At 62.3% G+C, this 461,373-nt stretch carries 425 protein-coding genes, 6 tRNA genes, 1 other RNA gene, 4 pseudogenes and 1 riboswitch (2 of these 437 cut by a window edge); of the genes and pseudogenes, 180 read left to right on the top strand and 256 right to left on the bottom strand.

Features of this window, described 5'->3' with window-relative positions:
* The 5 genes from pheS to infC form a co-directional block, all read right to left on the bottom strand.
* Positions 1 to 828, bottom strand: partial view of a phenylalanine--tRNA ligase subunit alpha gene (gene pheS, locus E5720_RS20405; RefSeq protein WP_136172138.1) — the 5' portion only. The gene continues 243 nt to the left of window position 1, outside the view; 828 of the gene's 1,071 nt are visible here — the first part of the coding sequence; the start codon lies at positions 826 to 828; its stop codon lies beyond the left edge, outside the window.
* 72 nt (positions 829 to 900) lie between these two features.
* Positions 901 to 1,707, bottom strand: coding sequence for an RNA methyltransferase (locus tag E5720_RS20400; RefSeq protein ID WP_136172137.1), 807 nt, complete (start codon positions 1,705 to 1,707; stop codon positions 901 to 903).
* Positions 1,708 to 1,745: 38 nt separating this feature from the next.
* Positions 1,746 to 2,135, bottom strand: a complete 390-nt coding sequence (rplT, locus tag E5720_RS20395; protein WP_084346513.1) for a 50S ribosomal protein L20 — start codon at positions 2,133 to 2,135, stop codon at positions 1,746 to 1,748.
* Positions 2,136 to 2,223: 88 nt separating this feature from the next.
* The gene (gene rpmI / locus E5720_RS20390; RefSeq protein WP_084346736.1) at positions 2,224 to 2,418 is read right to left on the bottom strand and encodes a 50S ribosomal protein L35; all 195 of its coding nucleotides are present in this window, start codon (positions 2,416 to 2,418) and stop codon (positions 2,224 to 2,226) included.
* Between the two features lie 105 nt (positions 2,419 to 2,523).
* A complete protein-coding gene (infC, locus tag E5720_RS20385; protein WP_084346514.1) occupies positions 2,524 to 3,243 on the bottom strand; it encodes a translation initiation factor IF-3 in 720 nt (239 codons plus the stop codon).
* Between the two features lie 477 nt (positions 3,244 to 3,720).
* Between infC and E5720_RS20380 the strand changes: the two genes are divergently transcribed.
* Positions 3,721 to 4,083 carry a DUF1844 domain-containing protein gene (locus E5720_RS20380; RefSeq protein ID WP_136172136.1) on the top strand — a complete coding sequence of 121 codons (363 nt, stop codon included), beginning with the start codon at positions 3,721 to 3,723 and terminating at the stop codon, positions 4,081 to 4,083.
* A 70-nt stretch (positions 4,084 to 4,153) separates the two neighbouring features.
* Here the strand turns inward: E5720_RS20380 and uvrA are convergent, their stop codons facing one another.
* A complete protein-coding gene (gene uvrA, locus E5720_RS20375; RefSeq protein WP_136172135.1) occupies positions 4,154 to 7,078 on the bottom strand; it encodes an excinuclease ABC subunit UvrA in 2,925 nt (974 codons plus the stop codon).
* A gap of 197 nt (positions 7,079 to 7,275) precedes the next feature.
* On the opposite strand from uvrA, the gene E5720_RS20370 reads away from it, so the two are divergent.
* The 3 genes from E5720_RS20370 to E5720_RS20360 all read left to right on the top strand — a co-directional run bounded on the left by E5720_RS20370 (position 7,276) and on the right by E5720_RS20360 (position 11,755).
* Positions 7,276 to 7,965 carry an MBL fold metallo-hydrolase gene (locus E5720_RS20370; protein WP_136172134.1) on the top strand — a complete coding sequence of 230 codons (690 nt, stop codon included), beginning with the start codon at positions 7,276 to 7,278 and terminating at the stop codon, positions 7,963 to 7,965.
* Between the two features lie 135 nt (positions 7,966 to 8,100).
* Complete coding sequence (locus tag E5720_RS20365) at positions 8,101 to 9,306, top strand: DoxX family protein (protein ID WP_136172133.1); 1,206 nt, start codon at positions 8,101 to 8,103, stop codon at positions 9,304 to 9,306.
* A gap of 214 nt (positions 9,307 to 9,520) precedes the next feature.
* The gene (locus tag E5720_RS20360) at positions 9,521 to 11,755 is read left to right on the top strand and encodes an ATP-binding domain-containing protein (RefSeq protein WP_210730089.1); all 2,235 of its coding nucleotides are present in this window, start codon (positions 9,521 to 9,523) and stop codon (positions 11,753 to 11,755) included.
* 105 nt (positions 11,756 to 11,860) lie between these two features.
* Here the strand turns inward: E5720_RS20360 and E5720_RS20355 are convergent, their stop codons facing one another.
* Complete coding sequence (locus E5720_RS20355; protein ID WP_136172131.1) at positions 11,861 to 12,313, bottom strand: universal stress protein; 453 nt, start codon at positions 12,311 to 12,313, stop codon at positions 11,861 to 11,863.
* A 186-nt stretch (positions 12,314 to 12,499) separates the two neighbouring features.
* On the opposite strand from E5720_RS20355, the gene E5720_RS20350 reads away from it, so the two are divergent.
* Positions 12,500 to 15,418: an alpha/beta fold hydrolase gene (locus tag E5720_RS20350; RefSeq protein WP_136172130.1), complete on the top strand. Its 2,919-nt coding sequence runs from the start codon at positions 12,500 to 12,502 to the stop codon at positions 15,416 to 15,418.
* Positions 15,415 to 16,272, top strand: a complete 858-nt coding sequence (locus tag E5720_RS20345) for an ABC transporter permease subunit (protein WP_136172129.1) — start codon at positions 15,415 to 15,417, stop codon at positions 16,270 to 16,272. The genes E5720_RS20350 and E5720_RS20345 overlap by 4 nt, the downstream gene beginning before the upstream one ends.
* 13 nt (positions 16,273 to 16,285) lie before the next feature.
* Here E5720_RS20345 and E5720_RS20340 read toward each other — a convergent pair whose 3' ends face one another.
* On the bottom strand, positions 16,286 to 17,149 hold the full coding sequence (locus E5720_RS20340; protein ID WP_136172128.1) for a hypothetical protein: 864 nt from the start codon (positions 17,147 to 17,149) through the stop codon (positions 16,286 to 16,288).
* A gap of 141 nt (positions 17,150 to 17,290) precedes the next feature.
* Positions 17,291 to 19,453 (bottom strand): excinuclease ABC subunit UvrB, encoded by a 2,163-nt coding sequence (gene uvrB / locus E5720_RS20335; RefSeq protein ID WP_136172127.1) that lies wholly within the window; start codon positions 19,451 to 19,453, stop codon positions 17,291 to 17,293.
* Between the two features lie 127 nt (positions 19,454 to 19,580).
* On the opposite strand from uvrB, the gene E5720_RS20330 reads away from it, so the two are divergent.
* Positions 19,581 to 20,093: a DUF402 domain-containing protein gene (locus tag E5720_RS20330; protein WP_210730088.1), complete on the top strand. Its 513-nt coding sequence runs from the start codon at positions 19,581 to 19,583 to the stop codon at positions 20,091 to 20,093.
* Here the strand turns inward: E5720_RS20330 and coaE are convergent.
* Positions 20,090 to 21,307, bottom strand: coding sequence for a dephospho-CoA kinase (coaE, locus tag E5720_RS20325; RefSeq protein ID WP_136172852.1), 1,218 nt, complete (start codon positions 21,305 to 21,307; stop codon positions 20,090 to 20,092). The two genes, E5720_RS20330 and coaE, sit on opposite strands and share 4 nt — an antisense overlap.
* Positions 21,308 to 21,438: 131 nt before the next feature.
* On the opposite strand from coaE, the gene E5720_RS20320 reads away from it, so the two are divergent.
* Positions 21,439 to 21,648 carry a hypothetical protein gene (locus E5720_RS20320; RefSeq protein ID WP_084346523.1) on the top strand — a complete coding sequence of 70 codons (210 nt, stop codon included), beginning with the start codon at positions 21,439 to 21,441 and terminating at the stop codon, positions 21,646 to 21,648.
* 176 nt (positions 21,649 to 21,824) lie between these two features.
* On the opposite strand, the gene rpsA is transcribed toward E5720_RS20320, so the two are convergent.
* Positions 21,825 to 23,303 carry a 30S ribosomal protein S1 gene (gene rpsA / locus E5720_RS20315; RefSeq protein WP_084346524.1) on the bottom strand — a complete coding sequence of 493 codons (1,479 nt, stop codon included), beginning with the start codon at positions 23,301 to 23,303 and terminating at the stop codon, positions 21,825 to 21,827.
* 281 nt (positions 23,304 to 23,584) lie between these two features.
* On the opposite strand from rpsA, the gene E5720_RS20310 reads away from it, so the two are divergent.
* A complete protein-coding gene (locus E5720_RS20310; RefSeq protein ID WP_136172125.1) occupies positions 23,585 to 24,442 on the top strand; it encodes a class I SAM-dependent methyltransferase in 858 nt (285 codons plus the stop codon).
* On the opposite strand, the gene E5720_RS20305 is transcribed toward E5720_RS20310, so the two are convergent.
* The 4 genes from E5720_RS20305 to E5720_RS20290 all read right to left on the bottom strand — a co-directional run bounded on the left by E5720_RS20305 (position 24,439) and on the right by E5720_RS20290 (position 28,374).
* The gene (locus E5720_RS20305; RefSeq protein ID WP_084346526.1) at positions 24,439 to 25,191 is read right to left on the bottom strand and encodes an amino acid ABC transporter ATP-binding protein; all 753 of its coding nucleotides are present in this window, start codon (positions 25,189 to 25,191) and stop codon (positions 24,439 to 24,441) included. The two genes, E5720_RS20310 and E5720_RS20305, sit on opposite strands and share 4 nt — an antisense overlap.
* Positions 25,192 to 25,196: 5 nt before the next feature.
* Positions 25,197 to 26,165, bottom strand: a complete 969-nt coding sequence (locus E5720_RS20300; RefSeq protein ID WP_136172124.1) for an amino acid ABC transporter permease — start codon at positions 26,163 to 26,165, stop codon at positions 25,197 to 25,199.
* A 40-nt stretch (positions 26,166 to 26,205) separates the two neighbouring features.
* Complete coding sequence (locus tag E5720_RS20295) at positions 26,206 to 27,120, bottom strand: ABC transporter substrate-binding protein (protein WP_136172123.1); 915 nt, start codon at positions 27,118 to 27,120, stop codon at positions 26,206 to 26,208.
* Positions 27,121 to 27,285: 165 nt separating this feature from the next.
* On the bottom strand, positions 27,286 to 28,374 hold the full coding sequence (locus tag E5720_RS20290) for an isocitrate/isopropylmalate dehydrogenase family protein (RefSeq protein ID WP_136172122.1): 1,089 nt from the start codon (positions 28,372 to 28,374) through the stop codon (positions 27,286 to 27,288).
* Between the two features lie 20 nt (positions 28,375 to 28,394).
* Here E5720_RS20290 and E5720_RS20285 point away from each other — a divergent pair, with 20 nt between their 5' ends.
* Both E5720_RS20285 and trxA read left to right on the top strand, forming a co-directional pair.
* A complete protein-coding gene (locus tag E5720_RS20285; RefSeq protein WP_136172121.1) occupies positions 28,395 to 28,922 on the top strand; it encodes a 2'-5' RNA ligase family protein in 528 nt (175 codons plus the stop codon).
* A gap of 174 nt (positions 28,923 to 29,096) precedes the next feature.
* Positions 29,097 to 29,474, top strand: coding sequence for a thioredoxin (gene trxA / locus E5720_RS20275; RefSeq protein WP_136172120.1), 378 nt, complete (start codon positions 29,097 to 29,099; stop codon positions 29,472 to 29,474).
* A gap of 74 nt (positions 29,475 to 29,548) precedes the next feature.
* Here the strand turns inward: trxA and polA are convergent, their stop codons facing one another.
* Positions 29,549 to 32,290: a DNA polymerase I gene (polA, locus tag E5720_RS20270; protein ID WP_136172119.1), complete on the bottom strand. Its 2,742-nt coding sequence runs from the start codon at positions 32,288 to 32,290 to the stop codon at positions 29,549 to 29,551.
* Between the two features lie 320 nt (positions 32,291 to 32,610).
* On the opposite strand from polA, the gene E5720_RS20265 reads away from it, so the two are divergent.
* From E5720_RS20265 to E5720_RS20250, 4 genes are read left to right on the top strand one after another with little or no spacing between them, the layout of a single operon-like run.
* The gene (locus E5720_RS20265; RefSeq protein WP_136172851.1) at positions 32,611 to 33,870 is read left to right on the top strand and encodes a branched-chain amino acid ABC transporter permease; all 1,260 of its coding nucleotides are present in this window, start codon (positions 32,611 to 32,613) and stop codon (positions 33,868 to 33,870) included.
* 4 nt (positions 33,871 to 33,874) lie between these two features.
* Positions 33,875 to 34,864, top strand: coding sequence for a branched-chain amino acid ABC transporter permease (locus E5720_RS20260; RefSeq protein WP_084346533.1), 990 nt, complete (start codon positions 33,875 to 33,877; stop codon positions 34,862 to 34,864).
* The gene (locus tag E5720_RS20255) at positions 34,857 to 35,918 is read left to right on the top strand and encodes an ABC transporter ATP-binding protein (protein WP_136172118.1); all 1,062 of its coding nucleotides are present in this window, start codon (positions 34,857 to 34,859) and stop codon (positions 35,916 to 35,918) included. Before E5720_RS20260 ends, E5720_RS20255 begins: the two co-directional genes overlap by 8 nt.
* Positions 35,915 to 36,721 (top strand): ABC transporter ATP-binding protein, encoded by an 807-nt coding sequence (locus tag E5720_RS20250; RefSeq protein ID WP_136172117.1) that lies wholly within the window; start codon positions 35,915 to 35,917, stop codon positions 36,719 to 36,721. Before E5720_RS20255 ends, E5720_RS20250 begins: the two co-directional genes overlap by 4 nt.
* Positions 36,722 to 36,880: 159 nt before the next feature.
* Here E5720_RS20250 and E5720_RS20245 read toward each other — a convergent pair whose 3' ends face one another.
* Together E5720_RS20245 and E5720_RS20240 are read right to left on the bottom strand one after the other, a co-directional pair.
* On the bottom strand, positions 36,881 to 38,218 hold the full coding sequence (locus tag E5720_RS20245) for an ABC transporter substrate-binding protein (RefSeq protein WP_136172116.1): 1,338 nt from the start codon (positions 38,216 to 38,218) through the stop codon (positions 36,881 to 36,883).
* A gap of 194 nt (positions 38,219 to 38,412) precedes the next feature.
* A complete protein-coding gene (locus E5720_RS20240; RefSeq protein WP_136172115.1) occupies positions 38,413 to 39,024 on the bottom strand; it encodes a response regulator in 612 nt (203 codons plus the stop codon).
* Between the two features lie 117 nt (positions 39,025 to 39,141).
* Between E5720_RS20240 and E5720_RS20235 the strand changes: the two genes are divergently transcribed.
* Positions 39,142 to 39,218, top strand: a tRNA-Leu gene (locus E5720_RS20235).
* Between the two features lie 92 nt (positions 39,219 to 39,310).
* On the opposite strand, the gene E5720_RS20230 is transcribed toward E5720_RS20235, so the two are convergent.
* Together E5720_RS20230 and E5720_RS20225 are read right to left on the bottom strand one after the other, a co-directional pair.
* Entirely contained in the window at positions 39,311 to 39,802 is a 492-nt protein-coding gene (locus E5720_RS20230; RefSeq protein ID WP_136172114.1) for a hypothetical protein, read from the bottom strand.
* Positions 39,799 to 40,965 (bottom strand): DUF2249 domain-containing protein, encoded by a 1,167-nt coding sequence (locus E5720_RS20225; protein ID WP_136172113.1) that lies wholly within the window; start codon positions 40,963 to 40,965, stop codon positions 39,799 to 39,801. The genes E5720_RS20230 and E5720_RS20225 overlap by 4 nt, the downstream gene beginning before the upstream one ends.
* Positions 40,966 to 41,011: 46 nt before the next feature.
* On the opposite strand from E5720_RS20225, the gene E5720_RS20220 reads away from it, so the two are divergent.
* Entirely contained in the window at positions 41,012 to 41,437 is a 426-nt protein-coding gene (locus E5720_RS20220; RefSeq protein ID WP_210729914.1) for a group III truncated hemoglobin, read from the top strand.
* Positions 41,438 to 41,472: 35 nt separating this feature from the next.
* Positions 41,473 to 42,129: a helix-turn-helix domain-containing protein gene (locus E5720_RS20215; RefSeq protein WP_136172112.1), complete on the top strand. Its 657-nt coding sequence runs from the start codon at positions 41,473 to 41,475 to the stop codon at positions 42,127 to 42,129.
* 161 nt (positions 42,130 to 42,290) lie between these two features.
* On the opposite strand, the gene E5720_RS22315 is transcribed toward E5720_RS20215, so the two are convergent.
* Together E5720_RS22315 and E5720_RS20205 are read right to left on the bottom strand one after the other, a co-directional pair.
* Entirely contained in the window at positions 42,291 to 42,413 is a 123-nt protein-coding gene (locus E5720_RS22315; protein ID WP_269303864.1) for a hypothetical protein, read from the bottom strand.
* 26 nt (positions 42,414 to 42,439) lie between these two features.
* Positions 42,440 to 43,411 (bottom strand): AraC family transcriptional regulator, encoded by a 972-nt coding sequence (locus E5720_RS20205; RefSeq protein ID WP_136172110.1) that lies wholly within the window; start codon positions 43,409 to 43,411, stop codon positions 42,440 to 42,442.
* Between the two features lie 118 nt (positions 43,412 to 43,529).
* On the opposite strand from E5720_RS20205, the gene E5720_RS20200 reads away from it, so the two are divergent.
* Positions 43,530 to 44,417 carry an NAD(P)H-binding protein gene (locus E5720_RS20200; RefSeq protein ID WP_136172109.1) on the top strand — a complete coding sequence of 296 codons (888 nt, stop codon included), beginning with the start codon at positions 43,530 to 43,532 and terminating at the stop codon, positions 44,415 to 44,417.
* A complete protein-coding gene (locus tag E5720_RS20195; RefSeq protein ID WP_136172108.1) occupies positions 44,414 to 44,902 on the top strand; it encodes an anthrone oxygenase family protein in 489 nt (162 codons plus the stop codon). Before E5720_RS20200 ends, E5720_RS20195 begins: the two co-directional genes overlap by 4 nt.
* On the opposite strand, the gene E5720_RS20190 is transcribed toward E5720_RS20195, so the two are convergent.
* A complete protein-coding gene (locus tag E5720_RS20190) occupies positions 44,899 to 45,084 on the bottom strand; it encodes a hypothetical protein (protein ID WP_136172107.1) in 186 nt (61 codons plus the stop codon). The two genes, E5720_RS20195 and E5720_RS20190, sit on opposite strands and share 4 nt — an antisense overlap.
* 66 nt (positions 45,085 to 45,150) lie before the next feature.
* On the opposite strand from E5720_RS20190, the gene E5720_RS20185 reads away from it, so the two are divergent.
* Positions 45,151 to 45,648 carry a DNA-deoxyinosine glycosylase gene (locus E5720_RS20185; RefSeq protein ID WP_136172106.1) on the top strand — a complete coding sequence of 166 codons (498 nt, stop codon included), beginning with the start codon at positions 45,151 to 45,153 and terminating at the stop codon, positions 45,646 to 45,648.
* Between the two features lie 95 nt (positions 45,649 to 45,743).
* Positions 45,744 to 46,160 (top strand): nuclear transport factor 2 family protein, encoded by a 417-nt coding sequence (locus E5720_RS20180; protein ID WP_136172105.1) that lies wholly within the window; start codon positions 45,744 to 45,746, stop codon positions 46,158 to 46,160.
* A 51-nt stretch (positions 46,161 to 46,211) separates the two neighbouring features.
* On the opposite strand, the gene E5720_RS20175 is transcribed toward E5720_RS20180, so the two are convergent.
* The 10 genes from E5720_RS20175 to E5720_RS20130 form a co-directional block, all read right to left on the bottom strand.
* The gene (locus tag E5720_RS20175; protein WP_136172104.1) at positions 46,212 to 47,138 is read right to left on the bottom strand and encodes an acyl-CoA thioesterase II; all 927 of its coding nucleotides are present in this window, start codon (positions 47,136 to 47,138) and stop codon (positions 46,212 to 46,214) included.
* Entirely contained in the window at positions 47,139 to 48,557 is a 1,419-nt protein-coding gene (gene pyk / locus E5720_RS20170; RefSeq protein WP_136172103.1) for a pyruvate kinase, read from the bottom strand. It abuts the gene before it with no gap.
* A gap of 109 nt (positions 48,558 to 48,666) precedes the next feature.
* On the bottom strand, positions 48,667 to 49,407 hold the full coding sequence (locus E5720_RS20165) for a sensor domain-containing protein (RefSeq protein WP_136172102.1): 741 nt from the start codon (positions 49,405 to 49,407) through the stop codon (positions 48,667 to 48,669).
* Positions 49,408 to 49,418: 11 nt separating this feature from the next.
* A complete protein-coding gene (locus E5720_RS20160) occupies positions 49,419 to 50,303 on the bottom strand; it encodes a TM2 domain-containing protein (RefSeq protein ID WP_136172849.1) in 885 nt (294 codons plus the stop codon).
* Positions 50,304 to 50,476: 173 nt separating this feature from the next.
* Positions 50,477 to 51,505: a prolipoprotein diacylglyceryl transferase gene (gene lgt, locus E5720_RS20155; protein ID WP_136172101.1), complete on the bottom strand. Its 1,029-nt coding sequence runs from the start codon at positions 51,503 to 51,505 to the stop codon at positions 50,477 to 50,479.
* Positions 51,502 to 52,305, bottom strand: coding sequence for a tryptophan synthase subunit alpha (trpA, locus tag E5720_RS20150; protein ID WP_136172100.1), 804 nt, complete (start codon positions 52,303 to 52,305; stop codon positions 51,502 to 51,504). Before trpA ends, lgt begins: the two co-directional genes overlap by 4 nt.
* The gene (gene trpB / locus E5720_RS20145) at positions 52,302 to 53,615 is read right to left on the bottom strand and encodes a tryptophan synthase subunit beta (protein WP_136172099.1); all 1,314 of its coding nucleotides are present in this window, start codon (positions 53,613 to 53,615) and stop codon (positions 52,302 to 52,304) included. The genes trpA and trpB overlap by 4 nt, the downstream gene beginning before the upstream one ends.
* A gap of 101 nt (positions 53,616 to 53,716) precedes the next feature.
* Positions 53,717 to 54,526: an indole-3-glycerol phosphate synthase TrpC gene (trpC, locus tag E5720_RS20140; RefSeq protein ID WP_084346744.1), complete on the bottom strand. Its 810-nt coding sequence runs from the start codon at positions 54,524 to 54,526 to the stop codon at positions 53,717 to 53,719.
* 82 nt (positions 54,527 to 54,608) lie between these two features.
* A complete protein-coding gene (locus E5720_RS20135) occupies positions 54,609 to 55,232 on the bottom strand; it encodes a TIGR02234 family membrane protein (protein WP_247596365.1) in 624 nt (207 codons plus the stop codon).
* Between the two features lie 74 nt (positions 55,233 to 55,306).
* Entirely contained in the window at positions 55,307 to 56,878 is a 1,572-nt protein-coding gene (locus E5720_RS20130; RefSeq protein WP_136172098.1) for an anthranilate synthase component I, read from the bottom strand.
* Between the two features lie 55 nt (positions 56,879 to 56,933).
* Between E5720_RS20130 and E5720_RS20125 the strand changes: the two genes are divergently transcribed.
* Together E5720_RS20125 and E5720_RS20120 are read left to right on the top strand one after the other, a co-directional pair.
* On the top strand, positions 56,934 to 57,398 hold the full coding sequence (locus E5720_RS20125; RefSeq protein WP_136172097.1) for a peroxiredoxin: 465 nt from the start codon (positions 56,934 to 56,936) through the stop codon (positions 57,396 to 57,398).
* A gap of 113 nt (positions 57,399 to 57,511) precedes the next feature.
* Entirely contained in the window at positions 57,512 to 58,009 is a 498-nt protein-coding gene (locus E5720_RS20120) for a MarR family transcriptional regulator (protein WP_136172096.1), read from the top strand.
* Between the two features lie 35 nt (positions 58,010 to 58,044).
* Here E5720_RS20120 and hisI read toward each other — a convergent pair whose 3' ends face one another.
* From hisI to E5720_RS20060, 12 genes are all read right to left on the bottom strand, one after another.
* The gene (gene hisI, locus E5720_RS20115; RefSeq protein ID WP_084346556.1) at positions 58,045 to 58,383 is read right to left on the bottom strand and encodes a phosphoribosyl-AMP cyclohydrolase; all 339 of its coding nucleotides are present in this window, start codon (positions 58,381 to 58,383) and stop codon (positions 58,045 to 58,047) included.
* 17 nt (positions 58,384 to 58,400) lie between these two features.
* Positions 58,401 to 59,174, bottom strand: a complete 774-nt coding sequence (gene hisF / locus E5720_RS20110; protein ID WP_136172095.1) for an imidazole glycerol phosphate synthase subunit HisF — start codon at positions 59,172 to 59,174, stop codon at positions 58,401 to 58,403.
* On the bottom strand, positions 59,171 to 60,001 hold the full coding sequence (locus E5720_RS20105) for an inositol monophosphatase family protein (protein WP_136172094.1): 831 nt from the start codon (positions 59,999 to 60,001) through the stop codon (positions 59,171 to 59,173). The genes hisF and E5720_RS20105 overlap by 4 nt, the downstream gene beginning before the upstream one ends.
* Before the next feature lie 4 nt (positions 60,002 to 60,005).
* A complete protein-coding gene (gene priA, locus E5720_RS20100) occupies positions 60,006 to 60,740 on the bottom strand; it encodes a bifunctional 1-(5-phosphoribosyl)-5-((5-phosphoribosylamino)methylideneamino)imidazole-4-carboxamide isomerase/phosphoribosylanthranilate isomerase PriA (RefSeq protein WP_136172093.1) in 735 nt (244 codons plus the stop codon).
* Between the two features lie 74 nt (positions 60,741 to 60,814).
* Positions 60,815 to 61,036, bottom strand: coding sequence for a hypothetical protein (locus E5720_RS20095; RefSeq protein ID WP_136172092.1), 222 nt, complete (start codon positions 61,034 to 61,036; stop codon positions 60,815 to 60,817).
* Positions 61,033 to 61,662, bottom strand: coding sequence for an imidazole glycerol phosphate synthase subunit HisH (gene hisH / locus E5720_RS20090; RefSeq protein WP_136172091.1), 630 nt, complete (start codon positions 61,660 to 61,662; stop codon positions 61,033 to 61,035). Before hisH ends, E5720_RS20095 begins: the two co-directional genes overlap by 4 nt.
* A complete protein-coding gene (locus tag E5720_RS20085) occupies positions 61,659 to 62,783 on the bottom strand; it encodes an MFS transporter (RefSeq protein ID WP_136172847.1) in 1,125 nt (374 codons plus the stop codon). The genes hisH and E5720_RS20085 overlap by 4 nt, the downstream gene beginning before the upstream one ends.
* Before the next feature lie 46 nt (positions 62,784 to 62,829).
* A complete protein-coding gene (hisB, locus tag E5720_RS20080) occupies positions 62,830 to 63,450 on the bottom strand; it encodes an imidazoleglycerol-phosphate dehydratase HisB (protein ID WP_136172090.1) in 621 nt (206 codons plus the stop codon).
* Entirely contained in the window at positions 63,447 to 64,592 is a 1,146-nt protein-coding gene (locus E5720_RS20075; protein WP_136172089.1) for a histidinol-phosphate transaminase, read from the bottom strand. Before E5720_RS20075 ends, hisB begins: the two co-directional genes overlap by 4 nt.
* On the bottom strand, positions 64,589 to 65,929 hold the full coding sequence (hisD, locus tag E5720_RS20070) for a histidinol dehydrogenase (RefSeq protein ID WP_136172088.1): 1,341 nt from the start codon (positions 65,927 to 65,929) through the stop codon (positions 64,589 to 64,591). The genes E5720_RS20075 and hisD overlap by 4 nt, the downstream gene beginning before the upstream one ends.
* A 234-nt stretch (positions 65,930 to 66,163) precedes the next feature.
* Positions 66,164 to 67,162 carry an alpha/beta hydrolase family protein gene (locus E5720_RS20065; protein ID WP_136172846.1) on the bottom strand — a complete coding sequence of 333 codons (999 nt, stop codon included), beginning with the start codon at positions 67,160 to 67,162 and terminating at the stop codon, positions 66,164 to 66,166.
* A 180-nt stretch (positions 67,163 to 67,342) separates the two neighbouring features.
* Positions 67,343 to 67,810, bottom strand: coding sequence for an SRPBCC family protein (locus E5720_RS20060; RefSeq protein ID WP_136172087.1), 468 nt, complete (start codon positions 67,808 to 67,810; stop codon positions 67,343 to 67,345).
* Positions 67,811 to 67,949: 139 nt separating this feature from the next.
* On the opposite strand from E5720_RS20060, the gene E5720_RS20055 reads away from it, so the two are divergent.
* Positions 67,950 to 68,333 carry a YchJ family metal-binding protein gene (locus E5720_RS20055; protein WP_136172086.1) on the top strand — a complete coding sequence of 128 codons (384 nt, stop codon included), beginning with the start codon at positions 67,950 to 67,952 and terminating at the stop codon, positions 68,331 to 68,333.
* 9 nt (positions 68,334 to 68,342) lie between these two features.
* Here the strand turns inward: E5720_RS20055 and E5720_RS20050 are convergent, their stop codons facing one another.
* Entirely contained in the window at positions 68,343 to 68,753 is a 411-nt protein-coding gene (locus tag E5720_RS20050; protein WP_136172085.1) for a DUF5997 family protein, read from the bottom strand.
* 77 nt (positions 68,754 to 68,830) lie between these two features.
* On the opposite strand from E5720_RS20050, the gene E5720_RS20045 reads away from it, so the two are divergent.
* Positions 68,831 to 69,853 (top strand): LysR family transcriptional regulator, encoded by a 1,023-nt coding sequence (locus E5720_RS20045; RefSeq protein ID WP_136172084.1) that lies wholly within the window; start codon positions 68,831 to 68,833, stop codon positions 69,851 to 69,853.
* 58 nt (positions 69,854 to 69,911) lie between these two features.
* Here E5720_RS20045 and E5720_RS20040 read toward each other — a convergent pair whose 3' ends face one another.
* From E5720_RS20040 to E5720_RS20025, 4 genes are all read right to left on the bottom strand, one after another.
* Complete coding sequence (locus E5720_RS20040; RefSeq protein ID WP_136172083.1) at positions 69,912 to 71,510, bottom strand: ABC transporter substrate-binding protein; 1,599 nt, start codon at positions 71,508 to 71,510, stop codon at positions 69,912 to 69,914.
* A gap of 527 nt (positions 71,511 to 72,037) precedes the next feature.
* Positions 72,038 to 72,868: an SDR family oxidoreductase gene (locus tag E5720_RS20035; protein WP_136172082.1), complete on the bottom strand. Its 831-nt coding sequence runs from the start codon at positions 72,866 to 72,868 to the stop codon at positions 72,038 to 72,040.
* The gene (locus tag E5720_RS20030) at positions 72,865 to 74,007 is read right to left on the bottom strand and encodes a steroid 3-ketoacyl-CoA thiolase (protein WP_136172081.1); all 1,143 of its coding nucleotides are present in this window, start codon (positions 74,005 to 74,007) and stop codon (positions 72,865 to 72,867) included. Before E5720_RS20030 ends, E5720_RS20035 begins: the two co-directional genes overlap by 4 nt.
* 135 nt (positions 74,008 to 74,142) lie before the next feature.
* Positions 74,143 to 74,736: a TetR/AcrR family transcriptional regulator gene (locus E5720_RS20025; RefSeq protein WP_247596067.1), complete on the bottom strand. Its 594-nt coding sequence runs from the start codon at positions 74,734 to 74,736 to the stop codon at positions 74,143 to 74,145.
* Between the two features lie 312 nt (positions 74,737 to 75,048).
* Here E5720_RS20025 and E5720_RS20020 point away from each other — a divergent pair, with 312 nt between their 5' ends.
* The 15 genes from E5720_RS20020 (at position 75,049) to E5720_RS19950 (ending at position 91,246) form a co-directional block, all read left to right on the top strand.
* Complete coding sequence (locus E5720_RS20020; RefSeq protein WP_136172079.1) at positions 75,049 to 75,603, top strand: MaoC family dehydratase N-terminal domain-containing protein; 555 nt, start codon at positions 75,049 to 75,051, stop codon at positions 75,601 to 75,603.
* Positions 75,600 to 76,055, top strand: coding sequence for a Zn-ribbon domain-containing OB-fold protein (locus tag E5720_RS20015; protein WP_136172078.1), 456 nt, complete (start codon positions 75,600 to 75,602; stop codon positions 76,053 to 76,055). The genes E5720_RS20020 and E5720_RS20015 overlap by 4 nt, the downstream gene beginning before the upstream one ends.
* Complete coding sequence (locus tag E5720_RS20010; RefSeq protein WP_136172077.1) at positions 76,052 to 76,468, top strand: MaoC/PaaZ C-terminal domain-containing protein; 417 nt, start codon at positions 76,052 to 76,054, stop codon at positions 76,466 to 76,468. The genes E5720_RS20015 and E5720_RS20010 overlap by 4 nt, the downstream gene beginning before the upstream one ends.
* Complete coding sequence (locus tag E5720_RS20005) at positions 76,465 to 77,646, top strand: lipid-transfer protein (RefSeq protein WP_136172076.1); 1,182 nt, start codon at positions 76,465 to 76,467, stop codon at positions 77,644 to 77,646. Before E5720_RS20010 ends, E5720_RS20005 begins: the two co-directional genes overlap by 4 nt.
* A gap of 46 nt (positions 77,647 to 77,692) precedes the next feature.
* A complete protein-coding gene (locus tag E5720_RS20000) occupies positions 77,693 to 78,907 on the top strand; it encodes an aminotransferase class I/II-fold pyridoxal phosphate-dependent enzyme (RefSeq protein WP_136172075.1) in 1,215 nt (404 codons plus the stop codon).
* A 3-nt stretch (positions 78,908 to 78,910) separates the two neighbouring features.
* Positions 78,911 to 79,774, top strand: coding sequence for an SDR family NAD(P)-dependent oxidoreductase (locus tag E5720_RS19995; RefSeq protein WP_210730081.1), 864 nt, complete (start codon positions 78,911 to 78,913; stop codon positions 79,772 to 79,774).
* Positions 79,771 to 80,916 carry a steroid 3-ketoacyl-CoA thiolase gene (locus E5720_RS19990; RefSeq protein WP_136172073.1) on the top strand — a complete coding sequence of 382 codons (1,146 nt, stop codon included), beginning with the start codon at positions 79,771 to 79,773 and terminating at the stop codon, positions 80,914 to 80,916. Before E5720_RS19995 ends, E5720_RS19990 begins: the two co-directional genes overlap by 4 nt.
* Before the next feature lie 10 nt (positions 80,917 to 80,926).
* Positions 80,927 to 83,152, top strand: a complete 2,226-nt coding sequence (locus tag E5720_RS19985; protein ID WP_136172072.1) for an acyl-CoA dehydrogenase — start codon at positions 80,927 to 80,929, stop codon at positions 83,150 to 83,152.
* A 62-nt stretch (positions 83,153 to 83,214) separates the two neighbouring features.
* Positions 83,215 to 84,444, top strand: a complete 1,230-nt coding sequence (locus tag E5720_RS19980; RefSeq protein WP_136172071.1) for an acyl-CoA dehydrogenase family protein — start codon at positions 83,215 to 83,217, stop codon at positions 84,442 to 84,444.
* Position 84,445: 1 nt separating this feature from the next.
* The gene (locus E5720_RS19975) at positions 84,446 to 85,573 is read left to right on the top strand and encodes an acyl-CoA dehydrogenase family protein (RefSeq protein WP_136172070.1); all 1,128 of its coding nucleotides are present in this window, start codon (positions 84,446 to 84,448) and stop codon (positions 85,571 to 85,573) included.
* The gene (locus E5720_RS19970) at positions 85,570 to 86,643 is read left to right on the top strand and encodes an NADP-dependent oxidoreductase (RefSeq protein ID WP_136172069.1); all 1,074 of its coding nucleotides are present in this window, start codon (positions 85,570 to 85,572) and stop codon (positions 86,641 to 86,643) included. The genes E5720_RS19975 and E5720_RS19970 overlap by 4 nt, the downstream gene beginning before the upstream one ends.
* A 53-nt stretch (positions 86,644 to 86,696) precedes the next feature.
* Positions 86,697 to 87,626: an SDR family NAD(P)-dependent oxidoreductase gene (locus tag E5720_RS19965; protein WP_136172068.1), complete on the top strand. Its 930-nt coding sequence runs from the start codon at positions 86,697 to 86,699 to the stop codon at positions 87,624 to 87,626.
* Between the two features lie 93 nt (positions 87,627 to 87,719).
* The gene (locus E5720_RS19960) at positions 87,720 to 89,411 is read left to right on the top strand and encodes an AMP-binding protein (RefSeq protein ID WP_136172067.1); all 1,692 of its coding nucleotides are present in this window, start codon (positions 87,720 to 87,722) and stop codon (positions 89,409 to 89,411) included.
* Between the two features lie 114 nt (positions 89,412 to 89,525).
* Positions 89,526 to 90,440 (top strand): NAD(P)-dependent oxidoreductase, encoded by a 915-nt coding sequence (locus E5720_RS19955; protein ID WP_136172066.1) that lies wholly within the window; start codon positions 89,526 to 89,528, stop codon positions 90,438 to 90,440.
* Positions 90,437 to 91,246, top strand: coding sequence for an SDR family NAD(P)-dependent oxidoreductase (locus tag E5720_RS19950; RefSeq protein ID WP_136172065.1), 810 nt, complete (start codon positions 90,437 to 90,439; stop codon positions 91,244 to 91,246). The genes E5720_RS19955 and E5720_RS19950 overlap by 4 nt, the downstream gene beginning before the upstream one ends.
* Positions 91,247 to 91,450: 204 nt before the next feature.
* Here E5720_RS19950 and E5720_RS19945 read toward each other — a convergent pair whose 3' ends face one another.
* Positions 91,451 to 92,374, bottom strand: a complete 924-nt coding sequence (locus E5720_RS19945; RefSeq protein WP_136172064.1) for a 3-oxoacyl-ACP reductase — start codon at positions 92,372 to 92,374, stop codon at positions 91,451 to 91,453.
* 427 nt (positions 92,375 to 92,801) lie between these two features.
* Between E5720_RS19945 and E5720_RS19940 the strand changes: the two genes are divergently transcribed.
* Positions 92,802 to 94,370 carry an ABC transporter substrate-binding protein gene (locus E5720_RS19940; protein ID WP_247596066.1) on the top strand — a complete coding sequence of 523 codons (1,569 nt, stop codon included), beginning with the start codon at positions 92,802 to 92,804 and terminating at the stop codon, positions 94,368 to 94,370.
* A gap of 129 nt (positions 94,371 to 94,499) precedes the next feature.
* Here the strand turns inward: E5720_RS19940 and E5720_RS19935 are convergent, their stop codons facing one another.
* Genes E5720_RS19935 through nadA form a run of 4 tightly spaced genes read right to left on the bottom strand, consistent with a single transcriptional unit; the run spans position 94,500 to position 98,430 of the window.
* Positions 94,500 to 94,871, bottom strand: a complete 372-nt coding sequence (locus E5720_RS19935; protein WP_136172062.1) for a S4 domain-containing protein — start codon at positions 94,869 to 94,871, stop codon at positions 94,500 to 94,502.
* A 12-nt stretch (positions 94,872 to 94,883) separates the two neighbouring features.
* Positions 94,884 to 95,750 (bottom strand): carboxylating nicotinate-nucleotide diphosphorylase, encoded by an 867-nt coding sequence (nadC, locus tag E5720_RS19930; protein WP_136172061.1) that lies wholly within the window; start codon positions 95,748 to 95,750, stop codon positions 94,884 to 94,886.
* 2 nt (positions 95,751 to 95,752) lie between these two features.
* Entirely contained in the window at positions 95,753 to 97,387 is a 1,635-nt protein-coding gene (locus E5720_RS19925; protein WP_247596065.1) for an L-aspartate oxidase, read from the bottom strand.
* Positions 97,384 to 98,430 carry a quinolinate synthase NadA gene (gene nadA / locus E5720_RS19920; protein WP_136172844.1) on the bottom strand — a complete coding sequence of 349 codons (1,047 nt, stop codon included), beginning with the start codon at positions 98,428 to 98,430 and terminating at the stop codon, positions 97,384 to 97,386. The genes E5720_RS19925 and nadA overlap by 4 nt, the downstream gene beginning before the upstream one ends.
* 151 nt (positions 98,431 to 98,581) lie before the next feature.
* Here nadA and E5720_RS19915 point away from each other — a divergent pair, with 151 nt between their 5' ends.
* Entirely contained in the window at positions 98,582 to 99,277 is a 696-nt protein-coding gene (locus E5720_RS19915; protein ID WP_136172060.1) for an NUDIX domain-containing protein, read from the top strand.
* Here the strand turns inward: E5720_RS19915 and E5720_RS19910 are convergent.
* The 3 genes from E5720_RS19910 to bioB are packed head-to-tail and all read right to left on the bottom strand — an operon-like array spanning position 99,260 to position 101,154.
* A complete protein-coding gene (locus E5720_RS19910) occupies positions 99,260 to 99,898 on the bottom strand; it encodes a DUF2567 domain-containing protein (protein ID WP_136172059.1) in 639 nt (212 codons plus the stop codon). The two genes, E5720_RS19915 and E5720_RS19910, sit on opposite strands and share 18 nt — an antisense overlap.
* A 17-nt stretch (positions 99,899 to 99,915) precedes the next feature.
* Positions 99,916 to 100,131, bottom strand: a complete 216-nt coding sequence (locus E5720_RS19905) for a hypothetical protein (protein ID WP_136172058.1) — start codon at positions 100,129 to 100,131, stop codon at positions 99,916 to 99,918.
* 9 nt (positions 100,132 to 100,140) lie between these two features.
* Positions 100,141 to 101,154 (bottom strand): biotin synthase BioB, encoded by a 1,014-nt coding sequence (bioB, locus tag E5720_RS19900; protein WP_136172057.1) that lies wholly within the window; start codon positions 101,152 to 101,154, stop codon positions 100,141 to 100,143.
* Between the two features lie 114 nt (positions 101,155 to 101,268).
* On the opposite strand from bioB, the gene E5720_RS19895 reads away from it, so the two are divergent.
* On the top strand, positions 101,269 to 101,856 hold the full coding sequence (locus E5720_RS19895) for a TetR/AcrR family transcriptional regulator C-terminal domain-containing protein (protein ID WP_136172056.1): 588 nt from the start codon (positions 101,269 to 101,271) through the stop codon (positions 101,854 to 101,856).
* Here the strand turns inward: E5720_RS19895 and secA2 are convergent.
* Entirely contained in the window at positions 101,853 to 104,162 is a 2,310-nt protein-coding gene (gene secA2 / locus E5720_RS19890) for an accessory Sec system translocase SecA2 (RefSeq protein WP_136172055.1), read from the bottom strand. The genes E5720_RS19895 and secA2 overlap by 4 nt on opposite strands.
* Before the next feature lie 176 nt (positions 104,163 to 104,338).
* On the opposite strand from secA2, the gene msrB reads away from it, so the two are divergent.
* From msrB to treZ, 6 genes are all read left to right on the top strand, one after another.
* Entirely contained in the window at positions 104,339 to 104,818 is a 480-nt protein-coding gene (msrB, locus tag E5720_RS19885; RefSeq protein WP_136172054.1) for a peptide-methionine (R)-S-oxide reductase MsrB, read from the top strand.
* Positions 104,815 to 105,333 (top strand): peptide-methionine (S)-S-oxide reductase MsrA, encoded by a 519-nt coding sequence (msrA, locus tag E5720_RS19880; RefSeq protein WP_136172053.1) that lies wholly within the window; start codon positions 104,815 to 104,817, stop codon positions 105,331 to 105,333. The genes msrB and msrA overlap by 4 nt, the downstream gene beginning before the upstream one ends.
* Before the next feature lie 193 nt (positions 105,334 to 105,526).
* Positions 105,527 to 107,653 (top strand): acyltransferase family protein, encoded by a 2,127-nt coding sequence (locus E5720_RS19875; RefSeq protein WP_136172052.1) that lies wholly within the window; start codon positions 105,527 to 105,529, stop codon positions 107,651 to 107,653.
* Positions 107,654 to 107,686: 33 nt separating this feature from the next.
* Positions 107,687 to 109,963, top strand: coding sequence for a glycogen debranching protein GlgX (gene glgX / locus E5720_RS19870; RefSeq protein ID WP_136172051.1), 2,277 nt, complete (start codon positions 107,687 to 107,689; stop codon positions 109,961 to 109,963).
* Between the two features lie 3 nt (positions 109,964 to 109,966).
* Positions 109,967 to 112,321, top strand: coding sequence for a malto-oligosyltrehalose synthase (treY, locus tag E5720_RS19865; protein ID WP_136172050.1), 2,355 nt, complete (start codon positions 109,967 to 109,969; stop codon positions 112,319 to 112,321).
* 15 nt (positions 112,322 to 112,336) lie between these two features.
* Entirely contained in the window at positions 112,337 to 114,085 is a 1,749-nt protein-coding gene (gene treZ / locus E5720_RS19860) for a malto-oligosyltrehalose trehalohydrolase (RefSeq protein WP_136172843.1), read from the top strand.
* 23 nt (positions 114,086 to 114,108) lie between these two features.
* On the opposite strand, the gene E5720_RS19855 is transcribed toward treZ, so the two are convergent.
* The gene (locus E5720_RS19855; protein WP_136172842.1) at positions 114,109 to 115,629 is read right to left on the bottom strand and encodes an MFS transporter; all 1,521 of its coding nucleotides are present in this window, start codon (positions 115,627 to 115,629) and stop codon (positions 114,109 to 114,111) included.
* A gap of 111 nt (positions 115,630 to 115,740) precedes the next feature.
* Here E5720_RS19855 and E5720_RS19850 point away from each other — a divergent pair, with 111 nt between their 5' ends.
* Positions 115,741 to 116,277: a TetR/AcrR family transcriptional regulator gene (locus E5720_RS19850; protein ID WP_136172049.1), complete on the top strand. Its 537-nt coding sequence runs from the start codon at positions 115,741 to 115,743 to the stop codon at positions 116,275 to 116,277.
* Here the strand turns inward: E5720_RS19850 and ilvA are convergent.
* The 3 genes from ilvA to E5720_RS19835 form a co-directional block, all read right to left on the bottom strand.
* Positions 116,265 to 117,626, bottom strand: a complete 1,362-nt coding sequence (gene ilvA / locus E5720_RS19845) for a threonine ammonia-lyase IlvA (protein ID WP_136172048.1) — start codon at positions 117,624 to 117,626, stop codon at positions 116,265 to 116,267. The genes E5720_RS19850 and ilvA overlap by 13 nt on opposite strands.
* 123 nt (positions 117,627 to 117,749) lie before the next feature.
* Positions 117,750 to 119,810 (bottom strand): FAD-dependent oxidoreductase, encoded by a 2,061-nt coding sequence (locus E5720_RS19840; RefSeq protein WP_136172047.1) that lies wholly within the window; start codon positions 119,808 to 119,810, stop codon positions 117,750 to 117,752.
* A 176-nt stretch (positions 119,811 to 119,986) separates the two neighbouring features.
* The gene (locus E5720_RS19835; RefSeq protein ID WP_136172046.1) at positions 119,987 to 120,421 is read right to left on the bottom strand and encodes a nitroreductase family deazaflavin-dependent oxidoreductase; all 435 of its coding nucleotides are present in this window, start codon (positions 120,419 to 120,421) and stop codon (positions 119,987 to 119,989) included.
* Between the two features lie 161 nt (positions 120,422 to 120,582).
* On the opposite strand from E5720_RS19835, the gene E5720_RS22215 reads away from it, so the two are divergent.
* Entirely contained in the window at positions 120,583 to 120,867 is a 285-nt protein-coding gene (locus tag E5720_RS22215) for a hypothetical protein (RefSeq protein ID WP_136172045.1), read from the top strand.
* Here the strand turns inward: E5720_RS22215 and dnaE are convergent.
* The 4 genes from dnaE to lspA form a co-directional block, all read right to left on the bottom strand.
* Positions 120,800 to 124,336: a DNA polymerase III subunit alpha gene (gene dnaE / locus E5720_RS19825; protein ID WP_136172044.1), complete on the bottom strand. Its 3,537-nt coding sequence runs from the start codon at positions 124,334 to 124,336 to the stop codon at positions 120,800 to 120,802. The genes E5720_RS22215 and dnaE overlap by 68 nt on opposite strands.
* A 216-nt stretch (positions 124,337 to 124,552) precedes the next feature.
* A complete protein-coding gene (locus E5720_RS19820; protein WP_136172043.1) occupies positions 124,553 to 125,215 on the bottom strand; it encodes a hypothetical protein in 663 nt (220 codons plus the stop codon).
* Positions 125,212 to 126,138 (bottom strand): RluA family pseudouridine synthase, encoded by a 927-nt coding sequence (locus tag E5720_RS19815; RefSeq protein ID WP_136172042.1) that lies wholly within the window; start codon positions 126,136 to 126,138, stop codon positions 125,212 to 125,214. Before E5720_RS19815 ends, E5720_RS19820 begins: the two co-directional genes overlap by 4 nt.
* Positions 126,135 to 126,638, bottom strand: a complete 504-nt coding sequence (lspA, locus tag E5720_RS19810; RefSeq protein ID WP_247596364.1) for a signal peptidase II — start codon at positions 126,636 to 126,638, stop codon at positions 126,135 to 126,137. The genes E5720_RS19815 and lspA overlap by 4 nt, the downstream gene beginning before the upstream one ends.
* Positions 126,639 to 126,866: 228 nt before the next feature.
* Here lspA and E5720_RS19805 point away from each other — a divergent pair, with 228 nt between their 5' ends.
* Together E5720_RS19805 and E5720_RS19800 are read left to right on the top strand one after the other, a co-directional pair.
* The gene (locus tag E5720_RS19805; protein WP_247596064.1) at positions 126,867 to 127,796 is read left to right on the top strand and encodes a hypothetical protein; all 930 of its coding nucleotides are present in this window, start codon (positions 126,867 to 126,869) and stop codon (positions 127,794 to 127,796) included.
* The gene (locus E5720_RS19800; RefSeq protein WP_247596063.1) at positions 127,793 to 128,542 is read left to right on the top strand and encodes a hypothetical protein; all 750 of its coding nucleotides are present in this window, start codon (positions 127,793 to 127,795) and stop codon (positions 128,540 to 128,542) included. Before E5720_RS19805 ends, E5720_RS19800 begins: the two co-directional genes overlap by 4 nt.
* Before the next feature lie 108 nt (positions 128,543 to 128,650).
* On the opposite strand, the gene E5720_RS19795 is transcribed toward E5720_RS19800, so the two are convergent.
* The 25 genes from E5720_RS19795 to E5720_RS19675 form a co-directional block, all read right to left on the bottom strand.
* Positions 128,651 to 129,160 (bottom strand): hypothetical protein, encoded by a 510-nt coding sequence (locus E5720_RS19795; RefSeq protein WP_136172039.1) that lies wholly within the window; start codon positions 129,158 to 129,160, stop codon positions 128,651 to 128,653.
* A 144-nt stretch (positions 129,161 to 129,304) separates the two neighbouring features.
* Positions 129,305 to 130,642 carry a DNA polymerase IV gene (locus E5720_RS19790; protein ID WP_136172038.1) on the bottom strand — a complete coding sequence of 446 codons (1,338 nt, stop codon included), beginning with the start codon at positions 130,640 to 130,642 and terminating at the stop codon, positions 129,305 to 129,307.
* 58 nt (positions 130,643 to 130,700) lie between these two features.
* Positions 130,701 to 131,348: a peptide deformylase gene (locus E5720_RS19785; protein ID WP_136172037.1), complete on the bottom strand. Its 648-nt coding sequence runs from the start codon at positions 131,346 to 131,348 to the stop codon at positions 130,701 to 130,703.
* A complete protein-coding gene (gene ileS, locus E5720_RS19780; RefSeq protein ID WP_136172036.1) occupies positions 131,345 to 134,479 on the bottom strand; it encodes an isoleucine--tRNA ligase in 3,135 nt (1,044 codons plus the stop codon). Before ileS ends, E5720_RS19785 begins: the two co-directional genes overlap by 4 nt.
* Before the next feature lie 321 nt (positions 134,480 to 134,800).
* Positions 134,801 to 134,989 (bottom strand): hypothetical protein, encoded by a 189-nt coding sequence (locus E5720_RS22210; RefSeq protein WP_136172035.1) that lies wholly within the window; start codon positions 134,987 to 134,989, stop codon positions 134,801 to 134,803.
* An 84-nt stretch (positions 134,990 to 135,073) separates the two neighbouring features.
* Complete coding sequence (locus E5720_RS19770; protein WP_136172034.1) at positions 135,074 to 135,955, bottom strand: DivIVA domain-containing protein; 882 nt, start codon at positions 135,953 to 135,955, stop codon at positions 135,074 to 135,076.
* Positions 135,956 to 136,115: 160 nt separating this feature from the next.
* Positions 136,116 to 136,403, bottom strand: coding sequence for a YggT family protein (locus E5720_RS19765; RefSeq protein ID WP_084346610.1), 288 nt, complete (start codon positions 136,401 to 136,403; stop codon positions 136,116 to 136,118).
* 101 nt (positions 136,404 to 136,504) lie between these two features.
* Positions 136,505 to 137,176: a cell division protein SepF gene (locus E5720_RS19760; RefSeq protein ID WP_136172033.1), complete on the bottom strand. Its 672-nt coding sequence runs from the start codon at positions 137,174 to 137,176 to the stop codon at positions 136,505 to 136,507.
* A gap of 85 nt (positions 137,177 to 137,261) precedes the next feature.
* Entirely contained in the window at positions 137,262 to 138,029 is a 768-nt protein-coding gene (locus E5720_RS19755; RefSeq protein ID WP_136172032.1) for a YggS family pyridoxal phosphate-dependent enzyme, read from the bottom strand.
* Positions 138,030 to 138,037: 8 nt separating this feature from the next.
* Positions 138,038 to 138,784: a peptidoglycan editing factor PgeF gene (pgeF, locus tag E5720_RS19750; protein WP_136172840.1), complete on the bottom strand. Its 747-nt coding sequence runs from the start codon at positions 138,782 to 138,784 to the stop codon at positions 138,038 to 138,040.
* A gap of 19 nt (positions 138,785 to 138,803) precedes the next feature.
* Positions 138,804 to 140,036, bottom strand: a complete 1,233-nt coding sequence (gene ftsZ, locus E5720_RS19745) for a cell division protein FtsZ (RefSeq protein ID WP_136172031.1) — start codon at positions 140,034 to 140,036, stop codon at positions 138,804 to 138,806.
* A 194-nt stretch (positions 140,037 to 140,230) separates the two neighbouring features.
* On the bottom strand, positions 140,231 to 140,977 hold the full coding sequence (locus E5720_RS19740; RefSeq protein ID WP_247596062.1) for an FtsQ-type POTRA domain-containing protein: 747 nt from the start codon (positions 140,975 to 140,977) through the stop codon (positions 140,231 to 140,233).
* 122 nt (positions 140,978 to 141,099) lie between these two features.
* The gene (murC, locus tag E5720_RS19735; RefSeq protein ID WP_136172030.1) at positions 141,100 to 142,584 is read right to left on the bottom strand and encodes a UDP-N-acetylmuramate--L-alanine ligase; all 1,485 of its coding nucleotides are present in this window, start codon (positions 142,582 to 142,584) and stop codon (positions 141,100 to 141,102) included.
* A 17-nt stretch (positions 142,585 to 142,601) separates the two neighbouring features.
* Positions 142,602 to 143,771 carry an undecaprenyldiphospho-muramoylpentapeptide beta-N-acetylglucosaminyltransferase gene (murG, locus tag E5720_RS19730; RefSeq protein WP_247596061.1) on the bottom strand — a complete coding sequence of 390 codons (1,170 nt, stop codon included), beginning with the start codon at positions 143,769 to 143,771 and terminating at the stop codon, positions 142,602 to 142,604.
* A complete protein-coding gene (gene ftsW, locus E5720_RS19725; protein ID WP_136172029.1) occupies positions 143,768 to 145,189 on the bottom strand; it encodes a putative lipid II flippase FtsW in 1,422 nt (473 codons plus the stop codon). The genes murG and ftsW overlap by 4 nt, the downstream gene beginning before the upstream one ends.
* A 74-nt stretch (positions 145,190 to 145,263) precedes the next feature.
* Positions 145,264 to 146,751 carry a UDP-N-acetylmuramoyl-L-alanine--D-glutamate ligase gene (murD, locus tag E5720_RS19720; RefSeq protein ID WP_136172028.1) on the bottom strand — a complete coding sequence of 496 codons (1,488 nt, stop codon included), beginning with the start codon at positions 146,749 to 146,751 and terminating at the stop codon, positions 145,264 to 145,266.
* 6 nt (positions 146,752 to 146,757) lie between these two features.
* Entirely contained in the window at positions 146,758 to 147,837 is a 1,080-nt protein-coding gene (gene mraY / locus E5720_RS19715; protein WP_088945618.1) for a phospho-N-acetylmuramoyl-pentapeptide-transferase, read from the bottom strand.
* Positions 147,834 to 149,363 carry a UDP-N-acetylmuramoyl-tripeptide--D-alanyl-D-alanine ligase gene (gene murF / locus E5720_RS19710; protein WP_136172027.1) on the bottom strand — a complete coding sequence of 510 codons (1,530 nt, stop codon included), beginning with the start codon at positions 149,361 to 149,363 and terminating at the stop codon, positions 147,834 to 147,836. The genes mraY and murF overlap by 4 nt, the downstream gene beginning before the upstream one ends.
* Positions 149,360 to 150,961, bottom strand: coding sequence for a UDP-N-acetylmuramoyl-L-alanyl-D-glutamate--2,6-diaminopimelate ligase (locus E5720_RS19705; protein ID WP_136172026.1), 1,602 nt, complete (start codon positions 150,959 to 150,961; stop codon positions 149,360 to 149,362). The genes murF and E5720_RS19705 overlap by 4 nt, the downstream gene beginning before the upstream one ends.
* Positions 150,962 to 151,150: 189 nt before the next feature.
* Positions 151,151 to 152,986 (bottom strand): penicillin-binding protein 2, encoded by a 1,836-nt coding sequence (locus tag E5720_RS19700; protein ID WP_136172837.1) that lies wholly within the window; start codon positions 152,984 to 152,986, stop codon positions 151,151 to 151,153.
* A gap of 110 nt (positions 152,987 to 153,096) precedes the next feature.
* Positions 153,097 to 153,825 carry a hypothetical protein gene (locus E5720_RS19695; protein WP_247596060.1) on the bottom strand — a complete coding sequence of 243 codons (729 nt, stop codon included), beginning with the start codon at positions 153,823 to 153,825 and terminating at the stop codon, positions 153,097 to 153,099.
* On the bottom strand, positions 153,822 to 154,802 hold the full coding sequence (rsmH, locus tag E5720_RS19690) for a 16S rRNA (cytosine(1402)-N(4))-methyltransferase RsmH (RefSeq protein WP_136172836.1): 981 nt from the start codon (positions 154,800 to 154,802) through the stop codon (positions 153,822 to 153,824). The genes E5720_RS19695 and rsmH overlap by 4 nt, the downstream gene beginning before the upstream one ends.
* A gap of 308 nt (positions 154,803 to 155,110) precedes the next feature.
* Positions 155,111 to 155,542, bottom strand: coding sequence for a division/cell wall cluster transcriptional repressor MraZ (mraZ, locus tag E5720_RS19685; RefSeq protein ID WP_136172025.1), 432 nt, complete (start codon positions 155,540 to 155,542; stop codon positions 155,111 to 155,113).
* Between the two features lie 454 nt (positions 155,543 to 155,996).
* Positions 155,997 to 156,437: a DUF3040 domain-containing protein gene (locus tag E5720_RS19680; protein WP_136172024.1), complete on the bottom strand. Its 441-nt coding sequence runs from the start codon at positions 156,435 to 156,437 to the stop codon at positions 155,997 to 155,999.
* A 241-nt stretch (positions 156,438 to 156,678) separates the two neighbouring features.
* Positions 156,679 to 157,128 carry an SAV_6107 family HEPN domain-containing protein gene (locus tag E5720_RS19675; RefSeq protein ID WP_136172023.1) on the bottom strand — a complete coding sequence of 150 codons (450 nt, stop codon included), beginning with the start codon at positions 157,126 to 157,128 and terminating at the stop codon, positions 156,679 to 156,681.
* A gap of 227 nt (positions 157,129 to 157,355) precedes the next feature.
* On the opposite strand from E5720_RS19675, the gene E5720_RS19670 reads away from it, so the two are divergent.
* From E5720_RS19670 to E5720_RS19650, 5 genes are read left to right on the top strand one after another with little or no spacing between them, the layout of a single operon-like run.
* Positions 157,356 to 157,949 carry a GNAT family N-acetyltransferase gene (locus E5720_RS19670; protein ID WP_136172022.1) on the top strand — a complete coding sequence of 198 codons (594 nt, stop codon included), beginning with the start codon at positions 157,356 to 157,358 and terminating at the stop codon, positions 157,947 to 157,949.
* Positions 157,950 to 157,972: 23 nt separating this feature from the next.
* Entirely contained in the window at positions 157,973 to 159,583 is a 1,611-nt protein-coding gene (locus E5720_RS19665) for an NAD(P)/FAD-dependent oxidoreductase (RefSeq protein ID WP_136172021.1), read from the top strand.
* Positions 159,580 to 160,431, top strand: coding sequence for a carotenoid biosynthesis protein (locus tag E5720_RS19660; protein ID WP_136172020.1), 852 nt, complete (start codon positions 159,580 to 159,582; stop codon positions 160,429 to 160,431). The genes E5720_RS19665 and E5720_RS19660 overlap by 4 nt, the downstream gene beginning before the upstream one ends.
* A 46-nt stretch (positions 160,432 to 160,477) precedes the next feature.
* The gene (locus tag E5720_RS19655; protein ID WP_210729912.1) at positions 160,478 to 161,179 is read left to right on the top strand and encodes a DUF3153 domain-containing protein; all 702 of its coding nucleotides are present in this window, start codon (positions 160,478 to 160,480) and stop codon (positions 161,177 to 161,179) included.
* A gap of 40 nt (positions 161,180 to 161,219) precedes the next feature.
* Positions 161,220 to 162,407 carry a glycosyltransferase gene (locus E5720_RS19650; RefSeq protein ID WP_136172835.1) on the top strand — a complete coding sequence of 396 codons (1,188 nt, stop codon included), beginning with the start codon at positions 161,220 to 161,222 and terminating at the stop codon, positions 162,405 to 162,407.
* Positions 162,408 to 162,431: 24 nt separating this feature from the next.
* On the opposite strand, the gene metF is transcribed toward E5720_RS19650, so the two are convergent.
* The gene (gene metF, locus E5720_RS19645) at positions 162,432 to 163,400 is read right to left on the bottom strand and encodes a methylenetetrahydrofolate reductase [NAD(P)H] (RefSeq protein ID WP_136172018.1); all 969 of its coding nucleotides are present in this window, start codon (positions 163,398 to 163,400) and stop codon (positions 162,432 to 162,434) included.
* 190 nt (positions 163,401 to 163,590) lie between these two features.
* On the opposite strand from metF, the gene E5720_RS19640 reads away from it, so the two are divergent.
* From E5720_RS19640 to E5720_RS19625, 4 genes are all read left to right on the top strand, one after another.
* Positions 163,591 to 164,661 carry a polyprenyl synthetase family protein gene (locus tag E5720_RS19640; RefSeq protein WP_247596363.1) on the top strand — a complete coding sequence of 357 codons (1,071 nt, stop codon included), beginning with the start codon at positions 163,591 to 163,593 and terminating at the stop codon, positions 164,659 to 164,661.
* 80 nt (positions 164,662 to 164,741) lie between these two features.
* A complete protein-coding gene (gene crtI, locus E5720_RS19635; RefSeq protein ID WP_136172834.1) occupies positions 164,742 to 166,331 on the top strand; it encodes a phytoene desaturase family protein in 1,590 nt (529 codons plus the stop codon).
* A 206-nt stretch (positions 166,332 to 166,537) separates the two neighbouring features.
* Positions 166,538 to 168,079: an alpha-(1->6)-mannopyranosyltransferase A gene (locus tag E5720_RS19630; protein WP_247596362.1), complete on the top strand. Its 1,542-nt coding sequence runs from the start codon at positions 166,538 to 166,540 to the stop codon at positions 168,077 to 168,079.
* Positions 168,072 to 169,106, top strand: a complete 1,035-nt coding sequence (locus tag E5720_RS19625) for a phytoene/squalene synthase family protein (RefSeq protein WP_136172015.1) — start codon at positions 168,072 to 168,074, stop codon at positions 169,104 to 169,106. Before E5720_RS19630 ends, E5720_RS19625 begins: the two co-directional genes overlap by 8 nt.
* Here E5720_RS19625 and E5720_RS19620 read toward each other — a convergent pair.
* Positions 169,078 to 169,449 carry an Rv2175c family DNA-binding protein gene (locus E5720_RS19620; RefSeq protein ID WP_136172014.1) on the bottom strand — a complete coding sequence of 124 codons (372 nt, stop codon included), beginning with the start codon at positions 169,447 to 169,449 and terminating at the stop codon, positions 169,078 to 169,080. The two genes, E5720_RS19625 and E5720_RS19620, sit on opposite strands and share 29 nt — an antisense overlap.
* Before the next feature lie 170 nt (positions 169,450 to 169,619).
* Between E5720_RS19620 and pknB the strand changes: the two genes are divergently transcribed.
* Positions 169,620 to 171,611: a Stk1 family PASTA domain-containing Ser/Thr kinase gene (pknB, locus tag E5720_RS19615; protein WP_136172013.1), complete on the top strand. Its 1,992-nt coding sequence runs from the start codon at positions 169,620 to 169,622 to the stop codon at positions 171,609 to 171,611.
* Positions 171,612 to 171,646: 35 nt separating this feature from the next.
* Here pknB and E5720_RS19610 read toward each other — a convergent pair whose 3' ends face one another.
* Both E5720_RS19610 and E5720_RS19605 read right to left on the bottom strand, forming a co-directional pair.
* Positions 171,647 to 173,032, bottom strand: a complete 1,386-nt coding sequence (locus E5720_RS19610) for a 3-deoxy-7-phosphoheptulonate synthase class II (RefSeq protein ID WP_136172012.1) — start codon at positions 173,030 to 173,032, stop codon at positions 171,647 to 171,649.
* Between the two features lie 82 nt (positions 173,033 to 173,114).
* Complete coding sequence (locus E5720_RS19605; protein ID WP_136172011.1) at positions 173,115 to 173,600, bottom strand: polyadenylate-specific 3'-exoribonuclease AS; 486 nt, start codon at positions 173,598 to 173,600, stop codon at positions 173,115 to 173,117.
* A 169-nt stretch (positions 173,601 to 173,769) separates the two neighbouring features.
* On the opposite strand from E5720_RS19605, the gene E5720_RS19600 reads away from it, so the two are divergent.
* Positions 173,770 to 174,972 carry a glycosyltransferase 87 family protein gene (locus E5720_RS19600; RefSeq protein WP_247596361.1) on the top strand — a complete coding sequence of 401 codons (1,203 nt, stop codon included), beginning with the start codon at positions 173,770 to 173,772 and terminating at the stop codon, positions 174,970 to 174,972.
* A 50-nt stretch (positions 174,973 to 175,022) separates the two neighbouring features.
* Here the strand turns inward: E5720_RS19600 and E5720_RS19595 are convergent, their stop codons facing one another.
* The 6 genes from E5720_RS19595 to E5720_RS19570 form a co-directional block, all read right to left on the bottom strand.
* Positions 175,023 to 175,751, bottom strand: coding sequence for a lysophospholipid acyltransferase family protein (locus E5720_RS19595; protein WP_136172010.1), 729 nt, complete (start codon positions 175,749 to 175,751; stop codon positions 175,023 to 175,025).
* A gap of 108 nt (positions 175,752 to 175,859) precedes the next feature.
* A complete protein-coding gene (locus E5720_RS19590) occupies positions 175,860 to 176,834 on the bottom strand; it encodes an ROK family protein (protein WP_136172832.1) in 975 nt (324 codons plus the stop codon).
* A 107-nt stretch (positions 176,835 to 176,941) separates the two neighbouring features.
* Positions 176,942 to 177,382 carry a hypothetical protein gene (locus E5720_RS19585; RefSeq protein WP_136172009.1) on the bottom strand — a complete coding sequence of 147 codons (441 nt, stop codon included), beginning with the start codon at positions 177,380 to 177,382 and terminating at the stop codon, positions 176,942 to 176,944.
* 15 nt (positions 177,383 to 177,397) lie between these two features.
* Positions 177,398 to 178,606: an ArsA family ATPase gene (locus E5720_RS19580; RefSeq protein WP_348769859.1), complete on the bottom strand. Its 1,209-nt coding sequence runs from the start codon at positions 178,604 to 178,606 to the stop codon at positions 177,398 to 177,400.
* A gap of 89 nt (positions 178,607 to 178,695) precedes the next feature.
* Positions 178,696 to 179,133 (bottom strand): SRPBCC family protein, encoded by a 438-nt coding sequence (locus E5720_RS19575; protein WP_136172007.1) that lies wholly within the window; start codon positions 179,131 to 179,133, stop codon positions 178,696 to 178,698.
* A gap of 140 nt (positions 179,134 to 179,273) precedes the next feature.
* On the bottom strand, positions 179,274 to 179,666 hold the full coding sequence (locus tag E5720_RS19570) for a polyketide cyclase / dehydrase and lipid transport (protein WP_136172006.1): 393 nt from the start codon (positions 179,664 to 179,666) through the stop codon (positions 179,274 to 179,276).
* Positions 179,667 to 179,801: 135 nt separating this feature from the next.
* On the opposite strand from E5720_RS19570, the gene E5720_RS19565 reads away from it, so the two are divergent.
* Positions 179,802 to 181,610 (top strand): long-chain fatty acid--CoA ligase, encoded by a 1,809-nt coding sequence (locus tag E5720_RS19565; RefSeq protein ID WP_136172005.1) that lies wholly within the window; start codon positions 179,802 to 179,804, stop codon positions 181,608 to 181,610.
* Between the two features lie 53 nt (positions 181,611 to 181,663).
* Here the strand turns inward: E5720_RS19565 and E5720_RS19560 are convergent, their stop codons facing one another.
* From E5720_RS19560 to E5720_RS19545, 4 genes are all read right to left on the bottom strand, one after another.
* Positions 181,664 to 182,788: a glycosyltransferase family 4 protein gene (locus E5720_RS19560; RefSeq protein ID WP_136172004.1), complete on the bottom strand. Its 1,125-nt coding sequence runs from the start codon at positions 182,786 to 182,788 to the stop codon at positions 181,664 to 181,666.
* Positions 182,789 to 182,802: 14 nt separating this feature from the next.
* Positions 182,803 to 184,110: a hypothetical protein gene (locus tag E5720_RS19555; RefSeq protein ID WP_136172003.1), complete on the bottom strand. Its 1,308-nt coding sequence runs from the start codon at positions 184,108 to 184,110 to the stop codon at positions 182,803 to 182,805.
* Positions 184,111 to 184,132: 22 nt separating this feature from the next.
* Positions 184,133 to 185,194 (bottom strand): C40 family peptidase, encoded by a 1,062-nt coding sequence (locus tag E5720_RS19550; protein WP_136172002.1) that lies wholly within the window; start codon positions 185,192 to 185,194, stop codon positions 184,133 to 184,135.
* A 363-nt stretch (positions 185,195 to 185,557) separates the two neighbouring features.
* Entirely contained in the window at positions 185,558 to 186,145 is a 588-nt protein-coding gene (locus E5720_RS19545; protein ID WP_186628336.1) for a C40 family peptidase, read from the bottom strand.
* A riboswitch (cyclic di-AMP (ydaO/yuaA leader) is annotated at positions 186,134 to 186,294 on the bottom strand. Its footprint overlaps the gene before it by 12 nt.
* Before the next feature lie 533 nt (positions 186,295 to 186,827).
* Here E5720_RS19545 and E5720_RS19535 point away from each other — a divergent pair.
* Together E5720_RS19535 and E5720_RS19530 are read left to right on the top strand one after the other, a co-directional pair.
* Entirely contained in the window at positions 186,828 to 188,558 is a 1,731-nt protein-coding gene (locus E5720_RS19535; RefSeq protein ID WP_136172000.1) for a DEDD exonuclease domain-containing protein, read from the top strand.
* A 52-nt stretch (positions 188,559 to 188,610) separates the two neighbouring features.
* Positions 188,611 to 188,886, top strand: a complete 276-nt coding sequence (locus tag E5720_RS19530; protein ID WP_084346641.1) for an Lrp/AsnC ligand binding domain-containing protein — start codon at positions 188,611 to 188,613, stop codon at positions 188,884 to 188,886.
* Between the two features lie 27 nt (positions 188,887 to 188,913).
* On the opposite strand, the gene trpD is transcribed toward E5720_RS19530, so the two are convergent.
* A complete protein-coding gene (gene trpD / locus E5720_RS19525; RefSeq protein ID WP_136172830.1) occupies positions 188,914 to 189,987 on the bottom strand; it encodes an anthranilate phosphoribosyltransferase in 1,074 nt (357 codons plus the stop codon).
* A 108-nt stretch (positions 189,988 to 190,095) separates the two neighbouring features.
* On the bottom strand, positions 190,096 to 190,581 hold the full coding sequence (locus tag E5720_RS19520; RefSeq protein WP_136171999.1) for a hypothetical protein: 486 nt from the start codon (positions 190,579 to 190,581) through the stop codon (positions 190,096 to 190,098).
* Between the two features lie 151 nt (positions 190,582 to 190,732).
* Between E5720_RS19520 and E5720_RS19515 the strand changes: the two genes are divergently transcribed.
* From E5720_RS19515 to E5720_RS19500, 4 genes are all read left to right on the top strand, one after another.
* Positions 190,733 to 191,344 (top strand): heme-copper oxidase subunit III, encoded by a 612-nt coding sequence (locus E5720_RS19515; RefSeq protein WP_136171998.1) that lies wholly within the window; start codon positions 190,733 to 190,735, stop codon positions 191,342 to 191,344.
* A 143-nt stretch (positions 191,345 to 191,487) separates the two neighbouring features.
* The gene (locus E5720_RS19510) at positions 191,488 to 192,321 is read left to right on the top strand and encodes a cytochrome c (RefSeq protein WP_247596360.1); all 834 of its coding nucleotides are present in this window, start codon (positions 191,488 to 191,490) and stop codon (positions 192,319 to 192,321) included.
* Positions 192,318 to 193,502, top strand: a complete 1,185-nt coding sequence (locus E5720_RS19505) for a ubiquinol-cytochrome c reductase iron-sulfur subunit (protein WP_136171996.1) — start codon at positions 192,318 to 192,320, stop codon at positions 193,500 to 193,502. Before E5720_RS19510 ends, E5720_RS19505 begins: the two co-directional genes overlap by 4 nt.
* Positions 193,499 to 195,253, top strand: a complete 1,755-nt coding sequence (locus E5720_RS19500) for a cytochrome bc complex cytochrome b subunit (protein ID WP_136171995.1) — start codon at positions 193,499 to 193,501, stop codon at positions 195,251 to 195,253. Before E5720_RS19505 ends, E5720_RS19500 begins: the two co-directional genes overlap by 4 nt.
* Positions 195,254 to 195,793: 540 nt before the next feature.
* Here the strand turns inward: E5720_RS19500 and E5720_RS22365 are convergent.
* The 3 genes from E5720_RS22365 to E5720_RS19485 form a co-directional block, all read right to left on the bottom strand.
* The gene (locus E5720_RS22365; protein WP_348769838.1) at positions 195,794 to 196,120 is read right to left on the bottom strand and encodes a hypothetical protein; all 327 of its coding nucleotides are present in this window, start codon (positions 196,118 to 196,120) and stop codon (positions 195,794 to 195,796) included.
* 385 nt (positions 196,121 to 196,505) lie between these two features.
* The gene (locus E5720_RS19490; RefSeq protein WP_084346647.1) at positions 196,506 to 196,922 is read right to left on the bottom strand and encodes a cytochrome c oxidase subunit 4; all 417 of its coding nucleotides are present in this window, start codon (positions 196,920 to 196,922) and stop codon (positions 196,506 to 196,508) included.
* Positions 196,923 to 196,940: 18 nt separating this feature from the next.
* The gene (locus E5720_RS19485; protein WP_136172829.1) at positions 196,941 to 198,020 is read right to left on the bottom strand and encodes a cytochrome c oxidase subunit II; all 1,080 of its coding nucleotides are present in this window, start codon (positions 198,018 to 198,020) and stop codon (positions 196,941 to 196,943) included.
* A gap of 226 nt (positions 198,021 to 198,246) precedes the next feature.
* On the opposite strand from E5720_RS19485, the gene asnB reads away from it, so the two are divergent.
* Positions 198,247 to 200,172, top strand: coding sequence for an asparagine synthase (glutamine-hydrolyzing) (asnB, locus tag E5720_RS19480; RefSeq protein WP_136172828.1), 1,926 nt, complete (start codon positions 198,247 to 198,249; stop codon positions 200,170 to 200,172).
* A 94-nt stretch (positions 200,173 to 200,266) separates the two neighbouring features.
* Here asnB and E5720_RS19475 read toward each other — a convergent pair whose 3' ends face one another.
* From E5720_RS19475 to E5720_RS19465, 3 genes are all read right to left on the bottom strand, one after another.
* Positions 200,267 to 201,241, bottom strand: coding sequence for a carbohydrate kinase family protein (locus E5720_RS19475; protein WP_136172827.1), 975 nt, complete (start codon positions 201,239 to 201,241; stop codon positions 200,267 to 200,269).
* 127 nt (positions 201,242 to 201,368) lie between these two features.
* The gene (locus E5720_RS19470) at positions 201,369 to 201,719 is read right to left on the bottom strand and encodes an iron-sulfur cluster assembly accessory protein (RefSeq protein ID WP_084346648.1); all 351 of its coding nucleotides are present in this window, start codon (positions 201,717 to 201,719) and stop codon (positions 201,369 to 201,371) included.
* Positions 201,720 to 201,785: 66 nt separating this feature from the next.
* On the bottom strand, positions 201,786 to 202,865 hold the full coding sequence (locus tag E5720_RS19465; protein WP_136171994.1) for a glycerate kinase: 1,080 nt from the start codon (positions 202,863 to 202,865) through the stop codon (positions 201,786 to 201,788).
* Between the two features lie 126 nt (positions 202,866 to 202,991).
* Here E5720_RS19465 and E5720_RS19460 point away from each other — a divergent pair, with 126 nt between their 5' ends.
* The 4 genes from E5720_RS19460 to E5720_RS19445 are packed head-to-tail and all read left to right on the top strand — an operon-like array spanning position 202,992 to position 206,081.
* Positions 202,992 to 203,648: a DUF3043 domain-containing protein gene (locus E5720_RS19460; protein ID WP_136171993.1), complete on the top strand. Its 657-nt coding sequence runs from the start codon at positions 202,992 to 202,994 to the stop codon at positions 203,646 to 203,648.
* Between the two features lie 4 nt (positions 203,649 to 203,652).
* Positions 203,653 to 204,228: a bifunctional adenosylcobinamide kinase/adenosylcobinamide-phosphate guanylyltransferase gene (gene cobU / locus E5720_RS19455; protein ID WP_136171992.1), complete on the top strand. Its 576-nt coding sequence runs from the start codon at positions 203,653 to 203,655 to the stop codon at positions 204,226 to 204,228.
* Positions 204,229 to 204,257: 29 nt separating this feature from the next.
* Positions 204,258 to 205,319, top strand: coding sequence for a nicotinate-nucleotide--dimethylbenzimidazole phosphoribosyltransferase (cobT, locus tag E5720_RS19450; RefSeq protein ID WP_247596359.1), 1,062 nt, complete (start codon positions 204,258 to 204,260; stop codon positions 205,317 to 205,319).
* Between the two features lie 57 nt (positions 205,320 to 205,376).
* Positions 205,377 to 206,081, top strand: coding sequence for an adenosylcobinamide-GDP ribazoletransferase (locus E5720_RS19445; protein WP_247596059.1), 705 nt, complete (start codon positions 205,377 to 205,379; stop codon positions 206,079 to 206,081).
* A gap of 2 nt (positions 206,082 to 206,083) precedes the next feature.
* Here E5720_RS19445 and E5720_RS19440 read toward each other — a convergent pair whose 3' ends face one another.
* Entirely contained in the window at positions 206,084 to 207,187 is a 1,104-nt protein-coding gene (locus tag E5720_RS19440; protein WP_136171990.1) for a branched-chain amino acid aminotransferase, read from the bottom strand.
* Between the two features lie 32 nt (positions 207,188 to 207,219).
* Positions 207,220 to 208,335 (bottom strand): glycine cleavage system aminomethyltransferase GcvT, encoded by a 1,116-nt coding sequence (gene gcvT, locus E5720_RS19435; protein WP_136171989.1) that lies wholly within the window; start codon positions 208,333 to 208,335, stop codon positions 207,220 to 207,222.
* A 91-nt stretch (positions 208,336 to 208,426) separates the two neighbouring features.
* Between gcvT and E5720_RS19430 the strand changes: the two genes are divergently transcribed.
* The gene (locus tag E5720_RS19430) at positions 208,427 to 209,944 is read left to right on the top strand and encodes a leucyl aminopeptidase (protein ID WP_136171988.1); all 1,518 of its coding nucleotides are present in this window, start codon (positions 208,427 to 208,429) and stop codon (positions 209,942 to 209,944) included.
* Positions 209,945 to 210,003: 59 nt separating this feature from the next.
* On the opposite strand, the gene E5720_RS19425 is transcribed toward E5720_RS19430, so the two are convergent.
* Positions 210,004 to 210,333, bottom strand: a complete 330-nt coding sequence (locus tag E5720_RS19425; protein WP_136171987.1) for an oxidoreductase — start codon at positions 210,331 to 210,333, stop codon at positions 210,004 to 210,006.
* 380 nt (positions 210,334 to 210,713) lie between these two features.
* On the opposite strand from E5720_RS19425, the gene sucB reads away from it, so the two are divergent.
* The 5 genes from sucB to E5720_RS19400 all read left to right on the top strand — a co-directional run bounded on the left by sucB (position 210,714) and on the right by E5720_RS19400 (position 216,257).
* Positions 210,714 to 212,489, top strand: coding sequence for a 2-oxoglutarate dehydrogenase, E2 component, dihydrolipoamide succinyltransferase (gene sucB, locus E5720_RS19420; RefSeq protein ID WP_136171986.1), 1,776 nt, complete (start codon positions 210,714 to 210,716; stop codon positions 212,487 to 212,489).
* Between the two features lie 159 nt (positions 212,490 to 212,648).
* The gene (locus E5720_RS19415; protein ID WP_136171985.1) at positions 212,649 to 213,539 is read left to right on the top strand and encodes a TIGR01777 family oxidoreductase; all 891 of its coding nucleotides are present in this window, start codon (positions 212,649 to 212,651) and stop codon (positions 213,537 to 213,539) included.
* 20 nt (positions 213,540 to 213,559) lie between these two features.
* Complete coding sequence (lipB, locus tag E5720_RS19410; RefSeq protein ID WP_136171984.1) at positions 213,560 to 214,342, top strand: lipoyl(octanoyl) transferase LipB; 783 nt, start codon at positions 213,560 to 213,562, stop codon at positions 214,340 to 214,342.
* Positions 214,343 to 214,457: 115 nt separating this feature from the next.
* Positions 214,458 to 215,444, top strand: coding sequence for a lipoyl synthase (lipA, locus tag E5720_RS19405; RefSeq protein WP_136172825.1), 987 nt, complete (start codon positions 214,458 to 214,460; stop codon positions 215,442 to 215,444).
* 57 nt (positions 215,445 to 215,501) lie between these two features.
* Positions 215,502 to 216,257: a DUF4191 domain-containing protein gene (locus E5720_RS19400; protein ID WP_136171983.1), complete on the top strand. Its 756-nt coding sequence runs from the start codon at positions 215,502 to 215,504 to the stop codon at positions 216,255 to 216,257.
* A 3-nt stretch (positions 216,258 to 216,260) separates the two neighbouring features.
* Here E5720_RS19400 and E5720_RS19395 read toward each other — a convergent pair whose 3' ends face one another.
* Entirely contained in the window at positions 216,261 to 216,731 is a 471-nt protein-coding gene (locus tag E5720_RS19395; RefSeq protein WP_136171982.1) for an RDD family protein, read from the bottom strand.
* 224 nt (positions 216,732 to 216,955) lie between these two features.
* Between E5720_RS19395 and glnA (E5720_RS19390) the strand changes: the two genes are divergently transcribed.
* From glnA (E5720_RS19390) to E5720_RS19370, 5 genes are all read left to right on the top strand, one after another.
* On the top strand, positions 216,956 to 218,392 hold the full coding sequence (gene glnA / locus E5720_RS19390; RefSeq protein WP_136171981.1) for a type I glutamate--ammonia ligase: 1,437 nt from the start codon (positions 216,956 to 216,958) through the stop codon (positions 218,390 to 218,392).
* A gap of 236 nt (positions 218,393 to 218,628) precedes the next feature.
* Entirely contained in the window at positions 218,629 to 219,276 is a 648-nt protein-coding gene (locus E5720_RS19385; protein ID WP_084346664.1) for an ABC transporter permease, read from the top strand.
* A complete protein-coding gene (locus tag E5720_RS19380) occupies positions 219,273 to 220,490 on the top strand; it encodes an ATP-binding cassette domain-containing protein (protein WP_136171980.1) in 1,218 nt (405 codons plus the stop codon). The genes E5720_RS19385 and E5720_RS19380 overlap by 4 nt, the downstream gene beginning before the upstream one ends.
* Positions 220,491 to 220,522: 32 nt before the next feature.
* Positions 220,523 to 221,299, top strand: a complete 777-nt coding sequence (locus tag E5720_RS19375) for an ABC transporter permease (RefSeq protein WP_247596358.1) — start codon at positions 220,523 to 220,525, stop codon at positions 221,297 to 221,299.
* Positions 221,296 to 222,270: a glycine betaine ABC transporter substrate-binding protein gene (locus E5720_RS19370; protein ID WP_136171978.1), complete on the top strand. Its 975-nt coding sequence runs from the start codon at positions 221,296 to 221,298 to the stop codon at positions 222,268 to 222,270. Before E5720_RS19375 ends, E5720_RS19370 begins: the two co-directional genes overlap by 4 nt.
* A gap of 15 nt (positions 222,271 to 222,285) precedes the next feature.
* Here the strand turns inward: E5720_RS19370 and E5720_RS19365 are convergent, their stop codons facing one another.
* From E5720_RS19365 to E5720_RS19355, 3 genes are all read right to left on the bottom strand, one after another.
* Positions 222,286 to 225,330 carry a bifunctional [glutamine synthetase] adenylyltransferase/[glutamine synthetase]-adenylyl-L-tyrosine phosphorylase gene (locus E5720_RS19365; protein ID WP_136171977.1) on the bottom strand — a complete coding sequence of 1,015 codons (3,045 nt, stop codon included), beginning with the start codon at positions 225,328 to 225,330 and terminating at the stop codon, positions 222,286 to 222,288.
* 119 nt (positions 225,331 to 225,449) lie between these two features.
* Positions 225,450 to 226,790 (bottom strand): type I glutamate--ammonia ligase, encoded by a 1,341-nt coding sequence (gene glnA, locus E5720_RS19360; RefSeq protein ID WP_084346669.1) that lies wholly within the window; start codon positions 226,788 to 226,790, stop codon positions 225,450 to 225,452.
* Between the two features lie 102 nt (positions 226,791 to 226,892).
* Positions 226,893 to 228,476 (bottom strand): alpha/beta hydrolase, encoded by a 1,584-nt coding sequence (locus E5720_RS19355; protein WP_247596058.1) that lies wholly within the window; start codon positions 228,474 to 228,476, stop codon positions 226,893 to 226,895.
* Positions 228,477 to 228,695: 219 nt separating this feature from the next.
* Between E5720_RS19355 and panB the strand changes: the two genes are divergently transcribed.
* From panB to pip, 3 genes are read left to right on the top strand one after another with little or no spacing between them, the layout of a single operon-like run.
* The gene (gene panB, locus E5720_RS19350; RefSeq protein ID WP_136171976.1) at positions 228,696 to 229,541 is read left to right on the top strand and encodes a 3-methyl-2-oxobutanoate hydroxymethyltransferase; all 846 of its coding nucleotides are present in this window, start codon (positions 228,696 to 228,698) and stop codon (positions 229,539 to 229,541) included.
* 59 nt (positions 229,542 to 229,600) lie between these two features.
* Positions 229,601 to 230,059: a hypothetical protein gene (locus E5720_RS19345; protein WP_136171975.1), complete on the top strand. Its 459-nt coding sequence runs from the start codon at positions 229,601 to 229,603 to the stop codon at positions 230,057 to 230,059.
* A gap of 3 nt (positions 230,060 to 230,062) precedes the next feature.
* Positions 230,063 to 231,046, top strand: coding sequence for a prolyl aminopeptidase (gene pip, locus E5720_RS19340; protein ID WP_136171974.1), 984 nt, complete (start codon positions 230,063 to 230,065; stop codon positions 231,044 to 231,046).
* Here the strand turns inward: pip and E5720_RS19335 are convergent.
* From E5720_RS19335 to rnpB, 3 genes are all read right to left on the bottom strand, one after another.
* A complete protein-coding gene (locus tag E5720_RS19335) occupies positions 231,019 to 232,440 on the bottom strand; it encodes an RNB domain-containing ribonuclease (RefSeq protein WP_136171973.1) in 1,422 nt (473 codons plus the stop codon). The two genes, pip and E5720_RS19335, sit on opposite strands and share 28 nt — an antisense overlap.
* A gap of 3 nt (positions 232,441 to 232,443) precedes the next feature.
* Complete coding sequence (locus E5720_RS19330; RefSeq protein ID WP_136171972.1) at positions 232,444 to 232,629, bottom strand: hypothetical protein; 186 nt, start codon at positions 232,627 to 232,629, stop codon at positions 232,444 to 232,446.
* 89 nt (positions 232,630 to 232,718) lie between these two features.
* Positions 232,719 to 233,165, bottom strand: an RNA gene (gene rnpB / locus E5720_RS19325) — RNase P RNA component class A.
* 50 nt (positions 233,166 to 233,215) lie between these two features.
* Here rnpB and E5720_RS19320 point away from each other — a divergent pair.
* Positions 233,216 to 233,737, top strand: a complete 522-nt coding sequence (locus tag E5720_RS19320; RefSeq protein WP_136171971.1) for a DUF1697 domain-containing protein — start codon at positions 233,216 to 233,218, stop codon at positions 233,735 to 233,737.
* Positions 233,734 to 234,984 carry an ArsB/NhaD family transporter gene (locus E5720_RS19315; protein ID WP_136171970.1) on the top strand — a complete coding sequence of 417 codons (1,251 nt, stop codon included), beginning with the start codon at positions 233,734 to 233,736 and terminating at the stop codon, positions 234,982 to 234,984. Before E5720_RS19320 ends, E5720_RS19315 begins: the two co-directional genes overlap by 4 nt.
* Here E5720_RS19315 and E5720_RS19310 read toward each other — a convergent pair.
* The 4 genes from E5720_RS19310 to cobC form a co-directional block, all read right to left on the bottom strand.
* Positions 234,973 to 236,127 (bottom strand): bifunctional RNase H/acid phosphatase, encoded by a 1,155-nt coding sequence (locus E5720_RS19310; protein ID WP_247596057.1) that lies wholly within the window; start codon positions 236,125 to 236,127, stop codon positions 234,973 to 234,975. The two genes, E5720_RS19315 and E5720_RS19310, sit on opposite strands and share 12 nt — an antisense overlap.
* Positions 236,124 to 236,861 (bottom strand): C4-type zinc ribbon domain-containing protein, encoded by a 738-nt coding sequence (locus tag E5720_RS19305; RefSeq protein WP_168708388.1) that lies wholly within the window; start codon positions 236,859 to 236,861, stop codon positions 236,124 to 236,126. Before E5720_RS19305 ends, E5720_RS19310 begins: the two co-directional genes overlap by 4 nt.
* An 87-nt stretch (positions 236,862 to 236,948) precedes the next feature.
* On the bottom strand, positions 236,949 to 238,103 hold the full coding sequence (locus E5720_RS19300; protein WP_136171968.1) for a Nif3-like dinuclear metal center hexameric protein: 1,155 nt from the start codon (positions 238,101 to 238,103) through the stop codon (positions 236,949 to 236,951).
* A complete protein-coding gene (gene cobC, locus E5720_RS19295) occupies positions 238,100 to 239,158 on the bottom strand; it encodes an Rv2231c family pyridoxal phosphate-dependent protein CobC (protein ID WP_210729911.1) in 1,059 nt (352 codons plus the stop codon). The genes E5720_RS19300 and cobC overlap by 4 nt, the downstream gene beginning before the upstream one ends.
* Positions 239,159 to 239,202: 44 nt before the next feature.
* Here cobC and E5720_RS19290 point away from each other — a divergent pair, with 44 nt between their 5' ends.
* The gene (locus E5720_RS19290; RefSeq protein ID WP_136171967.1) at positions 239,203 to 239,898 is read left to right on the top strand and encodes an HAD-IA family hydrolase; all 696 of its coding nucleotides are present in this window, start codon (positions 239,203 to 239,205) and stop codon (positions 239,896 to 239,898) included.
* Between the two features lie 101 nt (positions 239,899 to 239,999).
* Positions 240,000 to 240,941 (top strand): SURF1 family protein, encoded by a 942-nt coding sequence (locus E5720_RS19285; RefSeq protein WP_136171966.1) that lies wholly within the window; start codon positions 240,000 to 240,002, stop codon positions 240,939 to 240,941.
* Here E5720_RS19285 and E5720_RS19280 read toward each other — a convergent pair.
* Positions 240,882 to 241,880 carry a cobalamin biosynthesis protein gene (locus E5720_RS19280; protein ID WP_136172821.1) on the bottom strand — a complete coding sequence of 333 codons (999 nt, stop codon included), beginning with the start codon at positions 241,878 to 241,880 and terminating at the stop codon, positions 240,882 to 240,884. The two genes, E5720_RS19285 and E5720_RS19280, sit on opposite strands and share 60 nt — an antisense overlap.
* 264 nt (positions 241,881 to 242,144) lie before the next feature.
* Here E5720_RS19280 and E5720_RS19275 point away from each other — a divergent pair, with 264 nt between their 5' ends.
* Positions 242,145 to 243,542: an IS1380 family transposase gene (locus E5720_RS19275; protein ID WP_136169214.1), complete on the top strand. Its 1,398-nt coding sequence runs from the start codon at positions 242,145 to 242,147 to the stop codon at positions 243,540 to 243,542.
* Positions 243,543 to 243,700: 158 nt separating this feature from the next.
* Positions 243,701 to 244,291: a permease gene (locus tag E5720_RS19270; protein WP_136171965.1), complete on the top strand. Its 591-nt coding sequence runs from the start codon at positions 243,701 to 243,703 to the stop codon at positions 244,289 to 244,291.
* Here E5720_RS19270 and E5720_RS19265 read toward each other — a convergent pair.
* Together E5720_RS19265 and E5720_RS19260 are read right to left on the bottom strand one after the other, a co-directional pair.
* Positions 244,258 to 244,506, bottom strand: coding sequence for a hypothetical protein (locus tag E5720_RS19265; protein ID WP_136171964.1), 249 nt, complete (start codon positions 244,504 to 244,506; stop codon positions 244,258 to 244,260). The genes E5720_RS19270 and E5720_RS19265 overlap by 34 nt on opposite strands.
* A 31-nt stretch (positions 244,507 to 244,537) precedes the next feature.
* Positions 244,538 to 244,960: a hypothetical protein gene (locus tag E5720_RS19260; RefSeq protein WP_247596056.1), complete on the bottom strand. Its 423-nt coding sequence runs from the start codon at positions 244,958 to 244,960 to the stop codon at positions 244,538 to 244,540.
* Between the two features lie 150 nt (positions 244,961 to 245,110).
* Between E5720_RS19260 and E5720_RS19255 the strand changes: the two genes are divergently transcribed.
* The 4 genes from E5720_RS19255 to E5720_RS19240 all read left to right on the top strand — a co-directional run bounded on the left by E5720_RS19255 (position 245,111) and on the right by E5720_RS19240 (position 248,218).
* Entirely contained in the window at positions 245,111 to 246,268 is a 1,158-nt protein-coding gene (locus E5720_RS19255) for an iron-containing alcohol dehydrogenase (RefSeq protein WP_136171962.1), read from the top strand.
* 98 nt (positions 246,269 to 246,366) lie between these two features.
* Positions 246,367 to 247,287, top strand: coding sequence for an NAD(P)-binding protein (locus E5720_RS19250; protein ID WP_247596055.1), 921 nt, complete (start codon positions 246,367 to 246,369; stop codon positions 247,285 to 247,287).
* Positions 247,288 to 247,346: 59 nt separating this feature from the next.
* Entirely contained in the window at positions 247,347 to 247,802 is a 456-nt protein-coding gene (locus E5720_RS19245; protein ID WP_136171960.1) for a MarR family transcriptional regulator, read from the top strand.
* Positions 247,799 to 248,218 carry a DUF5313 family protein gene (locus E5720_RS19240; protein ID WP_136171959.1) on the top strand — a complete coding sequence of 140 codons (420 nt, stop codon included), beginning with the start codon at positions 247,799 to 247,801 and terminating at the stop codon, positions 248,216 to 248,218. The genes E5720_RS19245 and E5720_RS19240 overlap by 4 nt, the downstream gene beginning before the upstream one ends.
* Before the next feature lie 18 nt (positions 248,219 to 248,236).
* Here the strand turns inward: E5720_RS19240 and E5720_RS19235 are convergent, their stop codons facing one another.
* Positions 248,237 to 248,866: a TetR/AcrR family transcriptional regulator gene (locus E5720_RS19235; protein WP_247596054.1), complete on the bottom strand. Its 630-nt coding sequence runs from the start codon at positions 248,864 to 248,866 to the stop codon at positions 248,237 to 248,239.
* Between the two features lie 78 nt (positions 248,867 to 248,944).
* On the opposite strand from E5720_RS19235, the gene E5720_RS19230 reads away from it, so the two are divergent.
* The gene (locus E5720_RS19230; protein ID WP_136171957.1) at positions 248,945 to 249,556 is read left to right on the top strand and encodes a TetR/AcrR family transcriptional regulator; all 612 of its coding nucleotides are present in this window, start codon (positions 248,945 to 248,947) and stop codon (positions 249,554 to 249,556) included.
* Between the two features lie 73 nt (positions 249,557 to 249,629).
* Here E5720_RS19230 and E5720_RS19225 read toward each other — a convergent pair.
* The 3 genes from E5720_RS19225 to E5720_RS19215 all read right to left on the bottom strand — a co-directional run bounded on the left by E5720_RS19225 (position 249,630) and on the right by E5720_RS19215 (position 250,762).
* Positions 249,630 to 249,701, bottom strand: a tRNA-Val gene (locus E5720_RS19225).
* 148 nt (positions 249,702 to 249,849) lie between these two features.
* On the bottom strand, positions 249,850 to 250,314 hold the full coding sequence (locus tag E5720_RS19220) for a peroxiredoxin (RefSeq protein WP_136171956.1): 465 nt from the start codon (positions 250,312 to 250,314) through the stop codon (positions 249,850 to 249,852).
* A 25-nt stretch (positions 250,315 to 250,339) separates the two neighbouring features.
* The gene (locus E5720_RS19215) at positions 250,340 to 250,762 is read right to left on the bottom strand and encodes a DUF3052 domain-containing protein (RefSeq protein ID WP_084346699.1); all 423 of its coding nucleotides are present in this window, start codon (positions 250,760 to 250,762) and stop codon (positions 250,340 to 250,342) included.
* A gap of 347 nt (positions 250,763 to 251,109) precedes the next feature.
* On the opposite strand from E5720_RS19215, the gene aceE reads away from it, so the two are divergent.
* The 6 genes from aceE (at position 251,110) to E5720_RS19185 (ending at position 259,679) form a co-directional block, all read left to right on the top strand.
* Positions 251,110 to 253,851 carry a pyruvate dehydrogenase (acetyl-transferring), homodimeric type gene (gene aceE, locus E5720_RS19210; protein WP_247596357.1) on the top strand — a complete coding sequence of 914 codons (2,742 nt, stop codon included), beginning with the start codon at positions 251,110 to 251,112 and terminating at the stop codon, positions 253,849 to 253,851.
* Positions 253,852 to 253,926: 75 nt separating this feature from the next.
* Entirely contained in the window at positions 253,927 to 255,375 is a 1,449-nt protein-coding gene (locus E5720_RS19205) for a helix-turn-helix domain-containing protein (RefSeq protein WP_247596053.1), read from the top strand.
* Positions 255,376 to 255,502: 127 nt separating this feature from the next.
* On the top strand, positions 255,503 to 256,402 hold the full coding sequence (locus E5720_RS19200) for an ACP S-malonyltransferase (RefSeq protein WP_136171954.1): 900 nt from the start codon (positions 255,503 to 255,505) through the stop codon (positions 256,400 to 256,402).
* 168 nt (positions 256,403 to 256,570) lie between these two features.
* Positions 256,571 to 256,873, top strand: a complete 303-nt coding sequence (acpM, locus tag E5720_RS19195) for a meromycolate extension acyl carrier protein AcpM (protein ID WP_084346702.1) — start codon at positions 256,571 to 256,573, stop codon at positions 256,871 to 256,873.
* Between the two features lie 8 nt (positions 256,874 to 256,881).
* Positions 256,882 to 258,132: a KasA/KasB family beta-ketoacyl-ACP synthase gene (locus tag E5720_RS19190; RefSeq protein WP_136171953.1), complete on the top strand. Its 1,251-nt coding sequence runs from the start codon at positions 256,882 to 256,884 to the stop codon at positions 258,130 to 258,132.
* A gap of 113 nt (positions 258,133 to 258,245) precedes the next feature.
* A complete protein-coding gene (locus E5720_RS19185) occupies positions 258,246 to 259,679 on the top strand; it encodes a carboxyl transferase domain-containing protein (RefSeq protein WP_136171952.1) in 1,434 nt (477 codons plus the stop codon).
* A gap of 70 nt (positions 259,680 to 259,749) precedes the next feature.
* Here the strand turns inward: E5720_RS19185 and E5720_RS19180 are convergent, their stop codons facing one another.
* The 5 genes from E5720_RS19180 to E5720_RS19160 all read right to left on the bottom strand — a co-directional run bounded on the left by E5720_RS19180 (position 259,750) and on the right by E5720_RS19160 (position 263,483).
* Positions 259,750 to 260,187, bottom strand: coding sequence for a cold shock domain-containing protein (locus E5720_RS19180; protein ID WP_088945693.1), 438 nt, complete (start codon positions 260,185 to 260,187; stop codon positions 259,750 to 259,752).
* Positions 260,188 to 260,277: 90 nt separating this feature from the next.
* The gene (locus E5720_RS19175) at positions 260,278 to 260,790 is read right to left on the bottom strand and encodes a DUF3145 domain-containing protein (protein ID WP_136171951.1); all 513 of its coding nucleotides are present in this window, start codon (positions 260,788 to 260,790) and stop codon (positions 260,278 to 260,280) included.
* Positions 260,791 to 260,957: 167 nt separating this feature from the next.
* Positions 260,958 to 261,770 (bottom strand): serine hydrolase domain-containing protein, encoded by an 813-nt coding sequence (locus E5720_RS19170; protein WP_136171950.1) that lies wholly within the window; start codon positions 261,768 to 261,770, stop codon positions 260,958 to 260,960.
* A 136-nt stretch (positions 261,771 to 261,906) separates the two neighbouring features.
* Positions 261,907 to 263,034 carry an NDMA-dependent alcohol dehydrogenase gene (locus E5720_RS19165; RefSeq protein ID WP_136171949.1) on the bottom strand — a complete coding sequence of 376 codons (1,128 nt, stop codon included), beginning with the start codon at positions 263,032 to 263,034 and terminating at the stop codon, positions 261,907 to 261,909.
* Positions 263,035 to 263,141: 107 nt separating this feature from the next.
* Positions 263,142 to 263,483 carry a hemophore-related protein gene (locus tag E5720_RS19160; RefSeq protein ID WP_247596052.1) on the bottom strand — a complete coding sequence of 114 codons (342 nt, stop codon included), beginning with the start codon at positions 263,481 to 263,483 and terminating at the stop codon, positions 263,142 to 263,144.
* Between the two features lie 218 nt (positions 263,484 to 263,701).
* Between E5720_RS19160 and E5720_RS19155 the strand changes: the two genes are divergently transcribed.
* The gene (locus tag E5720_RS19155) at positions 263,702 to 265,840 is read left to right on the top strand and encodes a molybdopterin-dependent oxidoreductase (RefSeq protein WP_136171947.1); all 2,139 of its coding nucleotides are present in this window, start codon (positions 263,702 to 263,704) and stop codon (positions 265,838 to 265,840) included.
* A gap of 68 nt (positions 265,841 to 265,908) precedes the next feature.
* Positions 265,909 to 265,985 (top strand) — tRNA-Ile (locus E5720_RS19150).
* Positions 265,986 to 266,015: 30 nt separating this feature from the next.
* Here E5720_RS19150 and E5720_RS19145 read toward each other — a convergent pair.
* The gene (locus tag E5720_RS19145) at positions 266,016 to 266,489 is read right to left on the bottom strand and encodes a universal stress protein (RefSeq protein WP_136171946.1); all 474 of its coding nucleotides are present in this window, start codon (positions 266,487 to 266,489) and stop codon (positions 266,016 to 266,018) included.
* Positions 266,490 to 266,602: 113 nt separating this feature from the next.
* Between E5720_RS19145 and E5720_RS19140 the strand changes: the two genes are divergently transcribed.
* The gene (locus tag E5720_RS19140) at positions 266,603 to 267,055 is read left to right on the top strand and encodes a cupin domain-containing protein (RefSeq protein ID WP_136171945.1); all 453 of its coding nucleotides are present in this window, start codon (positions 266,603 to 266,605) and stop codon (positions 267,053 to 267,055) included.
* A gap of 121 nt (positions 267,056 to 267,176) precedes the next feature.
* On the top strand, positions 267,177 to 267,917 hold the full coding sequence (locus E5720_RS19135; protein WP_136171944.1) for a GAF and ANTAR domain-containing protein: 741 nt from the start codon (positions 267,177 to 267,179) through the stop codon (positions 267,915 to 267,917).
* A gap of 59 nt (positions 267,918 to 267,976) precedes the next feature.
* On the opposite strand, the gene E5720_RS19130 is transcribed toward E5720_RS19135, so the two are convergent.
* On the bottom strand, positions 267,977 to 269,464 hold the full coding sequence (locus E5720_RS19130) for an MFS transporter (protein ID WP_136171943.1): 1,488 nt from the start codon (positions 269,462 to 269,464) through the stop codon (positions 267,977 to 267,979).
* A gap of 20 nt (positions 269,465 to 269,484) precedes the next feature.
* Positions 269,485 to 270,060 (bottom strand): PadR family transcriptional regulator, encoded by a 576-nt coding sequence (locus tag E5720_RS19125; RefSeq protein WP_247596051.1) that lies wholly within the window; start codon positions 270,058 to 270,060, stop codon positions 269,485 to 269,487.
* 240 nt (positions 270,061 to 270,300) lie between these two features.
* On the opposite strand from E5720_RS19125, the gene E5720_RS19120 reads away from it, so the two are divergent.
* Positions 270,301 to 274,362, top strand: a complete 4,062-nt coding sequence (locus E5720_RS19120) for a bifunctional nitrate reductase/sulfite reductase flavoprotein subunit alpha (RefSeq protein WP_247596356.1) — start codon at positions 270,301 to 270,303, stop codon at positions 274,360 to 274,362.
* 58 nt (positions 274,363 to 274,420) lie between these two features.
* Here the strand turns inward: E5720_RS19120 and E5720_RS19115 are convergent, their stop codons facing one another.
* Together E5720_RS19115 and dapA are read right to left on the bottom strand one after the other, a co-directional pair.
* The gene (locus E5720_RS19115; protein ID WP_136171940.1) at positions 274,421 to 275,014 is read right to left on the bottom strand and encodes a cysteine hydrolase family protein; all 594 of its coding nucleotides are present in this window, start codon (positions 275,012 to 275,014) and stop codon (positions 274,421 to 274,423) included.
* Positions 275,015 to 275,103: 89 nt separating this feature from the next.
* Complete coding sequence (gene dapA, locus E5720_RS19110; RefSeq protein WP_136171939.1) at positions 275,104 to 275,982, bottom strand: 4-hydroxy-tetrahydrodipicolinate synthase; 879 nt, start codon at positions 275,980 to 275,982, stop codon at positions 275,104 to 275,106.
* A gap of 274 nt (positions 275,983 to 276,256) precedes the next feature.
* Here dapA and E5720_RS19105 point away from each other — a divergent pair, with 274 nt between their 5' ends.
* Positions 276,257 to 277,366, top strand: a complete 1,110-nt coding sequence (locus E5720_RS19105) for a class I SAM-dependent methyltransferase (RefSeq protein ID WP_136172819.1) — start codon at positions 276,257 to 276,259, stop codon at positions 277,364 to 277,366.
* A gap of 18 nt (positions 277,367 to 277,384) precedes the next feature.
* On the opposite strand, the gene E5720_RS19100 is transcribed toward E5720_RS19105, so the two are convergent.
* The 4 genes from E5720_RS19100 to E5720_RS19085 all read right to left on the bottom strand — a co-directional run bounded on the left by E5720_RS19100 (position 277,385) and on the right by E5720_RS19085 (position 281,883).
* Positions 277,385 to 278,326, bottom strand: a complete 942-nt coding sequence (locus E5720_RS19100) for a TAXI family TRAP transporter solute-binding subunit (protein WP_136171938.1) — start codon at positions 278,324 to 278,326, stop codon at positions 277,385 to 277,387.
* Positions 278,327 to 278,351: 25 nt separating this feature from the next.
* Positions 278,352 to 279,716, bottom strand: coding sequence for an MFS transporter (locus E5720_RS19095; RefSeq protein ID WP_136171937.1), 1,365 nt, complete (start codon positions 279,714 to 279,716; stop codon positions 278,352 to 278,354).
* A 114-nt stretch (positions 279,717 to 279,830) separates the two neighbouring features.
* A complete protein-coding gene (locus E5720_RS19090; RefSeq protein WP_136171936.1) occupies positions 279,831 to 281,222 on the bottom strand; it encodes a HAMP domain-containing sensor histidine kinase in 1,392 nt (463 codons plus the stop codon).
* 1 nt (position 281,223) lies between these two features.
* Positions 281,224 to 281,883: a response regulator transcription factor gene (locus E5720_RS19085; protein ID WP_136172818.1), complete on the bottom strand. Its 660-nt coding sequence runs from the start codon at positions 281,881 to 281,883 to the stop codon at positions 281,224 to 281,226.
* A 135-nt stretch (positions 281,884 to 282,018) separates the two neighbouring features.
* Here E5720_RS19085 and E5720_RS19080 point away from each other — a divergent pair, with 135 nt between their 5' ends.
* The 5 genes from E5720_RS19080 to E5720_RS19060 all read left to right on the top strand — a co-directional run bounded on the left by E5720_RS19080 (position 282,019) and on the right by E5720_RS19060 (position 285,742).
* Positions 282,019 to 282,699 (top strand): SDR family NAD(P)-dependent oxidoreductase, encoded by a 681-nt coding sequence (locus tag E5720_RS19080; protein ID WP_136171935.1) that lies wholly within the window; start codon positions 282,019 to 282,021, stop codon positions 282,697 to 282,699.
* Positions 282,700 to 282,989: 290 nt separating this feature from the next.
* The gene (locus tag E5720_RS19075) at positions 282,990 to 283,241 is read left to right on the top strand and encodes a hypothetical protein (protein WP_136171934.1); all 252 of its coding nucleotides are present in this window, start codon (positions 282,990 to 282,992) and stop codon (positions 283,239 to 283,241) included.
* Between the two features lie 139 nt (positions 283,242 to 283,380).
* Positions 283,381 to 283,716, top strand: a complete 336-nt coding sequence (locus tag E5720_RS19070) for a heavy-metal-associated domain-containing protein (RefSeq protein ID WP_210729909.1) — start codon at positions 283,381 to 283,383, stop codon at positions 283,714 to 283,716.
* A gap of 299 nt (positions 283,717 to 284,015) precedes the next feature.
* Complete coding sequence (locus E5720_RS19065) at positions 284,016 to 284,594, top strand: Chromate resistance protein ChrB (RefSeq protein WP_136171933.1); 579 nt, start codon at positions 284,016 to 284,018, stop codon at positions 284,592 to 284,594.
* Positions 284,591 to 285,742: an MFS transporter gene (locus E5720_RS19060; RefSeq protein ID WP_247596050.1), complete on the top strand. Its 1,152-nt coding sequence runs from the start codon at positions 284,591 to 284,593 to the stop codon at positions 285,740 to 285,742. Before E5720_RS19065 ends, E5720_RS19060 begins: the two co-directional genes overlap by 4 nt.
* Positions 285,743 to 285,928: 186 nt before the next feature.
* Here E5720_RS19060 and E5720_RS19055 read toward each other — a convergent pair whose 3' ends face one another.
* Together E5720_RS19055 and E5720_RS19050 are read right to left on the bottom strand one after the other, a co-directional pair.
* Positions 285,929 to 286,966, bottom strand: coding sequence for a cation diffusion facilitator family transporter (locus E5720_RS19055; protein ID WP_084346799.1), 1,038 nt, complete (start codon positions 286,964 to 286,966; stop codon positions 285,929 to 285,931).
* 29 nt (positions 286,967 to 286,995) lie between these two features.
* Positions 286,996 to 287,454: a metalloregulator ArsR/SmtB family transcription factor gene (locus tag E5720_RS19050; RefSeq protein WP_136171932.1), complete on the bottom strand. Its 459-nt coding sequence runs from the start codon at positions 287,452 to 287,454 to the stop codon at positions 286,996 to 286,998.
* A gap of 129 nt (positions 287,455 to 287,583) precedes the next feature.
* Between E5720_RS19050 and E5720_RS19045 the strand changes: the two genes are divergently transcribed.
* The 5 genes from E5720_RS19045 to E5720_RS19025 all read left to right on the top strand — a co-directional run bounded on the left by E5720_RS19045 (position 287,584) and on the right by E5720_RS19025 (position 292,324).
* Complete coding sequence (locus E5720_RS19045) at positions 287,584 to 287,979, top strand: GntR family transcriptional regulator (protein ID WP_084346724.1); 396 nt, start codon at positions 287,584 to 287,586, stop codon at positions 287,977 to 287,979.
* Entirely contained in the window at positions 287,979 to 288,836 is an 858-nt protein-coding gene (locus tag E5720_RS19040; RefSeq protein ID WP_136171931.1) for an ABC transporter ATP-binding protein, read from the top strand. Before E5720_RS19045 ends, E5720_RS19040 begins: the two co-directional genes overlap by 1 nt.
* Positions 288,833 to 289,885 carry an ABC transporter permease gene (locus E5720_RS19035; protein ID WP_136171930.1) on the top strand — a complete coding sequence of 351 codons (1,053 nt, stop codon included), beginning with the start codon at positions 288,833 to 288,835 and terminating at the stop codon, positions 289,883 to 289,885. Before E5720_RS19040 ends, E5720_RS19035 begins: the two co-directional genes overlap by 4 nt.
* Complete coding sequence (locus tag E5720_RS19030) at positions 289,882 to 290,943, top strand: hypothetical protein (RefSeq protein WP_136171929.1); 1,062 nt, start codon at positions 289,882 to 289,884, stop codon at positions 290,941 to 290,943. Before E5720_RS19035 ends, E5720_RS19030 begins: the two co-directional genes overlap by 4 nt.
* A 94-nt stretch (positions 290,944 to 291,037) precedes the next feature.
* Positions 291,038 to 292,324 carry a competence/damage-inducible protein A gene (locus E5720_RS19025; RefSeq protein WP_136171928.1) on the top strand — a complete coding sequence of 429 codons (1,287 nt, stop codon included), beginning with the start codon at positions 291,038 to 291,040 and terminating at the stop codon, positions 292,322 to 292,324.
* Between the two features lie 51 nt (positions 292,325 to 292,375).
* Here E5720_RS19025 and E5720_RS19020 read toward each other — a convergent pair whose 3' ends face one another.
* Positions 292,376 to 292,870, bottom strand: a complete 495-nt coding sequence (locus tag E5720_RS19020; protein ID WP_136171927.1) for a hypothetical protein — start codon at positions 292,868 to 292,870, stop codon at positions 292,376 to 292,378.
* 508 nt (positions 292,871 to 293,378) lie between these two features.
* On the opposite strand from E5720_RS19020, the gene E5720_RS19015 reads away from it, so the two are divergent.
* From E5720_RS19015 to E5720_RS22200, 5 genes and pseudogenes are all read left to right on the top strand, one after another.
* The gene (locus E5720_RS19015) at positions 293,379 to 293,639 is read left to right on the top strand and encodes a ribbon-helix-helix domain-containing protein (protein ID WP_136171926.1); all 261 of its coding nucleotides are present in this window, start codon (positions 293,379 to 293,381) and stop codon (positions 293,637 to 293,639) included.
* Positions 293,636 to 293,875: a toxin gene (locus E5720_RS19010; RefSeq protein ID WP_136171925.1), complete on the top strand. Its 240-nt coding sequence runs from the start codon at positions 293,636 to 293,638 to the stop codon at positions 293,873 to 293,875. The genes E5720_RS19015 and E5720_RS19010 overlap by 4 nt, the downstream gene beginning before the upstream one ends.
* A 524-nt stretch (positions 293,876 to 294,399) precedes the next feature.
* A pseudogene (locus E5720_RS19005) lies at positions 294,400 to 295,649 on the top strand (IS3 family transposase).
* 126 nt (positions 295,650 to 295,775) lie between these two features.
* A complete protein-coding gene (locus E5720_RS19000; protein WP_136176624.1) occupies positions 295,776 to 296,000 on the top strand; it encodes a hypothetical protein in 225 nt (74 codons plus the stop codon).
* Between the two features lie 226 nt (positions 296,001 to 296,226).
* A pseudogene (locus tag E5720_RS22200) lies at positions 296,227 to 296,544 on the top strand (IS3 family transposase); the annotation flags it as partial.
* Here E5720_RS22200 and E5720_RS18995 read toward each other — a convergent pair.
* The 4 genes and pseudogenes from E5720_RS18995 to E5720_RS21775 form a co-directional block, all read right to left on the bottom strand.
* Positions 296,539 to 297,308, bottom strand: a pseudogene (locus tag E5720_RS18995) (IS256 family transposase); the annotation flags it as partial. The pseudogenes E5720_RS22200 and E5720_RS18995 sit on opposite strands and share 6 nt — an antisense overlap.
* 263 nt (positions 297,309 to 297,571) lie before the next feature.
* Positions 297,572 to 298,267, bottom strand: coding sequence for a transposase family protein (locus E5720_RS18990; protein ID WP_136171923.1), 696 nt, complete (start codon positions 298,265 to 298,267; stop codon positions 297,572 to 297,574).
* Positions 298,212 to 298,724, bottom strand: a complete 513-nt coding sequence (locus tag E5720_RS18985) for a hypothetical protein (protein ID WP_136171922.1) — start codon at positions 298,722 to 298,724, stop codon at positions 298,212 to 298,214. The genes E5720_RS18990 and E5720_RS18985 overlap by 56 nt, the downstream gene beginning before the upstream one ends.
* A gap of 108 nt (positions 298,725 to 298,832) precedes the next feature.
* On the bottom strand, positions 298,833 to 298,997 hold the full coding sequence (locus E5720_RS21775) for a hypothetical protein (protein WP_168708387.1): 165 nt from the start codon (positions 298,995 to 298,997) through the stop codon (positions 298,833 to 298,835).
* Between the two features lie 195 nt (positions 298,998 to 299,192).
* On the opposite strand from E5720_RS21775, the gene E5720_RS18980 reads away from it, so the two are divergent.
* A complete protein-coding gene (locus E5720_RS18980) occupies positions 299,193 to 300,458 on the top strand; it encodes a cytochrome P450 (RefSeq protein WP_136171921.1) in 1,266 nt (421 codons plus the stop codon).
* Positions 300,459 to 300,489: 31 nt separating this feature from the next.
* A complete protein-coding gene (locus E5720_RS18975) occupies positions 300,490 to 301,080 on the top strand; it encodes a MarR family winged helix-turn-helix transcriptional regulator (protein ID WP_168708386.1) in 591 nt (196 codons plus the stop codon).
* On the opposite strand, the gene E5720_RS18970 is transcribed toward E5720_RS18975, so the two are convergent.
* The 4 genes from E5720_RS18970 to E5720_RS18955 form a co-directional block, all read right to left on the bottom strand.
* Positions 301,077 to 301,811 (bottom strand): FadR/GntR family transcriptional regulator, encoded by a 735-nt coding sequence (locus tag E5720_RS18970; protein ID WP_136171919.1) that lies wholly within the window; start codon positions 301,809 to 301,811, stop codon positions 301,077 to 301,079. The genes E5720_RS18975 and E5720_RS18970 overlap by 4 nt on opposite strands.
* Before the next feature lie 240 nt (positions 301,812 to 302,051).
* The gene (locus tag E5720_RS18965; RefSeq protein WP_136171918.1) at positions 302,052 to 303,044 is read right to left on the bottom strand and encodes an ABC transporter substrate-binding protein; all 993 of its coding nucleotides are present in this window, start codon (positions 303,042 to 303,044) and stop codon (positions 302,052 to 302,054) included.
* Between the two features lie 52 nt (positions 303,045 to 303,096).
* Positions 303,097 to 303,876, bottom strand: a complete 780-nt coding sequence (locus E5720_RS18960; protein WP_136171917.1) for an ABC transporter ATP-binding protein — start codon at positions 303,874 to 303,876, stop codon at positions 303,097 to 303,099.
* A complete protein-coding gene (locus tag E5720_RS18955) occupies positions 303,873 to 304,733 on the bottom strand; it encodes an ABC transporter permease subunit (RefSeq protein ID WP_136171916.1) in 861 nt (286 codons plus the stop codon). Before E5720_RS18955 ends, E5720_RS18960 begins: the two co-directional genes overlap by 4 nt.
* A gap of 570 nt (positions 304,734 to 305,303) precedes the next feature.
* Between E5720_RS18955 and E5720_RS18950 the strand changes: the two genes are divergently transcribed.
* From E5720_RS18950 to E5720_RS18910, 9 genes are all read left to right on the top strand, one after another.
* Positions 305,304 to 305,957, top strand: coding sequence for a flavin reductase family protein (locus tag E5720_RS18950; protein ID WP_136171915.1), 654 nt, complete (start codon positions 305,304 to 305,306; stop codon positions 305,955 to 305,957).
* 163 nt (positions 305,958 to 306,120) lie between these two features.
* Positions 306,121 to 307,683, top strand: coding sequence for a carotenoid oxygenase family protein (locus tag E5720_RS18945; RefSeq protein WP_136171914.1), 1,563 nt, complete (start codon positions 306,121 to 306,123; stop codon positions 307,681 to 307,683).
* Complete coding sequence (locus E5720_RS18940) at positions 307,680 to 308,426, top strand: alpha/beta hydrolase (protein WP_136171913.1); 747 nt, start codon at positions 307,680 to 307,682, stop codon at positions 308,424 to 308,426. The genes E5720_RS18945 and E5720_RS18940 overlap by 4 nt, the downstream gene beginning before the upstream one ends.
* A complete protein-coding gene (locus E5720_RS18935) occupies positions 308,423 to 309,229 on the top strand; it encodes an alpha/beta hydrolase (RefSeq protein WP_136171912.1) in 807 nt (268 codons plus the stop codon). The genes E5720_RS18940 and E5720_RS18935 overlap by 4 nt, the downstream gene beginning before the upstream one ends.
* A gap of 17 nt (positions 309,230 to 309,246) precedes the next feature.
* Complete coding sequence (locus tag E5720_RS18930) at positions 309,247 to 310,734, top strand: aldehyde dehydrogenase family protein (protein ID WP_136171911.1); 1,488 nt, start codon at positions 309,247 to 309,249, stop codon at positions 310,732 to 310,734.
* Positions 310,731 to 311,822 carry an alcohol dehydrogenase catalytic domain-containing protein gene (locus E5720_RS18925; RefSeq protein ID WP_136171910.1) on the top strand — a complete coding sequence of 364 codons (1,092 nt, stop codon included), beginning with the start codon at positions 310,731 to 310,733 and terminating at the stop codon, positions 311,820 to 311,822. Before E5720_RS18930 ends, E5720_RS18925 begins: the two co-directional genes overlap by 4 nt.
* Before the next feature lie 45 nt (positions 311,823 to 311,867).
* Positions 311,868 to 312,824, top strand: a complete 957-nt coding sequence (locus E5720_RS18920) for an LLM class F420-dependent oxidoreductase (RefSeq protein WP_136171909.1) — start codon at positions 311,868 to 311,870, stop codon at positions 312,822 to 312,824.
* Positions 312,817 to 314,037 (top strand): CoA transferase, encoded by a 1,221-nt coding sequence (locus tag E5720_RS18915; RefSeq protein WP_136171908.1) that lies wholly within the window; start codon positions 312,817 to 312,819, stop codon positions 314,035 to 314,037. Before E5720_RS18920 ends, E5720_RS18915 begins: the two co-directional genes overlap by 8 nt.
* A 52-nt stretch (positions 314,038 to 314,089) precedes the next feature.
* Complete coding sequence (locus E5720_RS18910) at positions 314,090 to 315,586, top strand: CoA-acylating methylmalonate-semialdehyde dehydrogenase (protein ID WP_136171907.1); 1,497 nt, start codon at positions 314,090 to 314,092, stop codon at positions 315,584 to 315,586.
* A gap of 273 nt (positions 315,587 to 315,859) precedes the next feature.
* Here E5720_RS18910 and E5720_RS18905 read toward each other — a convergent pair whose 3' ends face one another.
* A complete protein-coding gene (locus tag E5720_RS18905; protein WP_136171906.1) occupies positions 315,860 to 316,741 on the bottom strand; it encodes a hypothetical protein in 882 nt (293 codons plus the stop codon).
* A gap of 151 nt (positions 316,742 to 316,892) precedes the next feature.
* On the opposite strand from E5720_RS18905, the gene E5720_RS18900 reads away from it, so the two are divergent.
* Both E5720_RS18900 and E5720_RS18895 read left to right on the top strand, forming a co-directional pair.
* The gene (locus E5720_RS18900; protein ID WP_136171905.1) at positions 316,893 to 317,456 is read left to right on the top strand and encodes a hypothetical protein; all 564 of its coding nucleotides are present in this window, start codon (positions 316,893 to 316,895) and stop codon (positions 317,454 to 317,456) included.
* 331 nt (positions 317,457 to 317,787) lie between these two features.
* A complete protein-coding gene (locus E5720_RS18895) occupies positions 317,788 to 317,967 on the top strand; it encodes a WhiB family transcriptional regulator (protein WP_136171904.1) in 180 nt (59 codons plus the stop codon).
* 909 nt (positions 317,968 to 318,876) lie between these two features.
* On the opposite strand, the gene E5720_RS18890 is transcribed toward E5720_RS18895, so the two are convergent.
* Positions 318,877 to 319,650, bottom strand: a complete 774-nt coding sequence (locus E5720_RS18890) for an IclR family transcriptional regulator (RefSeq protein WP_136171903.1) — start codon at positions 319,648 to 319,650, stop codon at positions 318,877 to 318,879.
* Positions 319,651 to 319,815: 165 nt separating this feature from the next.
* On the opposite strand from E5720_RS18890, the gene E5720_RS18885 reads away from it, so the two are divergent.
* Both E5720_RS18885 and E5720_RS18880 read left to right on the top strand, forming a co-directional pair.
* The gene (locus E5720_RS18885; RefSeq protein WP_136171902.1) at positions 319,816 to 320,595 is read left to right on the top strand and encodes a CoA transferase subunit A; all 780 of its coding nucleotides are present in this window, start codon (positions 319,816 to 319,818) and stop codon (positions 320,593 to 320,595) included.
* A complete protein-coding gene (locus tag E5720_RS18880; protein ID WP_136171901.1) occupies positions 320,592 to 321,239 on the top strand; it encodes a 3-oxoacid CoA-transferase subunit B in 648 nt (215 codons plus the stop codon). The genes E5720_RS18885 and E5720_RS18880 overlap by 4 nt, the downstream gene beginning before the upstream one ends.
* Before the next feature lie 250 nt (positions 321,240 to 321,489).
* On the opposite strand, the gene E5720_RS18875 is transcribed toward E5720_RS18880, so the two are convergent.
* The 6 genes from E5720_RS18875 to E5720_RS22310 all read right to left on the bottom strand — a co-directional run bounded on the left by E5720_RS18875 (position 321,490) and on the right by E5720_RS22310 (position 327,197).
* A complete protein-coding gene (locus E5720_RS18875) occupies positions 321,490 to 321,756 on the bottom strand; it encodes a hypothetical protein (protein WP_136171900.1) in 267 nt (88 codons plus the stop codon).
* A 288-nt stretch (positions 321,757 to 322,044) separates the two neighbouring features.
* Positions 322,045 to 322,278 (bottom strand): fumarylacetoacetate hydrolase family protein, encoded by a 234-nt coding sequence (locus E5720_RS22195; protein WP_247596355.1) that lies wholly within the window; start codon positions 322,276 to 322,278, stop codon positions 322,045 to 322,047.
* A 462-nt stretch (positions 322,279 to 322,740) separates the two neighbouring features.
* Positions 322,741 to 322,887, bottom strand: coding sequence for a helix-turn-helix transcriptional regulator (locus E5720_RS18865; protein ID WP_136171892.1), 147 nt, complete (start codon positions 322,885 to 322,887; stop codon positions 322,741 to 322,743).
* Between the two features lie 570 nt (positions 322,888 to 323,457).
* Positions 323,458 to 325,947 carry a S8 family peptidase gene (locus E5720_RS18860; protein ID WP_247596049.1) on the bottom strand — a complete coding sequence of 830 codons (2,490 nt, stop codon included), beginning with the start codon at positions 325,945 to 325,947 and terminating at the stop codon, positions 323,458 to 323,460.
* A gap of 93 nt (positions 325,948 to 326,040) precedes the next feature.
* Positions 326,041 to 327,018 carry an ATP-binding protein gene (locus tag E5720_RS18855; RefSeq protein ID WP_136171898.1) on the bottom strand — a complete coding sequence of 326 codons (978 nt, stop codon included), beginning with the start codon at positions 327,016 to 327,018 and terminating at the stop codon, positions 326,041 to 326,043.
* A 47-nt stretch (positions 327,019 to 327,065) separates the two neighbouring features.
* Positions 327,066 to 327,197, bottom strand: coding sequence for a hypothetical protein (locus E5720_RS22310; protein ID WP_281727907.1), 132 nt, complete (start codon positions 327,195 to 327,197; stop codon positions 327,066 to 327,068).
* A gap of 86 nt (positions 327,198 to 327,283) precedes the next feature.
* On the opposite strand from E5720_RS22310, the gene E5720_RS18850 reads away from it, so the two are divergent.
* Positions 327,284 to 328,470, top strand: a protein-coding gene (locus E5720_RS18850; RefSeq protein ID WP_136172499.1) for an IS3 family transposase whose coding sequence is annotated in 2 segments (ribosomal slippage) — positions 327,284 to 327,551 and positions 327,551 to 328,470 — 1,188 coding nt in all. Because the reading frame shifts where the segments join, the coding sequence is not laid out codon by codon here.
* 1,814 nt (positions 328,471 to 330,284) lie between these two features.
* Here the strand turns inward: E5720_RS18850 and E5720_RS18840 are convergent.
* The 3 genes from E5720_RS18840 to E5720_RS21770 all read right to left on the bottom strand — a co-directional run bounded on the left by E5720_RS18840 (position 330,285) and on the right by E5720_RS21770 (position 332,071).
* Entirely contained in the window at positions 330,285 to 330,593 is a 309-nt protein-coding gene (locus E5720_RS18840) for a hypothetical protein (RefSeq protein ID WP_136171897.1), read from the bottom strand.
* Between the two features lie 59 nt (positions 330,594 to 330,652).
* Positions 330,653 to 331,839, bottom strand: a protein-coding gene (locus E5720_RS18835; protein WP_136172499.1) for an IS3 family transposase whose coding sequence is annotated in 2 segments (ribosomal slippage) — positions 330,653 to 331,572 and positions 331,572 to 331,839 — 1,188 coding nt in all. Because the reading frame shifts where the segments join, the coding sequence is not laid out codon by codon here.
* Between the two features lie 67 nt (positions 331,840 to 331,906).
* Complete coding sequence (locus E5720_RS21770) at positions 331,907 to 332,071, bottom strand: hypothetical protein (protein WP_168708385.1); 165 nt, start codon at positions 332,069 to 332,071, stop codon at positions 331,907 to 331,909.
* 311 nt (positions 332,072 to 332,382) lie between these two features.
* On the opposite strand from E5720_RS21770, the gene E5720_RS18830 reads away from it, so the two are divergent.
* The 3 genes from E5720_RS18830 (at position 332,383) to E5720_RS21765 (ending at position 334,785) form a co-directional block, all read left to right on the top strand.
* On the top strand, positions 332,383 to 333,492 hold the full coding sequence (locus tag E5720_RS18830) for a hypothetical protein (RefSeq protein ID WP_136171896.1): 1,110 nt from the start codon (positions 332,383 to 332,385) through the stop codon (positions 333,490 to 333,492).
* The gene (locus E5720_RS18825) at positions 333,489 to 334,505 is read left to right on the top strand and encodes a hypothetical protein (protein WP_136171895.1); all 1,017 of its coding nucleotides are present in this window, start codon (positions 333,489 to 333,491) and stop codon (positions 334,503 to 334,505) included. The genes E5720_RS18830 and E5720_RS18825 overlap by 4 nt, the downstream gene beginning before the upstream one ends.
* Before the next feature lie 64 nt (positions 334,506 to 334,569).
* Complete coding sequence (locus E5720_RS21765) at positions 334,570 to 334,785, top strand: hypothetical protein (RefSeq protein ID WP_168708384.1); 216 nt, start codon at positions 334,570 to 334,572, stop codon at positions 334,783 to 334,785.
* Positions 334,786 to 335,845: 1,060 nt separating this feature from the next.
* Here E5720_RS21765 and E5720_RS18820 read toward each other — a convergent pair.
* From E5720_RS18820 to E5720_RS18805, 4 genes are all read right to left on the bottom strand, one after another.
* Positions 335,846 to 336,586, bottom strand: coding sequence for an SMI1/KNR4 family protein (locus E5720_RS18820; RefSeq protein WP_136171894.1), 741 nt, complete (start codon positions 336,584 to 336,586; stop codon positions 335,846 to 335,848).
* A 298-nt stretch (positions 336,587 to 336,884) separates the two neighbouring features.
* Positions 336,885 to 337,193, bottom strand: a complete 309-nt coding sequence (locus tag E5720_RS18815; protein WP_136171893.1) for a hypothetical protein — start codon at positions 337,191 to 337,193, stop codon at positions 336,885 to 336,887.
* Positions 337,194 to 337,340: a helix-turn-helix transcriptional regulator gene (locus tag E5720_RS21865; protein WP_136171892.1), complete on the bottom strand. Its 147-nt coding sequence runs from the start codon at positions 337,338 to 337,340 to the stop codon at positions 337,194 to 337,196.
* A 199-nt stretch (positions 337,341 to 337,539) separates the two neighbouring features.
* Positions 337,540 to 337,612: transfer RNA gene (locus tag E5720_RS18805), tRNA-Asn, on the bottom strand.
* Positions 337,613 to 337,801: 189 nt separating this feature from the next.
* Between E5720_RS18805 and E5720_RS18800 the strand changes: the two genes are divergently transcribed.
* Positions 337,802 to 338,050: a hypothetical protein gene (locus E5720_RS18800; RefSeq protein ID WP_136171891.1), complete on the top strand. Its 249-nt coding sequence runs from the start codon at positions 337,802 to 337,804 to the stop codon at positions 338,048 to 338,050.
* On the opposite strand, the gene dnaG is transcribed toward E5720_RS18800, so the two are convergent.
* The 7 genes from dnaG to E5720_RS18765 form a co-directional block, all read right to left on the bottom strand.
* Complete coding sequence (gene dnaG, locus E5720_RS18795; RefSeq protein WP_136171890.1) at positions 338,051 to 339,982, bottom strand: DNA primase; 1,932 nt, start codon at positions 339,980 to 339,982, stop codon at positions 338,051 to 338,053.
* Between the two features lie 42 nt (positions 339,983 to 340,024).
* Positions 340,025 to 341,302, bottom strand: coding sequence for a deoxyguanosinetriphosphate triphosphohydrolase (locus E5720_RS18790; protein WP_136172815.1), 1,278 nt, complete (start codon positions 341,300 to 341,302; stop codon positions 340,025 to 340,027).
* Entirely contained in the window at positions 341,299 to 342,030 is a 732-nt protein-coding gene (locus tag E5720_RS18785) for a YdcF family protein (RefSeq protein ID WP_136172814.1), read from the bottom strand. The genes E5720_RS18790 and E5720_RS18785 overlap by 4 nt, the downstream gene beginning before the upstream one ends.
* A gap of 65 nt (positions 342,031 to 342,095) precedes the next feature.
* Positions 342,096 to 342,704: a response regulator transcription factor gene (locus E5720_RS18780; RefSeq protein ID WP_136171889.1), complete on the bottom strand. Its 609-nt coding sequence runs from the start codon at positions 342,702 to 342,704 to the stop codon at positions 342,096 to 342,098.
* Positions 342,701 to 343,819 carry a histidine kinase gene (locus E5720_RS18775; RefSeq protein WP_136171888.1) on the bottom strand — a complete coding sequence of 373 codons (1,119 nt, stop codon included), beginning with the start codon at positions 343,817 to 343,819 and terminating at the stop codon, positions 342,701 to 342,703. Before E5720_RS18775 ends, E5720_RS18780 begins: the two co-directional genes overlap by 4 nt.
* A gap of 43 nt (positions 343,820 to 343,862) precedes the next feature.
* The gene (locus tag E5720_RS18770) at positions 343,863 to 344,651 is read right to left on the bottom strand and encodes an ABC transporter permease (protein ID WP_136171887.1); all 789 of its coding nucleotides are present in this window, start codon (positions 344,649 to 344,651) and stop codon (positions 343,863 to 343,865) included.
* Entirely contained in the window at positions 344,648 to 345,559 is a 912-nt protein-coding gene (locus E5720_RS18765; protein WP_136171886.1) for an ABC transporter ATP-binding protein, read from the bottom strand. Before E5720_RS18765 ends, E5720_RS18770 begins: the two co-directional genes overlap by 4 nt.
* Before the next feature lie 102 nt (positions 345,560 to 345,661).
* Here E5720_RS18765 and E5720_RS22305 point away from each other — a divergent pair, with 102 nt between their 5' ends.
* Complete coding sequence (locus E5720_RS22305) at positions 345,662 to 347,692, top strand: TPM domain-containing protein (protein WP_136171885.1); 2,031 nt, start codon at positions 345,662 to 345,664, stop codon at positions 347,690 to 347,692.
* Between the two features lie 85 nt (positions 347,693 to 347,777).
* Here the strand turns inward: E5720_RS22305 and E5720_RS18755 are convergent, their stop codons facing one another.
* Positions 347,778 to 349,163 (bottom strand): glycine--tRNA ligase, encoded by a 1,386-nt coding sequence (locus E5720_RS18755; RefSeq protein WP_136171884.1) that lies wholly within the window; start codon positions 349,161 to 349,163, stop codon positions 347,778 to 347,780.
* 218 nt (positions 349,164 to 349,381) lie between these two features.
* On the opposite strand from E5720_RS18755, the gene E5720_RS18750 reads away from it, so the two are divergent.
* The gene (locus E5720_RS18750) at positions 349,382 to 349,777 is read left to right on the top strand and encodes a metalloregulator ArsR/SmtB family transcription factor (RefSeq protein ID WP_168708383.1); all 396 of its coding nucleotides are present in this window, start codon (positions 349,382 to 349,384) and stop codon (positions 349,775 to 349,777) included.
* 8 nt (positions 349,778 to 349,785) lie between these two features.
* A complete protein-coding gene (locus E5720_RS18745) occupies positions 349,786 to 350,226 on the top strand; it encodes a Fur family transcriptional regulator (RefSeq protein WP_136171883.1) in 441 nt (146 codons plus the stop codon).
* Between the two features lie 22 nt (positions 350,227 to 350,248).
* Here the strand turns inward: E5720_RS18745 and E5720_RS18740 are convergent, their stop codons facing one another.
* From E5720_RS18740 to recO, 3 genes are read right to left on the bottom strand one after another with little or no spacing between them, the layout of a single operon-like run.
* Positions 350,249 to 350,644 carry a hypothetical protein gene (locus E5720_RS18740; RefSeq protein WP_136171882.1) on the bottom strand — a complete coding sequence of 132 codons (396 nt, stop codon included), beginning with the start codon at positions 350,642 to 350,644 and terminating at the stop codon, positions 350,249 to 350,251.
* Positions 350,637 to 351,446, bottom strand: coding sequence for an isoprenyl transferase (locus E5720_RS18735; RefSeq protein ID WP_210730071.1), 810 nt, complete (start codon positions 351,444 to 351,446; stop codon positions 350,637 to 350,639). The genes E5720_RS18740 and E5720_RS18735 overlap by 8 nt, the downstream gene beginning before the upstream one ends.
* Positions 351,412 to 352,236 carry a DNA repair protein RecO gene (gene recO, locus E5720_RS18730; protein WP_136171880.1) on the bottom strand — a complete coding sequence of 275 codons (825 nt, stop codon included), beginning with the start codon at positions 352,234 to 352,236 and terminating at the stop codon, positions 351,412 to 351,414. Before recO ends, E5720_RS18735 begins: the two co-directional genes overlap by 35 nt.
* Before the next feature lie 47 nt (positions 352,237 to 352,283).
* Here recO and E5720_RS18725 point away from each other — a divergent pair, with 47 nt between their 5' ends.
* Together E5720_RS18725 and E5720_RS18720 are read left to right on the top strand one after the other, a co-directional pair.
* A complete protein-coding gene (locus E5720_RS18725) occupies positions 352,284 to 353,687 on the top strand; it encodes an amidase (RefSeq protein ID WP_136171879.1) in 1,404 nt (467 codons plus the stop codon).
* A gap of 98 nt (positions 353,688 to 353,785) precedes the next feature.
* Positions 353,786 to 354,676, top strand: a complete 891-nt coding sequence (locus E5720_RS18720) for a hypothetical protein (protein ID WP_247596354.1) — start codon at positions 353,786 to 353,788, stop codon at positions 354,674 to 354,676.
* A 21-nt stretch (positions 354,677 to 354,697) separates the two neighbouring features.
* Here the strand turns inward: E5720_RS18720 and E5720_RS18715 are convergent, their stop codons facing one another.
* From E5720_RS18715 to E5720_RS18705, 3 genes are all read right to left on the bottom strand, one after another.
* Positions 354,698 to 355,021, bottom strand: a complete 324-nt coding sequence (locus E5720_RS18715; RefSeq protein ID WP_136171877.1) for a hypothetical protein — start codon at positions 355,019 to 355,021, stop codon at positions 354,698 to 354,700.
* Positions 355,018 to 356,229: a cation:proton antiporter gene (locus E5720_RS18710; protein ID WP_136171876.1), complete on the bottom strand. Its 1,212-nt coding sequence runs from the start codon at positions 356,227 to 356,229 to the stop codon at positions 355,018 to 355,020. Before E5720_RS18710 ends, E5720_RS18715 begins: the two co-directional genes overlap by 4 nt.
* Positions 356,230 to 356,314: 85 nt before the next feature.
* Positions 356,315 to 357,667, bottom strand: coding sequence for a hypothetical protein (locus E5720_RS18705; protein ID WP_136171875.1), 1,353 nt, complete (start codon positions 357,665 to 357,667; stop codon positions 356,315 to 356,317).
* A 267-nt stretch (positions 357,668 to 357,934) separates the two neighbouring features.
* Between E5720_RS18705 and E5720_RS18700 the strand changes: the two genes are divergently transcribed.
* Positions 357,935 to 358,243, top strand: coding sequence for an amphi-Trp domain-containing protein (locus tag E5720_RS18700; protein WP_136171874.1), 309 nt, complete (start codon positions 357,935 to 357,937; stop codon positions 358,241 to 358,243).
* A gap of 166 nt (positions 358,244 to 358,409) precedes the next feature.
* Entirely contained in the window at positions 358,410 to 358,790 is a 381-nt protein-coding gene (locus E5720_RS18695; RefSeq protein WP_136171873.1) for an SHOCT domain-containing protein, read from the top strand.
* Between the two features lie 201 nt (positions 358,791 to 358,991).
* On the opposite strand, the gene era is transcribed toward E5720_RS18695, so the two are convergent.
* The 8 genes from era to hrcA form a co-directional block, all read right to left on the bottom strand.
* Positions 358,992 to 359,906: a GTPase Era gene (gene era / locus E5720_RS18690; RefSeq protein WP_136171872.1), complete on the bottom strand. Its 915-nt coding sequence runs from the start codon at positions 359,904 to 359,906 to the stop codon at positions 358,992 to 358,994.
* 68 nt (positions 359,907 to 359,974) lie between these two features.
* Complete coding sequence (locus E5720_RS18685; protein WP_136171871.1) at positions 359,975 to 361,285, bottom strand: hemolysin family protein; 1,311 nt, start codon at positions 361,283 to 361,285, stop codon at positions 359,975 to 359,977.
* On the bottom strand, positions 361,282 to 361,824 hold the full coding sequence (ybeY, locus tag E5720_RS18680) for an rRNA maturation RNase YbeY (RefSeq protein WP_084344756.1): 543 nt from the start codon (positions 361,822 to 361,824) through the stop codon (positions 361,282 to 361,284). Before ybeY ends, E5720_RS18685 begins: the two co-directional genes overlap by 4 nt.
* 39 nt (positions 361,825 to 361,863) lie before the next feature.
* Positions 361,864 to 362,880: a PhoH family protein gene (locus tag E5720_RS18675; RefSeq protein WP_210730070.1), complete on the bottom strand. Its 1,017-nt coding sequence runs from the start codon at positions 362,878 to 362,880 to the stop codon at positions 361,864 to 361,866.
* 128 nt (positions 362,881 to 363,008) lie between these two features.
* Positions 363,009 to 363,776, bottom strand: coding sequence for an alpha/beta hydrolase (locus tag E5720_RS18670; RefSeq protein WP_136171869.1), 768 nt, complete (start codon positions 363,774 to 363,776; stop codon positions 363,009 to 363,011).
* Entirely contained in the window at positions 363,776 to 364,549 is a 774-nt protein-coding gene (locus tag E5720_RS18665) for a 16S rRNA (uracil(1498)-N(3))-methyltransferase (protein WP_136171868.1), read from the bottom strand. Before E5720_RS18665 ends, E5720_RS18670 begins: the two co-directional genes overlap by 1 nt.
* A 2-nt stretch (positions 364,550 to 364,551) precedes the next feature.
* The gene (dnaJ, locus tag E5720_RS18660; protein WP_136171867.1) at positions 364,552 to 365,706 is read right to left on the bottom strand and encodes a molecular chaperone DnaJ; all 1,155 of its coding nucleotides are present in this window, start codon (positions 365,704 to 365,706) and stop codon (positions 364,552 to 364,554) included.
* Positions 365,707 to 365,788: 82 nt separating this feature from the next.
* A complete protein-coding gene (gene hrcA, locus E5720_RS18655) occupies positions 365,789 to 366,832 on the bottom strand; it encodes a heat-inducible transcriptional repressor HrcA (RefSeq protein WP_136171866.1) in 1,044 nt (347 codons plus the stop codon).
* A gap of 212 nt (positions 366,833 to 367,044) precedes the next feature.
* Between hrcA and E5720_RS18650 the strand changes: the two genes are divergently transcribed.
* Entirely contained in the window at positions 367,045 to 367,350 is a 306-nt protein-coding gene (locus E5720_RS18650) for a type II toxin-antitoxin system VapB family antitoxin (RefSeq protein ID WP_136171865.1), read from the top strand.
* Between the two features lie 38 nt (positions 367,351 to 367,388).
* Here the strand turns inward: E5720_RS18650 and hemW are convergent, their stop codons facing one another.
* Positions 367,389 to 368,597 carry a radical SAM family heme chaperone HemW gene (hemW, locus tag E5720_RS18645; RefSeq protein WP_136171864.1) on the bottom strand — a complete coding sequence of 403 codons (1,209 nt, stop codon included), beginning with the start codon at positions 368,595 to 368,597 and terminating at the stop codon, positions 367,389 to 367,391.
* A gap of 406 nt (positions 368,598 to 369,003) precedes the next feature.
* Here hemW and E5720_RS18640 point away from each other — a divergent pair, with 406 nt between their 5' ends.
* The 5 genes from E5720_RS18640 to E5720_RS18620 are packed head-to-tail and all read left to right on the top strand — an operon-like array spanning position 369,004 to position 374,453.
* Positions 369,004 to 370,737 (top strand): nitrite/sulfite reductase, encoded by a 1,734-nt coding sequence (locus tag E5720_RS18640; protein ID WP_136171863.1) that lies wholly within the window; start codon positions 369,004 to 369,006, stop codon positions 370,735 to 370,737.
* An 8-nt stretch (positions 370,738 to 370,745) separates the two neighbouring features.
* Positions 370,746 to 371,444, top strand: coding sequence for a phosphoadenylyl-sulfate reductase (locus E5720_RS18635; protein ID WP_210729908.1), 699 nt, complete (start codon positions 370,746 to 370,748; stop codon positions 371,442 to 371,444).
* Positions 371,441 to 372,385, top strand: a complete 945-nt coding sequence (gene cysD / locus E5720_RS18630; protein ID WP_136171861.1) for a sulfate adenylyltransferase subunit CysD — start codon at positions 371,441 to 371,443, stop codon at positions 372,383 to 372,385. Before E5720_RS18635 ends, cysD begins: the two co-directional genes overlap by 4 nt.
* Positions 372,385 to 373,695 carry a GTP-binding protein gene (locus E5720_RS18625; protein WP_136171860.1) on the top strand — a complete coding sequence of 437 codons (1,311 nt, stop codon included), beginning with the start codon at positions 372,385 to 372,387 and terminating at the stop codon, positions 373,693 to 373,695. Before cysD ends, E5720_RS18625 begins: the two co-directional genes overlap by 1 nt.
* Positions 373,692 to 374,453 (top strand): sirohydrochlorin chelatase, encoded by a 762-nt coding sequence (locus E5720_RS18620; protein WP_136171859.1) that lies wholly within the window; start codon positions 373,692 to 373,694, stop codon positions 374,451 to 374,453. The genes E5720_RS18625 and E5720_RS18620 overlap by 4 nt, the downstream gene beginning before the upstream one ends.
* Here E5720_RS18620 and E5720_RS18615 read toward each other — a convergent pair.
* From E5720_RS18615 to E5720_RS18595, 5 genes are all read right to left on the bottom strand, one after another.
* Positions 374,443 to 375,501 (bottom strand): sulfate ABC transporter ATP-binding protein, encoded by a 1,059-nt coding sequence (locus E5720_RS18615; protein WP_136171858.1) that lies wholly within the window; start codon positions 375,499 to 375,501, stop codon positions 374,443 to 374,445. The genes E5720_RS18620 and E5720_RS18615 overlap by 11 nt on opposite strands.
* Complete coding sequence (gene cysW, locus E5720_RS18610) at positions 375,501 to 376,301, bottom strand: sulfate ABC transporter permease subunit CysW (protein WP_136171857.1); 801 nt, start codon at positions 376,299 to 376,301, stop codon at positions 375,501 to 375,503. Before cysW ends, E5720_RS18615 begins: the two co-directional genes overlap by 1 nt.
* Complete coding sequence (gene cysT / locus E5720_RS18605; protein WP_136171856.1) at positions 376,298 to 377,161, bottom strand: sulfate ABC transporter permease subunit CysT; 864 nt, start codon at positions 377,159 to 377,161, stop codon at positions 376,298 to 376,300. Before cysT ends, cysW begins: the two co-directional genes overlap by 4 nt.
* A 5-nt stretch (positions 377,162 to 377,166) precedes the next feature.
* Entirely contained in the window at positions 377,167 to 378,189 is a 1,023-nt protein-coding gene (locus E5720_RS18600) for a sulfate ABC transporter substrate-binding protein (RefSeq protein ID WP_136171855.1), read from the bottom strand.
* A gap of 478 nt (positions 378,190 to 378,667) precedes the next feature.
* Complete coding sequence (locus tag E5720_RS18595; RefSeq protein WP_136171854.1) at positions 378,668 to 378,898, bottom strand: hypothetical protein; 231 nt, start codon at positions 378,896 to 378,898, stop codon at positions 378,668 to 378,670.
* A 79-nt stretch (positions 378,899 to 378,977) separates the two neighbouring features.
* Between E5720_RS18595 and E5720_RS18590 the strand changes: the two genes are divergently transcribed.
* Positions 378,978 to 381,020: a glycoside hydrolase family 15 protein gene (locus tag E5720_RS18590; RefSeq protein ID WP_136171853.1), complete on the top strand. Its 2,043-nt coding sequence runs from the start codon at positions 378,978 to 378,980 to the stop codon at positions 381,018 to 381,020.
* 33 nt (positions 381,021 to 381,053) lie between these two features.
* Here the strand turns inward: E5720_RS18590 and E5720_RS18585 are convergent, their stop codons facing one another.
* Together E5720_RS18585 and lepA are read right to left on the bottom strand one after the other, a co-directional pair.
* On the bottom strand, positions 381,054 to 382,067 hold the full coding sequence (locus E5720_RS18585) for a nitronate monooxygenase (protein ID WP_247596048.1): 1,014 nt from the start codon (positions 382,065 to 382,067) through the stop codon (positions 381,054 to 381,056).
* On the bottom strand, positions 382,064 to 383,905 hold the full coding sequence (gene lepA / locus E5720_RS18580) for a translation elongation factor 4 (protein WP_136171852.1): 1,842 nt from the start codon (positions 383,903 to 383,905) through the stop codon (positions 382,064 to 382,066). Before lepA ends, E5720_RS18585 begins: the two co-directional genes overlap by 4 nt.
* 114 nt (positions 383,906 to 384,019) lie before the next feature.
* Between lepA and E5720_RS18575 the strand changes: the two genes are divergently transcribed.
* Complete coding sequence (locus E5720_RS18575) at positions 384,020 to 384,583, top strand: type II toxin-antitoxin system PemK/MazF family toxin (protein ID WP_136171851.1); 564 nt, start codon at positions 384,020 to 384,022, stop codon at positions 384,581 to 384,583.
* 1 nt (position 384,584) lies between these two features.
* On the opposite strand, the gene E5720_RS18570 is transcribed toward E5720_RS18575, so the two are convergent.
* The gene (locus E5720_RS18570; RefSeq protein ID WP_136171850.1) at positions 384,585 to 385,355 is read right to left on the bottom strand and encodes an aquaporin; all 771 of its coding nucleotides are present in this window, start codon (positions 385,353 to 385,355) and stop codon (positions 384,585 to 384,587) included.
* A gap of 315 nt (positions 385,356 to 385,670) precedes the next feature.
* Here E5720_RS18570 and rpsT point away from each other — a divergent pair, with 315 nt between their 5' ends.
* Positions 385,671 to 385,931 (top strand): 30S ribosomal protein S20, encoded by a 261-nt coding sequence (gene rpsT, locus E5720_RS18565; protein ID WP_136171849.1) that lies wholly within the window; start codon positions 385,671 to 385,673, stop codon positions 385,929 to 385,931.
* A gap of 80 nt (positions 385,932 to 386,011) precedes the next feature.
* Here the strand turns inward: rpsT and holA are convergent, their stop codons facing one another.
* The 20 genes from holA to E5720_RS18465 all read right to left on the bottom strand — a co-directional run bounded on the left by holA (position 386,012) and on the right by E5720_RS18465 (position 409,634).
* Positions 386,012 to 386,986: a DNA polymerase III subunit delta gene (holA, locus tag E5720_RS18560; RefSeq protein ID WP_136171848.1), complete on the bottom strand. Its 975-nt coding sequence runs from the start codon at positions 386,984 to 386,986 to the stop codon at positions 386,012 to 386,014.
* Positions 386,987 to 387,037: 51 nt separating this feature from the next.
* Positions 387,038 to 388,603 (bottom strand): ComEC/Rec2 family competence protein, encoded by a 1,566-nt coding sequence (locus E5720_RS18555; RefSeq protein WP_247596047.1) that lies wholly within the window; start codon positions 388,601 to 388,603, stop codon positions 387,038 to 387,040.
* Positions 388,600 to 389,475 (bottom strand): ComEA family DNA-binding protein, encoded by an 876-nt coding sequence (locus E5720_RS18550; RefSeq protein WP_136171847.1) that lies wholly within the window; start codon positions 389,473 to 389,475, stop codon positions 388,600 to 388,602. Before E5720_RS18550 ends, E5720_RS18555 begins: the two co-directional genes overlap by 4 nt.
* Before the next feature lie 132 nt (positions 389,476 to 389,607).
* Positions 389,608 to 390,441: a DegV family protein gene (locus E5720_RS18545; RefSeq protein ID WP_136171846.1), complete on the bottom strand. Its 834-nt coding sequence runs from the start codon at positions 390,439 to 390,441 to the stop codon at positions 389,608 to 389,610.
* Positions 390,438 to 391,199: a diglucosylglycerate octanoyltransferase gene (gene octT, locus E5720_RS18540; protein ID WP_247596046.1), complete on the bottom strand. Its 762-nt coding sequence runs from the start codon at positions 391,197 to 391,199 to the stop codon at positions 390,438 to 390,440. The genes E5720_RS18545 and octT overlap by 4 nt, the downstream gene beginning before the upstream one ends.
* Positions 391,186 to 391,851: a histidine phosphatase family protein gene (locus E5720_RS18535; protein WP_136171844.1), complete on the bottom strand. Its 666-nt coding sequence runs from the start codon at positions 391,849 to 391,851 to the stop codon at positions 391,186 to 391,188. Before E5720_RS18535 ends, octT begins: the two co-directional genes overlap by 14 nt.
* Positions 391,848 to 392,237: a ribosome silencing factor gene (rsfS, locus tag E5720_RS18530; RefSeq protein ID WP_084344710.1), complete on the bottom strand. Its 390-nt coding sequence runs from the start codon at positions 392,235 to 392,237 to the stop codon at positions 391,848 to 391,850. Before rsfS ends, E5720_RS18535 begins: the two co-directional genes overlap by 4 nt.
* Positions 392,234 to 392,947, bottom strand: a complete 714-nt coding sequence (nadD, locus tag E5720_RS18525) for a nicotinate-nucleotide adenylyltransferase (RefSeq protein WP_247596353.1) — start codon at positions 392,945 to 392,947, stop codon at positions 392,234 to 392,236. Before nadD ends, rsfS begins: the two co-directional genes overlap by 4 nt.
* A gap of 135 nt (positions 392,948 to 393,082) precedes the next feature.
* Positions 393,083 to 394,501 (bottom strand): VWA domain-containing protein, encoded by a 1,419-nt coding sequence (locus E5720_RS18520; protein WP_136171843.1) that lies wholly within the window; start codon positions 394,499 to 394,501, stop codon positions 393,083 to 393,085.
* A 1-nt stretch (position 394,502) separates the two neighbouring features.
* A complete protein-coding gene (locus E5720_RS18515) occupies positions 394,503 to 395,390 on the bottom strand; it encodes a MoxR family ATPase (protein WP_088944760.1) in 888 nt (295 codons plus the stop codon).
* 21 nt (positions 395,391 to 395,411) lie between these two features.
* A complete protein-coding gene (locus tag E5720_RS18510; protein WP_136171842.1) occupies positions 395,412 to 396,695 on the bottom strand; it encodes a glutamate-5-semialdehyde dehydrogenase in 1,284 nt (427 codons plus the stop codon).
* A gap of 95 nt (positions 396,696 to 396,790) precedes the next feature.
* Complete coding sequence (locus E5720_RS18505; RefSeq protein ID WP_136171841.1) at positions 396,791 to 397,753, bottom strand: D-2-hydroxyacid dehydrogenase; 963 nt, start codon at positions 397,751 to 397,753, stop codon at positions 396,791 to 396,793.
* On the bottom strand, positions 397,750 to 399,201 hold the full coding sequence (locus tag E5720_RS18500; protein WP_348769837.1) for an MFS transporter: 1,452 nt from the start codon (positions 399,199 to 399,201) through the stop codon (positions 397,750 to 397,752). Before E5720_RS18500 ends, E5720_RS18505 begins: the two co-directional genes overlap by 4 nt.
* Before the next feature lie 98 nt (positions 399,202 to 399,299).
* Positions 399,300 to 400,523, bottom strand: coding sequence for a M20 family metallopeptidase (locus E5720_RS18495; RefSeq protein ID WP_136171840.1), 1,224 nt, complete (start codon positions 400,521 to 400,523; stop codon positions 399,300 to 399,302).
* Positions 400,520 to 401,791, bottom strand: coding sequence for a PLP-dependent aminotransferase family protein (locus E5720_RS18490; RefSeq protein WP_136171839.1), 1,272 nt, complete (start codon positions 401,789 to 401,791; stop codon positions 400,520 to 400,522). Before E5720_RS18490 ends, E5720_RS18495 begins: the two co-directional genes overlap by 4 nt.
* Before the next feature lie 3 nt (positions 401,792 to 401,794).
* Positions 401,795 to 402,919, bottom strand: coding sequence for a Xaa-Pro peptidase family protein (locus E5720_RS18485; protein WP_247596352.1), 1,125 nt, complete (start codon positions 402,917 to 402,919; stop codon positions 401,795 to 401,797).
* Between the two features lie 340 nt (positions 402,920 to 403,259).
* Positions 403,260 to 403,985 carry a GntR family transcriptional regulator gene (locus E5720_RS18480; protein WP_247596045.1) on the bottom strand — a complete coding sequence of 242 codons (726 nt, stop codon included), beginning with the start codon at positions 403,983 to 403,985 and terminating at the stop codon, positions 403,260 to 403,262.
* Between the two features lie 14 nt (positions 403,986 to 403,999).
* Positions 404,000 to 405,460 (bottom strand): NAD-dependent succinate-semialdehyde dehydrogenase, encoded by a 1,461-nt coding sequence (locus E5720_RS18475; RefSeq protein ID WP_136171837.1) that lies wholly within the window; start codon positions 405,458 to 405,460, stop codon positions 404,000 to 404,002.
* Positions 405,457 to 408,372 carry an FAD-binding and (Fe-S)-binding domain-containing protein gene (locus E5720_RS18470; protein ID WP_210729907.1) on the bottom strand — a complete coding sequence of 972 codons (2,916 nt, stop codon included), beginning with the start codon at positions 408,370 to 408,372 and terminating at the stop codon, positions 405,457 to 405,459. The genes E5720_RS18475 and E5720_RS18470 overlap by 4 nt, the downstream gene beginning before the upstream one ends.
* The gene (locus E5720_RS18465; protein WP_136171836.1) at positions 408,369 to 409,634 is read right to left on the bottom strand and encodes an aminotransferase class III-fold pyridoxal phosphate-dependent enzyme; all 1,266 of its coding nucleotides are present in this window, start codon (positions 409,632 to 409,634) and stop codon (positions 408,369 to 408,371) included. The genes E5720_RS18470 and E5720_RS18465 overlap by 4 nt, the downstream gene beginning before the upstream one ends.
* Before the next feature lie 101 nt (positions 409,635 to 409,735).
* Here E5720_RS18465 and E5720_RS18460 point away from each other — a divergent pair, with 101 nt between their 5' ends.
* From E5720_RS18460 to E5720_RS18435, 7 genes and pseudogenes are all read left to right on the top strand, one after another.
* Positions 409,736 to 410,611, top strand: a complete 876-nt coding sequence (locus E5720_RS18460; protein WP_136171835.1) for a ribokinase — start codon at positions 409,736 to 409,738, stop codon at positions 410,609 to 410,611.
* Complete coding sequence (locus E5720_RS18455) at positions 410,608 to 411,504, top strand: LysR family transcriptional regulator (RefSeq protein ID WP_136171834.1); 897 nt, start codon at positions 410,608 to 410,610, stop codon at positions 411,502 to 411,504. The genes E5720_RS18460 and E5720_RS18455 overlap by 4 nt, the downstream gene beginning before the upstream one ends.
* A gap of 214 nt (positions 411,505 to 411,718) precedes the next feature.
* Positions 411,719 to 413,824: a RecQ family ATP-dependent DNA helicase gene (locus E5720_RS18450; protein WP_168708382.1), complete on the top strand. Its 2,106-nt coding sequence runs from the start codon at positions 411,719 to 411,721 to the stop codon at positions 413,822 to 413,824.
* A gap of 207 nt (positions 413,825 to 414,031) precedes the next feature.
* Positions 414,032 to 414,484, top strand: a pseudogene (ectA, locus tag E5720_RS22185) (diaminobutyrate acetyltransferase); the annotation flags it as partial.
* A 96-nt stretch (positions 414,485 to 414,580) separates the two neighbouring features.
* A complete protein-coding gene (gene ectB / locus E5720_RS18445) occupies positions 414,581 to 415,855 on the top strand; it encodes a diaminobutyrate--2-oxoglutarate transaminase (protein WP_247596351.1) in 1,275 nt (424 codons plus the stop codon).
* A 45-nt stretch (positions 415,856 to 415,900) separates the two neighbouring features.
* The gene (locus E5720_RS18440) at positions 415,901 to 416,299 is read left to right on the top strand and encodes an ectoine synthase (RefSeq protein ID WP_136171832.1); all 399 of its coding nucleotides are present in this window, start codon (positions 415,901 to 415,903) and stop codon (positions 416,297 to 416,299) included.
* A 258-nt stretch (positions 416,300 to 416,557) separates the two neighbouring features.
* Positions 416,558 to 417,370 carry a Sir2 family NAD-dependent protein deacetylase gene (locus E5720_RS18435; RefSeq protein ID WP_136172806.1) on the top strand — a complete coding sequence of 271 codons (813 nt, stop codon included), beginning with the start codon at positions 416,558 to 416,560 and terminating at the stop codon, positions 417,368 to 417,370.
* Here E5720_RS18435 and proB read toward each other — a convergent pair whose 3' ends face one another.
* From proB to E5720_RS18375, 12 genes are all read right to left on the bottom strand, one after another.
* Positions 417,371 to 418,477 (bottom strand): glutamate 5-kinase, encoded by a 1,107-nt coding sequence (proB, locus tag E5720_RS18430; RefSeq protein WP_136172805.1) that lies wholly within the window; start codon positions 418,475 to 418,477, stop codon positions 417,371 to 417,373.
* Between the two features lie 40 nt (positions 418,478 to 418,517).
* Entirely contained in the window at positions 418,518 to 419,966 is a 1,449-nt protein-coding gene (gene obgE / locus E5720_RS18425; protein ID WP_136171831.1) for a GTPase ObgE, read from the bottom strand.
* 181 nt (positions 419,967 to 420,147) lie between these two features.
* Positions 420,148 to 420,411: a 50S ribosomal protein L27 gene (gene rpmA, locus E5720_RS18420; protein WP_072802495.1), complete on the bottom strand. Its 264-nt coding sequence runs from the start codon at positions 420,409 to 420,411 to the stop codon at positions 420,148 to 420,150.
* Between the two features lie 60 nt (positions 420,412 to 420,471).
* Positions 420,472 to 420,783, bottom strand: a complete 312-nt coding sequence (rplU, locus tag E5720_RS18415; protein WP_084344673.1) for a 50S ribosomal protein L21 — start codon at positions 420,781 to 420,783, stop codon at positions 420,472 to 420,474.
* A 234-nt stretch (positions 420,784 to 421,017) separates the two neighbouring features.
* Positions 421,018 to 424,410 (bottom strand): translation initiation factor IF-2 N-terminal domain-containing protein, encoded by a 3,393-nt coding sequence (locus tag E5720_RS18410; RefSeq protein ID WP_136171830.1) that lies wholly within the window; start codon positions 424,408 to 424,410, stop codon positions 421,018 to 421,020.
* A gap of 509 nt (positions 424,411 to 424,919) precedes the next feature.
* Positions 424,920 to 425,333 (bottom strand): nucleoside-diphosphate kinase, encoded by a 414-nt coding sequence (gene ndk / locus E5720_RS18405; protein WP_084344669.1) that lies wholly within the window; start codon positions 425,331 to 425,333, stop codon positions 424,920 to 424,922.
* Between the two features lie 82 nt (positions 425,334 to 425,415).
* Positions 425,416 to 425,820 carry a DUF4233 domain-containing protein gene (locus tag E5720_RS18400; RefSeq protein WP_136171829.1) on the bottom strand — a complete coding sequence of 135 codons (405 nt, stop codon included), beginning with the start codon at positions 425,818 to 425,820 and terminating at the stop codon, positions 425,416 to 425,418.
* Entirely contained in the window at positions 425,817 to 427,196 is a 1,380-nt protein-coding gene (locus E5720_RS18395; RefSeq protein WP_136172804.1) for a folylpolyglutamate synthase/dihydrofolate synthase family protein, read from the bottom strand. The genes E5720_RS18400 and E5720_RS18395 overlap by 4 nt, the downstream gene beginning before the upstream one ends.
* Positions 427,197 to 427,240: 44 nt before the next feature.
* Positions 427,241 to 429,943, bottom strand: a complete 2,703-nt coding sequence (locus E5720_RS18390) for a valine--tRNA ligase (protein ID WP_136171828.1) — start codon at positions 429,941 to 429,943, stop codon at positions 427,241 to 427,243.
* Positions 429,944 to 430,012: 69 nt separating this feature from the next.
* Positions 430,013 to 432,034: an alpha/beta fold hydrolase gene (locus E5720_RS18385; RefSeq protein ID WP_136171827.1), complete on the bottom strand. Its 2,022-nt coding sequence runs from the start codon at positions 432,032 to 432,034 to the stop codon at positions 430,013 to 430,015.
* 36 nt (positions 432,035 to 432,070) lie between these two features.
* Complete coding sequence (locus tag E5720_RS18380) at positions 432,071 to 432,856, bottom strand: SigB/SigF/SigG family RNA polymerase sigma factor (protein WP_084344662.1); 786 nt, start codon at positions 432,854 to 432,856, stop codon at positions 432,071 to 432,073.
* Positions 432,856 to 433,278 (bottom strand): ATP-binding protein, encoded by a 423-nt coding sequence (locus E5720_RS18375; protein WP_136171826.1) that lies wholly within the window; start codon positions 433,276 to 433,278, stop codon positions 432,856 to 432,858. The genes E5720_RS18380 and E5720_RS18375 overlap by 1 nt, the downstream gene beginning before the upstream one ends.
* A 294-nt stretch (positions 433,279 to 433,572) precedes the next feature.
* Here E5720_RS18375 and malQ point away from each other — a divergent pair, with 294 nt between their 5' ends.
* Positions 433,573 to 435,705 carry a 4-alpha-glucanotransferase gene (malQ, locus tag E5720_RS18370; RefSeq protein WP_136171825.1) on the top strand — a complete coding sequence of 711 codons (2,133 nt, stop codon included), beginning with the start codon at positions 433,573 to 433,575 and terminating at the stop codon, positions 435,703 to 435,705.
* Positions 435,706 to 435,770: 65 nt separating this feature from the next.
* The gene (gene fdhD / locus E5720_RS18365; protein ID WP_136171824.1) at positions 435,771 to 436,595 is read left to right on the top strand and encodes a formate dehydrogenase accessory sulfurtransferase FdhD; all 825 of its coding nucleotides are present in this window, start codon (positions 435,771 to 435,773) and stop codon (positions 436,593 to 436,595) included.
* A 74-nt stretch (positions 436,596 to 436,669) separates the two neighbouring features.
* Here fdhD and clpX read toward each other — a convergent pair whose 3' ends face one another.
* From clpX to E5720_RS18340, 5 genes are all read right to left on the bottom strand, one after another.
* Positions 436,670 to 437,950, bottom strand: coding sequence for an ATP-dependent Clp protease ATP-binding subunit ClpX (clpX, locus tag E5720_RS18360; RefSeq protein ID WP_084344834.1), 1,281 nt, complete (start codon positions 437,948 to 437,950; stop codon positions 436,670 to 436,672).
* Between the two features lie 302 nt (positions 437,951 to 438,252).
* A complete protein-coding gene (locus E5720_RS18355; protein WP_084344656.1) occupies positions 438,253 to 438,894 on the bottom strand; it encodes an ATP-dependent Clp protease proteolytic subunit in 642 nt (213 codons plus the stop codon).
* A 48-nt stretch (positions 438,895 to 438,942) separates the two neighbouring features.
* A complete protein-coding gene (locus tag E5720_RS18350; protein ID WP_136172803.1) occupies positions 438,943 to 439,530 on the bottom strand; it encodes an ATP-dependent Clp protease proteolytic subunit in 588 nt (195 codons plus the stop codon).
* Between the two features lie 144 nt (positions 439,531 to 439,674).
* Positions 439,675 to 441,051: a trigger factor gene (tig, locus tag E5720_RS18345; protein ID WP_168708380.1), complete on the bottom strand. Its 1,377-nt coding sequence runs from the start codon at positions 441,049 to 441,051 to the stop codon at positions 439,675 to 439,677.
* 145 nt (positions 441,052 to 441,196) lie between these two features.
* Positions 441,197 to 441,270 (bottom strand) — tRNA-Pro (locus tag E5720_RS18340).
* 224 nt (positions 441,271 to 441,494) lie between these two features.
* On the opposite strand from E5720_RS18340, the gene E5720_RS18335 reads away from it, so the two are divergent.
* A tRNA-Gly gene (locus E5720_RS18335) sits at positions 441,495 to 441,568 on the top strand.
* A 66-nt stretch (positions 441,569 to 441,634) separates the two neighbouring features.
* Here the strand turns inward: E5720_RS18335 and E5720_RS18330 are convergent.
* The 3 genes from E5720_RS18330 to E5720_RS18320 form a co-directional block, all read right to left on the bottom strand.
* Positions 441,635 to 442,387 carry a maleylpyruvate isomerase N-terminal domain-containing protein gene (locus E5720_RS18330; protein ID WP_136171823.1) on the bottom strand — a complete coding sequence of 251 codons (753 nt, stop codon included), beginning with the start codon at positions 442,385 to 442,387 and terminating at the stop codon, positions 441,635 to 441,637.
* Between the two features lie 106 nt (positions 442,388 to 442,493).
* The gene (locus E5720_RS18325) at positions 442,494 to 443,291 is read right to left on the bottom strand and encodes a DNA-formamidopyrimidine glycosylase family protein (RefSeq protein WP_136171822.1); all 798 of its coding nucleotides are present in this window, start codon (positions 443,289 to 443,291) and stop codon (positions 442,494 to 442,496) included.
* A gap of 2 nt (positions 443,292 to 443,293) precedes the next feature.
* Complete coding sequence (locus E5720_RS18320) at positions 443,294 to 443,797, bottom strand: ribose-5-phosphate isomerase (protein ID WP_136171821.1); 504 nt, start codon at positions 443,795 to 443,797, stop codon at positions 443,294 to 443,296.
* Between the two features lie 16 nt (positions 443,798 to 443,813).
* Here E5720_RS18320 and E5720_RS18315 point away from each other — a divergent pair, with 16 nt between their 5' ends.
* Positions 443,814 to 444,491: a DUF429 domain-containing protein gene (locus E5720_RS18315; RefSeq protein ID WP_247596044.1), complete on the top strand. Its 678-nt coding sequence runs from the start codon at positions 443,814 to 443,816 to the stop codon at positions 444,489 to 444,491.
* Positions 444,492 to 444,544: 53 nt separating this feature from the next.
* Here the strand turns inward: E5720_RS18315 and E5720_RS18310 are convergent, their stop codons facing one another.
* On the bottom strand, positions 444,545 to 445,162 hold the full coding sequence (locus tag E5720_RS18310) for a DsbA family protein (protein WP_247596043.1): 618 nt from the start codon (positions 445,160 to 445,162) through the stop codon (positions 444,545 to 444,547).
* A gap of 154 nt (positions 445,163 to 445,316) precedes the next feature.
* Here E5720_RS18310 and pepN point away from each other — a divergent pair, with 154 nt between their 5' ends.
* Positions 445,317 to 447,890: an aminopeptidase N gene (gene pepN, locus E5720_RS18305; protein ID WP_136171820.1), complete on the top strand. Its 2,574-nt coding sequence runs from the start codon at positions 445,317 to 445,319 to the stop codon at positions 447,888 to 447,890.
* A 98-nt stretch (positions 447,891 to 447,988) separates the two neighbouring features.
* On the opposite strand, the gene E5720_RS18300 is transcribed toward pepN, so the two are convergent.
* The 3 genes from E5720_RS18300 to E5720_RS18290 form a co-directional block, all read right to left on the bottom strand.
* On the bottom strand, positions 447,989 to 448,480 hold the full coding sequence (locus E5720_RS18300; RefSeq protein WP_136171819.1) for a DUF5130 family protein: 492 nt from the start codon (positions 448,478 to 448,480) through the stop codon (positions 447,989 to 447,991).
* Complete coding sequence (locus E5720_RS18295; protein WP_136171818.1) at positions 448,467 to 448,718, bottom strand: hypothetical protein; 252 nt, start codon at positions 448,716 to 448,718, stop codon at positions 448,467 to 448,469. Before E5720_RS18295 ends, E5720_RS18300 begins: the two co-directional genes overlap by 14 nt.
* Before the next feature lie 62 nt (positions 448,719 to 448,780).
* Positions 448,781 to 449,443 carry an HNH endonuclease gene (locus tag E5720_RS18290; protein ID WP_210729905.1) on the bottom strand — a complete coding sequence of 221 codons (663 nt, stop codon included), beginning with the start codon at positions 449,441 to 449,443 and terminating at the stop codon, positions 448,781 to 448,783.
* A gap of 190 nt (positions 449,444 to 449,633) precedes the next feature.
* Here E5720_RS18290 and E5720_RS18285 point away from each other — a divergent pair, with 190 nt between their 5' ends.
* Both E5720_RS18285 and E5720_RS18280 read left to right on the top strand, forming a co-directional pair.
* Positions 449,634 to 450,608 carry a mechanosensitive ion channel family protein gene (locus E5720_RS18285; RefSeq protein WP_136171817.1) on the top strand — a complete coding sequence of 325 codons (975 nt, stop codon included), beginning with the start codon at positions 449,634 to 449,636 and terminating at the stop codon, positions 450,606 to 450,608.
* Positions 450,609 to 450,659: 51 nt separating this feature from the next.
* Positions 450,660 to 451,055 carry a globin gene (locus tag E5720_RS18280; RefSeq protein WP_136171816.1) on the top strand — a complete coding sequence of 132 codons (396 nt, stop codon included), beginning with the start codon at positions 450,660 to 450,662 and terminating at the stop codon, positions 451,053 to 451,055.
* Positions 451,056 to 451,060: 5 nt separating this feature from the next.
* On the opposite strand, the gene E5720_RS18275 is transcribed toward E5720_RS18280, so the two are convergent.
* On the bottom strand, positions 451,061 to 451,528 hold the full coding sequence (locus tag E5720_RS18275; RefSeq protein ID WP_136171815.1) for a cupin domain-containing protein: 468 nt from the start codon (positions 451,526 to 451,528) through the stop codon (positions 451,061 to 451,063).
* A 161-nt stretch (positions 451,529 to 451,689) separates the two neighbouring features.
* Here E5720_RS18275 and E5720_RS18270 point away from each other — a divergent pair, with 161 nt between their 5' ends.
* Positions 451,690 to 453,273: an alpha-amylase family glycosyl hydrolase gene (locus E5720_RS18270; RefSeq protein WP_136171814.1), complete on the top strand. Its 1,584-nt coding sequence runs from the start codon at positions 451,690 to 451,692 to the stop codon at positions 453,271 to 453,273.
* Positions 453,274 to 453,304: 31 nt separating this feature from the next.
* On the opposite strand, the gene E5720_RS18265 is transcribed toward E5720_RS18270, so the two are convergent.
* From E5720_RS18265 to ettA, 5 genes are all read right to left on the bottom strand, one after another.
* Entirely contained in the window at positions 453,305 to 453,991 is a 687-nt protein-coding gene (locus E5720_RS18265) for a hypothetical protein (RefSeq protein WP_136171813.1), read from the bottom strand.
* Positions 453,984 to 454,358 carry a thioesterase family protein gene (locus E5720_RS18260; protein ID WP_179142128.1) on the bottom strand — a complete coding sequence of 125 codons (375 nt, stop codon included), beginning with the start codon at positions 454,356 to 454,358 and terminating at the stop codon, positions 453,984 to 453,986. The genes E5720_RS18265 and E5720_RS18260 overlap by 8 nt, the downstream gene beginning before the upstream one ends.
* Before the next feature lie 145 nt (positions 454,359 to 454,503).
* Positions 454,504 to 459,366 (bottom strand): NAD-glutamate dehydrogenase, encoded by a 4,863-nt coding sequence (locus E5720_RS18255; protein WP_136171812.1) that lies wholly within the window; start codon positions 459,364 to 459,366, stop codon positions 454,504 to 454,506.
* Positions 459,367 to 459,484: 118 nt separating this feature from the next.
* A complete protein-coding gene (locus E5720_RS18250) occupies positions 459,485 to 459,919 on the bottom strand; it encodes a thioesterase family protein (RefSeq protein ID WP_136171811.1) in 435 nt (144 codons plus the stop codon).
* A gap of 3 nt (positions 459,920 to 459,922) precedes the next feature.
* Positions 459,923 to 461,373 carry the 3' portion of an energy-dependent translational throttle protein EttA gene (gene ettA / locus E5720_RS18245; protein ID WP_084344622.1) on the bottom strand. The gene runs 229 nt beyond the window's last position, so only the last 1,451 of its 1,680 coding nucleotides appear in the window; its start codon lies off the right edge, out of view — the gene reads right to left on this strand; it ends in the stop codon at positions 459,923 to 459,925.

The following is a 461,373-nucleotide window of genomic DNA, read 5'->3' as shown; positions in this document are numbered from 1 at the left end:
CGAAGGCTCGGTGAACGGGAAGTAATTGGGACGCATACGCGTGCGCGTCTCGTCACCGAACAGTGCCCGCGCGAACGCGTCGAGAGTTCCACGCAGATGAGCCATCGTCAGCCCCTTGTCGATCGCAAGACCCTCCACCTGGTGGAACACCGGGGTGTGCGTCGAGTCGAGCTCGTCGGTGCGAAAGGTCCGACCAGGGCAGACAATGTAGATCGGCAACTCGCGCGCCAGCATCGAGCGCACCTGGACAGGCGAGGTATGAGTCCGGAGCACCTGACGTGAACCTTCGGGTGCGATATGGAACGTGTCCTGCATGGTGCGCGCAGGATGATCAGGGAGGAAGTTGAGAGCGTCGAAGTTGAAATGCTCGGTCTCGACTTCCGGACCCTCCTCGACTTCCCATCCCATCGCAACGAAAACGTCCGCTACCTGGTCGGAAATGATCGTGATGGGGTGGCGAGCGCCCACTGGGCGAACATTCGACGGCAACGTCACATCGATCGTCTCGGCGACGAGAATCGCCGCATCGCGCTCGGCGAGAAGAACCTCGCGGCGCGCGTCGAACGCCTTCTGCACACGATCGCGCGCGACCTTGACGCGTTTGCCGGCGTCAGCCTTCTGATCCCCCGGAATCGAGCCGAGAGCACGCTGAGCAAGGGCAAGCGTCGCGCGGTTGCCGATGTGCTCGATCTTCACCTTCGACAACTCGTCCAGATCAGGTACGTCGGCGAATGCCTTCTCCGCACCAGCGACTGCAGCAGCGAGTGCGGACTCCTCGAGCACGCTCGGATCGACAGGCTGGGCGTTGTCGCCATCTTTCTTCGCCACGAGAGGTGCAACTCCTTGATGGTGGTTGATGTCGTTCGAACGACTCTGCCGATCCTAAGCGAGAAGGTCGAGTCAATTATTGCGGGACCTGCGCTGAGCGCGGGCACTCGAGTACAAGCAGATAGCTGCCGCTGTTGCGAGGTTCAAGCTCTCGGCACGACCATGAATGGGAATCCTGACGCGATGATCGGCCGAAGCCGCCACAGCCGCGTCCAATCCGTGTGCTTCGTTGCCGAACAACCACGCCGTCGGACCACTCAGCAGCTCGTCGGCATCATCTAGATCGATCTCACCATCGGCAGCGGTGGCAAGAATTTTCACTCCGCTCGCCCGCAGCGCATCGAGCGCCTGTTCGACCGAACGTTCGCGAGCGATCGGCAAGTGAAAAAGACTCCCCGCCGACGCTCGTACACACTTGCCGTTGTGCGGATCCACCGAATCCCCCAGCAGCACGACCGCATCGGCACCGACAGCGTCGGCGACCCGGATGACCGTGCCCGCGTTACCCGGCTCAGATACCTCCACCGGAACAGCGATCAACGCCGGATCGACTCCGAGGGCATCCCCGAGCGCCACATCCACGAGTCGACAGACCGCGACGATCCCAGGCGGTGTCACCGTGTCGGAAAGACCCTTTGCCGCTCGCGCGCTGATGGCATGTGTTCGAATTCCCGCGCTGCGGGCCGCATCGAGAACGCTGCCGTTGCGATCGGCGGAATCCTCCGCATAGAACAACTCTCGGACGACACCCGCACCGAGTGCCTCGGTCACCGAGTTGGTTCCTTCGGCCAGAAACAGCCCCGACTTGCGACGCTCCGACGCACGCAACAGCTTCACAGCCGAAACGACCCGTGGAGTCCGCTCGGTGAGCATGTCCACGGGCCGTTCAGGATCTAGATCGTCGTGCGTCAGCTTGCTCAGGCTGCTTCTCCAGCAGGAGCGTTGACGTCGGCAGGCAATGCAGCCTTGGCGATGGCCACCAGGCCGGCGAAAGCCGGTGCATCCGACACAGCGAGCTCGGCGAGGATCTTGCGGTCGACCTCGACGCCCCCGAGCCTCAGGCCCTGGATCAAGCGGTTGTACGTGATGTCGTTGGCGCGAGCTGCTGCGTTGATACGCGTGATCCACAGCCGACGGAAGTCACCCTTGCGTGCCTTGCGGTCACGGTATGCATAGGTGAGCGAGTGGAGCTGCTGCTCCTTGGCCTTGGTGTACAGACGTGAGCGCTGTCCGCGGTATCCCTTGGATGCCTCGAGAATCGAACGGCGCTTCTTCTGGGCGTTGACCGCCCGTTTTACGCGTGCCACTGGTAAATCCTGTCGATCTGGGGGCTTCTAGAAACCCCGAATGGTAATGGGATGGCGCCGACCACGACGGTCGACTATGAAGTCCAGATCAGATGCCGAGCAGGCGCTTCATCCGCGGCACGTCGGCCTTGGTCACAACTGCGACGCCGTCGAGACGACGGGTTCTCCTGCTGGACTTGTGCTCCAGCAAGTGGCGACGACCAGCCTTCTGGCGCATGATCTTGCCGCTGCCGGACACCTTGAATCGCTTCTTGGCGCCACTGTGAGTCTTCTGCTTGGGCATGGAGTCCTCAGTTCTGTGTTGCTCTTCGGTCTTGCTCGGCACGTCCATGCCGATAGCGTCGGCATGGACGTCTTACGGGTCGTACTCGGTTCGGTAGCGCAGTCTCTAGTTGCTCGGCGGCGTTGCTGCTGCCGGAGCATCTGTCGGAGCCGGCTCTGCAGCGGCGGGTGCCGGAGCAGCCGAAGCCGAGGTAGTCGGTTCCGGAGCAGGAGCACGCTGAGCGGGCGGAGCCGCCGCACTTTCCTGTGCCTTGACGCGAGTCTTGGCACCCTTGTGTGGGGCCAATACCATCGTCATGTTGCGACCGTCCTGCTTGGCAGAGGTCTCGACGAAGCCAAGATCTGCAACGTCTGCACCCAGCCGCTGCAGCAGACGGAATCCGAGCTCCGGACGAGACTGCTCACGTCCGCGGAACATGATGGTGACCTTGACCTTCGACCCGGCTTCGAGGAAGCGAACAACGTTGCGCTTCTTGGTCTCGTAGTCGTGGGCGTCGATCTTCGGGCGAAGCTTCTGCTCCTTGATCACGGTGAGGGTCTGGTTCTTGCGCGATTCGCGCGCCTTCTGCGCTGCCTCGTACTTGAACTTCCCGTAGTCCATGATCTTGCAGACCGGCGGACGAGCGTCGGGAGCCACTTCTACGAGATCGAGATCGGCTTCGAGAGCCAAGCGGAGTGCATCTTCAACACGCACGATGCCAACCTGTTCACCGCCAGGTCCGACTAAACGAACCTCGGGAACACGAATGCGATCGTTGATGCGAGTCTCAGTGCTGATGGGGCCTCCTAGGTAGTGCGGTGAGGGGTCTAGCCGACCGCCCGCCATTGGCACAGCCCGCCTGCCCGGGTCCTTCGACACTCATTGCCGGAGAACTCTGTCTCCTACAACGAAAAAACCCTGCTCCAGCAATACGCTGGTGCAGGGCCCGATGTCGACCGATCGACAAATACCGCATACATCGCAATATCGTCTCCTCCGAAGAGGAAGCCCGAGTGGCATCTCTGCTACTGCGGGCGACCGGACCGGAACCAGCTTGAAACACTGGGTACCGGTGGGAGTCGGGCTCCACTTGCTGCCTCCGTACAGTGCGCTTTCGCAAGAAAGGACACGCCGAAGACGGTCGATGAGGAACAGTACCAGCCGGACAGGGTTTCGAGAAATCGACGCCAGTGGGAACAAGCCGACAGCATCAATGGCGCGCTCGAGCGATCTGATCGTATGACTGGACATTCAAGCGGTGTGGGCATTGCCGCGGGTACACCTGATGTCAGTGGCTCGTGCCGCCGTGCCATCCTCGTGAACATGACGAGCATTCCCGAACCTGCCAATGAAAGCCGCGAACCCGAAGTCCGCGAACTCGCAGACGTTCCCGCTGTCGAAGTAATCAGCCGCGCCGCCGTGATGCTCATGAGCTCCGCAGCCGAGAAGCTCGGCCTGTCCGAGCCGGACCCGTCGGAAAGCCCCTATCTCGATCTCGACGAGGCGCGACGAGTCATCACCGCGCTCGCTGGGCTCGTCACGGCGTCGGTCGAGTACCTCGGGCCACATGCCGGACCGATCCGCGAAGGGCTTCAGGCGCTGCAGAAAGCATTCCGCGAAGCGTCCGCGCATCCCGACGAGCCAGGCAAAGGCCCCGGAGAGAAGTACACCGGCCCGGTGTACTGATCCGCTTCCTGCGCCTTTTTCACTCGCCGGCCACCTTCGGCTCGCTTCGGCTGGACATCCATGAGGATGGTCAGACCGAAGCGGCCTTTCGTGGTCGGCGCTTTTTGACCGGCGCCTTCTTCGGCTCCGGCGCGGGTTCACGGGACAACGCCTCCTGCAGGAATTTTCCGGTATAGCTCTCTGGAACTGCAGCTACTTCCTCTGGATTTCCTTCTGCCACAACCATTCCACCGCCATTCCCGCCTTCTGGTCCCATATCGATCACCCAGTCGGACACCTTGATGACGTCGAGATTGTGCTCGATGACGATGACGGTGTTGCCCTTGTCGACGAGACCGTTGACCACACCGAGCAGCTTCCGAATATCCTCGAAATGCAGGCCGGTGGTCGGTTCGTCGAGAATGTAGACGGTCCGTCCGGTCGACCGCTTCTGAAGTTCGGCAGCGAGCTTCACGCGCTGCGCCTCGCCGCCGGACAGCGTCGTGGCGGGCTGGCCGAGTCGGACGTATCCGAGGCCGACCTCGACGAGCGTCTTGAGATACCGGTGGATGGAAGTGATGGCCTCGAAGAAGTCCGCTGCCTCCTCGATGGGCATATCGAGGACCTGCGCGATCGTCTTCCCCTTGTAGTGGACCTCGAGCGTCTCACGGTTGTAGCGAGCGCCTTCGCACACTTCACAAGGTACGTACACATCGGGAAGAAAGTTCATCTCGATCTTCAAGGTTCCATCGCCGGAGCACGCCTCGCACCGACCGCCCTTCACGTTGAACGAGAACCTACCGGGCTGATAGCCGCGAACCTTCGCCTCGGTGGTGGACGCAAACAGAGTGCGAACCTTGTCGAACACGCCGGTGTACGTGGCTGCGTTCGACCTCGGCGTACGCCCGATCGGTGACTGATCGACGCGAACCAGCTTGTCGAGTTGGTCCAAGCCGTTGATGCGGGTGTGACGGCCGGGCACCTGCCGCGCCCCGTTGAGCTTGTTGGCCATGACGGTCGCCAAAATGTCATTGACCAGCGTCGACTTACCCGAACCTGACACTCCGGTCACCGCAGTCAGCACTCCGAGGGGGAAGCTGACGTCGATGCCGCGCAGATTGTGCTCCCGAGCACCCACGACGGTTACCTGACGCTTCTTGTCGACAACCCGTCGCGCATCCGGCAGTGGAATCTGTAAACGCCCCGACAGATATGCGCCTGTCAGCGACTCTTCCGAGGTAAGTAGATCCTCGTAGGAACCGCTGTGTACGACGCGGCCGCCGTGTTCACCGGCGAGCGGTCCGATGTCGACCACCCAGTCTGCGGTTCGAATTGTGTCCTCGTCGTGTTCGACGACGATCAGAGTGTTGCCCAGATCGCGGAGTCTGGTCAGCGTGTCGATGAGCCGACGGTTGTCGCGCTGGTGCAACCCGATCGACGGCTCGTCGAGCACGTACAGCACTCCGACGAGTCCGGATCCTATTTGTGTGGCGAGCCTGATGCGCTGAGCTTCCCCGCCGGAAAGCGAGCCAGCAGGGCGCGAAAGTGACAAATATTCGAGGCCGACGTCGAGAAGGAAGCCTAGTCGCGCTTGAACCTCTCGAAGCACCTGACCGGCGATGGCTTCCTCTTTGGAACCCAGCGTGAGGCTGTTCAAGAAGTCTGCGGTTTCGGAGATGGATAGTTTGCAGACATCAGCGATCGACTTCGCACCGAAATCGCCCGCTTCGATCGTGACCGACAGAATCTCCGGACGCAGCCGGTCTCCTCCGCAGGCAGGGCAGGGAACGTCGCGCATGTAGCCGTCGTAGCGTTCCTTCATCTGTTCGGACTCAGTTTGCTCGAGCCTGCGATGCAAGAAAGGCATGACGCCTTCGAACTCCGCATAGTACGAGCGGGTGCGACCGTAGCGGTTCTTGTACTTGACGTGAACCTGATGCTCGCTGCCCTCGAGAACTGCACGCTTGACCTTGGCGGGCAGTTTGCTCCACGGCGCGTCGAGGTCAAATTCCATGGCGTCGGCCAGCCCGGACAGCAGACGGCCGAAGTACTCCGATGTCTGGCCCATCGACCACGGGGCGATCGCACCGCCTGCAAGCGAGAGATCAGGATCAGGAACGACCAACTCGGGGTCTACTTCCTTGCGCACGCCGAGACCGAGACACTCGGAACACGCGCCGTACGGGGAGTTGAACGAGAAGGACCGTGGCTCCAGATCGTCGATCGAGAGTGGGTGCGCGTTGGGACATGCGAGCTTTTCGGAGAATCGACGTTCGCGGTCAGGGGCATCCTCTTCACGGTCGACGAAGTCGAGGACCACGATGCCGTCGGCGAGACGTAGTGCGGTCTCGACGGAGTCCGTCAGACGCTGTTTGGAGCCGGCCTTGACAGTGAGGCGGTCGACCACGACCTCGATGTCGTGCTTCTCCTGCTTTTTCAGCTTCGGAGGATCATTGAGTTGGTGGACCACCCCGTCGACACGAATACGCGAATAACCCTGGGTATTGAGGGAATCGAACAAATCTACGAACTCACCCTTACGGGTACGAACGACCGGTGCAAGGACTTGGAACTTGATCCCCTCTTCCATCGCCAACACCTGATCGACGATCTGCTGAGGGGTCTGCCGGGCGATCCTCTCGCCACAGACCGGGCAGTGGGCCGTTCCAGCACGAGCGAAGAGCAGACGGAGATAGTCGTATACCTCGGTGATGGTGCCCACAGTCGACCGCGGATTCCGGTTGGTCGACTTCTGATCGATGGAGACAGCGGGCGACAATCCCTCGATGAAGTCGACGTCCGGCTTGTCCATCTGTCCCAGAAACTGGCGCGCATACGCGGACAGCGACTCGACATAACGGCGCTGACCTTCGGCGAAGATCGTGTCGAAGGCGAGCGAGGATTTGCCTGAACCCGAGAGCCCTGTGAAGACGATGAGGCTGTCCCGAGGCAGATCGATGTCGACCCCTCGCAGGTTGTGTTCACGCGCACCCCGCACTATCAGGCGATCCGCCACTGTCTTCCCTTCTTGTCGAACGACCAGGCTGTCAGGCTCGTGTACCACCGGCCTGAACAGTCGAACCGTCGCTCCATGGATGCATGCGTCAGGGCGAACCTCACGCAGTAGCAATGCTAGGCCGACCCTCTGACACGTTCTTCCGACTCGGAGGGCCGAACAGGGTTTGCAGTCGCGCCGACGGTAGCGTCCACCAGATGGACGAGCACCTTATGGCCATCGACGACGACTACACCGGCGCAGTCTCCCCAGGATCAGCGCCTGCGCGACGCACGATCTCGAACGGGACGATCACCAAGATGTCCGTCGGCCCCATGGACAACAACGCATATCTCATCGTTTGTTCCACCACCGGGGAATCGATGCTGATCGATGCAGCGAACGAAGCACCACGCCTGGCGCAGTTGATCGACGAGAACGCGCCAAGACTTTCACTCATCGTCACTACGCACCAACACGGTGATCACTGGCAGGCATTGGAAGACATCGCAGCAGGCACCGCCTCGCCGACTGCTGCACACAGTTTGGACGCCGAACCACTACCGGTGACACCGGACCGCCTGTTGAAAGACGGAGACAGCATCGACGTGGGTGAACTCACGTTCGATGTCATCCATCTGCGTGGGCATACGCCTGGGTCGATCGCATTGGCTCACACCGACGCCAAGGACGGCGTCGTTCACCTCTTCACCGGTGACTCGCTCTTTCCAGGCGGTGTCGGAAAGACGTCGGGGCCCGAGAACTTCGTCCAACTTCTAGACGACGTGAGCACGAAGCTGTTCGACCGGTTCGGTGACGATGCCATCGTCTACCCGGGCCACGGCAAGGACACGACGCTCGGTGCCGAACGCCCTCACCTCGGCGAATGGCGAGAACGCGGATGGTGAAACACCGTCACGCTTGAAACCTACGAAGCCTGGGTATGACTACGCTGGAACAACGTGGTCGGTATGGGGGCATACTCCTGTGCTGCGCCGCGTAGAAAATCTTCGTTCATGCACGAACTACGCAGGAGGCTGTCAATGCTTGTCCGCCGTATCGCCCGACCGCTGATGTCGACCATCTTCATCGCGGGGGGCATCGACGCGCTCCGGAACCCAACAGGCAGGGCGCAAGCCGCCACACCGCTGATCGAACAGGGCCAGGACGCGTTGCCGGACAGCGTCACTTCGAACCTCCCCAGCGATCCCGAGACCCTGGTCCGGATCAACGGAGCGATTCAGGTCGGCGGCGGTCTGTTGCTTGCCACCGGTAAGGCACCGCGGATCGCCTCACTCGCACTGGCGGGCACATTGATTCCGACGACATACGTCGGCCACGCCTTCTGGAACGAGACCGATCCCGCTGCCAAAGCTGCGCAGCGCACTCAGTTCTTCAAGAACGTCAGCCTGCTGGGCGGCCTGCTCATCGCTGCGGTCGACACAGAGGGCAAGCCATCCTTGGCGTGGCGGGGTCGCCGTGCCGCACGTAAGGCGTCCGAATCCGTTCAGTCCGCGCTGCCCGGCTCCCATGACACCGCAGACCGACTCGGTAGCGCTTCCGACCGAGTGAAAGAGTTGGCTTCGGTCGCTGCGACGCGTGGCTCGCACTTCGCCGACGCCGCACAGCCCGTCGTATCCAAGTGGGCCGACGTCGCTACGGAAAAGGGCTCGGAACTCGCCGACGCCGCACAGCCCGTCGTATCCAAGTGGGCCGACGTCGCAGCGGAAAAGGGCTCGGAACTCGCCGACGCCGCACAGCCGGTTCTCGCACGCTGGGCGCACAAGGCTGAAGACCGTGGCTCCGAGCTCGCAAAGGTAGCGCAGAAGCGCGGCTCCAAGCTCGCCGACAAGACAGCGGACCGTAGCGCCGAGCTCGCAAAGGTCGCACAGAAGCGCGGCTCCAAGCTCGCCGACAAGACAGCCGACCGGGGATCAAAGCTCGCCGATACGGCAGCCGAGCGCGGTGCCGTTTTGGCCGAGCTTGCCCAGGATCGTGGCACCAAGTGGGCCAATCTTGCCACTGAGCGGGCATCGGAGTTTGCCGAAATAGCGCAGGACCGCGGCAGCAAGTGGGCTGAAGTCGCCGCCGATCGGACCGAAACACTCAGCAAGCGCGCCCGCAAGCGCGCAGCACAGCAGAGCCGGGAGCTCGACAAGGCGACCGAGAAGGCTCAGGCCAAACTCGAGAAGAAGGTCGAGCAGGCTAGAAAAGAGCTGGACAAGCGCGTTCAGAAGTACTCCAAGTAGCCAATTCGACAGGCTGATCGAAAAGGGCCCCGTCCTGAACTGCGGTTCTGCGGCGGGGTTCTTTTTTGTCGTAGACTGCTTGGGCGAATTTCGATTCACCGAAATTTCGCCGCCGAACTCCCGAGGAGACCCTTTGCCGGACGACGGCCCCACAATCGCCGACGAGTCAGAAGACACCCTGTCCGACCAGGATCGTGAGCAGTCGTACGTCACGATGCTCTACAACCAGTTGGATGCGCTCCGTCGTTACGCAAGCACGCGGCTCAGTGCAGTACTCCTCGCAACCGGCGGCACTCCGCAGGCTCGCAGCGAGCGCGAATCGTTCAGTCAGATGTACAACGACGACATTGCAAAGTACGACGCCGCCGAAAACGGACTGTGCTTCGGCCGCATCGACCTCGCGCCACAATCGGAGGAGGACGGTGTCCGCTACATCGGTCGGGTGGGCATCCTGGACGAGGCGAACGACTACGAATCACTTCTGCTCGACTGGCGCGCACCGATGGCCCGTCCGTTCTATCTTGCGACGCCCGCTGCGCCCGAGAACGTAGTTCGCCGCAGACACATCCGCACCCGCAGCCGCCGCGTCACCTCGATCGCCGACGAGTACCTCGATCTGGAGGCGGCCCAGCACGCGCGACGTGATGCAACGGCGACCGGAGTTGCGGGTGAGAGTGCACTGTTGGCTGCACTCGAAGCGGCACGAACCGGGCACATGAACGACATCGTCGAGACCATCCAGAGCGAACAGGACGCGATCATTCGGTCGGAGCACCGCAGTGTGCTCGTCGTCCAGGGCGGCCCAGGAACCGGCAAGACAGCCGTAGCCCTCCACCGTGCCGCCTATCTGCTCTACACCTATCGACAGCAGTTGGCGAAGAGTGGCGTTCTCATCATCGGTCCGAATGCCACCTTCCTCGACTACATCGGCCAGGTTTTGCCCTCACTCGGCGAAACCGGTGTGTTGTTGTCGACGATCGGGAATCTGTATCCGGGCGCCCGGGCGACGGTAGAGGATTCGATCACCGCGGCCGAGGTCAAGGGCTCGACATCGATGGTCGCTGTTCTGACCAAGGCAGTGCGCGATCGCCAAGAGATTCCAGCGCAGCCGACGCGCTTGCGCTTCGACACCTATGACATCGTCCTCGACAAGAAAATCGTCTCGCGGGCACGCGGACGCGCACGGTCCTCGCGACGACCACACAACTTGGCGCGTCCACTGTTCGTCTCCTCGGTGATCGATGGACTTGCACAGCAGCTCGCAGCAACTCTCGGTGAGAACCTCGTCGACGGTGGAAGTCTGCTCAGCCGCGATGACATTGCCGATATGCGAGACGAAATGCGCGAAGACGCCGACGTGATGGCAGCAATCGATGCACTGTGGCCGGACCTGTCGCCGCAGCAAGTTCTGCTGGAGCTGTTCGCATCCCCGGAGAGAATCGAGTCCGCTACCCCGAACCTGTCGCCGGCCGAACGGAACTCCCTGCTTCGCGTGGGACGCGGTTTCAGTGCAGGAGATGCACCTCTGCTCGACGAGTTGGCCGAGTTGCTGGGGATCGACGATGCAGCCGAACGCGAACGGGCAAATCGGCAGTGGCGCAGTCAGATTGCCGATGCTCAAGGTGCGTTGGATATTCTGACAGGGTCGGCGCCTCAGGATCTGGAAGACGAACTGGACCCTGAGATCCTGATGGCTTACGACTTGATCGACGCCAGCCAACTGGCCGCCAGACAGGACTCCGGTGCGCGACTGACCACAGCTGAGCGAGCTGCGGGCGATCGCACCTGGACCTACGGCCATATCATCGTCGACGAAGCTCAGGAACTATCCGACATGGCGTGGCGGATGGTGATGCGTCGCATCCCCAATCGCTGGATGACGTTGGTGGGCGACGTCGCCCAAACCGGAGATCCAGCAGGCACCACATCGTGGGGCGAGGTGTTGGAACCGTATGTCGCGAAGCGGTGGAAGCGCACGGAGTTGACTGTGAACTACCGGACGCCGTCGGAGATCATGGTCGTTGCGCGGGATGTGTTGACTGCCATCGACCCAATTCAGTCGGTTCCCAGGTCGATCCGCGAATCGGGCAATCTGCCGTGGGCACAGCAGGTCACGAGCGCCGATCTCGTAGAGGTTGTCGCCGAGCGTGTTTCCGAGCACCCGCGACCCGGTCTCACCGCCGTATTGGCGCCGCACGGGCTTCTCGCAGACTTGTCACATCTGACATCGGAGTTCGTGACCGTCTCGACAGTAAGAGATGCCAAGGGACTCGAATTCGATTCGGTGCTCATCGTCGAACCTGCAGACATCCTCGCGGAGTCTCCACGAGGCATGGGCGACCTGTACGTTGCGCTGACTCGCGCGACGCAACGCCTGGGCGTCGTTCATGCCCAGACGTTGCCGAGCGAACTGTCGGGATTGGCCTCGTTCGCCGTATCGTCCCACTGAAACGATCGCGAGACAGCCGGAAACGACCGATGACGGCCGACCCATTCTGGGTCGACCGCCATCGAGGTAGTCGAAAAGCGAGGTAGTAGAACAGCGAGAAACTGCTCAGCGAACCGTGTGAACGATAAGCACGTCGCACGTGGACTTGCGTGCAGCGTCGGACGGAACAGATCCGAGTAGACGGCCCGTCAAAGAGTTGAGCCCGCGATTACCGACGACCAGAAGGTCTGCTTCGACATCACCTACCAATTCCAGTAGCGATTCGACGGGGGCCCCGACGATCGCTCGCTCGTCGATCTTCTTGGCGCCGAATTTGATCGCGTGCTCGCGAGCGGTCCGAAGAATGTCATGGGTGGGTGCAGAGCCGGTGATCTGGTAGGCATCTTCGCGAAGGGCATCGGCTGCCTTGGCGTTGTCCTTCGGATCCGACGGGTAGTAGGCGCACGCGATCACGAGTGTCGCGTCGGCGTCACCCGCCAGCGCGGCGGCTTTCTCCACAGCCCGCAAAGACGATTCGGAGCCATCGGTTCCGACGACGACGGTGCGGTAGGCACTCATTCATTCCTCCAGTTGTAGGTTGTGTCACACAAATTCGTGACGCTTTCGTCCGCTGTTTCATGAATCCCTACAAGGCTCGACATGCCGGGCCTCGAAGATCGTTGCGATGACACTATCGGTAACCGTCAGTCGTCACGCGTAGATCGCCGACAACACGATCTCGCGGTCTCACCTACATTGGCTTGTATGCGCATCCCCCGGCCGAGACGGTCTGCGAAGACCTCCACCATTGCGATCCTTTTGGTGATAGCGGTTGCAGGTGTCTCGGTCTATTTCGTCACCCGCCCCCTCAGCGCAGAAAATGAACCGACCACCCTCGACACCACGGTGACGCTACCGGAGAGTCCGGGCAGTGCCGAGACCGTGGCACTCGACACGCGCCTCTATGTACCTCGGACCACGCCGGCGCCTGCAGTCCTTCTCGCCCATGGATTCGGCGGCGACAAGTTCTCGGTGGACGCACAAGCACGAGCCCTCGCCGACGACGGGTTCACGGTGTTGACCTACAGCGCCCGGGGTTTCGGACTGAGCACCGGCTCGATATCGATCAATGACCCAGATCGGGAGGTCGCGGACGGCCGCGGCCTGGTGGACTGGCTCGCGAGTCGACCCGAAGTGCAACTCGACGGTCCCGGCGATCCCCGCGTCGGTGTGGCCGGCGGCTCCTACGGCGGCGCACTGGCGTTGAGCCTTGCCGGAACCGACAAGCGGATCGACGCAGTCGCGTCGGCCATCACCTGGAACGATTTGGGGCAAGCACTGTTCCCCAATTACAGCGTCACGAACGAGGCCGACCGCGCTCGACTGGATGCATTGAAAACTCCTGCGGCTACGGTCTACGGCGGACAGGGAGTACTCAAACGCGGATGGGCAGGAGTCTTCTTCGGAGCTGGAGCAGCCTCGCGTCCTGGAGGCAATGAGCCCGGCGCAGCAGCCGGATGCGGACGGTTCGCATCCGAGTTCTGTTCGGCCTACGCGCAATCGGCGGTGACCGGTGAGCCCTCCCCGGAATTGTCGGCGCTACTGACGGCGCACTCCCCCGCGGCCGTCGCGTCGAACATCAAGGCACCGACGCTCCTGGTGCAGGGTATGCAGGACACCCTGTTCGGGCTGGATCAGTCCGACACCACGGCGAGGCAGATCTCCGACGCCGGTGGTGATGTCCAGGTTCGCTGGTTCAACGGCGGTCACGACGACGGTGGAACAAGCGGCGACGCCGAGAACACGATGAAGGATTTCCTTCGTAAACAACTGATGTCGGATACAACCGTCGATGTTGCAGCTCAGCCGCGTCCGTTCGTCTACTCACTGCAGACCCCTGCCATCGAACAGAATCGAACTCGCGGGCGCAGAATGACCGCGCCGGAATACCCCGGGCTCTCCGGTTCCGACGCCGCTGGCGCACCGAGCGCAACCACAGAAGTACCCGTCGAGCTGCGCCCCTCGGGTCCCACCTCGTCCATGTCGGAGCAATCGGGAGCCCCGAACGAGCAAACCATCATCAGACCGCCGGGGGCATCCCCATCGGCGATCTCTTCCGTTCCGGGCCTCGGCTCGGTATTGGCCACGTTGAGCGCCACATCAGCTGGTTCGCAGTTGTCCGCGGATCTCCCCGGCCAAGCTGCCACCTTTGCAGGCGATCCCCTGACCGCACCGCTGACCATCACGGGCGCATCCCGCATCGACCTACGTATCGGAGCATTCGCGCAACCACAGCAGGCCGTCCTGTTCGTCAAGCTGTACGACGTCGGCCCCGACGGCAAGCGCACCCTTCCCGGCGGTGCGGTCGCCCCGGTGCGCCTACCGGACACCGTCGATTCGGGTCCCGTTCCGGTGTCGGTCGTTCTGCCCGGCATCAGTTATGTAGTCCCCGAGGGACATCACGTCGAAGTGTCGGTATCCACTACCGATCAGGCATACGCAGTTCCGCTCGAGCCCGCGCAGTTCGTAGTTGCACTGGATGATTCGGCGCTGAGAGTGCCGACAGTTGCGGGGGTAGCGAGCAGCACGAGTACCGTTCCACTCGGCCCGATCGTCGGCATCGGCGTCATCGTCGCCGCACTGGGTGCATTGATCGCAGTCAACGTCATCCGATCACGCAGACGCTTGATCGCCGAGGTGGACGAGGATCTCATCGATACCCCACTGGTGATCACCGATTTGGCCAAGACGTACTCGAATGGATTCAAGGCCGTCGACAACGTCAGTTTCGAAGTCCGCCAGGGGCAGGTGCTCGGCCTACTCGGCCCGAACGGCGCAGGCAAGACAACCACACTGCGGATGCTCATGGGTCTGATCACCCCGACGAGCGGTGACATCCGGGTCTTCGGGCACAAGGTCTCGCCCGGAGCCCCCGTCTTGTCGAGGCTGGGGTCGTTCGTCGAGGGTTCGGGATTTCTTCCCCACCTCAGTGGCACCGAGAACCTGCGCCTCTATTGGCAGGCCACCGGCCGTCCCCTCGAAGACGCACACCTCGAAGAAGCGTTGGAGATCGCCGATCTCGGCACTGCGGTCGAGCGGAAGGTCAAGTCGTACAGCCAAGGGATGCGCCAACGCTTGGCGATTGCCCAGGCAATGCTGGGGCTACCGGATCTGATGGTCCTCGACGAACCCACCAACGGTCTCGATCCACCACAGATCCGCACCATGCGCGAGGTGCTGATCAACTACGCCAAGACCGGACGAACCGTTTTGGTCTCGAGTCACCTGCTGGCCGAGGTGGAGCAGACCTGTACGCACGTCGTAGTGATGAACCGTGGGTCGGTCATCAGCTCGGGCACTGTCCGGGAGCTGACTGCAGCGGGCGGAATGACCGAAGTACGAGTCGACGACGCGGAGAAGGCATCGGCAGTGCTGAGCGGTCTCGGGTGTTCGCCGACCGTCGTCGACGAGTCGGTCGTTCGTGTGGACATCGGAAGCGTCGATCCGGCGATCGTGATCAGGGCACTCTTCGACGCCGGCCTCGAAGTGCGTGGGCTCTCCCAGTCCACGAGGCTCGAAGATGTCTTCCTCGATCTGGTGCATCGCGACACCGAGCACCTCACACAGCTAGCCGAAATCGACGCTGAAGCCAGTGGCACCGTATCGACGAAAGAACACGAATGAGTACGACGCATACAGACGGGCGGGCATCCGGCTACCACGCGGGCCAGACCCTTCCGTTCCGCACCGAGCTGCGTCGACAGTTCGGTCGGCGCCGCACACAGTTGGCTATCGGATTCCTTGCACTGTTGCCGGTGATCCTGGCGATCGCCTTCGCCGTCGGAAGTTCCTCGGACGATTCCGACACCGGTGGCCTGATAGAGCTCGGGACCCGCGGCGGTGTCAACTTCACCGTGTTCGCACTGTTCATGTCGGTCGGGTTTCTGCTCATCGTCGTCGTCTCGTTGTTCTTCGGCGACTCCGTGGCGAGCGAAGCGTCCTGGTCATCGCTGCGATATCTGCTCGCCATTCCGGTGCCGCGCACCAGGCTTCTCGTGCAGAAAGCTCTGGTGTCGGCGACGTTGTCCATCGCCGCCGTAGTCGTTCTGGTTCTCGTATCGCTGATTCTGGGCACCGCGCTCTACGGCGCAGAACCACTCGTCACCCCATTCGGTGACGGACTGCGCTACGCCGACGCACTCGGTCGACTTGCCATCGCAGTGGCGTATATCGGAGTCAACCTGTTGTGGGTGGCAGGCCTGGCGATGCTTCTTTCGGTTCTGACCGATGCGCCACTAGGCGCGGTCGGCGGAGCAGTGATGACGTCGATCTTGCTGCAGATACTGGACCAGATCACCGCGCTCGGTTCGCTTCGCAACTACCTGCCCGGGCACTACGCAAATTCGTGGACCGACGCGCTGCAACCGACGATCAGCTGGAACGACATGTTCGTCGGATCGTTCTCCGCGCTTGCCTACGCGGCCGTCTTCGGCGTGATCGCCTGGCGGGTGTTCGCCACCAAGGACATCACCAGCTGACCTGAACGACGCGCTATTTTTTGACGGCAGGCCCGAAGATGCCGTCCGGGAACACCTTCTGAGCGAGAAGTGCGTCGCGCCATGGCGACGCGAGCTCGACCAGACGCGCGGCGCCGTCTTCACCCAACGAAGCCCACGGAGCGAGCGCCAGATCGTCCGTGATGTCCTCGACAAGGGTGCGAATGTCCTGCCCGTGCTCGGTCAACGCACCGTCCGCGTCGAGGATTTCACGATCGGCAAGTGCCCCCACGGCCTCGTCCCACTGCTCGACCGACCAGCCACGACGCTTACGCGCGAACTCCTTTTCGAAGCCGTACCCGGTTGCGGTGTGGGTGATCAAGGCTTCGATACCGTTCAATTCGGCGGTCTGCAGGGCGGCGATATGTCCATCCCCGCGGTGCTCGCGAAGAAGCGTCAGAGCATGCCACAGAACGAGGTGCGGTGACGTCGGCCATTCGAGTTCGGCGTACGCGGAATACAGCGGTCGTCCATCGTCACCGGGAATTCCGCGAGCAGCTATCGAAGCAAGTTCGGCAACTTCGCTCATCTCGTGCGAAGAAATAACGTCAGCACCCAGAAGCCTCGTGAAGGCGGCGTCCAACGCGCGGTAGCGGATCTCCATGATCTTTTCCGGGGCACATATCGACCACGCAGCAGGAATCAACGGTGCAATCAGCTCACGGTTGAAATTGTAGAAAGTAGCTGTCACAACTCCAGCCCCCACCGCGCCCAATGGCGCAGCACGCCCAGCGAAATAGCAGGCACGCCCGGCTAGGCCCGCTTCCACCAGCCCGTTCTGAGTCTCTGGGACGAAGTACGCCACCGAATGAAGAAGTTCGAGTGCGCGGGCACTCCGGCCGGCAGTGGATGCGTCCATGTCGTAAACCGTAGCGAACGTCCGGACACCGCGTTGCGGCGCGTAACTACGGCGTGGTCGCGGCGCGTAACTACGGCGTGGCCGCGGCGCGTTACTACGGCGTGGTCGCGGCGCGTTGGCTACTGTATGACCGCATCCGCGTTACTTCAGACCCGCCGCGTCCATCCCGCGGAGTTCCTTCTTCAGGTCCTGGATTTCATCCCGTAGCCTGCCTGCAAGCTCGAACTGCAACTCGCGAGCTGCATTCATCATCTGGTCGGTGAGGTTCTTCACCAGGGCTGCCAGCTCGGCCCGCGGCATCGACTTGACGTCCTGCCCCTCGTATACGCCTGAACTGACGGCTCGCCCCTTCTCGCCTTGTGCACGACGACCCCGACTCGAATTACGCCCGGAACCACCGACTTCCACCGATTCGTCGGTGTCGTCGGCCTCCTCGTACACCTGATCGAGGATGTCCGCGATCTTCTTTCGAAGTGGTTGCGGATCGACGCCCTTTTCCTTGTTGTATGCCACCTGCTTCTCGCGCCGACGATCGGTTTCCTCGATGGCGTACTTCATCGAATCCGTCATCTTGTCCGCGTACATGTGAACCTCGCCGGACACATTACGAGCTGCGCGGCCAATTGTCTGGATCAAGCTGGTGCCGCTACGGAGGAAGCCTTCCTTGTCCGCGTCGAGAATCGAAACGAGTGACACCTCCGGCAGATCGAGCCCCTCACGTAGGAGGTTGATACCGACCAGAACGTCGTACTCCCCGAGCCGCAGTTGGCGTAGCAACTCCACTCTTCGCAGAGTGTCGATGTCGGAGTGAAGGTATCGGACTCTGATGCCGAGCTCGAGCAAATAGTCGGTGAGGTCCTCGGACATCTTCTTCGTCAGTGTGGTGACCAAGATGCGCTCGTTCTTCTCTGCACGGATACGAATCTCGTGAACGAGATCGTCGATCTGCCCCTTGGTCGGCTTGACGACCACCGCTGGATCGATGAGTCCGGTGGGACGAATGACCTGTTCGACGAATTCTCCACCGGTCTGCCCCAGTTCGTACTTGCCCGGCGTCGCCGACAGGTACACGGTTTGCCCGATTCGCTGGGTGAATTCTTCCCATGTCAATGGCCGGTTGTCCGTCGCCGACGGTAACCGGAAACCGAATTCGACCAGGTTGCGTTTGCGGGACATATCGCCCTCGTACATCGCGCCGATCTGAGGGACGGTCACATGGGACTCGTCGATTACCATGAGGAAATCCTCGGGAAAGTAGTCGATCAGCGTCGCGGGCGCTGTGCCTGGGCCTCTTCCGTCGATGTGCCGCGAATAGTTCTCGATACCGGAGCAGAAACCAACCTGTTTGATCATCTCCAGGTCGTACTGAGTGCGCATGCGCAGTCGCTGAGCTTCGAGCAGCTTGCCCTTGCCCTCCAGCTCGGCGAGCCGATCCTCGAGTTCCGCCTCGATGTTCTTGACTGCCTTCTCCATACGCTCCGGGCCTGCAACGTAGTGCGTGGCAGGGAAGATCCGGACGGAGTCCACCTGACGGACGACGTCACCGGTCAGAGGGTGCAGGTAATACAGCGCCTCGATCTCGTCTCCGAAGAACTCGATCCGAATCGCCAGCTCTTCGTACGAGGGAATGATCTCGACGGTGTCGCCTCGAACCCGGAACGAACCACGAGTGAAGGCCATGTCGTTGCGGGTGTACTGCACATCCACCAGAAGCCTCAACAGGGCATCGCGGGGAACCTCGACACCTACCTGCAGCTCGATGGACCGATCTACGTAGGACTGCGGTGTGCCCAAACCGTAGATACAGGAAACCGACGCGACAACCACTACGTCGCGCCGTGAGAGCAAGCTGGCCGTGGCAGAGTGCCGTAACCGCTCGACGTCGTCGTTCACCGAGGAATCCTTCTCGATGTAGGTGTCTGTCTGAGCGATGTACGCCTCGGGTTGGTAGTAGTCGTAGTACGACACGAAATACTCGACCGAGTTGTTGGGAAGCATGTCTCGTAGCTCGTTGGCGAGCTGTGCGGCCAAGGTCTTGTTCGGGGCCATCACCAACGTGGGGCGTTGCAGCTTCTCGATGAGCCAAGCCGTCGTTGCGGACTTACCGGTACCGGTGGCACCGAGCAACACGATGTCCTTCTCGTCGGCCCTGATCCGGCGCTCGAGCTCGGCAATGGCGGCCGGCTGATCTCCGGCCGGCTCGTACTCACTGACGACCTCGAATGCGGGCCCCGTGCGTTCGATGTCTCCGACGGGGCGGAAGTCCGAGTGAGCCACCACGGGATGTTCGGATGCAAAGGCCATGCTTTACAGGTTAGACGCGACTACTGACACGTTCGAGGCGATGCGGCGTTCGACCGCGCAGATTGAAACCGAACAGGTAACTTGGTCAGTCATGGACGGACACGCCGCAGAGGCTACTCGAGTGCACGTGCACGCCCCCAAAGTCGAATACTTCGACCTCGACGCGTCGACGAACACCGACCCCAAGGGCGTCGTTCGCCCCGTTGACGAGTACCGGGCCGAGCCCTGGGGTCTGTACATGGCCAGGCCGTCCGACCATCCCCAGTTCGACTATCTACAGTCCTGGCTGCTCCCGAGCCTCGGAATACGTGCGTCGATATTCCACTACCTACCGGGACACCGACGTGATCAAAATTACTATGTCGACATCGGTGAATTCGTAGCTGCGCCGCACGTCTGGACGTCGACCGACCATTACCTCGACATCACGGTGAGAACCGGGCGCGGATTCGACCTCCTCGATGCGGACGAACTCTTGCAGGCACGCGTGGAGCATCACCTCGACGCGGAGACGGCCGAGCTTGCGATGCACCGTGCCGTGACGGCAATCGATGGACTTGCTCGGTTCGACTACGACCTGGACGCGTGGTTGGCATCGATCGGGATGCCGACCACGTGGCGCCCGCAAGCTGCCCGTTAGGCCTGCCAACCGGTCTTTTCGGCCCATTCCCACGCACGAGCGTAGGCTCGATCGAACCATGGCGCCTTCGCATCCGTGTACGCGGTGACAGCTTCCTGATCGTCGGCAATCCCCTCGGCGACCGCGGCTGCTCTTGCCTTGATATCGAGGTATTCGGCAGCGGCAGCAGGATCAGCGCGGAGCCAATCACGAAATACGAGCGAGAACTGCTGAGCCGGCCAGCCGTCGACCCTGACGTAGATGTTGGCCGTTCGGCCCGGATCGGCAGCTCCATGAAATCGCATGCCCCACACCGCAGGATCTGCTTCTCCCCCGATGCCGTACGCGGGCTTGGGATCGTCCGATTCGATGTGCTGGATGCGAGGAAAGCCGATTCTGCCCAACGGTTCTGTCAGCGAGTCGGCGACGCCCAGCCCGGTAACCGTGATCTGGATGTCGATGGTGTCGACCGCTTCCATATCGGCAACAGCACTCGATCCGATGTGATCGATTCGAACGGCTGCACTTCCGCAGGCGACCGCAATACGGGCCACCAACCTACCTGCCTGGTCCGCCCATGTTGGATCCGACTCCACAAGGGTGGGGCGGGCAGTGACAACGGTGCCCTCACGGATGTTGCGTTCGAACGGTACGAGCCGGTCGAACCACAGGCTGCGCGCCACATCTTCGGTATCACCGGGCGCACCACTGTTGTCTATCCAGACGTCGGCCGCGGCACGTCGCGCGTCATCGGTCGCCTGGGCTGCGATCCGTGCACGGACGTCCTGCTCGATCATCTTCCGCTGCCCGACCAAACGTTTCACGCGCTCTTCCGAGTCCACGTAGACCACGGCTACGAGATGGAACAGTGCACCCATCTTGCCCTCGACCAACAGCGGAATGTCCTGAACTATCACTGCGTCCTCGGGTGCGCCCTCGACGAGTTCCGAGGTTCGCTGCCCCACCAGAGGGTGGACGATCGCATTCAGTTTCCCTCGCGATTCGTCGTCGCGAAATGCCTTGGCCGCGAGTGCAGCACGGTCGAGTGCTCCGTCCGGCCCGAGAATGTCCTCGCCGAATGTGTCGACGAGTTGCGCCAAGCCATCAGTCCCTGGCTCGACTACTTCTCTCGCGATCACGTCGGCGTCCACCAAAACACCACCGAGCCCCGCGAGAATCTTCGACACTGTGGACTTCCCTGCTCCGATGCCTCCGGTGAGGCCGAGTCTCAACATGGTGTCCAGTCTGTCATCGAACACGCCGAAGCACACCAGCCCCAAATGCACCAGCTTTACCGTCATGTCCGTTATCTTCGACGTGCGAGATAAATATCTGCCGACCCACTGCTAGCGAAAAGGACCCTTCGATGCGAAGCAATCAGATCCACCAGGGTCGGCACCGTCTCGGCATGGACTTGGGTGTTCACTGCGTGCTTATCCCCGAGATTGCCCTGGCGTTGGCCGACCATCGGCGAAACTGGTTCACCACGTTGCTGAGCCCGGCTCGACACAGCTTCGCCACCATGCGCAAGCGGACATCCACCGTCGGTCAGTGGAGTCCCGCCGTCGCAGGCTGAGCCAGACCCCATCGAATTTGAAAATGGGCCCGAATCCACATTGGATCGGGTCTATTTTTGCGTTCGCATAACGGGTCCTGATGTAACTCGACCCGCGCTATCAACGAAGAAATGCCCCGGCTCTGAAGTACAGAACCGGGGCATACTCTCACACCCTTACAGGTGGACTACTTCTATCAGGCGTTGCCCGACAGCTTCTCGCGCAGCGCAGCAAGCTGTGCGTCGCTGGCAAGCGATCCACCGGTCGAAGCCGGAGCCGATGCTGCGGGAGCATCGCCTTCTGCTTCGGCAGGGGCCTGGCCCGACTCCGAGGAGTAGTTGGTGTTGGCAGCCTCGGCAGCTTCGTCCTTGGCTGTCTTCTCCATCTGAGCGGTGTGCATCTTGTGACGACGCTCAGCCTCGGCGTAGCGGCCTTCCCACTCTTCACGCTGCTTCTCGTAACCTTCGAGCCATTCGTTGGTCTCGGAGTCGAAGCCTTCGGGGAAGATGTAGTTGCCACCCTCGTCGTACGAGTCGGCCATGCCGTACTTGGACGGATCGAACTCTTCTGCGTAGTCCTCGTTGGCCTGCTTGAGGCTCAACGAGATACGACGACGCTCGAGATCGATGTCGATGACCTTGACGAGTGCGTCGTCGCCGACACCCACGACCTGGTCCGGAACCTCCACGTGGCGCTCGGCCAACTCGGAGATGTGCACGAGGCCCTCGATGCCCTCTTCGACGCGAACGAACGCACCGAACGGAACGAGCTTGGTGACCTTACCGGGAACGATCTGACCGATCGCATGTGTGCGAGCGAACTGGCGCCACGGATCTTCCTGAGTCGCCTTGAGCGAGAGAGAAACGCGCTCGCGGTCCAGGTCGACGTCGAGAACCTCGACGGTGACCTCGGTGCCGACCTCGACAACCTCGGACGGGTGATCGATGTGCTTCCAGGAAAGCTCGGACACATGCACGAGTCCGTCGACGCCGCCCAGGTCCACGAATGCACCGAAGTTGACGATCGAGGAGACGACGCCCTTGCGGACCTGCCCCTTCTGGAGCTGGTGCAGGAACTCGCTGCGAACCTCGGACTGAGTCTGCTCGAGCCATGCGCGGCGCGACAGGACCACGTTGTTGCGGTTCTTGTCGAGCTCGATGATCTTGGCCTCGATCTCCTTGCCGACGTACGGCTGGAGGTCGCGGACACGACGCATCTCGACGAGCGAGGCGGGAAGGAAGCCACGGAGACCGATGTCGAGGATGAGTCCACCCTTGACGACCTCGATGACGGTGCCCTTGACGGCCTCGTCCTTCTCCTTGAGCTCTTCGATCGTGCCCCAAGCGCGCTCGTACTGAGCTCGCTTCTTGGACAGGATCAAACGGCCTTCCTTGTCCTCCTTGGTGAGAACGAGTGCTTCGATCGCATCTCCCACGGAGACGACCTCGTTGGGGTCGACGTCGTGCTTGATGGAGAGCTCGCGGGAAGGAATGACACCTTCGGTTTTGTAACCGATGTCGAGCAGGACCTCGTCACGATCGACCTTGACGATGGTGCCTTCGACAATGTCACCATCGTTGAAGTATTTGATCGTGGCGTCGATCGCCGCGAGAAAATCCTCTGCGGAGCCGATATCGTTTACGGCCACCTGCGGTGAGGTAGTGGTTGAGGGCATGTGTTGAGTTGCTCCGGACGGGTTGGGTATCGGTTGATGGATGTTCGGTCGGACTGTGAAACGAGTGTTGGAACAAGTGCTGAACTGTAGATCCAGTCAGTGGAACAAACGGCGGACAAGAATGTTCCCGAAAAGGTTCTGCAGAACCGCTGCACCCGGCATTGTTCTCGAGTCCGAGAATCGGACACTCGATCAGCGCTGGCCCGCAGCATGTACACACTCGCGTCCAACAGGGTACGCGAGATGATCACACTGCGGCAAACCCGACTAACGTGTCGTCGATGACCGATAGTTCGCTCCCTCCAAACACCCCACCGGCCGAACCACAGTTACCGATTCACCCTGGTCGCAGGAGGCTCAGCTCGCAGGCCAGTGATCGAGCAAGCCGCTCGTGGTGGGATTCGGATGCGGACGAGTATCACCGCACTCACGGCGAGTTCCTCGGTGTCGGATCCGAGCAGGGCGAATTCGTCTGGTGCCCGGAAGGACTACACGAGGGTGACGCCCACCTCCTCGGTGAGATATCCGGCAAGCGCATCCTCGAGGTGGGCTGCGGATCAGCGCCGTGCGCCCGCTGGCTGGCTGCTCACGGCGCACATGCCGTCGGTCTGGACATCTCCGCGGGCATGCTTGCTCGGGGACTCGACGCGATGGCCGCCGGGGGCTCAACTGTGCCGTTGATTCAGGCGAGCGCAGAGTCTTTACCCTTCGCGGACGAAAGTTTCGACATCGCCTGCTCTGCGTTCGGGGCGGTACCCTTCGTCGCCGATTCGGCGAACGTGATGGCCGAGGTCGCGCGAATCCTCGCACCGGGTGGAATCTGGGTATTCGCCGTCAACCACCCGATGCGATGGATCTTTCCGGATGACCCGGGGGAAGCCGGGTTGACCGCGTCCATTCCATACTTCGACCGAACGCCGTATGTCGAGTTCGACAGCGAGGGCACACCTACGTACGTCGAGCACCACCGCACGATCGGCGATCGGGTCCGCGAAATCGTTGCAGCAGGCCTCGAGGTGCGCGACATCATCGAACCCGACTGGCCCGAATGGCTCGATCAGGAGTGGGGACAGTGGAGTCCGCTCCGTGGGCAACTTTTTCCGGGCACCGCTATCTTCAGCTGCAGGAAGCCCGACTAGAGCAGCTTGGACAGAAACAGCTTGGTGCGATCGTGTTGCGGGTTCGCGAGCAGCGACCGCGGTTCCCCGGTTTCCACGACCACTCCGGCGTCCATGAAGACGAGCTGGTCTGCGACTTCCCGTGCGAAACCCATCTCGTGGGTGACGACGATCATCGTCATACCGTCCTTGGCGAGTTGCTTCATCACACCGAGGACCTCGCCGACCAGTTCGGGATCGAGGGCTGAGGTCGGCTCGTCGAACAGCATCAGCTTTGGATCCATGGCGAGCGCCCGCGCAATGGCAACGCGCTGCTGTTGGCCACCGGAGAGCTGAGCCGGATACGCGCCCGACTTCTCACTGAGCCCGACCCGGTCCAAGAGCTCCATAGCTCGTGCGGTCGCGTCCTTCTTCTTGATCTTTTTGACCTGAGTCGGAGCTTCGATGATGTTTTCGAGCGCCGTTCGGTGCGGAAACAAATTGAAATGCTGGAAGACCATACCGATGTCGCTGCGCTGTTTGGCAGCCTTCTTCGGATGGAGTTCGTAGAGCTTGCCGTTCTTCTCCTCGTACCCGACCAGTTCGTCGTCCACGTAGAGACGGCCTGCATTGACCTGCTCGAGGTGATTGATGCACCGCAGAAATGTCGACTTTCCTGAACCCGAAGGCCCCACCATGCACAGGACCTGGCCCTTGTCGATTTCGAGCGAGATCCCGTTGAGAACCCGTAGCGCACCGAAGCTCTTGCACACCTGGTCGGCCTTGACCATGGGACTCACATCGCACCACCCTCGGAGGAACGCGGCGCCATCAGTGGCTTGCCGCCCTGGGCATCAGCGAGAGCCTGCAGTTGACGATTCGTCAAGGTTCGCGACACGCCCTTCGAATAGTGACGCTCGAGATAATACTGACCGACCATCATCACGCTCGTGATGACGAGATACCAGGTCGATGCCACCAGCAGCAACGGTATCGGCTCGAAGTTCGCGCCAGAGATATCCCGTGCGCGGCCGTAGAGATCACCGGTGAACGGGACTGCTACAACGAGCGAGGTGGTCTTGAGCAGACTGATCAACTCGTTGCCGGTCGGCGGAATGATCACACGCATCGCCTGCGGCAGCACAGTTCGGCGCATCGTCTGCGACCAGGACATCCCGAGCGCCGTCGATGCCTCAACCTGTCCTTCACCAACGGAGTTGACACCCGCTCGGACGATCTCGGCCATATAGGCGGCCTCGTTCAAGGCCAAGCCGATGACTGCGAACCAAAAGGCGTTGTAGAGCGCCTGAAGATCGAACGTGGCGAACTGCACGCTGAACGGTATTCCGAGCGCCACCTCCTTGTAGATCGACGGAAGGAGGCCCCAGAACACGAGCTGGACGTAGATCGGAGTTCCACGAAAGACCCACAGATAGACCCATGCGGCGCTTCGAAGAACCGGGTTCGGCGACAACCGCATCACGGCCACCACGACGCCCAGCACGACAGCGATGATCATCGAGTACACGGTGAGTTGCACCGTCAAACCGACACCTGTGCCGATCCTCGAGTCGAACAGGTACCGACCGTACGTGTCCCAAGCGAAGGCTGGATTTGTCGCTGCTCCGTAAGCGAACAGTGCAAACAAGACAATCACGACCAGTGCCGCTACCCACCTACCCGGATGCCGCAACGGAATAGCCTTGATGGGTACCTGATCGGCTCCCTCGCTGTGTTCGGAGGGATTCACCGCAGAGGTGGACACTCGACGCCCCCTCCCCCACGAATCTGGATCGATATCGACATCAGCTGACTGCGCCGTTGATCTTTGCTTCCTTGATCACGCCGGCTTCGACGCCCCAGTTCTCGGCAATGGTCTGGTACTGACCGTTGTCGATCAGGTATTGCACAGCCTGCTGCAACGACGCGGCCAGCGGCGATCCCTTGGCAACCGGGTAGCCGTACGGAGCGGAGTCGAAGACCTCACCCGCAGCTTCGAGCTTGTCACCGGTCTGCTTGATTGCGTAGGCAGTCACCGGTGAGTCCGCCGACATGGCGTCGACCCGTCCGAGAACGAGAGCATTGGCCGCGTCGTCCTGGCTGTCGAACTTCAGAATGTCGATGGCGGGCTTCCCCGCTGCCACGCACGCTGCGCTCTTGGCCGGAACTTCCTCTTGGTCTTGGATCGTCGTCGTCTGGACTGCGACCTTGAGTCCGCACGCGTCGGTGGGGTCTACCTTGCCGCCCGCTTGCTGCGCCCACTGAGTGCCGGCGTTGAAGTACGTCGTGAAGTCGACCGAGTTTTCACGTTCCTTGGTGTCGGTGAACGACGACATACCCAGGTCGTAGGTTCCGGCCTGCACCGACGGAATGATCCGGTCGAAGTCTGCCTCCTCGTACTGGGCGGTGACTCCCAGCACACCTGCGACTGCATCCATCAGGTCGACATCGAAGCCGATGATCTTGCCGGAGGCGTCCTTGAACTCGTTGGGCGAGTAAGGAACGTTGACACCGACGACCAACATGCCGGAGTCCTGGTTCTTCTGCGGGAGCGTCGCGGCGACTTCGGCCACCTCGGTGATCTCCACCGCTGCCTTCTCATCGGCGGCCGGAGCGCCTCCGTCCTCGGTGTTCTGAGCGCATGCCGTCAGCAGAAGAGCCCCGGCGCCACTGAGCGCCAGAATGATTCGCGCGGGCCTCGAATACGAGCGTGCAAACAAGAGAATGCCTCCAGAAATCGAAACAGCACATCGCGGCGTGCGATGTTGCCAGAGATACGAACTTAGACGACAGCTGTCACCTATGTAGTGCAGGTAATCGAACAGTAACGCGGGGGTCGAGCGTACGGCGTCGTTTCCGTTCGGCCATATTCTCTTGTGCGTCGCTCAGACCCGCAAGGTTCTGGCGACGACGGTCTCGGTGAACTCGCTCGTCGATGCCCTACCGCCGAGATCTGCCGTAGCTACGCCGGAGCCGAGGGTGCCCTCTACCGCGTGACGGATGCGCTTGGCGGCATGACGAAGCCGATCGTCGCCGCTGTGATCGCCGAGCCAATCGAGCAGCATCGCGGACGAGAGAAACAATGCGGTCGGATTCGCAACGTTTTTGCCTGCGATGTCCGGAGCCGAGCCGTGGGCGGCTTGGGCCATTGCTTTGGACTCCGAGGAATTGAGTGACGGCGCCATTCCCAGGGACCCGGACAGCTCTCCGGCAAGATCGGAAAGGATGTCACCGAACATGTTCTCGGCGACGATCACGTCGAAATCACCACCCCTCCTGACGAGATGAGCGGCCAGGGCGTCGATGTGTTCCTCGTCTACGGTGACATCCGGAAAGTCCTCGGCGACGGTTCGGCAGGCATCGCGAAACAGACCCGTCGTCATCGACAGAACATTCGTCTTGTGCACGATGGTGACGTGCTTGCGGCGCGTGCGCGCCAACGTGAAAGCTTCGCGCGCAATCCGTTCGCAGGCGGTACGGGTGAAGACTCCGACGGCGAGTGCTACGTCGGGTGTCGGCATGAACTCCCCGCTACCGAGGAACATGTTTCGGTCGGCGTAGAAGCCTTCGGTGTTTTCGCGGACAACGACGAGGTCCATCTCCGGTGACAATGCTCGAACGTCCGGGTACGCACGCGCGGGACGGATATTGGCGAACAGGTCGAACTTTTTGCGCACCACACCACCCGGCGTGAGCTGCGAACGAAAGGGCTCCGGGTAGGACGCACTGTCGTGCGGCCCGAGAATCCACGAGTCCAGTGTCGCCAACTCTTCCAGCGTCGAGTCCGGGATCGGTGTTCCGTGCGAGTCGATCGCCTCCCGTCCGAGCGGCAGTTCGACCCACTCGATCCGCAGCGAAGTCTCCGCGCCCACTGCCGCGTCGACGACGCGCATCGCGGCAGGCACGATCTCGTGGCCGATCCCGTCGCCGAGCATCGACCCGATTCTCAGTGTCCGAGCGTCTTCGTGCGCCATGTGAGACATCATGACTCACTATGGTCCAGTCATTGGAATTGCTCCTCGACGACACGCTCGACGCTGCCGTCAGACGGGAATGGCAACTACTACTCGAAGCAGACCTACCCAGCCAAGGTAGGCACATGGGCATCTCGAATCGTCCACACATCACGTTGTCGGTTGCCGACGAGATGAACGAGTTCGACACCCGGGTGCACGACGAATACCTTCTGGTCGACATGCCCGTCAGACTTGGTGCATTCGTGGTCTTCCGTGGCAGACACGCGACGTTGGCTCGACTGGTCGTGCCGTCGAGGAGACTCATCGATATTCACGCGCGGGTATCCGAGGTGATAGGCGATGCGGACGGTTCTCGTTCGCATACCGCACCCGGAAAATGGACTCCGCACGTCACACTCGCACGACGCATGACCCGAGTCGAACTGGCCGAGGCTCTGCTCCGCCTCGATTCTGCGCAGCCCGATCTCGTCGGCACCACCTCCGCGTTGAGACGATGGGACGGCGAAGAGAAGCGCGAATGGATCGTTCGGCGAACGCAGCGGTGACGCGTCAGCATTTCGTGCGTGTGCGGTGCACGACACCCAATTCTTATCGGCGAACATTCCGCGCGTCACCGCAACCGGCTTGACTGCGGGGCCAGCCTGCAGGTTCGGGAAGCTTTCGGCACAGTGGTGCGTTGAGGGACTCTAGAGAACGAAAACACCGATGAAAGGGTAGTCGTGGCTACACAGACACTGACTCAGCAGAACTTCGACGACATCGTCGGAGGCAACGACGTGGTACTCGTCGACTTCTGGGCGTCCTGGTGCGGCCCGTGTCGCCAGTTCGCACCGACATTCGAGAAGTCCTCCGAGGAGCATCCAGACGTGGTGCATGCCAAGGTGGATACGGAAGCAGAGCAGGGACTCGCCGCCGCCGCCAACATCAAGTCGATTCCCACGATCATGGCGTTCCGCGAGGGAATTCTCGTGTTCGCGCAGCCGGGTGCACTGCCTGCGGCAGCACTGGAAGATCTGGTAGTACAGATCAAGGCGCTCGACATGGACGTGGTGAAGGCACAGATCGAAGAGCAGACAGCCGACGCTCCAGCCGAATGATTCAGGCCTGAACGAACAAGAAAGCCGGTCGCATTTGCGACCGGCTTTCTTGTTCCCTGCATGCAGGCGACTGTCTAGTGTGCAGCCTGGTCCCAGCTCGTTCCGGTGCCGACGGACACCTCGAGCGGAACGGAAAGCTCGATGGCCGAGGACATTTTGTCTCGAACCAAGTGCTCGATCTGCTCGCGCTCGGATTCGACGACCTCGAGGACCAGTTCGTCGTGCACCTGCAACAACATTCGTGATCGGAGCCCCGATTCCGCCAAGGAGTTGTGAACGTCGATCATCGCCACCTTGATGATGTCCGCTGCCGTCCCCTGAATCGGCGCGTTCAGCGCAGCGCGCTCGGCAACCTCACGACGTTGACGGTTGTCACTGTTGAGGTCGGGTAGGTAGCGCCTGCGGCCGTAGAGAGTCGAGGTGTATCCGACCTTTCGCGCCTCTTCGACGGCGTTTCGCAGGTAGTCCCGAACCCCACCGAATCTCGAGAAGTAGGCCTCCATCTGCGCTTTGGCCTCTTCTGTCGAAATCTTCAACTGCGCGGCCAAGCCGAAAGCACTGAGTCCGTAGGCAAGTCCGTAGGACATGGCCTTCACACGTCGGCGTAGTTCGGGGGTGACGTCCTCGATGGGCACGCCGAACGCGCGCGAGCCTACGAAACTGTGCAGGTCTTCACCGGTGTTGAAGGCCTCGATGAGGCCGGCATCGCCGGACACGTGGGCCATGATTCGCATCTCGATCTGACTGTAGTCAGCGGTCAGGAGCGTGCTGTACCCCTCGCCCACGACGAAGCCGTCTCTGATGTGGCGTCCGGCCTCGTTTCGAACCGGAATGTTCTGCAGGTTCGGGTCGGTGGAGGACAACCTGCCGGTGGCTGCCACGGTCTGATTGAACGTGGTGTGAATTCGTCCGTCGTCGGCGATCGACTTGAGCAACCCGTCCACGGTGACCTTCATGCGTGTCGCATCACGGTGATCGAGCAGGAACTTCAAGAACGGATGCTGGGTTTTCTCGAACAACCCTTGCAGCGCATCGGCATCGGTGGTGTAGCCGGTCTTCGTCTTTTTCGTCTTCGGCATTTCGAGTTCGTCGAACAGCACCACTTGCAGCTGTTTCGGGGAACCGAGATTGATCTGCTTGCCGATGACTTCGTAGGCAGCATTGGCGGCTTCGCTCACCTTGTCGGCGAACTGGCTCTGCAGCTCACCAAGATGCGTTTCGTCGACAGCGATGCCGGTCGCCTCGAGGTCCGCGAGCAACGACAGCAGCGGTAGTTCCATCTCCGAGAGCAGTGAACTCGATTCGATCGCCGCCAACTCGTCGTCCAGTGCGGCAGCAAGATCCAGAATTGCTTGGGCGCGCAGTATCTCGCCCTCCGCCACGGCCGCTTCCGCGACGTCCTCGGTGTCGAGCAGTGAAAGCTGGCCTTCGACGGAATCCTCGACGCGCAGTTCGCGCTTGAGATACCGCAGCGACAGGTCGTCGAGGTTGAACGTCCGTTGACCCGGTCGGACAAGGTACGCGGCAAGTGCAGTGTCGCTTGTCAAGCCGCCCAAGGTCCAACCGCGACCACGCAACGCGTGGATTGCCCATTTTGCCTCGTGGAGCGCTTTCGGTTGACCGGCATCGGCCAACCATGCCGCCAGTGCCTGCTCGTCCGATGGATCCAAAGAGCTGGTATCGACGAAGCCACCTTCGCCGTCGGATGCGGCAATCGCGATCGACAGCGCGTCGCTGTCGAACGGTCGTCTCGGGCCGACGACCGAGAGGCCGTGACGCTCCCCTGTGGAGGCGTGAGTCGCGAGCCACTGTGCGAGCTCACCCACCGGGACGACGCCACCACGCACGTCGAAGCCTTCCTCTGCTTCGGGTTCCGTGGAGGACAGGGTGTCGAACAACCGATCGCGCAACACTCGAAACTCGAGATCGTCGAACAGCGCATGGATCTTCTCGCGATCCCACGGCGCCAGCTCCAACTGATCCGGCGTGTACGGAAGTGGAACGTCACGCACCATCTCGGTGAGTTCGCGGTTGAGCACCACGCCGGACAGGTTTGCCCGCAGCGAGTCACCCACCTTGCCCTTGACCTTGTCGACGTTGTTGACGAGCTCTTCCAGGGAGCCGTACTCCACGATCCACTTGGTGGCCGTCTTCTCGCCGACACCGGGGATACCGGGCAGGTTGTCGCTCGGGTCTCCGCGCAGCGCAGCGAAATCCGGGTACTGCGCCGGTGTGAGGCCGTACTTGATGGTGACCTCTTCCGGGGTGAACCGAGTGAGCTCGGAGACACCCTTCTTCGGATACAGCACAGTGACGTTGTCGGTGACGAGCTGCAGCGCGTCTCGGTCACCCGTCACCACGAGGATCCGATAGCCGAGCGCTTCCGCTTGAGTCACCAATGTCGCGATGATGTCGTCTGCTTCGAACCCGGCTTCGGCCATCACCGGGATACCCATGGCACCGAGGACGTCCTTGGTGATGTCCACCTGACCGGCGAACTCGTCGGGCGTCTTACTTCGGTTCGCCTTGTAGGCCGGGAACCGCTCAGCCCGGAACGTTTGCCGAGACACATCGAACGCCGCCGCGATATGCGTCGGCTTCTCGTCTCGAAGGAGGTTGATCAGCATGGAGGTGAACCCGTACACCGCGTTGGTGGTCTGGCCGCTGGTGGTCTTGAAGTTGTCCACAGGCAGCGCGAAGAACGCGCGAAAGGCGATGGAGTGACCGTCGATCAGCAACAGCGTCGGCTGCTCACCGTCGGCGGAACTGCCGGTCGAGGGTTTCGATGCTGCGCTGTGCTCGGTTATGGGGCTCACGGTTGACCAGTCTAAGTAGACGCTCCGACACCGCGTCAGTGGATGCGACTCCCAGCCCGAACCACCGACCGGGTAGTTCGAAACACAAACGATACTTTCCGGAAATTCAAGACTCCGATTTCGTGCGCTTTCGACGGTTACAGTCCCACAATTGCAGCAGCCGAGGTCTCGAGGCTCAACCGACAACCGTCCGGAGGACGTGCGTGGCCCCAATTGTTCGATGGACCCGTAGGAAGATTCGACTTCGGCATCGCAGCCGAACCCCGCTTCACTTCATCAAACAAACCCTCCTTCTGGCGATCCTCGGCTCCATAGCCGCCATGACGTTCGGCGGTACCGCACTGGCCCAGGAACCGACGCCGACTCCCCCACCGTCGTCGATATCTCAACCACCTGCCGCCGACGCCGTCCCCGTCAGTGGCAGCCTCAACAACGGTGGCGAACGCCTGACCGACGTCGACGTACTGGCGCGCGATTCGACCGGCGCCGAGGTCGCTCGAACGACATCCGAGAAGGGTGGACGCTGGACCCTCGAATTATCCCCAGGGTCATACACTTTCGAGGTCGACTCCAACACGCTTCCCGACGGGGTCAGCGTTCAGGGCGAAGTGCAGCGCGAGATTGCCGCCGGACGCACGAACACCGTGATCTTTTCGTTCGGTGAAGCCCGCACCTCCAACGAGGTTCCCTTCTACGAGAAATTCATCAGGACCACGGTCGACGGCTTCCGTTTCGGTCTCGTGATCGCCCTCGCCGCAGTCGGTCTCAGCCTCATCTTCGGCACCACCGGCCTGACCAACTTCGCGCACGGTGAACTGGTCACTCTCGGCGCCGTAGCTGCCTGGGTGTTCAACGTCAGCATGGGTATTCAACTGATCTATGCCACGATCCTGGCCGTCATCGTCGGCGTCGCCATCGGATGGCTCAACAACGCGGCCCTCTGGAGACCACTGCGAAAACGCAAGACCGGTCTGATCGCACAACTGGTGGTGTCCATCGGCCTTGCGATCGCGCTGCGGTACCTGATCCTCATCTTCTTCTCCGACCGCGCCGAGCCCTTCGACGACTACCAGGCGCAGACCCAGAACGAATGGGGTCCGTTCGCCATCACCAACGTCAATCTGGCGTGCATCATCATCAGCATCGTCGTGCTCGTCGGCGTCGCGCTCATGTTGCAACGCACTCGGATCGGCAAAGCGATGCGCGCTGTCGCGGACAACCGCGACCTCGCGGCGTCGTCGGGCATCAATGTCGAACGCGTCGTGACATTCGTCTGGTGCATGGGCGGCGGGCTCGCTGCTCTCGGTGGCGTCCTGTTCGGACTGTCCGAACTCGGCGGTCGCGTGCAATGGGAGATGGGCTTCAAGCTGCTCCTCCTCATGTTCGCCGGGATCACCCTCGGCGGGCTCGGAACCGCATACGGGGCGCTCCTCGGCTGCGTGATCGTGGGGCTGCTCGTGCAGTGGTCGACGATGTTCATCAATCCCGATCTCAAATACATCGGAGGCCTGCTCGTCTTGATTCTCATCCTCGTCGTCAGACCTCAGGGCATACTCGGCTCGCGGCAAAGGATCGGGTGAACTGATGGATATTCTTGCGGCTCTTCAAGTTTCACTCGCGCAGCTGATCGGTCCGTCGGCAATCTTCTACGCATTACTCGCCATCGGCTTGAACCTGCACTTCGGTTATGCGGGTCTGCTCAACTTCGGCCAGATCGGGTTCGCCCTGCTCGGCGGATACGGCGTCGGCATCATGACGGTCACCTATCAGCAGCCGTTGTGGGTCGGTATCCTCGTCGGTCTCGGTGCCGCCGGACTACTCGCGCTCGTCCTCGGCATCCCGACGCTCCGGCTGAGGGCGGACTATCTGGCTATCGTCACGATCGCGGCCTCGGAGATACTCAGACTCGTCTTCCGCTCGACCGCTACGGATTCGGTGACTGCATCTACCAACGGACTGTTCGGTTTCGCTGATCCGTTCACGTCGCTGAGCCCCTTCGACTCGGGGAAGCAGTACTCGTTCCTGGGCGTCAAATTCTATGGCGACGACCTGTGGTCGATGGTGGTGGGTTGGACGCTCGTACTCGTTCTGTGTGGCTTCGTATACCTGCTCACACACAGCCCTTGGGGCCGCGTCCTCAAGGCCGTGCGCGAGGACGAGGACGCTGCGCGTTCGCTGGGTAAGAACGTGTTCGTCTACAAGATGCAGGCCCTCGTCATGGGCGGTGTCATCGGCGGCATGGGTGGTGTGTTCAACGCACTGCAGACCAAATCCATCAACCCTGACTTCTACTCCACCGCGCAGACCTTCTTCGCATTCGGAGCTCTGATTCTCGGCGGTGCCGCGACGGTGTTCGGACCGGTGCTCGGTGCCATGTTGTTCTGGTTCCTACTGTCGATCCCCGACGCCATCCTTCGCCAGGCGATCACCGGCCCCGATCCTCTGCTCGACCTCAGCGAGCAGCAGGTCGGTGCGACTAGATTCGTGCTGTTGGGGATCCTGATCGCCGTACTGATGGTCTTCAGACCCCAGGGTATTCTCGGGAACAAGCGAGAGGTCCAACTCAATGCCTGACACCTCATCGACTTTGGCCGCACGCGCTGCCAAAGCTCTCAGTTCCGAAGAACGAACGGCACTGTTCGCAGGCGTACCGAGCACTCCCGGCGCACCGAAGCCCGACCCGACCCTGGTCGTCGACGGCGTCTCACGGACGTTCGGCGGGCTCAAGGCGGTCGATGTTGCCCACCTCGAGATTCAGCGCGGCTGCATCACCGGACTCATCGGTCCGAACGGCGCAGGCAAAACCACCCTGTTCAATCTGCTGACCGGTTTCGATCGACCCGACACCGGCACCTGGTCGATGGATGGACAGTCGCTCGGGAAGATGCATCCGCATCAGGTTGCCCGCAAAGGCGTCGTGCGCACATTTCAGCTGACGAAAGCACTCTCGAAGCTCACTGTCCTGGACAATGTCCGCCTCGGCGCTACCGGTCAGAAGGGCGAACGCATTCTCAACACGTTGATGCCATGGACGTGGAAAGCCCAGGAGCGGGAGATCACCGAACGCGCCCAGGAACTCTTGGCTCGATTCAAGCTCGACGCCAAGGCGGACGATCTCGCCGGCTCGTTGTCTGGCGGGCAGCGCAAACTGCTCGAGATGGCCCGTGCGCTCATGACCGACCCAGCTGTGGTGATGCTCGACGAGCCGATGGCAGGGGTCAATCCTGCTCTCACGCAAAGCCTGTTGGGGCATATCAAATCATTGCGCGACGATGGAATGACCGTGGTGTTCGTCGAACACGATATGGACGTCATCCGAGATATCAGCGACTGGGTCGTCGTCATGGCCCAGGGCAGTGTCATCGCCGAATCGACGCCCGAGGAACTGTCGAACAACGGCGCTGTCGTCGACGCGTATCTGGGAAGTCACCACGACCAGGCTCTGGAGTTCGACGAGAATGGCAACCCCGTCGGTGCGACCGCCGAACTGGCCGAAGCGCTCGCGCAGGCAGAGGCCGAAGAACTCGAGGCCGGTGGTGACCTGTCGGAACCCGAATTTTTCGCTCCGGACGTCGTTCCGGGCTCTGCTGCCGCTGGCAAGAATGCCAAGGAAGAAGACGACAAATGAGCGAACCCGATACACAAAAGTTGACCGCCGCAGAATTTGCCGCAACCCCGGCAGAGCATGCTCGGCTGGCCGAAGGCGCGCTTCTGCGAGCCGACAACTTGGTTGCGGGATACATTCCCGGCGTCAACATCCTCAGTGACTGCAACTTCTTCCTTCGGGACGGCGAGATCGTCGGCATCATCGGGCCCAACGGGGCAGGTAAGTCGACACTGTTGAAGACTCTGTTCGGGCTGATTCCCGTCCGCGAAGGTTCGGTAAAGCTACGCGGTGACAACATCACATCGGCCGAGGCGCACGTACTGGTGACGAAAGGCGTCGGATACGTCCCGCAGACGCAGAACGTCTTCCCGTCGCTGACCATCGAAGAGAATCTCGAAATGGGAATCTATCTGCGTCCCAAGAAGTTCGCGGAGCGCTTCGAGTTCGTCAGCGAACTCTTCCCACTCCTGGGTGAGCGCAAAAGGGTCAAGGCAGGCGCACTGTCCGGCGGTGAACGCCAGATGGTCGCGATGGGTCGCGCGCTCATGATGGAACCGTCGGTACTGCTGCTCGACGAGCCGTCGGCGGGCCTGTCGCCGATGTTCCAGGACGAAGTGTTCATCCGCTGCAAGAAGATCAATGCGGCAGGCGTCTCGATCATCATGGTCGAGCAGAACGCGCGACGGTGTCTTCAGATCTGCGACCGCGGCTATGTCCTCGATCAGGGCCGAAATGCCTACACCGACACCGGGACCAATCTGATGAACGACCCGAAGGTGATCGAGCTGTACCTCGGAACGTTGGCAGGAAGCAAGGAGAAGTAACCCCCCTCCACACACACGCACACCCGCGTTCGACTGCACCCCCGTACTCGAATTTCGGGTACGGGGGTGCAGGGTTCGTCGTACCGACGTCGAGCAAAAAGCGACCAGGCGCCGAGTTGAAACTCGTTGCCTGGCCGCTCTTTTCGAAAGTACTACCGATCATTCACCAACGACGATGAATCCATCTGTGGTCAGTGTGTTGTCCGGCCCGAAGACCAGGTTGCCGTAGGAACCGGTGGCGGGTTCGCCGCCGTCGGTGAAGTTCAGCGCACCGGTGATGCCGTCGTAGTCGATATCGGTTCCAGCCTTGACGAGGGGCAGGCACTGCGCATAGCTGGTGCACTTGGTGCCGTCTTTGGTGACGCTGTTGATGTTTGCAGCGATATCCGTGCCGGCCGTGGACTTGGCCTGCTCGGCGGCGAGCGCTGAGATCACCACCGCGTCGTAGGACTCCCCCGCATAGTTGAAGTCCACCAGGGCCGGGTTGATGGCCTTGAGTCGGTCCTGGAATGCCGGGCCGACGTCGGTAAGCGGCGTCGTGCCTCTCATCGTGTCCAGCAACGGCTTTGCCACGGATTCTCCGAGTGCGTTACCCATGTTGCCGTCGACGCCGAAGACTGCCATTCCGTCGGACGGTCCGATGCCGACCTCATGCATACGGGTGATGATCTTCGCCGATTCCTCGAAGCCGATAATCGCGACGGCATCGGGTGCGAACGTCTTCACGTCGTCGACCTCGGCATTGAAGGACTGCGCGTTGGGATCGTAGATGATCTTCTGAATCTGATCCGACGGAATGCCTGCAGCCTCGAGATTATCGACGGTGTTGCTGGCGAGGCCCGTTCCGTAGGGGTCGTTCAGCGCGAGAATGGACACGCGCTGTGCGCCGTCTTCGGCGATGAGCTTCGAGAGCGCCTGTGCCTGCAGCACGTCGGTCGGCGCGGTACGGAAGTACTGCCCCTTGTCGGGGTAGCAGACGAACTGATCGGAGGTGTTGGCCGGTGAGAACTGGACGACGCCTGCACTGGCGATCTTGTCGATTACCTTGAGGGACACCGAGGACGACGCTGCACCGATGATGACGTCGGAACCACCGGCGAGCAGACGGTCGACGGTCGTCGTTGCAGTATCGGTGGTCGTGTCACCCGAGTCGCCGGGGATGAGCTGGACGGGCTGGGCGAGTACGCCACCGGCCTCGTTCACGTCGTTGACAGCGAGTTGCACACCTGCAACCTCAGGCGGCCCGAGGAACGCGAGAGTTCCGGTCTCGGGGAGCAGAGTTCCCACGACAAGCGGGGTTGTGACCGGCGTTGCGCCCGCAGTGGCCATTTCAGGCGTGCAGTCGGTCGAGACTGTCTCTTCTGCTGCCGAGCTTCCGCCGCCAGCGGCGCTGGTGCTGTCACTCGAATTCGAATCGTCGTTCGAGGAACATCCGAACAGTGCCAATGATGCAGCACCCAACACCGCAGCCGTGCGGACGTAGGTCCGTTTTGCCATCTAGGGTCTCCTTGGTTTGCTCATCGCTATGAAGCACACCTGAGTCGTATGAGGCTCTTGTGTGGATCAGACGGTAGCTGTCCGAGGCGATTTGCGATCAGCGAGAACGAGGCTCGTGACCTTACTGTGACCTGACGGGTACAAGTTTTACGTGGCCGTAGCCTGTGCACTCCGCCGAAGCCGAAAACCCTCGCTTACGCAGTGTTGTCCAGAGTCTCGATGATGATGAGTGCCACGGCTTTCATCGTCGTCCGACGGTCCATCGCTGCGTGTTGAATCCACTTGAACGCCGCTGGCTCGGTCAGCGACTGAGACTCCATCAACTTGCCTTTCGCGCGCTCGATCAGCTTCCTCGTTTCGAGTCGCTCCTGCAGATCGACGATCTCGCTCTCCAGCGAAGAGATCTCCGTGTATCGACTGGCCGCAAGTTCGACGGCCGGTATCAGATCGGCCTTCGAGAACGGCTTGACCAGATACGCCATGGCACCCGCATCCCGCGCCTTCTCGACGAGTTCTCGCTGACTGAATGCGGTCAGGATCACCACAGGTGCGATGCGCTTCTCGGCAATTTCCGATGCGGCGTCGATGCCGTCGCGACGAGGCATCTTCACATCCATGATCACCAGATCGGGTCGAAGTTCGATGGCCAGATCCACCGCTTCTTGCCCGTCGGCCGCCTCACCCACCACCTCGTACCCTTCCTCGCGAAGCATTTCCACGAGGTCGAGGCGAATCAGGGATTCGTCCTCGGCAACTACGACACGAAGTGCGGGCTTGCCACTACCTTGCGCAACAGGAGCATTCATACGTACCAGTCTCCTTCGACAGTCATCGCCCATCAGTGCTCGAGCCTTTGAAGGGTACCGGTGCAACACCCCCGTGGCGCATCTTCTAGACTCGTCAATCGTTGCTTGAAGATGCCAGCCCTCGTATCCCAATTGGCAGAGGAAACGGATTCAAAACCCGTCCAGTGTGAGTTCGAGTCTCACCGAGGGCACCACGTAGTACAGGTCGAAGATCGATTGTGAACCGACACCCGCCAGGGTGTCGTGTTTCGCCCAGTGCCTTTCCCCGCATCGGGTGCCATACCGATTACCAGGATTCGATCGTGGCATGAGCGGGTTCGGCAGACGCCGTTGCGGCCCGAGCGTGACTCAGAGTCACTCCGATCGGGATGCTCACGATCAGTACGAGTAGCACCAAGCGATAGCCGACCGCAGGTATCCGCCGGCGAGCGTGCCGGGTCGACCGAAGAGTGAGTACCAACGCGATCACCAACGGGACCGCCCCGATGTCGACGAGGATCGGAACCCGCAGTAGCGCACCGATAATCACCAGCAGATTGCCCAGATTCCAGCCGGCCAGCCGAATCCATGACAGCTGCGATGTCGGAGCGGGGGCGCCGGTTACCGTGTGGCCGACCGCTAGTGCGCATTGTGCGACACCACACACCAATACCGAGTAAGCCGCGAGCCAACTTCCGCGCTCGAGGCCCAGTGGGCCAGTCACCGCAGCGACGAGCCCACCGGCGATGACGAAGCACACGCCCAGAACGTACGAGACACGTAGGGCGTCTACCTTCATCCGTCGTGCGGGGCGGTGTTGGACAGCTGCAGTCGCCACGCTTGCGGTCCGCGCTCGAGGTAGCTGACCTCGAACCGCCCGGGCGTCCGTTGCTCGATCTGAGCCAGCAAGGGCAGCGGATCATGTGGCGCGATCAGAATCATCCCCGCCCCGGCATGCACGGCATCGAGGGCACCGAAAACGGTAGCGTGACGGATGGCATGCGGAACGGTGCGCACATCGAGTTCGGGCAACTCCGGCTCGTCCACGACACCGCATTCGCAGACATGATCGGTCGGCGGATGAGCCTCTCCCGCAGCGACAGTCGACGTCTTGGCCTCTACATTCGCCCACAGCGTAGCCAAGGATGTCGCCTTCGACTGGGCGAGAGCAGGCAGCACGCGGCTTTCATAGGTACGCAGGTACTGCCCGACGTGCACCCGCAGGCCCGCGACCTCGGCAGCGCCCTCCGCAGCGGACTGCACGTCCGCTACCCGGAGGCTCGACGCAACGACCGCGTCGCGCTCGTGGACGACTCGATCTGCCAATGCCTCGTCGATCTCGCGCAAAGCCCGACCGAAATGTACTGCCTCGGCGTCGAGGAGATCGGCCAACGGACCGCTGCACCACGCGAGTAGTTCGATACGCGTCCCAACGGCCAAGCCCTGATCCCCCGCGCTCGCGGCGTCGATCACACGCGTCGCGTAGCCGGACAGCGCGCCGGATACTTCAGCGTGCCGATTCAGGACTGCCTCGATAGCGGCGGCATCGGCGCCGGTGCTGGCGAGGACCACATCGGATCGCGCCGGCTCCTGGATGGCTTCTGGTGTCTTCGCCTTCTCGGACGGAGCCCGTTCGAGCAAGAGGAGCAGTAGGTGAGCTGGGGTGATCGCTTCGACAGAGTGCGGTACGTGTGCATCGACATGAACTATCGCCCCGGCCGACATGTCGATCCGTTCGCCGCCGACCTCGATCACCGCATTTCCTGAAATAGACTGCAACACAATGGGTACCGCCGCAGTGTGCTCGGTCATCACGGCACCGGAATCGATGGTCAAACGAATCATCGTCACTCCCGGCCCCTTGAAGACACGGCGAGTCTTGACCTTGCCCTTCTCGACCGGACGCACTTGCTGCGCGTCATCGGTATTTTTGGTTACCAACGTGTGAGTTGCCGCTTCCATGAATAAAAAGTATCACAATGCTTTTTAATCACCTAGGATCGACACCATGATGCGAGACTTGAGAGACCGGCACGACGTCGAGACCATGGTCGGCGAGTTCTACGAACGAGCATTCGCCGATCCGTTGATCGGTCCGATATTCACCGAGATCGCGGTCATGGATCTAAGCCATCACCTGCCGATCATGTGCGACTTCTGGGAAACGGTGCTGTTTCGCGCAGGCAAGTACAAGCGCAACGCGTTCCAACTCCACGTCGCACTGAACGACAAGTTCCCACTGGAGCAGGAACACTTCGACCGGTGGCTCGAAATCTGGGTCGCCAACGTCGACGAGAGCTTCGCCGGACAGAAGGCCGAGGCAGCCAAGACCCAGGCGCGCCGGATCGCCTGCTCGATTCATCGACGGCTTCACGCGAGTTCACGTCGCGAGAACGAATGCGTGAGTACGCGCAGCGTCCAAGCGGGTCTGTGATGTCTGAATTTAGCGGATAGTGATACTTTCAAACAATGGCTGATCGGAGCGACAACGCCCATCACGCCGCGCTCGCATCCGAAACGCGGCGGCAGATACTCGACATGCTCGTCGAGTCTCGCGATCCACTCGACGCGCTGAGCATAGCCACCAGAATCGACCTACATCTCACCACTGTTCGGTTTCATCTCGACCATCTCGAAGGCTCTGGAATGGTTCGGCGCCAGCCGGTCTCGGAGAAGCGTCGCGGACGGCCCCGAACTTTCTACACTGCCACGCCAGTGGTGCGGAGCGAGACTTCTCGAGTACAACTGATCGACGTACTGGCCGGGGCTTTGACGACCCACGACGACGGTGGCCGCGCGAGTGCGGAAGACGCAGGAAGGCAGTGGGCGGACGATATCGTGGCCCAGAACACGATGCCCGGAACGAACAGCGTCGAGCTGCTGTCGGTCCTCGACCAACTCGGCTTCGACCCACACACCGATGGCCAGGGAACGATCGAATTGCGAGCCTGTCCGTTTCGTGATTCGGCGGCGGCGCATCCGCAAGTGGTGTGTTCGGTGCACCGCGGCCTGATCGAACGAATCCTCGAGATCGAAGAAGACAGCTGCCCAAACGTAGCGCTGCTCCCCTTCGTGCAACCCGACTTATGCGTGATCACAGGGACGAGACGAATAAGCCATACCTAAAAACGCCTGGTAAACGGGCTTGCGGATAGGGCCTATGGTGGGGCCATGTACATACCTAGCAATCTTCGTTGCCATGACAGAGGCGCAGGCACATTATGTGCGGAGCGTGTCACTCACCGGTTCGATGATCCCGCCGGTACCTCGGACGGCAAGTGGGTCTACTACCAGTGCAGTGCGGACACACAACACACCACCGGATATGTCGACCGCCCGGTGACCGACTGACCGAGCTCAGGTTCGTCGAGCGCGCCTGCGTTCGCCGGGATCAGACTCAGGACAGGCATTTCGTGACTTTGATCCGTCGAATCGGTCACGGCACCAGCGAGACGTCGACACGGCGTCGAACGCTTCCCGGCGAGACGCCGAGCATTCGTTTGAATGCTCTCGAAAATGCTGCTTCGGATTGGTAGCCGCTACGTTTGGCCAGTTCCGCCACGGAGACATCATCGGACCGAAGAGCATCATGAGCGCTCCGCATTCGCCACTCCGCAAGATAATGCATAGGCGATTCGCCGACCATCGACGTAAATCTCGCTGAGAATGCCGACCTCGACATCGACACCCTTGTAGCCAAAGACGCGACCGTCCATCGATGGTCGGGTTCTCGATGAATCAAAGCCAATGCGGGCCCGATGCTTACATCCTGCAGTGCACCGAGCCAACCGACCTTCGCCGCTGAATCATGTTCGATCCATGACCGAAGTGCCTGTATGACAAGGATGTCCGACAACCGAGTAATGACTGCCTCTCCCCCGGGCCGACATTGCCGCGCCTCATCAGCGACCAAACCGAGCGTGCTATACATCCACGACAGGTGTGGCGACGGCGCGGATTCGACGACGACCAGAGGTGGAAGCGATCGGATCAATCGAGCCGCCGACGGGTGGTCGAGACGTACTGCACCACAGACCAATGTTGTTGCCGCGCCCCCACTCCCGTGTTGAATGACCGCGTACCGATCGCTGACGTAGTCGTGCGGTAGGTCATGGACCATGGGCGCATCCTTCACTGCATCGACATCGCTGGACAGCATGTGCCCGAGACCGTGTGGTATCAGAGCGAACTCACCGGGAACCAAATAACGTGGTTGAGTACCTTCGACGCTGAGCAGGCATCTTCCACTGGTGACGACATGGAACCACAGGCAGTCCTCCATCAACGGCATCTCCAGGCCCCAAGGCTCGGACAGCTCGGATCGGCAGTAGAACGTGCCCGTCATCCGGAGAAAATGCAGCGCCTCACCCAACGGGTCCGACGATCTCCACGGATCTTCTCCTCGCATACACCGACCGTAACCCAACTTGGACGATCAAGCATGAATCAGCGATTCCGAGTCATAGAAAGTCCTGGACCGGCAGATCAAACTGGATTCCTCAACCAATAGCAACGGAGGAAACCTCATGATCACGGTGATGGGTGCACGCGGACACGTCGGCAACAAGATCGCACACTTCCTACTCGATGACGGCCTACCTGTTCGAGTCCTGGGAAGAAGCGCGAGGACGCTGGATGATCTCGCGGAGCGCGGAGCGGAAGTGCAGGAATGCGATCTCTTGGACACCACTCGGCTCGCTGAGCTGCTACACGAGGGCTCCGCGCTGTTCGCGATGGTCCCGAGCAATCCGTTCACCGAGAACTATTCGGCCGAACAGGACCGATTCGGGGCGTCGATTGCATCGGCCATATCCGTGAGCAAAGTACCCACAGTCGTCACGTTGAGCAGCCTGGGCGCCGACCGACTAGACGCACCGGGAGTGATCGGCGCGCTGCATCGCCAGGAGGCTCGACTTCGGGCCCTCACCGGCGTTCGCGTGACGGCCCTGCGTCCGGTGTCCTTCTTCGAGAATCTGCTGGCAGCCGTCGACCAGCTTGTCCAGCAAGGCAGCCACGTCGATTCGATCGTGTCGGATCTACCTATCCCGATGATCTCGACCAGTGATATCGCGGCCGCCGCAGCACATGCGCTCGTCGACCCCGATTGGGACGGTTATGTCGTCCGAGAACTCCTGGGTGAACGTGACGTGAGCTACATCGAAGCCACCACCATTCTGGGTAGGCACCTCGGCATCACCGATCCGCGGTATGTCCAACTGCCGTACGCCGACATGGCATCGGTTCTGACAACCATCGGATTTTCGCTCGAGTACTCCCACCACTACGTAGACATGACCCGGGCGTTCAACAGCGGTGAACTAACCGAGCCGGTACCTCGCACATCCGCGAACACCACGGCCACGAGCATCGAAGCGTTCGCTGCGTCGTTGTCCGTAGCGGGGAGCCCTTCGTGATCGAACGAACGACCGCCGTGGCAACCATGGTTGCTGCTATCGGCTGCGGCCTCATTGCTGGAGTCATGCTCGCATTCTCGATCTGCGTCATGCCTGCACTGAAGAATCAACCACCGTCGGCGGCAATCGCGACGATGCAGCAGATCAACGTCTCGATCGTGTCACCGAGCTTCCTGACCTTGTTTATCGGCAGTGCCGTTGCCGCGATCGTCGCGGCCGCCGGATCCATCTGGATCGGCACCGGATCGCAGAGCCTCGTAGTGGTCGGCGCAATTCTGTATGTTCTCTGCGTCGTGGTCACGATGGTCGTCAACGTCCCGCTCAATGACACGTTGGCGGCAGCAAGTGCAGACTCCCCGGCCGGCGCTCAGGTCTGGTCGGACTACCTGGACAGCTGGACCGCGTGGAACCACGCACGCACAGGCGCAGCCGGAGCAGCCTGCGTCGCATTGACGATCGCCGTCAGATGTCAGCCCTCCATCTAGTCCTGCAGGCTGGAATCCTGGTGTCGTGCCTTTATCTCCGCTTCGAACCTCTCGATCAGCCGATCCGCCTCGGCCAACGTGTCGTCTCCTGCTCCTTCGTCCATCGAGGCGTCACGCCCACGCCGGAGTGCAGCCAATTCTGCGTCGAGCTCATGGTTGTCGAGTACTCGTGGGTCCAACATGATGACCATTGTCCGTCATTCACTGCTACCCATGCAGCGCTTTCGGAACGTGAGATTGTTTCGATCATGACCACCATCCACAGCTTTGCGCCGATAGTTTCGGACAATGCGCACACGCTGATACTCGGATCGATGCCTGGAGTCGCGTCACTGACCGCCCAGGCCTACTACGCACATCCACGAAATACGTTCTGGCAGATCATGGGCGAACTGTTCGAGGCCGGACCGAACCTGGACTACGAAGATCGAGTTGCCGCGCTACGACGCCACGGCATCGCCGTCTGGGATGTTATGAAGCTGTGCACGCGAACAGGAAGCCTCGACTCCGCGATCGTCGAATCCTCCATCGAGATAAACGACATCGCCGCACTCCTCGAAACTCACCCGTCGATCAACCGCATCTTCTTCAACGGCGCCAAGGCCGAAGCCAGCTATCGCCGGTACGCGCCGACGACGGCCCGCACCACCGAAGTTACGACGGCCCTGCTCCCGTCGACGAGTCCGGCGCACGCGTCCATGGGTTTCGACGCCAAGCGCGCTGCTTGGGCGGTCGTCGACCGCTGAACTCGGTTGCGCTGGGCCGTCGTTGGTATTACAGGTCGTCTCTGCGGTTATATCTTCGGTGAGAGAACAATGATCCCAGCCACAAGGAGCATGCAATGAATGAAAACCGCCAGGAGATCGTCGAGCAGCTCACCGAAATCGCCTGGATCCTCGACCACAAGGACTGGCGCCGCCTCGGCGAGATCTTCACCGAGGACGCCGAGGGCTACGGCCAGCAGGGACTGCCTGCGATCACCGCCAACACCATCCGCTACCTCGGCCGCTGCGGGCCCACCCAGCACCTGACCGGCAACTACCGCGTCCGGGTCGATGGAGACCGGGCCACCTCGACGAGCTACATCCGGGCCATGCACTTTTCCGCGCCGGGGCGCCCGGTGCAGCACTGGGACTTCGTAGGGATATACGAAGACAGGTGGTTGCGCACCGATGCGGGTTGGCGGATCACCCACCGTTCGTGTCAGCCCCTGGGCACCCTCGGCGACCTTGTCCTCCCTGTGGAGGACGGCGCCTGACGCGCTCCATCGTCGGCGACGGTCGGTCGTCTCGAGGCACTGCCTGACAACTTACGTAGCCAGTCGTTCTTTCTTGGGAAAGTGTCGAATAAGACCCTCCTGGACGACGGTGGCCAACAACAGCCCGTCCATCGAGAAGAACCGACCGGTGGCCAAGCCCCGCGAACCAGCGGCTACCGGTGATTCGGTGGCGTAGAGCGCCCATTCGTCGAATCGGAACGGCCGGTGGAACCAGATCGAGTGATTGACGGTCGCCGCAACGATCCGATCGAACCCCCATGAAAGCCCGTGAGTGGTGATGATGGAGTCGAGCACTGTCGTGTCCGACGCATACGCCATCGTGGCCGCATGGTAGATCGACGCATCGGGAAGTTCGCCGTCAGCTTTCATCCACACACGATTGTGCGTGAGCCTCTCACCGGTTCCCTGCATGATCCAGGTCGGGTCGTTGGCGTAACGCATGTCGATCGGCTTGAGTGCGTTGACGAACATCTGCAGGCGATCTTCGTATCCGATGAAGTGATCGCCGAGCGGAGGCAACGTATCCGGGTACGGCACGTCGGGTAGTTCGACGCTGTGCTCGAGCCCTTTACCGAAGTCCTGGAACGCGGCCAACATCACGAACAACTCGTTGCCGTCCTGAATCGCGGTGACCTGCCGGTTGGCGAATGCGCGTCCGTCGCGCTGGATGGACACGTGATAGTCGATGGGCTTCTTTACGTCTCCGCCACGGATGAAGTGTGCGTTGACAGCGTGCACATCGCGGGTGGTGCCCTCGACCGTCCTACCGGCCGCGATCAGAGCTTGCGCGAGAAGTTGGCCGCCGAAAGTACGGCTGCCCACCTGGCGCGGATGCACCCCCCGGTACACACCGTCACCGATCTTCTCGAGGTCGAGCAACCCGAGAAGCGTCTGCAGATCCGTCTTCACCTCGGTCCCGGGTAACGCTGCGGCACCGGATCCCCCCACATCTGCCACTTAGCGGTCCTCTTCCCCAATTCGGTGCACATGGATCAAGTTGGTCGAGCCTACTGTGCCGGGCGGCGCACCGGCGACGATAACGACCTGATCGCCCTTGTTGTAGCGGCCGAGTTCGAGCAAGGCCTTGTCGACTTCGAGCACCATCGCATCGGTTGTTTCGACCTCTGGAACCAGGAACGTCTCGGTCCCCCAGCTCAAGGAAAGCTGACTACGGACCTCCGGAATCGAGGTGAACGCGAGCAGCGGGAGCGAGGTATGCAGACGGGCCAGGCGTCGCACGGTGTCGCCCGACTGAGTGAATGCCACAAGCGCCTTGGCATCGAGGCGCTCACCGATGTCTCGGGCGGCATAGGAGATGACGCCACGCTTGGTACGCGGCGTGTGGGTCAAGGGCGGAACACCCTCACCCTCGGTCTCGACTGTTTCGACGATCCGAGCCATCGTGCGCACGGTCTCCATGACGTATTTGCCGACGGAGGTCTCACCGGAGAGCATGACTGCATCGGTTCCATCGAGGACCGCGTTCGCCACGTCGGACGCTTCGGCTCTCGTAGGCCGCGAATTCTCGATCATCGACTCGAGCATCTGAGTCGCGACGATGACGGGCTTGGCGTTGGCGCGAGCAATTTGAATGGCACGCTTCTGCACCAGCGGTACCTGTTCGAGCGGCAACTCGACGCCGAGGTCGCCGCGGGCGACCATCACAGCGTCGAATGCAAGAACGATGGCTTCGAGATTGTCGACTGCTTCGGGCTTTTCGATCTTGGCGATGACCGGCACTCGGCGGCCGACTCGGTCCATGATGGAGTGGACGAGTTCGACATCGGCAGGCGACCGGACGAAGGACAGTGCGATGAAGTCGACACCGAGGTCCAGGGCGAATTCGAGGTCCGCGATGTCCTTTTCCGACAGCGCCGGAACCGATACGTCCATACCCGGCAGGGATACGCCCTTGTTGTTGCTGACCGGTCCTCCCTCGGTGACCCGACAGAGAACGTCGTTGCCTTCGACACCGGTGACGACCAGTCCGACCTTGCCGTCGTCGACCAGCAGCCGGTCACCTTCCTTGGCGTCCTGGGCCAATTCCTTGTAGGTCGTCGACACCCGATCATGGGTGCCTTCTACCTCGTCGACGGTGATGCGCACCAATTCACCGGCGGCCCAGGTGGTTTTACCCTCGGCGAATCGACCGAGGCGAATTTTCGGGCCCTGGAGGTCGGCAAGAATTCCCACGGCCTTGCCGGTGAGATTCGATGCCTCTCGAACCCTCTCGTAGTTCGCCTGATGATCGGGGTGATCACCGTGGCTGAAATTCAGTCTGGCGACATCCATTCCACTCTCTACGAGTTCACGGATTCGCTCACTGGTAGCGGTCGCAGGTCCAAGGGTGCAAACGATCTTCGTACGTCGGCTCACGAAGACGAGCCTAGTCGGTGTGTCGCTTCTACTTGTCAGCAGAGGCGACCAACGAAAATCTACCGGTGAGTAATAAGACTCGGGCAGTGCTCAGAGCACCTGTATCGGTTCAGATACCGGTGCTGCTTGCCCCAATTGCACTTCTCAGTTTCCTGCCGACCGAGGCCGGATGCCCGGTATCCCATTCGACACCAGCGGCGAGCAGACACAGTCGGGTCAGCCGCCGCAACAACCACGGCCCGACGACCAACAGAACCACACCCGGGACGCAATGCACAGCCATCGCTCCAGCGAGTGTTGGCCCACCCCATGCCAATTCGTAAAACGACGGGTTCCCCATGGCGTACGCCGGCCACACCACGGCACGCACGATCAGAGCGATAGTCCCTATCACCACCCCGATCGACAAAACGGCCGCGAGCAGCGAGGTCGGATGTGAACCCAAGTCCCGCCACATCCGACCGGAGCGAAGCTTGGCAACAGCCAGGACGTACGGGTTTCGCCGCGACGACGCCGCGGGGCGGTTCGGCGGGGCAACGGGTACCCCCACTACAGCGGCAAGGACAGTACGCCGCGCGGTCGCACTCGCCCGCACGATGCTCGCGAACACCAATACAAGTGGCGCCGACAAAAGAGTCGCAACCGCAACAGCGCCAAGCGCGAAACAAACCGTCGCCAGCACGAGACCGACGAGAGTGAGCGGCAGGGCAACAACCAACACGGCGAGCTCACGGAGGATCTCGAGCGAGCGGTGGGACCCCGCCCCGCCGGTTGTTGCCGTACTTTGGTCCGCATACGAATACCGAAATCGTCGACTGCCCGTTCCCGGCCGTAGCGATATGCGGTTCATCGTGCGAAGTGTCAGTCCCGCAGTGGCCGACCGTGCTGATCTCGCACGCTGCCGGTCAGCATCATGATCCCGTCGATCAGCGGCCAGATCCCGCCGATTCCGCAGGTCAACCACGTGACTGCGATCTGAGCGACCGCCATGCCCGGCTGATTGAGGTAGAAGCGTCCGGCGCCGAAAGCGCCCAGAAGGATTCCGAGCAAACCCGCTGTCAGTTTGGACCTGTCCGAGAACGGCTCACCGGTGACGGGATGCCTCCCGTACGGCGCCATGGGATCGACTCCATACGGTGCTCCTGGATAACCCCCGTATGCAGGTTGCGGCTGGTATCCGGGCAATGGATATCCCTGCTGCTGATACCCGGGCGGTGGCGGAAATCCTCCCGGTGGCGGTCCCGAAGGCGGTGGACCGTAACCGCCGCCCTGGTACTGGTCGTAGGACTGATCGTTGGGGTTCGGCTGCGGGTAGCCAGGATCCGGCGCCCCGTACACCGGGCCCGGCTGACCGTAGGGAGACGCGCCGAAGTTCTGTTCGGGCGAAGTGTCGCCGTGCGACAGTGCCGCATCTGGCTTGTCGAAGCTGACGCCGGAACCTGGCCCCTTGTCGGAGGTGGGGTCGGAGGTGGGGTCGGAGGCGGGGTCGGGGGCGGTGGGAGGTGGGTAGCTCGGCGACTCGCCCCACCCCGGACCATTGCCGATTCCAGAATGCACGGCCCATCCAGGGCCCGATCCCGAGCCCGATCCGATTGCACCGGTCATCGGTCCGGTCTCCGAGGTTGCAGGCTGCTCGGACAACGACGCCTCTGCAGTCGCGTCGTAGTCGAACGGGGTGCCGAAATCGGGGGGCGTCTCGATTCGTTCCGTCTCGATTCGTTCCGTCTCGATTCGTTCTGTCTCGATTCGTTCTGTCTCATTGTTGGATCCCCCATCGGAGGACCCACTCTCGGGCTTCTTGTCGGGCTCGCTCACCGGCTACTCCTTGCTCGAAATCGATGGCAGCCAGCACAGCTGGCACATCCATACCGTAAAGTCCTTCAGCTTCGGCGCCCGCCGAAAGCTGCGGGTCGCCGGCGTCACTTCCCGGGGGAATCCTTCTCCTGCCCCGGCGTCGGGGCAGAGTCCTTCTCGGGTTCGACCGCCGAATCCGTCTTCTGGTCCGATGCCAGCTCTGACTCTTCCGTCTCGGTCTCGGTCTCTTCAGTATCTGCGGAGGCGCTCGTGTGGTCCTTGGACGCGAGGCTTGCCGGATCTTCGCGGCCTTTCTTAGCCAGTACGAAGTAGAGGACCGCCAGTACGAACACGATGGCCGAGGTGAAGGTATTGACCCGAATTCCCGCGATATGCGTGGCGTAGTCGTCGCGTAGCAGTTCGACCCAGAACCTTCCGGCGCAGTATCCGGCGACGTACAGAGCGAACAAGCGCCCGTGTCCGATGGCGTATCTACGGTCGACCACCACCAACAGCACAACGATGGCGAGGCTCCACAGAAGCTCGTACAAGAACGTCGGGTGAACGACTTTTTCGATCACACCGTTCGATACCCCTGTCAGAGGATCGAGGCGGCCGGCGGAGTTGACGCGTTCGAAGATCTCGAGACCCCATGCTCGCGTGGTCTCTCGCCCGTACAGTTCCTGGTTGAAGTAGTTACCGATACGACCGATCGCCTGGGCGAGCAGGATCGGCGGTCCGACTGCATCGCCGAACGCGGGCAACGGGATTCCGCGACGACGACAGGCGATCCAGGCGCCGACCCCTCCGAGAAGAACCGCACCCCAGATTCCCAGCCCGCCTTCCCACACCTTGAGCGCGCGAACCGGATCACCACCCGGCCCGAAGTAGGTGCTCCAATCCGTGATGACGTGATAGATGCGGCCACCGAGCAGGCCGAACGGGACTGCCCATACTGCGACGTCGAGCACGGTGCCCTTGGTTCCACCTCTGGCCACCCACCGGCGATCACCCCAGACGACGGCGACGACGATCCCGACGATGATGAAGAGAGCGTATGCACGCAGCGCTATCGGCCCGATGTACCAAACACCTTGCGGCGGACTGGGAATATACGCAAGAACGGCAGTCGAGGATCCTACGACGGAAGTCACAGGGCTACGTTAGCCGAACGGACACCCTCGGCGAGTTCGCTGGTCAGAGCCGCGACGGCATCAAGACCCTTGTCCACTGCGGACACCAGAGCCGAACCGACGATGACTGCATCGGCGTAACGTGCGATCTCGGCGGCCTGCGCACCCGAGCGCACACCGAGACCGACACCCACCGGAATGTCGGAATGCTTGCGGATCCGGGCAGTAAGTTCAGGTGCGGACGAGCTCACAACATCACGAGCACCGGTGACACCCATGGTCGACGCCGCGTAGACGAACCCGCGGCTGGCCTTCAGCGTGCTGGCCAGTCGCTCTTCGGTCGAAGACGGTGCAACGAGAAAGATGCGATCGAGATCGTGTGCATCCGAGGCAGCGATCCACTGGTCGGCTTCGTCAGGGATCAAATCGGGAGTGATGATGCCGAGTCCGCCTGCACTCGCGAGATCCCGGGCGAAAGCGTCGATGCCGTAGCGCATCACGAGATTCCAATAGGTCATCACGATGGCCTTACCGCCGCTCGCGGAGACTCTCTCGACGACCGTGAACACGTCACGTACCCGGGCACCAGCACGAAGTGCGGTATCTGCCGCTGCTTGGATAGTGGGCCCGTCCATGACGGGGTCGGAGTACGGAATACCGACCTCGACGATGTCACAGCCTGAGGACACCATGGTCTCGAAGACCTCGATCGACTTCTCGACCGTCGGGAATCCCGCCGGGAGGTAGCCGATCAGTGCGGCCCGATTCTCGTCTTTGCACGCTCTGAACGTGGCGCCGAGCCTGGAAGGTCGTTCGGTCATGCGGGATCACCCTTTTCGCCGTCTACGTGCGCTTCACCGTCTGCATCCACGAGACCGAACCATTCGGCCGCGGTATCGACGTCCTTGTCGCCGCGCCCGGAGAGATTGACCAGCACGATCTTGTCCTTGCCGAGTTCTCGTCCCAGCTTCAGCGCGCCGGCGATCGCATGCGCAGATTCGATCGCCGGAATGATGCCCTCGGTCCTGCACAGCAGCCGAAAAGCATCCATGGCCTCGGTATCGGTGATACCCCGATACTCCGCACGCCCGATGTCGTGCAGGTAGGAATGCTCCGGGCCGACGCCCGGGTAGTCCAATCCCGCTGAAATCGAGTGCGATTCGGTGGTCTGGCCGTCTTCGTCCTGCAAAAGGTATGAGTACGTCCCGTGCAAAGTGCCCGGGGAGCCGCCGCTGATGGTGGCAGCGTGCCTGCCGGTGTCGACGCCATCCCCTGCAGCTTCGAATCCGACGAGACGAACAGACGCGTCGTCGAGGAACGCGTGAAAAATGCCGATAGCGTTCGAACCGCCGCCGACGCAGGCAGCAATGGCGTCGGGAAGGCGTCCGGTCGACGCTTGAACCTGCTGGCGCGCTTCGAGTCCGATGATCCGCTGAAAGTCGCGGACCATGGATGGAAACGGGTGCGGGCCAGCCACTGTTCCGAAGCAGTAATACGTATCGTCCGCATGCGCGACCCAGTCGCGCAAGGCCTCGTTGATCGCATCCTTCAGCGTCCGCGACCCCGAGGTGACAGCCACGACGGAAGATCCGAGCAACCGCATTCGTGCAACGTTGAGAGCCTGACGTTCGGTGTCGACCTCACCCATGTATACGACGCATTCCAGGCCCAGCAGTGCACACGCCGTGGCCGTCGCGACACCGTGTTGCCCGGCCCCGGTCTCCGCGATGACCCGCGTCTTGCCCATTCGCTTGGCAAGTAGCACCTGTCCGAGGACATTGTTGATCTTGTGAGAACCAGTGTGGTTCAGGTCTTCTCGCTTGAGCAGAATTCTTGCGCCGCCAGCATGCTCGGACAACCGAGTGGCCTCGAACACCGGGGAAGGTCGCCCGGTGTAATCGCGCTGGAGTCGATCCAGCTCTGCCAAGAATTTCTCGTCACTGCGCACCTTGTCGTATTCGACAGTGACTTCTTCGATGACGCCCATGAGCGCCTCCGGAACGTACCGCCCGCCGTATACACCGAAGTGCCCGCCGATATCGGGATCGTGTTTGCTGCGGTCGGTCAACCCGAGGCTGCTCTCGGGTAGATCTCCGCCCTTGAAACGGGGGCTCTGAAGGTGGCTGGTCACCCGTCCAGTCTGCCCCAGCGACCGCTACGACCGAAATTCGGGGTTTTACTTACCCGCCTTACACGACGAACCGGCGCAAACAAGCGCCGGTCGGTCGTGATTCAGCGTGCAGGCTTAGGGCAGGACGGATGAGTTCCTGCGGTCACCAGATCGGATACGGCAGTACGCGGATCACCGCTGGTGACGAGTCCCTCACCCACTAGCACAGCGTCGGCACCTGCGCCTGCGTAGGCGAGAAGATCTGCCGTCCCGCGGACGCCGGACTCGGCGACTCGAATGATTTCGCTGGGCAGTCCGGGAGCGATTCGGCCGAAACTGTCTCGGTCGATCTCGAGGGTCTTGAGGTTGCGGGCGTTGATCCCGATGATGGTGGCGCCCGCCTCGAGAGCACGATCGGCTTCAGCTTCGGTGTGTACCTCGACGAGAGCCGTCATACCGAGCGACTCGGTCCGATCGAGCAGAGACGCGAGCGCCTGCTGTTCCAACGCTGCGACGATCAGCAGAATGACATCGGCTCCGTGGGCACGCGCCTCGTGAATTTGATAGGGCCCCACGATGAAGTCCTTGCGCAGCACCGGAATGCTCACTGCTTTGCGCACGGCGTCGAGGTCGGCCAGCGAACCGTTGAATCTGCGTTCCTCGGTGAGAACGCTGATGATTCTTGCCCCACCCAGCTCATATGCCTGAGCCAGCACTGCCGGGTCCCCTATGTCGGCCAATGCGCCCTTCGACGGGCTTGCGCGCTTGACCTCGGCGATAACGCCGATTCCGTCCTCGTGCAGTGCCGCGGTCGCATCGAGCGGTGCAGGCGCTTTCAGAGCCGCAGCCTTCACAGCAGCGAAATCGACAACCGATTCACGTGCCGCGACATCGGCGCGAACACCGTCCAGAATCGAATCGAGAACAGTCATGGTGACCCGAGTCCTTTCCATCCGTGACCTGATGTGAGGAAACTCATCGAGGTCTTCACTAGCCTAGAGGGCCGTTTCTATGTCACGAATTCCGGGTGCCGGACTCGTCGGTGGGGTCCTCGCCCGCGTCGAGGGCATCCCACAGCATTCGTTCGGTCAAGTCTTCTCCCTCCCCGTTCGCCCCGGTGCCGTCTGCCGCGGACTTGGCTCGACGTGCAACTTCCTCGCGGCGACTGGCTGGAGCGTCGTACTTCGAGGACAATACCTTCCGCGTGGTCGGTTTCCGAAACAGCGCGACGGCCGCAAACAGGGCACTCACTGCGCCGATCAAAGCAAGGACAGCGGGCAAGGCGAACGCAACCGTCGAAGTCACCTCCGCACGCGCCGGGAGTTCGGCAATACTGGCTGCCTTGGAATCGGAGACTTCGCCGAGCAGAGATTCCAGTGCAGGCAGGCCCGCGCCGACGGCAACGAGCAGAACGAGAATTGCGAGAACTCTCGACGCAATCCCCTTGACCGCGAAGGACGCTGCGACGGCCGCCAGAAGCGCTAGTGCAAGAGGTGTGGATGCCGCAGCCCACGCACTACCGAGCAGATCCGTCGATCGTTCCTCCCCCAGCCCATCGAACGAAGTTACGTGCACCCACGTCATCCTCGAACTTCCCCACAGGCAGGCTGCACCGATGAGTAGGAGAACGACGGCCACTGCTCCAGAGCGGGACCGGCCGTCCTTCGGCGATGTCACGCTCGACGAATCCGAGCTCGCCTTCGCGTCCTCACTCACCGGTCTGTCCCTCCCACCGGGCGGAGCGACTGCGCGGCCGCCACAGCACCGAGTACCGCCATCGCCTTGTTCTTGGCCTCGGTGTCCTCGTACTCGGCGACCGAATCTGCCACGACACCAGCACCCGCTTGCACGTACGCCGTCCCATCCTTGATGAGCGCGGTACGAATGGCGATGGCAGTGTCGGCGTCACCGGAGAAATCGAGATACCCCACTATTCCCCCATAGACGCCGCGTCTGGTCGGCTCCAATTCGTCGATCAATTCCATGGCCCGAACTTTGGGAGCACCCGACAGCGTGCCCGCCGGGAAGCATGCCTTGACCGCGTCCAGTGCCTGCTTGCCCTCCGCGAGTCGACCGGCAACTGTCGACACGAGGTGCATGACGTGGCTGTACCGCTCGATATGCCGATACTCGCTGACCCGAACGGTGCCCGGCGTGCAGACTCGGCCGAGGTCGTTGCGTCCCAGATCGACGAGCATCAGGTGCTCGGCGTTCTCCTTCTCGTCCGCCAGCAGGTCCTTCTCGAGAAGAACGTCCTCCTCCTCGGAGTCGCCGCGCCACCTGGTCCCCGCGATCGGATGCGTCGTCGCCAGACCGTCGACGACGGTCACGAGCGCCTCAGGGCTCGAACCCACGATCGAGAACGCCGTCTCACCGTCGGCACCGGGTACATGCATCAAGTACATGTAAGGACTCGGGTTCGAGGCACGCAACATCCGATAGACATCGATGGGAGCTGCGTCGGTATCCATTTCGAAGCGCTGTGACAACACCACCTGAAAAGCTTCACCGGCCTCGATCTCCTCGACGAGCCGATGCACATCTTTGCCGAAGCCCTCGGAGGTACGCTGCCGCCGATACTCGGGTTTCGGACGTGCCATGGTCGACACCGTCGACGAGGCTGGCGCTGCCAGATCCGCACACATCCGATCGAGCCGGGCGATCGCGTCGTCGTAAGCCTCGTCCACGCGGTCGACGGTGCCATCCCAGTTGACCGCGTTGGCGATGAGCGTGATCGCACCCTCGTGATGATCGACCGCGGCGATATCGGTCGCCAGCAGCATGACCATCTCGGGTACGTGCAGATCGTCCTGGGCATGTTCGGGGAGTCGTTCGATCCGGCGGACCGCGTCGTACCCGAGGTACCCGACCATTCCGCCGGTAAGCGGCGGCAGATCCGGCAGCCGTTCGGAACGGAGCAGCTCGAGCGTCCTACCGAGGACCTCAAGAGGGTCACCGCCCGACGGGACGCCGGCGGGGACGTTGCCCCGCCACACTGCTTCCCCGTCTTCGACGGTCAAAGCTGCGGGCGTGCCAGCCCCGATGAACGACCAACGCGACCACGAACGACCGTTCTCCGCCGACTCCAACAGGAAGGTGCCCGGACGATCTCCGCCTAGCTTGCGGTAGGCGGACAGCGGAGTTTCGGAATCGGCGAGAACCTTCCGAACCACCGGAACGACGCGATGTTCGGCGGCAAGTTCTCGGAATTCTGCTCGACTGGTCGTCGCCCCCCTGTCGACGCCGTCGTCAGCACCGGGCAGTGTCGTGGTCTCGCCATGCATACCCCCATCTTCTCAGGTGCTGCACTCGACTCTCGCCGCACGGTAGCCTCCGTGCATGAAACCAGGTGACAAAGTCCTCGACTTCACACTTCCCGACCAGAGCGGCACGCCCCGTTCGCTCGATGCCCTGTTGCAGGACGGTCCGCTGGTGCTGTTCTTCTACCCGGGCGCACTGACTCCCGGATGCACAGCGGAGGCTTGCCATTTCCGTGATCTCGCAACCGAATTTGCCGAAGTCGGTGCGTCACGAGCCGGAATCAGCAACGACACCGTCGCCAAACAGGCCGAATTCGCTGATGTGAAATCCTTCGACTACCCACTTCTGTCCGACGAGGACGGTTCCATCGCAACGCAATTCGGCGTCAAGCGCGGACTTCTCGGCAAGCTGTCTCCAGTGAAGCGGTCCACTTTCGTCATCGACACCGACCGCACCCTCCTCGAGTCCTTCTCGAGCGAATTTCGGTTCGAAGCGCACGCCGACCATGCCCTCGAATTTCTACGAGCCCGAGCGAAGAAGTAGACCGCCGATACCGAAGAGCCGTGGCGGACACGTTCTATTCTCACGAAGAGTGACAGACTTACCTCGACGAGTGATCGTGTTCGAAGGAAGGGCTCACCGCGATGGACAGGTCGATGAACGTGACGGCAGAAAGCGCCGAACCTCGTTGGCTCACCGACGATCAGCAAACTGCGTGGCGATCGCTGGTAGCGCTCCTGACACGACTCCCTGCCGCCCTCGATACTCAGCTGCAACGAGATTCGGGGCTCACCCACTTCGACTACTTCGTACTGTCCGTTCTCTCCGAAAATCCGGATCGGCGTATCCAACTACGCGATTTGGCCAAGTTCGCCAACGCTTCCCTCTCCCGCCTCTCGCACGTGGTCACCAAACTCGAGAAGGTGGGCTGGGTGCGCCGCGAGAGCATCCCCGGCAGCAGAGGTTCGTACGCAGTGCTCACCGACGGCGGGATGGACAAGGTCGTCGAATCCGCACCCGCTCACGTCGCCACAGTTCAAGCATTGCTGTTCGAAGGACTCGGCGACTCCGAAGTCGCTCGACTAGCCGCACTCAGCGACATCATGCTCCGCCAACTCGACAAAGGCATTGCCGAAGGAACAGGCAAAGCCTGAGTCGCCCGCCCGGCACGACGTCGGTCCAGCAGCAGTCAGCTGAGCAACACGTCCGAGTCGAAGCACGTGTGGTCTCCGGTATGGCAGGCGGCGCCTTCCTGATCGACCACCAGCAGGACGGTATCGCCGTCGCAATCGAGGCGCACCTCGTGCACGTACTGCGTATGTCCCGACGTCTCCCCCTTGACCCAGTACTGCTCACGTGAGCGGGAGTAGTACGTGCCCTTACGAGTCTCGAGGGTGCGTGCGAGAGCCTCGTCGTCCATCCATGCCACCATGAGCACACTGCCCGTACTGCGTTCCTGCGCGACCGCGCTGAACAGGCCCGCCTCGTTTCGCTTGAGACGGGCTGCGATTGCCGGGTCGAGAGTCATCTTCTCCGTTATACCTTTCAGCGAACAACGATGCCGTCGCCGCGCATTGCGGCTTTGACCTGACCGATCGTCAGATCACCGAAGTGAAATACGCTGGCCGCGAGTACTGCGTCTGCACCTGCAGTGACCGCCGGTGAAAAATGCTCCACCGCGCCTGCTCCCCCGCTCGCGATGACCGGGACGTGCACAGCTGCGCGAACAGCCGCGATCATCGGCAGGTCGAAGCCCGCCTTCGTGCCGTCGGCATCCATCGAATTGAGCAGAATCTCACCGACTCCGAGTTCCGCACCGCGCGTAGCCCATTCGACCGCATCGATCCCGGTCCCACGCTTTCCGCCATGTGTGGTCACCTCCCAGCCCGAAGGAGTATCCGGTTGCCCGTCGGGAACGGTTCGTGCGTCCACAGAGAGCACGATGCACTGCGAACCGAATCGCTCGCTCAACTCACGTAGCAATTCGGGACGAGCAATAGCTGCGGTGTTGACACTTACCTTGTCCGCCCCTGCACGCAGCAAACGATCCACATCGTCCACGGTCCGCACACCGCCACCGACGGTGAGCGGGATGAACACCTGCTCGGCCGTCCGACTGACGACATCGAGCATCGTGCCTCGATCCGACGTGGATGCCGTCACATCCAGGAACGTGAGTTCGTCGGCGCCCTGGGCGTCGTATGCGGCGGCGAGCGCCACCGGATCACCGGCATCGCGCAGATTCTCGAAGTTCACACCTTTGACGACGCGTCCGGCGTCGACGTCCAGACACGGAATCACACGCACGGCTACGGTCATCGAACACGCCCTTCGAGAAAGTCAGCTGGATCTCCCAATGCACTGATCACGTTCAACAGTTCTTCGTGCGCACCCGGCGACGCCGCTACGACCGACTTCGACTCGATGGTCCACGGTTCGCCGGCCAGGTCGGTGACCACGCCCCCGGCCGCCTTGACGAGAAGCGCGCCTGCAGCGTTGTCCCATGCTTGATGTCCGAATACGACGCATCCGCCGAGAACCCCGCTGGCGGTGTACGCCAAGTCGATTCCGGTGGATCCGTGCATTCGGATGCGAGAGGACACCCGGGAGAGCTCTTCGAGAATCCGGACCCGGTACAGCCCGGGCGTCCGTCCCCGGCTCGCGATGTTGAACGCGCCGAAGCCGATCATCGAGTCCCTGAGCGAGCGCTCCTCGAGACGCGGTACAGCAACGCCGTTGAGATGGATCGGCCCACCTACGGTAGCGGTGAAACGCTGCTGAATCAGCGGCAACCACGTCAGGCCGAGCACCGGCACACCGTCGTCGAGAAGTGCCAACAATGTTCCGGCAGAGGGCAATCCGGCCGAGTAGTTGAAAGTGCCGTCGATCGGATCGAGGACCCAGACCGGGCCTTCGTTCAGGTCTGGACCACCGAACTCTTCACCGTGCACCGGAATCCCGGTCTGCTCGAACAGCTCTGCGCTCAGCCGTCGTTCCAACTCGAGATCGACGGCCGTGGCAAAATCATCGGGCCCCTTCTGGATGGCGCTGGGGGCACCGACACCGGCGACGAACCGATCCTGTGTGCCGTCGAGCAATCCGCTTGCGATGCTCAGCAGTCGCTGCGGGTCCAGAGGGAGGCTCATCCTGCTATCCGGATACTGCCGCGAGGGCGTCCGGCAATGTGAAACGTCCTGCGTACAAAGCTTTTCCGACGATCGAGCCCTCGACACCGACATCCACCAAGTCCGCGATCGCGCGAAGATCATCGATGGTCGACACGCCACCGGAGGCAATTACGGGTGCGTCGGTCTTCGCGCACACCTGGCTCAACAGTTCGAGGTTCGGTCCGGTGAGCGTTCCGTCTTTGGTCACGTCGGTAACGACGTACCGCGAACATCCGTCGCGCTCGAGACGCTCGAGAACCTCCCACAGGTCACCGCCGTCGCTGACCCAACCGCGGCCGCGCAACCGGTTCGCACCGTCGACGATGAGCACATCGAGTCCGACCGCAACACGATCACCGAACTCGCCGATGGCACGCGAACACCACTCGGGATCCTCGAGCGCCGCAGTGCCGAGGTTCACCCGTGCACAGCCAGTGGCGAGCGCAGCTCTCAGTGACTCGTCGTCGCGGATGCCTCCGGACAATTCCACCTTGACGTCCAGCTCACCGACGACGTCCGCGAGCAACTCGCGGTTGGAACCACGACCGAAGGCCGCATCGAGATCGACGAGATGCACCCACTCGGCACCGTCCCTCTGCCACGCAAGTGCGGCATCCCGCGGGGATCCGTACTTGGTTTCGCTCCCCGCCTCTCCCTGAACGAGACGGACAGCTTCGCCGCCTGCGACATCTACAGCAGGCAATAGGACCAGGCTCACGTGCGGTTATACTACCGGTCCGTCTGCCTCACCCGAACGTCGGGGCGGACCAGCCCCGGTAGTGCCGGGGAACCTCATTCGTCGGGGCCGAGCCCGCGCCGCGTCATCCGTGTCGAGACGACGCCCATAGCCGTGATGGCTGCCGTGATACCGATCGCCACGATGAGCAGACCCCACCCCGGGCCCGGGCGAATCAGCGCAACGACCACCGTAGTGATCATCAACATGAATGCTGCGCTGCCGAGAGACGCGATCGCGAGACGTCCGAACGAGAACTCGCGATCGCGCTTTTTCATAGCGAGTCGACCCAGTTCTTCAACAGTGCGGCCCCTGCGTCCCCGGACTTCTCCGGATGGAACTGGGTGGCCGACAATGGACCGTTCTCGACCGCGGCGAGGAAATCACCACCATGGTCGGCCCAAGTCAGCATCGGGTCCGCCAAGACCTCCGACGGCTCGAGTTCCCAACGCTGCGCCGCGTACGAGTGAACGAAGTAGAAGCGAGTCTCGGCATCGATACCATCGAATAGGACGCTCTTCTCGGGAGCGCGGACGGTATTCCATCCCATGTGAGGTAAAACCGGTGCCGCAAGCCGGTCGACGGTGCCAGGCCACTCACCGCAGCCTGCCGCCTCGATCCCGAATTCGACACCCCGTTCGAACATGATCTGCATCCCGACGCAGATGCCGAGTACCGGGCGCCCACCGGCCAACCGTTGACCGATGATCCGATCACCCTTGACCGACAGCAGACCTTCCATGCACGCCGCAAACGCGCCGACCCCAGGAACCACGAGACCATCGCAAGCAAGCGCAGCCTTCGGGTCGGCAGTGACGGTGACGTCGGCACCGACTCGATCCAGTGCCCGCTTCGCGGAGTGCAGATTGCCCGAGCCGTAGTCGAGCAACACCACAGATTTCATGCCGCGAGTCTATCGGTCGCTCGTCGAGCCGATATCGCCACCGCTACCGCCATGATCGCCGCCACGGTTGCGGCCATCCCGAACCCGGCGGTGTATCCGGCCGTTCCGACGATGAGCCCCAGAGCCATTGCACCGGCGCCGGTGCCGGCGTCGAAACCGATGTTCCAGGCGGCGCTGGCTTGGCTGTATCGCTCCGGTCCTGCGGCGTTGAACACCATCACCAAGCTGTCGTTCTGGGTGGCTCCGTATCCGACACCGAAGATGACGGCAGCGATGAGAAACACCGCACCAGGAGTACTGCCCGACACCGCGAAGGCGAAGACCGCCACGCCCACCGCAACTCCCACCAATGCGGGTGCAAGCGACCGACCGATTCCGATCCGATCGGCGATCCAGCCCGCCCCGTAACGGCCGACGAGCATCGCCCCGCTGACAACCGAGAGCGCGATGCCGATCAACGAAGCGCGCTCGGATTCTGCGATCGGCAACAAAGTCGTCAGTCCCCCGAACGACGCCGACGCCGCTGCGATGGCGAGGCACGGGATGACGAACTGCACTGAGCCGGTTCGAACCTCGGCATGGGACCCTCTCGACCGAGGCACCGGACGAATTCGAGGCAGAAATGCAATCCCGATCAGCCCCAGCATCGGTACCAGTGCCCCGAGGACGTACACGAGGGTCGGGGCGACGGAGAAGACAGCAAGACCCACGGGGAGAGTGATCATCTGCGAGAACGCGATAGCGATTCCCTGGGCTCCCGTTGCTCGACCCAACTGCGCCGCTGGTGCCAGCTCGGCGACCAAGGCCGCACCCGCAACCGTGAGCATTCCGAAGCCGACACCGCGCACGGCAGAAATAGCCAACGCGGGTCCCGCGGCGACCGACACGACGAACACGATCGCAGGCAAACCCAACAGTGCGCAGCCGGCAGCGAGGACGAGTCGGTGGCCGAACCGTCGCAGAAGGCGAGGAACCAGCAGTTGCGTAGTGACGGTGGTGGCCATGAAGATTGCAGTGCTTGCGCCTGCCAACGCGTCCGAACCGCCGTTTTCCGAAATCGCCAGTGGAACCACGGGCAGAAGAAGACCGAATCCGCCGAACGCGGCTGCGCCCATGACCATTGCTGCGGGAAGCCCGCGGATTGCGAACAAAGAACTCAAACCGAAATCACAAAGTGCCCTTGGTGGATGGAATTCCGGTCATCCTCGGGTCGTACTCGACTGCTTCACGCAACGCTCGAGCCACGGCCTTGAACTCGGCCTCGGTGATGTGATGCTGATCGCGTCCGTACAACACACGCACGTGCAGCGCGATGCGCGCGTTCATCGCCAGCGACTCGAAGACGTGACGATTGATCACCGTCGCGTAGGGAACTCCGGGATAGCCGCCGATGATCGAATGGACCATGTAGTCGGGCTCACCGGTGTGCACGCAATACGGCCGGCCGGAAACATCCACGGACGCATGTGCGAGGGTCTCATCCATCGGAATGAACGCATCACCGAATCTGGTGATCCCCGCTTTGTCACCCAACGCCCGACCGAGTGCCTGGCCGAGCACGATCGCGGTGTCCTCGACGGTGTGATGGGCTTCGATCTCGATGTCACCTTTGGCGTGCACCGTGAGGTCGAACCGGGCGTGTGTGCCGAGGGCAGTGAGCATGTGGTCGAAGAACGGCACCCCAGTGGAGATGTCGACGACACCGGTGCCGTCGAGGTTCAACTCGACCGAAATATCGGACTCTTTCGTCGCGCGTTCGATACGCGCGATCCTGGGCTCCGTGGTCATCTTGTGGACTCCACTTCTTGTTCGGTCTGCAGTTCGGTGCGTGCAAGTCTCGCACTCACCTCGAGGAATCGATCGTTTTCGGCGTCGAGGCCGATCGTGGTGCGCAGATAACCGGCGATGCCGACGTCCCTGATCAGCACCCCGTCGTCGAGATAGCGCTGCCACGTCGCCGCTGAGTCGGCAAACCGGCCGAACAGAACGAAATTGGCGTCACTGGGAATGACGTCGTATCCCATATCGGTGAGCGCAGCCATGACCCGATCGCGTTCGGCCGACAGACGGGCAACACTTCCGAGAGTTTCCTTCGCATGCCGAAGAGCAGCCAACGCCGCGGCCTGGGTGATGACAGAAAGGTGATAAGGCAAGCGCACCAACAACATTGCCTCCACCACGGCCGGCGCTGCAGCGAGATAGCCGAGTCTGCCACCGGCGAAAGCGAAGGCCTTGCTCATCGTCCGACTCACCACGAGCTTGCTCGGGTAGTCCCCGATCAGACCCAGTGCGCTCGGCAAGGCCGAGAACTCCGCATACGCCTCGTCGACGATGACGATGCCGTTCGCAGCATCGAGTATCCGTCGTAGATCCGCTTCACCGATGCTGTGCCCGGTCGGATTGTTGGGGCTCGTCACGAAGACGACGTCGGGGTTGCGATCGCCGATCACACTGACGGCGTAGTCGATATCGAGCGAGAAGTCGTCTCGCCGATTCGCCTCGACCCACTCGGTCTGAGTTCCGGACGCGAGGATCGGGTGCATCGAATACGACGGCACGAAGCCGAGCGATGTTCGCCCCGGCCCGCCGAATGCCTGCAGAAGCTGTTGAAGGATCTCGTTGGACCCGTTCGCAGCCCAGACATTGGCCGTGTCCACCGCAATTCCGGTTTGCGAGCTCAGGTACTCGGCCAGTGCCGTACGAAGGGCGACGGCGTCGCGATCCGGGTACCGGTGCAGCTGAGCAGCTGCAACACGGACCGACTCGGCTACATCGTCCACCAGGGCCTGGGTGGGCGGATACGGATTCTCGTTGGTATTGAGCTGCACCGGTACCTTCAGCTGCGGTGCGCCGTACGCCGACTGCCCGCGCAAACTTTCCCGTAGCGGCAGATCGTCGACGGTGATCGACCGTCCGGCGACAGCGCTCACGAGGACAACCCTTCGAAACGAAGCCGGACTGCCTCGCCGTGCGCTGGAAGATCCTCGGCATTGGCAAGCGCGATCACGTGACCCGCGACATCCTTCAACGCCGCTTCCGAGTAGTCGACGACGTGGACTCCACGCAGGAACGTCTGAACACTCAGTCCGGACGAGTGACGGGCACAACCCGCCGTCGGAAGAACGTGATTCGAGCCCGCGCAGTAGTCACCGAGACTGACCGGAGACCAGGCACCGACGAATACTGCGCCCGCACTGCGTACCTTCGCAGCGACAGCAGCTGCATCGTTCGTTTGAATCTCCAGGTGCTCGGCCGCATACGCATTCACGACGGCAAGGCCCTGGTCGATGTCGTCGACGAGGATCGTTCCGGACTGCTGGCCGGATAGTGCTGTCGCGACACGCTCGGCGTGCTTGGTGAACGCGAGCTGTGCCTCCAGAGCCGCGTCGACCGCGTCGGCGAGCTCCGGACTCGTGGTGACGAGAACACTCGCCGCCATGACGTCGTGCTCGGCTTGACTGATCATGTCGGCGGCGACATGTTTCGGGTCAGCAGAATCGTCGGCCAGAATTGCGATTTCGGTAGGGCCGGCCTCGGCATCGATTCCGACGATCCCACGACACAGCCGCTTGGCTGCAGTGACGTAGATATTGCCGGGCCCGGTGATCAAGTCCACCGGTGCAAGTTCCGTTCCGTCGGTGTCCGTGCCGCCATAGGTGAGCAACGCAATACCTTGCCCGCCGCCGACAGCCCATACTTCCTCGACCCCGAGCAGTTGCGCGGCGGCCAGAATGGTCGGGTGTGGCAATCCACCGAACGCAGCCTGCGGTGGGGATGCCACGACCAAGGAACCGACGCCCGCGGTCTGAGCGGGAACGACGTTCATGACGACCGAGGAGGGGTAGACGGCGTTGCCGCCGGGAACATAGAGTCCGACGCGGTCGACCGGGATCCATCGCTCGGTGACCGTTCCACCGGGGACCACAGTGGTGGTGGTGTCGGTGCGCCGTTGTTCGGCATGCACCAATCGTGTCCGTGCGATGGCGACTTCGAGTGCCTCGCGCACTGCGGGGTCCAACTCGGCAAGAGCGTCGACGAGCGCCTGAGCAGGGACGCGGACCCGGTCCGGGCGGACGCCGTCGAACTGCTCGGAGTAGTCGAGTGCGGCGTCGGCACCGCGATCGCGAACTGCTTCGACGACTGGGCGCACCTGATGGAGAACAGCATCGACATCCACTCCACCTCGTGGGAGTGCGCCGCGTAGTTCGGCAGTGGATGGAGTTCGACCGCGTAGATCCACGCGAGCGAGCTCGATGCGGGCAGACATAGTGTTTCCCTTCGAGGGTCGAGAGATTTCGGTTGCGAACCTCCAGGATAGTTCCCCAGGATTCGGCTCCTGCTTCACGTCCTGCGCTCGACTACCGCTTCGTGCCCGGGAACGCTCACCAAGGTCTGACCCTAGAGCGCGGAGAAGCTGCACCGCGAATAGATTTCCGTCGGCCGGCTCGATGGCGGAGGGCAGCACCGAGCGACAGAAGTGACGCCTTTTCGGATGCCGAGCTCAGATACCGAGCGAATGCGCCAGCATCGGCCACGACGCGTGGAGATCGTCCTGCCAGTAACCCCACGAGTGAGTTCCGACGGGACGGAAATTCACCTCGGCAGGGATTCCGAGTCGATACAGCTCTTTGGCCATGTTCGAGGTGCAGAAATTCACGACGGCCTCGATACCGCCGCCGACCAGTAGCTGGTCCGGGAACAGTGTGGCCTTGCCTTCCGCGAATCGAGGATTCAGCGGTGTGTCGTTGGGAATGCCGGGTAGCCCGGTGCCGGTGCTCATGTAGATCTCGGTGCCACGCAGCTTTTCAGCGTTGAGGAGTGGGTCGTTTTCACGCCACACCGGTCCGTCGAGCGGTCCCCACATGTTCTCGACGTTTCCGCCGCCGTACAACTCGACAACCAACTTCACGAACTGCTGCCCGAGCGGATCCGAGGTCTGCGCGCATCCACTGTAGGCGGCCACGCCCTTGTAGAGACCTGGATAGGCGATGGCCAAATTCAGAACCGAGGTGCCGGACATGGAGAGGGCCGCTATCGACTGAATTCCGTTGGTATCGAACTGTGCATCGATCAACGGTGGGAGTTCCTCGCCGATGAAGGTCTGCCATTTGTTTCGACCGAGGACTGGATCATCGCTAATCCAGTCGGTGTAGTAGGACCATTTTCCGGACTGCGGCGTAACCACGAAAGCGTTCTTGTCGGCAAAGAATTCGGTCGAATCCGTCTGGGACTGCCACGTTGCGGAGTCCTCGCCGCCTCCCGCGCCGTTCAACAGGTAGAGAACCGGCCGTGGAACAGAGCCGTCGGCGGGGGTCATCACCTGGACTGGAATGTTCTTGTCCATGGCCGCCGAGTAGACCTCCAGCGTCGACCGGCGATCATCGATGCGGGTGGACGACACGATGCGCGAACCATCGCCGGATGTCGCCGACGTCACGGGTAGGTCCTCGGCGGACACGACGCTCACACCTACCGCGGACGGCGTCAGCACACACAACATCACCGCTGTGCATGTCACGATTGCGTTCTTGATCTTCACGCGTCCGCCCTCCGGCGATGCTTTGACGTTAGTTCGGCGAACAGTATCACTGCCACCTACGAACGGGGCCGACAATCCCGACCTGTAACCGAACCTGCTGAGGGGTCGAGCCCTCTCGCAGATACATCCCCGACGAGCAGGTCAAGAATACCGACGTGCCAGATTGTCCAGAGTCGCGCTGATGCCATCCGCGTTCTTCTGCGGCATCCCGAATATCTCCAGCATTTTCGGCGCCTTGGCGGCTGCGTAGCGGAACGATTCAGTGACCGTGGTCGTACCAGGTGTCTTCTCCTCGAACTCCCACCGCCACGTATGCCCCAGGGGATGCCGCCATTCGATTGCCTTGCTGGCGCCGGCGTCGATGAAGTCGGTCACCGTGCTGGTGATGCGGTACGGAACGCCGTACTGCTTCATTCCAACCGAGAACTTGGCGCCCTGCGTCAATCGGTCCGGTCCCTTGACCGTGTCCTTCACCGTGCCCGAGCCGTCGAGTTCACCGTGCCGACGTGGGTCCGCCACGATAGCGAAGAGATCGGCGGCGGGCGCTCGTACCTCGATCCGACGAGCAACGATGCGATGTCCTTGGTCGACGATCTGTGCAGAAACCATGACGTGCTCATACCCGTATTCGGTCCATCCATGCGAACCGCGACGGATCGAGAAGGTTCAATGGACCGATGACCGCAGCGATTACCATCGATCACAACGAAAATTGCGAAATGACGACCCACATCGAGGCTTCCGGAATATGAGTCGCAGTTGCCCATGTCTGCGCGGTGAGCCCTTCGACCGCTGCTGCGAACCGTTCCTGATCGGAACGGCGACCGCACCGACGGCCGAGCACTTGATGCGATCGCGTTACAGCGCCTTCAGCGTCGGCGACGCCGAATACCTGCTGAACACCTGGCACAGTTCGAGCGCCCCGGCCGAGTTGACGCTCGACCCGCAGCAACGCTGGTACCGATTGGACATCCACCGAACCTCCGAAGGAGGGCTGTTGGACCAGACAGGCGAGGTCGAGTTCAGTGCGTTCTATCGCCATCCCGAGGGCAACGGGGTGCTCAGAGAATTTTCTCGATTTGTTCGGGAGAACGACCGATGGGTCTACCTCGGCGGCGTCCTGGCGCAGTGAGCGCCTGTACTACCGCTGCTTCTGTGGCCGGTTGGTAGCGGCTCGTCGAGCCTCGTCCTTCGCCTTGACCCGCACTGCCTCCGCGCGGACCTCGTCCTGCGTACGACGCTCTCGAACCAGCCACTGGGGCTGCTCTTGAAGAAGCTTGTCGATCTCGGCTTCGGTCAGGGCGTCGGTGATCTCGGCTCGTGCAAGACCTGCGATGGACACTCCGAGCTTGCGCGCAATGACGTCCTTCGGGAAGGGGCCGTTCTCTTGGAGGTCGACAAGCCACTGCGGCGGTTCTTTACGCAATACGTCCAGTTCGGCGCGGGAAATGGACGCGGCCTGAAACTCCTCCGGCGCTGCGGGAAGATAGATGCCGAGCTTGTTTGCCGCGGTAAGGGGCTTCATCTGCTGTGGTTTATTCTCCGGGCTCACCCCGACAGCCTATCTGCCCACAGCTGGACCGGACGCCACTGTCCAGGACAACGGTCCGAGTCGCCTACTGTTGAGATGTGAATTTCGACGTGCAGTCCCTCCGCTGGTACATCGCCGTCGCGGAAGAATTGCATTTCGCTCGCGCTGCCAAAACCTTGAACATTGCCCGGACACGGTTGAGTGCCGCGGTCATCGAACTCGAGACCGAACTCGGCTACTCGTTGTTCGTCCCCGGCGCGTCGCCGACAGAGCTCACCGATCGCGGTACCGACTTCCTCCAGACCGCCCGCGTGATGGTCGCCGAGGAAGATGAATTGCTGCGTGCCGATGCGTCGAACGAGCAGTCTGCCACGCTCACTGTCGGTTTCACCGAAGGCGTGACGCCTGCAAAGTGGACCCGAATCTGGTCCGAGCGATTCCCCGACATCGGGTTGGAGCTGGTCCCCACCACAGCCGACACTCAGGAGTCCTCGCTTCGATCGGGCGTGGTCGATGTCGGTTTCGTTCGACTCCCGGTCGACCGGAACGATCTCAGCGTCATCGGCCTCTATGAGGAAGTTGCTGTGGTGGTCGTTCCCAAGGATCACCCAGTCGCCGCCTTCGATCGCATCGCCGTGACAGACCTCGCCGACGAGCACCTGCTGCAGGAACCGTCCGAGGTTCCCGAGTGGGCGTCGATCGCCACCGAAATCGCCGACGGCACGCGCCTGGCACCGCCGCAGGTGAATTCACACGCCGAACTGGTCGAGTACGTTGCCGCTGGGCTGGGTATCGCCGTTCTCCCGCAGTCGATCGCCCGATTGCACAGCCGCAAAGACCTCGTATATCGCCCGATCGACGGCGTAGCGGGCTCCCCCATCGCCATTGCATGGCTCATCGACAAGACGACCGAAGAGGTCGAGGACTTCGTCGGAATCGTCCGCGGACGCTCGGTCCGAAGCTCCCGGGGAACTCCTACACCACCCACCAGTGCAGCGAACCGCAACAACAGCGCGGCGAAGAAGAAGCAGCAACTGGCAGCGAAGGCGAGCCAGCCGGCCAAGGGCGCACGAGGAAGCAGGAAGAATTCTTCTTCTGGCAAGCGCCCGCGGCGGCCCTAGTCATCGGGCTATTTGCATAACCCGATGACCAGGGCCGACCACCATCTCCGCGGGGCTACTACGACTTCCAGGCCGTCCCGAAGAGCGCCATTGAATTGGAGGAGCCCACTACGCCATGCACGGTGGGGTTCCACACGACGAACTCAGCGAAGGAACTGTAGACCAAGAAGGGCACGTCCTTGTTGACCTGCTGCTGGATCTTGTCGACCAGACCGACCTTCTCGTCCTTGTCGGAGGCCAACTGCAGATTGTCGATCAGCGAGTCCATTTCTGGGCTGGTGTACATCCCATAGGTTTGCTTGCCTTCGCTGTGCATCGTTGCCTGCATCTTTGGAAATGGGTCGGATTCGCGGTACGACAGACCCCACGCCGCGAGATCGTAGTTCCGTTCCTTGGCGATGGTGCGGACCTGGTCACCGATTGTCGGCATCAAGTTGACCTGGACATCGAAGCCAACCGCTTCCAGTTGCGCTTCGACGGCGAGCGCAGTCTGCTGCGAGGCCGGGTCTGATGCGTCGATCACTTCGAGTTTGCCGTTGTAGCCGTCCGACATCGCCTCCGCAAGCAATTGCTTGGCTTTTTCAGGGGCGACGGGTGTGGCCTGGGTCTGCGTGTGCCAGCGCGAATACTCCGGGAAAATCGTGCCGTTTCCCAGGTCGGGATCGTCGAATGCGCGCTGGGTGATGATCTGCGGATCAACGGCAAGCTGCATCGCCTGACGCACGCGTGGGTCGGCGCCGGGACGGCCCTCCGAGGCATTGATGAGCGCGGCGTTGCCCGCGGCGGTCATGTTCACATAGCCGCTCATCCCGCGCTCCACGACCTCGTTGACCTCGTCGGGTTCGCGGACAAACGTCGAGTCGATGCCGCCGTTGTACATGGTTTCCAGTCCGACCTGCGTCCCGGGGAGATACACGATGCGTAGCGCATCCAGATTCGGCTCCCCTGCCCAGTAGTCGTCTCGTGCCGACAACGTCATGCTGTCGGCCTGAGCCCAAGCAGCAAGGGTGAAGGGTCCTGCCCCGATCGGCGTGAACTTTCCGTCCGGACCGTCCGACTCGGTGGAGACGATCATGCCCGGTCCGGTTGTGAGCAACCCGGGAAAGTCGGACCAGGACTTATTGAGTGTGTAGGTGACGGTCCGATCGCCCGATGTTTCGATGCTCTCCACGCTGTCGTTCCATAGCGCCGCCTCCGGAGCAGGCTTTGCCGCATAGCGTTCCTGGCTCGCTTTCACCGCCGCCGCATCCACTGGCATGTTGTTGGAGAACTTCACGCCGTCCCGCAACGTCAGGGTCCAGGTTCGAAAGTCGTCGTCGTGGTCGAGGCTCTGCGCCATCTGCGGAACGAATTCGTTGGACTCGGTGTCGAATCGCAGCAGTGAATCGTAGATGTTCAGCATCTCTACGCCACCGGTGGTGACCGCCGCGATTGCCACCGCTGGGTCCAGCGCCGCCGGCTCGGAATACGCCCCGAAAGAAAGGGTGCCGCCGGAGACGGGATCACCGCTGTCAGTGGCCCCTCTCATGCCCTCACTCAATCCTTCGGTGGCAGCCCCGCTACCGGTGTCGGCCCCGCTGGCGCAGCCGACAAGCAACAGCGTGGCCGCGAAGGGCACCGCGATCGACTTCCACAGCAATTCCTTGTTGCGATACATAGAAGGCTTCCTTACTTTCTCGATGGTAATTTCCTATCTGTGGGACCGCTCTGCGGCGATGCAAAACCCGGGAACGATGAACCGGAAAGCTCCGGGATGTGCTGTGCGCGGAGGTGAGCACCCGCAGCGTGGCCTAGGTGATAGCTACTCCACCGACACCGAAAGCCGAGTCCGACGAACCAGTACTACTCGGAACCGAGCGCGTGTTGAGCAAGCGCTTGATTCAACCTAACAGCAGTCGGACGAAAAAAACACGCACAAAGTGAAACCAGTCACAAAAGGCATTTTCGCGTCGATGAACGCCACAGGGATTCGGCAACGACGTCGCCTGCGGTCACTGGACCGCAAGGAAATCAACACTCCAGGCCACCAGTCGTCAGACCTGCCGGACGAGACCAAGAGTGATCAGTCGAGACCGGGCCGTCACGGCCTTCGAGAAGCCAGACCTGCCGGGGTCCGCAGCTCATCACCAGTGGTCAGCCGTTTTGCACGCATATGAGCGCAGCGCTGCTATCCACGCGGCACGGTCAGCGAATAGTCATCTGGCCGCCGTCGATGTTCCACGACTGCCCGGTAATCCACCGTCCTTTGTCGCTGGCCAGGAATGCCACAGCAAACGCAATTTCCTGCGGGGTGCCGGCTCGGCCCAGCGGCACTCGCTCCGCGATCAACACGTCCCACTGGTGGGCCGTCAGATCGTCCAGCCGTGAAGTAGACACGATCCCCGGGCACAGCGCGTTGACCCGAATCTGGTCACCTCCCAATTCCTTGGCCATCGACGAGGTCAGTGACTGCACCGCAGCCTTCGAGGCCGAGTACGCCGCCGCGTTGGCACCGCTGATCTTCCCTGCAATGGAGGAGATGTTGACGATCGTGCCGCCACGCCCCTGCGCAACGAATTGGCGAGCGAATGCCCTGCTCATCAGGAAGGTCCCGCGCACGTTCACCCGCATCACGAAATCCCAGACGTCAGCCGCCAGGTCCGTGACAGGGACGCGGTCCCCAGCGCGAGCAGCCGCGGCGTTGTTCACGAGGACGTCGGCTCCGCCGAACTCCGCGACGACCTTGTTCACCAACCCGTCGACTGCGGCCTCGTCGGAGACGTCCAGTATCGCGGTGAGGGCGCGGACCCCGAGGCCCCGCGCCTCCTCCGCCACCGACTCGATGTCCCGCCATCCGCTGGCACGTTCCTCTTCCGTGTACCGGTCGGGAGTGCGCCCCGTGCCCGTGAGCACCAGATCGCAACCCTCGCGCGCGAGCTCCATCGCGATGGAGCGGCCGATGGATCTACTGCGGCCTGCACCCGAAATCACCGCCACCTTGCCCGCGAGCCCGCTCGCCTGCGCGCCGCCCGTCATAGCCGCTCGATAATCGCGGCGCTGGCCATGGCTCCACCCGCACAGACTGCGATCAACCCGAATTGCTGGTCGCGAAGCTCGAGTTCGTCGATGATCGCCGCGATCAACCTGATGCCAGTCGAGCCCACCGGATGGCCCAGCGCGATTGCGCCGCCGTTGACATTGAGCTTGTCCGGGTCCACCGCGTGCATCTGCGCCATCGACATGGGAACCGAGGCGAAGGCTTCGTTGACCTCGACCAGATCCATGTCGGACATGCTCATCCGGGCCCGATCGAGCACCCGCTGGGCAGCTTGCACAGGCCCGTCGAGTAGGAACTCGGGCTCGGCACCGATCAGGCATTGGCTCACCATGCGGGCGCGCGGACGCAGTCCGAGGTGCCGGGCGCGGGACTCGTCCATCAGGATCGCTGCGGTTGCACCATCCGAGATCTGCGAGGCGGTGCCTGCGGTGTGCAACCCACCGTCGATCACTGGACGCAACGTGGACAGTGCGTCCATGGAGGTTTCTCGCAAACCCTGGTCGCGATCGATGACAGCGGAGCCGTCGGGCCCGGGCACGGTAATCGGAATGATCTGACGATGAAAGCGGTTCTCGCTCCACGCCGCAGCCGCGCGCTGCTGCGAACGCAGCCCGAACAAGTCCAGATCCTCACGGGTGAAAGAGCGCCGGCGCGCGATCCTGTCGGCACCGACGAACTGATTCGGAAGGTCCAGCGTCCAGTCGGCTGGCTTCGGCCCGCCGAGACCCTCGGGGATGTTCGACAGCAGCGGCACCCGCGACATCATCTCGACCCCGCACGCCATACCCACGTCTATCGCGCCCAGCGCGATTTGACCGGCGATCAGGTGCGCGGCCTGTTGGCCCGAGCCGCATTGGGAATCAATGGTGGTTGCGCCGGTCTGCTCGGAAAGCCCGGCATTGAGCCAGGCCGTGCGGGTCACATTGGAGGCCTGCTCACCAGCTTGGGTGACGCAGCCACCGATAGCCTGCTCCACCAGTTCGGATTCGACACCGACGCGTTCCAGCGCCGCACGTTGAACCTGACCGAGCAGTTGTGCCGCGTGCAAGCTGGACAGCCAACCGCCGCGTTTTCCACTGGGCGATCGGGCAGCATCGACAATTACGGGGGTGCCCATCAGGCCTCCTATCAATGATGAAAGCAGGGGCGCTTGCATCAACGGCGACTGTAACCACGGCGAAGCGCGCGCCATCGTGCCGATCTCGCTGGACGAGACACGGAGCCTCCCGCCGCGCTCGGCGTCTCGTCCGAGCTACTCGTCTAGTACGAGGCAGAAGCCGCTGAAAAATAGCGTCGTCATCAGCTCGGAGAACTCTGCCAGCGTGTATTGCTTTCGGTCCGGCCAATGCGTGGTCGACCAGAGAGTGTCTCGCACGGTCCGGTAGAAGATTTCCGGCGCGATATCGACCCGGAACGCACCCTCTTCCGCGCCCCGCCTGATCGCCTCGAGCCAGTGCTCGCGGATCCCGCGTGACGCACGGTCGACCGGTTCCAGTAGTTCGTGTGCACGAAGGTAGTTGCGATCGTTCTGGTAAATCGCGGTCGCGTACGGATGCAGCTCGATCACCGTGAGCGTCTCACGGATCAGCCCGCGAATGATCTCGACGGGACTCGATGCCGTCGCCTCGATCAGCTCGAACCTTGCCGCAATATCGCCCATCAAATCAGCGAGTAATTCGGCCACGATCGCGTTCTTCGACTTGAAGTAGTGGTACAGGCTTCCGGAGAAGACTCCAGCCGCCTCACCGATGTCGCGCACGGTGGTCCCCGCGACGCCCTTCCTGGCAAACAACTCCGCCGAGCTATCAAGGATCTGCGCCCTGCGGTCCGGGGTCGTTGTTGTCAAGTCATCACTTCTTGTCTGTTGTCGGACACAATCACGCCGATACCCCGGCGTCATGAATTCTTGGTGGTTAGTGCCAGCGAGATGCGCCCTGGCACGAAGGGGTGCCGCAGCATCATCACGACGACGGCCGCAAGAACTCGATGGCTAGGTAATTCACCCCTCGCTAGCCTGCGACGTGGCCTCAGCGTAACCGACTGGACGGACTGATCTGCCCCGTGGGCCCCTCTCTCGGACCATGGTTTTCATTTCTGCGAGGCGCTGATACTCTATAAATCAAGCGCTTGCTCAAGTATGAAATTGCGGAGGGCATCAGTGGAACACTTGGAAAAACAATTCGCCGACTTCATCGGGGTGGAAGCCGAGCCGCCCCGCGTGGCTCGCTATGACGTCAATGCCGCCATGATCCGCAACTGGGCCGAGGCCCACGACGACTTCAACCCGATCTACGTCGACCCTGAGGCTGCGCGCGCAACCGGCCGTAGGGATGTCATCTGTCCACCCGCGATGATCTCTACCTGGGTTATGGCCGGATACCGCCGATACCGCGAGGTGCAGCGTCTCCGCGCGGAAGGCGCGATCGAGGATTTCGCCTACTCGCGGCTGCTCGCGATGCTCGACGAGGCGGGCTTCACCTCGGTGGTGGCCACCGACGTCGAGCAGGAGTACCGCGCGGAGCTGCACCCCGGCGACCACGTCACGGCGCTCTTCACCATCGAGTCCATCTCGCCGTTCAAGCAGACCGGCCTCGGCCAAGGCTGCTTCATCACGCTGCACAAGAACTACGTCAACCAGTCGGGCGACACCCTGGTCGAGGAGCGCTTCCGCATCCTCCGGTTCAACCCCACCAGTCAGGAGACCAACGCATGAGCGAGACAACCGAACCGGTCCGGCACACCTCGGTCCCCCGCCTGACGGTGACCCAGGACAACGACTTCTTCTTCAACGCCGCGAAGGAGGGCCGGCTCGAGATCCAGCGCTGCGCCGCCTGCCAGACGCTGCGCCACCCGCCGACCCCGGCCTGCCCGTCCTGCCGCTCCTTCGAGTGGGACACCGTCGAGTCCACCCGCAAGTGCACGCTGCACAGCTTCACCGTGCTGCACCACCCGAAGGACCCGGCGTTCGAGTACCCACTGGCCGTCGGGTTGGTGGATCTCGAAGAGGGCACACGGCTGGTTGCCGATATCGCCGGCATCGACCACGACGAACTCGAGTTCGGCATGGAACTCGAGGTCGCATTCTCCGAGCACGCGCACGGAGAGATCCTGCCGCAGCTGCGCCGCCGCAGCACAACTGGTCTCGACGGGGAGGCCCAATCATGAGCATGCCAAAGTGCCAGATCGGCTACCAGCTGCCCAAGCTCGATCTTCCCCTGGACCGGACGCTGATCGTCGCGGCCGCGATGGCCTCGCAGGACTACGAGGATGTCCACCACGACCCGGGCGCGGCGCAGGGTCGCGGCACACCCGACATCTTCATGAGCATCAACTCCACGAACGGGTTCATCGACCGGTACATCACCGACTGGTCCGGGCCCGCCTCCCGCATCAAGAAGACTTCCCTGCGCCTCGGCGTGCCGAATTTCCCCGGCGACACCATGACGTTCACCGGCGAGGTCACCACGGTCGACGGCGACGCAGTGACCGTCAAGGTGATCGGTAGCAACGCGCGGGGTCCCCATGTGACCGCCACGGTGACCGTGGAGCCGACCCCACAACAAGGAGAGAGCACATGACCCGCGGATTCTCAGGCGCCACCGCCATCGCCGGTATCGGCGCGACAGAGTTCTCCAAGAACTCCGGACGCAGTGAGTGGCAGCTGGCCTGCGAGTCGGTAGTCGCCGCACTTGCGGACGCACAGATCGGAATCGAGGAGGTCGACGGATTCTCCCTCTTCACCATGGAGAACAACCCCGAGATCGCCGTCGCCCGCGCGCTCGGCATTCCTCAACTCAAGTTCTTCAGCCGCATCCCGCACGGCGGCGGCGGCGCGTGTGCGCCCGTGCAGCAGGCCGCGCTCGCGGTAGCGACCGGGGTGGCCGACGTTGTCGTCGTTTACCGCGCGATGAACGAACGGTCGGGACACCGATTCGGCCAAGGCCCGCCCGCCTTCGCGTACAACCAGAACACGGACCAGGAGTACCGCAACTGGATCAACCCCTACGGATTGCTCACCCCCGCCCAGCAGGAGGCGTTCCTGGCCAAGCTGTACATGCACAAGTACGGTGCCACCAGCGCGGACTTCGGGGCGATATCGGTGCTCTCGCGCAAGCACGCGGCCAACAATCCGAAGGCCTGGTTCCACGAGCGGCCCATCACCATCGAGGACCATCAGAACTCGCGTCTGATCGCTGATCCGATCCGGCTGCTCGACTGCTGCCAGGAGTCCGACGGTGGCGTCGCGCTGGTCATCGTCAGCGCAGAGCGTGCGCGCGACCTGCCGCACAAGCCCGCCATCATCACCGGCGCAGCGCAGGGCGTAGGCCCGCAGCAGATCTCGATGAGCAGCTACTACCGCGACGACATCGACTCCATGCCGGAAGTCGACCTCGTCGCCCAGCAGCTCTGGAGCCAGTCCGGCCTCAGCCCCGCCGAGATCGACGCCGCGATCCTCTACGACGCCTTCACTCCGATGGTGCTGCTCCAGCTCGAAGAGTATGGCTTCTGTGGCAAGGGCGAGGCGAAGGACTTCATCGCCGACGGCAACCTCGAACTTGGTGGCCGCCTACCGATCAACACCAACGGCGGCCAGCTCGGCGAGGGCTATATACACGGCGTCAACGGCATCGCGGAGGGCGTGCGTCTGATCCGCGGCACCTCTGTGAACCAGCCCACCAAGACTTTGGACAACGTCCTGGTCACCGGCGGCTCCCCCGTACCCCACAGCGCTCTCGTGCTCTCAGCCGACCGCTAGCACTCAACACCTTCTTGTTTCACGATCAGCCATTTAGGAGTTTTCCATGACCGACCGCATCACCTACGCCCGCGCGACCCACGGCGAGGAAGAGATTCAGGCAGTCGTCGACGTGCTGCGCAGTGGCCACCAGGGCCTGCGTATCGGCAAGAACGTCGCCGAGATGGAGCGCCGCATCGCGGAGCTCAGCGGCAAGAAGTTCGGCGTGATGGTGAACTCGGGCTCTTCGGGCCTGTATGTCGCCGTCGAACTGCTGGACCTGCCCAAGGGCAGCGAGATCATCACCTCTCCCCTCACGTTCTCCACTGATATCGCGCCCATCGTTCGCGCCGGTATGGTCCCGGTGTTCGTGGACGTGGAGCCCAACACGGTCAACATCGACGTCAGCAAGATCGAGGCGATGATCACCGAGAAGACCGGTGCCATCCTGTTGCCGAACCTCGCCGGCAACTGCCCCGACTGGGACGCGATCCGCGAGATCGCCGATCGCCACGGCCTCAAAATCATCGAAGATTGCTGCGATGCCATCGGCCCGACGCTCCGCGGCACCCCCACCGGTGCCCGCGCCGACATCAGCGTCACCAGCTTCTCGATGGCGCACATCATCACGTGCGCAGGCACCGGCGGCATGGTTCTGGTCGACGACGAGGCAAGCCGCGACAAGGCGCTGCTTCTGCGTCGTTGGGGCCGGCGCAGCGAGCCGAACCTGTTCGGCAGCAGCAAGGATGTCGGCCGAGTCTTCCGTGAGCAGCTCGACGGTGTCGACTACGACAACGACTTCATTTTCGACGCCGTCATGCCTTGGAACTTCGAGCCCTCCGAGCTGGGGGCCGCGTACGGTGTCGTGCAGCTGGACAAGCTTGCCGACAACTACAAGACCCGCAAGGCAACCTGGGCCGCCTACACCGAGGCCTACAGCGCGTTCCCGAAGTTCTTCACCACGCCCGTCGAGCTCGAAGGCCTGGACACCGCGTGGCTCTGCTATCCGGTGATGATCAACGCCGACGCACCCTTCACCCGCAGCCAGATGCAGGAGGCCATCGAGGCCGACGGCATCGACACCCGCACCGTCTGGAGCGGCAACATCACTCGACACCCGATGATGAACAACGTCGAGTTCCGTCAGCCCCCCGAGGGGTTGCCGGTGGCCGACGAGGTCTTCGCCCGCGGCATGACCTTGGGCATGAGCCACGGTCTCACCGATGAAGAAGTAGTCCGCATCGGTCAGAGCATTCACCGTTTCGCCTCGAAGTTCGAGTAAATGGTGGGCATGCGATTCGAGGGACGACGCGCGGTCGTCACCGGTGCCAGCCGAGGCATCGGCGCGGGCGTTGCGGAGCGGCTTGCTGCCGAGGGTGCCGACGTGGTTCTCGTCGCGCGCACTCTCTCGCCCGGCGGTCAGCTTCCTGGCAGCCTGGAGGAGACCACCGAACGGCTGCGCCGATACGGCGGCAGAGTCGAGATGGTCGTCGCCGACCTGACCGACCCCGAGGACCGCTCGCAGGTGATCACCAAGGCGGCCGAGTTGCTCGGCGGCCCGATCGACATTCTGATCAACAATGCGGCAGCTGCGATTTACCAGCCGCTCGCGGACTACCCGCTGCGGCGCCGCCAACTCACGTTCGAAGCGAACGTGCACGCTCCGCTCGACCTGATGCAAGCTGCGATCCCGTCGATGGTCGAGGCCGGCGCGGGCTGGATCGTCAACGTCTCGAGCGCAACGGCCCGCCACCACGAGGGGCCGCCATTCGACCTGGTGCCCCCTGGCACTTCGATGGCGGTCTACGGCGCATCCAAAGCCGCTCTGAACCGGATCACGCACGGCATGGGCGCGGAGCTCTACGGCACGGGGGTACGGGTCAATACCGTCCAGCCGCGTGCCGCCGTTCTCAGCGAGGGCGCCACCGCATTGGTCGGTGCCACTGTCCGTCCGGACCAGATCGAGTCCCTCGAGGAGATGGTCGAGGGCGTTCTCGCGCTCTGCGACTGCGCCGCCGACGTGACGGGGCAAGTGTGCGTGAGCCTCGACCTGATCGACCAGTGGAACCTGACCACCCGCGGCCTGGACGGTAAGTCCTGGAGCAACCCCGGACGGAACGTCTTGGACAAAATTGAGGAGCTGTCATGACACCGGTGATCGTCGACCTTGCCAGGACCCCGTTCGGCAAGCGCAACGGTTGGATGTCCACGATCCACTCTGCCGAGCTACTCGGCTTGGCTCAGCGCGGGGTGCTCGAGCGCACCGGGATCGATCCGGAGATCGTCGAGGAGGTCATCGGCGGCTGCGTTACACCCCTGGGTGAGCAGTACGGCAACATCGCCCGCACCTCATGGCTGCACGCCGGACTACCCCCGCACACCGGCGCGACCACGATCGACGCCCAGTGCAGCACCGCGCAGCGCGCCGTGCAGCTACTGGCTGGTCAAATCGCTGCCGGGGCAACGGATGTGGGCGTCGCCTGCGGCGTAGAGCTGATGACCCGTGCACCGCTGACCGCCAAGGTCGGCACGGGCCTGGGCACGCCGCGGCCCGAATCCTGGTCGGTCGAGTATCCCGACCAGTACACGGGCGCGGACCGCATAGCCCGCAACCGCGGATTCACACGCGAGGATCTCGACGCGTTCGGTCTGCGCTCGCAGCAGCTCGCGAAGGCGGCATGGGACGCGGGCCGATTCGATGCGCAGATCATCCCCGTCACGGTCCCGAGTCTCGAGCCGGGTCAGAAGCCGGTCCGCGTCACCCGCGATCAAGGTCTGCGCGACTCCACCATGGAGGGGCTGGCGCGGCTGCAACCCGTCCTCGATGGTGGCTTGCATACGGCGGGCAGTTCCTCGCAGATCTCCGACGGCGCCAGCGCTGCCCTGCTGATGTCCGCCGAGCGAGCTCGCGACCTCGGTGTCAAACCCAGGGCACGGATCGTCGCCCAGTGCATTATCGGCGGTGATCTGGAGTACTTACTGGACGGCCCGATCGACGCAGGCCGCAAAGTGCTCGAGCGCAGTGGCATGACCATCGCAGATATCGACCTGTTCGAGATCAACGAGGCCTTCGCCTCGGTCCCGATGTCCTTCGCCCAGGTGCACGGCGTGAGCGAGGACCTGCTGAACGTCAACGGGGGCGCAATCGCGTTAGGTCACCCGGCCGGTGCGACCGGCATCCGGCTGCTCGCGACGGCACTCGACGAGCTCGAGCGCCGCGACGCATCAACGGCGATGGTGGCCATCTGCGCCTCCGCGTCGACCACCGCGCTCATTCTCGAGCGGATCTGAGGGGCATATCGTGGCACTAGCACTCGAAGAGGAACATCGGCACCTCGCAGACTCGGTCGCGGCCTTCGGCGCGCGCGCCGATGCCATCGCGCACGGCCGAGCGAACACCACCGGTCTTGCGGCTGGAGACCGGCCGCACACGTGGGATCAGCTGGTACAGCAGCGCCTGCATGCCATCCACTTACCCGAGGAGAGCGGCGGGGACGGGGCCGGTATCACCGAGTTGGCCGTCGTCGTCGAGCAACTGGGCAAAGCCCTGTATCCGGGGCCGTTCCTACCGACCGTGATCACGAGCGCTGTTCTCACGCGGGCCCTCGGTCTCGCGGGGGATTCGGGAGCTGCAGTCGGGTTGCTCGAAGTGTTCGCGGGCGGCGCGACGGGCGCGACCGCCTTCGGCTCTGGATTGACCGCTGAGCGCACCGCTACCGGCTGGCTCGTACACGGTGTGTCCGAGCCCACTCTGGGTCTGCCCGGCGCGGAGATCGTGCTGGTCCGCGCACTCGACTCCGACGGTTCGTCGGTATGGTTCCGGCTGGTGTCGGGCGAGACCGCTGCTGTCACCGCCGAGGCCGGAGTCGACCTGACCCGCGCCATCGGGATACTCACGCTCGACGGACACGCAGTCGGTGACGCGGACGTGCTGGGCGGCATCACTGATGCGGATGCAGAATGGCTGCGCAACACCCTGTTCGCTGCCGAGGCCAGTGGTATCGCGGCCTGGACGCTATCGACAGCCGTCGACTACGTGAAAACCCGTGAGCAGTTCGGCCAGGCCATCGGCACCTTCCAGGCCGTCCAGCACAAGTCCGCGATGATGCTGGTGCGGGCTGAGGTGGCGTGTGCAGCGGCTTGGGATGCCGCCCGCGCACAGGAGCATGATGCCGACCAGCGTGCCCTCGTATCCGCGCAGGCGGTGGTCGCCGCGCTGGCGGCAGGCATCGACAACTCCCTCGAATGTGTGACGCTTCTGGGTGGGGTCGGCTTCACCTGGGAGCACGATGTGCACCTGTATTGGCGACGCGCGATCAGTCTTGCCACCCTCGCCGGTTCCGATCAGATGTGGGCCGAGCGACTCGGCGAACTCGCGATCACCACGACCCGGGACTTCTCCTTCATCGGAGCGGACACCTTGCCTGCGCTCCGGGCAGAGGTAGCCGCCGTGCTCGACCAACTCGACGCGCTGCCCGACGACGCTGTGCGCAGCGAGGGCTGGGCGCCGGAGCGTGGTGGCAGTCGGCGCGCTCTACTCGCCGACGCGGGCCTGGTGGCGCCTCACTACCCGAAGCCGTTCGGTCTCGGCGCAGGCCCGGAACAGCAGGCCGTCATCGCGCAGGAATTCGCAGTGCGCGGGCTGAAGCAGCCGACAACCGTGATCGGTGAGTGGGTCTTGCCCACGATCCTCGAGTACGGCAGCGCTGAGCAGCAGCAGAGGTTCGTTCACTCGACGCTGCGTGGCGAGATCGTCTGGTGTCAGTTGTTTTCCGAACCCGGCGCGGGTTCGGACCTTGCAGGGCTGTCCACCGCGGCCCGCAAGGTCGACGGTGGCTGGATTCTCTCGGGCCAGAAGGTATGGAATTCGATGGCTCACGAGGCCGACTGGGGCGTGTGCCTGGCGCGGACGGATCCGGATGCGCCCAAGCACAAGGGTATTTCGTACTTCCTGGTCGACATGCGCAGCACCGGTGTCGATGTGCGTCCGCTTCGACAGGCCACCGGGTTCTCCGAGTTCAACGAAGTCTTCCTCGACGAAGTCTTCGTGCCCGACGAGTGCCTGGTCTCCGAACCGGGCAAAGGGTGGCGCCTCGCGGTGACAACGCTCTCGAACGAGCGACTGAGCATGGGCGGAGCCTTGGACCATGGCTCGAGCAACCGCTTCCGCGATGTCTTGGCGAAGGGCGCGCACAGTTGCTCCCGTGAGGACGCCGTACGTGCCCTGGGTTACAGCACGAGCCGCGAGCTCGCGCTGTCTGCGCTCAATCTGCGCGGTGTGTTGGCCCGGCTTTCCGGGCAGAGTCCCGGGGCGGAGATCAGCGTCGCCAAGGTCTACAACGCACTCGCTCAGCGCGAGGGCTCGCGGGAGCTGCTGCGGCTGCTGGGCCCACAGGCTGCGGTCCTGGATCCGAACGCCGACCACGTGATCGACCACATCGGTCTGCCCGCCGTCCTCTTCGGCGGCGGCACCGTGGAGATCCAGCTCAATGTGATCTCACAACGAGTGCTGGGTTTGCCACGCTGACGACCCACCCTTCACAAACCCCATGAAAACTCCGTAGAAATTCCTGAACAGGAGACACCTACATGTACTTGGATTTGTCCGACAATTCGAAGGCCCTCCGCGCGGAGCTTCGCGCGTACTTCGCCGCAAACATCAACGAACAGGACCGCCGCGACCTGGTCACACAGACCGAGGGCGGACCGACCTTCGATCGCATTCTGCGCAAGATGGGTGCCGACGGCTGGCTCGGCCTCGGCTGGCCCGAGGAGTTCGGCGGCCGGGGCGAGGACCCCGAGGCGCTCTACGTCTTCTACGACGAGGTCGTGCGCGCGAACGCCCCACTGTCGCTGGTCACGCTGAACACGGTCGGCCCCGCGCTGATCAAGAACGGCACCCAGCAGCAGAAGGACTTCTTCCTGCCGCCGATCCTGGCGGGCGAGCTCATCTTCGCGATCGGCTACACCGAGCCCAACGCGGGCACCGACCTCGCGGCTCTGGAGACCCGGGCACGCGTCGAGGGCGACGAGCTGGTCATCAACGGCAACAAGATCTACACCAGTGCCGGAGTGTTCGCCGACTGGGTGTGGCTGGCCGTGCGAACCGACCCCGACGCGCCCCGACACAAGGGCATCTCCGTGGTGCTTGTCCCCACCAGCGCACCCGGATTCTCGGTCACCGAGATCCACACCGTCGGCGGCATCAGCACCTCCGCCACTTACTACGAGGACGTGCGAGTGCCGCTGTCCAACGTGGTGGGCGAGCTGAACCAGGGTTGGGGCCTGATCACCAACCAGCTCAACCACGAGCGGGTGGCACTGGCCGCGCGCGGCGGCATCGCCAACGAGATGTTCGCCGAGGTCCTCGAGTGGGCTAAGGCCGAGCCCGCCGGCGAAGGCGTCGTCTTCGATATCTCCTGGGTGCGCGACAAGATGGCCGAGGTGTACGCGCTGCTCAGCGCCGCGGACCTGATGAACCTGCGCCTCGTCGCGGACGTAGCTTCGAACACCTTGGGCGGCGGCGACTCCGCAGCCGCCAAGGTCTTCGGTACCGAGGGCGTCGTCAGCGCCTACGGCATGCTGCAGGAGGTCCTTGGTGCCAAGGGTCTGCTGCGTCCCGGCACCCCGGGCGCGGCCCTCGAGGGCCGCGTCGAGCAGCTCGGCCGGCGTGCGCAGAACAACACCTTCGGCGGCGGCACCAACGAGGTCATGCGGGAGATCGTCGCGGGCAAGACCCTCGGCATGACGATGGGCGCGCGTCGCCGCCCCGACGCCGCCAAGACCGACGCCACCAAGACGACAACGGGAGCGAAGTAACATGGAATTCGAATTCAACGAGGAATTGTCCGACGTCCGCGGCCTGGCAGACCAGATCTTCTCCGCCCAGTCCGATGTGACGCACTTGCGGATGGTGGAGCAGAGCGGCGGCCACGACGCCAAGTTGTGGAAGAGCCTTGCGGACTCCGACCTACTGGGCATCGCGTTGCCCGAAGAAGCTGGCGGCGCCGGCATGGGCATGCTCGGGCTGATGGCCGTGCTGGAGCAGCAGGGTCGCCGCGTGGCGTCCGTGCCCCTCTGGTCTTCGATCGCCGGTGCGGCGCTGCCCATCGCCGAGTTCGGCAGCCCCGAGCAGATCTCGGCCTGGCTGCCGGGTCTGATCGACGGCTCACACATCGTGACGGGCGCGCTCGAGACGGGTTTTGGATCCGACGTCCCTGTGCGCGCCGAGGCCGATGGTGACGGCTGGCGCCTGCACGGTGAGATCGCGTCAGTGCCTGCCGCCGACGTGGCCGCCGCGCTGCTGGTGCCGGTCCGGCTGCCCGACGGCGGCGTCGCCGTCGTGCTGGTGCGCACCGACGCCGACGGCCTGGCCCGCACCCCGCTCAGCGTCACCAGCTACGAGAGCAGCGCAGCGGTGAGCTTCGACGGCGTCTCCGTGGCTGCCGGCGACGTTCTTCCCGGCGACGGCGCGCAAATCCTGGCGTGGACGGTCCGCCGTGCACGGGTCGCACTCGCCTCGATCGCCATTGGTGTGTGCTCGGAGGCGCTCGCGCAGACCGCGGCCTACACCTCGCAGCGTGTCCAGTTCGGTCGTCCACTCTCGACGAACCAGGCCGTCGCCGTGCGCGCCGCTGATGCTTATCTCGACACCGAGAGCATCCGGCTCACGACCCAGCGCGCCGCCTGGCTGATGGACCTCGGCAAGGAGGACGAGGCGGAGGCCGCGGCCCTCGTCGCGAAGTACTGGGCCTCGAAGGGCGGCCTGCGTGCCGTACACGCCACCCAGCACCTGCATGGCGGCATGGGCGCGGACGTCAGCTACCCGATCCACCGCTACTTCCTGTGGGGCCGGCAGATCGCGTTCAGCCTCGGCAGCGCGGGCGCCATCGGCACCGAGCTGGGCGACGCGTTGGAGAAGGGCGCGTCGATCGGCTCGCCTGAGTGACCAGGCCCGAGAACCTCGCGGTGCGCGTGCTGCGCGCACCGCGGGGCCTCCCCCAGCCGGGGGATTTTCTGGTCGAGCCAGTGGAGATAAGCACACCCCGGGACGGCGAAGTCGTCTTCCGCGCGTGCTATCTCTCCATTGACCCCAGCGCGCGCCGACGGATGCCCGCCGCAGACTCCGGGCCTGGCCCCCTCGGCCAGATGGCTCGGGTCGGCGATGTAGTGCTCGCCGGCGTAGTGCCTCCGCGCAATGGCCTCGACGGCGCCCTGGTAGGAGAGGTCGTAGAGTCACGCGACCCTCGATTCCGGCCTGGCGACCTGGTGCGCGGCGGCAACTCTTGGCAGACCTACCACACCGTGGCCGGCGACCTGCTGGACAAGCTGACTCCCGTCCCCGGCTTCCGGCTGGCTGCCGAGCTCGGCGTGTTGGGGCGGCCGGGATTCGTGGCCTACTGCGGACTGAAGTTCGCCGCCACCGTCCGGCCCGGCTCCACGGTGCTCGTCTCCGCGGCCGGCGGCGCCGTCGGCATGGTGGCCGGCCAGCTCGCCGCGCTGGCTGGCGCCCGTGTCGTCGGCATCGCCAGCGGGGACAAGCCCGGCTATGTGGTGCGCGAGCTCGGCTTCGCGGACTGCGTCGACCGGTCCGTCGAGACCATCCCAGAAGGCCTCGACCGGGCGTGCCCCGACGGCGTCGACCTGTACTTCGACAATGTCGGCGGTCCCGCCTTCGACCCCGTCTTCGAGCGCCTCAACGACTTCGGCCAGGTCGTGATCTGCGGCATGGCCAGCGAGTACAACACTACCGAGGCAGAGCACGGTCCCGCGCTGCGGCCGGTGCTGCGCAAGCGGCTGCGAATCCAAGGATTCGTGGTGCACGACCACTACGACGAATACCCGGTCTACCGCGAGCTGGCCCTCGGCCACATCGCAGCGGGCCGGCTGCGGTATCGCGAGGACGTGATCGCCGGCATCGAGAACGCCCCACATGCCCTCGCGGACGTCCTGACGGGCCGCAACCAGGGTAAGCAGCTGATTCGGATCGGCGAGCTCCCCGACGCGCTGCGGCAGTGAGACTTTCTGGAAACATCGTTCCGCCAACCACATAACCGAGAGGTGTGCATCTCGTGAGCTCAACACAGGAAAACAAGCCCGGACTCGCGCTGGTCAGCGGAGCCAGCCGCGGCATCGGCAGGGCCATCGCCCGGCGCTTCGCCGCCGAGGGGATCGCCGTGGCCGCTGTCTCCCGCACCCTGCGGGCGGGCGACGGCGCGCTGCAGGGCTCACTCGAGGAGACAGTGGAGTTGATCACCGCCAGCGGCGGCAATGCCGCGGCTTTCGCCGTCGACCTCGGCAACCCTGACCTCGACCGCACCGCCCTGATCGCACAGATCGAGGACAAGTTCGGCCGTCGGGTGGACGCCCTGGTCAACAACGTGGCCGCGGCCCGTCGCTACGACACACTGTTCGCCGACATGTCGCGCGAGTGGTTCCAGGACTCGGTCGAGACCAACCTGTGGAACACCTGGGACCTGATGAAGGCCGTCATCCCCGGCATGCGCGAGAGCGGCGCCGGCTGGGTCGTCAACATCTCCTCGCGCCAGGCCGGCCCCCGCGTCGGGCCACCCTTCGCCTTCCACCCGCTGGCCGGCTCCGTACTCTACGGCGGCACCAAGGCCATGCTCGACCGCATCAGCACCGGTTCCGCGATGGAGCTCTACGAGGACAACATCGCGGTGAGCTCGCTCGCGCCCAACCGCGGCGTCGCCACCGAGCACGCCGCCGGCGCGGTGCCGGGCTGGCCCTCCGAGCCCGAGGACACCATGGCCGAGGCCGCGCTGCTGCTCGCCAGCGAGAACCTGGACAAGGTCACCGGCCGCGTCGCCTACAGCCTCCCGCTGATCAAGGAGTTCGGCCGCCCGGTCCAGGCCGTCGATGGCTCGGGCCTGCTCGAGGGCTGGCAGCCCGCGGACCTCGACGAGGAGGGATTCCTGCTGCCCTACCTGAACTTCAACCCCCCAGGTTCCGTCCCCGAGGGCCTGCGCAAAAAGGAGTAGCAGGGAGCTGACCCTAGCCCCAGAAAATTTGTTCAACCCTGGTGCCGCCACATCTCTGGCGGCGAGCGCCACAATCATCTTGGAGAGTGCACGTTGGAAACATTCACTGAAATCGTCCGGCTTCGCGCCGAGGACGACAAGGTCGGGCTCCGGTTCGAGGACCAGTCGTGGACATGGCGCGAGGTCGTCCAGGAAGGCGCCGACCGCGCAGCAGCCCTCGTGGGTCTCGTCTCGCCCGCGCCGGCTGACCGCCAAATCCACATCGGCGTGCTCCTGGAGAACGTGCCGGACTTCGTCTTCTGGCTCGCCGCGGGGCCGCTCGCCGGCGCGGCCGTCGTCGGCATCAACGCCAGCCGCAGCGGGCCCGAGTTGGCGCACGACATCCAGCACGCCGACGTCGACATCATCATCACCGAGGACAAGCTCGCGCACCTGGTGGAGGGCACCGGCCACGGGGTACCGCCGGAGCTGGTCCTCAATGTCGACCAGCCGTCCTACCTGGAAACGCTGGCCCCGTACCGGGGCGCAGGCCTGCCCGAATCCATCACGACGCCGGATCAGCTGGCATTGCTCCTGTTCAGCTCGGGCTCGACCGGCGCACCCAAAGCTGTCATCGTCGGCCAGGGCCGACTGGGCCGGCTGGCCGAGGTACTCGTCGACCGGGTGTCGATGCGCAGGGATTCGGTCACCTACTTGTGCATGCCGCTTTTCCACGGCAACGCCGTGATGATGAACCTCGCCGTCGCCATGCGAGTCGGCGCGACGGTGGGGATGACCAGAAAGTTCTCCGCCAGCAGGTTCGCCGACGATATCCACCGCTTCGGGGCGACCTACGTCAACTACGTCGGTCGGGCACTGTCCTACGTCCTCAGCCAGCCGGAGAATCCCCGCGACCGGACGGGCACCCTCGAGCTTGCCTTCGGCACCGAGGCCTCGGAAGCTGATGTCGCACGCTTCACCGAGCGCTTCGGTTGCGAGGTCATGGAGGGCTACGGGCTCAGCGAAGGAGTGTTCCGGCTTGGTCGCACCCCCGATTCCCCGGCCTATTCTTTGGGTAGGCCTCAGGGCGATCTCGATATCCGGGTGCTCGATGAGCAGACCGGGGAGGAGTGCCCGCGGGCGGAGTTCGACAAGAGCGGCCGGCTCACCAATCCCGCGGCGGTAGGCCAGATGGTCGCCGTTGGCCTTGCCCACACGTTCGAGGGCTACTACAAAAACCCCGAGGCGATGAGCGACCGCGTCCGCGGCGAGGATTTCTGGTCCGGCGACCTGGGTTACCGAGACGCGGCGGGGTACTTCTATTTCGCCGGACGGTCCTCGGATTGGCTACGGGTCGATAGCGAGAACTTCTCCGCAGCACCAGTGGAGCGAGTTCTCCAGCGCGTCCCCGGCGTTGCTGCGGCACCCGTATTCGCGGTGCCAGACCCCAGCACGGGTGATCAAGTGATGTGCGCAGTGGAGATGACCGCGGGCGAGCAGTTCGATGCCGCGGACTTCGGAGCGTTTCTCGCCGAGCAGCCGGAGATGGGTGCCAAGTGGTGGCCCACCTATGTGCGGGTGATCGACCAGATCCCGTTGACCGGCAGCGGCAAGGTCAACAAGGCACCGCTTCGTAGTGCCGCGTGGAACACCCACGACCCCGTCTACATCCGGGTCGGCAAGACCAGCTCCTACGACAAACTCGATGACGTCCAGCGGGCAGCGATCGAAGCAAATTTCCTCAGCCACGGCCGCGCCGCACTCTTACCTGCCCACTTACCCGAGGCCGCACCAGCAACGATCTGACACAGTCCCAGTTCAGAGGGGTCATCGCCGGACAACTCCGCCCTCGACAAGCGAACCCGACAACCGGCGCCGGGCGCCCAATGGCCTCGAATCGTTGAAAATCCAAGGAGACTGATGAAGGTTTTAATTATCGGTGGTACTGGCATGATCGGCACCGCCACCGCCACACACCTGCGCGAGCAGGGCGACGACGTGACAGTGGCCGCCCGCACTGAGCCGGCGCCGGGCACTGTCGCCAACGAGTTCCCCGTCCTGCTCGGCGACTACAGCGAGGGGGGCTTCAACACCTCGGACCTGGCCCCGTTCGAGGGAATCGTCTTCGCCGCAGGCAACGACATCCGACACATCCCCGCCGACGCCGACCGGGCCGAGTTCTGGGAGAAGATGCAGATCGGTGGCGTGCCGCGATTCGCCGCGCTCGCCAAGGAGGCGGGCGTCCCGAACTTCGTCCAGCTCGGCAGCTACTACCACCAGGTTCTGCCGGAGCTAGTCGAGACCGACGACTACGTCCGCGCCCGCGCGCTGGCCGATGAACGCACCCGGGCCCTCGGCGACGACCAGTTCACCGTCTCCACCCTCAACGCGCCCAACATCCTCGGCGTCACCCCCGGCCCCTCGATGGCCCGCATCGGCCGATTCCTCGACTGGGCCGACGGCAAAAAGCCCGAGATCCCGAACTTCACCCCCGCGGGCGGCACCAACTACATGTCGGTGCGCTCGCTCGCCGAGGCGGTCGGAGGTGCGCTGCGCAACGCCGAGTCCGGCACGGCGTACCTGCTGGGCGACGCGAACCTCGCCTTCCGCGAGTACTTCCAGATGATCTTCGACGCGGCGGGCAGCACCATCACGCTCGTCGCGCGCGACGAGGAGCACCCGATGCTGCCCGACGCGTTCATCGTGCAGGGTCGCGGCAACGTCATCTCCTACGAGACCGACCCCGCGCAGACGGCTGCGCTCGGCTACACCCAGGGCGACGCGCCCCGTGCGATCGCAGAAATGGTCGCCCAGACGCGCGCCGGCCTGTCATGACCGATGCCGACGCGCTGCTCGGGCAGCTGCTCATCGGCAAGTCCGCCATCGTCACGGGCGGTGCACGAGGAATCGGAGCGGCAATCAGCAGGCTGTTCGCCGCGCACGGGGCTTCGGTGGTGGTCGTCGACAACGATGTGGCGGCCGCCACCTTGGCCTGCGAGGTGCCCGCCATCACGGCCGTCATCGCGGACGCCACCGACCCGGCTGTGGCGCTCGCTCTCGCCGAGCATCAGCCGGACATCCTCGTCAACAACGTCGGCCACTTCCTGCGGCCCCCGATTACCTTCGTCGATGCCGACCCCAGCGAGTGGGTCCAGCTCGGTGAGGTCAATCTCGGCCACGCCATGCGCGCTACGCACGCGGTGCTGCCGGGCATGATCGAGCGTGAACGAGGCGGGTCCATCATCAACCTGACCACCGTCGAAGCACACCGCGGCATCCCTGGCCACACCGTGTACGCCACCTACAAGGCGGCGCTGCGGCACTTCACCCGCAGCCTCGCACTGGAGGTGGGCCCTCATGGCATCCGGGTCAACAACATTGCGCCCGACCTCATCGAAACCCCGCAGGTTCCTTACACGAAGTTGGTCGCCGAGCAGGATCGGCACCGCTGGCCTCGGTGGGCCCCACTGGGCGGCCCGGGTACCCCGCACGATGTAGCGGGGCCGGCGCTGTTTCTGGCTTCGGAGATGTCCCGGTACGTCACCGGCACCACCTTGCACGTAGATGGAGGCAGCGATGCCGCTGGTGGGTGGTTCGCGCGGCCGAACGGGACATGGACCAATCGACCCCAGAATCCCTGAGTCCCTGAACTCCTGAGGCTGGTTCCGTCGACGGCAGCGGCGGGAGTCGTTCGCTGCTCGCGTAGCAATTGCCAACGTGAGAGTGCACTCGATCGACCCATCACCACCAACCACGATGGTGATGGGTCGATCAACTCTTGCTGCAAGTCGCGTCGAGGTGGCGGATACTGCCTGCCGAAAAGCAGACTGCGCTGGTCGCCCGTGCTACTGGCCCCCTGCGATCGCTCCAGTGGTATCCAGCGCGTTGATGCTGGTCGCCGCGTAGCTCTGTCCCTCCGGAAGATCGTCTATGTACGGGACGACTTGCTCGGCCAATTCGGCCACCGAGAAACTCCCGTTCGCAGCCACGAACTTCTCCTGCACGACAGGTGGTGCCATGAGCGCGACCATGTCGCCGTAGACGATGAAGACCTGGCCGCTGACCTTCTCCGCGGCCGGGGCGGCGAGGAACGAGACGCACGTGGCGACCCGCTCGGGGGCCATGATGTCCAGACCGTCGCGTTCCGTGCCCTCGCCGAAGACTGCGGCCGTCATCTCGGTGCGAGCGCGCGGGCAAATCGCGTTCGCCGTCACCCCGTAGCGCGATAGCCCACGGGCGGTCGACAGTGTCAACGCAACGATGCCGGCCTTGGCCGCGGCGTAGTTGGCTTGGCCGGCCCCACCCAAGAGGAACGCCTCCGATGCAGTGTTGATCACACGGCCGTATACCGGTCCGCCGATCGCCTTCGAGGCTGACCGCCAGTGCACAGCTGCGGCGCGGGAAACCGACGCATGTCCCTTCAAATGGACGGCGATCACGTCGTCCCACTGCTTCTCGGTCATGTTGAACAGCATCGTGTCGCGGGTAATGCCAGCATTGTTGACCACAATGTCCAGGCTGCCGAAATTAGTCACAGCGGCCTCGACGAGTCGCTCACCCAGAGACCAATCACTGACGTCGCCGAGCACAGCGACGGCCCGACCGCCCGATGTCTCGATCTCGCGCGCTACAGCTTCGCCCGCTGGGCCGACGTCATTGACCACAATGCTTGCGCCCAATGCTGCTAGACCCAGCGCTTCGGCCCGGCCTAGACCCGACCCTGCCCCGGTAACGATGGCAGAGCGGCCTGAAAGATCGATATTCTGCATGCTTTGTCCTCTTGCTGGTAATGGACCATTGGTCTCGGAGCCACTGATGTCCTACGGGCGACCGCAACGTGGGACCTAGCGTCTACGCAACCCTGTCCGAGGCGAAGCTTCGGTAGGCGAAGTCCTGAGATGCCCCAGCGCCGCCCAACGGCGCAGCAATTCAGTTGGCATCCATCTCGATAATAATAGCCATCGGAGGTACTGAAGTTGGCCGGTCATCAGTCCGTGCGCACGCCTCGGTCTGATGCCATCCGTAAAATCTCGTTTACCCCTCGGCATCCCACCGTTTTTGGTAGCCTTCTGCTGCTGTAAGACAATCAAGCGCTTGATCAAGTGGAAATCACGTGATGGACCGCCCCGAACAAGCTGGAGGAGCACGATGCTATTTCCTGGCAAACGACGATTTGGCACCATAGCCATCGCCACCATGGCCAGCGGCCTGTTACTCGTAGGCTGCACGAGTAACAGCGACAACGACGGCTCTGGTTCGACCGACGCCCAGTCCGCGCCCGGGTCTATCGGCATTGTTGGCGATCAAGGCAAGGGAGGCGATCCGGTTCAGGGCGGCACGCTGAGCTTTGCCAGCTACTCCCCAGTCTCCACGCTCGATCCCGCCAAGACCCAGCCCGCGGGTTCCACGGGCGGCACCGAGATGGCGGCGGTCTACGACCTACTCGTCCGCTACGACGCAACCACCGAAGCCTTCGAGCCGCAGTTGGCGAAATCACTCGACGCGAACGACGATTCGACGGTCTGGACCCTGAAGCTCCGTGACGGCGTCAAATTCAGCGACGGCACTCCGCTCGACGCCGAAGCCGTCGTCGCCAGCACCAACCGCTTCAATACGAATCGCGGCGGTAACAGCCAGGCGTTCACCGCCGGCGTCAAGTCCGTCGAGGCCACGGACGCCTCCACCGTGACCTACACGATGAACCAGCCATGGACCGAGTTCCCTTCCATGCTTGCCTTCGGCCACGGTATGGTCGTCGCCCCCAGCTCGGATCAGCCAGACGGCACGTTCAAGCCGATCGGCGCCGGTGCGTACACGATGGAGAGCCTCACCCCCGGTGCCGACCTGGTGCTTCGAGCTCGCGAGGACTACTGGAACGGCAAACCGAACTTGGACACCCTCAAGTTCGTATCCATCAAGGATGACCAACCCAAGATCGATGCGCTCAACAGCGGGGGCATCCAGATGGCGTTCCTCATCAACGACGACGCCGTGGACACTGCCATGGCCACCCTGCCCGGATACCTCGAGACCGTCAGCCTCGGCAACTCCGTAGTGCAGATCAACCAGCGCGAGGGCCGTCCCGGTGCCGACGTACGGGTGCGCAAAGCGATGCAAATGACCATCGACCCCACCGTCGTCGACACGCGCGCCAAGAACGGTGAGGGCATGCCCGGCACCGAGATGTTCCAGTCCTGGTCCAAGTGGCACAACGACATCGCCCCTGTGCCGCTGGATACCGATAAGGCGAAGGCACTCGTCGACGAGGCAAAAGCAGACGGCTTCGACGGGAAGATAACGTACTTCACAACTCAGACGCAGTCCGGACAGGCCACGGCTCTTTCCATTCAGGCGATGTTGCAGCCGGTCGGTATCGACGTGAGCATCGAATACGGAGCATCGGTCACCGATGTCGTCAAGCGCCTTTACGTCGACAAAGACTTCGATATTTCGACCGGCTCGTACAGCATCGCGGATCCAGCACCATTCACTCGCCTGTACAGCGCTTTGAACAGCACCTCGAGTAACAACATCATCGGAGTCAACGACCCGAAGATGGACAAAATCCTGAGTGATGTCCAGACAGCGAAGGACGACGATGCGAAGCGCGCGGCATTAGCCGACCTGCAGACGGAGGTCAATTCGACGGCGCCGTTCCTGCCGCTCGCGGCCGGTCACAGTTTCGTGCCATGGACCGACAACGTCCACGGTGTGGTCCCGTCGCTCGATGCCATCATGTTGCTCGACCAGGCATGGATCGAATAGGGACCTGGATCGAGTAGGGGCTCGACACACAACACCCCAAATCTTGAAACCGAACCGTGGGGCAGGTCGATCCGACCTGCCCCACGGTTCGGTTGATGGAGAGTCGAAAATATCCCCGGATAATCCGACTTACAGACCTCGAAGCTTGTCGAGGTCGCGTCGCTCGCGTTTGGTCGGTCGGCCTGCGCCGCGGTCTCGCCGCGGTTGCGAGGCGAGAACTTCCTTCGGCGGTGGCGGTGGGCTGCGGTCGATCATGCATTCTGCCACGACACCGGCACCGACACGTTTGGCGATTGCACGCGTAACTACAACGATCTTCTCGACGCCATCGACTCGCAAGCGGATCTCGTCGTCAGGACCGATACGTTGGCCTGCCTTGGCTGGGGTGCCGTTGACGCGGACATGACCGGATCGGCAGGCTGCCGCGGCAGCCGACCGCGTCTTGAACAGGCGGACAGCCCAGACCCAGCTGTCGACCCGCACACTCTGTGTTTCGACCATCGACAACAAAACCTACATGTCGAGCCCGAGGTCGAGAACCGTCACCGAATGGGTGAGTCCCCCGACCGCGAGAAAATCGACACCGGTCTTCGCGTAATCGTGCGCTACGTCCAAGGTGAGTCCACCCGAGGACTCGAGCTTGGTGTGCGGTGAGAGTTTCACGCGTCGCTGAACCGCCATCTGGGTTTCCCACAACGCGAAGTTGTCGAGTAGCACCAGTTCGACGCCCTCGGCGAGTACTGCGTCCAACTGCTCGAGGCTGTCGACCTCGACTTCGCAGTCGATATCGGGCGCGGCAGCGCGAACTGCCTGCAGCGCGGCGACTATCGAGCCCGCCGCAGCGACGTGGTTGTCCTTGATCAGAGCAGCGTCGCCGAGGCCCATGCGATGGTTCACTCCTCCCCCGGCGCGGACGGCGTATTTCTGCAGGGCACGAAGACCGGGCAAGGTTTTGCGGCTGTCACGGATCTTCGCGTCACTGTCTGCGACCTCGGCAACCCAAGCCGCAGTCGTGGTGGCGATGCCGGACAGATGGCACATCAGATTGAGCATCGTCCGTTCCGCTGTCAGCAGAGAACGCGTCGGCGCGGTCAGGCTCAGAACCGACTGTCCGGCTTCGACTTCGGTTCCGTCTGCAACTCGATCGACGAGCTCGTATGCCCCTTCACCGATGACCTCGTCGAGGACGAGCAGCCCTACGTCGATCCCGGCCACAGTTCCGGGCTGGCGGGCGACTACGGATGCCGACGCGACGGCGTCGGCGGGGACTGTCGCGATGGTGGTCACATCCGGCCCGTAGTGCAGGTCCTCGTCGAGGGCGGTTCGGATGAGTGCACGCACCTCGTGTGGGTCGAGTCCTTGTTCGGTCAGTGCGCTCACTGTCAACTCACTCCTGTCATGGCCGGTGGCCGTATCTTGTTGGAGGACAGGACGAATTCGAGTGAACCGTCCTCGGCCCGACGAATTCGCGTGCTGCGCCGCAGTGCGTCCGAAGCCGTTGGATGGTCCCTGCGGGTATGGCACCCACGACTCTCGGATCGGGCAGATGCAGCCTTCACCACTGCCGATGCGGTCACCGTCAGTGCTGCATTTTCGATCAGGTTGACGGCATCGTGCGACAGGGCTGTGTCCGGCCATGCCGTGTCCACAGCCGAGCCCAGCACCGACGCGGTGTGGGCCAGGCCGTTTTCATCACGGACAACTCCCACGTGCTCGGTCATCAGAGCCTGTAGATCGCGCCGCGGCACTGTGCGCATCGACGGCAGGATTGGTTCGGCATCGACGCGGGGGCTGCCGAGTCGATCCAGTGCTGCAATTCCAGCACGTCTGCCGACGACCAGTCCTTCGAGAAGACTGTTCGATGCCAATCGGTTTGCGCCGTGAAGACCGGTTCGCGCAACCTCGCCGGCAGCGAGAAGTCCTGGCACAGTGGTGCGGCCCCACACATCGGTGACGATGCCGCCGCAGGAGTAGTGCGCCGCGGGGGCGACAGGAATCAGGTGCTCGGCGGGATCGATTCCGGCTGCAAGGCACGAGGCGGTGACGGTAGGAAACCGTCTGGAAAACCCGGGGATCGCGCGTGCGTCGAGCAGAACATGGTCGGTCCCGGTGATGCGCAGTCGTTCGGCGATAGCTCGTGACACCACATCGCGTGGAGCCAGGTCCCCGAGCGGATGGACACCGTCCATGAACCGGATGCCGTCGAGATCGGCGAGGTACCCGCCTTCGCCGCGTACAGCTTCACTGACCAATGGTCGTCGTCCCTCCGAATCTGGAGCGAACAGCACTGTCGGGTGGAACTGTACGAATTCAAGATCGGACACTTCCGCACCGGCAGCGATGGCGAGCGCAATTCCGTCGGCAGTCGAGCCCGGTGGGTTGGTACTGCACGAGTACAACTGGCCCACACCACCAGTGGCCACCAGTACGGCCGGGCAATGGATCACGCCCAATCCCTCCGCGGAGGATGCCAGCAGTCCGCTGACCTCGCCTCGCACAGTGAGCACGGACACGGCAGCGGTGCCGAACAATACAGATTTCCCCGAGACATCAAGTGCCCGTTGCACTTCGGCGCCGGTCGCATCGCCTCCCGCATGAATGATCCGACTTCTCGAGTGTCCACCTTCGAGTGTCCGCGCCACCGTGCCGTCGGCGCCTCGGTCGAAGACCGCACCCAATGCTTCCAATGCCGCTACTGCGTCGGGACCCCCGGAGACGATGGAACGAACCGAAGGCTCGTCGCACAGACCTGCTCCGGCCACGCAGGTATCGGCAACGTGATCGTCGATGGAATCACCGGAGGTGCCCGAACCTGGGACTGCGATCCCGCCTTGGGCGTACTGCGTCGCCGTGTCCGCCGAACCGCCCTTGCTCACGGTGATGACGCGCAGTCCCCGCTGGCCGGCTGCTATTGCGGCACTGAGGCCCGCGACGCCACCGCCGATCACCACGAGATCGGCCGAAGCCTCCCACGTGATCGAGACCGGTGTCGCCCTCCCCCCGAAGGACAGTGTCACTCGCCGCCGCCGGAGTTACCGATCTCGATCATCCGTTGCACCGACTTGCTTGCGATGTGTGCGGTCTCGGGATCGACATGCACTTCGTCTTTACCTTCGACGAGGCAGCGCAGCAATGCAGCCGGGGTGATCATCTTCATGTAACCGCACGATGCTCGATCGTTGACTGCCTGAAAGTCGACGTCCGGTGCTGCGCGCCGCAGTTGATGCAACATGCCGATCTCGGTTGCCACGAGTACCTGTTTGGCGCCGGTGGTTCGCGCGGCGTCGAGCATCCCGCCGGTGGAAAGTATCTTGACCTTGTCCGGCGCGACGAAACCCTCGCCGGCCAAGTAGAGAGCCGATGTGGCACAACCACATTCGGGGTGAACATACAGTTCGGCATCGGGATGCATTCGGGACTTCTCGGCCAGCTCGTCACCGTTGATGCCGGCGTGGACATGGCATTCGCCTGCCCAGATGTGGAGATTCTCTCGACCGGTGATCCGCTTGACGTGCGCACCGAGGAACTGGTCCGGCAGGAACAGAATTTCACGACTCGGGTCGATCGATTCGACGACCTCGACGGCGTTGGAGGAGGTGCAGCAGATATCGGTCAGTGCTTTGATCTCTGCGGTCGTGTTGACGTAGGACACGACGACGGCGTGCGGGTAGTCGGATTTCCACTCGCGCAGTTGCTCGGCGGTGATGGAGTCCGCAAGCGAGCAGCCGGCACGCTGATCCGGAATGAGGACGGTCTTGTTCGGGCTCAGAATCTTGGCGGTCTCCGCCATGAAGTGCACACCGCAGAAGACGATCTCGTCTTCCGGAACCTCCGCGGCCAGCCGCGAGAGAGCCAGTGAATCTCCGACGTGATCGGCGATGTCCTGGATGGCAGGAACCTGATAGTTGTGCGCCAGGATGGTGGCTCCCCGCAGGCGCGCAAGCCGTTTGATCTCCGCTGCCCACTCCTGCGTCGGCTCCACGCCGCCGTATCCTCCCGGTCCGTCGACGATGTCGGACACTCCAGCCCAGCTCGATTCCAGCTGCACGGAGCCGCTCATTGTCGACGCATCGACCGTTGCAGCAGTGGCCGTGGAGCCTTTGGTCTCGTAGCCGGTTGCACTGCTCGCCATGGCGGTACTCCTTCGCCGATCATCCGGCCCGAAAAGTCCGGATTTCCTATGATGGGGTTTTCGACTTATGATCGAAAACATGATTCATCGTAGCACCGTCCACGAAGTACTCATCGCGGTGTTCCAGGTTCGGACCTTCACCGCAGGCCAGAGCCCCGAACTCGGAGTCCTGCTCTGGCAGCGCGCACTCGAGCCGGAGTTGGGCTCGTGGTCGCTTCCCGGCGGTGTTCTCGAATCCGACGAGGACCTCCCCTCCTCCGCCCGTCGCCAGCTCGCCGAGAAGGTCGACGTCCGAAAAGTCGCCCACCTCGAACAACTGTCCGTCTTCAGCGACCCCGATCGGGTACCCGGAGATCGACGGATCGCCTCGACCTTCCTGGGCCTGGTCCCGATCTCCACGGACCCGAAACTGCCGGAAGACACCGAGTGGCATCCGGTCGCACGGCTTCCCGACATGTCCTTCGACCACCGGACCGTCGTTCGACACGCACGAGCCCGATTGGTTGCGAAACTGTCCTATACCAACATCGCATTCGCGCTTGCGCCAGTCGAATTCGCTATGTCTACGCTGCGCGAGATATACGCCGCTGCCCTCGACTATCAGGTGGATGCGACAAATCTCCAACGCGTGCTCGGGCGCCGAAAAGTGCTGGAGGCGACGGGCAAGACCTCGCCGTCGGGTAAGGCAGGAGGTCGTCCCCCCGCTCTCTACCGGTTCGCCGACGCTTCCTTGCGCGTCACCGACGAGTTCGCCGCTTTACGCCCGCCCAGTTGAATCAGAAGGTTCGTCGTTCCACAGTGGACCGAGTGCTCGGTCGCTGCCCTCGGCGACGGAATTCGTACTGGGCTCCGACTCCTCGTCTTCCGGCGTGAATCGAAGATTGTCGTGCGGGTTCATCGCCGAAAGGAGCAGTACGACGAACGAGGTCGCCAGAGCCTGCACGATCAGCACCAGCGGGGTTTCCACGCCCACAGCCCGCGCAACAACGGATCCGACGGCGGGATCGTCCGGTCGGGTATGCAGAATTCCGGAGAACCACACCCCGACGCCCAGCGTCGTTGCCGACCCCAGGAAGGAACCGAGCACCAACCCCAGACCCATTGCAGGGCCGCGGCGCTCGGTCCACGTCCAGAATCCGACCGGAAGAAGTACACCTGCGACGAGGGTGATGCACAGGAAGATGGCGACCGAATCGAATCGGTGCAGGCTCTCGCCGGTCAACGGCGCACCCCGGCCGGGCGCAAGAACGACAAGATGTTCCACCGGGGCCAGAAGTGCCCAAAATACGCCTGCGAGAGCGCCGACCCCGACAGCAACGGCGACAGTTATGGCCAAGATCCGGAACCGAGGAATCGGTGCCGCGTCCCCGTCGAAGGTGGCGCGGTCCGATTCCATCGTCGATTCCACTGGCCCTATCGCCTTCCCGAAGTCGCGGAGTCGTTCGATCCGTGACGCGAGCACTTCGAGGTCCATCCGTCCGGACGAATCTGCACCACCATGCGCCGACCACATTCGGCGCAGAACCGTGGGGGCTCCAGACCGAGCCGAGCCGCCTCGGTGACGGTCTCGTCCACGCCGGGGACCAGAGGCTTACCCGTGTGCAGGCTGTAGCGCTGATCGGTAGTCACGCCTCCACCTTAGATGGTCGAGTTCAAGGCTTTGATCGGCATCCGAAGCTCACCGAGGAGGTCCAGATCTTCCTCCGCAGGCCGTCCCAGAGTGGTCAGGTAATTGCCGACGATCACGGCATTGATGCCGCCGAGAATGCCCTTCTGTGCGCCGAGGTCACCCAAGGTGATCTCGCGCCCACCGGCGAATCGCAGAATCGTCCTCGGCAGCGCCAGTCTGAATGCCGCAACAGCCAACAGCGCCTCGGACGGTGGTAGTACGTCAAGGTTTCCGAACGGAGTTCCCGGTCGCGGATTGAGGAAGTTCAGTGGCACCTCGTCCGGTTCCAGGGCAGCCAGATCCGCGGTGAACTCCGCTCGCTGCTCCAGCGACTCCCCCATCCCGAGAATCCCTCCGCAGCACACCTCCATTCCTGCCGCTCGCACCATTTCCAATGTGCCCCAACGCTCTTCCCACGTATGGGTGGTGACGACCTTTGGAAAGTACGAGCGGGCAGTTTCGAGATTGTGGTTGTAGCGATGAACTCCCATCGCAGAAAGCTGATCGACCTGCTCCTGGGTCAACATGCCGAGCGAGCACGCGATGTCGATGTCGACTTCGTTGCGGATCGCCTCGATGCCTGCTGCCACCTGGGCGAGCAGTCGCTCATCCGGACCACGAACTGCAGCGACGATGCAGAATTCGGTGGCTCCGGACTTGGCCGTCTGTTTGGCAGCCTCCACGAGGGAGGGAATGTCGAGGCGTGCAGCGCGAACCGGCGACTCGAACAGGCCTGACTGCGAGCAGAAATGGCAATCCTCGGGGCATCCGCCGGTCTTGAGACTGATGATCCCTTCGACCTCGATCTCTGGACCACACCAGGCCATTCTCACCTCGTGCGCCAGGGCAAGCGCTTCCTCCAATCGCTCCTCCGGCAACCGAAGGATCTCGAGCACCTGGCTCTGTGTCAGCCCCTCACCGTTCTCGAGCACTTGAGTACGCGCTCTGTCGACAATGTCGGACTGCACAGATATCTGGGTCACGAACTGCTCCTTCGGTCACACGGGCATAATTGAACACCGTTCAAGTTGAACGGCGTTCAGGTTATGCTGGCGGTCGGATACTGTCAAAGCCGAACCGAGGAACAGGAGTGCCGAGTGCAACTGCGTAGAGCGGACGTCCTCGACGGCGCGATATCGATCCTCGACGAATACGGGCTCGGCGATCTGACGATGCGCAGGCTGGCAACGTCTCTGCACGTCCAACCCGGCGCGCTGTATTGGCACTTTCCCAACAAGCAGACACTCCTCGGCGCGATCGCCGATCACCTTCTCACCGACGTCGATGCACCCCCGACCCGTACCGGATGGGATGAGCAGGTGCGCGAACTTGCCCACCGCTTACGCGATGCTTTGCTTTCACGCCGAGACGGCGCCGAACTGGTTGCCGCGACCTATGCGTCGCGACTGACTACCAACCGGGTCCGCGAGCGCATCGCCGCAGTCTGCATCCGAGCAGGTTCGAGCCGCAGCGACGCCGAACTCACTGCGGACACGCTGCTGTATTACGTGCTGGGCCAGACTGTCGACGAACAGTCACGTATGCAGATGGACTCCGTCGGCGCCCTCACCGAAGAAGCGTCCCCGCTGTTCGAAAGTCCTGATTCGACAAGCAGATTCGATTTCGGTCTGGGGCTGTTCATCGACGGAGTCCGGCACAATCTGGGCGCCTCCGCGCGGCTCTAGCCGCCGAAGACGGCACCCAGTCCGGCACTGTTGCCCGCACTGGAAGCGAACGGGTTGTCGTGCACCATGTACGTCCATGTCGACGTCGGGCGTTGCAGGCCCGCATTATCGAGATCGATTCCCTCGGAAGTGATCTCGACCGTCTCGAACGTCACCTGAGCTTGTTCCATCGCCTTGTCCGAGACGGTCTTGAACGCCTCGACAGCGATTCGGTGATATTCGTCCAATGGGTTCTCTCGACCGAGCGCGCGCAGGTGGATACTCTCGCGCACATCGGCGAGGTGCGCCAAGTAGTCCGACCACGCCCGGTCGAGATGGAACAGCACGATTCGACGAGCCGCGACGACCAGGGTGTCCTCCGATACCTCGGCGCGGAGCTCCGAAGCACGTTCCGGTGCAGCGGAACTGAGAAGCTCCAACGCTTCAGCAGTGGCGAGCAACGTCGTACGTCGACGGTCGAGGATGTCGCGATGCGCAGCGGTGAGCTGGTTGTACCGCCACGTGCGCGAATGCACTTCGAGCATCGTGCCCTCGGCTATCCGCTGCGCATGATCGATCTTTCCGGCAACACCCGCCGAAGTGATCAGCCCGGTGTCGTCGTGCTTCCTGGGCTGCTCCTTGGGTCCGATATTAGCCGTCACGACGTCGTCCTCCCAACTGGAGAAGAACACCGAACGTCCCGGATCACCCTGGCGGCCTGCGCGGCCACGAAGTTGATTGTCGAGCCTCTCGGTCGTGTGCCGACCGGTTCCGACCACGAGCAGCCCGCCGAGTTCGGTCACTCGATCCTTGGCGGCTTTCGTATCGGAACCGGGTCCACCCAGTTTGATGTCGGTTCCTCGTCCGGCAATCTGAGTCGACACTGTGACAGCTCCGATCACGCCGGCAGCGGCGATGACGCCGGCTTCCTCGGCGTCGTTCTTCGCGTTCAACACGACGACCGAAACTCCCTGCTTTTGAAGCTGCTCGGCCAGGTCCTCGGATTCGGCAACGTCGTGGGTGCCGATAAGAATCGGTTGTTCTTGCTCGTGTACCTCCTTGACGAAGGCCACCACCGCCGCATTTTTGTTCGAGGCAGTGTCGTAGACACGGTCGGCCTCGTCGATTCGAATGTTCGGCTGGTTGGGCGAAATCAGCGAGACCCCCAGCCCGTAGAACTTCTTGAGCTGTTCGCCGGCGGCGAGCGCAGTACCGGTCATTCCGCACACCGTCGGATATCTACCGATCAGAGCCTGCACGGTGATCGTGTCGAGAATCTCCCCCGTCTCCGTCGGCTTCAGTCCTTCCTTGGTCTCCACCGCTGCCTGCAAACCGTCCGGCCACCGTTGCAACTCCGCAACGCGCCCACGAGATGCATTGATCAACTGGACCCTCCCGTCCCGGACGATGTAATGCACATCGCGCTGGAGAAGGACCTGAGCGTGCAGCGCGACATTGACCGCAACCAAGGTGGTCCCGACATGCTCCTCGGAGTACAGGTCGATATCGCCGAGTTCCTTCTCCAACCGGGCAGCGCCCTCGTCGGTGAGAAAGACGTTTCGGCCGTCGGCGTCGGTGTCGAAATCGGTGCTCTTCGCCAAGCCGCGAATTGCCTCGAACACCTTCGACGCCGGCACATCCTTCTGTACCGATCCCGCAAGGACCAAGGGAACGAGTGCTTCGTCGACGAGCACCGAATCGGCCTCGTCTATCAGCGCAACATCAGGAGTGGGCGCTACCAGATCGGCGATGTCGTCGACCAGATGATCACGAAGAACGTCGAATCCGATCTCGTTGACCGAGGCATACGTGACGTCACAGGCATACGCCTTCCGTCGTTCCTCCGGAGTCGAGGATTCGGTGACCGACCCGACTGTCAGACCCAGCATCTCGTACAGCGGTGCCATCCAGGCGGCGTCGCGTCGGGCAAGGAAGTCGTTGATGGAGATGACATGCACGCGAGCGCCGGAGAGCACATATCCGCCTGCCGCGACCGCGCCCGCGAGCGTCTTTCCCTCACCGGTTGCCATCTCGACTACGTCGCCCGCCATCATCCGGACGGCCGCGAGCAACTGAACGTCGAAAGGCCGCAGCCCGACGGCCCGATCACTCGCTTCACGAACGAGCGCCAGGTAGCGCGGAACGTCGAGGTCCTCGCTCCTGTCGACGCGAAGCGATGTCGCCGCCGCGGTGAGCTCGGGGTCGGTGAGTCCTCGCGCCCAGTCCTCGTACTCGTACGCCAGGTCCACCCGACTTCTGGAGCGAGCGTGCCCCTTCTGCGCCGAACGCCCGAGTACTCGCCAGAGTCGATCAGAACCCAATGCCATCTACCAATCCCTACGTGCGAAGAAAAATCAACGGTGCCTCAGCACTTCTTTCTGCCAGCCTACTGAAGCGACAAGCCCGACCGGAGGAACCGGATGCCACGGGAATTATGCAAAGACACAGTTGTTGATCCAACGGGGTTCTCCAGCGAAGAGAACCGCAAGGAAGGACGAGAAAGATGTCGCACTCTTACAGCAAGGACGAGCAGTCACTCGATCGGTTGACTCCCGAGCAGTTCCGAGTCACTCAGAAGAACGGCACCGAGCGAGCTTTCGACAACGAATACTGGGATAACCACGAGGACGGTCTGTACGTGGATGTCGTAACGGGCGAGCCGTTGTTCTCTTCGGCGGACAAATTCGAATCTCACTCCGGGTGGCCCAGCTTCACCAGGCCCGTCGAGCCGCAGAATGTGGTTACGAAGCGGGATTTCAGCCACCTGATGGTGCGCACCGAAATTCGGTCCGCGACCGGCGACTCTCACCTGGGACACCTCTTCAAAGATGGCCCGAAGGTCGACGGCGGCTTGCGGTACTGCATGAACTCGGCAGCGCTACGGTTCATCCCCCTCGATCGCCTCGAGGCCGAGGGTTACGGTGACTATCGCGCACAGTTCGACAGCAACGAAGATAGTTCAGACGAAGGAGCGCAGAAGTGACTACAACTACCGAGACCGCCATCCTCGCCGGAGGCTGCTTCTGGGGAGCACAAGAACTGATCCGGCATCGGCCAGGCGTTTCCTCGACTCGCGTCGGATACTCCGGGGGTGATGTCGCCAACGCGACCTACCGCAATCACGGAACCCACGCCGAATCCGTGGAAATCGTCTTCGATCCGGAGCAGATCTCCTACCGCGACATCCTGGAGTTCTTCTTTCAGATCCACGACCCTTCCACGAAGAACCGTCAGGGCAACGACGTCGGTGTCAGTTACCGCTCGGCTATTTATTACACGACCGAGGAGCAGAAGCGTGTCGCCCTCGACACGATCGCCGATGTAGATGCGTCGGGTCTGTGGCCGGGAAAGGTCGTCACCGAAGTGGAGCCGGCCGGTCCGTTCTGGGAGGCAGAGCCCGAGCACCAGGACTACCTGCAGAACTACCCGAGTGGCTACACGTGTCACTTCGTTCGTCCCGGCTGGAAACTTCCACACCGTGAAGCCACCACCAGCTGACGAGCACAACTTCCCGTGCAGTGGCCCCGAGCTCGAGCTCGGGGCCACTGCACGTTCGACGCGTTACTCGAAATCCCGGTGACGATCCGCTGATTGCTCGTCTGGTGGGGTGCACCAGTATCGTGGGCGCCTGCAAGCCTCATCAACGATCGACGACCGAGTACCGCCGAAAAGTCGGAGCATTGAACTTCCCATGCATGTCCAGCCCCAAATTCTCGCCGGCGACGGGAACGAGGCGACTGCCCCACCGCGCCCGAACTCGACCTCCGCCGTACGAGTCGATCTCAACGGGCTCCGTGGGATCGCTATCGCCCTCGTCGTCGTCTTCCACATCTGGATGGGACGGGTCTCCGGCGGCGTCGACGTCTTCCTGACGTTGAGCGGATTCTTCTTCACCGCCTCACTCATTCGCACCGCGCAGTCCGGCGGAAGTATCGATCCGCTCATTCGGGTGCGGCGAATTCTGCGCAGGCTCGGACCCCCACTGATGATGGTTCTGGCTGCAGTTGCACTTGCCACCCTGACTCTTCTGCCCCGCACTCGATGGGCCGACGTAGGCGATCAGCTGGTGTCTGCAGTGTTCTTCTACACGAACTGGGAACTTGCATGGACGGCACAGGACTATCTGGCGGCCGACCAGAATGTCAGCCCGGTTCAACATCTTTGGTCCGTAGCCGTGCAGTTCCAGTTCTATCTGCTCGCGATCGCCGTCGTCTTCGGACTCGCTTGGATCGTCCGACGTTCCAAGGGTGGGCAGCCGATGAGCCCCCCTGCCGGTCTCTACCTCGTCTTGTTCGCAGGTGCCGCGCTTCTGTCCTTCGTTTACGCCGCCGATGGCACCAGCGAAATGCAGTCGTGGAACTACTACGACACCGGAGCACGCTTGTGGGAAATCTTGATCGGAGCGGCAATCGCAGCATTGTTCGCGGCCCGACAAGCCCGCGACCGCCCGGCACACCGTTGGCGGGACGGGCAGTCGTGGGTCGGCAGGTCGGCAAGCACGCTGCTCGCCTTCGCCGGACTGACGGCCATCGCCTTGTGCGGGTTCGTTCTCGACGGCGTCCGGGAGTTTCCCGGCCCGTGGGCGCTGCTGCCCGTTTCGGCGACCGTCGCGCTGATTCTCGCCGGCCCGGCGACCCCCGTCGCGCGGCTGATGAGCACACGGTTCGGAGTGTGGCTGGGCTCGATTGCCTTCCCCCTGTACCTGTGGCATTGGCCGATCCTGATCTTCGCACTGTTCTGGACCGGCGAGCCGTCCGCCGGCCCGACTCTGGGTTTCTTCGTCGTCGGCTTGTCGGTACTTCTCGCAACGGCAACAGTTCGGTTGGTCGAGAAGCCCTTGCAAGCGCCGAACATGTCGATTCCCAAGGTGTTGATCACCGTCGTGGCAACAGCGACGGCCGCGGTCGTCGTCTGTGGTTCTGTCGGATGGAACTATTACATCGACCGCTCCGTCACTGACCTGCAAGCCGGCTCCATCGTCGATGCATCGACGCATCCGGGCGCACTAGTCCTCACCGACGGCGCACTCGCAGAGGACGCCGAAGTGATACCCGCGTTGTTCTCTGCTCCCGCAGACCTCCCCATCACGACGATCGAGGGATGCATAGCGGACTTCGATACCCGTGATGTCATCAGCTGCGAGTACGGGAACAAGGATTCCGAACGGACGATAGCCCTGGCGGGAGGTTCGCACGCCGAACATTGGATCACCGCCCTCGATCAACTGGGACGCGAGAAAGGTTTCCGAGTAGTCACCTATCTGAAGATGGGCTGTCCACTCACCGTCGGAAGCATGCCGATGCTCGGCGACAGCGAATACCCCGGTTGTCTCGACTGGTCCGACTCCGTTCTCGGCGAGATCGAGCGAAGCAAACCCGACTACGTCTTCACCAACTCGACGCGCCCACGCCCCGACGGTCCCGGCGACGTCACCCCGGATTCTTACGTACAGGTGTGGGCCCAGTTGGCCGATCACGGAGTTCCGGTTCTCGGCGTCCGCGACAATCCATGGCTCGCTCGCGACGGCGTTGCGTACCGAGCGGCCGATTGTTTGGCCGAAGGTGGCACTGCGACGTCATGCGGAGTGCCTCGCCAGAACGCTTTGTCCCCGCTCGACCCGGCGCTGGCGGCGTCGTTTCAGTACCCATCCGTACATCTGCTCGATCTTTCCAACGCATTGTGCGACGGTCCGGTATGCCGAGTGATCCAGGGCAATGTCCTCGTCTATCGCGACGAGCATCACCTCACCGCAACGTACGTTCGCACTCTGACGACCGAGTTGAGTCGGCAGATTGCGGCGGCCACCGGTTGGTGGTGAGCCGGTTACACCGGGCCACAGTAAGGTTGGCCCATGCCTGAGGACGCTCCCACCGAAACACTCGAGATCGCAGTCTGGCCGGGCTCCGCCTATCCACTGGGTGCAACCTACGACGGGGCGGGTACCAACTTCGCACTCTTCTCCGAGGTCGCCGACGCTGTCGATCTATGCCTTATCGCCGACGACGGCACCGAAACTCGAGTCCGTTTCGAGGAGTCCGACGGCTACGTCTGGCACGGGTATCTGCCCTCGGTGGTACCCGGGCAGAAGTATGGATTCCGCGTTCATGGACCGTGGGATCCGAGCAACGGGCACCGGTGCGATCCGAGCAAACTACTCCTCGACCCGTACGGGAAAGCCTTCGAAGGCGACTTCGATGGTGACCGCTCCCTGTTTTCCTACAGCCTCGACGCACCCGAACCCGAAGCGGAAACTCCCGCGGAATCTGCTGCACAGAGCGTCGGCACAGTCTTCGAAGACGAGACCGATCTCGCCGACCCAGACGGTGAAGTAGTCGAAGAAGACCCGATCGCGCACGACGAATCATCGAGCGAGGACTTCCCGCAGTACGACTCGCTGGGCCACACCATGACGAGCGTGGTGATCAACCCGTTCTTCGACTGGCAGTCCGACAGAGCACCCAAGCGGCCGTACCACGAGACAGTCATCTACGAAGCCCACGTCAAGGGTATGACGGTGGCACATCCCGACATTCCCGAGGCACTCCGCGGAACCTACGCGGGGCTGGCGCACCCGGCGATCATCGACCACCTGCTGAACCTCGGGATCACCGCGATCGAATTGATGCCGGTCCACCAATTCATGCAGGACCAGACCCTGCTCGATCAAGGTCTACGAAACTACTGGGGCTACAACACCTTCGGATTCCTTGCCCCGCACGCCGACTACTCGTCCAATCCCACCGCCGGTGGCGCGGTGACGGAGTTCAAGGCGATGGTTCGGGCGTTCCATGCTGCCGGCATCGAAGTTATTCTCGACGTGGTCTACAACCACACCGCCGAGGGCAACCACATGGGCCCGACCATCAGCTTTCGCGGCATCGACAACGCCGCCTACTACCGTTTGGTCGACGGCGACGAACAGCACTACATGGACTACACCGGCACCGGTAACAGCCTCAACGCCCGGCATCCCCACACCCTGCAGCTCATCATGGATTCGCTGCGCTACTGGGTCACCGAGATGCACGTCGACGGCTTCCGATTCGACCTCGCATCGACGCTGGCTCGTGAACTCCACGACGTGGACCGTCTGAGCGCCTTCTTCGATCTGGTGCAACAGGATCCGGTCGTCAGTCAGGTCAAACTGATCGCCGAGCCGTGGGATATCGGCGAAGGCGGATATCAGGTCGGAAACTTCCCGGGCTTGTGGACCGAGTGGAACGGCAAGTACCGCGACACCGTGCGCGACTACTGGCGAGGCGAGCCCGCCACCCTCGGTGAGTTCGCATCCCGACTGACCGGATCCTCGGACCTGTACGAAGCGACAGGACGCCGCCCCGGGGCGAGCATCAACTTCGTCATCGCGCACGACGGCTTCACGCTCAACGACCTCGTTTCTTACAACGACAAACACAACGAGGCCAACGGCGAAGGCAACAACGACGGTGAGAGTCACAACCGTTCGTGGAACTGCGGCGTCGAGGGCCCTACCGACGACCCCGAGGTTCTCGAACTCCGCAGTCGCCAGGTCCGCAACATCATGGCCACGCTGTTGCTCAGCCAGGGCACGCCGATGATTGCGCACGGTGACGAACTCGGCCGAACGCAGCAGGGCAACAACAATGTCTACTGCCAGGACTCGGAGTTGGCGTGGATGGACTGGTCGCTCGCCGAGACCAATGCCGATCTCATCGAGTTCACCCGCAACGCCATTGCGCTGCGTAACGACCATCCGGTGTTTCGCCGTCGTCGATTCTTCGAGGGTCGACCGATTCGTAGTGGTGAACAGGCACGTGACATCGCTTGGCTGACGCCTTCGGGCGAGGAGATGACGCCGGAGGACTGGGACAGCGGATTCGGCAAGAGCCTGACGGTGTTCCTGAACGGTGAGGGCATCCCTGAACCGAATCAGCGAGGCGAACGAGTGGTCGACGACTCGTTCCTGATGTGTTTCAACGCACATCACGAGACCATCGAGTTCGTCACACCCGATGGGAACTACGCGAAGGAATGGACCGTCGCACTCGACACTGCCACGCCGACCGGTGTGAGTGAGAACGTCATCGAAGCGGGTACACCGGTCAAGGTGGCCGCCCGGTCGCTCCTCGTTCTACGAAAGACGGACTGACCTATGCCGATCCCGTCCAGCACGTATCGACTTCAACTGCGCGGGGATGGATTCACTCTCGACGACGCCCGAGACCTCGTCGACTATCTCGACGATCTCGGCGTCACCCACGCGTATCTTTCTCCGATCCTGAGCGCTACCGAAGGGTCGACGCACGGGTACGACGTCGTGGATCCGCAGACCATCTCGTCCGCTCTCGGTGGTCGGGCAGCATTCGAGGCGCTTGTGGCCGAGCTTCACTCACGAGGAATGGGCGTCGTGGTCGACATCGTGCCCAATCACGTCGGTGTCGAGGACCCACGGCAGAATGCCTGGTGGTGGGATGTTCTCTCTCGCGGCAGAGAATCCGACTACGCCGACTGGTTCGACATCGACTGGCGCAGCGACAACGGCACCGATGGAAAGATCGCTCTCCCGGTACTCGGATCCGCAGAGGACACAAGGGAACTGGCGATCGACGTCTCCGGTGAGAAGCCTCTGCTCGCGTACTACGACCACAGGTTTCCCATCGCAGAGGGAACCGAGGACGGTGACGCGGAGGAAGTACACGCCCGTCAGGCCTACCGTTTGGTCAGCTGGAAGGCGGGCCTGGTCGGCTACCGACGATTCTTCTCGGTCAACGGCCTTGCCGGACTTCGCCAGGAGGACTACGACGTCTTCACCGCCTCCCACCAGCAGGTGAGCAGCTGGATGTCGGACGGGCTCGTCGACGGGTTGCGAGTCGATCATCCGGATGGCCTCGCCGATCCAGCCGGCTACCTGACCGAACTTCGCGAGGTGATCGGGCCGGACCGTTGGCTGGTAGTGGAAAAGATTCTCGCGCGCGGCGAACCCCTGGACGAATCTCTTCCGGTCGACGGAACCACCGGATACGACGCTCTAGCCGATCTCGGCGGCGTGTTCATCGACCCGGACGGTGCTGGGGCCCTCGGCGAGCTGTCGCGGGTCTACACGGGGGTAGTCAATGATGCGAGATGGCTTCATGAGACCGAGCGGTCCTTGAAAGTCGCTGTTGCACAGGGCGATCTGGCGCCCGAGGTTTCTCGCCTGAGCCGTGCGATCGCGCGCGAGTCTTCGACGGCCATCTCTCACGAGGACATCAGCGCTGCGGTGGTCGCATTGGTGGCTCGGATGCCCTACTACAGATCTGATTACGGCCCTCTCGCCGGCACCGTCGCACGAGTGGTCGGCGAGGTCCGCGCGAACGACCCGGCCCTCGAAGCAGGCCTCGATGCGGTGACCACCTCGCTGATCAGTGGCACCGAATCAGCCGCTCGGTTCGAGCAGGTATGCGGGGCCGTGACGGCCAAGGGCGTCGAGGATTGCCTGTTCTATCGCGCGACCCGGCTCATCTCACTGCAGGAAGTCGGCGGCGATCCCGCCGAATTCGGAATCAGCCCAGCGCAGTTCCATCTCGCATCCGCAGATCGAGCAGTACGGTGGCCCGCCGCGATGACGACGCTGTCCACACACGACACCAAGCGTGGAGAGGATGTTCGCGCCCGTATCGGTGTGCTTTCGCAGACGCCCGAACTCTGGGCGCGATGTCTGACGGACTGGGAACTGCTCGCGCCGAGCCCGGACGGGGCAACCGGACTGTTCTTGTGGCAGAACGCATTCGGCGTGTGGCCCGCTGACGGCACGATCACCGAAGAATTTCGAGCGCGGCTTCACGCCTATGCCGAAAAGGCCGTCCGCGAAGCCGGTCTCCGCACCGGATGGAACGACGTCGAAACGACATTCGAATCCTCGGTCCACGATTGGCTCGACTCCATCACTGCGGGGTCGATCGCTGAATCGGTCAGCATGCTGGTCTCGCGGCTCGATCCTCACGGCCGCAACGACGCACTCGGACAGAAGCTTCTGCACCTGGTCGGGCCCGGTGTGCCCGACGTCTACCAGGGCACCGAACTATGGGATGATTCGCTCGTCGACCCGGACAATCGGCGTCCGGTCGACTACTCGGTGCGACGTGAACATCTCGCGGACACCGCAATACCCGTCGTCGACGGCAGCGGAACGGCGAAATTTCATATCGTCCGCACCGCCCTCCGACTCCGGCGTGAGCGGCCCGACAGTTTCGTCGGCGGAACTTACGCGCCCGTCTACGCCGTCGGATCCGCTGCAACGCACGTTCTCGGATTCGCCCGCGGATCGGTACTCGCCGAACCCGATGTGATCGCGCTTGCCACCCGGCATTCGCTGACACTCGCATCACAGGGTTGGGGATCGACAGCGGTGGTACTCCCCGACGGACAGTGGCGCGATCGTCTGACCGATTCCGTGTTCACGGGCGAGATTTCAGCGGAGGTGCTCTTCGCTTCGCTGCCCGTGGCATTGCTGGTACGCGAGAACTGAGGAGCTGCACCCATGATCCACCGTTTCCAAGTGTGGGCACCGACCCCCGAGAAGGTTCGACTGCATCTGGACGGCGACGTCCACGACATGGAGCGCCGGTCCGACGGTTGGTGGTTCACCGAAAAGGAAGCTCAGCCGGACAGCCGATACGGATTCCTTCTCGACGAGGACGACACCGTGATTCCGGATCCCCGTTCGCCGCGTCAACCGGACGGGGTGCACGCACCTTCGCAGTTGCACAGTGTGGACGAGTCGAAGTGGACCGATTCGACATGGACCGGCCGTCAACTGCCCGGTGGCGCACTGTACGAGTTGCACATCGGAACCTTCACTCCCGAAGGCACATTCGACGCGGCCGTTGCCAAACTCGACCACCTCGTCGACCTCGGTGTCACCTTCGTCGAGGTGATGCCGGTCAACGGATTCAACGGCACCCACAACTGGGGTTACGACGGTGTGCTCTGGTACACCGTTCACGAGCCGTACGGTGGGCCGGAAGGGTTGCAGCGCTTCGTCGATGCCTGCCACCGACTCGGACTCGGCGTGGTACTCGACGTGGTCTACAACCATTTCGGCCCATCCGGCAACTACCTCGACCGATTCGGACCGTATCTCGCTCAGGGATCCAATTCGTGGGGCCAGGCGATCAACTACGCCGAGACCGACTCGGGGCCGGTGCGGCGCTACGCAATCGAGAACGCGCTTCGATGGTTCTCCGAATTCCACATCGACGGTCTCCGCCTCGATGCAGTCCATGCCATCGTCGACCACACTGCCGTCCACCTGCTCGAAGAATTGGTAGTGGACACTCGTCGACTGTCGGCTCATCTCGGACGCCCACTGACTCTGATCGCCGAGAGCGACCTCAACGACCCGAGCCTCATCACTGCGCGGTCCGGCGGCGGTTATGGCCTGGATGCGCAGTGGGACGATGACATACACCATGCCATCCATGCTGCGGTTTCCGGTGAAAGGCAGGGCTACTACGGAGATTTCGGTTCACTGCAGACGTTGGCGACTACCCTCCGCCATGGGTTCTTTCATGCGGGAACGTACTCGAGCTTCCGAGGCCGGACGCACGGCCGTCCCATCGACACCCGCCGAATTCCGGCGAGTTCGTTCGTGACCTACACCACGACACATGATCAGATCGGCAACCGTGCAATCGGTGATCGACCGGGCGTCTATCTCGAACCCGGCCAGTTGGCAGTCAAGGCCGCACTGGTGTTGGCCTCCCCCTACACACCGATGTTGTTCATGGGCGAAGAGTGGGGCGCGTCGACGCCGTTCCAATTCTTCACTTCACACCCCGAGCCCGAGTTGGGTAAGGCTACTGCCGAGGGCCGTAAAGCGGAGTTCGCCGAGCACGGTTGGGACAGCGCAGACATTCCCGACCCTCAGGACCCGGAGACATTCCAGCGATCGACACTGGACTGGTCCGAACTCGGCACCGGCGAACACGCGCAGCTACTCCGGATGTACCGCGATCTGCTGTCGTTGCGGCGTGAACACCCAGAGTTGACCGATCCCTGGCTCGAGAACTTTTCCGTCGACTACGACGAGGACGAGCGCTGGATCGTACTGCACCGCGGATCGCTTCGGCTGGCCTGCAACCTCGCACCGCACGAGGTGACGGTCCCGGTCGGCGGCACCCCTCTCCTGTCCTGGAGTCCGCCGACCTCGGACGAAACAGGTTCGGCCACAACCATCCCCGGCCATTCGTTCACCATTCTCGTAGCCAACGCGCCTGCAGCTACGAAGTAGCGAACTACAGCTGAGCCGACCCGTCACGCATGCGTTGTGTTGCCTCGCAGCCGCACGAATACCGCAATCGAAGTGGCAGCCATGACAACAGAGGTAGCCACCGCCGCGGCGTGCATGCCGCTGACGAATGCCGCGTCAGCGGATTCGGACAGAAGTTCAGCGGCTCGGGAAGGAAGCGTGCGGGCGACGGCAACAGATCCACCGAGCGTCTCCTGGGCGGACAACGCCTGCACCGGATCGAGCCCGGACACGTCGAGGCCTCGACGGAAGTACGACATGACGACCGTTCCGAGAATGGCGACGCCGAGCGCGATGCCGAGTTCGTACGCTGTCTCCGATACTGCGGACGCGGCACCCGCACGCTCGGGTTCGACCGCGCTCACGACCAGGTCCGAGGTGAGGGTAAGCGCTGCACCTGCGCCGGCACCGACCAGGACGAATCCGGCGATGAACAGTCCAGGTCCACCGTCGGCACGAAGTCCTATCAGCAGAGCCGCGCCTACTGCAGCGACAGCCAAGCCGGTTCCGAGCACCGTTCCCGGTGACCAGATGCGCACCAGGTAGGCCGCGATCAACGAGGTCACGATGCTCGAGACTGTGCCCGGAAGTAGCAGCAGACCGGCCTGGAGCGGGCTGTTGCCCAAGACGAGCTGTAGATATTGAGCACCGAAGAACAGAACTCCGGCAAGTGCGAACACCGAAAGAAAGTTGGTGAACACCGCCGTCGAGAATGCCGGCTTCGCGAAGAGTCGAAGGTCGATCATGGGCGATTCCAGGGTGCGTTGACGCCTCACGAACGCGATACCTGCCGCAATACCGATGGCTGCAGCGACGGCGTTGACCGTATCGAAACCATGGGTCGCGGTCTCCTTGATTGCAAAAACCAAGGGTACGAGGGCAGCCAGAGACAACGCCGAGCTCACGAGGTCGAATTTGCCCGGGTTCGGATCCTTCGATTCTGGGATCACCAGCGGCCCCAGCGCAATCAGCACCAGCATGACCGGAATGTTGATGAGGAACACTGATCCCCACCAGAAGTGTTCCAGAAGCCACCCACCCACGAGCGGACCAGCGGCAGCACCGCCGCCCGCCATAGCGCCCCACACCCCGATCGCCATGATCCGTTGACGCGAGTCGGTGAAGATCGTCCGAATGAGGCCTAGAGTCGCGGGCATCAATGTCGCACCGGATACACCCTGAAGTACCCGCGCTGCGATGAGCATCTCGGGGCTGACGGAAAATGCAGCGATGATCGATGCGATGCCGAATCCAGCGGCACCGATGAGCAACAGCCGACGACGGCCGATCCGATCGCCGAGAGTGCCCATCGTGATGAGCAGACCGGCCAACACGAACGAGTAGACGTCGATGATCCACAGCAGCTGATTACTGGTCGGTGCAAGGTCGGCGCTGATGAACGGCAGCGCAAGGTCGAGCACGGTGCCGTCGACTGCGATCAGGAGCACCGCGAACGCGAGCACCACCAGCCCGAGCCAGTCCTGTGCTCTGGCCCGTCGGTCAGGGGTGGATTGCATGCTGGGCATGCTCGACTCGTTCACGACCTTCTCCTCGGTTCGACAATCTTCTACTGGACCGTCCAGACGGTACAGTTACCCAGAGTAGCAGTGCACCGTCCAGTCGGTACAGTGACCTGTATGTCGTCCGACACACGTGATCGAATACTCGATGCCCTCGAGACGCTGCTTCTCGACGAGGGGTCGACGAAAGTGACACTCGAGAGTGTCGCCGCATCGGCCGGGGTCTCGAAGGGCGGATTGCTCTACCACTTCAATACCAAAGACGCGATGATCGCCGCCATGGTGCGCAGACTCGGCGAACGTTCGGACACGCAACGAGCCGAAGCCGAACTCGGAGGATCCACCGTCGCGCACTGGTATCTGCAACCACCGGGAACGATCTCCGACAAAGAGACGGCCCTCTACCGTTCGACACTCGCCGTACTGCGTAGCGTCGACGGCAAGCCTGGAGAGATACAACAAGCCGTCATCGACATGATGCGACTCTGGGACGAGAGCCTCCAGTCCGAGATCGACGACCCAGTGCACGCCGAGATCGTGCGACTCGTCGGCGACGGCATCTACCTGGGCGCGCTACTGAATCTGCCGCCGGTGGACCCGGCACTGCACCAGCAGGTCGTGGAACGGTTACTCGGATCCGATCACGTCAAATAGCGATATGCAGGTGTTCCGGGCTCCAACTGCTCGACCTGCAGATGAGACGAGCGCATACGTTCGAGAAGCGAACTGAGTCCTGCGGCCATCCCGAGTTGAATGCCGACCAACGCCGCGCCGGTCTCACGGTTGTTTCGCTTCACGTACTCGAACAGGGTGATGTCGTCGTCCGGGCCGAGAACGTCGTCGAGAAAACGACGAAGTGCGCCTGGTTCCTGTGGAAAGTCGACGAGAAAGTAGTGCTTGAGTCCGAGGTGCACGAGGGAACGTTCGAGTATCTCGCCGTATCGCGACACATCATTGTTGCCACCCGAGATCAGGCACACCACAGTACTGCCGGGCGCGACCGAAATCTGATGCAGCGCAGCAACACTCAATGCGCCGGCCGGCTCGGCAATCACACCCTCGTTCTGGTAGAGATCGAGCATGGCCGTGCAGATGGCCCCCTCGTCGATCTGAGTGACGAGAAACGGACCGGAGTCGAGGGTTCCCGGCCGAAAAGCAGGCATAGCCATGAGCGGCAACGACGCATGTGAGACAACCTCGGCGCCCAGGTTCTGCAGAGCCGCGTACGGTACGTCACCGATCCGACGGACTGCGGCTCCGTCGACGAAGGGATCGATCTCCGCCAGCGTCACCGGCCCACCTGCGACGAGTGCGGCGGTCATCGATGCGGCTCCGGAGGGCTCGACCCCGACCAATGCGGACGCCGGGGAGCGCTCGCGCAGGTAAGTCGAGATGCCTGCGATACAGCCACCACCACCCACTGGCATGACGACGGTGTCCGGAGCAGCACCGAGCTGCTCGATGATCTCGGCTGCGATTGTTCCCTGCCCTGCTACTGTCCGCGCATCGTCGAAGGGTGGAACCATCGTCGCGCCTGTTCGCGCGACATCGGCCGCGGCAGAAGCACTGGCAGCATCGAACGTGTCCCCGGTGACGATCAGTTCGACGAACTCACCACCATGGACGCGGATGCGGTCACGCTTCTGTTTGGGAGTGTTGGCAGGAACATAGATCCGGCCGTGCACCTGCATCGAACGACACGCGAATGCCACACCCTGCGCATGGTTCCCGGCGCTGGCAGTCACTACCCCGACCGCCAACTCCTCGGGGGTCAGCTGCGCCATCAGATTGTAGGCACCACGAATCTTGTACGAGCGAACGATCTGCAGGTCCTCACGCTTGAGATAGACCTGTGCACCGGTAACAGCAGAGAGTCGTTCGCAGTATTGCAGCGGCGTCGCGGACACCACGCTCGAAATTCGTCGCGCAGCCGTGTCGATATCGTCCGCAGTAACTGCGAACGTGTGGCTGTTGGACACGACTACATCAGGCGAGTTGGACACTCGTCCATGCTGCCACCAGCACAGTTCCCGATTCGAACCGGGCGTGCATTGCGCCACCGAAGACCTGCTGCGGCCGACCCCGATCACCCGGAGTCGGCCGCAGCACGTGGCTCAGCCTGTGGCTTACAGAGCCGTGGCGACCTTCCAGGCCGTATGAATTGCACCCTCGATGTAATCGACCGAGACAGCGTCACCCACAACCTGCACATCGGCAACTACACCCGCCAGCGCTTCGGCGAGCGGTGCCTGCGCCGAAACACCCGAAGCGACGACAACCATGGCGGCCGGGGCGGTCAACGTCTCGTCACCGACTCGGAACTCGACGTGGTCCTTGGTGATTCGCTCCACCGTCGCGTTGCGGTGGATCACCACACCGTGCTCCTTCGCATGGCGAACCGCAGTCCAGCGACGCGGCATCGCCATCGGCACGCCGAGCTGCTGCCCTTCTTCGAGCAACGTCACATTCCGTCCACGCTCGGCCAAGAACTCCGCGAGCTCGAGCCCCACGAGCGAGCCACCGACCACTACGACGTTCTTGCCCATCGGCAGGAACTTGCGTGTCACGGTGCGGATTGCAGCGGGGCTCTTGGTGATGCCGGAGAGCTTGCCCAGCTTGGCCATGATCCGAAGGAAAGGTGGCACCTGTGAGGTGTCACCGGCACCGGTCATCAAGGCGCGCAACGTGTCACCGGTGTGCACGTGCGGCAAGTCGCCGCCCGGAACGCTGGGCCGATCACGAACTGCGCCGGTGGCAACCACGACCACATCCGCATCCAACGCCTTGATCGAAGCGACGGTGGCCTCGGTATTCAACCGGATGTCGACACCCAAACGCTCGACCTCGACTTTCAGCCACTTCAGCAGACGCCCATTGTCCGGCGTCGTGAGGCTGGAGAACCAGAGTGTGCCGCCGAGACGATCGGACTTGTCCAGCACCGTAACTCGGTGTCCGCGCTCGCTGGCCACGCGAGCAACCTCGAGCCCACCGGGGCCTGCCCCGACAACGACAACGTGCTTCGGAGTAGCGGTACGCACGAGCGGAAGCAGTGTTTCATTACCCAAGGCGGGGTTCACCGCACAAAGCGGAGTCTCGTCCCAGAAGTTTTCCTGAACGCACACATAACAATTGATGCAGGGACGGACGCGCTCCGGCGTTCCGGCCTCGAGCTTGTTCACCAAGTCCGGATCAGCGAGCAGCTGGCGACCCATCGCTGCGAAGTCCGTGCGCCCCTCCGCGATCATCTTCTCGCTGACGTCGGGGAGCATACGTCCGACGGTAATCACGGGGATCGATATCGCCTGCTTGATTCGCGTTGCATTATCGGTGTAAAAGCCGACCTTGTCGGGCAGGGGGCCGTCGGTGAAGTTCGCAAAAGCGTTCAGTGCGGTACCGGTGACGTGGATGGCGTCAGCGCCGGCCTCCTCGAACATCTTTGCGGCCGCAACGGCTTCGTCGACGGTCAGCCCGTCGGTTTCGCCGTACTCTTGACCGGCAAGACGCACGATGACGGCAAGCGAATCACCGACCTCCGCGTTGACCGCCCGAATAACTTCACAAGTCAGGCGGGCCCGATTCTCCATGGAACCGCCGTACTCGTCGCTGCGCTGATTCGTGTACCGACTCAGGAAGGCGCCGAGGACGTAGTTGTGGGCACAGTGAATCTCGACGGCGTCGCCGCCCGCGGCCTTCACCCGTCCAGCAGCCTCGGCGAACATGCGGACCAGCCAATCCAGATCTTCCTTGGAGGCTTCGTGGTAGGTCGCCTTCTTGCCCTCGTTGATGGCACCCATCTTGCCCAGTTCTTCGGGTGTGCAATCGATCATCGCACTCATGTCACTCGGCGGCTTCGGCATGGACGGCACCAGCTGCGGTCTGCCGTCGAGGGTGTCGATGCGCGCCACCTTGCCGTGGTGTGTCATCTGCACGCACAGCTTGCTGCCAGTGGCGTGCACCGCGTCGGCCAGCGCCTTGATTCCGGGGATGAACCGGTCTTCCGAGAGCCCCGGCTCCTTGCGGCTGGTGCATCCCACCGGGTAGGCAACAGCGCAGCAACCGGTGATGATCAGCCCTGTGCCACCGGCCGAGCGAGCAACGAAGTGGTCGATGTCACCCTTTTCGATTTCACCGTCGTGGCTGAGGTTCATGTCCATTGCGGGCAGAACGACGCGATTCGGAACGGTCATAGGGCCGATGGTCCCGGAGGCGAGCAGGTGCGGGAAAGTTTGGTTGCGGTTCACAAATAGACGATACGTCGTCTCGCACCGTGAGAACGACGTACTCTCGATGAACGAGACCTGCTACGGTTCGACCCTCGAGACAGTGGCAGCCGCGGTCGGAGCGAGTCCACCGCAGACACCGCTCAGGTCTTGCTCAAAACGAAGACCGGTATCTCGCGGTCCGTCTTCTTCTGGTAATCCGCATAGTCGGGATACGCCGCAACAGCGCGCTCCCACCACACTGCTTTGTCCTCGCCGGTGACTTCCCGCGCCACGTAGTCGGCCTTGTCCGTACCGTCCTGCAATTCGACATTCGGATCTGCCACCACGTTGTAGTACCACACCGGATGCTTCGGAGCTCCACCCAATGACGCAACGACGGCATACTCACCGTCGTGCTCGACCCTCATCAACGGTGTCTTACGGAGCTTGCCCGTCTTGTTCCCCTTGGTGGTCAGCAGAACCACCGGCATTCCGTTCATGGATGCCCCTTGCGTGCCCCCCGATTCCTCGAGAAGTTCGGCCTGCTTACGGGCCCAGTCGGAGGTGCTCGGTTCGTATTCCCCTGTCAACGGCATGGTGTCAAGTCAACACCTACTCGGGCCGCCATGCCACCAGTGCCGACTTTCTTCCCGGTTGCACGATGATCCGCAATGCCCGACACCGAAGTTCGGTAGCCCGAAACCTTGGGTACGTATAACCTGAACAAGGATGCGATACCTCCGATCGGAGCAACGAGATGACACACGTCGAGACGACAGCCGGTACGTGTACGCGCTTGCACACCGTGGATATCGCCGGCACATCGTGGCCGGTGTACAAGCTCGAAGCTCTCGCCGTAGGCGTTCTGGTGTTCCTCGGCGCACTAGCACTGACTACTTCCCTGCAGTTAGCCGTGCTCGTCAGCGCATGCGCGACGGTCCTCGCCTGGTGGTCCCTGAGGCTCGCGGAAGCGGTCAGCCTGCCAAGCAGCCAGGACCGAACAGTGCCTTCAAGTCACCCATCAACGCCGACGTCGGGGTAACCCGCAGACTGTCGTCGAGCTTCATTGCGGTCACCTTGTCTCCGCTCACCAGACGCAGATGCACATCCGAAGTACCCGGATGGGACATCAATATCTTCTTCAGTGCACCGACTTTGTCGGCCGTGCACTGACGGGTCGGGAGGCTGACGGCCAATGGCTTCGCGACTCCGACAGCCGAGAGGTCAGGTACCGCGAGATCGTTGGCGATCAGTGAAATCCGATCGTCACGCACCGATACTCGCCCCTTGACCAGTACCACGGAGTCTTCGGTCACATCTGCGCCGAAGACCGAATACGCCTGCGGGAAGAACAGCACCTCGATGCCGCCGACGAGGTCTTCCAATTGCGCCGATGCCCAGGTAAGGCCGTTCTTGTTGACGCGCCGGTTGACCGAGGCAAGAATTCCGCCGATGGTGACCTGGGTGCCGTCCTTGACATCGCCTTCGAGAATCGCCGGAATGTTGGTATCCGACTGCGCATTCAACATGTGCTCGACCCCCAACAGTGGGTGACCGGACACGTACAGACCGAGCATTTCTCGTTCGAGTGCCAGCCGATGCTTCGAGTCCCACTCCTCGTCCGGAACACGCACGTTGAACACCGCCGAGATCGACTCGTCGGCGTCCTCGCCGCCGAAGAGGTCGAACTGCCCGATCGCCTCGGCCTTCTTGGTGCCCATCACCGCATCGATGGCGTCGGCGTGAATGAGCATCAACCCTTTTCGAGGGTGGTCCAGTGAATCGAAGGCGCCCGCCTTGATGAGCGACTCGGTGACCTTCTTGCTACATGCAACCGCATCGATCTTCTGGAGATAGTCGGAGAAATCGGTGTACTTCGACTTCTCCGACCTCGCACGAAGAATGGAGGCCACGACGTTGGTGCCGACGTTACGCACCGCGCCGAGACCGAAACGAATGTCCGTGCCGACGGAGGCGAAGTTGAGTTCGGATTCGTTGACGTCCGGGGGCAACACGGTGATACCGAGCTTGCGGCAGTCGGCCAGATACAGCGCTGCCTTGTCCTTGTCGTCGCCGACACTGGTAAGAAGCCCTGCCATGTATTCGGCGGGGTAGTTCGCCTTCAGATACGCCGTCCAGTAGGACACCAGACCGTAACCGGCGGAGTGCGACTTGTTGAACGCGTATCCGGCGAACGGCAGAACCGTATCCCACAGCGCCTTGATAGCTGCCTCGGAAAAACTGTTGTCCAGCATGCCTTGTCGGAAACCGGCATACGCCTTCTCCAGCTCCGAAAGCTTCTTCTTACCCATCGCCCGACGCAGCAGGTCGGCCTGGCCGAGCGAGTACCCGGCCACCTTCTGCGCCAACTGCATGATCTGCTCCTGGTACACGACCAGTCCGTAGGTCTCGCCGAGAATCACCTTGAGTGGTTCTTCCAGTTCGGCGTGGATGGGCTTGACCTCTTGTCGAGCATTCTTACGATCTGCGTAATCGTTGTGCGAGTTCATCCCCATCGGGCCCGGGCGGTACAACGCAAGAACTGCGACGATGTCCTCGAATCCGGTGGGCTGCATGCGTCGGAGCAGGTCTCGCATTGCACTGCCGTCGAGCTGGAACACACCGAGAGTGTCACCGCGCGAAAGCAATTCGAACGTCGCCGGATCATCGAGCGGCAACGCATCGAGATCGATGTCGATACCTCTGTTGGCCTTGATGTTCTCGATTGCATCACCGATGACGGTGAGGTTTCGCAGGCCGAGGAAGTCCATCTTGAGCAGGCCGATCGCCTCACACGACGGGTAGTCCCAGCCGGTGATGATCGCGCCGTCCTGGGCGCGCTTCCAGACCGGGATCGCGTCGGTGAGCGGCTCGGAGGACATGATCACCGCGCAGGCGTGCACGCCGGCGTTACGGATCAGCCCTTCGAGGCCCTTGGCCGTTTTGTAGATCGTCGCCACGTCAGGATTGGAATCGATGAGCGCACGGACTTCGGTGGCTTCCTTGTACCGCTCGTGCGCCGGATCGGTGATCCCGGCAACGGAGATGTCCTTGGCCATGATGGGAGGTGGAAGCGCCTTGGTGATCTGATCGGCGATACCGAACCCCGGCTGCCCGAACTGAACACGCGCAGCATCCTTGATCGCGGCCTTCGTCTTGATGGTTCCGAAGGTGATGACCTGAGCGACGCGATCGCTGCCCCACTTCTCGGTTGCGTAGCGGACCATCTCACCGCGTCGGCGATCATCGAAGTCGATATCGATATCGGGCATCGACACGCGCTCGGGGTTCAGGAACCGCTCGAACAACAGTCCGTGCGGAAGCGGATCGATATTGGTGATACCCATCGAGTACGCCACGAGAGAGCCTGCAGCCGAGCCACGGCCGGGGCCTACTCGGATGCCGACGGCCTTTGCGTGGTTGATGAGGTCTCCGACGACGAGGAAGTAGGCCGGGAACCCCATTTCGAGGATGACGCCAATCTCGTACTCGGCCCGGGCGAGGTATTCCTCGGTCGGACCGTCGGGGAAACGGCGATCGAGCCCGGTCATGACCTCGTGGCGAAGCCACGTTCCCTGGGTGTGTCCTTCGGGAACGGGGAAGATCGGCATACGGTCACGGTGCGCCCAGACGTCGTCGTAAGGCTGGACGCGCTCGGCGATGGCAAGCGTGCTGTCGCAGGCGCCAGGAACCTGGTCGTCCCATAGTTCGCGCATTTCTGCTGCCGACTTGAGGTAGTAGCCGTCGCCGTCGAATTTGAAGCGGGTGGGATCGCTGAGAGTCTTGCCCGTCTGAATGCACAGCAGCGCCTCGTGATTGACCGCTGCGTCTTTCGTGACGTAATGGCAGTCGTTCGTGGCGAGGGGCGGGATCGACAGCTTCTTGCTGATCTCGAGCAGACCTTCGCGGACTCGGCGCTCGATCGACAACCCGTGGTCCATCAACTCGACAAAGAAGTTCTCCGGGCCCCAGATTTCCTGCCACTTGGCGGCAGCCTCCATCGCCTCGCGATCCTGACCGAGCCGAAGTCGCGTCTGAACCTCACCCGACGGGCACCCGGTGGTGGCGATGATGCCTTCTGCATGTGTGGCGATGAGCTCTTCATCCATCCGTGCCCACTTGCCCAATTGGCCCTCGATGGATGCCAGCGAGGACAACTTGAACAGGTTGCGCAGACCGGTGGCATTCTCGGCGACCATCGTCATGTGGGTGTACGCGCCACTGCCGGACACGTCGTCGGACTTCTGACTCCGGTCGCCCCAGAGCACACGCTTCTTGTTGAATCTCGACTCGGGCGCGACATACGCCTCGATGCCGATGATCGGCTTGATGCCCGCCTTCTTGGCCTCGTTGTAGAACTCGCTCGCGCCGTACATGTTGCCGTGGTCGGTCATCCCAACCGCGGTCATCCCCAAGCGTCCGGCCTCGGCGAACATCGGCGCGATCTTCGCGGCCCCGTCGAGCATCGAGTACTCGGTGTGGTTGTGCAGATGAACGAACGAGTCAGCCACGAACATGTCTCCTGAAGGTCGAACTATGTGTGAATCTCGGTGGAAAGTCTCGGGCAGTGCCAATCGCGCCAGCGGGAAAAATTTATACCGAAGCCCACCCACTCTAAGCGTTCGAACCGAGAAGATTTTCTATGCTGTCGGTGTGTCCTGAGGAACGATGACCGTGTCCTGCCGCTCTCGAGACAGGTGTGACGAAAGCGACGGAAATCGCCATCATCATGGCGGGGGTACGGGCCCGTCGTCGGGAAGGGGGCCCACGACGGAAACGAATTCAGGAAGCAGCACTCGCACCGCGAAGCGCCCGGCAATCGCGTCGGCAGGCAGCGCTTCGACGGCTCGCACTCCCTCGGTGTTCTCGATGGAAAGCAACGCCGACGGAGTGGCACGGAGCACGGCGCCGACGACACAGTCGCAGCCGGAGCCGAGCCGCGCGGCCGATGCGGCGTCGATCCGAGATTGACGGTCCCACTGTCCGGCGCTCATGCCGAGACGCGACGCCGCTACGCTTTCGGCCTCCAGCACGGATTGCTCGCTTCCCGCCACACCGATGTCGATCACCTGACTCTGCACGCGGTCCATCGGCACTCGCAGAAGTACCCGCGCAATCCGTGCGCCGTCGGCAACTGCAACCAGCCGCTCCGGAGAGAGAGTCGAGTCGAAAGAAACGAGAGCCCAACGCGGATTGCCGTCGTCGACATCGCGCAATGTCCCACGCGCCATGTCGAGGTAATCCGACACCATCTCGCCGTTGTCCGGCCCGAGTCGATCGGTGTTGACCCCGGGTCGCGGAAGCGGGTTCATCGCCCCGACCAACCAGAGCAGTCCCACCACCACTGCCACCAATACACCCGCCTCGAGTGCCCCGCCGAACCGTCTCATGCCTTGCGCAATACCTCCAGCGCGTGCTGAAGATCGGCGGGATACTCGCTTTCGATCTCGACCCATCGGCCGTCGGATGGGTGCGTGAACCCCAACGACTTGGCGTGCAGCCACTGACGCTCGAGCCCGAGCCGTGCTGCGAGTTTCGGGTCCGCACCGTACGTCAGGTCGCCACAGCAAGGATGCCGGAGCGCCGAGAAGTGCACCCGGATCTGATGAGTGCGACCGGTCTCGAGGTGCACGTCCAACAAGCTCGCAGCCTGAAAAGCCTCGATCGTGTCGTAGTGCGTCACACTGGCTTTACCGTCGGCACGTACAGCGAACTTCCAATCGTTGCTGCCGTGGCGCCCGATCGGAGCATCGATCGTACCGCTGCTCGGGTCCGGATGTCCTTGCACCAGAGCGTGATACCGCTTGGAGATGGTGCGCTCCTTGAACGCGCGCTTGAGAACTGTGTAAGCGCGCTCCGACGTAGCAACCATCATCACACCCGAGGTACCGACGTCGAGACGATGCACGATGCCCTGACGCTCGTGCGACCCGGACGTCGAGATTCGATACCCGGCAGCAGCCAGTCCACCGATCACGGTAGGTCCGGTCCAGCCGACGCTCGCGTGCGCAGCCACCCCAACCGGCTTGTCCACCGCGACGATATCGTCGTCGGCGTAGAGAATGGCCATTCCCGGGACCGGCTGCGCCACGACCGTCAACTCACGGGCGGGCTCAGGCAGTTCGATCTCGAGCCACGTGCCTGCCGACAGGCGGTCGGATTTACCGACCTTGGCACCGTCGACAACCACCGAGCCCTCTTCCGCAAGCGTCGCCACCACGGTCCTGGAGAAGCCGAGCAGCCGAGAGACGCCCGCGTCGACACGCATGCCGTCGAGTCCGTCGGGAACCGGCATCGAACGCGATTCTCTCATTGCTCCACTGCCTTCGTCGCTGTGGCGTTCTTCTTCGACTCGGTACGTCGACCGTTCGGTTCGAGCCCGAACAGGCTCAACACGACCAGAAGAATTGCGCCGCACACGATCGAGGAGTCGGCGACATTGAACACCGGCCACCACCCCACCGACACGAAATCGACTACATGCCCTTGCAACGGCCCTGGGGAACGAAAGAAACGATCGATGAGGTTTCCGAGCGCACCACCGAGAACGAGACCGAGGCCGAGGGCCCACCAGGGCGAACGCAACGTACGACCGATCCGAATCACGCCGATCACGACGCACACCGCCACGATGGTGAGCAACCAGGTCATACCGGTTGCCATGGAGAACGCGGCGCCGGGGTTACGCACCAGTCGCAAGGTGACGACGTCGCCGAAAATCTCGACCGGTCTGCCCGGCGAAATCCACTGGACGACGGCGATCTTGGTTGCGAGGTCGAACGCGAGCACGACCACCGCGATCACAACGAGCATCCGGGTACGCAACGGCTTGTCTGGCACGCCGTCCGACTTCGTGGATTCCGCAGGAATATGCGCGCCTTCGTGCGCGGCTTCGGGCGTCTCGGTAGTACTGTCGGGGCTGGTCGGATCGGTCGGGCGGTCTTCACTCACACCCCCATCATGTCGCATCAGGACCTCGCAGCACACATCCGGACCGGTGGCGACCACTCTCGCGGGAGCCGTGTCCGTAATCTGGGTGCCGTGATCTCGACTTCCGAAACCTCCTTACGACGTCTACGCGGCCTTGCCGCCGTCGCCGCAATCGCCGCTCTCATAACGGCATGCACCTCCTCTGGGGAGGACACGTCGGTGACCGCGACGAGCCCGTCCCCTACCTCCGGCGTCTCGCTACCCGTCACCCCGGTGACGACAACTCTGTTGGACCCGGGTGCGGAACCACGATCGACCGTGACCTCTGTGCGCAGCGGCGATCAGACGGTTCAGCTGTCCACCCGTTCGGCAGTGACTCAGCAGATCGACGATCAGGCAGTGCAGGACTTCTCCACCCCCGAGCTCACCCTGCCGTTGACCGCGACGGACATGGACTCCTCCGACACGGTGAACCTTCGCGTCGGCAAGGCGACATCAGCAGACCAACGACTCACCGACGCGTTGGCGCCAGCGGAAGGTTCGGCTGCCTCTTTGACCATGACCGATACCGGGGCGATCACCGCGCTGACGATCACTCCGTCGGACGAGACACAGGATTCAGCACGTGCGGCCATCGAACAGGCGCTGAACCAGGCCGTGTACAGGTCGGTCTCTTATCCGGACGCCGAGATCGGCGTCGGCGCGGTGTGGACCGTAGAACAGCAGGTCATCAGCGGAGTGACGCTCAACCAGGTGACGACTGCAACGCTGAGATCACGGGACGGCGACCGCCTGACCATCGACCTGCGGATAGACCAGACGCCCGAGTCGACCACGCTGGAACTGCCCGACGACGCGGGTGCGCTGGCCATCGATTCCTACACCATGACGGGAACGGGAACCCTCGAGGTCGACGCCGGCAAACCACTTCCGTTGTCGGGCGAGGTCACCGTCGGTGGCAAACAGCAGTACAGCGACCCCGAAGGATCCACCGTGCTGCGTCAGGACATCAGCGACACCGTTCGATGGACCACCCCATGAGCTCGCGTCCACTGCTGCTCACTGCTCTGGCCGTCGCGACGGCGTTGTCGGCCGCCGCGTGCGGTGGGTCCGATACCGCGCCCGATGACGCACCGAAGGTCGCTCTCGGCCCGGTTGTCGCCGCACCCGATCCCTTGTCGGGATCGCCGATCACCGATTCTGCGGCGCTACAGTCCGCGATGCTCACCATGGATCTACTCCCCGACGGGTTTGCGCCGATTCCAGACCCGGTCCGCGATCTCGGCATGGATCCGGCTCCCGAGTACGACGCACCGGACCGATCGGGTACCGATCCGGAAGCCTGCGGCGACGTCCTCGCACCGATCGAGCAACAACTACCCGGTGCGTCTGCTGGGGCCGAGGTGCGGTACTCGGGTCCGAACTTTTCCTCGCTCGACGAGGACGCGGCGAGCTACCCCGGCCGCGGGGCCGCCGAGGCTTTCACTGCACTTCAGAACACATTCGCAGAATGCGCCGAGTACTCCGGCACCGATGCGGACGGGGTGCGCGTGGACTACCGACTCGAAGGTCGCGAGCAGAACACCATCGGCGACGCTTCGATCTCGGTGCGTCTGACTATCGACAGTGGCGGTTACACACTGGTCTCGGACGTCGTCGTTGCTGTGGTCGATTCGACGGTCGTGCAACTTGTCGGCACCGGCCAGGATGCGTTCGATCCCGCAGTCGTGACCGAGTTGGCAGCTACGGCGGTGGATCGGATCAGAGGCGCCGACCGAGGCGTATAGAACGACGTGTGCGCGCTACCTCTTCGAGCACCTCACCCCGGACACGCAAATGCCGGTGCCGCCCCGTGTGGGACGACACCGGCATTGATCCGATCGAGTGCTACGAAATCAAGCGCACGCGGGCGAAGTCAGCTGCGCGAGCTGTACGAGGCCACACGCGTTGTCCTTGGACAGCTTCCACTTTCCGTCTTCGGCGACGAAGGTGAAGTTGCCGGGGTTGGCCTGACCGTTGATGGTCAGCGTTGCGCCCGCATTGAGCGTGCCGTCACCCAAGTCGTCGACGCTGGTGATCTGAATCGCTGCCCCGTTCTGAACAGCTGCGGCCGCGACCTGGTTGATGAGGTCGGGATCGGCCTCGGCGCCCTGGATGAGCTGAGCCTTCTCTTCCACCGGCACGGCTGGGTCGAGTCCACGAAGCAGCTCGGTGTTCAGCTCTTCCGGCGACGGAACCGGCGGGTAGTCCCCGCCCGCGTCGGGTGCAGCCGAGGCGGAAGATGCCTTGGCAGTGGTGGTGGTTGCGGTGTCGCCGCCATCGTCCGATCCGCACGCGGTCATCGTGAACGCTGCGGCGATCGCGATGCCTGCAACCATGGCCTTGCTGGTGTTACGAAGCTTCAAGTGCTTGTCCTTTTCACTCTGATCGCCAGCGATCACTGTCGATCACTGAGGGGTTCAACTTGTCATAGTTCGTCTCGGGTGCCCCACTATGCCATCCGAAATCTCGCACGGCCAGATTCGGGTACCGACCGGTAGGAACTTGCATCACTGGAGACTGTCGAGCGCATCCGCTACGAGGAGCATCTCTTCGCCCTCCGCGAAAGTACGAGCTCTACCCGGTCCAGAAGATCGGGTCTCGAAACGAACCGTCACCACGGAATGGCCTGCCCCCTGTATCCATCCGTGTCCGTACTCAGGATGCCTTACATCCATCCCGGGGTGCCACCTCGGGTTCGGTTCCGTTGCGATAGGCACTGGGTCCGGTGTGTTTCTCGCTTCGTCGAGAACATCGTCTGCGTGGTAGTCCAGCTCGGGAAAGAGCGAGCCCTGCTGCACGGTTGACAACCCGGCCAAACCCACTCCCACCAAGCGAATAGGGCCAAGTTCCACCGGGTCGAGCACCAGGCGCTGGGCCGCGGCGACAATGGTCTGCTTGTCGACGGTTGCGTATGGAAGGGTCACCGAGCGCGTGAGGATACTCATGTCTGCTTTACGTAATTTCAGAACCACAGTTCGAGCGCCTCGGCCGTCCTTGCACAACCTGCGGTGGGCGGCCCCGCCACTCGATTCCACCGCGGCGCGCAGTTGTGCCAGCGTCACCAGATCATGCGCGAACGTAGTTTCGGCGCTGACCTGCTTCGCTTCGGCTCGCTCGGCCACCGCGCGATCGTCGATTCCCCGCGCAAGCCTGTGCAGGCTCGGTCCGATCGTCGCCCCGAGAATCGAGGCAACCTCCGATTCCGAAGTGGAGACGAAGGTGCCGATCGTGTCGATCCCGAGCCTGCGAAGCTTCTCGCCGGCCACCGGACCTATCCCCCACAGCTTGCGCACGGGCAACGCCGCCATCAACTCCGTCTGCTCGTGCGGAGTGACGACCTTGACCCCATCCGGCTTGGCGAGCCCGGATGCAATTTTCGCAATCTGCTTTCCGGTACCCGCGCCGATCGACGCCACCAAGCCGGTTTCCTCGCGCACCAGAGTCCTCAGTGACTCACAGAAGTCGAGTACCTCCGCCGACGTCGCACCCGCAAGCTCGGATGGCTCCCCGAACGCTTCGTCCATCGACAACTGTTCCAAGATCGGCATGGGAGTACGCAGAGCGTCGAACACTCGGCGACTGAGCGCCTGATACAAGGAACCACGAGGCGGCAACACGACGGCACCTCCCCCGACGAGCCGTCGTGCCTGATGCATGGGCATGGCCGAGCGAGCGCCGAAAACTCGTGCCTCATAGCTGCATCCGGCAACGACCCCGCGTCCACCGGCCCCACCCACCAGTACTGGCCTACCCCGCAACGTGGGACGGGTCAGCTGCTCGACGGATGCAAAGAACGCATCCATGTCGAGATGCAGGACCCACCGCGCGCTGCGAGAATCCGTCATGAGCGATGAACCTCGCGCGGATCACGACACTCCACCGTTGTCTCCCCCGGCCGGTCTCTCACTCTTGGCTGAGCTCGAAGCCCAACGACGCTGCCGCCCGCTCTGGTGACGGATCGCGCCACAGTTCGCCGTAGACCTCGTTCGCGGCCAGGGATCTGGTGACGGCCTTGTCGATATACAGCGTGCCGTCGAGGTGATCGGTTTCATGCGCCACGATTCGTGCCGGCCACCCGCGAAAAATCTCGTCGATCTCCTTGCCGTTCGAATCGACACATTCGAGTCGAACGGCCGCAGGACGCGAAACGACTGCCTGATACCCGGGGACCGACAGACACCCCTCGAAGAACGAGCGTCGAGCATCCGCGATAGCGGTGTAGGTGGGATTGACGAGAACCCGAAACGGCAGCGGGGTGCGCTCGCGCGCCTCCGCCATCTCCGGGTCCACCTCGTACATGTCCTCGATCACCGCTATCCGCAGCGGAATACCGATCTGCGGAGCAGCGAGTCCCACCCCCGGCGCATCGTGCATCGTCGCCCGCATGACCTCGACAAGTCGCTCGAGTGTCCGGACCTCGAGTTGATCGACCAACGGCGCAGCCGGGGCCCGAAGCACCGGTTCGCCGACGACCATGATCGGGACGACGCCGCCGCGAGCCGAGGAGAGAACCTCGCGGACAACGTCTTCCAGCGATGCGGCGACCGTCATCGCGCCCGGCTCACCAACGCGCGCACACCCTCGCCAAGCTCGATCGCGTCCGGGCCCGGATCCCCATTTACCAAGGTAAGCGCAAGGACCTCACCCTTGATGAGTTCCCGGTGGGTGTCGAGCCAGTCGCGTCGATCAGCCGGTACCTCGACGACGATATCGATCCGATCCGACACCTCCAGCCCGAGGTTACGACGTGCATCCTGGAACTCGCGGATACGATCCTTCGCCCAACCCTCGGCTTCGAGTTCGGCTGTGACATTCGAGTCGAGCACGACGAGTCCTGCATTTCCGGGCAACGCCGCCGTCGAATCCGGTTCGGCAGCAACCAATTTGCGCGTGTATTCGGAGGGCAGCAGCTCGATCCCAGCAGCGCTGACAACACCGTTCGCGTCCTCGGACCATTCCCCAGCCTTGACTGCCTTGATGACCTTCTGAACGTCCTTACCGATGCGGGGACCTGCCGCGCGGGCGTTGACGACAAGTTCGAACTTGCCGTGCACGGCGACATCTTCGGTCAAATCCACCTTCTTGACATTGACCTCGTCCGCGATGATGTCGGCGTATGGACGCAACCGCTCCGCGTTCTCTGCAGCGACGGTGACCTCAGGCAGCGGCAAGCGCACTCGAAGATTCTGCGCCTTGCGTAGACCGAGCACGGTGGAGCAGATGGTTCGAACCTCATCCATGGAATCGACGAGTTCGGGATCCGACGGCAGCTCACCCGCATCAGGCCAGTCCATCAGATGCACCGAGCGCCCGCCGGTAAGACCACGCCACACGACTTCACTGATCAACGGCAGAAGCGGAGCCGCGATCCGCGTCAGAACTTCCAATACCGTGTGGAGCGTGTCGATCGCATCGACATTCTCACTCCAAAACCTCGAACGTGAGCGTCGCACATACCAATTGGTCAAAGCATCACAGAACACGCGGAGTTCGTCGCACGCACCTGCGATGTCGTTTCCTTCCAGCGCTTCGGTGATCGCATCACGCGTCGCAGCCAGCTTCGCAAGCACGTACCGATCGAGAACATGCGGCGAATCGGTACGCCACGTGCCCGGCTTGTCTGCGTACAACTGCAAAAAGCTCCACGCGTTCCAGATCGGCAGTAGGGCCTGACGAACACCCTCGCGAATGCCCTGCTCGGTCACGACGAGATTTCCGCCTCGAAGGATGGGCGAAGACATCAGGAACCAACGCATGGCATCGGAACCGTCCCTGTCGAACACCTCCTTCACATCCGGATAGTTCCCTTTCGACTTGCTCATCTTCAAGCCGTCGTCGCCAAGCACGATCCCATGTGCTGCAACAGTTTTGAAGGCAGGCCTATCGAACAGAGCCGTCGCCAACACATGCAGCGTGTAAAACCATCCGCGTGTCTGACCGTTGTACTCGACGATGAAATCACCGGGGTTGTGAGTGGCGAACCACTCCTCGTTCTCGAACGGAAAGTGCACCTGGGCATACGGCATCGAACCGGACTCGAACCAGCAGTCCAATACCTCCGGAACACGACGCATGGTCGAGTTACCGGTCGGGTCGTCGGGATTCGGGCGCGTCAGATCGTCGATGTAGGGACGATGCAGATCAGTCGGGCGCACCCCGAAATCACGCTCGAGATCATCGAGACTGCCATAGACGTCAAGCCTCGGATATGCCGGATCGTCCGAGGTCCACACCGGAATAGGGCTACCCCAGTAGCGGTTTCGGCTGATGTTCCAGTCCCGCGCACCGGCCAGCCACTTACCGAACTGGCCATCCTTGATATGTTCGGGGACCCACGCGATCTCCTGGTTCAACTCCACCATGCGGTCGCGGAACTTGGTCACCGCCACGAACCACGACGGAACCGCCATGTAGATGAGCGGCTGACCACTGCGCCAACTATGTGGGTAGGAGTGCTCGATCGTCTCGTGTCGCAGCAACCGTCCGGACGCCTTCAGATCCTTGATGATGACGGGGTTCGCATCGAACACCATCAAGCCCTCGTACGGCGGCACCATCGAGGTGAACTTTCCACCCGGATCGAGCGGTTGCACCACCTCGATACCGTTGGCCGTCGCCACGTCCATGTCCTCTTCACCGAATGCGGGCGCCAAGTGCACAATTCCGGTACCGGAATCGGTAGTCACGTAGTCGGCGGACAGTACGCGATGCGAGTTGGGATGTCCGATGAAGAAGTCGAACGGAGGCGTGTACTTCAGCCCGACGAGATCGGCGCCGGTGTGCTCGGACAACACCGTCGGGTTCTCCCCCAGCTCCCGAGCGTAATGAGCCACACGATCACGAGCGAGTACGACGCGTCCGCCTGCTCCGTCCTCGACCTGTACGTAGTCGATGTCCGGACGCACCGCCATCGCGAGATTCGACGGGATGGTCCACGGCGTCGTCGTCCAGATCAAAGCATCGGCGCCATCGAGAGGCGAACCCGGCGCGGAGAGCGCCATTCGCACGGTGACGGCCGGATCCTGACGCATCTTGTATGCGTCGTCGAGACGCGTCTCCTGGTTCGACAACGGCGTCTGCTCGTACCAGGAGTACGGAAGAACGCGGAAGCCCTGGTAGATGAGCCCCTTGTCGTGGAGCGTCTTGAATGCCCACATGACCGACTCCATGAAGTCCAGGTCGAGGGTCTTGTAGTCGTTGTCGAAGTCGACCCAGCGGGCCTGACGGGTCACGTAGTCGCGCCATTCGTCGGTGTACTTCAGGACCGACTGCTTGCAGTACGCGTTGAACTTCGCCAGACCCATCTCGTCGATCTCGGACTTGTCCTTGATCCCGAGTTGCTTCTCGGCTTCGAGTTCGGCCGGCAACCCATGACAGTCCCAGCCGAATCGCCGCTCGACCTTCATGCCACGCATCGTCTGGAAGCGCGGCACAAGATCCTTGACATATCCGGTCAGAAGATGGCCATAGTGCGGCAGTCCGTTGGCGAACGGGGGGCCGTCGTAGAAGACGAATTCTTCGGCGCCTTCACGGTTTTCCACGCTGGCACGGAAAGTTCCATCCGCGGCCCATGCATCGAGGACCTTCGCCTCGAGCTCGGGGAACGATACGCTGCCGGCTTTCGTGCCGTAGATGTCGACAAGCGGGTAGGAATCGCGTATCGATGTCTGATCGTCGGTCATGATGACTCCTCGTGCCATCCGCTCGTTGGAGCGGAACGTAGTCGGCACGGGGACGATGTCCGACGTGTCTTTACGTCGGTACCGCGGTACCACCCCGTTTGCATCAAATTCGCCCGCACAGGACGATCCGATGCCACTCACGCGGGCTGTAACGGGCCCACCCGTTCGGTTCTACTGGGCAAGCCCCTAAAAGGCTCACTGTTCTTCCGAAGACTCCCCGGTGATTGCCGGATCAACGCCTGACTTCTTTCGATCGAACTGCTCTGAAACCGGTCTGACCACTGACCCACCGCAGTCCAAACCCGGGATGGTACTCAGGAACTAATGCTTGGGCGGGGAGAGATGATCGGGAGGAGATTTCCTACCGGCCAACGCGCCCACCAGCAATAGAACCGCACCCACTACACAAACTGCGATACAGCCCCAGGCCCAAATCACCGAGCCGGTCATCAGAGCGATGACCAGCAAAGCAAACCCCACCGCCGCCGCACACAGCGTCAGTACAAGCACAACACACCTCGTTCCGGATGCGCCGGCAAGCGATCGTCAGGTCCGGAGCGAGCCATCGCGCGCCGTGAGTGAAGCCAACAACCTCTAGTTGTTGCCCTTGGCGTACGACTGGCTGTACCCGGAGGACTGTCCCTCTTGGTTGAAGCCGTCCTTGCCATTGTCCACAGGCAGGGCCGAGGAGCGATTCTCGAGCTCTTCGAGCTGCGATTCCAGGTACGACTTGAGACGGACCCGGTACTCGCGCTCGAACGTCTTGAGCTGCTCGATGCGACCTTCCAGAACAGATCGCTGCTCGTTGATCGTCGCCATGATCTCGGTGTGCTTGCGCTCGGCATCGGCCTGAAGTGCGTCGGCCTTCTCCTTCGCCTGCCTGAGCTGCGTCTCCGACCGTGTCTGTGCATCCGACAGAAGCGACTCGGACTTCTGACGAGCGTCCGTGACCATTGCCTCCGAACGCGTACGCGCATCGGTGACGAGACGCTCGGCGTTGGTCCGCGCGTTTCCGAGCAACTGCTCCGACTCGCTTTTCGCATCGCTCGTCAGACGATCTGCCATTTCCTGAGCGAGGCCCAGGATCTTGGCCGCCTGCATGTTGGAATCGGCGCTTTGCGCTGCGGCCACGGGGGCCGGCGCTGGGGCAACCACAGGTGCAGGCTTGGGAGGCTCGACCGGGCGTTGCGGCTCCGGAGGTCGCTGCGGCTCTGGCACCTTCTGTTGAACGGGTGCAGATTGACCGGAGCCGGACTGGCCGGAGCCGGACTGTCTCGCCGAACTCTTGGAGTCGGACAGCTCCTGATCGAGCTCGCCCACTCGCTGGCGCAGATCAGCATTTTCTTCGATCAGTCGCGACAGCTCTTGCTCGACGAGATCGAGGAATGCATCTACCTCGTCTTCGTTGTAGCCGCGCTTTCCGATCGGCGGCTTACTGAACGCGACATTGTGCACATCAGCTGGAGTCAGCGGCATGGAAGGATCCCTTCACGCGTCTTGAGGCGGTAGAGCAAGCATTCAGTTATATCCCAGTCCATAAGGTCCGGAACAATCAAACTGTAACTGGCGTCCATTCTGTCACATCGGTCGCGCTGGTCGCTCGCGTCCCCGAAGTCTTGTACCAAAGTATCGAACCCTACGACCCCAGCCCTCTCACGACAGTCATCAGGATGAACACCCCGAAGAGCAACACCATGATCGACAAGTCGAGTCGAACTCCGCCGAGATTCACCGGCGGTATCAGTCTGCGAAGCAGCTTGACCGGCGGGTCGGTCACCGTGAAAATCGCTTCGAGCAATATCACCACAATTCCAGTGGGACGCCAGTCGCGGGCGAACGTTCTGATGAATTCGACGATGATGCGGCCGATGAGAAGCAGCCAGAACATGAAAAGTACGAAATAGAGAACCGCAAACAAGGCCACGTCTCATACTGTGCCCGAAAAAAGCGGCTCGATCAAAGCGACCAGGTCAGAGACCCCCGACGCCCGATCGAGCCGCGGACTTGTCGCACAACCAGTCCGAATCATTGCTGACTGTAGAAGCCGGTTTCGGCGATCCGACGACGCTCCTGAGGCGATACGTCGACATCAGCGGGCGATAGGAGAAACACCTTCGTCGCGACCTTGTCGAAGGAGCCACGCAGTGCGAAGGCCAGTCCCGCGGCGAAGTCCACCAACCGCTTCGCGTCGGCATTGCTCATCTCCACGAGATCCATGATGACGGGGGTGCCGTCACGGAAGCGCTCACCGATGGTGCGCGCCTCACTGTAGTCGCGTGGCCGCAACGTGGTGATCTTGGACAAGGGGCCTCCGTCGTCGACGATCGGGTTTCGACGAGTTTCCGCCCGGACATCCATCCTGGTATCGACGGCGAGGTTTCCGCGCGTCGCCGTCGGCCGAGCACCACCGCCGGAGGTACCGCGCGAACTCCTGCCCCCGATCGGTGCCAGAGTGGGAGCCGACCGAGGCGCCTCGAAATCGTCGTAATCCTCGGCGTCGTCCAGATTGGCATGCGCTGACCTTCGAGACGTGAAGCTGGGGCCGCCGAATTCGCGGTCGCCTCGCTCGTCGAGTTCGGCGTACGGGTCGCGCCCCCGCGAAACCCGATGAGTATCAGGTTCGTCGAGGTAGTCGTCTTCATAGTCCGCGAGTGGAACCATGCCGAAGTACGCCTTGAACTTGTGCAGGGTGCTCATCGATCCTTGCCTTCCTTCAAAACTGGCCATTCGGGCTTCACTCCCGGGCGGGTGTTCAGCGTGTCGTCTCCAGGTTCACATTGGGTCAGTTGTGACTGATGTGATCCGTGGTCTCTACAGGCGAGGTTATCGGCCGCGAACCGAGTATTGCGGTACCGACACGCACGCACGTCGATCCGTGTCGCACAGCCGCTTCCAGGTCGACGGTCATGCCCGCAGACAGTTCGACGGCCTCGGGATGATCGACGAGAACACGCCGGTGCAGTTCGGCAAGATCAGCGAACGAACGATCGGGGTCGGCTTCGATCGGCGGGACCGCCATCAAACCCGCAAGCGAGAGATCCTCTGCCGATGCGACGAGGTCGACCAGTTCGTCCAGCTGTTCGCGTTCGATGCCGGCCCGGTGAACATCTCCGTCGAGACTCACTTGAATCAGCACCCGCAGAGGGCTTGTCCGCTCACCCTCGCCCAGCGCACGCTGCACTGCGTTCTGAAGCGCCTGAACCAATCGCGCACTGTCCACCGAATGAATCGAATAGGCCCACTTCGCAACCGACTTCGCCTTGTTTCTCTGCAAGTGCCCGATCATGTGCCATTTTGCGGGAGAGTCGGCAAAGCGCTCCGCTGTCTCGTGTGCTTTGACCGTTGCTTCCTGCTCCCGCGACTCACCGAACTCACGGCAACCCAGTCGATACAGGATTTCCACGTCACTCGAGGGGAAGAACTTGGTGACCGGAAGCAGCGTCACGTCCTTCTCGTCCCGGCCGGCGGAGGTACACGCCGCACGCAGCCGATCACGCACCGAGCGCAGTGCGTTCTCTATCTCCACGGCTCTTTCACTTGCGATAGTCATAGCACCAGTCAAGCAGGCTCGGTGTCCATCCAGATCACGCTGGCAAACCTGCCGGTCGGAGCTTCCCGCCGATGACTGAACAGGGTTCTGTCCTCGATGGTGCACCGAGTATCCACCACCACCGCCGATACACCGGAGGCCTCGAGTTGCCTACGAATGCCGGCTCGGATATCGAGGCCTGGTGTCTTACGAACCGTCGTGGTTGCACTACCGGGTAAATGCCGCTCGACGTCGGCCCGCATATGCGCAGGCACTTCGTACTGGCGACCACTTGCTGCCGGACCCAAAAAAGCACCGACACGTCCGAGATCCGCTCCGAGCGCAACCATCGCCTCGAGCACCTTGGGCACGATGCCGATTCGGGCACCCACCCGCCCTGCATGGACTGCGGCAATCACACCTGCCTCGTCGTCGGACAGCAGAAGCGGAACACAATCTGCAGTCAGTACCACCAGTCCGAGATTGCGAACGGTCGTCACGATGCCGTCGGTGACCGGTACGGGCCCGGAGACCGGCCCGTCCACCACCGTGACGGTACGACCGTGCACCTGCTCCATCCAGACCAAGCGGTCGACGCCCAGGCCCAATTCCCGACCCAATCGTTCGCGGTTTGCCGCGACCGCCTCCGGAGCATCACCCACATGATCGCCGAGATTGAAAGTGTCGAACGGCGGTGCCGACACCCCACCCGCTCTGGTGGTGGTAACCCTGCGGACTTTGCCGTTCAGCGCGACATTCCTCTCGGTAGGTGCAATCGCTCTCTGGATGTTCGGATCAGCGACGCATGAACGACGGTACGTCGACCTCGTCTTCGCCCTCTTCTTCGGACACCGGTACGCGTCGTCCAGTTCCGGGCACACTGTTCGACGGCGCGGTGCGTGACTCCGAATTCGGTAGCGGCGGAAGACTACTTCCGCTCGGAGCACCTGCGGAATCACGAAAAACTCCCGCCGAACTGGTCGAATCCGATGGCTTCGACGAGGACACTTCGCCGGACCGGGCCGAACCGACGGGTCCGCGCGCATTCCCGGGCGTAGCTTCCACGGGCCGACGAGTCGGGGTGCCACCGTCGAAACCGGCGGCGATCACGGTGACCCGCACCTCGTCGCCGAGTGAATCGTCGATGACCGTACCGAAGATGATGTTGGCGTCGATGTGAGCGGCTTCCTGCACCAGCGACGCAGCCTCGTTGATCTCGAACAGACCCAGGTCGGAACCACCGGCAATCGACAGCAGTACGCCTCGGGCGCCTTCCATCGATGCTTCGAGCAACGGCGAATTGATGGCAGATTCCGCCGCCTTGATGGCCCGACCCTCACCGCGTGAGGATCCGATTCCCATCAGGGCGCTACCGGCGCCGGACATGACACCCTTCACATCTGCGAAGTCGACGTTGATCAACCCTGGAGTCGTGATGAGATCGGTGATTCCCTGAACGCCGTTGAGTAGCACCTCGTCCGCACTTCGGAATGCATCCATCAAACTGACGGCCGCATCTCCCAACTGCAGTAGTCGATCGTTGGGGATCACTATCAGCGTGTCGCAGGATTCGCGAAGTTGCTGAATTCCGGTGTCGGCCTGGCCGCCGCGACGCTTGCCCTCGAACGAGAACGGTCGTGTGACGACTCCGACAGTCAGAGCACCGAGTTTGCGTGCGATATTGGCGACGACGGGCGCGCCACCGGTACCGGTGCCACCGCCTTCACCTGCGGTGACGAAAACCATATCGGCCCCCTTGAGGACCTCTTCGATCTCGTCTTTGTGATCGTCTGCGGCGCGGCGACCCACTTCGGGGTCCGCTCCGGCACCGAGTCCGCGAGTCAGCTCGCGACCTACATCGAGTTTGACGTCGGCGTCGCTCATGAGAAGTGCTTGAGCATCGGTGTTGACCGCGATGAACTCGACTCCCTTGAGTCCCTGTTCGATCATTCGGTTGACCGCGTTAACGCCGCCGCCGCCGATGCCGACGACCTTGATTACGGCGAGGTAGTTGTGCGGGGGCGTCATGGGCTCTCGCCTTCCGTGGTTGTTGTCTGGACTGTCAGGTACGGGAAAAGTCTCAACCTGAACCATAGGCTTAGAGTTATGTCAAGTACTCGACTTGGTGAACGCTATTGATCGGTGCAACCTTCTGCCATTAGGCGCGCCGGGCACCGCGAAAAGATTTTGCTTCAGACCGTACCTGTCGGTCGCTCGAACAGCTACTTGATGGTGGGTAGATCTGGGCTCGATACATCCAGAACCTGTCCGGGCTGAGACAACAATGTAAGCGCCACAGCAGATTTGCGCTCCGAATTGTCGCTACTTCCCCACACGAGCGTCCTCCCGTCGAGCAACGAAAGGGACACCTCCGATATCGACGTCGCGCGAACCTCGCCGACCTGACCACGAAGAGCGTCAGGCATCGAATCCAGTACGGCCAGTCCGCTTGTCGTAGCCGCATCCCCTGGACCGGGTGTATCCGTCACCAAGCGCACGACTCCAGGCAGGGGCGTACCGACCGCAAAGTCGACGCCGTCCTTGTCGAGCAAATGAGTTCCGTCCGGCTCGTCCACGAACGCCACAGGCACTCGTTCCGTCACCGTCACCCGCACGGTCGACGGATACATCCGTTGGACACGTACCGACGCCACTGCCGGGATAGCCGCGACACGCTGCGCAGCTGATCCAACATCGACCCGTACGAGCTTCTCCCCCAGCAGGATGTCGAGGTCGGCGACAATTTCTTCCTCGGACACCGTCGCGTTTCCGGTGACCTCGATCTTGCGGACCGACAACACGGGGGTGAGGTACACCAGGGCAAATCCCGCCACGATCACAGCCACCACCGCCGCCGCGATCAGTCCGAGCTTGCGACGCGACTGCGAGACACGCAAACGTTCCGCTTCTCGAGCCTCACGCCTGCGCTCGCGATCCTTCGCCTCGTGCGATGCGGCTGCCGAATTCACACCGGCCGTCGACCTTCCGGTGGATTCGCCATTCTTCGGTGTCGCCGCGGATTTCGGTCTTGCCTTGGACGTGCGATCAGTCTTGGCGGTACGGCGTCGACTCCCCCGATCGGGCCGACCGGTCACTCCGATGCCCGACCTTGCCCGATCCTGAAGTCGGTCTTCGACCGCAACGCATCGAGAATGGGTCCGGCCAACATCGTGACATCGCCGGCGCCCATGGTGATGACCACGTCACCGGGGGCGGTCAGCGCGGCAACCTGCTTGGCTACCAAAGATAGATCCGGCTGATAGTTGACCGGAACGGTCACCGCCGTTGCAACGAGAGCACCGGTGACCCCGGGGAGCGGTTCTTCGCGCGCGCCGTACACATCGAGTACGACCACCTCGTCGGCAAGGCTCAACGCCGTGCCGAACTCCGAAGCGAAAGTTTCGGTCCGCGAATACAGGTGCGGTTGGAAGACCACGATCACCCGTCCACGCTCGTCTGGGCCTGCGACTCCAGCGACGAGTTGCTGTGCCGCAGTCAGCACTGCACGAACCTCCGTCGGGTGGTGCGCATAGTCGTCGAAGACGCGAACGCCGTGTTCGCGCCCACGGAGCTGGAACCGCCGATGAACGCCACCGAAGCCGGCGAGACCGGCCAGTAGTTCGTCGACCCCGGCCCCTACCTGACACCCTGCGCTGAACGCGGCAAGAGCATTGAGCGCTGTGTGACGTCCAGGAACCCCCAGGCGCAACGTCCGCGGCTTCTCCTCACCCGCGACCAACAGTTGGGCCACACCCCCGACATCCTCAGGTTCCCAGTTGAGAAGACGGACCGCCATCTCTACCTCGCCCACATCGACGTTCGCCGATCCGTAACCGAGCACCCGAACCCCTGGTAGTGCACGTGCGTGGATTCGCTGAGCGAGGGCGGCGGACCCCGGGTCGTCCATGCAGGCGACCAACACCCCGCCTGGCTCGAGCAAGGCCGCGAAATCATCGAATACCTGCACGTAGGCCTCGGTCGTGCCGAAGTAGTCGAGATGATCGGCCTCGATATTGGTGACGATCACGACGTTCGGGCTGTACTGCAGCAGGGAACCGTCGCTCTCATCGGCCTCCGCTACGAATACGTCGCCGCTGCCGTGGTGAGCATTGGTACCGGCCTCGTTGAGCTCACCACCGACGGCGAACGAGGGGTCGAATCCGCAGTGCTGCAACGCAACCACGAGCATCGACGTCGTAGAGGTCTTTCCATGGGTCCCGGACACCAGCAGGGCGCGATACCCGTCCATCAACGAGGACAGAACGGCAGGCCGCAGCACGATCGGAATACCGCGTTCCTCGGCAGCGACGAGTTCGGGATTGTCTTTCGGAATCGCGGCGAGCGTCGTGACGACGACGGTGGGTCCACCCGGCAGCATGTCCAAAGCGGAACTGTCGTGCCCGACTCGGACTTGGGCACCACGTGCCCGAAGCGCAAGAACTCCGCGGCTCTCCTTGGCATCCGATCCGGAAACCTGGCCACCACGAGCCAGCAGAATACGTGCAATGCCCGACATACCGGCACCGCCGATGCCGACCATGTGCACTCTCGCGAGCTCGGCTGGAAGCTCGGACATGTCCATCCTTTCACCAGTCACGACAGTGACGCTTCGTTTGGTCGAGCCGAGGCGACGTCTACCACGATCTCCGCAACCGTAGCTGCAGCGTCGCGGTGACCTGCACTCCCCGCTGCGATGGACATAGCAGCGATGCGCTCGGTATCGGTGATCAATTCGACGATCGTGCTACCGACGTACGCCGCGTCGATCTGCGCGTCCTGCACCAATATCCCGCCCCCCGCATCGACGACGGGCCGAGCATTCAATTCTTGCTCACCGTTGCCGTGCGGCAACGGTACATACACACCGGGCAGCCCCGTCGCCGACACCTCGGCGACGGTCATGGCACCGGAGCGGCACATCGCCAGATCTGCGGCCGCATAGGCCAGATCCATGCGGGTGAGGTACGAAACAGCAATGTACGCAGCCTTTGTGCCTTCGATCGACTCGACGTCGATGGTGTTCTTCGGGCCGTGCGCATGCAGGACCGAGACCCCCGCGGCGGCGAGTTCGGCAGCAGCGCCGGACACTGCGTCGTTCAGCGAGCGTGCACCTTGCGATCCGCCGAACACCAGCAACACGGGGCCGTCCGCGGGTAACCCGAAATATGCTCGCGCTTCTCCACGACGAGAAGCTCTGTCCAGTCCGGTGATCGTAGGTCGTACGGGTATTCCAACTATCTCCGCATCCTGCGCACCGCGAGCGGATACGCCGGAGCCCGGCACGGCCGCCAGCACCCGAGTAGCCAGACGGGCGCCGACCTTGTTGGCAATCCCTGCACTTGCGTTGGCTTCGTGCAGAACGATCGGTATGCGTCGACTGTCACGAGCGCACCGCGCAGCGATGTAGGCGGGGAGAGCGACGTATCCGCCGAATCCCACGAGCACGTCCGCTTCCGTCTCGGCGAACACCTTTTTTGTCCTCCGCACCGATCGAACCAGTTTTCCTGGCAATCGAAGCAAGTCGAGTGTCGGTTTGCGCGGCAGCGGAACGGGAGGAATCAGTGCAAGCGGATACCCACGTGCCGGCACGAGAGTGGTCTCGAGACCTCGTTCTGTGCCGAGCGCGGTAATCCGGATTTCGGGATCGAGAGCGCGTAGTGCGTCGGCGACAGCGAGAGCAGGCTCGATGTGTCCTGCAGTTCCTCCGCCCGCTACGACGACGGACAGTGCTCTGGTGACCGGCGGTCGAGTTCGTGCATTCACCGTCGATATCCTTGCCCATCGGGGTGGTTGCGTCGCGCGCCGGGTTGCCTCGGCACGCGCCGGCGAGGATCGGACCGTTCCTCACCTGGAGCTCGACGTGCTCGATTCGGTGCGCCGCCCACCTGTGCGTGTTCACGCGCGGCCGAACGACCGCTCTCTGCACGTGCCGCAAGCCTGCGGCGGGCCTCCTGGTCGAGGGCAGGCCTGGTCGATTTGGATCGAGCGGCGGCTGCACGCAGAGGCGAGAACGACGCGGGCATCGGAAGCCGAAGTACTCGATCGAGCCTGCTGTCCCTGCCGGCGTGCAATGCCGCGATCGCTTCGGGTTCGTGTCTCGCGGCGTTGGCGATGATACCGAACATGAGGAGCGTGATCGCGGTCGATGATCCACCGTAGGACACCAGCGGCAACTGAAGACCCGTCACCGGAAGCAACCCGACCACATAGCAGATATTGATCATCGCCTGGGCGAAGATCCAGGTCGTCGAACCGGCGGCCAGCAGACGAAGGAACGGGTCGACCGATCGCATGGCAATGCGGAGGCCGGTGTACACGAACAGGGCGAAAAGACCCAACACTGCCAGGCACCCGATAAAACCGAGTTCCTCGCCGATGATCGCGAAGATGAAGTCGTTGTGCGCGTTGGGAAGGTAGCTCCACTTGGCACGGCTCTGACCGAGTCCGACGCCGAAGGGTCCGCCGTCGGCCAGGGAGTATCTCGCTTGCTTGGACTGATATCCCAGACCCTGTGGATCGTCCCCCGGGTTGAGCCAACCCTTGATCCGGTTCGAGCGATAGCCCGCAGTGAATGCCAATACGGTTGCGGCGCCGATTCCGCCGACGACCAGAATTGCGAACAAGCGAGCATTGAGCCCGGCGAACCATAGAAGCGAAACGAGGATGATGCCGATGGCGATGGCCGTACTCAAGTTCGGCTGCAGCACTACCAGCGCGCACATCAGCAACGATGCAGGTACCAACGGGATAAGGAGTGACTTCAAGCTGGCATGCTCGCTACGCCGCGAGGCCAGAAGATGTGCGCCCCACAAGACGAGCGTGACTTTGGCGAGTTCGGAGGGCTGGAACGAGATCCCAGCGATGTTGAACCATCGACGCGCTCCGTCTGCGCCCTCGGACCCCACACCCGGAATCAAGACGAGCATCAGCATGACCACCGAGATGCAGAACAGTGGGAACGACAGCTTTCGAAGCATCCGAACCGACATGCGCAACGCGATGTAGAACGCCACGACACCGAGGGCGACGCCGATCAGTTGCTGTGTGAACAGTGAATAGGCGGAGCCGTCCGTCGCATAGGCTTCGGCGGCCGAAGAGGACAGCACCATGACAAGCCCGAGGATGGTGAGTAGTGCCGCAATGGTGACGATCAGATGGAACGACGCAAGCGGGCGGCGCATCCACAAGCCGATTCTGGTCCGTGGTCCGCTGGTGGACGGACCAGCGCCGGGTCGAGATCGACCGGAAGCGGTACTCACGATACCGGCCCGATGGCGTGGCCGATATCCGCGGAGTCGAGATCGACTACGGCCTCGGCGAAGCTGCGACCGCGATGCCCATAGTCGACGAACATGTCGAGAGACGCCGCTGCAGGTGCCAGCAGCACGGTGTCGCCGGGCCGCGCTCGACGTGTTGCCTCTTGGACGACCGCCCGCATCACTACGTCAGCATCTACAGCAACATGAGTCACATCAGCATCGTCTCCCGCCGGATACCGCACAACGGGAACATCCGGTGCGTGTCGCGCCACCGCCTCTGCGATCTGGATCCCATCGCGGCCGATGACAAGTGCGGCGACGAGACGCGGAGCGATTTCGACGACGAGTTCATCGATGGCAGCGCCCTTGAGCAGTCCCCCTGCGATCCAAACGACGCGGGGATATGCGAGGAGCGAAGACCGTGCAGCATGCGGGTTGGTGGCCTTCGAGTCGTCCACGAACGTCACTTCGTTCGTCGTGCGAACCACGGCGCCGCGATGGGGGCCAACCTGATAAGTACGGATACCGTCGGCCACATGGTCCGCGCCGACGCCTATCGCGCGAGCCAGAGCAGAGGCCGCAAGCGCGTTCATCCACCCGGCGGGACCGGCGGGCACCACCGCCGACACCGGCACGATCTGCTCCCTATCGGCGAACGCGTTATCCACCAGATGATCACCGATTATGCCGAACTCGCCGTCCGCAGGCTCGGACAATCGGAATCCGATCACGCGGTCCGCCGGCGATATCGCCGAGAGCGCGGCGGCGCGGGCGTCGTCGAGACCGACCACAGCGATATCACCGTTCAGCGCCCGGGCCTTGGACTCGACGTAACCATCCATACCACCGTGCCAATCGAGATGGTCTTCCGCGATATTGAGCACCGCACCCGCGGCGGGGTGCACCGACGGAGCCCAGAACAACTGGAAAGACGACAGTTCGACGGCCAACACCCGCGGATGCGGCGAGAGTCGAAGGGCATCGAGTATCGGCAGACCGATGTTCCCGCACGCGACGCTGTCGATCCCTGCGGACTTCAATATCGAGGCCAGCATCGACGTTGTCGTGGTTTTGCCGTTTGTACCGGTGACGACCAGCCATCTCGTCGGCGGGCCGTAGATTCCGGCACGATCGATCCGCCATGACAACTCGACGTCGCCCCAGATGTCGACACCGTGGTTCGCGGCCGCCGCCAGCACCGGCGAATCAGCTCGTAATCCAGGGCTCGTCACCACCAGTGCGAGTGCACCGATTCGATCGGTGTCGGCGAGTAGCTCGTCCTGCAACACGACGCCCGCCCCGAGTGCGCGGGCGTTGTCCAGCGCCCCCGGATCCGAATCGGTGACCAGAACGTCCGCTCCCAACTCGAGCAGCGGCTGCACCGCCGCCAAGCCGGACACGCGAGCGCCTGCGACAAGGACGGTGCGTCCCCGAAGCCACGTCAGATCTTCGTCGTATCCGGTCGCGTCGGCAGTCTCGGACACGTGTGTCTACCCTCCGATTGCAGCGAGATATTCGCTGTAGAACAGGGCCAGCCCGACGGCCGACGCGATGGCGGCCAGAAGCCAGAATCTGATGATTACCGTGGTTTCCGCCCACCCGGCGAGCTCGAAGTGATGATGGAACGGCGCCATTCGGAATACTCGTCGTCGACTGGAGCGGAAGACCGCAACCTGGATCACGACCGACGCTGCCTCGGCGACGAACAGTGCAGCGATCACCACCATGATCAGCTCGGTTCTCGTCACGATCGACAATCCGGCAAGCAGACCACCCAGCGCCAAGGATCCGGTGTCCCCCATGAATATCTTTGCGGGCGCAGCATTCCACCATAGGAATCCGATACATGCACCCGCCGCGGCCGCACAGATGAGGGCGAGGTCCAGCGGATCGCGAACGTCGTAGCAGCCTGGCCCTGGGTTGGTGGAACACGCCATGCGGTATTGCCAGAACGTGATGACCGTGTAAGCGCCGAGTACCAATGTCATCGAGCCTGCCGCCAGACCGTCGAGGCCGTCGGTCAGATTGACCGCATTGGACCAGGCAGTCACCAAGAAGTAGCACCACACGATGAACACGATCGAACCCATGCTGACTGTGGCGATGTCGCGCACGTAGGACAGTTGGGTACTTCCGGGGGTGAGCCCGTTCGGCCCTCGGAACTGCAGGGCAAGGACGCCGAAAATTACGGCAGCGAAAAGTTGACCCACCAGCTTGGCGGTCTTGTTCAGGCCAAGATTTCTCTGCTTACGAATCTTGATGAAGTCGTCGAGGAAACCCACCAGGCCCAGCACCGTGGTCAAACCCAGAACCAGAAGGGCCGAAGCCGACGGCCCGTCCGCTTCGTAACCGATACCGATCAGATGCGAGCCCCAGTACCCAGCCCACAACCCGGCGAGGATCGCAACACCGCCCATGGTGGGAGTCCCTCGCTTGGATTGGTGGCTTGCAGGGCCCTCGACCCGAATCTCCTGCCCGAATCCTTGCTTCGAAAATGCCTTGATCAGCACAGGCGTGAGCAGGATCGCCACAGCGAGTGCAATACCTCCGGCGAAGAGGATCTGTCTCACTGCGATTCCTCCGGTGTCATCGTCTCGTTCTCTCCATCTGCCTCGTTCGGCGGTTCCAGCAACGCGTCGGCCACCGACCACAACGCGACCGACTGCGAAGCCTTCACCAGGACGATGTCACCGGGCAACACCTCGCGTCGCAAAACCGCAATTGCCTCCGCGTCGCCGGACACGAGCATCGACTCTTCACCCCACGACCCCTCCATCACCGCGCCCTGGTGGAGCGCTCGTGTCGGACGACCGGAGTCGACGATCACCAGACGACTCACATCGAGTCGCACGGCCAGCCTTCCGATCGCGTCGTGCTCGATGACTGATTCTGGACCCAGTTCACCCATTTCACCCAATACAGCCCACGTCCGCCGACGCGGCCCGCTGCCCGAGCGCGACATCGAAACCAGTGCTTTGAGCGCGGCCCGCATCGAGTCGGGATTGGCGTTGTACGAATCGTTGACGACGGTTACCCCGTCGGGACGGGTACGAACATCCATCCGGCGAACCGAGGTGGCATTGGAACCGGCAAGCGCGGTCGCGATCATCTCGAGGCTCGCGCCGCATTCGAGAGCCACAGCGGCCGCGGCCAGTGCGTTGCCTACCTGATGTTCACCGTGGACGGCGAGAGCGATGCCGATGCTCCCAGTAGGGGTGACAAGAGTGAAGCGCGCGCGCGCGTCGGCGTCGAGTTCGACGTCCGTTGCTCGAACATCGGCTTCCACCGAATGCCCGACTGTGACCACTCGAGCCGACGTCCGTGACCTCATCGACAACACCAGCGGATCGTCTGCGTTGAGAATTGCGACACCGCCATTCGCGGCATTCGGAAGCGCTTCGATCAATTCACCCTTGGCAAGCGCGATCTTTTCTCTCGATCCGAACTCGCCGAGATGGGCCGTTCCGACGTTCAGGACGATGCCGATTCGTGGAGGCGCGATCGAGGCCAAAGCGGCAACGTGCCCCACGCCTCGCGCCGACAACTCGAGAACCAAGAACTTCGTGGTTTCGTCGGCCCGAAGGGCCGTCCAGGGATGGCCCAATTCGTTGTTGAACGACCCGGGCGGCGCAACAACGGAACCCAGTGGCGCCAGTACCGAAGCAAGTAGATCCTTCGTCGATGTCTTTCCCGAGGATCCGGTCACGCCGATGACCGTCAGAGAGGTCGTATTCGTCAGGTCGACAACAGAGGCACGAGCCAATGCAGACAGCGCGCCGAGAACCGCGGCTCCTGATCCATCGCGATCGTGCTCGAGAGCCATGGCTCGACCGTCGTGCGGAACCGGTTCGACGACAATTGCGGGCACCCCGACGGGACGGGCAGCCAGGACTGCAGCGGCACCAGCAGCCACTGCTGCCGCTGCATGGTCGTGTCCGTCGACGTTTGCTCCCGGCAACGCCAGGAACAGACCTCCCGGGTTTACCTTGCGGGAATCGAACTCGACCGACCCGTCGACGATCCGTGACGGGTCGGGTACGTCGTGCAGGGTTCCGCCGACGATGTTCGCGATCTGGTCGAGTGTCAACGCTTTCACGATGGATCTCCTGCTTCTGCGTCGATCCTGCTGTCGATGGCGGCCGCAAGAACCACCCGATCATCGAATGGATGCTTCACACCCGCGATGTCCTGTCCGGTTTCGTGGCCTTTTCCCGCGACCAGAACGACGTCGCCCGCCCTTGCCCACTTCACAGCCTCGGTGATGGCGGATTCGCGGCCGGCCACATTTCGGACCTCACCGCGCGCCTGCGGGTCGACGGCCAACGCCCCGTCGTACATCGCGTCACGGATCGCCGACGGGTCCTCCGAGCGTGGATTGTCGTCGGTGATCACCAGCAGGTCCGCCCCGCGTGCTCCGGCGGCGCCCATCAACGGACGCTTCGCTTTGTCTCGGTCACCGCCTGCACCGAGGACCACCGCAATCCGTCCCGCGGTCTGTTCTCGCAATGTCTCGATGACGGCTTCCACTGCGGCAGGCTTGTGTGCGTAGTCGACCACGGCCAGGAAGTCCTGGCCGCGAACGATGCGTTGCACTCTGCCGGGGACGTCGACTTCGGCCATACCGCGAATTGCGCGACCGACATCGACCCCTGCCGCCGAGCATGCTGCAGCGGCGAGTACCGCATTGGCAACGTTGTATCGGCCGGGTAGTCGAATCTCGGCTGGGAAGCTCGCGCCGCCCGGTTCGACGATCGAAAAGTTCTGTGTGCCGTTGGCTTCCTTCGACCAGTCTGCGATCGTCCAATCGGAGTGCGCCGCGACCGAGGCGGTCAGGACACTCGTTCCGGCCGCACGAGCTATGTCGGCCATCCTCTTTCCCCAATCGTCGTCGACACACACGACGGCCGAGCGACTTCGGACACGCGAATCGGCAGTGAACAGTCGACTCTTCGCCTGGAAGTAGTCCTCGAGGGAATCATGGAAGTCCAGATGATCTTGCGACAAGTTGGTGAAGGCGCCGACCGAGAACACCGTGCCGTCGACGCGGCCCAATGCCAAGGCATGACTGGACACCTCCATGACCACCGTATCGATCCCACGCTCGAGCATCACCGCGAACAACGCGTGCAATTGAGGCGCTTCCGGAGTGGTGAGGGCACTCGGGACCCGGGAACCAGCGATCTTCGTCTCGATGGTCCCGATCAACCCCGTTACTTTGCCTGCAGCGACCAAAGCAGCCTCGAGGAGATATGCCGTCGTCGTCTTTCCGGACGTGCCGGTAATGCCGATGACGGTCATGCTCTCGGAAGGATTGCCGTAGACGAGCGCCGAGACGGTGCCGAGAATCATCCTCGGGCTCTCGTGAAGCAGGACCGGTACCGGCAACTGCGGATATTTGCCACGCACGATGCCCATACCCTCGGAATCGGTGAGGATCGCGACCGCACCCCTGTTCAGCGCATCCTCGACGAACGTCGCACCATGTGTGGACGATCCGGGGAGCGCTGCGAAAAGGTCGCCGCGCTCGATGCCCTGGGCACGCAGGTCGATGCCGGTGACAGGAATGCGATGCGTCACCCCATCGTCTACGACCACCGCGTCCGATGCGCCGGCAAGTTCCTCGACCGACGTGTGGGGCGGCTTCGACGGGCGAAACGCCGTCGGAGCAGGGTGCGGCACTTCTGGCACAGTCACTGTGCTCCTTTCTGCCCGGCTGCGAGGATGTCTCGGGTCCGCCGGGGGCGCGGTCGTCGACACGGATATCCAAAACCCCCGAATGTGCGGAAGAGGCCGACGAGTCAGGTTACCGGCGTGTGCACCCGGACCCGAATCGGGAGTTGCTCCGATTCGTCGATCGCGATCACAGAACAAAAGGTAATCATGTCAGTCGGCCTGCAGAACCAGTTTGCGTCCGGGATCGGCCGACAGTGGCACGCTGTCACGCTGAAGCATCCAACTCGCGATGTTGTGGAAAAGCGGCGCGGCAGACTGACCACCGGAACCGTCGGCACTCCGGGACGGCGCGTCGAGCATGATTCCGATCACGTACCGCGGATTGTCGGCGGGCGCAATCCCCGCGAACGTGATCCAGTAGTTCGAGTTCGAGTAGCACTTGCAGTCCGGATCGACCTGCTGCGCCGTACCGGTCTTGCCGCTGATCTGGTAGCCGGGTACACCGGCCGCGACCCCGGTTCCCCGTTGATTACCGGTGTCGTCCTGTGTGACGGAGCGAAACATGTCACGGACGGTCGAGGCAGTCTGCGGACTGACGACGTACACGCCCTCCGGCTGCTCGGTCTCGGCCTTATCTCCGCTCGGACCCGTCGTCGACCGAACGATTCGTGGTGGGATCCGCACTCCGTCGTTGGCGATGGCCTGATACATGGCCGTCATCTGGAGCAGTGTCATGGACAAACCCTGTCCAATAGGAAGGTTGGCAAAGGTGCCGCCCGACCATTGGTCGCGGCTCGGGACGCTGCCAGCACTTTCGTACGGTAGACCGACGTTGCTACGTTGCCCCAAGCCGAAGCGGGACAACATGTCCGCGTATCGATCTTCGCCGACACGCTGCGCAAGAATCAAAGTCCCGACATTGGAGGACTTCCCGAACACGCCCGTCGTCGTGTACGGAGCCACGCCGTGCTCCCACGCATCCTTGACCGAGACGCCGGACATGAAGATATTTCCAGGTACTTGCAGAACCTCGTCCGGCGTTGTCAGACCGTATTCGATCGCAGCTGCCGCAGTGATGATCTTGTTCACCGAACCGGGCTCGAAGGGGGTCGTGACCGGGAGATTGCCCATCTGCTTGTTCTTGTCGTTGTTGCCGACCCCGATACCTGGGTTGAAGGTGTTGTCGTTCGACATGGCGAGAACCTCACCGGTGTGCACATCCTGCACAAAAGCGGAAGCATCCTTCGCACCGGACAGATCCTTCGCCAACTGCACCTGCTGCTGCACGTAGTACTGAAGATCGGCGTCGATCGTCAATTCGACGCTCGAGCCGTTGACGGCGGGTTGCTTGTCACGCCAGCTCCCCGGGATGACCGCGCCGTCGGACCCGCGGTCGTACGTCTGAGATCCGTCGGTTCCTGCGAGAGTGGAATCGAGCGAATCTTCCAGCCCCAGCAGACCGTGTCCGTCGTAACCCGTTGCCCCCACCATGTTCGCGGCGAGCGATCCACCCGGGTATTCGCGGATGTCCTGTCTTTCCAGTCCTACTTCTTCGAATTCCTTGCTGATCTTTGTTGCGACCGTCGAATCGACTCCACGCACGAGGTAAGTGAATGTGTCGTTGCTCTTCAGTTTCGCGAGGATGTCCTTCTCGCTCGCAATGTCACCGAGTTCGTCGTGAAGTCCGGCAGCAATGGCCTTCAGCCGATCGTCGGTTCCGGGCTCGGTCGCATCCTTCGCTCGCGCCTCGTCCAATTCCTTCCGAACCCGAACCGGCTGGAACGTCAGTGCTTTGGCCTCCATCGTGAACGCGATCGGCTTGCCGTTACGGTCAGTGATTGCGCCTCTGGTCGCAGGATCGACAAGCGTCGTCGTGCGTTGCGAAGCCGCCTCTGCCGACAACCGACTCCCATCGACCCCCATGATCCACAACAGCTGCAGCGCAACGAGTGCGAGCACACCGAACATCAGAACTCGCCCGAACCCGCTCCGAAAACCGAAGGAAGACGCGTCGAACCGTCCGCGGCGAGGGTGTCGAGGCGGCAGCGACGAACCTGATGATCTACTCGCGGGCCTTCTGGCGCCGTCTCGTGCGCCGACCCCCGGTGCTCGACGTGTCGACCGTGGACGTCCAGCTGTTCCGGTGGTCGGCCGTGTCACTGCCGACTACCCGACGCGTTATCCGGCGACGGACTTTCCGATTGGGTACTCATGGGAACCAATTGTTCACCGAGAGCCCCGGCACGAGCGTCAATGGATGTGTTCGGCGTGGCGGGTGTTGGACGTGTGGGAGAAGAAGCCGAGCGCGGAGTGACCGAGGGCGGTGACTGTGTAGGCGAAACACTTTGCGAATCCGGCGGATCCAGGGGCGCTACCGGCTTGCCTTCCGCTGGCGCCGGCGTTCCGATCACCTGCACGGAACCATCGGGCGCCACGACGAGACGTGCGACATTCCCCGCGGGTACCATCCCCATCTCAGCGGCACGCCTCGCGAGTTCTGGTGCCGAGTCTGCCAATTCGACGTCGCGCTGAAGCGAGGCACGTTCCTGAACGAGTCCCTCGTTGTACGCCTTGGCGTCGGACAGGTCATACGAATCCCCCGCCGACCGAGTCGTCAGAAGCAGCGTCAGACCGAGCCCGAGCGACAACAGTCCGATGATCAGAGCGACGAACGGAATCCGGGCAGTCATCGACGCCCCGGACAGAGATAAGCGAGCAGCGCCGTGACTGCTGGTCGTTGCGTCCCCGGAGTACACCGTGGCTCGCTGCTGACGACGCTCGTAGGCGCGCAAGGCAGCACCGGAGCGTGCAGCACCAGTCTCCGTCGAGGTCGCTCGTGTTCGACGCGTACGCCGAGTTCCTGCCGAACCCGCGGTGATTGTCATGCCGCTCTCCTTGCGATGCGCTCGGCTGCACGTAGGCGCACAGGCGCCGAACGCGGGTTGTCTTCGATTTCTTGTTCCGAGGCGCGTTCGGCACCTCGGGTGAGCAGTGCGAACTCAGGACCCATCCCGGGGAGCTCGACCGGAAGACCCTCTGGGCTACGAGATTTGACCCGAGGAGCAAGTTCCTTCTTCACTACTCGATCTTCGAGCGACTGGTAGGACATGAACACCACTCGTCCGCCGATCGAGAGTGCATCCAGACCGGCAGGTACTGCCTTCTCCAGCGAATCCAGCTCACCGTTCACCTCGATGCGCAGAGCTTGAAAGGTGCGTTTGGCCGGATGCCCGCCCGTGCGGCGCGTAGCTGCCGGAATCGACTCGTAGAGAAGTTCCACCAGGGCACCGCTCGTGGCGAAAGGAGTGATCGCCCGACGCCGAAGGATCGCCGATGCGATACGACCCGCGAACCGCTCTTCACCATAGGTACTGAGCACCCGCGCGATATCGCCATGACTGTAGGTATTGAGGATGTCCGCGGCCGTAATACCCACCGTCGAGTCCATCCGCATGTCCAGAGGCGCGTCTATCGAATAGGCGAATCCACGTTCGGCCTCGTCCAACTGCATCGACGAAACACCGAGGTCGAAGAGAATGGCATGTACCGACCCGTACTCGGGAAGACCTGCCTCTTCGAGCGCAGCACCGATTCCGTCGTACGTCGTATGTACGAACGTTGTCCTGTCGGAGAATTCGGACAGGCGCCGACTCGCGAGTTCGAGAGCGGCAGGATCCCGGTCGAGGCCGATAAGACGTACACCGGGATAGGTTCGCAAAAAGTGTTCGGAGTGGCCCCCGAGCCCGAGGGTGGCATCGATCATGACGCTGCCTTCTCCACCGGGGCCTACTGCGGTCAACGCTGGACCCAGCAGTTCGTCGGCTCGGCCCAACCGGACCGGAATATGCTTGGCACGAGGGATATTCGATGCATTGGATCCCTGCGACGGTCCTGCGGTATTTTCAGGGCCGCCAGGAGGGCTGTCCGGGGCGGGCGGCTGAGACTCGCCTTCCACAATGATTCCTCCCGGTCTTGCTTGGCGCACCTTGTGCTCGGCGAGCGGATCGAAGAGATGAACTGTGTCGAATGCTTCGAGGTCCCTGTCCGATAGGGATCCTGGCGTTGGGGAAGAACGTCAGGGTCCTGATCTGTGAAACCTGGCGTTGGGGAAGAACGTCAGGGTTCTGATCGGGCAGAGGCCTCGCGGCACTCGGCGGTGAATTAGTGGCGCTACATAATCCCTCCGAGGGATTCGTCGAAGGCGTCGGAGAAGCTCTGCTCGCTTTCCGCCGAGTAACGGGTCCAGGACTCTTTGTTCCAGATCTCGATGAACTCGATGGAACCGTTGACGACGACTTCGCGCCCAAGATTCGCGTAGCGCCGATGGTCGGCGCTGATCATGATCCGCCCCTGCCCGTCGAGCTGCTGCTCGTCGGTGCCGGCACCCAACTGCCTTATGTACGCACGTGCGACGGGATTCGAGCGCGAGGCTTCGGTGAGCTTGCGAACCCGCTCGGAGAACTCCTCCGGGGTGTAGACGGCGAGGCTGTGATCCTGCCCTTTGCTCACCATCACACCTCCAGAAAGCGCTTCGCGGAACTTCGCCGGCAATGTCAACCGACCCTTGTCGTCGAGCTTTGGCGTGTAGGTACCGAGGAACACTCGACACCTCCTACCTGAACCCTTCGCTGTCCACCACTTTACCCCACTTCCCCCCACTATCAATCCCTGACGAGGATTCGTTTGTCATCATCCACACAAAAGCGCAGCTCAAAGCGGTGGAAGGCTGTGGGGAGGATTTATGCCATCGGCGCGCCTGGCTCGGATCGAGGAATCTACTGCGCGAGCTGAGACGACGAAACTGCAGTTCGGGTCCACGTCCCGAGGGCTGCGAATCGCCGAACGGGCGGCAGTGGGTCCAAGTGGGGATTGACAGGTACAGCCCCGGCCAGCGGGGCGAACGCGATGTGGACAGCAAAAAAGCGGCGCCCCATCTCTCGATGGAACACCGCTTTCGCGTTCTTCAGCATCGCGCGTTCTAGTGCCGCGCGTTCTTTGACGTCAACCGCTGCGGGCCACGATCGAGTCCATCAGACTGCAATCGCGCGCACAGTGTTCACTCCTGCTCGAACCGCCGCCGGAACCGATCTTCCATGCGCGACGCGAAGCCTCCGCCTTTACGGGCAGACTTGGACTTCTGCCCCGAGCTCCTCGGACCGGACCCGGAATTGGATCCGCTCACACTCGATGCGTCGCCGTCGGACGGCGTTGCAGCTTTGCGTGATCCGCCGAGAAGAAACAGCACGCCTGCCCCGAACATCAGGACGAAGCCGACGAGGCTTATCACAGGAAAACCGCCGGGCTTGAATGGCAGAGCCACCCCGGCGATCAGAAGAACAAGCCCCAACGCGAACAATGCGGCCGCTTGAAAACGGCGTTTGCTCGATGCCGTACGCATGCGTCCGCTTCGTACGTGCGAGGCGAATTTGGGATCCTCGGCGTAGAGAGCGCTCTCGATTTGATCGAGCATGCGCTGCTCGTGCTCGGAGAGTGGCACGGTACCTCCCCCTGAACAGAAATTGAAAGTCATTTCGGGTCCGAAACGACGGGAAGCTGACCTTGGCGGCTACCTACTGTCGATAATACGAGCAGAATCGCCTGCTTACCACCTACTCGCGATATGTGTTCCTGAGAATGTTCGAAGTTCCCCAGCGCAACGCCACAATCGGCACTCGGAAGTCGTTGATCTGCAGTACCCGCGGCAGGCGCCAGACGCGGACCGGCGAAGAACGCCGCGCTCAAGCAGACATCGAGTGCGGACGGACTTCCTGTCTGTCGAGTCGTGAATCGACTCCGATGTACTCCTCCACGACCTGAAGGAATCGCCCCACTTCGCGGTAGAACTCGTCGGCGTCGTTTTCGTCGATCGATCGGCGCAAGCCCGCCTGGACGGCCGCTCTGGTCGTCGAGAAGCCGGAAAAGTACTCAGCCCAGGAATCTAGGGCGGGCGCCGCCTTTGCCATCAGCACCCAGGCACTTCGCGAGCGCACTCGCGATGCGGCGATCGGGGTCGCCTCCAGGACCGCTGCCGCGCCGCGCAGAGCCGCTATATAGCAGTCGAGAAACATCTCGGTGGCATCCGCGGCGCCCACCGACCCGGACAGCATCGCATCCGCTCGACCGAGCAACGCTCTGGCGCGAGGCGATACCCCCGGACGTACGTCAGCACGGAGAACTTTGGCAGCCATACTCGAACACCTCCCGTTCGATTCGCCTCACGCGGCCGTTCGATCTGGTAATTCGGATTCGGTGGTACGGATTAGGTACCACCGACACGCCCGGACAACGATGAAGCTCTAAGGTCGGAACCCGGCGAGTCTCGCTTCCCTCGAGCTCTTCGCCGGATCGCCGACATCGAACATTCGTTCGACATATTCAATATAACTGCGCCCACCGACAAGTAGTCAAGGAAAGGTTGAGAACAGTCGCTACCGATGCGGAAACGACCCCCTATCTCGTCGACCTTTCCCCTCAGGAAATTCGTCGCCGCCTCCCCGAAGCTCTGGCCATTTACGTAGCGGCCATGGGCTACCCCCAGGGCACCGAGTACCACCGCGCTCCCATGTGGATCGAGCATCTGTCGCGGCCAGGCTGGCGGGGAGTCGGAGCAGTGCTCCCCACCTCCGATGCACCCCTGGTCGCCGTGGCATACGGCTATCACGGTGCTCGAAATCATTGGTGGCATCAGCAGGTGCGCGACGGGCTGCACAGATCCGGGCACACGGGCGAGTACATCGACGGAGTACTCGACGACTACTTCGAGTTGACGGAACTGCACGTCACACCGAGCGCCCAGGGCCATGGACTCGGCCGCGCACTCACTCGCAGACTTCTACAGGATCGACCCGAAAAGAGCGTGCTTCTGTCCACCCCGGAGGTCGAGCAAGAGGAAAACCGCGCCTGGCGTTTGTACCGGCGACTCGGATTCGAGGATGTGCTGCGCGACTTCACGTTTTCTGGCGATCGACGGCCGTTCGCCGTGCTGGGTCACGCACTTCCGTTCGAATGAAGGACGACCTATAGCCTGGACCGGTGATCGACGCTGTGGTAGTAGGCTCCGGCCATAATGCTTTGACCTCGGCTTGCTATCTCGCTGCAGCTGGGCTGTCCGTCGAGGTGCTCGAACGAGACACGATCGCCGGCGGCGCGGTGTCGTCCGTGGAGAGATTCCCCGGACACCGCGTGGACCGCGGGTCGTCTGCGCACATCATGGTGCGTCACACCGGAGTAATCGAAGAACTCGATCTCGCCAGTTACGGCCTGCGCTACGCCGAGTGTGATCCGTGGGCCTTCGCGCCAGGAGCCCCGAACTCCACCGAGGAAGCATTGGTCTTCCATCGCGACCTCGACCGAACATGCGAGTCGATCGCGCGGTCCTGCGGGACCGCCGATGCGATCGCCTATAGACAGTTCGTTGCAATGTGGGGACCACGAAGCGCTAGGACCATGCGGGCGTTCTCCTCCCCACCCACCGGCCCAGGCCTGCTTCGCTCCTTCTGGGGTCTCGACGCCCCCGACGGCGGAAGCGCATTGTCTCGCGAATTCCTCACTACCGGTGATGCCCTGCTCGATTCGTTGTTCACCAGTGAACGCCTGAAAGCTGCACTGGCGTGGTTCGGCGCGCAATCCGGGCCACCCATGTCCGAGCCAGGCACTGCCCCCATGGTCGGCTTCGCGGCCCTTATGCATACGCTTCCGCCCGGGCGTGCGATCGGTGGAAGTGGCGCACTGACCGAGGCCCTCGTTGCTCGGCTGTCGGCGACGGGCGGGTCGGTTTCCGTGGGCGATGCAGTCGAGGCAGTGTCGCCGAGAGATGGGCAGTGGACCACCACGACGTCTTCTGGACGATCGATCCGAAGCCGAATGGTCATCGCTGGCTGTCACATTCTGACCACTCTCGATCTTCTCGCGGCAGGCGGCCACGATCCTCGGGCCATCGAAGCCTGGCGCCGACACATTCGGGTCGGCCCCGGTATCGGGATGGCAGTCCGTCTCGCCACCGACTCGCTGCCGCAGTATTCGAGCGCAGCGGCCGATTCCGACGCGACAACGGGTCTACAGATGCTGGTTCGCGACCGTGCACATCTGCGTCTGGCCCATGGGTCCGCGTCTGCAGGTGAACTCCCACCGAGGCCTGCGGTACTGGGCATGTCGTTCACCGCGATCGATCCCACCGTTGCACCCGCAGGTCAACATCAGATTTCGCTGTGGTCACAGTGGCAGCCCCACACCCTGTCCGGAGGACGGCAGTGGCGTCGATCGGAGCAGGTACGTGCCGACGATCTCGCCGAGCTCGAGGCGGACCGAATTGTCGCCGAGCTCGAGTCCTACGCACCGGGCTTCAGTGCGTCCGTGCTCGACCGACATGTCCAGTCACCTGTCGATATCGAAAGCGAGCTCGGTTTGATCGGGGGAAACATCATGCACGTCGAGATGTCACTCGATCAGATGATGATGTGGCGACCGGTCCCCCAGCTCGCCGGATACCGAGTGCCTGGAGCTCCAGGAATGTATTTGACGGGTGCCTCGACCCACCCGGGTGGCGGAGTGTCCGCGGCGAGCGGGCGGAGTGCGGCCCGAATCGCCCTGGCCGACGCACGAGCCGGCAGACTCCGCCGCTGGATCGGGAACCGAAGACGATGAACAGGTTCGTCGTGGCACTCGCGGGTGCCGCAATACTGGCCCAGATTTCGTACCCCCTCGTGACCGGGTCGCGACGCGATGTCGTCACCGTCGCCGTCGTCGTCCTCCTCGCGTCGTGTGCGCTCGTACACGCCGCTGTGTCCCGCGGTTTCGGTTGGGCTCTGATGCTGTTCGCGACTACTGCCGGGCTCGGCCTGATCGCCGAAATAGTAGGAACCGCAACGGGGTTCCCTTTTGGAAGCTATGGATATGCAACTGGTCGACTCGGCCCCGACATCGTGGGCGTGCCCGCGGTGGTCCCACTTGCGTGGACGGCCGGGTTCTATCCGATCTGGTGCGCGGTCTCCTATGTGTTGCAACGATCGTCGACCTCTCCGGAGCGTCGAAGAATTCACCGAGTCGTGATCACTGCGGTCGGGATGGTCGGATGGGATCTCTACCTCGACACTCAGATGGTGACCGATGGGCAGTGGACCTGGACGTCTCCGATCGCCGGACTACCCGGAATCCCCTCGATTCCGGTGAGCAACTATCTGGGATGGTTTGTCACCGCAGCCATAATGGCGCTGATCGTCGATACTCTGGGGCGCCGGTTCCGAGCTGACCGCACCACGCTGTCGCCGATTTCCGACACCGCTCCTCTGGTGCTGTTCACCTGGACGTGGCTTGGTTCGGCGCTTGCACACGCCGCGCTTCTGACCGGACCCGAACTTCGATATTCGGCCGTCTACGGATTTTTCGCGATGGGGGTCGTCGGAGTTCCACTCGTATGGACTTGGGCGATGTCGAAATGGGCAACTTCGAGAAAACCGACCACCGAACCTCGAGGACGCACGCGGACTCGGTGACGTTCTTTCGGCTCCCTGGCGCAGACGGTGTCATACGTCTGGCACGATGTCGAACGTGCAGTCGACATTCCGTGCAGGTACCCGCAACCGTCGAATTATGTCCGCCCTCGCATTAGCGCTGTTCGTAGCGCCGATGTTGGCCGGTTGCCTTCGGGTACAGGTCTCGATGGGTGTCTCTGCCGACGACCGCGTGTCGGGGCAGATCGTGGCCGCGACGATACCGACATCCGATACCGACACCGGTCCGGTGCTCACACCTCCGTCTTCGCTCGCGAGCAAGATCCGTGTCGCGGAATACAAGCAGGACGGATACATCGGCAGCCAAGCACGTTTCAGCGATCTCTCCTTCGGGGACCTTCAAACTCTCGGTTCCATGTCGGATCAAGCGACGGGGAGCTACCAGCTGGTGATGCAGCGAGCGGGCGACACCGTGACGCTCGAAGGCAAGGCCGATTTGCAGACAGTCCCCAAGCAGGGCACAGATGTTCAGTTCACCATCGCGTTTCCCGCTCGAATCGGGACGACCAACGGCACCCGCGAAGGGGACAACATCATCACCTGGAAGTTGCCCGCGGGCGAGGTGACGAGCATGCGAGCCGAGGTCAATTATCCCGATCCCAACACCCGCAGTTTCGCGGGCTGGGCCGGCATCGTCGGGGGCGTCACTGTCGGTATCGCAGCGATCGTCGGAGCCATGGCCTGGGTGACCAGGAACCCTCCGGTGCGCCTCGTCGAATCGAAGAAGTAGCGAATCGATCGTGACTACCGCCGGCCGAGTGATCGCCGGCATGACTGCTGTCGGCGCGGTGCTATCGGTATCGACGGCGGCCATCTCGGTCTTCAACGCCGTCACAGTTCCCCGCCTGTCCCGCGCAACCGATTCCGACGTCCACGACTCGATCGTGGTCTGCGTTCCCGCCCGCAACGAACAAGAACAACTCCCCTTGCTCATTGCGGACCTTCGGGCTCAGCGTCGGTGCCGTGATCTTCGAATTCTGATACTCGACGACGGTTCGACGGACGACACCCTCTCGGCAGCCCGAGCAGCTGCAGGCGACGACGCCCGAGTCAGCGTCGTCGAATCGGGTGCCGAGCCACCTCCTGGGTGGACGGGCAAGGCGGCAGCGTGCCGGACCCTTGCCGGTCTCGCGTTCGAGATGAACGATCATCTCGACACGATCGTGTTCGTCGACGCCGACGTTCGTCTCGCCGAGGGCGCGGTCGCGGCAGCAGCGTCGACACTGCGCCGCCACGACGCTGCATTGGTATGTCCATGGCCGAAGCAGATCAGCGGAAGCGTCGTCGAACATCTGGTACAACCGCTACTCGGCTTCTCGTGGATGTCGACGTTGCCGATTCGGCTTGCCAACGGTTCACTCCGTCCGTCGACTACCGTCTCGTGCGGACAATTCATGATGTTCGACGCGGCTGCGTACCGCGACATCGGCGGGCACGAGTCGGTGGCAGCAAGCGTTACCGAGGATCTCGATATTGCTCGCACACTGCGTCGCAGCGGGCGGGACACAATTCTCGTCTCGGGGGCCGGTCTGGTCGAATGCCGTATGTACGACGGCGTGGACGATCTACGTGCAGGATATTCGCGCTGGCTGTGGAACGCATTCGGTGGTACCGGAGGCTCGATCGCGGTGTTGTCCGCGGTCTCGATGATGTACTTGCTTCCGGCCGTCGCAGCACTTGCGGGATCGGGTGAGGTTCGACGATGGGGCCGGATCGGCTATGGCGCAGCCGTGGTGTCGAGACTCGCTGCCGCGCAAGCCGAATATGCAGACATGCCAGGTCGGTCGACCAACGTTCTTCGCTGTGCTGTCGAGTCGAGCGCCCATCCGCTGTCCGTGGCTACCTACATCTGGCTCACGATCGATTCGCATCGGTCGCACAGGCGCGGAAACCTGGTGTGGAAGCAGCGCCCACTGATTGCCGAGGACCAATCCCCCGCGGTCGAAGGACGTTCCTAGACGCTCACCGGTTTCAGGTTCAGATCACACGCGTGCTGCGCACATTCCCAGATTGGTCAGCACTTCCCGCGTCGCACGCGCGAAGTTCAGCGTGATGAAGTGCAGTGCCGGCGCGCCCTCGGCGATGAGACGCTCGCATGTCGACGTCGCCAATTCGATTCCGACTTCGCGAACCGCAGCGCGGTCTTCTTCGGCACCGGTCCCGGCCGCTCTGGTGAAGCGCTCGTCGATCTCGCTGGGGAGAGCCGAGCCCGACAGCGACAGAGCCCTACGGACCGTACGGAGCGAGGTGATCGGCATGATCTCGGGAATGATGGGCTTGCACGCCTGCTCGGGATCGAACGCCGCAACACGATCGCGCAACCGCAAATAGTCTTCGACGTCGAAGAACATCTGCGTTATCGAGTATTCGGCTCCCGCACGGAGTTTGTTCACCAGAACACGGGTGTCCTGTTCGAGATCGACTGCCCGGTAGTGCCCCTCGGGGAACGATGCGACGCCGACGTGAAAGTCTCCGAGCTCTCGAACGAGGCTGACGAGCTCCTCTGCATATTCGACACCCTCGGGGTGCTTGGTCCAGTCGCCGAGCGGATCACCCGGCGGATCACCGCGAAGCACCAGAATGTTGGAGATCCCGCGGTCTGCGTATGCGCCGACCATTGATCGAAGCTCATCGATGCTGTGAGACACCGCGGTCAGGTGCGCCACCGGCAGCAGCGTCGTGTTTTCGGAGATATCTCCCGTTACTCGGACGGTGCGGTCTCGGGTCGAACCGCCTGCGCCGTACGTCATGGACACGAACGCCGGCTGCATCTGCTCGAATTCGCGGACAGCACGCCACAGCCTCGCCTCCGCGGCCTCGTCCCGCGGTGGGGAAAACTCGACCGAAAATGGAATCTTCGACTCCGTCGATGTCCGTAGACGATCGACTATCGATGGGGTTCGGGTGACCCACCCCTCACTCGACCGCCCCCTGACGGCATCTGATGTCACGGGCACATCATAGTTTCGTCGGAAACTCCGGTGACAGGAGGCTCACGATAGGGAGATCGATCAGCGGTGACGGCTAGTGTGAAAGTTGCACAACCCCACCCGCACTCGACTGGAGGATCCCCTGTCCAGAGACTCGACTCTTCCCACGCCCCGTCGAACGAGCGACCCCGACCCAGCCCTACGAGAAGCGATCACTGCGCCGGTTGCACTCGTCGAGTCCGCGCTGGCCGAGTTCTTCCATTCCCGACGCGACCAGGTGGCCCGGGTCGGCGGCGGCTACCGCTCGGCCGTCGCAGACCTCGAAGCCTTCGTATTGCGTGGTGGAAAGCGAATTCGGCCATCGTTCGGCTGGATGGCCTGGCTCGGAGCAGGAGGCGATCACCGGAGCCCGCAGGCCGCTTCTGTGCTCCGCGCCTGCGCATCTCTGGAATTGATACAAGCGTGCGCGCTCATTCACGACGACATCATCGACGCTTCGCTGACCCGCCGCGGCTTTCCTACCGTGCACGTCGGTTTCACCGAGAGGCATCGTGCGGCGGGCTGGTCCGGCTCCTCCGAGCGCTTCGGTGAATCTGCCGCGATCCTGCTGGGCGATCTGGCATTGTGCTGGGCCGACGACATGCTTCGCGAATCCGGAATCGGACACGACGCGATGGGGCGAGTGTCTCCGGTGTGGTCGGCTATGCGCACCGAAGTGCTCGGCGGTCAGTTGCTCGACATCGAAGCCGAAGCCGGTCTCGACGAGTCCGTGGAGGCAGCGATGCAGGTCAATCGCTACAAAACCGCGGCGTACACGGTCGAACGCCCACTCCAGCTGGGTGCCGTGTTGGCCGGCGCACCGGAGAGCCTCGTCGACGCATATCGGTCCTTCGGCACCGACATCGGCCTCGCCTTCCAGCTTCGTGACGACCTCCTCGGCGTCTTCGGCGATCCCGAAGTGACCGGCAAGCCATCCGGCGACGACATCCGAGAAGGTAAACGCACGGTCCTGATGGCAGTGGCCTTACAGCTCGCCGACCGAGACAGGCCGGAGGCGGGGTCACTGCTCAGGTCGAGCCTCGGAGTCGTCGATCTGACCGAGGACACTATCGAAATCATCCGTACGGTGCTGATCGAACTGGGAGCAGTCACGGATGTCGAACGCCGAATATCCGAACTCACGAACCGCGCACTCGACACGCTGAAGACCAGTGCGGTCGAACCGCACGCCGCCGCGCAATTACGCGCAATGTCCATAGCCGCCACGCAACGCACCTACTAGATCGGTAGAGAACATTGTCTCAGCAGCCGCGCAACCGAAATCGCCTCCGGACCGTACCGGGCCCAGTCGAGACCGTCGTGGTGGTCGGCGCAGGACTTGCGGGGTTGTCTGCTGCTCTGCATCTCGCCGGCGCAGGCAAAAAAGTGATCGTATTGGAACGCGAGGATTCGGTCGGTGGCCGAGTGGGGACCTATACGGTCCGCGAAACCGACGGGAGTCGTCTCTACGACATCGACAATGGTGCGAGTGTCCTGACGATGCCCAACCTCATCGAGAACGCGTTGGCGGCAGTCGGTGAGTCCTTCGAATCGACAACGCCGTCCATCCAGCTGAGCGCGCTGTCCCCGAGCTACCACTCCCGCTACGCCGATGGCACCGCTATCGACGTGTTTGCCGATCCGAGTGCGATGGCAGAAGAGGTCGAGCGCACGTGCGGATCGACGGAAGCGGCAGGCTATCTCCGATTACGAGAGTGGCTCGCCTCTATCTTCGAGGCCGAGTTCGACCGGTTCATCGACTCCAACTTCGATTCGCCGCTCGATCTGGTGTCCTCGCGAGCGGCACTCCGAGACACCGCCACCCTCACCAGGCTCGGTGGCTTCGGTCGACTCGGCCCCCGCGTCGAATCGTTCCTCAAAGACGAGCGACTTCGACGGGTGTTCACTTTCCAGGCACTCTATGCAGGTATGGCGCCGGCGAAGGCTCTCGCTGTATATGGCGCAATTGCACATATGGATACCTCGCTCGGCGTCTACTTCCCGGTCGGCGGGATGTCCACGATCGCCGCGTCGATGGCCGATGCACTTTCCCGGAACGGCGGTTCGGTTCGCACCGGCGCAGAAGTATCGGCTCTGATCGTCGCCGGTGGTCGAGTCACCGGCGTCGAGACTGCGGACGGCGAAACCTACGAGTGCGACGCCGTGGTTCTCACACCGGATCTACCTGTGGTGGACGCACTGCTGGATCGAGCGGGAGTTACCTCCAAGGGAAGATCACGCGGCTACGGTGTCGTGTCACCCTCGGCGGTCGTCTTCCACGGCACCGTCCCGATCTCGTCCACCGAATCGTGGCCGAGTAGGTCACATCACACGATCGATTTCGGAGCCCAGTGGGCGAGCACGTTCCAGCGAATCACCGCGCGCAGTGGACGTGGAAAGCTGATGGAGGATCCGTCACTGCTCATCACCCGTCCGGGGGTCAGCGACCCATCACTACAGATGGTCCGTGACGGTGTGCAGTGCGAACCGGTGTCGATACTGGCGCCGTGCCCGAACCTCGACGGTGCGCCGTTGGACTGGGCCGCGTTGGCTATGCCGTACGTGCGCGAATTACAGGGCGAATTGGAACGACGTGGTTACCGGGGACTCACCGCAGATATGACGATCGACCATGTGGACACTCCGCAGACGTGGGCCGATAAAGGAATGCTGCACGGCAGTCCGTTCTCCTCGGCGCACGTGTTCAGGCAGACGGGCCCGTTCCGACGGAAGAATCTCGTGGCAGGGCTCGACAACGTGGTGTTGGCCGGGTCGGGAACCACCCCGGGTGTCGGAGTGCCCACGGTTCTCGTTTCAGGCAAACTTGCGGCCGAACGCATCCTGGGAACCACGGCCGACGCGTCGGCTGGATCGGCCGTAGTTCGGAGCACAGCCGCCGACGCTCTAAACTGACTCCGGTCCAGCGCGGATTCAGCGTTCGCACCCGCCACGCCAGCAATTTCGTCCCCGAGAGGAGAGTGACCCGACTCATGTCTTCGGTCTCGTCGAGTTCCACCGCCTCGGGTACCGCGGGAGAAGATCCCGCAGCAACTGAGCAATCGTCAGCCGACACGGTCCGCGTCGGCACCGGACTGCGTACCTCTCGCCTTCGGACGGTGATGCTGTTCCTGCGGAGTCCAGAAGGACACTCGGCACTCCTCGGGTTGGTCGGTTCAGTGCTCATCACGTTCGGTGGGTTCGGTGCAGGCAGCGTGCGAAGACGCGATCCGTTGCTCGAGTCGATGCATTTGTCTTGGCTTCGATTCGGCCACGGCCTCGTCCTGTCGAGCATCATCGTCTGGATCGGCGTCCTGCTGATGATCATCGCGTGGGTACGTCTGGGACGTGCCACACTCGGCGGTCGCACCACCTTGGGCGAGCTCCGCTGGGTCGTCCCCGCCTGGACAGCCCCCCTTCTGTTCGCAGTGCCGATGTTCAGCCGAGACGCATTTTCCTACCTCGCGCAGGGCGCCCTGCTGCGTGACGGATTCGACCCCTATGGCGTTGGGCCCGTAGCCAACCCGGGCATTCTCCTGGACAACGTCAGTAACGTCTGGACCACGACGACCGCTCCTTATGGGCCGCTGTTTCTCCTCCTCGGTCAGGCGATCACCAGCATCACCGGTGACAACGTCATTGCCGGCACGATGCTGCTCCGCATCACGATGCTCCCTGGTCTGGCACTGATGGTGTGGGCTGTCCCACGACTCGCCCGGCACCTCGGCGGCTCGGCACCGCTGGCTCTGTGGTTGGCGGTACTCAATCCTCTCGTTCTGGTCCACTTGATCGGCGGTGTCCACAACGAGCTGCTGATGGTCGGCTTGATGACCGCCGGCATCGTGCTGGTTCTCGAGCGGCATCATGTCGGTGGTGTTGCACTTGTCGCATTGGCCGTCGCCATCAAGGCCACGGCAGGTCTTGCATTGCCGTTCATGGTGTGGATCTGGATGATTCACGAGCGCGAGCGGGCGATCCAAGAGAATCGGACTCCGCTGTCACCGATCGCTGCATTCGCGAAGACTGCAGGTATCGGCGCCGGTGTCTTTGCAGCAGTCTTCGTCATCACTTCCGCCATCGCCGGTGTTGGAATAGGCTGGCTCACCGCACTGTCCGGTTCCGCGAAGATCATCAATTGGCTGTCACTGCCTACGATTCTGGCTCATCTCACCACGGTCAGCACGTCCTGGTTCCTCGATGTTCGCCTCGGGCCTGTCCTCGACGTGACTCGCATGCTGTGCGCCATCGCCCTTGCTGTCATCATCGTCGGTACCTGGTGGCTGTACCGCAAGACCGAGCGCGATGCCGTCAAGGGAATCGTCATCGCGCTGGTTGCAATCGTCGTGCTCTCCCCTGCCGCATTGCCCTGGTATTACTCGTGGCCGTTGGCGCTTGCAGCAGGTTTCGCACTGTCGACCCGAACCCTGATGATCCTTGTCGGACTATCGACGTGGCTGATGCTCGTGTTCAGGCCCGACGGATCGATCGGCCTCTACACTTTCGCTCACGTCGCGCTCGCAACGTTCGCAGCTGTGGTTGCAGGGCTTTCCCTCACCCGAGTCGACCCCCTGCGACTGCGTGTCGGACACAACGACCACACACCCACGATCGAATCGGACACTCCAGCCGAGAACACCGAAGTGAGCAAAGCGGACCATGGGTGAACTAGACGCTATCGACCCGGCCCTGCACGACGCATATCGCCTGTGCCGTGACCTGAACGCGCAGCACGGAAAGACGTACTTCCTCGCCACGCGCCTGCTTCCCAGTGACAAGCGGGCAGGAGTGCACGCGCTGTACGGCTTTGCTCGAATGGTCGACGATATCGTCGATGTGGACGTGAACTCGGCCGACGTCGAGCTCGAGACGCCCGCTACCGCCCCGATCGGGACCACGGTGTCACAATCCGACCGCGATGCCGCCGCCAAACTCGATGTCCTCGAGCAGCGGGTCCGCAACGCTCTCGGCGGCGCCGTCCTGGGATCGAGCCGATCGGACAGAGTGCTACAAGCGTTGGCGGACACCACAGCTCGATACTCCATCCCGCACGAGTACTACTTTGCGTTTCTCCACTCCATGCGCATGGACATCCCGGGCACACCGATGTTCAAGTCCCGCTATCGGACGATGGCCGAGCTGGACGAATACATGTACGGCTCCGCCGCAGTAATCGGTCTGGAGATGCTTCCGATCCTCGGCACCTCGACGAACATCGCCGACGCTGTACGCCCTGCTGCAGCACTCGGTGAAGCTTTCCAGCTGACGAACTTCATCCGCGACATGGGCGAGGATCTCGACCGCGACCGGATCTACCTTCCGACAGAAGAACTGGAAGCATTCGGCGTCGACGAGGAACTACTGCGAGCGTGTCGGCAATCAGGTCGAACCGATGCCCGGATAGATCGAGCGTTGGCCCACCTCATCGCGCACACCCGGGCGGTCTATCGGGACGCCGAACCAGGAATCGACATGTTGGCACCCTCCGTCCAGCCAGGAATGCGCACGGCCTTGCTGCTGTACGGAGGGATCCTTCGTGAAATCGAAGACGGCGGCTACCGGGTGCTCATCGAACGCGCCCGGGTTCCGCAATGGCGTCGAATATCGGTTGCGGCGCCGAGATTGGCCGCCACCGGATGGAACGTGGTTCGCGAAAGGGCACGGCTCAGAAGGCCATCGCTTGAGCGCGCCTGATGACCTCTCGCATCAAATCCCCGTGCAGTGCTTCGGCGGGAGTTCCGGGAAGACTCGGGTCCTCCTCGAACAGCCACTTCAAAATTTCCTCGTCCCGATACCCGCCATCGTGCAATACCGCCAGGAGCCCCGGCAGACCTTTGACGATCTGACCGTTACGGGCGTCGAGAAACACTTCGGGGACACCGGGAACTCTGTTCCGCTTGACTGCGAGGAGCTGACGGTCGCGGAGCATCTGCTCGACTCTGGCCTTCGGCACTTCGAGAACCTTGCTGACATCCGCCAGCTGCAGCAGGGAGACGGACGGGTCGAGGACATCGTCGGAATAAGGGATTGTGCTCACTCCGGTAACGTTAACGGGTTCGAGCTCGTATACGAAAAGCACTGCTGCAGGACTGGCGCCCGCAGAGAATCCCGCTAGGCGACACGTCGTGCTGCGAGACAGTGTCGATATCTACGCTGTTTATCATCGATTCCGTCTTGAAGAAAAATGAAATGAGGTGCTCCACGGTGATGACCGGAGGGTCCGTGTCGGTAGGTTCGTTACTGGACCGGCGCTACCGAATCGACGCACCGATCGCCCGCGGTGGAATGTCGACGGTGTACCGAGCGCTCGATACACGCCTGGATCGGCCGGTGGCGGTGAAGATCATGGACCCCGCATTCGCCGCGGATCCCCAATTCGTCGCACGCTTCGAGTTCGAGGCACGAGCGGTGGCCAGGCTGACCAACCCGGGCCTCGTCGCCGTCTACGACCACGGACGCGACGGCGAGTTCGCATTTCTCGTCATGGAGTTGGTCGAAGGCGGAACGCTGCGCGAACTGCTCCGCGAACGCGGCCCGATGCCCCCACATGCCGCAGCTGCCGTCGTACGGCCGGTGCTCGAGGCGCTCGGAACAGCGCATCGCGCCGGACTCGTCCACCGCGACGTCAAGCCCGAGAACATTCTCATCTCGGACTCCGGTGACGTCAAGATCGCCGACTTCGGGCTCGTTCGAGCCGTCGCAGCGTCGAATACGACGTCCAGCAGTGTCATTCTCGGCACTGCGGCCTACTTGTCCCCCGAGCAGGTGACCACCGGTTCGGCCAATGCAGGCAGCGACGTCTTCGGTGTCGGGGTCGTGCTGTTCGAGCTACTGACCGGCCGGACGCCTTTTACTGGAGACACCTCGCTCTCCATTGCCTACCAACGCATCGACAACGACGTCCCCCGCCCCAGCGAGATCATCGCGGGGGTACCTGAAGAACTCGACGATCTGGTCCGCCACGCCACAGTCCGCGATCCGGCAGGGCGATTCCAGAACGCCGACGAGATGGCGCGCGCGTTGGCGAGCGTCTGCGCCCGGCTCGAACTGCCTTCGTATCGAGTTCCCGCACCCAGGCGCTCTGCCGAACACAGCAGCGCAGCTGCGATGGGCGCTCCGACTACATTCGCCGGAGCGCGTCACGAACCACAGGCCCCTGCCACGGAGGTGGTATCCCTCCAGCAGGCCGACGGTGTCCATCACACCCGAGTCCAGACGGCCCCGACCGCGAGGCCGGAGTACGACCACGACGACACCCCGCAGCCCGCTCCGGTAGGCCCTCGCCAATACCAGTTTCCAGATTTCGATGCGGACAGGCAAAGGTCACGAAGAACGATCGTCATCTGGCTCACCATCGTGGCGTTGCTGGCGGTACTGGTCGGGTTCGGCGGCTGGTGGATGGGTTCAGGACGGTACACCTCGGTCCCCGTCGTGGAGGGATTGGACATCGCGGCCGCCGCGAACACGCTCGAATCCGCAGGGTTGACGAGCACTACTCGCGGCACGTACTCCGACAGTGCGCCGCTCGACACCCTCATCGGAACAGATCCTGGCTCCGGCTCACGGATCACCAAGGGTGAGGAAGTTTCTCTACTCGTCTCCCTCGGTGCGCCGACCGTCCCCGTCGTCGCTCCGAACACCGCTGTCGGCGATATGCAGCGCCAGCTCCGCGATCGCACCTTCGTGCCCGGCGACGGGGGCGAAACGTTCAGCACCACCGCGCCGGTCGGTACCGTCGCGGCGCTCGATCCCTCACCAGGCACCGTGCTGTCCGTCGGCGACACAGTCAAGGTATTGCGATCGAAAGGCGCTCCCCCCGTGACGATTCCGGACGTCGCCGGCAAGTCTGCGGAAGAGGCAACTGCCGAACTGGCCACCGTCGGTATATCCGTCTCGGCGACCCAGTTGGCCTTCGACAAGTCGACCGACGGCGGGAAGGTGATTGCCACCGACCCAGCGATCGGGGGGACCGTCAACGCCGGCAGCACGGTGACCCTGAAAGTATCCAATGCGATCACCGTCCCGTCGCTACTCGGACGCTCGGTGGGATCTGCCCGGGGCACGCTCGAACGGCTCGAACTCGGTGTCCAGGTTCGGCAAGTAGTCGACACCGACGGGTCGCTGGTCATTACTCAGAACCCGAGCCCAGGGTCCAGAGTGGCCCCGGGCTCGTCGGTGTCGGTCGTCTCCCTCCCCTGATCGCAAGGTGAGGACGGAGACGACCACGCGAGGGCTCAGCCGCGCAACATCTCCGCCACCAGGAACGCAAGCTCGAGCGACTGCTGCGTGTTCAGCCGGGGATCACATGCTGTCTCGTAACGGCCGGAGAGATCGAGGTCGGAGATGTCCTGTGCGCCACCGAGGCATTCGGTCACGTTGTCACCGGTCAGTTCGACGTGAATACCGCCGGGATGTGTGCCGAGCCCGTTGTGGATCTCGAAGAATCCTTGAACCTCGTCGACGATCCTGTCGAAATGACGTGTCTTGTATCCGGTCGACGCCTCGTGAGTGTTGCCATGCATCGGATCGCACTGCCAGATGACCTGGTGCCCTGTTGCTTGCACCTTCTCGATGATCGGGGGCAGCAAATCCCGCACTTTGCCGTTACCCATGCGCGAAATGAGAGTCAGCCGTCCCGGCTTGTTCGTGGGGTCGAGTCGTTCGACGTATTCCACGGCCATCTCGGGTGTAGTGCTCGGCCCGATCTTCAAGCCGATGGGGTTCGAGATGAGTTCGGCCAGTGCGATGTGGGCACCGTCGAGCTGCCGCGTGCGATCGCCGATCCACAAGAAATGCGCCGACAGGTCGTAGAGCTTGGGGTGATCGTCGGTGTTGTCGAGCCGCAGCATCGCGCGCTCGTAGTCGAGCACCAGCGCTTCGTGACTCGCATAGATCTGCGCGGTGTGCAGGTTCGGGTCTTTGACGCCGCACGCGTCCATGAAGCGCAGGCCTCGATCGATCTCGCCTGCGAGGGCTTCGTAGCGCGCACCTGCAGGCGAATTGGCGACGAATTCACGGTTCCAGTCGTGGACCTTGTGCAGATCCGCCATTCCGGCACCGGTCAGCGCTCGCACGAGGTTCATCGCAGCACTTGCGTTCGCGTATGCACGGACCAGTCGCGATGGGTCGTGGCCTCGCACTGCCTCGTCCGCTACCAACGAGTTCACCATGTCTCCGCGGTAGGACAGCAGTCCGAGTGCGTCGGTATTGGCCGACCGCGGCTTTGCGTACTGCCCCGCGATTCGCGCCACCTTGACCACTGGCATGCTCGCGCCGTAGGTAAGAACCACGGCCATCTGCAAAAGCGTGCGGATATTGCCCTTGATATGCGGTTCGGTGTTGTCTGCGAAAGTCTCCGCGCAGTCGCCACCCTGCAACAAGAATGCCTCACCACGCGCAACGGCGGCGAGCTTGTCCGACAACGCCTCTACCTCGCCCGCAACCGTGATCGGTGGGACGCTCTCGAGGACCTTTCGCATGTCGGCTGCCTGCTCCGGGTCCCACTGCGGCTGCTGCGCCGCGGGCTTGGCCAGCGCGTCGTCCAACTGAGAACGCAACGTCGGAGACAACGGAGGAAGTTCGGGCAAGCGGTCGATGGGTACGTCGACAGTCCAGTTCACATGCCTAGGATATTCGCTGGCCGCAGCGTGGTCTCCGACGGGTTGCCGGTCCGGACCGCTGGGAACGCATATCCGGTCCGAATCAGGCCGACGCGGCCTCGATAGCGATGAACTTCGCCAGGTTGTGCCGCGCGTCGGCGAGTGCGTCGTGGGCGTCATCGGGGACCGCGGGCAACGCCGGGCTGCCCCGATCTTCCCAATGCTGCCGGAGCTCGCGGCTGAATCTCGGCAGCGACCTCGGCAGTTCGGTCATCGACCCCCAGAGTTGGCACAGTGCGACGTGGTCGTAGGCAGCCACCCAGGCCCACAACTCCACCTCGGCACCCGGGTACGGCACCAGGAACTCGAGCAGTTCGTCGCGAATTCGGGACCTGCCCATCCACAGCGGCGACGAGTACGGTGGCAGCTTGGGCAGGACGTTTCGCCGGACCCATTTGCCGGCGCGGGAGGGATCGAACTCGGAGGAGACTGCATAGAACTCGCGGCCGTCCTCGGAGACCACAGCGATCGAGACGAGCTCGATTGTGCGACCATCCTCGATGAACTCGGTGTCGTAGAAGTAGCGCACGCAGGACACACTAGCCCCGGCGGTTGCGCCGACAAAGATCGCCCGCCATCAGAAGGAACTCCCGTTGACACCTCCCGAGACCTCCAACCCGATCGATGCCGGCGTCGACGACACCGCCACGCCGGCGAACGGAGTCCGATCCACGGCCTCGGTTGCCCGAACGACAGCAGTGGTGATCTCGTGCATCGCAATCGCTGCGGGCATCGCTGCGGGCATCGCCTACAACTTGTTCGCGCTGCCCGGCCTTCGTGGGCTGGACGTTCTCGGTGACTATTACAGAATCGATCTGGACGTCTATCGGATCGGCGGCGGCATCTTCGCTTCGGGATCACCGCTGTACGGTCAGATGCCCGCAACCGCGCTGGGGAACACTCTCCCGTTCACCTATCCCCCGATTGCTGCGGTCCTTTTCAGCCCGTTGTCGATGATTTCGCTCTACTGGGCCGGCATCGTGGTAACTGCGCTGTCTTTGGCGCTGCTGGTGACCACAATCGTGCTGACGCTGGTGTCACTCGGCTACTCACCCAAAACCTTGTTGGTGTGGACAGCCGGCGCAGTCTTCGCGGTGTCGATGATTCTCGAGCCCGTCTTCTCCACACTCGACTACGGACAAATCAACATCATTCTGATGGTGTTCGTTGCCGCGGATTGTCTGCCGAAGAAGACTCCGTGGCCTCGTGGTGTCCTCATCGGATTTGTCGCAGCCGTAAAGCTGACGCCCGCTGTATTCGTCCTCTTCTTCCTGATCCGCAAGGACTTTCGGGCTGCCGTCGTAGCGGGCGTGAGCTTTGCCACATTCACGGCCATCGGCTTTCTGGCAACAATGTCCGATTCGGTCGAATACTGGACCCACACCTTGATCGACTCCGACCGAATCGGCAAACCTGCCTACCCAGCGAACCAGAGCATCACCGGAGTTCTTGCACGGCTCGGACTCGACGACTCGCTGAGGTCGGCGCTGTGGATCGCACTGTCGTTCGGTGCGCTTGTACTTACCGCGCTCGCTATGCGGAAGGCGTTCCAGGCCGATCTCACGGCCATCGCACTCGGAGTGAACGCCGTTCTCGGGCTGCTTGTTTCGCCGATCTCGTGGTCGCACCATTGGGTGTGGGTCGTGCCGTTCCTCGTTGCACTTGCGACCTCTGCCTACCGTCGGCGCAGCACCTGGCTGGCGTTGCTGGTCGGTATCGGCCTCGTCCTGTTCCATTTCGCGCCGCATTGGCGCCTCGCGCCAGGTCGCACCTCCGGCCTCGGGTGGCCGTTATGGGACCAGCTGGCAGCGTCGTCGTACGTCTGGTGGGGAATCGCAGCGATAGCCACTGTGGCCTTCTCTACCTGGAGTACCTCACAGCGGAAGGCCACGAGCAGCTAGCACCAACTCCCGCCGACCGAGCCGACACCTCCCGACTCGCATCGGTGAGCTCAGCTCGCTTTGGAGTCCGGGAGACGCTCGGGGTCAACGCCGGCCGCGGGCGCTACCGGGGCATTCTTCAGGGATGCGGCGTAGACGTCGACGTACTCTTGACCGGACAGCAACATCAAGTCGTACATCACTTCGTCGGTCACCGCTCGCTCGACGAACCGATTACCCGCCATGCCTTCGAAGCGAGAAAAATCGATAGGTTTGCCGATCTTGATGGTAACTTTCGACGGCTTCCATATCTTCGAACCGATGGGATTCATCTTGTCGGTTCCGATCATCGCCACCGGCACCACCTGCACTCCGGTCTCCAGAGCCAGTCGGGCCATACCGGTCTTGCCCTTGTACAGCCTTCCATCCGGTGAGCGCGTGCCCTCCGGATAGATGCCGAGCAGTTTGCCCTTGGCGATCACCCGAGCGCCGGCATTGAGCGCATCCTGTGCAGCATCGGCACTCGTTCGGTCGATCGGCACCTGACCGACCGCGGTGAAGAACCACTTCTGGAAGGCGCCCTTGAGTCCGGAACCTGTGAAGTATTCACTCTTCGCCAGGAACGTGATTCTTCGCTGCGCCTTCAACGGCAGATAGAACGAATCGAGAACTGCCTGATGATTACTCGCCAGGATTACCGGTCCCCGCGCCGGGATGTTCTCGGCACCTTCGACTGTCGGTCTGCCCATCGCAATCAGGATAGGACCGATGAATACGTACTTGAACAGCCAGTACCACATGGCGTCCTTCCTGATTCGAGTCTTCGCTGCGGATTCGACGTTGACTCTACCTACCCGTTATGGCGCCAGCCACAACAACTCGGACGCCGCGACAGAGGTCACATGCAATCAACACGCATCGATCAGAAAATCGCAACGCGCAAGGTCCGCCGCACCGATCATGCCTGCGGCTTCACCGAGCTGTGTGCTCACGATCCGGGCAAGCGGCCGGTGACCAGCACCGGTGACCAGTCGCGCATAGTGGCCCCGCGCCTCATCCAAGAACTGACTCGACGAAGTCGCCACGCCGCCCGCGATGACGATCAAATCTGGATCGTAGACGTCGCTGACCAACGCAAGACCGACCCCGAGCCAACGAGCAAAGTCGGCCATCGTTCGTCGCGCGATCTCATCGCCGCCCTGCGCAGCGGAGGCGATGCGGCGGCCGGTCAGTGATCCCGGATCGAGAAAAACCTCGCGCGCCAATATTGTGGACGACGCTTGGTCCGAAGCAAGGAATTCGACAGCAGTATCGACGAGAGCAGTTCCGCTGCAATACCGTTCCCAGCATCCGCGCTTTCCGCACGGGCAGGCGCGACCGTCGGGGACGACCTGGATGTGCCCCAGCTCCGGTGCAACACCATAGCTACCTCGATAGATCCGACCATCGATCAGGAGTGCGGCTCCGATTCCCGTCCCTATCGACACCATCACCACGTTCCGACCGCCTGCCGCCGCACCGAAACGATATTCGGCCCATGCAGCCGAATTGGCATCGTGTTCGAGAAGAACCGGCAACCCGATACGCTCGCTCATCTGACTGGCCACCGGAGTGTCGATCCACGGCAGGTGCGGCGCGAATCGTACCGAGGTTCGGTCGGAGTCGATGAACCCTGCGACCGCAAGCCCTACCGCGGAAACAGAATGTCGGCCGGCCAGTTCCTGGACAGCTCGATCGAGACCGTGCTCGAGAGCGGCAGCCGAATGAGGCGTCGGCGACTGGGCGGAATCGATGACCTGACCGGACGAGTCGACGACGGAGGCACGCAGGCTGGTACCACCGACATCGATACCGATGGTGAGCAATTCCCGATGCCGCTTCATTGCTGACCTTTCCAGTGCCGCCCAGCCCCCGAAGAACGACATCGACGCTCTTTACCGACTCCCACCGGATCTTCCAGTTCCAAAATCCCGCAGCTGTCCCGATCGGACTACATCGGATCCTTGACAGTGACGGTAATCGGTACGAATCCCCCTCGTCGAACTACCGGTTCTTCCGTGTCCGGTGCACCAGCCTGATCCGTCGGGTGATCCTGACCATGCCCGTCGGTGTCGGTGTCAGCTCCTGGGTCCTGGGTTGTCGCTGTCGAGGCGTGCGTCGCTTGCGACGCCGGACCATCCATGTGCTCGGCAACCAATTGCCGGATCATTGCGATGACGGTGGCACCCTCGGTCGCGAGCAGTGTGAGTAGATCGTGCTGCTCGCCCCTGATCAACGCAGACAGTGCACACACCGGGCACCAACTGCATCCCTGACGTGGGCGCTCCTGTTGATCGGTGACAGCTTGGCGAAGCATCGGCTCGACGCGTGTGAGCACAGTTTCTGCCAACGCCCACAGCTCGGCTGCGACGTCGGAATGCTCGGTGGTCATCTACAGCGTCACCTTTCAGGCCGGCCACAGGGCCGGATCGGGCCGGAAACGGACCACGAGATTACCGGATTCGAACTCGGCACCGAGAACTACACAACGACGCAGAACCGAAGCCAGGCGAACCCGCTTGCGGGTTCCGTCGGCACCGATGATCACGTCGTCCTCCACTCGCCCGAGACTGACCGTCGACGGGTCCACTACCGGTAGACGCAGCGTCATAGTGTACACCGATTCCAACCCCGATCCCGACTCGTGCGCCACCACTGGTTTATCGAACTGGCGTGCGACACCCGCCCCACCCGGTCGGCTGGACCCCGCCCGGTTCGACACCGTGACGACACCCACCCGAGTTTCCAGCGCGCCGAGAGATACCAACCCTACCGGTTCGTCTGCACTTTGTTCCACGACCAGCAACGAACAATCCTGCGCAAGCTGCTCGACGTCGGCAAGGCAGGCCTGCTGGGCTGCACGCCAACTTTCGAACCAGAATACCGCCGGGTGCACACCTACAAGCCCCATCGACGACGAATTCAGCTCGGGCAGAACCTTGTTGACGATCACCTCGGCGACCGGCAACCCCATCAATGCAGCCGCGGACATGGTCCGACGGGCCTCCGCGACCCCGACCGAATCCGGCGTCAGAACGATTGTCGCCGTCGTTCGCCGGTGATCGAACAACAGCTCACGAACTGCGTCGGCGTCTGCGAGGACGCGTTCCATCACCGCGACCAGAACAGTCAGACGTGGGTCCGTTCCGGTCCCCGCGACGACCCGATCGTGTTGGGGCCAGAGGCGTTCCAGATAGCCACACAGTAGATCCGGAAGTGCCAGGGTACGCAATGCATCAGCGGTTGCCGGAAGGTCGACGAATACTGTGTCCCAGGTTCTTTCGTCCACCAGTTCGACCAACCGATGTAACCCTAGGAGGTCCTGGGCTCCGGGCGCGCCGACAATCTCTTCAGGGTCGATACCGCCGAAGCGGACGCCGTGTTCGTGACCCGTCCCTGCCAGCGACGCAATGGCAGAGACAGATCGGTAACTCGCCTCCAGTAGCGCCAGAGTATTCAACTCGAGAACATCGAGTCCCTCGGCCACAGATCGGGGCCTGTTGACGACCGGTGACGTCGAACCATCCAAAGCTGGGCGTCCGAGAACATCGAGCAGCGAATGTGCCTGATCGAAGGACACCACCAGCACTCGACGCCCCGACCTGGCGTCCTCGATCGCTGTTTTGGCGGCAAGCGTCGTCTTGCCTGCTCCGCCCTTGCCGACGAACAGTCGGACTTCGGTGCGGGCGTCGGCGCGAGCCTCGCTCAGCCTTCGACTCGCTTCTTCAGCTCTTTGAGCGCGGTATCGGTGATGACCTTCTCCGCTTTGCGCTTGAACAACCCGATCATCGGAATGTTCAGATCTACCGTCAACTCGTAGACGACATCGGTCCGTCCGTCGCCGGCGTCCTTCAACGTGTACGACCCCGACTGCGACTTCTGCATTTCACCCGATACGAGCTCCCACGCCACGGCCATTCCATCCGGCGCCCAGTCGTAGCGAAGTTCGTAGGTGTCCTTGACCATTCCGGCGTCCAGGACGAACTTCACGCGGTCCGCTCGACCGTTCGAGCCGGTAGCGAGCACCTCCACGGACTTCGCTGCCGAGACCCAGGACGGATACGCGTCGAAGTCTGCGATCACGTCCATTACCTGTGCGGACGGAGCGTCGACGGTGATCGACCTCTGAGTTTTCTCGGCCATGCTGTTGGTCCGCTTCCTTTCTCATTTGTTGTCGATGGGCTTCGCTCGCCGGGTATCGGCGCGTGCCGTCGACACCTCTCATCACACACGATCGCCTACGGTCCGCACAACGGGGACCGTAAGCGAGAGCGCCTCCGCCTCTAGGTTCGCGCGTGATCCGGACGCTCGCCCGCAGCGCGGCCTGCCTCCAATTCACGCTTGAGCGCGAATGCCATCGACTTTCCCGCAATCCTGCGCCTGCGGTTTTCGCCGACAAGGTCGAGTCCCTCTCGCCCAGCAGGTGGTTCCGCATGCAAAAAATAATGGACGATAACGCCGTCGAGGACCGGGATTTCCTCTAGCCACACTTCCATCGTCCCAGTCAGCGCTCCGTCGATCGTCCAACGGATGCCTTTGTCGGCACGATCTTCGGACACCTCGATCCGCAGGTCAGGCCACCACGACCGCCAACGATCTCTCGGCGCCATCGCCTCGGAGACGCACGCGCCCGGAACAGCAATGAAGGTTTGATCCGCTACTTGGATACTGCTCATCGAAAGAGCTTCACATATATCTTTCGCGGCGCCGCACCTGAGGCGGTCGAACTGCTCCAGAAAGCCGGACTACAGTACAAACAATCCGAGCTACTCGTGAGTAGAGCTAACCGATCCGTTGTTGGAGGTACCCCCGTGCGTGAGTTCACTGTGCCCGCCCGATTCGAAATCGAGGACGGGGAATCGGCAGTCGATTCCGTTTTCACCCGCCGGGCTACGGCACCCGAGTCGGTGGCGTTTCTTCGCCAAGAGAACGGCAGTTGGACCGACGTCACTGCCGAGCAGTTCGCGACTCAGGTCGTATCGGTTGCCAAAGGCCTGATTGCCTCAGGAGTCGAGCAGGGTGATCGCGTTGCACTGATGTCCTCGACGCGCTACGAATGGTCGGTGCTCGACTACGCGATCTGGGCGGCAGGCTGCGTTACGGTTCCGATTTACGAGACATCATCTGCCAATCAGGTCGAGTGGATCCTGTCCGACGCCGAGCCGGTTCTGCTCGTGCTGGAAAACAAGCAGCATCGCGACGAAGCCGCCGATGTCGTCGCAGCCTCGAAGACGGTACGTAGGACGTTCCAGGTGGACGGCGCAACTGCCGATACCGGCGCGATCCACGAATTGATCGAACTCGGTGCGGCCACTGCCGACGGCGTGGTCGAAGCACGTGTCGCCGCCCTACGTTCGTCCGATCCGGCGACCCTCATCTACACCTCGGGTACTACCGGCCGTCCCAAGGGCGTGCAGCTCACCCATGCCAATCTCCTCGCGGAGTCCAAGGGAATCCGCGAGACGACGCTCAAGACACTGCTGAGAGGTGGCACGCGGACCCTGATGTTCCTGCCGCTCGCGCACGTGTTGGCCCGCGCCGTCACGATTGCAGCCTTCGATGCGGGGACGACAGTCGGCCACACGAATGACATCCCCAACCTCGTCGCCACGTTCGGGTCGTTCAAGCCGGATTTCATCTTGTCGGTGCCCCGCGTATTCGAGAAAGTATTCAACACTGCCCGACAGAAGGCACATGCCGACGGCAAGGGAAAGATTTTCGACACGGCCGCCGACACAGCTGTCGCGTGGAGCCAGTCGAAGGACGAAGGCTCGACCGGAGTCGTACTTCGAGTCAAGCATGCAGTGTTCGACAAGCTCGTGTACTCGAAACTCCGTGCTGCTCTAGGTGGTAACTGCAAGCTGGCGATCTCCGGCGGCGCGCCGCTCGGCGCACGACTCGGCCACTTCTATCGCGGAATCGGGGTACCGATCTACGAGGGCTACGGCCTGACCGAGACCAGCGCAGCGTTTGCGGTGAATACCATCGGCTATCAACATGTCGGCAGTGTCGGTCGACCTCTCCCCGGCAATACCGTCCGTATCGCCCCCGACGGTGAAATTCAGCTGCGCGGCCCTGTTGTGTTCGCCGGCTACTGGCGTAACGAAGAAGCGACTGCCGAGTCCCTGGATGACGGGTGGTTCCGTACCGGCGATCTCGGATCGCTCGACGCCGACGGGTACATCACGATCACCGGCCGCAAGAAAGAATTGATCGTCACCGCCGGCGGAAAGAACGTCTCGCCCGCAGGTCTGGAAGATCAGCTGCGCGCACATGCCCTGATCAGTCAAGCGATCGTCGTCGGCGATCAGAAGCCGTTCATCGGCGCATTGGTGACGCTCGATGCCGAAGCCCTGATCGGCTGGAAGGCGCGCAACTCCAAACCCGCAGATTCGTCTGCAGCAGACCTGGCCACCGATCCGGACCTGATCGCAGAGATCGATGCGGCGATCGATGAGGCAAACAAGTCCGTCTCACACGCCGAAGGGATCAAGAAGTACCGGATCCTGCCGAACGACTTCACCGAGGAGGCGGGCGAGGTGACACCGACGATGAAGCTCAAACGCAATGTGATCACCAAGACCTACGCGGACGACGTCGAAGCGATCTACTCCAAGTAGTCACCGGTCTGTTCCCTTGTGCCGACCACACGCACAAGGGAACAGGGCGCGGATCAGAGCAGGCTGCGCAGCTTCTGCGCGAGAGTATCCCAGCGCCAGCTCTTTTCGACCCACTCACGTCCAGCCGCGCCCATCGATGCGGCGAGCGTCGCATCGGACAGAATTCGGACGATCGCCTCGGTGATCTGCTCGACCGAACGACCATCGACTACAAGTCCGGTTTCGTTCTGCCGCACCGTTTCCGGTGCGCCACCGGACATGCCGGCGACGACCGGCACGCCGCACGCCGACGCTTCCAGGTAGACGATCCCCAGACCCTCGACGTCGAGCCCCCAGCCGCGAGTTCTGCTCGGCATCGCGAAGACGTCCGCGATCGTGTGATGCGCGGCCAGCTCTGCCGAACGGACTGTGCCAGTGAAGATCACGTGATCTTCCACGCCGCAGCTGCGGACCAGCGCGCGTAAGGTGCCCTCGTACGGCCCGCCACCGACGATAACCAGAACCGCACCGTCGATCGCCTCTCTGATCCCCTGCATCGACCGGATGAGAAAATCCTGTCCCTTGCGCGGTACCAAGCGCGACAGACACAGTATCGTCGGTCGATCCCCCAACCCGTAGCGGGCCCGAAGTTCCGCTCGCGCGCCGGAATCCGGCTTGAACTTATCGGTGTCGACACCCGGCGGCACATGCTCGAGCGCGGCCTGTGGACCGAAGGCCGACGCGAACCGTCCTCGCGTGTACTTGCTTACGTACGTCACTGTGTCGACGGAGTTGCCGATCGCTCGCAGCGTTCCGCGACCACCTGGAATCATCGACCATCCCACTTCGTGTCCATGGGTGCTGGCGATGATCGTCTCTGCCCCTGCGCGTCTGACCACTGGAGCCATCACCGCGAGCGGCGCTGCCGCACCGAACCACACACTGTCGCAATCGTGCGACTTCACAAGCTGCGCAGCTCTTCGTGCCACCAGCGGCGTCGGTAGCATCAGCGTCGTGGGGTGCCGGACCACTTCGTACGGTTGGCATGCATCGAACGCGAGATGACTATCGCCCCGCCACCGGGGGGCGTACACCACCAGCTCTTCGGGTGGGAATCTATCCGCGATGCTCTGGAGATAGGACTGGATACCTCCGGGACGCGGGGGAAAGTCATTCGTTACCAAGAGCGTCCGACCCATTGCACCACCGTAGGTCAGCTCGCATTATGCGCAACCCAAGCCCCCCAGTCCGCGATGAATGTGTCGGTTCCAGGCCCGACAGTCGCTTCGAGACCCGCGTTGATCTCGGTGTCTGTTTGCGGACCGGTTGCCAACTGCGCGTAGAGATCTCGCAGCACCGGCTCACCGTATCGCTCAGCGACGAACGCTGCCAGGGACCATGCGGATTCGTACGCGAGGGTGGAACGGAGCCCACCCGCCGAAAAATCGGAGTCTGCCGGGAGAACCGTCGGCGGTCCGCCCACCCCGACTGCACGACTCAGGGTCGGAGCCAGCGTGGCGAAGTCGACACCCGATCCGCGGTACCCCGAATAATCAGCGAACCCCTCGAGCATCCATGTCGGCGATCCGTCGATTGTGTTCGCGCGAGCGGCAATGTGCGTGAGTTCGTGACGCAGGACCGAGCGAGTAGTGAACTCGGTCAATCGCTCGGCAGCGGAGGGAGAGAAGACGACACGCTGCCCAGTCACCGGATTCCCGGGTACAACGACATCAGAGACGGACACAGCCGCCACATCCGGGCCTGCAACTCCCCCTGCCGACGCGAGGAACTCATCTGTAGAACTCGTCGTCACTATCAGCGTCTTTCGCGGCCAGTCGTCACCCACGAAGTCCGCAACTGCCTCGACCGCGGCCGGCAACTCGGTGGCAAGCCGAGAGGTGAGCAGGTTCTGCTCTTGTTTGCCCAGCACCATCGATGTTCCCCCGGCCGTCGTGATCGGCGTGGCCGTTACCGGCCCGAAGTCCCACGGTCCCCGCCAGGTATGTCGGTCGATACCTGGTACGTCTGTGTCGGACACCAGTCGCCATCTATCGTCGCGCTCGGCCACGAGCAACGAGATCGGTCTGCGGGTCGGTAGGTCATCCGGCCCGTCGATGCCATACCGAAGAACCACCGGCGGCGCCCACACGTCGGCGGCCCCCACACGCTCGGCAATTTCGGAAGGGACGGGTGTTTCCGGCTCGTCCACGATTTCGTAGCCCCACTCGGACCGCGGCACATCCGAGAGGTTCGATGCGGTGCGGATCAGCGATTGCAGGAACTCAGGCGACGCTGCCGGATCGACCAGAGCTTGCAGTTCAGCATCGTCGTTGGAGGAAACCGCATCCGCCCAATCCACCAGAAGCTGTTCGACGCCCGCCCTGCGCTGTTCCTCGTAAGGATTCGAGGGCATAGGCATAGGCATCGTCGACTCGGCCAGCGGGCCGGAGGCTGTACATCCCGAAACCCATACAAGAGCGCCGACGAGGACTGCCGCCGATAAAGATCGGCGGACAGTCATCGAGTGAACCAAGCTGGAGCTGTCAGTACCGGCGCGCACCGTAGAACGGGAACGACGCCATCGACTGAACCTTCACCGGCACCCCGAACGTCGAGGCATGCAGCACGTTGCCGTTACCGGCGTACAGGCCGACATGCGAGGCATCCGGATAGAAGAGAACGACGTCGCCTGGCTGGAGGCTCTTCTGATCGACTGGGGTTCCGCCGGCAGCTTGCGCCTGGCTGGACCGCGGGAGCGTCTTGCCGACCTGCTTGTAGGCCCACACGACCAGCCCTGAGCAGTCGAAGCCATCGGGTCCGGTAGCGCCCCACACATACGGTTTACCTATCTGCGTCAGACCTGCCTGCAGAGCGCCGGACCCCGATCCCGGAACCAATCCCGCGATGATCTTCGACAGGTCGAATCCTGGAGGTAGCGGACTGCCCGCGTAGTCACTCCGTTCGGCGCCGGACAGCGCGCTGAACGCCGCCATTACTTCTGCCGTTTGCCCTTGAAGTTCGCTCTGCTTGGCCTGCAGATCGTCGCTGACCATTTTGGCTTGATCTGCAGCCGCGCGCGCCGCGTCTGCAGCGCTACGGGAGGCTTCCTCGGCCGCAGCGGCATCGGTCGTCGCTTGCTTGAACTGCCCGACCTGCCTGGAAGTCTCCGCGGAAATGATGTCGAGGGCCGACATCTGGTCCAACAGTTGTTGGGGTGAATCGCTGACCATCACGGCGAACAGCCTGTTCGTTCGACCACCCTGATAGTTGACGTTGGCCACTTTGTCCACAGCGGGCTTCAGCTCGGCCAACGCCGCCTCGGCGACCGCGAGCGCGCTCTGATGAGTCTCGACGGCGGACTCTGCTTCGCGCTGCACTGCAGTCTTGGCATCGAGATCTATTTGCGCGTTGTGCAACGCCTCCGTCGTTTGCTCGGACTCACGAGCAAGGTCCGACAACCGCGTCTGCGCATCGGATGCACTGTCTATTCCCGGCTGCGCCTGGGCTGTTGCGGCCGGTGCGACGAGTAGACACAGCGCACAGGCTGCAGCGGCGAGGACGCTGCGTTTGGATCGAGCAACATTCTTGACTGTCGGTGTCGCCACAGAAGGTGACTCTCCGTTCTTGCAGGTGTGTCGATGAAGCAATGGCGCAGTGCAGATTTGCTGCGACGTTCGCTCATCAGTGCACAAACGACTGAAGTGCGCATGATTGGCTGAAAACAAACTCTACCCATCAGTTTCGTTACGTGGGCGAGAATGAAGTCGGATACAGCGGAACTTTTCGAACATTCGGACTTTTACACCGTCAGGACTCGGCAAGATTACGGAATCGTCACGCCAGTGTCCAACCAAGACCGGATCCAGGGGCGGACAAGCACGCCTCGGCCCGGCGAAACGACGAAACAGCACCAGGTCCGCGGCCGGCAAGACCGGGTCCTGATGCTGTTTGCGTACCGATCACACGACTCAGTATCGACGAGCTCCGTCGAACGGCATCGACGACACCGGTGCAACCTTGACGGGAACACCCGAGGTGGATGCGTGGATTACGTTGCCGCCGCCTGCGTAGATACCCGAATGCGATCCACCGTAGAAGGAGACGACATCTCCCGGCTGAAGATCGGACTGGGATACCGGAACACCAGCGGACGCCTGGTCGTAGCTCGTACGGGGCAAGCTGACGCCGGCCTGCTTGTATGCCCACTGAACCAGACCGGAGCAATCGAACGAGTCAGGACCGGATGCACCGTAAACGTACGGGGACCCGACCTTGGACTCTGCGGCCTGCACTGCTTTCGCAGCCGGAGTGACCTGCGGAGCGATGGGTGCCGGCGCGCCGGGGAGTCCAGGGACAGCCGGCAACGGGGGCAAGCCCGGGATCTCAGGTATTTCGAACGTACCGACACCCGGGATCGTGATGGGGGCCGCCATTGCGGGGGCAGCGGGCAAAATGACCGCGCCGGCAGTGATCGCACCGGCTACGAGTATTCGACGCAATTGGCGGGTTGAAGTATGTGACGCCACGAGAGGTTGTGCTCCGTTTCTTCCACTCATCCGCCGACCGAGTTAGCTGACGGGTTCGGGCTGGGAAGATCAGCCCTACCCACCGTTCGCAAAATGCGATCCGGCGGGATTCACCCCAGTAGAAATCGGGTTCCCGGTACGGCCACTCTGACGAGTACCCGATTAGGCGGTGACTTGCGACGCCACTCCTGTCTGGACTGGCGAGACTCCGCAAGGTCTCAGGAAGGTTACGAAATGGCATCCCCCCGTGTCGACCCCGACGCGCCGAAGAGGCTCGAAAATCTGAAAACCGGACTACATCGCACGTCGATCCGGGCTTGAATCACAGGACGGTAACGAAGCACCCCGGTGGGCGTCGTCGTTCTCCACGACCAAACGCAAATATGGGACGAGCCCGACCTCCGCCAGGACCCCGACAGCACCTAGTTCCGCCTGGTCGATGTCTATTTTCGACGTTGCAGACCAGACATCTACACCCGCCGAACCTGCCACTCCCGGAGCTCCGAGAAGGACGGTTACGACGCAGTCTCCGCACGCGATGTCTCGAACCCTGCAGTCACTACAATCCACCATCATGTGATCCTCGTCTCTTTTGTGTTTCAGCCCGAACTTCCGACTTGTTTCGGGCGAACTTATCGGCGAGGTACGACACGCCTTCCACGAAAACGACAACGCAGGATTCTGTCGGTACCGCCATCTACCGTCCTGTCCTGTGACCCTTCCGATCCAGCTGACTTTCGATGAACTGGACACCCCGCTACATCAGACGACTTTCGTGGTCGTCGATTTGGAGACGACGGGCGGCAGCGCCGATACCGAAGCGATCACCGAGATCGGGGCGGTCAAGGTCCGTGGAGGTGAGGTGATCGGAGAGTTCGCCACACTCGTCGATCCAGGCCGATCGATTCCGCCTTTCATCGTCGAGCTGACCGGAATCACCTCCGCGATGCTGATCGACGCACCGCGCATCGAGCGTGTACTTCCCGGCTTCCTGGAATTCGCACGGGGCGCAGTCCTCGTCGCCCACAATGCGGGGTTCGACACCGGTTTTCTCCGAGCCGCTGCCAGCCGACTGGATATCGCCTGGCCCAAGTTCCAAGTTTTGTGCACCGTCAAACTGGCGCGTCGTGTACTCACCCGCGACGAGGCCCCATCAGTGAAATTGTCGGCACTCGCATCGTTGTTCGACGTCAGCACGACACCGACTCACCGCGCCTTGGACGACGCTCGCGCGACGGTAGACGTATTGCACGCGCTGATCGAGCGTGTCGGAAATCAGGGTGTGCACAGCTACGCCGAACTCGTCGACTATCTCCCAAATGTCTCAGCCGGACAGCGTGCGAAGCGATCCCTCGCCGCCCACCTCCCCCGGACCCCGGGGGTATACCTGTTCACGGGGCCGGGCAAGGAGGTCTTGTACGTCGGTACCTCGACCAATCTGCAACGTCGAGTCCGGAACTACTTCACCGGTTCGGAAACTCGCGGCCGGATGAAGGAGATGGTCGGCCTTGCTGTCGATGTCGACTATGTCGAGTGTGCTCACGGTCTCGAAGCAGGTGTACGTGAACTCCGGTTGTTGAGCGCGCACATCCCGCCGTACAACCGCCGATCGAAGTTCCCCAAAAAGGGATGGTGGATCACCACGACGGTCGAAGCGTTTCCACGGCTTTCCGTCGTCAGAACACCGACGACCAGCTCACTCGGGCCCTTCACAGCGCGAAGTGATGCCGCGGACGCCGCGGCGCTCATCTCCGAATTCGGTTCGATCCGCACCTGCTCCAATCGCATCCCACGCACCGGCACACACGGACAGAATTGCCCACCGACCGCGGTGGGCGGTTGCGCGGCAGCGACGGCAGGTGTGCTCTCGCCCGACGACTACTCGGTGTATCCCGCGCGATTCCACGCTTTGATCGACGGCGTCGACAACTCCATGTTGGACGCGGCGCGAGTACGGGTCACACAACTCGCCGACACCGAGCTTTTCGAATCGGCAGCCCGTCTGCGTGATCGACTCACCGTTCTCGCCGACATGATCCGAAGAATGCACCGTCTCGCCGCGGTCGCAGCCATCACCGAACTCGTAGCCGCCAGGAAAACTGCGGAAGGAGGATGGGAACTCGCAGTGATTCGCAACGGGCGGCTGGCGGGCGCGGCTACCACCGCGCGTCGCGTACACCCGATGCCGGCCGTGGAGGCCATCACCGCCGCCGCCGAGACCGTCACCCCGGACGCCACTCCGCTGCGCGGCGCATCGCCCGAGGAGGTGGGCCTCATTGCCCGGTGGCTGGACTCCGACGGCGTCCGCATAGTGCGGACCACCGACGGGTACGCCGAGCCGGTATACGGCGCTGGGGCGTGGAAAGAATGGTGCAGTATTTCTCGCGCAGCATCCCGCCACGAGTACAGCGCGTCGCCGTACCCCGACCGGTACGCCCTCTAAGCTCCGGGGAGTCGCAACGTACGCGTGTTCGCGCATCGAATGAGGGAGACCCATGATCCACGCCATTGTCATGATCGACGCCGAGGCAAGTGCCATCCCCGAGACCGCGCAAGCAGTGGCGGACGTCGACGGTGTGTCCGAGGTCTATTCGTGTGCGGGAGATGTCGACCTGATCGCCATCGTCAAGGTTCGCGATCATCAGCAGATCGCCGAGGTTGTGACGCAACGGATCAACAAGGTGGCCGGCGTCCTCAATACTGCGACGCACATCGCGTTTCAGTCGTATTCGAGCGCCGATATCGACGCGGGGTTTTCGATCGGCGAGTGAGGCACATCCGCGCCGAAGCCGGTCGGATCAATCCAGCTCGTTCGACCGGCTCACCCATCGGGCCAGCAGTGTCGCTGCCGCACCGGAGTCGACAGCCTTCGTTGCGCGCACCAACCCTGCAGAGAGAGCACCGATGATGTCGCCGGCATCGATTCCTTCGGCTATTCCGGCGTAAGCAGTCAGCGCGGCTGCCGCGTTCAATAGAACTGCGTCGCGCACCGGGCCGGTCTCTCCTGCTAGAACCGCGTGCACCACTCTCGCATTGAACGCGGCGTCACCGCCTTTGAGCGCCGACAGCGGTACGTAGTCGAACCCGAAGTCCTTCGGATCGATCGTCGTTGCAGTGACCATGCCTCCGGAAACGACGTGCACGCTGGTAGTGGTGGACATCGTGATCTCATCGAGGCCGTCGTCACCGCGGACCACGAGAGCGCTCGTGCCACGACCGGCGAACACCCCTGCGACAACCGGCACCAGTGCCTCGAATGCGCACCCGATCAACCCTGATCGCGGCCGACCGGGGTTGGTGAGTGGACCAAGGATATTGAAAACCGTCGGAATGCCGATCTCCTTCCGCGGCGGGCCCGCGAACCGCAGCGCGGGATGGAATACCGGGGCGAAACAGAACCCGATACCGACATCGCGAACGCTTTCGGCAACTCCACTCGGTCCCAGACCGAACTTGACTCCCAGTGCTTCCAGAACATCGGTCGTACCGCTCTGTGACGATGCCGCTCGATTCCCATGCTTGACCACCGGAGCACCCGCTGCCGCCGCCACGATCGCGGCCATCGTCGAGATGTTCACCGTGTCTGCACCGTCGCCACCGGTACCGACGACGTCCACCGAATTCGGTTCACTATCGACAAGAGAGGCATGCGCGAGCATCGAGTCGGCGAGTCCACCCACCTCTGCCGGAGTAGGTCCCTTCATCTTGAGGGCCACCCCGAAGGCGGCAATCTGCGCGGCGGTGGCGTGATCGGACATGATCTCGTCCATCGCCCAGGCCGTATCGGCACTCGACAAATCGACCCACGACGTCAAGGCCCCCAGAATGCTCTTCCAGGTCCTGCTCGACTCGTCGTTGATCGGTGCGGTCATCATTTCCGTGCCTTCCTGAACTGACGGCCATATCTTCGGCACCGGTGTGGCCCGACCGAACCTATGACGCGGTTGCACTACGTCATAGGTTCGCAATGTGGCGAAAGCTTAGTCAGCGACGCGGCTTGCGTCGGAACCAGGTTGTAAGGCGTCCCAGCCCAAAACGATTCCACCGCGGCGTTGCGCGAGCCCAGCCATGCGAGAACGCTCTTGTGAGCAGTGCAGCGCGTCCAGCACCTGTATGCGCTGCAGGATGATCGGAACGCCTCCATCGACGGCGGGCTGGTAGCCGTTGATCTCGGGCGAATCCATCGTCATCGAACCGGGGGCCCGCTCGTAACCGTCTTGGGCAGCGATCGCCGCCGCGTCGTCGATCAGGTCCGGCGGCAGGATCAGGTGGTGCCGAAGGACGACTTCCGCATCCTCCACCCATGCATTCTGTTGTGTACCGCGTTCCAACGCCGCAGAACATGGCACGGCATCGTCGAAGGACGATGCCACGACGAGCAAATCGGTTCTGGCGGGGTCGAGTGGGATCGACCGAGCGCGCGAAAACCACCGTCGGAACCAACCCGTCTTACCGTTCGTTGACATGAGGCAACCCTTCCACGACGCCCTCACCCAAGCGTGACCGGTGCCGCCGACCAGCGCCTCTACTGGGGAAAGAGCCTGCGCCGATGGTTGCGACGCGCCAACACAGGACCCGGGTAGGCAATCGGTACTACGGGCAGTCATACTTCTCTTTGTGACGAGCGCTGTAGGGACACAAGGATCGGCAATCACCCAACGCGTGCACTCGCTGAACCGTCCTAATATGGTCAGCGTCGGCACCATAGTGTGGTTGTCGAGCGAACTAATGTTTTTCGCTGGACTTTTTGCGATGTATTTCGTCGCGAGGGCGCAGGCAAACGGCATTTGGCCACCGGAACCGACCGAGCTGAACCTCGGTCTCGCGGTACCGGTGACAACCGTTCTGATCGCGTCCTCCTTCACCTGCCAGCTAGGCGTATTCGCCGCTGAGCGCGGTGACGTCTTCGGACTGCGACGTTGGTACATCATCACGTTGATAATGGGGACGTTGTTCGTCGCCGGCCAGGGATACGAGTACTACCACCTGGTGGAAGAAGGCACCACGATCTCTTCGAGCGTCTATGGCTCGGTCTTTTACATCACGACCGGATTCCACGGCCTCCATGTGATCGGTGGACTCATCGCTTTCGTCTTCCTGATCACGCGAACGCTGGTCAGTAAGTTCACTCCCGCTCAGGCAACAGCTGCGATCGTCGTGTCGTACTACTGGCACTTCGTCGACATCGTCTGGATAGCGCTGTTCGCCACCATTTACTTCATCCGCTGATGAATATCGTTGAAGCAAGTATCTCGATTTCGTCGACAACAATGAACGTCAGGAATCAATCCCAGGCGTTCAGTCCGTCCCGACACGACAAGGGATAGAAGATGAGCTCATCTCCCCCAGCATCACCCGGCGACAACACAGATATGACGTCAGCCGGTTCTCCTTCAGCAGTGAAGAGTCGGCGGCAGCGCAGGGTTCGCCGCCGTGTGACAGGCGCAGTAGTACTCATGATGGGTCTCATCAGCGCGGGCTTTCTTGCGTCGGCTTTGACCCCCACCCCGCAGGTGGCGACGGCCGATCAGGATTCAGCCGCATTGATCCGCGAAGGTAAGCAGTTGTACGACACGTCCTGCGTCACCTGCCATGGAGTGAACCTGCAGGGTGTGCAGGACCGTGGACCCAGCCTGATCGGTGTCGGCGAAGCCGCTGTCTACTTCCAGGTCTCGACAGGTCGGATGCCTGCGGTTCGCAACGAAGCGCAGGCTGAACGCAAGCCGGCGAAGTTCGACGACAAGCAGATCGACGCACTGGGCGCATATGTCCAGGCGAACGGTGGCGGCCCCACCCTGCTTCTCGACAGCAACGGCGAAGTAGCGCAGTCTTCGCTTTCCGGCGGTGATATTGCCCGCGGCAGCGAGCTCTTCCGGCTCAACTGCGCGTCGTGCCACAACTTCACCGGTCAGGGCGGTGCTTTGTCCTCGGGCAAGTACGCACCTTCGCTCGGACCAGCTTCCGAGCAGGAGATCTACACGGCCATGGTCACGGGCCCGCAGAACATGCCTAAGTTCTCGGACCGTCAACTGACGCAAGAAGAAAAGATCGACATCATCTCTTACGTGAAGTCAGCGCAGGATACGACTGCGCCAGGTGGCTGGGGACTCGGCGGCTTCGGCCCGGGTACCGAGGCACTGGCAATCTGGATCATCGGAATCGGTGCCGTCGTCGGCGCAACGTTGTGGATCGGAGCGAGGTCATGAGTGACGGTGATTCCGGACGCGCGGACGCCGGGCAGACCGGCGGGAACAATGTGGACGTGAACAAGAAGTACACCGACGAGGAACTCGCCGGAATGACGCGTGACCAGCTGGTGACGCTGGGCACTAATCTCGACCACGTCGATGTTGCATTCCGTAGAGATCGTTGGGCAGTGCAGGGCACACGCGCCGAGAAGCGCGCTGAACGCAATGTTGCGTTCTGGTTCGCGCTTTCGGGCGTTTCTGCTGTCGCTTTTATCGCGATCTATCTGTTCTGGCCTTGGGAGTATGCCGGACTCGGCGAAGAGAGCTACTGGAAGTACACCCTCTATACCCCGCTGATCGGCCTGACCATGGGTCTCGCAATCCTCGGTGTAGGTGTCGGTGCTGTCCAGTTCACCAAGAAGTTCATTCCTGAAGAGGTTTCCATTCAGGATCGCCACGACGGATCCTCCTCCGAGGTGGACCGACAGACTGTCGTTGCCCAGCTGAGCGATTCGCTCGACACGTCGACCATCGGACGACGCAAGGTGATCAAGCGCTCGTTGTTCTTCGGCGGCGGCGCACTCGGAATCATGGCCATTCTTCCCCTCGGTGGCTTGGTCAAGAACCCGTGGGCCGAGGGTGACAAATCTCCTCTATGGGTCTCCGGCTGGACTCCGCGCTACCCTGGAGAAACGATCTACCTTCGGCGCGATACCGGTCGTCCCCATGACGTTGTTCTGGTCCGCCCAGAGGATATGGATGCCGGAGCCATGGAAACAGTATTTCCATTCCGCGAGGCCGACCGCGACGACGATCACGCCTTGCTCAAATCACTTCGTGGAATTCGCAACGCGACCATGCTTATCCGTCTCCGCTCTGAGGACACGGCCAAGGTCATCAAGCGCAAGAACCAGGAAAGCTTCAATTACGGCGACTACTTCGCCTACTCGAAGATCTGTACCCACCTGGGTTGCCCGACGTCGCTGTACGAGCAGCAGACCAATCGGATTCTGTGCCCGTGCCACCAGTCGCAGTTCGACGCGCTCGAGTACGCCAAGCCGATCTTCGGACCGGCTGCCCGCGCTCTGCCGCAGCTGCCTATCACCGTTAACGAAGAAGGTTTCCTAGTAGCGACCGGGGATTACATCGAAGCCCTCGGACCCGCCTTCTGGGAGCGTAGACCGGAGACTGATTCATGAGTCCTTCACTGCAAGCCCTCGCTGCGAAGCAGGCCGACGACGTAGACAGTCGTTACCACTTGGCACCTGGCATACGCCGACAGATCAACAAAGTCTTCCCGACTCACTGGTCATTCCTTCTCGGCGAGATCGCGCTCTACAGCTTCGTGATCCTGTTGATTTCAGGCACGTTCTTGACGTTGTTCTTCGACCCGTCGATGAGCGAGGTCGAGTACAACGGCATCTACGAACCGCTCCGTGGCGTCACGATGTCTCGGGCATACGAGACAGCGTTGAACATCTCGTTCGAGGTCCGCGGTGGTCTGTTCATGCGGCAGATTCACCACTGGGCAGCGCTGATGTTCGCTTGCTCGATCATCGTTCACATGCTGCGCATCTTCTTCACCGGTGCGTTCCGCCGGCCGCGTGAAGCCAACTGGGTCATCGGCTGCTTGCTTCTCATCCTGGCGATGTTCGAAGGCTTCTTCGGCTACACGCTTCCCGACGACCTGCTGTCCGGCACCGGCCTTCGTGCCGCGTTCTCCGGCATTTCGATGAGTGTTCCTGTCATCGGAACGTGGTTGCACTGGTTGGTGTTCGATGGCGACTTCCCGGGCACGATCATTATCCCGCGCTTGTACGTCGCGCACGTTCTGTTGCTACCCGCCATCATCTTGGCGCTGATCGCAGCTCACCTCGCGCTTGTCTGGTACCAGAAGCACACGCAGTTCCCCGGACCCGGCCGGACCGAGACAAACGTCGTCGGCGTCCGCATCTTGCCGGTCTTCGCCGTCAAGTCCGGTGCATTCTTCGCCGTCACGTTCGGTGTCCTTGCACTCATGGGTGGCCTCGTCCAGGTGAACCCGGTCTGGAATATCGGACCGTACAACCCGTCTCAGGTCTCTGCCGGCTCTCAGCCCGACTTCTACATGATGTGGACAGACGGCCTGGCTCGACTGTGGCCCGCGTGGGACATCTATATCGCAGGTCGCTACACGATTCCCGCAGTCTTCGCTGTCGCGCTGATCATGGGTCTGGTCTTCACGGTGATGATCATTTATCCGTGGATCGAGAAACGCCTCACGGGCGATCGGGCACATCACAACCTGCTTCAGCGCCCACGCGACGTGCCGGTCCGTACGGCGATCGGCGCAATGGTCCTGGCGTTCTACATAGTTTTGACCATCTCGTGTGTCAACGACATCATCGCGTACAAGTTCGACATTTCGCTCAACGCGATGACGTGGATCGGTCGAATCGGAATGTTGATTCTGCCTCCGATCGCTTACTTCGTGGCGTACCGGTTCTGCATCGGCCTGCAGCGCAGTGACCGCACGGTCCTCGATCACGGCATCGAAACCGGCATCATCAAGCGTCTGCCGCACGGCCAGTACGTCGAGGTTCACCAGCCACTCGGGCCGGTCGACAGCCACGGACACCCGATCCCGCTCGAATATCAGGGTGCAGCGATTCCGAAGAAGATGAACAAGCTCGGCTCTGCTGGAAAGCCAGGATCAGGTTCACTGTTCCGACCAGATCCGGTTGCTGAGAGCAAGGCTCTGGAAGAAGCTCTCCACCACGGCGAGGTCGAGCAGCTGAACATGCTGAAGAACTATCAGCTCCAGCTCAATGGTCATTCGAACGGCAATGGGACCAACGGCAACGGAACCAATGGTCATTCGAACGGTCATGCCAACGGCAACGGAAACGGCAACGGAAACGGTTCCGCAAAACATGCTGTAGATCGCGAAGACAGTGAGAGCGAGACCTAGAGGTTCTCGACGAACATAAAAAGGGCGGCACCCATCGGGTGTCGCCCTTTTTCGCGTCTCAGGCCCGAGTCGCATGTGGTGTCCGGTCCCGAAGTCCACCCAGGCTTACATCGGACACACCCCTCCCCTCCCCCGCCTGGCGCAGATCTATCTACAGACCCCGAAACATCGAGTTCCCACAAGTTATCGAGTTCTGAGAACCGCAACGCCGCACTCACCTGCCAGACCCTGCGGCGCTGCGATGTGCGCTAGGCAACGATGCAACTCCAGGAAGCTCTACCGTGCACCCGCCGTCGTCGCTCCCACTGCTCGAGGGACGGACTACGTATCCGAGTCTCCTCCACGCTGGACGTATTCAGTGCTCGACGTATTCAGTGACTTGGCAACCGTTCGGTCGAGCCAGTGACCAGAGCAGCCTCGACGTGGTCGATACCATTCCTCACGCTCCGGCCGTAGCCGTCGTCGGGCAGCACTCCCAGCCGACGCTTTGCCTCGTCCAAGTGCCGAGCGGCAGCGGCAAACGAACTGAGCCGGCGATAGTTATCGGCCGAACTGAGGTGCAGCGAGGGATAGAACCCTGCCACGCTCAACGAGCGCATGGTGCGCCTCGACTCGGTCGTCGGTCGACATGTCCGCGGCATCCAACGCGCGGATATCCCACGTCAGCGCCTCCGCGGCGTCCTCGCACAAGTCGGCCACATAGTGGCCGATCGTGCATCGATGCAATGGGTCACCGCTGGCACCGACGCGCTCCCATAGCGCGACTAGCCGATCGCGCTGCTCGACCACTCCCGCAGTCTGCATTGCCACGGCTGGGGCCGTCATCGTCTCATCCGGTCCAGTGTCGTGGCATGTGGTCTCTGTCATGGCAGAGAACCTAGCCAGGACCTCCGACAGAATCCCGGCCCCTCGGGCCAGCACACCTCCGGTCAACGTATATGCGGGTATCTACTTGCCGAATCGTGGGGATCGCTCGCCCTACCTCGAGACAGGACGGTAAGAACACCCCGGTCCGACGCCGCAGTGAGTGATTCCCGCAGACTTTGGCGTAGCGCGGCGCGGTTCATCAAGCCGGCGACTTTCGTACAACAGTGTTTCGCCGAGTGGGGGACGAGCCGCTGGGTGACGTCCCTCGACTCACCGAAACGACAATTCAGATTCGTCTTTGCGTCCATACAAAGCAAGGCGCCGACCGGCCCGGGTAGGGACGATCAGCGCCTTCGCTAAATCAACGAGACTGACTACATGCAGGTCAGTGCTTTTCTGGTCCGATGTGGTACTCGAATACCAGTCCGGCCGCTGCGGCCAGAACCAGTACGATGCCCAACGCCATCAGCCACGGAATGAAGAAGGCAAAGCCGACTGCCGTGACCGCTGCAGCGCCTGCAAGGCTGATCGGCCAGAAGCTACCGGGACTGAAGAAGCCCAGGTCGCCGGCGCCGTCGCTGATCTCTGCGTCGTCGAAGTCTTCTGGACGTGTGTCCAGGCGTCGAGCGACGAATCGGAAGTACGTACCGATGATGAGGGTCAGGCCGAACGACAGAGCAATTGCGGTGACACCTGCCCACTCGACGCCGGTTCGGGAGAACCCGGTGAATACCGCGTACACAATCCCGACGAGAAGGAAGAAGACAGTCAGGATCTCAAAGATCTTGGCTTCGATTTTCATATCAGCATTCTTCCTTGGTCAGTTGCCGTCAGCAACGGATTCAGACTTCTGCGTGCGGTCGGTAGTGAACGGGATGGTACTGGTGGAGACCGGTGACTGCCCGATTGCCTCCAGTGCCTGCGCGTTCGTCAAAGCCTTGCCGCCTTCGCTCTTCGGCTTACGCGATTCGATGTATTGCTGGAAGTCGTCCGGGGATACCGCACGAACTTCGAAGTTCATCATGGCGTGGTAGGTGCCGCACATTTCGGTGCATCGACCGACGAAGGAGCCTTCGCGTTCGATCTCCGAGATCTGGAAGACGTTATCGGAGTGGTTTTCCTTCGGGTTCGGCATCACGTCGCGCTTGAACAGGAACTCGGGGACCCAGAAGCCATGAATGACATCGGACGAGGCCAATACGAATTCGATACGCTTGCCGGTCGGAAGCACGAGAACAGGGATTTCGTCGCTGGTGCCGACTGTCTCGATCTTGTTGTAGTGCAGGTACGACAGATCCTGCGGGCTCACACCGTGGATGGCTCCCGGCACGATCGCGCCGTCCTCGCTGCCTTGAGCTTCGCCCTCGGGCGGGGAGGCTGCAGCTTCTGCGGCCGCCTGCGCCTCGAGGTCGGTGCCCTCGTACTTGACGACGCCGTCCTTGAGGTCGATGGTCTGGTATCCGAACTTCCAGTTCCACTGGAATGCGGTCACATCGACGGTGACGTCGGGATCCGACTGCTTGTCACCGACGTAGTTCTGCACGACCACGGTGAAGTAGAAGAGCACGGCGATGATGACGAACGGCACGGCTGTGTAGAACAGCTCCAATGGCACGTTGTACGCCGTCTGCCGAGGGAACTCCGGAGAGTCCTTCTTCTTACGGTGGAAGATGACCACCCAAAAGATCAATGCCCAGACGATGATGCCCATGACAAGCGCCGCGACCACGGACCAAGTCCACAATTCACGAATACGTGTGCTCTGTGGAGTGATGCCCGACGGAAAACCGAAGCGCAAGACTTCACTGTCGATGGAACACCCCGACAAGAGCACAGCGGCTAAGCCAAGAACTGTTGTCAGCCCGGCTCGCCGAAGGATCCGACTCTGCGCCACGTTCACGCCTTCCTGATCGCCCACCACTGAAGAATAAGGGCTTCCACATGGAGATGCCCTAGTACTACGCAGCGTAGACCAAAGCTGCCGCAAGACCACTGTTGGGTCACTTCCTTCGAGCGCGTCGCGTCTGCGGCATACTCGGACCGGGCGCTCGCCTTACGACTACCGACCCCCGTCGGGCGAGTGTCGGTTGATCCGATCCCTAATTGGAAAAGAGGTAGTGGACTCTGTGTGTGGACTACTAGGCCTGCTCACGTCGGCCGGCACGGACGACGCAGGAGTCGACCTCGTCGGTTCCGCCATGCATTGCATGCGTCACCGCGGGCCTGACGAACCTGGCACTTGGCACGACGAAGACGTAATTTTCGGATTCAACCGACTGTCGATCATCGATATCGAGCATTCGCATCAGCCACTTCGCTGGGGGCCCGCCGAAAATCCGACTCGCTATGCGATGACGTTCAACGGGGAGATCTACAACTACCTGGAACTACGTGAGGAGTTGACGCGCGAGCACGACGCTGTCTTCTTCACCGAGGGCGACGGCGAGTCGATCGTCGCAGCATTCCACTACTGGGGTCACGACGCGCTGCGCCGATTGCGCGGAATGTTCGCCTTCGCGATCTGGGACACCGAGACTCGCACGATGTTCCTGGCCAGAGATCCGTTCGGCATCAAGCCACTGTTCATCGCCACCGGGCCCGGCGGTACTGCCTTCGGGAGCGAGAAGAAGAGTCTTCTCGAACTTACCGATCTGATCGGTATCGGTACCGAACTCGACCCGCGAGCGATCCAGCACTACACCGTTCTCCAGTACGTTCCGGAGCCCGAGACTTTGCATCGAGAGATCCGGCGACTCGAATCGGGCTGCTCGGCTACCCTCTCCCCCGGCACACAGCCGAAGATCACTCGTTACTTCACTCCGAAGTTCCCGGTGAAGCCGTTCGTGGCCGGTTCGGAGACGGCGAGGTATCAAGAGATCACCGACGCACTCGAGGACTCCGTTGCCAAGCATATGCGCGCGGATGTCACGGTCGGCGCTTTCCTGTCCGGCGGGATCGACTCGACAGCGATCGCAGCATTGGCGATCCGCCACAATCCGAATCTGATCACCTTTACCACCGGATTCGAGCGCGACGGCTATTCCGAGGTAGATGTAGCCGCCGAGTCCGCTGCGGCGATCGGTGCCAAACACGTCGTGAAGGTCGTCGGACCGGAAGAGTTCGCATCGTCTATTCCCGAGATCGTCTGGTACCTCGACGATCCGGTGGCCGATCCTGCACTGGTGCCGCTCTACTTCGTGGCCAAGGAAGCCCGAAAGCATGTGAAGGTCGTACTCTCCGGTGAGGGCGCGGACGAATTGTTCGGCGGCTACACCATCTATCGAGAGCCACTGTCACTCAAGCCTTTCGAATATCTTCCACGCGGATTGCGTCGCGCCGCAGGAGCCCTCAGCGACAAGATCCCCGACGGTACGCGCGGCAAGAGTTTGCTTCATCGCGGATCCATGACGCTCGAGGATCGCTATTACGGGAATGCCCGAAGCTTCGGCGATGCTCAGCTCCGTGCAGTTCTGCGGGATTTCCGTCCGGAGTGGACCCACACCGATGTGACTGCGCCGATCTACGCGCAGAGTCGAGGATGGGATCCGGTTGCGCGTATGCAGCATTTGGATCTGTTCACTTGGCTACGTGGCGACATCCTGGTCAAGGCCGACAAGATCACGATGGCAAACTCGCTCGAACTGCGTGTCCCATTCCTGGACTCCGAGGTTTTTGCCGTCGCCGAGAGGTTGCCGCTCGATCAGAAGATCACCAAGGACACGACGAAGTACGCACTGCGCAAGTCGTTGGAAGGCATTGTCCCGGGGCATGTTCTCAACCGCGCCAAGCTGGGATTCCCCGTTCCGCTCCGGCATTGGCTTCGGGGTCCCGAATTGTTCGACTGGGCTCACCAACAGATCGCCGAGTCCGAGACGGATCACATCCTGAACAAGGCCGCGATCACCGCAATGCTGAACGAGCATCGCGACGGCAAGTCCGATCACAGCCGTCGATTGTGGACCGTTCTCATCTTCATGGTCTGGCACGGGATTTTCGTGGAGAAGCGCATCGTTCCGAAGATCAGTGAGCCGACCTACCCGGTCGAAATCTGATCCTTCCGGACACGGGTTCCGCTGGATTGCAGAAAGGGACCGCCACAACCGTGTGCACGGTTGTGGCGGTCCCTTTTGCTATCAAATGCCAAGCCTAGGCCGGGAGCAGCGCACCGATCTGTTCGGCCGCGGTAGCTCCGTAGGCGGAGCTCAGACGCTTGAGAGCGTCGTCTCGTACAAAAGTCCACTCTTGAGTGCCGGTGGTCTCGAGGACGAGGACCGCCACATAGGAGCCCAGCTGTGCGGCCCGCTCGACGGAAGCGCCGGCGAGATGTGCCATGAGGAAGCCGGCGCGGAAGCCGTCGCCCACTCCGGTCGGATCCACTTTGCTGGTCTCGGGAACCACATCCACGTGCGTGCGCACGCCGTCGGGAGTGACGATCTCGACGCCGGACTTGCCTAGCGTCGTGACCCGAATTCCGACCTTGGCCGCGATCTCCGTCTCGGACAGGCCCGACTTCTGGCGGAGCAGGCCCCACTCGTACTCGTTGGTGAAGAGGTATGCCGCACCCTCGATGAGATCGACCGCTTGCTCACCGGTCAGACGCGCGAGTTGCTGTGACGGATCTGCGGCGAAAGGAATGTTCAGCGTTCGGCACTGCTGAGTGTGGGCGATCATCGCGTCAGGATCGTTGGCGCCGACCAGTACCAGCTCCAGCGTTCGTCCTGCGGACAGCTCTTCGATCGAGATTTCGCGCGCTTCACTCATCGCACCCGGGTAGAACGACGCAATTTGAGCCATGTCCACGTCGGTGGTGCAGACGAAGCGCGCAGTGTGAGCCGTCGCCGACACGCGTACCGCGGTGCAATCGACTCCGTTGGACTCCAGCCAGGACCGATATTCACCGAAGTCCGGCCCGACAGCACCCACCAGGAGCGGGGATCCGCCCAACACACCCAGGGCGTAGGCAATGTTTCCGCCGACTCCACCTTTTCTGATGACCAGATCGTCGACGAGGAAGCTCAGCGAGATATTGGAGAGCTGGTCTGCAACCAACTGCTCGGCGAACTTGCCCGGAAACCGCATCAGATGGTCTGTGGCTATCGATCCCGATACCGCGAGAGTCACGTGCTTGAGCCTTTCGATGATGGTCGGAGCGAGGTCCATGCTCATGCGCGGCGCCCCGGAACTTGGTGCGAACACAACTCTGACCGGTACCCGCAAATGCAGTACCGGTCAGAGTTGGTGGTTCAGATCAGTTGAACGAATCGCCGCAGGCACATGAGCCCGTTGCGTTCGGATTGTCGATCGTGAAGCCCTGCTTCTCGATGGTGTCCACGAAGTCGATGGATGCACCCTCGACGTATGGAGCGCTCATCCGGTCGACAGCCAGCGTGACTCCGTTGAAGTCCACTGCGAGGTCGCCGTCGAGGCTGCGATCGTCGAAGAAGAGCTGATAGCGCAGGCCCGCACAGCCACCCGGCTGCACAGCAACGCGAAGCGCGAGGTCGTCGCGTCCTTCTTGGTCCAGCAGCGCCTTGGCCTTCGATGATGCAGCTTCAGTCATCGTGACCTTGTGCGTGATGGTTTCGTTCGAGACGGTCATGGGCTCTCCCTATCAGTCGTACTCAACCCGTGAACGACTCAACCGTACTCCGCGCACAGGTATTCCTCACAGCCCGCCGCGTAATGCTCCAGTACCTTGGTCGAACTGTTGCGCTGCGTTCGCGGCCAAAAGCTCGAGTTGTGGCCCGGCATCGGTCATCGCCTTGTCCACCGAACCGGCGAATTCGGCTACGGAATACGCCCGAGAAACACCTGCGGCCTCCCACTGTGCGGTCTCGAGAGCTATTTGACCTGCAAGGACTATCGTCGGCGCTCCGGATCGCGCGCCTGCGGATGCAAGTTCGGTGACGAGCTTGCCCCGAAGGGACTGACTATCGAACTTGCCTTCACCGGTGATGACGAGATCGACCGACTCCAGTAGATCGGTCTGGTCGGTGAGTTCGGCCACCACGGCCGCACCGGATTCCCGCCGCCCGCCCAGCGCAAACAGTGCCGCACCGATGCCTCCGGCAGCGCCCGCACCCGGCAGCTCGGCGACGTCGGCTCCAGCCTCACGTTCCAACATCGCGGCCCACTCGCTGTTGAGCTCTTCGAGAACATCGACCGTCGCAGCATCCGCGCCTTTCTGTGGCCCGAAGACGTGAGCTGCGCCGTGCTCGCCCAGTAGCGGGTTTTCGACGTCGGTGGCAGCGATCAGTTCGACCGACTGCAGTCGTGCGGCGGCATCGGCCAGTCCACCGAGTGCACGGACCATCCCCCGTCCGCCGTCCGTACAACTACTGCCGCCGAGACCGACGAACACCCTCTCGATGCCGTCGACACCCAGGGCAGCAACGATCAGTTGGCCGACGCCGTCGCTACTTGCCCGCAATGCACTGCGATTGGTCGGTGGACCATCGAGGAGGCTCGAGCCACACGCTTGTGCGGCTTCGATGAACGCTGTCCGGCCGTCGAGAAGCCACCGCGCCCTGACCCGTTTCCCGAGTGGTCCGTCCACGTCGAGTTCGCGCACTTCGCCGCTATTGACGGCCAACACGTTGACGAATCCCGGACCGCCGTCGGATTGTGGCGCCAACACGAGCTCGTCCCCCGGACGTCCGAGTCGCCAACCCCTGGCGATTGCGTCGGCCGCCTCGTTCGCACTCAGTGTATTTCCGAACGAATCAGGCGCAATCATCACTCGCATCGTCGAAAGTCTAGGTCGACAGTGGAGATGCGGCATGTCGAGACCGCCGAGCTCGAGAGTCCTTCGCGGACGTGGGTTGGTGTGGCCGATGTTCACCTATTCGCTTCCATCCCATAGCCTGGGTGGGTGAAGTTGCTACGCCGCGGGAACTCTGACAATTCGGACAAGCACGATTCGGCCTCGGTCGAGTCGGCAGCGACGGATGTGTCGCCGCCGAACGAGATCGTCGGCAAAGGTCGCCCCACGCCGAAACGGCGTGAGGCCGAAGCCCGGCGCCGCGGTCCGGTCGCGCCGCCGCCGATGACGAGCAAAGAGGCCCGCGAGCGTCGTAAGGCGAACAAGGGAACCAAAGTCGACCGCAAGAAGGCATCCGAGGAGCGCCGAGCATCCTCAGCCGACCGCCGCGCGCGGATGCTCGCCGGCGAGGACAAGTTCCTACTTCCGCGGGACAAGGGCCCTGTTCGGGCATACGCCCGTGATCTCGTGGATGCCCGCCGGAATCTGGTCGGTTTGTTCATGCCGCTCGCGCTTCTGTTGATCTTCGCGCTCTTCCTCGATCCGGCCGTTCAGGCGTATGTCACGCTGGCGATGTTCGTGATGATGCTGTTCATGGTCGGCGAGGGAATCTTCATCGGCCGCCAGATCAACAATCGCGTTCGCGCTCGCTTCCCCGACACCACCGACGGTGGATTCAAGCTCGGGTGGTACGCGTTCGTTCGTGCTTCGCAAATTCGCAAGATGCGTGCCCCTCAGCCACGCGTCAACCGCGGCGCAGCTGTCTGACGATATGACGCTGCCCAAGCGCACACTGCTGCTCGGTGGTGCGCGATCGGGCAAGTCCAGCCACGCAGAACACCTCGCGGCTACGACGGGACCGGTCAGATACGTGGCAACCGGCCGAAGGCGCCCCGGTGACGCCGATTGGGACGCGCGGATAGAAGAACATCGAGTTCGACGGCCGGCCACATGGACAACGGTGGAATCGACCATGAACCTGCCCCAGCTGATCGTCGACGGAACACCAGGAGTCACGCTCGTCGACGATCTCGGCACCTGGCTCACCCACACCATCGACGATCGGGCGGCCTGGGACAGCCCGCGCGGCACGATCGCGGCGGAGATCGACGCGCTCGTCGACGCCGTCGCGCAATGCACGGGCACTCTTTTGCTGGTCACTCCCGAGGTGGGGTTGTCCGTTGTCCCGCACACTCGGTCGGGCAGATTGTTCCAAGACGAGATCGGCGCGCTCAATTCCCGGCTCGCCGAGGTGTGCGACGACGTCGTACTCGTCGTTGCCGGCCTTCCCCTCACACTCAAGTGTGCCGGGGTTCCCCCTTTCCGAAAGGCTGAGCAGCAACCGTGACGTCCGAAACAACCGAGAACTCGACGCCGTTGCGCCCGGTCGCTCCGCCGTCGCCGCAGACCCGCTCTGCGGCGTCGGAACGACAGAAGTCGTTGACGAAGCCTGCCGGCAGTCTCGGTCGACTCGAAGAGATCGGTGAGTGGATTTCGGCGTGCCAAGATCAGTGTCCGCCCCATGCGCTGGTTCGACCCCGGGTAGTTGTGTTTGCCGGTGACCACGGTGTTGCGGCGCACGGGGTTTCGGCCTATCCCACCGAGGTGACCATTCAGATGGTGGCCAACATCGCGGCCGGTGGGGCTGCGGTCAATGCACTGGCCGCCGTGGCAGGCGCAACGGTCCGTGTCGTCGATATCGCTGTCGACTCGGATACGGACACCACGATCAGCCGATACAAGGTCCGACGGTCGAGCGGTTCGATCGATCGTGAGGATGCGTTGTCGGAGTCCGAGGTTCGGGCTGCGATCGACGCCGGTCGTGCGATCGCCGACGAGGAAATCGACAGCGGTGCCGACTTGCTGATCGCCGGTGACATGGGAATCGGAAATACCACTCCGGCAACGACATTGATCGCAGTACTCACCGACACCGAACCGGTGGCCGCAGTAGGTCGCGGCACTGGCGTCGACGACGCCGGTTGGATCCGCAAGACGGCAGCGATTCGTGATGCGATGCGGCGTGCCCGTCCGGTCGTGAAGGATTCCGTGGCCCTGCTTCGCGTTGCCGGTGGCGCGGATCTTGCCGCCATGGCCGGGTTTCTCGCCCAAGCTGCACACCGTCGGACGCCTGTCATTCTCGATGGGCTCGTCGTCACAGCTGCGGCGTTGGTTGCGGAGGAGTCGGCGCGAGGGGCACGTGAATGGTGGATCGCCGGCCATCGCTCGTCCGAACCCGCACACTCGATTGCCCTGCGCCACTTGCGAATCGAACCGCTTCTCGAGCTCGATATGCGACTCGGCGAGGGTTCGGGCGCTCTCACCGCCCTACCGTTGGTGCACGCGGCCATCGCCGCGCTGAAGGACATGTCGACCTTTGCAGATGCAGGTGTGAGTACCCGAGCCGCCAATCCCGAAGCGTCGTCCGAGGCCCGATAAGTGCATTCGATATGGGTGGGCCCTCGGCTGGCCCTGTCCTGGTTGACAGTCCTTCCAGTGCGGGGGCCGCACCACATCGATCGGGATGCTGCCCGCAAAGCCATGTCGGCGGCGCCTGTCGTCGGACTGCTGCTCGGGGCGTTTGCGGCAGGCGCTTCGTGGTGTGCGGACGCACTCTCGCTCAGCGGACTGCTCGGCGGACTGCTCGTCGTCGGCGCGCTTGCCCTGCTGACACGCGGCATGCATATCGACGGCCTTGCCGACACGGCAGACGGTCTCGGTTGCTACGGCCCTCCTGAACGAGCTCGTGAAGTCATGCAGAGTGGAAGCGCCGGGCCGTTCGGGGTCGCTGCGCTCGTCCTCACCCTCGCAATTCAGGCCACCGGCTTCGGCCTGTTGGCGGAGCAGCAGGCTTTCTCCTCGATAGTGCTTGCCGTCGCAGTAGGTCGTGTCGCTGTCGTGCTCGCGTGCAGACGTGGGACGCTTCCAGCCGTCGACCACGGGTTCGGCGCACTCGTCGCCGGCACCCAAGGCCGCATGGTGGTCGGTCTCTGGTGTGCCGTAGCGCTTGTCGCAGCGGCCGGCTGCGTGGACGGTCGCTGGTGGCAAGGCCCCGCCGTCGTCGCGACAGTGTTGGCGATCGGCGTAGTTCTTGTGCGCCACTGTGTCCGACGGTTCGGTGGCCTCAGCGGCGACGTACTGGGCGCAGCTCTGGAAATCACCACCACCATGACCGTGGTGGGTTTGCTGATCGGATCCTGAACTCAGCCGAGCTTGGTCATCCACCCATGAGTGTCGGCGAAGGTGCCGCGCTGAATGCCCGTCAAGGTATCGCGCAGGGCGAGAGTGATGTTGCCCGGTTCGCCGTCGGCGATCGTGAACTCACCGTCCGCTGATTTGACGCTGCCGACAGGAGTGATGACTGCCGCGGTTCCGCATGCGAACACCTCGGTGATGTCGCCGGACTCCGCCTTTTTCTGCCACTCTTCGGTCGAGATCCGCCGCTCCTCCACCGGGATTCCGGAGTCGGTCGCCAACGCCAGGAGCGAATCGCGGGTAATTCCAGGGAGCAGCGACCCGGACAGCGAGGGCGTGACCAAACGGGCGTCGGAACCGGAGCCGAAGACGAAGAACAGGTTCATACCACCCATTTCCTCGACGAAGCGACGCTCGATCGCGTCCAGCCAGACAACCTGGTCACAGCCTTGATCGCTGGCCTGCGCCTGCGCAAGCAGCGATGCCGCGTAGTTGCCGGCAAATTTCGCCGCTCCGGTACCACCGGGAGCGGCGCGTACGTATTCGGTCGACAGCCACACGCTGACCGGTTTGACACCACGAGGGAAGTACGCGCCGGCAGGAGAGGCAATGAGCATGTACCGGTACGCGTCCGCCGGCCGGACACCGAGCCCCGCTTCGGTGGAGAACATGAACGGGCGAAGGTAGAGGGCGTCCTCGCCACCGGCCGCCGGGATCCACTCGCGATCAACGGCAAGCATCTCCTCGATCGAGGAGATGAACAGCTCACTGGGAAGCTCAGGCATCGCCAACCGCCTGGCCGAGGATTTGAATCGCTCGGCGTTGGCATCGACGCGGAACGAGGAGAGATCCCCGTTGGGCTGACGGTAGATTTTCAACCCTTCGAAAATCGCCTGCCCGTAGTGCAGAACCATCGCAGCAGGATCCAACTCGATCGGCCCGTACGGCGCGATGGTCGCGCCGTACCAGCCCTTCTCCGAGGTGTAGTCGATCACTGCCATGTGGTCGGTGAAGAACTTCCCGAACCCGGGTGCAGCCAATACTGCTTCTCTGACCTCCGAAGGAGCCGGAGAAGGATGCTGCACACGCGTGAATTCGGGAAAGCCTGTCATGCAGTGAGCTTATCGAACGCGTCGAAGCCCGCTCACTTGGTGTTCGCTGCAACGAAAGGCGGGGCGACGATCTCACATCGCAGCGCCCGGCCACGGACATCGACCTCGACGATGTCACCCGGCGCCACCCCCGCTGTGGCGTCTATCAGTGCAAGCGCAATTCCTACCCCGAGCGTGGGCGAGAACGTCCCTGACGTCGTGACGCCGACCACGCCGCCGTCCACCACGACGTTCTGTTCCTGCCGTAGTACCCCGCGGTCGAGAGCCCTGACGCCACGGAGCACTCGCGCCGGACCCGCCGCCTTTTCTGCAAGCAGCGCGTCCCTGCCCCAGAATCGGTCCTTCTTCCATCCGATAGCCCAACCACATCGGGCTTGGAGCGGCGAGATGTCCAGCGAGAGCTCATGACCGTGGAGTGGATAACCCATCTCGGTACGAAGGGTATCTCGCGCACCGAGGCCTGCTACCTGGCCGTCGGAAAGCTTCACGACGTCGACGAGGGTACGGAACAGCGCCTCGGCGTCGTTCCACGAGCAGACCAGTTCGTATCCGTGCTCACCGGTGTAACCCGTGCGGCACACCCGCACCGGCACCTCGTTGCCTTCGGCTTCGGACCACTGCGCGTCGACGAAAGCCATGTACTCCAAATCCGCTGGGAGACCCAACTGCTCGACCACAGCTCGAGAATCAGGCCCCTGCACCGCGAACACGCCGAAATCACGATGCTGGTCGCGAACGACGACGCCTTCGGGAGCCTCGGCGGTCAACGCGGCAACGACCGCCGCCGTGTTTGCGGCGTTCGGAATCAGGAAGACCTCCTCGGGCGAGACGAAGTAGGCGATCAAATCATCCACCACTCCCCCGGACCTGTTGCAGCACAACGTGTATTGCGCCTTCCCAGGACCCACCCGGGTGAGGTCGTTGGTCAGCGTGGAATTGACGAAGTCCGCCGCACCGGGTCCTTCGACCAACGCCTTCCCGAGATGACTGACGTCGAAGACGCCGACGGAGGCACGGACTGCCTTGTGCTCCGCTACGACACCGACGTAGGAGACGGGCATCTCCCATCCACCGAAAGGCGCGAACGTCGCTCCCAGTTCGACGTGGACGGCGTGTACGGGTCCGCGAGCAAGTTCTTCTGCACTCATAGCGGCCAACGCTAGCGGACGGCTGCCCGTCTGGCCCGAGTCACTACGATCGTGTACGACCGAGAACAATCAATCCTTCAGGAGCTGCCACGTGCCATCGACTTCACCCCGCACTCTCGGACCCGAGCTGGTGCTGGCCGGCCGCCTCGGGAAAGATTTCGACGTTCTCGTCGTCGCACTCAGTACAAGTGAAGACGGACTGGAACTCGTCATCACCGACGACATCTCCGGAGATGCGCTCGCCGCCGAGTTGCTCGATGCCTTCGAGGCTGTCGGTGCAACAGGCAAAGCTGACGAGATCACCCGCATTCCCGCCCCTGCAGCGCTGGACGTGACGAGTGTCCTCGCAGTCGGGCTGGGCAAGTCGGCCGACATCGACACCGAACGCATTCGCCGGTCCGCCGGAACTGCAGCTCGCGCGCTGTCTGGAACCGCGATCGCGGCGACGACGCTCTCTGCCCTCGACTTGGGCGCCGCGGCAGAAGGTTTCTTTCTCGGTGCCTACACCTTCACCGAGTTCAGATCCGCACTGTCGGCACCTGCTCCGGAAGCCGGACCCCTCGGGCGCGTCGAACTGCTCGTAGCCGACCCACGCGCCCGTGAGGCCAAGGACGAGCTGACCCGTTCGGTTGCCATTGCCGAAGCCGTCGCGATCGCCCGCGACTTCGTGAACACCCCACCCAGCCACCTGTACCCGGAGGAGTTCGCCGCACGCGCCAAGGCACTGGGCACCGATGTCGGACTGAGTGTCGAAATTCTCGACGACAAGGCCTTGGAGAAAGGCGGCTACGGCGGAATCCACGGCGTCGGCAAGGGCTCCTCACGTCTGCCCAGGCTGGTGCGTCTGACGCACTCCGGTGGTAGACGGAAGTCCAAAAAGGTGGCGTTGGTCGGAAAGGGAATCACCTTCGACACCGGCGGCATCTCGATCAAGCCCGCGGCCGGCATGGAAAACATGACCTCCGACATGGCCGGTGCGGCAGCCGTGATCGCGACCGTGATTCTCGCTGCCAAGGTGGGTCTCGAACTCGACGTCGTCGCCACGGTTCCCATGGCGGAGAACATGCCGTCCGGCACTGCACAACGGCCGGGCGACGTACTGACGCAGTACGGCGGCATCACGGTCGAGGTCATCAACACCGACGCCGAAGGAAGACTGGTACTCGCCGACGCCATCGTGCGTGCATGCGAAGACGATCCCGACTACCTGATCGATACCGCAACGCTGACGGGTGCGCAGGTCGTCGCACTTGGTAACCGGACGCCGGGAGTCATGGGCACCGACGAGTTCCGCGACCGCGTCGCCGCGATTTCACAGGCCGTGGGCGAGGACGCTTGGGCCATGCCTCTCCCAGGTGAGATTCGACGCGAGTTGGACTCGCGAGTCGCCGACCTCGCCAACGTCACCAACGGACGCGCGGGCGGGATGCTGGCCGCGGCATTGTTCCTGAAGGAGTTCGTCGCAGACGGCGTTCAGTGGGCGCACATCGACGTCGCTGGTCCGGCATTCAACACCGGAGGCCCTTTCGGCTATATCGGCAAGGGCGGAACCGGAGTGCCGGTCCGCACGATGTTCGCCGTTCTCGAAGATATCGCCGAGAACGGTTAGACGCGTCCCACTTGTGAATGATTCGAGTGCGTCCGGGGGGGCGCTCGGATCATCCACCGCTATTCGGTAGCCCTGCGCTCGATAATTTTCTGTCGAGCATCGTGATCTCGCATCCGCTGGGGATAGCCCGTCTTTCGGACGTCGTAGACGGGGATCTTCAGGTCGGGTCCAAGCTTTCTGATGTGTTTCTCATCCACGACGCGCCGTGTCCACTCACCATCGTTTGCCACCAGAACGACAGTGACAGGAGTCACTGTCGTCTTCGGCTCCACGAATGCCTCGACGCCGATTCTCGCCGTCGTCCAATCCGCGAGATACTGCGCTACCGACCCCTCTCGGGGGCCTCTACCTTTGCCACTGCGTCGCGTGAGGCGACTGAACAAGCTCACTGAACCACTCCTGTCTTGGGTGCGTGAAGATCGACCTTCGTGTTCGCACAAGCCTTGTTACTCATGAGTTTGCCAGTGCGAGGGCGGCCCCTCGGGGAACGTGGGAACTCCAAGGATGGAAGGATGAAGATAGAGGGTTCAACTCTCTCGTTGTAGAGAACGATTTCCGGTCTCGTCGAAAGGGCGTCTACGTGTCTGCAGTAAAAGTCCGTGGATCGTGGAAAGACGTTTTCTTCGATTCGGCGCGGACACAGACAGCGCCGAAGATCGCAATTAACGCAAGTATCGTCCGCGAACCTTGCAACGCCAGCACAATGGTCTACGACCACAAGTCGTAAGAACCAAATTACCCGCACACAACTGTCGAGGAGTCAACAGACATGGCCTTCTCCGTCCAGATGCCAGCTCTTGGTGAGAGCGTCACCGAGGGAACTGTCACCAGGTGGCTCAAACAGGAGGGCGACACCGTCGAGGTCGACGAGCCGTTGCTCGAAGTGTCGACCGACAAGGTCGACACCGAAATCCCGTCCCCCGCTGCTGGTGTTCTGACGAAGATCGTGGCACAGGAAGACGACACCGTCGAAATCGGCGCCGAGCTCGCTCAGATCGGCGAAGCCGGCGAGGCTTCCGGGTCTTCCTCCGAGCCTGAGCCCGCTGCCGAAGAGCCCGCCGCCGAACCTGTGGCTGCTGCAGAACCGGAGCCGCAGGCCGAGGAAGAAGCACCGGCACAGAGCGCTCCGGCCGCGAGCTCCGACTCCAGCTCTTCAGGTACCCCGATCAACATGCCTGAGCTGGGCGAGTCGGTCACCGAGGGCACTGTCACGCGCTGGCTGAAGGCCGTAGGCGACGAGGTCGCCGTGGACGAGCCACTCCTGGAGGTGTCCACCGACAAGGTCGATACCGAGATTCCCTCCCCGGTGGCGGGAACACTCCTCGAGATCAGCGCCGAAGAAGACGACACCGTCGAAATCGGCGGCCAGTTGGCCGTAATCGGCTCGGGCGCCCCTGCTGCCAAGGCTCCGGAGCCGGCGCAGCCTGCTCCCAAGCAGGAAGCTCCCAAGCAGGAAGCTCCCAAGCAGGAAGCTCCCAAGCAGGAAGCTCCCAAGCAGGAAGCTCCCAAGCAAGAGGCACCCAAGCAGGAAGCTCCCAAGCAAGAGGCACCCAAGCAAGAGGCACCCAAGCAAGAAGCTGCGAAGGCTCCCTCCTCAGACGCATCCCCCTACGTCACGCCTCTGGTTCGTAAGCTCGCAACGGACAACGACGTGGACTTGTCAACGGTCAAGGGCACCGGCGTCGGTGGACGGGTCCGTAAGCAGGACGTCCTTGCAGCCGCCGAGGCGAAGAAGGCTCCGGCAGCTCCCGCTGCTGCTCCGGCAGCCGAGTCGAAGCCTGCCGCACCGGCTACCGCCGGAGTGCGACCGGAACTGGCGCATCTCCGCGGAACCACGCAGAAAATGAACCGCATTCGCCAGATCACGGCGAAGAAGACGCGCGAGTCTCTTCAGTCCTCTGCGCAGCTGACTCAGACTTTCGAGGTCGATGTCACCCGGGTAGCAGGTCTGCGTGCCAAGGCCAAGGCCAAGTTCCAGGAGAACGAGGGCGTCAATCTGACGTACCTGCCGTTCTTCGCGAAGGCGGTCGTCGAGGCTCTCAAGGCTCACCCGAATGTCAACGCCAGCATCAACGAAGAAGCCAAGGAGATCACTTATCACTCCGAGGTTCACCTCGGTATCGCTGTGGACACCGAGCAGGGCTTGCTGTCCCCTGTCATCCACAACGCGGGCGATCTCTCCTTGGCTGGTCTTGCCCGGGCGATCAACGACATAGCCACTCGCGCTCGATCCGGTGGCCTTAAGCCCGACGAGTTGTCCGGTGGCACGTTCACGATCACCAACATCGGCAGTCAGGGCGCGTTGTTCGATACCCCGATCCTGGTACCGCCACAGGCAGCCATGCTCGGCACGGGCGCGATCGTCAAGCGTCCCGTCGTGGTCAAGGACGACGCGGGCAACGAGTCCATCGGTGTCCGGTCGATGTGCTACCTGCCGCTGACCTATGACCATCGGCTGGTCGACGGCGCGGACGCAGGCCGTTTCCTGAGCACCATCAAGCAGCGGCTCGAGATCGCATCGTTCGAAGCAGACCTAGGTCTCTAGAGCGGTTCGAAAGCCGAGCAGTCTGTACTGTGGATTGCAGGTGAGCCAAGGTTCAGCGCTCGGCCGATCCTCGAATCACGGGGAACCGAACTAACAGTGTCGGGGCATCATCCGCTTGGCGGATGATGCCCCGATTCTGTCGAGGAGGCTTTCGAATTCATGCGTGTAGTCATTGCTGGTTCTTCCGGATTGATCGGTACCGCGCTGGTCGCCTCGTTGCGAGGCAAGGGGCACGAGGTTGCCAGGTTGGTTCGTCGAGCACCTGCCGGTCCGGACGAGTTCGAGTGGGACCCGCCGCAGGGCTCGTTGAACGAACGCGCCTTGCGTGGTGCAGACGCTGTGGTCAATCTTTGTGGGGTAGGCATCGGAGACAAGCGATGGTCGGGCGCCTACAAGCAGAAGGTGCGCGACAGCCGGATAGCTCCCACCGAGGTGCTGGCGGAGAACTGCGCAAAGTTTCAGGTTCCGACACTGGTCAATGCGAGCGGGATCAACTTCTACGGCGATACCGGCGACCGGGTGGTCGACGAAACGGCACCCGTCGGCGAGGGGTTTCTCGCAGAAGTGTGTCGAGACTGGGAGAACGCGACTTCGGCCGCTACGGTCGGCGGAGTCCGCACCATCATGTTGCGCAGTGGCGTCGTCTTGTCGCAACGCGGCGGAATGCTGGACAAGCTGAGACCTCTCTACTTGATGGCACTCGGTGGACGCCTCGGCAACGGCCGACAGTACTTTCCCTGGATCTCACTCGAGGACGAGATCGCGGCGACAATCCATGGCATCGAGAACGAGTCGGTATCGGGTCCGGTCAACATGGTCGGTCCTGCGCCCGTCACCAACGCTCAGTTCAACAGCGCCATGGCCCGCGCACTGCATAGGCCTGCGCCCTGGGCTGTACCGGGATTCGCGTTGAAAGCGGTCATCGGCGAATTTGCCCAGGAAGCAATTCTGACCGGACCTCGAGCTATCCCGAAGGTGTTGGAAGACACCGGATTCGTTTTTGCGCACAACACGATCGGCGAGGCACTGCGAGTAGCTGTCGGTCGCTGACTCGGCGTAGCGTGCCTGGCATGACAAACGCGGGAATCTCCGCACGGGAGAGTTCGGATCCGGTCGACGTCCGAAGACTCGGTCGCATCGACTACCTGGAGGCGTGGGCACGTCAGCGCGAACTCGCCGACATGCGTGCCGAGGGGCGGGGGCTCGACACGCTACTTGTGCTCGAGCATCCGCCTGTATTCACTGCCGGCAGGCGTACGGCGCCCGAGGACCGTCCGCGCGACGGCGCGCCTGTCATCGAGGTCGATCGCGGCGGCAAGATCACCTGGCACGGTCCGGGACAGCTCGTCGGATACCCGATCATTCGCCTCGCACAGCCCATCGACGTCGTGAAGTATGTCCGCCGAATCGAAGAAGCACTGATTTCCGTATGCACCGAGATGGGTATCAATTGTGGCCGAATCGACGGCCGCTCCGGTGTGTGGTTGGCCGCGGGACACAGTGTCGCCGACGACTCGAATGACGGGCCGTGGTTGCCGGAGCGGAAGATCGCAGCCATAGGCGTACGGGTTCAGCGAGGTGTGACTCTGCACGGTTTCTCACTCAACTGCAATGCGTCCATGGCCGGCTTCGACGCGATCGTGCCCTGTGGAATCGCCGACGCGGGTGTGACCTCATTGTCCGCGGAACTCGGACGAGATGTCACTGTCGAGGAGGTCGAACCCGCCGTAACCCTGGCCGTCCTGGCTGCTCTGGACGGCGGATTGCCGGTGACCGAACACGACGTCGTACGCCCCTTACTGGAGCCGGTCACCAGTAGCCCGCACTTCACCACTACGAAGTTCGGCGCGTAGCATCGACCGTGTGACTGTGGCTTCAGAAACACCCTCGAACTCTGCGCGGTCCCTCGGGTCATCCCCCGACACTTCGCTCACCTCCAGCACTCCACTCGCCCCACCCGGACGCAAATTGCTTCGCCTCGAAATCCGAAACGCGGAGACACCGATCGAACGCAAGCCCAACTGGATCAAGACCAAGGCCAAGATGGGCCCGGAATACACCGAACTCAAGAGTTTGGTCAAGCGCGAGGGTCTGCACACCGTCTGTGAAGAGGCCGGCTGCCCCAACATCTACGAGTGCTGGGAAGACCGTGAGGCGACGTTCCTCATCGGCGGTGAACAGTGCACTCGCCGTTGCGATTTCTGCCAGATCGATACCGGCAAGCCCGAAGATCTCGACCGCGACGAGCCCCGTCGAGTCGCCGAAAGCGTTCAGGCCATGGGCCTGCGCTACTCGACGATCACCGGAGTGGCGCGCGACGACCTCGAAGACGGCGGTGCTTGGCTGTACGCCGAAACCGTCCGCTACATCAAGAAGTTGAACCCCAACACCGGCGTCGAATTGTTGATTCCCGACTTCAATGCCAAGCCCGATCAGTTGGCCGAGGTCTTCTCTTCGCGACCGGAAGTTCTTGCGCACAATGTCGAAACGGTTCCACGTATCTTCAAGCGAATCCGCCCAGCTTTCCGCTACCAGCGGTCCATGGACGTCATCACTGCAGCTCGAGACGACGGCCTGGTAACCAAGTCCAACTTGATCCTCGGTATGGGCGAGACGCCGGAAGAGGTACAGGAGGCTATTCGCGACCTGCACGAGGCAGGCTGCGACATTCTCACCATTACCCAGTACCTGCGCCCGTCGCCGCGCCACCACCCCGTGGAGCGGTGGGTCAAGCCCGAAGAGTTCGTCGAGCATTCCGATTACGCCACCGAGGTCGGCTTCGCCGGGGTTCTGGCGGGGCCGTTGGTCCGCTCTTCGTACCGGGCAGGGCGGCTGTACGCGCAAGCGATGCAGCATCACGGTCGCGCACTCCCCGAGAGCATGAGTCACTTGGTGGACGGCGGCGAAGCTTCTCAGGAGGCAAGTTCGTTGATTGCTCGTCTCGCTGCGCGGTAGGCATCGAACCGGCTAGCGATGCACGTGACTTCACTGACGACACGTATCCTGTGAAGCATGGCGAACGGCAGTAAAGCGGGCAAAGCAGGTAAGCCCAGCAAAGAAGCAAAGGCGGCGGCGAAAGCTGCCCGTAAGCAAGCATCGAAAGAGCGTCGCGGCCAGTTGTGGCAGGCGTTCAACATGCAGCGCAAGGAAGACAAGCTTCTTCTGCCGCTGATGATCGGTGCCATCGTCGGTATCGGTCTCGTGCTGTTCCTCATCGGCTTGTTCTTCGGTCTGCAGTGGTTCCTTCTGCCCATCGGACTACTTGTCGGAGTCCTCGTGGCCTTCATCATCTTCGGCCGTCGGGTCCAGAAGTCGGTGTACACCAAGGCCGACGGGCAGGCGGGCGCAGCTGCGTGGGCTCTGGACAACCTGCAGGGATCCTGGCGCGTGACCAACGCGATTGCCGGAACGACTCAGCTCGACGCGGTGCACCGCGTCATCGGCAAACCCGGGATCATTCTCGTCGCGGAAGGCGCGCCACAGCGTGTGAAATCACTTCTCGCCCAAGAGAAGAAGAAGACTGCGCGGATCGTCGGCGATACCCCGATCTACGACATCGTCGTCGGCAACGGGGAAAACCAGGTTCCGCTCTCCGGTCTCCAGAAGTATCTGACGAAGCTGCCCAAGAACATCGACAGCAAGCGCATGGACACCATCGAGTCCAGGCTCTCGGCACTCGGCACCAAGAGTGGTCCCGCTATGCCGAAGGGACCGCTCCCCGGTGGCGCCAAGATGAAGGGCGTTCAGCGGACGATCAAACGTCGCTGATCGCTAACGAACCCGCACCATCGCGGTGCCCGTCGCCCGGTCGTGCATACCGCGACCATCATGGTCCGAGATCACGGCCGGGACGACAAAGATGATGAAAAACGTTCGCACCAGTGCTCGCACAAATCCGACGCGGGCCTGCGCATCCACACGCGCCACCTGAATTCCGGCTACCAGTTGGCCTGGCGTGAACGAAAAGACACTCACCGAGCCGACCCCGATAACGAACCAGACCAGCAAGGTCAAGCTGGAGACCTGAACCGCAGCCCCGGTCGCGCCGACGATCAGTGCCGAGACTCCCATCGACATCAACCAGTCGAGCAACAGAGCGCCGGAACGACGGCCGAGCCCTGCTATCGCGCCCGGGCCTTCCGCTGGGAGTCCGAGTCGCTCTCCTGGAAACTTCTGCTCGGTTTCGTCCTCGGATCGAGCAGCCGAGGGTCCGGACAACCAAGAACCTGTCATTCGCGCCATGGACACCAGGATAGGCGTCGAGGTGAACACGCAGATCGGCCGTCACCGTAGTGTGTGCGGTGAGTACGATTCTTTTTTCTTCTGCCCGCCTGGAGAGTGTCGTGGCTCACTCGAGTACACGCACTGATGAAACCACGTGTAACACGGGCGAAACACAAGCTTGACCGGCGGGCAACACCAGGTCCATAACGTTTGGTCGACGGACTCAACAAAGGAGCAACAGCGTGGCGTTCAGCACGGCCGAAGAGGTCATCAAATTCATCGCCGACGAAAGTATTGAATACGTCGATATCCGTTTCACGGATCTGCCAGGTATTCAGCAGCACTTCTCGATCCCGGCTTCTGCCTTCACGCAGGATGTCTTCGAAGACGGCCTCGCGTTCGACGGTTCGTCCGTACGTGGCTTCCAGTCGATTCACGAATCCGACATGATGCTCCTGCCCGACGTCTCGACGGCGCAGGTCGACCCCTTCCGGGCCGCGAAGACGTTGAATATGAACTTCTTCGTTCACGATCCGTTCACCCGCGAGTCCTACAGCCGTGACCCGCGCAATGTCGCTCGTAAGGCCGAGGAGTACTTGCTCTCCACCGGTATCGCGGATACCGCGTTCTTCGGCGCCGAGGCCGAGTTCTACATCTTCGACTCGGTCAATTACGACTCGAGCATCAATGGCGCCTTCTACGAACTCGATTCCATTGCGGGCTCGTGGAACACCGGTAAGAAGACGAACGCCGACGGCAGCCCCAACCTCGGTTACAAGGTCCGCGCCAAGGGCGGGTACTTCCCCGTGGCTCCGTACGACCACTTCGTGGATCTTCGCGACGAAATCTCCACGAACCTCACCAATGCAGGCTTCGAACTCGAGCGCGGACATTCGGAGGTCGGCACCGGCGGCCAGCAGGAGATCAACTACAAGTTCAACACGCTGCTCGCTGCTGCGGACGACCTGCAGCTGTTCAAGTACATCGTGAAGAACACCGCGTGGAAGAACGGCAAGTCGGCCACCTTCATGCCGAAGCCTTTGTTCGGCGACAACGGCTCGGGCATGCACGTGCACCAGTCGCTGTGGAAGGACGGCAAGCCCCTCTTCCACGACGAGGCCGGATATGCCGGACTGTCGGATCTGGCTCGCCACTACATCGGCGGCATTCTCCATCACGCACCGTCGCTGTTGGCGTTCACCAACCCGACCGTCAACTCGTACCACCGTCTGGTGCCGGGCTACGAAGCCCCCATCAACCTCGTGTACAGCCAGCGGAACCGTTCGGCCGCAGTCCGAATCCCGATCACGGGAAACAACCCGAAGGCCAAGCGCGCCGAGTTCCGCGCACCGGACTCCTCGGGCAACCCGTACCTCAACTTTGCCGCCCAGATGATGGCCGGCCTGGACGGGATCAAGAACAAGATCGAGCCGCTGGCTCCGGTCGACAAGGATCTTTACGAGCTGCCGCCCGAGGAAGCCAAGAACATTCCTCAGGCACCGACGTCGCTGGAAACTGTCATCGACCGCCTCGAGGCCGATCACGAGTACCTGACCGAGGGCGGCGTCTTCACCACGGACCTGATCGAGACCTGGATTTCACTCAAGCGTGAGCAGGAGATCGCTCCGATCAACCTGCGGCCGCACCCGTACGAGTTCAACTTGTACTACGACGTGTGATCCGCACTCTGCGTTCACGTGTGATCCACACGTAGCTTTCGCTTCACCAGAGCCACCCGCCCTTGCCATAGAGCAGGGCGGGTGGCTCTGTTCGTGGGCAGAGTTGTATGTACGCACGGTAACGAGATATCGAAAACAGGTTTGAATCCGAGGGACATCAGCCATTCTCGAACTAAGAGACTGGCCGGATTCTCCAAAGAAACCGTGTATTCGGAAAGTTGGTGGGTTTACCTTCAATGGACGCGCTCTGGAATTTCGTCTCCGGACGACGACAACAGCTGTTGACAGATTCATATCTTCACGTCTCTGCCGTCATCCAGTCGATCATCATCGCCACGATCATCGCGGTCATCGTGGGAATTGCTGTCTACCGCTCCCCCGCGGGATCCGCGATCGCGACGGCCCTGGCAAGCACGATTCTTACCATCCCCTCCTTCGCCCTGCTCGGGTTGCTGATTCCGATCCTCGGGTTGGGGGTGGCCCCGACCATTACTGCACTGGTTCTGTACGCGCTCTTGCCCATCGTCAGAAATACGATCATCGGCCTCGCAGCGGTCGACCCCGCAGTGACCGATGCTGCTCGCGGAGTCGGTTTGAATCGTGCCCGTATTCTCGCCCGGATCGAGATGCCGTTGGCATGGCCGTCCATCTTGGCAGGCATGCGGGTCAGTACGCAGATGATTTTCGGCATCCTCGCCATTGCGGCGTACGCGAAGGGACCCGGACTCGGCAACCTCATCTTTTCGGGCCTGTCTCGCGTCGGTAGCCCCACGGCTGTTCCTCAAGCACTGGTCGGCACCGTTCTGATCGTCATTCTCGCCTTGATTGTCGACGGCATCCTCGTTCTCGTCGGCCGTCTTACAACCTCGAAGGGCATCGCGTGACCCCAACAGCTAACAATCAGAACGTCTCGGGCGTCGAGATCGTGCTCGAGTCCGTCAGCAAGCGCTATCCCGGCCAGAAGGCCGCAGCGGTGGAGAACGTGTCGTTGACCGTTCCTGCAGGCGAGATCGTTGTCTTCGTCGGGCCTTCCGGCTGCGGCAAGACCACCACGATGCGCATGATCAACCGACTCATCGAGCCTTCCTCGGGAAAAATCACCATCGACGGCAAAGACGCTTTGTCGATCGACCCGGACGAGTTGCGACGGGGAATCGGGTACTCGATTCAGCAGGCCGGGCTGTTTCCGCACCTGACGATCGCAAAGAACGTCGGGACAGTGCCTGGACTGATCGGGTGGGACAAGAAGCGGATCGCGGCCCGGACTGACGAGATGCTCGACCTCGTGGGGCTGGATCCGGATACCTATCGAGACCGCTATCCGCGTCAGCTGTCCGGCGGTCAGCAACAACGCGTCGGTGTGGCGCGAGCGCTCGCTGCGGATCCGCCTGTGCTGTTGATGGACGAGCCCTTCGGCGCGGTGGACCCGATCACCCGAGGCCTGTTGCAGGACGAGTTGATGCGGCTGCAATCCGAACTCGGCAAGACGATCGTCTTCGTCACGCACGACTTCAACGAGGCAGTCAAGCTCGGAGACCGCATCGCCGTCCTGGGTGATCGCTCGACCATCGAGCAATACGACACCCCGGAGGCGATCCTCGCGAATCCTGCCAGCGACATGGTGGCTGGATTCGTGGGCGCGGATGCGTCCCTGAAACAGCTGACGCTCACTCGTATTCGTGACGTTCGCCTGATTCAGTGTCCGACCGCCAAAGAAAGTGATCCCGTTGACGGGATCCGCGCGAAGGTCGCGACCCGCAAGTGGCCGTGGGGACTGATATTGGACGAACGCAACAGGCCGCTTCGCTGGGTTGGTCCCGCTCATCTGGCACACGCGTCTTCACTGCGGGGAATCGGTGTGCCGGTCGGCGAACTGGTGTCCATTCAGTCCACGCTTCAGGATGGGTTGGAAGCGCTTCTCGCCGAGAGCACCGCATCGACGGTCGTCACCGGTCTTCGCGGTGAGTACGTCGGGTTGATTTCGATCGATGTTCTCGTCGGCCATCTGCAGCAGATGCGCGAAGCCCACGAGCACGATCACGACGACGATGATGCCGATGCCGATGCCGATGGAGTCAGTGGGGAGTTGCCCGCATGACCGCATCCGTGGACAGTCTCCTAGCGGCCGAAATGGACGCGGCACCAGACGAAGGTGCCTCGGAGCGAAATGCTGTCAAACGCGCTGATCGCCTACGCCTGCTGGTGCAACCCGCCATCGTTCTGATTCTGGTTGTCGGCGTACTTGTCTGGGCCTTCAGTCGTGATCTGACCGCGACTCAACAGGGCAGCATTACTGCCAGCAACCTCGCCACGCTCACCTGGCAGCACATCTTGCTCACCGCGGCAGTCGTGATCATCGTCGTAATAATCGCCGTCCCGCTGGGAACTCTGCTCACCCGACCCGGATACACCCGTCTCGCACCATTTTTCGTGGGCATCGCCAACATCGGCGCGGCTGCACCTGCAGTCGGTTTGCTGGTCCTCTTCTACCTGGCGACGCGTCAGACCGGTTTCTGGATAGGCGTACTGCCCATCGCCTTCTACTCGTTGCTTCCGGTGTTGCGCAATACGATTCTGGGATACCAGGAGGTCGACAAAACACTCATCGATGCCGGCCGCGGTCAAGGGATGTCCTCGTTGACAGTGCTCCGAAGGCTCGAGTTCCCGATGGCAGTGCCGTACATTCTTGCCGGCCTACGCACATCCCTGGTCCTCGCGGTCGGAACGGCGACGCTGTGTTTCCTCGTGAGTGCAGGTGGGCTCGGCATTCTCATAGACACCGGATACAAGTTGCGCGACAACGTCACCCTGGTGACCGGTGCCGTACTTGCTGTGTCCCTGGCACTGTTCGTCGATTGGCTCGGCGCGCTGGCCGAGCAGTTCCTGGGCCCCAAAGGATTACGATGAAGAAGACGACCACAGTATTCGCTCTCGTCATGGCGGGAGCACTTCTAGCCGGCTGCGGGCTCGAATCCGGGGGCGCGGTTCCGCTTTCGGTCGGGCCGGCGAGCATCCAGCCGGTTCCCGAACTCGAAGGCGTCAAGATGACCGTCGGCTCCAAGGACTTCACCGAACAAATCACGCTTGGATACATAATCGAGTTCGCAATGGCCGCCGCCGGTGCCGAGGTCCGGGATCTAACCAACATTCAGGGCTCCAACAGCACACGTGACGCCCAACTGAACGGGCAGATCGACCTGACGTACGAGTACACCGGCACCGGGTGGATCAACTATCTCGGCAACGAGACACCGCTACCGGACTCGACCGAGCAGTACGAAGCGGTGCGCGACGCCGACCTCGCAGCAAACGACATGGTGTGGGAACCTCCCGCCCCGATGAACAACACCTACGCACTCGCCATGAACAAGCAGACGGCCGAAGAAACGGGTGTCAAGACGCTGTCGGACTACGCCAACCTCGTTCGAACCAACCCGTCGGCAGCCACAACCTGCGTCGAAACCGAGTTCAACGTTCGTCAGGACGGCTACCCCGGCATGGCAGCCAAGTACGATTTCGATCCGAATCTTGCGCCTCGGCAGATACTGCAGACCGGCATTATCTATCAGGCCACCGCCGACGGAACTCAGTGCAAGTTCGGTGAGGTGTTCACTACCGACGGACGAATCCTCGCGCTCGATCTCGTTCTACTCGAAGATGATCGAGCCTTCTTTCCGAAGTACAACCCATCACTGATCATGAGGAAGGACTTCGCCGACGCCCATCCCGAGGTGCAGGAAGTCATGGCACCGATCACCGCGAAACTGGACGACAAGGTCATGACCGAATTGAACCGACAGGTGGACGTCGAGGGCAGGGAGCCCGCCGACGTCGCACGCGACTGGCTCGTCTCCGAAGGCTTCGTCACCACTGGCTGAACGACGGTGGAGTGGTCAGGCCCCGAAGGTCCGCTCCACCACAGCCTTTGCGCGACGCGTCACACGTAGGTAGTTGTCGAGGAACTCCCCTGCATCGGCGTTCTTCCATCCGGCCACCTTCGCGACGGCGGAGAGAACGTGCCCCGGTGCAGGAAGTTGGTCCGTCGGCTTTCCACGCACGAGTACGAGTGCGTTGCGTGCCTTCGTTGCGAGAATCCATGCTTCACGCAGCAATTCGATGTCGGTCTCGCTCATCAACTCGGCCGCGCCGATTGCGTCGAGAGTTTGCAGGGTCGAGGTGTTGTGCAGTGACGGCACGTCGTGCGCATGCCTGAGTTGGATGAGCTGCACTGTCCACTCGATGTCGGCGAGCCCGCCTCTGCCCAGCTTGGTGTGGGTGGCGGGGTCGGCGCCTTTGGGGAGACGCTCGGAGTCGATTCGCGCCTTGATGCGACGGATTTCCCGTACGGACTCCTGGGAGACACCACCTTCTGGGTATCGCACTTTGTCGACCATGAGCAGAAACTTGATGCCGAGATCCTGATCTCCGGCAACCTGATGGGCACGCAGCAACGCCTGGACCTCCCAGGCCTGGGCCCACTGCGCGTAGTACGCCTTGTACGACGCGAGAGTCCTGACCACCGGCCCGTTTCGGCCTTCCGGCCGCAAACCGGTGTCCACCTCCAACGGTGGGTCGGTACTCGGCGCACCGAGTAGCTTGCGAATCCGATCGGCAATACCGTTGGCCCACTTGACGGCGACACTGTCGTCGGAGCCCTCGACGGGTTCGCATACGAACAGCACATCTGCATCGCTGCCGTAGCCGAGTTCTCCGCCGCCGAGTCGGCCCATTCCGATCACAGCCAGGCTGGCAGGAGCCGGCTCCCCACGTTCGGCTTCACTCGCCCGAATGGCAGCTGCCAGTGCAGCGTTGATCACAGCGGCCCATACCGAGGACAAAGCGGTGCACACTTGCGGCACATCGAGCATGCCGAGGATGTCGGCCGACGCTACCCGCGCAAGCTCGTGTCTACGCAGAGACCGCGCGGCGTCGATGGCACGAACCGGATCGTCGTACCGACCCGAAGAAGAAAGGATCGCTCGATATGTTTCCTCGGGTTCGACGTCGAGAAGCCTTGGGCCGGTCGGGCCGTCAGCGAAGAGTCTGATGACCTCGGGAGCTTTGATGAGCAGATCCGGGACGTATGCCGAAGATCCGAGAACGATCATCAAACGCTGAGCGACGGCACCTTCGTCGCGCAGTATCCGCAGAAACCAGGTTTGGTCCTGAGCGGCCTCGCAGAGTCGGCGGTAGTTGAGTAGGCCGGCGTCCGAGTCCGGTGTATCGGCAAGCCATTCGAGAAGTGTCGGCAGTAGCACCGCTTGAATCTGACCACGTCGCGCACCTGAACCGACGAGCGCGCGCAGGTGCCCGATTGCGTTCTGAGGGGCGGCGAAACCCAGCGCCGAAAGTTGCCGCACGGCTGCTTCCGGAGTCAATCTGACGGTGTCGGAATCGAACCGCACGACGGAATCGAGCAGGGGTCGATAGAACAGTTTCGCGTGCAGCCTTCGGATCCGGAGCGCGTTGCGTTTGATCTCGGCAGTCAGCACTCCGAGCGCATCACGATTGCCGTCGGAACGCATGTGCGCTGCTCGGGCGAGCCAGCGCAGCGCTTCCTCGTCGTCCGGCGGCGGCAGAGTGTGGGTTCGCTTCATCCGCTGAAGCTGCAGACGGTGTTCGAGTAGCCGTAGGAACTCGTAGGACGCGGTCAGATTCGCGGCGTCGTCGCGCCCGACGTATCCCCCGTCGCTGAGCGCAACCAGGGCGTCCACGGTGCCGAGAACTCGGAGAGTTTCGTCGGTGCGGCCGTGGACGAGTTGCAGTAGCTGCACTGCGAACTCGACATCCCGCAGGCTTCCGCGACCGAGTTTGATCTCGCGTTCACGGAGCTCGGGTGGAACCATCTCCTCGACGCGACGGCGCATCGCGCGGACCTCGGGAACGAAGTCCTCCCGCTGCGAGGCCAACCACACCATCGGGTTGAGTGCGGCGACGTAGCTGTGACCGAGCTCGAGGTTCCCGGTCATCGGACGTGCTTTGAGCAGAGCCTGAAACTCCCAGGTCTTGGCCCACCGCTTGTAGTAAGCGACATGCGAATCGAGGGTGCGGACCAGTTCGCCACGTTTGCCCTCCGGCCGAAGCGCTGCATCGACCTCGAAGAACGCCGAGGAGCCGATCCGCATCATTTCGCCCGCGATCCGACTGGCAACCGCATCCGCTGGTTCCGCCACGAACACGACGTCGACGTCGGAGACGTAATTGAGCTCTCGTGCACCGCATTTGCCCATTGCGATCACGGCGAGTCGGGTCGGCATCGGATCGTCCGGGCAGACTGTCGCAACAGCGACAGCCAGCGCTGCGGTCAAGGCAGCGTCGGCCATGTCGGAGAGCTGATTTCCGACGAGCTGATACGGCACGACAGGTTCGTTTTCCACGGTGGCAGCGAGATCCGCCGCGGCGAGAACCATCACTTGGTCGCGGTAAGTTTTTCGCAGGGCAACAACGGCATCGGGTCCGGTCAGACCTGCCCGGTACAACTCCGGTGAGGCATTCGGACCGGTCTCGGGCTTTGCATCGACAGCAGCCAAGAGTTCGTCGGTGAGCTGCTGTTTGCTGGGTAGTTCCACTCGCGCAGAGGGACCCGTGGCGCGGCCTGCGGGTGTGCTGAGCAGACGCCACGTATCCGGATCGGAAACAAGGTGATCGGCGAGCGCGCTCGAGGCACCGCAGAGACCCAACAATCGACCGCGAAGGCCCTTGTCCGAACGCAAGGCCTGGTCGACTTCCGAGAAGCCGTCGCCGAGCAAATCCTGCAGCCTCGTCAGTGTCCGCAGTGCGAGATCCGCGTTGGCTGCACGCGACAACGACCACAGTAGTTCGAGACTGTTCTCGTCGACCCACCCGAGCTTCTGTAGATCAGCGGGCGCAGTGGCCTCGACCAGACCCAGACGTCCTGGCCCTGGGACGATCGAACGTGATGTGGGTGGACGCACCATCAGCGAACACCTCGACTCTGGCGTAACACAGGTTCACCTCACCGCGGGCGGGAACTAGCTCTTACTCGAACGAAGTAAAATCTAGCCCATCACGCCGGCATCCGATGACAGTGCGCAGATCACAATCCCAAGTAGGCCTTCAGCTCGTACGGCGTGACATGCGAGCGGTATTCCTCCCACTCCCGACGCTTGTTGCGCAGGAAGAAGTCGAAGACATGTTCGCCGAGGGCTTCGGCGACGAGCTCGGAGCCTTCCATGGCGTTCAGAGCCTGATCGAGGTTGCCTGGAAGCTCCTTGTAACCCATGGCGCGACGCTCGGCGGATGTCAACGCCCACACGTCCTCTTCTGCCTCTGGTGGCAACGTGTAGCCCTTTTCGATGCCACGCAGACCGGCAGCGAGCAGGACCGCGAAGGCCAGGTAGGGATTGCAGGCGGAATCGGGGCTACGGATCTCGACGCGACGAGAGGACGCTTTGTTCGGGGTGTACATCGGAACCCGGATGAGTGCCGAGCGGTTGGAGGGTCCCCACGACGCTGCCGTCGGTGCTTCGCCACCGCGGATCAACCGCTTGTAGGAGTTGACCCACTGGTTCGTGACGGCGCTGATCTCGTTGGCATGTTCGAGGATTCCGGCGATGAACGACTTGCCGGTCTCCGAGAGCTGCATGGGGTCGTCCGGATTGTGGAACGCATTGGTGTCGCCCTCGAACAGGCTCATGTGCGTGTGCATCGCCGAGCCGGCCTGATCACTGAACGGCTTGGGCATGAACGTTGCCCGGACGCCCTCGGCGATCGCAACTTCCTTGACCAGGTAACGGAAGGTCATGATGTTGTCGGCCATCGACAGTGCGTCGGCATAGCGGAGGTCGATTTCCTGCTGACCGGGCGCGGCTTCGTGATGGCTGAACTCGACGGAGATGCCCATCGACTCGAGCGCATCGATGGCGTGACGGCGAAAGTTCGGCGCCGAGTCGTGCACGGCCTGATCGAAGTATCCACCGTTGTCGGCGGGCGTGGGCGGCGATCCATCCTCTGGGGAGTCCTTGAGCAGGAAGAACTCGATCTCCGGATGCACGTAGCAGCTGAACCCGAGGTCTGCGGCCTTGCTCAGTTGACGCCGCAGCACGTGGCGCGAATCAGCCCAGGACGGCGAGCCGTCGGGCATCGCGATGTCGCAGAACATCCGCGCCGAATGCTGATGCCCCTTGCTGCTCGACCAGGGCAGGATCTGAAAAGTCGACGGATCGGGCTTGGCAACGGTATCTGCTTCGGAGACGCGGGCGAATCCCTCGATAGCGCTTCCGTCGAAGCCGATCCCTTCGTCGAAGGCACCTTCGAGTTCCGCGGGGGCGATGGCGACCGATTTCAGATAGCCAAGAACATCGGTGAACCATAGGCGGACGAAGCGGATGTCGCGCTCCTCCAGGGTCCGAAGCACGAATTCCTTTTGGCGATCCATGTCCGCGAGACTAAGCAAACCGCGTTAAATCTGTGTTACATCGTGATCTCGGTCTCACGTCGGACGCATCTCAACGGCCACACCGGGGACGTGAAGCTCGCGTCAGCACACCAGATCGTTACCGGTGGGAACCAGGTCGACGAGATACTCGACCAACGGATCGTCGACGCATTCCTCGCCGGAGAAGGCGACCGTATGTTGGGTTCCTTCGTAGGTGATCAGGTCCGCGTCGAGTTGGCGGGCAAGGTCGACGCCTGCCTGGTACGGCGTGGCCGGGTCGAATGTCGTGGACACGACCACCAGCTTCGGTAGCCCCTCCGCCGAGATCGTGTGCGGACTTCCGGTATTGGGTACCGGCCAGAATGCGCACAGGTCGAGAGGCGCGTTTCCGGTCCCGCGGCCGTCGTCGAGGAAGGGGGCGGCCTGTCGGTACCGCGTGTCGGCCTCGTCGGCCTCGGCCCGGTCGACGACCGGTGGATCATCGACGCACCGAATCGCATTGAATGCGTCGTCGAGATTCGCATAAGATCCGTCCTCGAGCCTTCCGCTGTACGAGTCGGCCAATCGCAGGAGCGTGTCGCCGCGGCCGTCCCGCAATTCGCTCAGTCCTGCTCGAAGAAGCCGCCACAGGCTTTCGGAGTAGAGCGCCTGCTGAGTCCCTGTCAAAGCGTCGTCGTAGCTCAGTCCACGCGGGTCCGTGGTCTCGGCAGGACGCTCGATGAGTGGGTCGACAAGGGCACGGAACTGTCGGTTTGCGTCAGCGACGTCGGTGCCGAGCGGACAGGACGGTGATAGCGCGCAATCCGCAGCGAAACCGTCGAATGCGCCTTGGAAGGCTGCTCCCTGCTCGACGGCCTCGTCGACGGGACTTTGCTCTGGATCGAGTGCACCGTCGAGCACCATCGCTCGCACGTTGCCGGGGAACGCCTCGGCGTACGCAGTTCCGATTCGAGTGCCGTACGAGTAGCCGACGTAGGTGAGCTTCGCGTCCCCGAGCACCGATCTGATCACGTCCATGTCCTGGACCACCTCGCGCGTTCCCACGTGCTCGAGCAGATCCTTACCACTCCTCGCTGCACACTTGGCGGCGTAGTCCTGATGCTCCGCTTCCGATTTCGCAATACCCTCCGGCGAAACGTCGACGTCCGGCTCGCGTCGCTCCTCTTCGATCTCTTGCGTGGTCAGGCACCGCACGGCAGGAGTCGATGCACCGATTCCGCGCGGATCGAAACCGATTCGATCGAAGCGTTCGGACAACTCCGATCCGTCCGCCTGCGTGGACATATACAGACCTGACGCCCCCGGACCACCTGGGTTGAACAAGATCGAGCCGATCTTGTCCCCGCTTGCCAGCGTCCGCGAAATGGCGATCTCGGCCTTCTCTCCGGTCGGCTCCTCGTAGTCCAGTGGAACCGTGACCTTCGCGCACTCCATATCGCTACGAAAATTCGTTCCGTCGGTGTCGTACGAATCGCAGGGCCCCCACTCGGGCGACTGCGTGTAGAACTCGGCGAGGCCGTCGGGGACGATTCCGGCCCCGGGCTCGAAAGATTCGACGGAGGATGAAAGCCCCTCGGCTTCCGGGGTGCCCTCGGTTGTCGAGCTCTGCGCACATCCCGCCGCGGCCATCAATCCCGCCGCGCCCAGGGCTACCATCCGGACCAGCGGAGTGCGACTCGTTCTCATTCCCACGATGGTGCCAGACCTTCACGTGCGCGCTGCTCACGTAGGACAGCGGCGAACCAAGCGTCTGCCATGCACGACTCGTGGCCCGAGCCTCACGGTGTGACGGATTGCACTGCCGACTGCCCTTCGGTCGAGTAGACGCAGGTGGCAGACTGAGGGCGTCATCAACCCCATCCCGGGGACCCGAAATCGGGCCTCGAGGAACCGAAAGGGACAAAGATGTCCGACAACACTATTTACGGTGGATCCGACGCATCCGTATCCGGTCTCACTCGCAAGACCCGCACCCACCATCTTCTGCAGATGAAGGCCGAGGGTGAGCGCTGGGCAATGCTCACCGCTTACGACTACTCCAGCGCACGGATCTTCGAGGAGGCCGGCATTCCAGTTCTGCTCGTCGGTGACTCCGCAGCCAACGTCGTCTACGGCTACGACACCACCGTTCCCATCACCATCGACGAACTCCTCCCCCTCGTTCGCGGAGTCGTGCGTGGAGCCCCCAACGCACTCGTCGTCGCAGACCTCCCCTTCGGCAGCTACGAGGGCTCCCCGCAACAGGCGTTGGCCACAGCCACCAGATTCATGAAGGAAGGACTCGCCAACGCCGTCAAACTCGAAGGCGGGGAACGCGTCGCAGATCAGATCGCTGCCATCACCGCCGCGGGTATTCCGGTCATGGCACACATCGGATTCACTCCGCAAAGTGTGAACGGCCTCGGCGGATTCCGCGTTCAAGGACGAGGCGATGCCGCAGACGCACTGGTCGCCGATGCCATTGCCGTCCAAGAGGCGGGTGCGTTCTCTGTCGTCATGGAGATGGTTCCGGCCGACATCGCCGGTCAGGTGTCCCGCAAGTTGACCATCCCCACTATCGGAATCGGCGCGGGCAACGAGTGTGACGCACAAGTTCTCGTGTGGCAGGACATGGCCGGCTACACCAACGGCAAGACGGCGAAGTTCGTCAAGAAGTTCGGCCATGTCGGAGACGAACTCCGATCTGCGGCCTCGTCGTATCTGTCCGAAGTGCGCTCCGGTGTCTTCCCGGGACCCGAACACAGCTACTGAGTTACCTCGGGTGGCGTGAGCTGATTGCGGGGGCCGAACGAGATGGCACACTCGTTGCCATGAACTCAGCTACAAAGGCCCAGTCCAGGTTTCGTCGAGTTACCCGAGTCGTCGTTTCTGTTGCGGGCGCGGTAGCAGTGTTCGCTGCTACCGGCGCTTGCGGTACGGATACGACGACCACCGGTTCGTCGTCGACACTGACCCCAACGGACCCACCCACCACGGCCACCTCCCCCTCAGGTGCAGCCGGAATCACCGAACAGCAGAGCCAGCAGCTGTGCAGCGATCTCGATGCGCAGCTGCAGGAATGGAGAATTCAAGGCCCGACAATCGGTCGTGGCGGTCTCAATATCGTCGTCCAGACCTGGGCGGCGCAGAGCGGCACCATCAATCTTCAGGTAGTGCAGAACCGCTCGATCGTCGACGAAGTGACCATCGCTACCTGCCCGGATACCCGTGCAGAAGCCATGCGGTCGCTCGAGATTCCTGATCTCGCATCCGGTCTCGTCGGGTTCTGACGCGTGACGTCGACATCACCGCGAGAGCTGTATCCGCCGCTCGAACCGTTCGACGGCGGTCTCCTCGACGTAGGCGACGCCCAGCACATCTACTGGGAGGTCAGCGGTAACCCAGCGGGAAAACCGGTTGTGTTCGTTCATGGCGGGCCGGGCGGCGGAAGCGGCCCGACGCAGCGCCGTTACTTCGACCCCGCGGTGTATCGCATCGTTCTGTTCGATCAGCGGGGCTGCGGGCGTTCCGAGCCGCACATCGCTGACGGCGGAGATCTGGCGGTGAACACGACCGATCGACTCGTCGCCGACATGGAAAAGTTGCGAACGCATCTCGCTATCGATCGGTGGCTCGTGTTCGGTGGTTCCTGGGGTTCGACTCTCTCGCTCGTGTACGCACAAACTCATACCGAACGAGTCAGCGGTTTGATCCTCCGAGGAATCTTTCTTCTTCGACGCAGTGAGATCGACTGGTACTACAACGGTGGTGCGGGCCATATCTTTCCGGAGCAGTGGGACAAGTTCCTCGCACCGATCCCGAAGAACGAACGCGACGGGGACTTGGTCGAGGCGTACCACCGCCTGCTGACTTCCGAGGATCGTGACATCGCGACCTCGGCCGCGGTCGCTTGGTCGGCATGGGAAGCCTCTACCAGTTATCTCATTCCTCGGCCGGATCAGATTGCGCAGAACGAGGATCCACGATTCGCACTCGCGTTCGCGGGTATCGAAAATCACTACTTCCGCAATGCGGGGTTCCTTCGGGACAACCAATTGCTCGACGACGCGCACAAGTTGAAGGGCATCGACGGAATCATCGTCCAGGGACGGTATGACGTCGTGTGCCCCGCGACGAGCGCATGGGAACTCCACAAGGCCTGGCCCGGCGCCGAACTCGTGATGGTCGACGACGCCGGCCACTCGGCCGCCGAGGGTGGCATAGTCCACCATCTGATCGAGGCCACCGATCAGTTCGCGTCTCTACCCGATTCGTAGGAGAAGCCGATTCGACGGGAGTCGGTGTCGGCGACGGTGAGCCGCACCGTCACCTTCTCCCCTTCGGGTGGATTGCCTGCGCATTTGCTGATGACGATCGGGTCGTGAACGAAGACTTCCGCCTCGCGCTTGTCCTCGGCCCCGCGAAGCACCAACGCACCGAACCGTTCACCGACGCGGCCTGCGAGAATGGCCGCTTCAGCGAGATCGATGCACGCCCGATCTACCTTGGACGCAACGGAATCGGATTTTCGCATGGTCGCCGCAAGTTCGGGGAGGGCGCTAGCTGCCCACTCCGGTACCTCCGTTCCCGCAACCGTAGCCAAACACACCTCGGTGGCGAACCGGTCCGACAGTCGACGTAGCGGTGCCGTCACATGGGCGTACGGTGCTGCAATGCCGGAGTGCTCGCTGAGTTTCGGCGCCGCGCCGTCGAACGCCGCGTAGTCGGCGCCGCGAAGTAGCCCTGTCGCCTGGGTCATCATTGCCAACGTTTCGGGTTCATCGGCAGGGAGAGCAGAGAGCACTGCGCCGGCCGATACACCGTCCGGCCAATCGATTCCGAGCATCGAGGCGGTGTTGCGCAATGTTGCCAACGCCGTGTCGGTTGCAGGAGGAAGTGTGCGTAGCAATCCGATGCCAGCATCGAGCATGATCCGCGCGGCACACATTCCGGTCAGCAATGACACTTCGGCGTTCCAGCCGTCGACCGAAGTTCTGGCCTGAAGCTCGATTCGCCACGAGTCTCCGTCGGGAACCACTTCCTGTTCGGGCAACGTGATGTCCACAGCACCCCGCCGAATCGAAGATTCCGCTCGCAGCCGCCCGAACTCGTCCAGACATGCAATCGACGGATGCGGACTCCCGGCATCGAATCCGGACTGTACTCCGGCGTAGTCCAGTCGCGCGATCGACCGGACCGATGCTCTGGACACCGTCCACGACGTCGGCTCACCGAATTCGTCCAGCTCGATCCTCCACAGCGCGACCGGCCGAGTCTCGTTCGGCAACAAGCTCGCCGAACCCTCCGACAGGACCCGCGGATGAAGCGGAACCGAACCGTCCGGGAGGTAGAACGTCTGTCCGCGTTCACGCGTCTGAACATCCAGCGCTCCGCCAGGGACGACTAGTGCTCCGACATCTGCTATCGCATAGTGAAGCACGAAACCGGTCGGCGACTTCTCGATATGTACAGCCTGATCGAGATCCATCGACCCGGGCGGGTCGATGGTCACCAGCGGGATGTCAGTGCGATCGACGCGGTCACCGACGAAACGATCCGTAGCCGACCGAGCCTCCGAGAGAGCGCCTACGGAAAACTCGTCGCGGAGGCGGAACTCGGATCTGATCGCACGAAAATCGAACGCCGGTGCTGTCAGACGGGTCAGTAACACCGGTCAGTTTTTCCAGTCGTCGTCAGCCTTGTCCGCAGCCTTGTTTCGCTCGGCCGCGATCGTCAAAGCGCGCTCGGCGGTCTGGCGGTCGGGGTAAGGCCCCATCCGGTCCAATGCACCGGATTCCTTGCCCTGAGCCACCGACTTGGTGCGGATGTCGTAGAACCAGGCGTCATCGTCATTGCTCATGTTCACAGTCTGCCCGAAGAAGCCGACTTAGCCTACGACCCCGGCCCTCGATATAAAGCTCATTCCGCAGGCTCCACTCCCGACGAGTGCGAACGAGTCGGTATATAAGCCGGATCCTGTGATCCTTACCTTGCCGAGGCAAAGAAAGGACCGACGGCCATCCATCTGGGCACACCGTCGCCGGGTACCTCGAGCAGTCCACCCGCAGGCTCGGGCGAGCAGCCCTCGAGCACCTGCGCAGCCGAACCTTCGCTAGAAGGTACGGCCTTCGACCTTGCTCCGGGCGGGGTTTACCTAGCCACCCCAGTCACCTGGGGTGCTGGTGCGCTCTTACCGCACCGTTTCACCCTGACCCACACCACGAATCCCGAAGGAAGCGTGATGCGGGCGGTCTATTTTCTGTGGCACTGTCCCGCGAGTCACCTCGGGTTGCCGTTAGCAACCGCCCTGCTCTGTGGAGTCCGGACTTTCCTCGGCCTGGAGCTTGGCAGAATCGCTCTGCCAGTCCTCCGAGCCGCAGCCGTCCAACCGACTCGTTCGCGAGATGAACTCTACTGTGTCCTCGCTCCGAACTACAGTTTCACGTATGAAGCACGTCGTCCTTCTTCGCGGAATCAACGTAGGTGGCATCAATATCAAGATGATCGAACTGCGCGCGGCCTTGACATCCGCGGGATTCGACGACGTTCGAACAATCCTCGCGACAGGCAACGTTGTGCTCGAAAGCACGCTACGTGCACCCGAAGTGAAGAAATCTGTAGAGAAGATTCTGTCGGCGACCTTCGGATACGAAGCGTGGGTGATCGTTCTGGACGTGTCGTCACTGCAGTCGATCATCGAAAGCTACCCGTTCGACGTCGAACGGGACGGCTGGCATCCGTACGTCATCTTCGGCAACGATGCCGACCATCTGCGCGAAGTGGCAGGTATAGCAGACACTCTCGACCCCGAACTGGAATCACTCGCCCCGGGCAACCGCGTCGTGTACTGGGAAGTGGTGCGGGGCCACACCACCGACAGCCGCGTCGGGAAACTTTTGGCCAAGGCGAAGTACAAGCCGACCACCACTACTCGTAATCTGCGCACGCTCGTCAAGATGCTGGCGTGAGCGTTGTCGCTGTGGCACTGGTTGCCGCAGTGTTGATCTTCGCGATCTTCGCACCACGTTCGCTACCGGAGATCACGATCGCAATCCCTGCCGCGGTTCTGACACTCCTGCTGGGACTGGTGACCGTTGCCGATGCACGCGAGCAGATTCTCGAACTGCTGCCGACGGTCGTATTCCTGGCATTCATTCTCGTACTGGCTCATCTGGCAGACGCACTCGGATTGTTCGCCTGGGTCGCATCGATCATGGCGCGATCCGCGAAGGGAAGCCCGCACCGGCTCCTCCTGTCGGTATTCCTCGCTGCTGCAATCACCACCGCAGTATTGAGCCTCGACGCGACGGTGGTACTTCTGACACCTGCGGTCATCGGTGCGGCACGGGCGCTGCGGATGCCTGCACGTCCGCACAGTTATGCCACTGCGCACCTGTCCAATTCGGCATCGACGCTTCTGCCTGTGTCCAATCTGACGAATCTACTGGTGTTCGCGGCGACGGGATTGACGTTCGCACATTTCGCTGCGCTGATGGCACTGCCGTGGATTGTGGCGATCGTCATCGAAGGTGCCGTGTTCTGGGTGTTCTTTCGCAAGGACTTGGTGCGCACAGAGGCAGTGGTGAGCGCAGAGGCAGTGGACCCGACGCCCGATGTGGCTGCACCGATCGGCACGCTCGTCGTCCTGGGGATCACTCTCGTGGGTTTCGGTGTGTCCGGAGTTTTCGGTATCGAACCGTTCTGGGTAGCGGCAGCCGGATCGGTTGTCCTCGCCGTTCCGGCATTGCGCGGTGGGTTCACCGTTCCCCGGCGAATCCTGCGGGCAGCGGATCTGAAGTTCTGCGGATTCGTGCTGTTGCTGGGCATTGTCGTCGGAGGTGTCACGTCGGGACCCATCGGCCGGTGGCTCGGCGATATCCTCCCGACCGAGACCACGTTCCTCGGCCTGCTCTCGGCGGCCGCTATCGCTGCTGTCGCGGCCAACGTCGTCAACAATCTGCCCGCGACGCTGATGCTGTTGGCAGCGTTCGGCCCGTCGGCGTCGCCCGGTCTACTGCTCGCGATGATCATCGGGGTGAACCTCGGACCCAACCTCACCTACGTCGGATCGCTGGCCATCATGTTGTGGCGTCGAGTGGGGGCCGCCAACCACGAGCCCGCAGACCTGCGGACCTTCACCGCACTCGGCCTCGTCACGACTCCGCTGACCATTCTCGGTTCGACGGCCGCGCTCTGGCTGGTGCTACTTGTGTAGGTAGGACGTCTCGTTCACCAGGCGAACCGAGGCTCCACCGTCCGGGTAGAACTCCGCGATGCTCAGGGAGGCCAGATCGAGGTGCAGCCGGTAAAGGATCGACGGACCGACATCGAGCGCCAGCTGCAGCAACAACTTGATCGGTGTCACGTGTGTGACGACAACTACGGTGGATCCCGCATGCGCGGAAATCAGTTTCTCCCGTGCCGACTGGACCCTGTCGCGAACACTGTCGAAGCTCTCTCCGCCCGGCGGTGCCACCGATGTATCTCCGAGCCATTTCCGATGCACATCCGGATGATTCTCGCCTGCCTCCTTGAAGGTCAGGCCCTCCCAAGCTCCGAAATCCGTTTCGGTCAGCTCATCAAGAGTCGAGACGCGAAGCCCCATCTTGGCGGCGAGGGCGCCTGCCGTCTGCTGCGCTCTCGCCAGCGGCGAGGCGACGATCGCGGCAATGTCGTCACGCTGCGCGAGATACGCCGCGGCGGCCGATGCCTGCCGCGCACCCAGTTCCGTGAGAACCGGATTTCCGCGCCCGGAATATCGGCGTTCGACGGACAACGGTGTCTGACCATGACGCAGCAGCAGCAAACGTGTCGGTGCACCGACGGCACCGGTCCATCCCGGTCCACCCGACTTGTCGGCAATCGGAGCAGCCGACTTCTCGGCCACCGGCGCTGTCGGCCTGTCGGCCACATGCACGGTAGGCTCGCGTTTTTTACCCGCGGCCGCGTCCATCGCCTCGTTCGCGAGTCGATCCGCATGGGAGTTCTCGGCCCGTGGAATCCATTGGTACGACACTCGATCGAAGCCGCGGACAAGAGCGGCCGCCTCGCGATTGAGCGGAATCATATCCGGATGCTTGACCTTCCACCGACCCGCCATTTGTTCGACGACCAGCTTCGAGTCCATCCGTACGTCGACCTCACGGGCTCCGACGTCAGCGGCCGCAGTCAGACCGGCGATGAGGCCGCGATACTCGGCCACATTGTTGGTCGCGACGCCGAGCGCAAGGCGACGTTCAGCCAGAACCTCGGAGCGATCCGAGGACAACACGACCGCGCCATATCCAGCTGGTCCTGGATTTCCCCGAGAGCCGCCGTCAGCTTCTACGATCACACGGGTGTGGGCTGCGGAACTCAAATTCCGGACTCCTTCGTCCGCACGAGAATCGCGTTGCACTCCGAGCATCGGACGAGTTTGTCAGCCGGCGCGGCGGCGATTCGAGAGATCTCCCCACGATCCAGCTCGATTCGGCACGCGCCACAACGGCGAGCCTGAAGTAGAGCGGCACCGCGGCCGGACAGCGCGCGTTGCTTCTCGTAGATCGCCATCAGATCTTCGGGGAGGCCTGACGCGAGTTCGGTTCGGCGGGCAGTCGCGCGTTGCTCGGCGGCGTCGATGTCCGCTACTGCATCATCGCGGCGCCGACCCGAATCGATGAGTTCGTCCTCGATCTGCGTCACCTGCGCACCGGCATGGTTGTAGTCGGTCTGGGACGCCTCACGACGTTCCATGACCTCGAGAAGCTCCTCTTCCAACAGGCCTTGGCGTCGTTCGAGGCTAGCGAGCTCGTGCTGCAATTCCGACATTTGTTTGGGTGCGATCGTTCCGCTGTCCAGCATCTTGCGGTCGCGGTCTTCGCGCTGACGGACAGCGTCGACTTCGTTTTCGAGTTTCTTGATATCGCGGTCGAGATCGTCCATCGACATCTGGACCGTGACGGCAGCGTCTCGACGTGAGACTCGCTCGGCCTCGAGCTTCTCGAACTCGGTCTGCTCCGGAAGCGTTCTACGCCGATGAGCGATCTGCGACAGTTCGGTATCCACTGAGGCCAGTTCGAGAAGTGAGGCCTGCACTCGGGGGTCGACATTCACGCGTGATGACTCCTGCGACTATGGAAGTTGATTCGGTCGAACCTTACCGGCTCGCGCACCGACGGCGGACAAGAGTTGGTCGAGGGACTATTTGGACGCGGTCGGCGCCGCGCCGAGGGTCCAGGGGTCGGTTCTCGTTCCACTGACGCGGCTCCCCCATCCTGCGGTCTCGGCAAATGCTGCGTCGACGATGCTGCGGGCCTGCTCACACCATGGGTACTCCGACGCCCAGTGCGCCACGTCGATCACCGCAGGGCCACCGGCGCGAAGATGTTCGTCGACGGGATGGTGCCGCAGATCCGATGTGAGGTAAACGTCGACTCCCAATGCCCGAACGGCGTCGAGAAACGAATCCCCCGCGCCACCGCACAGCGCAACAGTCCGCACCACGGTGTCGGGATCACCGGCTGTGCGCACACCCCACGCCGTATCCGGCAGTGCACGGCGCACCCGTTCGCTGAATTCGCGAAGCGTGGTCGGCGACGCGAGCGTGCCGATCCGTCCGAGGCCGGTCGAGGTCGGCAGGCGGGCCTCCTCGAAGATGTCGAATGCGGGCTCTTCGTAAGGGTGCACCGCGGTGAGCGCAGCGAGGACGGTCTGCCGCGCCGACGCCGGGGCAACCACTTCGATCCGGTCCTCGGCCACCTGCGCGAGTCTGCCGACTGCACCGATCGCCGGTTCGGCCCCGACCTCCGGACGAAACTGGCCGATGCCTTCGACGGTCCAACTGCATTCGCGGTAATTACCTATCGCACCTGCGCCCGCGCCGAACAACGCCGAGCGAACGGCGGAACTGTGGGTCTTCGGAACGAGAACGACCCACTTGTCGACTGTGGGCGCGTCGATCGGCTCGATGGGACGCGAAACGGCGACCCCGAGGACCGCGGCCAAAGCGTCGGATACGCCGGGATCGGCGGAGTCCGCGTTGGTGTGGGCGGTGAACAGCGCACATCCCGCCTTGACGAGTCGGTGGATGAGGGCACCTTTCGGCGTATTCGCCGCGACGGTGTCGACTCCGCGCAGGAGCAGCGGGTGGTGTGCGACCAAGAGATCGGCGCCCCACTCGAGTGCCTCGTCCACGACGTCCGCGGTCGCATCCACGGTGTACATCACCTTGTGCACCTTCTCGGATGGGTCTCCGCACACCAGGCCGACCGAGTCCCAACTTTCGGCGAGCCGAGGGGGGTATGCAGCGTCGAGCACCGCCACCACGTCGGCCAACTTCACTGTCTGATCGGTCATGCTGATTCTCCCTCTGCACGTGCTCTGGCCAGAGCTTCGACGAGTATGTCGACCTGTTCTCGCCCGCGGACCGCCACCCGCAGGTGGTCGGTGGTCAAGCCTGGAAAGGTGTCGCCGCGCCGCACTGCCACGCCTTGGGTGCGTAATCGAATCCTCAGGTCTGCGGCACCGGGCATTCGCAACAGCAAGAACGGGGCGCGGGCGCCGGGGGCGACGTCGATACCGAGGCTTCGCAGTCGGTCGGTCATTGATGCCCGGTCGGCGGCGATAGTCTCGGCCTTCGCCGCAGCCGCGTCCACTGCTGCGGGTTCGCTGCATGCGGTGATCGCCTCTATCTGGAGAGTGCCCAGCGGCCAATGTGCTCGGCCGCGGGTCAACCTGGCCAGCAGGTCGGGGTGTCCCAGTGCGTAACCGCATCGCAGACCCGCCAGCGCCCAGGTCTTGGTCAGACTTCTCAGCACGAGGACGTCGGGAAAGCTCGTCGACGCCAGTGAGTGCTCCTCCCCCGTTATCGCGTCGGCGAATGCCTCGTCCACGACCAGCACACGCCCGGGCCTTCGCAGGGCCAACAGTGCCTCGCGTTCGTGGAGAACCGAGGTCGGATTGGTGGGATTGCCGACCACCACCATGTCCGCTTCGTCGGGAACAGCTGCGGGATCGAGCCGATACGGCTCCGGCAGGAGAACCTGAACGGTAGCGACGTCTGCTTCTCGTAACGCCCATTCGGGCTCGGTGAACGATGGGTGCACGACGGCCGCGAGACGCGGCTTCAGTCTCGGCAACATGGCGAATCCTTCGGCGCCCCCGGCGAGCAGAAGGACCTCTTCCGGTGACCGACGGTGGCGTCGTGCCACCATCTCGCGGGCCGCGCGATCAGCTTTCTCGGTCGGATAGGCACCCAGCTTTGTGAGACTCGCAGTGAGGCGCGTCCGTAGCCACTCCGGCGGAGCGGTGCCTTGAACGTTGACTGCGAAGTCGACCATACCGTCATCGACCTCTGCGTCACCGTGGTGACGCAGAGGTGACAGTGCCGCCAGTTCGGAGAGTTCGTTCATTGCCGGTGAGCGTAGTCGGCGGCCTCACCGATATGGTTTTCGTCATGACAAAGCTCGACCGACCGACTACCCGCGCCCAGGTCGTGCTCTTCGATCTCGATGGAACCCTCACCGATTCTGCACCCGGGATTCTGGCGGGATTCCGCCACTCGTTGGCCACCGTCGGAGCGCCCGAACCGACGGAGAAGCAGCTGGCTCTGGTCATCGGTCCGCCGCTGCTCGATTCGTTCCGAACGATGGGGCTTGCCGAGGACGTGGCACAGCGGGCGCTCGCCGCCTACTTCGAGCGTTACGACGCGCAGGGCTGGGCCGAGAATTCGGTCTTCGACGGCATCGAGCCGGTCCTGGCAGATTTGAAGGCTCGCGGCGTCCGGTTGGGCGTCGCCACATCGAAGTCGGAACGGTTCGCGCACCGCATTCTGGACCACTTCGGGCTGTCGGGGTACTTCGAGTTCATCGGTGGAGCGAGTAACGACGGTGCACGCAGATCGAAGCCCGATGTGATCGCGCATTCGCTGCGCAATCTCGGTCTCGTTCCCAAGGAGGTGTCCGATGGCGGGACCTCCGGCGTTCTGATGGTCGGCGATCGGGATCACGATGTTCACGGCGCGGCTCGGTTCGGCATTCCTACGGTCTATGTCGATTGGGGTTACGGCATCGAAGGCGAGGACGATGACGCGTCGTTCGTGGTGACATCGATGGACGAGCTCGCAAAGGTGCTCGGTGACAACACCGAATAGTGCGGTCCAAGGCAGCTGTGCCCAGACTCGTGGATTGGGCCACCGGACGCCTCTGAGCCGGCGTGAGTGGCAGGGTTGGTCGCTGAGGCTAACCTAGAGGCGTGCGAAGGTTTAGATTTCTGCTCCGTCCAGGTTGGTTGGCGTTGGCAGCTGTGGTTGCCATGTTCGCCTACTTCTGCTTTTCGGTCCTCGCCCCATGGCAGCTGGGCAAGAACACCGCGACTACACAACGAAACGAGCTGATCGACCAGTCGGTGAGTGCCGAGCCCGTCGATATTTCCGAAGTTCTGGGCTCGACCGGATTCTCCTCGGACGACGAGTGGCGGCGAGTGGTCGCCACAGGTTCGTATCTTCAGGACAAGGAAGCGCTGGTTCGCTTACGCAGCATCCGTGAGCAGCCTGCATACGAGGTCATCACACCATTTCAACTCGAGGATGGGCCGATAGTCCTCGTCAATCGCGGATACGTCCTACCTGTGCAGGGAACGCAACCTCCACCCATCGATCCGCCGCCTACCGGGGAGCTGACTCTCGACGCTCGACTTCGTCAGGCCGAGGGCACCTCACGTGAGCCGATCGAGGAAGCCGGGCGTCTGCAGGTCTACAACATCAATCCGCAGCAGATCGGAACGGCCGTCGGTGTCGATGCCGTCGACGGATATTTGCAACTCGACGACGCTCAACCCGGTGGTCTGGGGCTCATCGAGCTTCCGCAGACCGAGTCCGGGCCGTACTTGTCCTACGGACTGCAATGGCTCGCGTTCGGCATCATGGCACCACTCGGGCTCGCTTACTTCGTCCGTGCCGAGTGGCGTGAACGACGCAAGTCCAAGCAGCAGGACATCCTCGACACGGCATCGTCCTCAATCGACTCGACCGATCCCTCCGCGGACACACCATCGGCGAGCAGGGAGGACGAGGAACCCGAATTCACGTTGCCCACTCGCAGAGAACGACGTTCGAAGTCGAAGGCGAAGACGGAGTCAACGAATCGATCGGCCAACGATGTTCGCTTGGCCGATCGCTACGGCAAGAACAGCTGACACCGCGGTCGCCCCGATCTGCACGATGAGGGACAGCGTTGCCGCTCTATCCAGATCGCTCGGCGTCGGAGCACGTCCGTGACCGAGGGTTGGCCGTATCTCCACGCCGTGCGCGTACTCGGTGCGGCCCCCGAGGCTGATTCCGAGTGCACCCGCAGCAGTTGCTTCGGCCACACCGGCATTGGGGCTCGGGTGCCGTGAGGCGTCACGGCGCCAGGCACGCAGCGACTCCGTCGATCGTCCGCCCACCAAGGGCGCTGCGATCACTGTCGACAATCCGGTCAGTCGAGCCGGGATGAGATTCACTGCGTCATCGAGGCGTGCGGCAAACCAACCGAAGCGCAGGTACCTCGAAGAGCGGTACCCGATCATCGCGTCCAACGTATTGATCGCCCGGTACCCGAGAATGCCAGGCACACCTGCCACAGCGCCCCAGAACATGACACCGACCGTGGCGTCGGAAGTGTTCTCGGCGATCGATTCCAACGATGCCCGTGCCAGCCCGTCGGTGTCGAGCACACTCGGATCTCGACCACAGAGCGATGGAAGCAACGCACGTGCGGAGTCGAGATCGTCTGTCTCGAGGTGACGGGCCATCTGTGATCCCGTGCGGGACAGTGATGTCCCGCCGAGCGCTACCCAGGCGGCGGCCGCAGTCATCGCGGTGTCGGCGAGCGGGCCGCGTCGACGCGCGAAAGACGCTGCCAGCACGCCCAATCCGATGGTGCCTCCCACCAGCGTTCCCGTGTGAACGACACCTGCCCACTTCGAATCCCGATAGGTACTGGATTCGAGCCGTCCCGCGATCCGACCGAAACCTGCAACAGGGTGCAACCGCCGTGGATCCCCCAGCACTCGGTCGAGTGCGAGTCCGAGTATTAGCCCCGCGGCACGTGATCGGGGGTCCCTCGCGCCATCCTGCACGACTCGACAATTCATGACTCGACGGTAGCGAGCCGGAAGCCGAGCAGATGCAGTGGGCGGGTCGGTGCGAGCGGCACACCGCGTGCCGTTGTCGGAGTCCACTTCAGAACCGTGGTCGCGGAGAGCATCCAGCCACTCGCCCAGCATGTGCTCCCTTAGCCTCGATCCACCGATGAATCTGGGAGGTAGTGGGGTGTCGAACTGAAGAAAGTGCCCTCCGACCTGGAATGATTTGAGTTCTCACACAAAAAATCGGACCAGACCAACAGGACACTTCCAGTGCGATCATCCCACACCTTCCACCCTGATTCCGCGAAGTTCGACGACGATCACCTCGTGTCCTGCGCGGGACTGCTGCCGATCATGGCCCTTGCCGACCAGACCGGATTGACCAAACTGCTGGCGGACAAGGTGTCGATCACCGCCCCGAAGATCACATCGGGTACCGCAAATCTGGCACCGAAGTTGACGACGTTGATCGCGGCGATGTGCGCGGGTGCTGACAGTATCGACGACATCGACCTCCTCCGGTCCGGCGGTACGAAACACCTCTTCGACTCCGTCTACGCACCCTCTACCGTCGGAACATTGTTGCGCGAGTTCACGTTCGGCCACAATCGGCAACTCGAATCGGTCCTGCGCGAACACCTCGTTGCTCTCGCTCACCGCACCGAGATCCTGCCCGGCATCGCGGACCGCGCATTCGTCGACATCGACTCGCTCCTGCGCCCGGTCTACGGTCACGCCAAACAAGGTGCCTCCTACGGTCACTCCAAAATCGCGGGCAAGCAGATCCTCCGCAAAGGACTTTCACCGCTCGCGACGATCATCAGTACCGCCGACTCGGCTCCGGTGATCACCGGCATGCGGCTGCGAGCAGGCAAAGCAGGGTCCGGTACCGGAGCCGCTCGGATGGTCGCCCACGCCATCGCCACCGCCCGGATGGCCGGCGCGACGGGAAAGATCATGGTCCGCGGCGACTCCGCCTACGGCAACAGCCGTGTCGTACGTGCCTGCGTCAACGCCTCCGTCGAGTTCTCGTTCGTCCTGATCAAGAACCGCCTCGTCCAACGAGCCATCGATTCCATCACCGACGATGCGTGGACGGCCGTGCGATATCCGGGCGCGGTCCGCGACCCCGATACCGGTGGCTGGATCTCCGACGCAGAGGTCGCTGAAACAGCTTTCACCGCTTTCTCTTCCACCGCTCATCCTGTCACCGCACGGTTGATCGTCCGGCGGGTCAAAGACGCCCGCTACCGCGATGCACTGTTCCCGGTGTGGCGGTATCACCCGTTTTTCACCAACAGCACCCTGCCGACGACGACCGCCGATGTCGTTCACCGGGCACACGCGATCATCGAAACCGTGTTCTCGGATCTGATCGACGGACCGCTCGCGCACATGCCCTCGGGATCGTTCGGCGCGAACTCCGCGTGGGTGCAGTGCGCAGCGATCGCGCACAACCTACTGCGCGCTGCCGGAACCGTGGCAGGCGGGCGGCACGCGAAGGCCCGCGGAATGACGCTACGGCGGAAGATCGTCAACATTCCCGCGCGTTTCGTGCGGCCGCAGCGCGCACCCACGCTGCACCTGCCGCGAAAGTGGCCATGGCTCGACGCATGGCTTCAACTATGGCGCAACATCATTGGGTTCAGTCCACCTTCGACTGCCTGATCCTGACCGACACGCCGACTCGGCCCGAACAACGACAATCGTGGAAACGCTGGGTAGACCAGCGGACGACACACGCCCAGAAGACCCCGACCCCACAATTCAGTCACCGACCACAATGCATCACCTCAGTCGGTGGATCGAGGCTTAGAATCGACCGTATGACTGCCGAAGGCACGACCCCCACCACCACGACGACCGGCATGCCGAGTTGGGCCAGAAAGAGCATCCTCATAGCGGTAGGCGTGCTGGCGTTGGTGATTGCATACTTCATCCTCGCCGCGTTCCTACCGAGATGGTGGAGCATCCGCGTCGGGAATCTTTCCGATCAGGCGTTCAGCAAAGGAATTTTCTGGGGCTTGACGTTCGGCACTCTCTGCACATTGGTGCCATTGCTGTTGTTCACGGTGGCATGGGCCGTCCGCAAGCGTCGGGGCGGCAAAGTCATCGCCATCATCGCCCTCGTCTTGGCCGTCGTGACTGCCATTCCGAACCTGCTGACGCTCTCGATCGTTCTCGGCGGCAACAATGCTTCTCACGCGGGTGAACGAACTCTCGACACCGAAGCTCCTGGATTCCGGGGCGCGAGCCTGGTCGGTGCAGTCATCGCGATCGTGCTGTTCGCGCTCTTGACGTTCGTGGTGGTCCGAGGGCAGCGGCGTCGAGCGCAGAAGCGTCTGAATGCAGCAACGACGAACCCGGCGGCATCCGGCCCAACTCAGGGAACGACAGGTGCCTTCCCGCCGTCGTAAGGCTCGATTGTCACCAGCGCTTCCGGTTCGAACGTCAATGTCACCGGTTCGCCACCGTCGGAGACGGTCACGACGACCGACAAGCCTTCCTGACCGACCGACTCGATGAGCCCTCGCGAATCCCCCGTTTCATCCACGAGCGAATAGTCGCCTACCTGGACGAGCAGCTCTTCGGCCGCGACGGTACGACGGCCACCGAAATCTTCCACAGTCATTCCCTCACCGTAGGCGAGGAAATGCCATGCGTCATTCGTGCCCGTCGGGCGGATCGGTCACCAGCACATCATCTGCCGGAATCACGATCGGGAGTTCGACGCGACGCTCTTCCCAGCTCGGATATCCCGGACGAATCCACACGCGAGTGTCATCCAGCTGAACGAGCACCATCCGGCGCCACTGCCAGGACGGTTCGGGGCTGCGCAGGTCCGTCTCACGTGAAATGGGTATCGGCGCAAACGCCCAACAGGGCACCGACAGGGACGAGAGCCCCGACGTGACGAGGGCTTCGGCAGCATCGAGCACGTGCAGTCCGGTCGCGACGAGATGGCCGACCGGATTGACAGCGTCGACGGAGTATTCGTCGTAGTTCTCCGACAATGTCCATCCCACGAGCTCGCCGTCCGACGGACGTGTCACCGGGAGCCTGCTGCGCCACCGACTGATCTCCACCCGCACCACTGTACGGTTCCGGATCCTGCACCTCACTGCACGAACCTGCACCTCACTGCACAAACTTGGGCCGAAACGGCGGGATCCCGTCGAAAACGGCCAGTAGTGTGCAATCAGTTGCGCTCTTGTGCCGATAAGAGGAGTCGAACCATGGTTGCCCACATCTCGTTTCCGAGGTTTCTGAAGCTCGGCCCAGGCGCCGTCGAGGAACTCGGGTCGGTTCTAGTGGACCTGAATGTCGAACGTCCGCTACTCGTCACCGACGCATTCATGGTCGGCAACGGTTCCGCCGAGCGACTGATTCGCATCATCGAGGCGGCGGGCAAAAAGGTGGCACTGTTCTCCGACACGGTCCCCGATCCCACGACCGACTCGTTGCAGGCCGGCGTCGACGCGGTGAAGGCACACGACGCCGACGTCGTCATCGGGTTCGGTGGCGGCAGTCCGATCGACACAGCCAAAGCGCTGGCGGTGCTGGCCGGGCAGGGCGGTGCGATGCGCGAGTACAAGGCGCCGCGCAGCTACGCAGGTCCAGCACTTCCCATCATCGCCATACCCACTACCGCAGGAAGCGGTTCGGAAGCAACGCAATTCACCATCATCACCGATCTCGCAACCGACGAGAAGATGCTGTGTCCGGGCTTGTCGTTTCTGCCGATCGCGTCGATCGTGGATTCGGAACTCACGATGTCGATGCCTCCACGCCTGACGGCGGATACGGGTATCGATGCATTGACGCATGCCATAGAGGCCTACGTCAGCAAGAAGGCGAACCCGATCTCCGACGGACTCGCACTGTCCGCGATGAAGTCGATCGGCCTGTTCCTTGTGAAGGCTTATCGTGACGGATCCGACCGCGAGGCCCGAGATGCGATGATGCACGCCTCGACACAGGCAGGTATGGCGTTCTCGAATGCAAGCGTCTGCTTGGTGCACGGTATGAGCAGGCCTATCGGTGCACATTTTCATGTGGCACACGGTCTTTCCAACGCCATGCTTCTGCCTGCTGTCACCAAGTTCTCCATCCCTGGCGCGCGTGATCGATACGCCGATTGTGCACGCCAGCTCGGTACCGCAGAACGCTCCGACTCCGACGAGGTCGCATCGTCGAAGCTCATCGAGTTCATCGATAACCTCTGCGCCACCGTCGAGGTACCCACACCCAGCACCTACGGAATCGACATCTCACGCTGGGAGGAACTCATCCCGCTCATGGCGGAGCAGGCACTGGCGTCGGGCTCCCCGTCGAACAATCCGGTGGTGCCCACCGCCGACGACATCGCCGAGCTGTACCGCAGCGCGTACTGAGGTCCAGACATCAAAGAGGTCGGCGTCGCTCACACCCGGCCCCATGATGGAAGATGCACACGCGTCAAGGTGCCGTCTTCGACGCCTACGCTGAGGGCGTGAGCCCTTCATCGGACGTTGTCACCATTGTCGGAGCCGGTATGGCAGGCGCTGCGTGTGCCGCAGTTCTTCGAGCCGCCGAGGTGCCGTTCCGTCTCGTCGAGCGCGGTCGCGCGGTGGGTGGACGAATGGCATCCCCGGTGCTGCACGGCCGTCGGGTCGACGTCGGGGCCGGCTACTTCACGGTTCGTGACCCGGAGTTCGCCACCGTCGTAGACCGCTGGGACATGGCCGGTTCGGCCCGACCGTGGACCGACACGTTCGGGGTGCTCGTCCCCGGTGAAGACCCCGGTACCAGTTCCGGACCCACACGGTGGGCGACACCGGACGGCCTCAGGTCCCTGGTCCGTGCACTTCTCGACGGAATCGAGGTGGACCACGAAGACATCACCGAACTTCCCGAGGGCGACGTCGTGCTCGCGATGCCCGATCCGCAAGCCGGACGGCTCACTCCTGTTCCCGACGCCGTCGCCTACGACCCCGTTATCGCGGTCGTCCTCGGTTTCGAATCGTTGACCTTGCCTTTTCGAGACGCGGCATTCGTCAACGAACATCCTGACATCCAATTCGTCGCCGATGACGGTGCGCGACGCGGCGACGGCGCACCGGTGCTCGTTGCCCACACGACGCCCGGGTGTGCGCGAGCGCATCTGCAGAACCCCGACAGTGCTGTCGAACCGGTGGTGAAGGCTCTACGGGAAGTGTTGGGCGCTTGTGCACCGATATGGACTCACGCACATCGGTGGTCCTTCGGCAAACCTGCCGACCATCATCCGAGCACCTTCTCCATCATCGAATCCGGTGGCCGCACAATCAGTTTCGTCGGTGATCAATGGAGTCCAACCGGCCCTCCTCGCATCGAGAGTGCGTGGAGATCTGGAACCGATCTGGGTAGAGCACTGGCCGCGCTACGCCTATGAAGCACGTCTGATCATTACCAATTACTTAGTGTACGAACTATTCGCGTACACTCGAATTCATGCCCGCCACCGACGACGATCCCCTCGCGCTCGACCGCCAAGTGTGTTTCGCATTGGCTGTGGCAAACCGCGCGGTGCTGTCGGTGTATCGCCCACTTCTCGAACCGATGGGTCTCACTCATCCGCAGTACCTGGTGATGCTTGCCCTCTGGGGTGAGTCACCGATGTCCGTGAAATCCATCGGCGCCGCACTTTCACTCGATTCACCCACGCTCTCACCACTGCTCAAAAGGCTCGAAGCCAACGGCCTCATCTCCAGAACCCGCAGCAGCAGCGATGAGCGCCAACTAGAGATCCGCCTTACCGAATCCGGTCTCGCCCTGCGAGATGAAGCGGTCCAGATTCCACCCGCCGTAGTAGCGAAGCTGGGGGTCGACATCGCGGAACTGGAAGAACTTCACCGAGTGCTCGGACGAATCAACCGGGCTGCCATCACAGCAGGAGCATTGTCGTGACATCACCGGCTTTTCGAGCCAACGAGAATCGACCAGCCGCCACCAAGCCGAATTTCATACAGTGGCTCGGCTACGTCGCGGGCAAGCGTCTGCCTCTGTCGATGCAGGACTGGGTGAAGAACGACTTGGTCGGCAAAGGCGCTGTGTCGCGCCACCTCTTTCGTTCGATGATTCCGTTCCTGCCGATCTTCGTCGGATTCCTCGTGCTGTTTCCTGGAGCACTATGGCTCCGCGGGTCCATGGTGCTGCTTTCCGTTCTGCTCGCAATGTTCTACACAGTTGCGTTCATGGATCTCAACCGCGGCAGAAGACTTCAGGTGCACGGTCTACCTGCGGATCTGCAGAGTGACCGCAAGCGAGCTGCCCTCGACGACGAACGGTCGCGTTACGAGAAGTTGCACCTTCGAGATCGTTGAAGACAATCGGCCGAACCCTCAGTCGGCGAATACGATCCGTGTCGAGACCGCAACCAGTGCGCGCAGAAGACTCTTCGATGGATGCTTACTCAGCGGACCACCGTCCATGCGCAATGTGTGCACCGTCATGAGTAGTTCGATGAGCGATCTCGTCGACAACGAATGCGATGCATGCTCGATCGCCGCGGCGCGCTTGGTGGCGGGAACCGGACTCGGCGACAGGTACTCGAACGCCTGCTGAATGTGCTGATCCTCGAACTCTCGACGCACGGTCGCCGCTCCCGACGTCGCGCCCGGCATCTGATAGTGCACCAACCGCGACTCGTTCGGATGAGCCTCGACCCAATGCCACACTGCGACGATCACCGCTTCGAGTGACCGGTCCGAGTTGGCATCTTCCTCTGCACGAACACCTGCCACAACCTCGTTGACCGTGTCCAACACCCGGCGCATCGCCAGTTCGAACAATTCGTCTTTGCCCGCGAAGTGGTAGTACACGGCCGAGGGCACTACATCCGCCTCGTCCGCAACATCCTGAATACTGGCGTCCGAAAAACTCTTCGCAGCAAAGACGCCAATGGCAGCGTCGACGATATCTTCTCTGCGAGATGGCCGGTGCGGCGACTTCTTCTCCACGTGTTGCTTCACCCCCTGCTCGATCAACGCTCCCCTTACCCCCGTAAGTCGAAGCACTAGTCTTGCATGACCCGAGTCTCAGGAGAGTGAATGTCAGCAACAGTGAGGCGTCCTGCGCATCGTCCTTCCCGTCGTGGAGTCATCGTGGAGGCAGCCTTCGAGCTCTTCGCATCGGGTCCGGTCGACAATGTGACCGTTGTCGACATCGCGGCTGCCGCCGATATGACCTCGGCTGCGATCTACTACCACTACCCCTCCCGCGAGGAGATCCTGCTCGAAGGGCTTCGCGAGTTCTCCACCGGCTACATCGCCGAAATCGACCGTATCGCGACCGAGGACGTCCTACCGGCGGCCAGTCTGGGTGCCTTCGTCGAACCGTTCATGACGTGGCTGGATCAGAATCGAACGCGCGCACTCGTCTACTTCGTACAGTCCAGGGGCGCGAGCCAGCAGGTGGAGGCGATCCGACGCGACAACAGCAGCTCGCTGATTCCGATCTTCGCACGCGCGGCCAAAAAAACACGCGAGAAGCTACCGGCAGCGGAAGCCAGCATCATTGCCCTGGCACTGATCGCCCAGATCGAAACGTTCGCATCGGCCTTCTTGTCCGGAGATGCTTCGTATTCGACGCTCGGTCGGCGCGCATTCATTCGATCCGGTGCAGAACTGGCAGATCACATCGCGGGTACGACTGCGGTCTGATCGATACCCGGTAATGTTCCTCGCACCTGCGGGCACGGAGTGGGTGCGAGGCTCGGCACAAGCCGCGTGGGTGTGGGCGCAGAGGGGTTCGAACCCCCGACCGCTGGTGTGTAAAACCAGAGCTCTACCGCTGAGCTATACGCCCGAGTCACATTTGAGCCGAGGCCGTTTGTGACGCTTGGAGAAATTTATCGTGTCTGAGCGAATTCTCCAATTCCGCATGTCAACGCCCTGCTTGTGAGTGAAAGTGCGTCCGGTAGGGCGCACTTCCACTCACAAGAGGCGAAGTTGGTCTACGCGTCCAGAACGGACAATGCTTCGTTCCACGCAGACTGATCACGAGCTTCGCCGGGTTGATTCATCTCGGCGAACCGGACAGTGCCCGATTTGTCGACGACAAATGTTCCCCGGTTGGCGAAGCCGGCTTTCTCGTTGAAGACGCCGTACGCCTGCGCCACGGCACCATGTGGCCAGAAATCGGACAGAAGCGGGAAGGTGTAGCCCTGTTCTGCTGCCCATATCTTGTGCGTCGGAGGCGGTCCCACCGAAATTGCAAGGATTGCTGTGTCATCGTTCTCGAACTTGGGCAGTTCGTCGCGCACCTTGCATAGCTCACCCTGGCAGGTGCCGGTGAAAGCTAGCGGGTAGAAGACCAGAAGGACGTTCTTGACGCCTCGATACGACGACAAGCTCACTTCCTGGTTGTTCTGGTCTTTGAGTGTGAAGTCCGGCGCTTGTGCGCCTACCTCGAGTGGCATCTAATCGGATTCCTGTTCTCGGGCACTACCGCTTGGTTGCCCGCGTCTTCGGCTGAACCAGTCGGCTACCGATCCAGTCTCCGAGATTGGCCGCCGAAGTCTGCGTCAACCCTGCGGTCGGTGCCGATTCGGCGATTTCACTCGGTTCGACGTGTCCCGGAAGTCCGGTTTTAGGACTGAGTACCCAGACGAAACCATCGTCCGAGAGAGGTCCGATCGCGTCCATGAGGGCGTCGACAAGGTCACCGTCGCCGTCGCGCCACCACAGCAGCACTACGTCGATCACCTCGTCGGAGTCCTCGTCGAGGGTCTCACCACCAATGGTGTCCTCGACATCCGCACGCAGATCGTCGTATGTGTCCTCGTCCCAGCCCAGTTCCTGAACGACCAAGTCGCGAGTGATACCAAGTTTCTGAGCGTAGTTCTGAGCGTCCGCCGCGGCGACCACGGTGGTGACCTCCTTGCATAGTGGGTGAAGTAGTGCAAGCGAACAGGGTTTCCGCCGTATCCGCAAGCTGACCGCGCCGAAATTGCGTAGATAAATTTCTACTGGTGGGTATTGGGACTCTCCTTCACCTGCCACGACGATGTGTAGGAGGATTGGTGAGAATCACCGGAATGAGGAATGTCTATCGCCGTCACAGAAGGCGAAAGGCCTGGAACGGTTGCCGCACCGAGCGACCGCCACATTGAGGAGTACACACGTTGTCCGAGTTGAACCAGGACGACCGGCAGAACACACATGCTGCCGGCAAGACACCCGCGCCTACAGGCTCGGACGGTCGAGTACGCGTCATCCGTGAGGGTGTCGCGTCTTATCTGCCCGACATCGACAGCGACGAGACGAACGAATGGATCGAATCCTTCGACGGTCTGCTGGAGCGGTCGGGCCCGTCCCGCGCCCGGTACTTGATGCTGCGTCTGTTGGAGCGGGCTGGTGAACGGCGGGTCGCGCTGCCGTCGCTGACGTCGACGGACTACGTCAACACAATTCCTACCGAGAACGAGCCCTGGTTCCCCGGCGACGAAGAGGTCGAACGACGCTACCGCGCCTGGATCCGCTGGAACGCCGCGATCATGGTGCATCGCGCGCAGCGCCCCGGCGTCGGCGTGGGCGGACACATCTCCACGTATGCATCGTCTGCAGCGTTGTACGAGGTCGGGTTCAACCACTTCTTCCGCGGCAAGGATCACCCGGGTGGTGGCGACCACATTTTCATTCAGGGCCACGCCTCCCCCGGCATCTACGCCCGAGCGTTCCTCGAAGGACGCATTCCCGCCGAGCGCATGGACGGCTTCCGCCAGGAATACAGCCACAGCGATTCCGGTGGCGGCTTGCCGTCGTACCCGCATCCGCGCTTGATGCAGGACTTTTGGGAATTCCCGACGGTATCGATGGGCCTCGGGCCCATGAACGCCATCTACCAGGCACGCTTCAATCACTACTTGGAAGATCGCAAGATCAAGGACACCTCCGACCAGCATGTGTGGGCATTCCTTGGCGACGGCGAGATGGATGAGCCCGAGTCACGCGGTCTGGCGCACGTAGCCGCGACGGAGGGGCTCGACAATCTGACGTTCGTAGTGAACTGCAACCTGCAACGCCTCGACGGCCCGGTCCGCGGAAACGGGAAGATCATCCAGGAACTGGAATCCTTCTTCCGCGGCGCGGGATGGAATGTCATCAAGGTCGTCTGGGGCCGTGAGTGGGATGCGTTGCTGCACGCAGATCGCGACGGCGCGTTGGTCAACCTGATGAACACCACGCCCGACGGCGATTTTCAGACGTACAAGGCCAACGACGGTGGATATGTTCGCGACCACTTCTTCGGGCGTGATCCCCGCACCAAGGAATTGGTCAAGGATCTGACCGACGCCGAGATCTGGAATCTCAAGCGCGGTGGCCACGACTACCGCAAGGTCCACGCGGCGTATGCGGCTGCCATGGCGCACAAGGGCCAGCCGACGGTCATCCTGGCGCACACGATCAAGGGCTACACGCTCGGCAAGCTCTTCGAGGGCCGCAACGCGACGCACCAGATGAAAAAGCTCACCCTCGACGATCTCAAGACTTTCCGCGACCTGCAACGTATCCCGATCTCCGACGAGGAGCTCGAAAAGGATCCGTACATGCCGCCGTACTACCACCCCGGCAAAGATTCACCGGAGATCGCGTACATGCTCGATCGACGCAAGGCGCTCGGCGGATTCGTTCCGGAGCGTCGGGTGAGTCCCGATCCGTTGCCGCAGCCTGCGGACAAGACCTATGCAACGCTGATCAAGGGCTCCGGTAAGCAGGAAATTGCCACCACCATGGCGCTCGTGCGAGTGATGAAGGAACTGCTTCGGGACAAGGAGATCGGCCACCGAATCGTGCCGATCATCCCTGACGAGGCACGCACCTTCGGTATGGATTCGTGGTTCCCATCGCTGAAGATCTACAACCGGAACGGTCAGCTCTACACATCGGTGGACTCCGAACTCATGCTCGCCTACAAGGAGAGCTCGATCGGACAGATCCTGCACGAAGGCATCAACGAGGCCGGTTCGACGGCGTCGTTCACCGCCGTCGGAACGTCGTACGCGACGCACGGCGAGGTGATGATCCCGCTGTACATCTTCTACTCCATGTTCGGCTTCCAGCGCACCGGAGACGGCCTGTGGGCAGCAGCGGATCAGATGGCCCGCGGTTTCGTCCTGGGTGCTACCGCCGGCCGCACCACGCTGACGGGCGAGGGTCTCCAGCACGCCGACGGCCACTCCCTGCTGCTGGCGTCGACCAACCCGGCTGCGGTTGCCTACGATCCGGCGTTCGCCTACGAGATCGCGCACATCATCAAGGACGGCTTGCGTCGGATGTACGGCGGGACAGAAGGGGTAGAAGGCTTCGGCGGCGAGAACATCTTCTACTACATCACCCTGTACAACGAGCCGTACCAGCAGCCGGCGCAGCCCGAGGACCTCGATATCGACGGGCTGCTCAAGGGCATCTACCTGTTCGAGAAGCCGCAAGAGGGTGACGGGCCGGAGGCGCAGATCCTCGCGTCGGGTGTCGGAATCGTCGCGGCCCGCAGGGCCCGCGAACTACTCGAATCCGAATGGCACGTGCGCTCGGGTGTCTGGTCGGTCACCTCGTGGGGTGAACTGCGCCGCGACGGCGTCGAGTCGGAAAAGGATGCGCTGCGCGATCCAGGGGCCGAGAAGCGGGTTCCGTACATCACGCAGGCACTGTCGAACGCCGCTGGTCCCGTTGTGGCCGCATCGGATTGGATGCGTGCGGTCCCAGACCAGATCCGTCAGTGGGTTCCAGGCGACTACGTCACGCTCGGGACCGATGGGTTCGGATTCTCCGATACCCGTCCCGCAGCACGACGGGTGTTCAACGTCGACGCCGAGTCCATCGTCGTCGCGGTGTTGTCTGCGCTGGCGACGTCGGGCGAGATCGATCGGTCCAAGGCTGTCGAGGCGGCCGAGAAGTACCGCATCGACGATGTCCTCGCGGCTCCCACGTCGTACACCGACACCGGGTCCGCATAGCCCGCAGTGAACCTACGCGCCCGCCTGCTCGTGTCCATGTCCTCGGACGCGAGCAGGCGGGCGTAGGTTTTGCCTATGGTCCACGACAAGAGCGCAGCCTGCGGAGTGACCGGAGAACACAAGAGCGCAGCCTGCGGAGTGACCGGAGAACACAGCAGCGCAGCCTCCGGTGTGACCGAAGGACACGAAAGCGCGCCGAAGACCGGACCGCATCACAAGGACGACCAGGACGGCCACATCACCGATAACGAGGTACAACTACCGGTCAAGGCACTCACGCCCTCGCGGCAGAAGCGCGACCCCCTTCCCGACGCTCTTCTTCGGCGCGTGAAGCAGTTCTCGGGTCGCCTGTCCACCGAGGCCGTGACGACGATGCAGGATCAGCTGCCGTTCTTCAGTGGACTCGATGCAGCACAGCGGGCAAGCGTGCAGTTGCTGATCCAGACGGCGGTGGACAACTTCCTGGAGTGGTTGAAAAATCCGCAGAGCGATATTCGTTTCAGCCTCGATGCTTTCCAGGTCATTCCTCAGGATTTGGCGCGTCGGTTGACCCTGCGTCAGACAGTGGACATGGTGCGGGTCGCCATGGAGTTCTTCGAACAGTGGCTTCCGGCTCTTGCGCGCAATGATCAGCAGTTGGTTGCACTGACCGAGGCTGTCCTTCGGTACGGCCGTGAGCTGGGTTTCGCGGCGGCTTCGGTGTATGCCAGTGCCGCGGAGTCCAGAGGTGCGTGGGATACCCGCCTGGAGGCCCTCGTGGTCGACGCTGTCGTTCGCGGAGATACCGGGTCCGACATGCTTTCGCGAGCTGCCACGTTGAACTGGGATGCCACTGCGCCTGCGACAGTTCTGGTCGGCACTCCGCCGGAGGATCAGGGTGTATCGGTGGTCAGCACGGTGCACATGGTTGCGCAGAAGCACAATCGCGCAGCTCTCGCGGTCGTACAGGGGACGCGGCTCGTCATGGTTGTCAGCGGTCAACTGATCGACACCGCCGCGAACACGGCCTTCCTGACCGATATGTTGCAGAATTTCTCCGAGGGCCCTGTCGTCATCGGTCCGACGACTCGCACGTTGGGCGCTGCCCACTCGAGTGCGGTGGAAGCGTTCGCGGGCATGCAGGCGGTTGCGGGATGGCGCGGTGCACCTCGACCCGTTCACGCGGGAGAGCTGCTGCCAGAGCGTGCGTTGCTCGGCGACTCGGCGGCCATCGCGACGCTCAACGAGCATTTGGTGGCACCGTTGGCGGCGGCCGGTTCCGGCTTGGCGGACACCCTCGACGCGTACCTCGATTGCGGTGGCGCTGTCGAGACTTGCGCGCGACTGCTGTTTGTTCATCCAAATACTGTTCGGTATCGGCTGAAGCGAATAGCCGAAGTTACGGGACGGGACCCGACGCAATCGCGTGATGCGTACGTGCTTCGTGTTGCGGCAACGGTAGGTCGACTGGCTCGAACTCATCACGAACCGCAGTATCCTGTCCCACAAACCACACACGTAACATTCGGTGAGGTAGTTACGTAACGTAGTAGTACGTGCCGGCGATGCGAACGCTCCACGAGGCAATTTGTTGGTTCCCCACAAATTGAGTGCCGAGAGTTCATCGAGGGCGACATCTCCCAAACAGGCCTTGACAGTGTTCTCTTAACGAGTGATTGCGTTGCTTGCGCCCGGACAGGGCTCCCAGACACCCGGCATGCTTGTGCCGTGGCTCGAACTACCCGGTGCCGCAGACCGCGTTGCTTTATGGTCCAAGGCGTCCGGACTCGACCTTGCTCGGCTGGGCACCACTGCCACAGCGGAGGAAATCACCGACACGTCGGTGACACAGCCACTGGTCGTCGCTGCCGCGCTCCTCGCTTTCGAGGAGATAGCCGGCCAGGGATTACTTCAAGATGACGCGATCATCGCCGGCCATTCGGTCGGCGAGCTCGCGGCCGCAGCGATAGCCGGGGTGATCTCGGCCGACGAGGCCGTCACACTGGCGGCCGTGCGCGGCGCTGAGATGGCCAAAGCCTGTGCACTCGAACCGACTGGGATGTCTGCGGTGCTCGGCGGCGCCGAGTCCGAGGTTCTGGCTCGTCTCGAAGAACTCGGTCTCGAACCGGCCAATGTCAACGCCGTCGGACAGATCGTGGCGGCCGGGTTGCTGACAGCATTGGCCGAACTCGCCGCCAACCCGCCGGAGAAGGCCCGCGTTCGCGCATTGCCCGTCGCCGGCGCCTTCCACACCCGCTTTATGGCACCGGCACAGGATGCGGTCGCAACGGCGGCAGCGGCGATCACGCCGTCGCAACCAACGCGGACTCTGCTCTCGAACTCCGACGGGAAAGCAGTCACCTCGGGCGCGGACGCGCTGACCAAGCTCGCCGCCCAGGTCACCAAACCTGTTCGATGGGATCTGTGCACTGCGACTTTGAAGGAGCTCGCGGTCTCGTCCGTCGTCGAATTACCACCGTCAGGCGCCCTCGTCGGAATTGCCAAGCGCGAGATGCGCGGTACTCCGAACCTCGGATTGAAAAAGCCCGAGGATATTGCGGCACTGGCCTAGCTCGACAAAGACCTCCCGTAGCTGATTCGTTACGGGTTCAGGGTGCGGTCTCGTGAGAGATGCGCGCGTGAGGTGTGAATACACAGCACGCCGCAGACTACGCACGATCAGCATCGAACTTCGGCGCATCGATTCACGGTGCACCGACACAATGAAGGGAGCCACGCAGTGGCCAGCCAGGAAGACCTCATCGCCGGACTTGCAGAGATCATCGAGGAGGTCACGGGTATCGAGCCCTCCGAGGTGACCATCGACAAGTCCTTCGTGGACGACCTCGATATCGACTCGCTGTCGATGGTTGAGATCGCCGTTCAGACCGAAGACAAGTACGGCGTGAAGATCCCCGACGAAGACCTCGCAAGTCTGCGCACCGTCGGTGACGCAGTTGCGTACATCCAGAAGCTCGAAGCAGAGAACCCCGACGCTGCCGAAGCAATCAAGGCCAAGCTCGACGACTCCGCGAGCGAGTGAGAGAAACCATGACCAACCCATCCACTGCCAACGGACGCTTCCCGAATGTCGTCGTCACCAGCCTTGCTGCGACCACGTCCATCGCGGGCGATGTCGACGCGACGTGGAAGGGTCTGCTGAACGGTGAGAGCGGCATTGGCGTACTCGAAGATGATTTCATCGCCGAGTACGACCTTCCCGTTCGAATCGGCGGACACCTCGCGGTGAGTCCGTCGAGCCTGCTCACGCGAGTGGAGATGCGGCGACTGAGCTATGTGGAGCAGCTTTCCACCGTGCTCGGCCGCGAGGTATGGAAGAACGCTGGCAGCCCCGAGGTGGATCCGCTCCGCCTCGCCGTTTCCATCGGCACCGGACTCGGCGGTGGTGACTCGCTCATCGATGCCGTCGACAAGCTCAAGACCGGTGGGTACCGCAAGGTTTCTCCACTCGCAGTTCAGATGGTCATGCCGAACGGCCCCGCAGCGGTGGTCGGTTTGGAACTCAAGGCACAGGCCGGAGTCATCACTCCGGTATCTGCGTGCTCTTCGGGATCGGAAGCCATCGCTCACGCGTGGCGAATGATCGTGATGGGCGACGCCGACATGGTTGTCACCGGTGGCGTCGAGGGATTCATCGATGCGGTGCCGATCGCGAGTTTCTCCATGATGCGCGCGATGAGCACCAACAACGACAATCCGAAGGGTGCGTCGCGGCCGTTCGACAAGGACCGGGACGGGTTCGTGTTCGGCGAGGCGGGTGCGCTCATGGTCATCGAGACCGAAGAGCATGCCAAAGCACGTGGAGCAACGATCCATGCACGTCTTCTCGGCGCCGGTATCACCTCGGACGGATTCCACCTCGTGGCACCCGATCCCGAAGGAACCGGAGCTGCTCGGGCGATGTCCCGGGCGATGCAAACCGCAGGACTGCAGAAGTCCGACATCACCCATGTGAACGCACACGCAACGGCAACTCCCGTCGGAGACGCTGCCGAGGCGATCGCGATCAACAAGGCTGTCGGAAACCATGCAGCAATCTACGCACCGAAATCAGCTCTCGGACATTCGATCGGCGCTGTCGGCGCCCTCGAGTCGGTGCTGACGGTGCTGGCAGTGCGCGAGGGAATCATCCCTCCCACACTGAATTTGGATAATCAGGATCCGAAGATCGATCTCGATGTCGTCAAGGGCGAGCCCCGCGTCGGACAGATCGACTACGCGATCAACAACTCGTTCGGATTCGGTGGGCACAACGTCGCGCTCGCCTTCGGTCGAGCTTGATCCTGTCCGAGTAGTTCACTCGTGACGATCGAGCTCACACTCGAACCCCGGGAGGGGTCCTAGCAGGCCTCTCCCGGGGATCGCCCGCCCCGGGCATCAAGAAGGAGAACGCGATGACCATCTTGTCCCCCGCCACTCGGTCCCACCACGCGACCGATCCCCGCGATCCGGTCGCGCGACTCGAGAAACTCTTCGACGCGGGGACGATGGTTTCGCTCCACGACCGTGACAAATCCGGTCTGCTGGCAGCTTCCGGTGACATCGACGGCGTTCACAGCGTTGCGTACTGCTCCGACGCCACCGTCATGGGCGGCGCAATGGGTGTCGATGGATGCAAGCACATTGTCTCGGCCATCGATATCGCACTCGAACGAAACGCTCCCATCGTGGGAATCTGGCATTCCGGCGGAGCCCGACTCGCTGAGGGCGTCGAAGCTCTGCATGCAGTCGGGCTCGTGTTCGAGGCCATGGTTCGCGCCTCCGGGGTTGTCCCTCAGATCTCCGTCGTCCTCGGCTTCGCTGCCGGCGGCGCCGCGTACGGCCCAGCCCTCACCGACGTCGTCATCATGGCTCCCGAGGGACGCGTATTCGTCACCGGCCCCGATGTCGTGCGCAGTGTGACGGGCGAGCAGGTGGACATGGTGTCGCTCGGCGGACCGGATACGCACCACAAGAAGTCCGGCGTCTGCCACATCGTCGCGGACGACGAGCTCGACGCCCTAACGCGCGCCCGTCGACTCGTCTCCATGTTCAGCGAGCAGGGCACATTCGACATCGCCGCCGCTGAACACGGTGACACTGACCTCAAAGCACTACTGCCCGAGTCGAATCGGCGCGCCTACGACGTACATCCGGTCATCGATGAGCTTCTCGACAACGTCGAAGGCGAGTCTACGTTCGAGGAATTCCAGGGCGGCTGGGCTCGTAGCATCGTCATCGGTCTTGGTCGCCTCAGTGGCCGGACCGTCGGCGTGATCGCCAACAATCCGATTCGCCTCGGCGGGTGCCTCAACTCCGAAAGCGCCGAGAAGGCAGCACGATTCGTCCGCCTGTGCGACGCGTTCGGCATCCCGCTCGTGGTTGTCGTCGACGTTCCCGGCTACTTGCCGGGCGTCAGCATGGAATGGGAGGGCGTCGTCCGTCGTGGCGCAAAGCTCCTGCACGCATTCGCCGAGGCCAAGGTTCCGCGAGTCACCCTGGTGACTCGCAAGATCTACGGCGGTGCGTACATCGCGATGAACGCCCGCGCCCTCGGCGCTACCGCGGTCTACGCCTGGCCTGGTTCCGAGGTCGCTGTCATGGGCGCCAAGGCTGCGGTTGGGATTCTGCACAAGAAGGCGTTGGCAGCTGCGCCCGAAGAAGAGCGCGAGGCGCTACACGATCGACTGACCGTGGAGCACGAAACCATCGCCGGTGGGGTCGATCGTGCCGTGGCCATCGGCGTCGTCGATGCGGTCATCGAGCCCGCCTTCACGCGTTCGACCATCGCAAAGGCGTTGGCCGGTGCGCCTGCAGGACGTGGCAACCACAAGAACATCCCGCTGTAACCGCTCGAGCGGAAACAAAACAGTGCCCCGGTGTCTCGGACACCGGGGCACTGTACTTCGGGCTAAGGAATCAGCCTTCGAGCCACTTGTGTGACGCGGCGATCCGAATGACGGCCTCACGCACGTCGAGCACTTGCTCGGCGGTGAGTCCGCGGTTCGCCTGAAGCAGAGCTTCGGTCAATTCGGTCGAGAAGTCGCCGCGCGCAAGGACGTCGCACACGACGTCGTCGTATTCGTGCCCGGTCGACGCTGTCGCGACGTGTGCAACTGGGTGCGCTGGTCGATGTTGAACCGGCGCCGCAGAGTCCACTATCTGGACCTGGCCTGCTTTGAGGCCTCGATCGCCATGCTCGGCGACATACTCGACCCGAACCCCGGGGGCGAGAAGTCGCTTGTCGAAGTCGAGGTCGTTGACATGAATGAAGACATCCTCGCCACCCTCGTCGGGCGCAACGAACCCATAACCCTTGAACTCATCGAAGCGAATTACTTTACCTGTCGACAACATAGAACCACCCCTCGAGAAACCGTCGAACCCGCATGCCTAGCCTGGCACAGTTCCGACCCTACCGAAGGGTGAATTCACTGGGAGATCCGGTCATCCCGCATTGCGGCTGAGCCAGGTGACCTCGGCCCCGGCTCCCCCGGTCCGGTACGGTTCGAGCGCGTGATCCCAGGCGCTGCCCAGGGCGTGTTCGATCTCGGCTGTAAGGTTTCCCGAATTTCCCTCGATCATCGACTTGAGTCGCATCTCGCCAAGGATCACATCGCCGTTCGCGCTCGTCGAGCCACGCCAGAGTCCGAGACCTGGCACGTGAGCAAAGCGTTCGCCGTCGACGCCCTCGCTGGCGTCCTCGGTGACCTCGAATCTCAGCATCTGCCATGTCCGAAGAATTCCAGCTAGCGCAGCCCCCGTACCCACGGGACCGACCCAGTCACTGGCAGCACGCAGCTGCCCGGCGCCGGCCGGCTGCGCGGACCACTTGAGGTTCGCACGGCAGTTCAGCGCGTCGGATAGTGCCCATTCGACGTGCGGGCACAACGCGGCAGGTGATGCGTGTATGTACACCACACCCGACGTGGCATCTGCGAACTGATTCAATGCACGCATTCGATTACTCCTCCAGCTTCGACGAGGGACGTCTTCCCCAACGACCTCTTACACGAACTGGTATGTGAAGCTCTCTCATGCGTACATGCACTAGTGTGCCCCGAGTTACCCCTGTTGCGCCAGTGAACTAGTGATTCCAAAGATGAACTGGACCGTCGCCGACGCCTCTACCTGGGATTATTGTCGAGAACTTCATCGGACAACTCGGTCCACAATGGTTTGGCCCACTCGCCGAAGGCCAGATCCGTGAGAACGACAGTGGCCATTCCGACGTCGGGGTCCACCCAGAGGAACGTTCCGGACTGTCCGAAGTGGCCGAACGTTCGGGTCGAATTCCGTTGTCCTGTCCAATGAGGTGCTTTACCGTCGCGGAGTTCGAATCCCAGGCCCCAATCGTTCGGCCGTTGAGATCCGTAGCCGGGGAGAATGCCGTTGAGGCCGTCGAATTGCACGCTGACCGCGGATACGAAAGTCGACTCCGACAGTAGGGTCGGCGACAAGAGTTCGGATGCGAATGCCGATAGATCGCGCACTGTCGAGCGCGCACCGTGACCGGCGGGTCCATCGAGCGTCGAGGCGGTCATGCCGAGCGGCGCGAACACGGCCTCGGCGAGATAGTCGTCGAACGCGATTCCGGATTCGGACTCGATCAGGGCGGCAAGCAACTCGAAACCGACGCTCGAGTAGATGCGCTTGGTCCCGGGGGCTGCTTGTACCTTGTTCTCACCGAAGGCAAGCCCCGAACTGTGCGCGAGAAGATGACGGACGGTCGAACCCTCGGGGCCCGCTTGCTGATCGAGATCGATTGCTTCTTCTTCGACTGCGACGAGTGCCGCGTAGGCCACCAGAAGTTTGGTGACGGACGCTAGCTCGTACACGCGATCGAGATCGCCGTACTGCTCGCTCACACCTTCCGTCGACACCACCGCTGCGGATGCATTGTCGACGGGCCAACCAGCGATCAAATCCAAGGAGTGCACGCGGATGAGCCTAGTTGTAGACAGGCGAGTCGGTGCGGGCGTCTGCCCGCACCGACTCGCCTGTCTAGGCCAAGCGCTTGAATGGTCCCGTCAATCCATCTGATCGTATGGATGTGTCATTCAAGCGATCCGGTAACTACCGGTCGGCGTCGGTGAACTTGATGACGCCGCGAATGTTCTTCCCTTCGAGCATGTCCTGGTAGCCGGTGTTGATGTCGTCCAGCGCGTAGGTTTTGGTGACCATATCGTCGAGGTTGAGCTGGCCACTCTTGTACATCTTCAACAACAATGGGATGTCGTGACGAGGATTGCCACCGCCGAATATCGCGCCCTGCAGGTCCTTCTGGAGCATCGTGAACAAGAACAAGTTCAGCTTGACGTCCATGTCCTCCATGCGGCCCATTGCAGTGACGACGCAGCGGCCCGCCTTGGCTGTCAGCAACAATGCAGCCTCGATATCTTCGCCAGTGATCTCACCGACGGTGATGATGGTCTTGTCCGCCATCAGCCCCCAGGTCAGCTCCATCATCGGCATCAAAGCTTCTGCTGCGCTAGCGAATACGTGGGTGGCTCCGAATTTGAGTGCCTGATCTCGTTTGAACTGAACCGGATCGATCGCGATAATCTTGGTCGCGCCGGATTGCACAGCACCCTGAAGGGCACTCATACCCACTCCACCGACACCGATGATCGCGACGGTGTCTCCGGGGGTTACCTTGGCGACATTGACCGCCGATCCCCAACCCGTCGGCACCCCGCAACCGACCAAAGATGCGACCTCGAACGGGATATGTTCGTCGATTTTGATGGCCTGGGTCTCGTGCACGGTCATGTACGGAGAGAAGGTCCCCAGCAAGCACATCGGGATCACGTCCTGCCCGCGAGCCTGAATGCGGTAAGTGCCGTCGCTGATAGCCATTCCGCTGAGCAGGCCCATTCCGAGGTCACAGAGGTTCTGGTGACCATTGGCGCACGCCGGACAATGTCCACATGAGGGGATGAAGGAGAGCACGACGTGGTCTCCCTCCTTCAATGTTTTCACCTCGGGGCCGGTCTTGATGACGACACCGGACCCCTCGTGTCCACCCATCACCGGGAACGACGGCATCGGCGTCGCACCGGTCACGATGTGGTGATCGGAGTGGCACATTCCCGCAGCTTCCATGCGGATCTGAACCTCACCGGCCCTTGGGTCACCGATCTCGATTTCTTCTACCGACCATGGCTCGTTGAGGCCCCACAGCACAGCGCCTTTGGTTTTCATCGCGATTCGCCTTTCACACGCCGATAGACCCGATGTTCGGGCCACTTGATGTTGAGTTCGACGATAGTCATACGAACGCGAAATTGGAACACGTTCTAGATTTTTGGTCAGTAATCGACGCAGGAAGCAAAGACCGTACGAGCGAGACCGGAACCGGGTCCTCCGAAGAATGCGTTGACCCTGTCGACGATTACCGGCTGCGAGGCAAGAATCGCTTGGCGCTGCCATGCTGGTGCGGCCAGGAATGCCGCGAAACTTCCCGCCATCGGTGACGCGGCGAGTGCTGCTCCCTCTTCTGCGGACTGTGCGTACGTGGCGGCGACGATCTGCGAGAACGAGCACGGAGTGTTGACCACGGTCTCGGCGGGTGTGGCCGAGGCGACGCCGCCGAATAGCAGAGCACCGACAGCAGTAGCACCGAGCACGGTTGCGACCTTGGTTGTGGACAAGCGAGAGATCATGAATTTCCCCAATCGAGGTGAGCGTTGTGGTGGGATCGACAAGTGTTCGCCAGCAACCATATCGGCAGGCCAGGCTTCCTGTCGCACTGGAAGACATACTGATAGAACGCCCGAAAACACCTATCTCGGCGGGCTATCGGTCGGTTCGGCCGTGAGAGGGACCGACTCTCGTCGATAGGATCGGGCCACCAGGGACAGGAGACCCGATGACGATCGCTTACGGCTCGTGCAATCTGTGTGAAGCGATGTGCGGACTCGAATTCACGGTCGCGAAGAATACGGTCACCTCGATTCGAGGCGACAAGCAAGACCCGCTCTCTCGCGGGCACATCTGTCCGAAGGCACTGTCCTTGATCGATCTCCACGCCGATCCCGACCGGTTGATCAAGCCTGTTCGACGCGAGGGCGCCGACTGGGTGGAGATCGAATGGAGCGAAGCATACGACTTGGTGGTCGAGGGCCTGGTTGCCACCCGTGAGCAGTATGGGTCCGACGCTGTCGGTGTCTATCAGGGGAATCCGAACGTCCACAGCCTCGGTTCGATGACTCATGGAATTCCGTTCACCTCGATGCTGCGCACCCGCAATCGATACTCGGCCACCTCACTCGACCAACTCCCCCATCAGCTCGTGAATCACCTGCTGTACGGCCACCAACTGGCTCTACCGATCCCAGATATCGACAACACCGACTTCTTTCTCATCCTCGGTGGCAATCCGATGGCCTCGAACGGCAGCATGATGACGGTGCCGGACTTTGCACGTCGCGCCCACGATCTGCAGGCCCGCGGCGGCACTCTCGTGGTGGTCGACCCCCGTAAGACCGAAACCGCGGACATTGCAGACGTCCACCACTTCATCCGGCCGGGTACCGATGCCCTGCTGCTCCTAGCGTTGATCAACGTCGTCACGGCGGACGGGGCGACCCGGGTCGCGAACTACGTCGACGGCGCCGAGGAAGTCGCAGATTTGGTCCGGGATTTCACTCCCGACGCGGTCGCACCCATCGTGGGCATCGAGGCTGCCGACATCGTCTCACTGGCGACACAGTTCGCCAGCGCGCGATCTGCGGTGGCCTACGGCCGAATGGGAGTCTCGACGCAGCAATTCGGCAGTCTCTGTCAGTGGGCGATTCAAGTACTCAACATCCTGACAGGCAACCTCGACCGCGTCGGCGGTGCAATGCTGACCGACCCGGCTGTGGATCTCATCGCGAAGAAGATCGTCGGCCGAGGCCATTTCGACAAGTGGCGCAGTCGTGTTCGAGACCTACCAGAGTTCGCGGGGGAATTTCCGTGCTCGACCTTGGTCGACGAGATGACAACCCCCGGCGACGGCCGAATCAGGGCCATGGCAGTGTTTTCCGGCAATCCAGTGTTGTCCATGCCGGGCGGCACCAGGTTGAACCAGGCCTTCGCGGACTTGGATTTTTTGGTGTCCTTCGACTTCTACATCAACGAGACATCACGGCACGCGGACGTGATTCTTCCGCCCACGATGTCGCTCGAGCGTGACCATTACGACCTGATCTTTCAGTCCTTCGCTGTCCGCAACACGGCGAAGTTCATGCCTGCGATCCTGACGAAAAAGCCCGGTGCAAAGGCGGATTGGGAGATCTTCCGTGATCTCGGCATTCGCTATCGGGCACGCCTCGCCGGGTCTTCCCGGATTGACCGTCTTCGGACGCGCCTGACGCCGAAATCGCTTGTCGCGGAAGCTCGGCTACGCCTCTCGCCACGACGAACGATCGATCTATTGTTGCGCAGTCATCGCGCCGGTCTGTCGGTGGCAAAGCTGAACAAGACTCCTCACGGCACCGATCTCGGACCGCTCCGCCCCGGGTTTCCCGGAAAGCTGCAGACCCGAAACAAGCGAATCAATTTGGTACAGAACGTCATCGTCGCGGAATTGCCGGCTCTGCGCGATCTGATGAGATCCGTGGCGGTGCCCAGCGGAGACCAACTTCTCATGATCGGTCGACGGCATCTGCGCAGCAACAACTCCTGGATGCACAACTCGACAAGGCTGACGAAGGGCAAACCGCGCCATCAACTTTTTGCGCACCCCGATGATCTGCTCGAACGCAACATCGAAGACGGTTCCGTGGTGTCGGTGACCTCCGCCGCCGGATCGGTACAGATCGAGGTACTCGCTACCGACCGCATGATGCCGGGCGTGGTGAGCCTGCCGCATGGGTTCGGACACCAGCGCCCCGGCGTCGAACTATCCGTGGCTACGACGGTTGCGGGAGCGAGCGCCAACGACGTCACCGACCCACACCGGGTCGACGCGGTGTCGGCCAATGCGATCCTCAATGGAGTGCCTGTAACAATCTCACCGACGTGACCGACCCCGCGGGCACACGTCGGCGATGCTTTGAAGTAGCATTCGTCACGGCTCGCGCGGTGCGAGATGGGGCGGTAGCTCAGTCGGTTAGAGCCGTGGACTCATAATCCATTGGTCGCGGGTTCGAGCCCCGCCCGCCCCACCATTTCTCGAACCAGCCCTCAATCACAGCGATCTACGGAACTACTGTGACGGGCCAGCGTCCGGTTTTCACCAACCGCACTGCGACGGACCCGAACATTCGGTGGCCTGCATGTTCGGATGCCCCGACGACAATGGCGTCGACCCGTAGTTCATCCGCGATTCCGACGAGGCCGCTGTAGGGATCCCCCTGTGCGGTACGGAACTCCCATCGGATCGATTCCATCCGCGTGGTCGATTCTTTGATGTAGGCGAGCAGTTCTTCGGCGATCTGTTTTCCCGTCTCGACGAGCGGGATGCCGGTCTGACCCCATCCGGTTGTGAACAACTGCTGAACGTAGGCGAGAACCAGCAAGGAGTCCTGGCGTCGCGCCAGTCCAGCGGCGTAGGCCGCGGCTCTCCATGCGGAATCCGACCCGTCGATGCCGACGAGAATCGCTTTCGGCCCGTCGACACCGTATTCGAAGGTGTGCGCTTGATTATCGCGAGTTTCCGCTGACTCATCCACGTCTGCAGGTTACTCAGCAACACTGCGTAACTCGCTGATAGCTGCCCCGGACCTCATTGCCGGGTTCTAGTCTGGACTTGCGCTACCGAGCCACCGACGAGAGGTTCACGAACATGTCCAAGATCGTCCGCTCGGTTACTGTCGGGTTCTGCTGCATCGCTGCTGCGACGTTGTCTCCTGCCGTCGCCGATGCCACTCCGCCGTCGGGCGTTACGGCCGAGACGCTGGCACACGTGTCTTTTCCGCTTTTCCCGGGTAGTGCCGACCTTGCCGGAACCGACTTCACGGCACGCAAGATCACGATCGCGCCCGGTGGCACCACCGGGTGGCATTTCCATGACGGCCCGGTGTACGCGTATGTCGAGTCCGGGGTCCTGACCAGGACGCTGACGGATTGCAGTGAGGTGTCGACCCCAGCAGGCAATGTTGTGGTCGAGGATGTCGGGGGCAATCACGTACACGAGGGCATCAATACCGGGACGGTTCCGGTCGTTCTGTACGCCGCTTACATCGAGCCTCCCGGCAAGCCTTTCGCGGAGGATGCGCCTGCTCCACCGTGTGCCTGAGCGACCTGACAGTGGATCGGAGCTATGGGGTCGGTATCCTTGTAGGTCGGATGTGGCTCCTCGAGAAGCGGGCAGCGCACGAAATGAATCCTCGAGCAGTCCCTTTTCGAACGGAGTCCAGATGAACGACGACTCGATTCTCGACACATCGGCCTCGGCCGACCCTGCGACCGTCTTCGCCGCACTCGCGGACATCGTGTATCGAGGCCGCGCAGCGGACGAGGTCTACTCGGCTATCTGCGTGGCGGCAACGCTGCTCGTACCGGGGTGCGATCATGCCAGCTTGATGCTGACCGGTCGGGGCAAGCCGGTGACGGTTGCGGCTTCGGATCAGATCGCACGGGTCGTCGACGACATAGAGCGCGCTACCGGCGAGGGGCCCTGTCTCGACGCGATCACGAGTGAAGCCGCCCAGATCGAACCAGACTTCAACACTCCCGGGAAGTGGCCGGCCCTTGCCCGTGGTGTCCTTGCGCGGACGCCCGTGCGTGGCGCAATGGGTTTTCGTTTGATGCTCGATAGCAAAAAGGTAGGCGCACTCAATCTGTTCAGCGATACCGCCGGCCGATTCGACAGCGATACGGCTGACCGTGCAATCGTGGTCGCAGCGTTCGCGGCCGTCACAGTTGCCGCCATCATCAAAGGCGAACAGGCCGACACTCTGCGTCTCGGTCTAGAAAGTAACAGGGAGATCGGGAAGGCTATCGGCTTATTGATGGTCATGCACGAGGTCACCGACGATCAGGCTTTCCAGATGCTGCGCAAGACATCTCAGGATATGAACGTCAAGATCGCAGCGCTGGCGCGATCGGTAATCGAGTCGCACACCCAAAGCCTGCACACCCGGAGCCTGCAGCCCTGAGGGCCTGACCGCTCGGGTTGTGTGCAGCCAGAGAACGGACTGCACACAACCCCGGCGTACTACTCGCTCGGCACCATGGGCCTCGGGGCGTCGACGCGTTTGGGCAGTGCGAATACCAGCAGCAGTGCCACGACTCCGAAGGCCGCGCTGACTGACATCGCAATAGACGCCCCGTGCATGAATCCGCTGGCCACCGTATCGGGGCCGGTGATCGTCAGATTACCGAACAGCACGCTGCCGATGACCGCGATACCGACCGCGCTGCCGATCCGCTGCATCGTAGCGATGACACCGCTGGCTGCGCCTGCATCTGCGCGGTCGACGGTTGCCACGATGAACTGAGCATTCGGAGCGATGAATGCGCCGTTGCCCAGACCACCGATCAGCATGGGCAGCAACAATTTCCAGTTGGTGAGGTCTGCGGCATCGGTGGTGGCCAGGATGAGCCACATCCAGATCAGGCTGATCGCAACGAATGAGGTGCCTATCAACAGAACCGTCCGACCGAGCCGCTGTGTGAGCCGGTTGCTCTGGGACGAGGCAATGATGCTGCCGATTGCGAACGGCAGCATCACGATGCCGGAAGACAGTGCGGAGTTTCCGAGCCCGCTCTGCCACAGCAGAGAGATGGTGAAGAAGATACTGGTGAACGACGCGAAATAGACGAGCGCAAGAATTGTGCCGCCGGTGAAAGCGGGGTGAGCGAACAGCTTCGGCGGCACCAATGGGTTGTCACGACGCTTGGTGTAGAACACTTCCCATACGGCGAATACTGCGATGAGAACGACACCCGCCACGATCGAGACATAGGTCCATACCGGCCAACCCTGGTCCTGCCCTTCGATGAGAGGGACCAACAGGGCGACCAGACCTGCGGTGATGAGGACGAGTCCGATCCAGTCGATTCCGGTCTTCGCCGCGACCGTTCGGTTCTCCGGGCGTCCGGGAAGCAGCAGTGCGGCTGCAACGAGTCCGATGATTCCGATCGGCAAGTTCACCCAGAACACGCCACGCCAACCGTTTTCGTCCCCGAAGGCTTCGATGATGAGACCGCCTGCAATCGGTCCCAATGCTGTCGAGACACCGATGACTGCACCCATGATCGCGAAGGCTTTGCCACGCACCTGGCCCGGGAAGAGGAGTTGAATGAAGGCCGTCACGGCGGGGACGAAGATTCCGCCTGCGAGTCCTTGCACGATTCGTGCGATGACCAATTGAAGGTCGTTCTGTGCGAGGCCGCAAGCAAAACTGGCGACGGTGAACAGCGCCAATCCGGTGAAGAAGACCCACTTGTGGCCGATCCGGTCGCCGATCTTTCCTGCAGGTATCAGCGCCAACCCGAAAGCAAGGGCGTATCCGGAGATGATCCACGAGAGAGTTGCTTCGGAGGCGTCGAGGCTTGTACTGATCGTCGGAAGCGCAACGTTGACGATGGTTGTGTCCAGCAAGGCCATGAACATCCCGAGCAGCAGTACAACCAGTGCCTGCCAGGCGCGACGTGGCACTTCGACGGGAGGCGCCGATACCCGTGAGCTGTTGTCGGTCATCTTGTCTCGCTGTTCTGTGTTCAGGTGGGAAGTGGGGGGTGAATTCGGTGTCGTTCGTCGGCGAGAATGCCCGGTAATGCAGCAACGAATCCTTCGTGCCATTCGATCTCTGACCGCAGACGATGTTCGCGGTGCTCGAGCGCGTAGGTTTCGGCCAACGTCAGATACGGATGCGCTTGTTCGTTCGCATCGACGGTGGTCCGAAGGAGTTCGTTCAACAGTCGGACCCGTTCTGCGATCACCTCGGGTAAGTGGTCGAGCCGGTCGGGGTCGAGCCTGGTCAAAGCCAAGTCGAACGGGTCGGGACGAAGGACGAAGTTGGACAGGCCCTCGCTTTGCAAGGCTCGCAGCTGCTCGCGTCCACGATCGGTGATCGCATACACCTGCCGGGCTGGGAAATTTCCGTCCTGCTCGGTCCGCACATCGGCGATCAGACCCTCGGCATGAAGTCTCTTCAATGCACCGTAGAGGCCCCCCACCGAAATATCTGTCCACATCTGCACATGCTCTTCTTCGGCCAAGAGACGAAGTTGATGACCATGCATCTCGCCTCGTTGCGCGAACGAGCCGAGAATGAACAATCGGATCGAAGACACGCGAGTACTCTTGCACGAGTACTTAATGGTGTCAAAATCCGCTTCACCCTCACTGCAATGTCGCTTCACCATCACTGCAATGTCTCTGTGAGGACAACGTCACGTCGGGCTAACTGATGCGTCATCGACGTGAATCGTCCGGTGCGCATCGTGGGAGTCGTGTCAGCGAAGCCCATCGATACCTCCGTATTCGCGCATTCCGTCAAGACGGTGTGCGCGTACTGCGGTGTGGGTTGCGGCATGAAACTCCAGATCGAACAACGCCCGGATCTACCCTCGATAGTCACCACATCGGTCGGCGACAAGTCCCACCCTGCCAATTTCGGTCGACTCTGCACCAAGGGCTCGACGACGTCGGACATGCTCGCTGCGCCCGGACGGCTCGACGCCGCGCGTGTACGGGCCGATCGCGGCGATGATCCGCAACCGGCGGACACGAGAAAAACGATCGAGCGAACGGCGCGGAAGCTGCGCGCGCTGATCGACGAGCACGGTCCCGACGCTTTTGCCCTGTATGTCTCGGGGCAGATGTCCATCGAGGCGCAGTATCTGTCCAACAAGTTGGCCAAGGGTTTCATCGGAACCAATCAGATCGAATCGAACTCTCGCCTCTGTATGGCGAGCGCGGGCACCGGTTACAAGCTCTCGCTTGGTGCGGACGGGCCGCCCGGGTCGTACGAGGATTTCGATCATGCCGATGTCTTTTTGGTGACCGGGGCGAATATGGCCGACTGTCACCCAATTCTGTTTCTGCGGATGATGGACCGCGTCAAGCGAGGCGCGAAGTTGATCGTCGTCGACCCCCGGCGGAACGCGACTGCCGACAAAGCCGACCTTCATCTCCAGCTCGCTCCGGGGACGGATTTGGACCTGCTCAACGGAGTGCTGCACATCCTGCTCGCGGAGGGGCTGACCGACGACCGGTTCATCGCCGAGTTCACCGACGGCTGGGACGTGATGGAGGGCTTCCTGGCCGACTACACCCCGACTCGCGTGAGTGCCAAGACTGGTATCCCGGAAGCCGATCTGTACACGGTCGCACGGTGGATCGGCGAGGCCGAGAACTGGATGAGCTGCTGGACAATGGGACTCAATCAGTCGACGCACGGGACGTGGAACACCAATGCCCTGGTCAATTTGCACTTGGCGACCGGTGCGATCTGTAAGCGTGGAAGCGGACCGTTTTCGCTCACCGGCCAACCGAACGCCATGGGCGGCCGCGAAATGGGTTACATGGGACCGGGGCTTCCCGGCCAGCGGACAGTGTTGGTCGACGAGGACCGCGCCTTCGTCGAGAACAAGTGGAACCTCCCACCAGGCACGCTGCGTACCGATGTCGGTGCGGGCACCATCGACCTGTTCTCCCGGATAGCCGACGGGGAGATCAAGGCATGTTGGATCATCTGCACCAACCCTGTTGCGTCGGTTGCTAATCGAAAGACGGTCATCGCCGGTCTCGAGCGGGCCGAATTGGTGATCACCCAGGACGCATTCGCCGACACGGAAACCAACGGCTATGCCGACGTCATCCTTCCGGCGGCCCTGTGGACCGAGTGCGAGGGCGTCATGATCAATTCCGAACGGAATCTCACTCTGTTCCAGAAGGCCGTCGACGCTCCCGGCCAAGCACTGCCGGATTGGCAGATCATCGCGCTGATGGCGTGCGAACTCGGCTACTCCGATGCGTTCACCTATTCGTGCGCAGAGGAGATATTCGAAGAGATCAAGGAGTTCTCCAACCCCAAGACCGGATACGACTTACGCGGCGTCACCTACGAGCGACTCCGTACAACACCGCTGCAGTGGCCCTGCCCGCCGGACGACGGCGAGGATCGCCACCCGATCAGATACCTCAACGACGGCGTCAGTCAACCTCTGCGCACGCTCGACGATGGCAGTACACCGCGCCTGTCCTTTCCCACGCCATCCGGTCGGGCCCAGTTCTTCGCCCGACCATCGATGTCACCGGCTGAGATGCCCGACGACGACTATCCCTTCCTGCTCAATACCGGCCGGCTGCAACATCAGTGGCACACGATGACCAAGACCGGGAAAGTAGCGAAGCTCAACAAGCTCAACCCGGGTCCGTTCGTCGAGATCCATCCGCGCGACGCCGAGCGCCTCGGCTGCGAGTCAGGTGACCGAATCGAGGTCGCGTCGCGTCGCGGTCGGGCGGTATTGCCCGCGCTCGTCAGCGACCGGGTGAGGCCGGGTGACTGCTTCGCACCGTTCCACTGGAACGATTCGTTCGGTGAATACCTTTCGATCAATGCGGTGACCAACGACGCGGTCGATCCGTTCTCACAGCAGCCGGAATTCAAGATCTGTGCGGTCACTTTGACGAAGGTTCCTGCAGCGCAATCACAGTCGCATTCCGGCCCTGAGTACGGAGGAAATGCCTTGTCACCGATCGACGCCTTTGCCGACCTCGTGGGCGAAGTTTCCGGGCCGTCGCTGCCCCTTCCGCTGATCGAGCAGCGTTATGTGGCGGGCCTGTTGGCCGGATTACGGACGGACGCCGGCCGTAGTGCCGCAGGAGTTCCCACTCTGCCGACGACGACGCCGTTGTCCGCAGAAACTCACGCCTGGATCGGCGGCATGCTCGCCGGCTTGTTCTCACGCAGCGCCACGACTGCGACGCCGCAGACACCCGTTCCCCTCGACTCGGCCAGCAATGACAATGACAATGGCGAACCACCGATACTCGTACTGTGGGCTTCCCAGACAGGGACGGCAGAAGAATTCGCGTCCAGCTGCGTCGAGCATCTCCGGTCGAGTGGTCTTCTCGTGGAAGAGCACGTCATGGAGAACTTCGCACCAACCGAGCTGGTGCGATACCGCGATGTGCTCCTGATCAGCAGTACTACGGGCGACGGTGACGCCCCGGACAACGGCACGTCCTTCCTCGACGGTCTGTCCGGTGACTCCGCTCCTGATCTGTCCGGAAACAGATTCGCTGTTCTCGCCTTGGGTGATTCGAGCTACGAAAATTTCTGCGGGAACGGTCGACGTCTCGACAGTCGATTCGCCGAACTGGGTGCGCAGCGTCTGGTGGGACGCGTCGATTGCGAGCCGGAATTCGAGGAAGCGGCGTCGGTGTGGCTGGATCGCGTGGTGTCCAAATTGGGCACGCCGCCGGCGGAACCCGTCACCTCCGCTGGAACCACGGTCGAGATGGTCCCTACCTACGGTAAGAAGGCACCGCTGGCAACGGCTCTGGTGCGCAACACTGTTCTGACGGCAACCGGTTCGCTAAAGGATGTCCGCCAATTCGGATTCCACCTTCCCGACGGCACGTTGAGCTACGAGGCAGGCGATGCGCTCGGTGTGTGGCCGCGCAACAGCATTGCACTGGTGGACGAGTGGCTCGAGCTGACCGGGCTCGACGGCGAGCGCGTCGTAGACATTGCCGGGCACAATGCAATGCCGCTTCGCAACGCCCTACGCGAGCGGTTGGAGATCGCGAAAATCTCCCCGGATCTGTTGAAGTTCGTCCATTCCCGCACGCACGACGACGATCTGGAACGCTTGTTGATGCCGGAGAGCAAGAAAGACCTGCAGGATTGGATCTGGGGCCGTCAGGCGGTCGACGTCCTCACGCACCTTCCGGTGCAGGCGGGGATCGACGAATGGCTCAGTGTCCTCAAACCGCTTCAGCCGCGGCTGTATTCGATCTCGTCGAGTCCTAAGGAGAATCCGCGCGAAGTGCAGCTGACAGTGTCCACAGTGCGCTACAACATCCATGGTGTCCCTCGACGTGGTGTCTGCTCGACGTATCTGGCCGATCACGCCGAAGGTGAGGACGTCAGCATTTTCGTGCAGAAGTCGGCGCACTTCAAACCACCGGAGGACCCGGCCGCGCCGATGATCATGGTCGGGCCCGGAACCGGCGTCGCCCCGTTCCGCGCATTCCTGCACGAGCGCCGAGCACGCGGACACACCGGACCGAACTGGTTGTTCTTCGGCGAACAGCATGCCTCCACGGACTTCTACTATCGCGAGGAACTGACCACGATGCTCGACGACGGGTCGTTGACACGGCTTGATCTGGCTTTCTCGCGTGATCAGAGCGCGAAGGTCTACGTGCAGGATCGAATGAGCGAACATGGTGCGCAGCTGTGGGAGTGGCTCCAGTGCGGTGCGCACTTCTACGTATGCGGCGATGCTTCACGAATGGCAAAAGATGTCGACAGTGCGCTGAAAGGCGTTGTTGCTCAACATGGTCGACTCGCGCCCGCCAGCGCGGAGGCCTACGTCAAAGCATTGGCGGCAGAAAAGCGTTACGTGCGGGACGTGTACTGACTACCACCGTCGTGTTCTGATGCGGCGTTTTTGGATCTCGACGCGAACCGGCTGAACGTCAGTCCGGGATTGCTGCCACGTCCGGGGCGACGACGCCGAACAGATCTGCGATCGACGCCAAGCTCGCGGCCTGGAGTGCGCCGGCTTCGACGCCGCCCGCACCGGGCAACGATCGGGTGGCCGTGGTGCTGGCGACGACTGTAGGACTGTAGCCCAGACTGAACGCTCCCCGGGCGGTGGAGTTGACGCACATGTGTGTCATGAATCCGGCGAGCAGCAGATTTTCCACTCCGAGCGCACGCAACCTCTCGTCGAGGTCGGTGCTGACGAATGAGTTCGGGTAGTTCTTCACGATCACCGATTCATCGCCGCGGGGAGCGACTCGCTCGACGATCTGACCGATATCGGCGCTGATGTCGTACGGGCTTCCTACCCCAGCGTCGTGCATGATGTGAAAGATCGGAATACCAGCGCTGCGGGCCCGCTCGAGCAGGTCGGCAGCGGCATCCAATGCAGGTTGAACCCCGACGAGTTCCAAGACACCCTGGGTGTAAGTGTTTTGAAGATCGATCATGATCAAGGCCGAATCGGCGAGCGCAGAGGGCGCGTCGGGCATTCCGGTCAGTTGGCGAAGCGTCACGTTGTCGGTCATTCTTACATCCTCCTGGATGCTCGGAACTCGGACACCGAACCTAAATCCGCGCAGGTTGCTTCCACGTTGCAACCCACGCCGATCGAGCGTCAGGCCAGCAAACCCGCAGTACGAAGCGCTGCCCGAACGTCCTCGTAATGCCACTCGTCGAGCGGAACCAGAGGAAGCCTGATGCCTCCGGGCATCAATCCCATCTCCGCCAGCGCCCACTTCACCGGAATGGGGTTCGGTTCGGCGAACAGGGCCGTGTGCAGGCCGACGAGCTTCGCATCGATCTCCGACGCACCTTCGGAGTCACCGGCCAGCGCAGCTGCACACATCCGAGCCATCGCCTCAGGCGCTACGTTCGCGGTCACCGAGATGTTGCCGTGGAACCCGGCCAACATGCTGGCCCTGGCCGTCCCGTCGTCACCCGAATACAACGCGAAGTCTCCGAGTTCGAGAGCAACCAATTCGCGGACGCGGTCCAGGTCGCCCGCAGCTTCTTTCAAGCCGACGATGTTCGGGATCTCCGCGAGCCTGGAGACGGTCGAGGGCAGCATGTCGCACCCCGTACGCGAGGGGACGTTGTACAGGTACTGAGGGATGTCGACGGCTTCGGCGACCGCACGGAAGTGTCGGTACAGACCCTCTTGCGGGGGCTTGTTGTAGTACGGGGTGACCAGCAGCGCACCATCGGCTCCGGCGGCCTTGGCAGCCCGGGTGAGGTGAATCGCCTCGGACGTCGAATTCGCGCCGGTCCCCGCGATGACCGGAATCCGCCCGGCAACCACGTTGATGGTTTCTCGAATGATCTCGGTGTGCTCGGCCACCGAGAGCGTCGACGATTCGCCGGTTGTTCCAGCTGCAACAATCGCCGACGTTCCGCCAATGACCTGGCGCTCGACTAGTTCAGCGAACGATGCATGGTCGATTTCGCCGCTATCGGTCATAGGCGTGACAATTGCAACGATGCTTCCGGTGATCACAGCGTGACGCCTTCCGTCCAGAGTTCGATCTACGTCGGGAATGGTAGACGAACGCGCCGATGCCCGAGCCTCGGCCGTCGCGACCAGTGATTCGCGGCGTCGCTGGGCGGGCCGAATCGGGTCGTTGTGGTTGACTTGAATTCAACCGAAAGGGCCCTGTGAACCAGCTCAACGTCGCAGCCACAACGCGGCCGCTCGAAAGCGCGAAAGCATGATCGTCGACCCAACCACCCTCTCTTCGAAAGATCGCGGACTCTCAGAGCCCGAGGGCACGATGGTCGTGTGGACCGAGAACGGGCAGGAGCGCTCGGCGCGGTGGCGTTCGGAGAACAACGCTCCGCCGCCCAAGGCCATTCACATTATCGGCGACGACATCACCGCTGACGTTGCGTACAAACGCGCGTCGATCGGTGAGTCCTTACTATGGCGAGGCGATTTCAACAATGCACGCCAATTGTTGAAGGCGATCACCCGCAGGGCCGAGCCGCGGACGCGAAAGCCGTCGTCTACTCCGGCAGAGGACTTTCATCTCCACCGCCAGGATCAGGCCCGGCGGGCGCGCACTCTCGGAATGCTGCTCGTCGAACTCGATTCCAATTTTGTTCTGAATTACGGCAGAGCCCCCGACGTCGCTCAAGCCGCACGTGAGGTCTACGGCGAGGCTTCGATGCCGTCGCTGCTCTCTCTTCGAGAACTTCTCAGTCTCATCGGTGCGCACGAATGGCGACGCAAGGGTGTTCGCATTCCCGCACTGGACGCCACCATCGAGCCACACTTCGGCGTCTTCTCGCCACTGCGTGGCGAATACATAAAGCTGGTAGCAGACACTCCCCTTCCCGACGGAACGACCACGGCCTTCGATATCGGTACCGGCACAGGCGTTTTGGCTGCCGTCCTGGCACGGCGCGGTGTCACCGACATCGTCGCGACGGATCGGGACCCACGGGCGGTTGCGTGCGCCACCTCCAATCTCGAGCGACTGGGTTTCGCCGACAGCGTCGACGTGCAGCTCACCGACATCTTTCCTGCCGGACGCGCATCGCTCGTAGTGTGCAATCCGCCGTGGATCCCCACGAAGCCGACCTCGGGGATAGAACACGCGATCTACGACCCGGGAAGCCGCATGCTGCGTGCTTTCCTGGATCGGCTTCCCAAGCATCTCGAACCCGGCGGCGAGGCCTGGCTGGTGATCTCCGATCTGGCCGAACTCCTCGGACTCGCCACACGCGAGGATCTCCTCGCGGCAATCGACCGCGCAGGCCTGGAAGTACTCGGCAAAACAGACACCGCGCCGACGCATTCTCGTGCGCGCGATACCGACGATCTCTTCCACGCTGCACGCTCTCGCGAGACGACGTCGCTGTGGCGACTGGCTGCGCGCTGACCGACCGACCTGGTCATCTCATCCGTGCCGCCTGCGGTACTCCGCTTCGGCCCCGGGATGGAGAGGGATGGCGCCGGTCATGACGAGCGACCGGGCGTCGAGGAATTGGCTACCGATCGCCTGTCGGGGAACCAGCGAGGACGACTGATCGAGCAGCAGGCCCACCAATTCCGCCACAGTCCGGTCCGGCACGTCCGGGTGGGCCAGCAGCAGGTTCGGGATTCCGACGGTCGTCACTTCCGGATGTTCGCCATAGACGTTCGCCGGCACCAGGACCGATTCGTACGCGGTCCCGAACTCGCGCCTCAAGTCCGCGACGACGGCGCCTAGATCGAGCAACCGGATTGCCATCGGCGGATCGGCGAACGCCGGCGTCGGCAATCCCCCAGCCCACATCACGGCATCGATCTCGTTGTCTGACAAGGCATGTGCCGCCGAACTCATCGACATCTGGACTTCGCGGACCGCACCGGGACCGGACAGACCCGTAGCGTCGAAAATGCGCTGGGACACCAGGGTGGCACCGGATCCCGGGGCGCCGACGCTCACCGGCCGCCCGCGCAGATCATTTACCGTCTCGATGCCCGAGTCGGCTCGCACGGTGACCTGGAAGTAGTTCTCGTACACGCATCCCACCGCCGCCAAATCTCGACTCGGATGGCTGTAGGCGGCGTCGGCCAACGTAAGTGCCAGCTCGGCACGTCGCGAATCCAAGGCTTCCAGGTTGTCGAGGGAGCCGGCCGTCGTCAGCGGAACGACCTCCGCCGTAGCCGTCGCGGCGGCCGCGTCGGCGAGCAGGCCCGAGAACTCCCAGAAGAAGCCGCCGACCTCACCTGATGCGAGACGGAGTTGCGGTGGAGGATCCGACGCGCAGGCAGTGCCCACCGCGGCGGCGCTCACAGCCAGCAGTCCCGCCCGCAGCGCTGCTCTGCGGGAGAGCAACGCTGCGGGCGGGACCATGTTCGTCACTGTAAGGCGTGGCAGATCACTCGAACGCTCGACCCTGCTCCCGGTCGAGGACGGTCTCGGACTTGTTCCGCAGAACGAAGATGTAGACCAGCAGCGATACTGCGATCACCACCGTCACGTAGACGATGAACCAGGTGACCTGCCCGCTGTTCTTCGCCGCCTGGTAGATCAGCGGGGCAGTGCCGCCGAATGCAGAGTTGGCGAGCGCGTAGCCGAGACCGACGCCGAGTGCACGCACGTGAGAGGGGAACAACTCGGCTTTGACGATCGCGTTGATCGAGGTGTAACCGGTCAAGATGACGTAACCCACGCACACCAGGGTGACCGATGCGAAGACGGACGTCGCCGTCGGCAGATACGTGATGAGGAAGTAGGTGTACAGCACGCCGCCGATTCCGAAGAAGATCAGGAGTGGTTTGCGACCCACCTTGTCGCTGATCATCCCACCGATCGGCTGCAGAAGCATGAGGAAGACCAGGCCGAAGAGGTTGATCCACGTTCCGGTCATCCCCCGGTCCTCGTATGCGGACCGGATCATCGAGGGGGCGTTGACGCTGTAGGTGTAGAACGCGATGGTGCCACCGGCCGTCACCAAGAAGCAGATCAGAAGTGCACGCCAATGGTGGCTGAGAAGTTCCCTCATCGAACCGGAGGCTCGGTCGACTCCGCTGCGAACGGCGTCGAGCTGATCCTTCGTCAGCGATTCGTCCATGCTGCGCCGCAGCCAAAATACGACCACGGCCGCGACACCGCCGATGAAGAACGCGATGCGCCAGCCGAATTCCTCCATCTGCCCGCGATCGAGGAACACCTGCATGATCAACAGGGTCACCTGCGCGAGAACATGCCCGCCGACCAGCGTCACGTACTGGAACGAAGAGAAGAAGCCACGACGCTCACGGGTCGCTGCCTCGGACATGTAGGTCGCCGACGCACCGTACTCACCGCCGGTGGCGAAGCCCTGGACCAGACGGCTCAGAATGAGGATGATCGCCGCCCAGACTCCGATGCTCTCTCGTCCCGGGGTGAGTGAGATGACCAGCGAGCACGCGGCCATCAACGAGACACTGAACGTGAGTGCAGCGCGTCGACCGTTCCTGTCCGCATAGCGACCGAAGAACCACGAGCCGACCGGTCGCATCAGGAAGGTGACCGCGAAGATCGCGTACACGTAGAGGGTCGAATTCTTGTCCGCCGAATCGAAGAATTGATTCTCGAAATATGTCGCAAAGACGGTGTAGACGTACACGTCGTACCACTCGACGAGATTGCCCGACGACCCCCGCAGCGTGTTGAGCACGGCGCGACGAGTGGCAGCGGGAGAGGAAACAGGCGGGGTCGGGCGCGACGGATCGGCGATCGAGGTGGCCTCGTTGGCCATGGGCTGGTCCTTCCACAGAGTGCTGTTGGGCGGATTGCCATGGAACGAAGCGGCAACCGGAGTCCCCATACTGTGACCGCAGGCACAGCCCAAAACCAAGCTGTTCCGACTTTCCTAACACTCCCTTAGGAAAGTGAGCTCTATCCGCAAGCCCGAGGGTCGACGCGCACTCACCTCGATAGTTCCCCCGGCCCGCTCGGTCAACGCGTGGACGATCGACAAACCGAGACCGGTACCTTCACCGTGGGCGCTCGACGCTCGGAAGAACCGATCTACGATTTTCGGGAGTTCTTCGGCAAGCACACCCGGCCCGTTATCGGACACCCAGACGGTGATGTCGCCTTCGCTTGTTCGGTGGCCGATCTCGACGTATGCACCGTCGCCGGCGTATTTCGTCGCGTTGCTGAGTAGGGCGTCGAGAATTCGAATCAGGTCGTCTTCCGATATCGCGGCACGGGTGTTCTCCCCGGGGCTTTCTACGTGCACACCGATCCCCGCCACTGTCATTGTGCTCGACCAGAATTCGACACGATCGGCAATCGCTGCTCCTACGTCGCACCCGGTTGTCTGCTTCGTGAACGGCGTCTCAGCCGCGGCGAGGACGAGCAGATCTTCGACGACGGTAGTCAGCCGGTCGACTTCGCGTGTGGTCTTGAGGTGTGCGCCGATTGCCGAATCCGGCACTTTCATGCCCAACACATCCAATCGGATTCTCAGTGCCGCCAACGGGTTACGAAGAGCGTGGGCGGTGTCCGCCACCAGCCGACGCTGCGCAGCCGTCGCCGCCTCGACGTCGTCTGCCATGGCGTCGAACGAGCTGGACAATTCTCGGACTTCCGGGGGACCCAGGTACTCGGCAGGCTTCGGCAGGCGGGAACCTGCGATCGGCAGTTGATCGTGGAACTTGTCGCCGAACGAACGGACACGGGACGACAATGCGGTCAGTGGACGAACGACCCAGCGCGACAGGACAGCAGCGATCACCGCGACGGTAGCAAGAGTCAGTAGTGCACCGACGGCGATGACTACCCACGCCACGGCGACGTCCCTACGCACGACATCGGTGGACGCTGCGATTACCACGGCGCCGTCGACCTGTGTGCCCCCGCCGACCGGGGCGGCGATCAACACCGAGGACTGCGACCAAGGCGTCACACTCGACGGGAGGTGCCCACGTTGGTTCCGCAACGCTCCTGCCACCGCCTGCTGCACGTCGGCGCGCTCGATGTCCAGGCCCGCCAGCGCACGCGGCACTCCGGTGCGATCGACGATGACGATCCCCTCGTCGTACAGACTGTTGTAGCGCTGCACCGACTCTCGAAGCCGAGGTACGCCGGATACGCCCTCTCGTGAACTGAGTTCGGCGAAGAACGTCGCTGCAGCGGCCCGGTTCTCCGCAAATCGTTGGGCGCGTTCGCGGCCGACCAGCAGCCCCAGGGGCACCGACAGAGCGAGTACGACGACGGTGGAGTAGATCATCAGCACCACCAGGACACGGCGCCGCATCTCACGTATCCCAGCGATAACCGAAGCCGCGGATGGTGACGATGGTGCCGGGTCGCGCGAGCTTGGAACGCAACGCCGTCATGTGCACGTCGAGTGTCCGTGAGATCGCGACGTAGGCGTCACCCCAGATTGCGTCCATCAGCTGTTCCCGGCTGACCGCTTCACCGCGTCGCGTCACGAGATGAGCGAGTAGCTCGAACTCCTTGGTCGTCAGCGCAATGTCGTGACCGTCGACTTCCGCGATGCGGCCGACAAGATCGATGACAATGTCGCCGAGAACCAGACCGTCGGTGACAGGTTCGCTCGACGCGCTTCGACGCCGCGCCGCCACCTCGAGTCGCGCGTGCAACTCGCCCAACCTTGCAGGTTTGACGACGTAATCGTCCGCCCCGCCGCGAAGGGCCCGAACCACCGAGCGTTCGTCGTCGCGCGCAGTCAGCACCACCACCGGAACCGAACTCAACGTCCGAAGCTTGCGGAGAACCTCCAAGCCGTCCATATCCGGCAGACCGAGATCGAGCAGTACGACATCCATGTCGTGGTATCCCAGCAACAGGTCGGCGCCGCGTCGCATGCGTACAGGCGCATGCCCGACCTCGGTCAGCGCGTCGAACAACGCGTCACCGACTCCGTCGTCGTCCTCCACCACCGCAATGCGCATCCACGCCAACATAGGCCAGCGCGGCATCCCGCTCCCCTGCACCTCCCCCGACGTGGTGAAGATGCAACCGCCAGATCACGTTCGAAGCACGCAGTTCTTCGGCGTGGACCATCCGGCGAAGTGCACTATGGAGTGATGAATGATCTGTCCGGCAAGGTGTTCGTCGTCGTCGGTGCTACCGGCGCACTGGGTTCTCGCATCGCGAAACTGCTCGCCCAACAGGGTGCGTCGCTCACCATCAGTGGGCGGTCCGGCAAGGGGCTCGACGCTCTCGGGATCGAGGGCGCGCACAAAGTCACCGCCGACTTGCGTGAACCCGATGCGGCGCGGTCGGTGATCGCGGAGGCGAAGGACCACCATGGTCGCATCGACGGTGTGGTCATCGCGGCCGGTATCGCCGCATTCGGTCCCGTTGCCGAGATCGACGACGACACCGTGGACGACCTTGTGCTCGTCGACTTCCTCGCCCCGCTGCGGCTGCTACGGGCGGCGCTGCACGTCGTGGACGAGGGCGGGGTGATCGTCGGGATCAGCGCGGTGCTGGCCGAGCAACCGGTCGCCGGTATGGCGACGTATTCCGCTGTAAAGGCTGCGGTATCAACGCTATTTATCGCGGCAGCGAAAGAGGCGCGACGTAGCAAAATTCGAGTGGTCGACGTCCGGCCACCGCACACTGAGACCGGCCTGGCCGGTCGCGCGATTGCAGGTAGTGCGCCGAAGATGCCCGAGGGCCTGAGCCCCGAGGTAGTCGCCGACCGTGTCCTCGCGGCGATCGTCGGTACCGACCGCGAAGTGGCCAGCACCGATTTCAACTGAGTCGGCGCCGGGGAACCGCCGAGTTCGGCGTGTCGAGTGCAGTGCAGATCTCTGCGGAGTGAGGCCCGCGCGCTCGGTCTCGACTACCAACCGAGCCACACAATCAGTTGTCGAATCCTCCAACAGATTGCTCGGTCGATGCCCAAACGTTCTGAGGAATAGGACGAAGGGCCCTATCTTTACGCCCTGACGTGCACCGATACTCAAAACTACCGACCTCCGAGTTGGCACACCGGTGGCATTCAGGTCAGCCGTTGGTCGATCCACCGACAGTCCGAGGAGCAGACAAAATGATGTATTGGCATGGCAACGATCCCAGTGGGTGGGGTTATGCGTTGATGATCATCGGGATGGTGGTGTTCTGGGGTGTACTGATAACCGGAGTGCTTCTGCTACTCCGATCGCAGGGGGCTCGTGGATCCCAGCCGACGCATCCCCCCGTGCTGTACACCGCTGAGCAGCTGCTGGCTGAGCGGTACGCCCGAGGTGAGATCGACGCGGACGACTACCGCGCACGGCTCACCACTCTGCACCAACAGTAGACAAGTCCAACGCACCCGAAACAGGTGCTGACCCTGCCTGTCATGGCTGCTTGCAACATTGACACCGGCATACCCATGGGGGGTATAGTCGACCGATCAGGTACCCCCCATGGGTATGCGCGTAAGTGATCGGAGTCCAATGAACCCCACCGCCACCTCGGATCTCACTTTGACCGACCTCTCACCGAACAACGGCTGCGGTTGTGGTTGCGGTTCATCGCATCCCTCGACGGCTACCAAAATCCCTTCGAGCCCAACCGATCAGCAATTTGCTGTCACCGGGCTCACCTGCGGGCACTGCGCGCGGGCAGTCACCACCGAAGTCGAAGCTATCGAGGGTGTCCGCCATGTCACCGTCGTACTCGTCGCCGGCGGTGTTTCGACGGTATCGATCGACTCCGCGTCGCTTCTCAGCCGGAGCCAAGTTGCCGCCGCGCTCGACGAGGCCGGTGACTACCATTTGACCTCCGACTGATCGAGCCGGGAACCCAGACATGAAGGCACATATGAGGCGTTCTGAGTCTGGGGCGTTCTGAAGTCTTTCCTCGGCCGGCGTCGGCGCGAAATATGCACTGCCCAATGCGAGCGCAGTCGACCGCCCACGGAGATCGCTCGACTCTGGTGGTTCCCCGCCGACGTGGCGCGGGACCACCAGTTCGATCACAGCGTGCTCAGCCACCTCACAGTTGCCATCATCGATCGCCATCCGTTAGAAAAAGAGTAAAAAGTAACCGGAGCACTCCTTTCAAATGTAGCCGCTGATACATTTACCTGGTGTACGACGAAGAAGCCTCTACCCACTGGCGAATAATCTTGACCCAGATCCCGGCCGAACCATCACGACACCGTGTTGCGGTATGGCGCGAACTTCGCAAGATCGGCGCATTGTCGATCGGCCAAGGCACCTGGGCCGTACCGAATGTGCCTGCGTTCTCCACCGGAATCGACCGCGCCCGCGCCCTGGTAAAACGTGCCGGAGGTGAGATCATCTTCCTCCACGCGAGCGGTGCCACCACCGAGGACGGTTCCCGGTTCGAAGCGATGTTCACCGCTGCACGCGAGGATGACTGGACCGAATTCCTCTCCGACTGCGCCAAATACAAAGCTGAACTCGACAAGGAAATCAGGATCCGTAAGTTCACCTTGGCCGAACTCGAAGAAGAGGATCAGAGCCTCGACCGACTACGCCGCTGGCATCGTGATCTGAAAGCACGGGATGTATTTGGCGCGAACAACTCCGAACGCGCCACAGAAGAATTACAAGAATGTGGGCAGCGATTCGAGGACTACTCCGAACGCGTGATCGCCGCCCTGCACGATCCCGAATCCATCGACAACAACCACCACGCATGAACAATGAAACCGCCGTGGAACGCTGGCGCATGTGGCCCCTGTACGCGGCAGGTTTCACCACGGCATTCGGCGCCCATGCCGTCGCAGCGAACCTCGTGTTCGACCTCGACAATCTCGCCGACTCTCTTCTCTACCTCGGCCTACTCCTGGCCCTCTACGACGGCGCCGAAGTACTCCTGAAGCCAGTCTTCGGGACACTCGCCGACAAGGTCGGAGCAAAACCCGTCCTCCTCGGCGGTTTGATCGGGTTCGCCGCAACCTCACTCCTGTTCGTCCTCGTCGCCGACACGAACTGGTTATGGCTCGCGCGCCTGGGGCAAGGTGCCGCAGCGTCGGCATTCTCCCCCGCAGCAAGCTCCCTGGTAGCGCGCCTGAACCCGAAAGCCAAGCGCGGAAAAGGTTTCGGAACCTACGGCTTCTACAAGAGCCTCGGCTACACCGCCGGCCCACTACTGGGCGGCGTAATAGTGTGGATCGGCGATCTAACACTACTGTTCGCTGTGACCACCGTCCTCGCAGGCGTTGTTGCAATCTGGGCTCGAGCAGTCGTGTCGGCAGTGCCTGCACTTCCTCGTCAACGCCAAACAGTGGTCGATCTCGCCCGCCGTCTGAGCGACTCACACTTCCTGCGGCCCACCATTGCGCTCGCTGCTGCAACCGCAGCTTTGTCTGTCGGAGTCGGATTCCTCCCGGTCTCTGGCGCAGCCGCCGGCCTGGGGTCCATCGAGACAGGAGCAGCGGTGTCAGTGCTGGCGTTATGCGCTGCATTGACGCAACCACGCGCCGGCCGCGCCCTCGATAGCGGCACGATCTCCGCTACGGCAGGTATGGCCGCCGGGCTGGGTCTGACTGCTCTAGGCCTTGCCGCCGCGATGCTTCCCGGACTGGCCGGTCTCCTAGGTGCCGGCATCGCCATTGGAATCGGTACCGGCATCATCACTCCCCTAGCGTTCGCCTCGCTCGCTGCCTCGACCCCCGAAGAACGCATGGGCCAGACCATGGGTGCCGCTGAACTCGGCCGTGAACTCGGCGACGCCGGCGGCCCACTCCTCGTCGCCGGGGTAGCGGCCGCCGCGACGCTCACCGCAGGTTTCGGCGCGCTCGCTGCCCTGGTACTGCTCATCGGCGTTGCAACCGCACGGCGGTGAGTATCCATATCCGATCCCAAACACTAGCAACGGAACTCCGCGGAGCACCGCGCGAAACTGAACGGAGCCAGCGAGCACGGTACGCATACTGCGACCTGGAGGCGGCAGTCCACCGACGATCGACTCTCCACTCCGGCAGCAAGAATCGCGACTTGCCTGCTCTGCGGGAACGGAGCTACATGCTTCTCACAGGTGTCTGCCAGGCGTCTCGGACTCGTGGGCGGGGTACGCATGAATGAGAGCAGTCGTGAGCTTCGGAACGGTGTGGGTCAGGGTGTGCTCTGCGCGGTGGGCTAGCCGATGCGCGTCGACGAGACTGGTGGAAGGGTCGATATCGAGTTCGGCGTCAGCGTGCAATCGATGCCCTATCCACCGCATCTTGACGCTGCGCACAGCAAGGACACCGCTCTCCTGCGTCAACGCTGTCTCAGCTGCCTCGACGAAGTCCGGCTCGACACCATCCATGAGCCGCCGAAAAACATCGCGCGCTGCCGAGCGCAGTACAGCGAGAATTGCGGCGGTAATGACCAGACCCACGATCGGGTCGGCCAGGGGAAATCCCAGCGCCACACCGCCGGCACCGATCACCACTGCCAGCGAGGTAAAACCATCAGTACGAGCGTGCAACCCATCGGCAACCAGTGCGGCAGAGCCGATTTGGCGACCGACCCGGATTCGGTAGAGCGCGACGAGTTCGTTGCCGACGAACCCGACGATACCGGCAGTGGCCACCCAGCCGAGGTGTTCGATGGGGACCGGATCGATCAGGCGACGCACGGCTTCGATGCCGGCGATCAGAGCGGACAACGCAATCATCGCGACAACGAACAAGCCGGCGAGGTCTTCGGCGCGTCCGTAACCATAGGTATAGCGCCGCGTCGCCGCTCTGCGTCCCAGGGCGAAGGCAATCCACAGCGGGATCGCCGTCAACGCGTCGGAAAAGTTGTGGATGGTATCGGCGAGCAATGCTACCGATCCAGATACCGCGACGATGATGACCTGCGCAATAGCGGTCACTCCCAGCGCAATCAAACTGATTTTGACGGCACGGATACCGATTCGGCTGGATTCGAGGACGTCGTCGATACTGTCGGCGGCATCGTGGCTGTGTGGTGCGAAGATCTCAAGCATTACCGAATGAACCTTCCCCGCACGGGCATGACCGTGCCCATGCCAATGCCCATGCCCATGCCCGTGCCCGTGGCTGGGCTCCTCGCCGTTCATCTGGACTTCGTCGCCCCTGGGAGTATGTGTCATCGCCCCTCCTCCACTGAATGACGTTCGACGACCCCATGATTGAGCGAAGATGCTGAACTGGCGGCTGGTCCGACCGCATTGTGTGGGTGCAGCTCGCGCAAGCCTGCCGTTGCGCGGTGGTGTCCGGGGATGCCGGGGCCGGCATGTTCGGCATTGAACACAGCATCGGTGACCAGCTGCTGGACATGCTCGTTCTCGAGGCGATAGATCACCTGCGTGCCCTCGCGCCGTGTGCGGACCAGACGCGCCATCCGTAGTTTCGACAGATGCTGCGACACGGAAGGGGCCGGTTTTCCGACGCGATCGGCAAGGTCGTTGACCGACAACTCTCGATCGACCAGCGCCCACAAGATCTGGACCCGTGTCGCGTCGGCCAGCATGCGGAACACCTCGACAACAAGTCCGACCTCGTCATCGAGTAAGCGGCGTCTACATCCTGAACTATCTGCATTCATACGCAGATAGTAGCGCACGCGCCGCGTGGGCCGTTTCGAGATGCAGGTACTCGTTGCCGAAGTACATATTCCGGTTCGACAGCGTGTGCCATCCTTATTCCACTAACAGATTAGTGGAATGTGAGGCTCATGATCGTCTACCGGATCGACCGGCGTTCCGGTATCCCCACGTATGTGCAACTCGTCCTGCAGACCAAACAAGCACTTCGCCGTGGCGAGCTGGCCGTCGGAGATCAACTCCCCACCGCAAAGGACGTAGTCGGCGCACTCACGATCAATCCCAATACCGTTCTGAAGGCTTACCGGGAGCTCGAACGCGAGGGGTTGGTCGAGCCGCACCCCGGGGTCGGGACCTTCGTCGTTGCCACTCTCGCAAAACCTGGCATGGCCGAGAAGACCGCTCTGCAACGAGAGCTGAACCGATGGTTGGACCGTGGCATCTCGGCTGGCTTGGACAGAGCCGACTTCGAAGCTCTGGTTGCCTCTGCGCTCGACTCCCGCTACCAAAATGAAGGAGAGCAGTAATGACCGACACGGTTCTGTCCATGGCGGGCGTCGACAAATCGTTTCGCCGCACAACTGTCCTGAACGACTGCACGTTCTCGGTCGAACGTGGCACCGTCACAGCACTTGTGGGGCCGAACGGAGCCGGTAAGTCGACGACCATGTCGCTCGCAGTCGGGCTGCTCGCCCCTGACCGAGGAGACGTCACCGTGCTGGGTCAGAGCGTCGGGCAACGCGGGATCACTCCCGGATTGTCCTACCTCGCTCAACACAAGCCACTGTATCCGCGGTTCACGGTCAAAGAAATTCTCCGCTTCGGACGAAGTACCAATCCTTCCTGGGACCAGGACTACGCCTCCGAACTGGTCGAGGCAGCTGAAGTCCCGCTGTCTGCGCAGGTTAAATCTCTATCGCCAGGACATCGAACGCGCGTCGCACTCGCGCTCGCTCTCGGACGTCGACCAGAAGTGCTTCTGCTCGACGAACCCCTCGCAGACCTCGACCCCGTTGCCCGACGCGACGTCGCGCGGACCTTGATGCGTGACGCCGCCGAGCACGGCACCACCATCATCCTGTCCTCGCATGTTCTCTCCGAACTCGTCGACGTCGCAGACCAACTATTACTGCTGCGCGACAACCGAATTCGACTTGCCGGAGCAATCGACGATGTCACCGACGACCATTACGTGCTGGTCGGGTCAGGTGATCCTGCAGCCGTCGCGAATCTCGGCTCGGTAATTGCCGAGGTCAAAGGTTCCGACGGCACTGCGTTCGTAGTGCGAGGCCCTCGGCCCTCCGCGGCACCTGGGTGGCAGGTCGACGACGCCTCACTCGACGACGTCGTGCTTGCACACCTCACAGTCAGGACTGCGTCGTGATCTGGGTGACGTGGAGGCAGTTCCGCGGGACTATCCTGCTCGGAGTCTTGGCACCGCTGTTGCTGGCGACTGCCATCGCGGCAGTAACTTTCCTTGCGGACCGCCTCGGGTCGAATTATGTGTTGTTCCGATGCTTCGGTCTGTCGACCACGACGTGCCTGACGGAGTCCTCGCTTACTCTTGCAAGCTTGGCAACCATTGCCCTGCCCGTCGTCCTCGGTGTGTTCGTGGGCGTGACGGCTTTCTCACGCGACATCGAACGCCGAACTCACGTACTGGGTTTGACCCAGGCAGTCGGGCGCATGCGGTGGTATTGGACGCGCGTGCTTGTCGTATTCACGCCGATCGTCTTGGCGATGGTGGTTCTGGGTTATGTGGTGCTGTGGTCCCGGTTCGGGACAAGTCCATTCGGGTCCAGCTTCGTCGACGCGTTCTATTCGCGCCTGGAATTCCCTACCTTCGGTACCATAGGCGTCGTTCCCGCCGGTTACACCGCACTCGGATTGGTCATCGGTAGCACGGCAGCGCTTTTGCTACGCAACACTATCGGTGCAATGGTTGTCACTATGGTTGCGACCGTCGCTGTCATCATTGCTTTTCCGAGTCTGGTTCGAGAGCACTACGCGACGCCCGAGGTGGACCGCCTCACCCTCGAGATGAGCGAATCCGGTCGAAGCGTCGCGTACGAGGTGGCCCCATCCGATGTGCAGCGTGCGAGCTGGATGGTCGACTCCTATTACGCCGACGTCGCAGGGAGGCGCATCGATCTGCCGTACGACGCGTGTTCGAGCGAGGACGACATCTGGCCTGATCCGCGCGAGGACGAGACCACCGCGGACTACAACGACCGAGTGGACGCGTTCTTGACCGCCCGTTCAGAGGCGCGCGTCGCATGTCTGACCGAGCTGGGCGCCGACCACTACGAGCACTTGCTGTTCGAGGACCGGATGTTGTGGCGCTTCCAGTTCACCGAAACTGCCCTGTGTCTTCTTCTTTCGGCCCTCCTTGCCGGAGGTTCGACGCTGGCGGTTCGACGGTTGCGACCGTGATCTGGTCGGCATGGCGTTTGAACCGGGCGCCTCTGCTGGTCTCGCTGACATTCATCGTGAACCTGATCGTGGCAGCGATGACGGCGGGGATATACATTCCGAACTATCCGAATTGGACATGGTCCTTCGGGGGCATTTGTTCGCGCTGGAACGATGTAGGGCCGTGCAGGCCAGAAACAGCGTTGACGTTGTCGACGCTGTTCGCGTTGCTGCTGCCGTTACTGTTCGGCATGTTCGTCGGTGTCCCCACGTTCGCCCGCGAAGTGGATTCCCAAATGCACGTATTGTCGCTGACGCAATCGACAAGCAGGGTTCAGTGGTACTTCGCACGCATTGTTGTGGTCTTCTTGCCGATCTCGGGTGCAATGTTGTGTCTCGGGTTGGCATTGCACTGGGCCGCGGGTCCATCACGAGATTCAATGAGCACGAGTGGCAAGCCGTCCGTCAAGTTCTCGTTGTTCGATTTTCCGCACTTCGAAACCGCCGGTGTCGTTCTCGGCGCGTACACACTCGTCGTATTGCTCATCGGTAGCACTCTGGCACTCGTGTTCCGTAGCGGGATCATGGCCATGCTCGCCACGCTGTTCGTATTCCTTTTCGTCCCTGTCGCTTTCACGTGGATCGCACGTGAGCACTACGGAACACCCACGGTCCGAAGCGAGGCGATAGACGGTCTGTACCGCGAATCCGAATACCCTCCGAACCCGTACTACACCACGGACGGAACCTGGGTCATCGACGCCGGCTACGTCGATGCGAGTGGTGCAACTGTAAGGCCCGAAACCACACGCTGTCGGCCGCAGTACCAGGATGGATCCGGAGAAAAGCGTGCCGATGAGTCGGACGAACAGCGCGCCGAGCGGGCGCGACTCGACAGAACGAACCGTGCCGATCGATTCGATGCGTGTCTAAAGGACCAAGGCGTCGATGGCTTCGACATTCGCTACTACACCGAGGACGACTTCTGGCGGTTCCAAGCCATTGAAACTGGGCTGATGCTTACCTTCAGCGTCGCCATAGGTGCTATCGGACTGTTACAGGTCCGCCGTCTCAGCTGAACTCGAGGCGACCGGTCCTACTGAGGACATCGGTCGTCGTTACACCGGAGGCGGCTATCCGCGTAGATATGACGGTCGCCAGTATGGTCGAGGAATGACGGTGCGCGCGGGTGTAGTGGTTACGGGAAACGAAGTTCTGGCCGGACGGGTCACCGACAGGAACGGCCCGTGGGTAGCTCAGCAACTCTTGGAGATGGGAGTGGACGTTGCACACATCACGATCTGCGGTGACCGCCCCGAGGACCTGACGGCGCAACTGCAGTTTCTCGCGGATCAGCGCGTCGACTTGATCGTCACCACCGGAGGCTTAGGCCCGACCGCTGACGATCTCACCGTGGAGACCGTTGCCGCTCTGTACGACCGCGAATTGCACCTCGACGACCAACTCGAGCAACGCATCCACGCAATCGTGCAGCGATGGCGAAGCCGGCTGAGTTCTGCCACCGACTCAGAGCCGCTGCTGGCAGGTATTCGCAAGCAGGCAATGGTTCCGCACGGTGCGTATTCCATTCCACCGACCGGAACCGCCCCCGGTGTCGCGATACCTGCCGGAGACTCCGGGGCACTGCCCGCTGTCCTGATATTGCCCGGTCCGCCTCGCGAACTGCAGGCGATGTGGCCAGAGGCACTCGATACCGCGCCGGTCGCCGAGGTCCTGGCCCGAAGCACTCAAATCCGTCAGAACACCATACGTGCGTACGGGCTGTCCGAAGCCGACCTGGCCGCAACGCTACGGACGGCGGAGCGCCAGGTCACGGGATTCGGTGATCTCGAAATCACCACCTGCCTGCAGCTCGGCGAGCTCGAGATGGTGACCCGCTACGCAGAGCCCGCCGCAACCGCATACGCGGATCTTGCTGCTCTCATCGACAAAAATCATGGCGCACAGGTCTTTTCGATCGACGGATCCACCATCGACGACATCGTGGCGAACCGGTTGGCAGGCCATCGGATTGCCACCGCAGAATCGTGCACCGGTGGCATGATCGCCGCACGCCTCACCGATCGCGCGGGATCGTCGGCGTACGTCATCGGCGCGGTCGTGTCCTACGCCAACGAAGCCAAAACCGGCCTCCTCGACGTCCCTGCTGAGCTGATCGAAGAACACGGTGCTGTCAGTGAAGAAGTGGCCGCCCAGATGGCGGAGGGCGCACGGGGCAGACTCGACGTCGATATCGCGGTATCGACCAGTGGCGTCGCGGGACCGGGGGGCGGCACAGACCTCAAACCGGTCGGCACTGTCTGCTTCGCAATCGCCTCTGCCGACCGGCCCACCATGACCCGCACACTCCGGCTCCCCGGCGACCGCGCAAGCGTGCGTGCGCTTTCCACCACCGCGGCGATTCACATGCTCGCCGACGCGTTGGCGCCTGTGAATTGACCGCCGAAGCTTCGGCGACACCCTGTGCGATCACTTTGATGCTCAACACATTCAGTGACTTGGTAACCGTTCAGTCGAGCCAGCGGCCAAGGCAACAGTGACATGGTCGATACCATCCCTGACGATCCGCCCGTAGCCGTCGTCGGAAAGCGCTCGCAGCCGACGATTCGCTTCGTCCAAGTGCCGCGCAGCAGCGGCCAACGAACTGAGCCGGCGATACTTGTCGGCCAAACTGAGGTGCAGAGAGGGATAGAACCCGGCGACGTTCAACGACGCATGGTGTGCCTTGACGCGGTCGTCGGTCAACGTGTCCGCAGCGTCCAACGCACGGATATCCCAGGTCAGCGCCTCCGCCGCATCGTCGCACACGTCGGCCAAATAGTGGCTGATCGTGCATCGATGCAATGGATCTCCGCCGGCACCGACGCGCTCCCACAGCGCGAGCAGCCTTTCGCGCCGCTCGGCCACTCCCGCGGTCCGCATCGCTACGGCGATAGCCGTCATCGTCTCGTCTGGTCCAGTGCCGCTGTCGGTGGAGTTTGCCATGGCGGACAACTAGTCAGCACCACCGACAGAACCTCGACCCCGCGGATCAGCAACACCCCCGGCGACATCGACGCGCATAACTCCCGACCCAATGGAACCGCTCGCCCTACCTCTTGACAGGACGAACGTAACGCAGACGGACAACGGATCTCAGTTCATTTCGCTTGTGCTGCAACCGTTCTTTGAGCAGCTACATTCTACAGCCCGCCGCACGACTCGAACGGGAACGATGGACGGAACTGATCGCTTACGCGGAGTTCTCCTGTAAACGCAATTCAAACGGTAGGTATGTGGTCGGCTAGAGTCATTCGAACAACAGACGGCCTCGGTCGACGTGGACGCTGCGTGAACGACAGTTACCGCACCGTCAAGCCGCCTTGACGTTTGATGGCGAACCGGCAGCATGCCGGGGGCAGATGCACTGACTGTCTGACCAGCTCGCACAGCGAGACGGGGTGTTGGCTGTATCAGCGCCCTCCGCCGCCGAATTTCGTATTACACTAATTAGATGACTGACGAAACGATCAACGGTCTGCCCGTCACCGACAGCATGATCGAAGAATGGGTAGACGAAGCCGAGGCAGGCTACGCCACCGAGAAGTTACGTAAACGAGGCCGACCCACCCTCGGAACCGGGCCCGGAGCGGTAGTGCCCGTGCGCATGGACGCCGCCCTGCTCGAAGCGTTGAACGTGCGCGCCGAGCAAGAGCATGTCTCCCGATCCGAAGCAATACGAGCAGCAGTGCGTGCCTGGACCCAGGTCGCGTGAGAGCACACAAATCCGCACTGAAACACGGAATCGGCGAAGACGCCGGCATCTACGCAGCAGAGCACCACGTCTATGTCGCCGATTTGGACGACGACAACCCCGCCCGCCAATTCCGGTTGGGTTTCGACCCAAACGGCCGCCTACTCGAACTGGTCGTCCTGCGTTTCGACAGCGGAAACGAACTGCTCATACACGCCATGAAAGCCCGTTCTCACTACTTCGACCTCCTGCCATGATCCATGACGGCCGCCCGGCTCATTGATTGATTGCAGACGATGACAGCCAGTTCAAGATGGATAGAGTCCGGGTTTCTCAAGCAGTGTCGCGATCGGCTGGTGCTGCCCCATCGCGCGCGTGACCCCCGCGCCTATGATCGATAGCTGACTTCCACGGTAGTCGCGTTTATCCGACCCAAGTTGATTGTCAACAGATTTCGGCATACAGCAAGATCCACGATGCCCGCGACAACGCGTCGCCTTAATCCGTTCGTCGACGAGGGTGGGACGTCTCGAAAACGGCAATACCGACACGACGAAATATAGCTTATCGGTATTTTTCGAACAGCTCAGAATGGCTGTCGCGCATTGTTTTACCGGTAACGCGACGTATTCACTGGCGACCAATTGCCCACGATTGCTGCGCACACGTGATGCTGCACTTCAAGTCGAGCAGGCGCGTCTAACCGACATCGCACTCGCCTCAAACAAACTGAATCACCCCGGCGCGTCCGGAGACTTCGTTCTTTGGGAAGGATGGAGTCATGTCGTCAGGATCGCAGAAGAGGTACCCGCCGGAGTTGCGTGAGCGGGCGGTGCGGATGGTCGCCGAAGTCCAGCATGAGCATCCCTCCGAGTGGGCAGCGATCGAATCGGTCGCGCACAAGCTCGGTATCGGAACCGCACAGACGTTGCACAACTGGATCCGACGGTCCCAGACCGATGCCGGTCAGCGCCCCGCAGTGACCAGTGAGATGGCAGCGGAGATGAAAAAGCTCCGTGCGGAGAACCGAGAACTCAAGCGCGCCAACGAGATACTGAAATCAGCGTCGGTTTTCTTCGCGGCGGAGCTCGACCGCAACAACAAGTGATCATCGACTACATCGAGAACAACAAACAGGAGTACTTCCGTCGTGCCGATCTGCAGGGTGCTCACCGAGCACGGCTGCCCGATCGCGCCGTCCACCTACTACGAGGCCCGCAGCCGCGCAGCATCGAAACGAGCGGTACGCGATGAAAAGCTGAAGGCCGAGATCAGTCGGGTTCACGACCAGAACTACTCGGTCTACGGCGCACGCAAAGTCTGGCTGCAATTACGACGAGAGGACATCGACGTGGCCCGCTGCACTGTCGAACGACTGATGAGCACCCTCGGCCTCGAAGGAGCCCGACGTGGCAAGAAGAAGCGCACCACCATCGCAGATCCACAGGCGCAGCGGGCGGAGGATCTGGTGCAACGAAAGTTCAACCCGATCGGACCAAATGTGTTGTGGGTAGCAGACTTTACGTACGTTTCGACGTGGTCCGGGTGGGTGTACGTGGCATTCGTGATCGACGCCTACTCGCGGCGAATACTCGGATGGAGGACTTCGACGAGGATGACCACCCCGTTGGTTCTCGATGCGATCGAGCACGCGATCTGGACGAGACGACGTGAAGGCATCACGGACCTGTCGGGACTGATTCACCACCACGACCGCGGCGCCCAATACACCTCGATTGCCTTCACCGAGCGGCTGACCGAGGCCGGCATCGATGCCTCGATCGGAACAACCGCGGACAGCTACGACAACGCCCTCGCGGAGACAATAAACGGCCTGTACAAGACCGAGCTGATCAAGCCGCCGGGACCGTGGTGAACAGTCGAACGTAGAAATCGCCACGTTGGAATGGGTGGACTGGTTTGGGTCACCGCAGACTATACGAGCACTGCGGGGACATCCCACCAGCCGAACTCGAAGCGCTCTATTACGGTGAACACAGAACTCAGCGCATCGCGGAGTTTTCAAACTAGAAAGTCTCCGGACTTGCCGGGGTGATTCAGTTGTCAAGGTGGATGAGTGCATCGTTGCCGCGCTTTACTGCGTCTACTCGCGCCTCCCCCACCGCACCAGCTAGGAGTCCCACCGCGCTTCGCATTGTGGCCGGCACCCGGGTCTTCCAACGCCACAGCACCGGCCGCGGCCCGCTGTGGTTAGCCAACGCCGGAGACGGCCGATTCGACCTCGCCGGCGATCACGGAACCTGCTACATCGCCCAGCCCCCGCAGATCACGTTGCTCGAAACGTGGGGAGGTATGCGGGTCATGCCAACTAGCGAACTAACCGCCCGCGCCATATTGATGCTGGAGTTGATCGCAGATTAGCCACATGACTGCGAGAGCTCGACCGGCCGCCGAAGCAGCGGCCGAATTGCCCACCGGACCAATCCAATCGACTCACGGTGACGGCCATCAACGCTACCGGTTCGTCGCAACGCCGTGAACGCGTCCTCACTCTGAGAGGCGACTGGGCCGATCACTGCACCGCTCGACGGCGGCACGGCGGCGTATCGCAGCTTCGGCACCGACACCGCCGGTACCGTCCGCGGAACCGGTCAACAAGCTCACCTCCAGTGAACGTCCGCGCATACTCGCGGCCCTCAATTGCGACCGATTCGCCGACCTGGCGCCGTTGCAGGTCTACGCTCAACTCCTCGACGAAGGCAATTACCTGTGTTCGGTGTCCACGATGTACCGGGTGCTACGCGAGAACAGACAGGTCAGCGAACGTAGGCGCCTCGCGCGGCACCCGGCCAGGGCATGCCCGGAGTTGGTCGCGACCGCCCCGCTGCAGGTGTACTCGTGGGACATCACCAAACTTGCCGGCCCGGTCAAGGGGCAGTACTTCGACGCGTACGTGATCCCAGACGGTGTTGATCGCTTCCGGCAAACCCTTGAGCCCGTCGCACACCACGACGCAGACGTCGGCAACGACTCGGTTCTTGATCTCGGTGAGCACCGAGAGCCAGAATTTTGCGCCTTCACCGCCTTCACCGCCCTCGCCGGCCCAGATCCCGAGGATGTCGCGTTCACCGTTGACGGTGACACCGATCGCGACATACATCAGCCTGTTCGTGACCTGACCCTCCCGCACTTTCACGTGCACGGCGTCGATGAACATCACTAGATACACGCGCCCTCGAGTGGCCGGTTCTACCAGTCGGTCATCTCTCCGACGACCTTGTCGGTGATGCGCGAGATGGTGTCCTTCGATACCGTCGCGCCGTAGATGTCCTGAAAGTGTGCAGCCACCTCACCGATCGTCAAACCCTGTGCAGTGAGCGATAATACGATCTCTTCGACACCCGTCGGGCGACGCTGCCTCTTCTTGACTACCTGAGGAGCGAAGAAGAAATCGATGTCGCGCGGCACCTCGATCTCCACCGATCCGATCTCGGTTAGCACGGTCTTCGAGCGGGTACCGTTGCGAGAGTTCCCGCTGCCGCGGCCGGCAGCGTCGTGTTTCTCATAGCCGAGATGTTCGGTCATCTCCGCGTCCAACGCCGATTCGAGGACGTTCTTGGTGGGCTGATTGAGGAGCCCATTCGGGCCCATCAACTCGATGCCTTGCTCCTTGGCTTGAGCCAGGAGCTGCTCGGCCAACTGCTTCTGATCCACCTCAGTCGCTGCCATGGGATCCAGTGTTTCGGTCATCGTCGATCCTTCCCGCGAAGCTGGGCTCGGCCTGTCGAACCAAGGACCGGATCAACCGTTATTCAGACAGTCCCGGAAAATTGAGCAGTCATGCCCTGGTGCACCATGTGGCACGGATCCGATCCATGCACACCTCAACTGCTCCCGAAAACTGAACTGCGTTGTTCAGTCCAACTCCCCGCGAGCAATTCATTGCGTGGCCACATCTTCTAGTGAACGCGATGCTCACCGATCTGCCACGACTACGCCCGCATCTTGGAGTGCATACGGGTTGTTGGGTGTCGGCGATATGTTCTTTGACCTGGCTGCGGAATCGGCGTCGGTGGGCGCGGCGGGCGGCGTCGATGTCTGAGGGTGACAGTGTCGCCGATGTATTCGGGGTTGATTGCTTTGCACAGGAAGTGGCCGTGGTGAAAGACCCGATTTCTGTGATGTCGCGGGAGTCGTAGTGGATGGTGACAAGTTCTCGTACGTAGGCGGCCAGGAGTGGGGTCGAGGTAGCGCAATCCCTGGAAGTGGATGCCGTCGCGGTGCACGATGCACGGTTTTGCGACGTAGACGAGCAAGAGGTCGAGTTCGGTGAGGTCCGCGGGCATGCGCGGGAGCCAACGGTCGGCGAGCCAACGCTCGTGGGGGCTGGTACCGATTTCGGAGTGCCGTCGGCGGTGGTGGGTGTCGACGATGAAGTGCCGCAGGGCTCGGTCGAAGTCCGCGAGGGTCGAGGCCGGTGCGGTGACGTGGCGGTTGAGGACCGGGGAACTCAGACAGTAGTTCGGTGTGACGGTGCCGAAGAAGCGTTCAATCTTGCCGCGACCTTGCGGGCTGGCGATGCTCGAGTGCACGATCTGCAATGTCAGGTCGGAGGCGACCTGGGCGAGGTAGCTACTGTTGAAGTCGCTGCCGTGGTCGACGTAGAGGATGCCGGGGATTCCGCACATCGGCCGGTGGGGTCTGCTTTCGTCCAGATCGCTTGTCGTAGTGCGAGGGACGTCGATAGGGGCGGGGCGCGCCGAGTCCGACGATGTAGCCGACGGCTTCGATGTCGAGTTCGGTGTGAGCGACCTGCCAGATTTGGTTCGAGGTTTCGCTTTGTCTGCGGTAGACCAGCCCGTATTTGTCGCGCAGTGCGCTCGCGCCTTCCCTAGCGAGAATCAGAGCCGCGGGATCCCATCGCATCAATGACCGCGCGACCGAGCTGTACGAGATCGGTCGGCAGGTTTCTTGCCGTTGCGGTCGAGACCGCCAGCGCGGTAGTCGGGTGAGCCAGCGCCGGGCGGCGCGTTCGTGGATCTGAGTGTCTCGGACGGCGCGTGCGAGTGGAACACCGTCGGTCAAGTGCGGTTCGAGCGTCGCGTAGCGGCGCATCGCTTCTGAGCGTTCCGCGGCAGTGTTCACCCAGGTCGGTCATGACCAGTAGTGCGGATCACCGTTGCAGCCCTCCCTGCGGCGTCAGGTTGGGCATCGCTGACGTTGCGCCGAACCGACCCGTCAGGTAAGGGCTACTCAGGGCTCGGCGTCGCAGAACGGGGTCGCGCGGTACTCGTCGATGATCCTGTTGCGGTATTCGGCGGTGAAGGTGCGTCGGGTTGCTTTCGGCGCGGGGTTGATCGGCTCGTCTCGAGGTGGTGGTACGGGCTTTGAGCCGATCGTCGGTGATGCTCCAGTCATGCCCTCAGGGTGTTCACTTCGTTCGCTGCAAGTCTCACTTGATCCTGGCAGAGATGGGAACCATCTACCTGGGTCGGCCGCCATTGACCTACATGTCGTTGACATGTCATCGATCTATTCGTACGCTGTGGTGAGCGCCACAATCGAGCCCGGTGGCATCCCTCCTCACATAACCCGCTTAGGAGTCCCAAGAAGATGAGCGCCCAAAAGTGCCCCTACTCGTCGATAGGTGAGGAGTATCAGCCATTCGAGCAAGTCGGCATGGCCGACCATTTTCGACGCGCCCGTGCCGAAGAGCCGGTCTTCTACAACCCTGAGCTCGACTGCTGGGTGGTCACCAAGCGCGCAGACGTAGTTGCGGTGTTCAAGGACCCTGACACCTACTCCGCCAGCAATTCCCAAGACTCCGTTGTTCCATTTCCCGAGGCAGTACAGCAGTACCTCGCTGACGGCGGGTATCGGCGTGAACCCACACAGGCCAACTGCGATGCACCCAAGCACACCCGCATTCGCAAAATCGCCAGCCGGTTTTTCAGCCCGCGGCGTTTCCGCGTTCTCGAGCCGCAGATCCGGGCAATCATGGACGAGTACGTTACCCGGTTGAAGGCAAGAGATCAGGTCGACCTGGTCGGCGAGCTGGCCTACGAGCTGCCTGCGCGTGTGATCTTCTTGCTTCTGGGTGTGCCGGATATCGACGTCCGACAGATCAAATACTGGTCCGACAACAGATTTGCAATGGTTTGGGGGCGCCTCGATCCGGCAAATGCCGAGGGGGCCGGCGAGCAGCTCCTCGACTACTGGAACTACTGCAAGGCGCTGGTCGCAGATAGGCAAGAAAATCCCGGCGACGATTACGCCAGCGGTCTTCTCAAAATTCGCAACGGTGACGACGACATCATTTCCGTCAACGAGATCGTCAACCTCGTCTTCGGCATCTTGCTTGCCGGGCACGAAACCACCACCAACGGTATCGCCAGCATGCTCTACGAGTTGTTGCTCGACGAACGGCGGTGGGCACAGGTGTGCGAGGGCCAGACCCCCCTCCGTAATGTCGTCGACGAGAGCCTGCGGTACTCACCGCCCTTCGTCACTTGGCGACGCCGCTGCACCGCCGACGTGGAAATCTCCGGTGTGCCGATACCGAAAAACTCGACGATCATGCTCGCGCTCGCCTCCGCGAACCGCGACGAGGAAATTTTCGATGAACCCGAACAGTTCGATATCGATCGAAACCGACCGAGCATGCATGTTTCTTTCGGCTTGGGCGCGCACTTCTGCATGGGGGCCGAGCTGGCGAGGATGGAAATGGAAATTGTGCTCGAAGAGCTCGTCAAGACATTCCCGAAAATGAGCATGGTCCCGGACCAGGATTTCCAATGGGCCAAGACCATATCGCCTCGCGGTCTCGACAAGCTTATGGTGAACTTGAACAATGCGGAGCCGCCTTCGAACACACGATAGTCAGCGCCTAGCTATGGACAATAATCGGCGTATGCACCCTCTCCAGTCCCAGGATGATGACGCACCGGCGACGAACGACTCACGAGTCGAGAGGCCTCTACGCGACGAGCTGTTCACGGATTCCGTGGTTACCTCGGACGAGCTTGGTCGCGCAGAGGTGACGTTGAGCCTCACCCACGCCCCCATGGTGCGCATCGGCCTGCTTGCGAACAAGTACCGGCAACTGACATCGCGGTACTACTTGCGCGAATTCGGCGTGGGCGCTACTGACTGGCGACTTCTCGTTGTGCTCACAAAGTCTCCGGAGGTGTCCGCGGGATATATCGCCGAACTGCTGGGAATAGACAAGGCTGCGGTGAGCCGCTCCCTCAACGCGCTCGGGTCTCTCGGCCTCTCCACGGACGCTTTGCGGTCGTCGGCTGATCCCCGCATCAAACTCTGGCGGCTGACCCGGGACGGGCAAGTGCTCCACGCACGAATGCTGACTGCATCACTCCGGATGAACAATGTCCTCCTCACCGGATTCGGCGAGGAGGACATCATCAAACTTCTGGAGTTGTCCGACGCAATGCTTCGAAATCTCGAACTGCTCGAGGCTGAGTTCGGCGCCAGCTCCGGCTAATTTTCTATGCTGGCCGAGTCATCCTCTTCTATCGTTCTCAGGTCCTGCGCCAAGAGCGCAGTACGCAACACCCCGGTCAAGTGCGTCGTCATCAGCCGCTGCGCAGCCTTCGCGTCACGGTCCCCGACCGCTTCGAAAATATGCTCGTGATCGTTGAGCCACACCTGCCGTTGTCCCGGGTCGGCGGCTGCCATTCGAGGCGCTCCCCGCGAACCGATCAGCAGCGAGCGCACTATCCCCCCGAACACCGGGTTGCCGGACATCTCTGCAATACAGCTGTGAAATCCCGTTCGTCGGGGCGAACCATCCGAGCGCGCCGACTCGTACGAGGTCTCGATCGATTCCTCCAACAGCCGCAAATTCTCTGCGGTGTGCCGCTCGGCCGCGACACCTGCAATGAAGGGCTCGATCGCCAATCGCGCCTCCACGACGTTCTCCAACGATCGGTCCGAGTTGAGCAGTACGTCAGCAACACGTACCACTGCATCGTCCGAGGGGGCCGCCCGCAAATACACCCCAGACCCATGGCGGGTCTGAACAACACCGATCGCTTCGAGAGATGCCAGTGCCTGACGCAGCGAGTTCCTCGATACGTTCAACCGTGTGGAAAGCTCACGCTCCGACGGCAACGACTTTCCTGGCACGTATCGCCCACTCCGGATCTCCTCATGCAGGTGATCGCGTACCTGATCGTGCACTGATCTGCGAACAGCCTTGGAATCGTCAGACATAAATCGAGCACCCTAACTAGCTATCTGGTCAATTATCTGCGGCGTTGAACATGAACCTCGGCGCACAACTTGCAATGGAAGGCTTGGTCAAGGACATCGACGAGCGCTCCGAAGTAGTAAACTCGACTGGTCTACGCCAGCGCCGCTGCAACTCCCGAACACCACGGGAGTTGCAGCGATCCACTGTAGCTACGACCGGACATTTCCGGTATGTGAGAGGCCACGCACACCCAACACACGCTAGCCGTAAATCGAATCCGGTGGCATCTGCTCGATGATGCCTGCCTTCTCCAGCGCCTCGAACTCCTTTTCCAACTCGCCACGCGCCTCCGATACCGGCTGCACATCATAGGAGATCGTGCCAGAAACCAGGAATTCGCGTGCGATGCCTGGTTTCTGTCCGCGAGCAACAGCAAAGTCTTCTACCGCGTCCGGGTTGGCTTCCATCCACGCGGTCTTTTCCGCAAGAGCAGCGGTCAGCTTCTCACCATTCGCGCTGGAGAGGCCGTTGGTGTTCGATTCCAGCACGTAACCGATATCGGCCTTACCTGGCACAATACCGAGCTCGCTGGCGTCGGCCACCACCTTCAACGTGGGGAACTGTTGCTCGGCCAACAGAATCTGCTCGGCACGCACTATCGCATAGTCGGCCTTGCCTGTGGCTGCTTGAACGGCGGCGGCTGCGGTGCTGTCGGAGTTGATGACTTCGTAGTCTTGTCCGGATTGAAGTCCGAGGTTGTTGGCGATGGAGGCTTCGACCGACTTCCAACTACTCGAACTGGTCTGTGTCACGATTCTGCTTCCCCGGACATTATCGGCGTCCCATGGTTTTCCGGTACTCATCGCCGAGTTGGTAGCGTTTGCGATCTTTCCCACGATGGCAACCGGAGCACCCTGAGAGGCAGATGACGCGACGGTCGACGGCCCAGCTGTGCTGACGTCGATTCGGCCACGGACGATGTCGGTGTACATCGTGGATAGATTGCTGTATTCCTCCATTTGGAGCTTGATGCCGTGCGCCTCCTGCATTGCGGAATCCTCGCCCAACATCACCAGCCCCTGCGACGTCAGAGAGGGCGCTCCGCCGACGTAGTAACCGAGGTGGATGTTGGCGGTTTCTCCCTCCGCGGTCTCCGGTCCGGAACTACCTCCGCACGCGCTCGCGGTCAGCGCCAATGTGGTTGCCAAAGCGGCCAGTGCAAAGCGTTTGGCGATCTTGTTGTTTCGATTCATCCGATTCTCCAGTGCGATCAATTGTGTATGGGTGACGTATTGGCCCTGTCGGTCAGCCGCGCGCGGTGATGCCGCCCGCTGTGGAGGTGAGCATTTCGCGGACCTGCCCTCGTAGTTCAGTGAATTCAGTAGTGCCGATCGATGGCTCCCGCGCGGTGTCGTACTCGGCGAGAATTTTCGCCGGCCGCCCCAACACGATCACCCGGTGCGCGATCGCGAAGGCTTCCTCGATGTTGTGTGTGACGATCAACGCTGTCTTCTGCTCTTGATCTGCCAGCGCGCAAAAGTCCTCACGCAACGAACGCGCCGTGACCTCGTCCAGTGCACTGAAACTCTCGTCCAGCAACACCAGTGCCGGGTCGATCGCGAATGCCCGAGCCAGCGAAACACGTTGACGCATACCGCCCGAGAGCTGCCCTGGGTATTTGTCGTACGAGTCGGACAGATGCATCTTGTCGAGCCATTCGCGGGCGTGCGCTCGCCGCTTCGACTTGCCGACCTTGAGTATCTCTTGGCCAACCGCAACGTTGTCGACGGCCTTGCGCCACGGCAGCAGCCGAGGGGTCTGGAACGCCATCCCGATCAGTGAGCGCAACTCGTGGTGCTCGGTGTACGGGTTTCGCCCGGCGATCCGCACGCTGCCGGAGGTCGGGTCCAAGTTGCCGATCAGCAGGTTCAGCACCGTCGACTTGCCGGCGCCGGTGCGTCCCAAGATCGCGAGCCGCTCGCCCTTGTGGACCTTGAGGTTGAGCTGCTCCACGGCAGCGACGCCGCCGAACTCGTGGTGGACATCGTCGAAATCGACGATGATGTCGTTGTCGTTGTATGTCATCGGACCACGGCCTCCGAACGCCAGTGCAGCAATACGCCTTCGAGAAGGCTGATGAGTTTGATTACGATGAAGTTGGCCGCGATCAAGATGACTGTCCACGCGAATACCACGTCGAGCCTGAAGTTGGCTTGCGCGGTGCCCATAGCGCGGCCGATGCCGTCGTTCGCGCCGAGCAGCTCGGCAAGCACCATGATCTTCAGGGTCATGGCTGCCGTGGAGCGCATCGCGGTCATCAGACTCACGATGGACTGCGGCAACAACAGGATTCGCAGAGTCTGCAGCTTACTTGGCCGGAATTGTTCGACAGCCTCGAGAACGTCCTTGTCCATGTCCCGGATTCCCTCGTACACGGCGATGACAAAGAACGGGAACGAGATTATGAAGGTGACGAATCCGATGCGGCCCTCGACCGAGGTCATCCACAACACCGAAAGCAGAATCCACGAAATCGCGGGGACCGCCTGGATGATCGAAATAATCGACTCCATCAGCCGGCCGAAGACCCGGCGATATGCGCCCATGAACAGGCCGATCCCCCAGCCCGCGAAAATTGCTGCGCCGAAGGCAACGAGGTAGCGCACTGCGGTGGTGGCAATGTCGGCTCTGTCATCGATCAAGATCGTCTTGAGTGCATCCCATACTTGGGGTATTCCTGGGAATACGAACGAGTCGAAGTTGAGCGACGCGACCCAGTACAGAAAGATCGTCAGCAGGATCGCCACAGGTGTAGGCCAGCCCCTGTCGAAGAGCGCGATGTGCTTCTTCTTCCTTTTGGGTGGCGGCACACCGACTCCTGAAGCTTCATTTTTTTCGGCGGGGGCACCCTGCGCGGGTGTGCGCTCTAGAGCTGCGGGCACGATACGTGACCTCCTTGGCGACGCTGTTGTCTACGGGATTCAAGCCGGAATGGCTGCCGAAACCTCGTGAGGCTCGACCAGGCGCGGGGTTCACCTTGCATAGGCAGCCGACTCGGCGAACCCGGGGCGGACGATTCAGCTTCCGCTTCGGTAGCAATTGACCAGCAACCTAATGTGGTTGAACCACTTCACCATAAAGGTGGCTAGCATCACAAGTCAAGCCTTTTGGCATCGAGCTCACATTTCAGCCTTCGCACGCTTGTCCACCCCCCCCGCCCACCGGCCGGACGCCCACACCTCGGGACGGCAGGACGCCTGGTTAAACAAGCCTTGAGGCCTGTGAAGCTAAATAGTGGTGCGCCAACCAGAAGAACTCGTTGGACAATCGAACCGCCCGTTCTCTCGCGATTCAAGTCACTATTGACGCCCGCCAGTGACGTGCCATACATTGAAGTGGTTCAACCAATAAGCCGACTGTTGTTAGATTCCGGCTGTTGCGAGGGAAGACCCCGACCCACCCGAGACCGGCAACCGCCCTGCCTCTCGATACTCCGCACTCAGAGGTGACATGTGCACTACTCGACACAGACCCCCGGGTCACACGAACTGCCCTGGAATCCCTTCAAAAGCTGCTGTATCCCGCGCCCGATCGGCTGGATTTCGACGATTAGCTCCGACGGAGTACCGAACCTGGCGCCTTACAGTCAATTTCAGAACGTTACGTGGGACCCTCCGATGGTCATGTTCGCCGCCAACCGCAACGAGACGGGCGCGCGGAAGGACACCGTCGCCAACGCCGAAAATTACGGCTGGTTCAACTGGAACATGGCAACCTGGGATCTTCGTGACGCAGTGATGACGACGTCGCGTCCGGCACTCCCCCATGAAAACGAGTTCGAACTGGCTGGGTTGACGACGAAGAAGGCGATCGATTCCGAAATCCCCCTGGTTGCGGACTCCCCCTGCCACTTCGAATGCCGCTATCTGCAGACTATTTCCATTCCCGGCGACACCCCTGAGGGGAGTGTGGACATCGTCTTGGGCAGGGTCACGCGTGTCCACGTCGCCGATGGGTTCATCACCGACGACGGCAAGCTCGATGTACTTCGCATGAAGCCCATCGCCCGCCTGGGTTACATGGACTACACCGTGGTCGACAACATCTTCGACATGCCGACCCAACAGCCCAGGCTGCCCGCCGGCATCACAGGCGTTGCGGAATAACCGACTCCACCATCTGACAGTTTTGGCGTCATCCGCCAATTGCTCTCTCAGATAACTGAATACGACTGAAGCTCGCGCGCAGCAGAGGCTTAAGTAGTGCCCGCCAGATCTGGGCAATCTTCGAAGTCAGCTACTGCCGGCCAATCGCGAAAGGACATCGCACATGTACGAAGTCAACGACACTCTCATCGTCACCCTTCCCAAGGAGGACGACCAGGACAATCCGTTCTTGAAAGGACCCTTCCGACCGCAGGGCCGCGAGTACGCGGTCAGCGGTGACGAGATGCAGGTCATCGGTGAGATCCCGGCCGACCTCGATGGGATCTACATCCGCAACACTCATAACCAGGCGATGGCGCCCACCGGCATCTACCACCCGTTCGACGGCGACGGAATGCTGCATGCCATCAAGTTCCACGATGGCCAGGTGGAGTATCGCAACAAGTTCGTGCGGACCACCGGCTTCCTCGCCGAGCAGGGCGCCCAGAAGGCGCTCTGGCCCGGAATCATGCAGCCCAGCGATTACACCCGAAGAGGCTGGGGCGCAATGGGCGTGATGAAGGACAACGCGGGCACTGACGTCGCCGCGCACGCCGGGCAAATCATGGCGTGCATGTCCCAGGGCTCCGAGCCGTGGACGCTGAGCCCGCACACCCTCGAGACCTTCGGTGCCAACAAGAATTGGGCGCGACTGGTTCCCGACGGTGTTGCCTCGCACTACAAGGTCGACAACGAAACCGGCGATATGATCTTCTTCAACTACCCGGAGAAGGCCCCGTTCATGAACTACGGGGTGATCAACAAGATCGACAAGCTGATCCACTACGTCCCGATCGAGTTGCCCGGCCCGCGTTGGCCGCACGACATCGGCATGACCAAGAACTACACCGTGTTGCACGACCTCCCTTACTTCTTCGATGAGGAAGCACTCAAAGCTGGCGTCCGCAAGTTGGAGTTTCATCGAGAGGTGCCCGCCCGCTTCGGCATCATCCCGCGCTTCGGCCGGACCGAGGATGTCAAGTGGTTCGAGGCCACGTCCTGCTGGATCATGCACTTGGCCAACTGCTATGAGGACGGCGACTGGGTCATCCAGGACGCATGTGTCTGGGACAACCCGGTCAAGCCGCCGCTGGGCGCCACCGACGACCCGTACGCCAAGATCAAGCGAAACTTGGACAAGCACGCCACCAACACCCACATGTACCGCTGGATGTTCAACATGGTCACCGGTGAGGTACGCGAGCAAAACCTTGACGACGAGGTCACCGAGTTCCCGATCATCAGTAACGACTATGTGGGTGTGAAGAACCGCTACACCTATAACTCACTTTTCGTATTTCACGAGTGGCTGATGGCAGGGGTCAAGCGCTACGACTGGCTCACGCAGAGCACCGATCGCTACGAGTACGGCGAGGGACGCTACGGCAGCGAGGTCTGTGTCGCACGCGCCGTCGGCTCCAAGGCCGAGGACGATGGCTATGTGCTGACCTACGTCACCGATATGCGCGAGGACCGCTCCGAAGTAATCATCCTGCGCGCCGACGACATCGCCGCCGGCCCCATCGCCCGGGTCATCCTGCCTGAGCGCATCTCGGTCGGTGTGCATGCTTGTTGGGTGGAGGGTGACCGCATCGACGGCGAGCACCGCGATCCCGCGATGATTCCGGCCGAGGAGCACCAGTTCTCTCCCCTGGGCAACGCCGAGTTCGCGGCGACACTCTCATGAGCGGCGCACCGACTATGAGCGGCGAGGGTGTCACCGATGTCGTCTTCATCGCGGGCTTGAACAATTCCGCGTCCACCTGGCGGCCGGCCATTGCGGCCCTGCCCGCGGGACTTACTGGCCAGGCGCTGGACTGCCCGCCCATCCCGGACATCGACGAGCTGGCAGCAGCGCTGCTACCTGATCTGCCCGAGAGCTTCTTCGTCGTCGGCCATTCCTTCGGCGGCTACGTCGCCCTGGCGATGCTGGCAGCGGCCCCCCAGAGGATCGCGGGCCTTGTGCTGGTGAACAGTGGGACCGGCGCAGACGGTGAAGCCGTTGCGGCTGGGCGGCTCGAGAAGGTCGCACAGACCGAGGCGGGTGGATACGAAGAGCTGGCCAACGCAGCCTCTGCTCGCGCCTACCACCCAGACAATGCCGGGGACCCCGCGCTGATGGAGGCCCGTGCCGTGGGGGTTCGCGAGTACGGTCCCGACCGCTACGCGGCGCACCAGCGGGCGACCGCAGCGCGCCCGGACCGGACGGAACTGACCGCGGACGCGGCCGTACCCAAGCTCGTCCTCGCCGCCGACCACGACGTCGTCGTCCCTACCGCGAAGCAGCGTGCGATGGCCGAGGCTATCGGCGCACAGTATCGAGAAATTTCCCGCAGCGGTCACATGCTGCCCGCCGAACAGCCAATCCTGGTGGCGGCGGCCGTTGCCGACTTCGTCACCGCCCACCAACAGCAAGGAGCTACGCTATGACCACCGCCATATCCCTGCCCCAGCACACCGTGCACGGCGAAGGCGGCACCACCGTCTTCCTGCTGCACGGCGCCTACGGCGGCGCCGACTACTTCGACAACGCGGCCAAGGTGGTCTCCGACGCTGGCTACCGCGTCGTCGTCTGGAACGCGCCGGGCTACGGCGGCACCGAACTACCTGCCGGCGCCACCATCGCGGGCTACGCCGAGTCGCTGCGCGCGCTGGTACAGGCGGTCGGCACCGACACCAACGTGGTACTGGGGCACTCCATGGGCGCACTCATCGCGCCGCTGGCCACCAACGCCGAGCCGGCGATCCACGGACTGGTGCTCTCGAGCGCCTCCGCCGGGTTCGCCTCCCGCACCCCCGAGGACCAGAAGCGCTACCTGGCCGAGCGGCTCGAGCCGATCGAGAACGGCATGTCCGTCGCGGAGTACGTGCGGCCGCTGCTGGTCTCGATGATGGGCCCGGGCGCATCCGGCCCCCTCGTCGAGCACGTGCGCGAGGTCATCGTGAACATGAGCACCGCTACTCTCGCCTCCTCCATCCGTGCCATCGCCGGCTACGACGGCAGGCCCGCTCTCGCAGCCCTGACCGTCCCGACGCTGCTGCTCGCCGGCACGGAGGACACCGCCTGTCCTGTAGCCGGCATGCGAAAAATACACGACATGGTACCGGGCTCCGAGATCCACGAGCTCGAGGGCGTGGGCCACTACGGCTTCGCCGAGAGCCCCGACGAGTACCTCGGGCACCTGCTCGACTTCCTCGGCCGCAACTTCCCCGCGACACCCGCCAAAAACTAGAACGGAAAGGGACCCCCATGATCGTGGACTTCGCCGCGCGCCTTGCCGCGGCCAGCATCCCGCCCCGTACAACAGTTGTCGGCGGGGAGTTCGTCGACGGCACGGGGGATGCATTCGACTCCGTGTACCCGGGCACCGGCGAGGTCATCGCGACTCTTCGCTGCACCGGGGAGGAGCAGGTGGACGCCGCCGTTGCCGCGGCGCTGGCTGCGCAGCCTGGTTGGGACTCGGCTGGCGCGGAGCATCGCGCCCAGGTTCTCGAGACTGCCGCGCGCAGCATCGTCGCTGATGTCGACCGCCTCGCCACGCTGGTTGCCCTCGACAACGGCAAGCCCCTCGCCGATGCGCGCGGGGACGTACTCGGCTGCGCGGCGATGATGCGATCCGCCGCCGGGTGGGCCACCCGAACCAAGGGCACCACCCTGCCTGACGAGGGCGGCTTGCTGCGCCTGACCTGGCGTGAGCCGGTGGGTGTAGTCGGTGTGATCATGCCGTTCAACGCGCCGCTGATGTTCTCCGGCATGAAGGTCGCCGCCGCCATCGCAATGGGCAACAGCGTCGTCGCCAAAGCTCCGGAGAAGTGCCCACTGGCGCCCGTCGCGTTCGTCGAGCACTTGCTCGCTGCGGGGATGCCCGCCGGAGTGGTCAACGTAGTCCAGGGCTTCGGTCCCGTCGGGCACCGGCTCGTCACCGCACCCGACGTGCGGATGGTCTCGTTCACCGGCAGCAACCACGTCGGCAACATCGTCGGCGCCGCGGCCACCGCACTCGGCAAGCGGGTGCTGCTCGAGCTCGGTGGCAAGTCCGCCAACATCGTCTACGACGACGCACCGTTAGACGCCGCCGTCGCCGGTTCGTTGGCCGGCATCTTCACCAACGCAGGACAGCGCTGCTTCTCTGGTTCTCGAATCTTGTTGCAGGAGAACATCGCCGACGAGTTCATCGCCGCGCTGGTCGCCGGCGCCAAGGCGATCCGCGTCGGCGATCCATTCGCCCCCGAGACCACCATGGCCGCGCTCATCACTTCCGCCGATGTGGACCGCGTCGCAAGGTTGGTCGCCGAGGCTGAGGAGGAGGGCGCGAGCGTGCTCTGCGGGGGCGCACCGGTAGCAGGCCTGGCCCCGGGAGGCGCGTACTTCGCTCCCACCATCGTCGATGCCACTAACACCCCGAAGCTGAGCCTGCTCTCGGCGGAGGCCTTCGGCCCAGTGGTCACCGTGCAGCGTTTTCGCACCGTCGAGGAAGCGATCGCGATGGCCAACGACTCCGAGTTCGGCCTCGCCGGTGGCTGCTGGACCAACAGCCTCGATCGCGCGCTCGCCACCGCCAAAGCCGTTGATACCGGAATGTTCTGGGTCAACGCGTACGGCCAGAAGGGCGGCGCGGAGGCCACTCTCGAGGCACGGCGCGGCTCTGGCTTCGGCCCCGAGAAAGGCGCCGACGGCGCACAGCATTACACCACCAGCAAATCCGTCATGATCAAGCAGAATCCAGGTGTCGCATGAGCCGCACAATCACCTCCCGCGCCGCCGTCGCGCTGACGGCCGGCAAGGTGGACATCGTCGAGATCGAGATCCCCGCCCCCACCGGTCGCCAAATTCTTATCGACGTCGCCGCCTGCGGGCTCTGCGGCAGCGATCTGCATTTCATCGACGGCACCTCCGGCACCGCATTCCCGTATCTGCTGGGGCACGAGGTCTCCGGCACGGTGCGCGAGATCGGCGCGGACGTCACCAAGTTCGCGGTCGGTGACCAGGTGATCGGCGCACTTGTAGTCGCCTGCCAGGAATGCAAGGACTGCGAGCGCGGACGCCCCAAAGCGTGCCGATTCCGCAAACCAGTATTGCCGCACCCCACCTTGGAAGATGGCCGCGAGTTGACGCCGGTTCTCGGAATCGGGGGCCTCGCCGACGTACTCCTGATCGACCAGTTGCACTTGACCAAGCTGCCCGACGGACTCGAGCTCGAGCTTGGTGCACTGCTCGGCTGCGGCGTATCGACCGGCTTCGGCGCAGCCGCCAACACCGGTGAGGTGCGTCCCGGAGACAGAGTCGCCGTCATCGGAGCCGGCGGAGTCGGTCTGGCCGCCATCGCCGGTGCACATGCCAGCGGCGCCGACGCAATCCTCGCTCTCGACCGAGACCGCACTCGATTCGACCGGGCCAAGCAGTTCGGCGCCACCCACACCGCCGCCCCCGAGGACATCAGCGGCGGAATTGCCGACGACCAACGCTACGACGTGGTGATCGACTGTGTTGGCGGCGCCGGGCCTCTGCAAATGGCCATCGATCTGCTGCAGACCGGTGGCCGCATCGTCATGCCCGGGGCACCGCGCCGCGACGAAGAGGTCACCCTGGCCATGCGGACACTGTTCGACCGCCGCGTGGAGTTCACCGTCTGCCACCTCGGCGACTGTGTGCCCGATGAGGACATGCCTCGCATCGCCGCCCTGGCCGCGGACGGCAGCTTCCCGCTCGAGCTCTACCGCAGTGAGACTGTCGGTCTCGAGGACGCACCGGCAGCCTACGAACGGATGCGCCGCGGCGAAGTGCTGCGCTCGATCGTGGTGCCTTCGCGGGATCGGCGCGCATAAATGAGGGCTGGGTCTCCGGGCCTCGGACATCTCTCGCCTGACCAGATGGGCGTCGTGCTCAGCCAGGCGCCGGGACGTGAACCGAGTGCTGTCCTCGACGCCGCGCAGGTGGCCGATGAGCTGGGCTACCGCGACCTGTGGATCGGCGAGATGGCAATGTTCGACGCCTTCGTCCTGGCCACGGCCATCGCAGCGCGCACCCATCGGATCGCGCTGACAGTGGGGCCGCTGGCCGTAACCGTGCGCACCCCCGTCGGGATCGCTATGGCCGCAGGCTCAGTACTCGCGGCAACGGGCCGAGTGATCGACCTCGCGCTGGGCACCTCTAGCCCCACCGTCGTTGCCGGATGGCACGGACGCGACCGCGCGCACAGCGCGGCACTGCTTGCCGACACCGCTCAGGCACTACGCCCACTACTCTCCGGTGAGAAAGTCGACTTCACCGGCGATGCTTTGACTACCAAAGGCTTTCGCTCTCTCGTACCGTCCCCCGAGTCCTCGATCACGGTGGCGGCATTCGGCGCGAAGGCGATCACCGCTGCCGCCCGCTACGCCGACCGCATGGTGCTGAATATGGTTGCGCCCGAGAGCGTGGCCCGCCTGCGGGGCGAGTTGACTGCCGCCGCCGAGGCCGCGGGCCGACCAGTCCCCCGCCTTGCCGCGTGGATCCCCGTCTCGGTCGACCCCGACGAAGACGCCCTCGCCCAGATGCGCCGCTCCAAAGTGGGCTACCTGTCCGCCCCCGGCTACGCGCAGATGTTCACCGAGGCGGGGTACGGGGACCTGGTCGAGTTTGCCCGCACCCGTCCGCATCCCCGCGAGGTGTACGAGCGTATCCCCAACTCCCTGCTGCACGCGATCGGAGCAGTCGGCGACGTCGACACGGTCCTGGGCCGGCTCGGCGACTTTGCTGCGGCTGGCATCGACGAGATTGTGTTGAATCCGAGCACCGCCGGCGACCCCGGAGGTCTCCGCACACTGAAGGCGATAAGCAATGGTTGAGAAGACATCCGGCCCATTGACCGGTCTCACAGTAATCGAGCTGGGCCGGTTCGTCGCGGCGCCGCTGGCGGGCCGGTTGCTGGCGGACTGGGGTGCCGACGTAATCAAAGTCGAAGCCCCAGCGGGAGATCCGATGCGCTGGGGTCCGATGGGTGAGCGCCCCGGCTTCTCCCCGCAGTTCGCGTCCTTCAACCGCGGCAAGCGAAGCGTAACCCTGGATCTGAAGTCCGAGGCCGGCCGCGAAGCACTGCGCGCTCTGCTCGCGGGCGCCGACGTACTCATTCACAACATGCGCGCTGCAGCGTTGGTGCGTCTGGGCATCGACCCCGAACTGGTATCCAGCCAGTTCCCGGATCTTGTACTGTGCGGGATCTCCGGGTTCGGCGAAGTCGGTCCTTACGCCAGTTCGCAGGCGTTCGACTCTATCGTCTCGGGGGTGAGCGGGCTGTACTCCCAGTATTGCGAGCCCGATCAACTTGTCCCCGTTGGCCCTTCACTGTCCGACATCCTGACGGGGATGTACGCGGCGCAGTCGGTGCTCGCTGCGCTGCACGCCCGTGGCGCGCGCGGTACGGGCCAACGTGTGGAGGTCTCGATGCTCGAGTCGGTGGTCAACGCCATCGACGACGCGTTCACCACTCACTTCGAGGCAGGCGCGCAGGTCGGACCACAGACCCGCCAGGAGCGTCAGCATGTGTTTGCTTGCCCCGCCGGCGATGGTCTTTCCTTCGTCGTGCAGGTTTCTTCCGCTCCGTCGCAGTGGCAAAAATTTGCCAAACTGTTCTCAGAGAGATCGAATACCGCTGCACTGCTTGATGATCCGAGTTTCAGCGATTACGATACCCGCATTGTGCATTTCGCCGAGCTCGCTGCCCTCGTCAGCGCCGCCGCTTCTTCCCGCCCTCGGGCTGACTGGCTCGCAGACTTGCAAGGTCTCGACATCGCCGCCGGACCCGTCAACTCAATCACCGATGCCATATCTGATCCCCAAGTCCAAGCCGCCGAGATGATCACCGAGATTGCCATGCCCGACGGCCCTCCGCTACGGATGACGCGCGCCGTCGGCTCGTTCTCGCAGACTCCACTCTCGTCCGTCGTGCGCCCACCCGAGGCCGGGGAACACACTCTGGAGGTGCTCGACCAGTTCGACCTCACCCCTGCCCAGCGCGAGAGCGTCGAGCAGGTCTGGCGCACCCGCCGCCGCTACCGCTAACCCCACCGCTAACCCGCTTTCCGGCCCAGCCCGGGACATGAAAGGACAGGCAATGAGCACCCCCACAGCGATCTCGCACTGGATCGACGGACACTTGCAGGAGGGCGCGTCCGGGCGCGTTGGACCCGTCTACAACCCCGCCACCGGCGTACAGACCGGGGCCGTAGCCCTGGCCGACGAGTCTGAGGCCAACTCCGCGATCGCCTCCGCCTTCGCCGCTGCGCAGGGCTGGCGCGAGACCTCGCTGTCCAAGCGCACCGCGATTCTCTTCGCCTTCCGAGAGCTGCTGCACGCCAACGTCGACGAGCTCGCCGCGTTGATCACGGCCGAGCACGGTAAAGTGCTCTCCGACGCTGCCGGCGAGATCCTGCGCGGGCTGGAGAACGTCGAGTACGCCACCGGCATCTCGCACCTGCTGAAGGGCGACCACTCCGAGCAGGTCTCCACCGGGGTCGATGTGCACAGCACCCGTCAGCCCTTGGGTGTCGTCGCCGGCATCACGCCATTCAACTTCCCCGTCATGGTGCCGTTGTGGATGTGCGCCAACGCGATCGCCTGCGGCAACGCGTTCATCCTCAAGCCCAGCGAAAAGGACCCCTCCCCTTCGCTGCTGATCGCCGACCTCTGGAAGCGCGCTGGCCTCCCCGACGGCGTCTTCACGGTCCTGAACGGAGACAAGAGCGCCGTCGACGTGCTGCTTCGACACCCCGACATCGCCGCAATCAGCTTCGTCGGCTCCACTCCCATCGCGCGCAGCATCTACGAGACCGGGACCGCGCACGGCAAACGCGTGCAGGCCCTCGGCGGTGCGAAGAACCACGCGCTGATCCTGCCCGACGCGGACCTGGACATGGCTGCGGACGCCGTCGTGTCCTCCGCCTACGGCTCGGCGGGCGAGCGCTGCATGGCCCTGTCCGTGGCGGTGGCGGTCGGCGACATGGGTGACCGCATCGTCAAGGCCGTCGCCGAGCGCCTACCCGCACTGACCATCGGGCACGGAGACTGCGAGGGCACCGACATCGGGCCGCTGATCACCCGCGAGCACCGCGACCGGGTCGCCAGCTACATCGTCGCGGGCGAGGAGGCCGGGGCCACCGTGGTGCACGATGGCCGCAAGGCCGACGTCCCGGCCAACGGTTACTTCCTGGGCACCACCCTGCTCGACCACGTGCGCCCGGAGATGACCGTCTACACCGATGAGATCTTCGGCCCCGTGCTCAGCGTGGTCCGCGTGGATACCTATGCGGAGGGCCTGACGCTGATCAACTCCAACGAGTTCGCGAACGGCGCCGTTATATTCACGCAGAATGGCGGCGCAGCAAGGCAATTCGAGTTCGACGCAAATGTCGGCATGGTCGGCGTGAACGTGCCAGTTCCAGTGCCGGTGTCCTACTACTCCTTCGGCGGTTGGAAGGCCTCGCTCTTTGGCGATAACCACATGTACGGCCCAGAAGGCGTGCAGTTCTACACCCGCGGCAAGGTCGTCACGACGCGCTGGCCGGACCCGGGTACCTCGGAAATCAACCTCGGGTTCCCCCGCACGAGGTAGAGCTGGAGTCTCGGTGGCACTGTCACGTTGGCGAGCTGGGCGGGTGGCTGGCAGAATTCGGGTGGTGAGCACCCCGTCGCCGTCGTACAAGGGCCACCGGCAGTCCAGCCCACCCCGGTTCTCAACAGTTGACCACTGTGCGTCCTCGGAGTTGAGCATTACCGCGCTCGCATCCGAGGGATGCTGTCTGCGGTGATTGGCCGTACCTCGTCGTTGATCGCGGTGCCGTCGTTGTTCTTGAGGTAGACCCCTCCAATATTGTCCGCGCCTGGACTATGCGAGAGTGCCGACTGGCTGCTCGAGCTCGCTCTCCGGTAGATGGATGGGGGTCGTGCTGCGGTGGTGACCGAGGACCGAGAGTGCGACACCTGCGAGCGTCCAGGTCAGCAGGACAGTCCATTCGTGCCACGACGAGGCGTCCGGAAAGTAGTTGACCTCACGGACCAGACTCGCCGCCGCCCCGGGAACGAAGTACTGCCCGATCGCGCCCCACGGTCCAGCGATGAACTGGTATGGGAGTGCAGCTCCAGAGATCGGATTGCCGATCAGCATGGTGACCACCGCACCGACCCCGATGCCCGGTGCCCCAAGGAGCGCGTTCAAACCGACGATGGTCGAGGCGGTGGCGAGCATGCTGACGCCGATTGCGAGAGCCTCGACCCAGAAGTGGCCTCCGAGGATTCCCAGGAGTGGTCCGGTCACGAGCGCGACCAGGACCCCGCCCACGACGGCATAGAACGCGAGTGCGAGTAGCCGTCGAGTGACTCCAGCGACAAGGAGTGAAATCACGACGCCGCCGACTATGCCGCCGAGCACGAGAGGGAAGCCCATCGCGCTGATCCCGCCGCCGGTGGAGTCCTCGGCCGACAGAGGCACCACGTCCGTGATGGTGAGGTTCGCGTTCTGCATCAGTGCGATCTGTTTGCCGATGCCCTCGATGACCGACGTAGCCGCCGCACCGTCCGCACCCGCGACGAGGACCTCGGGGTCGTCGGCTCCGAGGATGAAAGCCCCGTACACCTCGCGCTCCTGGATCGCCTGCACGGCCTCTGCCCGCGATGGGAACGAGGTGGACTCGACTGGTAGATCCGCCGACTGAGAAAGCTGGCCGCCCACAACGCCGACGGGGAGGTCGCGGGCGTCGGAACGTCGCACGGGTCATAGTCTCGTGTCGGCAAAGCGCCGATCGTACTCAGAATTGAAACAGTGTTCCAGCCGCTGAGCAGTCAGCGTCGATCGCGGATCGACTGCTCATGCAGCTGGATGAGAACCGCGATCACCCATTGATCGAACACCTGGCTTCGAGGTGCGTCTGAAGGAGTGGTCGACGTTTCCCAAAGTCCGAAGAGGATGCACAGTCCGGCAAGCCTCCTGGCCATATCCGCCGAAATTTCTCGAGTACGACGGCTACCTCGGATCGTGCAGGCACTGCGACGAGCCCATCGGCTGGCGGGAATGGCTCGCTGCCCGAGACGACGCGCGGGCCTGGGTGCACCGACTGATTGTTCGTACTCGTTCGTCGGTAGGTGAACGGGAATCGTGCTGCGGTGGTGACCGAGTACCGACATTGCAACACCGGCGAATCCGCACCATTGTCGAGGCACGGATGACGGCGATCGAGAACGCTTTCGCCACCGCCGTGGAGCGGTTGCTGGTGGCAGCGGGCAAGGGCCCGTCCTCCACACGGGACACTGCCCGCGCGATGCTCACGTTCTGCCAGGTCTACGTCGTCCGAGCCGCCGTACTGGGACGCCAGGATCTGACGTCATCACTTGCTGCGGTCGAGCTTCTCACGCCGTCGTATGACTGGGTCATGACGTTCACCCGCACCGTCAAAACGGCGATCCAACCGGTGCCTACTGGTGATTGACCGACCGCTCGACGAGTACCTTCCTGATCACGCTATCGGTCGCGGCGATGATTACGTCATCAGAACTGCGCGGATGTACCCCGTGCTTACCTCACTCATCGCGACCACGTACGCATCGCGGAAACCTTCGCGCCGAACATCGCGACGAAGTCCTCGGTCCAATTTGACGTCATCACCAACACAGACAATGGATCGGGCGACCAGTCGCACGCCCGCCTCGGGCGATAGGGAGAGAATCGGTGACCGCGGATATGGCCGAGACGTGAACTGGTGAGTACACGCAGCATGTCGTTCGCTCGGCGACTACTTTTTATTCACCTCGATAGGGTAGATGCCCATCGCATGCCGACGTCGCGAACGCGCAGCCAAACAGACGTGTGCGAGCTGCCCGGCCCTTGTGCAGCGTCGGACGTATGCCTGCGGCACCGGGAAGCTGCACGGTATCTGGGGCGGGCTGACCGCGTCCGAACGCAAAGTGAACACGGCATCCCGCACGCGTCGAGCCGTCTGACAAACCCATAGCGGCGGCAAGCACGAACCGTAGCTGCGCGGCGAGGTATGGCGCGCACTTGCGAAACCGGTTCCGGCTGTTCGGTGCCACCGCGGCCGCCGTCCGCTATGCAGGTTCGGGTCCAACCTCTTCTGGTACTCAAAGATCCAGCCGGAAACTTCAGCGAGTACTAACTAGATGTCAACTGCTTAGTAGATAATCAACTATGGACGCCCCAGGAGCGGAAAGGAGCCAACGCACTGTTCAATTCAGGTCCCCCCACCATCGTTCCTGGCCCCAAGGATCTCGTCGAGACCGACGGCGACCCATTGCGCAGAGGCGGTGGACGGGTCGAACAGCATCGAACCCACCACGCCGATAATTGCATTGCCCGAGCCGACGACGAGACAAGCGTGCAGTGAACTCGCCCGCGGGGTCGTTCCACTCCTAGACTCATACAGGACGGTCAGGGCACGAATCACCGGCGAGATACCTGACCTGCCCAGGACAGCCGGTGGGCTTAGCGGCGTGCGATTGCTGCCCGATGACAGATGCCCGGTACAGGGTCCGCTGGCCCAACTAATCGCTCTGCGATGGTGTTTCACTGCCGCCGTACGGACCTACGGCCGCTGCGCAATATGAGGTAAAGACAGTATGATGTCTGGTGATCGCCCGCGGGGCAGCTGATATGCCGTGAATACGTAGGTGTCACCACGGCCCTCGATTGCCCGAGCTGCAGCGGCGAGCCCGAGTGCCTACGAAGTGGACACTGCGCACGATGCGTCGTCGCCATAGACTTGATTGCGGACGTCCGCCGACGGCTGGCACTGCGCTTTGCTCGTAGAGCCAAGGTAGGAGTGCGATCGCCGAGCGTCGTCCGTTGCTGATGCTCCAGTCGTTGATCTGGCCTCCTAGTCTCAGAAATGTTGACTACCAACGTCGTTCGAGTCGTCCCGTCAGAACATGGGCTTGTTGGAGTAGTAGCATTCCGAGTTCGTGGCGACGCTGCGGTCGAAACCTTGTCTCGACGCCGGTGAGACTGAGCGCCCAGGCGGGCTTGCCTGCCCGGTCGAACACGGCAGCCCCGATGCCCCAACTGCCCTCGACCAGCAGCGCAGGATTGACTGCGTACCCCGATTCGCGGGTGGCCGCGATGCGCTCGCGAAGGACGTCGGGATGGTGCTGCGGTCCCCACTCCGATTGCAGATCGGCCTGTCCGAGGTATTCGTCGATCTCGCGGTCAGGTAGATGCGCCAGAATAACCAAACCCGCCGACGCGACCCCGAGCGGCAACCGGATGCCCTCGTACAACACATGGGACCGCAGCGGAAAACTGCCATCCTCGCGCAGCAGACACACTGTTTCGTCGCCGCGGCGTGTGGACAGGAAAGCACTCTCACCGCTTTCTCTCGCGAGCGTGTGTACGACGCTGCGTGCCTGCTCGGTGATGTCGTAACGACCGGCGGCTGCCGATCCGAGCAGGTACATCTCCGGTCCGAGGGCCCATCGTCCGGTGGCTGAGTCTCTGTCGAGAAATCCTTCCTCGGTCAGCGAGGTCAACAAGCGGTGTGCCGTCGGTCGCGCGAGGCCGGTCGCCTTGGCAAGTTCTGTGGTCGAAGCGCCAGTGGGTTCGGCGGCGCCTACCGCGCGCAACAATGCCGTTGCGCGCCCGACGACGTTGGGCCCGCTGCTCTGCTGCGTCATGCCGGTCAGTCTAACGTTCACTCAGTGAACGCTGGTGGAGTGTCCGTTCGACTCACGAACAGTATGCGGCTGCTGTGCGTCTTCTGCTTCCATTTCTATGCACTTCAACGTCTACTGAGGCACAGAAGATCGAGCGTTTACTGAGTGAACACCTGAGGAGTATTGATGCCGGGACCTGTGAGAACGTCGAGAAAGGTATTCGAGTCCGCAGCGGCGGCGGTGGCCGATATCGGGAAAGGTGCGAGCCTTGCGGTCGGCGGGTTCGGATTGTGTGGCATCCCCGATGCACTCATCGAAGCGATCGCGGAAACCGAGGCGACCGACCTCGAGGTGTTCTCCAATAATTGCGGCGTCGACGATCACGGACTCGGCATCCTGCTCTCGATCGGCCGCATCCGCCGCGTCACAGCGTCCTATGTCGGCGAGAATAAGGAGTTCGCGAGGCAATACCTCGCCGGCGAACTCGAAGTCGAACTCACTCCACAGGGGACTCTTGCCGAGCGACTCAGAGCAGGGGGTACCGGTATCCCGGCGTTCTTCACCCCCGCCGGCGTCGGCAGCCCCATCGCCGACGGCGGGATGCCGTGGCGTTATCGTCCCGACGGCACAGTCGCGATCGAATCCCCACCCAAAGAGACGCGGTTGTTCGGCAACAAACGGTACGTGATGGAAGTAGCGATCAACGCCGATTTCGCACTCGTGCATGCCGCGCTCGGGGATACCGAAGGAAACCTCGTCTTCGACAAGACTGCAAAAAATTTCAACCCACTCGCAGCAATGGCAGGCCGAGTGACCATCGCACAGGTCGAGAAATTGGTCCAACCAGGCGAGATCGACCCGGCGGCGGTGCACCTTCCCGGGGTCTTCGTTACGCGGATCGTTCACACCGGAGAGCAGAACAAGCGCATCGAAAAGCTTACTGTCAGTGCAGGAGTGCAATCATGACGGCATCGGTGGCAACGGGCTGGACTCGCAACGAAATGGCTCGGCGTGCCGCGGCCGAGATGGTCGACGGCGAGTACGTCAACCTCGGGATCGGCTTACCCACATTGATTCCGGGCTATCTGTCGGCGGATATTTCCGTGGTGCTGCACTCGGAGAACGGAATCCTGGGCACCGGGCCGTACCCGACGGTGGACAAGGTGGACGCAGACCTCATCAACGCGGGCAAGGAAACCGTTACCGTCAATTCCGGTGCCGCATATTTCGATTCGTCGCTGTCGTTCGGGATGATCCGCGGCGGCCACATCGACACCGCGGTGCTCGGCGGCATGCAGGTTTCGCAGACGGGTGACCTGGCCAACTGGATGGTCCCCGGCAAAATGGTCAAGGGTATGGGCGGTGCCATGGACCTCGTTCACGGCGCGCGCAGGGTCATCGTCGTCATGGAGCACACCGACCGCGACGGCAATCCCAAGATCCTCGACACCTGCACCCTCCCGCTGACCGGCCGACGCGTCGTGAATCGCATCATCACCAATCTCGCGGTGATCGACGTCGTCGGCGATGGAACGCTGGCTCTGGTGGAACTCGCACCGGGCGTGACCGTCGAGCAGGTGGCCGACGCTACCGGAGTCACGTTGAGCTGATCAAAGTTGCGCAGACGCAGCCCTCAGCGGCTCATGTTGATCGGCAGTCTACGTACTCGGTTCTGGCAGAGAATATAACGTAGCGATCTGGAGCGCTCCGTGTCGTACATTGCAGCGCGAAGAGCAGCACATGCCATGCCATGCCATGCCAGTGAATTCGAAATGCACGCTGGACAGATGAATTTGGTTCAACCAGGTCGGAATCCGGCCAACTGGTGCTCAACAAATCAACTGCAGGGGAAGCTACCGGTCAGCGACGGCGGCGGCGCAGTGCCGCTTTGGCTGTGTCGATCACGTCGCCAGTGAGTGCGCGCTCACGCAATTTCGATTCGTTACAAGCCCCGGCACGCAGACCGTCGATCACGATTGTGAAATACCGCTTCCAGTTGGATGCGTCGATCGCGCCCGAGAACTCAGCGGCCTCGCCGATCATGCCGACGATCGGAAAGAAGTCGTTCACCTCGACATCCGAACGCAGTTGACCCGACGTTCTCGCCCTCGTGACGATTCTTTCCACGAATGGCTCTAGACGCTGGCGCGTCTGCGCGATTCCTGAGCATCCCAAATCGGTTCCGAGGACAACCTAACCCAGACCTCGGTCGGCTGACATTCCTTCCGGAATTTGTCAAGGCGGATGAGTCCAGTGGGTGTCAGGCCGCTACCGAAGGTTGATCCTGATCGGTGTTGGCGGCTCGGTGGGTTTGTTGATCCCGGCAGCCCGTTGTGATCGAGTGAGCGGCCGGTCTCGACCTATCCGCTGGTACCGCTTGCGGCGGCGGTGCGGTCGCGGACTTGGGTGATCTGTTCAGGTGGTTTGGGTCCGCGTGAGGCCCCCTTTGGAGCATGCCACTGCCCCGACCGTACTGACGTTGACGGTGAGAACGCCGATGCGATCGATGTCTACGCTCACGACGTTGCCGTCGGCGACCTGACCGATGCCAGCCGGCGTGCCGGTAGTGATGATGTCGCCGGGGTTGAGAGTCATCACAGGAGATGCATACGAAATCAGTTCCGGCACTCCCCAGATCAGGTCTTTGATATCGGCGTCTTGCCGCAGTGCATCGTCGACACGCGTCCGTAGTTGCAGTGTTGCAGTGTTGCCAGATCTCCGACCTCATCGGGGGTGACGAGGTACGGACCGACAGGTGTGAAGGTGTCGTTGGCTGCTGATAGATCCTTTTGACCTTCAGTATGGCGAACAGGACGTAGCATCGGCGCCAAGAGGCACCTGAGTCATCGACTCCACCGGCATCCTCGCCCCCGACCTGGACGTCCAGGATGCGTGCGATCACCCGAAAGCAGGGACCAGTGCGACGTGAGGCGCTATTGTCCGCCGGGGCGGGCCGCAGCAGCACCGTCGGGAGCACACCAGCAACGCGTCCCAAACCGGCAACCGCGGCAACGACGTCGGCACCCGAAACACCCGACCACGAGCACCCGCAACCTCTATGAACTCGGTCCGAGGAACAGCCTCGACACCGAAGCCCGCCACCCCCAACAATCACTCGACAGTCTCCAAAGACGGTGACTTGCGGCCGTTCTCGTACGCAGACAACGTCGGACGCGAAGTATGTGCCCGCAGCGCAAGCTCACTTTGCGTCAAACCAGCAGCACGACGCGCACGCTCGATCAGACCATGGCCAGCCATCAGAGGCTCATCGAAAAGTGAGTTACGAACGAGTTGTGACAACTCGTGACACATCCGTCAGCATCGAAGACAGATCCCAGGTCACGGCCGTCACGCGAACCGACATGGACACTGACCGTCCGACTTCGCCAACACGTGCTCCAACACAAAAAAGACCCCCTGACCCGCACGTGCGTGCAGGTCAGAGGGCCTATTGCGCTCCCCCGGCTGGACTCGAACCAGCAACCGTCCGATTAACAGCCACATGAGAGCTATTCCGGCAGGTTCACACGGATCCAGCCCAGAGCCCCTGACCAGCACTGACCGTTCAGGACGTACCATCCGAATCCATGCTCGTACGTACCCACTTGTGACAACTGTGTGACAACCGTTCGGGGTCATCGGTCGGCGCCCGGGCCGACCGATGACAGTTTCCGCACCGTCAAGATGCATTGACTGGAGCCGTCTCATTTGGTGTCAGCCACCGCACCGCCAGGTCAAATTGACGCGGCGGTCAGAGTAGGTCACGGCTTGGGCTATTCTGTAGTTGTATCCGCAAGACAGTTTGCCGCTCCGATTACGAAAAGGCCGTCAGGTCTGGATTTCGATTGGAACGCCAATCATTTGGGCGACAGGTGTCCAGATGTCAACATCTTGTCCTGGTGTTTCTATAGAAACTACGACTGAATAACGTGCGCCGTCTGAGCTCCGATCACGACCGGGATTTTCCTTCCACCAGCCGGTTACCGGATACACCGCGATCGCACCTCGTTGGGCTAGGTCGGCTGCGCTTCCGGTCCAGATGTCACTGTGCAGCGACCCTGGCGCCTGCTGCTGTCGAGTTCCGAAGAACCATTCTCCTGTGTCATCTGCAGACGCAGGGCGCAGTTCGTCTTCCGCGAGTGCCTTTTGGTTGATGCGCTTCTCAAAGTCGGAGGTGCTCTCGGTTGCTCGTCGAATATCGAACCGCAAGCCGTGTGACGCGTAGCTGTACCGACGCCTCCAACCGCGGCGGGCCGGATTAGGCTCAATAAAGTACGACAAGGTCACTCGAAGACGAACAGGTGCATCACCCAGGTCCGCGAGTATGTCGGACGGCCAAGGTAGGGCGTGATAATGAATTTCACGCATCTTGCCGTCAAGAAACGGGTGTATCACATCTTCCGCTACTAGCGTGAGTGCGTCCGTGGCACTGCGCGTGGCGCGGCCCAGGTCAGGGACCCCCATCCCGTACTGCCGCAACAATGCAGTTCGCGCGGTCTTTTTGTTGTCGGCTGCAAATTGCGCGTTCATTGCAGGGGTCCATTCAGCAGAGTGAACCAACAGCGCCCTGATGGTTTCGGGCCAGAGTGAAGGGTACGCCGCAGTGATAGATGCAGCGAGTGACGCCGCTTGCGCTGTTGCCGCGCTGGTTGCGTGTGTAGTAGTGAAAGAACGGCTACTAAAGGACGGCGGAATTACCGCCTTCGTTGTAAGAAGTTGAAGGTTTGGCGGACTGTCGAAGTCAGTCCCGTCGGGTGACCGAGCGATGTTGCCACCTTCCAGGACAACCTCGGGTTTTTGGGGCCATTGCCTACTGAACGCGGCAGAGGTGCGGCTTAATGGGGATAGTTCACCGCGAGGCGCAACAGGGGTCCAATCATTGAAGCCCGGAGGGGCGCCTGTCATGGTGTCGTACTGCGTGTACGCGCCAACAGTCAGTACATTCCACGCCTGCGCCGGGTCCTCCACCGGCTCCAGGACACTTCGTGTCAAGTGGTCGTCCTGCCACTTCTCTCGTGGAACATTTCCAGCGGACACGCAGAACAACCTTGGCGTTGGTTCATCAGTTTGCTGCAGAAAAATGAGGTCCCCGTCTTCGTTGAGAACCCTGCGGCCGACCGCGAGCGCATCAAGAGTGGTGGACCACGACGTCGGCTGTCCGTAGACGGTCGATGTCTCACCCGGGGTGGGAGTGGTGTTCCAGCGTGCTGTTACGGCCAGCGAATACACGCGGTGCCCATCCGGCGCTTCTATCTCGACATAATTGACAGCTTCAGCAGTGACCGCCCCATAAAGTTCCGGGTCGTTGTTGCCTGGTGGTGGTGGAAGTATTTTCGCAGACTCCAGCCGGTGGGTGAGTCGCACGGGCCCCTTACTTGCTACCGCGTCGCCAACATCGCCAAGCAGCGCTAGACCAGCCATTTCTGTTCCATGTCCCTGATCATCGTGGGCGGGCCAAGTTGGATCTGCAACCTGGCAGTCGGTTTGGTCGATGGATCCTCGGAGCAGGGGGTGTTCCCAGTAGACCCCGCTATCGACGATGCACACTGTCGGGGATCCAATTTCCGCGGGTTCCAGTCGGCCGACTAGGTCGTCCACCCACTGCTGCTGCTCAATACCGTCGCCGTCTGCGAGAAATTGAGTTGGATTGTGAGGCAGGCGAAGTTCGGCCAGATCGTCGAGTACGTCGACCGCAGAACCGATCTGTTCGACGGTTCCACGCAAGAGCACTACCGTTCGATCACCAAAACCCAGCGTCTGTCGGCCTACCTGTAGGTTCGCCGCCTCGGCGAACGTGCGTAACCGATCGACTTCGCCGCCGTCCCGTCGCCGTAGCCACACTTCCCACCATGTTGTTTGACCGACAGTCGGAAACTGTTCCGGAGGGTCGGTCCAAAGACTCTCGACCGAGGCCGACTTAATCGCTTGAATGCGGTCGACAAAGTTGCTGCTTCGAGGCTTCTTCTTGTCAACTGTTTCGAGGTATGCGGTGATGCGATCAATAAAATATTTCATCGTCCCCGTTGGAACGAATACAGTAGCGCTTTCAATGATTTCATCATCGTTCGTCGCGATGTCACGAACGGCCCGCAATTCCGGATGCGTTTTTCCTTGTCGGGGATCGAGTGTATTCAATGCGAGGTCTATACCGGGAAAACTTTCGAAAACCACGTAATTACCTTCAATCGCCCCATCTACAGGTGCGCTCAGGTTCTGACGGCGCTCCGCCGCATCAATTGCAGACCGCTCCAGCTCGTTGCGGAGTTTTGATCCGTGAAAGGTCCGGTCTGCTGGCCCATGAATGGGGGTGTTCGACATTGTGCGCGGCGGCGGCTTGTAAGAGGCCGACCGAGTCACTGAGACAAATAAGTGTGGCCTATCCCGCGCCGCCATATTATCCTTTGTTTTAGATCAAGCCAGGTGGGAACGACGATCGTGAAGCGCAGCTCGGAGACTCGATGTGGTGACTTGTTTAGCTCCAGACAGTATTACTTCCTTAGCAGCCAGGTCGCAAGCGATGGATATTTCGCCGTGACTCAAACCCTCCGCCTCAACAGCTACCTTCGACCATTCGAGGCGACCAACCGGAATTGTCGCAAGGCGGTTCTGAATCACCTTACGAAGCAGTTCCAGCGTCGGCAGCGGGTAGTCGATTACAGTGTCGAACCGACGGAAGACCGCTCGGTCGAGTAGTTGCGGGTGATTTGTTGCTGCCACGACAAGGCTGTCGGATCCGTCTAGTTCAAGGAACTGCAGGAAAGAATTAAGCACTCGCCGTATTTCACCGACGTCGTTCGATGAGGCACGCTCACCCGCGAGTGCGTCGATCTCGTCGAATAAGTAGACCCCACGTGTTTCGGAAAGTGCATTAAAAATCAATCTAAGTTTCGCCGCGGTCTCTCCCATAAATTTGGTGATTAACCCGTCGAGCCGAACCTGGAACAGAGGCAAGCGCAACTCCCCAGCGAGAACATGAGCCGACATCGTCTTTCCTGTTCCGGGTGGTCCAGTTAGCAATAAACGCCGGAGGGGTAAGTATCCGTGCGAACGAAGGCGGTCCCCCTGGCGTTGCTCAAGTAGGACACGTTCCAAACGTGCAGAAACTGGCCGTTCAAGGACGAGGTCAGCGAGGACCGACTGGGGATAGGAGACGGTAAGCAGTTGAGCAAGCTCACCGCGTGGTTGCGCGACTGATACCACTGGGGTGACTCGTGGACCACTGTCGCGTACCCGTAGGTCATCCACCAGGTCGCGCAAATCTTGTGCGAATCGGTTCTGTCCATTGCGTGCAGCACCCGCCGCGACTTGCAATGCTACCGAGTAAAATCGCTTGTTGTCCCCCTCAGCGTGGCTTTTCACCAGCGCTTTGACCTGATCGGCAGTTGCCACTTCGTCACCTCCCTCCACAAGTTCGTTACTTGAGCAGCATAGTCACGTCAGTTGGTATCAATGCCCGCTAGAGCCCCGCCGCGTAGGTACGGCGAGTCCTCGGCCTGTGATGACTCGACCGCTTTGACGATCCGCTTGCCGACGGCCGTGGGAATCTCCGGTACCGCAGCGGTCGACACTGCGCCATCGGCGAGGTGATCGGCCCAGGGATTTCGGACAGTGGACCCGCTTAGAATAGGGATCTACTGAAATGAGCCAGTCCAGCATGAGCAGATCGCGTCGATCGTTCAGTCCCGAGTTCAAGGACGAACTGTGCCGAGAGGTCATCGACTCCTCCAAGCCGATCAGCGAAGTCGCCAAGGCCTACAACGTCGGTGACGACAGTCTGCGCCGGTGGCTGGTGAAGTATCGGGACACTCACGGCGGCGGCCCGGACACCGAACTCACCCTCACCGAACGAGCCCGCCTCGCCCAACTCGAACGGGAGAATCGAGAACTTCGAGCCGAGGCAGCCTTCCTGAAAAAAGCAGCCTCGTACTTTGCACGGGAGCCACGGTAGTGGCGAAGTACGAGTTCATCGATTCCTATGTCGCGGACGACTCCGCGGTAGTACCGATCACCGACCGCTGCCGCTGGCTCGCGGTCTCCACCTCCGGGTTCTACCACTGGAAAAGCCGGCCGCAATCAGCAACCGCGATCCGCAGAGATACTCTGGCACAACGTATTCGGGTGTTCTTCGGGCTCTCGCACGGCACGTACGGATACCGCCGCATCCACGCAGATCTGCGAGCAGCCGAGATTGAATGCTCCCCGGAACTGGTCCGATCGATCATGCGCGACGAGGACCTCGCGCCGTGCCAGCCGCGGCCGTTCCGGGTCACTACCGACTCCGACCCGAACAGCGAGCCGGTCGTGCCGGATCTGCTCGTGCGCGACTTCTCCGCTGATCGCCCAGGAGCGAAGTTCGTCGGCGACATCACCTACATCCACACCTGGCAGGGGTTCGTATATCTCGCGACGGTCATCGACTGCTACTCCCGCAAAGTCGTGGGCTGGTCGATCGCAGACCATATGCGTACCGAACTGGTGGCGGCGGCGTTGACGAATGCGGCATCGACGACCCTGATCGAGTCGGGAGCGATTTTTCACTCCGATCGCGGCAGTGTCTACGCATCGCGGGCCTACCGGGCTTTGGTGAGCTCGCTGGGGATGCGGTCGTCCATAGGGCGGACCGGGGTGTGTTGGGACAACAGTATGGCGGAAAGTTTCTTCGCGGCCCTCAAGAACGAGTGCGTCTACCGAACGATCTATCCCACGAAAGACAAAGCGCGACAAGATGTCATCAGATATATCGAAGGGTTCTACAATCCACGACGCCGGCATTCGGCAATCGGGTACCGATCCCCGAACGACGTCCACTACAGTTATCGGCAGCCCGCGATCGCGGCCTGAGAATAGTCATCTCCATTGTCCGAAATCCTCGCGGCAGATCAAGGGTCACCTGACAGGTTTGATCGGCCTGGTCGAAAGTCCACATCGGCAACCTAGCGGAGTTCACTGACACGTTTGCGGGACAATCCGTGCTGAACTGGCTTTTCGACGTTAGTCGATGCGGAAAATGCAATTTACGTTGCCTTCGGCAAACACCAAAAGTTGTGCTCAGTTAGCGCCCCTGCTCCGCACCAAGACGAAGGTGTCGAACAGGTTCATTGGCGCCCGAATCCGTTGGTGGACTTCGACCGTCCGACTAGTTGGAGTTGCACTCCGAACGTCGGTGGTTCCATGCACACTCACCGACGCACCAGTAGCCACCAAGACCTCGTGACAACTTGTGACAATCCGTGACAAACGAGACCTAGAAACAAAAAAGGCCCTCCAACCCAACGGACGAATCCGCAGGTCAGAGGGCCTATTAGCGCTCCCCCGGCTGGACTCGAACCAGCAACCGTCCGATTAACAGCCACATGAGCGTCATCTCCATGCATCCAAATGGAGCCACCTCAGTGCCCTTGAGCAGCAGCAATTGTTCAGGCGGTACTACCCGAATCCACGCCCGTTCGTACCCACTTGTGACAACTGCGTGACACCTGAGTCAAAGCCGAAAGGCCCGGCGGACTGCCCTGCACACGCGCTGGGACGGAGCGCAACCCTCGGATTGGCAATCGTCACATGCGAATCGAAAGCGGTGATTGTTTGAGTCCTGCCATCCAATCAAGGGCACCTCGATCATCGGCGAATCTGGTCGACGCGCCGACCTGCTCGGAACTTGGTCGATACTCGAATCAAGGCTGTCCCACCTTCGACGAGAGCGCTTAGCTTCGAAGGAAACGCGGTGTGGACGCGGCTGACCAACAAAAGCAGAGGCTCCGACGTCCTCTATGCCTCTGCTTTCATGCGCCTAAGATGACCGTCCACGATGTGTTCCCGCTCGCGCGCTGGCACATGCCTTATTTGGTAGTCGAAGAATCTGCGCATCATTCTGAAAGAGTGAGCATCGGATGCCTCACGTTGGTGACTCGGCAAGTATGTGGGCTCGCCGAGCACGTCGGTAACGAACGTCTCGAACGCGACGGCCAAAGCGACTTCGCCCAGACCGGACAGCCGCCATTTCGCAAGGACGCTGGCGGCAGAGTGACCCCGGTGTTCGACCAAGCCAGACGCGCCAGCGGCGTGATCGCGGTGAGGATCTTCGGCGAAGTTGATCCGCTCGTAGCGCTCCTTCCTCGACTCCCGCCGCGCCGTACGACCCGCCGCCGAGTACCGCGAACCCACCGACCAGGAATGGCACGACTTCCAACAGCACTTCGAGATGCGCAAGCTCGAACTAGGAACCTGTGGCCGCCCCTACGGGACGCCGTGCCAGCATGAGCACGCGTCCATTCGGTGCCCGAGCCTACGAATCGATCCAGGCGCTCGGACACGACTGGTCGACATTGTGGCCAATCTTCGTGCTCATATAGATGAGGCGCGGGCCAATGGGTGGACCGGTGAGGCCGAAGGACTGCGGATCAGTCTCTATGCAGCCGCTGCGAAGCTGGCCAGCCTGGATCGAATGCAGCAGCGCAGCTCGAAGCCCAACACGGGCATCGCGGAACTTGGCATGCCGGTCATCAAGAATGAAATTCGGGGAGACGCAGTTGAGCGATAACGGTTGTCAGTCTGCGACTGGCACAATGCAGTAGTCGAATCGTTCAGCGTCACCGCCCCAGGACTGAATTAGAGTCCACTGTCCGATATTTCAACGGGTTGGAGAAGCTTCAGCGTTTTCAACTAGCCGCTTTCAACAAGCCAATTTCGGCGACACTCCGATCGGTGCGGGGGTCGCGCCAGATCGCGGCACCGGCACGAGCGACTGGCAACAGCAGCCGCTTCTCCTCGATCGGCCATTGAACGAACGGTGGGTACCCGGCAAGTTCGGTCTGTACGGCGTCGGCGACAACGACGGTTGCCTCCTCGAGGAGCTGATCGATGTGCAGCCCGCCCAAGGAAAAGGACTTTTGCAGTTCGACACCGGAATTCTTCAGTTTCGGGCGCGAATCCGAAGCGAAGCTGAGGTGGCACCACCCGTCTTCCATCAGCGAGATGGTCCATACTGATCTGCCGCGAGGATTTCGGACAATGGAGATGACTATTCTCAGGCCGCGATCGCGGGCTGCCGATAACTGTAGTGGACGTCGTTCGGGGATCGGTACCCGATTGCCGAATGCCGGCGTCGTGGATTGTAGAACCCTTCGATATATCTGATGACATCTTGTCGCGCTTTGTCTTTCGTGGGATAGATCGTTCGGTAGACGCACTCGTTCTTGAGGGCCGCGAAGAAACTTTCCGCCATACTGTTGTCCCAACACACCCCGGTCCGCCCTATGGACGACCGCATCCCCAGCGAGCTCACCAAAGCCCGGTAGGCCCGCGATGCGTAGACACTGCCGCGATCGGAGTGAAAAATCGCTCCCGACTCGATCAGGGTCGTCGATGCCGCATTCGTCAACGCCGCCGCCACCAGTTCGGTACGCATATGGTCTGCGATCGACCAGCCCACGACTTTGCGGGAGTAGCAGTCGATGACCGTCGCGAGATATACGAACCCCTGCCAGGTGTGGATGTAGGTGATGTCGCCGACGAACTTCGCTCCTGGGCGATCAGCGGAGAAGTCGCGCACGAGCAGATCCGGCACGACCGGCTCGCTGTTCGGGTCGGAGTCGGTAGTGACCCGGAACGGCCGCGGCTGGCACGGCGCGAGGTCCTCGTCGCGCATGATCGATCGGACCAGTTCCGGGGAGCATTCAATCTCGGCTGCTCGCAGATCTGCGTGGATGCGGCGGTATCCGTACGTGCCGTGCGAGAGCCCGAAGAACACCCGAATACGTTGTGCCAGAGTATCTCTGCGGATCGCGGTTGCTGATTGCGGCCGGCTTTTCCAGTGGTAGAACCCGGAGGTGGAGACCGCGAGCCAGCGGCAGCGGTCGGTGATCGGTACTACCGCGGAGTCGTCCGCGACATAGGAATCGATGAACTCGTACTTCGCCACTACCGTGGCTCCCGTGCAAAGTACGAGGCTGCTTTTTTCAGGAAGGCTGCCTCGGCTCGAAGTTCTCGATTCTCCCGTTCGAGTTGGGCGAGGCGGGCTCGTTCGGTGAGGGTGAGTTCGGTGTCCGGGCCGCCGCCGTGAGTGTCCCGATACTTCACCAGCCACCGGCGCAGACTGTCGTCACCGACGTTGTAGGCCTTGGCGACTTCGCTGATCGGCTTGGAGGAGTCGATGACCTCTCGGCACAGTTCGTCCTTGAACTCGGGACTGAACGATCGACGCGATCTGCTCATGCTGGACTGGCTCATTTCAGTAGATCCCTATTCTAAGCGGGTCCACTGTCCGAAATCCCTGGGCCGATCATACCGCACCGTCGAGGTCCACATCTGGGCCATGCCTGCGATAGTGCAAATCGCGCCCGACTGCAGCGCATGCGTCGACAAGGTGCGTCGGCGCACCGTTCCCGGATGCGGGGACCAGCGGAAGATCCCACTCCTCCACGTACTCGTAGATCGGCCAGTGCATAGCTCGAGCATCCCACGCGGCATAACTGTCCCGAGAGAACATCTTTGTGCACTTGGGCCGAGGTGTCGTACCATCGGCGTTATGACTTTGCCGAAAGGCGCATGACCGCCCGCTCGCATGAACGTCGGCTCCTTCGCCCGCGTTATTTAGAGTTCGCCGCTGGCCGCCTATGGCTGCTCGATGAGACCCAACCTTTGGCAGCACTTCTGGACTGCGCAACTGGTTGTCTCGACCGGGTGGTGTCCTGGCCGCAGATACTCTCTTCCACTTCATCCGACCTCACCGTTGCCTCTGACGAGGATGGACTTTGGGTGCAGTACCGAGGTACCGAGACGCTGGCCCGCATCACTGTCGACGGTGTTCATCATGCCGAATATCTCGAAGGCACCCATCTCCTGACGGCAGGTTCATCCGGTGCGTGGTGCTTCCGACCAACACAGGTACGCGAAGACATCGCGCCCACCGCCGACACATCCCCTCGGCGTCAGGTAAACCCTGAGCCTCCGCTCGTTCTGGCAGACCCGAGCGGGGGAATCACGACAGTCGACATGGACGGGGTTCTCGCGGCGGCCGACTTCGACGACGACAGCGTGCATCTCGGCGTCGAGCACGATCCATGGACGCGGACCTACCGCGACTCACCTGCACCCGCGGGATACGTTCTGCAGCGCACCAAGTCGTGGATCTACCTACCGCTGGATGCAGCACCAAATCGGGTTCGTCTCGACGACCACCCCAGATCGAACGCGGCCGGGTCCTGGCACACCAGCGAGTACGCCGACGTCACCTACAACGAACGACACCGCCGCAAACGCGCAGTTGCGGAGGGCATCCGGTGGCATTGGGGAATGACCGACAAGCGGAGCAACGTTCTTCTGGTCCGGGCATACAGAGACAACTCGAGGATGCCCGAACTGGAACTGCGATTGCCCGGCGTGCACGTGGCAGCAGGTGCCGCGCACGGTGATCAGCTGTGGCTCCTCGCGCACTACGCAGGGAGCGGTAAGGCAACACGCGCGCTCATGCAGCTGACGGCCGGACAGATCGAACCTCGAATCCTGACCGCCACCGACGACCTCGACGTCTCCAGCTGGTGTCGACCGGTTGCTCCCGAGCCACCGGATCATGCGTCGTACATCCGATACTGCGTACGCAAGCTGCATGGCCGCCGGTTTTCGCCACTCATGCACGATGTCCAGGCCGAGTTCGTCGGTGACTGGCCGTACGGGCGACTGCACGTGAGATTCAAGCACGACGACTACAAGGAGTTGATCTTGGTGGCGCGACTGCGTCTGTACGACGAGCAGGGACAGCGACTGGACGACGTGACCCGCTACGTCCCGACGGAGCTGATGGAACAGGCGGACACTCGCGCGTATCCGGATCGATCGCACGCAGTCAACGGGGTGCTGTACGTATGACACATTGGGTAGAAGTACTGCTGAAGGTCGTAGATGGTCCGACGTCGCCGGTCATCGGCATTGTGCGGGCCGCCCACGTCGAGACCGGGTCTCGGGTCATCTACGACGCGCATCACGGCGTCGCCCCGTCGCACGTGGGCTTCGGGCTCGGCGAGGTTCGACTTCTCCGCGATGGCCGCAAGACACGCATCGAGTCGCTCGCTGGAGAACCGCGGTTCCTCTCCGACGGTGAGGCCTGCTGGGTCTTCGACGCGCAGCACGATGAACCCATCGAATCAGACCTGCTGAACACACGTGTGCACAACCCTGGCCGGGAACTCATCGTCTCTCGCCCGGTGGAACATTGGGTGCGCCCTGGTTACAGCCGGCCGACCCGCGCAATAGAGTCAACATTGTTTCTCGGTCGACCCTGCTGGTCGATCGAACTCGAGACCGGGCGTGGTAGTCAGCCTGAAGTGTTGACGGTCGACATCGAGACCGGAGCAATCCTGAAGCAGGACAGCGCACAAGGTACTGCGGAATACAGTCGTTGCGCCTTCCCAACGCAAGCGTTGCCGGACTCGACATTCACATGGAGCGGACCGGTCAGAGCGCCGCTGGACGTCCAAGCCGAGAACACCGCCCGGTGGGTCGAGCGCTCGCAGCGTGACATGGAGTGGTTTCGCGAAACTGTCAGCGCTCGGCGAATGCAAGCCAACGTTCTGGTCGATTTCACTCCGACAGAGGTCCGGCGAGATGCGCGGCACCCGGACAGTTTCGAGGCGGAGTTCGAGAAGGGCTCCGGACGATTGTGGCGACGGCGACGGTCCGACGAGGATTGGTTGCTTCCAAGGAACTGGACGCGGCACTATCCGACACCAATCCGGGGATGGTCGACGCGGGACTTCGATTGGGCATGCGCTACCGGCCTCGGCGCAGACAGTTTGACCGATGAGACGTTGATAGAACTGCAGGCCATGCTGCATCCCGGACAGCCGGTAACCGGTGTGCCGCCGCTGCCGCGGGCGTCCTGAATGTAGAGCCGGCGGCTCGGGACGTGCCGCATGGGAATCCGCTTTCATTCCATGCCCATTCGGAATGAGCGACACAATCGCGGTATGGCTCATCGGTTCGCATGTGTACAGCACCTGCATGACGTTCACAGTCGAGGCGAGTGTGACTGCTACAGAACGATTTCTCGATCTGTACGGCTTCGGCAAAAGTCAACCGACACACACTTGGCAAATGTTGATCGACTTCGAAAACCCTGACGGTATCCGAGCAACCAACCTTCCGGTAAGCGAAATGAGTTGAGCGGGAACGGGAGAGGCGAAATCGGACTGCACAGCAAGGTCGGCCTCATTCTGTCCCCAGTCCCCCCAGCCGGGCCACTCGAGGTGTACTTCTCCTGGCCGCATTTCGGCATCAAGGAAACGCGACACACCCTCGACGGCAACCAGTACGCGTCTGCAACCGAGCGTATGGTGACCTTGTGGGATGACATCGAACCCTCATCGAGTCAAACAGACATCAACGCTCGGAAAGTATCCGAGATCGAAAGTCCTGCTGATAGTTGGTTCGAGCTGCAGAAGCCCCCCGCCGCCGAACCAGAACTCTCCGCAACGGATCAACTTTACCCACGTCCCAATAGATAAGTCACCAGAGTAGTCCGGACAGCGAACTAGTACCGCAATACAATGCTCCACCACCGGGGAGCCAAACAGGACTCCATCAATGCGCGCGCGACATCACCCACCCGCGCTTGGTCAGAATAAGCGCTACGAGCCACCCCAGCAAGGCGCAGAGAAGCGGCACGCCAACAACGAACAACAGCGGATTCTCGCTGAAGCTCACTCCCGCAGAGCTAGTGCTCTCGCCCGCAAACGCGTAGTCCGACCTCGATGTGGAATCGGAAAAAATGGCGAGCAGAACAGTCGATACCAATCCCAGCACAAGCCCAAAAACAGCCAGCAACACTTTGAGGCTCCGCATCAACACAGCTCCGTTCGATCATGACAGTGTCAGCCCGGCCGTCGTGACCGGTTCGCATCAAAGTCTGCATGGAACGACCCACGACAGTTCAGGCGAGGTCGTCCAACAACAAGTATTCGAAGGGTGCGGTACTCGCTGCGGGTGCGCTTCACGGGTTCATTCGTGCAAATGCAGTATGCGAAACTTGCGGTGCCCCATGGTCACGCGGGCTACGGAGGATGGCGAACTTCGTTGAGACTATCCCTAGTTGCCCGCAAACCCTCTGTACTGGCAGCAAGCTACATTGCATCCGCTTCGAGCAATCCTCACTCGACCGGCGGATCTGCAGTATTCGAACGGGCGGTATTCGTGTCGAAGAGGACTCGATACGGGCTGAACGGACTCAGCGACCGAGGAGACGACGACGTGCCTCGTTCTTGATCTTCTCGTCGTCAGGACTGGGTATGTAACTGCTGGATGCGGGTTTTGCTGATGCCGTGCTTCTGCCGTCGTCGATGAGATGCCATTTCAGGACACCGTCGTCGGCCGAGGGAATAAAATTACGGATGGGCGACCCCGTTGTCAGTGCGTCGGCGTGGATTTCGAGCATCTCGGCGACGTTGGACCATACGGGGCCACGATTGTCGGCGTCAGAATGTGCGTACCCGGTGACGCAGCCAGATCGAGGTCCGGGCCTGGTGTCGACGAAGTACATGTAGCCATCGCGGCTTGCGAACGGAATGAACGAGGACAGAAACCAACCCGCGACCGATCCCGCGTCTTGGCGTTCGTACTCGCGAATAAATTCGGCACCTTGTTCGGGACTGACGACCGGATCGCTCGCCAGCAGTTCTTGGGTGACTGCCCGCATCCTCAGTCGAGTTTCGAGAACCTCGTCGAGATCGATTAGATCGTGCATGGGGAAGATACTTCCGGCGTACGCCCCTGTCTCGGGGTCGTCGCGCTGCATACCGTTGTTAAGCAGATAGAACTCACGAAGTTCACCTGTCCAATTCACTCCGGTGGCCTCGATGGCGGCGTCGACCACCTCAGGTGCGCTACCGGGGCGAAGTGCTCGTGCAGTAGCCGGGGTGTTTGCTTCACACCAGTCGACGATGCGTTTCCACTGCGTTTCGACGGTCATGTCGTGTCACCTTACGGGCGTCGCTCGCGGCTGCCCGAGGCGCGAGGGGATCGTCGGCGAGGCGGCGAACGGTCTGATTGCCAGGGCTACGTTGCGGCCGATTCGAATAACGCTCACCCGGACCGGTGGATATGCAGTATTCGAAACGTGAGCCATTAAACGCACATTGTCTGCCCATCTTCGCATTCGATGAGGGTGCTTAAATAGCGCTGCCGATCGCGGTTATCGCGGTTATCGCGGTTATCGCGGAGGAGCTGAAGACTTCGTCGAGCCTGCGACCGAATATGACTGCGCCTCATTAGTCCGGAGAGGACCACACATCGACAAGCAGCACACCATCGATGTACCGCAGCACGTCCTCCGGCCCACCCTCGCGCAACACGATCTCGTACACCCGAGCACGCTCGACACAGTCCGACAACCGAAACTTCTGCCCCGGATCGGACCAATTCAACTCCGATGGCAACACCACCGTCGCCAACGCGTCCCAAACCGGCAACCGCGGCAACGACGTCGGCACCCGAAACACCCGACCACGAGCACCCGCAACCTCTATGAACTCGGTCCGAGGAACAGCCTCGACACCGAAGCCCGCCACCCCCAACAATCACTCGACAGTCTCCAAAGACGGTGACTTGCGGCCGTTCTCGTACGCAGACAACGTCGGACGCGAAGTATGCGCCCGCAGCGCAAGCTCACTTTGCGTCAAACCAGCAGCACGACGCGCACGCTCGATCAGACCATGGCCAGCCATCAGAGGCTCATCGAAAAGTGAGTTACGAACGAGTTGTGACAACTCGTGACACATCCGTCAGCATCGAAGACAGATCCCAGGTCACGGCCGTCACGCGAACCGACATGGACACTGACCGTCCGACTTCGCCAACACGTGCTCCAACACAAAAAAGACCCCCTGACCCGCACGTGCGTGCAGGTCAGAGGGCCTATCAGCGCTCCCCCGGCTGGACTCGAACCAGCAACCGTCCGATTAACAGTCGGAAGCTCTGCCAATTGAGCTACAGGGGATTACTTCGTGGCGTCACACTCTCGTGTGCGCCGAGAGAAACCATAGCGCACACCCCCATGGGAGTACCAAATCGCCCTGGTGGAGCCGAGTCAGGCAGGATGGTGGGACGCGCGTAGAGGTAGGCGGAGTGGCGCCTACCTCGATGACCGCCAAACACTGATGACCAGCAACACTGTGGGAGGACTTTGATGATCCGTTTGGTTCTGGCTGCTGGAGCGGCGTACGTACTCGGAGCCAAGGCTGGTCGTGGTCGCTACGAGCAGATCCGTAAGACAGCTGCGGCTGTCGCCGGGAGTCCAGCTACGAGGAAGGTTCTCGATGTGAGCAGGCAGAAGCTGTCGGACTCGTTGAGTACGCAGCCGAAGCTCGAGCCCATGAAGACGATCGACGACGAGTCGCAGCTGTACATTCCGCAGGATCAGCTCCGCAGGAAGTAGCTAGCCGGCGGCTGAATCGTCCTCCACGTTGCCGATGGCCTGCTCGAGCAGGCTTCGCCGGTACTGTTCGAGGGCGATGACATCGCCGAGCAGTGCGTAGTACTCGTCCGGGTTGTCCTGCGGTGACATGCGCTGCATCTTGGATTTGAGTTCGGCGACCTGCTCACCGACCCACACTTCCTGCAAGCGCGCCATCACACCGTTGGTGTAGCGGGTCAGCGCGATGTCGGCGACGGGTATGTGTTCGACGGCCAACTCCATGACGAGTGACTGAATGACAGGTCCCTCGGCGCGTTTGGCGACGGCATCGACCCATTCTCCTCCGCCGAGCCCCGCAGCGGTGCCGCCCGCGGCTGTGACGGCCGCACTGACGGCCGCGTAGGCGGGATGTGTGAATGTCTCCGGGGGCAACGAATCGAACACGGAGCCGGCGATCGACGGGTTCTGCAACGCCGACTTGAGGGCTTCGCGCTGCGGCCACAGCGCGGGATCTCGCGGTTGTGGTCGCGGTGGGCCGGCCGGTGTTTCCGGCTTCGGCTCCTGACGCTTCTCGAACGGCACACGCTTGCTGTTGGCGTCTCCGCCGCCCCGAGCGATCCTCTTGGCTTCGTCGCGCACTCTGGCGAGCACCATTGCGGTGTCGTCCCAGCCGGTCCACCCCGCGAGCTGGCGGGCGTACTCGTCACGCAACGAGCCGTCCTTGATGCGGGCAACGACGGGAACCGTCCGCTTCAAAGCTTCGACGCGGCCCTCGGGGGTATCCAGATCATGTTCGCTCAGCAGCGATTTGACGACGAACGCAAACATCGGTGTCCGACGCGCCACCAGATCGCGCACTGCAGGATCGCCGGACTTCTGGCGCAACTCGCAGGGATCCATCCCGTCGGGGGCGATGGCGACGAAGGTTTGCCCGGCGATCTTCTGATCACCCTCGAATGCCTTCATCGCGGCTGCTTTTCCTGCCGCGTCGCCGTCGAAGGTGTAGATGACCTCACCGCGAAAGTAGCTGTCGTCCATCATGAGTCGACGCAGCATCGCCAGGTGGTCTTCACCGAATGCAGTGCCGCACGACGCGACGGCGGTCTTGACGCCGGCCAGGTGCATTGCCATGACGTCGGTGTAGCCCTCGACGATGACGGCCTGGTGCGACTTGGCGATGTCTTTGCGTGCCATGTCCAGACCGAACAGCACCTGAGACTTCTTGTACAGCATGGTTTCCGGGGTGTTGATGTATTTGCCGGGCATGGTGTCGTCGTCGAAGAGTTTTCGTGCGCCGAAGCCGATGACGTCGCCGCTCTGACTGCGGATCGGCCACACCAGGCGGCGGCGGAATCGGTCGATCGGGGTGCCGCGCTTGCCTGGCGTGGCCAAGCCGGCGTCGATGATTTCTTTGGCCTCGAAACCTTTGCTCAGCAGATGCTTCGTGAGGGTGTCCCACCCGTCGGGCGCGTATCCACACCCATAGGTGAGTGCGGCTTGCCCGTCGAAGTCGCGTTCGGTGAGGTAGTCCTGCGCCGCCTGCGCGTCGGGCTCGCGGAGCCGTGCAGCGTAGAACTCCTGCGCGGCAGCGTTGGCCGCGATCAGCCGTGCGCGTGTGCCGCGATCCCGCTGAACCGACGGCCCGCCACCTTCGTAGGTGATGGAGTAGTTCAGCCGGTCTGCGAGCTGCTCGACGGCTTCCACGAAGGAAATGTGCTCGATCTTCTGCAGGAACGAGTAGGCGTCGCCGCCTTCGCCGCAGCCGAAGCAGTGATAGTGCCCATGGTTGGGGCGCACGTGGAACGACGGTGACTTCTCGTCGTGGAACGGGCACAGCCCCTTCATGGAATCGCCGCCCGCGCGCTTGAGCGAGACGTAGTCACCGACCACGTCCTCGATTCGAGTGCGTTCGCGGATGGCGGCTATGTCTCGTTCAGGAATTCGGCCGGCCACACCGGGCAGTCTAGTACCGCGAACCGGCGGCGAAGAATCAGATCAGCCCCAACTGGCCTGAGCGCCGAGGCTGCGCTTGTCGATCCGCTCGAGCCGACTTTCGGTGTACGACGCAATTTGATCGACGACGACTCGGGTGCGCTGCGCGTCGTCTTGGGCGCGGTTCCATGCCGGCACGAGAATCGGGTCCAACTCCCCCGGCGCCGAGCGCAACAACCATTGCGCGACGCGGTGGATTCGTTCCCGCTGCCGTTCCTGACGGAGCTTGTGGCCGGCATTGGACATCACGTACCGCAACGCCATCGTCTTCAGGAGCGCTACCTCCGAGGCGACGACGGCCGGAATAACCAGATCGGCGTCGTATCTCGACAGTGAACCGGTGCCCCACTTCTCGCGGGTGCCGTTGATCGCGGCGGTCGCGAATCGACCGACCAGTTCGCTCGTGAGGTGCTTGAGCTTCACCGACGCTTCGAGTGTCCCGTCGAACCGACCGGCCGTCACGACGACCGGCATGCGTGAGAGTCGCTCGGCAGCCTCGATCAGCTCGGCTGCGTCGAGACCACGAAATTCCCTGATGCCGAGCTCGGCCAATGCGCGCTGTTCGGAACGATCGCCGAGTGCCCTGAGGTCGATTCTGGCGCCGATCACACCGTCTTCGACATCGTGGACCGAGTACGCGACGTCGTCGGCCCAGTCCATCGACTGGGCCTCCAGGCACTTGCGCCGGTTCGGTGTCCCCTCGCGAACCCAATCGAGGATCCTGCCGTCGTCCTCGTACGCGCCGAACTTTGCTCCGGGCGAGGGCCGCAGCCACGGATATTTGATCGCCGCATCGAGAGATGCGCGAGTGAGATTGAGGCCGACGCTGGTGCCGTCGGCGTCGAGGGTCTTCGGTTCCAGACCGGTAAGGATTCGTAGGTTCTGCGCATTGCCCTCGAACCCGCCGCAGTTCTCGGCGACCTCGTCGAGCGCTCTCTCCCCGTTGTGCCCGTACGGCGGGTGACCGATGTCGTGTGCGAGCCCCGCCAGGTCCACCAGGTCCGGATCGGCGCCGAGTCCTTCGGCGATGCTGCGCCCGATCTGCGCCACCTCGAGCGAATGCGTCAATCGAGTACGCGGGGTATCTCCATCACGCGGGCCGGTGACCTGAGTTTTGTCGGCCAACCTCCGCAGCGCGGCGCTGTGCAGTACGCGTGCTCGGTCGCGCGCGAACGCGCTGCGGTGGGCTGCATTCTCCTGACCACCGTCGAGCCCCGCCGTCTTACGCGGTTCCACGACGAACCGTTCGAGGTCGTGATCGGTGTAGCCACTCACCGCTATTGCCCTGCCGTGTAGGAGAAGTCGGCGGTGAAGTGGGTGAGCTGATACCACAGCAGTGCGCCGGTCTCGCGAGCAATTCCATGGGCCTGCGATTCCCTGGTGTACACCGCAGGGCCCGTCCTCGTCGGCGAGGTCCATGCGTCGAGGCCGGCATCCCTGGCCATCGTGCGAGTGCGCAACGAATGCCACGGGTCACTGACCAGCACCACGGACGATCTTCCCTGCTCGCGGAGAGTATCGCTGACCGCCTCGATGCTTTCGAGAGTGTCCGAACCCTCCTCGACAGCAGTGATCTTGTCCGCGGGTACACCTTGCTCGATCAGATAGTTGCGCCCCGACGCGGCCTCGGTGAACAGGTCACCTTCCTGCTTGCCGCCGACGGTGACGATCTCGGGTGCCACACCCTGTTGGTACAGGGAGGCGGCCTGATCGAGGCGTGCCTCGAACACAGTCGACGGAGTACCCGAATACTGGGCCGCACCGAGAACCACGATCGCCTCGGCCGGGGAATTGTCGTCGATCCGCGCCACTTGCCAGACTCGAACGGCCGTGCCGCCGACGACGAGGAGACCCATCAGCACGACGCCCAGGATGAGCCGCGTCGTCCACCGGCCGAGCGTGCCGAGAAATCCGAGCCGATCCGGGTCGGATGGGCGCTGATCCAACGGTCGACCGTACGAATCCCCGTCGGGTTCGCCGTACGGATTGCGGTCGAGAGTCGAGTTCACTCCTCGAGTTTGCCAGTCGCGCGCGATCGCGGTCGTATAGGCGCGCGGGAACTCGGCGTCGGTGGTCAGAGCCAACCGCGATCCAGGGCGATCCGAATCGCTTCGGCACGTGTGGTGGTGCCGGTCTTACCGATGGCCGCGGACAGATGATTGCGTACCGTCCCCTCGGACAGATGAAGCGTCGCCGCCATCCGCCCAGCCGTGCCACCTGCTACTGCTGCCCGGAGAACTTGCTGCTCACGCGAAGTCAACGGCGATACTCCGGCGGTCAGTGTCTCCGTGGCCAGCGTCGGATCGACGACGCGGAGGCCCATGTTCACGCGACGGACCGCATCGGCCAGCTGCCGGGCCGGGGTGTCTTTGACCACGAATCCGTCGGCGCCTGCGTCGAGGGCGCGTCGTAGGTAACCGGGGCGGCCGAAGGTTGTGACGATCAACACTCGACACGAGGGCACGTGGGTGCGCAGTTCCGCGGTGGCAGCGATCCCGTCGATACCCGGCATTTCCACATCGAGGAGCGCAACGTCGGGTGTGTGTTCCAGCGCCGCGGCAACGACCTGATCGCCGCGGCCGACTTCGGCCACCACCTCGAGATCGGATTCGAGCTCGAGCAGGGCAGCCAAAGCTCCGCGCACCAACGCTTGATCGTCGGCGAGCAACAGTCGAATTGTCATTGCGACATCACTTCCACTCGAAAACCACCGGATTTTCCGCTGCCGAGCACGAGAGTGCCGTTGGCAGCTTTCACTCGTTCACCGAGACCACGAAGACCATTTCCCTCGGAGGCCATGTCCGTACCCATCCCACGGCCATCGTCGGACACGACGATCGATGTTCGATCGAGTGCGACCGAACATCGTTGCGCACCACTGTGCCTGATGACGTTGGTGACGCCCTCACGCAACGCCCAACCGAACAGTTCACGGTTTCGCAGAGGGACATCGTCGGCGTCGGCAGGCAGGTCAGCTCCGATCCCCGCAGCGTCGAGCGCCGATCGTGCATTGCCGAGCTCCACCGCGATGTCCACGCGGCGAGCACCGCTGACCGTGCTGCGCACATCGCCGAGCGCTTCCCGGGCCAATGCTTCGACTTGTGCGATCTCGACAGCGGCTCGCGCAGGGTCGAGGTCGATCAGACGTCCGGCCAGTTCGGCTTTGACGGTGATCACGGTGAGTGAGTGTCCGAGGATGTCGTGGACATCGCGCCCCATTCGTTCGCGTTCGGCGACGATGGCGAGGTCCGCCAATTGTTGCCGGGCCTCGGCAAGTTCGTGGTTTCGCCGGAAGATCTGCGTAATACCCCAGGCGGCAAGGGCACTCACGATGAGTTGGAATCCGAAGAAGCTGTCCGGTTCCCAGTCCGGAACGACCCGGGGTAGCAACTCGACGGCAGCCAACATCGCAGCAACGAGTGTGATCGACTGTGCCGTTGGCAAGATCATCACAGCGAGAACAGAGATGTAGATGGTCAGACCGAACGCAGTCGTCCCCAGCAGCAGAGAAAGTACAGCCGTGATCGCGAGCATCGGGACAAGCGCACCCCAGGCCAGCGTCAGTGACAGCGGTCGATCGTGTCGGTGCCCGTTCCGCAATCCCCAGAAGGCAGCAAGAAAAACTACCCCGAACACGAGCACGATCGCGATGCCGCCGAACTGGGCGAACCGCGACGGTTTGTCGAGCAGCTCTCCGATCGGATAGACAAGGTAGATCAACCAGGCTGCAGCGAAAACGGGCCCGAATCGCCAGAATCGATCCTTGCCGTCGTGCGCCTGAGGTTCCGGCTCACTCATGCTGCCTACGTTATCCGTGTAGCCAGCATGAGTGAGCGAAGAATCAGACACGTTGGGTATCGCGACGGAATAGCACGGCGGCACCGAAGATGAATACGCCTGCCCACACCGCGAGATTGAGCACGGCCACCGCGAGGGTAGCGGCGCTGGGATCGGTGAAGGGAGCGCGTGCCACCGTGGCGAGCCCGTAGAGCGGGGTGAACTTGGAGACAAAAGGGAACCAGCCGCTGTCGGCCAACGGCACGAACAGCCCGCCTGCGAACGCGAGAACGGCGAGAACTGGGCCGAGTACCTGCATGACGTTCTCGGACGGCAGGAGATATCCCATGAACAATCCGAAGGCCGCGAAGACCGAACTACCGAGCCATGCGATGACGCCCGTCGAGATCCACACCCAGATAGGCATATCGGCACCGAAGACGGCAGCGACCGCGAACACCACGACGATCGAGGCCAGTCCCATGGTCATCGCCACCAACATCTTGGTGACGATGTAGGCGACCGGCTTCAACGGGGTCAAACGCAGTTGTCGACTCCATCCCTGTGCACGTTCGACGGACACCATTGCGCCCCCGCTGGTAGCGGCGAGCATTGCCCCGTAGACCGCCATGCTGATGGCGATGAACGCGGTGACGTTGCCATGTGCGAACGCATAGTTCGACGAGTAGTCCGATGCGGTTCCGAAGATGACGAAGAACACCGGCGGCATGACGAGGGTGAACAGCACCGTCCGACGGTTGCGAATCAATCTCTTGATCTCCAGGCCGAGGAATGTGGGGCTGAATCCGCCGAGCCTCAGGGTCGGACGTGAAGTCGTGTGTGTTGCGGTCATATCGAACTCCCTGCGAGATCTGACGGATGGTCGGTGGTCAGTGCGAGAAATGCGTCTTCGAGTCCCCGAGAGACAATTTCGAGATCGACGGCATCGATGCCGAGCAGGTAGCGCGCGACGGCATCCGAGTCCTGTCCGTGGACGATCACTCGATCCCCCCGCGTTTCCACTCGGTCGACCCCCGGAAGTGCCAGGAGTGCTCGCTGGTCGACGTCTACCGCCGTGGCAGACACGGTGCGACCCGATGCCAGGTTCTTGACCTCCGCGGCACTGCCGTCGGCGACGATCCGCCCGTGGCGAAGCAGCACGATGCGATCTGCGTAGGCATCGGCCTCGTCGAGATAGTGGGTAGCGAAAAGAACGGTGCGCCCGCTTCTCGCGTCGGTGCGAATGGCGTTCCAGAAATCACGCCGCCCCTCCACATCCATTCCGGTCGTCGGCTCGTCGAGGACGAGCAGATCGGGTTCGGGCAGAAGTGCCAATGCGAACCGCAAGCGTTGCTGCTCACCGCCCGAGCACTTCGCGACACGTCGGTCGGCGATGGCGGTGATTCCGGCGCGTTCGATGACCTCGTCGACCGGTTGTGTCCGCGGAAACAATGCAGCGGTGAGCCTGACCGTTTCGCGCACCGTGAGGTCTCTGAGCAGACCGCCCGACTGCATCACGGCCGAGACCCGCCCCGCGCTGATCGCGTCTGCGGGTGTCTCACCGAAGATGCTCACCGTCCCGGAGTCCGGTCGCACCAGACCGAGCATCATGTCGATGGTGGTCGTCTTCCCCGCGCCGTTGGGGCCGAGGAAAGCCACCACTTCCCCCGGTTCGATCCGCAGACTCACATCCGCGACGGCTCGGACATTTCCGAAAGATTTACTCAGGTGGTCCAGATGCACCGAAGGTGTCGTTGTCATGAGAACAACACTGCTCGCGCCGAGGGCGTCGAACCCCTTCCGTGCGTCATGTTCTCGGCATGACATGTGTCATGGGATGTCCTCCCGGTAAGTTCGGTACCTATGGCAGTCGATCAGGCAGAGCACCGGCCCGCGTTCGTTGCGGTCCGGAGAGTTCTTGCATACAGCGCACTCACCACCGTCCTGGGATTCACCGCTTTACTCGGCGCAGCCGGGACCGCCTCGGCCGAACCGCCGTCGCGCCTCGACACGCAGATCACCGACGAAGTGCAGGTGCTCGACGAGCAGAGCACCGGAGATATTCAGGCCGCGATCGATGATCTCTACAACAACAGCCGTATCCGACTCTGGGTTACTTTCGTCTCCGATTTCGACAACTTGTCCTCCGAGAGCTGGGCAGAACAGACGTACACCGCGAGCGATTTCGGGCAGCGGGACGTACTCCTTGCTGTAGCGACGGACGGTCGGGCGTACTATTTCGGGGTCGACAAGTCCTTGACGGAGATCACCGCGGCGGAGCAAGAGTCAATCCGTGTAGATCAGATCGAGCCGGCGTTGGCACAGCGAGATTGGTCCGGCGCGGCCATCTCCACCGCAGGAAGCCTCGACGAGGCCTACACCTCCTCCGGCTCGGACGGGTCCGGTACACCGTGGCTGATCGGCGCGGGCGCGGTGCTCGTCGCCGGCGGCGGAGCTGTCGCCTACTCCTCTCGCCGAAAGAGGAAGCTGCACAAGGCGAGCATCGAAGCAGCGCACACCATCGATCCGACCGATACTGCCGCACTGAGCGCGCTTCCGCTCGATGTACTCGATGCTCGGGCCCATTCCATGCTCGTCGAGACGGACAACGCCGTGCGCGCAAGCGAGGAAGAGTTGACCATCGCGCGATCGGAGTTCGGCGATCGAACTGCAGCGCCGTTCATCAGTGCATACGAGGAAGCAAAGAAAGCACTCGCTTCCGCATTCGAAATGCGGCAACGTCTCGACGACGCCATTCCGGAAACGCCGGATCAACGCCGCTCCATGCTCATTCACATCATTTCCTCGTGCGGCCGAGCCGATCACGAACTCGACTCTCGCGTAGCGGAATTCGAATCGATGCGAGATTTGCTCATCAACGCCGGTTCGAAGCTGGATTCGCTGACGCAGACCGTCGTCGGCCTTACTGTCCGAATCCCGGAATCGCAGCAGATTCTCGAACAATTGCGCACCGAATTTGCGCCGGCTGCGCTCGCATCGATCGAAGCCAATGTCGATATGGCCCGCGAGGCAATCGAACTCGCCGAGTCGAACATCGCCGTCGGCCGGGAGGCAGCTGCACGACCTGCGGGCAAGCAGGGTGAACTGGTCTCCGCCGTCCGAACGGCAGAAAAAGCAGCCGAACACGCACGGGCCTTGCTCGACGCAGTCGACCACGCGCAGAGCGATATCCGCAATGCGATAGCGACGCTTCCGGGCGCCATCGAAGAGGTGCGTAAAGACATCGCCGATGCCGCAACGCTCAGTCGGCACGGTGGGCCCGATTTGGACAAGGCGCGCGCAGCGGCCGAACAGGCACTACGCAATGCCGAGGCGTCCCAGGCATCGGATCCGCTCGGAAGTTACAACCAACTCGTTGCTGCAGACCAACAACTGGACGCAACGATCGAAGACGCAACCGAGGTGAAGGAGCAGGAGGAGCTTCTGCGCGCACGACTCGCGCGTGACATCGGCGGGGCTCAGTCGCAGATCACCGCTGCCAAGGACTACATATCGACCCGACGCGGCGGCGTCGGAGCCGAAGCGCGAACCCGCCTCGCAGAGTCGGAACGGCATTTCGAAGCCGCCCGCCAGCTGGAGTCCTCGGAACCGGCGAAGGCCCTCCAGCATGCTCAGGCCGCAGCTCAATTGGCCACGCAGGCATCTCAGAGCGCGCAGGCCGACGTCCGAGACTGGGAAGATCGCAATCGCCCACGCGGAGGCGGTGGCGGTGGCGGTGGGAATATGGCTGGCGCGGTCCTCGGCGGAATCCTCATCAACAGCGTCCTACGCGGCGGGGGCGGCGGCTTCGGTGGAGGCGGCTTCGGCGGCGGGGGCGGCTTCGGCGGAGGAGGCGGCGGCGGCGGTTTCGGTGGCGGCGGCGGCCGGTTCTAGACGACTGGTCGCGCCCGGTCGCCGAGGTTGTGCGCCTGAGTCGAGGTGACCGAACACGACGTTCGGTCACCTCGACTTCGGTGTTCTAGGCTCCGAGCAACCGCTGCGCGAGGTAGCCCTCGACCTGATCGAGAGCAACCCGCTCCTGCGCCATCGTGTCGCGCTCGCGGATGGTGACGGCATGGTCGTCGAGGGTGTCGAAGTCGACGGTGATGCAGAACGGCGTACCGATCTCGTCCTGGCGACGGTATCGACGGCCGATGGCTCCGGCGTCGTCGAATTCCACATTCCAGTACTGACGCAATTGCTGTGCCAGGTCCTTCGCCTTCGGCGTCAGATCCGCATTACGCGAGAGCGGCAGAACGGCAACCTTGACCGGAGCGAGGCGGCGGTCGAGCTTGAGTACGACGCGCTTGTCGACGCCGCCCTTGGCGTTGGGTGCCTCGTCCTCTGAGTACGCGTCGACGAGGAATGCCATCAGCGAACGAGTCAGACCGGCCGCCGGCTCGATGACGTACGGCGTGTAGCGGGTGTCGGTTGCCTGCTCGTAGTAGCTCAAGTCCTGGCCGGATACCTTCGAGTGCACCGAGAGGTCGTAGTCGGTGCGGTTGGCAACGCCCTCGAGCTCGCCCCAGGCGCTTCCCTGGAAGCCGAAGCGGTACTCGATGTCGACGGTGCGCTTGGAGTAGTGCGAGAGCTTCTCCTTGGCATGCTCGTACAGGCGCAGATTCTCCGGGTCGATACCGAGGTCGGTGTACCACTTCATGCGGTAGTCGATCCAGTACTCGTGCCACTCCTCGTCCTCGCCGGGCTTGACGAAGAATTCCATCTCCATCTGCTCGAACTCGCGAGTGCGGAAGATGAAGTTTCCGGGGGTGATTTCGTTGCGGAAGCTCTTGCCGATCTGGCCGATGCCGAACGGCGGCTTCTTGCGCGACGTCGTCAGCACGTTGGCGAAGTTCACGAAGATGCCCTGAGCGGTCTCGGGCCGCAGGTAGTGCAGCCCTTCCTCGTTGTCGACCGGTCCGAGGAACGTCTTGAGCAGGCCCGAGAACGCGCGCGGTTCGGTCCATTGGCCCGGGTCGCCGGTCTCGGGATCGCGGATATCGGCGAGGCCGTTCTCCGGCGGATGACCGTGCTTCTCCTCGTAGGCTTCGAGAAGATGATCGGCGCGGTAGCGCTTGTGGGTGATCAGAGATTCGACGAGCGGATCACTGAAGGTTTCGACGTGACCCGACGCTTCCCAGACCTGACGCGGCAGAATGACCGAAGAGTCGAGGCCGACGGTGTCTTCGCGGCTGGTGACCATGTTCCGCCACCACTGCTTCTTGATGTTCTCTTTGAGCTCGACGCCCAGCGGGCCGTAGTCCCAGGCAGACTTGGTACCGCCGTAGATCTCGCCGCAGGGGTATACGAGACCTCGACGCTTGGCGAGGTTGGCGACGGTGTCGACTTTGGACTTGGGTGCCACTGGCGGAGCTCTCCATCTTCGGTGTTCGAGGGGGTAGTTGCAGGCGCTTGGCCTCGCGCCAGCCTATCGGTCGAGCGGCGTATCTCCGAACGGTCCCCATTTGGTTTGACATGCATACTCCTGCATATCAAAATGGAAGTGATTTGCATTAACACCAAGTGCGTGCGCCTGACACCGGCGAAAGACGTTCTGAAAGTAGGGAGATCCTCTTGGCAACGATGGAGACGAACCCCTCACACCGCAACGATGGTGCTGCCGACGATCCCCCATCTCAGGCTCTCGACGACCATTCCCACGACCCGTTCGCATCTGCTCCCCCGGCACCGATCCCACCCAAAGAAACACTCGCAGCCGCCGGCGACATCCTGCGCGCTCTCGCTGCACCGGTACGTATCGCGATCGTGCTTCAACTACGCGAATCGGAGCGCTGCGTACACGAGCTGGTCGGCGCCCTCGGCGTCACACAGCCGTTGATCAGCCAACACCTGCGGGTTCTCAAGGCTGCCGGGGTCGTCCGCGGTGAACGCAACGGCCGCGAAGTTCTCTACCGTCTCGTCGACGATCATCTGTCACACATCGTCGTCGACGCCGTCGCACATGCCGAGGAAGGCTGAAGTTACCCATGACCGACAGTTCGTCGACCGACACCGCCCGTCCCCGAAAGCCCGTCGTAGTCGGGGTGCGGGCCACGAAACAACGGAGCGCGATCTCCGACCTCTTGGACAGCATCGAGGAGTTCCGATCCGCGCAGGATCTGCACGACGAACTCCGCAAGCGCGGAGAAGGTATCGGCCTCACCACCGTCTACCGCACGTTGCAGACCCTCGCCGACGCAGGCACCGTGGACGTTCTTCGCATCGACACCGGTGAATCGGTGTATCGGCGATGCTCGTCCGGGCATCACCACCATCTGGTGTGCCGACTCTGTGGCTACACCGTGGAGGTCGAGGGCGCAGACGTGGAGAAATGGTCGCAGGACGTCGCCGAGGACAACGGCTTCAGCGACGTCAGCCACACGGTCGAAATTTTCGGTACCTGCAGCGAGTGCCGAGCAGGCTCCTAGCTCGGCCCTTCACGAGCAGGCGTCACGGCAAGAGTCCTACACGTGCCTTCTCGACGCCTGCGAGCACGAGGACCAGCATCGTCATCAGCGGTTCGTCGTCGAGGCCGCTGGCCGGGAATGTGTACCGCAGCAGTACGTCGGCCATCTTTCCGTTGACATTGACCGAGATCGAGCCGAACTGCGACTCGGCGTTTCGATCTGCGACCTTCTTGTGCAGTGAGGCCTTCACCGGGCGATCCCACGCCAGAACCGCTGTCAGAGAAAGCACTTCGAGACCCGGCGACAGCACGAGCGAACGCAACGAGCACAAGGCCCCCGCGTAGTCGAACCCCAGCGACCCCTCCTCCGCCACTGTGACGGTAGCGAACTGGGTCAGCGCAATCTGGGCGCGGGATTGCAAGGACAACTGTTCACTCATACTTGACTCCACCGAATCTGCGGTCTCTGGAAGCGAATTCGACACATGCCGCCCACAGATCCCGGCGGTCGAAGTCCGGGAACAGCTTCTTTTGAAATACGAACTCCGCGTAGGCCGATTGCCACAGCAGGAAGTTGGACGTGCGCTGCTCACCGGACGGACGCAGAAACAGGTCGACGTCGGGCATGTCGGGCTCGTCGAGATACTTCGCGACGGTCGCCTCGGTGATCTTCTCCGGGTCGAGTTTTCCCTGCGCAACCAGCCGCGCTATTTCCTTTGTCGCGTCGGCAATTTCGGCCCGTCCGCCATAGTTGACACACATCGTCAGCGTCATGACGGTGTTGTGCTTCGTCAACTCCTCGGCGACCTCGAGCTCCTTGATCACACTGCGCCACAGGCGAGGTCGACGGCCGGCCCACCGAACGCGAACACCCATCTCGTTCATTTCGTCGCGCCGACGCCGGATGACATCGCGGTTGAATCCCATCAGGAATTTCACCTCTTCGGGACTACGCTTCCAGTTCTCCGTCGAGAACGCATACGCCGAGAGCCATTTCACCCCGATGTCGATGCAGCCACTGACCGTATCCATGAGCACGGCCTCGCCGCGCTCGTGTCCCGCGGTACGCGGCAGGCCTCGGTCCTGCGCCCACCGACCGTTGCCGTCCATGACCAACGCGACATGCCGTGGAATCAGCTCGGGCTGCAGGATCGGCGGCCGGGCGCCCGACGGATGCGGGTCCGGTGGGCGTACAGCGATCTCCTCGTCAGGCCGGGTACGCGGTTCGCGTCGTCGAATCACGGTCTTCATCCTGCCCGACGGTGGATATTCGGACCGACTCAGCCTCGACCTGATGCGGCTTCGATCGTTCGATCAGGGGCAACGTCCGCAACTGACGCTCGAGATGCCATTGCAGATGCGCGGCGACAAGGCCACTCGCCTGGCTACGCACCGCAGTCGACGTCGTCTCGGTGTAGACCCACTCACCACGCTCGAGGGCAACCATCAGGTCGAGTACACCGGCCATCGGGGTCGCCGCCCCGGGTGGCCTGCAGTGAACGCAGACGGAGCCACCTGCCGCGACATGGAACGCCCGATGTGGGCCGGGAGCGGCGCACCGGGCGCACTCGGTCAACGACGGCGCCCACCCGGCGTACCCCATTGCGCGCAGCAGGAAGGCGTCGAGGACCAACTCTGGTGGACGAGCACGGTCGCCTAGTGCGCGCAGCGCCCCGACAGTCAGTTGATGAAGACGCCTGGCGGGTGCATGTTCTTCGCCCGCCAGGCGTTCTGCCGTTTCGAGAATCGCGCATCCGGTGGTGTAACAGCCGTAGTCGGTCACGATATCGCCGCCGAAGGCGTCGATGGTGTGGACCTGCGTGACGATGTCGAGGTTACGTCCGGGGTAGAGAAGAACGTCGACGTGAGCGAACGGCTCCAGCCTCGCCCCGAACTTGGACTTCGTGCGGCGGACGCCCTTCGCGACGGCCCGGACGATTCCGTTGTCTCGGGTCAGGAGCGTGACAATCCGATCGGCTTCGCCCAGCTTGTGCTGGCGCAGCACGACTGCGTTGTCCCGATAGAGCCTCACGTGTTCAATCCTCCCACGCTGGTCCGGCTGTTCGATACTGTGCCAGCGTGGACTTTTCTCGCGCGACCCTCGTCGAACAGGCCGCAGCACTCGCAGCAGGCCGCATCACCTCGGTTCAGGCCGTCACCGAGTCGCTGGACCGGATCGAGAAGAGTCAGCCAACTCTGAATGCGTTCCGCATCGTGCGAGGTGACGCCGCACTACAGGAGGCCTGGGAAGCCGATCGACTACGTGCAACGGGGCACACTGCTCCCCTTCTGGGTGTGCCGATCGCGGTGAAGGACGACGTCGATGTCACCGGTGAACCGACGGCCTTCGGATGTGCCGGGGAGTTCCCGCGGGCAGCCGCCGATTCGGAGGTAGTGCGCAGACTTCGCGACGCCGGGGCCGTCATAGTTGGTAAAACGAACAGTCCGGAGCTCGGACAGTGGCCGCTCACCGGCGGTAGCGCGTTCGGGCACACTCGAAATCCCTGGAGCCGTACACACACGCCCGGCGGTTCGTCCGGCGGAAGTTCGGCAGCGGTTGCCGCCGAATTGGTTTCGGCTGCGCTGGGTTCCGATGGTGCGGGCTCGGTGCGCATTCCGGCGTCGTGGACCAATCTCGTCGGAATCAAACCGCAGCGTGGACGCATCTCGACGTGGCCGCAGCCCGAGGCCTTCAATGGCATCACCGTCATCGGCCCGTTGGCGAGGACCGTCGCTGATGCGGCACTTCTGCTCGATATCGTCTCGGGCAGTCACGAGGGCGATCTGCACAAGCCCGCTCCGTTGCAGGTCTCGGACTCGGTCGGGCGCAATCCAGGCCCGCTCAGGATCGCGCTGAGCCTGCGCAAGCCGTTCATTCCGACACCCTCGAAACTGGACCCCGAGATCTCGGCGGCGGCCTACGAGATGGCAGCGGTGCTGCGGTCATTGGGCCATCACGTCGTCGTTGACGATCCGAAATACGGAATTACGTTGGGGCTCAATTTCCTTCCCCGTTCACTGGCCGGTGTGGCAGCCTGGCTCGATCAGCTCCCGGATGCGTCGCTGGCCGATCCTCGGACCCGTGCCAACGCAAAACACGGGCGCGCCCTTTCCGGTGCCCCGCTGCGCGCAGCTCGCGCCGCGGAACCGCGGATCCGGCGTCGTATCGGCCGAATATTCGACGAATACGACATCGTGCTGGCTCCGACGACGGCTACTCCACCGCCGCTGATCGAAGCAATCGACGACAAAACCAACAGCGAGACCGACCGCATCATCACCGAACACTGTCCCTACACCTGGCCGTGGAACGTTCTCGGATGGCCGAGTGTGAACATCCCGGCCGGCTTCACCACGAACGGCCTGCCGATCGGTCTGCAATTGATGGGCCACGAATCCTCGGAACCGCTGCTGGTCTCCGTTGCCGCACAACTGGAGAATGTGCTGCAATGGCACCTCGAGCGACCCGAACAGTGGTGGTGAGCGGCACCGTCGACCTACTCCCACTTCATCTGCCACGGACGAAGACACACCCACCCAACCTGAGTTGAGTCGACGGGGTGAGGCCGACAAGATTGTCCGTGGTTCTGGCCCGGGAGGCTCGCCACGCGCGAACCGAAGCAGATGGCTGGTTCGAGAGAACCTCACCCGGCAGGACGTTTCGGCGGGTGATCGAAGAGATCGTGGCAATCGAACTCTTCGATCGTGCAATGACGCTCGCCGCCAAGATCTTCACGTCGGTTCTCCCCGTCATCATTGTGGGCACGACGCTCACCGGCGGTGACATCGTCGCACACGGAATCGACGATCAGTTCGGATTCGACCCGGCCGGCGGACCCCTCGGAGGTGGTGGACTACAAGCGAATGATCCTTCTTTTGCCGCGTTCGGCGTCGTGGGACTACTGATGGTCGTCATCAGCGGCACCTCGTTCGCTCGCACCCTCACCCGGATCTACGCGAAAATCTGGAACATGCCGCCGAGTGGTCTCAATCATGCTTGGCGGTGGATGGCAGTCCTGTTCACAGTCGCCATGTCGGTACCGCTGCTCGGAATCGCCCGCTCGGTTGCCGAGCTCAGGTTCGTCGGCAGACCCCTGGCGCTTGTGGTGGAGTTCGCCGTATGGCTGTTCGTGTGGGTACTCACCCCGCATCTGCTCACAGGAGGCTGGGTATCCGGCCGAGTGCTGTGGGCTACCGGCGCTCTCACCGCGGCGGGGCTCACTGCTTTTCGCGCCGGAGGACGCGTCGTCCTCCCCCGAATCACCGAGACCGCAGAAGCGCAATTCGGCCAATGGGGTCTGGTATTCACTTCGATCAGCTGGCTGTTCGGGTACTCCGTCATCATCGTCGGTGCCGCTGCTGTCACCAAGGCTCTCGCCCTCGACGAAGGAACGATCGGCCGGGTTCTTCGCGGTCCCGAACCCGCGTTGGTTCCCGAGCGCACCGATCCCTCGACGAAGGGAGATTCGTGAGGTGGGAGCGGGCACCTGCCACTAGCATCGAGGACACGGTCGATGTAGAAGCATGCCGATCACGGAGGTGTGGTTATGAGTCTTCACTACGAACAAACGCCCTTCCGTCAGCCAGCGCTGGGCGGCACGGGCCGCTTTCGGCGCGGCGATCGGTGCGGTGGCTGTACTCGTCGCGTTCGCGGGCGCACGGACGCTGGCGTTGCTCGCGGTGACGGTCGGTGCCCTCGTCGTCGGGGTCGCGGCGTTCTTCTGGTTCCTTACCAGTCGTGGTGCGATCCGATGGATCTCGCTGGCCTTGGCGGTATCAGCGCCGATCGTGGTGGTCGGCCGCAGCGAGTCGGTCACGTGCGCTGAGAGGACGATCGATACCACCTCGAGTATCGCCCGGCGAGCGGGGCCGCGGTAAGTCCATGGGCCACAACGGAAAGCCCGATCGTGATCACCGCGGTGGTCAGTAGAAGACTCTCGTGGGGCAATTCGTGAGGTTCTTCGACGATGAGGATGACGAAGACGATAGTAGCGAGACCACGCGGCCCGAACCACCCGACGAACCCAACGGTGGGCGCCCGGGCGTGCAGACCGATCATTGCCCCTGCGACGGGCAACATGCGGACCACGGTGAGGCTCACCACGGCGTACCCGAGCACGGCCCAGGACAAACTACCGAGTGCGGGCCCGAGCAAGACAGCACCGTAGACGATGAATGTCACTGCGCTGGAAAGATCCCCGAATTCCTCGATCAGGTATGACACGTCGCCGCCGGCCCGCCTGCGGATCACTCCGAACGCCAGCCCCCCGACGAATGCTGCGATGAACCCGGAGCCACCGACCCCGACGGCCGCGGTATAGGCGAGTGCAGCAGCCGCTACCGGGACGATCTGAACCCAGAACGGGTCTATCGAGTTTCGACGTCCGGCGAGGACGAGCACAGTTCCCGCAACGACCCCAGCAACGATACCGGCGGCGACACCGTAGCCGATCTGCTCGAGAACCAGGACGGCGGCGGCACCACCTCCGATCGTTCCGGTCTCCGTGTGGGCAATCGCAAGCACGACCAAGAAGATCGGCACGCAGATGCCGTCGTTCAGCCCACTCTCGACGTTGAGACCTTGACGGACCACCGTCGGTAGCGACGGCAGAGTCACGACCGCCTTCCCAAGCGCGGCATCGGTGGGGGCAAGAATCACTGCGAGCAGAATCGCTTCGGGTAGCGAGAAATCGAAGATCATCAGTGCAGCAGCGACTCCGACTGCGATCGTCCCTGGAAGCCCGAACGCGAGCAGTCGGGCAGGCAGCGCAAGCTGGTGCCGTAGTGCGGCGAAGTCGATGCGCGAGGCGTCGACGAACAACACCAACCCGAGCGTCAGTTCGGCGAGAAGTTTGACCGCTTCACCGGCGTAATCCAGTTCGATCAAATCGGACCCTGTTACACCCAGCGCCAAGCCTCCGACGGTGAAGACGATCGGCGCAGTGATCGGGGTTCCGTCGATGCGTCCCGAGATCGCGGCAAACGCGATCAGGAGACCAGCGATGGCGGGCACCGCCCATGTCATGGCCGTACACCTCCGAACTGTCTCGGACATTCGGCAGCATCCGGACATGCCGTCTCGAACATGCTGTCCTCGAACAGGTTCCGCATCATGTCGGTCGACCGTCTTCCGGCGAAACCTCACCGAGCGCGGGCCGTGCAATCAGCTCCACTACCAGCAGAGCTGCGACGGCGACGACCACTGTCACTGCCGCGACAGCACCGGAGGGGTATTTCCACAACACCAGTGTCATCACCGCGATCGCGACGATCCCCGCACGAAGAGGGAGCCGCAACTGCGAGACCACGGACTCGAACCGATTCGGTGCCCGTCCGCCTGCACGACCCCTGATCGCGTCGGTACCTTTGCCGTATGCGGAGCGAACCGCTACTGCCGATCCTGATGAACCGGTGAGATAACCGACGATTGCGATCACCACCGCAAGCACGAATACCGCGCGCAAGGTCGTCTCGAGCGGCACCAGGAGTGTGTCGATCAGTACCGTCGCTGCTTGCGGGGACAACACATCGGCGGGGACCGCATCGAGATACAGCAACCGACCGATGCTGATCGCGACGGCGAGCAGCGCCATGGCCACAGCCAGGCTGACTCCGACGAGCGCACCTGCCCGTCGGCGCATGCCCTTCGGGCTAACCCATACCGCGCCCACCGCTGCGAGCAGGGTCAACCATGGAAGAACCCCGGATGCTTTGTCCAGCAACGATGTTACGCGCTGCGCCTTGACCAGGTCGGGGGCCTGAAACAGTACGAAAGACTTGTCGATCGACGGTATTTTCTCCGCGAACGCGAATCCACGCTCGGTCAGCTTGGCGCGCACCTTGTCGATGATCGGGGCCAGCGAAATACTCACCGTACCTTCGTCACTGACCCCGACGGCCGCTCGGGTGTTGCCGGTCAGCACGGCTGTCAGGGCTTGATGCGCCTCCCGATTGGCCTTGATCCACAGTGTTTCGAATTCGTCGGAGGACACCAGAGACTCCACTGTCTTGTGCACGAACGACTCGGCCTGGTCCGCGATGACCGGGGCGAGACCGACAACCGCGGGTGGCACGCGAGGAGCATTCTCGGTGATCGAGGTCAGGGCCTCGGCGGTTATCGACTCGACATCGAGACGCGTCATGATCTCGTTCGTGATTTGATCTGCGAGCTCACCCTGCAGCACCGGATTCGAACCCAGCGGCGTCACCGTCTCGACATAACGGTCGGCATCGAGAACTTCGCTGCGAGTAAACCTGGCAAGTACGGCGGAGAAGCCCAGAACTGCGACCAAAACCAGAAGCAGGATCGCTGCGATCCAGCGCGCTGTCGAGTGTCCGGCCCGGGTTCGAGTTACCGCGGCCGGTGTGAGCTCCTCGCGCAGTTCGGCCAGCTCTCGCCGCAGACGGTCGAGCTCCCCCCGCTCGGTCGCGCTGAGTGGTTGTTCGGAGCCTGATGAATCCATGTTCGGCCTCTTCTCCGGTGGGCACAATCAGGGCCAAGCAACTGCTCCCTCATCGATGACCTTCCGCGGCTCAGCGCGCAACTGCATCATTCGTATCGGGTGACATTCTTTTCGAGAAGCGGTATTCGCCTTCGGTCCACCCACACGTGGCCCGGCAAGATATAGGGTCGAAACCAACGGATCACGGTGCGGCCGATGCCCCTGATGGCAGCCTTCCGTGTGAGAGAAGTTTCGAGTATCCGCTGCACATCGAAGTCAGGAGTCACGATGGCAAAGTTGGAATTCAAACGCGTATCCGAAATCTCCCGCAAGGAGGTGGCAGAACGAATCATCGCGCTCGGCCACGCTCTCGCCAGCGGTTCGCAAGTGGAGATGGGTTCGGGTGGCGACTCGATATCGATCGTCGTCGCCGATCGCGTTCGGTGGGAACTCGAGATCGAAGTGGACGGAGACGAAACCGAGATCGAAATCGAGATCAGCTGGCGGGACGCCCCTTCCGAGGCTGCCGACAGCGCGCCGACAGAGAAACACGATCCGCCGCGTCGGGCGCGGTCACGCAAGTCGACTCCGAAGTAGGACCAATAATTGGCGCAGACCTCACCCGCCTCGGATGACGCCACGGCCCCCGAGAAATTTTAGAGTTGGATCGTCGAGAGAGCTCGAACCAGCTGTCCGTCACCCCGAGTCGCGACCATCGGCCGAGTCTCGCAGGCCGATGCCCAAGTTCGAAGGAGTTCGAAACATGATCGATTCATTCTGGGAACTGATGTGGTACACACTGATCGTGTTCGCGTTCGTGGCGTATTTGATGATTCTTTTCCAAATTGTCGCCGACCTCTTCCGCGACCGCACCATGTCCGGTTTCGTCAAGGTCATTTGGATCATCCTGCTTGTCGTAATTCCGTACCTCACGGCCTTCGTCTATGTGATCGTGCGCGGTCGCGGTATGACGACTCGACACATCGAGGCACAGCAGTCTTCGAAGGAGGCAACCGACCGATACATCCGAGAGGTCGCCGGAAAGTCCTCTGCAGAGCACATCGCCGACGCCAAGGCGCTGCTCGACGCCGGCACCATCAACCAATCCGAATTCGAAGCGTTGAAAGCCAAGGCAATGAGCTGATTTCTGTGCTGCGACCGGGGTCTGCAAAAGGAAGGAACGCTTGTCCTGGAGCTACATCACGTCGTGCAGCGGATGCGCGGACCCCGGCACAGGCATCACCATAGTTGCCGATCTCGTCGGCGCAACCACGTGCACACGCTCCTCGAACACCATTCGATCCAACCGAGCGCGCGATCCAGCGGCGGGCTCGGCCCGATCGAATCAAAACCCGAGCTTGCCCATCTGCTTGGGATCGGTCTGCCAGTCCTTGGCGATCTTGACGTGCAGGTCGAGGTAGATGCGAGTACCGAGTAGCTTTTCGATCTGCAAGCGCGAGTTGGTACCGACCTCTTTCAACCGAGCACCACCCTTGCCGATGATGATCGCCTTCTGGCTCGAGCGTTCGATGTAAAGGATTGCGTGGACGTCGAGCATGTTGTCGTGGCCCTCGCGAGGAGTGATCTCATCGATGACGACGGCTAGCGAGTGGGGAAGTTCGTCGCGAATTCCTTCGAGCGCGGCCTCTCTGATCAACTCCGCCATCAGGATTTCTTCTGGCTCGTCCGTCAGTTCCCCGTCCGGGTAGAAGGCAGGGCCGGGTGGCAATTCGGAGGCGAGTAGAGAGACCAGCTTCTCCACCTGCTCACCCGATTCGGCAGACACCGGAATCACGTGGCTGCTCTCCCCCAGCAACTTCGACAGAGCCATGAGCTGCTGAACGACGCGTTCTTTCTTGACCTTGTCGATCTTGGTCACGATGCCGATCAGCGTCGTCTTCGGCGAGATGTGGCGAACCTGCTCGAGAATCCAACGATCACCCGGCCCGATCTTTTCGTCGGCGGGGATGCACAGTCCGATGACGTCGACCTCGGAATACGTGTCCTGCACCAGATCATTGAGTCGCTGTCCGAGAAGTGTTCTAGGACGGTGCAATCCAGGGGTGTCGACGAGAATCAACTGCGCATTCTCGCGGTGAACGATCCCACGAATGGTGTGGCGCGTGGTCTGCGGACGCGATGAAGTGATCGCGATCTTGGAACCGACGAGTGCGTTGGTCAGCGTCGACTTTCCGGTGTTCGGCCGACCTACGAAACAAATGAACCCGGACCGAAAATCTTCTTCGCTCGAATCAGACATCGAGCACCTCCCAGCTCTTCCCGCCGCGCGATGCGGCCGGGATGGTTGTATTCGTTCTGCCGCACAGCTCAGGCATCGGACGCTTCTGTCGACGATTCCTCATCGTGATCGTTCTCGAACCTCTCCACCAGAACGGTCGTCACTCGCACTCGACCCTTCTGATCGGCGCCGCCTTCGCCGGTGAATGCCAAGCCGTGCGACTGCACACGCGAGCCTGGAAGCGGTACTCGTCCGAGCTCGTAACCCAGGAGACCACCGACAGTGTCGACATCCTCGGATTCGATGTCGATGTCGAACAACTCGCCGACGTCATCGAGTGGTACGCGCGCAGATACCCGATAGCGTCCGTCACCCAAGTCTTCGATAGGGGCAACTTCACCAGCGTCGTACTCGTCGGCGATCTCTCCGACGATTTCCTCCAACACATCCTCGATGGTGACCAGCCCCGCAGTTCCACCGTATTCGTCGATGAGCACGGCCATGTGCTTACGGTCACGCTGCATTTCGGCGAGCAAACTATCCAACGGCTTGGAGTCCGGTACGAATACTGCCGGCCTCATGACGTCGGTAACCTTCACACCGCGTCCGCCATCGGTGGAGTAGTACGTCTGCTGCACAAGATCTTTCAGGTACACGACGCCGATGATGTCGTCGACGTTCTCACCGATCACCGGAATCCGGGAATGCCCACTGCGCACGGCGAGCGAAGTCGCCTGTCCCGCTGACTTGTCGGACTCGATCCACACCATTTCCGGCCGCGGAACCATCACCTCGCGCGCCGAGGTATCACCGAGTTCGAAGACGGACTGAATCATTCGGCGCTCGTCGTCAGCAACCACTCCACGCTCACGGGCCATGTCGACCAATTCACGCAGTTCGATCTCGGATGCGAACGGGCCGTTGTGGAATCCGCGCCCCGGCGTGATCGCGTTACCGATGAAGATCAGCACGCGGCTCACCGGACCGAGAATCCAGCCGAGGCCTCTCAACGGAAGTGCCGCGAACAGTGCAATCGAGTACGCGTGTTGGCGCCCGAGCGTTCTGGGACCGACACCGATGACAATGTAACTGACCAACACCATCACGACGGCAGTCACGAGAAGCGCGATCGTTTCGTCGAGAACACCTATCAGCCCACCCGCGAGTAGAACTGTGGCAACGATTTCGCACAGGATGCGAAGAAGGACCGTCAGATTCACGTATCGAGGGCGGTCCGCGACGATGGTGAGAAGGCCGATAGCGCCCGGGCGCCCATCTTTGACCATGTCCTCGACGCGGGCCCGCGAGACGGTGTTCAATGCCGAATCCACGGCTGCGAACAAACCTGCGATCGGTACGAGGACGACTGCTGCCACTATCAGCGCAGGCGCATCGCTCACAGGTTGTCGCCGCCGACGAAGCCGGTTTTGCCGAGCAGTCGACTGTCCCTTGCCGCCTGCACTTCGGCTTCTTCTGCGCGACGAAGATCCTCGTACCACTCCGCCAGAATGCGATTCTGAAGAGCGAACATTTCCTTTTCTTCATCCGGTTCGGCGTGGTCGTAGCCGAGTAGATGCAGGACACCGTGGACGGTAAGTAATGCCAACTCGTGTTCGAGAGGATGACCGGCGGCAGCTGCCTGGTCTGCGGCGAAGGACGGGCACAGGACGATATCGCCGAGCATCGACGGTCCCGGCTCGGGAGAATCCGGACGACCGCCGGGCTCGAGTTCGTCCATCGGGAACGACATCACATCCGTCGGGCCCGGTAAGTTCATCCACCGCATGTGCAGGTCAGCCATGGTGGACGAATCGACGAGAACCATCGACAGTTCGGCCGCCGAATGCACGTCCATACTGGCGATTGCGAACCGGGCCACACTTACGAGATCCGTTTCGGAGACTTCCATCCCCGATTCGTTGGACACCTCGATACTCATTGCTGCTCACTCTTTCGACAAGGGACTTTCGAGCAGATTCTATCGGCGAGCAGAGCGCGGCCCTCCAGAGCGTCGCTGTGCCCGATTGCTCAGCGAGAGATCTTGGTTGTTCGTGGACTCGAACCGCTCGTAAGCGTCGACGATCTCCGACACCAGGCGATGTCGAACCACGTCGCTACTGGTCAACTGTGCAAAGTGAATGTCGTCGACGTCGTTGAGTATCTCCGACGCAGCCCGAAGCCCCGAACGTGCGCCACCGGGGAGGTCGACCTGAGTGATATCGCCGGTCACGACGATCTTCGAGCCGAATCCCAGCCTGGTGAGGAACATTTTCATCTGCTCGGCGGTGGTGTTCTGCGCCTCGTCCAGAATGATGAACGCGTCGTTGAGGGTCCGACCGCGCATATACGCCAGCGGAGCGACCTCGATGACACCTGCCTGCATGAGCTTCGGAATCGCCTCGACATCCATCATGTCGTGCAGTGCATCGTGCAGCGGGCGTAGGTACGGATCGATCTTGTCGTGCAACGTGCCGGGCAGAAAGCCGAGACGCTCGCCGGCCTCCACCGCGGGCCGCGTCAAGATGATCCGGCTGACCTGCTTGGCCTGCAACGACTGGACCGCCTTGGCCATCGCCAAATAGGTCTTGCCGGTACCAGCGGGGCCGACACCGAACACGATGGTGTTGGTGTCGATCGCATCGACGTAGCGCTTCTGATTGAGCGTCTTCGGCCGGATGGTCTTGCCTCGACGAGAAAGGATGTCCAGGCTCAGCACTTCGGCCGGTGACTCGGCAACACCTTCGGTCATCATGCCGACTGCCCTGCGTACCGCATCGACGGTCAGCGGCTGCGCGCGCTTGGCGACGGCTGCCAACTCGGAAATAACGCGCTCGGCGAGCGCCACGTCGGTGACCTTGCCACTCAAAGTGACTACGTTTCCTCGGACATGGATGTCGGCGCTCAGAAGCTGCTCGAGGGTCCGCAGGTTCTCGTCGGCGGGTCCCAGTAGCGGGAGAACGGCCTCAGGCGCAAGCTCCATGCTGGACCGAACCATGCGTTCGGTTGGAAGTTCGCTGTGTTCACTCACGTGGTGGCTATGGCCTGCTTTCCGATGTCGACGAGCATGGGCGGGGACGGTGTCTGATTCGAGTTTAACGCGCGTGCGAATGACCGCATTCCCATTTACCCGCCGGCACCGGTGAGCACCGCCGACACCGAGTGCTGCCAGCACCGGGACCCGGCCTCGAGAAACGCGACGTGGTCCTCACCAGGAACGATCGTCAGTTCGGCGTGATCACCGCCGGCGCGTGCCGCTGCTACATAGAGTTCGCTCTGCGACACCGGCACCAGCGTGTCGAGCGATCCATGAATGCAGTGCATCGGGATCGCGGTGGGAACGCGGTGTATCGGCGACGCCGATCGATACAGCTCGGGCGCGTCCTCGTAGTCGGCGTCGAGCAAGGCGCGGACGGCAGGATTGACGATTCCCGACGCCGGACCGGTCATCAAGTCCAGAACACCTGCCTGCGTCACGATCAGCGACGGCGTCAGCGCGCCGCCGCGTCGACCTGCCAGCCACGCGGCCAGGTGTCCGCCGGACGAATGACCGAGTACTCGGACGTTCGCCAGATCGAGTGAGATCGAATCGAGTTCGGCAGCTATGCCGACAAGTGCGTCGAGCGCCGCGCCGACATCGTTGCTCGCTTCGGGCCACAGACCGCCTGCGCCGACCCGGCGATACTCGATGTTCCAGGCCGCGAAACCTGCTCGCGCAAACTCGACGGCGTACCGGGTGCCGAGGCTGGAGCTGTATTGGCCACTCCAGGATCCGCCGTGCACGATCATGACTACAGGTACGGGAGTGCCTGATTCAGCCGCGAAGCGCTCCGGAAGATAGAGGTGCCCGTACTGCTCTTCGTGCTCGCCGTAACCGATTTTGGTTCGCTCCACTACGGCTCACGAAAGTCGAGAGGCTGCTGCGCCCAGCGGTCCGTCGAGACACCGATCGCGCCCAGTGCAACGGCCGCAGCGGTCGAGGTCCGCAGAACCGTCGGACCCAACACGACGGTTCGGGCTCCGGCCGCAGTCAATTTGCCTACTTCACTGTCGTCCAAACCACCTTCAGGACCTACCACCAACAGCACTTCGCTCACCGAACGCAGCGGCAACTCCGAGAACCTGTCGGTTGCCGATTCATGAAGCACTGCAACGATTCCCCCGCGGGCGACGACCCCACGGACCAGTTCGAGTACCGCCGCCGTGTCATGGAGTTCGGCGACGTCCGGAACGAACGGCCTTCGGGACTGCTTGGCCGCGGCGGCAACCGTACTACGCCACCGAGCGACGCCCTTGGCTGTTTTCGCACCTTCCCAACGCGCGACGCATCGGGAGGATTGCCACGGCACGATGGAGTCGACGCCCGCTTCGGTCGCAAGTTCTACGGCCAACTCCGAGCGATCTGCCTTGGGCAGCGCCTGGACGAGCCCCACCGATGGTGTCGGCCGCGGCATGTCGAATCGAGCATCGACCGTCATTTCGAGGCGATCACGCTCGGCGGAGATCACGACGGTGTCGGCGACCCCGCCGTGCCCGTCGGACAGCAAGATTCGTTCGCCCACTCGAATCCGCCGCACTGTGGCGGCATGGTGGCCTTCTTTCCCGTCCAGGACAGCGGTGCTACCGACCTGAGGCAAAGGATCGAGGTAGAAAACGGTGGCCGCCATCGTCAGCGACCGCTGAACGCTTCCCGGAGCCTCGAGAACAACCCACCGCTGTGCTGGGAGCCGATGGTGACGACCTCGGCTGCATCGCGGTCTCGCAGGGCTTTCAGGTCCTCGAGGAGCTGAGTCTGCTTGTTGTCCAGGCGTGACGGCACCACGACCTCGAGGTGCGCGTGTAGGTCACCTCGAATTCCGGACCGGAGCTTCGGCATCCCGTGACCACGCAGTACCGCGACAGATCCGGGCTGAGTGCCTTGATCGACGACGATGTCCGTCGGTCCGTCGATGATCGCGTCGACCGAAACCGAGGTGCCGAGCGCTGCGTCGACCATCGGGACACGAATCGTGCAATGCAGATCTTCGCCGTCGCGGACGAACACGTCGTGCTGCTGCTCGACGATTTCCACGTAGAGGTCACCTGCGGGGCCGCCGCCGGGCCCGACTTCACCCTGTGAAGCGAGCCGAATCCTCATGCCGTTGCTGACACCGAGCGGCACCTTGACCGAAATGTCTCTACGCGATCGAACACGACCGTCGCCACCACATTTGCGGCACGGGTCGGGAATGGTCTCCCCGGCTCCGCGGCAGGTCGGGCACGGCCGTGAGGTCATGACCTGACCGAGGAAGGAACGCTGAACGGACTGAACTTCGCCTGCGCCACCGCAGGTTTCGCAGGTCACGGGCTTGGAGTCACCGTTGGTCCCCCCACCTGTACATAGGTCGCACAGGATTGCCGTGTCGACGGTTATGTGCTTGGTGACACCCGTCGCGCACTCGTCGAGTGTGAGTTTCGTTCGCAGCAGCGAGTCGGCACCCGGCTGGACGCGACCACGGGGTCCGCGGCCACTGCCGCCTCCCTGTCCGCCGAAGAACGCTTCGAAGACATCTCCGAGTCCACCGCCGAATCCGCCGCCACCGAAGCCGGCTCCACCGCCACCACCTTGCTGAAGTGGATCTCCTCCGAGGTCGACGACACGTCGCTTCTCGGGATCGGAGAGGACTTCGTAAGCAGTCGAGATGTCCTTGAATCGGGCTTGCGCGCTCTCGTCCGGATTCACGTCGGGGTGGAGTTCACGCGCAAGCTTGCGGTAGGCGCGCTTGATCTCTTGGTCCGAAGCCTTCTGGCTCACACCGAGCGTCCCGTAATAATCCCGTGCCACGTAAGTCTCTTTCGTTTTTTCGATCCGGTCTGCGCTTACCTCCGCTATTGCGGTGCGGCAAGCAATGTCTGTTGTCCGGTGTTCAGCGCTCGGCGAGAACCTCGCCGATATACCTCGCAACGGCGGCGACCGATGCAATTGTTCCCGGATAGTCCATGCGTGTGGGGCCCAGCACTCCCATGCCCCCCAGAACCATGCCAGCCGAACCGTACCCAGTGGAAATCACCGAGGTTCCGCGCATCTCCTCGACCTGCGTCTCTTCTCCGATTCGCACCGTCACAGTTCGCGTGTCCTGTGTCACAGAAAGCAGCTTGAGTACGACGACCTGCTCTTCCAAGGCTTCCAGAACAGCACGCAACGACCCTGGAAATCCTGCGTCACCCGCGAAATCGGCGGCATTTCGTGTCAGATTGGCGGTTCCGCCGAGCACCAGACGTTCCTCGGAGTGCTCTACCAGGGACTCGACCAACACGGTCGCAGATCTGATCATTGCGTCGCGTATGGGTTCGGGTGCATTCTCGGCGAGTTCGGCCACGGCCGCCGACGCGGCAGCGAGACGCTTTCCTTCGAGCGCGCCGCCGAGCAATCTGCGCAGTTTTGCCAAGTTCTCGTCGTCGATGACATCGCCCAGTTCGACGATGCGCTGATCGACGCGTCCGGAGTCCGTGATGAGCACCAGAAGCAGCCGGGCCGGTGTGAGCGCAACTACTTCGAGATGGCGAACCGACGATACCGACAACGTCGGATACTGCACGACGGCAACCTGGCGGGTGAGCTGTGCAAGCAGTCGGACCCCGCGGCGAAGAACATCGTCGAGGTCGACACCGTTCTCGAGGAACTCGAGAATGGCACGCCGCTCGGCAGACGAGAGTGGTTTGACGTCGGCGATGCGGTCGACGAACTGACGGTAACCCTTGTCGGTCGGTACCCGGCCGGAGCTGGTGTGAGGCTGTGCAATGTATCCCTCGGCCTCCAGTGCCGCCATATCGTTACGCACAGTCGCGCTGGATACGCCGAGGTTGTGACGTTCCACCAATGCGCGTGAACCGACAGGCTCCTGGGTGGAGACGTAATCAGCGACTATGGCCCGAAGAATTTCGAACCGACGGTCATCAGTGCCCGACATCGGTATCCACCTCCACATCTGCTCTATTTCTGGCATACGCCGGGTCGCGGCGTGAACAACCGGTTGACCGCACTCCCCCCGGCAGACCCGTCTGCCGAGTCTAGTGGCCGTGGAGCAGTACCCACCGCGAGGCCTTAGTGTGGACAAGTGGGTTACTCGACTGCGACAACGGACATAGCTGTGACGAACTACACCGAATCGAGGGTCACACCGTGATCTTCAAAGGTGTTCGCGACGGAAAGCCGTACCCCGAGCACGGCCTGTCATTGCGGGACTGGTCCAAAATTCCTCCCCGCCAAATCCGCCTCGACGACATCGTCACCACCACGAAGGTTCTCGAACTCGACCGCCTTCTGTCCGAGGACTCGACCTTCTACGGTGATCTGTTTCCGCACGCGGTCCACTATCGCGGCGTGGTCTACCTCGAAGATGGCCTGCACAGGGCCGTGCGTGCGGCCCTGCGCAACAGGACGGTCCTACACGCCCGCGTGTTCGACTACGACGCACTGAGTGCTTGACTTCCCAGCGCTCGTCTCGTCGGTGAACGAACGCCCGATCACGCAGCGATAGTGCGGACGACCGCGTCGGCCAGCAGACGGCCGTGATCGGTGAGAACGTAACGATCGTGCTCGACGAACATCAGTCCGTCGACCACCAACTGCTCGGCCGCCGCGCGCTCGGAATCTGCGAGCACACCGGCCGGCAGTCCCGTTCGTAGACGGATTTTCAACATCAGCTCTTCCAGGTGAAGGTCCTCACTCGTGAGCAGTTCACTGCCGCCGACGGGGAACTCACCCGCTTCGAGCCGGTCCGCGTAGCGAGCGGGGTGCTTGATGTTCCAGAACCTGGTTCCACCGATGTGACTGTGCGCGCCAGGACCGGCTCCCCACCAATCTCCGCCATCCCAGTAGCCGACATTGTGTTTGCATTCGGCAGCGTCATCGGTGGCCCAGTTGGACACTTCGTACCAGTGCAGTCCGGCACCGGACAACACCGTGTCGATCCGCTCGTACCGGCTGGCCAGCACGTCATCGTCGGGGGCGGGTAGCTCGCCGCGTCGAACCTTGCGCGCCATGGCCGTTCCATCCTCGACGATCAACGCATATGCCGACACATGATCGACGCCCGCCTCGAGAACAGCAGCAAGGGAGGCGTCGAGATCCTCCGCGCGTTCACCGGGGGTCCCGTAGATGAGGTCGAGGTTGACGTGGTCGAAGCCAGCGGCCCGGGCCTCTTTCGCTGCGGCAACAGCACGTCCGGGTGTATGCGTTCGATCGAGAACCGCGAGAACGTGCGGGGCGGCCGACTGCATGCCGAGCGAAATCCTGGTGAAGCCGCCCGCGCGCAGCTTTTCGAAGAATGCCGGCGACGTCGATTCCGGATTTGACTCCGTCGTCACCTCGGCGCCCGTCTTCAGCCCGAAGCTGCCGCGAACAGCGTTCAGCACATCGGTGAGGCCGTCCCCACCCAGCAACGAGGGCGTACCCCCGCCGACGAACACCGTGTCAGCGGTTGGCACCGATCCTGCGCGATCGTTCATGAGCGCGGCGGCGGCATCGAGTTCACGACGCAATCCGGTCAACCACGACTGCGGCGACGCGGATGTTCCGAGCTCCCCTGCGGTGTAGGTGTTGAAATCGCAGTAACCGCATCGTGTCGCACAGAAGGGGACGTGCACGTAGATCCCGAATGGCCGCGAACCGACGCCGTCGAAGGCCGCATCTGGCAGTTCGAGTGAGACTGCGGGCGAGACGGGAAGGTTCACGCTCTCCAGTGTCCCAGAACCTGATGAGTGGACTCACCACACGGACAGCGTTCCGAGTTGAAGTCGCTCTGCCAGGCTATTTACCCCACAATTGGGGTAAATAGCTCACCGCGGTCGGCACTTGCCAGATGACGTGGCACAATAGGCTCCGTGAACGACTCTGGGATCCGATTGGTGGCACGACGCCACGTCGATCTCAAGCGTGTCTGCAGTTCTTCGTGTCGATGCCGTAAGAGTGTGTAGCTGAGTTCTGCGTCTCGTTGGATACGCATGCTCATCCCGCTCGTAAATCGAACTGAGCACGTTTCTTCTCACAAGCCCCGATCCAACCGAACGCGTGTGCAAGCGGTGAGTTTCAGCCACCACCCTTTCACCGTCCGGCAGAGAAAAGATGCAGGAGCCTTTGATGTCGTCGACAACCGACGCGACTACCGATGCAACGGGCGCGAAATCGCCTGGTGTTGCACCCAGAGAGCGCACCGCACGGCCGACCAAGCGCCGCGCCGAAGGCCAGTGGGCCCTCGGATACCGCGAACCCCTCAACGCCAACGAGCAGGCGAAGAAGGACGACAACCCGCTGAACGTGCGGGCGCGCATCGAGAACATCTACTCCAAGCAGGGGTTCGACAGCATCGACAAGAGCGACCTGCGTGGACGCTTCCGTTGGTGGGGCCTCTACACCCAGCGTGAGGAGGGCTACGACGCCACCTTCACCGGTGACGAGAACGTCGACCTACTCGAAGCCAAATACTTCATGATGCGAGTGCGATGCGACGGAGGCTCTCTCAACCTCGAGCAGTTGCGGACCATCGCCGGCATCTCGCAGGAATTCGGCCGCAACACCGCCGACCTGTCCGACCGCGAGAACGTCCAATTCCACTGGATCGAGGTCGAGAACGTACCGGAGATCTGGAAGCGCCTCGAGGCGGTCGGCCTGAAGACCACCGAAGCCTGCGGCGACTGCCCCCGCGTCGTTCTCGGCTCTCCCCTGGCCGGCGAATCCCTCGACGAGGTACTCGATCCCACCCCCGCTATCGACGAGATCGTGCGCCGCTACATCGGGAACCCCCTTTACTCCAACCTGCCCCGCAAATTCAAAACTGCGATCTCCGGCCAGCAGGACGTAGTCCACGAGATCAACGACGTCGCGTTCATCGGCGTGAACCACCCGGAACACGGTCCCGGACTTGATCTCTGGGTCGGCGGCGGCCTGTCCACCAACCCGATGCTCGCTCAGCGCGTCGGCGCTTGGATTCCGCTCGACGAGGTTCCCGATGTCTGGGAAGGTGTTGTCTCGATCTTCCGTGATTACGGCTACCGCCGTCTGCGCGCCAAGGCCAGGCTCAAGTTCCTCATCAAGGACTGGGGAATCGAAAAGTTTCGCGAAGTCCTCGAAACCGAATACTTGAAGCGTCCCCTCATCGACGGCCCGGCACCAGAGAAGCCGACGCGGCCCATCGACCACGTCGGTGTCCAGAAGACCCAGAACGGACTCAACGCAGTCGGTTTCGCGCCGATCGCGGGCCGCGTTTCGGGAACCATTCTCGCTCGGGTTGCCGACGCCGCCGAGAAGGCCGGCAGTGACCGCATCCGCTTCACGCCCTTCCAGAAGCTGATCATCCTCGACGTGGCCGAAGAAACTCTCGAGCCACTGATCGCCGACCTCGACGCTCTGGGCCTGCCGGCTCGGCCGTCGCACTGGCGCAAGAATCTGATGGCCTGCTCAGGCATCGAATTCTGCAAGCTGTCGTTCGCCGAAACACGCAAGCGCTCACAGGTTCTCGTGCCAGAACTCGAAGAGCGTCTGGCAGACATCAACGCCCAGCTCGACGTACCGATCACGATCAATATCAACGGTTGCCCCAACTCCTGCGCCCGATCGCAGGTCGCGGACATCGGATTCAAGGGCCAACTGGTCGACGACGGTGAAGGCAATCAGGTCGAAGGCTTTCAGGTTCACCTGGGCGGCAGCCTCGGCTTCGACACTACTTTCGGCCGAAAGCTACGCCAACACAAGGTCACTAGCATCGAGATGGGTGATTACATCGATCGCGTCGTACGGCAGTTCGTGAAGAACCGTAACGAGGGCGAACGTTTTGCCGAATGGGCAGTGCGAGCAGACGAGGCGGATATGCGATGAGAACTCGAATGAATCTTTCGGTCGAGGAGTTGAAGGCGGTCGCTGAACGCGGCGCTCGCGAACTAGACGGAGCCGACGCCGCCGAGCTGCTGGCCTGGACCGAACGCGAATTCGGCACCGACTACATCGTGGCATCGAACATGCAGGACGCAGTCCTGGTACACCTTGCAGCCCAGGTACATCCGGGTATCGACGTCCTGTTCCTCGAAACCGGCTATCACTTCGCGGAAACCATCGGCACTCGCGATGCGGTAGAGGCCGTGTACGGCGTCAAGATCGTCAATGCTCGCGCCGAACTGACTGTGCCGCAGCAAGATGCACTGGAAGGCAAAGACCTCTTCGCGCGTGAACCGAATCGATGCTGTGCCATGCGCAAGGTCGCTCCGCTGAAGAAGGAGCTTGCCAACTACAGCGCCTGGGTTACCGGCATCCGTCGCGTCGAATCGCCCACGCGCGCAAATGCGCCTCTCATCTCCTTCGACGACGGCTTCGGCCTGGTGAAGATCAATCCGATCGCAGCCTGGTCGGACGAGGACATGCAGAACTACATCGACGAGCACTCCATACTCGTCAATCCGCTTGTCGACGAAGGCTATCCATCGATCGGGTGCGCACCTTGCACCGTCAAGCCCGCCCCCGGCGCCGATCCGCGTAGCGGACGGTGGGCCGGTAAGGCCAAAACCGAATGTGGGTTGCACGCATCATGACACTGGACACGACAGCTGTGGAAGCTCAGCGCACACTGCTCGACAGCGATCGATTCGACACACTCGATGCACTCGAGTCCGAGGCGATCCATATTTTCCGTGAGGTGGCAGGCGAGTTCGAGCGCCCGGTCATACTCTTCTCCGGCGGCAAGGACTCCACCGTTCTGCTGCACTTGGCGATCAAGGCCTTCTGGCCTGCGCCACTTCCGTTCTCGCTGCTGCACGTCGATACCGGCCACAACTTGCAGGAAGTACTGGACTTTCGCGACTACATCGTCGCCAAGTACAACCTCCGCCTGCACATCGCCAGCGTCGAGGACTACATTGCCGACGGCCGACTCACCGAGCGTCCCGACGGCATTCGCAACCCACTTCAGACCGTTCCACTACTAGACTCGATCGCGGAGAACCGTTTCGATGCCATCTTCGGTGGCGCACGCCGCGACGAGGAGCGGGCTCGCGCGAAGGAGCGCATCTTCTCCCTTCGCAACGCCTTCGGCCAGTGGGATCCTAAGAAGCAGCGTCCGGAACTGTGGAACCTATACAACGGTAAGCACTCGCCGGGTGAGCAAGTTCGAGTGTTCCCGTTGAGCAACTTCACCGAACTCGACATCTGGCGGTACATTGCCCGCGAAGACGTCGAATTGGCGTCGATCTACTACGCCCACCAGCGCCCGGTGTACCAGCGCGACGGAATGTGGATGACTCCCGGTGTGTGGGGTGGCCCGAACGAATCCGAGGAGCTGAAGACTCTGTCGGTTCGCTACCGGACCGTGGGCGATGGATCCACCACTGGCGCAGTTCTCTCCGACGCCGCAGACAACGACGCGATTCTTGCCGAGGTCGCGGCATCTCGGCTCACCGAACGTGGTGCCACTCGCGGAGACGATCGAGTTTCCGAGGCTGCCATGGAAGACCGCAAGCGCGAAGGATACTTCTGATGAGCAACTCTCGTTCCGGTACACAGCTTCTACGCCTTGCCACCGCAGGCAGCGTCGACGACGGCAAATCCACCCTGGTCGGGCGTCTGCTCTACGACACGAAATCTGTACTCGCCGACCAGATCGATGCTGTCACGCGGGCATCGGTCGACCGTGGACTGAGTACGCCGGACCTGTCACTGTTGGTCGACGGCCTGCGTGCCGAGCGCGAGCAGGGCATCACGATCGACGTTGCCTACCGATACTTTGCGACGCCTGCGCGTTCGTTCGTTCTCGCCGATACACCCGGGCACGTTCAGTACACCCGTAACACCGTCTCCGGTGCGTCCACGGCTCAGCTCGTCATACTTCTCGTCGACGCACGCAAGGGCGTCATCACGCAGACTCGTAGGCATGCAGCGGTTCTCGCGCTACTCGGAGTACCCAAGCTGGTATTGGCAGTCAACAAGATCGACCTCGTGGAGAATCCGGAGCAGGTATTCGCGGACATCTCGGAGGAATTCAACTCTCTGACGAGTTCTCTCGGCTGGGCTACCGAGGATGTCACCGAGATTCCGGTGTCCGCCCTTCACGGTGACAATGTGGCGGTGCGCTCGACCAAGACTCCGTACTACGACGGCCCGACGCTGATCGAGCATCTCGAGTCCGTCCCGGTGGACGCCGAACCTCATCGAGTGGGACTGCGGTTCCCCGTGCAGTACGTAATCCGTCCGCGCACAGCCGAATTCCCGGACTACCGCGGCTACGCCGGCCAAGTTGCGGCCGGAACGGTCTCCCCCGGCGACGAAGTCGTCGTGTTGCCCTCGGGAGTACGCACGACCGTCGAGCGCATCGACACAGCCGATGGCGAACTCGGATCGGCCCATGCCGGCCGTAGCGTCACGTTGATTCTCGCCGATGACGTCGACGTGTCTCGAGGTGACACCATCGCGTCCCCGCAGGATGCACCGGAGGCCCTCGGGGAATTCGATGCCACTGTGTGCTGGCTTGCCGAGAAGCCTCTGCGGCCCGGTGCACGACTGCTGCTCAAGCACGGTACGCGTACCACTCAGGCCATCGTCGGCTTGCTGGTGGAGCGGTTCGACGAACAGAATTTGACGTCCGTGCCGTCACCGGAATCGTTGGAGCTCAACGACATCGGTCGAATCTCGGTTCGTGTTGCCGAGCCGATCGTGGCGGACGACTACCGGGTCAACCGGCACACCGGGAGTTTTCTACTGATCGACCCGAACGGCGGAAATACCCTCGCGGCCGGTCTGGTCGGTGACGCGTTGTCCGCTGTCGAGCTCGGGGAGCCGACACCGGCGTGAGCGTGCTGATTGCCACCGCTCACGGCAGCCGCGACCCGCGCTCAGCTCGCACAGTGCATGCGGTGGTCGATCGAATCCGACTTCGGCGCCCGGATGTGGATGTGCGAGTGGCGTTTCTGGACCTCACGGAGCCACACGTCGATCGAGTGATCGACGATGTCGCTCTCGAGGGCGCCGACTCGGCCGTCGTCGTTCCGCTGCTGCTCGGGAGCGCGTTTCATGCGAGAGTGGACTTGCCGACGATGCTCGATGCGGCACGGCTGCGCAATCCAGGATTGTCGCTGGCACAGGCCGACGTACTGGGCGAAGATCAGCTGTTGGTCGATGCCGTTCGCTCACGCATATTCGACGCCGGCGTGGAGGTCGACGATCCGGATGTCGGGGTCCTTCTTGCCGCCGTCGGATCCTCGGACGGTGCCGCCAACGAACGCACTCGTGGCATTGCTCGACACGTTCTCACGGGAACTCGTTGGCGCGAGGCCGTGACATGTTTTGCGACCGTGCCGAATTCGGGCCCTGCTGAGGCTCTCAAGTTCCTGCACAGCGCCGGTGCGAGAAAAATGGTGCTCGCGCCTTGGTTTCTTGCACCGGGTTTGCTGACCGACCGGGTATCCGCAGTTGTGGACGAATCAGGCTTCGAGGTCGTCCGAGCGGACGTCATCGGTGCGCATTCGTCGGTGGCCGAGGTGGTGTCCCATCGTTACGACTGCGCTCTGACGCACATCGTCACCGCGGACAACGATCACGTCAATAGGTAGATCCGGCGGCCGGCGCCATCGTGCCCTTGGAATTGAGGATCTTCGGGATACGTGTGGCACGGACGTACACCGTCTCTCCGGCGTTGAGCTGGAGCGCTTCACTGTCGCCGCGAGTGATCTGCGCGGTGAAGGGTTCTCCGGTTGCAGCATTCTTCAGTTCGACCTTCACCTCGAATCCGAGACGTACGACGCGTTCGACGATGGCGCGAGTCACGCCCGCAGATTCGGCTGTCCCGTTCTCCTGCGCCAGCGACATGCTCGGATCCCGACCGACGCGAATGTCGTGCGGCCGGACCAGTAGTCCGTTGAGCTTTGCGACCTGCCCGAGGAAGGACATCACGAAGTCGTTCTCGGGACGATCGTAGAGGTCCTCGGGGGTACCGACCTGCTCGATCCGGCCCTTGTTGAGCACCGCGATCCGGTCGGCGACGTCGAGTGCCTCTTCTTGATCGTGCGTCACCAATACCGTCGTGACATGAACCTCGTCGTGCAATCGGCGCAGCCAGGTTCGAAGATCCTCACGGACCTTCGCATCGAGGGCGCCGAACGGTTCGTCGAGCAGCAGGACTTGCGGGTCGACCGCGAGCGCGCGTGCCAGTGCCATGCGCTGCCGTTGGCCGCCCGAAAGCTGCGCCGGAAACCTCGACTGGAAGCCGGCGAGGCCGACGATCTCGAGGAGTTCGTCCACCTTCCGCTTGATCTCGGGTTTCGGTCGCTTCCTGATCGTCAGGCCGAATGCAACGTTGTCGCGAACGCTGAGGTGCTTGAAGGCTGCATAGTGTTGAAAGACGAATCCGATTTCACGACGCTGTGGGCTCACCCACGTGACATCCTGACCGGCCAGGACCACCTGACCGGAGTCGAGTTGCTCCAGGCCTGCAATCGACCTCAGCAAGGTCGACTTACCGGAGCCGCTGGGCCCGAGCAAGGCCGTCAACGAGCCCTTGGGGATGTCGATGCTGACATTGTCGAGTGCGGCGAAGTCGCCGTACTTCTTGTTGGCGCCGACGACGGAGATCTCGATTTCGTTGTTCTTCGATGCAGTCATTACTTCGTCCTCTTTTTGTCGAGGGCAGTCATCAGCAGCAATACGATGACGGCGATTGCCATGAGCAAGGTGGATGCGGCGTATGCACCCGCTTGGTTGAAGTCCTCGTATCGCGAATTCACCAACAAGGTCAGTGTCTGCGAGACGCCTGGCAAGTTGGTCGACACCATGATCACGGCGCCGAACTCGCCGAGCGAACGGGCAACGGTCAGGACGATTCCGTATGTCAGACCCCAGCGAATGGCTGGGAGTGTGATCCGCCAGAAGGTCTGCATCGAGGAAGCCCCCAATGTCGATGCAGCTTCTTCCTGCTCTTCACCGATTTCGTAGAGCACCGGCTCCACTTCGCGCACCACGAAGGGCAGCGTCACGAAGATCGTCGCTATCACCATGCCGGGCAGAGCGAAAATGATTTTGAAGCCGAGACTCTCGATGCCGCCGAACCAACCGTTGGCGCCCCACAGCAGGATGAGCGCGACACCGGTGACGATGGGTGAGACCGCGAACGGAAGGTCGACGACAGCCTCGAGGACACCCCTTCCACGGAACCGTCCACGCACGAGTGCAAGGGCAGTGATGACACCGAAGACGACGTTGATCGGAACGACGATCGCGACGATCAGCAACGACAGTTGCAGTGCCGACTGCGCGGCCGGCGTCGTTATCAGTCCCCAGAACTCGGCGATCCCATTTTCGAACGTCCGATAGAGGATGGCGCCGAGCGGAAACAACACCAGCGCAGCGAGATAGAACAACGCAACGACCCGCAGCGAGAGCTTGACCGGGAGCCCGAGCTTCATCGGATCTGTTCCTCTCTTCGAGCTAGTCGACTTCCCACGATGCGCAGAACGAACAGCACGACGAACGCCAACGCGAGCAAGACGACCGAGATCGCCGCGGCATCGACCTGATGGTCGTACTCGATCAGCTCTCGGATGTATTGGGATGCGATCTGTGTTTGCCCTGGGATGTTGCCGCCGATGAGGACAACCGATCCGAATTCGCCGATAGCCCTGGCGAATGCCAAGCCTGCGCCGCTCAGAACTGCGGGCATCAGCACCGGAAGCACGATGCGCCGGAAGATGGTCAAGTTACCTGCCCCGAGGGACGCGGCCGCTTCTTCCACTTCCTTGTCGATCTCGATGAGCACGGGCTGCACGGCTCGCACCACGAACGGCAAGGTTACGAACAGCAACGCAACGACAACGGCAGGCTTCGTAGCGTTGAAGACCAGGCCGACGGGGCTGGTCGGGCCGTAGAGCGAGAGCAGCACGAGGCTCGCCACGATCGTCGGCAACGCGAACGGCAGGTCGATAACCGCATTGACAAATCGTTTGCCCGGAAACTCGTCCCGAACGAGCACCCACGCGATGAGCGTGCCAAGGAAAAGGTTGATTATCGCGGTGGCCACCGACACTTCCAGCGTCACCTTGAAAGTCGCGATCGCACGCGGCTGGGTTACCGCATCCCAAAAACCGGCAAGCCCGTTGTCGAACGACTTGACCAACAACGCTGCGAGCGGCAGCAGCACGATGATGCTCAACCACAACACCGCCACTCCGAGGCCGAGCGGACCGACGGAGCCGGGACCGCGGAACTTACGCCCCTTACGCGAACTAGCGCGCCATGACCGTGACTCGGCCTCGATAGTGGTCGACATGGTTTCTACTTGGTGTTTTCGCTGTAGATGGTCGTGATCGCACCGCTGTCACCGAACAGATCGGCGTCGACCTGACTCCAACCACCGAGATCGTCGATGGTCCGCAGCTTCTCCGGGGTGAAGAACTTGTCCGAGTACTCGGCTGCAACGTCCGGGTCGACGGGGCGAAATCCTGCCTCCGCCCAGATCTTCTGTCCCTCGTCGGTATAGATGTAGTCGTTGAGCGCATCGGCCAATTCCAGCTGGCCGCTGGTGTTCACCACAGCAACAGGATTGTCGATTCGGAAGGTATCGGCCACATCGATGTGCTCGACCTTCTCGCCCTGCTCTTCGATGAGGAGTGCCTCGTTCTCGTAGCTGATCAGCACATCTCCCTGCCCCTGCAGGAACGCCTCGGTCGCCGCGCGACCCGACTCCGGTTGTACCGGAAAGTGTCCCGACACGAGTTTCTGAACGTAATCGAGACCTGCCTGCCGATCCTGACCGCCGTTGCTCTTTGCCGCGTACGGCGCCAGCAGATTCCACTTGGCCGAACCCGAGCTGAGTGGGCTCGGACTGATGACCTGCACATCAGGGGCGAGCAGATCGTCCCACGTTCGAATATTCTTCGGGTTGCCCTCGCGGACGACCAAGGTGACCACCGATCCGAAAGGCACACCGCCGTAAGCGTTCTGGTTCCAATCCTCATCGACTTTGCCCGCCTTGACCAACCGCGCCACATCCGGCTCGACGGAGAAGTTCACGATGTCTGCCGGGGCACCGTCGGCCACTTTGCGTGATTGATTGCCAGAGGCACCGTAGTCGGCGTTGATCGAACTGTCCTCGCCCGCTTCGCTTCCCGCGAATGCAAGCCCGATCGCATCCCAGCCGTTCTTCGGCACTGCGTAACCGACGAGCGTCAGCGCGGTGCCACCCGAGGACCCGCCCGAGTCACCGACCACATCACTGGAGCCACCTCCGCAGGCGGAAAGAACGATTGTTCCCACCGCAGCGAAGGTGGTGAGCAGGTAACGAGAGCTGTGTCTCATCGAGAAAAAGCCTTTCATCTGTTCAATCCATTCGAAGCCGATTCGCGGCTGTACGAGAGGACGGTGTGCGGGCACGCATGCGCGGAACGAGAGACCTGCGCAGCGAAAGGAAGAGGAATGGCCGGTCGAGTCGATCGACGTCGGGCATCCACGTAGAACAGCGGGGCAGGAGACGACAGATCGCAGCGAGCAAGCAGGCTACGAAGCCTGACCTTCACGCGGCCGGAGTGCCACGAGGTCTATCGACAACAGTCGATATCGGCTACTGCGAGCATGCCGACCGCAATCAACGCCAACTCATGGCGGACTCGGTACTCGGCAGCGGCAGACACGGACAGAAATCTAGCAGAGGATCCTGGTGGACTCTAATTCCTCGATCGGCCGGCGCGCATATGCGTCGACTATCTGGTCAGAAACCAAGCGATCACGACGAGAACAAGTAGAGCGAACAGCGCTAGCGAGACCCTCGACCGCGGCATCAGTGGCCTTCCGTTTTCGTCGTTTCTTGAAATGGAGCTTCCAGCTCCGCCTGGGAGTGAGCATCTCGACCCAGCACTCGCAGCAGTACTGCAAAAACTCGGTCCAACAGGACCGCGAGCCCGAATGCAACGGGCACGACCACCAGCATCACTACGAGCGACTGTGGAATGAACGGAAGAGCGGTGATCCACAGTTCGATCCCGTCCCACCAGGTCGCTATTGCATCCACGCCGTTCACTCTATCGGTCCGCCACGCCGAGAAAACCCGGCGGTAGACGACGGCCACACACACAGATGATGATGGGACCATGACGGCATTCGAGAACGAGTCGACAGTGGTCCCCGTAACCGACGATTCTGTCCTTGCAGCGGTTGCACCTGATGGCGACGAGCACCCTTCACAGGGCGCTCTGGCCAGCACCGAGGCCCCGGTTTCCAGCCTCACCTCGTATCGAAGCGCCTTCCCTCCGATCGACGATTATGCGTTTCTCTCCGATTGCGAGACGACGTGTCTCATGGCCAGGAACGGTTCCGTCGAGTGGATGTGTATTCCACGCCCCGACTCCCCGAGCGTGTTCGGTGCGGTACTGGACCGTAGCGCCGGCCATTTTCGGGTCGGGCCGTACGGCCAGTCGGTCCCGGCTGCCCGACGCTATCTGCCCGGCGGCCTGATCGTCGAGACGACGTGGCAGACCGAAACCGGTTGGCTCGTCGTACGCGATGCATTGGTGATGGGTCCGTGGCACAACACCGATCAGCGTTCCCGCTCACACAAACGGGCGCCATCCGATTGGGATGCCGAGCACATCCTTCTCCGCACGGTCAAATGTGTCAGTGGCACCGTCGAATTGGAAATGAGCTGCGAGCCGGCGTTCGACTACCACCGCGCTGCTGCGCAGTGGGAGTACACCGGCAAGGTCTACGAGCAGGCAACAGCAACATGCGAGGCCAGTACTGACGGGGACCAGCCCACGCTGACTCTGACGACCAATCTTCGTATCGGCATCGAGGGCCGAGAAGCTCGTGCTCGTACCCGTATGGCCGAGGGTGACAACATATTCGTGGCGCTCTCGTGGTCCCATCTGGCCGCCCCCACGACATTCGACGAGGCAGCGGAGAAGATGTGGCGAACCGCCGAGTGTTGGCGTCAGTGGATCACCATCGGACGATTCCCCGACCATCCGTGGCGCGGTTACTTGCAGCGCAGTGCGCTCACCCTCAAAGGCCTCACCTATGCACCCACCGGTGCCCTGTTGGCAGCGTCGACTACGTCACTGCCGGAAACGCCCGGTGGAGAGCGTAATTGGGATTATCGATACACCTGGGTACGCGACTCGACCTTCGCACTGTGGGGCCTCTACACACTCGGTCTCGACCGTGAGGCCAACGATTTCTTCTCGTTCATGGCCGATGTGTCCAGGGCCGAGAACGGCGATGCCAACCCGCTCCAAGTGATGTATGGCGTCGGCGGTGAGAAGATTCTCGAAGAGAGCGAGCTGACCCACCTGTCCGGTTACGACGGCGCCCGACCCGTCCGCGTCGGAAACGGCGCGTACAACCAGGAGCAGCACGATATCTGGGGAACGATGCTCGACTCGGTGTACCTGCACGTGAAGTCACGCGAACATGTGCCGGAGTTCTTGTGGCCGCTGCTCAAGCGACAGGTCGAGGAAGCGATCACGAACTGGCGCAAACCCGACCGCGGAATTTGGGAGGTGCGCGGCGAACCGCAGCATTTCACCTCGTCCAAAATGATGTGCTGGGTAGCGCTCGACCGCGGCTCGAAGCTTGCCGAAATCCACGGCGAGAGCGGCTATGCCGCGCAATGGAACGAGATCGCCGACGAAATCAAAGCCGATATCCTCGAGCACGGCGTCGACTCGCGCGGGGTATTGACTCAGCGGTACGGACACCCTTCTCTGGACGCGTCACTGCTGCTGGCGCCGTTGCTCAGATTTCTCCCACCCGACGACGAACGTATCAAGGCGACAGTGCTGGCCATTGCCGACGAGCTCACCGAGGACGGGTTGGTGCTTCGGTACCGCGTCGACACGACCGACGACGGTCTGGCGGGCGAGGAAGGCACCTTCACCATTTGTTCTTTCTGGCTGGTGTCGGCGCTCGTGGAGATCGGCCAGCTACAACGTGCCAAGCACCTGTGCCAACGTTTGCTGGGATACGCGAGCCCCTTGAAGCTCTATGCCGAAGAACTCGACGCAAAGACCGGTCGGCACCTCGGCAACTTCCCGCAAGCTTTCACTCACCTCGCGCTCATCAATGCCGTTGTTCACGTCATCCGAGCGGAGGAAGCTCAGGCCTCCGGACACTTCAAGCCCGCGCATGCCAACTGAGTTCCCTCAGCGCCATCCCTCAATACCGTTCACTCATTGCCGTAGCTGCTGGGCCCACTCGGCCAGCAGCTCGGCTGCGGGGACCGCCCTGGCTCTGAGGTGGCCCGTGCCTGCCCACATCGACAGTCCCGACGGGTCTCCCGCAGCGGCAGCCTTGGCCCGCATGGGGCCTGTGAGATAGTGCACGTCCGGGTAGGCCAGCGGTGCCACGTCGGAGTTCTCCGAGATGAACTCGTTGACGAGTCCACGTGCTGGACGGCCGGAAAACGCACGGGTCACCGCGGTGCCGGACGCCTTCCTCAGCTGCTCTCGATGGACCGCCCTGGTTCCGGCTTCCGGGGTATCTAGAAAGGCCGTGCCCAGCTGCGCGGCGTGCGCCAATCCTGACGACACCAGCGGTGCGATGTCGTGTCCGTCCATCAATCCACCCGCTGCAATACGTGGAAGTATCGACGCCGCCCGCACGACCTCGAGTACACCGGCCAACGGAACATTCGGGGCCGAACCATCGAAACTTCCTCGATGGCCACCGCTTTCGGGGCCTTGCACCACGAGTGCGTCCACCCCGTTGGCTTGCGCCTCGTGTGCTTCCGACCCGCTCGTCACGGTGCACCAGACCTCGGACCCGACTTCGTGCAGCGCAGCGACCTCCGCAGCACTGAACGTGCCGAACGTGCTTGTCACGAGGGGAACCGGGTGCTCGACGAGCCAGCTGAATTTTTCGGAATAGTAGTCGTCGCGCCGCGGCAACTCCCCCGGTTCGACGTCGTACCGCGCGAACCATGGCTCGAGATGCCGTGCATACGCAGCGACATCGGCGCCTGTCGGGTCGTCCGGGATGAACAAGTTGACGCCGAAAACAGTGCCTCGCATCGAATTCACCTGTGCGGCAAGCTTATCGACGTCGAGCAGGGCACCACCGAGCATTCCCAGTCCGCCCGCGTTCGACACCGCTGACGCGAGTTCCACGGTCGAGGGCCCACCGGCCATCGGCGCACTGATCACCGGGACGCGAAGCCCGTCGAGGATGACCGTGGAGCGAATCACTTCTTCGGCTTGTCCGTCGACGACTCCGAAGACAACGCGGCAACAAAGGCTTCTTGCGGAACCTCGACCCGACCGATGGTTTTCATCCGCTTCTTGCCCTCTTTCTGCTTCTCGAGGAGTTTGCGCTTACGGCTGATGTCACCGCCATAGCATTTGGCAAGCACGTCCTTGCGGATCGCGCGAATGTTCTCGCGAGCGATGATTCGAGACCCGATTGCAGCCTGAATGGGCACCTCGAACTGCTGGCGCGGAATCAACTCTTTGAGCTTGGTGGTCATCTTGTTTCCGTACGCGGCCGCGGCATCCTTGTGCACGATCGCGGAGAAGGCGTCGACTGCCTCACCCTGAAGGAGGATGTCCACCTTGACCAAAGCTGCGCTCTGCTCGCCGATCTCCTCGTAGTCGAGGCTCGCGTAGCCACGGGTGCGCGACTTCAAGATGTCGAAGAAGTCGAAGATGATCTCGGCCATAGGAATCGTGTAGCGCAGTTCGACACGCGTCTCCGACAGATAGTCCATTCCTCCCAGCTCACCGCGCCTGCCCTGGCAGAGCTCCATGATCGAACCGATGAACTCGCTCGGGGTGATGATGGTGCACTTCACCATCGGCTCGAAGACGTCGCGGACCTTGCCCTCGGGCCAGTACGACGGATTGACCACCACATGTTCGGCGTTGTCTTCCATCTCGACGCGATACACCACGTTCGGGGAGGTGGAAATCAATTCGAGGTTGAATTCCCGTTCGAGGCGCTCACGGGTAATTTCCATGTGCAGCAACCCGAGGAAGCCGCAGCGGAAACCGAATCCGAGCGCGACCGAGGTCTCGGGCTCGTAGGTAAGTGCAGCGTCGTTGAGTTGCAACTTCTCGAGTGCGTCGCGCAGGTCCGGGTAGTCGGAACCATCGAGTGGGTACAGGCCGGAGTACACCATCGGGCGGGGTTCGCGATAGCCGGTGAGGGGTTCCGTCGCACCCTTGCGTGCCGTGGTCACGGTATCGCCGACCTTCGACTGTCGAACGTCTTTGACGCCGGTGATCAGGTATCCGACCTCTCCGACGCCGAGACCCTTGGTCGCTTTCGGGTCGGGTGAAACGATCCCGACTTCGAGTAGTTCGTGAGTCGAGCCGGTCGACATCATCGTGACCTTCTCGCGGGGATTGAGAGCCCCGTCGACCACTCGAACATAAGTGACGACGCCGCGGTAGGTGTCGTACACGGAGTCGAAAATCATTGCCCGCGCGGGCCCGTCCGGATTTCCGACTGGCGCGGGAACAAGCTTGACGACCTCGTTGAGCAATTCCTCGACGCCGACACCCGTCTTTCCCGACACACGAAGTACGTCGTCCGCTTCGCAACCGATGATGTGCGCGATCTCGGCGGCATAGCGGTCGGGGTCCGCTGCGGGGAGATCGATCTTGTTCAGGACCGGAATGATCGTCAGCTCTTTTTCGAGCGCGAGGTACAGGTTCGCGAGCGTCTGAGCTTCGATCCCCTGCGCGGCGTCGACCAGCAACACTGCGCCCTCACAGGCCTCGAGCGCACGAGAGACCTCGTAGGTGAAGTCGACGTGGCCGGGTGTGTCGATGAGGTGGAGTACGAATTCCTCGCCGTCGATCACCCACGGAAGGCGAACGTTCTGAGCCTTGATCGTGATGCCGCGTTCACGCTCGATGTCCATACGATCGAGGTACTGAGCCCGCATCGACCGGTCATCGACGACGCCCGTGAGCTGCAACATCCGATCTGCCAGCGTCGACTTGCCATGGTCGATGTGGGCGATGATGCAGAAGTTCCTGATCCTGGACGGATCGGTGAACGTCGTGTCGGCGAAGCTGGGCACTTACGATCCTTTGGCCGGGGAGAAGAGCGAACGGACAAAATCCATCTTCCCATGTCTCGCGTCCGAAGACTTCCCCGGCTGGCGGTTGGCGCGGAATGACTAGACTGTCGTCGCATGGCTGGGAACTGGAGCAAGTTCGGTAAGGAATTGAGCAGGATCGCGCGGCGCGAGGGCCCGAGACTGTTTCGTCAACTTCAGAGTTCGGGCGCCCTCCAGAAGGGCATGGATGCCCTGTCGAGTAGAGGCTCTTCCGGTCCGACCGTCGATCAGGGGCGTCCGGTTGCCTCACACACGGTCCCGACCGCACATCGCGCACGCCGGGTCGAATACTCCCCCGATCTCGATGGGAAAGCCGATCCCGGTGAAATCGTGTGGACCTGGGTCACCTACGAAGAAGACGTGAACCAGGGCAAGGACAGGCCCGTCCTCGTGGTTGGACGCGACGGCGACACCCTCCTCGGCTTGATGCTCTCGAGTCAGAGCAAGCGCGACGGTGAACAAGATTGGGTTGCCATCGGTTCGGGTTCCTGGGACAGCGCGGGACGTCCTAGTTGGATTCGACTCGATCGGGTGCTCGACGTCCCCGAGTCGGGGATCCGACGCGAAGGTGCGGTACTGAACAAGTCGAAGTTCGACACCGTGGCGTCGCGTTTGCGCAGTGACTTCAGCTGGACCTGACTCAGGAATCGAGACGGTTGTACCGACCGAACACGCCACGATAAATGAGGGCACCCAACGCTCCCCCTACCAGCGGAAAAACGATGAAGAGCCAGACCTGAGAAAGCGCACCGGGTTGCCACACCGCAACGGCGAGGCTCCGAGCGGGATTCACCGACGTGTTGTCGATGGGAATGGCAACGAGGTGGATGACGGTCAGTGTGAATCCGATGGATACCCCTGCCAGTGGCACGTCGGAGATCTGATCGGTCGACGCCAACACCACGAAAACGAGCAGCGCGGTCAGCAACACCTCGATGACGATCGCGGCGCCGATGCCGTAACCGTTCTCCAGCACACCCCCGAGCGGGCCTTTGATGGCAGAGGGGCTGTGCGCGCCCCACCCGTTTGCGCCGAGCCCGTCCATTTTTCGGTCGTACGACGGGAGACTGTTCGCGACCGCGAACAGTGTTGCGCCTGCGATGAGCCCGCCTATCACTTGAGAGAGAACGTAGAAACCCGCTTTGGCAATCGACAACCGCCCGAGTAACAACTGCCCCATGGTGACAGCCGGATTGACGTGGCAACCGGAGATCGGACCGATCGCATAAACGAGGAACAGCAGAGTGAGACCGAAGGCGAGTGCAACGCCGAGGTTTCCGACCTTGTCCCCCGCGAACACTGCCGTGCCGACGGCCGTGAACACGAGCACGAAGGTGCCGATCGCTTCGGCGACATACTTTTTCGTGTCGGAGATTACTTCCGGTTCTGCATATTCCTGTGCTGTCGACATGTCCCCACCTTGCTGAGAAGGTATTCCCGACCAAATCCTGTCGAGCAGTAGGTTACGCCACGCATGTGATCTCCACCACACCATTGAGAAGTGCGGACCCACCGCCACAGCGACCTCCGATCAACACTCCAGAGGGTGAATTTCAAGCCTCCACCGTCGGCATCCATGCCGCGAGCGTCACCGATTTCGGTTATGACTGCCGGTGCTGGTATTCTCGATCTTCGGCGCTGGGCTTCACGGCTCGGCAGCATACTTCGGGCATTTCAGCATGGATCGCCCTGACCGGAATACCGACGAAGACAGAAGGATTTACGCGTGGCAAACATCAAGTCCCAGAAGAAGCGGATTCTCACCAACGAGCGTCAGCGACTGCGCAACCAGTCGGTGAAGTCTTCGCTGCGGACGGTCATCCGTTCCTTCCGTGATGCCACTTCGAACGGCGACAAGGACAAGGCCTCGGCATTGCTCCTCACTGCAGCTCGCCAGCTCGACAAGGCAGCAAGCAAGGGCGTCATCCACAAGAACCAGGCAGCCAACAAGAAGTCGGCACTGGCTCTCGCGGTCAACAAGCTCTGATCTTCACGTATCGAAAGAACCCGCTCGGATCGCCGAGTGGGTTCTTTTGCGTCACTGCTCGGATTCGGAGTAGGCCTGCGCTACCTGCTGCCCAACTCTGCAACCACTGACACTGCACGCTCGACGGCGTAGTCGAAGTCGGCGGCTTGCCCCTTCACATCTGCATTCAATTGCGCCACGATCTGCAATGCTTCTGCGATCGAGCGACCGTTCCACGTGCGGGCCTGCCCCTGTGCCTTCTTTATTTTCCAGGGCGGCATCCCCAGCTCTCCCGCCATCCGGAACGGATCTCCGCGTCCTGCCGATCCCACCAGCGCAATGGTGCGAACAGCATCTGCCAATGCATCGGCGAGAAGCACGTGCGGCACCCCCCGGTGTTGGGCCCATCTCAAGGCCTCCATCGCGCCGGGACGGTCCCCCGCTACTGCCTTGTCCGCGACGTCGAAGCCGGACACCTCTGCTTTACCGGAGTAATACCGACGTACAGCGGCGACATCGACCTTGCCACCGGTGTCGGCAATCAACTGCGAACATGCCGCGGCCAGTTCGCGGAGCTCGGAACCGACCGACTCGACGATCGCATCGACTACGTCACCACTGACCCGGACCTGTGCGGCGGTGAACTCGCGTTTGACGAAGTCCACTCGCTCGGATGCCTTGGTCAGCTTCACGCACTCGTGGGTCACGGCGCCACTCTTCTGCAGCGATCCGACCAGAGCTTTTGCGCGGCCACCGCCGGAGTGCATGACGATCAGTACCGCGCCGGCCGGTGGATCTGCCGCCGCGTCGACCACGATGGCCATTGCGTCCTTACCTGCTTCGGCGGCGGCCTCGAGCACCACTACCCGATCCTCGGCGAAAAGCGACGGGCTCAGTAACTCGGCCAATTCCGGGGCGCTGGCGTCACCGGCACGAAGCTTCGTCACGGGAAGATCTTCACCTGGTTGTTGAGTCGATCTGATCTGCCCGACGATCGACGCCACTGCGCGGTCCATCAGCAACTCCTCGTCGCCGAGGACGAGATGGAGGGCTGCAGGTGGAGTATTCGCATTCACATGTGCGATCGTGCCATGCCGGTCCGACCTTTTCCGAACTCCATGCAGCTCTCACGACCGAAGTCCCATGAGCCAGAACAACACGAGCACTACGCAGAGGCCGCCGAGGATCCAGCGGGCCAGCTGAAAGCGCAGTGCAAGTATCAGGACGGCGAGCGCGCCGACCACCGCTGCGGCACCGGGAACGCCACTGGTGATCTCGAACCCGGCCCCGGGTACCGACGCGGCCCACTGCGCCACGGAGATCAACCACCACAGTGGCGCGGATGCCACCAGCACGATCAGCGATGCGGCACCGGTGGCGAAGCTCGCTACGACGGCCACGATCGCACCGATCACCGTGATGGGCGCCACTAGTGGAGCGACGGCTACGTTCGCCACCACACCGACCGCTGAGAACGTGCCCGACATCGCTGCCACCACTGGCGCCGTCACCGCGTGGGCGGCGGCTGCCACCGCCACGATCTCGGCGCTCGCTCTCCCCCATCCATGTCTGCGCAGCCAATCCACCCACACCGGAGCCAAGACGACCAACCCTGCCGTCGCCGATACCGACAGCGCGAATCCGAAGTCCACGGCAAGTTCCGGCCACCAGGCGATCAGTCCGAGTACCGCGGTACACAGAGCTGGAACCGCTTGGCGCCTGCGTCCGGTGACGAGCGCGAGCAGTCCGATGCTTCCCATCACTGCCGCCCGCAGCACACTCGGGGACGGACGCGCGATCACCACGAAGATCAGCAGAACGAAAGCACACACCAATGCCGTTGTGCGCGGGCCCGTTCCGATTCCTCGGGCGAGCAGAAGGACAGCACCGAGCAGGATCGAGAAGTTCGCGCCGGAGACCGCCGTCAGATGAGTCAGACCTGCAGCCCGAAAATTGTTCGCTGTCTCTTCCGGTAACGCGGACACGTCGCCGACCACCAATCCCGGCAAGAGACCACCCCGGTCCGGCGGCAAGGACGTCGAAGCGACGAGGGCGAGATTCGATCGGACATGCCGAGCGGCCGCCGCGAGGAATCCAGGTTCGGAGACCGAGGTCGGCGGGCCACCGACTCGCACCACGGCCACGGTGAGGTCCGCGCGGTCCGGTACGGACAGCTGCCCGCGGAGCGTCACCTCTTGGCCCGGTACCAGGTCGTCCCAACCATCCGCAGGTGCGATGACAAGTACACGTCCACCGACGCGGTGTGGTGCGCCTGCGATATCCATTTGCGTCAGCTCGGCTCGGACCGTCACGGTCTCGGGCCCAGCGGAGCGTGACGATCGCGGATCTTCACGCACGGTCACGGCTGCGCTGACCCAGGCCTGCCGTTCTGCGGCTCGGCCGACCGGGCTTGTCTCGAATACTCCGACGTGTATTGCGGCCGCTGCGGCGAAGCACGCTCCCAGCACGAGCATCGCCACCACGCCTGGCACCACGCGCCGAACCGAGGCGGACTGTTCCGAAGCCACTGCAGCGCCGGCAACACCGATCACAGCAGCGGCAACGCCGAGCGCGACGGCGAGAATTGTCACCGCTGCGGATCCGGCCAACACGCCGAACACCATCGCAGCCCAACACAGCAGAGTCGACGGGACCAGCCGAAAATCGAAGGGACGGATTTCCGGTTCGGTCACACGAACACCTGGCTCCGGAGCTTCTCGAGACGAACGGGGCCGATACCGTCGACCTCACCCAGTTGAGCGACATCGGTGAACGGACCGTTCACCTCACGCCACGAGACGATGTTCGCAGCGGTTACCGGACCTACTCCCGAGAGGGCATCCAGCTCGGCCACCGTCGCAGTGTTCAGATTCACCGTGCCGGTGCTGGAGCTGCCGGACACCCGCGCTCCGGTCGATCCCGGCTGCTCCGCCGTAGTCGAACTCACTTGGCCGCCTGCGGTTCCCGAAGCCGCCGATACCGTTCCGCTCACCAGCGGCCGCGGATCCGGTGGGATGGCCCCCACTACGATTTGATCACCGTCGGTGACCTTCGCTGCCAGGTTCAGTGCCAAGACGTCCGCACCGTCGAGCGGACCGCCCGCCGCGGCCAACGCGTCCGCCACCCGTGAGCCGGATGGCAGATGAATCAGACCCGAGGACGATACGAGGCCGACCACACTGACTACGACGTCTACTGCAGGAACCGGCTCCGATCCTTCGGTGGGGGGACCGGACTTCGGCGGTGTCGTAGCGGCCACCGACTCGGGTGTCACCACCGGAAGCGGTGGTACCGGAACGACTTCTGCCGAATTACGGAGAAATCCGTAACCGGCCACGAGGACGACGAGAAGGCCGACGACGAACAATGCGAACATGCCTTTTCGTCCCGGATCGAACCTGGCACCTCGCCAACGCTCCGGAAGATACGGCGAGAGTGCCGTCGTGCGGCCTTCTTCTACATCGAGCCAATTATCTTGTGCCGGAGCATCATCGATACTTTCAACGGACTCGGGATCGCTACCCGAACCAGTCAGTGATCGCAGTCGCTCTTCGGGTCTCGCCATCTCACGGACACTAACGATGGCGACATCACTTCGGCACAGAATTGCGTGGTCACCGATTGCCCTGTGGAACAAGGCCTCGCCTGTGGACAACACCCCTCACACAACCGAAACTCTCGTGCGAGAGGACGGTGGTCACGCCCGGGGACACACCGCGACGCCCACTGCGCCTGGACCCACATGAGCCCCGACAACAGCACCGAACGGCAGCGTTTCGAGCGTGACGATCTGCGGGATGCGGTCGGCGAGCATCGAAGCGACAGTCGCCGCGCGGGCTTCGCACTGCATGTGATGAACGGTGAGCGCAACCCCCGATTCACCCGATACCGCGGCAACCGCCTCGACGAGCTTGCCGAGTGCCTTCGTCGAGGTCCGAGTTTTCTCTTTCAGCACGAGCTTTCCGTCGGCGAGGTGGAGCACAGGCTTCATGGCAAGCGCCGTCCCCAACAATGCTGCCGCCGCACCGATCCGCCCGCCGCGGCGTAGATGATCGAGTCGATCGACCACGATGAAGCATCGCGTCCGGGCCGACACTGCCACGGCTTCGGCAAAGACCGAATCGAGAGTGCCGCCTTCGGCAGCAACACGCGCCGCCGAAAGTGCGGCGTAGCCGACTCCCATGGCCGCAGCAGCCGAATCCACGACGCGGACGCGATCACCGAGCTGGGCGGCCGCTTGCCGCGCCCCATCCCAGGTGCTCGAGAGTCCGCGTGAGATATGGACCGCTACCACTCCTGCACCGTCACTTCGCTCGAGTGCCGCGCCGTAGAGCTCGACCAGCTCGCCAGGCGAGCTGCCCGCGGTGGTCACCGGTCCGTCGGCAGCGAAGTCCGCGGGGATGTCGTCGACACCTTCGCGGAGATCGACGCCGCCGACGAAGACGTGCAGTGGTGCGATCGTGATACCGGCACTGCGCGCGACGCCTGGTTCGAGGCAAGCCGAAGAATCGGTCACCACCGCGATGGTCATGGCGCAATTCCCTGTGTCTTGCGAAGTTCGACCAGCATCGCTTCGGCAACGGCGACGTGCGCGTCCCAGCCCCAGTGGATCCCGTCAGGATTGGCGTTGTCGGAGTAGATGTTCTCGCGGACTGCTTCGGCAAGATCGACCAAGGGGACGCCTGTGCTCTCACTCCAGGTGCGTAGTGCGCGCTCGGCTGCCGGTCGACCGGCATGGACCTTGCCGTATGCGTCGCTGCGATGCACGGAGGGCAAGGTGCCGATCACGGGAAGCTCCGGCCGAACGTATGCCAACGCAGCGCGCGCCTGCTCGAGATAATCGACACTCAGCTTCGGTGGAAGCGCTACCGGCCATCGCAGATGCGCGAATCTCGGTTGTACCCACTGATATCCCGCTCGAACGACTCTCCGCAGCGCAGGCGGGCGGACGTAACGAATTTGCTCACGTAGAGCCGTCGGCAACGGCGACGGCAAAGAGTCCATTCCGCCGACACCGAAAACGACCGCACCCGCTTTCGGGATAGCAGCCCAGACCCGCGGATCCTGCGTCAGAGCCCACCACACGTCACGACTGGTCCAGCCGATTCGCGCGACCAACTCGACACGCCATCCGAGCTCGGCCGCGACGAGGTTCGGCCAAATTCTCGGATCATCGACCGGCAGGCCACCTTTGGGGCCGTAGTAGCTGAGCGAATCGGCGAGCACCAGTAGTACGGGTGGAGCATTCTTCTCGGCCGCAGGCGGGGCGTAATCGTCAGAGGATGTCACTGGCCACTCGCGCCGATGCGTTCCAGACATCCAAGCGCCAACCGAGGGCATCGCCCTCCCCGTGACTGCTCAGCTGTACCCAACTCGTATTGGAGAGACCACCGAGAACCGGCCATCGATCGACCGGAAGGTCGAGCAGCGACGCGGTGAGAGCGGCGATCAATCCGCCGTGCGCGACGATCACGACCGGTCGATCGGAGGCGTCGGCCCCCCACTCGGGTAGCTGGGCCAGAAGTTCTTCGACGACGGGCACACTGCGGCGGGCCACGTCGATACGGCTTTCACCTCCAGGCGGTGTGATCGAGGCGTCGGCGCGCCACTTCAGGCGCGCTCCGGGTGCTTGCGCATCGACATCGAGATGCGTGAGCCCCTGCCACTCACCCAGGTGCGTCTCACGCAACCGCGCGTCGGTCGAGACCGGCAAGCCCGATGCGTCTCCGAGTGCGACGGCGGTGTCGAATGCGCGAGCAAGGTCCGAGGAGACCACGCGCAGCGGCGAACGCATCGTCAGTTCCGCTGCCGCAGTTTTGGCCTGTGTACGCCCCAGCTCGGACAGATCGGTATCGAGCTGGCCCTGCATCCGGCTCGTCGCGTTGTATTCGGTCTGACCGTGGCGCAGCAGGATCAAATGCCGCTTGACGGCAGCGCTCACTGCTCCGTTTCCGGTTCCGCGCGCTCGCCGAGCCCCGGAACCTCCACGGTCGGGCAGTCCTTCCACAGGCGCTCGAGGGCGTAGAAGTTGCGCTCGTCCTCGTGCTGGACATGGACGACGACGTCCACGTAGTCGAGCAATGCCCATCGCCCCTCACGGGTGCCTTCCTTGCGCACCGGCTTGAAGCCGGATTCACGCAGGGTGTCTTCGATGCTCTCGACGATCGCGTTGACCTGTCGCTCGTTCGATGCGGAGGCGATCACGAAGCAATCGGTAATGAACAATTGATCCGATACGTCCAACACAACCACGTTCGTTGCGAGCTTGTCGTCGGCTGCGAGTGCCGCAATTCGCGCCATTGCGACGGCCTCGTTTGTTGCAGTCACTTGACTTCTCTCCCACTGTTCAGGCTCGAGTCCTCGGTCACTGCGCTGGTGACGGACTCGGCCGGTTGCTGTTTTTGTGGCGCAGGCTCCGACATGGTGACGGAGCCGTCGAGACGCTGTGCGCCCCTGGGTCGGTATAGATTTCTCTTCGAGATGTACTGCACCACGCCGTCGGGTACGAGGTACCAGACCGGGCGATTCTCGCTCGCCCGGAGCCTGCATTCGGTAGAGGAGATTGCCAGTGCAGGGATCTCGATGAGCGTAAGCGCGTCCGGAGACAAGTCTTGCAGGTGATCCGCCAAGTGCTCGACACCCAATTCGAACCCCGGTCGCGATACGCCGACGAACTTCGCCAATTCGAAGAGTTCCTCCCAGTTCTGCCAGGTGAGGATACTCTCCAGCGCGTCGGCTCCGGTGATGAAGTACAGCTCCGCGGTGGGATGCTGCGCGCGAAGGTCACGCAAGGTGTCGACGGTGTAGGTGAGCTTCTCGCGATCGACATCGACGCGGCTGACCGAAAACCGCGGGTTGGAAGCGGTAGCGATCACTGTCATCAGGTACCGGTCCTCGGCCGGGCTGACAGGCTTTCCTTCCTTCTGCCACGGCACGCCGGTCGGAACGAAGATGACCTCGTCCAGATCGAACGTATTGGCAACCTCGCTGGCCGCCACGAGGTGCCCGTGGTGGATCGGATCGAAGGTTCCACCCATCACGCCCAGCTTTCGGCGCGTTGCCGATTCGGTGGCCACGGCCGGAGATGGTTGCTGCACGATTGTCGAGCTTACTTCGCCCCGGCAATGCGTCGACGGCCAGACACCGTCCGGAGGTCCCGGTGGGCTAGAAGATCACACAGGCAGCAGCCTCGACACGATGTCGGCCAGCTGCTGCGCCGAACGGCACTCGTACATGTTGATGACCTCGCGATAGACATCGGCGGCAGAATCGCCGGACCCCCATTGCCCGATCGGCTCCGGGTTGAGCCAATAGGCGTGCTTGGCAACCGACACCGTGTGGGCCAGGGCGGCGACCTTCGGATCACGGTAGTTCGTCCGGGCATCACCGAGTATCAACACCGAGGTCCTGGAGGTGACGGACTGGGCGAATCTGTCGTCGAAGGTCTGGAACGCATTTCCGTAGTCCGAATGCCCGTCGAAGGTGATCAGATCGGACTCGCGAATGATCCTCGACATCGCAGCGCCCAGATCGGCACTGGAATCGAAGAACTGCGTCACCTCGTCGGTCGAATCGATGAAAGCGAAGATTCGGACCTTCGAAAACTGCTCGCGAAGAGCATGCACCAAGAGCAACGTGAAATGGCTGAAGCCTGCAACCGAGCCCGACACGTCGCACATCACCACCAATTCGGGCCTGGACCGACGGGGCTTGCGCTGCACGAGATCGATCGGCACGCCGCCGGTGGACATGGATTTGCGCAGGGTCCGACGCAGGTCGATCGAGCCGGCGCGGCTTCGGCTGCGTCGCGCAGCGAGCCTGCTGGCCAGAAGCCTGGCAAGCGGTGTGACGCTGCGTCTGAGTGCGACCATTTCGGTGTCGGACGCACGAAGAAAGTCGACTTCCTCAGCCAACTTGGGAACGCCGTAGCTTGCCACTCGCTCGCGTCCGAGTTGCTCCGCTGCGCGACGCCGGGTCTCGTTGTCGATCATCTTGCGAAGGTCGGCGATACGCGCTGCAGCGGTGCGCTTGGCGACCTCGTCCTCGTACGGCGAGGAGGACCGGTCCGAACCGGTCTCCGCGTTACCGAGAAGACCCTCGAGAATTTTGCTCAGCAACGTATCGGGTGCGACGTCGCGTAGCGCTTGATACGCAGAGAACGACGGCCCGTTCGTGGAGGTGTACTGCCCGAGCTCCTCGACCATCTGCGCGGCGAGCATTTCGGTGAGGCTCACCGCCTCCGGGCTGCCGTCGACTAGCAGCTCGGTGATGAGTTCGCGCAGTGCAGTGATGTCGACCTTGCCGTCGGCCGTGCGCGGAAGGGCGGTGTCGATCTTCCCCGAGTCCCGTTGCCCGGACGCAGCTGGAAACCACAGATCGAAGAGAGCGTCGAACGTGTCACGATGCGTGGGCCGACGAAGGAGCGAGCATGCAAGCCCCTCGCGAAGCGCTTCGCGGTCCAGCATATCGAGCACCGAGAGCACTCGACCTGCGTCGATGGTTTCGGAAGGCCCGACCGAGATCCCGCGTTTACGCAACGCGGTGACGAAATCCACGAGGTGACCGGGCAGACCGTGCGGAGGTGACTGCATGTCAGTTCAGCCGAAGCTCGGCCGCAGCTTTGATCTGGTCGGATTGGTGTTTGAGGACGACGCCCAGGGTCGCTCGGACCGCGTCGTCGTCCAGGGTGTCCATGCCGAGTGCGAGGACGGTGCGACCCCAATCGATGGTTTCGGCCACCGATGGGAGCTTTTTGAGTTGCATCGCACGCAACACTCCGATTGTGCGCACCATCTGTTCGGCAATCGCTTCCGGAAGTTCCGGCACTCGACTGGCGAGGATCCGCAGTTCCAGATCGGCGTCGGGGAAGTCGAGATGCAGGTACAGGCAGCGCCGCTTCAGCGCCTCCGACAACTCACGTGTTGCGTTCGATGTCAGGATGACGAACGGCTTTCGCGTTGCGGTGATGGTCCCCAATTCGGGAATGGTCACCGCGAAATCGCTGAGTACCTCGAGCAGCAAACCCTCGATCTCGACGTCCGCCTTGTCCGTCTCGTCGATGAGCAGAACGGTCGGATCCGCACGTCGAATGGCCTGCAGCAATGGCCGAGCCAGCAGGAACTCCTCGGAAAAGACGTCCAGCTTCGTCTCGTCCCAATCCTGATGCCCGGCCGAGCTCGACTGAATGCGCAATATCTGCTTGGCGTGATTCCACTCGTACAGCGCTCGTGCCTCGTCGACGCCTTCGTAGCACTGCAGTCGAATCAGTTCGGCGCCGGTCGATTGCGCGACGGCACGGGCAAGTTCGGTTTTCCCGACTCCTGCCGGCCCTTCGATCAGAAGTGGCTTGTCGAGTCGATCGGCAAGGAACACCGATGTTGCTGTGGCTTTGTTCGCCAGATAGCCGGTCTCGCCGAGCCGGGTGACGACGTCGTCGACGCTTGCGAACAGCGGCGGCGACGTCGGTAGTGCTCGATCCACGTCTGCTCCTTCTACTTCTTCTCAGACCGCGCGGGTATGTCCTTCGCCCCAGACGGTCCATTTGGTGGAGGTCAGTTCCGGCAGACCCATGGGCCCGCGAGCGTGCAGTTTCTGCGTCGAGATTCCGATTTCTGCGCCGAACCCGAACTGCTCTCCGTCGGTGAATGCTGTCGATGCGTTGACCATCACCGCTGCGGCGTCGACCCGGGTGGTGAACTCTCGGGCCGCGCTGAGGTCTGCGGTCACGATTGCTTCGGTGTGTCCGGTGCCGTATTCGTCGATGTGCGCGATGGCCTCGTCGATACCGGCGACGACCTTGAGGGCGACGTCGAGGGACAGATATTCCTCGGACCAGTCATTTTCGGTGGCGGGCACGAGTCCGGGTAGGTCGCCGTGCACGACGACGCTATGGCTCTGGAAAGCCTGTAGGAGCTGCGGAACGGCGGTCTCGGCGATTGCCGCATCGACCAGGACGGTCTCTGCTGCATTGCAGACGCTGACGCGTCGAGTTTTCGAATTGAGAACGATCTTCTCGGCCATGAGAAGGTCGGCCGCGGAGTGGATGTAGATGTGGCAGTTACCCACTCCGGTCTCGATCGTCGGCACCGTTGCATCTCGCACGACAGCCGCGATCAGACCTGCGCCGCCGCGCGGGATCACGACGTCGACCAAACCTCGTGCCTGGATCAAATGTGTGACGGAGGAGCGATCCGCGCTGGGAAGCAGTTGCACTGCGTCGACGGGAAGACCGCTTACTGCCAGCGAATTCTGCAACACCTGTACAAGTGCGGCGTTGGAACGGGCAGCGGACGACGATCCCCGCAGCAGCGCCGCATTTCCTGATTTGAAGGCAAGTCCGAACGCATCGACCGTGACGTTGGGTCGGGCCTCGTACACCATTCCGACGACGCCGAGGGGTACCCGTACCTGACGAATCTCGAGTCCGTTGGGCAGCGTCGAACCACGTACGACGCCGCCGATAGGGTCCGGCAGCCCGGCGACCTTCCGCAGGCCTGCAGCGATGCCGTCGATACGTGCGTCGGTGAGTCGAAGTCGGTCGAGCAGACCTTCGTCGGTTCCTGCGGCGCGCGCGGCGTCGACATCGGCAGTATTCGCGGTCAGCACCTCGGGGGCTGCAGCCAACAGGGCATCCGCTGCGGCAAGCAGCGCAGCGTCCTTGGCTGCGGTCGTCATCAGCGCCAATGTCCTCGAAGCCACGCGTGCGCGTCGGGCCGCAGCGTGGACCTGCTCTCGCGTATCGAGTTCACCGATGGTCGCGTTCGCCGAAACAGGTGTGACCGTCATGCCCTACACAGTAGCCAGCGACTTCTTCCAGCAAGATGCGGTGCCCGGTGAACCGAAGTTCCTCGGCGCGACGCTGAGGATCCTCAGGCCCGACGCTATGGAACGAAGCCCAATTTCTTGTCGACGACGTTCTGAAGTTCCTCCGCGTTCGCATACCGGTGGAAGTTGGACACGAAGACTTCGGCCAGTTGCCTCCGCCACCCGGTGGCATCCCCGCTCATGTGCGGGGTCACGACGAGGTTCGCAGTGGTCCACAGCGGATCGTCCCCCGAGAGCGGTTCGCTGTCGAAGACGTCGAGCGCTGCACCGGCCACCTGTCCGCTACGCATGTAGTTCATCAGCGCATCGGTGTCGAGCAGTTCGCCCCTACCGACGTTGATGACACGCACACCCGGCTTCGTCGCAGCCAGAACGCTCGCGTCGACGAGTCCTCTTGTTGCCTCGGTCAGCGGGGCGACCAGAACGAGATAGTCGACGTCGTGCACGACGTCGGCGAGGTCGAAACTGGCGTGAACGACGCCGAAATCGACATCTCCTGCCCGTGCCGTTCTACCCACGCCCGACACCGTCATACCTACCGCCGACAACAACCGAGCAATTTCACGCCCGATTGCACCGGTGCCGACGATCATTGCGTGTGCAGTATCGATGCGCTCGGTCTCTCGATGCTTCCAGACTCGCTGTCGCTGCAGCTCGGCTGATTCGGACGAATGCTTGGCAAAACCCAGAATGTGGGCGAGCACGAACTCCGCTATCGGGCGGTCGAATACTCCTCGCGAATTCGTCACCACCACATCCGAGGCCACGAGATCGTCGAACATCAGGGAATCGACGCCCGCGGCAGCTATGTGGATCCACTTCAGATTGTCGAACCGATCCCACACTTGCCGCACGGCTGGCGAGAAAAAATCCCACAGCAACAGAACGTCCGCCCCGGACACCGCGTCGCCGAGGGAGTCCACTGTGGCGTAGCGCAAGTCGGCCACAGCGGCAACTGACTCGAGGCCTTCGGGGACATTGGCGGCGTGAAATATCACGACGACGGGCCGGGTTGTCATTTCGATTTGTATCCAACCAGTTCGATGCCCTGAGCGGCCAGCTCGGCGTCGTTGTCACCGGGACGCTGATTTCCGCGAAGCGAACGCCCGGCCGTCTCCGGCATGAGAAGAATCGGTACGAATGCAATAGCCGCGGCCAGCATCATGTACCAGCCTGGGATCAGGTTCGATCCGGTCCGATCGATGAGGAATGTCAGAATGAGCGGAGCTGTACCACCGAAGAGTGAAGTGGACACGTTGTAGCCGATTGCAAAGGCGCCGTATCGAACCTGTGTCGGAAAAAGCGCCGGCAACGTCGAGGATACGCAGGACAACATGATCACGAGGAGAATTCCGAGCCCGAGCAGACCCACGGTCTGGCCGACGATGCCGGTATTGATGATCAGCAGAAACAGCGGAACACTGAACACGAAATAGCCAGCACACGCAGTGAGCAACAGCGGCTTTCGACCGACCCGATCGGACAAGGCACCGATCGGATTGATGATGGCCATCAAGATCAGCATGATGACGACGAGCGTGAAATTCGACTGTGTGGTGCTGTGCCCCAACGTGTCACTGAGGTAGGACGGCAGAAAGGTGAGCACCGTGTAGTACGCAATATTGAGTAGCAGCACGAAACCCATGAGGATGAGGATCCGCTGCCAGTAGGTCATCGTGGACTTCAGCGAGGCGATCGCTCCGCCCTGCGAGCCTTCCGAGATGGTCTCGCCGTCAGCCTTGGACTCGGCGAATACCGGCGAATCTTCGAGTCGGGTACGCAACCACAGCGCCACCATGCCGAGAGGAAGAGTCAACAAGAACGGAATACGCCAACCCCATGCCTCCATGGTGTCGTCTCCGAGACCGAGGTTCAACAGGGTGCACAGCGTCGCGCCTGCGACAGTGCCTGCCAGCGTTCCGAATTCGAGAAACGAGCCGAAGAAACCTCGACGCTTGTCGGGCGCATACTCCGCCATGAAGACAGCCGCGCCACCGTACTCACCGCCGGTCGAGAATCCCTGCACCAGGCGGCATACCAACAAGAGAATCGGAGCGAAGATCCCGATGCTGTCGAAGGTCGGCAGTATGCCGATAGCCGCGGTCGCCAGGGACATCATCGTCACGGTCAGGACCAGCACCTTTTGGCGCCCGATTCGGTCACCGAGAGGTCCGAGTACGATCCCACCGATCGGCCGAATGATGAACGATGCCGCCAGAACTGCGAATGTCGAGAGCAGGCTCGCTCCCCCATCCTCGGATGGGAAGAAATTCGCAGCGATGTACACCGCCAAGTAGCCGTACACGGCGTAGTCGAACCACTCGACCGCGTTGCCCAGGGCAGAACCACCGATAGCGAGGTGGAGCGTCTTGGTTTCTTTGGGGGTCAGCTCCTTGGTGTTCGGCGGATACCCTGTGATCGAGTGACCAACTGCATCTTCTGTCGGGCTTTTGGGTGACTGTGTCACTGTCCAATACCTCTCGCTTTGTGAAGAAATGGAGCGTCGGGTTGGTCCTGTGCAGCGGTTCACGTTACTTGCGCGTACGTCTCGGTTTCACGCAACCCCTACGTTGCGGCCATAACACCTGGTAACGCCGCACTTCTGCACGCAATCAGTGCATACGCCGCTGCGCTGTCACACAATTGGCGCACCGACACGGACTCGTCGGGCTGGTGGGCCTGCAATTCGATCTCACCCGGACCCAGCACGATGGCGGGAATACCCATGTCTCGCACAATGAAACCGCCGTCGCACGACGCAGTCCAAATATCGGTGCCGTGATGGCCGGCGGAATCGGCCACTGCGGTGACAGCCGATTGCACGATGCCGGAGTCCTTGCTGGTAAGAAAGCCTGGCATCTCCATCGAGACGTCCACTGCCACTTCGATCCCGTCGCCGATGATCCCGGCGGCGAGAATACGTCGATGCAGCTGTGCTGCCACGATATGGGCGTCTTCTCCTGGCAGCAACCGCCGGTCCACCGTGATCACAGCACAGTCGGCAACCATCGAGGTACCGGTTCCGCCGGAGACAGTTCCTACGTTGAACGTTGCCGCTCCCAGCACCGGATGGGCCTCGGTGCGTAACTCCTCGCCCATCGAATCGATGACCACGATAATCCGCGCAGCCGCCGAGATTGCGTTACGTCCGTTGGACGGCCGCCCCGCGTGAGCCGAGCGCCCCCGCACGGTGATCTCGAGATTCGCCGCACCCCGACACCCGACGATGGTCATCAGATCCGTAGGTTCGGCGACGATACACCGAGAATAGCTACGGCGCATGGTTGTTCGCACAAAGGATCGAATCCCCAGTCCGGTATCTTCCTCGTCGACCAGACACGCCAACGACACGGGTGCTGAACCTACTGCACCGCAACGCTTCAGGGCGGACATAGCGACTACGACGGCCGCCAGTCCCCCCTTCATATCGCATGCGCCCCGTCCGTACAGGCGCCCGTCGCGCACTGTGGCCGCGAAGGGATCTCTCGACCATCCGCCTCCCGCCGGTACGACATCGGAGTGCCCGAGAAACAACACACCAGGTTCTTCGCTTCCCCCGATCGACACCACGACGTTCGGCCGTCCCGGTGCAACCTCGTCGACCTCGATGTCGAATCCGAGCCGGCGACAGGTGTCGGTCAGCACCCTTGCTACCGATTCCTCGGTACCACCGGGGTTTTCTCCCCCCGCATCGATCAGCGCCGACGCCAGCGCCACCAGCTCGCCTTCGTCGATCGCAGCCAGTACCCGAGCCTCCAGTTCGGCTCGACTGTTCGGTCTTCCCGTCATCGAGTGGAATCGGCATTTCGTCGAATGGCATGTGCGTTCCGCGGCACGGAATCGAGAGATCGAATCGAGAGGGACTTGTCCACTGCCGCTGCCAGTCGCTTGACTCCCTCGTCGATACGCTCGGGCGAGGAAGATGCAAAACACAGCCGCAGGGAATCCTCGAATTTGCCGCCGACCGACAACGCCGGGCCGGGGATGTAGGCAACACCCTCGGCAAGAGCGACTTCGAACAGCGCCTGGGTGGACAGCGCGGCGGCGTCGCCTCTCAGTGTCGCCCAGAGGAAGAAACCGCCTTCCGGGTCGGTACTCGAGATCCGATCACCGAAATACTTTTCGAGACTGCGTTGCATTGCGATTTTGCGCGGGCGATATACCGCACTCAACGAACGCAGATGCGTCGCGAGGTGTCCACGTCGGATGAATTCGGCGATCATTCGTTGCCCCGGAAGGTTGGTGCACGTATCCATCGCTTGCTTGGCGTTGATCAACAGCTGTCGCGCCTCGGGCGCCGCGTCGACCCAACCGACTCGAAGCCCGGGGGCGATCATCTTGGAGAAGGTCCGCACGGAGAAAAGGAGTGGATCGTTCGGGCTCAGAGATTGGAAGCTCGGGATGTGTTCGCCCTCGAATCGGAGCAGTCCATAGGGGTCGTCGTCCAGAATCACCGAGCCCCATCTGTGTGCCAATTCCAGCAGCAACTTTCTTCGCGCCAACGACATCGTTGTGCCCGAGGGGTTTTGAAAGTTCGGAATGACGTAGATCATCTTGGGCAGCCGGCCCGCGGCCTCGACCAGATCCGGCAGCGCCTCCACCACGAGACCGTCGGCATCCATCGGCGCTTCGAGCACGTCCCCCCCGTAGCTCAGGACGGTGGCGGTTCCGTTGGTGTACGTGGGACTTTCGACGATCACGAGGTCCCCGGGATCGACGAACAGTTTGCATGCGAGATCGAGGCCCTGCATACCACCGGAAGTGATGACGATCCGTTCTGCAGAGGACGGTTCACCGACCGAATCGAGATATCCCAGGAGCGCGTCGAGCAGACCCGGGTCGCCCTCGGTAGCGGCGTAGTCCATCGCGTCGGCCGTGAGGACGGTGGCAGCGATCTCCGAAAATAGATCGGCTGGAACGGTTTCCGAAGCAGGAGAACCCATCGCGAACCGGACGATGTCGTGCTTTTGAGCAGCGAGAAGCGATGTCGACGAGTCGATCACCGATCCCACCAGCTTGTCGGTGCGCAGGGACCACGGAATGGTGGTGGCGATCATGTCTCACTCCTTCGTCAGTAGTTGCCGCGGGAAATCGGTGAAAGTCTCGACGCCGCGTTCGGTCACGCGAACGGCCTCGGATACCTCGTATCCGTAGTCGTCCATCCACATTCCTCCGATGATGTGGAACGTCATGTTCTCGGTCAGGACCGTGTCGTCGTCGGTTCTGATGCTGACTGTCCGCTCGCCCCAGTCGGGCGCGTAGGCGATGCCGATCGAGTACCCGATGCGCGAAGGCTTGTGCAGTCCATGCTTGGCAAGACTGACGTTCCATACCTGAGCCAGTTCGGTAGTGCTGGCGCCGGGGCGAACGGAGTCGAGGACCTCGTTCAGTGCCTCACCGGTGGCGCGGGCCAGGTAGTCGAGCCGCTGGCTGGGCTTGCCCAGAACAATCGTGCGGGCCATCGGGATGTGGTACCGCCGGAACACACCGGCAAGTTCGACCACCGTGGTCTCACCTTCGACGAACACCTGATCCGACCAGGTGAGGTGAGGAGTGTCCGCCCCTGCCCCGGTCGGCAGCATCGGCACGATTGCCGGATGGTCGCCGCCGAAGTCGACGGTGCCCTTGATCTGGGCATTCATGATCGCCGCCGCCGCGTCGCACTGCCGCAGTCCGACGCCGATCGATTCGAAGGCCGCCCCCATCGCCGACTCGCACACCTGCGCGGCACCCCGCATGAGGTCGATCTCGGCCGGGCTCTTGACGACGCGAACCCAATTGATCAACTCGAACGAATCGGTGAACTGGTACTCGGGCAGGGACTTCACCAAGGCTTCGAACGCTTTGGGGCTGAAGTAATAGGAATCCATCTCCAGGCCCACCAGACCGTGAGAGAAGTTGTCGACCACTCCCAGTTCGCGCAATTTCTGTGCCACCCACACGAACGGGTGTGTTTCCTTGCGCTGCACGAATGTTTCCGGGTACCCGAACGTCTGCTCCCGAGGCAGCCAGGAGGTACGGAATGCGCCGTTGGCGTCCATCTCCCTGGCGAAGAAGTACAGGGCTCCTTCGAGCGGCACATACAGAACTTGCGGTGTGTAGAACGAGAGCGCGTTGTAACCCAACAGGTAGTACAGATTCGACGGGTCCGTGACGATCAGGGCCGTGAGATGCTGAGCCGCCATGCGTTCCCTCACCACGCGCAGGCGGTGGGAGTACTCGTCTTCGGTGAACGTGATGGGCGTGCTGTTCGGCAGATCTGCATACTCCGCCAGCCCGGGGGCATGGCGTGAACCGACAGCGCTGGTGAAGGTGACTGCTGGTTCGACTGGGTTGCTCGGTTCGACTGGGTGCCCGGACTCGTTCACTCGTACCCCCTTTCGGGGTGACTCGGGAGGCTCGAGGCCTTCCGTGCATTTTGCAGATTGTTGACAATCAGGCTATGCGGACGAGTCCTGGGGCTGCAAGAGAACTCGTGTTACTTCTTCGTTTCGATCAGTCGCACGCAATCCACCCCGCGCAAGCTCAGTCGGCCGCAGCGCCGACGCGGCCGCCGAGCCCATCGGTGGCCGCCTCCGCCTGCATGGACCGACTCAGGTCCTCAATCGCAGTGTCCATGTGCTCGTGCAGACCGGCTTCGAGTGCAGCCCAATCCGAACCCAGGAGTAGGTCCACCAACAATTGATGCTCCTCGACCAACGCCTCGGGCCGGAAGTAGGCCGTCTCCAGGTTGGCCATACAGATGCGCGCCTCCGCTGCCAATGTGGCGTACATCCTCGACATCCGACTGTTCGACGTCGCAGCAACCATCGCCGTGTGGAACGCAAGGTCCCGCTCGGCCAGACCGAACCAATCCGCTGCGTCGATGAACGGTTGCATCTGGTCGACAATTGCCGACAACTGAGCCGCCGTCGCCTTCAGGACGGTGATCTCGCCGTGGACGAGCGTCCATGCGGCACCGACTTCGATCGCCGCGCGGGCCTCGTATATCTCGGCGACGTCGTCGACGCTGAGCTCGACAACGAACACACCGCGATTTCGGTAGCTGATCAACAAGCCTTCCTGATTCAGCCGCTGGAGCGCTTCACGAACCGGACCACGCGAAATCCCCAGCTCCGCAGCAACATTGGCTTCGTTGATCTGCTCGCCCGGTGTGTAGGATCCGTCGATGATGCGATCGCGAATCTGATCGGCTATCACCATCGACGTATTGCGGGCGTCGATCGGGGTCAGTCTTCGGGAACCTGACATCTGCAAACCTCCTGCTAGGACCTCGGGATTGCGAAGTATTTGTATTCCAAGAACTCGTCGATACCGACTTTGCCGCCTTCGCGGCCGAGTCCGGACTGCTTGACGCCACCGAACGGGGCAGCAGGGTTCGATACGAGACCGGTGTTGATGCCGACCATCCCCACTTCGAGCCGCTCCCCCATACGCAATGCGCGGTCGATGTCCTGAGTGAAAACGTAACCCACAAGCCCCCATTCGGTATCGTTGGCGAGCGCGATCACTTCGTCCTCGGTGTCGTACGGAACGATTGCGGCAACGGGTCCGAAGATCTCGGTCGACATGAGATCGGACTGGGAGTCGACATCGTCGAGCACCGTCGGAGGGTAGAAATAGCCTGGCCCAGAATCTTCCTGCCCACCCACCACCGCCCGAGCACCGCGCGCGAGCGCATCGTCGACGAGGCGTTGTACCTTGGCGCGGCCGCTGCGATCGATGAGCGGCCCCACTTCCACACCCGCTCGACTGCCGGCACCGACTGTCAAGGCATCCATGCGAGCAGCGAGCTCGGCAGCGAAGTCCTTGGCGAGCGAGCGGTGGACGAAAAACCTGTTGGCTGCAGTGCAGGCCTCGCCCATGTTGCGCATCTTGGCCACCATCGCCCCGTCGATGGCCCGGTCGAGATCAGCGTCCTCGGCGACGATGAACGGGGCGTTCCCGCCGAGTTCCATCGACGTCCGCATCACGGTCGGAGCTGCCTGCGCCAACAAAATCTTCCCGACAGCCGTGGAGCCGGTGAAGCTGATCTTCCGGGCCGAGCCGCTGGCCATCCACGATCCGACGACTCCTGCGGCGTCGGTTGTCGGGACCACATTGACTACGCCGTCGGGAACCCCAGCTTCGACGAGGATGGCCGCCAGCGCTAGCGCAGTCAGCGGAGTCTGTTCGGCCGGCTTGAACACCACCGTGCATCCGGCGGCTAGCGCGGGGCCGATCTTTCGGGTGCCCATGGCCAGCGGAAAGTTCCACGGCGTCACCAGAATGCTAGGACCGACCGGCGCTCTGGTGACGATGATGCGGTTCTTTCCATCGCCGGTCAGCGTGTGGTCGCCCGAGATGCGGACCGACTCCTCGGAGAACCATCGAAAGAACTCTGCACCGTACGCGACTTCGCCTCGGGCGTCGGCGAGCGGCTTGCCCATCTCGGCGGTGATGATGGCAGCCAATTCCTCGGTCTTGGCGATGATCAAGTGGAATGCACGAGAAAGGATCTCGCTTCGCGCGCGTGGCGGAGTCTGCGCCCAGGACTCCTGAGCTGCAACGGCAGCCGCCATCGCGGCCTCGGCATCGCTGATGTCGGCATCGTCGACGGCGGCGATCACTTCGCCGGTTGCCGGATCGACGACGTCGAACTTCCTCCCACTGTTCGCTGTTCGCCAGGCCCCACCGATGAACAGCTGGGTCGGCGAGGTGATGGCCGGACGCGTCATGGACGTCATAGCTGATGCCCCTTCCTGGGGGTCTGCGTCGAAGGTGCGGGATCGAGGAGTTGCGCGAGGTGTATCGACGCCGACGCGCTCTGATTTCCGGTCAGTTGGCGCACCTGCATGTGACAGCTGAAGCCGTCGGTCAGAATCGGCCTGGTCGGATCAGCGCGTCGTACCGCTGGTGCCAGGGCCTGTTCGGCGACTTTCATGCTCATGTCGTAGTGATCCGGTTCGAAGCCGAAGTTGCCTGCCACCCCGCAACAGCCGGTCGCTTCGTCGACTCCGCCGATCCCCGCGGCAGCGAGCGCCTTTCGCTGTGTGGCTTCGCCGAACACTGCGTACTCGTGGCAGTGGGTCTGGACGGTGACCTCTTCGGGGACGTCGGCCGATGGACTCCACCCCGCGGCGGCCAGCTCGATCACCGCACCGGCGAAACTCTGCACCCGTGCGGCGACCCGTCGAGCCGCCTCGGTGCCCACCAGTTCGGGCATATCCTTGCGGAGCGTTGCCGCACAGCTCGGTTCGGTGACGACGATCGGCCGATCGGTTCCATCATCGAGTGCGGCAACGGTTCTGCTCAACTGCTTCTTGGCGGTTGCCAGCTGCCCCGTCGAAATCCACGTCAACCCGCAGCACACGTCGGTTCGGCACTCTGCTGTCCGGTTGCCCTCGGCAAGAACGCGAACTGCAGCACCGACGATTTCCGGCCGAAACCCCTTGGTGAAGGAGTCGACGAGCAGTACGACGTCACCTCCCGGTACGGATCCCGCTGTTTGCGTGCGTAGTTCCCGTCGCGAGGCGAACCGCGGGAGTGATCGCTTGGTCGTGAGACCGCCGATTCGGGCAGCGATCACACCGGTTCGCGGGGTCATCGCGCGGTTGAGTACCGGTGCCAGGACGGACGTCACTTTCAACCAGCGTGGCAACCAGCCCAGCGAGTAGTGCGCCATCGGGCGCAACTTCCCCGCGTAGTGATGATCGAGAAACTCCGACTTGTAGGTCGCCATGTCCACCCCGACTGGGCAGTCGGTTGAACATGCCTTGCAGGAAAGACACAGGTCGAGCGATTCCTTGACATCTTTCGAAGCCCACCCTGCCGCGACCGTCGCGCTACTGCGAACCATGTCCTGAAGGACGCGGGCACGCCCACGGGTCGAATCCTTCTCGTCCCCGCTCGCTCGATAGCTCGGGCACATCACGCCACCGGAGGTGGATCGGCAGCGCCCGACGCCGACGCATGCCTGGGTGGCGTGCACGAACGGATCCAAGTCCGGCTTCGCTCCGATCTGATGCAGCTCGAAGGTCGTCTTCCATTCACGATTCGGAACACCCTGCAATGCAAGGTCGTTCATCATCGGCATTGGATCGACGATGCTGCCCGGATTCAGGACGCCCACAGGATCCCAGATACGTTTGAACCGTGCGAATACTTCGAGCATCGAGGTCGAGTACATGATCGGCAGCAGTTCCGACCGTGCCCGACCGTCTCCGTGTTCGCCCGACAACGAACCGCCGTGCCGGACTACCAGTTCGGCAGCCTCACGTAGGAAGGTCGCCATCACTGCTCTTCCGGCGTCACTGCGTTGATCGAAAGTGATACGGACGTGCATGCACCCGGCGCCGAAATGTCCGTACATCACCCCGGTGAGCGAATGCGCGGTAAGAAGGTCACGGAAGTCTGCGAGATACGCAGCCAAATTCTCTGGTGCGACCGCGGAATCCTCCCAGCCGGGCCAGGATTCACCGCCGCCGGCAAGACGCGCCGATAATCCCGCACCATCCTCCCGCACCCGCCACAGCGACCTACGTTCAGCGAGGTCTGCGACGATCCGCCCGTCCTTCAACCTGCCGTTCTCACGTAGGCGCTCGAGCAATCGCCCAGCCTTGTCCTCGACTTCGGCGACGTTCTCACCATCGAGATCGACGTAGAGCCAGGCGTTTCCCGAAGGTAAGCCTCGGACCGAGTCCGCTCCCCTTCGGTGCTGCATCGTCTCGACGATCTTCGCGTCGATCCCTTCGACCGCCGCCGGCGAGAATTCCAGGATCGTCATGACATCCTCGGCTGCTTCGACGACATCGGCGTATCCCAAACTCAACAGCAGCGCAGCGGGCGGGACAGGAACGAGCGCGACGGTCGCGGCGACGACGATCGCGCAGGTACCTTCGCTGCCGACGAGGGCACGGGCCACGTCGAAGCCGTTCTCCGGCAACAACGTCGACAAGTGAAATCCCGAGACCTGGCGCGGAATCCGACCGAGTTCGAGTCGCAAGTCGGCCAGATTGTCCGACACCAGAGTACGGAGTTCGGAGGTGATCCTGTCCGCTGCAGCGACGGCGACAGCGTCGTGGGGATCGGCCGCCGTGACGCCGGAGCGCGTCGCTCGCAGCACCACCCCGTCGACAGTAACGATGTCGAGAGCGATCGTGTGGTCTGCTGTCCGGCCGTACCGCACCGAATGATTGCCGCAGGCATCGTTGCCGATCGCACCGCCGACGGTTGCCCGTGATCTGCTCGATGGGTCGGGGGCATAGGTCAATATGCCACCGGTCGCCCCCGACACGGTCTCGGCGAGTTCCGAAAGCACGATCCCCGGCTCGACCACGGCCGACTTGGATTCGGCGTCGACCGAGAGCACGGTATTCATGTGCCGCGAGAAGTCCAGGACCACACCCGCACCGATCGCGTTGCCTGCCATCGATGTTCCTCCGCCGCGGCTCACGATCGGTATGTTGCCCTTCACGCACGACTTCACTACCGCGCACACATCCGCGGTACTGCGAGGAAACACCACGGCAACCGGCGGCACCCGGTAGTTCGACGCGTCGTACGAATACTCGGCCAGGCGCCGCGAGGTCACATCGACATCGACGCCCGCCCTGCGCAGTTCGTCGAGGACCGGTCCGACGCCGCCGATCACCGTCACAATGCGCGCTTCAACGTTCGACCGATGGCATCGAGTCCCTCGGCCACCTCGTCGTCGGTGACGACGAGTGCAGGGATGACTCGTACGACATTGCCGAACGCACCGCAGGTGAGCAACAGCAGTCCTTCCGATATTGCGGTCTGCTGGACGCGGCCGGCAGCAGCAGCGTCTGGTTTGCCGTTCTCGTCGACGAATTCGAGGGCCTGCATCAGACCGAGTCCGCGCGCGTCGCCGATGGCCGAGTACTGCGCTTGCAGTGCCACCAGGCCGTCGAGCAGCACGTCGCCCTGTCGGCGCGCGTTCTCGACGAGTCCTTCGTCGCGGACGACGTCGAGCGTAGCGACCGCGGCAGCAGCGGCGACAGCGTTTCCGCCGTAGGTACCACCCTGCGATCCCGGCCACGCCTTGGACATGAGTTCGGTCGATGCCGCGATCGCCGAGATCGGGAATCCCGAAGCCAGCCCCTTGGCTGTGATCAAGATGTCGGGGGTGGCAGTGGAATGCTCGTGGCCCCAGAACTTTCCGGTTCGTCCGACGCCGGCCTGGACCTCGTCGACGATGAAGACGATCCCGTGCTCGTCGGCGCGGCGACGCAGCCCTTCGAGGAACGCGGGTGGAGTGGGCAGGTACCCACCGTCGCCGAGCACCGGTTCGATGATGAATCCAGCGGTGTCTGCCGGGCTCGAAATGGTTGCGAGGAGGTAGTCGAGTTCCTGCAGAGCGAAAGCGATTGCGGTGTCCATGTCCCAGCCGTAACGAAAGGCATGTGGAAACGGTGCGATGTGCACCCCGCCCATGATTGGAGAGAATCCGGACCGGAACTTGGTACCGGCTGTGGTGAGCGATGCCGCAGCAACGGTGCGTCCATGAAATCCGCCATGAAATGCGATGATGTTCGGTCGACCGGTTGCCATGCGCGCCAATCGAATCGCGGCCTCGACGGCCTCGGAACCGGAGTTGGCGTAGAAAACACTGTCGAGTCCGGCAGGCAGAAACTCGCCGAGTTTGTCGGTGAGTTCGAGCAGCGGCTTGTGCATGACGGTGGTGTATTGCGCGTGGATGATCTTGCCTACTTGATCACGTGCCGCTGCGACGACGCGCGGATGACAATGCCCGGTGCTGGTCACACCGATGCCCGTGGTGAAATCCAGGTACCGCTTTCCGTCGGTGCCGTAGATCCAGCTGCCCAGTGCATGGTCCACGACAACCGGAGTCGCTTGCTTGAGTGCGGGGCTGAGGTGCGTGCGTGTCGGCGCGGTCATGCGATCCATCGTGGTGGAGCATTTGCAGATTGTCAACAATCTGCAACATGCAATTCCAGGCGCACATGTAGGCCACCGTGGACGCCGCATATCGTCGTGGAATGACGACTCCGCGCATCGTTGTCCTGGGCAGTATCAACATGGACCTGACCACAACGACTCGACGCCTACCCGAACCCGGCGAAACCGTCCTGGGTGACTCCTTCGACACTGCACAGGGAGGAAAGGGAGCGAACCAGGCGATCGCGGCGGCACGGGCAGGCGCCGACGCGGCATTCCTCGGGGCGGTAGGCGACGACGCATTCGCTGCCGACCTCGAACGAAGCGCCAGGAAGGCCGGTGTCGACGTGTCCGGACTCCGACGCACCGACGGTCCGAGCGGGATCGCAACTGTGACCGTCGACCGTCACGGAGAGAACTCGATCGTCGTCGTCCCGGGCGCCAACGCCACCATGTCCGCCTTGACCGATCGTGAACTCGACACCATTGCCGCCGCGGATATCCTGCTGTGTCAGTTGGAAATTCCCCTCGACACGGTCGTCGCCGGCGCCGTTCACGCCCGAGCCCACGGCACTGTGGTCATGCTCAACCCCTCCCCCGTTCGACCACTGCCGGAGGCCCTCGTCGACGTCGTCGACGTCCTGGTCGTCAACGAGTCCGAAGCCGACGCTGTCGGCGACAGAGTTCTCGATCGCATTGCACACGTCGTCACCACGCTCGGCGCCGCCGGAGCACGGTACCGCGGACCGACGTCGACGTTCGACGCGCGGGCACCACGGGTCGACGCCATCGACACCACCGGTGCCGGAGATGCCTTCACCGGAGCGTTGGCTGCACGCTGGCAACAGGGCCCCGAGGACTCCGTCCGATGGGCCTGTGCAGCAGGAGCATTGGCCGCGACACGTCGTGGCACCGGAGCGTCGTCGGGATCGCGAGCGGATATCGACGCGCTCATCGCGGATGCAGCACGACCATGACACTGTCTCCGCGGGTCCCCGATCTCGCCGCGCTCGACGTGATGGTCTCGGTCGCACGGCTGGGCAGTATGAGCGCAGCCGGACGGGAACACGGATTGAGCCAGCAAGCGGTCAGCGCACGAATTCGGGCAGCCGAGCGCGACATCGGTCTCCGCGTGTTCGACCGCACCAGCAGCGGCGTGGTACTCACTCCCGAAGGTGTCGCCGTTCTCGAGTGGGCAGGGAACGTTCTCGGCGCCGCCGAAAAGTTTGCGACGGGTGTCCAATCCCTCCTGCGGGAGGAAAATGCGAGCCTCACCGTGGCCGCGAGCATGACGGTCGCAGAGCATCTGTTGCCGGGCTGGATCGTCCTGATGCGGGCTCGGTTTCCGGACGTACGAACGCAGATGCGGTTGATGAACTCGGCCGAGGTTGCCCACCAGGTCCTCGCGGGTCGAGCCGACATCGGATTCGTCGAAGGACCGCAGATCCCGGACGGCCTCGGAATTCGTGTCGTGGCAACCGACGAACTCGTCGTCGTCGTCCCACCGCAGCACCCGTGGGTGTCACGAGGCTCGGTGGCCGTCGACGAATTGGCCGCGACAGCACTCGTCCAACGCGAATTCGGATCCGGTTCCCGCACCACCTACGAGAGCACCGTGCATCCGACGGTTCTGCCGCTGCTGGAACTCAACTCGGTCACCGCGATCAAATCGGCGGTGGTGACTGCGAACGCACCGACGGTCCTGTCTTCGCTGGCGGTCGCAGCCGACCTTCGCGACGGCCGATTGACACGCATCGACATCGACGCCGTGACGATGCCGCGGGAACTGTGCGCGGTGTGGGATCTGCGTGAACCTCTCCGTGGCCCACGCCGAGACTTTCTGGACATCGCCACCTCGCCGCAAACTTGACGGCAGGTCGGAGCACTCACGTCTACTCCTGGTAGTTATCGAGACGCAAGAAGATACAGAGGCCTCGCAGACGCAGACATCTAGGCCGCGTCGTCGTCCACATCAGGATCGAACGGCAGGCTTCTTCGAACAAGGGCACCTCCTCGTGTGTTCGACGAACCGTCATCGCTCTGCGGGCTGTGAAACTGTCGGACACGTGCGGCACGATGAACAGATGACCACCACCGAACCGTCGACGGTAGACCTGCGCGCAGATGCGGAGCGGCTCCTTCGGGAGCTGGCCGGGCCCGCTGCCAGTCTTCGCGAAGATCAGTGGACGGCAATCGAGGCTCTCGTCGTTCACCGCCGCCGCGCGCTGGTGGTGCAACGCACCGGATGGGGAAAGTCAGCGGTCTACTTCATCGCCGCAAAACTGCTCCGCGCTCAGGGACTCGGACCCACCGTCATCGTGTCACCGTTGTTGGCACTGATGCGGAACCAGGTAGCTTCCGCCGAGCGCGCCGGTGTGCGGGCCGCAACCATCAACTCCGGGAACATGACCGAGTGGGAAGACGTCCATGCCGATGTCGCTGCGGGCAGGCTCGATGTGCTGCTCGTCAGCCCGGAACGGCTCAACAACCCGGACTTCCGAGACCAGGTGCTGCCCTCGCTGGCAGCAGACGCGGGCCTCGTCGTCGTAGACGAAGCGCACTGTGTTTCCGACTGGGGACATGACTTCCGTCCCGACTACCGACGCATTCGAACGCTCATATCCGAACTGCGCGATGGGATTCCGGTCTTGGCTACCACGGCCACTGCAAATGACCGCGTGGTCGCCGATGTCGCCGCACAACTCGGTGTCGGTGGCGGGGACACCCTCGTTCTCCGCGGCGGACTCGAACGCGAGTCGCTCCACATGTCGGTGGTCCAGATCGAGAACTCCACCGAGCGCGCCGCGTGGCTCGCAGCTCACCTGGCCGAACTCCCGGGGTCGGGAATCATCTATGCCCTGACGGTGTCTGCAGCACGCGACCTCGCGAGCCTGCTGTCGGACCAGGGCTTCGCCGTGTCCGCGTACACCGGCCAGACCGACACCACCGAACGCGAATCATTGGAATCGGACCTACTGAACAACGAGGTCAAAGCCCTCGTAGCCACGTCCGCGCTGGGCATGGGCTTCGACAAACCGGATCTGGGATTCGTCGTCCACATGGGCGCACCTTCATCCCCCATCTCGTACTACCAGCAGGTCGGCCGTGCGGGTCGCGCCACCGACCGAGCCGAAGTCATCCTCCTTCCAGGCCACGAGGACAAGCAGATCTGGAGCTATTTCGCATCCGTAGCCTTCCCACGAGAACACGTCGTTCGGCAGGTCATCGACGCTCTCGACCCCATCAAGCCGCAGTCCACCCCGTCATTGGAGCCGTTGGTGGATCTCAATCGGAGCCGACTCGAGATGGTTCTGAAGGTCCTCGACGTCGATGGTGCCGTTCAGCGCGTGCGAGGCGGGTGGATCTCGACCGGCCAGTCTTGGGCCTACGACGCACCGCGTTATGAGCGCCTCGAGCAAGCCAGGGACGCGGAGCAGCAGGCAATGATCGACTATCAGCGCACCGATGGGTGCCGGATGGAATTCCTGCGGAGACAGTTGGACGATCCAGGCCTCGGCGCCGAGCCGAATCCGTGTGGCCGATGCGACAACTGCACAGGAAAGGCTTACTCGCCTCAGGTGGACGCAGCCGCTGTCGAGTCTGCGCGTGAACGTCTCGACCGCCCGGGACTCGACCTGCCTCCGCGAAAGCAGTGGCCCAGCGGGATGAAAAAACTCGGCGTCTCCCGCTCCGGCAAGATCACCGACGGCCCCGAACCCGGCCGGGTCTTGGGCCGCCTCACCGACCTGGGTTGGGGTGGGCGCCTGCGAGCAGCACTCGATGCACCCGACGGTCCAGCCCCCGACGCCCTCGTGCAGGCCTGCATCGCGGTGTTGGCCTCGTGGGACTGGAAGAAGAGACCGACGTCAGTGATCGCGCTGGAATCGTCGACGCATCCGATGCTGGTCCATTCGATCGCTAGCGAGTTGGCACGCATCGGACGGCTCGACGATCTCGGAACGCTCACCCTCCGACCGGACCATCCGCGTGTGACGGCCGCGAATTCGGCATTCCGAGTGGCCGGCCTCGTCGATTCCTGGCTCGTTCCAGACCTGAACGGGGTCTCCGGACCGATCCTCCTGGTGGACCTGGTTACCGATACGGGCTGGACTTTTACTTGCGCCGGCTCGGCCCTCCGCGGCGCAGGTGCAGATGCGGTCCTCCCGTTCGCTCTGGCAACTCCGAAGTAGCCCCACTGATATCGGTAAGACCACACTTGGCATCCGACGGAGAGGGCCGAGTTATCGCACCCTCTTCGACCAGTTGTTACGGAGACGAGCCCAGTTTATGACCAGAATCACAATCACGCTGCCACCTGCGAAAGGACAGGTGTTTTCGACACCAATTTCGCCAGGCACGTGAAATGCCAAGGGCACCTTGTTACGTTTACCTTTGCTATGAAACCCGCACAGCTGAGAGCAACCACAGTCACTGCGCCGGACGCAGTGAAGTTTCGTAAGCCAAAGATCTCCGACGGAGTCCGGCTCTGGGAAATCGCAAGAGATTCAAAGGTGCTCGATCTCAACTCGAGCTATTCGTACGTTTTGTGGTGTCGAGACTTTGCAGAAACCTCGGTAGTATCCGACGTCGACTCTCGCGCTGTGGGATTCGTCACCGGTTATACCCGACAGGATTCTCCCACGACATTTTTCGTGTGGCAGGTCGCAGTCGATGCTGATCAACGGGGTAAGGGCCTTGCAGGCCGGATGCTGAACGAACTTCTCGATCGCCTTACCCCACAGGGCATCACACACCTGGAAACAACGATCAGCCCGGACAACGAAGCGTCGATCGCACTGTTCACGGCCCTTGCTCGAACACGAGGGACCGACATTGGAAAAACAGATCTGTTCGCGCCAGACGATTTTCCTGATAGCCACGAAGCAGAGGAGCTCTACACAGTAGGGCCGGCCGACGTGCGCGCCAGCGAAAGGAACACGCAGTACATGACAGACAAGACCGTGACCACCGAAAAGCCGGACGTATTCGAAACCATCGAGTCCGGCGTTCGTAGCTACAGCCGCCAGTGGCCCGCAGTGTTCAAAACTGCCAAGAATTCGACGCTGACCGACGAGAACGGGCGCGACTACCTCGACTTCTTCGGCGGGGCAGGCGCACTGAACTACGGCCACAACAATCAGATCATGCAGGATGCGTTGGTCGACTACATCACCAGTGACGGCATCACGCACGGCCTCGATATGTCCACGGTGGCCAAGCGTGAGTTCCTCGAGTCCTTCAAGAAGAACATCCTCGAACCGCGCGGCCTCGATTACAAGGTTCAGTTTCCTGGCCCGACCGGCACGAATGCTGTCGAAGCTGCACTGAAGTTGGCTCGCAAGGTCACTGGTCGCGAGTCGATCATCAACTTCACCAACGCATTTCACGGCATGACACTCGGTGCGCTCGCTGTCACCGGAAACTCGATGAAGCGAGCCGGCGCCGGAATCCCGCTGGTGCACAGCACCCCCATGCCGTACGACAACTACTTCGGTGGAGTCAACGAGGACTTCCAGTGGTTCGAGCGGGTTCTCGACGACTCGGGCAGTGGATTCAACCGCCCGGCAGCGGTCATCGTCGAAGCCATCCAGGGCGAAGGCGGCATCAACGTCGCGCGACCCGAGTGGCTGCGCGCACTGTCCGACCTCTGTTCGCGGCGCGACATCTTGCTGATCGTCGACGACGTACAGATGGGTTGCGGCCGTACGGGCCAGTTCTTCTCCTTCGAGGACTCTGGCATCACGCCGGACATCGTCACCCTCTCGAAGTCGATCGGCGGCTACGGCATGCCGATGGCGCTGACACTGTTCAAGCCAGAACTCGACGTCTGGGGCCCAGGCGAGCACAACGGCACCTTCCGCGGATTCAATCCCGCGTTCGTGACCTCGAAGGTCGCGATCGACCATTACTGGTCCGATGACAAGTTCGAGAAGGAGATCCTCGCGAAGGGCGAGCACATCCGTGATCGCTTCATCGAGCTGTGCGCCAAGTACGACGGCGTTTCCACGCGCGGTCGCGGCATGGTTCAGGCTCTCGTGTTCGAAAATGCAGAACAAGCAGGCAAGGTCGCCAAGCTTGCTTACGAAGAGCACCTGCTGGTGGAAACTGCCGGGCCGAAAGACGAGGTTGTCAAACTTCTTCCGCCGCTGACCACCACGATCGAAGAGCTCGATCGCGGACTCGACATCCTCGAAGTTGCGACAGCAAAAGTCTGCTCGTAGAACACTTCTCACGTGTCGAATGTTTGCTGAAGGGAGCTACACCACATGATCGTACGTACCACCCAGGAAATCACCGGAACTGATCGAGACATCGAGAGCGAGGATGGACAGTGGCGCAGTAAGCGCATCATCCTCGGCGGTGACAGGGTCGGATTCTCGTTCCACGAAACGACCATCAAGGCCGGGACGGTGAACAACTTCCACTACGCCAATCATGTCGAGGCTGTGTGGCTCATCGAAGGTGAAGGCACCCTCACCGATCGCGAAACCGGTGAAACCTACGAACTCGGTGCAGGATCGATGTACCTGCTGAACGGCAACGAGCGACACACCGTCGAGCCGCGTACGCAGATGCGCATGTTGTGCGTGTTCAACCCTCCCGTAGTGGGGAACGAAACCCATGACGAGAACGGTGTGTACCCCCTCGTCGAGGTCCCCGCGTGAGTTTAGATCCTGACGTAGGTGAGGTGTCCAGGTAGACGGACGCCGGATAGCTCCGCCCCACTCGAGTTCAGTCGAGTGGGGCGGAGCTATTTCTGCAGTCCGATCCGCTGAAGGGACCCAGCAGGGCTCGACGCCGTAATTCGTGGGTCCACGCCTTCAGCTACCGGCATCGACCCCCTGTGTCCACCTGCGCGCTACCCTGGTTACGTGCCTGCCCCCGCTCGTTCAGCTGCCGCAGCGGCAACCCGACTCGACCGAATGGTCGCACTGTTGTCGGGAAGATCCATCGCGGTCGTCTCCGGAGCCGGCATGTCCACCGACTCCGGTATCCCGGACTACCGGGGGCCGGACTCACCACCTCGCAATCCGATGACCTATCAGCAGTTCACCGGCGATAACGAGTTCAGGCGCCACTACTGGGCACGTAACCATGTCGGTTGGCGGCATATGGATGCGGCCAGGCCGAACGACGGCCACCGCGCGCTGGCCCAGCTCGAGCGCCGAGGGATAGTTTCCGGGATCATCACCCAAAACGTCGACATGTTGCACACCAAAGCAGGTAGCCGAAGAGTGATCGACCTCCACGGCGTATACGCGCGAGTACGGTGTCTGAACTGCGAGCGACTGGTTTCCCGCTTCGCTCTGGGACAACGCCTCGAACGCGAGAACCCGGGGTTCCTCGACAGCGTCGCGCCGGCCGAGGGCGTCGAGATTGCTCCCGACGCCGATGCGATCATCACCAGCACCGCACACTTCCGGATGGTCGACTGCGAGTACTGCTCCGGCGTTCTCAAACCGGACATCGTCTACTTCGGGGAGAGTGTGCCCAAGCCGAGAGTCGCCGACGCTTTCGACCTCGTCGATCAGGCCGATGCACTTCTGGTTGTCGGCTCTTCTTTGACGGTCATGTCGGGACTGCGCTTCGTCCGACGCGCGGCGAAGGCCGAGATTCCCATCGTGATCGTCAATCGCGGAATCACCCGGGGCGACGAATTCGCCACTCTGACAAGCAATGCCGGATGCTCGGAGACGCTGACCGCACTCGTGGACGCACTGCCGTCACACGAATGATCAGACCGGCACCAGATCGTCGGCATGCACCACTGGACGCTGTAGCTCAGGAGTGAGATCGCAACTGGACCTACCGAGCATTCCGGTCAGCTCCGATGCGTCGTACGCCACCACTCCCCTGGCCACCAGTTCGCCGTCCGGACCGATCAGTGACACGACGTCGCCACCGTAGAACCGACCCTCGACGGCGGTGATTCCCGCGGACAGCAACGACCGCCGCTTCGTCGCGACCGCGTGTACGGCACCTGCGTCGAGGTATAGATCGCCTTGTGCATCCGCAGCATGACGCACCCAGAATTTGCGCGAGGACAGGCGAGTGGGACGTGCAGTGAAGGCTGTACCCACCGCAGCCGTCGTCAAGGCTTCCGCTGCGTCGGCGGCGGCGGCCAAGAGGACTGGAACGCCTGCATCGGCTGCCAGTCGGGCAGCGGACAGCTTGGACGCCATTCCACCGGTCCCGAGCGCACCGCCGGAACCGGCGACGACTCCATCGAGATCTTCCGGGCTCGCGACCTCGCGGATCAGGGTGGCGTCACCTTTGCGCGGGTCGCCGTCGTAGAGACCGTCGACGTCGGACAACAGCACCAGCGCGTCGGCACCGACGAGGTGAGCAACGAGCGCGGCAAGACGATCGTTGTCACCGAATCGGATTTCCGTGGTCGCGACCGTGTCGTTCTCGTTGATCACGGCCACTGCGCCGAGCACACGCAACCGGTCGAGCGTGCGCTGGGCATTGCGATGATTCGTTCGACGCGCAATATCCTCGGCGGTGAGCAACACCTGACCGACCGTTCGTCCGTATCTTGCGAACGAGGTACCCCAAGCGTGCGCAAGAGCAAGCTGGCCGACGCTCGCTGCGGCCTGCTTGGTCGCGAGATCGCGTGGACGGGTCGTCAGACCCAGCGGTGCTAGTCCAGCGCCGATGGCACCGGAAGACACCACCACGACATCGGATCCGGCACGCATTCGTGCCTCGACAGCATCGGCCAATCGATCCAGCCTGTCGACGTCGAGTCCGCCGACCAGTGAGGTCAGTGCCGAGGAGCCGATTTTCACGACTACCCGTTTGGCATTGGCCACGGCAGTCCTGGCTCCAGTCGAATCCATTGCAGCCGAAGAGGATTCAGAATTCACCGGAACTTACACTTCACTCTTCGAGGTCGAGTCCGCGGCGGGCCCGACGTGCGTGTTTGCGCTCATCTGCACCGATTCGCTCCACCTGATCGAGCCGCGCATCGGTGCCACGTCCGGTCATGGTGATCTCCACACCCGCCGGTGTCTGTGGCTCCCAATCGAAGGAGACATCACCGATGGTCACAGATGCACCTGGCTGGGCGCCCTTTTTGATCAACGCATCCTCGACACCGAGGCGTGCGAGACGGTCAGCAAGGTAACCGACTGCTTCGTCGTTGCTGAACTGTGTCTGGCGCACCCAACGCTCCGGGCGCGTGCCGAGAACGATGAACCCACCCTCGATATCGGGATCCTTGATGACTTGGAAACCCTCGTCGTTGCGCGCGACGGGACGGAGCACCGGTCGGCGCTTCTCGGCCGGAGGATGAGCGAGACGGTAGTCCTCGACCATTTTGCCCAGCGCGAAGATCAACGGCTTGAGACCTTCGCGGGTGATCGTCGAGATGGTGTAGACAGGCCATCCACGCGCCTCGAACTCCGGCGTCACCATCTCGGCGAGTTCGGCGGCCTCGGGAATATCAGCTTTGTTCAGCACGACGATGCGCGGTCGGTCGGCTAGGTCACCGAGGCTCGCGTCGCCCAGCATTGCCGGCTTGTAGGCCGCCAACTCCGCTTCGAGGGCATCGACGTCCGAGACGGGATCTCGACCCGGATCCAGGGTTGCACAGTCGACTACGTGCGCCAGAACGGCGGTTCGCTCGAGATGTCGAAGGAATTCGAGGCCAAGGCCCTTCCCTTCGCTCGCACCGGGAATCAAGCCGGGAACGTCGGCCACCGTATAGGTGGTGTCGCCGCTCGAAACGACACCGAGGTTCGGAACCAACGTGGTGAACGGGTAGTCGGCGATCTTCGGCTTCGCGGCAGAGAGCACCGACACCAACGAGGACTTGCCCGCCGACGGGAAGCCGACGAGACCGATGTCGGCGACCGACTTGAGCTCGAGCACCACGTCGCGCTCGATACCTTCTTCGCCGAGCAGCGCGAATCCAGGTGCGCGACGTGCCTTCGAGGCGAGCGCGGCGTTGCCCAACCCACCGCGACCACCGGGCGCAGCAGCGTATCGAGTACCCTCGCCGATCAGGTCGGCGAGGATGCGACCATCCTTGTCGAGCACTACCGTCCCGTCGGGCACCTTGAGGATCAGATCCTCGCCGTTCGAGCCTTCGCGGTTGCCACCCATGCCCTGGGTTCCATTGCTGGCTTTGGCATGAGAATTGAAGTGGAAGTCCAACAGCGTGTGGACATTGCTGTCGACGACGAAGATCACGCCGCCTCCCTGGCCACCGTTTCCGCCGTCTGGACCGCCGAGCGGTTTGAACTTCTCGCGGTGAACCGAAGAGCAGCCGTTGCCGCCTTTACCGGCGCTGACGTGCAGCACCACGCGGTCGATGAATCGTGACATGACTGCCTTCGATCCTTCCTCGGTCGAGTGTGCGACCGAAATATTTTTATGCCCACAAATACGATAAGGGCGGACCGGGCATTTTCACCCTGGTCCACCCTCATCGTCGAGCTCGAGCGCGTCGAGATTTTCGCGGCGTGAGCCTTGCGAAAACCATCCGACGCAGATTGTGCAGCGGAGACTAGGCCTCTACTGCGACCGGAACGATGTTCACGGTCTTGCGTCCACGCTTGGCGCCGAATTCGACTGCGCCTGCGGACAGAGCGAACAGTGTGTCGTCGCCGCCACGGCCGACGTTGACGCCGGGGTGGAAGTGCGTGCCGCGCTGACGAACCAGGATCTCGCCTGCGCTGACGGTCTGGCCGCCGAAACGCTTGACGCCGAGGCGCTGCGCATTCGAATCGCGACCGTTACGGGAGCTTGATGCACCCTTCTTATGTGCCATGTTGCATACCCTCCTCGGGGTGAATGTCAGCGCTGAAAAGTCAGTACTGAACAGACCTGGTTACTTGATGCCGGTGACCTTCAGGACAGTGAGCTTCTGCCTGTGTCCCTGGCGCTTGTGGTAGCCGGTCTTGTTCTTGAACTTGTGGATGCGGATCTTCGGACCCTTGGTGTGCTCGACGACCTCACCGGTTACCGAGATCTTCGCCAGCTTGTCGGCATCGGTGGTCAGATCGGATCCGTCTACGACGAGGACCGGAGCAAGCGAGACAGCAGTGCCGAGCGCTCCCTCGATCTTCTCGACCTTGACGAGGTCACCAACAGCGACCTTGTACTGCTTTCCGCCGGTCTTGACGATCGCGTACGTTGCCATCGGAGGGCTACCCCTTGCTTCTTCGAACTTGCTCGCATTGCCCATGGCAACACGACTGGTCTGGATCGTGCATGTGATTCTTGCGGTATTTCGTGCGGTGTTACTTGCCACCGGGTGCGTCCGCCGCCGCACTCGACCGAAATTCCGTCGAGGCACAGCAGAAAATTGTCACCGGCAGCGACCTTGTCAGGTTACGGCAGACGGGCAGTCGTGGTCAAACTGCCCGTCGACTCGCTATTCCGCGTCCACCGGCGGCCCTGCCGGGCGTGCCGCTGCCCGACGTCGGCGAGGCTTCTTCACGGGCACCTCGTCCGTGGTGGGAGCACTGGACATCGGTTCGACGACCGTCGTCACCGACGGCTCCGGCGGCGCTGCCGGCTCCTCGTGTGTAGCGGGAATCACGAATACGGCAGCTGCGTCGGGAGTCTCGGCCGTCGGTGCTGCTGACTTGCGGGCAACACGGCGACCTCGACGCGCTTTGACGACCGGTTCCGGAGACTCCTCGGACACAGCTGGGTCCGCTGCCTTTTCGACAGCAGCCCCTGTGACCGTCGAGTCCGGCTGTACCTCGGTTGCTACTGATCCGGTCGATGCTGACTGGGTATCCCCGCCTCGAACACGAGCAACCTCGGCGGCATCGATGATCTTCGGTTCCGAAGACGTACTCGACTCCGAGTGCGCATCGAGTACCTCGGCCGGAGTGACATCGTCGACCACGTCGTCGTGATGTGCAGCCATCGCGAGGGCCACGGGGTGTGCACGCTTCACCGACAGGTCCGGTGTGTGCTCGTGTGCGTCGGGCTGACTCTTCGGTGCAGGACTGTTCGTAGCGTCAGCCACATTGTCGGTCTTGTCGTTGTCGGACTTGTCGCGACCGCGGCGTTTGCGCGGAGTACTCGATTCGGAGCGCGGTGAAGAGGACCGCGAGCCGTCATCGGTCTTCGCCTCGACCGGGTACGGGTGAACCATGATCCCCCGGCCCTGGCAGTGTTCACACGTGGTCGAGAACGCTTCGATGAGACCGGTGCCCATCTTCTTACGCGTCATCTGAACGAGCCCGAGTGAGGTCACCTCGGACACCTGATGGCGCGTCCTGTCACGACCGAGGGACTCGGTGAGACGGCGCAACACCAGGTCGCGGTTGGATTCGAGCACCATATCGATGAAGTCGACGACGATCATTCCGCCGATGTCACGTAGGCGCATTTGCCGAACGATCTCTTCGGCGGCCTCGAGATTGTTCCGCGTCACCGTCTCCTCGAGGTTGCCGCCTGCACCGGTGAACTTGCCGGTATTGACGTCGACCACGGTCATCGCCTCGGTGCGATCGATGACGAGCGTGCCTCCGGACGGCAGCCAGACCTTACGATCGAGTGCCTTGGCCAATTGCTCGTCGACCCGGTGCGCTTCGAACACGTCTGGTCGACCGGGCTCGGCGATGTGGCGCTCGAGCTTGGGCAGCATGTCCGCCGCTACCGTCTCGATGTACGACGATGTTGTGTCCCAGGCCTTGTCACCTTCGATGACAAGTTTGACGAAGTCCTCGTTGAACAGGTCACGGATAACCTTGACCAGCAGATCCGGCTCTTCGTACAGTGCCTGCGGTTGCGAACCCTTACCTGTTTCCGCCTTGGCCGACGCTTCTTCGATGGTCGCCCATTGTGTCTGCAGACGAATCACGTCACGCGCGAGTTCGTCTTCGCTGACCCCTTCGGCTGCGGTACGAATGATCACCCCGGCCTCGGGGGGAACGATGTCGCGAAGAATTTCCTTCAGGCGCTTCCGCTCGGTATCGGGCAACTTGCGGCTGATACCTGTCGAGCTGCCACCGGGTACATAGACCAGGTAGCGGCCTGCCAGCGAGAGCTGGGTCGTCAGACGTGCACCCTTGTGCCCGACCGGATCCTTGCTCACCTGCACCAAAACCTGGTCACCCGGCTTGAGCGCCTGTTCGATCTTGCGCGAGTTGCCACCGAGACCTGCTGCGTCCCAGTTGACCTCTCCGGCATACAGGACACCGTTACGGCCACGGCCGATATCGATGAATGCAGCTTCCATGCTCGGCAGCACGTTCTGCACGCGGCCGAGGTAGACGTTGCCGACCATCGACGCGGACGCGCTACTGGTGACGAAGTGCTCGACCAATACGCCGTCTTCGAGAACGGCGACCTGTGTGGTCACGCCGTTGTCGGGGAACGACTTTTCGCGGACGACCATGACCCGGTCGACCGACTCACGACGTGCCAAGAATTCCGACTCGGTAAGAATCGGTGGCCGTCGGCGTCCGGCGTCACGTCCGTCGCGACGGCGCTGACGCTTCGCTTCGAGTCGGGTCGAGCCGGTGATTCCCTGGACCTCGTCCTTGCTACGGGACTTGTTCCGCGGTTCGCGCTCGTGCACGACGGTGTTCGGTGGGTCGTCCTCGGTCTCGGTGGACTCGGACGAGGCGTCACCGGTGCTGCTGCGGCGACGACGACGTCTGCGGCGTCGACGACTCGAGCCGTCGGACGAATCCTCGTCATCGTTGTCGTTGTCGTCGGCGGAGTCCACCGGCGAATCGACAGACTCTTCCGATTCCGTGTCCGAGGCCTGCTTCTGGGCATCATCGGTATCGCTGGATTTGACGTTCGAACGACTACGACTACGGCGACGTGAACGACGCTCGCCCGCAGGCTTGTCCTCGTTCTCGGAGTCACTATCCGAATTCTCGGAATCGGCACTCTGCGCGTCTGCTACGTCGGAATCCGTGGGGTCGGATTCAGCCGAGCCGGATACGGGAGCATCGTCTTCGGACGAGTGCATGTCCGAGGATGACGACGCTGCGTCCTCACTCGAATCGTCGTCACCTTCGGTGGCATCGTCCGAGTCGTCGTCCGAACTGCCGTCACCAGACTGCTCCCCACGTCCGCGTCCACGACCACGGCGACCGCGCCGACGCCGCCTCGGCTGCGACTGATCATCGTTGTCGTCCGAGTTGTCGGCGTCCTCGGAAGTGTCCGAGCTGTCGACTGTGTCCGATATATCGGTTGTGTCAGCAGCTGCATCCGGGGCGGCGTCGACAACGGGCTTGCCGCGAACGGGAGCCTTGTCCGGCTCGATGACCGGATCGGCGACGAGAACCGATGGCTCTTCGACGGCAGGCGTCGACGTGGGCTCAGCGGCAGGACCTGCTGCTTTCCGGCTTCGTCGACGCTTGGGAGCCTCGACTATCGCTTCCGGCTGGAGGAACACCGGAATCGCGAACGCAGGGCGCGCGGGAGGACTGTCCACTGTCGGGGCTTCGACAGCAGGCACCGGTGTCGGAGCTTCGACAGCAGGCACCGGCTCGACCACGATCGGGGCGGCCGTCTCGACTGGCGCAGGCGGCGCCTCGGTCGCAGGTGCGAACGAGGAATACACCGTCTCGGCGACGTCGCGTCCCAGGCTGGACTGTGCGCTGCGCGCCTCTATTCCGAGCTCACCTAGTTTGGCGAGTACCTGTTTACTGGTGACACCGAGAATCTTCGCGAGTGCATGCACTCGGAGGCGCTCAGGGAACGCCGGACTTCGGCTGGATGACGATTCGTCATCGACCGAACTTCCTGAGTTCGAATTCTGTACATCTTCGGGCGGGGCTTGGTCGGCCACGTAAGTCTCCTCGGGCCCCCGGGCGCGTCCACCTGAGTCGAAGCTGGTGCGACGCGGCCACGCGAGAGCAATCCTAGTGTGCTGACGTCGGTTTGACGCCAGATCGTAAGTCGCGCTCCGCACGGAGTGCACCGTCCACAGCGAGTGGTCGGCGTACGGATGCACGGTGCCTGGCTGGATGGCTATGGTGTCCCGAGTCCGAGCGCCTGATCATCAAGCATGCCGGCGCGTGGGAGGTCTTCCTACGTGTTCGGCAGCGATGACGGGCATCGCACTGCGGGTGTCATCCGGTCACTTTCACGAGAACGGCACTGGCGTGACGCTCGTGTTCGGTGTTGCACAAAACTGGTAACGGCAAAATTTTTTACAGGAAAAACTTTTCGAGGTGAAGCGTGTGTTGTGAAAGCAACCTTCACGAGTATCCCACACCGGGTGAAGCGAACCCGCCACGCCGCTCCGATCTTGTAGTCGGCGGCATGGCGGGCGAACCCGAATCAGGGTGTCGAGAATCAGGAAAGGCTTGGAAACCACAACGCGATCTCACGCTCGGCGGACTCGACGGAGTCCGATCCATGCACGAGGTTCTGCTGACCGTCGAGGGCAAGATCGCCACGAATGGTTCCTGGAACCGCCTTCTCGACAGGGTCGGTGCCTCCGCCGATCTGACGGAAGGCAGCGATGGCTCTCGGCCCTTCCAACACTGCTGCGACGACCGGTCCAGAGGTGATGAACTCGAGTAGCGCTGGGAAGAACGGCCTGTCTTTATGTTCGGCGTAGTGCGCGCCGGCCAGCTCGAGAGAAACGGATTTGAGTTCCAGTGCTGCGATACTCAATCCCTTCTTCTCGATTCGGCCGAGAATCTCGCCTACGTAGCGGCGGGCAACTCCATCTGGCTTGATCAGTACAAGGGTGCGCTCGGTCACGAACGTAGACAGTAGTGGACGGACTCCGAGGACCTACGCTCAGACCCACCATGATGTGCCGATATCCGCCGGACTCGAGGTCTCAGTCCCGCTGACCTCTGAGCATGCCGCGTTCGATCCGTCGAGTGATGTCCCGCCGCAGGTACAGCAGATATATCCACACCGCGAGGAACACCACTCCCACGATTGCGATCGACAGGTGGATGAACCCACCGAGCAGAACGAACACCTGAAGCGCGAGGTTGATCTGCATCGCCTGCGGTCGTCCTTGCATACCTGCGGCAAGGATGAACGCCACGGCCATCCCCACCAGGTACAACGTGGAGAACCAGCCGAGGCCGCCTCCGACTGTCGACACGACGGGTAACGCGAGCAAAACGACTATGGCCTCGAGAACGAGGGTCCCTGCCATGACTCCGCGGAAGCCTTTCCACGGATCGGTTGCCGGCGGCTTGAACTCGCTACCGCCCTCCCCTGTCTCACTCATACGGGCTCCTTTCCGAACAATGTTCGAGCTGCTCCGGCGGTGACTACCGATCCGGTGACGATCACCCCGGCACCCGAGACCGCCTCACCGGGATCCGCAACTTCCTCGGCGAGCCCGATGGCGGTCTCGAGCGCGTCGGCGAGCGTCGGGGCGACGACCACGCGCTCGTCGCCGAACTTCGCGACGGCCAGGCCTGCGAGTTCCTCGACGTCCATTGCTCGTGGTGATCCGTTGTGCGTGACGACGATTTCGTCGAACACCGGCTCGAGCACCGTCAACATGGCCTCGACATCCTTGTCGCCCATGACACTGACGACTCCGACCAGTTTCCGGAAGTCGAATTCGTCGGTGAGAGCCGCAGCAAGCGCTCTGGCCCCATGTGGGTTGTGTGCCGCGTCGAGAAACACTGTTGGAGCGTTGCGCACGCGTTCGAGCCTGCCGGGATTGACGATGGATGCGAAGGCCGCTCGAACGATGTCCACGTCGAGTTGATGATCGGAGCCCGCGCCGAAGAACGCCTCGACCGCGGCGAGCGCCAACGACGCGTTCGTCGCTTGATGCTCTCCGTGCAGCGGTAGGAAGATATCGGTGTACACCCCACCGAGACCTTGCAACTCGAGTTGTTGACCGCCCACGGCGATCCGACGCGCGAGCACCCTGAATTCCGAACCTTGCCTGGCGACGGCAGCATCGGCTTCCACCGCGGCGCGCAACAGCACCTCGGCAACTTCAGGCTTCTGCTCGGCCAGGATGGCGACGGTGTCTCGCGGAACGAGCCGCTCCGGTGCTTTCTTGATGATTCCGGCTTTTTCTTTGGCGATACCACCGAGATCGCCCCCGAGGAACTCGACGTGGTCGATATCGATCGGGGTGATCACGGCTACTTCACCGTCGACGACGTTGGTGGCATCCCACCTACCACCGAGCCCAACCTCCACGACGGCGACCTCGATCGGCGCCTCCGCAAACGCCGCGAACGCCATGGCGGTGGTGACCTCGAACTTGCTCATCCGTGGTCCGCCTGCGGCCTCGGACTGCGCGTCGACCATCTCTACGAACGGAGCGATTTCGTTGAAGGTGTCCACGTACAGCCGGGGCGAGATCGGGATGCCGTCGATGCTGATCCGTTCGGTCGCCAATTGCAGATGCGGACTGGTGGTCCGGCCGGTTCGGCGATGAAAATGCGTCAGCAAGGCATCGATCATGCGGGTCACCGACGTTTTTCCGTTGGTACCGGCAACGTGAATCGACGGGTACGCCTTCTGCGGTGACCCCAGAAGGTCCATCAGTGCCGCGATCCGTGTAGTCGACGGCTCGATCTTCGTCTCCGGCCACCGCTTGTCCAGTTCGGCCTCGACAAGCGCCAGTTCGGCCATGTCCACCGGACTGGGTCGGGAAGGAGCTGAATAGGATTCGGTCACTACTGCCCCACCGTTTCCAGCCGGGCAGTGATTCGCGCAATCTCTTCGATTGCGATCTGCTGTCGGCTCTTGATCTTGTCGACGACGGCGTCCGGGGCTTTGGCGAGAAACGCCTCGTTGCTCAGTTTGCTCGTCGTCTGTGTCAATTCCTTCTCGGACGCGGCGAGGTCCTTGACCAATCGCGCGCGCTCGGCGACGAGGTCGACGGTTCCCGAAGTGTCGAGCTCGACCGTCACCGTCGCCTTCGTCAGTCGAACCTCCACCGAGGCCGTAACGGTGAAATTTTCGGCAGGTTCGATCAGTCGTGCAAGAGCGCGAGTGGCATGAACCTGGGTGGACAGATCGGCGTCGGTGATCCCGACGAGCCTCGCGCCGACCTTCTGCGACGGCTTGAGACCTTGATCGCTACGGAAGCGTCGAACCTCGGTCACGAGCTTTTGCATATCTGCAACACGCTGTGCAGCAACCACATCCGCGACGTCGCCCGAAGGTGTAGGCCACGACGCAATGACGATCGACTCGCCGCCGGTCAATACCTTCCACAGTGTTTCGGTGACGAATGGGATGACCGGATGCAAGAGCCTCAGTAGCGCATCGAGCACGTTGCCGAGCACGGTGCGAGTCGAATCAGCCTGTGCGGTATCGCCGAACTGCACTTTGGCGATCTCCAAATACCAGTCGCATACCTCGTCCCACGCGAAGTGGTACAACCCCTCGCAGGCTTTGCTGAACTCGTAGCGCTCGAATGCGACGTCGACCTCGGCGCGTACTTCGTCGAGGCGATCGAGAATCCACCGGTCGGCGTCCGTCAGTTCCGCTCGCGCCGGAAGTGGTGCGGGCGCAGCGCCGTTCATCAGGGCGAACTTGGTCGCATTGAACAGCTTGTTCGCGAAGTTTCGTGAGGACTGCGCGTGATCCTCACCCACCGACAAGTCCGCACCCGGGTTCGCACCGCGAGCGAGGGTGAAACGCAACGCATCTGCCCCGAAGCGGTCGACCCAGTCGAGTGGATCGATGCCGTTTCCTCTGGACTTGGACATCTTCTTGCCGAACTGATCACGTACGAGTCCGTGCAGGAAGATGTCCTTGAACGGCACCTTACTGCCGGCCTCCCCCGAACCCAGTGCCGGATCGGATGCGACGTAGGTGCCGAACATCATCATGCGGGCGACCCAGAAGAACAGAATGTCGTAGCCGGTGACCAGCACGCTGGTGGGGTAGAACTTGGCGAGCTCATCGGTCGCATCGGGCCAACCCATAGTGGAGAACGGCCACAACCCGGACGAGAACCACGTGTCGAGGACGTCAGGATCCTGCACCCAACCCTCGGGCGGCGTTTCGTCGGCGCCGAGGCACACCGTCTCACCGTTCGGGCCGTACCAGATAGGTATGCGGTGACCCCACCACAGCTGACGCGAAATGCACCAGTCGTGCATGTTGTCGACCCACGCGAACCAGCGGGGCTCCTGACTCGCCGGATGGATAGTCGTGTCGCCGTTGCGAATTGCATCGCCTGCGGCGGCAGCGAGCCCATCGACCTTGACCCACCACTGCAACGACAGTCGCGGCTCGATCGACTCACCGCTGCGTTCGGAGTGTCCGACGCTGTGCAAGTAAGGACGCTTTTCCGCAACGACGCGTCCCTGCTCGGCCAGCGCCTCACGAACCTTGATGCGGGCCTCGAACCTGTCCATGCCGTCGAACTCGGTTCCGGTGTCGGCAATCCGACCTGCCTTGTCCATGATCGTGGGCATGGGCAGGTTGTGCCGCAGACCCATCTCGAAGTCATTGGGATCATGGGCAGGGGTGATCTTGACCGCGCCCGTGCCGAATTCGGGATCGACGTAGTCGTCGGCAATGATCGGGATCTGTCTGCCGGTGAACGGGTGCTCGAGGGTCGTTCCGAGCAGATGCTGGTAGCGGGCGTCGCCCGGGTGGACGGCAACCGCCGTGTCACCGAGCATCGTCTCGACGCGGGTGGTCGCGACGATGACGTGGGGCTCGTTGTCGTTCAGCGAGCCGTAGCGCAGCGAAACGAGCTCGCCTTCGACGTCCTCGAACTTGACTTCGATATCGGAAATGGCTGTCTGCAGCACGGGCGACCAGTTGACCAGTCGCTCAGCCCGGTAGATCAAGCCGTCGTCGAACATGCGTTTGAAGATGGTCTGTACCGCCTTCGAGAGGCCGTCGTCCATCGTGAACCGCTCGCGAGACCAGTCGACACCGTCACCGATGCGGCGCATCTGGCCGCCGATGGTGCCGCCCGACTCACGCTTCCAGTCCCACACCTTGTCGATGAAAAGTTCCCGGCCGAAGTCTTCCTTGGTCTTTCCCTCGGCCGCGAGTTGTTTCTCCACCACGGTCTGCGTCGCGATACCAGCATGATCCATCCCCGGTAGCCAGAGGACTTCGAATCCGAGCATGCGCTTACGACGGCTCAACGCGTCCATCAACGTGTGATCGAGCGCGTGCCCCATGTGCAGACTTCCCGTCACGTTCGGCGGGGGAAGCACGATCGAATACGGAGGCTTGTCGCTCGTGGCGTCGGCTTCGAAGTAGCCGGCGTCGACCCAGCCCTGATACAGCTCGGCCTCTACCTCGCTCGGGTCCCAGCTCTTCGGCAAGCCGGTTAGGTCGCTACCCACGCTGCGGTCCTGGGCATCGGCGGGGTTGGCTGGGTTCTCTGGCACTGAACTGGTCACCGGTCGATTCTAGTTGTCAGCCGATTCGATACCGACAGGCCCACTACCGGCCCCACTGCCAGCGCCCGGTCACCCCAATATCTCGGGGATCTCCATCTCGATTCCGAGGACGTGTTCGGAAAGGAAAGACAACACGACCTCGTACCAGATCTTGGCGTGCTGTGGAGCGAGAACCCAGTGATTCTCGGACGGAAAGTACAGCAACCGATGGTCGGTCTTTCCTTCGTCATCGGTGGGAAGTCCGGATTCACTGAGCAGCTCGAACCACAGACGAAGACCTTCACCGATAGGTACGCGATAGTCCTTGTCTCCGTGAATGACCAGCATCGGCGTGTCGATGTCTGCCACATACAGATGCGGTGAGTTCTCGAAGGCCATCTCGGGTGACATCTCGCGCTGCCAGTAGTACGCGGCGTCGGTGGTGGGGCCGAACTGATCGAGCGCCCACAGGCCGGCGTGAGTGACGATCGCATCGAAACGGTCGGTGTGGCCGGCGATCCAATTCGCCATGTATCCGCCGAACGATCCACCCATCGCAGCGGTACGTGTGCCGTCGACCTCTTCGAGCGCGGCAGCAGCGTCGGTGACGGCCAGCAGATCGGTGTACGGCTCCTTGCCCCACCGCCCCCAGCCACGATCCACGAAACTCTGGCCGTAACCGGTGGACAGCGCTGGATCCGGCAACAACACCGCATACCCCCGCGCGACCATCACCCAGGGATTCCAACGCCACGACCACGTGTTCCACGAGGACAGCGGCCCACCGTGCACCCAGAGCAGAAGAGGTGCCTGTGCCGCCTCCGAAGCATCGGCCGGTAGGGCAAGCCACGCTCGCACATGTTGGCCGTCCTCGGTCACCGTCTCGACCTCGGTCAGTGTCCCAGGAAGCACCGGTGACGGCTCCTCGAGTGCCAACGGATGCACGACACCCGACTCGATGTCGATCCGAACCGGATGCAGGGGTTGCCGGTACGACGCCTCCAATGCGAAGACGACCCCGCTCGACGCCACGTGGAGGTGGCTGTACGCGGAATCGGTAGTGGTCACCGGGTTGGCCACGCCGTCGCGCACCAGGAATACCGGGGCACGACCGCGGTCGTCGGCGACCACCAACACTCCGGTGCCGTCGGACAACCACACCGGATTCGACGGCCACCGATCCCATTCAGGAGCCAGATCGGACACCGTTCGATCTTCGAACACATACTGTTGCAATGTCATTCGAGGCGCCTGTTCGGGCGTCGACAACGATTCACGGACGAAGGCCACTCGTGAACCGTCCGGTGAGATCGACGGCGAGCCGAGATCGGCACCGTCGTCGTCGACGATCGTGGTGCGCGTTCCGGTGTCGAGGTCGACTCGGACCAGCACAGTGCGCGAGGTTGCCAGGGCACCTCGAATCGTCCAGGTCGAGATGACGAACGAACCGTCGGCGCTGATGCTGTAGGACGCTTCGTGAAGAGCTCCTTCGGCGTTCGCGGTGACCCGACGGGCGTCGCCGTCGCCGTCTCCGGCATAGAGATGCGGGGTCGCCGGTCCGAGGTCGTGATCCCAGTGACGAATGGGGTAGCCGGTATGCAGGATTGCACCGACCTTTTTGTCCTTACGCAGCTGACGAAGCCGTTCGTCCACCTCTTCGGTCCCGGCAGAGGGCATGACATCGGACATCGCCACGAAACGTGAGGAATGGTTCGCAGTTTTCAAGCCGGAATAGCCGGCGCCTCGCTTCGAGACAACGTAGGCCTCGCCGACACCAGCAGGCAAACACCACACCGCTGCCGACTCGTCGTCCGGTGACGTTCGACGCAGAAAGTAGAGGTCCCCCTCAGCGGTGAAAGCAGGACCGCTTTCGCCGTGTTCACTCCACGTCAAGCGGCGGGCGGGTGCTGAACCTTCGACGTCGACTTCCCAGAGAGCACCGACATAGGTCGCCTTGTCGGCGTCGAGCCGAGAAACCACGACGACGACTCTCGACCCGTCCACGGACATCGCCATATCCGACACCCGCGGCACCGCCACGTATAGATCCAGGTCGTCGAACACTGTGGTTACTGCGGGTGGCACCTGGGCACTCCTCGGGGCTGAAGACATCGTCGCCCGATGTTACGGCGCGGAGCCGGTTCGAGGTCAGCTCGGCCCGAGTTCCTCGCGCAGTTGAGTGAGAGTTCTCGACAGAATTCTCGACACGTGCATCTGTGAAATGCCCATGCGGTCGGCAATTTGGGTCTGCGTCATCGAACCGAAGAATCGCAGAACGACGATCTGCCGCTCACGCTCCGGTAGCTTCTCGAGCGCCGGCCGCACGGTGAGGTAGCTTTCCATCTTCTCGAGTTCCGGGTCGTAGTCACCGAGGGTGTCCATCAACGGCAAGCGATCTTCGCTCACTACCGAGTCCACGGACACCGTTTGATAGGCGCTGCGAGCCAGCAGTGCCTGCGAGGCTTCTTTGACATCGATGCCCAACTCCGCAGCTATCTCACTCGCCGTCGGCGCGCGACCCAGCTTCTGCGACAGCGACCCCACCGCCCCGGAGATCATGGAGTTGAGCTCTTTCATCCGCCGCGGGACACGAACCGACCAACCAGCGTCTCGGAAGTACCGCCGCGCCTCACCCATGATGGTCGGGACCGCGAAGGAAACGAAGTCGGATCCGCGTTCGATGTCGAACCGGTCGACGGCATTGACGAGACCGAGCCTGGCGACCTGGAGTAGATCTTCGTGAGCTTCTCCGCGGCCGCCGAAGCGTCGCGCAATGTGCTCCGCGAGAGGTAGGCATCGAGTGATGATGCGGTCACGAAGAACCTGCCGCTGCGGTGAGTCCTTGTCCAACAACTGCATCTCTTGGATGAGTGGGACTACTTCGCTGTAGTCGTCGGACTGACGCCGCGCGGTCTTTTCGTACGGCGCAGGCACTAGGTGTTGCTCCTCCGCTTGACCACGTCCACCGACACGGACGTTCCATCTGGTGTGGACTGCTCGCTCATCGCGATCGAATCGGTCAATGTCTGTAGAACGTGCCAGCCGAAACTATCGGACTTCGGCACCTGATCGGCAACCAGGACCGAACTCGAAGAAATCCGAATGCCGACGTCACTCACGGTGAATGCACAGGTGAGCTCTGCACCGGGTAGCGCCCCAGCGATCAGTTCCGAGCACACCTCGTCGACTACCAACTTGATGTCGGCGATGTCGTCGAGGGTGAAATCACCAAGGACCGCAAGCGTTTCGGCAACCGCGCGTACTACCGGCAATTGCTCGGCGTCCGCGACGACGCGCAGCTCGACCGGCGCGCCAGAGTTTCGCTCCAGCTCTTCGATCTTGCCGACGCCAGTCATCCGCTCTCCCTATCAGTCGTCCAAAAGTTTGTGTCGGTCGAAGTCATGTGGCCCCTTGGGAACGCAACTGCATCGGCCGGAGTCAGAGTACCCGGGTCCTCCGAGTTCAATCCTTGCGAGTTGCTTCATTTTCCACGCCGGTCGATTTCGGCACGATGCCGATACGGACCTGGGCACTGAACGGCGACTCTCCCAACGGTCGAGCGCACGGGTGCGGCATTCCGTCTCGCGTCGATCGGCGGCTGCGGTGTGTCAGCAGGTGACGTGAGCTGTCGGTACTGGCACGATCAAGCTGTGGACTACACAGCGCAGTTGGCCGAGCTCGCCGAACGATCCGGTATCTCGACGTCCTATCGGGGTTGGGATCAGGCAGAGCACGAAGTATCCGAGCAGACGCTGCAGCAGATACTCCGAGCACGAGGCATCGCCGCCGAGACCGAAGCGGACGTTGCCCAGTCCCTCGTCGATCTCGACGAGGGACCATGGCGCCGCATGGTCCCACCGGTCGTCGTGACGATCTTCGGTGAGTCGCAACACGTGGAAATCCATGTGCCCCATGGGGATCCCGTCACCGCAACGATCACGACAGAAACCGGCGAGCTTGTTCCGCTGCAACAGGTTCAGATCTGGGTGGAACCACGCAACATCGACGGCGCACCAGTCGGCCGCGCCACTTTCGACATTCCCGGCGATTTAGCTCTCGGATGGCACACCCTGACTGCGGTGAGTACGCCTGATTCCGATCATGCAACGACGGCGCAGTGCCCGATTGCAGTGACACCGAAGAGATTGTCGACCAACGATGTCTTGACCCATACACAGCGAACCGGTCTGCTGACGCAGTTGTATTCCATTCGCTCGAACCGCTCCTGGGGCGTCGGTGACTATGCCGACCTCGCCGACCTGGCTGCCGTGGCAGGTCGAACCCATGGGTTCGACTATCTCCTCGTCAACCCGATGCATGCCCAACGTCCCGCTCCACCGGTGGAGGCATCCCCCTATCTGCCGACGACGAGGCGCTTTTTCGATCCGATGTACATCCGGGTCGAGGACATTGCGGAAATTGCATACCTGAGCCGTGAGCAGTACGCCAAGGTTCGCGAGTCTGCTCGCAGTTTCGTCAAGGCGAACAAGCGCACCCGCAGCATCGACCGCGACCCATCCTTCCGCGCGAAACTCCGAGCATTGAAGCGTATTCACCGCGTCGAGCGTTCCGCGGCACGGAAGAACGACTTCGACGCATTCGTCGCGAGGGAAGGAAAAGGTCTCGACGATTTCGCCCTGTGGTGCGCACTGGCTGAGAAATATCGACCTGATTCACCTGTCTGGACGAGCGCGGCAGCGCATCCGCACACCGACTTCGCCACCGGCCAGCGCAAGGATCTCGCCGAACGTATCGACTTCCACAAATGGTTGCAGTGGATCTGCGACGAACAGCTCGACCGCGCGCAGCGCGTAGCCGTTGCATCCGGAATGGACATCGGGATCATGCACGATCTGGCCGTCGGGGTTCACCGACAGGGAGCCGACGCCTGGACTTTGGGAGATGCGCTGACCGCAGGCGTCACCGTCGGGGCGCCACCGGACAACTTCAATCAGCAAGGCCAGAACTGGAACCAGCCGCCGTGGAACCCCGACAGACTCCGCGAACTGGGATACGCGCCGTATCGCGACATGCTGAGAACGGTGCTTCGTCATGCCGGCGGCGTACGCGTCGACCATATTCTCGGGCTCTTCCGACTCTGGTGGATTCCCGAGGGCTCGAAAACCCCAGGCGAAGGGGCATACGTCCACTACGACTACGAAGCTTTGATCGGAATCCTCGTGCTCGAGGCCGAGCGAGCCGGGGCTGTGGTCGTCGGCGAGGACTTAGGGGTATTCGAACCACGTGTGCAGGAGTATCTGGGGCAAAGAGGACTCTTCGGTACCTCGATTCTGTGGTTCGAGAATGACCATGGCGCACCGATTGCTCCGGAGGATTACCGCGCGTTGTGCCTGACGTCGGTCACCACGCATGATCTCCCGCCCACCCTCGGGTATCTGAGGGGCGAACATATCGCGCTCCGTGATCGGCTCGGACTGCTCGAACGAGATCTCGACGCCGAGATCGAGCAGGACACCGCAAGCCGGGAGGCAGTGCTCGATCTCGCCCGTGAGCGAGGATTGCTCGCCGCAGGTGCCTCCGAGCAAGAGTCGATCGAAGCGTTGTATCGGCTCATCGTTCGGACCCCGTCGCTCCTGCTGGGAGTCGCCCTCGTCGATGCAGTGGGCGAGAACAGAATTCAGAACCAGCCGGGCACCGACGAGACTCAGTACGAGAATTGGCGCGTTCCACTGGCCGACCACAACGGCAAGGCCGTCTGGGTCGACGACCTCGTCGATCATCCACGAATGCTGGCGCTGGTAGCCGCGCTGAGACGGGGGTAGACCGAGGTCCGCCGCCGGGAGGGCACAATCGAGGAATGAACCATCTCGCGAAAAGTGCTTGACCGATGGGACGCATCACTACCCGCAGACCTGTGGTTCGACTGCGAGGTCGGGTCGAGACCTCTCGCCCGGACACCCTCGTCGTAGAGGAGCCGTTGGAGATCCGTGTGAACGGCGCCGCACTGGCCGTCACCATGCGAACGCCCGGACATGACGTGGACCTCGTTCATGGTTTCCTGCTGACGGAAGGTGTCATCACCAGCCGTGACGACATCCGGGTCGCGCGTTATTGCGATGGGGTGGACGACACCGGACAGAACACGTACAACGTGCTCGACATCGAACTTGCAGAGGGCGTCGCACTGCCTACGCCTGGTGTGGAAAGAAATTTCTATACGACTTCTTCGTGCGGTGTGTGCGGAAAAGGCTCACTCGACGCCGTCCGCTCGAAGACCAAGTACTCCCCGGTCGACGATGCCGTCCGCGTCAAGTCCGAGGTGTTGGCGCTCCTGCCCGACAGTTTGCGGCGGGCGCAGAAGATCTTCGACACCACTGGTGGCCTGCATGGCGCAGCGTTGTGCGACAGCGACGGCCGGGTCCTCGTTGTTCGCGAGGACGTGGGTCGGCACAATGCCGTCGACAAAGTACTCGGATGGGCGACCGGTGAAGGACTGATACCGCTGCGGGGCCACATCTTGATGGTGAGCGCTCGGGCGTCGTTCGAATTGGCGCAGAAGGCAGTCATGGCCGGCGTCCCGATTCTTGCTGCAGTGTCGGCGCCCTCTTCGCTCGCTGTCGATCTCGCGGAAGAATCCGGACTGACCGTCGTCGGGTTCCTTCGCGGCGAGAACATGAATCTGTACTCCCATACCGAGCGCATTCTGCGTTGAATTTCCACTGGCCGATCGGAAGACGAGTCGAGCCCCGATCTATGTGATCGGGGCTCGACTCGTGCATGTGCGAACTATGCGGACTTCTCGCGGCGCTCAGGACGTTCCGGCTTGCGTGGAACGATTGTCGGCAACACGTTGTCGTTGACGGTCTCAGAAGTCACGACGACCTTTGCGACGTCGTCACGGCTCGGAATATCGAACATCACCGGGTTGAGCACTTCTTCGAGAATGGCGCGAAGTCCACGAGCCCCTGTGCCTCTCAGGATTGCCTGATCAGCAATAGCTTCGAGAGCGTCCTGAGTGAACTCCAACTCGACATTATCCATCTCGAACAGCCGACTGTACTGTTTGACCAGCGCATTCTTCGGCTCCGACAGGATGGTGACGAGGGATTCCTTGTCCAGATTGGTCACCGAGGCGACAACCGGGAGACGCCCGATGAATTCCGGAATCAAGCCGAACTTGATCAAGTCCTCCGGCATCACCTCGGCAAAGTTGTCTTGGGTGTCCAGCTCGGCCTTCGACCGAACCTCGGCACCGAATCCAAGACCACGCTTACCGATCCGGTCCGAGACGATCTTCTCGAGGCCTGCGAAAGCTCCGGCAACGATGAACAACACGTTGGTCGTGTCGATCTGTATGAATTCCTGGTGTGGATGCTTGCGACCACCTTGCGGAGGCACACTTGCCTGAGTTCCTTCGAGGATCTTCAGGAGTGCCTGCTGCACGCCCTCACCGGACACATCACGAGTGATCGACGGATTCTCGCTCTTACGCGCGATCTTGTCGACCTCGTCGATGTAGATGATGCCGGTCTCGGCTCGCTTCACATCGTAATCTGCAGCCTGAATCAGCTTGAGGAGGATGTTCTCGACATCCTCACCAACGTAGCCCGCCTCGGTCAGAGCTGTAGCATCCGCTATCGCGAACGGCACGTTGAGCATCTTCGCAAGTGTCTGAGCCAAGTAGGTCTTGCCGCATCCGGTGGGTCCGAGCATCAAAATATTGGACTTGGCCAACTCGACGGTCTCACCCCGCGAGTCCCGAGTTTTGTCCCCGGCCTGAATGCGCTTGTAGTGGTTGTAGACGGCCACGGCCAGCGTGCGCTTGGCAGTGTCCTGACCGATCACGTAATTCTCGAGGAAGTCCCGAATCTCGGCCGGCTTCGGCAGATCGTCGAGTTTGACCTCGCTCGACTCCGCAAGCTCTTCCTCGATGATCTCGTTGCACAGGTCGATGCACTCATCGCAGATGTACACCCCAGGCCCCGCGATGAGCTTTTTCACCTGTTTCTGGCTCTTACCGCAGAAGGAGCACTTCAACAGATCGCCGCCGTCACCGATGCGTGCCATATTCGAGGTTCCTACTTCCTTGTTCGCGACCGGCCCGGTAGACACCATCACGATGTCGGTCCAGTCGTCGGCCACTTCTCGATCCACAACTCGTTCGTGCCTTGAAGCGACCGTACCCGTGTTCGACGACCATGGGTGAGATGTTTACGGTGATTCGCTGCCCTACTTATTCCGCCCCGAACTTCTTGCTGGTCGAAGACTGTCGAAGCGTGTGACCGTGCGTGCTGACCCAGGGATGTCGGACGTGAAAGAGCTTGGCCCACGCCCGACAACCAGAGGTTTCGCGAGGATTCCTGCTTGTACTACTTCTGTGCCGACAGCTTCCGGTATTCGAAGACCGTGTCGATAATTCCGTAGTCCTTGGCCTGCGCGGCGGTCAGGATCTTGTCACGATCGGTGTCCTTGCGGATGACGTCGGGATCCTTGCCGGTGTGCCGACCGAGTGTGGTCTCCATGAGACGACGCATGCGCTCGATTTCCGCAGCCTGAATCTCGAGGTCCGAGACCTGGCCCTGAATTCCACCACTGGATGGCTGGTGGATCAGCACGCGCGCATTCGGCAGAGCAGCGCGCTTTCCCGGGGTACCTGCGGCGAGCAACACGGCCGCCGCCGATGCTGCCTGCCCGAGGCAGACCGTCGCCACGTCCGCGCGGACGTACTGCATGGTGTCGTAGATGGCCATCAGCGAGGTGAACGAACCACCGGGCGAGTTGATGTACATCGTGATGTCGCGATCGGGATCGAGACCTTCCAACACGAGCAACTGGGCCATGACATCGTTGGCCGACGCGTCGTCGACCTGGACGCCGAGGAAGATGATGCGCTCCTCGAACAGCTTGTTGTACGGGTTGGATTCCTTCATGCCGTAGCTGGAGTGCTCGACGAAAGAAGGCAAGATGTACCGCGAGGACGGCATCTGATTGGGATCGAACAGGTTTGTCATCGTTTCTCCAAGATGTAAGTGATCGAGGGATCGCCGGTCCGGGCGGATCTAGTCGCCGATTCCGCCGGCCTGCCGAGCGCGGCTGACGACATGATCGACGAACCCGTACTCCTTTGCCGCCTTTGCGGTGAACCAGCGGTCACGATCGGAGTCTTCGGTGATCTGCTCGACGGTCTGGCCGGTGTGCAGCGCGATCAACTCGGCCATTTCACGCTTGGTGTGCGCGAACTGCTCAGCCATGATGGCAATGTCACTGGCACTACCACCGATACCGGCCGAGGGCTGGTGCATCATGATCCGGGCGTGCGGGAGTGCGTAGCGCTTTCCCTTGGCGCCTGCCGACAACAGGAACTGCCCCATGGACGCAGCCAAACCCATTCCGTAAGTAGCTACATCGCATTCGGCGAATTCCATGGTGTCGAAGATCGCCATGCCCGCGGTGACGGAGCCACCGGGAGAGTTGATGTAAAGAGATATGTCGCGGGTGGCGTCCTCAGCGGACAGAAGGAGAATCTGAGCACACAGCTTGTTGGCGATGTCATCGTCGACCTGAGTACCGAGGAAGATGATGCGCTCGCGAAGCAGACGTTCGTACACGGAGTCGCTGAGATTGAGGCCGGAGGAGGCCGAAGTCATGACGGGACTCTGCTGACGCAAAGCCGCCGAATTCTGAACAGTCACGGTACCTGCCTTTTCCATACGATCGTTGGTTCCTGATACAGACACTAACGAAAGAAGGCGGCTCCGGAGTCCCGGAACCGCCGTCGTTCGCTGTAAGCGTTACTTGTCTTGTTCACCCTCGGCAGAATCGCCTGCTGCAGGCTCTTCCTCGTCCGCGGGACTACCGAAAAGCTCTGCGGTGTCCACGGTCGCACCGGCCGTGTCGGTCACGTTGACACGGTCGACAACCGAGGCCAAAGCCCTGCCGCGACGCACGTCGGCGAAGATGGCACCGAGCTGATTTGCCTGCTGCACCTGCTGGATGAACTCCTCGGGCGAAATGCCGTAGCGCTGCGCCTGGAAGATGATCCGCTCGGTGAGCTCGTCCTGACCGACCTGAGTCTGTTCTGCTTCGGCAATCGCATCGAGGAGCAACTGCGTGCGCACCGACTTCTCGGCGGCTTCCTTGACGTCCTTGTCGAACTCTTCACGGCTCGAGCCCTGCGCCTCCAACATCTCGGCAAGCTTGGCTTCATCGTGGTCGAGTCCGTGGATGGCCTCGTGGAGCTGGGAGTCGACCTCAGCCTTGACGACGGCTTCCGGCGCCGGGATCTCGAGGGTCTCGAGAAGCGTCTCCAGTACCTTGTCGCGGATCTGGCCTGCCTGCTCGACCTTCTTCACTCGTTCGACGCGAGTCTTCAGGTCGGCAATCAGCTCTTCGAGGGTGTCGAACTCGCTGGCGAGCTGTGCGAACTCGTCGTCGGCCTCGGGAAGTTCGCGCTCCTTGACGGAGACGACCTTGACGGAGACAACTGCTTCTTTGCCTGCGAATTCGCCTGCAACGAGCGTGGAAGTGAAATCCTTGGACTCGTCCACCGAGACTCCGACGATGGCATCGTCCAAGCCTTCGATGAGCTGGCCCGAACCGACCTCGTGGGACAAGCCGCTGGCCGAAGCCTCTTCGACGGTTTCACCGTCGACTGTGGCCGAGAGGTCGATGGAGACGAAGTCTCCGGACTGCACGGGACGAGTCACACCGGTCAACGTGCCGAAGCGCTGGCGCAGCGACAACAGCTGCTCGTCTACTGCTTCGTCAGTGATTTCGAGGGGATCGACCGTGATATCGATGGTCGAGTAGTCCGGCAAGGCGATCTCGGGACGGATGTCGACCTCGGCGGTGAAAGTGAGCTGTTCGCCGTCCTCGATCTTGGTGATCTCGATATCGGGCTGTCCGATGACCTTGATGTTCTCCGCGGAGACGGCTTCGGAGTAGCGCGTGGGGAGGGCGTCGTTGACGACCTGCTCCAACACTGCCCCTCGTCCGACTCGAGCTTCGAGCAGCTTCGCGGGAGCCTTGCCCGGGCGGAACCCCGGCAGGCGGATCTGCTGAGCAAGAGCCTTGTAGGCGCGGTCGAAATCAGGCTTGAGCTCCTCGAAGGGCACCTCAACGTTGATACGGACTCGCGTCGGGCTGAGCTGCTCGACGGTGCTCTTCACGGGACATGCTCCTTTTGGTGGTCTTACCTTGCTGTCTGGATCATCGTCTGCCTGGATCACCGTATGTCTGGTCCACCTACTAGCGGGCGACCCGGCGGTGATTGTTTGATCGAAGCCGGATCCGCATTGGATCCGGCTTCTCTTGTCGGGGTGACAGGAATTGAACCTGCGACCCTCCGCTCCCAAAGCGGATGCGCTACCAAGCTGCGCCACACCCCGTCTACCGAACAAACCTACAGGCACCATTGAACAGCAATTGCATGGACCTTGGAACAGCAGGTGCAGGATCCATTGAACAGTATGCACTATTCGGGGTCGTCGACGGGCCACCGTTACTGCGTCCACAGGTAGCCGATCCAGCCAATTTGTAATCTCGAACCGAGGTTCGGTAGAGTCTCATAACGCAAGCGGCGCAGATGGCGATCCCATCGAGCCGCTCGCATGCCGATGTAGCTCAATGGTAGAGCCCCTGTCTTCCAAACAGGCTACGCGAGTTCGATTCTCGTCATCGGCTCCAGCAAAAAGCCCGGTCCTGATTTTCATGGACCGGGCTTTTTTGTGTCTATATCCTGCACAAACTTCTTCAGATCCGTATTCCGTCGTACAGCGCCTGCGCCACAGCACGATCTCCGACGATGTCGAGGCCGTCCAACGGTCGTCGACGCCAGAGAGTGAGCATCAGGTTCTGCGCAGAACCACGCAGCGCCACATCGCCTTTCCGGTGTTGGCGAGACACTGCGACCTCGTCTCCGGTGAAATCGAGGAACAACTCGGCATCGGTACCGTCGTCGGTGTGTAAATGGACTGTTCGTCCAGCCACAGCAGGAACCTTCTCGACGGGAAATCTCGTGAGAAACTGCTCCGCCCACTCGACGATCGCGTCCGCAGCACCGACCGGATCTGCCGATTCGGGTTCTGGGCCCCCGCGCTCGCGAATCGCATCCTGGGCATCGAATCTATGCACGGTCACCTCGTGTAACTGCCTCCTGATCCAATAGTCGGCCGAATCGATCCCGGCCCACGTCGCAACTTCCTCCGTTGGATCTACTGCTCGATACGCCGCGAGCATGCAGGCGGCGGACTCTCGATAGTCATCGAGAACTTGCGGTCCACGCTCCGGTTTGGCAACCGCTCCAACAACTTTCGCCATTCCTTCGGATGCGGGTATTTCGAGTGCAGCAACCGCCATGCGGTGCACGAAGCCGACATGGCGGATCAGCTTTTCCACGGTCCAACCGGGCATCGACAGGACCGGCAACGCGAGGTCGTCGAGGGTCAGCGACGCCATGCGGTCGCACTCACGCGAGAGAAGTTCGAGCTGCGGGACTGAAGTCATAGCGGCGATTCTCCCTCGCACAGGGGACCTCCGCGCGGGTATCCGCCACGTATCCCGGGATGCGTCCGATTTGTCCGGAAGACCGCGGTGGAGATCGAGGTGGTTTCTAACTTGCCTGACAGACCGGGCACCAGAACAGGTTTCTTGCCTGCATCACCGAATGCAGAATCTCGGCCCCACACACGCGGCACGGACGCCCCGCCTGGCGATAGACGTACGAGCGCGGCCGTTTCGCGTCGTATCCGACGTCGCCGTGGTCGTCTTCCGGCCGAATGGTGATGATCTTCCCGCGTCGGACACCGATGTTCATCAGGTCGACGAGGTCGAACCACAGTGCGTCCCATTCGGAATGGTCGAGATCCTTGCCGGGACGCATCGGATTGATTTCGTGGCGAAAGAGAATCTCGGCACGATAGACATTACCCACTCCCGCCAGGACCTTCTGATCCATGAGCAAGGTGCCGATAGGTGTGCGCGACTTCGTAATTCGTGCCCACGCGCGTTCGGGATCAGCATCCTTTCGGATGGGGTCCGGTCCGAGCCGCGCCTTGAGTGCGTCGACTTGCTGCTCGGTGTAGATCTCGCAGGCGGTCGGGCCCCGCAGGTCGGTCCCGTACCGCTCCCCCACCATGCGCAAGCGCACGGCCCCGACCGGATCATCCAGCGGCACCGCGTGTTCGGTGAACTTCCCGTACAGGCCGAGATGAATATGCACGATCAAGTCGGACTCGTATCGGTGGAGAAGGTGCTTGCCCCACGCCTCGGCCCCGAGGAGAACAAGACCGTCGATCAGCGCGGCGCCAGAGGTGAACCGCCCCTGAGGACTGCACACCTCGACCGGCGCCCCGCGGAACCGTCGTTGATGCAACCGAGCCAATCGGTGCAACGTGTGCCCTTCGGGCACAGTTACGCAGGCTTCACATCGCCGGCGAGGGCTTCGCCCCCGGGTACCGCCGGAGCCACACCGCTGCGCTCGTACTCGGACAAGATGTCGACGCGGCGCTGGTGACGTTCTTCACCGGAGAACGGTGTCGCAAGGAAAGCGTCGACGATCGCCAGGGCCTCGGGAAGTGTGTGCATGCGCCCACCGATACCGATGAGCTGCGCATCGTTGTGCTCGCGCGCCAGTTTCGCGGTCTCGACACTCCACGCCAATGCGCATCGTGCGCCCGGCACCTTGTTGGCTGCGATTTGCTCGCCGTTACCCGAACCGCCGAGGACGAGGCCACGGCTACCCGGGTCGGCGACTACGCGGCGAGCGGCGTCGATACAGAACGCCGGGTAGTCGTCCACGGCGTCGTATTCGAACGCACCGCAATCGACGGGATCGTGCCCGCTCGCGGTGAGATGTTCGATGATCTGATTCTTGAACTCGAGACCGGCATGGTCTGCCCCCAGGTATACGCGCATGCCTAGAGTCTGACAGGTGGGAGTGCGCGCGGGAAAAACGGTTGCCGGAGTCGACGGAGCCAAGGGTGAATGGGTCGTCGCGATTTTCGACGGCGCCGTCGTCACCTGGAGTGTCGCCGGCAGCGTCGATGCTGTGCTCGACGCGACTGCCCGATGCTCGGTGGTCGCGGTGGATATGCCGCTGTCGATACCGGAAGAGTCGTATCGGATCAGTGAGCTCGCGGCGAAAGCATTTCTGGGGCCGGCGCGGTCGTCGATCTTCCACACGCCGGTATCGGAGGTACTCGACGCCGAGGACTACCGCGAGGCATGCGACATCTCGCGTCGGATCACCGGCAAGGCGATCAGTAAACAGACTTGGCACCTGCTGCCTTCGGTGCGGGCGTGGCGGACAGCGGAGTTCGATCCCGATCGCGTCGTCGAGGTTCATCCGGAATGTTCGTTCCGTGCGATGGCGCCGACGACTGCTTTCGCGTCGAAGAAGACCGGACGCGGTGCAGGTCAACGAATGGCGGCCTTGTCGACCTGGATCGACCCACACAATCTTGCCGTGGGTCTCGCCGAGCTACCGCCGGGCCCCGCGCTCGACGACGCATTGGACGCGGCTGCAGCCGCGTGGTCGGCGTGGCGGTACAGCCGGCGAGAGCACCAGGTTTTCGGGGCTGCAACCGGCCCGGATCGCATTGTCTACTGACCCGGCCGCGGCCCGGTGCCACTGATGGCCGAGCCACCAGTGGCCACGTCGGGCTAATCGAACTGAGGATCCTCGTTACGAGATCTCTTGAGCTCGAAGAAGTGCGGGTACGAAGCGAAGATCACCGAAGCGTCCCACAGCTTGCCTGCCTCCTCTCCGCGCGGAATTCGTGAGAGGACCGGACCGAAGAATGCGACACCGTTGACGTGGATGGTGGGCGTGCCGACGTCGGTCCCCACCTTGTCCATTCCAGCGTGATGGCTGGTGCGCAGGTCGTCGTCGTAGTCGGTACTGTCCGCCGCCGTGGCCAACTCCGCAGGCAGTCCGAGCTCGGCGAGCGACTGCTCGATGACCTCAGGGAAGTTCTTGTTGCCTTCGTTGTGAATCCGTGTGCCCATCGCGGTGTAGAGCGGGAGCAGAATTTGATCTCCTTCGGCGCGGGCTGCAGCAATCGCAACGCGGACGGGTCCCCACGAGGACTTCATCATCTCGACGTATTCCTCGGGCAGATCCTTGTCCTCGTTGAGAACTGCCAGGCTCATCACGTGGAAGTTGGCGTCGATGTCGCGCACCTGCTGGACCTCGAGGATCCACCGCGAGGTGATCCAGCACCACGGGCACAGTGGGTCGAACCAGAAATCCGCGGTGTCCTTTTGAGAACTATCGGTCACGTGAGGCTCCTTCGAAGTTTCGTTGACGAGTTGACGTGGGGTCAAACGACGGCGGCCAGCCACGAATTCCGCCGACGCCTGAACCAGCATGCCCGACCCTCGACGTGATGGGATGGTGGCACTACTCATTCCTACTCGAGAAGGTGCCAATTCTGTGGTTGCTCCCAATCTGACTCGCGACCAAGCTGCCGAACGCTCCACTGTGGTCGGCAGTTCGGCGTATTCGATCGTGCTGGATCTGACCGACGGGTCGGGCAATCCCAGCGAGAAGACGTTTCTGTCGACCACGACCATCACTTTCACCGCCACCACGGGTGCCTCGACCTTCGTCGACATCGTGGCAGGCCGAATAAGGTCGGCGACGCTCAATGGATCGGCGCTCGATGTCTCCGGCTACGACGAGGAGACCGGAATTGCGCTGACGGATCTCGCCGAGAGAAACGTATTGGTCGTCGAAGCCGACTGTGTCTATTCGCACACCGGCGAAGGATTGCACCGGTTCGTCGACCCTTCCGACGGTTCGATCTACCTGTATTCGCAATTCGAGACAGCGGACGCGAAACGGATGTTCGCGTGTTTCGATCAGCCGGACTTGAAAGCCACCTTCGATCTCGAGGTCACTGCTCCCGAGAGTTGGAAGATCATCTCCAACGCTCCCCACGCATCGGAACCTACTGCTGGCAAACACTCGTTCGAGACGACGCCGCTGTTGAGCACATATCTCGTCGCGTTGATCGCCGGACCGTACGCCGAGTGGACCGACACCTACAGCGATGAGCACGGCACCATTCCCCTAGGTCTCTACTGCCGTGCCTCGCTTGCGGAGCACCTGGACGTCGAGCGACTGTTCACCGAAACCAAGCAGGGTTTCGGCTTCTACCACGCCAACTTCGGCACTCCGTATGCGTTCGGCAAGTACGACCAGCTGTTCGTCCCGGAATTCAACGCCGGCGCGATGGAGAACGCAGGGGCGGTGACATTCCTGGAGGACTACGTCTTCCGTTCCAAAGTCACCCGCTACTCCTACGAGCGTCGCTCGGAGACGATCCTGCACGAGATGGCCCACATGTGGTTCGGCGACCTCGTGACCATGACGTGGTGGGATGACCTCTGGCTCAACGAATCCTTCGCGACCTTCGCATCTGTGTTGTGCCAGACCGAGGCGACCGAGTACACGAATGCATGGACAACGTTCGCCAACGTCGAGAAGGCGTGGGCGTACCGCCAGGACCAGTTGCCGTCCACACATCCGATCGCCGCGGATATCCCCGACCTCGCCGCGGTCGAAGTCAATTTCGACGGCATCACCTACGCCAAGGGCGCAAGCGTTCTCAAGCAGCTCGTTGCCTACGTGGGCAAGGAGGAATTTCTCGCCGGTCTCCGCAGCTACTTCGTCGACCACGCATTCGCAAACGCCACTTTCGCCGACCTTCTGACTGCGCTCGAGAAATCCTCGGGCAGAGACCTGTCGGACTGGGGCAACCAGTGGTTGCGTACCACCGGACTGAACACGCTGAGCCCCGACTTCGACGTCGATGACGACGGCAATTTCACTCGATTCGCAGTCGTGCAGAGCGGTGCCGCTCCCGGTGCCGGTGAGCGCCGAATCCACCGCATCGCGGTAGGGATCTACGACGACGTCGACGGAAAGCTGGTCCGAACCGACCGCGTCGAGCTCGATTTGGATGCGGCCGAACGCACCGATGTCCCAAGCCTGATCGGCGTGTCACGGGGCAAGATCGTTCTCGTCAACGACGACGACCTCACGTACTGCTCGGTGCGTCTCGATCCCGAGTCCTTGGCGACACTGATCGCGCGCATCGGCGACATCTCCGAACCACTCCCCCGGACCTTGGCGTGGTCGGCGGCGTGGGAGATGACACGCTCAGCCGAACTGAAGGCTCGCGACTTCTTCGCACTCGTCCAGCGCGGCATTTCTGCCGAGACCGAGGTCGGCGTCGTGCAGCGGTTGTTGTTGCAAGCTCAGACAGCGATCAACAGCTACGCGGACCCAGCGTGGGCGAAGGAACATGGTCAGCCAGAATTCGCCGACTTGGTTCTCGAGCTCGCCCGCACTGCTGACGCCGGCTCCGATCATCAGCTGGCGTTCGTAAACTCACTGACGGGTTCTTCGCTGTCCGAGCGCCACGTCGTCGCAGTGCAGGCACTTCTCGACGGCGATGTGAGCGGCCAAGGTCTCGACGGGCTGGACATCGATACCGATCTCCGCTGGCGCCTGATTTCTGCTCTGGCAGGCGCTGGGGCCATCGACAACAACGGTCTCGAATCCCCGGTCATCGACGCCGAGGCGGCACGGGACAACACCGCAGCGGGCGCCCGATCGGCCGCTGCAGCCCGCACTGTTCGGCCCGACAGCGCGGTCAAAGAACTGGCATGGGCAACAGTTGTCGACGATGACTCGGTCCCGAACATCACCGCGCGCTCGATCATCGGCGGTTTCGCCGGGCCCGATCAGTCGGAATTGCTAGCGCCGTACGTGGACCGCTACTTCGGAGCGATCAGTGATGTGTGGGCACGGCGGTCGAGCGAGGTTGCCCAGACGGTGGTCATCGGGCTTTACCCATCGTGGTCGATCAGTGCCGAATCTGTCGCGGCAGCGGATCGATTCTTGGGCGGGGACCTGCCACCTGCCCTCCACCGGTTGGTGATCGAGGGACGCGCAGGAATCGTGCGATCACTCGCCGCGCGGGAGTTCGACGCCCGGTAACGAGGCCCTGAGAACGAACACATGTGCCGTTCGATCGACTGTTTCGATCGAACGGCACATGTGTTTCGAGGCGGAGGGCCAGGCGGGCCTGCTGAGTATTACGGGCTGACGATGGCTGCACTCATGACACGCACCGAGCTGACGAGCCCGTCGATGAGGTTGCCATCACGGAAGGGGCCGATCGCCGCAGTGATTCCGAGCTGTGCGACTCGATCGGTGGCGCGATCCGATACGCGACGACCGGTACGGATCTCGATGGCCTTGCGGATGGGATCGACGGCGATGAGCAGTGACCGAACTGCATCGGGGGTACTGGGAAACACCGCGTCTGCGCCTGCGGCCACATCCTCGCCCAAGTCTCCGATGTAGATGTTGAAGCGAATCTGGGTTGCGCGAGTGGCTTCGGTCAGCGCGTCGTCGATTGCGACGAGGTCCTGAGTTGCGAAGGGAAGCTGCTCAGGGTACGGATCACCGAACTGATTGACCGCAGAAATGCGGCCGCTGGACGTCCGTGCCGCACCGTAGGGCAGGTTCTCGACACTGCCATCCGTGACAGCGACATCCGTACGAGTCAATTCACCACTTGCCACTTGCCGAACCTCCGATCGAGTCAGCTGTAGCGACGGCGTGCGAGCCGTGACCGCCGTGTGGCGTCACCTCGTCCGTTGCGCTCCACAGCACTGAGCCATTTACCCACGTGTCGGACAGGCGGTAGGGCTTGATGTCCAAGCCGGGCTGCCTTTTCGCCAGGAAAGACAACGCGCCGACGATTCCGACAATCGCGATCGGAATCACCCCGAATATCAGCAGAGTCTCCAGAATGCTCACAGGACAAGACGGTAGTCGACTTTTCCCTGCAGGTCGACGCCGGGTTCCATCGGTGTCGAGAGTCAGGCCGCGCCCTCGCCCAAGTAGGCGAGCCATGCCGGGTCGAGTTCCTTGTTGCCTGCCAACAACCGCCAGTGCGGACCCTTGGGCGGAACGAGTTGCGCTCGGAGTGTCCACCCCAGCTCACCGAGCATTTTGTCGGCCTTGCGGTGGTTGCACGGCGCGCAGCACGCGACGCAATTCTCCCAGGAGTGTTCTCCCCCACGGCTGCGAGGAATCACGTGGTCGACGGTCTCGGCCTTGGATCCGCAATACGCGCATCGGAAGCGATCACGATGCATCAGCGCGGCCCGCGTCATCGGCACGCGGGCTCGATACGGCACTCGGACATACGTCCGTAGGCGGATGACGGAGGGCACCTGCACAGAAAAATCGGCAGATCTTATGAACGGTCCAGTTGGATCGTCATGGATGACGTCTGCCTTGTCGCAGACGAGAAGAACCACGGCTCGGCGCATCGGCAGCGCGGTGAGCGGCTCGAATGTGGCATTGAGAAGGAGAACTCGGCGCTTGACCCAGGCGGGAAGGCTGTCCTCGCCGACATCTGTTTCTTCGGATGAAACCAACTGCAACTCAGGCGCCCCGGATGCCCGTTCCCGCTGGTCTGCAGGGTGGTGGTCATCGCTGGGCTGGAGTTGTCGGTGACGATGTTGCTTCTTCTTCATGTGTGTTCTCCAGGGAGAGTCAGCGCCCGCGCATGGCTTGCGTGGAACACGAGAGACAGTGGAACACGAATCGAGCGGCATGCACACCCCTTTTGTCCACGAACAACGTGGCCTCGAGGTGAATTTCGAGGGACTCGGAGCCTGTTCGCTGCACGGTGGCGAGATCTCACAACGTCCGTAGACTCTTCGGGTGTCTGTATTCAATTCTCTTCCACGCCCTGACATCGCAGCGTCCGCGATCGACTTGCGAGCAGTCGAATTGACCGAGACAAGCCGCGATTGGCTGATCCACAGGCCTCTACAGGTCCTCGGATATCTGGTGCTCGCGATCGTGCTTCGGATCGTGCTGCACAAACTGATCGATCGGTTCACTCACCGCACCGCCAGCGAATCGGGCAGGGGCCCGCTGCTTCTACGTCCGCTGCGAGAGAGGGCTCCGAGCACCCTCAAGAGTTCGATTCTGGCCGAGCGCCGTAGGCAACGAGCCAAGACGATCGGGTCGGTTCTCAAGTCCGGTGTGTCCGTCGTCATTCTGGCGTGGTTCGTTCTGTCGGCGCTCGACGTTATCGGCATCAACGTCACACCGTTCATAGCCTCGGCAGGAATCGTCGGGGTTGCCCTCGGCTTCGGCGCGCAAAACCTGGTCCGAGATTTTCTGTCGGGAATCTTCATGCTCCTCGAAGATCAGTACGGTGTCGGTGACATCGTCGATCTCGGTGAAGCGACCGGAACAGTCGAGAGTGTCGGACTGCGTGTGACCACCGTCCGCGATATCAACGGCACCGTCTGGTACTGCCGAAACGGTGAGGTTCTGCGGGTGGGGAACATGAGTCAAGGTTTCGCGGTCGCCGTCCTCGACCTCCCCGTCGCGCACACTGCGAACCTGGCCGAGGCGTGCGCAGTCGCCGAAAGGGCGACGCTGGCCGTCGTTGCATCCGGTGATTTCGAGGACGACTTGCTCGGTGCGCCCGAGATGCTCGGGGTGAACGCGGTGAGCGCGGACACGGTGACCATTCGAATCACCGTCAAAACCCGTCCCGGTCGTCAGTGGGCGGTTCAGCGGCGAGTGCATCGAGAAATCCTGCAGGCCTTCGACGACGCGGGCGTGAAAGCCCCGTACCCGCAAGGGCGGCAGGGCGGCATGCAGTCCGACATGACCGTATAGAGATACTGGTGACCCAGGCCCGCACACCGTATGAGTAGAGAAAGAGCAACCATGACCGAACCGCAGCAGACGTTCTACGACGCTGTCGGCGGCGCGGCGACATTCGAAACACTCGTCGCCGTGTTCTACGACGAGGTGTCGCGCGACGAGATCGTCCGGCCGCTGTACCCGGAAGAGGATCTCGGCCCGGCGGAGCGCCGCATGCGTATGTTTCTCGAGCAGTACTGGGGCGGCCCTCGCACCTACTCGGACGAGCGTGGCCATCCGCGGCTACGCATGCGGCACGCGGGGTTCAAGATCGGTCCGATCGAACGCGATGCTTGGTTGCGGTGCATGCACATTGCCATCGCTTCGATCGACTCCAGCATTCTCGATGACCCGCACCGAACACAGTTGGTGGACTACATGGAGATGGCGGCGAACTCCATGGTCAACTCGGCACTCTGAGCCGGTCACAGGCCTCGTGGGATCGGAGCGCTTTTTCCGCGCCCGAGCCCCGAGGCCTTACGCAGTGCCCCGCGCAGAGTGCGTGCCAATTCGAGTGCGCGGGAGACCGAAGCGGGCAGACTACTGCGCAGAATTGCGTGCTTTCGGACGTAGTCCGGTACATGCCACTCCGACCACGTACCCGCGCGGAACAGTGCCGCGTCCCCGGCAACGAGCGTGCGTGGTGGAGAGCCTTCCGCAGAGACTGTGACCGACCCGTCCATGATGTGCACGATCTCATCGACGTGAAAGTACCAATTGAATCGGCCGGCAGTGCAATCCCAGACATTGAAGGTGGTAGTCCCGTCGAGTGTGCGGGTCCACTCCGCGGACCGCGCGACGGGCTCGCCGTGAAGGATCCAGTCCGGGTTGATCGGGCTGGCGTTCAACTGAACTTCACTCAAACGCACGGCCTCGATAGCCAGTTCGGTCATTACGGGGAGCTCTCCTTTATTACGGCTGGGTGGAAAGATACCGCACATTTCGGACAACAGGACTGTTTGAGCACGAAAACCGGGCTTCCGGTCTGCGATATCGTGCCAATCGCACTCCCTGGGTCGAGACGAATGGGTTTCGTTTGGCACACTTGCCAGTTGTGAACGATCCGACGCTCCACGCGCCCGAAGAAACCTGGTGGAAGGACGCGATCTTCTACCAGATCTACCCACGATCGTTCGCCGACTCCAACGGTGATGGAGTGGGTGATCTCGGTGGCATCAGGGAAAAACTCGGGTACCTGGAACTGTTGGGTGTCGACGCGTTGTGGCTCAGCCCGGTCATGCGTTCCCCGATGGCCGACCACGGTTACGACGTCTCCGATCCACGAGATATCGATCCCCTGTTCGGCGACTTGGCCGTCATGGACGCGCTCATCGAAGAAGCACACGTTCGCGATATCAAGGTCACGATGGATTTGGTGCCGAATCACACCAGCGATCAGCATCCCTGGTTCATTGCAGCCCTCGAGTCCACGCCGGGAAGCCCTGAGCGTGCTCGCTACATCTTTCGCGACGGTAAAGGGGACGGCTCCGAGCCGCCGAACAACTGGCCCAGCATCTTCGGCGGTTCGGCGTGGACTCGCGTCACCGATTCGGACGGGCGTCCGGAGCAGTGGTATCTCCACATCTTCGCGCCCGAGCAACCGGACCTGAACTGGACGAATCCTGAAGTGGCCGAAGATCTGGCGAAGACGCTGCGGTTCTGGCTCGATAGAGGTGTCGACGGTTTCCGCATCGATGTCGCGCACGGTATGGCCAAGCCTGCCGAATTGCACGACATGAACCTCGAGTTGAACACCCTGATGAAGAACGACGACGACGATCCTCGATTCAACAACGAGGGTGTCCACGAGATTCACCGCGGCATCCGCAAAGTGATGGACGAATACCCGAACAAGGTCACTATCGGGGAGATTTGGGTCCAGGACAACGAAAGGTTCGGCGACTACCTCCGACCGGACGAACTGCATCTCGGATTCAACTTCCGCTTGGCCGAGGCCGATTTCGATGCCGCAACAATTCGCGATGCCGTCACCAACTCGCTCGCCGCGGTCGCCCGAGTCGACGGAACACCTACGTGGACGCTGTCCAATCACGACATCGAGCGCGAAGTGACCCGATACGGCGGCGGAATCCGAGGGACAGGGCGAGCCCGGGCGATGCTGCTGCTGGAGTTGGCACTCCCCGGAACGGTGTTCGTCTACAACGGATCCGAACTCGGATTACCGAACGCCGTCCTACCGGAAGATGTTCTTCAAGATCCCGTCTGGGAACGCTCCGGGCATGCAGAACGGGGCCGCGACGGTTGCCGCGTGCCGTTGCCCTGGGAGTCCCCGGCGCCTCCGTTCGGCTTCAGCACCTCCCCGAACACATGGCTACCCATTCCACCCGATTGGGCGCCGTTGACCGTCGAGGAACAGTTGGAAGACGTCGATTCGATGCTCAACTTCTATCGGACAGCATTCGAGCTTCGTGCGCTGCGACCCGAATTCGCTGGAAGCGGAGTCGACTGGTACGGAAGCCCTCCCGGCTGCCTCGCGTTCCGCCGGCAAGGAGGACTCATCTGCGCCCTCAATGCGACCGATGCCGCCATTCCGCTTCCACCCGGTGAGCTGCTGATGTCGAGCGCGCCGCTCGTCGACGGACAGCTCCCCGCCGATGCCGCTGCATGGCTCGTCTGACGGCACACACAGCGGGCTGATTCGGTAGAGGCTAACGTTCGACGCTGAGGGACAACGGATCCCCGCGTCTACAGAAGACCGATCCGTAGCGTGCATCGAGCCGCAACCACACCTTGGTGGCCCGCACCCGCACAAGCTCGTCGGCGTCGATACTGGTGAGATCGACGTCGGCGGTCAACGGGTCCACACCCGTGTGGGGAACGAAACCCATTGCGGTAAGCGCGAACACCGTACGCATAGCGATCGACACCTCACCGCCCGCGCCGTCGACGTGCAGTACTTCCTGGTCCAGGAGTGATACCGGTGGACCGTGACTACTCCCATGCTCCTTGGCCAGGGCTGCACCCCGCTGAGCAAGATCGATCAGGACGCGTGCCGGGACGTCGTCCACATGGTTGAAACCGCCGTCCGGGGGAAGCGCACCTCGCCAGGCCGAGTCCATCGAGAATCCAGGATCCACCACGCCGTCGGATGCCGACTGCAAGGCCGCCACGAGTTGATCGGCAGCGGCCGAGGTGTCGTCGGGCACAATCGTTCCCTTGATGACCCGCACCGCGAGGGCATCGAATCCGGTTGCCGCCCAAACTGATACACGGCCGTCGGCGCGGGTTCTCATACGAACGACAGCAGCCTCGTCGAGCCGAACTGCCTTCTCCAGGAAGGCCACGAGATTCTTGCGTTCGACGGGATCAGGAATGGTGAGGACACGCTCAAACACGTTGCCAGCTCTCCAGATACGTCCGTTCTTCGGCTGTGAATCTCCGCAGCCCCTGAGTATCCATGTCGAATGCCGCTATTTGCGTCGATGCAACGATCGCGGCGGGTGTGTCGAGAGACTTACCCTTCGCCCGAACCTCGTAACCTGCAACGAAATCCACCGCTCGGACCTTGTCCACCCACATGAACACGTCCAGCGGACCGTCTTCGTGACGTAGTTGACCCCGGTATCGAACATGCAAGTCCGCAATGACGGCACCGTGACGCAGGTTCGCCGTAGGTTTACCGTCGACCAGCAGCCACGGAATACGTGCCTCCTCGAGGAGCGTCACCATGCGGGCATGGTTGATGTGTTGGTAGGCATCCATATCCGACCAACGAACCTCGACGCTGGTGTGGAACCCGATTCGTTGTTTGGGTTCCAGCTCGTTCGACAGATGATTCTTGGGCACAGTCAAGTCGGTTTCTCTCTCTTGTATCGGTGTCTCGTGCTTCAGGGACGATCGGTAACGCTCAGGGAACCATGCTGCGAACCTGGCGGGCTGCCACCGACAGTGAGGCAAGATCCAGCGTGCCCGAGTCCGCGATCTCGGCAAGCGCTGTTCGTGTCCGGGTCAGCCTGGATGAATTCATCGCTTCCCATTCTGCGATCTTCTCGGCAGCGCTCTCGTGCGGCTCTCCGCCCAGTACAACCTCTTTGGTGATGGCTCGGAGTGAGGAGTAGAAATCGTCACGCAAGGCCAACCGGGCCAACGAATGCCAACGATCGCCACGTGGCAGCCTCGACACCGATGTCAGCAGCCAATCGATGCCGATGTGCGCATCCAACGCGTAGTACAACTCCGCGACTTCGGAAAGGTCGTGTTCGGTGATGTCGGCGACATCGATGATGTCGAGCAAACAGAACACGTCCAGCAGTTGATAGACCGAACTCGCCAAGTCCCTCGGTGTGCCCCGTTCGACCGAAGCCGCCACTCGATCGTTCAGGTCTCGCACCTGGTGCCCTTCGATCCAACCGGCTACCCGGCTCCTCAGGGAACGGACCTTGGAGGCGTACCTGCTGATCTCGGCACCGACGGGAAGTGGCTGGGGCCGGTTGATGAGAAGCCACCTGGCCACGCGGTCCAGCACGCGTCTGGATTCGAGCAGCAGTTCATCGGACGAGGCAGTCGACATGTCGGCCGAACGAATCTCCTGCCAGAGCTCCTCGAGGTCGAAGATCTCCGTCGCGGCGGCAAATGCGCGCACCGCATCGGTACCATTCGCCCCGGTGTCCTCGGCAAGTCGATAGACGAAGGTGATTCCTCCCCGGTCGACGGTTTCGTTGGTCAGCGTCGTCGCCACCAGTTGGCGCCGCAGTGGATGCGAGGTGATTGCGTTGGAATACTTCTCACGTAACGGCTCCGGAAAATACTTGGGCAGTCTCGGCGCGAACACGTCACTGTCCGGCAATTCACTGGCAAGCAGGTCGCTCTCCAGGACCAGCTTGACGTGGGCCATCAACGTTGCGAGCTCGGGCGAGGTCAGACCTCGCCCGTCTTGCGTACGCTTTCGGATTTCGATCTCCGACGGAAGCGCCTCTAGTTCGCGATCCAACCCGCTGCGCACCTCGAGGTCCTCGATGACACGACGGTGCACCGTGAGCAGCGCAGTCGCGTCCGAGCGGGACGTGCCGAGCAGCTCGTTCTGCATGATGTTGTCCCACAATACGAGCCTGCTCACCTCCTCGGTCATGGACGCGAGCAGGTCGTCGCGGTCGGCGGGGTCGAGGGTGCCGTCGCTGATAGCCGAATCGAGAAGGATCTTGATGTTGACCTCGTGATCGGAACAATCGACACCTGCCGAGTTGTCCACCGCGTCGGTGTTGATCCGGCCGCCGGCGATGTCGTACTCGATCCGTCCGCGCGAGGTGGCACCGAGGTTGCCTCCCTCGCCGACGATAGTGGCCCTGATCTCGCTCCCGTCCACACGGATTGCATCGTTGGACTTGTCACCGACATCGGAATTCGACTCGGTGGACGCCTTGATGTAGGTACCGATTCCGCCGTTCCACAGCAGGTCTGCGGGAGCTTTCAAGATTGCGCGGATCAGGTCCGGTGGCGCCAACTCGGTTGTCGACTCGTCGAGACCGAGAGCCACGCGGGCCGCAAGACTGACCGGCACCGACTTGACCGTACGTTCCCACACTCCGCCCCCGTCGCTGATCAGTGCCGAGTCGTAATCGGCCCAAGACGATCGAGGAAGGTCGAACAGTCGGGCACGTTCGGCGAATGCGGCCGCGCGATCCGGGTTCGGGTCGAGAAAAATGTGTCGATGATCGAACGCGGCGATCAAGCCGATGTGTTTGCTGAGCATCATGCCGTTTCCGAACACGTCACCGCTCATGTCTCCGATGCCGACAACCGTGAAATCCCTTGTCTGCGTATCGATACCGATTTCACGGAAGTGACGTTTGACGCTTTCCCATGCGCCCTTTGCGGTGATGCCCATCGCCTTGTGGTCGTAGCCTGCCGACCCACCCGACGCAAACGCGTCCCCGAGCCAGAAGTCATACTCTCCGGCAACCGCATTCGCAAGATCGGAGAACGAGGCCGTCCCCTTGTCCGCTGCCACCACGAGGTACGTGTCGTCGCCGTCGCGACGTACGACGCGGTCCGGTGGAAGAACTGCGCCCGTCGCTCGATCGAGATTGTCGGTCACATCGAGTAGACCGGCGATGAACAGCCGGTAGCACGCCCGCCCCTCCTCGGTCGTCGCGATCCGGTCCGTCGCGGCGTCTGAAGTCGGTGCAGGCGGGCGCTTGACGACGAATCCGCCCTTGGCGCCGACCGGCACGATGACAGCGTTCTTCACCATTTGTGCCTTGGCCAGCCCAAGCACTTCGGTGCGATAATCCTCACGTCGATCGGACCAACGAAGCCCCCCACGCGCCACCGCGCCGAATCGCAGATGTACACCCTCGACTCTCGGTGAGTACACGAAGATTTCGAATCTCGGCTTCGGTTTCGGCAGCTCGGCAATGAACCGAGGATCGAACTTGAGGGACAGAAACTCGCGGGGTTCGCCGATGGAATCGACTACGTAGAAGTTGGTTCGCACTGTCGCACGGATCAATTCGAAGATTGCCCGGAGGATTCTGTCGGCGTCGAGACTCACCACCTGATCGATGAGTACCCGCAGTTCCTTGTCGAGATCAGCCGACCGCTCCTCGGCCGCATCCTCGGGATCGAATTGAGACTCGAACAAGGTCACCAGCAATCGTGCGGTCCTCGGGTTGGACAGTAGGACACCCTCGATATTGAACTGACTGTAAGGAAAGTTGGCCTGCCGCAGGTACTTCGCATACGCACGCAAGATGTGCGCCTGCCGCCAGTTCAAGCCGGCACGCATGACGAGTTCGTTGAATCGGTCTGCCGCGGCCTGTCCGTTCCACACCGCTGTGAATGCGTCGGTGAACCTCAGCTGCACGCGGCTTTCGTCTTCCAGAGCCCCTGCACCGGGAAGGTCGGAGTCCAGATCGCTGTCGATCGCCGCACGCAGCATCTCTCGTGAGGCGGAGACCCCGAAATCGTAAATCCAGCATTGCATTTCATCCGGCCGACTGATCGGGTACGGACGCTCGTCGTCGACCTCGACTCCGAGACTCTGCAGGATCGGCAAGACCTGACTCAACGACACACCACGCCCACCGATGTACAAACTGAACCGCCAATTCCCGACGGCGGAGTCGGAGTTGCGATACAGCTGCATGTCGATCGTTCCGTCAGCAAGGGCTTCGAGTCGAGCGATATCGAACACGGCACGTTCGGGTCCGAAATCCTGCTTGTATGCCTCTGGGAACGAATCGGTGTACCGACTTGCCGAGATTGCGTCGACACTGGTGTCCTCTATCATCGCCTGCGTAAGCCCGTCCTCCCACGTCTTGATCATCGCGGTGAGAAGTGACTCGATACGAGCAACGTTGTCGCGAGAGAGATCAGCGCCGACCTGGTTCCGAGCGTCACGCCGAATGGTGACGTGCAACAGGGCCATATCGGACTCGGTGACCCGCGCGGTGTAGTCGATGCCCGAGCCTACGAGTTCACGCAACAAGCAATCTTGGACGGCGAGGCGAACACTCGTGGTGTAGCGATCACGCGGAAGGTAGACCAACGCCGAAACGAAAGCGCAGTTGGAGTCCTCACGTAGAAAAACCTTGACCTTGCGGCGGCGTCCGATAGCGAGCACCGCAGTTGCATTCTCGAACAGCGTTTCCGTACTGGAGGCGAACAGTTCCGATCGCGGCATCGATTGCAACACTTCGAGCATCGCCTGGCCGGAGTACGAGTCGAGATCATAACCGGCTCGGTCGATGATCGAGCGCACGCGGCGCTCGATGACGGGAATGTCGAGCACGCTCTCGTGCAGCGCCGTCACGGTGAAGACACCCATGAAACGATGCTCGCCGAGTTCTGGAGCCGAACGATCCATCACCGTGACGAAGTACGGGTACACCGCGCGATGCACAGTCGCCGGGCTCGAACCCTGTGTGAGAGTCAAAAGGTCGGTACGTTCACTGATATCGGGCGACTCCCGATCCAGTACATGATCCTGGCGCAACACCCCGAGTCCACTCCCGGAGACGGACCGGGTCAGCAGCGATCCGTCCTGCGCCGATCGCACGTCGTAACGGCGATAGCCGAGCAGTGTGTAGTGGCCTTCGGCCAACCATCCGAGCAGGTTTGCCGCATCTCGAAGTTCCGTTGCGCGTTCATCGTCACGTCCTTCGGCCGAGTCCGCGAGACTACGGGCCACCGAAGCTTGGAGCCCGCGCATCGCTTCGGTGTCGGCGATGACCACCCGGACGTCGTCGAGAACGACAGCGATCTCGTCCTCCAGCACGTCCAGTAGAGAGCCGGGCGTCGAGTGATGCAGCGCGATATGCATCCAGGACTCCCGCTGGGCCCCGCCGACACTGTCGTTGGCTGGTCCCACACGGATCAGATTTCCATCGTTGTCTCGAACGACACCCACTATGGGGTGGACCATGTCGGTGACCTCGACATCGAGTCGAGACAGTCGCGACATAACGGATTCGACCAGCAACGGCATGTCGTCGGTCACGATCTGCAACGAAGGCCCAATTACTCTGCCCGTCGCATCCCCGCCGACTCGATGCAGGCGAATCTTGGCGTCCCCGGGAGTTCTGCGCCCCGCCAACTGCAGATGCATGCGGACGATCGCGTCCTCGGCCTCGGCCTCGGCAGCAGGACCGGTGCGCTCATCGGTGTCGACGTGCACGAAATAGACTGCCTTCACTTCGGGCAAGGTAGTCACCAACGCTGCGGGCAGTCCGCTCGACCAGTCGATGTCCGTTGTTCCCGCCGCGTCAGGCATGTGTTGAACCACTCCCTTGTGAGGATCGCCGGCGCGGCCGAAACAGCCGCCCGCAACACGAGCCTATCGGGAACAAGTCGAGGCGGTGCCCTTGTGGGCTAATCGGATTCGGAGTGGACTACTCGGATTCGGACCGACCTTCGGACGCGTCGAGGTAGTCGCTGAATACCGCCCTCTCCCGATCCGTAATCGGACGTGGAGCCTGCGCTTTCAGATCGAACATGACCATGACGGCTTCCGCATCGGCGCACAGGGCGCTCTCGGCATCACGAACGAGATGCCGAACAGCGAAAGAAGTCAGACCGATACGGGAGATCGACACCTCGATCTGCAACGGCCCGGACGCGTCGAAGATCGGGCGCAGGAAGTCGACCGTAAGTTTCCTCACGACCGACCCTCCCCGCACCCCTTCCGCAGCCTGCATGCACTCGGTGAGGAAGTGCGCACGGGCTTCTTGCAGATATTCGACGAATCGCGTGTTGTTGACGTGCCCGAGTCGATCCGAGTCGCTCCAGCGAACCTGGAGGCTGTACCCGAACTTCTTCCCGGACAAGCGTCAGTCCCTTGTCAGTTTGCGGTGCGTGACGCGGTGCGGACGCGCGGCGTCGGCGCCGAGTCGCTCGATCTTGTTGGCCTCGTAGCCCTCGAAGTTGCCTTCGTACCAGTACCAAGCAGCCTCGTTGTCGCCGAAGCCGCCTTCCCACGCCAGGATGTGCGTGCACGTCCGGTCCAGGAACCAGCGATCGTGCGAGATCACGACGGCGCAACCGGGGAACTCTTCGAGAGCGTTCTCCAGCGAACCGAGGGTTTCGACGTCCAGGTCGTTGGTCGGCTCATCGAGCAGGATCAAGTTGCCGCCCTGCTTGAGCGTCATCGCCAGGTTCAGCCGGTTGCGCTCACCACCGGAGAGAACGCCGGCCGCCTTCTGCTGATCGTGACCCTTGAATCCGAAGGAACTGATGTAGGCGCGCGAAGGGAATTCGGTCTGGCCGACGACGATGAAGTCGAGTCCGTCCGACACGGTCTCCCAGACCGTCTTCTTCGGGTCGATGCCGCTGCGGTTCTGGTCGACGTAGCTCAGCTTGACCGTCTGACCGATCTTCACCTCGCCGCCGTCCGGCTCTTCGAGACCGACGATGGTCTTGAAGAGCGTCGTCTTACCGACACCGTTGGGGCCGATGACACCGACGATTCCGTTACGCGGAAGCGTGAACGAGAGGTCCTTGATCAGGACGCGACCGTCGAAGCCCTTGTCGAGGTTCTTGACCTCGACGACGACGTCGCCCAGACGCGGCGGGGCCGGAATCTGAATCTCGTCGAAGTCGAGCTTGCGGGTCTTCTCCGCCTCGATGGCCATCTCTTCGTAGCGATCCAGACGAGCCTTGCTCTTCGCCTGACGAGCCTTGGCGCCGGAGCGAACCCAGGCCAGTTCGTCCTTGAGTCGCTTCTGTAGCTTCTGGTCCTTCTTGCCGGACACCTCGAGGCGAGCGGCCTTCTGCTCCAGGTACGTGGAGTAGTTGCCCTCGTACGGGTAGAGGCGGCCGCGGTCGACCTCGCAGATCCACTGCGCCACATGATCGAGGAAGTAACGATCGTGAGTGACGGCGAGGATAGCGCCGGGATATGCAGCGAGATGCTGCTCCAACCACAGAACCGACTCGGCGTCGAGGTGGTTGGTCGGTTCGTCGAGGAGGAGCAGATCGGGCTTGCTGAGCAGCAGCTTGCACAGCGCAACGCGACGCTTCTCACCACCGGAAAGGTTGGTGACCGGCGACTCGGGCGGAGGGCAACGGAGAGCATCCATCGCCTGCTCGAGCTGAGAGTCGATTTCCCAGGCGTCGGCGTGGTCGAGCTTCTCCTGAAGCTCGCCCATCTCCTCCATGAGTTCGTCGGAGTAGTCGGTCGCCATGAGCTCAGCGATCTCGTTGTAGCGCTTGAGCTGCACCATCGTCTCGCCGAGACCGTCCTCGACGTTTTCACGGACAGTCTTGGTGTCGTCCAGAACCG

Source organism: Rhodococcus sp. PAMC28707, assembly GCF_004795915.1.
Lineage (GTDB): Bacteria > Actinomycetota > Actinomycetes > Mycobacteriales > Mycobacteriaceae > Rhodococcoides.
The sequence above is the reverse complement of the archived record's forward strand: the minus strand, read 5'-3'. Positions and strand labels throughout refer to the sequence as shown.

Coding starts and splice junctions, on each gene's coding strand:
- rpmI (WP_084346736.1), bottom strand. CDS start 2,418: ATGCCCAAGCAGAAGACTCACAGTGGCGCCAAGAAGCGATTCAAGGTG.
- infC (WP_084346514.1), bottom strand. CDS start 3,243: ATGGCGGGCGGTCGGCTAGACCCCTCACCGCACTACCTAGGAGGCCCC.
- E5720_RS20380 (WP_136172136.1), top strand. CDS start 3,721: ATGACGAGCATTCCCGAACCTGCCAATGAAAGCCGCGAACCCGAAGTC.
- E5720_RS20370 (WP_136172134.1), top strand. CDS start 7,276: ATGGACGAGCACCTTATGGCCATCGACGACGACTACACCGGCGCAGTC.
- E5720_RS20365 (WP_136172133.1), top strand. CDS start 8,101: ATGCTTGTCCGCCGTATCGCCCGACCGCTGATGTCGACCATCTTCATC.
- E5720_RS20360 (WP_210730089.1), top strand. CDS start 9,521: ATGCTCTACAACCAGTTGGATGCGCTCCGTCGTTACGCAAGCACGCGG.
- E5720_RS20355 (WP_136172131.1), bottom strand. CDS start 12,313: ATGAGTGCCTACCGCACCGTCGTCGTCGGAACCGATGGCTCCGAATCG.
- E5720_RS20350 (WP_136172130.1), top strand. CDS start 12,500: ATGCGCATCCCCCGGCCGAGACGGTCTGCGAAGACCTCCACCATTGCG.
- E5720_RS20345 (WP_136172129.1), top strand. CDS start 15,415: ATGAGTACGACGCATACAGACGGGCGGGCATCCGGCTACCACGCGGGC.
- E5720_RS20340 (WP_136172128.1), bottom strand. CDS start 17,149: ATGGACGCATCCACTGCCGGCCGGAGTGCCCGCGCACTCGAACTTCTT.
- uvrB (WP_136172127.1), bottom strand. CDS start 19,453: ATGGCCTTTGCATCCGAACATCCCGTGGTGGCTCACTCGGACTTCCGC.
- coaE (WP_136172852.1), bottom strand. CDS start 21,307: ATGTTGAGACTCGGCCTCACCGGAGGCATCGGAGCAGGGAAGTCCACA.
- E5720_RS20320 (WP_084346523.1), top strand. CDS start 21,439: ATGCGAAGCAATCAGATCCACCAGGGTCGGCACCGTCTCGGCATGGAC.
- rpsA (WP_084346524.1), bottom strand. CDS start 23,303: ATGCCCTCAACCACTACCTCACCGCAGGTGGCCGTAAACGATATCGGC.
- E5720_RS20310 (WP_136172125.1), top strand. CDS start 23,585: ATGACCGATAGTTCGCTCCCTCCAAACACCCCACCGGCCGAACCACAG.
- E5720_RS20305 (WP_084346526.1), bottom strand. CDS start 25,191: ATGGTCAAGGCCGACCAGGTGTGCAAGAGCTTCGGTGCGCTACGGGTT.
- E5720_RS20290 (WP_136172122.1), bottom strand. CDS start 28,374: ATGGCGCACGAAGACGCTCGGACACTGAGAATCGGGTCGATGCTCGGC.
- E5720_RS20285 (WP_136172121.1), top strand. CDS start 28,395: ATGGTCCAGTCATTGGAATTGCTCCTCGACGACACGCTCGACGCTGCC.
- E5720_RS20265 (WP_136172851.1), top strand. CDS start 32,611: ATGACGTTCGGCGGTACCGCACTGGCCCAGGAACCGACGCCGACTCCC.
- E5720_RS20260 (WP_084346533.1), top strand. CDS start 33,875: ATGGATATTCTTGCGGCTCTTCAAGTTTCACTCGCGCAGCTGATCGGT.
- E5720_RS20255 (WP_136172118.1), top strand. CDS start 34,857: ATGCCTGACACCTCATCGACTTTGGCCGCACGCGCTGCCAAAGCTCTC.
- E5720_RS20250 (WP_136172117.1), top strand. CDS start 35,915: ATGAGCGAACCCGATACACAAAAGTTGACCGCCGCAGAATTTGCCGCA.
- E5720_RS20245 (WP_136172116.1), bottom strand. CDS start 38,218: ATGGCAAAACGGACCTACGTCCGCACGGCTGCGGTGTTGGGTGCTGCA.
- E5720_RS20240 (WP_136172115.1), bottom strand. CDS start 39,024: ATGAATGCTCCTGTTGCGCAAGGTAGTGGCAAGCCCGCACTTCGTGTC.
- E5720_RS20230 (WP_136172114.1), bottom strand. CDS start 39,802: ATGAAGGTAGACGCCCTACGTGTCTCGTACGTTCTGGGCGTGTGCTTC.
- E5720_RS20225 (WP_136172113.1), bottom strand. CDS start 40,965: ATGGAAGCGGCAACTCACACGTTGGTAACCAAAAATACCGATGACGCG.
- E5720_RS20220 (WP_210729914.1), top strand. CDS start 41,012: ATGATGCGAGACTTGAGAGACCGGCACGACGTCGAGACCATGGTCGGC.
- E5720_RS20215 (WP_136172112.1), top strand. CDS start 41,473: ATGGCTGATCGGAGCGACAACGCCCATCACGCCGCGCTCGCATCCGAA.
- E5720_RS22315 (WP_269303864.1), bottom strand. CDS start 42,413: ATGCCTGTCCTGAGTCTGATCCCGGCGAACGCAGGCGCGCTCGACGAA.
- E5720_RS20205 (WP_136172110.1), bottom strand. CDS start 43,411: ATGCGAGGAGAAGATCCGTGGAGATCGTCGGACCCGTTGGGTGAGGCG.
- E5720_RS20200 (WP_136172109.1), top strand. CDS start 43,530: ATGATCACGGTGATGGGTGCACGCGGACACGTCGGCAACAAGATCGCA.
- E5720_RS20190 (WP_136172107.1), bottom strand. CDS start 45,084: ATGTTGGACCCACGAGTACTCGACAACCATGAGCTCGACGCAGAATTG.
- E5720_RS20185 (WP_136172106.1), top strand. CDS start 45,151: ATGACCACCATCCACAGCTTTGCGCCGATAGTTTCGGACAATGCGCAC.
- E5720_RS20180 (WP_136172105.1), top strand. CDS start 45,744: ATGAATGAAAACCGCCAGGAGATCGTCGAGCAGCTCACCGAAATCGCC.
- E5720_RS20165 (WP_136172102.1), bottom strand. CDS start 49,407: ATGAACCGCATATCGCTACGGCCGGGAACGGGCAGTCGACGATTTCGG.
- trpA (WP_136172100.1), bottom strand. CDS start 52,305: ATGACCGAACGACCTTCCAGGCTCGGCGCCACGTTCAGAGCGTGCAAA.
- trpC (WP_084346744.1), bottom strand. CDS start 54,526: ATGACTGTTCTCGATTCGATTCTGGACGGTGTTCGCGCCGATGTCGCG.
- E5720_RS20130 (WP_136172098.1), bottom strand. CDS start 56,878: ATGCATGGCGAGACCACGACACTGCCCGGTGCTGACGACGGCGTCGAC.
- E5720_RS20125 (WP_136172097.1), top strand. CDS start 56,934: ATGAAACCAGGTGACAAAGTCCTCGACTTCACACTTCCCGACCAGAGC.
- E5720_RS20120 (WP_136172096.1), top strand. CDS start 57,512: ATGAACGTGACGGCAGAAAGCGCCGAACCTCGTTGGCTCACCGACGAT.
- hisI (WP_084346556.1), bottom strand. CDS start 58,383: ATGACTCTCGACCCGGCAATCGCAGCCCGTCTCAAGCGAAACGAGGCG.
- hisF (WP_136172095.1), bottom strand. CDS start 59,174: ATGACCGTAGCCGTGCGTGTGATTCCGTGTCTGGACGTCGACGCCGGA.
- E5720_RS20105 (WP_136172094.1), bottom strand. CDS start 60,001: ATGAGCCTCCCTCTGGACCCGCAGCGACTGCTGAGCATCGCAAGCGGA.
- E5720_RS20095 (WP_136172092.1), bottom strand. CDS start 61,036: ATGAAAAAGCGCGATCGCGAGTTCTCGTTCGGACGTCTCGCGATCGCG.
- hisH (WP_136172091.1), bottom strand. CDS start 61,662: ATGAAATCTGTGGTGTTGCTCGACTACGGCTCGGGCAATCTGCACTCC.
- E5720_RS20085 (WP_136172847.1), bottom strand. CDS start 62,783: ATGGTCATGGGCGCAGCCGCGTTCGGCGGATTCGGTCTTCTTCTGCCC.
- hisB (WP_136172090.1), bottom strand. CDS start 63,450: ATGACCACGGAGCCCAGGATCGCGCGTATCGAACGCGCGACGAAAGAG.
- hisD (WP_136172088.1), bottom strand. CDS start 65,929: ATGTCTGCCCGCATCGAGCTCGCTCGCGTGGATCTACGCGGTCGAACT.
- E5720_RS20065 (WP_136172846.1), bottom strand. CDS start 67,162: ATGTTGTGTGTGCTGACGCCGTCCGCGGTAGGTGTGAGCGTCGTGTCC.
- E5720_RS20060 (WP_136172087.1), bottom strand. CDS start 67,810: ATGGTTTCTGCACAGATCGTCGACCAAGGACATCGCATCGTTGCTCGT.
- E5720_RS20055 (WP_136172086.1), top strand. CDS start 67,950: ATGAGTCGCAGTTGCCCATGTCTGCGCGGTGAGCCCTTCGACCGCTGC.
- E5720_RS20040 (WP_136172083.1), bottom strand. CDS start 71,510: ATGTATCGCAACAAGGAATTGCTGTGGAAGTCGATCGCGGTGCCCTTC.
- E5720_RS20035 (WP_136172082.1), bottom strand. CDS start 72,868: ATGACGGGCGGCGCGCAGGCGAGCGGGCTCGCGGGCAAGGTGGCGGTG.
- E5720_RS20030 (WP_136172081.1), bottom strand. CDS start 74,007: ATGGGCACCCCCGTAATTGTCGATGCTGCCCGATCGCCCAGTGGAAAA.
- E5720_RS20015 (WP_136172078.1), top strand. CDS start 75,600: ATGAGCGAGACAACCGAACCGGTCCGGCACACCTCGGTCCCCCGCCTG.
- E5720_RS20010 (WP_136172077.1), top strand. CDS start 76,052: ATGAGCATGCCAAAGTGCCAGATCGGCTACCAGCTGCCCAAGCTCGAT.
- E5720_RS20005 (WP_136172076.1), top strand. CDS start 76,465: ATGACCCGCGGATTCTCAGGCGCCACCGCCATCGCCGGTATCGGCGCG.
- E5720_RS20000 (WP_136172075.1), top strand. CDS start 77,693: ATGACCGACCGCATCACCTACGCCCGCGCGACCCACGGCGAGGAAGAG.
- E5720_RS19990 (WP_136172073.1), top strand. CDS start 79,771: ATGACACCGGTGATCGTCGACCTTGCCAGGACCCCGTTCGGCAAGCGC.
- E5720_RS19980 (WP_136172071.1), top strand. CDS start 83,215: ATGTACTTGGATTTGTCCGACAATTCGAAGGCCCTCCGCGCGGAGCTT.
- E5720_RS19975 (WP_136172070.1), top strand. CDS start 84,446: ATGGAATTCGAATTCAACGAGGAATTGTCCGACGTCCGCGGCCTGGCA.
- E5720_RS19955 (WP_136172066.1), top strand. CDS start 89,526: ATGAAGGTTTTAATTATCGGTGGTACTGGCATGATCGGCACCGCCACC.
- E5720_RS19950 (WP_136172065.1), top strand. CDS start 90,437: ATGACCGATGCCGACGCGCTGCTCGGGCAGCTGCTCATCGGCAAGTCC.
- E5720_RS19945 (WP_136172064.1), bottom strand. CDS start 92,374: ATGCAGAATATCGATCTTTCAGGCCGCTCTGCCATCGTTACCGGGGCA.
- E5720_RS19940 (WP_247596066.1), top strand. CDS start 92,802: ATGGCCAGCGGCCTGTTACTCGTAGGCTGCACGAGTAACAGCGACAAC.
- E5720_RS19935 (WP_136172062.1), bottom strand. CDS start 94,871: ATGGTCGAAACACAGAGTGTGCGGGTCGACAGCTGGGTCTGGGCTGTC.
- nadA (WP_136172844.1), bottom strand. CDS start 98,430: ATGAGCGGCTCCGTGCAGCTGGAATCGAGCTGGGCTGGAGTGTCCGAC.
- E5720_RS19915 (WP_136172060.1), top strand. CDS start 98,582: ATGATTCATCGTAGCACCGTCCACGAAGTACTCATCGCGGTGTTCCAG.
- E5720_RS19910 (WP_136172059.1), bottom strand. CDS start 99,898: ATGGAATCGGACCGCGCCACCTTCGACGGGGACGCGGCACCGATTCCT.
- secA2 (WP_136172055.1), bottom strand. CDS start 104,162: ATGGCATTGGGTTCTGATCGACTCTGGCGAGTACTCGGGCGTTCGGCG.
- msrB (WP_136172054.1), top strand. CDS start 104,339: ATGTCGCACTCTTACAGCAAGGACGAGCAGTCACTCGATCGGTTGACT.
- E5720_RS19875 (WP_136172052.1), top strand. CDS start 105,527: ATGCATGTCCAGCCCCAAATTCTCGCCGGCGACGGGAACGAGGCGACT.
- glgX (WP_136172051.1), top strand. CDS start 107,687: ATGCCTGAGGACGCTCCCACCGAAACACTCGAGATCGCAGTCTGGCCG.
- treY (WP_136172050.1), top strand. CDS start 109,967: ATGCCGATCCCGTCCAGCACGTATCGACTTCAACTGCGCGGGGATGGA.
- E5720_RS19855 (WP_136172842.1), bottom strand. CDS start 115,629: ATGCCCAGCATGCAATCCACCCCTGACCGACGGGCCAGAGCACAGGAC.
- E5720_RS19850 (WP_136172049.1), top strand. CDS start 115,741: ATGTCGTCCGACACACGTGATCGAATACTCGATGCCCTCGAGACGCTG.
- E5720_RS19840 (WP_136172047.1), bottom strand. CDS start 119,810: ATGACCGTTCCGAATCGCGTCGTTCTGCCCGCAATGGACATGAACCTC.
- E5720_RS19835 (WP_136172046.1), bottom strand. CDS start 120,421: ATGCCGTTGACAGGGGAATACGAACCGAGCACCTCCGACTGGGCCCGT.
- E5720_RS22215 (WP_136172045.1), top strand. CDS start 120,583: ATGACACACGTCGAGACGACAGCCGGTACGTGTACGCGCTTGCACACC.
- E5720_RS19820 (WP_136172043.1), bottom strand. CDS start 125,215: ATGAGACGGTTCGGCGGGGCACTCGAGGCGGGTGTATTGGTGGCAGTG.
- E5720_RS19815 (WP_136172042.1), bottom strand. CDS start 126,138: ATGAGAGAATCGCGTTCGATGCCGGTTCCCGACGGACTCGACGGCATG.
- lspA (WP_247596364.1), bottom strand. CDS start 126,638: ATGCTCGTTGTGATCGCGGTGGTCGTGCTCGCGTTCGACCTCGCAACC.
- E5720_RS19800 (WP_247596063.1), top strand. CDS start 127,793: ATGAGCTCGCGTCCACTGCTGCTCACTGCTCTGGCCGTCGCGACGGCG.
- E5720_RS19790 (WP_136172038.1), bottom strand. CDS start 130,642: ATGACGGATTCTCGCAGCGCGCGGTGGGTCCTGCATCTCGACATGGAT.
- E5720_RS19785 (WP_136172037.1), bottom strand. CDS start 131,348: ATGACGGTCGCCGCATCGCTGGAAGACGTTGTCCGCGAGGTTCTCTCC.
- ileS (WP_136172036.1), bottom strand. CDS start 134,479: ATGACCGACGATCAGACATCGATACGCGATTCCTACCCGCTTGTCGAC.
- E5720_RS19770 (WP_136172034.1), bottom strand. CDS start 135,955: ATGCCGCTGACTCCAGCTGATGTGCACAATGTCGCGTTCAGTAAGCCG.
- E5720_RS19760 (WP_136172033.1), bottom strand. CDS start 137,176: ATGAGCACCCTGCACAAGTTCAAGGCGTACTTCGGCATGGTTCCACTC.
- E5720_RS19755 (WP_136172032.1), bottom strand. CDS start 138,029: ATGACTATCGCAAGTGAAAGAGCCGTGGAGATAGAGAACGCACTGCGC.
- ftsZ (WP_136172031.1), bottom strand. CDS start 140,036: ATGACGCCCCCGCACAACTACCTCGCCGTAATCAAGGTCGTCGGCATC.
- murC (WP_136172030.1), bottom strand. CDS start 142,584: ATGTCCGAGCTTCCAGCCGAGCTCGCGAGAGTGCACATGGTCGGCATC.
- ftsW (WP_136172029.1), bottom strand. CDS start 145,189: ATGCGCCGCCCGCTTGCGTCGTTCCATCTGATCGTCACCATTGCGGCA.
- E5720_RS19695 (WP_247596060.1), bottom strand. CDS start 153,825: ATGACAATCACCGCGGGTTCGGCAGGAACTCGGCGTACGCGTCGAACA.
- E5720_RS19675 (WP_136172023.1), bottom strand. CDS start 157,128: ATGGCTGCCAAAGTTCTCCGTGCTGACGTACGTCCGGGGGTATCGCCT.
- E5720_RS19660 (WP_136172020.1), top strand. CDS start 159,580: ATGAACAGGTTCGTCGTGGCACTCGCGGGTGCCGCAATACTGGCCCAG.
- E5720_RS19655 (WP_210729912.1), top strand. CDS start 160,478: ATGTCGAACGTGCAGTCGACATTCCGTGCAGGTACCCGCAACCGTCGA.
- E5720_RS19650 (WP_136172835.1), top strand. CDS start 161,220: ATGACTGCTGTCGGCGCGGTGCTATCGGTATCGACGGCGGCCATCTCG.
- E5720_RS19630 (WP_247596362.1), top strand. CDS start 166,538: ATGCTGTTCCTGCGGAGTCCAGAAGGACACTCGGCACTCCTCGGGTTG.
- E5720_RS19625 (WP_136172015.1), top strand. CDS start 168,072: ATGGGTGAACTAGACGCTATCGACCCGGCCCTGCACGACGCATATCGC.
- pknB (WP_136172013.1), top strand. CDS start 169,620: ATGACCGGAGGGTCCGTGTCGGTAGGTTCGTTACTGGACCGGCGCTAC.
- E5720_RS19595 (WP_136172010.1), bottom strand. CDS start 175,751: ATGTGGTACTGGCTGTTCAAGTACGTATTCATCGGTCCTATCCTGATT.
- E5720_RS19590 (WP_136172832.1), bottom strand. CDS start 176,834: ATGAAGCGGCATCGGGAATTGCTCACCATCGGTATCGATGTCGGTGGT.
- E5720_RS19585 (WP_136172009.1), bottom strand. CDS start 177,382: ATGACCACCGAGCATTCCGACGTCGCAGCCGAGCTGTGGGCGTTGGCA.
- E5720_RS19575 (WP_136172007.1), bottom strand. CDS start 179,133: ATGGCCGAGAAAACTCAGAGGTCGATCACCGTCGACGCTCCGTCCGCA.
- E5720_RS19570 (WP_136172006.1), bottom strand. CDS start 179,666: ATGAGCAGTATCCAAGTAGCGGATCAAACCTTCATTGCTGTTCCGGGC.
- E5720_RS19560 (WP_136172004.1), bottom strand. CDS start 182,788: ATGGGTCGGACGCTCTTGGTAACGAATGACTTTCCCCCGCGTCCCGGA.
- E5720_RS19555 (WP_136172003.1), bottom strand. CDS start 184,110: ATGACTGTCCGCCGATCTTTATCGGCGGCAGTCCTCGTCGGCGCTCTT.
- E5720_RS19545 (WP_186628336.1), bottom strand. CDS start 186,145: ATGAGTGGAAGAAACGGAGCACAACCTCTCGTGGCGTCACATACTTCA.
- E5720_RS19530 (WP_084346641.1), top strand. CDS start 188,611: ATGATCCACGCCATTGTCATGATCGACGCCGAGGCAAGTGCCATCCCC.
- trpD (WP_136172830.1), bottom strand. CDS start 189,987: ATGACCGCACCGATCAACGACGAGTCGAGCAGGACCTGGAAGAGCATT.
- E5720_RS19520 (WP_136171999.1), bottom strand. CDS start 190,581: ATGTCAACGAACGGTAAGACGGGTTGGTTCCGACGGTGGTTTTCGCGC.
- E5720_RS19510 (WP_247596360.1), top strand. CDS start 191,488: ATGACGTCAGCCGGTTCTCCTTCAGCAGTGAAGAGTCGGCGGCAGCGC.
- E5720_RS19505 (WP_136171996.1), top strand. CDS start 192,318: ATGAGTGACGGTGATTCCGGACGCGCGGACGCCGGGCAGACCGGCGGG.
- E5720_RS19500 (WP_136171995.1), top strand. CDS start 193,499: ATGAGTCCTTCACTGCAAGCCCTCGCTGCGAAGCAGGCCGACGACGTA.
- E5720_RS22365 (WP_348769838.1), bottom strand. CDS start 196,120: ATGACAGAGACCACATGCCACGACACTGGACCGGATGAGACGATGACG.
- E5720_RS19490 (WP_084346647.1), bottom strand. CDS start 196,922: ATGAAAATCGAAGCCAAGATCTTTGAGATCCTGACTGTCTTCTTCCTT.
- E5720_RS19470 (WP_084346648.1), bottom strand. CDS start 201,719: ATGACCGTCTCGAACGAAACCATCACGCACAAGGTCACGATGACTGAA.
- E5720_RS19465 (WP_136171994.1), bottom strand. CDS start 202,865: ATGCGAGTGATGATTGCGCCTGATTCGTTCGGAAATACACTGAGTGCG.
- cobU (WP_136171992.1), top strand. CDS start 203,653: ATGACGCTGCCCAAGCGCACACTGCTGCTCGGTGGTGCGCGATCGGGC.
- E5720_RS19440 (WP_136171990.1), bottom strand. CDS start 207,187: ATGACAGGCTTTCCCGAATTCACGCGTGTGCAGCATCCTTCTCCGGCT.
- gcvT (WP_136171989.1), bottom strand. CDS start 208,335: ATGAGTGCAGAAGAACTTGCTCGCGGACCCGTACACGCCGTCCACGTC.
- sucB (WP_136171986.1), top strand. CDS start 210,714: ATGGCCTTCTCCGTCCAGATGCCAGCTCTTGGTGAGAGCGTCACCGAG.
- E5720_RS19415 (WP_136171985.1), top strand. CDS start 212,649: ATGCGTGTAGTCATTGCTGGTTCTTCCGGATTGATCGGTACCGCGCTG.
- lipB (WP_136171984.1), top strand. CDS start 213,560: ATGACAAACGCGGGAATCTCCGCACGGGAGAGTTCGGATCCGGTCGAC.
- E5720_RS19400 (WP_136171983.1), top strand. CDS start 215,502: ATGGCGAACGGCAGTAAAGCGGGCAAAGCAGGTAAGCCCAGCAAAGAA.
- E5720_RS19395 (WP_136171982.1), bottom strand. CDS start 216,731: ATGGCGCGAATGACAGGTTCTTGGTTGTCCGGACCCTCGGCTGCTCGA.
- E5720_RS19385 (WP_084346664.1), top strand. CDS start 218,629: ATGGACGCGCTCTGGAATTTCGTCTCCGGACGACGACAACAGCTGTTG.
- E5720_RS19375 (WP_247596358.1), top strand. CDS start 220,523: ATGGACGCGGCACCAGACGAAGGTGCCTCGGAGCGAAATGCTGTCAAA.
- E5720_RS19370 (WP_136171978.1), top strand. CDS start 221,296: ATGAAGAAGACGACCACAGTATTCGCTCTCGTCATGGCGGGAGCACTT.
- E5720_RS19365 (WP_136171977.1), bottom strand. CDS start 225,330: ATGGTGCGTCCACCCACATCACGTTCGATCGTCCCAGGGCCAGGACGT.
- glnA (WP_084346669.1), bottom strand. CDS start 226,790: ATGGATCGCCAAAAGGAATTCGTGCTTCGGACCCTGGAGGAGCGCGAC.
- E5720_RS19355 (WP_247596058.1), bottom strand. CDS start 228,476: ATGAGAACGAGTCGCACTCCGCTGGTCCGGATGGTAGCCCTGGGCGCG.
- panB (WP_136171976.1), top strand. CDS start 228,696: ATGTCCGACAACACTATTTACGGTGGATCCGACGCATCCGTATCCGGT.
- E5720_RS19345 (WP_136171975.1), top strand. CDS start 229,601: ATGAACTCAGCTACAAAGGCCCAGTCCAGGTTTCGTCGAGTTACCCGA.
- E5720_RS19330 (WP_136171972.1), bottom strand. CDS start 232,629: ATGAGCAATGACGATGACGCCTGGTTCTACGACATCCGCACCAAGTCG.
- E5720_RS19320 (WP_136171971.1), top strand. CDS start 233,216: ATGAAGCACGTCGTCCTTCTTCGCGGAATCAACGTAGGTGGCATCAAT.
- E5720_RS19300 (WP_136171968.1), bottom strand. CDS start 238,103: ATGACCGATCAGACAGTGAAGTTGGCCGACGTGGTGGCGGTGCTCGAC.
- cobC (WP_210729911.1), bottom strand. CDS start 239,158: ATGAACGAACTCTCCGAACTGGCGGCACTGTCACCTCTGCGTCACCAC.
- E5720_RS19290 (WP_136171967.1), top strand. CDS start 239,203: ATGACAAAGCTCGACCGACCGACTACCCGCGCCCAGGTCGTGCTCTTC.
- E5720_RS19280 (WP_136172821.1), bottom strand. CDS start 241,880: ATGAATTGTCGAGTCGTGCAGGATGGCGCGAGGGACCCCCGATCACGT.
- E5720_RS19270 (WP_136171965.1), top strand. CDS start 243,701: ATGACTGCCGAAGGCACGACCCCCACCACCACGACGACCGGCATGCCG.
- E5720_RS19265 (WP_136171964.1), bottom strand. CDS start 244,506: ATGACTGTGGAAGATTTCGGTGGCCGTCGTACCGTCGCGGCCGAAGAG.
- E5720_RS19255 (WP_136171962.1), top strand. CDS start 245,111: ATGGTTGCCCACATCTCGTTTCCGAGGTTTCTGAAGCTCGGCCCAGGC.
- E5720_RS19245 (WP_136171960.1), top strand. CDS start 247,347: ATGCCCGCCACCGACGACGATCCCCTCGCGCTCGACCGCCAAGTGTGT.
- E5720_RS19230 (WP_136171957.1), top strand. CDS start 248,945: ATGTCAGCAACAGTGAGGCGTCCTGCGCATCGTCCTTCCCGTCGTGGA.
- E5720_RS19220 (WP_136171956.1), bottom strand. CDS start 250,314: ATGCCACTCGAGGTAGGCGCACAAGCGCCGGACTTCACACTCAAAGAC.
- E5720_RS19205 (WP_247596053.1), top strand. CDS start 253,927: ATGGTCCACGACAAGAGCGCAGCCTGCGGAGTGACCGGAGAACACAAG.
- E5720_RS19190 (WP_136171953.1), top strand. CDS start 256,882: ATGACCAACCCATCCACTGCCAACGGACGCTTCCCGAATGTCGTCGTC.
- E5720_RS19185 (WP_136171952.1), top strand. CDS start 258,246: ATGACCATCTTGTCCCCCGCCACTCGGTCCCACCACGCGACCGATCCC.
- E5720_RS19180 (WP_088945693.1), bottom strand. CDS start 260,187: ATGTTGTCGACAGGTAAAGTAATTCGCTTCGATGAGTTCAAGGGTTAT.
- E5720_RS19175 (WP_136171951.1), bottom strand. CDS start 260,790: ATGCGTGCATTGAATCAGTTCGCAGATGCCACGTCGGGTGTGGTGTAC.
- E5720_RS19165 (WP_136171949.1), bottom strand. CDS start 263,034: ATGAAAACCAAAGGCGCTGTGCTGTGGGGCCTCAACGAGCCATGGTCG.
- E5720_RS19155 (WP_136171947.1), top strand. CDS start 263,702: ATGACGATCGCTTACGGCTCGTGCAATCTGTGTGAAGCGATGTGCGGA.
- E5720_RS19140 (WP_136171945.1), top strand. CDS start 266,603: ATGTCCAAGATCGTCCGCTCGGTTACTGTCGGGTTCTGCTGCATCGCT.
- E5720_RS19135 (WP_136171944.1), top strand. CDS start 267,177: ATGAACGACGACTCGATTCTCGACACATCGGCCTCGGCCGACCCTGCG.
- E5720_RS19130 (WP_136171943.1), bottom strand. CDS start 269,464: ATGACCGACAACAGCTCACGGGTATCGGCGCCTCCCGTCGAAGTGCCA.
- E5720_RS19120 (WP_247596356.1), top strand. CDS start 270,301: ATGAAACTCCAGATCGAACAACGCCCGGATCTACCCTCGATAGTCACC.
- E5720_RS19115 (WP_136171940.1), bottom strand. CDS start 275,014: ATGACCGACAACGTGACGCTTCGCCAACTGACCGGAATGCCCGACGCG.
- E5720_RS19105 (WP_136172819.1), top strand. CDS start 276,257: ATGGTCGTGTGGACCGAGAACGGGCAGGAGCGCTCGGCGCGGTGGCGT.
- E5720_RS19100 (WP_136171938.1), bottom strand. CDS start 278,326: ATGGTCCCGCCCGCAGCGTTGCTCTCCCGCAGAGCAGCGCTGCGGGCG.
- E5720_RS19095 (WP_136171937.1), bottom strand. CDS start 279,716: ATGGCCAACGAGGCCACCTCGATCGCCGATCCGTCGCGCCCGACCCCG.
- E5720_RS19090 (WP_136171936.1), bottom strand. CDS start 281,222: ATGCGGCGCCGTGTCCTGGTGGTGCTGATGATCTACTCCACCGTCGTC.
- E5720_RS19085 (WP_136172818.1), bottom strand. CDS start 281,883: ATGCGCATTGCGGTGGTGGAGGACGACGACGGAGTCGGTGACGCGTTG.
- E5720_RS19080 (WP_136171935.1), top strand. CDS start 282,019: ATGAATGATCTGTCCGGCAAGGTGTTCGTCGTCGTCGGTGCTACCGGC.
- E5720_RS19075 (WP_136171934.1), top strand. CDS start 282,990: ATGATGTATTGGCATGGCAACGATCCCAGTGGGTGGGGTTATGCGTTG.
- E5720_RS19070 (WP_210729909.1), top strand. CDS start 283,381: ATGAACCCCACCGCCACCTCGGATCTCACTTTGACCGACCTCTCACCG.
- E5720_RS19060 (WP_247596050.1), top strand. CDS start 284,591: ATGAACAATGAAACCGCCGTGGAACGCTGGCGCATGTGGCCCCTGTAC.
- E5720_RS19055 (WP_084346799.1), bottom strand. CDS start 286,966: ATGAACGGCGAGGAGCCCAGCCACGGGCACGGGCATGGGCATGGGCAT.
- E5720_RS19050 (WP_136171932.1), bottom strand. CDS start 287,454: ATGAATGCAGATAGTTCAGGATGTAGACGCCGCTTACTCGATGACGAG.
- E5720_RS19045 (WP_084346724.1), top strand. CDS start 287,584: ATGATCGTCTACCGGATCGACCGGCGTTCCGGTATCCCCACGTATGTG.
- E5720_RS19040 (WP_136171931.1), top strand. CDS start 287,979: ATGACCGACACGGTTCTGTCCATGGCGGGCGTCGACAAATCGTTTCGC.
- E5720_RS19025 (WP_136171928.1), top strand. CDS start 291,038: ATGACGGTGCGCGCGGGTGTAGTGGTTACGGGAAACGAAGTTCTGGCC.
- E5720_RS19020 (WP_136171927.1), bottom strand. CDS start 292,870: ATGGCAAACTCCACCGACAGCGGCACTGGACCAGACGAGACGATGACG.
- E5720_RS19015 (WP_136171926.1), top strand. CDS start 293,379: ATGACTGACGAAACGATCAACGGTCTGCCCGTCACCGACAGCATGATC.
- E5720_RS18990 (WP_136171923.1), bottom strand. CDS start 298,267: ATGTGCGGAATCCCCGGCATCCTCTACGTCGACCACGGCAGCGACTTC.
- E5720_RS21775 (WP_168708387.1), bottom strand. CDS start 298,997: ATGACTGGAGCATCACCGACGATCGGCTCAAAGCCCGTACCACCACCT.
- E5720_RS18980 (WP_136171921.1), top strand. CDS start 299,193: ATGAGCGCCCAAAAGTGCCCCTACTCGTCGATAGGTGAGGAGTATCAG.
- E5720_RS18975 (WP_168708386.1), top strand. CDS start 300,490: ATGCACCCTCTCCAGTCCCAGGATGATGACGCACCGGCGACGAACGAC.
- E5720_RS18970 (WP_136171919.1), bottom strand. CDS start 301,811: ATGTCTGACGATTCCAAGGCTGTTCGCAGATCAGTGCACGATCAGGTA.
- E5720_RS18965 (WP_136171918.1), bottom strand. CDS start 303,044: ATGAATCGAAACAACAAGATCGCCAAACGCTTTGCACTGGCCGCTTTG.
- E5720_RS18960 (WP_136171917.1), bottom strand. CDS start 303,876: ATGACATACAACGACAACGACATCATCGTCGATTTCGACGATGTCCAC.
- E5720_RS18945 (WP_136171914.1), top strand. CDS start 306,121: ATGTACGAAGTCAACGACACTCTCATCGTCACCCTTCCCAAGGAGGAC.
- E5720_RS18940 (WP_136171913.1), top strand. CDS start 307,680: ATGAGCGGCGCACCGACTATGAGCGGCGAGGGTGTCACCGATGTCGTC.
- E5720_RS18935 (WP_136171912.1), top strand. CDS start 308,423: ATGACCACCGCCATATCCCTGCCCCAGCACACCGTGCACGGCGAAGGC.
- E5720_RS18930 (WP_136171911.1), top strand. CDS start 309,247: ATGATCGTGGACTTCGCCGCGCGCCTTGCCGCGGCCAGCATCCCGCCC.
- E5720_RS18925 (WP_136171910.1), top strand. CDS start 310,731: ATGAGCCGCACAATCACCTCCCGCGCCGCCGTCGCGCTGACGGCCGGC.
- E5720_RS18920 (WP_136171909.1), top strand. CDS start 311,868: ATGGGCGTCGTGCTCAGCCAGGCGCCGGGACGTGAACCGAGTGCTGTC.
- E5720_RS18915 (WP_136171908.1), top strand. CDS start 312,817: ATGGTTGAGAAGACATCCGGCCCATTGACCGGTCTCACAGTAATCGAG.
- E5720_RS18910 (WP_136171907.1), top strand. CDS start 314,090: ATGAGCACCCCCACAGCGATCTCGCACTGGATCGACGGACACTTGCAG.
- E5720_RS18895 (WP_136171904.1), top strand. CDS start 317,788: ATGCCCATCGCATGCCGACGTCGCGAACGCGCAGCCAAACAGACGTGT.
- E5720_RS18890 (WP_136171903.1), bottom strand. CDS start 319,650: ATGACGCAGCAGAGCAGCGGGCCCAACGTCGTCGGGCGCGCAACGGCA.
- E5720_RS18885 (WP_136171902.1), top strand. CDS start 319,816: ATGCCGGGACCTGTGAGAACGTCGAGAAAGGTATTCGAGTCCGCAGCG.
- E5720_RS18880 (WP_136171901.1), top strand. CDS start 320,592: ATGACGGCATCGGTGGCAACGGGCTGGACTCGCAACGAAATGGCTCGG.
- E5720_RS18865 (WP_136171892.1), bottom strand. CDS start 322,887: ATGGCTGGCCATGGTCTGATCGAGCGTGCGCGTCGTGCTGCTGGTTTG.
- E5720_RS18860 (WP_247596049.1), bottom strand. CDS start 325,947: ATGTCGAACACCCCCATTCATGGGCCAGCAGACCGGACCTTTCACGGA.
- E5720_RS18840 (WP_136171897.1), bottom strand. CDS start 330,593: ATGGAAGACGGGTGGTGCCACCTCAGCTTCGCTTCGGATTCGCGCCCG.
- E5720_RS21770 (WP_168708385.1), bottom strand. CDS start 332,071: ATGCACTGGCCGATCTACGAGTACGTGGAGGAGTGGGATCTTCCGCTG.
- E5720_RS18825 (WP_136171895.1), top strand. CDS start 333,489: ATGACACATTGGGTAGAAGTACTGCTGAAGGTCGTAGATGGTCCGACG.
- E5720_RS21765 (WP_168708384.1), top strand. CDS start 334,570: ATGAGCGACACAATCGCGGTATGGCTCATCGGTTCGCATGTGTACAGC.
- E5720_RS18820 (WP_136171894.1), bottom strand. CDS start 336,586: ATGACCGTCGAAACGCAGTGGAAACGCATCGTCGACTGGTGTGAAGCA.
- E5720_RS21865 (WP_136171892.1), bottom strand. CDS start 337,340: ATGGCTGGCCATGGTCTGATCGAGCGTGCGCGTCGTGCTGCTGGTTTG.
- E5720_RS18800 (WP_136171891.1), top strand. CDS start 337,802: ATGATCCGTTTGGTTCTGGCTGCTGGAGCGGCGTACGTACTCGGAGCC.
- E5720_RS18780 (WP_136171889.1), bottom strand. CDS start 342,704: ATGACAATTCGACTGTTGCTCGCCGACGATCAAGCGTTGGTGCGCGGA.
- E5720_RS18775 (WP_136171888.1), bottom strand. CDS start 343,819: ATGAGTGAGCCGGAACCTCAGGCGCACGACGGCAAGGATCGATTCTGG.
- E5720_RS18770 (WP_136171887.1), bottom strand. CDS start 344,651: ATGACCGCAACACACACGACTTCACGTCCGACCCTGAGGCTCGGCGGA.
- E5720_RS18765 (WP_136171886.1), bottom strand. CDS start 345,559: ATGACAACGACACCTTCGGTGCATCTGGACCACCTGAGTAAATCTTTC.
- E5720_RS22305 (WP_136171885.1), top strand. CDS start 345,662: ATGGCAGTCGATCAGGCAGAGCACCGGCCCGCGTTCGTTGCGGTCCGG.
- E5720_RS18750 (WP_168708383.1), top strand. CDS start 349,382: ATGGAGACGAACCCCTCACACCGCAACGATGGTGCTGCCGACGATCCC.
- E5720_RS18745 (WP_136171883.1), top strand. CDS start 349,786: ATGACCGACAGTTCGTCGACCGACACCGCCCGTCCCCGAAAGCCCGTC.
- E5720_RS18740 (WP_136171882.1), bottom strand. CDS start 350,644: ATGAGTGAACAGTTGTCCTTGCAATCCCGCGCCCAGATTGCGCTGACC.
- E5720_RS18710 (WP_136171876.1), bottom strand. CDS start 356,229: ATGACATGGGCGGTGCCCGCCATCGCTGGTCTCCTGATCGCGTTTGCC.
- E5720_RS18705 (WP_136171875.1), bottom strand. CDS start 357,667: ATGGATTCATCAGGCTCCGAACAACCACTCAGCGCGACCGAGCGGGGG.
- E5720_RS18700 (WP_136171874.1), top strand. CDS start 357,935: ATGGCAAAGTTGGAATTCAAACGCGTATCCGAAATCTCCCGCAAGGAG.
- E5720_RS18695 (WP_136171873.1), top strand. CDS start 358,410: ATGATCGATTCATTCTGGGAACTGATGTGGTACACACTGATCGTGTTC.
- era (WP_136171872.1), bottom strand. CDS start 359,906: ATGTCTGATTCGAGCGAAGAAGATTTTCGGTCCGGGTTCATTTGTTTC.
- ybeY (WP_084344756.1), bottom strand. CDS start 361,824: ATGAGTATCGAGGTGTCCAACGAATCGGGGATGGAAGTCTCCGAAACG.
- E5720_RS18675 (WP_210730070.1), bottom strand. CDS start 362,880: ATGGTTCGGTCCAGCATGGAGCTTGCGCCTGAGGCCGTTCTCCCGCTA.
- E5720_RS18665 (WP_136171868.1), bottom strand. CDS start 364,549: ATGGCGGCCACCGTTTTCTACCTCGATCCTTTGCCTCAGGTCGGTAGC.
- hrcA (WP_136171866.1), bottom strand. CDS start 366,832: ATGTCGGGCACTGATGACCGTCGGTTCGAAATTCTTCGGGCCATAGTC.
- E5720_RS18640 (WP_136171863.1), top strand. CDS start 369,004: ATGTCGTCGACAACCGACGCGACTACCGATGCAACGGGCGCGAAATCG.
- E5720_RS18635 (WP_210729908.1), top strand. CDS start 370,746: ATGAATCTTTCGGTCGAGGAGTTGAAGGCGGTCGCTGAACGCGGCGCT.
- cysD (WP_136171861.1), top strand. CDS start 371,441: ATGACACTGGACACGACAGCTGTGGAAGCTCAGCGCACACTGCTCGAC.
- E5720_RS18625 (WP_136171860.1), top strand. CDS start 372,385: ATGAGCAACTCTCGTTCCGGTACACAGCTTCTACGCCTTGCCACCGCA.
- E5720_RS18615 (WP_136171858.1), bottom strand. CDS start 375,501: ATGACTGCATCGAAGAACAACGAAATCGAGATCTCCGTCGTCGGCGCC.
- cysW (WP_136171857.1), bottom strand. CDS start 376,301: ATGAAGCTCGGGCTCCCGGTCAAGCTCTCGCTGCGGGTCGTTGCGTTG.
- cysT (WP_136171856.1), bottom strand. CDS start 377,161: ATGTCGACCACTATCGAGGCCGAGTCACGGTCATGGCGCGCTAGTTCG.
- E5720_RS18600 (WP_136171855.1), bottom strand. CDS start 378,189: ATGAGACACAGCTCTCGTTACCTGCTCACCACCTTCGCTGCGGTGGGA.
- E5720_RS18590 (WP_136171853.1), top strand. CDS start 378,978: ATGACGGCATTCGAGAACGAGTCGACAGTGGTCCCCGTAACCGACGAT.
- E5720_RS18575 (WP_136171851.1), top strand. CDS start 384,020: ATGGCTGGGAACTGGAGCAAGTTCGGTAAGGAATTGAGCAGGATCGCG.
- E5720_RS18570 (WP_136171850.1), bottom strand. CDS start 385,355: ATGTCGACAGCACAGGAATATGCAGAACCGGAAGTAATCTCCGACACG.
- E5720_RS18550 (WP_136171847.1), bottom strand. CDS start 389,475: ATGGCGAGACCCGAAGAGCGACTGCGATCACTGACTGGTTCGGGTAGC.
- E5720_RS18545 (WP_136171846.1), bottom strand. CDS start 390,441: ATGACCATCGCGGTGGTGACCGATTCTTCGGCTTGCCTCGAACCAGGC.
- nadD (WP_247596353.1), bottom strand. CDS start 392,947: ATGGGTGGAACCTTCGATCCGATCCACCACGGGCACCTCGTGGCGGCC.
- E5720_RS18520 (WP_136171843.1), bottom strand. CDS start 394,501: ATGCAGTCACCTCCGCACGGTCTGCCCGGTCACCTCGTGGATTTCGTC.
- E5720_RS18510 (WP_136171842.1), bottom strand. CDS start 396,695: ATGACGGTCACACCTGTTTCGGCGAACGCGACCATCGGTGAACTCGAT.
- E5720_RS18505 (WP_136171841.1), bottom strand. CDS start 397,753: ATGACAACCCGGCCCGTCGTCGTGATATTTCACGCCGCCAATGTCCCC.
- E5720_RS18495 (WP_136171840.1), bottom strand. CDS start 400,523: ATGACGGGAAGACCGAACAGTCGAGCCGAACTGGAGGCTCGGGTACTG.
- E5720_RS18490 (WP_136171839.1), bottom strand. CDS start 401,791: ATGATCGCCACCACCATTCCGTGGTCCCTGCGCACCGACAAGCTGGTG.
- E5720_RS18485 (WP_247596352.1), bottom strand. CDS start 402,919: ATGGCGGCTCAGCATCTCACGGCCCTGATCGTCACGGACCCGTCGAAT.
- E5720_RS18480 (WP_247596045.1), bottom strand. CDS start 403,985: ATGTCAGGTTCCCGAAGACTGACCCCGATCGACGCCCGCAATACGTCG.
- E5720_RS18475 (WP_136171837.1), bottom strand. CDS start 405,460: ATGACGTCCATGACGCGTCCGGCCATCACCTCGCCGACCCAGCTGTTC.
- E5720_RS18465 (WP_136171836.1), bottom strand. CDS start 409,634: ATGACCGCGCCGACACGCACGCACCTCAGCCCCGCACTCAAGCAAGCG.
- E5720_RS18460 (WP_136171835.1), top strand. CDS start 409,736: ATGACGACTCCGCGCATCGTTGTCCTGGGCAGTATCAACATGGACCTG.
- E5720_RS18455 (WP_136171834.1), top strand. CDS start 410,608: ATGACACTGTCTCCGCGGGTCCCCGATCTCGCCGCGCTCGACGTGATG.
- E5720_RS18450 (WP_168708382.1), top strand. CDS start 411,719: ATGACCACCACCGAACCGTCGACGGTAGACCTGCGCGCAGATGCGGAG.
- ectB (WP_247596351.1), top strand. CDS start 414,581: ATGACAGACAAGACCGTGACCACCGAAAAGCCGGACGTATTCGAAACC.
- E5720_RS18440 (WP_136171832.1), top strand. CDS start 415,901: ATGATCGTACGTACCACCCAGGAAATCACCGGAACTGATCGAGACATC.
- E5720_RS18435 (WP_136172806.1), top strand. CDS start 416,558: ATGGTCGCACTGTTGTCGGGAAGATCCATCGCGGTCGTCTCCGGAGCC.
- proB (WP_136172805.1), bottom strand. CDS start 418,477: ATGGATTCGACTGGAGCCAGGACTGCCGTGGCCAATGCCAAACGGGTA.
- obgE (WP_136171831.1), bottom strand. CDS start 419,966: ATGTCACGATTCATCGACCGCGTGGTGCTGCACGTCAGCGCCGGTAAA.
- rpmA (WP_072802495.1), bottom strand. CDS start 420,411: ATGGCACATAAGAAGGGTGCATCAAGCTCCCGTAACGGTCGCGATTCG.
- rplU (WP_084344673.1), bottom strand. CDS start 420,783: ATGGCAACGTACGCGATCGTCAAGACCGGCGGAAAGCAGTACAAGGTC.
- E5720_RS18400 (WP_136171829.1), bottom strand. CDS start 425,820: ATGAGTGAGACAGGGGAGGGCGGTAGCGAGTTCAAGCCGCCGGCAACC.
- E5720_RS18395 (WP_136172804.1), bottom strand. CDS start 427,196: ATGGCCGAACTGGCGCTTGTCGAGGCCGAACTGGACAAGCGGTGGCCG.
- E5720_RS18385 (WP_136171827.1), bottom strand. CDS start 432,034: ATGTCTTCAGCCCCGAGGAGTGCCCAGGTGCCACCCGCAGTAACCACA.
- E5720_RS18375 (WP_136171826.1), bottom strand. CDS start 433,278: ATGACTGGCGTCGGCAAGATCGAAGAGCTGGAGCGAAACTCTGGCGCG.
- fdhD (WP_136171824.1), top strand. CDS start 435,771: ATGGGACGCATCACTACCCGCAGACCTGTGGTTCGACTGCGAGGTCGG.
- clpX (WP_084344834.1), bottom strand. CDS start 437,950: ATGGCACGCATCGGTGACGGCGGCGATCTGTTGAAGTGCTCCTTCTGC.
- E5720_RS18355 (WP_084344656.1), bottom strand. CDS start 438,894: ATGACAAACCTGTTCGATCCCAATCAGATGCCGTCCTCGCGGTACATC.
- E5720_RS18350 (WP_136172803.1), bottom strand. CDS start 439,530: ATGACTTCGGCCTCCTCCGGCCTCAATCTCAGCGACTCCGTGTACGAA.
- E5720_RS18330 (WP_136171823.1), bottom strand. CDS start 442,387: ATGACTTCAGTCCCGCAGCTCGAACTTCTCTCGCGTGAGTGCGACCGC.
- E5720_RS18320 (WP_136171821.1), bottom strand. CDS start 443,797: ATGCGCGTATACCTGGGGGCAGACCATGCCGGTCTCGAGTTCAAGAAT.
- E5720_RS18290 (WP_210729905.1), bottom strand. CDS start 449,443: ATGAAGAAGAAGCAACATCGTCACCGACAACTCCAGCCCAGCGATGAC.
- E5720_RS18280 (WP_136171816.1), top strand. CDS start 450,660: ATGACCGAACCGCAGCAGACGTTCTACGACGCTGTCGGCGGCGCGGCG.
- E5720_RS18275 (WP_136171815.1), bottom strand. CDS start 451,528: ATGACCGAACTGGCTATCGAGGCCGTGCGTTTGAGTGAAGTTCAGTTG.
- E5720_RS18260 (WP_179142128.1), bottom strand. CDS start 454,358: ATGGATGCCTACCAACACATCAACCATGCCCGCATGGTGACGCTCCTC.
- E5720_RS18255 (WP_136171812.1), bottom strand. CDS start 459,366: ATGCCTGACGCGGCGGGAACAACGGACATCGACTGGTCGAGCGGACTG.